The 461,373-nt window shown below is 60.8% G+C and carries 354 protein-coding genes, 3 tRNA genes, 2 pseudogenes and 1 riboswitch (2 of these 360 running past the window's edge); of the genes and pseudogenes, 204 read left to right on the forward strand and 155 right to left on the reverse strand.

Annotation, left to right across the window (positions count from 1 at the left end; all coding sequences use genetic code 11):
* From FMF02_RS08535 to FMF02_RS08600, 14 genes are all read left to right on the forward strand, one after another.
* Window positions 1-1,326, forward strand: the 3' portion of a protein-coding gene (locus FMF02_RS08535) for a calcineurin-like phosphoesterase C-terminal domain-containing protein (RefSeq protein ID WP_162502289.1). Its footprint begins 210 nt before the window's first position; only the last 1,326 of its 1,536 coding nucleotides appear in the window; its start codon lies beyond the left edge, outside the window; it ends in the stop codon at window positions 1,324-1,326.
* Between the two features lie 115 nt (window positions 1,327-1,441).
* The gene (locus tag FMF02_RS08540; protein ID WP_141412845.1) at window positions 1,442-3,121 is read left to right on the forward strand and encodes a BACON domain-containing protein; all 1,680 of its coding nucleotides are present in this window, start codon (window positions 1,442-1,444) and stop codon (window positions 3,119-3,121) included.
* 535 nt (window positions 3,122-3,656) lie between these two features.
* Complete coding sequence (locus FMF02_RS08545) at window positions 3,657-6,650, forward strand: SusC/RagA family TonB-linked outer membrane protein (protein WP_141412846.1); 2,994 nt, start codon at window positions 3,657-3,659, stop codon at window positions 6,648-6,650.
* 27 nt (window positions 6,651-6,677) lie between these two features.
* Entirely contained in the window at window positions 6,678-8,378 is a 1,701-nt protein-coding gene (locus FMF02_RS08550; RefSeq protein ID WP_019130184.1) for a RagB/SusD family nutrient uptake outer membrane protein, read from the forward strand.
* A gap of 116 nt (window positions 8,379-8,494) precedes the next feature.
* Window positions 8,495-11,611 (forward strand): glycosyl hydrolase, encoded by a 3,117-nt coding sequence (locus FMF02_RS08555; protein ID WP_162502290.1) that lies wholly within the window; start codon window positions 8,495-8,497, stop codon window positions 11,609-11,611.
* Between the two features lie 237 nt (window positions 11,612-11,848).
* Window positions 11,849-13,462 (forward strand): anaerobic glycerol-3-phosphate dehydrogenase subunit A, encoded by a 1,614-nt coding sequence (gene glpA, locus FMF02_RS08560; RefSeq protein WP_141412848.1) that lies wholly within the window; start codon window positions 11,849-11,851, stop codon window positions 13,460-13,462.
* 4 nt (window positions 13,463-13,466) lie between these two features.
* Entirely contained in the window at window positions 13,467-14,723 is a 1,257-nt protein-coding gene (gene glpB / locus FMF02_RS08565; RefSeq protein ID WP_141412849.1) for a glycerol-3-phosphate dehydrogenase subunit GlpB, read from the forward strand.
* A 4-nt stretch (window positions 14,724-14,727) separates the two neighbouring features.
* Window positions 14,728-15,945, forward strand: a complete 1,218-nt coding sequence (glpC, locus tag FMF02_RS08570) for an anaerobic glycerol-3-phosphate dehydrogenase subunit GlpC (RefSeq protein WP_019130180.1) — start codon at window positions 14,728-14,730, stop codon at window positions 15,943-15,945.
* A 293-nt stretch (window positions 15,946-16,238) separates the two neighbouring features.
* Window positions 16,239-17,213 (forward strand): FecR domain-containing protein, encoded by a 975-nt coding sequence (locus FMF02_RS08575; RefSeq protein ID WP_141412850.1) that lies wholly within the window; start codon window positions 16,239-16,241, stop codon window positions 17,211-17,213.
* A 133-nt stretch (window positions 17,214-17,346) separates the two neighbouring features.
* A complete protein-coding gene (locus FMF02_RS08580; protein ID WP_244611553.1) occupies window positions 17,347-20,880 on the forward strand; it encodes a SusC/RagA family TonB-linked outer membrane protein in 3,534 nt (1,177 codons plus the stop codon).
* Window positions 20,881-20,906: 26 nt separating this feature from the next.
* A complete protein-coding gene (locus FMF02_RS08585; protein WP_141412851.1) occupies window positions 20,907-22,406 on the forward strand; it encodes a RagB/SusD family nutrient uptake outer membrane protein in 1,500 nt (499 codons plus the stop codon).
* A 25-nt stretch (window positions 22,407-22,431) separates the two neighbouring features.
* The gene (locus FMF02_RS08590; protein ID WP_081584244.1) at window positions 22,432-24,573 is read left to right on the forward strand and encodes an FISUMP domain-containing protein; all 2,142 of its coding nucleotides are present in this window, start codon (window positions 22,432-22,434) and stop codon (window positions 24,571-24,573) included.
* Between the two features lie 108 nt (window positions 24,574-24,681).
* A complete protein-coding gene (locus tag FMF02_RS08595; protein ID WP_244611554.1) occupies window positions 24,682-25,581 on the forward strand; it encodes a glycerophosphodiester phosphodiesterase in 900 nt (299 codons plus the stop codon).
* 83 nt (window positions 25,582-25,664) lie between these two features.
* Complete coding sequence (locus tag FMF02_RS08600) at window positions 25,665-26,495, forward strand: S1/P1 nuclease (protein WP_141412852.1); 831 nt, start codon at window positions 25,665-25,667, stop codon at window positions 26,493-26,495.
* Between the two features lie 154 nt (window positions 26,496-26,649).
* Here FMF02_RS08600 and FMF02_RS08605 read toward each other — a convergent pair whose 3' ends face one another.
* The 17 genes from FMF02_RS08605 to murB form a co-directional block, all read right to left on the reverse strand.
* Window positions 26,650-27,240 (reverse strand): RNA polymerase sigma-70 factor, encoded by a 591-nt coding sequence (locus FMF02_RS08605; protein WP_141412853.1) that lies wholly within the window; start codon window positions 27,238-27,240, stop codon window positions 26,650-26,652.
* Window positions 27,241-27,608: 368 nt separating this feature from the next.
* A tRNA-Arg gene (locus tag FMF02_RS08610) sits at window positions 27,609-27,682 on the reverse strand.
* Between the two features lie 302 nt (window positions 27,683-27,984).
* Entirely contained in the window at window positions 27,985-29,331 is a 1,347-nt protein-coding gene (locus tag FMF02_RS08615; protein ID WP_019130172.1) for a DUF4302 domain-containing protein, read from the reverse strand.
* Window positions 29,332-29,373: 42 nt separating this feature from the next.
* Entirely contained in the window at window positions 29,374-30,306 is a 933-nt protein-coding gene (locus tag FMF02_RS08620; RefSeq protein WP_026074846.1) for a substrate import-associated zinc metallohydrolase lipoprotein, read from the reverse strand.
* Window positions 30,307-30,331: 25 nt separating this feature from the next.
* Window positions 30,332-32,017, reverse strand: a complete 1,686-nt coding sequence (locus tag FMF02_RS08625; RefSeq protein WP_141412854.1) for a RagB/SusD family nutrient uptake outer membrane protein — start codon at window positions 32,015-32,017, stop codon at window positions 30,332-30,334.
* A 26-nt stretch (window positions 32,018-32,043) separates the two neighbouring features.
* Window positions 32,044-35,367: a SusC/RagA family TonB-linked outer membrane protein gene (locus tag FMF02_RS08630; RefSeq protein ID WP_019130169.1), complete on the reverse strand. Its 3,324-nt coding sequence runs from the start codon at window positions 35,365-35,367 to the stop codon at window positions 32,044-32,046.
* A gap of 404 nt (window positions 35,368-35,771) precedes the next feature.
* Window positions 35,772-36,365, reverse strand: coding sequence for a crossover junction endodeoxyribonuclease RuvC (gene ruvC, locus FMF02_RS08635; RefSeq protein WP_026074845.1), 594 nt, complete (start codon window positions 36,363-36,365; stop codon window positions 35,772-35,774).
* Between the two features lie 46 nt (window positions 36,366-36,411).
* On the reverse strand, window positions 36,412-36,921 hold the full coding sequence (locus tag FMF02_RS08640; protein ID WP_141412855.1) for a TlpA family protein disulfide reductase: 510 nt from the start codon (window positions 36,919-36,921) through the stop codon (window positions 36,412-36,414).
* Window positions 36,922-36,946: 25 nt separating this feature from the next.
* The gene (locus FMF02_RS08645) at window positions 36,947-38,002 is read right to left on the reverse strand and encodes a TlpA disulfide reductase family protein (RefSeq protein ID WP_141412856.1); all 1,056 of its coding nucleotides are present in this window, start codon (window positions 38,000-38,002) and stop codon (window positions 36,947-36,949) included.
* 61 nt (window positions 38,003-38,063) lie between these two features.
* Complete coding sequence (locus FMF02_RS08650; protein ID WP_141412857.1) at window positions 38,064-39,119, reverse strand: TlpA disulfide reductase family protein; 1,056 nt, start codon at window positions 39,117-39,119, stop codon at window positions 38,064-38,066.
* Between the two features lie 2 nt (window positions 39,120-39,121).
* Complete coding sequence (lpxD, locus tag FMF02_RS08655) at window positions 39,122-40,159, reverse strand: UDP-3-O-(3-hydroxymyristoyl)glucosamine N-acyltransferase (RefSeq protein ID WP_141412858.1); 1,038 nt, start codon at window positions 40,157-40,159, stop codon at window positions 39,122-39,124.
* Window positions 40,160-40,188: 29 nt separating this feature from the next.
* Window positions 40,189-40,656 carry a pantetheine-phosphate adenylyltransferase gene (gene coaD / locus FMF02_RS08660; protein WP_019130162.1) on the reverse strand — a complete coding sequence of 156 codons (468 nt, stop codon included), beginning with the start codon at window positions 40,654-40,656 and terminating at the stop codon, window positions 40,189-40,191.
* A gap of 311 nt (window positions 40,657-40,967) precedes the next feature.
* Window positions 40,968-41,588 carry a DUF6549 family protein gene (locus tag FMF02_RS08665; RefSeq protein WP_141412859.1) on the reverse strand — a complete coding sequence of 207 codons (621 nt, stop codon included), beginning with the start codon at window positions 41,586-41,588 and terminating at the stop codon, window positions 40,968-40,970.
* Between the two features lie 121 nt (window positions 41,589-41,709).
* Window positions 41,710-42,474 (reverse strand): aminotransferase class IV, encoded by a 765-nt coding sequence (locus FMF02_RS08670; RefSeq protein WP_141412860.1) that lies wholly within the window; start codon window positions 42,472-42,474, stop codon window positions 41,710-41,712.
* Window positions 42,475-42,486: 12 nt separating this feature from the next.
* The gene (holA, locus tag FMF02_RS08675) at window positions 42,487-43,557 is read right to left on the reverse strand and encodes a DNA polymerase III subunit delta (RefSeq protein WP_141412861.1); all 1,071 of its coding nucleotides are present in this window, start codon (window positions 43,555-43,557) and stop codon (window positions 42,487-42,489) included.
* A 2-nt stretch (window positions 43,558-43,559) separates the two neighbouring features.
* A complete protein-coding gene (gene tilS / locus FMF02_RS08680) occupies window positions 43,560-44,900 on the reverse strand; it encodes a tRNA lysidine(34) synthetase TilS (RefSeq protein ID WP_141412862.1) in 1,341 nt (446 codons plus the stop codon).
* 182 nt (window positions 44,901-45,082) lie between these two features.
* Complete coding sequence (gene murB / locus FMF02_RS08685) at window positions 45,083-46,090, reverse strand: UDP-N-acetylmuramate dehydrogenase (protein WP_141412863.1); 1,008 nt, start codon at window positions 46,088-46,090, stop codon at window positions 45,083-45,085.
* Between the two features lie 258 nt (window positions 46,091-46,348).
* Here murB and FMF02_RS08690 point away from each other — a divergent pair, with 258 nt between their 5' ends.
* The 12 genes from FMF02_RS08690 to FMF02_RS08745 all read left to right on the forward strand — a co-directional run bounded on the left by FMF02_RS08690 (window position 46,349) and on the right by FMF02_RS08745 (window position 61,239).
* Complete coding sequence (locus FMF02_RS08690) at window positions 46,349-47,782, forward strand: DUF4301 family protein (RefSeq protein WP_141412864.1); 1,434 nt, start codon at window positions 46,349-46,351, stop codon at window positions 47,780-47,782.
* Between the two features lie 540 nt (window positions 47,783-48,322).
* Complete coding sequence (locus tag FMF02_RS08695; protein ID WP_141412865.1) at window positions 48,323-48,937, forward strand: hypothetical protein; 615 nt, start codon at window positions 48,323-48,325, stop codon at window positions 48,935-48,937.
* A gap of 7 nt (window positions 48,938-48,944) precedes the next feature.
* Entirely contained in the window at window positions 48,945-49,778 is an 834-nt protein-coding gene (locus tag FMF02_RS08700; RefSeq protein ID WP_141412866.1) for a DUF2764 family protein, read from the forward strand.
* A gap of 6 nt (window positions 49,779-49,784) precedes the next feature.
* The gene (locus tag FMF02_RS08705; protein WP_019130153.1) at window positions 49,785-51,542 is read left to right on the forward strand and encodes a V-type ATP synthase subunit A; all 1,758 of its coding nucleotides are present in this window, start codon (window positions 49,785-49,787) and stop codon (window positions 51,540-51,542) included.
* Window positions 51,543-51,552: 10 nt separating this feature from the next.
* Complete coding sequence (locus tag FMF02_RS08710) at window positions 51,553-52,872, forward strand: V-type ATP synthase subunit B (protein ID WP_019130152.1); 1,320 nt, start codon at window positions 51,553-51,555, stop codon at window positions 52,870-52,872.
* 6 nt (window positions 52,873-52,878) lie between these two features.
* On the forward strand, window positions 52,879-53,487 hold the full coding sequence (locus FMF02_RS08715; RefSeq protein WP_019130151.1) for a V-type ATP synthase subunit D: 609 nt from the start codon (window positions 52,879-52,881) through the stop codon (window positions 53,485-53,487).
* On the forward strand, window positions 53,484-55,319 hold the full coding sequence (locus FMF02_RS08720) for a V-type ATP synthase subunit I (RefSeq protein WP_019130150.1): 1,836 nt from the start codon (window positions 53,484-53,486) through the stop codon (window positions 55,317-55,319). Before FMF02_RS08715 ends, FMF02_RS08720 begins: the two co-directional genes overlap by 4 nt.
* A 27-nt stretch (window positions 55,320-55,346) precedes the next feature.
* Window positions 55,347-55,796, forward strand: coding sequence for an ATP synthase subunit C-like protein (locus FMF02_RS08725; protein ID WP_026074843.1), 450 nt, complete (start codon window positions 55,347-55,349; stop codon window positions 55,794-55,796).
* Between the two features lie 141 nt (window positions 55,797-55,937).
* Complete coding sequence (locus tag FMF02_RS08730; RefSeq protein ID WP_141412867.1) at window positions 55,938-57,083, forward strand: homocysteine biosynthesis protein; 1,146 nt, start codon at window positions 55,938-55,940, stop codon at window positions 57,081-57,083.
* 20 nt (window positions 57,084-57,103) lie between these two features.
* Complete coding sequence (locus FMF02_RS08735) at window positions 57,104-57,517, forward strand: NIL domain-containing protein (protein ID WP_141412868.1); 414 nt, start codon at window positions 57,104-57,106, stop codon at window positions 57,515-57,517.
* A gap of 3 nt (window positions 57,518-57,520) precedes the next feature.
* Window positions 57,521-58,279 carry a UPF0280 family protein gene (locus tag FMF02_RS08740; RefSeq protein ID WP_141412869.1) on the forward strand — a complete coding sequence of 253 codons (759 nt, stop codon included), beginning with the start codon at window positions 57,521-57,523 and terminating at the stop codon, window positions 58,277-58,279.
* 272 nt (window positions 58,280-58,551) lie between these two features.
* Complete coding sequence (locus FMF02_RS08745) at window positions 58,552-61,239, forward strand: fibronectin type III domain-containing protein (RefSeq protein ID WP_141412870.1); 2,688 nt, start codon at window positions 58,552-58,554, stop codon at window positions 61,237-61,239.
* Window positions 61,240-61,322: 83 nt separating this feature from the next.
* Here the strand turns inward: FMF02_RS08745 and queG are convergent, their stop codons facing one another.
* Window positions 61,323-62,246: a tRNA epoxyqueuosine(34) reductase QueG gene (gene queG, locus FMF02_RS08750; protein WP_141413616.1), complete on the reverse strand. Its 924-nt coding sequence runs from the start codon at window positions 62,244-62,246 to the stop codon at window positions 61,323-61,325.
* 98 nt (window positions 62,247-62,344) lie between these two features.
* On the opposite strand from queG, the gene FMF02_RS08755 reads away from it, so the two are divergent.
* A complete protein-coding gene (locus tag FMF02_RS08755; protein ID WP_141412871.1) occupies window positions 62,345-64,027 on the forward strand; it encodes an AMP-binding protein in 1,683 nt (560 codons plus the stop codon).
* 398 nt (window positions 64,028-64,425) lie between these two features.
* Here FMF02_RS08755 and FMF02_RS08760 read toward each other — a convergent pair whose 3' ends face one another.
* From FMF02_RS08760 to FMF02_RS08775, 4 genes are all read right to left on the reverse strand, one after another.
* Window positions 64,426-66,588 carry a fimbrillin family protein gene (locus tag FMF02_RS08760; protein WP_141412872.1) on the reverse strand — a complete coding sequence of 721 codons (2,163 nt, stop codon included), beginning with the start codon at window positions 66,586-66,588 and terminating at the stop codon, window positions 64,426-64,428.
* 20 nt (window positions 66,589-66,608) lie between these two features.
* Entirely contained in the window at window positions 66,609-66,800 is a 192-nt protein-coding gene (locus tag FMF02_RS08765) for a hypothetical protein (protein ID WP_141412873.1), read from the reverse strand.
* 417 nt (window positions 66,801-67,217) lie between these two features.
* The gene (locus FMF02_RS08770) at window positions 67,218-68,165 is read right to left on the reverse strand and encodes a tetratricopeptide repeat protein (RefSeq protein ID WP_026074842.1); all 948 of its coding nucleotides are present in this window, start codon (window positions 68,163-68,165) and stop codon (window positions 67,218-67,220) included.
* Window positions 68,166-68,325: 160 nt separating this feature from the next.
* Entirely contained in the window at window positions 68,326-68,793 is a 468-nt protein-coding gene (locus tag FMF02_RS08775; protein WP_141412874.1) for a nucleoside deaminase, read from the reverse strand.
* Between the two features lie 345 nt (window positions 68,794-69,138).
* Between FMF02_RS08775 and aspS the strand changes: the two genes are divergently transcribed.
* From aspS to FMF02_RS08805, 6 genes are all read left to right on the forward strand, one after another.
* Window positions 69,139-70,893 (forward strand): aspartate--tRNA ligase, encoded by a 1,755-nt coding sequence (gene aspS / locus FMF02_RS08780; protein ID WP_141412875.1) that lies wholly within the window; start codon window positions 69,139-69,141, stop codon window positions 70,891-70,893.
* Window positions 70,894-70,921: 28 nt separating this feature from the next.
* Window positions 70,922-71,323 (forward strand): hypothetical protein, encoded by a 402-nt coding sequence (locus FMF02_RS08785; protein ID WP_141412876.1) that lies wholly within the window; start codon window positions 70,922-70,924, stop codon window positions 71,321-71,323.
* 39 nt (window positions 71,324-71,362) lie between these two features.
* The gene (locus FMF02_RS08790; protein ID WP_019130137.1) at window positions 71,363-71,638 is read left to right on the forward strand and encodes a putative quinol monooxygenase; all 276 of its coding nucleotides are present in this window, start codon (window positions 71,363-71,365) and stop codon (window positions 71,636-71,638) included.
* 637 nt (window positions 71,639-72,275) lie between these two features.
* A complete protein-coding gene (locus FMF02_RS08795; RefSeq protein WP_019130136.1) occupies window positions 72,276-73,544 on the forward strand; it encodes a replication-associated recombination protein A in 1,269 nt (422 codons plus the stop codon).
* A gap of 5 nt (window positions 73,545-73,549) precedes the next feature.
* Window positions 73,550-73,963, forward strand: a complete 414-nt coding sequence (locus FMF02_RS08800) for a hypothetical protein (protein WP_141412877.1) — start codon at window positions 73,550-73,552, stop codon at window positions 73,961-73,963.
* Complete coding sequence (locus FMF02_RS08805; RefSeq protein WP_141412878.1) at window positions 73,960-74,469, forward strand: metallophosphoesterase family protein; 510 nt, start codon at window positions 73,960-73,962, stop codon at window positions 74,467-74,469. Before FMF02_RS08800 ends, FMF02_RS08805 begins: the two co-directional genes overlap by 4 nt.
* Before the next feature lie 115 nt (window positions 74,470-74,584).
* Here FMF02_RS08805 and FMF02_RS08810 read toward each other — a convergent pair whose 3' ends face one another.
* Together FMF02_RS08810 and FMF02_RS08815 are read right to left on the reverse strand one after the other, a co-directional pair.
* Entirely contained in the window at window positions 74,585-75,715 is a 1,131-nt protein-coding gene (locus FMF02_RS08810) for a hypothetical protein (RefSeq protein WP_141412879.1), read from the reverse strand.
* Window positions 75,716-75,791: 76 nt separating this feature from the next.
* The gene (locus FMF02_RS08815) at window positions 75,792-76,001 is read right to left on the reverse strand and encodes a hypothetical protein (RefSeq protein ID WP_141412880.1); all 210 of its coding nucleotides are present in this window, start codon (window positions 75,999-76,001) and stop codon (window positions 75,792-75,794) included.
* Between the two features lie 94 nt (window positions 76,002-76,095).
* On the opposite strand from FMF02_RS08815, the gene FMF02_RS08820 reads away from it, so the two are divergent.
* The 6 genes from FMF02_RS08820 to FMF02_RS08850 all read left to right on the forward strand — a co-directional run bounded on the left by FMF02_RS08820 (window position 76,096) and on the right by FMF02_RS08850 (window position 84,965).
* Window positions 76,096-78,543 carry an ATP-dependent Clp protease ATP-binding subunit gene (locus tag FMF02_RS08820; RefSeq protein ID WP_141412881.1) on the forward strand — a complete coding sequence of 816 codons (2,448 nt, stop codon included), beginning with the start codon at window positions 76,096-76,098 and terminating at the stop codon, window positions 78,541-78,543.
* Between the two features lie 918 nt (window positions 78,544-79,461).
* Entirely contained in the window at window positions 79,462-80,832 is a 1,371-nt protein-coding gene (locus FMF02_RS08825) for an MATE family efflux transporter (protein ID WP_141412882.1), read from the forward strand.
* 577 nt (window positions 80,833-81,409) lie between these two features.
* Window positions 81,410-82,921: a PSP1 domain-containing protein gene (locus FMF02_RS08835; RefSeq protein ID WP_141412884.1), complete on the forward strand. Its 1,512-nt coding sequence runs from the start codon at window positions 81,410-81,412 to the stop codon at window positions 82,919-82,921.
* 83 nt (window positions 82,922-83,004) lie between these two features.
* Window positions 83,005-83,448 carry a hypothetical protein gene (locus tag FMF02_RS08840; protein WP_026074840.1) on the forward strand — a complete coding sequence of 148 codons (444 nt, stop codon included), beginning with the start codon at window positions 83,005-83,007 and terminating at the stop codon, window positions 83,446-83,448.
* A 5-nt stretch (window positions 83,449-83,453) separates the two neighbouring features.
* A complete protein-coding gene (gene trmB, locus FMF02_RS08845; protein ID WP_141412885.1) occupies window positions 83,454-84,206 on the forward strand; it encodes a tRNA (guanosine(46)-N7)-methyltransferase TrmB in 753 nt (250 codons plus the stop codon).
* Between the two features lie 117 nt (window positions 84,207-84,323).
* Window positions 84,324-84,965 carry a YiiX/YebB-like N1pC/P60 family cysteine hydrolase gene (locus FMF02_RS08850; protein ID WP_232044765.1) on the forward strand — a complete coding sequence of 214 codons (642 nt, stop codon included), beginning with the start codon at window positions 84,324-84,326 and terminating at the stop codon, window positions 84,963-84,965.
* A 288-nt stretch (window positions 84,966-85,253) separates the two neighbouring features.
* On the opposite strand, the gene FMF02_RS08855 is transcribed toward FMF02_RS08850, so the two are convergent.
* Window positions 85,254-86,045 carry a hypothetical protein gene (locus FMF02_RS08855; protein ID WP_232044766.1) on the reverse strand — a complete coding sequence of 264 codons (792 nt, stop codon included), beginning with the start codon at window positions 86,043-86,045 and terminating at the stop codon, window positions 85,254-85,256.
* Window positions 86,046-86,546: 501 nt separating this feature from the next.
* Here FMF02_RS08855 and FMF02_RS08860 point away from each other — a divergent pair.
* Entirely contained in the window at window positions 86,547-86,918 is a 372-nt protein-coding gene (locus tag FMF02_RS08860) for a winged helix-turn-helix transcriptional regulator (protein ID WP_141412887.1), read from the forward strand.
* A 132-nt stretch (window positions 86,919-87,050) separates the two neighbouring features.
* Here the strand turns inward: FMF02_RS08860 and FMF02_RS08865 are convergent, their stop codons facing one another.
* Both FMF02_RS08865 and FMF02_RS08870 read right to left on the reverse strand, forming a co-directional pair.
* Complete coding sequence (locus tag FMF02_RS08865) at window positions 87,051-88,175, reverse strand: metallophosphoesterase (protein ID WP_019130122.1); 1,125 nt, start codon at window positions 88,173-88,175, stop codon at window positions 87,051-87,053.
* A 60-nt stretch (window positions 88,176-88,235) separates the two neighbouring features.
* Entirely contained in the window at window positions 88,236-90,065 is a 1,830-nt protein-coding gene (locus FMF02_RS08870; protein WP_019130121.1) for an ABC transporter ATP-binding protein, read from the reverse strand.
* Between the two features lie 264 nt (window positions 90,066-90,329).
* On the opposite strand from FMF02_RS08870, the gene ileS reads away from it, so the two are divergent.
* Complete coding sequence (gene ileS, locus FMF02_RS08875; protein WP_141412888.1) at window positions 90,330-93,716, forward strand: isoleucine--tRNA ligase; 3,387 nt, start codon at window positions 90,330-90,332, stop codon at window positions 93,714-93,716.
* 147 nt (window positions 93,717-93,863) lie between these two features.
* Window positions 93,864-94,244: a TraR/DksA family transcriptional regulator gene (locus FMF02_RS08880; RefSeq protein WP_026074836.1), complete on the forward strand. Its 381-nt coding sequence runs from the start codon at window positions 93,864-93,866 to the stop codon at window positions 94,242-94,244.
* 178 nt (window positions 94,245-94,422) lie between these two features.
* On the opposite strand, the gene FMF02_RS08885 is transcribed toward FMF02_RS08880, so the two are convergent.
* The 3 genes from FMF02_RS08885 to FMF02_RS08895 form a co-directional block, all read right to left on the reverse strand.
* Window positions 94,423-95,241 carry an N-acetylmuramic acid 6-phosphate etherase gene (locus tag FMF02_RS08885; protein WP_141412889.1) on the reverse strand — a complete coding sequence of 273 codons (819 nt, stop codon included), beginning with the start codon at window positions 95,239-95,241 and terminating at the stop codon, window positions 94,423-94,425.
* Complete coding sequence (locus FMF02_RS08890) at window positions 95,223-96,065, reverse strand: ATPase (protein ID WP_141412890.1); 843 nt, start codon at window positions 96,063-96,065, stop codon at window positions 95,223-95,225. Before FMF02_RS08890 ends, FMF02_RS08885 begins: the two co-directional genes overlap by 19 nt.
* 415 nt (window positions 96,066-96,480) lie before the next feature.
* Window positions 96,481-98,658 carry a glutamine synthetase III family protein gene (locus FMF02_RS08895; protein ID WP_179952757.1) on the reverse strand — a complete coding sequence of 726 codons (2,178 nt, stop codon included), beginning with the start codon at window positions 98,656-98,658 and terminating at the stop codon, window positions 96,481-96,483.
* A 310-nt stretch (window positions 98,659-98,968) separates the two neighbouring features.
* On the opposite strand from FMF02_RS08895, the gene FMF02_RS08900 reads away from it, so the two are divergent.
* The 7 genes from FMF02_RS08900 (at window position 98,969) to FMF02_RS08930 (ending at window position 111,222) form a co-directional block, all read left to right on the forward strand.
* The gene (locus FMF02_RS08900) at window positions 98,969-99,274 is read left to right on the forward strand and encodes a hypothetical protein (RefSeq protein ID WP_141412891.1); all 306 of its coding nucleotides are present in this window, start codon (window positions 98,969-98,971) and stop codon (window positions 99,272-99,274) included.
* Window positions 99,275-99,431: 157 nt separating this feature from the next.
* Entirely contained in the window at window positions 99,432-101,273 is a 1,842-nt protein-coding gene (locus tag FMF02_RS08905) for a methylmalonyl-CoA mutase family protein (RefSeq protein WP_141412892.1), read from the forward strand.
* 12 nt (window positions 101,274-101,285) lie between these two features.
* Window positions 101,286-103,418, forward strand: a complete 2,133-nt coding sequence (gene scpA / locus FMF02_RS08910; RefSeq protein ID WP_019130113.1) for a methylmalonyl-CoA mutase — start codon at window positions 101,286-101,288, stop codon at window positions 103,416-103,418.
* 514 nt (window positions 103,419-103,932) lie between these two features.
* Window positions 103,933-105,777 (forward strand): menaquinone biosynthesis decarboxylase, encoded by a 1,845-nt coding sequence (locus FMF02_RS08915; protein ID WP_141412893.1) that lies wholly within the window; start codon window positions 103,933-103,935, stop codon window positions 105,775-105,777.
* Complete coding sequence (locus FMF02_RS08920; RefSeq protein WP_141412894.1) at window positions 105,777-106,829, forward strand: helix-hairpin-helix domain-containing protein; 1,053 nt, start codon at window positions 105,777-105,779, stop codon at window positions 106,827-106,829. Before FMF02_RS08915 ends, FMF02_RS08920 begins: the two co-directional genes overlap by 1 nt.
* An 88-nt stretch (window positions 106,830-106,917) precedes the next feature.
* Window positions 106,918-107,109 carry a 30S ribosomal protein S21 gene (gene rpsU, locus FMF02_RS08925; RefSeq protein WP_019130109.1) on the forward strand — a complete coding sequence of 64 codons (192 nt, stop codon included), beginning with the start codon at window positions 106,918-106,920 and terminating at the stop codon, window positions 107,107-107,109.
* A 360-nt stretch (window positions 107,110-107,469) separates the two neighbouring features.
* Complete coding sequence (locus FMF02_RS08930; RefSeq protein WP_141412895.1) at window positions 107,470-111,222, forward strand: PL29 family lyase N-terminal domain-containing protein; 3,753 nt, start codon at window positions 107,470-107,472, stop codon at window positions 111,220-111,222.
* 229 nt (window positions 111,223-111,451) lie between these two features.
* Here FMF02_RS08930 and FMF02_RS08935 read toward each other — a convergent pair whose 3' ends face one another.
* Window positions 111,452-112,741 (reverse strand): histidine phosphatase family protein, encoded by a 1,290-nt coding sequence (locus tag FMF02_RS08935; RefSeq protein ID WP_141412896.1) that lies wholly within the window; start codon window positions 112,739-112,741, stop codon window positions 111,452-111,454.
* A 173-nt stretch (window positions 112,742-112,914) separates the two neighbouring features.
* Entirely contained in the window at window positions 112,915-114,594 is a 1,680-nt protein-coding gene (locus tag FMF02_RS08940) for an alpha-amylase family glycosyl hydrolase (RefSeq protein WP_141412897.1), read from the reverse strand.
* A 407-nt stretch (window positions 114,595-115,001) separates the two neighbouring features.
* Between FMF02_RS08940 and FMF02_RS08945 the strand changes: the two genes are divergently transcribed.
* Entirely contained in the window at window positions 115,002-115,883 is an 882-nt protein-coding gene (locus tag FMF02_RS08945; RefSeq protein WP_034779555.1) for an alpha/beta hydrolase, read from the forward strand.
* A gap of 337 nt (window positions 115,884-116,220) precedes the next feature.
* On the opposite strand, the gene FMF02_RS08950 is transcribed toward FMF02_RS08945, so the two are convergent.
* Both FMF02_RS08950 and FMF02_RS08955 read right to left on the reverse strand, forming a co-directional pair.
* Window positions 116,221-116,568, reverse strand: coding sequence for a DUF3795 domain-containing protein (locus FMF02_RS08950; RefSeq protein WP_141412898.1), 348 nt, complete (start codon window positions 116,566-116,568; stop codon window positions 116,221-116,223).
* A gap of 231 nt (window positions 116,569-116,799) precedes the next feature.
* Window positions 116,800-117,600 carry an energy transducer TonB family protein gene (locus FMF02_RS08955; protein ID WP_141412899.1) on the reverse strand — a complete coding sequence of 267 codons (801 nt, stop codon included), beginning with the start codon at window positions 117,598-117,600 and terminating at the stop codon, window positions 116,800-116,802.
* A gap of 83 nt (window positions 117,601-117,683) precedes the next feature.
* Between FMF02_RS08955 and FMF02_RS08960 the strand changes: the two genes are divergently transcribed.
* The 16 genes from FMF02_RS08960 to FMF02_RS09035 all read left to right on the forward strand — a co-directional run bounded on the left by FMF02_RS08960 (window position 117,684) and on the right by FMF02_RS09035 (window position 142,394).
* On the forward strand, window positions 117,684-119,075 hold the full coding sequence (locus FMF02_RS08960) for a bifunctional UDP-3-O-[3-hydroxymyristoyl] N-acetylglucosamine deacetylase/3-hydroxyacyl-ACP dehydratase (RefSeq protein ID WP_019130100.1): 1,392 nt from the start codon (window positions 117,684-117,686) through the stop codon (window positions 119,073-119,075).
* Between the two features lie 70 nt (window positions 119,076-119,145).
* A complete protein-coding gene (gene lpxA, locus FMF02_RS08965; protein WP_019130099.1) occupies window positions 119,146-119,925 on the forward strand; it encodes an acyl-ACP--UDP-N-acetylglucosamine O-acyltransferase in 780 nt (259 codons plus the stop codon).
* Window positions 119,926-120,526: 601 nt separating this feature from the next.
* The gene (locus FMF02_RS08970; RefSeq protein ID WP_026074832.1) at window positions 120,527-121,081 is read left to right on the forward strand and encodes an RNA polymerase sigma-70 factor; all 555 of its coding nucleotides are present in this window, start codon (window positions 120,527-120,529) and stop codon (window positions 121,079-121,081) included.
* 130 nt (window positions 121,082-121,211) lie between these two features.
* Window positions 121,212-122,198, forward strand: coding sequence for a FecR family protein (locus FMF02_RS08975; RefSeq protein WP_179952758.1), 987 nt, complete (start codon window positions 121,212-121,214; stop codon window positions 122,196-122,198).
* A gap of 115 nt (window positions 122,199-122,313) precedes the next feature.
* On the forward strand, window positions 122,314-125,877 hold the full coding sequence (locus FMF02_RS08980) for a TonB-dependent receptor (RefSeq protein ID WP_141412900.1): 3,564 nt from the start codon (window positions 122,314-122,316) through the stop codon (window positions 125,875-125,877).
* A gap of 12 nt (window positions 125,878-125,889) precedes the next feature.
* Window positions 125,890-127,350, forward strand: a complete 1,461-nt coding sequence (locus FMF02_RS08985; protein WP_019130095.1) for a RagB/SusD family nutrient uptake outer membrane protein — start codon at window positions 125,890-125,892, stop codon at window positions 127,348-127,350.
* 10 nt (window positions 127,351-127,360) lie between these two features.
* Window positions 127,361-128,785: a glycerophosphodiester phosphodiesterase family protein gene (locus FMF02_RS08990; protein ID WP_244611555.1), complete on the forward strand. Its 1,425-nt coding sequence runs from the start codon at window positions 127,361-127,363 to the stop codon at window positions 128,783-128,785.
* A 26-nt stretch (window positions 128,786-128,811) separates the two neighbouring features.
* Entirely contained in the window at window positions 128,812-130,674 is a 1,863-nt protein-coding gene (locus tag FMF02_RS08995) for a PKD domain-containing protein (protein WP_141412901.1), read from the forward strand.
* 24 nt (window positions 130,675-130,698) lie between these two features.
* Entirely contained in the window at window positions 130,699-132,735 is a 2,037-nt protein-coding gene (locus FMF02_RS09000; protein ID WP_141412902.1) for an endonuclease/exonuclease/phosphatase family protein, read from the forward strand.
* Window positions 132,736-132,811: 76 nt separating this feature from the next.
* Entirely contained in the window at window positions 132,812-133,729 is a 918-nt protein-coding gene (locus FMF02_RS09005) for a glycerophosphodiester phosphodiesterase family protein (protein ID WP_141412903.1), read from the forward strand.
* A gap of 10 nt (window positions 133,730-133,739) precedes the next feature.
* On the forward strand, window positions 133,740-134,621 hold the full coding sequence (locus FMF02_RS09010) for an endonuclease/exonuclease/phosphatase family protein (protein ID WP_141412904.1): 882 nt from the start codon (window positions 133,740-133,742) through the stop codon (window positions 134,619-134,621).
* A gap of 36 nt (window positions 134,622-134,657) precedes the next feature.
* The gene (locus tag FMF02_RS09015; RefSeq protein ID WP_141412905.1) at window positions 134,658-136,031 is read left to right on the forward strand and encodes an MFS transporter; all 1,374 of its coding nucleotides are present in this window, start codon (window positions 134,658-134,660) and stop codon (window positions 136,029-136,031) included.
* 387 nt (window positions 136,032-136,418) lie between these two features.
* A complete protein-coding gene (gene rimP, locus FMF02_RS09020) occupies window positions 136,419-136,886 on the forward strand; it encodes a ribosome assembly cofactor RimP (protein WP_141412906.1) in 468 nt (155 codons plus the stop codon).
* Window positions 136,887-136,920: 34 nt separating this feature from the next.
* Window positions 136,921-138,150: a transcription termination factor NusA gene (gene nusA, locus FMF02_RS09025; protein ID WP_019130088.1), complete on the forward strand. Its 1,230-nt coding sequence runs from the start codon at window positions 136,921-136,923 to the stop codon at window positions 138,148-138,150.
* Between the two features lie 27 nt (window positions 138,151-138,177).
* The gene (gene infB / locus FMF02_RS09030) at window positions 138,178-141,030 is read left to right on the forward strand and encodes a translation initiation factor IF-2 (protein WP_141412907.1); all 2,853 of its coding nucleotides are present in this window, start codon (window positions 138,178-138,180) and stop codon (window positions 141,028-141,030) included.
* Between the two features lie 44 nt (window positions 141,031-141,074).
* A complete protein-coding gene (locus tag FMF02_RS09035; protein ID WP_019130086.1) occupies window positions 141,075-142,394 on the forward strand; it encodes an acetyl-CoA hydrolase/transferase family protein in 1,320 nt (439 codons plus the stop codon).
* Window positions 142,395-142,623: 229 nt separating this feature from the next.
* On the opposite strand, the gene FMF02_RS09040 is transcribed toward FMF02_RS09035, so the two are convergent.
* From FMF02_RS09040 to FMF02_RS09110, 15 genes are all read right to left on the reverse strand, one after another.
* Entirely contained in the window at window positions 142,624-144,006 is a 1,383-nt protein-coding gene (locus FMF02_RS09040; RefSeq protein ID WP_141412908.1) for an MFS transporter, read from the reverse strand.
* A gap of 15 nt (window positions 144,007-144,021) precedes the next feature.
* A complete protein-coding gene (locus FMF02_RS09045) occupies window positions 144,022-144,813 on the reverse strand; it encodes a S1/P1 nuclease (RefSeq protein WP_141412909.1) in 792 nt (263 codons plus the stop codon).
* Between the two features lie 13 nt (window positions 144,814-144,826).
* Window positions 144,827-145,759, reverse strand: coding sequence for a glycerophosphodiester phosphodiesterase family protein (locus FMF02_RS09050; protein ID WP_141412910.1), 933 nt, complete (start codon window positions 145,757-145,759; stop codon window positions 144,827-144,829).
* Window positions 145,760-145,794: 35 nt separating this feature from the next.
* The gene (locus tag FMF02_RS09055; RefSeq protein WP_179952759.1) at window positions 145,795-147,873 is read right to left on the reverse strand and encodes a hypothetical protein; all 2,079 of its coding nucleotides are present in this window, start codon (window positions 147,871-147,873) and stop codon (window positions 145,795-145,797) included.
* Window positions 147,874-147,886: 13 nt separating this feature from the next.
* Window positions 147,887-152,125, reverse strand: a complete 4,239-nt coding sequence (locus FMF02_RS09060) for a DUF4886 domain-containing protein (protein WP_244611556.1) — start codon at window positions 152,123-152,125, stop codon at window positions 147,887-147,889.
* 18 nt (window positions 152,126-152,143) lie between these two features.
* Complete coding sequence (locus FMF02_RS09065) at window positions 152,144-154,600, reverse strand: PL29 family lyase N-terminal domain-containing protein (RefSeq protein WP_019130080.1); 2,457 nt, start codon at window positions 154,598-154,600, stop codon at window positions 152,144-152,146.
* Window positions 154,601-154,620: 20 nt separating this feature from the next.
* Window positions 154,621-157,935: a phosphodiester glycosidase family protein gene (locus FMF02_RS09070; protein ID WP_141412911.1), complete on the reverse strand. Its 3,315-nt coding sequence runs from the start codon at window positions 157,933-157,935 to the stop codon at window positions 154,621-154,623.
* 31 nt (window positions 157,936-157,966) lie between these two features.
* Window positions 157,967-159,721, reverse strand: a complete 1,755-nt coding sequence (locus FMF02_RS09075) for a RagB/SusD family nutrient uptake outer membrane protein (RefSeq protein WP_141412912.1) — start codon at window positions 159,719-159,721, stop codon at window positions 157,967-157,969.
* 19 nt (window positions 159,722-159,740) lie between these two features.
* Entirely contained in the window at window positions 159,741-163,193 is a 3,453-nt protein-coding gene (locus FMF02_RS09080) for a TonB-dependent receptor (protein ID WP_141412913.1), read from the reverse strand.
* A 274-nt stretch (window positions 163,194-163,467) separates the two neighbouring features.
* Window positions 163,468-164,451, reverse strand: coding sequence for a FecR family protein (locus FMF02_RS09085; RefSeq protein WP_019130076.1), 984 nt, complete (start codon window positions 164,449-164,451; stop codon window positions 163,468-163,470).
* A 134-nt stretch (window positions 164,452-164,585) separates the two neighbouring features.
* Entirely contained in the window at window positions 164,586-165,143 is a 558-nt protein-coding gene (locus FMF02_RS09090) for an RNA polymerase sigma-70 factor (protein ID WP_019130075.1), read from the reverse strand.
* 211 nt (window positions 165,144-165,354) lie between these two features.
* Window positions 165,355-166,917 carry a BACON domain-containing protein gene (locus FMF02_RS09095; RefSeq protein ID WP_019130074.1) on the reverse strand — a complete coding sequence of 521 codons (1,563 nt, stop codon included), beginning with the start codon at window positions 166,915-166,917 and terminating at the stop codon, window positions 165,355-165,357.
* A gap of 27 nt (window positions 166,918-166,944) precedes the next feature.
* Complete coding sequence (locus tag FMF02_RS09100; RefSeq protein ID WP_141412914.1) at window positions 166,945-168,741, reverse strand: RagB/SusD family nutrient uptake outer membrane protein; 1,797 nt, start codon at window positions 168,739-168,741, stop codon at window positions 166,945-166,947.
* Window positions 168,742-168,759: 18 nt separating this feature from the next.
* Complete coding sequence (locus tag FMF02_RS09105; RefSeq protein WP_162852314.1) at window positions 168,760-172,038, reverse strand: SusC/RagA family TonB-linked outer membrane protein; 3,279 nt, start codon at window positions 172,036-172,038, stop codon at window positions 168,760-168,762.
* A gap of 38 nt (window positions 172,039-172,076) precedes the next feature.
* Window positions 172,077-174,038 carry a calcineurin-like phosphoesterase C-terminal domain-containing protein gene (locus FMF02_RS09110; RefSeq protein ID WP_141412915.1) on the reverse strand — a complete coding sequence of 654 codons (1,962 nt, stop codon included), beginning with the start codon at window positions 174,036-174,038 and terminating at the stop codon, window positions 172,077-172,079.
* Between the two features lie 615 nt (window positions 174,039-174,653).
* Here FMF02_RS09110 and FMF02_RS09115 point away from each other — a divergent pair.
* The 3 genes from FMF02_RS09115 to FMF02_RS09125 are packed head-to-tail and all read left to right on the forward strand — an operon-like array spanning window position 174,654 to window position 176,900.
* Window positions 174,654-175,061 carry a hypothetical protein gene (locus tag FMF02_RS09115; RefSeq protein WP_141412916.1) on the forward strand — a complete coding sequence of 136 codons (408 nt, stop codon included), beginning with the start codon at window positions 174,654-174,656 and terminating at the stop codon, window positions 175,059-175,061.
* A complete protein-coding gene (locus FMF02_RS09120) occupies window positions 175,058-176,341 on the forward strand; it encodes a DUF3440 domain-containing protein (RefSeq protein ID WP_019130069.1) in 1,284 nt (427 codons plus the stop codon). The genes FMF02_RS09115 and FMF02_RS09120 overlap by 4 nt, the downstream gene beginning before the upstream one ends.
* The gene (locus tag FMF02_RS09125; protein WP_019130068.1) at window positions 176,319-176,900 is read left to right on the forward strand and encodes an IbrB-like domain-containing protein; all 582 of its coding nucleotides are present in this window, start codon (window positions 176,319-176,321) and stop codon (window positions 176,898-176,900) included. Before FMF02_RS09120 ends, FMF02_RS09125 begins: the two co-directional genes overlap by 23 nt.
* A gap of 10 nt (window positions 176,901-176,910) precedes the next feature.
* On the opposite strand, the gene FMF02_RS09130 is transcribed toward FMF02_RS09125, so the two are convergent.
* Both FMF02_RS09130 and FMF02_RS09135 read right to left on the reverse strand, forming a co-directional pair.
* Window positions 176,911-177,984 carry a linear amide C-N hydrolase gene (locus FMF02_RS09130; protein WP_141412917.1) on the reverse strand — a complete coding sequence of 358 codons (1,074 nt, stop codon included), beginning with the start codon at window positions 177,982-177,984 and terminating at the stop codon, window positions 176,911-176,913.
* Window positions 177,985-178,111: 127 nt separating this feature from the next.
* Window positions 178,112-179,182 carry a tetratricopeptide repeat protein gene (locus tag FMF02_RS09135; RefSeq protein WP_141412918.1) on the reverse strand — a complete coding sequence of 357 codons (1,071 nt, stop codon included), beginning with the start codon at window positions 179,180-179,182 and terminating at the stop codon, window positions 178,112-178,114.
* A gap of 297 nt (window positions 179,183-179,479) precedes the next feature.
* Here FMF02_RS09135 and FMF02_RS09140 point away from each other — a divergent pair, with 297 nt between their 5' ends.
* The 3 genes from FMF02_RS09140 (at window position 179,480) to FMF02_RS09150 (ending at window position 182,215) form a co-directional block, all read left to right on the forward strand.
* A complete protein-coding gene (locus FMF02_RS09140; protein ID WP_141412919.1) occupies window positions 179,480-179,890 on the forward strand; it encodes a hypothetical protein in 411 nt (136 codons plus the stop codon).
* Between the two features lie 237 nt (window positions 179,891-180,127).
* Window positions 180,128-180,643 (forward strand): hypothetical protein, encoded by a 516-nt coding sequence (locus FMF02_RS09145; RefSeq protein WP_026074826.1) that lies wholly within the window; start codon window positions 180,128-180,130, stop codon window positions 180,641-180,643.
* 102 nt (window positions 180,644-180,745) lie between these two features.
* Window positions 180,746-182,215, forward strand: coding sequence for a potassium/proton antiporter (locus tag FMF02_RS09150; RefSeq protein ID WP_026074825.1), 1,470 nt, complete (start codon window positions 180,746-180,748; stop codon window positions 182,213-182,215).
* 217 nt (window positions 182,216-182,432) lie between these two features.
* Here the strand turns inward: FMF02_RS09150 and hisIE are convergent, their stop codons facing one another.
* From hisIE to FMF02_RS09275, 26 genes are all read right to left on the reverse strand, one after another.
* Window positions 182,433-183,053 (reverse strand): bifunctional phosphoribosyl-AMP cyclohydrolase/phosphoribosyl-ATP diphosphatase HisIE, encoded by a 621-nt coding sequence (gene hisIE / locus FMF02_RS09155; protein ID WP_141412920.1) that lies wholly within the window; start codon window positions 183,051-183,053, stop codon window positions 182,433-182,435.
* Between the two features lie 134 nt (window positions 183,054-183,187).
* Window positions 183,188-183,940 (reverse strand): imidazole glycerol phosphate synthase subunit HisF, encoded by a 753-nt coding sequence (gene hisF / locus FMF02_RS09160; RefSeq protein ID WP_141412921.1) that lies wholly within the window; start codon window positions 183,938-183,940, stop codon window positions 183,188-183,190.
* Window positions 183,922-184,653, reverse strand: coding sequence for a 1-(5-phosphoribosyl)-5-[(5-phosphoribosylamino)methylideneamino]imidazole-4-carboxamide isomerase (hisA, locus tag FMF02_RS09165; RefSeq protein WP_019130060.1), 732 nt, complete (start codon window positions 184,651-184,653; stop codon window positions 183,922-183,924). Before hisA ends, hisF begins: the two co-directional genes overlap by 19 nt.
* Before the next feature lies 1 nt (window position 184,654).
* Window positions 184,655-185,251 carry an imidazole glycerol phosphate synthase subunit HisH gene (gene hisH, locus FMF02_RS09170; RefSeq protein ID WP_141412922.1) on the reverse strand — a complete coding sequence of 199 codons (597 nt, stop codon included), beginning with the start codon at window positions 185,249-185,251 and terminating at the stop codon, window positions 184,655-184,657.
* Complete coding sequence (gene hisB / locus FMF02_RS09175; RefSeq protein ID WP_141412923.1) at window positions 185,248-186,378, reverse strand: bifunctional histidinol-phosphatase/imidazoleglycerol-phosphate dehydratase HisB; 1,131 nt, start codon at window positions 186,376-186,378, stop codon at window positions 185,248-185,250. The genes hisH and hisB overlap by 4 nt, the downstream gene beginning before the upstream one ends.
* Window positions 186,375-187,409 (reverse strand): histidinol-phosphate transaminase, encoded by a 1,035-nt coding sequence (gene hisC, locus FMF02_RS09180; RefSeq protein WP_141412924.1) that lies wholly within the window; start codon window positions 187,407-187,409, stop codon window positions 186,375-186,377. The genes hisB and hisC overlap by 4 nt, the downstream gene beginning before the upstream one ends.
* Window positions 187,406-188,701 (reverse strand): histidinol dehydrogenase, encoded by a 1,296-nt coding sequence (gene hisD, locus FMF02_RS09185; protein WP_141412925.1) that lies wholly within the window; start codon window positions 188,699-188,701, stop codon window positions 187,406-187,408. Before hisD ends, hisC begins: the two co-directional genes overlap by 4 nt.
* A gap of 15 nt (window positions 188,702-188,716) precedes the next feature.
* Window positions 188,717-189,568, reverse strand: a complete 852-nt coding sequence (hisG, locus tag FMF02_RS09190; RefSeq protein ID WP_141412926.1) for an ATP phosphoribosyltransferase — start codon at window positions 189,566-189,568, stop codon at window positions 188,717-188,719.
* 271 nt (window positions 189,569-189,839) lie between these two features.
* Complete coding sequence (locus FMF02_RS09195) at window positions 189,840-191,087, reverse strand: glutamate-5-semialdehyde dehydrogenase (protein WP_141412927.1); 1,248 nt, start codon at window positions 191,085-191,087, stop codon at window positions 189,840-189,842.
* A gap of 3 nt (window positions 191,088-191,090) precedes the next feature.
* Window positions 191,091-192,206 (reverse strand): glutamate 5-kinase, encoded by a 1,116-nt coding sequence (gene proB / locus FMF02_RS09200; RefSeq protein ID WP_141412928.1) that lies wholly within the window; start codon window positions 192,204-192,206, stop codon window positions 191,091-191,093.
* 5 nt (window positions 192,207-192,211) lie between these two features.
* Entirely contained in the window at window positions 192,212-193,516 is a 1,305-nt protein-coding gene (thrC, locus tag FMF02_RS09205; RefSeq protein WP_141412929.1) for a threonine synthase, read from the reverse strand.
* A gap of 27 nt (window positions 193,517-193,543) precedes the next feature.
* The gene (locus FMF02_RS09210) at window positions 193,544-194,761 is read right to left on the reverse strand and encodes a cofactor-independent phosphoglycerate mutase (RefSeq protein WP_141412930.1); all 1,218 of its coding nucleotides are present in this window, start codon (window positions 194,759-194,761) and stop codon (window positions 193,544-193,546) included.
* Window positions 194,762-194,764: 3 nt separating this feature from the next.
* Complete coding sequence (gene thrA, locus FMF02_RS09215) at window positions 194,765-197,200, reverse strand: bifunctional aspartate kinase/homoserine dehydrogenase I (protein WP_141412931.1); 2,436 nt, start codon at window positions 197,198-197,200, stop codon at window positions 194,765-194,767.
* 63 nt (window positions 197,201-197,263) lie between these two features.
* Complete coding sequence (asnB, locus tag FMF02_RS09220) at window positions 197,264-198,934, reverse strand: asparagine synthase B (RefSeq protein WP_141412932.1); 1,671 nt, start codon at window positions 198,932-198,934, stop codon at window positions 197,264-197,266.
* A gap of 11 nt (window positions 198,935-198,945) precedes the next feature.
* Window positions 198,946-199,992: a ketol-acid reductoisomerase gene (gene ilvC / locus FMF02_RS09225; RefSeq protein WP_141412933.1), complete on the reverse strand. Its 1,047-nt coding sequence runs from the start codon at window positions 199,990-199,992 to the stop codon at window positions 198,946-198,948.
* 15 nt (window positions 199,993-200,007) lie between these two features.
* Window positions 200,008-200,535 (reverse strand): acetolactate synthase small subunit, encoded by a 528-nt coding sequence (ilvN, locus tag FMF02_RS09230; protein WP_019130047.1) that lies wholly within the window; start codon window positions 200,533-200,535, stop codon window positions 200,008-200,010.
* 10 nt (window positions 200,536-200,545) lie between these two features.
* The gene (ilvB, locus tag FMF02_RS09235) at window positions 200,546-202,282 is read right to left on the reverse strand and encodes a biosynthetic-type acetolactate synthase large subunit (RefSeq protein ID WP_141412934.1); all 1,737 of its coding nucleotides are present in this window, start codon (window positions 202,280-202,282) and stop codon (window positions 200,546-200,548) included.
* Window positions 202,283-202,294: 12 nt separating this feature from the next.
* Window positions 202,295-204,124 carry a dihydroxy-acid dehydratase gene (gene ilvD, locus FMF02_RS09240; RefSeq protein WP_026074823.1) on the reverse strand — a complete coding sequence of 610 codons (1,830 nt, stop codon included), beginning with the start codon at window positions 204,122-204,124 and terminating at the stop codon, window positions 202,295-202,297.
* Window positions 204,125-204,648: 524 nt separating this feature from the next.
* Window positions 204,649-205,707, reverse strand: a complete 1,059-nt coding sequence (leuB, locus tag FMF02_RS09245) for a 3-isopropylmalate dehydrogenase (protein ID WP_019130044.1) — start codon at window positions 205,705-205,707, stop codon at window positions 204,649-204,651.
* Window positions 205,708-205,740: 33 nt separating this feature from the next.
* Window positions 205,741-206,334, reverse strand: a complete 594-nt coding sequence (gene leuD, locus FMF02_RS09250; protein WP_019130043.1) for a 3-isopropylmalate dehydratase small subunit — start codon at window positions 206,332-206,334, stop codon at window positions 205,741-205,743.
* 109 nt (window positions 206,335-206,443) lie between these two features.
* Complete coding sequence (gene leuC, locus FMF02_RS09255) at window positions 206,444-207,832, reverse strand: 3-isopropylmalate dehydratase large subunit (RefSeq protein WP_141412935.1); 1,389 nt, start codon at window positions 207,830-207,832, stop codon at window positions 206,444-206,446.
* A 1-nt stretch (window position 207,833) separates the two neighbouring features.
* Entirely contained in the window at window positions 207,834-209,354 is a 1,521-nt protein-coding gene (locus tag FMF02_RS09260; RefSeq protein WP_141412936.1) for a 2-isopropylmalate synthase, read from the reverse strand.
* A gap of 601 nt (window positions 209,355-209,955) precedes the next feature.
* Window positions 209,956-210,264, reverse strand: coding sequence for a hypothetical protein (locus FMF02_RS09265; protein ID WP_141412937.1), 309 nt, complete (start codon window positions 210,262-210,264; stop codon window positions 209,956-209,958).
* A gap of 14 nt (window positions 210,265-210,278) precedes the next feature.
* Complete coding sequence (locus tag FMF02_RS09270; protein ID WP_141412938.1) at window positions 210,279-211,310, reverse strand: 2-oxoacid:ferredoxin oxidoreductase subunit beta; 1,032 nt, start codon at window positions 211,308-211,310, stop codon at window positions 210,279-210,281.
* A gap of 5 nt (window positions 211,311-211,315) precedes the next feature.
* Window positions 211,316-211,453: a hypothetical protein gene (locus FMF02_RS13670; protein WP_162502164.1), complete on the reverse strand. Its 138-nt coding sequence runs from the start codon at window positions 211,451-211,453 to the stop codon at window positions 211,316-211,318.
* Window positions 211,454-211,464: 11 nt separating this feature from the next.
* Entirely contained in the window at window positions 211,465-213,318 is a 1,854-nt protein-coding gene (locus FMF02_RS09275; RefSeq protein ID WP_019130038.1) for a 2-oxoacid:acceptor oxidoreductase subunit alpha, read from the reverse strand.
* 1,020 nt (window positions 213,319-214,338) lie between these two features.
* Between FMF02_RS09275 and FMF02_RS09280 the strand changes: the two genes are divergently transcribed.
* On the forward strand, window positions 214,339-217,035 hold the full coding sequence (locus tag FMF02_RS09280; protein ID WP_244611557.1) for an Lcl C-terminal domain-containing protein: 2,697 nt from the start codon (window positions 214,339-214,341) through the stop codon (window positions 217,033-217,035).
* A 217-nt stretch (window positions 217,036-217,252) separates the two neighbouring features.
* Here FMF02_RS09280 and FMF02_RS09285 read toward each other — a convergent pair whose 3' ends face one another.
* Window positions 217,253-217,924 carry an XRE family transcriptional regulator gene (locus tag FMF02_RS09285; protein WP_026074820.1) on the reverse strand — a complete coding sequence of 224 codons (672 nt, stop codon included), beginning with the start codon at window positions 217,922-217,924 and terminating at the stop codon, window positions 217,253-217,255.
* A 139-nt stretch (window positions 217,925-218,063) separates the two neighbouring features.
* Here FMF02_RS09285 and FMF02_RS09290 point away from each other — a divergent pair, with 139 nt between their 5' ends.
* Both FMF02_RS09290 and terL read left to right on the forward strand, forming a co-directional pair.
* Entirely contained in the window at window positions 218,064-218,354 is a 291-nt protein-coding gene (locus tag FMF02_RS09290; RefSeq protein WP_141412939.1) for a hypothetical protein, read from the forward strand.
* Window positions 218,355-219,175: 821 nt separating this feature from the next.
* Entirely contained in the window at window positions 219,176-220,594 is a 1,419-nt protein-coding gene (terL, locus tag FMF02_RS09295; protein ID WP_141412940.1) for a phage terminase large subunit, read from the forward strand.
* Window positions 220,595-220,667: 73 nt separating this feature from the next.
* Here the strand turns inward: terL and FMF02_RS09300 are convergent, their stop codons facing one another.
* From FMF02_RS09300 to FMF02_RS09315, 4 genes are all read right to left on the reverse strand, one after another.
* Entirely contained in the window at window positions 220,668-223,925 is a 3,258-nt protein-coding gene (locus tag FMF02_RS09300; protein WP_141412941.1) for a glycosyltransferase family 117 protein, read from the reverse strand.
* 405 nt (window positions 223,926-224,330) lie between these two features.
* Window positions 224,331-225,548: a sodium ion-translocating decarboxylase subunit beta gene (locus FMF02_RS09305; RefSeq protein ID WP_019130030.1), complete on the reverse strand. Its 1,218-nt coding sequence runs from the start codon at window positions 225,546-225,548 to the stop codon at window positions 224,331-224,333.
* Window positions 225,535-225,909, reverse strand: a complete 375-nt coding sequence (locus FMF02_RS09310) for a hypothetical protein (RefSeq protein WP_141412942.1) — start codon at window positions 225,907-225,909, stop codon at window positions 225,535-225,537. The genes FMF02_RS09305 and FMF02_RS09310 overlap by 14 nt, the downstream gene beginning before the upstream one ends.
* Window positions 225,910-226,136: 227 nt before the next feature.
* Window positions 226,137-226,517 (reverse strand): hypothetical protein, encoded by a 381-nt coding sequence (locus FMF02_RS09315; RefSeq protein WP_141412943.1) that lies wholly within the window; start codon window positions 226,515-226,517, stop codon window positions 226,137-226,139.
* Window positions 226,518-226,760: 243 nt separating this feature from the next.
* On the opposite strand from FMF02_RS09315, the gene cysS reads away from it, so the two are divergent.
* Genes cysS through FMF02_RS09330 form a run of 3 tightly spaced genes read left to right on the forward strand, consistent with a single transcriptional unit; the run spans window position 226,761 to window position 229,719 of the window.
* The gene (cysS, locus tag FMF02_RS09320; protein WP_141412944.1) at window positions 226,761-228,236 is read left to right on the forward strand and encodes a cysteine--tRNA ligase; all 1,476 of its coding nucleotides are present in this window, start codon (window positions 226,761-226,763) and stop codon (window positions 228,234-228,236) included.
* Window positions 228,237-228,256: 20 nt separating this feature from the next.
* On the forward strand, window positions 228,257-229,168 hold the full coding sequence (locus FMF02_RS09325; RefSeq protein WP_141412945.1) for a TIR domain-containing protein: 912 nt from the start codon (window positions 228,257-228,259) through the stop codon (window positions 229,166-229,168).
* A complete protein-coding gene (locus tag FMF02_RS09330) occupies window positions 229,165-229,719 on the forward strand; it encodes a DapH/DapD/GlmU-related protein (protein WP_141412946.1) in 555 nt (184 codons plus the stop codon). The genes FMF02_RS09325 and FMF02_RS09330 overlap by 4 nt, the downstream gene beginning before the upstream one ends.
* Window positions 229,720-229,783: 64 nt before the next feature.
* On the opposite strand, the gene glsA is transcribed toward FMF02_RS09330, so the two are convergent.
* Window positions 229,784-230,779, reverse strand: coding sequence for a glutaminase A (gene glsA / locus FMF02_RS09335; protein WP_141412947.1), 996 nt, complete (start codon window positions 230,777-230,779; stop codon window positions 229,784-229,786).
* Window positions 230,780-231,016: 237 nt separating this feature from the next.
* On the reverse strand, window positions 231,017-232,549 hold the full coding sequence (gene gadC / locus FMF02_RS09340) for a glutamine/gamma-aminobutyrate antiporter GadC (protein ID WP_141412948.1): 1,533 nt from the start codon (window positions 232,547-232,549) through the stop codon (window positions 231,017-231,019).
* Between the two features lie 303 nt (window positions 232,550-232,852).
* Here gadC and FMF02_RS09345 point away from each other — a divergent pair, with 303 nt between their 5' ends.
* The 3 genes from FMF02_RS09345 to FMF02_RS09355 all read left to right on the forward strand — a co-directional run bounded on the left by FMF02_RS09345 (window position 232,853) and on the right by FMF02_RS09355 (window position 235,746).
* A complete protein-coding gene (locus FMF02_RS09345) occupies window positions 232,853-233,785 on the forward strand; it encodes a DUF5106 domain-containing protein (RefSeq protein WP_141412949.1) in 933 nt (310 codons plus the stop codon).
* Window positions 233,786-233,891: 106 nt separating this feature from the next.
* Window positions 233,892-234,446 (forward strand): NADH peroxidase, encoded by a 555-nt coding sequence (locus tag FMF02_RS09350; protein WP_019130021.1) that lies wholly within the window; start codon window positions 233,892-233,894, stop codon window positions 234,444-234,446.
* 289 nt (window positions 234,447-234,735) lie between these two features.
* Window positions 234,736-235,746: a multidrug DMT transporter permease gene (locus FMF02_RS09355; RefSeq protein WP_141412950.1), complete on the forward strand. Its 1,011-nt coding sequence runs from the start codon at window positions 234,736-234,738 to the stop codon at window positions 235,744-235,746.
* A 59-nt stretch (window positions 235,747-235,805) separates the two neighbouring features.
* Here FMF02_RS09355 and guaA read toward each other — a convergent pair whose 3' ends face one another.
* From guaA to FMF02_RS09370, 3 genes are all read right to left on the reverse strand, one after another.
* On the reverse strand, window positions 235,806-237,335 hold the full coding sequence (guaA, locus tag FMF02_RS09360) for a glutamine-hydrolyzing GMP synthase (RefSeq protein ID WP_141412951.1): 1,530 nt from the start codon (window positions 237,333-237,335) through the stop codon (window positions 235,806-235,808).
* A gap of 38 nt (window positions 237,336-237,373) precedes the next feature.
* Window positions 237,374-238,846, reverse strand: coding sequence for an IMP dehydrogenase (guaB, locus tag FMF02_RS09365; RefSeq protein WP_019130018.1), 1,473 nt, complete (start codon window positions 238,844-238,846; stop codon window positions 237,374-237,376).
* A gap of 1,009 nt (window positions 238,847-239,855) precedes the next feature.
* Complete coding sequence (locus FMF02_RS09370) at window positions 239,856-240,551, reverse strand: LexA family transcriptional regulator (RefSeq protein WP_141412952.1); 696 nt, start codon at window positions 240,549-240,551, stop codon at window positions 239,856-239,858.
* Window positions 240,552-240,680: 129 nt separating this feature from the next.
* Between FMF02_RS09370 and FMF02_RS09375 the strand changes: the two genes are divergently transcribed.
* From FMF02_RS09375 to FMF02_RS09435, 13 genes and pseudogenes are all read left to right on the forward strand, one after another.
* Window positions 240,681-240,878 carry a hypothetical protein gene (locus FMF02_RS09375; protein ID WP_141412953.1) on the forward strand — a complete coding sequence of 66 codons (198 nt, stop codon included), beginning with the start codon at window positions 240,681-240,683 and terminating at the stop codon, window positions 240,876-240,878.
* Between the two features lie 39 nt (window positions 240,879-240,917).
* On the forward strand, window positions 240,918-241,340 hold the full coding sequence (locus FMF02_RS09380) for a hypothetical protein (protein ID WP_141412954.1): 423 nt from the start codon (window positions 240,918-240,920) through the stop codon (window positions 241,338-241,340).
* An 11-nt stretch (window positions 241,341-241,351) separates the two neighbouring features.
* The gene (locus FMF02_RS09385; protein WP_141412955.1) at window positions 241,352-241,570 is read left to right on the forward strand and encodes a hypothetical protein; all 219 of its coding nucleotides are present in this window, start codon (window positions 241,352-241,354) and stop codon (window positions 241,568-241,570) included.
* Between the two features lie 12 nt (window positions 241,571-241,582).
* A pseudogene (locus FMF02_RS09390) lies at window positions 241,583-241,670 on the forward strand.
* Between the two features lie 15 nt (window positions 241,671-241,685).
* Window positions 241,686-243,668, forward strand: a complete 1,983-nt coding sequence (locus FMF02_RS09395; RefSeq protein WP_244611558.1) for a hypothetical protein — start codon at window positions 241,686-241,688, stop codon at window positions 243,666-243,668.
* A 24-nt stretch (window positions 243,669-243,692) separates the two neighbouring features.
* The gene (locus tag FMF02_RS09400) at window positions 243,693-244,565 is read left to right on the forward strand and encodes an AAA family ATPase (RefSeq protein ID WP_141412956.1); all 873 of its coding nucleotides are present in this window, start codon (window positions 243,693-243,695) and stop codon (window positions 244,563-244,565) included.
* A 2-nt stretch (window positions 244,566-244,567) separates the two neighbouring features.
* The gene (locus FMF02_RS09405; protein ID WP_141412957.1) at window positions 244,568-245,191 is read left to right on the forward strand and encodes a P-loop NTPase family protein; all 624 of its coding nucleotides are present in this window, start codon (window positions 244,568-244,570) and stop codon (window positions 245,189-245,191) included.
* 15 nt (window positions 245,192-245,206) lie between these two features.
* The gene (locus tag FMF02_RS09410; protein ID WP_141412958.1) at window positions 245,207-245,668 is read left to right on the forward strand and encodes a hypothetical protein; all 462 of its coding nucleotides are present in this window, start codon (window positions 245,207-245,209) and stop codon (window positions 245,666-245,668) included.
* A gap of 9 nt (window positions 245,669-245,677) precedes the next feature.
* Window positions 245,678-246,046 (forward strand): hypothetical protein, encoded by a 369-nt coding sequence (locus FMF02_RS09415; RefSeq protein ID WP_141412959.1) that lies wholly within the window; start codon window positions 245,678-245,680, stop codon window positions 246,044-246,046.
* Between the two features lie 2 nt (window positions 246,047-246,048).
* Complete coding sequence (locus FMF02_RS09420; RefSeq protein ID WP_141412960.1) at window positions 246,049-246,384, forward strand: hypothetical protein; 336 nt, start codon at window positions 246,049-246,051, stop codon at window positions 246,382-246,384.
* Window positions 246,385-246,395: 11 nt separating this feature from the next.
* Window positions 246,396-247,061: a DUF3164 family protein gene (locus FMF02_RS09425; RefSeq protein ID WP_141412961.1), complete on the forward strand. Its 666-nt coding sequence runs from the start codon at window positions 246,396-246,398 to the stop codon at window positions 247,059-247,061.
* A gap of 117 nt (window positions 247,062-247,178) precedes the next feature.
* Window positions 247,179-247,412: a hypothetical protein gene (locus FMF02_RS09430; protein ID WP_141412962.1), complete on the forward strand. Its 234-nt coding sequence runs from the start codon at window positions 247,179-247,181 to the stop codon at window positions 247,410-247,412.
* Window positions 247,413-247,420: 8 nt separating this feature from the next.
* Window positions 247,421-247,915 carry a hypothetical protein gene (locus tag FMF02_RS09435; protein ID WP_141412963.1) on the forward strand — a complete coding sequence of 165 codons (495 nt, stop codon included), beginning with the start codon at window positions 247,421-247,423 and terminating at the stop codon, window positions 247,913-247,915.
* 35 nt (window positions 247,916-247,950) lie between these two features.
* Here FMF02_RS09435 and FMF02_RS09440 read toward each other — a convergent pair whose 3' ends face one another.
* The 5 genes from FMF02_RS09440 to FMF02_RS09460 all read right to left on the reverse strand — a co-directional run bounded on the left by FMF02_RS09440 (window position 247,951) and on the right by FMF02_RS09460 (window position 253,598).
* A complete protein-coding gene (locus FMF02_RS09440; RefSeq protein ID WP_141412964.1) occupies window positions 247,951-248,367 on the reverse strand; it encodes a phage virion morphogenesis family protein in 417 nt (138 codons plus the stop codon).
* A gap of 233 nt (window positions 248,368-248,600) precedes the next feature.
* Window positions 248,601-251,141 carry a phage portal protein family protein gene (locus FMF02_RS09445; protein ID WP_141412965.1) on the reverse strand — a complete coding sequence of 847 codons (2,541 nt, stop codon included), beginning with the start codon at window positions 251,139-251,141 and terminating at the stop codon, window positions 248,601-248,603.
* A complete protein-coding gene (locus FMF02_RS09450) occupies window positions 251,141-251,557 on the reverse strand; it encodes a phage protein Gp36 family protein (protein ID WP_141412966.1) in 417 nt (138 codons plus the stop codon). Before FMF02_RS09450 ends, FMF02_RS09445 begins: the two co-directional genes overlap by 1 nt.
* Window positions 251,558-251,570: 13 nt before the next feature.
* A complete protein-coding gene (locus FMF02_RS09455; RefSeq protein ID WP_141412967.1) occupies window positions 251,571-253,085 on the reverse strand; it encodes a hypothetical protein in 1,515 nt (504 codons plus the stop codon).
* 3 nt (window positions 253,086-253,088) lie between these two features.
* Entirely contained in the window at window positions 253,089-253,598 is a 510-nt protein-coding gene (locus tag FMF02_RS09460) for a DUF1804 family protein (protein ID WP_141412968.1), read from the reverse strand.
* A gap of 142 nt (window positions 253,599-253,740) precedes the next feature.
* Between FMF02_RS09460 and FMF02_RS09465 the strand changes: the two genes are divergently transcribed.
* From FMF02_RS09465 to FMF02_RS09510, 10 genes are all read left to right on the forward strand, one after another.
* Window positions 253,741-253,813 (forward strand) — tRNA-Met (locus tag FMF02_RS09465).
* Between the two features lie 170 nt (window positions 253,814-253,983).
* On the forward strand, window positions 253,984-255,060 hold the full coding sequence (locus tag FMF02_RS09470) for a head maturation protease, ClpP-related (protein ID WP_244611559.1): 1,077 nt from the start codon (window positions 253,984-253,986) through the stop codon (window positions 255,058-255,060).
* A gap of 32 nt (window positions 255,061-255,092) precedes the next feature.
* Window positions 255,093-255,995, forward strand: coding sequence for a P22 phage major capsid protein family protein (locus FMF02_RS09475; RefSeq protein ID WP_244611560.1), 903 nt, complete (start codon window positions 255,093-255,095; stop codon window positions 255,993-255,995).
* Between the two features lie 3 nt (window positions 255,996-255,998).
* Window positions 255,999-256,385 carry a hypothetical protein gene (locus FMF02_RS09480; RefSeq protein WP_141412970.1) on the forward strand — a complete coding sequence of 129 codons (387 nt, stop codon included), beginning with the start codon at window positions 255,999-256,001 and terminating at the stop codon, window positions 256,383-256,385.
* Window positions 256,291-256,698, forward strand: a complete 408-nt coding sequence (locus tag FMF02_RS09485; RefSeq protein WP_141412971.1) for a structural protein P5 — start codon at window positions 256,291-256,293, stop codon at window positions 256,696-256,698. Before FMF02_RS09480 ends, FMF02_RS09485 begins: the two co-directional genes overlap by 95 nt.
* 107 nt (window positions 256,699-256,805) lie before the next feature.
* Window positions 256,806-257,273: a hypothetical protein gene (locus FMF02_RS09490; protein ID WP_141412972.1), complete on the forward strand. Its 468-nt coding sequence runs from the start codon at window positions 256,806-256,808 to the stop codon at window positions 257,271-257,273.
* Between the two features lie 12 nt (window positions 257,274-257,285).
* Complete coding sequence (locus FMF02_RS09495) at window positions 257,286-257,855, forward strand: hypothetical protein (RefSeq protein ID WP_141412973.1); 570 nt, start codon at window positions 257,286-257,288, stop codon at window positions 257,853-257,855.
* Entirely contained in the window at window positions 257,856-259,055 is a 1,200-nt protein-coding gene (locus tag FMF02_RS09500; protein ID WP_141412974.1) for a DUF2586 family protein, read from the forward strand.
* 12 nt (window positions 259,056-259,067) lie between these two features.
* A complete protein-coding gene (locus FMF02_RS09505; RefSeq protein ID WP_141412975.1) occupies window positions 259,068-259,469 on the forward strand; it encodes a hypothetical protein in 402 nt (133 codons plus the stop codon).
* A gap of 54 nt (window positions 259,470-259,523) precedes the next feature.
* Entirely contained in the window at window positions 259,524-259,838 is a 315-nt protein-coding gene (locus tag FMF02_RS09510; RefSeq protein WP_141412976.1) for a hypothetical protein, read from the forward strand.
* A gap of 329 nt (window positions 259,839-260,167) precedes the next feature.
* Here FMF02_RS09510 and FMF02_RS13675 read toward each other — a convergent pair whose 3' ends face one another.
* The gene (locus FMF02_RS13675) at window positions 260,168-260,410 is read right to left on the reverse strand and encodes a hypothetical protein (RefSeq protein ID WP_162502291.1); all 243 of its coding nucleotides are present in this window, start codon (window positions 260,408-260,410) and stop codon (window positions 260,168-260,170) included.
* 30 nt (window positions 260,411-260,440) lie between these two features.
* On the opposite strand from FMF02_RS13675, the gene FMF02_RS09515 reads away from it, so the two are divergent.
* From FMF02_RS09515 to FMF02_RS09605, 20 genes are all read left to right on the forward strand, one after another.
* A complete protein-coding gene (locus FMF02_RS09515; protein ID WP_162502292.1) occupies window positions 260,441-262,405 on the forward strand; it encodes a tape measure protein in 1,965 nt (654 codons plus the stop codon).
* 1 nt (window position 262,406) lies between these two features.
* Window positions 262,407-263,039 (forward strand): DUF6046 domain-containing protein, encoded by a 633-nt coding sequence (locus FMF02_RS09520; protein WP_141412978.1) that lies wholly within the window; start codon window positions 262,407-262,409, stop codon window positions 263,037-263,039.
* Between the two features lie 20 nt (window positions 263,040-263,059).
* Window positions 263,060-264,010 carry a hypothetical protein gene (locus tag FMF02_RS09525; RefSeq protein ID WP_227045357.1) on the forward strand — a complete coding sequence of 317 codons (951 nt, stop codon included), beginning with the start codon at window positions 263,060-263,062 and terminating at the stop codon, window positions 264,008-264,010.
* A complete protein-coding gene (locus FMF02_RS09530) occupies window positions 264,003-264,620 on the forward strand; it encodes a hypothetical protein (RefSeq protein ID WP_141412980.1) in 618 nt (205 codons plus the stop codon). The genes FMF02_RS09525 and FMF02_RS09530 overlap by 8 nt, the downstream gene beginning before the upstream one ends.
* A gap of 2 nt (window positions 264,621-264,622) precedes the next feature.
* Complete coding sequence (locus FMF02_RS09535) at window positions 264,623-264,958, forward strand: hypothetical protein (RefSeq protein ID WP_141412981.1); 336 nt, start codon at window positions 264,623-264,625, stop codon at window positions 264,956-264,958.
* Window positions 264,936-265,232 (forward strand): hypothetical protein, encoded by a 297-nt coding sequence (locus tag FMF02_RS09540; protein WP_141412982.1) that lies wholly within the window; start codon window positions 264,936-264,938, stop codon window positions 265,230-265,232. Before FMF02_RS09535 ends, FMF02_RS09540 begins: the two co-directional genes overlap by 23 nt.
* Window positions 265,229-266,068, forward strand: a complete 840-nt coding sequence (locus tag FMF02_RS09545; protein WP_141412983.1) for a hypothetical protein — start codon at window positions 265,229-265,231, stop codon at window positions 266,066-266,068. The genes FMF02_RS09540 and FMF02_RS09545 overlap by 4 nt, the downstream gene beginning before the upstream one ends.
* The gene (locus tag FMF02_RS09550) at window positions 266,061-266,552 is read left to right on the forward strand and encodes a hypothetical protein (protein WP_141412984.1); all 492 of its coding nucleotides are present in this window, start codon (window positions 266,061-266,063) and stop codon (window positions 266,550-266,552) included. The genes FMF02_RS09545 and FMF02_RS09550 overlap by 8 nt, the downstream gene beginning before the upstream one ends.
* Window positions 266,553-266,554: 2 nt before the next feature.
* Window positions 266,555-267,505, forward strand: a complete 951-nt coding sequence (locus tag FMF02_RS09555) for a tail fiber protein (RefSeq protein ID WP_141412985.1) — start codon at window positions 266,555-266,557, stop codon at window positions 267,503-267,505.
* Window positions 267,506-267,528: 23 nt separating this feature from the next.
* Window positions 267,529-268,863, forward strand: coding sequence for a prolipoprotein diacylglyceryl transferase (locus FMF02_RS13905; protein ID WP_244611561.1), 1,335 nt, complete (start codon window positions 267,529-267,531; stop codon window positions 268,861-268,863).
* Between the two features lie 4 nt (window positions 268,864-268,867).
* Entirely contained in the window at window positions 268,868-269,707 is an 840-nt protein-coding gene (locus tag FMF02_RS09565) for a hypothetical protein (protein WP_141412986.1), read from the forward strand.
* A 157-nt stretch (window positions 269,708-269,864) separates the two neighbouring features.
* On the forward strand, window positions 269,865-270,761 hold the full coding sequence (locus FMF02_RS09570) for a hypothetical protein (protein WP_141412987.1): 897 nt from the start codon (window positions 269,865-269,867) through the stop codon (window positions 270,759-270,761).
* Between the two features lie 265 nt (window positions 270,762-271,026).
* Complete coding sequence (locus tag FMF02_RS09575; RefSeq protein ID WP_141412988.1) at window positions 271,027-271,692, forward strand: hypothetical protein; 666 nt, start codon at window positions 271,027-271,029, stop codon at window positions 271,690-271,692.
* Entirely contained in the window at window positions 271,689-272,147 is a 459-nt protein-coding gene (locus FMF02_RS09580; RefSeq protein WP_141412989.1) for a hypothetical protein, read from the forward strand. The genes FMF02_RS09575 and FMF02_RS09580 overlap by 4 nt, the downstream gene beginning before the upstream one ends.
* A 190-nt stretch (window positions 272,148-272,337) precedes the next feature.
* The gene (locus tag FMF02_RS13960) at window positions 272,338-272,460 is read left to right on the forward strand and encodes a hypothetical protein (protein ID WP_256130248.1); all 123 of its coding nucleotides are present in this window, start codon (window positions 272,338-272,340) and stop codon (window positions 272,458-272,460) included.
* The gene (locus FMF02_RS09585; RefSeq protein WP_141412990.1) at window positions 272,457-273,593 is read left to right on the forward strand and encodes a GNAT family N-acetyltransferase; all 1,137 of its coding nucleotides are present in this window, start codon (window positions 272,457-272,459) and stop codon (window positions 273,591-273,593) included. Before FMF02_RS13960 ends, FMF02_RS09585 begins: the two co-directional genes overlap by 4 nt.
* Window positions 273,583-274,071 carry a formyltransferase family protein gene (locus tag FMF02_RS09590; protein ID WP_141412991.1) on the forward strand — a complete coding sequence of 163 codons (489 nt, stop codon included), beginning with the start codon at window positions 273,583-273,585 and terminating at the stop codon, window positions 274,069-274,071. Before FMF02_RS09585 ends, FMF02_RS09590 begins: the two co-directional genes overlap by 11 nt.
* Window positions 274,072-274,217: 146 nt before the next feature.
* Complete coding sequence (locus tag FMF02_RS09595; protein ID WP_081584242.1) at window positions 274,218-275,453, forward strand: BACON domain-containing protein; 1,236 nt, start codon at window positions 274,218-274,220, stop codon at window positions 275,451-275,453.
* Window positions 275,454-275,479: 26 nt separating this feature from the next.
* Window positions 275,480-278,284, forward strand: a complete 2,805-nt coding sequence (locus tag FMF02_RS09600) for a BACON domain-containing protein (RefSeq protein ID WP_141412992.1) — start codon at window positions 275,480-275,482, stop codon at window positions 278,282-278,284.
* Between the two features lie 24 nt (window positions 278,285-278,308).
* Entirely contained in the window at window positions 278,309-279,919 is a 1,611-nt protein-coding gene (locus tag FMF02_RS09605) for a BACON domain-containing protein (RefSeq protein WP_141412993.1), read from the forward strand.
* A gap of 100 nt (window positions 279,920-280,019) precedes the next feature.
* Here the strand turns inward: FMF02_RS09605 and FMF02_RS09610 are convergent, their stop codons facing one another.
* On the reverse strand, window positions 280,020-280,901 hold the full coding sequence (locus tag FMF02_RS09610) for an AraC family transcriptional regulator (RefSeq protein ID WP_141412994.1): 882 nt from the start codon (window positions 280,899-280,901) through the stop codon (window positions 280,020-280,022).
* A 163-nt stretch (window positions 280,902-281,064) separates the two neighbouring features.
* Here FMF02_RS09610 and FMF02_RS09615 point away from each other — a divergent pair, with 163 nt between their 5' ends.
* Window positions 281,065-281,805: a lipopolysaccharide kinase InaA family protein gene (locus FMF02_RS09615; RefSeq protein WP_019130012.1), complete on the forward strand. Its 741-nt coding sequence runs from the start codon at window positions 281,065-281,067 to the stop codon at window positions 281,803-281,805.
* A gap of 69 nt (window positions 281,806-281,874) precedes the next feature.
* Here FMF02_RS09615 and FMF02_RS09620 read toward each other — a convergent pair whose 3' ends face one another.
* Window positions 281,875-282,174, reverse strand: coding sequence for a GNAT family N-acetyltransferase (locus tag FMF02_RS09620; RefSeq protein WP_141412995.1), 300 nt, complete (start codon window positions 282,172-282,174; stop codon window positions 281,875-281,877).
* A 297-nt stretch (window positions 282,175-282,471) separates the two neighbouring features.
* Here FMF02_RS09620 and FMF02_RS13680 point away from each other — a divergent pair, with 297 nt between their 5' ends.
* From FMF02_RS13680 to FMF02_RS09635, 3 genes are all read left to right on the forward strand, one after another.
* On the forward strand, window positions 282,472-283,065 hold the full coding sequence (locus FMF02_RS13680) for an outer membrane beta-barrel protein (RefSeq protein WP_162502293.1): 594 nt from the start codon (window positions 282,472-282,474) through the stop codon (window positions 283,063-283,065).
* Between the two features lie 379 nt (window positions 283,066-283,444).
* Entirely contained in the window at window positions 283,445-285,151 is a 1,707-nt protein-coding gene (aspT, locus tag FMF02_RS09630; RefSeq protein ID WP_141412997.1) for an aspartate-alanine antiporter, read from the forward strand.
* Between the two features lie 119 nt (window positions 285,152-285,270).
* A complete protein-coding gene (locus tag FMF02_RS09635; protein ID WP_141412998.1) occupies window positions 285,271-286,278 on the forward strand; it encodes a LacI family DNA-binding transcriptional regulator in 1,008 nt (335 codons plus the stop codon).
* Between the two features lie 70 nt (window positions 286,279-286,348).
* On the opposite strand, the gene FMF02_RS09640 is transcribed toward FMF02_RS09635, so the two are convergent.
* Window positions 286,349-287,743: a type III PLP-dependent enzyme domain-containing protein gene (locus tag FMF02_RS09640; RefSeq protein WP_141412999.1), complete on the reverse strand. Its 1,395-nt coding sequence runs from the start codon at window positions 287,741-287,743 to the stop codon at window positions 286,349-286,351.
* 215 nt (window positions 287,744-287,958) lie between these two features.
* Here FMF02_RS09640 and FMF02_RS09645 point away from each other — a divergent pair, with 215 nt between their 5' ends.
* The 8 genes from FMF02_RS09645 to FMF02_RS09680 all read left to right on the forward strand — a co-directional run bounded on the left by FMF02_RS09645 (window position 287,959) and on the right by FMF02_RS09680 (window position 296,029).
* On the forward strand, window positions 287,959-288,699 hold the full coding sequence (locus FMF02_RS09645; RefSeq protein WP_141413000.1) for a hypothetical protein: 741 nt from the start codon (window positions 287,959-287,961) through the stop codon (window positions 288,697-288,699).
* A 50-nt stretch (window positions 288,700-288,749) separates the two neighbouring features.
* Complete coding sequence (locus FMF02_RS09650; RefSeq protein ID WP_141413001.1) at window positions 288,750-289,949, forward strand: sigma-54 interaction domain-containing protein; 1,200 nt, start codon at window positions 288,750-288,752, stop codon at window positions 289,947-289,949.
* Window positions 289,950-290,115: 166 nt separating this feature from the next.
* Entirely contained in the window at window positions 290,116-290,637 is a 522-nt protein-coding gene (locus tag FMF02_RS09655; RefSeq protein WP_019130004.1) for an LptE family protein, read from the forward strand.
* 5 nt (window positions 290,638-290,642) lie between these two features.
* Window positions 290,643-291,143 carry a tetratricopeptide repeat protein gene (locus FMF02_RS09660; RefSeq protein ID WP_019130003.1) on the forward strand — a complete coding sequence of 167 codons (501 nt, stop codon included), beginning with the start codon at window positions 290,643-290,645 and terminating at the stop codon, window positions 291,141-291,143.
* 19 nt (window positions 291,144-291,162) lie between these two features.
* Entirely contained in the window at window positions 291,163-291,525 is a 363-nt protein-coding gene (gene secG, locus FMF02_RS09665) for a preprotein translocase subunit SecG (protein ID WP_141413002.1), read from the forward strand.
* Window positions 291,526-291,774: 249 nt separating this feature from the next.
* Window positions 291,775-292,728, forward strand: a complete 954-nt coding sequence (locus tag FMF02_RS09670; RefSeq protein ID WP_019130001.1) for a cation diffusion facilitator family transporter — start codon at window positions 291,775-291,777, stop codon at window positions 292,726-292,728.
* Window positions 292,729-292,743: 15 nt separating this feature from the next.
* Entirely contained in the window at window positions 292,744-293,544 is an 801-nt protein-coding gene (gene zupT / locus FMF02_RS09675; RefSeq protein WP_019130000.1) for a zinc transporter ZupT, read from the forward strand.
* A 265-nt stretch (window positions 293,545-293,809) separates the two neighbouring features.
* Window positions 293,810-296,029 carry an inorganic phosphate transporter gene (locus FMF02_RS09680; RefSeq protein WP_141413003.1) on the forward strand — a complete coding sequence of 740 codons (2,220 nt, stop codon included), beginning with the start codon at window positions 293,810-293,812 and terminating at the stop codon, window positions 296,027-296,029.
* 120 nt (window positions 296,030-296,149) lie between these two features.
* On the opposite strand, the gene FMF02_RS09685 is transcribed toward FMF02_RS09680, so the two are convergent.
* From FMF02_RS09685 to ruvA, 3 genes are all read right to left on the reverse strand, one after another.
* The gene (locus tag FMF02_RS09685; RefSeq protein ID WP_141413004.1) at window positions 296,150-296,965 is read right to left on the reverse strand and encodes a DUF2490 domain-containing protein; all 816 of its coding nucleotides are present in this window, start codon (window positions 296,963-296,965) and stop codon (window positions 296,150-296,152) included.
* A gap of 607 nt (window positions 296,966-297,572) precedes the next feature.
* Window positions 297,573-297,713: a hypothetical protein gene (locus FMF02_RS13685; RefSeq protein ID WP_019129997.1), complete on the reverse strand. Its 141-nt coding sequence runs from the start codon at window positions 297,711-297,713 to the stop codon at window positions 297,573-297,575.
* 55 nt (window positions 297,714-297,768) lie between these two features.
* Window positions 297,769-298,359 carry a Holliday junction branch migration protein RuvA gene (ruvA, locus tag FMF02_RS09690; RefSeq protein WP_141413005.1) on the reverse strand — a complete coding sequence of 197 codons (591 nt, stop codon included), beginning with the start codon at window positions 298,357-298,359 and terminating at the stop codon, window positions 297,769-297,771.
* Between the two features lie 118 nt (window positions 298,360-298,477).
* Here ruvA and FMF02_RS09695 point away from each other — a divergent pair, with 118 nt between their 5' ends.
* From FMF02_RS09695 to FMF02_RS09710, 4 genes are all read left to right on the forward strand, one after another.
* The gene (locus FMF02_RS09695; protein ID WP_026074813.1) at window positions 298,478-299,059 is read left to right on the forward strand and encodes an OmpH/Skp family outer membrane protein; all 582 of its coding nucleotides are present in this window, start codon (window positions 298,478-298,480) and stop codon (window positions 299,057-299,059) included.
* 112 nt (window positions 299,060-299,171) lie between these two features.
* Window positions 299,172-299,942: a diadenylate cyclase CdaA gene (gene cdaA, locus FMF02_RS09700; RefSeq protein WP_019129994.1), complete on the forward strand. Its 771-nt coding sequence runs from the start codon at window positions 299,172-299,174 to the stop codon at window positions 299,940-299,942.
* Between the two features lie 128 nt (window positions 299,943-300,070).
* Window positions 300,071-300,727, forward strand: coding sequence for a hypothetical protein (locus tag FMF02_RS09705; protein ID WP_034779517.1), 657 nt, complete (start codon window positions 300,071-300,073; stop codon window positions 300,725-300,727).
* Window positions 300,728-300,742: 15 nt separating this feature from the next.
* Window positions 300,743-302,338: a hypothetical protein gene (locus FMF02_RS09710; protein WP_141413006.1), complete on the forward strand. Its 1,596-nt coding sequence runs from the start codon at window positions 300,743-300,745 to the stop codon at window positions 302,336-302,338.
* Window positions 302,339-302,857: 519 nt separating this feature from the next.
* Here FMF02_RS09710 and FMF02_RS09715 read toward each other — a convergent pair.
* On the reverse strand, window positions 302,858-303,100 hold the full coding sequence (locus FMF02_RS09715; RefSeq protein ID WP_026074811.1) for a hypothetical protein: 243 nt from the start codon (window positions 303,098-303,100) through the stop codon (window positions 302,858-302,860).
* 486 nt (window positions 303,101-303,586) lie between these two features.
* On the opposite strand from FMF02_RS09715, the gene dnaK reads away from it, so the two are divergent.
* The 10 genes from dnaK to FMF02_RS09765 all read left to right on the forward strand — a co-directional run bounded on the left by dnaK (window position 303,587) and on the right by FMF02_RS09765 (window position 315,011).
* Window positions 303,587-305,527 (forward strand): molecular chaperone DnaK, encoded by a 1,941-nt coding sequence (gene dnaK / locus FMF02_RS09720; RefSeq protein WP_141413007.1) that lies wholly within the window; start codon window positions 303,587-303,589, stop codon window positions 305,525-305,527.
* A 552-nt stretch (window positions 305,528-306,079) separates the two neighbouring features.
* Complete coding sequence (secDF, locus tag FMF02_RS09725; protein ID WP_141413008.1) at window positions 306,080-309,094, forward strand: protein translocase subunit SecDF; 3,015 nt, start codon at window positions 306,080-306,082, stop codon at window positions 309,092-309,094.
* Between the two features lie 389 nt (window positions 309,095-309,483).
* Complete coding sequence (locus tag FMF02_RS09730; protein WP_019129988.1) at window positions 309,484-309,876, forward strand: hypothetical protein; 393 nt, start codon at window positions 309,484-309,486, stop codon at window positions 309,874-309,876.
* Complete coding sequence (gene coaE, locus FMF02_RS09735; RefSeq protein WP_179952760.1) at window positions 309,873-310,469, forward strand: dephospho-CoA kinase; 597 nt, start codon at window positions 309,873-309,875, stop codon at window positions 310,467-310,469. Before FMF02_RS09730 ends, coaE begins: the two co-directional genes overlap by 4 nt.
* Window positions 310,450-311,274 carry a dihydropteroate synthase gene (gene folP / locus FMF02_RS09740; RefSeq protein WP_244611562.1) on the forward strand — a complete coding sequence of 275 codons (825 nt, stop codon included), beginning with the start codon at window positions 310,450-310,452 and terminating at the stop codon, window positions 311,272-311,274. The genes coaE and folP overlap by 20 nt, the downstream gene beginning before the upstream one ends.
* The gene (locus FMF02_RS09745; RefSeq protein WP_394344398.1) at window positions 311,271-311,942 is read left to right on the forward strand and encodes an ABC transporter ATP-binding protein; all 672 of its coding nucleotides are present in this window, start codon (window positions 311,271-311,273) and stop codon (window positions 311,940-311,942) included. The genes folP and FMF02_RS09745 overlap by 4 nt, the downstream gene beginning before the upstream one ends.
* 2 nt (window positions 311,943-311,944) lie before the next feature.
* The gene (locus tag FMF02_RS09750) at window positions 311,945-312,715 is read left to right on the forward strand and encodes a TIGR02757 family protein (RefSeq protein ID WP_141413009.1); all 771 of its coding nucleotides are present in this window, start codon (window positions 311,945-311,947) and stop codon (window positions 312,713-312,715) included.
* 4 nt (window positions 312,716-312,719) lie between these two features.
* Complete coding sequence (locus FMF02_RS09755; protein ID WP_141413010.1) at window positions 312,720-313,418, forward strand: tRNA1(Val) (adenine(37)-N6)-methyltransferase; 699 nt, start codon at window positions 312,720-312,722, stop codon at window positions 313,416-313,418.
* A gap of 49 nt (window positions 313,419-313,467) precedes the next feature.
* Window positions 313,468-314,367 (forward strand): DUF4831 family protein, encoded by a 900-nt coding sequence (locus tag FMF02_RS09760; protein ID WP_141413011.1) that lies wholly within the window; start codon window positions 313,468-313,470, stop codon window positions 314,365-314,367.
* On the forward strand, window positions 314,364-315,011 hold the full coding sequence (locus FMF02_RS09765) for a DNA alkylation repair protein (protein ID WP_141413012.1): 648 nt from the start codon (window positions 314,364-314,366) through the stop codon (window positions 315,009-315,011). The genes FMF02_RS09760 and FMF02_RS09765 overlap by 4 nt, the downstream gene beginning before the upstream one ends.
* Before the next feature lie 84 nt (window positions 315,012-315,095).
* Here FMF02_RS09765 and FMF02_RS09770 read toward each other — a convergent pair whose 3' ends face one another.
* Complete coding sequence (locus FMF02_RS09770; protein ID WP_141413013.1) at window positions 315,096-315,956, reverse strand: AraC family transcriptional regulator; 861 nt, start codon at window positions 315,954-315,956, stop codon at window positions 315,096-315,098.
* A 160-nt stretch (window positions 315,957-316,116) separates the two neighbouring features.
* Here FMF02_RS09770 and FMF02_RS09775 point away from each other — a divergent pair, with 160 nt between their 5' ends.
* Genes FMF02_RS09775 through FMF02_RS09785 form a run of 3 tightly spaced genes read left to right on the forward strand, consistent with a single transcriptional unit; the run spans window position 316,117 to window position 321,640 of the window.
* A complete protein-coding gene (locus tag FMF02_RS09775; protein WP_232044770.1) occupies window positions 316,117-317,181 on the forward strand; it encodes an efflux RND transporter periplasmic adaptor subunit in 1,065 nt (354 codons plus the stop codon).
* On the forward strand, window positions 317,181-320,303 hold the full coding sequence (locus tag FMF02_RS09780; protein ID WP_162502323.1) for an efflux RND transporter permease subunit: 3,123 nt from the start codon (window positions 317,181-317,183) through the stop codon (window positions 320,301-320,303). Before FMF02_RS09775 ends, FMF02_RS09780 begins: the two co-directional genes overlap by 1 nt.
* Window positions 320,300-321,640: a TolC family protein gene (locus FMF02_RS09785; RefSeq protein ID WP_141413015.1), complete on the forward strand. Its 1,341-nt coding sequence runs from the start codon at window positions 320,300-320,302 to the stop codon at window positions 321,638-321,640. The genes FMF02_RS09780 and FMF02_RS09785 overlap by 4 nt, the downstream gene beginning before the upstream one ends.
* 61 nt (window positions 321,641-321,701) lie before the next feature.
* Here the strand turns inward: FMF02_RS09785 and radA are convergent, their stop codons facing one another.
* The 7 genes from radA to FMF02_RS09820 form a co-directional block, all read right to left on the reverse strand.
* The gene (radA, locus tag FMF02_RS09790; RefSeq protein WP_141413016.1) at window positions 321,702-323,075 is read right to left on the reverse strand and encodes a DNA repair protein RadA; all 1,374 of its coding nucleotides are present in this window, start codon (window positions 323,073-323,075) and stop codon (window positions 321,702-321,704) included.
* 92 nt (window positions 323,076-323,167) lie between these two features.
* Window positions 323,168-324,490, reverse strand: a complete 1,323-nt coding sequence (gene rseP / locus FMF02_RS09795) for an RIP metalloprotease RseP (protein ID WP_019129974.1) — start codon at window positions 324,488-324,490, stop codon at window positions 323,168-323,170.
* A gap of 10 nt (window positions 324,491-324,500) precedes the next feature.
* A complete protein-coding gene (locus FMF02_RS09800) occupies window positions 324,501-325,652 on the reverse strand; it encodes a 1-deoxy-D-xylulose-5-phosphate reductoisomerase (RefSeq protein ID WP_141413017.1) in 1,152 nt (383 codons plus the stop codon).
* A 29-nt stretch (window positions 325,653-325,681) separates the two neighbouring features.
* Window positions 325,682-326,545, reverse strand: a complete 864-nt coding sequence (locus FMF02_RS09805; protein ID WP_019129972.1) for a murein hydrolase activator EnvC family protein — start codon at window positions 326,543-326,545, stop codon at window positions 325,682-325,684.
* A gap of 790 nt (window positions 326,546-327,335) precedes the next feature.
* Window positions 327,336-327,725, reverse strand: coding sequence for an HAD family hydrolase (locus FMF02_RS09810; RefSeq protein ID WP_019129971.1), 390 nt, complete (start codon window positions 327,723-327,725; stop codon window positions 327,336-327,338).
* 7 nt (window positions 327,726-327,732) lie between these two features.
* Window positions 327,733-330,234: a GumC family protein gene (locus FMF02_RS09815; RefSeq protein WP_141413018.1), complete on the reverse strand. Its 2,502-nt coding sequence runs from the start codon at window positions 330,232-330,234 to the stop codon at window positions 327,733-327,735.
* A gap of 16 nt (window positions 330,235-330,250) precedes the next feature.
* Window positions 330,251-331,039 carry a polysaccharide biosynthesis/export family protein gene (locus FMF02_RS09820; RefSeq protein WP_019129969.1) on the reverse strand — a complete coding sequence of 263 codons (789 nt, stop codon included), beginning with the start codon at window positions 331,037-331,039 and terminating at the stop codon, window positions 330,251-330,253.
* 150 nt (window positions 331,040-331,189) lie between these two features.
* On the opposite strand from FMF02_RS09820, the gene FMF02_RS09825 reads away from it, so the two are divergent.
* From FMF02_RS09825 to FMF02_RS09845, 5 genes are all read left to right on the forward strand, one after another.
* Window positions 331,190-332,485, forward strand: coding sequence for an alpha-amylase family glycosyl hydrolase (locus FMF02_RS09825; protein ID WP_141413019.1), 1,296 nt, complete (start codon window positions 331,190-331,192; stop codon window positions 332,483-332,485).
* Window positions 332,486-332,630: 145 nt separating this feature from the next.
* The gene (locus tag FMF02_RS09830; RefSeq protein ID WP_141413020.1) at window positions 332,631-333,827 is read left to right on the forward strand and encodes a WG repeat-containing protein; all 1,197 of its coding nucleotides are present in this window, start codon (window positions 332,631-332,633) and stop codon (window positions 333,825-333,827) included.
* 123 nt (window positions 333,828-333,950) lie between these two features.
* The gene (locus FMF02_RS09835; RefSeq protein WP_141413021.1) at window positions 333,951-334,859 is read left to right on the forward strand and encodes a TPM domain-containing protein; all 909 of its coding nucleotides are present in this window, start codon (window positions 333,951-333,953) and stop codon (window positions 334,857-334,859) included.
* Window positions 334,860-335,017: 158 nt separating this feature from the next.
* Window positions 335,018-335,599 carry a LemA family protein gene (locus FMF02_RS09840; RefSeq protein WP_141413022.1) on the forward strand — a complete coding sequence of 194 codons (582 nt, stop codon included), beginning with the start codon at window positions 335,018-335,020 and terminating at the stop codon, window positions 335,597-335,599.
* Between the two features lie 28 nt (window positions 335,600-335,627).
* Window positions 335,628-337,607, forward strand: a complete 1,980-nt coding sequence (locus FMF02_RS09845) for a retaining alpha-galactosidase (RefSeq protein WP_162852315.1) — start codon at window positions 335,628-335,630, stop codon at window positions 337,605-337,607.
* A gap of 127 nt (window positions 337,608-337,734) precedes the next feature.
* On the opposite strand, the gene FMF02_RS09850 is transcribed toward FMF02_RS09845, so the two are convergent.
* Together FMF02_RS09850 and FMF02_RS09855 are read right to left on the reverse strand one after the other, a co-directional pair.
* Window positions 337,735-341,397, reverse strand: a complete 3,663-nt coding sequence (locus FMF02_RS09850; RefSeq protein WP_141413023.1) for an SGNH/GDSL hydrolase family protein — start codon at window positions 341,395-341,397, stop codon at window positions 337,735-337,737.
* A gap of 186 nt (window positions 341,398-341,583) precedes the next feature.
* Entirely contained in the window at window positions 341,584-343,959 is a 2,376-nt protein-coding gene (locus FMF02_RS09855) for a TonB-dependent receptor (protein WP_141413024.1), read from the reverse strand.
* Between the two features lie 825 nt (window positions 343,960-344,784).
* On the opposite strand from FMF02_RS09855, the gene FMF02_RS09860 reads away from it, so the two are divergent.
* The 7 genes from FMF02_RS09860 to FMF02_RS09890 all read left to right on the forward strand — a co-directional run bounded on the left by FMF02_RS09860 (window position 344,785) and on the right by FMF02_RS09890 (window position 355,150).
* A complete protein-coding gene (locus tag FMF02_RS09860; RefSeq protein ID WP_034779506.1) occupies window positions 344,785-345,519 on the forward strand; it encodes a lysophospholipid acyltransferase family protein in 735 nt (244 codons plus the stop codon).
* Window positions 345,520-345,601: 82 nt separating this feature from the next.
* The gene (locus tag FMF02_RS09865) at window positions 345,602-347,476 is read left to right on the forward strand and encodes a DNA topoisomerase IV subunit B (RefSeq protein ID WP_141413025.1); all 1,875 of its coding nucleotides are present in this window, start codon (window positions 345,602-345,604) and stop codon (window positions 347,474-347,476) included.
* Between the two features lie 45 nt (window positions 347,477-347,521).
* Window positions 347,522-350,344: a DNA gyrase/topoisomerase IV subunit A gene (locus FMF02_RS09870; protein WP_141413026.1), complete on the forward strand. Its 2,823-nt coding sequence runs from the start codon at window positions 347,522-347,524 to the stop codon at window positions 350,342-350,344.
* 28 nt (window positions 350,345-350,372) lie between these two features.
* Window positions 350,373-350,903: a shikimate kinase gene (locus FMF02_RS09875; RefSeq protein WP_019129958.1), complete on the forward strand. Its 531-nt coding sequence runs from the start codon at window positions 350,373-350,375 to the stop codon at window positions 350,901-350,903.
* Window positions 350,896-351,675, forward strand: coding sequence for a glutamate racemase (gene murI, locus FMF02_RS09880; protein ID WP_141413027.1), 780 nt, complete (start codon window positions 350,896-350,898; stop codon window positions 351,673-351,675). The genes FMF02_RS09875 and murI overlap by 8 nt, the downstream gene beginning before the upstream one ends.
* Before the next feature lie 44 nt (window positions 351,676-351,719).
* On the forward strand, window positions 351,720-354,509 hold the full coding sequence (locus tag FMF02_RS09885) for an FtsK/SpoIIIE family DNA translocase (protein WP_141413028.1): 2,790 nt from the start codon (window positions 351,720-351,722) through the stop codon (window positions 354,507-354,509).
* 2 nt (window positions 354,510-354,511) lie between these two features.
* Window positions 354,512-355,150, forward strand: a complete 639-nt coding sequence (locus FMF02_RS09890) for a LolA family protein (RefSeq protein ID WP_019129955.1) — start codon at window positions 354,512-354,514, stop codon at window positions 355,148-355,150.
* A gap of 58 nt (window positions 355,151-355,208) precedes the next feature.
* On the opposite strand, the gene FMF02_RS09895 is transcribed toward FMF02_RS09890, so the two are convergent.
* The gene (locus FMF02_RS09895) at window positions 355,209-356,594 is read right to left on the reverse strand and encodes an SGNH/GDSL hydrolase family protein (protein ID WP_141413029.1); all 1,386 of its coding nucleotides are present in this window, start codon (window positions 356,592-356,594) and stop codon (window positions 355,209-355,211) included.
* A gap of 392 nt (window positions 356,595-356,986) precedes the next feature.
* Here FMF02_RS09895 and gyrA point away from each other — a divergent pair, with 392 nt between their 5' ends.
* The 3 genes from gyrA (at window position 356,987) to FMF02_RS09910 (ending at window position 363,679) form a co-directional block, all read left to right on the forward strand.
* The gene (gyrA, locus tag FMF02_RS09900; protein WP_141413030.1) at window positions 356,987-359,536 is read left to right on the forward strand and encodes a DNA gyrase subunit A; all 2,550 of its coding nucleotides are present in this window, start codon (window positions 356,987-356,989) and stop codon (window positions 359,534-359,536) included.
* A 45-nt stretch (window positions 359,537-359,581) separates the two neighbouring features.
* Window positions 359,582-360,928, forward strand: a complete 1,347-nt coding sequence (locus tag FMF02_RS09905; RefSeq protein ID WP_026074800.1) for a tetratricopeptide repeat protein — start codon at window positions 359,582-359,584, stop codon at window positions 360,926-360,928.
* Window positions 360,929-361,639: 711 nt separating this feature from the next.
* Window positions 361,640-363,679 carry a hypothetical protein gene (locus tag FMF02_RS09910; protein ID WP_141413031.1) on the forward strand — a complete coding sequence of 680 codons (2,040 nt, stop codon included), beginning with the start codon at window positions 361,640-361,642 and terminating at the stop codon, window positions 363,677-363,679.
* 70 nt (window positions 363,680-363,749) lie between these two features.
* Here the strand turns inward: FMF02_RS09910 and FMF02_RS09915 are convergent, their stop codons facing one another.
* Window positions 363,750-365,075, reverse strand: coding sequence for an MATE family efflux transporter (locus FMF02_RS09915; RefSeq protein ID WP_019129950.1), 1,326 nt, complete (start codon window positions 365,073-365,075; stop codon window positions 363,750-363,752).
* 303 nt (window positions 365,076-365,378) lie between these two features.
* Here FMF02_RS09915 and FMF02_RS09920 point away from each other — a divergent pair, with 303 nt between their 5' ends.
* Window positions 365,379-366,677 carry a pseudouridine synthase gene (locus tag FMF02_RS09920; RefSeq protein ID WP_141413032.1) on the forward strand — a complete coding sequence of 433 codons (1,299 nt, stop codon included), beginning with the start codon at window positions 365,379-365,381 and terminating at the stop codon, window positions 366,675-366,677.
* Window positions 366,678-366,682: 5 nt separating this feature from the next.
* Here FMF02_RS09920 and FMF02_RS09925 read toward each other — a convergent pair whose 3' ends face one another.
* From FMF02_RS09925 to FMF02_RS09950, 6 genes are all read right to left on the reverse strand, one after another.
* On the reverse strand, window positions 366,683-367,249 hold the full coding sequence (locus FMF02_RS09925) for a M48 family metallopeptidase (protein ID WP_141413033.1): 567 nt from the start codon (window positions 367,247-367,249) through the stop codon (window positions 366,683-366,685).
* Window positions 367,250-367,256: 7 nt separating this feature from the next.
* A complete protein-coding gene (locus FMF02_RS09930) occupies window positions 367,257-369,032 on the reverse strand; it encodes a DUF4153 domain-containing protein (RefSeq protein ID WP_141413034.1) in 1,776 nt (591 codons plus the stop codon).
* A 37-nt stretch (window positions 369,033-369,069) separates the two neighbouring features.
* Complete coding sequence (gene rlmB / locus FMF02_RS09935) at window positions 369,070-369,813, reverse strand: 23S rRNA (guanosine(2251)-2'-O)-methyltransferase RlmB (protein WP_019129944.1); 744 nt, start codon at window positions 369,811-369,813, stop codon at window positions 369,070-369,072.
* Window positions 369,814-369,822: 9 nt separating this feature from the next.
* Window positions 369,823-370,407: a flavodoxin family protein gene (locus FMF02_RS09940; RefSeq protein ID WP_141413035.1), complete on the reverse strand. Its 585-nt coding sequence runs from the start codon at window positions 370,405-370,407 to the stop codon at window positions 369,823-369,825.
* A gap of 7 nt (window positions 370,408-370,414) precedes the next feature.
* A complete protein-coding gene (abc-f, locus tag FMF02_RS09945; RefSeq protein ID WP_019129942.1) occupies window positions 370,415-372,343 on the reverse strand; it encodes a ribosomal protection-like ABC-F family protein in 1,929 nt (642 codons plus the stop codon).
* Window positions 372,344-372,962: 619 nt separating this feature from the next.
* Complete coding sequence (locus tag FMF02_RS09950) at window positions 372,963-373,202, reverse strand: hypothetical protein (RefSeq protein ID WP_141413036.1); 240 nt, start codon at window positions 373,200-373,202, stop codon at window positions 372,963-372,965.
* A gap of 59 nt (window positions 373,203-373,261) precedes the next feature.
* On the opposite strand from FMF02_RS09950, the gene FMF02_RS09955 reads away from it, so the two are divergent.
* Entirely contained in the window at window positions 373,262-373,825 is a 564-nt protein-coding gene (locus tag FMF02_RS09955) for an HD domain-containing protein (RefSeq protein WP_019129941.1), read from the forward strand.
* A gap of 59 nt (window positions 373,826-373,884) precedes the next feature.
* Here the strand turns inward: FMF02_RS09955 and rpe are convergent, their stop codons facing one another.
* Window positions 373,885-374,535 carry a ribulose-phosphate 3-epimerase gene (gene rpe / locus FMF02_RS09960; RefSeq protein WP_141413037.1) on the reverse strand — a complete coding sequence of 217 codons (651 nt, stop codon included), beginning with the start codon at window positions 374,533-374,535 and terminating at the stop codon, window positions 373,885-373,887.
* Between the two features lie 335 nt (window positions 374,536-374,870).
* Between rpe and FMF02_RS09965 the strand changes: the two genes are divergently transcribed.
* Both FMF02_RS09965 and FMF02_RS09970 read left to right on the forward strand, forming a co-directional pair.
* Complete coding sequence (locus FMF02_RS09965) at window positions 374,871-376,235, forward strand: DNA recombination protein RmuC (RefSeq protein ID WP_141413038.1); 1,365 nt, start codon at window positions 374,871-374,873, stop codon at window positions 376,233-376,235.
* Complete coding sequence (locus tag FMF02_RS09970) at window positions 376,183-376,644, forward strand: inorganic pyrophosphatase (RefSeq protein WP_229090184.1); 462 nt, start codon at window positions 376,183-376,185, stop codon at window positions 376,642-376,644. Before FMF02_RS09965 ends, FMF02_RS09970 begins: the two co-directional genes overlap by 53 nt.
* Before the next feature lie 43 nt (window positions 376,645-376,687).
* Here FMF02_RS09970 and FMF02_RS09975 read toward each other — a convergent pair whose 3' ends face one another.
* The 3 genes from FMF02_RS09975 to fabD form a co-directional block, all read right to left on the reverse strand.
* Window positions 376,688-377,206, reverse strand: a complete 519-nt coding sequence (locus FMF02_RS09975) for a GNAT family N-acetyltransferase (RefSeq protein ID WP_141413039.1) — start codon at window positions 377,204-377,206, stop codon at window positions 376,688-376,690.
* A 73-nt stretch (window positions 377,207-377,279) separates the two neighbouring features.
* Complete coding sequence (locus FMF02_RS09980; protein WP_019129936.1) at window positions 377,280-378,509, reverse strand: ROK family transcriptional regulator; 1,230 nt, start codon at window positions 378,507-378,509, stop codon at window positions 377,280-377,282.
* 177 nt (window positions 378,510-378,686) lie between these two features.
* Window positions 378,687-379,568, reverse strand: a complete 882-nt coding sequence (gene fabD / locus FMF02_RS09985) for an ACP S-malonyltransferase (protein ID WP_019129935.1) — start codon at window positions 379,566-379,568, stop codon at window positions 378,687-378,689.
* Between the two features lie 49 nt (window positions 379,569-379,617).
* Window positions 379,618-379,810: riboswitch (cobalamin riboswitch) on the forward strand.
* A 170-nt stretch (window positions 379,811-379,980) separates the two neighbouring features.
* Between fabD and FMF02_RS09990 the strand changes: the two genes are divergently transcribed.
* Entirely contained in the window at window positions 379,981-380,775 is a 795-nt protein-coding gene (locus FMF02_RS09990) for a DUF4465 domain-containing protein (RefSeq protein WP_141413040.1), read from the forward strand.
* 652 nt (window positions 380,776-381,427) lie between these two features.
* Here the strand turns inward: FMF02_RS09990 and FMF02_RS09995 are convergent.
* A tRNA-Lys gene (locus FMF02_RS09995) sits at window positions 381,428-381,503 on the reverse strand.
* 74 nt (window positions 381,504-381,577) lie between these two features.
* The gene (locus FMF02_RS10000; protein WP_141413041.1) at window positions 381,578-382,897 is read right to left on the reverse strand and encodes a glycoside hydrolase family 2 TIM barrel-domain containing protein; all 1,320 of its coding nucleotides are present in this window, start codon (window positions 382,895-382,897) and stop codon (window positions 381,578-381,580) included.
* Window positions 382,898-382,945: 48 nt separating this feature from the next.
* Between FMF02_RS10000 and FMF02_RS10005 the strand changes: the two genes are divergently transcribed.
* The gene (locus FMF02_RS10005) at window positions 382,946-383,407 is read left to right on the forward strand and encodes a type I restriction enzyme HsdR N-terminal domain-containing protein (RefSeq protein WP_141413042.1); all 462 of its coding nucleotides are present in this window, start codon (window positions 382,946-382,948) and stop codon (window positions 383,405-383,407) included.
* 10 nt (window positions 383,408-383,417) lie between these two features.
* Here the strand turns inward: FMF02_RS10005 and FMF02_RS10010 are convergent, their stop codons facing one another.
* Window positions 383,418-384,572 (reverse strand): acyltransferase family protein, encoded by a 1,155-nt coding sequence (locus FMF02_RS10010; protein ID WP_244611563.1) that lies wholly within the window; start codon window positions 384,570-384,572, stop codon window positions 383,418-383,420.
* Between the two features lie 543 nt (window positions 384,573-385,115).
* Here FMF02_RS10010 and FMF02_RS10015 point away from each other — a divergent pair.
* Window positions 385,116-385,853: a hypothetical protein gene (locus FMF02_RS10015; RefSeq protein WP_141413043.1), complete on the forward strand. Its 738-nt coding sequence runs from the start codon at window positions 385,116-385,118 to the stop codon at window positions 385,851-385,853.
* Window positions 385,854-386,249: 396 nt separating this feature from the next.
* Entirely contained in the window at window positions 386,250-387,425 is a 1,176-nt protein-coding gene (locus FMF02_RS10020) for a Bcr/CflA family efflux MFS transporter (protein ID WP_162502294.1), read from the forward strand.
* An 89-nt stretch (window positions 387,426-387,514) separates the two neighbouring features.
* On the opposite strand, the gene FMF02_RS10025 is transcribed toward FMF02_RS10020, so the two are convergent.
* From FMF02_RS10025 to plsY, 4 genes are all read right to left on the reverse strand, one after another.
* A complete protein-coding gene (locus FMF02_RS10025) occupies window positions 387,515-388,276 on the reverse strand; it encodes a LytR/AlgR family response regulator transcription factor (RefSeq protein WP_141413045.1) in 762 nt (253 codons plus the stop codon).
* Window positions 388,269-389,327 (reverse strand): sensor histidine kinase, encoded by a 1,059-nt coding sequence (locus FMF02_RS10030; protein WP_141413046.1) that lies wholly within the window; start codon window positions 389,325-389,327, stop codon window positions 388,269-388,271. The genes FMF02_RS10025 and FMF02_RS10030 overlap by 8 nt, the downstream gene beginning before the upstream one ends.
* Before the next feature lie 515 nt (window positions 389,328-389,842).
* On the reverse strand, window positions 389,843-391,540 hold the full coding sequence (locus FMF02_RS10035; RefSeq protein WP_019129928.1) for an AMP-binding protein: 1,698 nt from the start codon (window positions 391,538-391,540) through the stop codon (window positions 389,843-389,845).
* 32 nt (window positions 391,541-391,572) lie between these two features.
* Window positions 391,573-392,247, reverse strand: coding sequence for a glycerol-3-phosphate 1-O-acyltransferase PlsY (plsY, locus tag FMF02_RS10040; protein WP_019129927.1), 675 nt, complete (start codon window positions 392,245-392,247; stop codon window positions 391,573-391,575).
* A gap of 149 nt (window positions 392,248-392,396) precedes the next feature.
* Here plsY and FMF02_RS10045 point away from each other — a divergent pair, with 149 nt between their 5' ends.
* From FMF02_RS10045 to FMF02_RS10055, 3 genes are read left to right on the forward strand one after another with little or no spacing between them, the layout of a single operon-like run.
* Complete coding sequence (locus FMF02_RS10045) at window positions 392,397-393,404, forward strand: YitT family protein (RefSeq protein WP_019129926.1); 1,008 nt, start codon at window positions 392,397-392,399, stop codon at window positions 393,402-393,404.
* Window positions 393,405-393,419: 15 nt separating this feature from the next.
* Entirely contained in the window at window positions 393,420-394,778 is a 1,359-nt protein-coding gene (miaB, locus tag FMF02_RS10050; RefSeq protein ID WP_019129925.1) for a tRNA (N6-isopentenyl adenosine(37)-C2)-methylthiotransferase MiaB, read from the forward strand.
* A gap of 10 nt (window positions 394,779-394,788) precedes the next feature.
* On the forward strand, window positions 394,789-396,228 hold the full coding sequence (locus tag FMF02_RS10055) for a DEAD/DEAH box helicase (protein ID WP_019129924.1): 1,440 nt from the start codon (window positions 394,789-394,791) through the stop codon (window positions 396,226-396,228).
* 225 nt (window positions 396,229-396,453) lie between these two features.
* Here the strand turns inward: FMF02_RS10055 and mutY are convergent, their stop codons facing one another.
* Window positions 396,454-397,515: an A/G-specific adenine glycosylase gene (gene mutY / locus FMF02_RS10060; protein ID WP_141413047.1), complete on the reverse strand. Its 1,062-nt coding sequence runs from the start codon at window positions 397,513-397,515 to the stop codon at window positions 396,454-396,456.
* A 370-nt stretch (window positions 397,516-397,885) separates the two neighbouring features.
* Here mutY and FMF02_RS10065 point away from each other — a divergent pair, with 370 nt between their 5' ends.
* From FMF02_RS10065 to FMF02_RS10075, 3 genes are all read left to right on the forward strand, one after another.
* Complete coding sequence (locus FMF02_RS10065) at window positions 397,886-399,196, forward strand: UDP-glucose dehydrogenase family protein (protein WP_141413048.1); 1,311 nt, start codon at window positions 397,886-397,888, stop codon at window positions 399,194-399,196.
* A 92-nt stretch (window positions 399,197-399,288) separates the two neighbouring features.
* Window positions 399,289-400,344, forward strand: coding sequence for a nucleotidyltransferase domain-containing protein (locus tag FMF02_RS10070; protein WP_162502295.1), 1,056 nt, complete (start codon window positions 399,289-399,291; stop codon window positions 400,342-400,344).
* Window positions 400,345-400,520: 176 nt separating this feature from the next.
* Window positions 400,521-401,561: an AI-2E family transporter gene (locus FMF02_RS10075; RefSeq protein WP_019129920.1), complete on the forward strand. Its 1,041-nt coding sequence runs from the start codon at window positions 400,521-400,523 to the stop codon at window positions 401,559-401,561.
* A gap of 69 nt (window positions 401,562-401,630) precedes the next feature.
* On the opposite strand, the gene FMF02_RS10080 is transcribed toward FMF02_RS10075, so the two are convergent.
* The gene (locus FMF02_RS10080; RefSeq protein ID WP_141413050.1) at window positions 401,631-403,136 is read right to left on the reverse strand and encodes a BACON domain-containing protein; all 1,506 of its coding nucleotides are present in this window, start codon (window positions 403,134-403,136) and stop codon (window positions 401,631-401,633) included.
* 739 nt (window positions 403,137-403,875) lie between these two features.
* A complete protein-coding gene (gene der, locus FMF02_RS10085; RefSeq protein ID WP_026074796.1) occupies window positions 403,876-405,180 on the reverse strand; it encodes a ribosome biogenesis GTPase Der in 1,305 nt (434 codons plus the stop codon).
* Window positions 405,181-405,436: 256 nt separating this feature from the next.
* Between der and FMF02_RS10090 the strand changes: the two genes are divergently transcribed.
* From FMF02_RS10090 to FMF02_RS10105, 4 genes are read left to right on the forward strand one after another with little or no spacing between them, the layout of a single operon-like run.
* On the forward strand, window positions 405,437-406,000 hold the full coding sequence (locus FMF02_RS10090) for an outer membrane beta-barrel protein (RefSeq protein WP_019129917.1): 564 nt from the start codon (window positions 405,437-405,439) through the stop codon (window positions 405,998-406,000).
* A 2-nt stretch (window positions 406,001-406,002) separates the two neighbouring features.
* Window positions 406,003-406,992, forward strand: a complete 990-nt coding sequence (locus FMF02_RS10095) for a PhoH family protein (RefSeq protein ID WP_141413051.1) — start codon at window positions 406,003-406,005, stop codon at window positions 406,990-406,992.
* 15 nt (window positions 406,993-407,007) lie between these two features.
* Entirely contained in the window at window positions 407,008-408,471 is a 1,464-nt protein-coding gene (locus FMF02_RS10100) for an aminoacyl-histidine dipeptidase (RefSeq protein WP_019129915.1), read from the forward strand.
* A gap of 2 nt (window positions 408,472-408,473) precedes the next feature.
* Window positions 408,474-409,448, forward strand: coding sequence for a diacylglycerol/lipid kinase family protein (locus FMF02_RS10105; RefSeq protein WP_019129914.1), 975 nt, complete (start codon window positions 408,474-408,476; stop codon window positions 409,446-409,448).
* Window positions 409,449-409,521: 73 nt separating this feature from the next.
* Here the strand turns inward: FMF02_RS10105 and FMF02_RS10110 are convergent, their stop codons facing one another.
* The gene (locus FMF02_RS10110) at window positions 409,522-410,091 is read right to left on the reverse strand and encodes a hypothetical protein (RefSeq protein WP_019129913.1); all 570 of its coding nucleotides are present in this window, start codon (window positions 410,089-410,091) and stop codon (window positions 409,522-409,524) included.
* 90 nt (window positions 410,092-410,181) lie between these two features.
* Here FMF02_RS10110 and FMF02_RS10115 point away from each other — a divergent pair, with 90 nt between their 5' ends.
* The 3 genes from FMF02_RS10115 to FMF02_RS10125 are packed head-to-tail and all read left to right on the forward strand — an operon-like array spanning window position 410,182 to window position 411,902.
* The gene (locus FMF02_RS10115; protein ID WP_019129912.1) at window positions 410,182-410,565 is read left to right on the forward strand and encodes an MmcQ/YjbR family DNA-binding protein; all 384 of its coding nucleotides are present in this window, start codon (window positions 410,182-410,184) and stop codon (window positions 410,563-410,565) included.
* A 6-nt stretch (window positions 410,566-410,571) separates the two neighbouring features.
* Window positions 410,572-411,132, forward strand: coding sequence for a Crp/Fnr family transcriptional regulator (locus FMF02_RS10120; protein ID WP_141413052.1), 561 nt, complete (start codon window positions 410,572-410,574; stop codon window positions 411,130-411,132).
* Window positions 411,133-411,185: 53 nt separating this feature from the next.
* Window positions 411,186-411,902, forward strand: coding sequence for an SDR family NAD(P)-dependent oxidoreductase (locus tag FMF02_RS10125; protein WP_141413053.1), 717 nt, complete (start codon window positions 411,186-411,188; stop codon window positions 411,900-411,902).
* A gap of 107 nt (window positions 411,903-412,009) precedes the next feature.
* Here FMF02_RS10125 and pnuC read toward each other — a convergent pair whose 3' ends face one another.
* From pnuC to FMF02_RS10175, 10 genes are all read right to left on the reverse strand, one after another.
* A complete protein-coding gene (gene pnuC / locus FMF02_RS10130) occupies window positions 412,010-412,582 on the reverse strand; it encodes a nicotinamide riboside transporter PnuC (RefSeq protein ID WP_141413054.1) in 573 nt (190 codons plus the stop codon).
* A 4-nt stretch (window positions 412,583-412,586) separates the two neighbouring features.
* Window positions 412,587-414,833, reverse strand: a complete 2,247-nt coding sequence (locus FMF02_RS10135; protein ID WP_162852316.1) for a TonB-dependent receptor — start codon at window positions 414,831-414,833, stop codon at window positions 412,587-412,589.
* A gap of 374 nt (window positions 414,834-415,207) precedes the next feature.
* Window positions 415,208-416,683, reverse strand: coding sequence for a SusD/RagB family nutrient-binding outer membrane lipoprotein (locus FMF02_RS10140; protein ID WP_244611564.1), 1,476 nt, complete (start codon window positions 416,681-416,683; stop codon window positions 415,208-415,210).
* Between the two features lie 13 nt (window positions 416,684-416,696).
* On the reverse strand, window positions 416,697-419,810 hold the full coding sequence (locus FMF02_RS10145) for a SusC/RagA family TonB-linked outer membrane protein (RefSeq protein ID WP_141413055.1): 3,114 nt from the start codon (window positions 419,808-419,810) through the stop codon (window positions 416,697-416,699).
* Between the two features lie 480 nt (window positions 419,811-420,290).
* Complete coding sequence (locus FMF02_RS10150) at window positions 420,291-420,998, reverse strand: aldose epimerase family protein (RefSeq protein WP_141413056.1); 708 nt, start codon at window positions 420,996-420,998, stop codon at window positions 420,291-420,293.
* Window positions 420,998-422,530 (reverse strand): glutamate--tRNA ligase, encoded by a 1,533-nt coding sequence (gene gltX, locus FMF02_RS10155; RefSeq protein WP_141413057.1) that lies wholly within the window; start codon window positions 422,528-422,530, stop codon window positions 420,998-421,000. Before gltX ends, FMF02_RS10150 begins: the two co-directional genes overlap by 1 nt.
* A 135-nt stretch (window positions 422,531-422,665) precedes the next feature.
* Window positions 422,666-422,953, reverse strand: coding sequence for a hypothetical protein (locus tag FMF02_RS10160; protein WP_141413058.1), 288 nt, complete (start codon window positions 422,951-422,953; stop codon window positions 422,666-422,668).
* A 7-nt stretch (window positions 422,954-422,960) separates the two neighbouring features.
* Window positions 422,961-423,695 (reverse strand): SIMPL domain-containing protein, encoded by a 735-nt coding sequence (locus FMF02_RS10165; protein WP_019129902.1) that lies wholly within the window; start codon window positions 423,693-423,695, stop codon window positions 422,961-422,963.
* Between the two features lie 100 nt (window positions 423,696-423,795).
* Window positions 423,796-424,896, reverse strand: a complete 1,101-nt coding sequence (gene ychF / locus FMF02_RS10170; protein ID WP_141413059.1) for a redox-regulated ATPase YchF — start codon at window positions 424,894-424,896, stop codon at window positions 423,796-423,798.
* A 338-nt stretch (window positions 424,897-425,234) separates the two neighbouring features.
* Complete coding sequence (locus tag FMF02_RS10175; protein WP_141413060.1) at window positions 425,235-427,754, reverse strand: hypothetical protein; 2,520 nt, start codon at window positions 427,752-427,754, stop codon at window positions 425,235-425,237.
* A gap of 396 nt (window positions 427,755-428,150) precedes the next feature.
* Here FMF02_RS10175 and FMF02_RS10180 point away from each other — a divergent pair, with 396 nt between their 5' ends.
* Genes FMF02_RS10180 through FMF02_RS10205 form a run of 6 tightly spaced genes read left to right on the forward strand, consistent with a single transcriptional unit; the run spans window position 428,151 to window position 434,178 of the window.
* Window positions 428,151-429,383 (forward strand): DUF8457 domain-containing protein, encoded by a 1,233-nt coding sequence (locus FMF02_RS10180; protein ID WP_141413061.1) that lies wholly within the window; start codon window positions 428,151-428,153, stop codon window positions 429,381-429,383.
* A 4-nt stretch (window positions 429,384-429,387) separates the two neighbouring features.
* On the forward strand, window positions 429,388-430,113 hold the full coding sequence (rsmI, locus tag FMF02_RS10185; protein ID WP_141413062.1) for a 16S rRNA (cytidine(1402)-2'-O)-methyltransferase: 726 nt from the start codon (window positions 429,388-429,390) through the stop codon (window positions 430,111-430,113).
* Window positions 430,103-431,485: a TIGR00341 family protein gene (locus tag FMF02_RS10190; RefSeq protein WP_019129898.1), complete on the forward strand. Its 1,383-nt coding sequence runs from the start codon at window positions 430,103-430,105 to the stop codon at window positions 431,483-431,485. Before rsmI ends, FMF02_RS10190 begins: the two co-directional genes overlap by 11 nt.
* Before the next feature lie 25 nt (window positions 431,486-431,510).
* Window positions 431,511-432,440 carry a lysophospholipid acyltransferase family protein gene (locus FMF02_RS10195; RefSeq protein WP_034779463.1) on the forward strand — a complete coding sequence of 310 codons (930 nt, stop codon included), beginning with the start codon at window positions 431,511-431,513 and terminating at the stop codon, window positions 432,438-432,440.
* Window positions 432,428-433,447 carry a glycosyltransferase family 2 protein gene (locus FMF02_RS10200; protein ID WP_141413063.1) on the forward strand — a complete coding sequence of 340 codons (1,020 nt, stop codon included), beginning with the start codon at window positions 432,428-432,430 and terminating at the stop codon, window positions 433,445-433,447. The genes FMF02_RS10195 and FMF02_RS10200 overlap by 13 nt, the downstream gene beginning before the upstream one ends.
* Window positions 433,444-434,178, forward strand: coding sequence for a polyprenol monophosphomannose synthase (locus tag FMF02_RS10205; protein ID WP_141413064.1), 735 nt, complete (start codon window positions 433,444-433,446; stop codon window positions 434,176-434,178). Before FMF02_RS10200 ends, FMF02_RS10205 begins: the two co-directional genes overlap by 4 nt.
* Window positions 434,179-434,275: 97 nt before the next feature.
* On the opposite strand, the gene FMF02_RS10210 is transcribed toward FMF02_RS10205, so the two are convergent.
* Together FMF02_RS10210 and FMF02_RS10215 are read right to left on the reverse strand one after the other, a co-directional pair.
* Window positions 434,276-435,955, reverse strand: a complete 1,680-nt coding sequence (locus tag FMF02_RS10210; protein WP_019129894.1) for a glutamine--tRNA ligase/YqeY domain fusion protein — start codon at window positions 435,953-435,955, stop codon at window positions 434,276-434,278.
* A gap of 48 nt (window positions 435,956-436,003) precedes the next feature.
* A complete protein-coding gene (locus FMF02_RS10215) occupies window positions 436,004-437,122 on the reverse strand; it encodes a lipid A deacylase (RefSeq protein ID WP_141413065.1) in 1,119 nt (372 codons plus the stop codon).
* Between the two features lie 82 nt (window positions 437,123-437,204).
* Between FMF02_RS10215 and FMF02_RS10220 the strand changes: the two genes are divergently transcribed.
* The 3 genes from FMF02_RS10220 to FMF02_RS10230 all read left to right on the forward strand — a co-directional run bounded on the left by FMF02_RS10220 (window position 437,205) and on the right by FMF02_RS10230 (window position 439,558).
* A complete protein-coding gene (locus FMF02_RS10220; RefSeq protein WP_141413066.1) occupies window positions 437,205-437,741 on the forward strand; it encodes a TrmH family RNA methyltransferase in 537 nt (178 codons plus the stop codon).
* An 81-nt stretch (window positions 437,742-437,822) separates the two neighbouring features.
* Entirely contained in the window at window positions 437,823-438,638 is an 816-nt protein-coding gene (gene panB / locus FMF02_RS10225; RefSeq protein ID WP_026074789.1) for a 3-methyl-2-oxobutanoate hydroxymethyltransferase, read from the forward strand.
* 113 nt (window positions 438,639-438,751) lie between these two features.
* Window positions 438,752-439,558 (forward strand): alpha/beta hydrolase, encoded by an 807-nt coding sequence (locus FMF02_RS10230; RefSeq protein WP_141413067.1) that lies wholly within the window; start codon window positions 438,752-438,754, stop codon window positions 439,556-439,558.
* A 372-nt stretch (window positions 439,559-439,930) separates the two neighbouring features.
* Here FMF02_RS10230 and FMF02_RS10235 read toward each other — a convergent pair whose 3' ends face one another.
* The 8 genes from FMF02_RS10235 to FMF02_RS10270 form a co-directional block, all read right to left on the reverse strand.
* Complete coding sequence (locus FMF02_RS10235) at window positions 439,931-441,613, reverse strand: sulfatase (RefSeq protein ID WP_141413068.1); 1,683 nt, start codon at window positions 441,611-441,613, stop codon at window positions 439,931-439,933.
* 238 nt (window positions 441,614-441,851) lie between these two features.
* Window positions 441,852-443,063, reverse strand: a complete 1,212-nt coding sequence (locus FMF02_RS10240) for a DUF4857 domain-containing protein (protein WP_141413069.1) — start codon at window positions 443,061-443,063, stop codon at window positions 441,852-441,854.
* A gap of 15 nt (window positions 443,064-443,078) precedes the next feature.
* Window positions 443,079-443,750: a hypothetical protein gene (locus FMF02_RS10245; RefSeq protein WP_019129887.1), complete on the reverse strand. Its 672-nt coding sequence runs from the start codon at window positions 443,748-443,750 to the stop codon at window positions 443,079-443,081.
* A 7-nt stretch (window positions 443,751-443,757) separates the two neighbouring features.
* Complete coding sequence (locus tag FMF02_RS10250; protein WP_141413070.1) at window positions 443,758-444,645, reverse strand: ABC transporter ATP-binding protein; 888 nt, start codon at window positions 444,643-444,645, stop codon at window positions 443,758-443,760.
* A gap of 3 nt (window positions 444,646-444,648) precedes the next feature.
* The gene (locus FMF02_RS10255) at window positions 444,649-446,178 is read right to left on the reverse strand and encodes a PKD-like family lipoprotein (protein ID WP_141413071.1); all 1,530 of its coding nucleotides are present in this window, start codon (window positions 446,176-446,178) and stop codon (window positions 444,649-444,651) included.
* A gap of 51 nt (window positions 446,179-446,229) precedes the next feature.
* Window positions 446,230-446,913: a DUF4843 domain-containing protein gene (locus FMF02_RS10260; protein ID WP_141413072.1), complete on the reverse strand. Its 684-nt coding sequence runs from the start codon at window positions 446,911-446,913 to the stop codon at window positions 446,230-446,232.
* A 12-nt stretch (window positions 446,914-446,925) separates the two neighbouring features.
* Window positions 446,926-448,338: a RagB/SusD family nutrient uptake outer membrane protein gene (locus FMF02_RS10265; RefSeq protein WP_141413073.1), complete on the reverse strand. Its 1,413-nt coding sequence runs from the start codon at window positions 448,336-448,338 to the stop codon at window positions 446,926-446,928.
* Between the two features lie 4 nt (window positions 448,339-448,342).
* The gene (locus tag FMF02_RS10270) at window positions 448,343-451,387 is read right to left on the reverse strand and encodes a SusC/RagA family TonB-linked outer membrane protein (RefSeq protein WP_244611565.1); all 3,045 of its coding nucleotides are present in this window, start codon (window positions 451,385-451,387) and stop codon (window positions 448,343-448,345) included.
* 209 nt (window positions 451,388-451,596) lie between these two features.
* On the opposite strand from FMF02_RS10270, the gene FMF02_RS10275 reads away from it, so the two are divergent.
* Window positions 451,597-454,320 carry a S8 family serine peptidase gene (locus FMF02_RS10275; protein ID WP_244611566.1) on the forward strand — a complete coding sequence of 908 codons (2,724 nt, stop codon included), beginning with the start codon at window positions 451,597-451,599 and terminating at the stop codon, window positions 454,318-454,320.
* Between the two features lie 11 nt (window positions 454,321-454,331).
* Window positions 454,332-455,288, forward strand: a complete 957-nt coding sequence (locus FMF02_RS10280; RefSeq protein ID WP_141413074.1) for a PorV/PorQ family protein — start codon at window positions 454,332-454,334, stop codon at window positions 455,286-455,288.
* Between the two features lie 167 nt (window positions 455,289-455,455).
* Here FMF02_RS10280 and FMF02_RS13910 read toward each other — a convergent pair.
* Window positions 455,456-455,644, reverse strand: a pseudogene (locus FMF02_RS13910) (ParA family protein); the annotation flags it as partial.
* A 58-nt stretch (window positions 455,645-455,702) separates the two neighbouring features.
* Between FMF02_RS13910 and FMF02_RS10285 the strand changes: the two are divergent.
* The 4 genes from FMF02_RS10285 (at window position 455,703) to FMF02_RS10300 (ending at window position 459,602) form a co-directional block, all read left to right on the forward strand.
* Window positions 455,703-457,208, forward strand: coding sequence for an IdeS/Mac family cysteine endopeptidase (locus FMF02_RS10285; protein WP_162502296.1), 1,506 nt, complete (start codon window positions 455,703-455,705; stop codon window positions 457,206-457,208).
* A 21-nt stretch (window positions 457,209-457,229) separates the two neighbouring features.
* Complete coding sequence (locus tag FMF02_RS10290; protein ID WP_141413076.1) at window positions 457,230-458,114, forward strand: fimbrillin family protein; 885 nt, start codon at window positions 457,230-457,232, stop codon at window positions 458,112-458,114.
* A 357-nt stretch (window positions 458,115-458,471) separates the two neighbouring features.
* A complete protein-coding gene (locus tag FMF02_RS10295) occupies window positions 458,472-458,864 on the forward strand; it encodes a hypothetical protein (RefSeq protein ID WP_141413077.1) in 393 nt (130 codons plus the stop codon).
* Between the two features lie 294 nt (window positions 458,865-459,158).
* The gene (locus FMF02_RS10300) at window positions 459,159-459,602 is read left to right on the forward strand and encodes a PepSY-like domain-containing protein (protein WP_141413078.1); all 444 of its coding nucleotides are present in this window, start codon (window positions 459,159-459,161) and stop codon (window positions 459,600-459,602) included.
* Window positions 459,603-460,259: 657 nt separating this feature from the next.
* On the opposite strand, the gene FMF02_RS10305 is transcribed toward FMF02_RS10300, so the two are convergent.
* Window positions 460,260-461,373, reverse strand: partial view of a PepSY-associated TM helix domain-containing protein gene (locus FMF02_RS10305; RefSeq protein ID WP_141413079.1) — the 3' portion only. Its footprint extends 2 nt past the window's final position; only the last 1,114 of its 1,116 coding nucleotides appear in the window; its start codon straddles the right edge of the window (only 1 of its three bases is visible, at window position 461,373); its stop codon occupies window positions 460,260-460,262.

A 461,373-nucleotide genomic window follows, 5' to 3' on the forward strand; every position in this document is an offset into this window, starting at 1 on the left:
CAGTGCGTGGCCACCGATGCCGGGGGCGTCTACGAGATGAAGCGCGACGCGGCGGCGGAATACGTCTGCTATTCGGTGCCCGCGGAGTTCAAGATCCGCACGGGACACGACGGCTATCCCGATTTCTACGTGCGGCTCGATACCTCGCAGCAGAAGATCCGTCAGGATTTCACGCTCGAACGCCTCGCGGGCGTCGAGCGCAACTTCCGCCTGATCTGCATCGGCGATCCCCAGCCCGCCAAGGCCGAGGAGGCGACGCGGTTCGAACGCGAGGCGATGGTCGACGTGCGCCGCACGGCGACGGCTTCGGCGGTGCCCTGCTACGGCGTGGCGCTGGGCGACATCACGGGCGAGAAACCCGACCTGCTCGCGGGCGTGCGCCGTTCGCTGGGGACGGCGGGCATTCCGGTCTTCGCGCTGCCGGGCAACCACGACAAATACAAGGTGGACGACGCCACGCCGCGCGACGCCTCCTATTTCCGCTACACGATGGGGCCGGTGGACTACTCGTTCAACCGCGGCGACGTGCACGTGGTCTGCATGGACGACGTGATCTACACCTCGGGCACGGAGTACACCAATGGCTTTACGGACGCCCAGCTGGCCTGGCTGCGCGCCGACCTGAGTTTCGTGCCGAAGCAGAAGATGGTCATCCTCTGCTACCATATCCCGCTGCGCAGCGGCACGGCACGCAACATGGCGGCTGTCAAGGCGCTGCTGTCGGAGTACGCCGAGGCGCATCTCATGGCGGCGCACACCCACTACAACGAGAATTTCATCAATACCGACGCGGACGGAGGACTCTACGAGCATATCCACGGCGCACCCTGCGGGGTGTTCTGGCACTCGGCGCTCAACGGCGACGGCACGCCCAACGGCTATGCGGTCTACGACGTGGAGGGAGCGGCGATCACCGACTGGCGCTACAAATCCAGCCTGCACGACGAGTCGTTCCAGATCCGTCTGCATCGCGGCGGCGACACCCACAGCGGCTTCACCTATCCCTATACGCCGAAGACGGTGATCGCCAACGTCTGGAACGCCGATCCCGAGTGGCGGGTTACGCTCTGCGAGAACGGCGTGGAGACCAAGGCGATGACGCTGGTGACGACCTACACCGACGCGTGGTCGGTGGGGTACCATGTGGGCGTGCTGGGGCGCGGCGACAACTACAAGTCGCCCTGCAAGCACATGTACGTGGCCGAGCCGAACGACGTCAGGGCCGCATTGAAGGTGGTGGCCGTCGACCGCTGGGGCAACCGCTACGAGCAGTCGGAGTTCACGGCGCCCGACGACTTCACGGATGCCAGGTCGCCCGTGTATTGATGCCGGCCGGAGGCTCCGTGCGTGCGGAGCGGCGACGATGCGAGGAAACGAAAGACAGGAGAACGGGGATCGGAAAAAACTGTTCGAATGTTAATGAATACCTAAAATTACGACAATGTTACTCAAACTGAGAGGAATGTGCGCTGTCCTGTTGGCGGCGCTGGCATTCGCCGGCTGCTCGGACGACGATGCGGCGAGTAGTCTGGCGACGAATTTCGACGAACTGGAATTTTCCTACGAGGAGTCCGACCAGCAGCTGTTGATTCGCTCGACGGTGCCGTGGACGTTGGACTGCACCTATCTGACGGGCGACGGGTGGCTCGCGTTCGACAAGACGAGCGGCCCCGGCGACGAGGGCATCGTTTCGCAGCGCGTGACGATCAAGGCGCTGCACAACACCGGTGTCGAGCGCACCGCCGAACTGCACATTACGGGCGCCGGTTTCGACCGCAAGGTGACCGTCGTGCAGGAAGACGGCCAGGTACGCATCGACGGCGTGGAGCTGGAAGGCGACATGGCCAAAGACGAACCGGTCGAGAAGACCTACATCGCCGTGAACTATTCGCGTGCGGTGGGCGGCGAGAAGCTGACCGTCACGCCGACGCTGTCGGGCGAGGGCTCGGACGGCCTGTCGGTGGCTGCGGGCGAGGTGACGCTCGACGCGGGCAGCGGTGTGGCGCGCATGGCCGTGACGGGTACGCCCACGACCTTCGGCGAGGTGCTCTTCAAGGTCGCCGTCGAACTCGGCGGCAAGAGCTTCGGCCCCTACGAGGTGAAGAGCGAAACGGCCAACCGCATGGCGGCGCCGACGGGACTCTACGTCTTCCGTGCCGATTCGCACGAGATCATCATGGAGTGGGACAACGACCACAGCACCGTACGCACCAGAAAGTGGGCATGGCAGCTGCTGGATTCCGATGCGGACGACGCCGGGGTGGTGCGCGAGTTCACCTACGAGGTGAACAGCAACGACGACAAGAATCCGAAGTATGTTTACAACCGTTTCATCATCGGGGCGCTCGATCCCGGAACGACCTACTATTTCCGCGTGAAGCGCTGCCCGTCCGAGGGGGTTGCCGACGATGCGGGCAAGATCGACTCGAAGTGGACGGAGCTGTGTCCCGTGACGACGAAGGCTGAACCGGAGGTGCCGGCCGACGCCGTACTCTTCCAGGATTTCCGCTATCTGGCTTACGGCGGCAACAACGTCTATACGGCGTTTGCAGGCGGTGTGAACGACAATCCGACAGGCAAGGCGCTCGATCAGATCTTCGTGCCCTATGAGAAATACTGCAACGCCAATTCGGCGGCGGCCAACCTCTGGACGACCCACAGCGCGGCCTACCGCTCGGCGGTCGGCCTGGACGGCTGGGTAGGCGGCAACAATGCGGCCGGACACACGGGCAACAATTCGGTCTACGGCGCTACGGGGATGCTCAAACTGGGTACCGGATCGGCCGTCGGCTGGATTCAGACGCCGGCGCTGGAAAAACTGACGGGGGCGACCGACATCACCGTGAGCTTCGACGCCTGCTGCTGGTGGGAGGATCCTTCGTCGAGCGCGAAGAGCGACAATCCCGAAATCAAGGTGATCGTCGTGGGCCCGGGTACGATCGACGGCCAGAAGGAGGCGAAGGTACAGATCAGCGAGAAACGGGAGATGAAACCCTGTACGGTGAACGTCGCAGGCGCGACGGCCGAGACGCACATCGAGTTCAGTGCGGTCTTCGCCAAGGAGAACGGGCTTACCAACCGCTGGTTCCTCGACAACGTCCTGATCGTTCCGGCCAAGTGATTCGCGCCGGAGTTTCGGAATCCGGCGCGATGGTAAGAGAGGGGTGCGGCCCGCAGAAGCCGCGCCTCTCTTTATTTTGGTAGCTATATACGGCTTCGCACCCCGTCGGATTTCCGATCCGATGCACCCGACCGGCCGTCGGAGCGTTCGCGGCGGAGCCGCGTTTGCAGATTGGACCCACCCCCAAACCCCCCCCCGCCTCGGCGGGGGCTTCGGGCAAGGCCCGCTCGGGTCGTCGGGCTTCGGAGGAGCGGCGGTGCAAAATGGGATATTGCCGCCTGATTCTATCGATTACCCCGGGAGAGTCATTTTTTGAAATCTATAAATCAAAATGCGTAACGACGCCGTTTCCGAACATTCTATATTTGTGTACAATTATGTAACAAAAAGCCGTCAGGCCTCCTTTTTCCGTGCCGCCGGACAGTTCGCGCGGCCGCTGCGAGAAGCGGAAACGGACAGCAGGGAGCCGAAACGGCCGCCGACACCAGCCGATCCCTATCTCCGATAGATGTAAACAAACTTAAAACTATGAATCATGGATGAACTTAGACCAGTAACGAACCGGTCGAAAGCCTTCGGCTCTCGGCTCGGACTGTTTTGTCTGGCCTGCCTGTCGGCCGGCCTGGCACTGATTTCCCCCCCCCTCGCCTTTGCGGCGCGGCCGGCTGACGAATTGTTGGATATCCGGGGCGTCGTCGTAGATACGAAAGACCCTCCCACGCCGCTGGTGGGCGTGACGGTGCTCGTGCAGGGAACGGTTCGCGGAACGACGACCGACGCCGAAGGATTCTTCTCGATCAAGGCCAAACACGGCGACGTGCTCACCTTTTCGTTTATCGGGTACACGGGCAAAGAGTATCGGGTGAACAAAAGCGTGGCCAACCTTTCGATCGCAATGGAGGAGGAACTGACCAGTATCGACCAGGTCGTGGTGACGGGTATGACTTCGCAGCAGCGCAAGCATATCGCCGCTTCGGTCGGCGCGGTGGCGCCCTCCAATTTCGAAAACAAGCCCATCACCCGTCTGTCGCAGGCCTTGCAGGGCGGAACGACGGGTATCCTGGTGACTCAGAGTTCGGGCCTTCCGGGTGGTGACGGCGCGACGATCAAGATCCGCGGCGTGGCGTCGCTTCTGGGTTCCGACCCGCTGGTGCTGGTCGACGGCTTCGAGTTCGACATGGACAAGCTCGATCCCTCGACCGTCGAGTCAGTGTCGATCCTCAAAGACGCCGCCGCTGCGTCGATCTACGGCGCCAAAGCCGGTAACGGCGTTATCCTCATCACGACCAAACGCGGTTCGGCCGGCAAGGTTTCGGTGTCGTACAACGGTTATTTCGGTATTCAGCAGCCGATCTACCTGCCCGACTTCGTCGACGGAGCCACCTACATGGAGTATATCAACGAGGCCAACCGCAATACCACGGGCGTGGACAAGTATACCCCCGAACAGATTCGGATCACGCGCGAGGGGAGCGACCCGATCCATTATCCCAGCACCGACTGGATGAAGGAGACGATGCGCGAGACGGCCCCGATCCACGAGCACAACTTCACCGTGTCGGGCGGTAACACCACCGCGCGCTTCGCCCTGTCGGCGCAGTATCTCAATCAGGACGGTATGTACAAGGTGATGGACAACGGATTCGAACGTCTGACGGTGCGTGCCAACACGACGGTGAACCTCAACAAGGACATCATGATGTTCGTCGACATGTTCGTCGGCCGCGATACGCAGCGTCAGCCCGAGACGATGAACAAGACCATTCTGGACTACATCTATCTCGCACCGCCGACGCTCGTCTCGAAATATCCCCGCAAGGAGGGACAGAAGCCCGGATACGACTACTACGGCGTCTATTTCGAGTGGATGAACCCGCTGGCCAACCTCGAACGCGGTACGCAGGTCGAAAGTGTGCGCGACTACGTGACGATCAACGCCCGCCCCACGTGGCATATCATTCCCGGCCTGACGCTCAAAGGACAGGTGGGCTACCGCATCGCATCGGGCATGGACAAGAAGGACCGCAACGCCTACGTCTTCCTCGATTACTTCTCCGGCAACGAGTCGGGAACGTTCGGCGCCGTGAAGTCGGCCACCTATACCACGCGCACGAGCTACTGGATGGTCGGCGCGACGCTCGACTGGACGAAGGAGTTCGGCGACCACCGCATCAACATTCTGGGCGGATGGAACGAAGAGGTCGACCGCCGCAACGGCTGGGACGACGTGGCGCTGCTCTCGTTCTTCGGAAAGGCCTATTACAGCTACAAGGACAAGTATCTGGCCGAGGTCGGCATTCGCCGCGACGGTTCGTCGCTCTTCGGCGACGGGCACAAGTGGGGCAACTTCCCTTCGGTGGCCGTGGGCTGGAACGTCAACCGCGAACCGTGGATGCAGAACGCCCGGTTCATCGACAACTTCAAGATCCGCGCCTCCTACGGTATGCTGGGCAACAACAACGTGGCGCTCTACCGCTATCAGACCATTATCGACAACTCGGGTAACGAAATCGTCAACGGCAACCCCGACCTGACGTGGGAGAAGGTGAAGATTCTCGACGCGGGCATCGACCTGAGCCTCTTCGGGCAGAAGCTCGAAGTGACCTTCGACTGGTTCCGCAAGGTGACCGACGACATGATCGTCAACGTGCCTTCGACGCCCAGCTCGGGGCTGCTGGCCGCCCCGATGAACGTCGGAAAGGCCGAGGTGAAGGGTTACGAGATCGGCGTGGGCTTCAACCACTCCTTTACGAAGGACATCGATTTCAGCATCAATCTGGGTTACTCCTACAACAAGTCGAAGTGGCTCGAAATCACCAACGACGAGCTTATCAACGGCAATACGATCTATCGCAAGGGACACGCCATCAAGGAGTACTACGGCTATCAGGCCGATCACCTGCTCACGCAGGACGATCTCGATTTCCGCGTGCCGATCATTGGCGGCTACGACGGCGCGACGACGGCGCAACTGCCCGGCGACATCCGCTACGTGGATACCAACGGCGACAAGGTGATTACGACCGACGACCGCGTGCCGCTGGGCGACCAGGATCCGCACAGCGTCTACTACGGCAACCTCTCGTTCCGCTGGAAGAACCTCGACTTCGACATGCAGGTCAACGGCGTGGGATACGTGCCGATCTTCTATCAGGGGTTGATCTCGAACCCGCTCGATCCGGAGTACGGCGGTACGCCCCAGCGCTGGCACCTCGACCACTGGAAGGCCGAAAATCCCGACCGCAACGCCAAACTGCCGCGCGTGACGACCGATCCGGGCAACAATGCGCTGCTGTCGACCTTCTGGAAGGAGAACGGCGCCTTCGTCCGTATCAAGTACATGCAGCTGGGCTACAACTTCAAGGCGCTGGCCAAGAAGATCCATGCCGGTAACTTCCGTGTTTACGTGAACGTGCAGAATCCCTTCACCTTCACCAAGGTCGAGCTGATCGACCCCGAGACGAAGGGCACGCACACCACCTACCCGATGTTCAAGACCTATTCCGTCGGTCTGAATGTGAATTTCTAACCGGTAACACCTAAACAGTAGACAATTATGAACTATATCGATCATATCAAAGGATACCTCTCCCGCGCAGCGCTCCTGCTGCTGATGGCCGGCGGTGCGCTGATGGCCGGATGCGAGGATTTTCTGGTGCGCGACGTGCCCAACCAGACGACCGACGAGGAGTGGTGGCAGAACAAGGGGCAGCTCAACACGGCGCTCAACAACCTCTACAAGCCCATGCCGTCGGGCAGCATCACCTATGTCAACCATGACGTGAAGCAGGCACAGAATACGGGTTATTCCAATGCGCGCGTGGAGATGGAGGCCCTTACGGACAACGGAATCGGTTCGGCCAACTATGTCTCCTACAACGCCTTTACGGCCGGCATCACGTCGGCCAGCGAGACGGTATGCACCAATATCTGGAATATGAAATGGACAGTGATACGCCGTTGCTGCCGCTTCATGGAGCACTACCAGCAGGCGACGGTGGCCCCCGACGCGGCGCCGCACGAAGGCATCCAGACCGTCGACCGTTTCGCCGCCGAGGCGCGTGCGCTCAGGGCGTTCTACCATTTGGAGCTCTTCCTCTTCTTCGGCGATATTCCGCTCGTCGACCACTCGACGCTGCCGACCGAGCAATTCCTCGTGCGCCGTCCGCAGCAGGAGGTCGTCGACTGGATCGCCGGCGAGTTGGAGGGTGCGTCGCACAACCTGCCGGTCGTGCCGCAGACCAAGTCGGAGCGCTGGCGCTGGACGAAGGGCGCCTGCTATGCGTGGATGTCCTACCTCTATCTCTATGTCGGCGACTGGGCCAACGCCAAGAAGTGGGCCGAGGAGGTAGTCAAGCTGGGAATTTACGATCTCTATCGCAGCACGGCCGATCCGGCCGACAGTTTCCGCCGGCAGTTCATCCACGAGGCCTACAACAACGACACGAAGGAGTCGATCCTCACCACCGAGCTGGGTATGCGTCAGGTGCAGCGCCGTCTGGCTCCGCCCGACGGCGGTAACGGCCAGACCGGTCTGTCGCCCACGGCGTCGCTCGTCGACGAGTTCGAGTTGCTCGACGGCCGCACGCTCGACGAACTGCCCGCCGACGAGAAACGGGCCTACCAGCTCGACCCGCAGCCCGAAAAGCGCGATCCGCGTCTGGGCATGTCGATCATCTTCCCCACCGAGACCTTCCTCGGCTATACGGCCCATCCGTGGGAGCCTTCGCACAAGGACGCCATCGGCAAGGAGGGTTCGACGAAGACCGGTTACTGGATCAAGAAGTGGGCGAACGAAACCGACCGCACCAATTACAGCAGTACGGACGGCGGCAAGCTCGACTTCCAGAACATGCGCTATGCGGTGGTGCTGCTCAACTACGTCGAAGCTGCCATCGAGCTGAACCAGCTGAGCGATCCGAATATCTACGACTATCTCGACGACATCCGCGACCGTGCGGGAATGCCGCCCGTGGATCGCACGAAGTACGCTACGCAGACGAAGCTGCGCGAACTGGTACGCCGCGAGCGCCGTGTGGAACTGGCCTTCGAGGGACACCGTCTGTTCGATATCCGCCGCTGGCGGATCGCCGAGCAGGTGATGAACGGCGAGGTCTACGGCGCGACGCCTCCGGGTGCCGACGACCGCTACCTGGCCCAGACGCGCGTCTTCAACCCCAACCGCGACTACCTGTGGCCCATTCCGGTCGGTGAGATGAACACTAACACGGCGATGGAGCAGAACCCCGGGTATTGATGCCGCAGATTCGAACGACGGATTTCTCCGCCGACGGCCGGTGACGGCGGCCGGCGGAGAATTCGTAAACGGCAGAGAGAACAAACCAACTATTAATCTGACTTGTTATGCAACCGATGAAACGAACATTCCGAAGTGCGATATGGCCCCTTTTGGGGCTGTTGACCGTCGCCTGCGCTGCGCCGGACGGGCGCAATCTTCCGGCTGCGGAAGATTTCGAGAGCCTGAGCGCGCAGTTCGCGGCACCTTCCAAGGAGTACGGCTCGGCGCCGCTCTTCGTCTGGAACAAGGTCGTGACGCCCGAACGGATCGACGAAGCGATGGCCGACCTCAAAGACAAGGGCTTCGGCGGCGTCTTCGTACACCCCCGTCCGGGCATGGTGACGCAGTATCTCGACGACAACTGGTTCTCGCTCTTCCGCCATACGATGGAGAAGGGCCGCGAACTGGACATGAACGTCTGGATCTACGACGAGAACTCCTATCCGAGCGGTTTCGCGGGCGGCCACGTCAACGAGGCGATGCCCGAGAGCTACGACGAGGGCGTGGCGCTCAAATACTTGCGTGCCGGGGTGCTGCCCGATACGGTCGACCGCTTCTTCTGCTGCCTGCGACGCGAAGGCGACGCCTTCACCGACATTACGGCCGAAGCCGTTTCGCGGCGTGGCGAAAAGGGCGATTACTACCTCTTCTACAAGGCTTACAATCCCACGTCGCCGTGGTACAGCGGCTTCTCGTACGTGGATCTGATGCACGAGGGCGTGGCCGACAAATTCATCGAACTGACGCTCGACGGTTACAAGAAGGTCGTGGGCGAGGAGTTCGGCGGCACCGTTCCGGGCTGGTTCACCGACGAGCCGCAGATCGTGGTGACCGACCGCGAGTCGATCCGCTGGACGCCCGACCTGTTCGATGCCTTCCGCGCCCGCTGGGGATACGATCTCGAACCCAATCTGGTCTCGCTCTGGGAGGAGGTCGGTCCGTGGCGGCAGGTGCGGCACAACTACCGCGACGTGCTGATGAATCTCTTCCTGGATCGCTACATCAAGGTCTGCCACGACTATTGCGAGCGCAACAACCTGGTCTTCACCGGCCATTTCTGGGAGCACGGGTGGCCCGACATGGGGCACAACCCCGACAACATGGCCATGTACGCCTGGCAGCAGATGCCGGGCATCGACCTGCTGTACAACAAATTCGATGTCGAATCGCCCAATGCCCACTTCGGCAACGTGCGTTCTGTGAAGGAGGTCAACAGTGCGGCCAACCAGATGGGGCGCGTGCGCAAGCTGAGCGAATCCTACGGCGGCGGCGGTTGGGACATGACGCTGCGCGACTTCAAGCGTCAGGGCGACTGGGAATATGCGCTGGGCGTGAACTTCATGAACCAGCATATCGCACCGCTGAGCATCGCCGGTGCGCGCAAGTACGACTATCCGCCCGCCTTCACGCCCCATTCGCCGTGGTGGGAGTATTACCGCGAGCTGAACCTCCACTTCGCCCGTCTGTCGCTGGCGCTCTCGTCGGGCGGCCAGTACAACGACGTGCTGGTGCTCGAACCCACCACCTCGATCTGGATGTACTACACCTACAACGCGCCGCGCCCGAACCGCTGGCGGACGATGGGCGAGGAGTTCCAGGCCTTCATCACCGCATTGGAACGGCATCAGGTGGAGTTCGATCTGGGGTCGGAGAACATCCTGCTCAACCACGGTTCGGTCAAGGGCGACCGCTTCGTCGTGGGTAAACGCGCCTACGGGACGGTGGTGCTGCCGGCGCAGATGGAGAACGTCGACGCCGCGACGTTCGACCTGCTCGAACGGTTCGCCGCGAAGGGCGGCCGGATCATCGCCTACGGTACGCCGCAGTATGTGGACGGTGCGAGGAGCGCCGAGGCGGAGGCCTTCTTCGCCGATCCGGCGAAGGTGACGCGCGCCGATGCGGGCGAACCGATCGACTACTCGCTCTTCGCCACGCCCGAAATCGCATTCGATGTGCCGGAGGGCAACTACCTCTTCCACCATCGCCGCCGCATGGACGACGGACAGCTGTTGTTCCTCGCCAATTCGAGCCTCACGCGCCCCGTCCGGGGTACGGTGACGCTGCAAGGGCGTCAGGCCGCGCTGCTCGATACCCGCACGGGCGAGATCCGCGGCTACGAGGCGCAGCGCGAGGGCGACCGGCTGACGATCGCCTACGATCTCCATCCGGCCGGCAGCCTGCTGCTCTACGTCTTCGACGAGGAGCGCGAGGGGTTGGCACCCGCACCTGTGCGGCGCGTGCTGACGGCGGTCCCTGCCGCGGGAGGTCTGACGGCGAAGCCCGACGCGCCCAACGTGATGACGATCGATTTCTGCGATCTGGAACTCGACGGCAAGGTCTATCCGGATCTGAACAGTTACGACGCGGCCAAACTCGCCTACCAGCATCACGGCTTCAAGGCCGGCAATCCGTGGAGCACCTCGGTGCAGTTCCGCGACCATACCGTGCGCCGCGACACCTTCACGATGGGCGGATTCAAGGCGTCGTACCGGTTCACGGTGACGCCCGGTGTCGACCGCAGCCGCTTGCAGGCCGTCGTCGAGCAGCCCGAACTCTACCGCGTGACGCTCAACGGCGTGGAGCTGAAAGCCCTGCCCGACAAGCACTGGATCGATCCCGAAATGCGCTTCATGCCCCTCGGCGATGCCGTGCGCACGGGCGAGAACGTGCTGACGATGGAGTGCTCGCCGATGCGCGTGCTGGCCGAGATCGAACCGATCTACATCCTGGGCGATTTCCGGCTCGAACCGGCCGCCAAAGGGTGGAACATCGTCGCTCCGGGCGATTTCGCCGCCGGCAGCTGGAAGGCGCAGGGCTGGCCCTGCTATCCCGGCAAGGTGACCTATGCGCGGGAGTTCGATGTCGCCGAAAAGGCGCCCTACTACGAAGTGGCGCTGGGCGAGTGGAAGGGTACGGTCTGCGAGGTGCTCGTCAACGGCCGTTCGGCCGGTATCGTCTATGCGGAGCCGTATACGGTCGACGTGACGGAGTGGATCGTGACGGGCCGCAACCGTGTGGAGGTGAAGGTCGTGGGCAGCAACTACAACCTCATGGGGCCGCTGCACGCCGCGCACTTCAAACGGATCACGCCGGCCTTCTGGCGCGGGGTCAAGGAGTATCCCTCCGGTAAGGACTACGTGCAGCAGGACTACGGTCTGATGGGCGATTTCACCCTCGCGGCGGGTCGTTGATCCCTCTTTCGGACGAATTTGCGATGCGGGACGGCGGAATGCCGTCCCGCTTTTCGTCCGGTTTCGTTTGCGATTGTCGGGCGCTATGTCCGTGAGGAGGGGGATTTTGACATTCGGAAAGGGGGACGGCTCGAAGAAATGTCGGTTTCGTTATGAAATTTTTACGGTTTTATTTTGAAATTTTTCGTTTTATGCGTTCCTTTGTATGCGGAAAATAATCGAAAACGAAAATATCCTATGACAAAGCAATTCGATGTGATTATTATCGGCGGCGGCGCTACGGGTGCGGGTGTGGCCCGCGACTGCTCCCTGCGCGGTATCCGTGCGCTGTTGCTCGAACGAGGCGACATAGCCACGGGTGCGACGGGCCGTAATCACGGTCTGTTGCACAGCGGCGCACGCTATGCCGTGACGGACCGCGAATCGGCCGAGGAGTGCATCAAGGAGAACATGATCCTGCGCCGGATCGCCAGCCATTGCGTCGAGCAGACCGACGGTCTGTTCCTGAGCCTGCCCGAAGACGGGCTGGAATTCCAGGCCAAGTTCGTCGAGGCGTGTCGTGCGGCGGGTATCCGCGCCGACGTGATCGACCCGAAGGAGGCGCTGCGGCTCGAACCGTCGGCCAATCCGGCGATGGTCGGCGCGGTGCGCGTTCCCGACGGCGCGGTCGATCCGTTCCGGCTGACGGCCGCCAACGTCATCGATGCCAAGGCGCACGGCGCCGAGGTGCTGACCTACCACGAGGTGCTCGACTTTCTGCGCGAACAGAACCGCATCACGGGCGTCAAGGTGCTCGACCGCAAGACGGGCCAGACGGCCGAATACCGCGCGCAGGTGGTGGTCAACGCGGGCGGCATCTGGGGGCACGACATCGCCCGCAAGGCGGGGGTGACGGTCAACATGCTGCCGGCCAAGGGCTCGCTGCTGATCTTCGGCCACAGGGTGAACAACATCGTGCTGAACCGCTGCCGCAAGCCGGCCGACGCCGACATCCTGGTGCCGGGCGATACGATCTCGCTGATCGGCACCACGTCGAGCAAGGTGCCCTTCGACGAGGTGGACGACATGTACGTGACGGCCGACGAGGTCGACCTGCTGCTGCGCGAGGGAATGAAACTGGCCCCGTCGCTGGAACATACGCGCATCCTGCGCGCCTACGCCGGCGTGCGTCCGCTGGTAGCGTCGGACGACGATCCGAGCGGCCGCAGCGTGAGCCGCGGCATCGTGGTGCTCGACCACGCCACGCGCGACGGGTTGGAGGGCTTCGTGACCATCACGGGCGGCAAGCTGATGACCTACCGTCTGATGGCGGAGTGGACGACCGACTTGATTTGCAAAAAGTTGAATCTTACGGCCAAATGTACCACCGCCGAGGAGAAGTTGCCCGGCTCGCGCGAGCCGGAGGAGGAGGTCAATCGTCGTCTGATCTCGGTGCCGGTGGCGCAGCGCGCCTCGTCGATCCACCGTCACGGCGACATGGCCGGCAAGGTGGCTGTGGGCGATGCCGCCCGGCGTTCGCTGGTGTGCGAATGCGAGGAGGTGTCGGTCGGCGAGGTGGAGTATGCGCTCAATGAGCTGGACGTGAACAATCTGGTCGACCTGCGCCGGCGCACCCGTGTGGGCATGGGTACCTGTCAGGGCGAGTTGTGCGCCTGCCGCGCCGCGGGGCTGATGGCCGAAGCGGGCAAGTACTGCGTGCGGCGCGCCAAGGAGGATCTGACGGCGTTCCTCAACGAACGCTGGAAGGGCATGGCCCCCGTGGCGTGGGGCGATACGCTGCGCGAGAGCGAGTTCACGATGTGGCTCTACGACGGCGTGTGCGGTTTAACGAGTGCTAACAATACGAAATGACGATATGAAATTCGATAGTGTAATCATCGGCGGCGGCCTGGCGGGACTCGTCTGCGGCATCCGCCTTTCGAAAGCGGGGCGGCGCTGCGCCATCATCTCTTCGGGGCAGAGCGCGCTGCACTTCTCGTCGGGGTCGTTCGATCTGCTGGGCGCGCTGCCCGACGGTACGCCCGTGACCGCTCCCGCGGAGTCGGTGGCCGAGACGATCCGGCAGGCTCCCGAACACCCTTACGCCCGCATCGGCGCCGAACGTTTCGGGGCGCTGGCGGCCGAGGCCGCCGCACTGCTCGCGGAGGCGGGCGTCGCCGTCGAGGGCGATGCAGCCCGTAACCACTACCGGCTCACGCCGATGGGCGGGCTGAAACCCGCGTGGCTGACGCTGGCGGGGTATGTGCGCAGCGAAGCGTCCGATGCGCTGCCGTGGCGCAAGGTGGTGCTGTTCAATGCCGAGGGCTTCCTCGATTTCTATACGCAGTTCCTCGCCGAGGGATTCCGCCGCATGGGGACGGAGTGCGCGGTGCGCACGTTCAACATGCCGGCGCTCGAAACGATCCGCAACAATCCCAGCGAGATGCGTTCGGCCAATATCGCCCGCATCTTCGACCGGCAGGAGAATCTCGACGAGTTGGCCCGGATCCTGCGGCGCGAGGCGGGCGATGCCGAAGCGGTGTTGCTGCCCGCCGTGCTGGGGATCGACCGCCGCGATGCGGCGGCGCAACTCGAACGGCAGGCGGGCCGTCCCGTGGCGATGGTGGCCACGCTGCCCCCGTCCGTCCCGGGATTGCAGGCGCAGTTGCAGCTGCGGCGCTACTTCCAGCAGTCGGGCGGCGTCTACATGCTGGGCGACACCGCCGTGCGTTACGAGGCCGAAGGCGGCCGCATCACGGCGCTCTACACGGCCGACCACGGCGACATCGCCTTCGAGGCCGACAGCTACGTGCTCGCCACGGGCAGCTATTTCAGTCAGGGGTTGGTGGCCGGGATGGACGGCGTGCGCGAACCGCTGTTCGGGCTGGACGTGGCCTGTGCCGCCGACCGCGGCGCATGGTACGACCGCGACCTGTTCGCGGCGCAGCCGTTCGAACACTTCGGTGTGAAGTGCGACGAGCACCTGCGCGGCCTGCGCGACGGGCGTGCGGTGGAGAACCTCTACGCGATCGGCGCCGGACTGGCGGGATTCAACCCCGTGAAGGAGGGATGCGGCGCAGGTGTTTCGATGCTCACGGCGCTGGCCGCCGCCGAACGGATTTTAAACGAGTAAGGTTATGATGACGGAATACAGTGAAAACAATTTCGAGCAGTGCATCAAATGTACTGTCTGCACGGTCTATTGCCCCGCGGCGGCTGCCAATCCGCTCTTTCCGGGGCCGAAGCAGGCGGGGCCCGACGGCGAACGCCTGCGCCTGAAACAGCCCGGCTTCTACGACGAGGCGCTCAAATACTGCCTCAACTGCAAACGCTGCGAAGTGGCCTGCCCGTCGAACGTGCGTATCGGCGACATCATCCAGCTCGCGCGCATCAAGTACAGCAAGAAGCGGCCGGGACTGCGCGAGTTCGTGCTCGCCAACACCGATTTGGTGGGAACGCTCTCGACGCCGCTGGCGCCGATCGTCAACGCCACGGTGGGGCTCAAACCCGTGAAGATGGTCATGGATAAGGTCATGCGCATCGATCATCGCCGCACCTTCCCCAAATACGCCTTCGGCACGTTCGAGGGGTGGATGCGCAAGCAGCGCGAGGCGCAGGCGGCTTTCCCCGAACAGGTGAGCTATTTCCACGGCTGCTACGTCAACTACAACAACCCGCCGCTGGGCAAGGATTTCGTGCGGGTGATGAACGCGCTGGGCATCGGCGTGCAGCTGTTGAAAAAGGAGAAGTGCTGCGGCGTGGCGCTGATCTCCAACGGACTGATAAATCAGGCCAAACGGCAGGCGGAGGTCAATATCGCTTCGATCCGCGAGTCGGTCGTGGAACGAGGTCTTCCCGTGCTGGGCACCTCGTCGACCTGCACCTTCACGCTGCGCGACGAGTATCCCCACCTGCTGGGCATCGATACGTCGGACGTGCGCGATAGCGTGGAGCTGGCGACCCGCTATATCTACCGGCTGCTGGAATCGGGCAAGGCGAAGCTGCGCTTCCGCAAGGATGCGCCCAAGGTGAAGGTGGCCTACCATACCCCCTGCCACATGGAGAAGCTCGGGTGGTCGTACTACTCGATCGAACTGTTGAAGATGATCCCTTCGGTGGAGCTGACGGTGCTCGACTCGCAGTGCTGCGGCATCGCGGGAACCTACGGCTTCAAGAAGGAGAACTACGAGACTTCGCAGGCCATCGGCGAGGGGCTGTTCCGGCAGATCGAGGCGACGGGCTGCGACGTGGTGGCCACCGATTGCGAGACCTGCAAGTGGCAGATCGAGATGTCGACGTCGAAGCGGGTCGAACATCCGCTTTCGATTCTTGCGGCGGCGCTCGACGTGGAGTGACGCCAGAGGCGAGCGTTCGAACCGGCTCCGGAGATTCTCCGGAGCCGGTTTTTTGTTCGGGGCCGGGGAGAACGGGTGCGGAGGCGCGACGCGGCCTGCGGCAGCGGAGCGGTTGCGGACTTTCGGCGCAGGGGATGCGGCTCGCAGAGCCGTCGGTGCGTTGCGGTCCGCGGGGCGAACCGGCGGCTTCGCGCAGGCGATGTCGGCGGGCGTGACGATTTTTTTGCCTGATTTTCATTTCCGGTTACGCAATGCGGCCCCGTCGTGCGTATATAGGGTAGAAAGAGTCGATTATGGATAAAAAAGAGATGCGAAACCTCTTCGACGGCGATTGCTCGCCCGCGGAGGAGCAGGCCGCCGGCCGCTGGCTGGCCGAACACGCCGAAACGAAAGAGGCCGACGAATTGCTGTATGCCCTGCTGCGCGAGACGAAGCCTGCGACGGCCGATGCCGAGGGGGCTTTCCGGCGTGTCTGCCGCCGGCTGGGAATCGCGCCGAAGAGCTCGGCATGGCGGCTCGTCGGCCGCTGGACGATGCGTGCCGCCGCCTGTCTGCTGCTGCCCGTCGCGGCGCTGGCGTTCTATCTCTACGGCGAGGCGCAGCGGCCGGGCGAGTGGTTCGAAGCCTATGCACCCTACGGCAAGACGCTGCGCGTGGTGCTGCCCGACGGCTCGGAGGTGGTCATCAATTCGGGATCGAAGCTGATCTATCCCGACCGCTTCGGGCCCGATCGCCGGCAGGTCTTTCTGGCGGGCGAGGGCTACGCCACGATTGCGAAGGATCCCGGGCGCCCCTTCGTGATGTCGGCCGGCGAGGTCGACGTGCGGGTGCTGGGCACGAAATTCAATCTGAAATCCTATGCCGAGGATTCGGAGGTCGAGGTGACGCTCGTCGAGGGCAGCGTCGAAATGGAGACCAAACTCGGCGGCGACGACCGCATCGTGCGGCTCCGCCCGGGCGAGCTGGTGAAGCTCGACAAGCGTACGGGATCGACCGAAACCTTCGATGTGCCGACGGATACCTACCGCCCCGTCGTCTGCGGGGGCGGGCTCTTCTTCATGGACAAACGCTTCGACGAGATCGTCGCCTACCTCGAAAAACGCTTCGACGTGAAGATCAACGTCGCCGACCGCGCGCTGGCCGAGCGGCGCTTCATCGCCTCGTTCGTCAACGGCGAGTCGCTCGACGAGATGCTCGCTTCGTTCAATGCCGACGAGGCGATGCGCATTCGCCGCGAAGGCCGCATCGTCAACATCACCAAACGCTAACCCTCAAAAGAAATCGCCCATGGAATAAGATCGATCCTCGTAAAAAAAAGGCGGAGATATTCGCACTATCCCCGCCCGCAGTTCCGGTCGTGAGCTGTACACTCCAAGCACAGAACCAAAACCTAACAAATGTATGAAAAAACCTGAAAACTTGCTAACGATTCCGGGTATAAAATCGTTTTGTCTCGGAATCGTTGTGTCGGCGGCGCTGTTTCTGCCTTCGCAGGCGTCGGCTGACGACATCTCCCTGAACCTGAAAAACGTAACCGTGAAGCGGGCGATCGCCGCTCTGCAACAGTCGCACTATTCGCTCACGGTCGATGCCAGCCAGATCGACATGGAGCGTCGGATCACGGTCGCGGCGGAGGACGAACCGATCGAGAACGTCCTCGCGCAGATCTTCGCGGGACAGGACGTGAGCTATGAAATAAACGGACGGAGCATCGTCGTCACGCGCCGTGCCGTGCCGCGCGTGGCCGAAAAGGCCGTGTCGCGGACGCTGAGCGGCGTGGTGCGCGACGACAAGGGCGCCACGATCGTGGGGGCGACGGTCGTCGTCAAGGGGACGACCACCGGCGTGACGACCGACATCGACGGCCGCTATTCGCTGCGCGTGTCGGCGGACAATCCCGTGTTGCAGATTTCGTTCGTGGGCTACCGGACGGCCGAAGTGGCGGTCGCACCGGCGCAGACGGTCGTGGACGTGACGCTCGCCGCCTCGTCGATCGACGTGGACGAGGTGGTGGTCGTGGGGTACGGCACGCAGTCGCGCCATACGCTTACGACGGCCGTGTCGAAGATCGCCGGCAATGCGGTGGCGGCGGCTCCCGTGACCTCGGTGGGCGACGCCCTGAAAGGCAAGGTCGCGGGTATGCAGGTCTCGACGACCAACTCGCTGCCGGGCGAGGCGCCGACGTTCCTCATCCGCGGCGGTTCGTCGATCAACCAGAGCAATGCGCCGATCGTCATCGTCGACGGGATCACGCGCGCCATGAACGACATCAACCCCAACGACATCGAGTCGATCGAGGTGCTGAAAGACGCTGCGGCGGCCGGCATCTACGGCTCGCGGGCGTCGAACGGCGTGATTCTGATCACCACCAAGAAAGGTACGGTGGGCAAGGGGCCGGAGATCGTCTTCGAGGGGCAGATCGGCTGGGAGTCGCCTTCGCGCAAATGGGATTTCATGAATGCCGAGGAGTTCCTGTCGTTCGTGCGTCCGGCGATCGCCGAGTCGTACAACGGCGCGTCGGTGCTCACGTCGGCCACGGCCGCCGGCACGGGCAACGGCGACGGCTCGATCCATACCACGCGCTTCCTGGGCGACGGCGAGGCGGTTCCCGCAGGCTGGCGGAGCATGACCGATCCGGTGACGGGGCGCACGATCGTCTTCACCGATACCGACGAGCAGGGACACTGGTTCCGCGACGCGCTGTGGGCGAAGGCCTACGTGGGCGTGACGGGCGGCAACGAGAACGTGAAATACGCCGCGTCGGTGAGTTATGCCGACGACGGCGGCGTGGTGGCGATGACCGACTACTCGGTCTTCACGATGCACGGCAGCGCCGATTTCAAGATTTCGAAGCGGCTGTCGGCCTCGACGACCTTCGACCTGTCGCGTTCGATCCGCCACCCGCTCGTCGACAACTACTTCAACAGCCTCGGACGCGGTCTGCTGATCGCGCCCACGCACCGCGACTACGACGCCGACGGCAACCTGCTGCGCGGCGGCGACAACAAAAACTGCCACACGGCGATGTGGTACGAGACCTACTACGACCGCGAATGCGCCGACAAGCGCGCCACGGGCAACTTCAACCTCAACTGGGAGATCGTCGACGGGCTGACCGCCACGGCGCAGTACGCCATGCACGACTACAACTACCGCGGCAGCTACTACTACAAGGGCAATTCGCTCGAACAGACCCGCAGCTGCACCGAGACGCGCACGGAGACGCTGCGCGACCAGTTCACGGCCTACCTCAATTTCGACCGCACGTTCAAGCGCCACCAGATCGGCGTGACGGCCGGTTACGACTACATGGCCGAGCGCTACCGCTACCTGACGGCCAATTCGACCTATGCGCCGTCGGACAAGGTGCCCGTGCTCCAATCGGGCGGCAACTTCACGGCCAGCAACAAGGATACGAAGGAGGTGCTGATCTCCTATTTCGGCCGCGTGAACTATAACTTCGACAAGCGTTACATCCTCTCGTTCACGGCCCGCGCCGACGGTTCGTCGAAATTCGCGCCGGGCAACAAGTGGGGCTTCTTTCCCGCCGGCGCCGCCGCATGGAACGTCTCGGACGAGAAGTTCTGGAACGTGCGGCCGATCAACGACCTGAAACTGCGCGTGAGCTACGGCATGACGGGCAACAACGGCATCGGGTTGTACGACGCCTACGGTTCGTACAGCACGGCGCAGAACTACGCCGGCCACTCGACGACGATCGCCTCGGCGATGGCCAACAGTGCGCTGCGCTGGGAGACTACCACGCAGTTCGACATCGGGTTCGATCTGGGGATGTTCCAGAACCGCCTGCGCATCGTGGCCGACTACTACAACAAGGTGACCGACAACATGATCTTCTCGATCACGCTGCCCGACACGTCGGCCTACTCGTCGGTGAAGGCCAACGTCGGTTCGGCGCGCTTCTCCGGTTTCGAACTGGAAGTACACTCGATCAACGTGCAGAAGAAGAACTTCACGTGGACGACCGACCTGACCTACACCTACAACCGCAACCGGGTGCTGTCGCTGCCCGACGAGTACAAGTATACCGATGTCGACGGCCGCGACGCATGGCGCATCGGCGGCTACACGATGACCGAGAGCGGCTACCGCTTCGGCGGCACGGCCGTGGGCGAACCGCTGGGACGCATCTACGGCTACAAGATCGCGGGCATCATCCAGTCGCAGGCCGAGGCCGACGCGGCGCTCTACGACAGCCAGTCGCACGGCTACCGCCGCTCGGACGGCTTCTCGGAGAATACCGATTCGAAATACAAGGGGCGCAAGGACATCGGCGACTACGAGTGGTGCAACCGCGAGGGTTCGGCGCGCCTGGCCGACGGGCGCGAGCAGATCTCGTCGGAGGATATGTTCTATCTCGGCTCGGTGATCCCGCATTCGGTGGGCGGCATCAACAATACCTTCAAATACAAGAATCTCTCGCTGTCGGTCTACCTCGACTACGCGCTGGGACACTCGATCTACAACTACTTCAAGTCGCGCGTCTTCCAGAACGGCATGGGCAGCAACAACGCCAACCTCGACAAGATGGTCTACGACTGCTGGCGCTATCCGGGCGATACGGAGGCCAAGTACGCGCGCTTCTACGCCAACGATCCCGACTACGGCAACCGCAACTTCTCGCGCATCTCGGACTTCAACGTCGAGAAGGCCGACTATCTCTGCATCCGCGACGTGACGCTCGCATACGACCTGCCCGTGCGCTGGATTAAGAAGCTGGGCATGAAGAAGCTCACGGTGAGCGTCACGGGCAATACGCTCTACTACTTCACCAAGGTTTCGGGTTCGATCAGCCCCGAAAGCGGCGCCGGCGCCGACGGCAATCTCTACAAGAGTACGTCGACGGGCGATGCCACGGGCAACATCGCGCCCAATGCCCGCAAGGTGCTCTTCTCGCTCAAATGCGTCTTCTAATGCTTCACTACAACCAAGATAAAACCATGAAATCCAATAAACTGCTGATCGCGCTGGCGGGATGCGCCGCCTTCGTGGCGACGGCCTGCCACGGCGATCTGGACATCATACAGGACAACCAGCTCACGGCGAGCAACATGTGGACCGAGTCGAGCGACGTCACCACGTCGGCCTACGGCATCTACTACCTCATGCGCGCCAATTTCGTGCAGGACAAGGTCAACGTCTTTTACTGGGGCGAAGCGCGTGTGGGCGAATACATGTGGGGCGCCGGATCGTGGCGCACGGGACACGACAACGACATGTACGGCGTGCAGAACAGCACGATGAACGACTCGAACGCCTCGACGGTCTGGACGAAGCTCTACACGGCCGTCAACGCCGCCAATGCCGTGCTGAAATACGCCCCGACGGTGCCGATGACCGACGCCGACCGCCAGTGGGCGATCGGACAGGCGGCATTCGCCCGTGCCTACCTCTATTTCTGGGCCGTGCGCCTGTGGGGCGACGTGCCGCTGCTGCTCAACCCCGTCGAGTCGGTCGATGCGGAGGAGTGCTATCCCGCGCGTTCGCCCAAAGCCTACGTCTACGAACAGATCGGCCGCGACATCGAGACGGCCGTGGCCTACGTCACCTCGGGCACCGACAAGTACGTCGCCACGCCCGATGCGGTGAACATGCTCAAAGCCGAATACGCGCTGTGGATGTACGCCACGCAGGCGGGCGGCGACGATTACCTCGCGCTGGCCGACGAGGCGTTGAAGGCGATCGGCATCTCGTCGGCGCGCCTTCTCGACGACTACGCCTCGATCTTCGCGGTGGACAACAAGTGCAACGCCGAGGTGATCTTCGCGCTGAACAACAACCAGACCGAGAAGCTCACGGGCGGCTACTACTGGACCTTCTACTGGCCCGCGACCAACGTGGCGCCGGCCTATCAGATGAATCCCGTGCCGATCTACACGACGCAGTGGTGGAACTATTCGGACAACTTCATCTCGGTGCTCAAACGCAGCAAGGCCGAGCACAACGACCGCCGCGTGGACTGCAACTACCTCGAAGGGCCTTACGGCTCGTCGTCGGAGGGGGTGATGAATACGATTTCGTGCCCCAACAAACTCAAAGGCGACTGTTCGACCAACATGATGATCCTCGACTGCGACCTGCTCTACTATCGCTATGCGCAGGCGGTGATGCTGGACGCCGAACTGAAATACTGGCGCAAAGACTATGAGGGGGCTGTCAAGTCGCTGAATCTCATCGCCAAGCGCGCCTACGGCGTGGATAACTTCTACACCGAGGCCACGAAGGAGGCGGTGCTCGATGCGCTGTGTACCGAGACGCTGCTCGAATTCCCGTGCGAAGGGGTGGTGTGGTGGACGCTCATCCGACTGGACAAGATCTGGGACTACAATCCCTCGCTGGCCGAGCGCCGCGCGCTGAACCCCAACATCCTGTTGTGGCCCATTTCGGCGTCGGCGCGCAACAAGAACACCAAGCTCACGCAGACCGAGGGCTGGAACTGATCCGATAACCTAAAACTCAGAGCAGATGAAAACACGAATCATATCTTTCTTGTCGGCGGCGGCGCTCCTTGCGGGATGTTACGAGGATGCCGGGGAATTGGGCGTCGATACGGCTACCCGCATCGCCCTGTCGCCCGCCGAAATCGGGTTCACGGCCGACGGCACGACCGTCGACGGCAAGGTGGCCTATGTGGGTGTCGTGCAGGTGATGCCCTTCGAGAAGGGCCGCTACACGTGGCGCGCCGAGGGCGACGTGGCGTGGGCCACGGTCGGCGAGACCGTCGTCGACGAATCGTTCGCCGATACGTGGACGGGCGCCGTGACGACGACGCGGATGCGGGCCGTGGAGATCATGGCGACGCCCAACACGGAGTACCGCCGTTCGGGCGTGCTGACCGTGACGGCCGAGGACGGCACCGTCGAGACCTTTCCCATTACGCAGGCGGGGTTGAAGGCCGACGCCGAGATCGTCTGCGAACTGGCCGAGACGGGCATCGAGTATGCCTCTGCCGGCGGCGAGACGACGATCGACTACACGACCAACATGGGCGACGTCTACGACTACTCGGTGACCTACGGCGAGCCGGATGCCGGCGAGTGGCTCACGTGGAGCGACGAAGGGGCAGGCCGCGTGGTGCTGCGGGCTGCGGAGTGGACCTCGAAGAGCGACAACCGCACGGCGGTCTTCACCATCCATGTCGGCACGGCCGACACGAGCGAGGCGTCGGCCGAGATCGCCGTCGTGCAGTTGCGTGTGGACGATTACTACTATCTCTACGGCGCGTCGGTGCCCCGTTACGAGGCGATCGATGCGGCGTTGCAGATGACCAAGCAGGAGGAGGGTGTCTATACGGCCGAGACCTATTTCGCGGCCGACGGGACGAATCCCGTGCGCATCAACAAGGACAGCCGCACGGCCTCCTATCCCTGCTACGTGCTGGCGGCGGGAGGAACGGTCGCCGAGATCGCATCGGCCGAGGCGCCGCTGCCCGCAGGGCCCGAAATCGACGCCGACGGCCTGCGCACGCTCACGGTCGACTTCAACCGCATGACGTGGCAGTGGGAGCGCATTACGACGCCCAACTGCCTGCCCGACGATCGGGTGGCCGACTATCCGACCAAAGCCTACGTCACACCGCGCGGAACCTACAAGACGTGGATGACGCGCAACCTCGACTGGGACGGCGGCGACGGCATCGGTGTCTACAAATTGGGCTGCCCGCTGGTTTTCAGCGCGACGAACAAGGATACGGGCGGTTACAACTCGAAGACCGACCCCACGTACAGCTACCGCAACACGGCGGTGCGTAATCCGGCGTGGGACGACACCGGGAACGGCGGCGAGCTGGAGCCCGACGCCGCGATCACGGCCCTCGGCGGTCGCCACTATACCTTCTACGAATACCTGACGGGCGCGCCGCGCGGCGGTCTGATGGAGGAGTATTACAGCGAGTGGCCCGCGCCCTACACCGTGGGACGCGAGGTGCGCGACGCGGCGGACTACACGATCCTGTTCGAAGGACTGACCAGCGCGAAGTTGCAGGAGTACGCCGGCCGCGAGGAGGAGTTCTTCGAGGAGCATCCCGTTTCGCGCATCCAGATTCAGGGTATCTGCCCCTACGGCTGGCATGTGGCCAATTTCCAGGACTGGTACGACATCCTCTACGCCGCCTACGACTTCGGGTCGAAGAACAACGGCGGATACGTGCCCAAGGAGCCGTCGTTCGCCAATACGGTCTACGGCAGTTCGTCGGCTGCCTACAAGATCAATGTGGTGCCCTATCTGCGCATTTCTCGGGCGCTGTGGACGGTCGGCGGCAAGTGCCTGTGGGACGAGGCGGGCAGTCTCTATCCCGTCAACGAAGGTTCGACGACGAAGAGCCCGGCTCAGGCCGATATTGCGGACAACTCCGAAGAGTTCGGCTTCAATCTGGCGCCTACGGGGTGGCGGGCGATGTCGGTGGGATGGCAGGATCTGGGGTTGAAGACCCATGTATGGATTCCGATGCCCACGACGGCGACCTATACAGGCAACGGCCATACCTGCTACATGGGGTGGCGTTTGGTGGCGATGACCAACAACGGCAACTGGATCTTCCGCGACAACTACCAGAACGGCAATGTCGCGCACGGTGTACGCTGCGTGAAGAACTACGACGCGGAGTGATCCGCCGAAGGAGCGGTCGGGAGAGGGCGGAGCACCCTCTTCCCGACCCGTCCCTCCTCGGAAAAGGAGGGGCAGCGACAGAAAACGATTTTAAACCGAAACAGAACAATGAAACTATACCGATTTTTATTGATTTGCGCGGCTGCGGTGACGGCCGCCTGTACGGAGGAGCCGCGCGATTTCGACATGACGCCCGCGGTGCCGCCTGCGCCGGAGGAGCAGTACGCCGTCCCGACCAACCCGCTGGGGAGCATCGTCGTGGCGCATCGCGGCGGTGCGACCGAGTCGGGGCATCCCGACAACTCGCTGGCGGGACTGAAATACGCCCTCGACCTGAAAGTCTATGCCGTGGAGTGCGACATCTACGCCACGGCCGACAACCGCGTGATCGTGGCCCACGCCACCCAGGGCTGTCTCGTGAACGGGCTCAAGCCGTGGGAGCATACCTACGACGAATTGTGCGCCGCGGGGACGCTGTCGAACGGCGAACGGCTTCCGCTGCTGGAAGATTTTCTGGAAGAGGTGATGCGCGCCGGAACGTCGAAATTGTGGCTCGACGTGAAGAACATCCTCGTCGACGGTTCGTCGGCGGGCTATACGGGCTTCTCGGCGCGTTCGTGCCAGCTGGCTTGTCAGGTGATCGAGCGGATGAAGGCGCGCAATTTCGTGGAATTCATCGTTACGAGCAACAAGACCGTCTGGACGCTCTGCTATTCGGCGGCGCAGAGCGCGGGCGTGCGCGCTGGCTGGATGGGCTACGTCGCTCCGGCAGAGTATCAGACCTACATCGATCCGTGGATCAACATCGACGCCTCGAACATCTGGTTCGACGGCACGGCGGGCAGCGGGCAGTGGGGAATCGACGACTATGCGTCGGCAGGCGTGGAAGTGAGCGTCTTTACCATCGACAAGGACGTCGACGCGGCCTACTATGCGAACTACATCGACCGCCTGCGCGCCATTGCGACGAATTATCCGAAAAAATTGATCGGGACATTCAGAAAGTAACATCGCGGAGAAAACTTTTTTCCGCCGGAACCGTATATATTGAGAACGGGGCAGATCCCCGATGAACCGAAAAAACTGCAAACATGAAGAGACCGATTCTGCTGCTCGCGTTGGCGGCAACACTGTGTGCGACGCAAAATCTCTTTGCGTGGGGGCGTCTGGGCCATGCGACGGTGGCCCGTATCGCCGAAGAGCACCTTACGAAAAAGGCCAGGGCCAATCTGGACAAGTGGCTCGACGGCGAGTCGATCGTCTACTACGCCTCGTGGCTCGACGACTACAAACCGCAGATGCTCGTCGACCTGGGCTACGATCCCGCGAAGGGCGACCGGATGCACCAGCTGCCCCATACCTTCTCGGTCGACGCCGAGGGCGAGGTCGTGCCCGGCAACCGCTGGCCCGGCACCGACAAGTATCTGGCCAATTGCCTCTACTACATCGAGGAGTCGGCCGATATGCTGAAAAACCGCATCCGCGAGCTGGACGACTCGACGCGGCTGGCCCGCATCCAGCTGATCGTCCATTGCGTGGGCGACATGCACTGTCCGGCGCATATCCGCTATCCGGGCAATACGACGATCGGCTACTACAAGGTCGACTATTTCGGCAGGGAGATGCGCTACCACACCATTTGGGATTCGGAGATCGTCCAGCGTCCCCATCCGTGGAGTTTCACCGATCTGGCGTGGCTGCTCGACCGGTATACGGAGGCGGAACAGGCCGAGATCACCTCGGGTACGGTCTACGACTGGGGGCGCGAATCGGCCGCGGCGTCGAAGTGCATCTACGACGTGCAGCCGGGCGAGTCCATAGCCCACGATTTCATAAAAAAGTACAAGCCGCTGGCCGAGAGCCAGATCGCAAAAGCCGGTTATCGGTTGGCAGCGGTACTGAACGACGTTTTCGGGAAGTGACGAAAAGTCTGTTTTAGGGGGCGGGGCGACCGGTGGTCGCCCCGTTTTTGCCGGCAGTCCGAGGCTGCGGAGCGCGGGGATGAAAAATTGGCGGCATCGTCCGGGCGAATCCGGTTCTGCATCCGGTTCGCGGAAGCATCCTCTTTGACGCTCTTTAACGGAACAGGAACAGCAGGAGCACCCACTGGAAATCCTTGATACGGAGCCTGATTTCGCGCAGCGCCAGTTCGAGGTGCTTGTCGACCGTGCGTACCGACACTCCCAGCCGTCGGGCGATCTCCTGCCGCGAGAGGTTCTCCTGTCGGCTCAGGGCGAAGATCGTCCGTCGCTGCGGCGGCATGGCGGCGACCGTCCGTGCGATCGTCTGCCGGAGTTGCTCGGCTTCGAGACCGCTTTCGGGGCTTTCGGCTTCGTCTGAGACGGCATCGAACTCCGACAGCGGACGGCGGAGCGCTTCGAGGTTGTATCGACGGCGGAAATGGTCGTAGATACGGTGCTTGGTCATCGTGAAGAGCAGATTGTAGAGCGAGCGGTGCTCGTCGAGCCGGTCGCGGCCGAGCCAGAGTTGCATGAAGACCTCCTGCACGATGTCTTCGGCGGCGACATGTTCCCTGACGACTCTTTTCGTGAAGGTCAGGAAGAGGTCGTAGTAACGGTGGAAGAGGACTTCATAGCTCTTCAAATCGTCCCGTTTCAGAAGGACGACCAGCTTTTGGTCGGAGATATCGGGGAGAGGCCTCTTCATGTTCGATCCGGCATTGTCTGTCGCAGGGGTCCGGCGCGGCGTGCTTTCGGGTATCAATTATCCAAAAATAGCAAATTTTTCCGATAAAATCAACTCTCCGGAGTAGTATTTATGTCGGTTTGTCGGGGGAAGAACTCTTGTCGGTGCGGGGCAGGGATCTCAGCGGTTTGGTCGGAAACGGCATTCGGCAGGCTCCGTGGCAGGCTCCGTGGCAGGCTCCGTGGCGGGAAGAGGGGCGCGGCGGGCCGGTGCCGCAGGCAGGAGGCGGGAGCGGTACCGATGCGGGCAAAGGACGTCGGAGCGAAGCGATTCGTCCGTACCCGATGAAAAAAGAGGTCACGATCCGATCGTAACCTCTTGAAAATTCGTGACTCCGACAGGATTCAAACCTGTAACCTCTTGATCCGTAGTCAAGTGCTCTATTCAGTTAAGCTACGGAGCCATTCCCTTATTGCGAGTGCAAATGTAGGGTATTTTTCCGGTTTATGCAAATTTTTTGCGGATAAAATTTATCCGACCCGGAAAATGGCGTTTCGGAAGTCGGGAGTGTCTGCTGTTGCGGGCTTCTGCGGACGATGGGCGGCGGAGCGGGTGCGGGGTTCGCACGGCGGAAAATCCGGAAGCCGGCAGGGTGGGGAGCGGTGTCCCGCCATGCGGGAGTAGGGCGGGACCGGCCCTTCGGGACGGGGCGGAACGAAAACGGCAGGACATTCGTCCTGCCGTTTTCGTTGAAAGAACTTCCCGTTACTCCTGTGTGAGCGCCCCGTAGATGACAGCCGTCTGGCTGCTGTTCGTGGCACGCAGCTGCCCCATCGTATAGACGTCGTATGCTACGTTCGTCCATTCGATCTTGAAGGTCTTGTTTTTGAGGAACTCGGTCAGGTTGTAGATACTGCCGTCGTTGAAACTTTCGGCATTGCTGTCCATCGAGAGCGTCGAACCGTCGATGGTGAAGCTGTCTTCCGCCTGGTTGAAGGTGATCTGGTAGGTATACCGCACCTCCTGCCCGATGCCGCCGATCACCGGAGCGACCGTCAGCTGCGAGTTGCCCTCCGTATCCAGCCCGAAATAGAGGTTGATGTGCGAGAAGGAGGCGATGCCCGACGTGAGCAGCAACTTCATCTGGAAGATGTTGTGCATGAGATAGCCCAGATAGTTCTCGGATTCGTTCGTGCTGGGGAACATGCCGTCCTCCACGCGCAGGATCGTGTAGTACTTTTCGACGCCGAAGCAGGCTTCCATGCCGATATTGGCCTTGCTCTTGGCCTGTATGAGGATCGGAGTGTCGCTGTCGGTGGTGAAATTGTCCGTGTCGGCATGGTAGTTCAGCCCTTTGATCTCCACGCCGTTGATCGTAACGGGAGTGTCGAATACGAGGTCTTTCGTGACGATGTCCGTATGCGTCTCGACCGCTTCGATCTGCGTGACGTTCCCTACTTTGTAGAGGAACATGACCGTGCGGGTGCTGAGTTTCACGTCGACGGTCAGTCCGTTGACGTCCATGTAGCAGAAGAGGTTCTGCTTGTAGGAGGGCGCATTGCGCAGCGCCTCCTGCAACTGACCCTGCTTCACGGCCTGCATCTCGGCCTCCGTGGCACGTGTCAGCGTGGCCTTGATGCGGTTGATGCGGCCCGTCATGGTGAACACGTCGTCCGTCACCTCGTCGATCTCGAATTCGAAATCGGTTTTCAGTCCCAGGTTGCCCGTACCGCCGCTGATCGCATCGTTGGGGTCGCTGATGATGTGGAGGTAGTTGTAGGTGTCGAACGTGAGCACCGGACGCTGGTAGGCGTGGAACATGTAGGTCGACGTGCGCGGGATGCCGTTGAGTTCCGGATAGTCGAGGTTGTCGGTGAACATCGTTACCATGTTGTTGTCGGCGAAATCCATCCAGAAACGGTAGAATCCCTTGCTGGTCTCGATGTCGGCGAACCAGCCGAATTCGGCTCCGGCGAGCTGTGCCTGATAGCCCTTCATGGCGGAGTCCACGCGAACGTCGACACTGTCGTCCATCGTAACCGTACTTTCGTTACAAGCCGTATGAACGGCCGCGGAAGCCAGCAGAATGAGTATGCTGATATATTTTCTCATAGTATCTTGTCGTTTTCTTACTTGTTAAAATCCGGACGTTCGCTATTTCGTGGGAGGATTGGAAACGACCTTTTCGATGGCTTCGCGGAAATAGGTCTCCAAGCCCTTTTCGCCCGAAGTCTCGTTATCGAAGAACTCGATGTTCCACGTCTCCTTGAAATAGCTTTCGACGATGGCCAGCTTCGCTTCCAGATCGGCTTTCGCGTTGGGATTCTCGGTCGATTTCTCCGCTTCGGCCAGCACGGTATCCTTGAACCAGTCGTAGCCGAAGACCAGAATGCCCGAAACCATCTCGGCGAAATCCTCGTCCTTGTTCAGCATCGCGTAGCTGGTGATGAATCCCAGACGACGGGCCTCGGGGTCTTTGAGCAACGTCCAGTTGGAGTTGTACCGGCCCGTCGAGATCTCCTGATACTTCTTGTCGAAGAGCTTGGTCTGGTGGAGAATGTGCGTGAACTCGTGGACGATCGTGTGGAGCGATTCTTTGAGCTCGTTCTCATCCGAAGCGTCGAAATTATTGACGTTCAGGAGCAGAATCTTGCGTCCTCCCTCGGCCTGTCCCAACTTGTAGGAACCGTTCTGGTATTCGGGGCTGCCGACCAGCACGATCTTCTTCGGGGCGACCTCTTTGAGGAAGTCCTGGCTGTTGCCCGTAGCCTGGATATACGGTTCGAACCATACGTCGCGCAGGGCGGCCATCATCGGCTGTACGGCGTCGAACTCGACGGGAACCAGCTGTACCTCCGACAGGCTGCTGTAAGCCTGCGCAGCATCCCAGCGGTATACGACGTCGATGTTGTAGGGCAGCGTGTAGTTCTGGTACAGCCATTTGTCCAGTTCGTTCTCGGCGTACTCCTCCCCGCCCAGTCCGGGGATGTAGAGATCGTCGGCTATCTTCTCTTCTTCGCGGCAACCGCCCAGAAGCAACGTCGCTCCGAACAAGGCTGCAAGGAATATGTTGTTGTATCTTTTCATATCTTTCACGATTGGATTGTATTGTTTACCACGGTTGCGGAATGTTGTTCATCGGGTTGGCTTCGACGCCGGCGAGAATCGCGGTCTGCGGGATTTGCAGGATGCGACGGTCGTCGTCGGGCGTCAGCGTGCTCGTCTGACCGGAGTTGTCGCGGTGCGTGACGGGGATGTTCCAACGCAGGATATCGTAGTAACGCTGTCCCTCGTAGAGGAACTCGATGCGGCGGAAGTCGAGGATCGTCAGGATCAGTGCCTTTTGCAGACGCCCCTGCTCGCCGTCGAGGAAACGGCCCTTGTTGAAGTCGCTGTTGATGAAGGTGTTCGCACCGTTCAACTGCGCCGAGTAGTAGCTCAGGATCTTGGCTTGCGTAAGCGACGTGGTGGCGATGTCGAAATCGTCGGCCGGGATGCGCAGCTCGATGAAGCAGTTCAGATCGTCGAGCGCCTCGTCGAACTTGCCGAGCATCGTATTGGCCTCGGCGCGCGCCAGCAGCATCTCGTCGCTGCGGAAGAGCGGCAATTTGGTGTAGGCCGTACCGATTCCCTCGACGATGTCCGAATAGTAGAACTCCTCGTAATACTTCGCCAGCACCTTGCCCTTGGCACCGCCGCTGTACCCGTAGGCGCAGTTCGAATAGACCCAGTCCGCGCCGGTGGCGTTCTCGGTGGTCAATTTGGTGAAGACCTCCTCGTTGAGCGTGTAACGGGTGTAAAGGTTCGCCGAGATGGTTCGCCCGATGGCGGTCATCGGTTCGCTGAGCAGCAGGTTCGCGTTGCTGCCGGCCGACGCGAACTCCTGACCGATCTTGTCGGAGTTGTCGTTGTAGGTGCTTATCTTGTTCCAGTCGGTGAGATAGCTGCGGCAGAAGATGCGGCAGGGATCGCTCTCCGAGGGGAACCGGACAGGCGTCTTGGTGATCGTGTTCGAAGTGCCGGGTTTGTCGAAGAGGCTCGGCGTGGGGAAGAACTGGTTGACGTAGTATACTACGTTCTGATAGTCGCGCGTGAAGAGCGCCACGCGGGTTGCGAAGGCCAGGGCCGACTGGGGCGTGAAGTGGAACTTCGGCTCGTTGTAGTCGCTCGCGCTGCCGACGATTTTCATGCCGTCTTCGAGATCCTGGAGCACTTTCGAAAGCGTTACGGCGACGGTTTCGCGCGAGTATTCGGCATAGGTCGTCTTCTCGGGATCGGTGGCGTAGGGGATGCCCGGATTGCTGGCCATGTTGTCCAGATCGAAGAAGTCGCTGTACAGCGACAGCAGGCAGAAATGCGCATAGGCGCGGCACAGCAGCGCTTCGCCGCGCGAATGTTCGAGTTGCGTGGTCTGGCCGTGCGTTTTTTCCAGTTCGTCGATCGCTTCCAGGGCATGGTTGGCGGCCGCTACGGCCTCGTAGGCTGCCGACCAGTAGGGTTCGTAGCCGTCCCATGCGCCTTCGCCCGCAAGCGAGTATTCGCGCCAGCGGAAAGCGTCCTCCTGATAGGTGAAGAGCGAATTTACGCCCGCGATGGCCGTACCGTAGTCGACGAAGCCGTCGCAGCGGGCGTCGACTACCGAATAGAACGTGGAACTCGGATAGGCCGAAACCAGCAGCGCGGAGACTTTTTCCGGCGTATCGATGTAGGTACGATTGTCGGGATCGGTGCCCAGAAAGTCGGAACAGCCCGAAAGGACTCCGGTCGAGGCGATCAGTGCGATGATTATTTTTCTCATATCTCTTTTCTCTCTTTTTTACTGAATTAGAAGCCGAGGTTCAGCGACAGCGTGAACTGCGTGGTGGTAGGCATGGCCACACCGCCCGTGTTGTAGAATTCGGGGTCGCGGCCGTTGAGCGCCTTGTCCGAGTAGATCAGCCACGGATCCTTGACCGTGAAGCGGACGCTGGCGGTCTTGAAGAAGCGGCTCTTGCTGATCCAGTCCGACGAGAAGTCATAGTTGAGCGAGATGCTTTTCAGACGGATGAAATCGCCCTTGGCCACGCGCTTGCCCGTGTAGTTATAGGAGGCGTAGGTACCTGCATCGGTGATCGAGATCGAATTGTGCACGTAGTCGAGAATGGCCGGAACATCGCTGTCGCCCGACATGACGTAACGGTTCTTGAACTCGTTCGTCAGGGCGGCCAGGTCGCTGTACGACTGGCTGAAAATCGGGTCGAGGCGGATCACGTTGCCGGCCTGGTAGGTGAAGAAGGCGTTCAGCGAGAGATTCTTGTAGCGGACCGTGGTGTTGAAGCCGCCCGTCCACTTCGGGTCTACCTGGCCTTCGTAGATCAGGTAGTCGGTATCCGTTCCCTGCTTGTCGATCTCCTTGGTAATTTCACCCTTTTCGTTGATGTACAATGGAATACCCGTTCCGGGTTCGAGACCTGCATAGGGGATCGAGAAGAGGCTGTTGACGGGATAACCCTCCTTATTGCCGCCTTCGTTGCGGATCAGCTCGTTGGTCTGCGTCAGGTTTTTGGCGTTCTTGATCCGGTTCCACGTATAACCCAGCGTAAAGTTGGCCGACCAGGTCCAGTCCTTCGAGCGGATGAACGTACCGCCCAGCGTGATGTCGTAGCCGTGCGAATCGAGGTCGGCGTAGTTGGCGTATTTCCAGAACTCGCCGCCGATGCCTGACGTCTTGACCGTAGCGATCAGGTCGAAGCCCTTGCGGTTGAAGTAGTCGAACGAGAAGTTCATCCGGTTGTTGAACAGCGTGACGTCCAGACCGGCGTTGAACTGGTAGCTCTTCTCCCAGGTCAGGTCGGAGTTTTCCAATGCCTCGATGTAGATCTGGTTCTCGCTGTGGCCGGGGTTGAAGGACTGCTGGTTGCGGAAGACCACGCCTGCGCTGGCCAGCTGCGGCATGGAGGCCGTCAGACCGTAGCTCAGACGGAGGCTCAGTACGTCGACCCAGTCGGAGGCGTTCTCCATGAACGATTCGTTCTGGATGTTCCACTTGGCACCGAAGTTCCATGTAGGCAGCCAGCGCTTGTTGGCGCTCTTGCCCAATGCATTCGAACCGTCGACGCGGATCGTCGCCGAGATCGAGTATTTGCGGTCGAACGAATAGTCGGCGTTGGCATAGGCTGCTACGAAGCGGTCGAACAACTCCTCGGCCGAGTAGAGGTCGGTCTTGCGGTCGGCCATCATGCGGTAGAAGTTGGGATCGTTGTAGACCACGCCGCCCATCTTGTACTGGTAGCCGGGCTGCGTCGCGGAGGTGATGCGGCGGTCGGTGTATTTGATCTGCATACCGGCCAGCGCGTTCAGCTCGTGCATGTGGGCACCGTCCCAGACCTTGTTGTAGTTGAGCGAGTAGCGTATGTCGTAGTTGAGCATGCGGTAGTTGTTCGTGTTGTAGAAACCTCCCAACGGCAGTACGACGATCGGCTCGGCGTTGAGATCCTCCGTATTGTGCCACAAATAGGGGTTGTTCTGACGGATGGTCGAGTTGCCGGCGGCTCGATAGGCGTTGGCGACGTTCGAATCCTCGGTGATCTTGTGGAGCTGGTCGCTCTTCACGTAGCGGAGCGCTCCCGTGAAGTTGAATTTCAGATCTTTGAGGATCGACCAGTTGAATTCGCCCTGCAGCTTGGCGTCCACAACGTTCAGTTCGATCTTGTTGTTTTCCAGCTCGTTGAAGATGTTGAACGGCGCGTAGTTCATCTGGACGTATTCCAAATTGCCGTTGTCGTCGTAGGGACGCACGGCGCGCGACGTATTCAGCGCGTAGCTGAAGGGGTTGATGTCGAATTCACGCGACCATTCGCCCGTCACCGAGTTGATCTTGCGCGAATAGGAACCCGGAGCCGACTGGTCGCGGAACGATGCGACGGCCTGTACGCCGACCGAGATCTTCTCGCTGACGGTGTAGTCGTTGCGGAAATTCAGCGTGTAACGGCTTACTTCGTCGGCTACCGACCAGCCGTCGTCGCGAAGGAACCCGATCGAAGCGTAGGTGCGCGACTTGTCGGAACCGGTCGAGATGCTCAGCGTGTGCTCCTGCTGGAGGTTGTGCGTGAAAAGCTCGTCGAACCAGTCGGTGTTGGCCTTGGCGTATTTGAGCAGGAAGGCCTCGCGTGCGCTGCGCGTGTTCATCAGGTCGAATTTGCCCGTGTCCTTGTTGTAGGTCGAAATGGCCTTCCACATCAGACCGTAGGGGCCGTAGCTCGACGAGTTGAGAATGCTCTCGTTGAGCATACCCTTGCGGGCGATTTCCGACGTGACGGCCATCTGGTCGGCCGAGTTCATGATGTCGTAGTTCGAGTAGCGGGGCTTCGTGCGGATGGTGAAGTTGCCGGTGTAGTTGATGCGCGGCGCCCCCTTCTTACCCTTTTTAGTAGTGATGACCACCACGCCGTTCATGGCGCGGGCACCGTAGAGGGCCGTTGCCGAGGCGTCTTTCAGGATGTCGAAGGTCTCGATGTCCGAGGCGTTGATGCCCGCCACCGACGAACCCAGCAGCGTCGTCGGGTCGCCCGACGACAACTGGTCGTTGGAGATGTTGACGACATCTTCGAGCACGACGCCGTCGACTACCCACAGCGGCTTGTTCTCGCCGCTGAGCGACGTGACGCCGCGGATACGCACTTTGGGGGCGCTACCGAAGGTGCTCGAAACGTTCTGTACCGATACGCCGGCCACCTGTCCTTCGAGCATACGGCTCACGTCCGTGACGCCCGCGATGGCGACGTCGTCGGCCGAAATCTTGACCGACGAGCCGGTGAAACTCTCTTTCTTTGCGTTTTTGAAACCCGTCACGACGATCTGGTCGATCACGACTTCCGGTTTCAGTTTTGCGTTGACAACGTGATTTTTGCCGACCGTTACATTGAGGCTTTCATAGCCGATGTAGGTGAACGTCAGCACCGGATGCTCGCCTGCTGAGGCGGGGACCGGAAGGACGTAAGTGCCGTCTGCGAGCGTCGCTACGCCCGTCGTCGTACCGATCATGACGGTGGCGCCGATAAGGGGCTGTCCGGTTTCGGCATCGACAACCTTTCCCGAAATCTTTATCTGTGCGAACGTCGCGCCGACGCTACCCAGACAGAGTACGAGCAGTAGTAAAAATTTTCTCATGCGCAAAAAATGATTAATATTGTATTCGTCTTTCGTTTCTTCGTTCGGGTGAATCGGTTTGCATAGTGCGCATCGTCTTTTCACCGCTTTCAGGAGCTTATATGTATAGTATATGTAGTCGACAAAGATAGGTATTTTTTCATTACCCCCCCCCGCAATGTTAGGAATTTTTTTTGAGTTTTTTTAAATTGGTGACACAGTGATTGGAATTTATTCGATAAAATTGCAATTCGTAACTGAATTTCGTCTGGAAATTTCGGAATGTAATTAAAATGGCGGATCGGCGGGGAAAACGCTCCGAAAGAGGGTGCAGCGGCCGGACGACTGCCTGAAAACGTGTCGGTTGGGAGAGGCAGATTCGTGGACGCGAAACGGTTCGGGAAGGGCGTCGCGGAGGAACCGGATCAACGTTTGAGTTCGCGGTCGGGGTTCTCTTTGAGGAATTTTTCCCACGATTTGCTGCCGCGCGCCGACGCGGCCTTGCGGCCGCCGCCCAGCCCCTTGTTGCGTTCGTCGCCCAGTGCGGCGTTGAGCGGGCTGCACGACATGAAGTAATGGCACAGCGCCACGGCCATGCCGTCGGTCTCGTCGAGCTTCTTGGGGGTGTAGTCGATCCCCAGTATGCGGGTGACCAGTGCCGCCACCTGCTCTTTGGCTGCCGCCCCTCCGCCCGTGATGCACTGCTTGATGCGGCTCGGCGCGTATTCGAAGACGGGGACGTCGCGGCAGAGCGCGGCGGCCATCGCCACGCCCTGCGCCCGTCCCAGTTTGAGCATGCTCTGCACGTTCTCGCCGAAGAACGGCGATTCGAGTGCCACCTCACGGGGGGCGTACTCGTCGACGAGCGCCCCCACGCGGTCGAAGATGCGGCGCAGTTTGGCGTAGGGATCCGTCAGTTTGTGGAGATCGATGGCTCCCATGACCACCGAGCGCAGTTCGCGCCCCGTGACCTCCACGACGCCGTAACCCATGTAGTTGGTTCCGGGGTCGATTCCCATGATGCGGTAGGACTCTTTGTTCGGTGCAGGCATTTCGGCAGGTATGTTATTGTCCGAGCAGTTTTTCGATCTCGCCGACGGGAATGTGCGAGGCTCGGCCCCATGGCTTTCGGGCGACGATCTGCCCGTCGGAGCAGCGGATCAGCACGAAGGAGGGGAGGCTCTGGATGCCGTAGCTGTCGAAGCCGGTCTGCCAGCCGTCGAGATTGCTGATGTTGCTCCACGGCAGGCCTTCCTTCTCGATGGCGCGGAGCCACGCTTCGCGTCGGCTGTCGAGCGATACGCCGATGACCTCCAACCCCGCGGCGCGGTAGGTTTCGTAGAGTTGTTTGATGCGGTTCATGCCGCTTATGCAGGGGCCGCACCACGAAGCCCAGAAATCGACGAGCACGCACTTGTTGGCCGGGTCCTCCACCGCCTGCCGCAGCGACAGCGTGTCGCCTGCGGGTGTCGGCGCCGCGATGTCGCGGTAGGGTTGTCCCACGTCGGTGCGCAGATATTGTTCGATCTGGGGCCGCAGGTAGCGGCGGAACCGGTCGCAGCAGGCCGGAAGCACATCGCCTCCGGCCTGCCGTCGCCGGTTATTTCCCCAACAGCTCTTCGAGCTTCTCGCCGAGGGCCTTGCCGCGCAGCTGTGCGGCGACGATCTGGCCGTCGGAGCAGCGGATCAGGAAATTCGACGGGATGCTCTCCACGGCGTAGTCGAGCGAAGCCGGCGAATCGAAAGCCTTGAAATCGCAGACCTGGATCCACTTCATCTGCTTGTCGGCGATGGTTTTCACCCAGGCGTCGCGTTCGTCGTCGAGCGACACGGCGTAGATTTCGAATCCCTTTTTGCGGTATTTTTCATAGTCGGCCTGCAAATAGGGAATCTCCCTGAGGCAGGGGCCGCACCACGAGGCCCAGAAGTCGACGAGGACGTATTTGTTGGCGGGATTTTCGATCACGGATTTGAGCGATACCGCTTCGTCGTCGGCGTTCGGGGCGGAGATGTCGACATAGGGCTGTCCCACCGTCGTGCGGAGCCGTTGCTCCATGACCTTGCGCAGGTCGGTCAGTTCGGTGCGCTGCTGCCACTCGGCGGGGAAGCGGTCGATCTCGGCCAGCACCTCCTGCGGCGTGAAGAACATCGACCCCGTTTCGGCCAGTATGATCATGCCGCAGATGTTGTCGCGGTTGCGGTCGATCGTTTCGCGCATCTGCTGCTTGTAGCGGTCGACCAGTTGTTTCTTGTCAGCCTCCAATTCGGTGACGCCGTAGGCTTCGCTGGTGTTGAACGTCAGTTCGTTGAAGGTGTTCATCGCCTCGTTGGCCGCGGTTCCGGTCGGGTAGACCTCGTTGGGATTGTAGAGGTTGCCGTCGATCGAGATGCGGGCGTTTTCGAGGAAAAACCGCACGAAGGGCTGCTCCTTGTCCCGGCTCAGGTAGGCCACTTCGGGCAGTTCGGTCTTGCCCGTGAAGGTGAAGGCGCCCGCTTCGACTTTGGCCGAGTCGGCCACGTTGTGCGTGCCATTGAAGGTAATCAGATAGACGTAGGGCGATTCCAGGCCCTCGACGTTGCCGCGAATCGTGTAACCGTCCGACGTGCAGGCACCCAGGAAGAGCAGGGCCGCTGCGAATGTGTAAATGCGTTTCATGGTAAAATGTATAAGTTCGGGTGAAAGGGCCGGCGCACGGCCGGCCGTCGTTGCGTTGCGGTCAGTCGCCGAGCAGCTCGCCGAGTTTTTCGCCGAGCGCTTCGCCGCGCAGCTGCGTGGCGACGATCTGGCCGTCGGAGCAGCGGATCAGGAAGTTGGAGGGGATGCTCTGCACGGCGTACGCCTCGGCCGCGGGCGTCTGGAACCCGCTGAGGTCGCTCACCTGGATCCACTTCATCCCCTGCTGCCTGACGGCGTCGATCCAGCGGTCGCGCTGCGAATCGAACGATACGGCGTAGATTTCGAATCCCTTCTTGCCGTATTTCTCGTAGTCGGCTTTCAGAAAGGGGATCTCGGCCATGCAGGGGCCGCACCACGAAGCCCAGAAGTCGAGCAGAACATACTTGTTCCTGCGGTTCTCGACGACCGATTTGAGCGATACCTCGCCTCCGTCGGCATTCTTGGCCGCGATGTCGATGTAGGGATGGCCGGCGCTCACGCGGAGCTTGCGTTCGGTGGCCTCGCGCAACTCGGTCAGTTCGCGGCGCTGCTGCCACTCGGCGGGGAAGAGCGCGATCTGCTCCATCACCTCCTCGGGCGAAAGGAAGGCGTAGGCGTTGTTCAGGAACGTGGTCACGCCGTAGATATTGTCGCGGTTCATCTCCACGGCGTCGGACATCAGCTTGGAGTACTCCTTGCGCAGGCTGTCGCGCTGCACGTCGTTGCCGGTCTTGGCGAACTCCTCTTCCAGGGCGGCGATCTTTTCGTCGAACGCCCGCTGGATGTCGTTCGACGGCGTGCCCAGTACGGCGATGTCGGCCGGTGCGGAGAGTGCGCCGTCGACGCTGATGCGGCCGTTTTCCAGGAAGAAATGGACGAAGGGCTGTTGCTTGTCGGTGCTCAGGTAGACCACCTCGGGCTGTTCGGCCTTGCCTTTGAAGACGAAGTCGCCCTTGGTGACCTTGGCCGAGTCGATGACCTCCACCTCGCCCGTGTAGCGCAGCAGGTAGACGTAGGGATTGTCGAGTCCGGCGATCTTGCCGCGGATCGTATATCCGTCGGAGGAGCAGGCGCCCAGCAGGAGCAGGGAAGCCGCGAATGCGAGTGTTCTTTTCATACTTATTTTTCTATCAGTTGGTTGACCGCCTTTTCCAGCGCGGAGAGCCGCTGCTGCAACTCGGGGAGGTTGCGGAAGACGGCGTTCGCGCGGTGGAACTTGATGCCCGGCAGCGCCGGCGTGCCCATGCGGACTTCGCCGTCGGGCACGTTCTTGTCGACGCCGCTCTGCGAGCCGATCTTCACGCGGTCGCCGATGGTGACGTGGTCCGCGATGCCGACCTGCCCCGCGAGGAAGCAGTTGCGGCCGATCTTCGACGAACCCGCGATGCCCATCTGCGCCGACGAGACGGTATGCTCGCCGATCTGCACGTTGTGTCCCACCTGGATCAGGTTATCAAGTTTCACGCCACGGCGGATAATCGTCGAATCGGTTTTCGCGCGGTCGATGCAGGTATTGGCCCCGATCTCGACGTCGTCCTCGATAATGACGTTGCCCAGCTGCGGGATTTTGTCGAAGCCGCCCTCGGCGTTGGGGGCGAACCCGAAACCGTCGGCACCGATCACGGCGCCCGCGTGGAGGATGCACCGGCTGCCGATGCGGCACCCTTCGTAGATCTTCACGCCGGGGTAGAGCGTCGTCCCCTCGCCGATCTCCACGCTGTCGCCGACGTAGACCTGCGGGTAGATCCGGCAGCCGTCGCCGATGCGCGCGCCCGCCTCGATCACGGCGAAGTCACCCACGTAGCATCCTTCGCCCAACGAGGCTTCGGGTGAGATCGAAGCCCGTTCCGAGACGCCCTTTTTCTGCGGACGCGCGGCGTTGTACATCTCCAGCAGCCGCAGCACGGCCGCCCCGGCGTCGTCGACCTTGACGAGCGTGGGCTTCACCTCCCGCTGCGGCGTGAAGGAGCGGTCGACCAGTACGATCGATGCTTCGGTGGTATAGAGGAACGGTTCGTATTTCGGATTGACCAGATAGGCCATCGAGCCGGCCTTGCCCTCCTCGATCGAGGAGACGGTGTGTACCTTGACCGTTTTGTCTCCGACGATGTCGCCGCCCAGAAAACCGGCGATCATTTCGGCTGTAAATTCCATCATAGCGTTATTTCGTTTGATTTGGTTAGCATTCAGAGGTAGTTCTCCAATTCGATGCCGCGGGGCAGGAACTCCGCCACCGAACGGCCGAACGCGAGCACTTCGCGCACCGTCGACGAGGAGATGTCGGCCACGTCGGGCGGCGTGAAGAGCATGACCGTGACCACGGCGGGGTAGAGCCGGCGGTTGGTGGCGGCCATCGTCCGCTCGTATTCGAAATCGGTGGTGTTGCGCACGCCCCGGATGACGGCCGCCGCACCGACCTGCTGGGCGAAGTCGCCCGTCATGCCGCCGTAGATCATCGCTTCGACGCGCGCGTCGCCGGCATAGTAGTCGTCGATGAGCCGCTTGCGGTTCTCGACGCTCAGCAGGCCCTGTTTCGCCACGTTGCTGCCGATGCCGATGATGACTTTGTCGAAGAGGTGCAGCGCCTTCTCGACGATCGCTTCGTGGCCGCGCGTGAAGGGATCGAACGATCCCGGGAAAATGGCTGTTTTCATCCCTCGCTGTGGGTTTATTGTCGACAAAGATACGAATAAGTGAGGGCAGAAGCAAGCGTCAGCTTGATTATGCCGAGCGGGAGTATCTTCGGCGTCAGCCAAAGATACGAATAAGCCGGGGGCAAAAGCAAATTTATTTGCGATTTTGCCGGGGCGAAGTATCTTCGGCGCAGCCAAAGATACGAAAAGTCGAGCGCAGAAGCAAGCGTCAGCTCGATTATGCCGAGCGGGAATATCTGAGACGAAGTCAAAGATACGAATAAGCGGGGGCAATGTCCGAATAAATTTGACATTGCCCCCGCTTCGCCGGCCTACTTCGCGAAACGCACGTACTCGGCGTAGACGATCCGCGTGTGCGGATTCGACGAGACGATCTCCTGCCGCACGGCCTTCGTGCCGAAACGGATGAAGAGAAACCGGCGCGGCACGCGATGGACGACCTGCCGCAGCGTGTCGACGCTCTCGACGCGGCAGTCCGCCGAATCGCCCCGGATACGGCCCTCGACCGTCACCCACGGATCGCGCCAGCGGAACGAGCGGACGGTATCGAAACGCACGGCCGCGGCCAGCCGCCCGCTGTCGCAGACGGCAGCGAAGTCGCGCCGCACGATCGTGTCATGCAACGGCACCTGCACGTCGATTTCGGTCGCCGTAGCCAGCGTCGCCGCGGCTTCGACCCGCCGCAAACGGATGCCCAACTGCCGGATGCGCTCGGCGTCGCCGGCACGCAGGCGTTCGAATTCGCGGCAGCGCAGTTGCAGGACTTCGGCCGATGCGGCCGCTTCGCCCGCCCGCGTGCGATAGCGTTCGACCTGCGACAGAAGGGCGCGTTGATTCTGTTCGAGACGATGTGTTTCGGTGCGATAACGACGCAGGACGCCCGCCAGCGACAGCGTGACGGCCAGTGCATAGAGAAGAAGGAATTTTTTCATGAGTACGACGGTTTTCCGCGCAAGATAGCGCCGCGTGCGGCCGTCGTGTTTCTATTTTTCGGGAAACGCCGGTCGTCCCGCCCTGCCCGCGAACCGGCCCGCCGCTGCGCGGAAGCGCTCCCTACCGTTCGGGAAGCGCCGCCAGTGCCGCGGCGATGCGTTCGGCCGTGAGCGACAGATAGGGTGTGCCTTCGTAGGAGGCGATCGAGCTGACCCCCTCGCAGTCGAAGGAGAAGAGTTCGTCGAACAGCCGAAGCTGCGCTGCGCCGACGGGTCGTTCCACCCACCGGATGCCTGCCCGCCGCGCCGCTTCGGCCACCAACGTCCACTCCACGTCGTCGAGGGGCGCGGCGTAGATCACGTCGTCGCGCACGGCGAACAGCGGCGCGTCGCCGGCCCGGCGGACGATGCCGTCGCGGTCGCAAAGAAGCGCACAGCGCGCACCGGACCGCTCGGCCTCCTGCTGCGCCCACCGTGCCGTTTCGCGGCGTGCCGACGTGGGCCATTCGGGACGGTAGCCGTCGCAGGGAACGACCGCCGCCGCAGGACGCAGGCTTCGCAGGGCATAGGTGCGATAGAGCGACACGCCGTCGGCCGTCAAGGCGTACGTCCCGTCGGCATAGAGCCGCAGCGTGACGGTCGCGCCGCCCGCCGGATAGCCGTTGGCACGCAGCAGTGCGCCGATTTCGTCGGCGATGCGGCCGGCCGGCAACTCCGCGGGACGGCCGAACAGAGACCCCGCACCGTCGCGCAGCCGCGACAGATGCGCCGCCGTGTGCAACGGCCGGTAATCGACCGTGCGCAGCCGTTGGTAGAGATAGACCCCGCCGGGCAGCCCTTCGCCCAGGGGTGTCAAACGGCCGTCGATGGAGCAGAAGTCGGTCATTGCGCAGAAATATCAGATCGTCAGCATTTTGAGCAGCAGTTCGCGCAGCAGCTCGCCGTCCGACGCGCCGCCTGCGTCGAGTCCCTTGCTCTTGCCGTCGTATTCGCGCAGCAGCCCCAGCACTCCGAAGACCTTGTTGTTGGGCCAGCGGGGCATGGCCTGCCGCAGTTCGTTGATCGCAAAGACGTTGCCCACCTTCAACGCCCGCATCAGCTCGGCGTCCGACGGCGCGCCCGTCCCCCGCCGCCGCGCGAGCCAGTAGAGGTAGTTGAGTACGAACAGTTGCCGGAACTGCCCGAACAGCGCCAGAACGGTCACCAGCAGCGGATTCTCCTTGGGGTTGCGGCCGAAGTGGTCGGCGATGCGCAGCGCGCGCGCCATGTCGCGGCCGAGTACGGCCTTGCACAGCTCGAAATTGTTGTATTCGCGCGAGATGCCGATGTTCCGCTCGATGTCGCGGTCGGTGATGCGCTGCGTCCCTTCGGGCAGCGAGACGAGCAGTTTTTCGAGTTCGTTGGCGATCTTCGACACGTCGCATCCCAAGTGGTCGGTCAGCATCGACAGCGCCTTCTCGTCGATACGGCACCCTTTCGAGGCGATGAATCCCGACAGCCACGGCCCGATCTCGTAGTCGCGCGGCCGCACCGACTCGAAGACCGCGCCGCAGGCGGCCGCCTGCTTGTAGAAGGCCGAACGCTTGTCGACGCTCTTCTCCTTGTGGCAGACGACGAGGATCGTCGACGCCTGCGGCTTCTGCGTGTAGAGCGAGAGCTTCTCGATCTGCCGCATCTGCTGCGCCTCCTTCAAGATCACTACTTCGTAGCTGCCCATCATCGGCATCTGGCGGCAGAAGTTGATGACCTGCCCCGGCTCCGTGTCGCGCCCGTAGAGGACGATCTGGTTGAACGACCGTTCGGCTTCGCCGAGGATCGTCGACGCCAGACGGTCGCACAGCGCGTCGATGAAATAGGACTCGTCGCCCATGAGCAGGTAGACCGGAGCGAAACGGCGGGCGGCGATATCGGCCGACAGGCGCTCGAACTGCGCCACTGAATCCCGGAAACGGACTGCACTCTTAGCCATAGTCAGATGATCTCTTTGGTGATACGCAAAACATTCTCCGTGCGGTCGGTCAGGCGGTAGCGGTCGTCGATGCGGCGGCCGACGAGCCACACGATCTCGTCGCCCGACAGGAGCACGAACTGGCGCTGTTTTTCGGGCAGCGAGACCTTGCGGTCGATCAGGTAGTCGCTCACCTTCTTGCGCCCCTCCATACCGAAGGGAATGAAGGTGTCGCCCTCGCGCCAGCGGCGCAGCCGCAGCGGATAGCGCAGCAGGTCGGCGTCGAGCAGCGCCACCTGCTCCGGCACGTCGTAAGCGCGGATGTCGTCGATGTCGCACGCCTCGAAATAGAGCACCATGTTGCCGCAGTAACTGCGCTGGGCGCCCTGCTCGACGGTCACTTCGCAGGCGTCGCCGGGGGCGATGCGTTCGACGAGGATCCGTCCGCGGTCGACCGTGGCGACGTACTCCCTGGCGTAGAACCGCCGGCCCGTCGCCGCCTCGCTCAGTGCGCGGCAGAGTGCGTCGCAGACGTCGCCCTTGAAGCCGTACTGCGAACTGAGCAGTTCGTAGACGGCGAAATTGCGCGGATAGGCCGCCTCGATCCGTTCGACGTGGATCGTGGCGATCCCGTCGGCCTGGGTCACGACCTCTTCGCGCATGTGCGCGACGGCCGCCTCGATGAAGAGCTGCGTGTCGGTCAGCCGTTCGATGTTGCGGCGCATCAGGTCGGTGAACTTGGGGTTGATCTCGCGGATGCGGGGGATCAGCCCCAGCCGGATCTTGTTGCGCAGGTATTTGGTCGAGCGGTTCGAAGAGTCCTCGCGGAAGGGAATCTTCTGCGCCACGGCGTATTCCAGAATCTCGCGGCGCGAAGCGAACATCAGCGGTCGCACCACCCGTCCCATGCGGGTGCTGATCCCCGTCAGCCCGCGCAGCCCCGTACCGCGCAGCAGGTTGATGAAAAAGGTCTCGATCGAGTCGTCGGCGTGGTGCGCCACGGCGATGGCCGCATAGCCGTGCTCGCGCCGCAGCTCCTCGAACCACGCATAGCGCAGCCGGCGGGCCGTCATCTCCATCGACTCGCCCGTGCGCTCCATTTCGGCCGCCGTGTCGAACCGCCGGTTGTAGCACGGCACGCCGTAGCGGGCAGCCTCGCGCGCTACGGTCACCTCGTCCTCGTCGCTCTCGGCGCCGCGCAGCTGGAAATTGCAGTGCGCCACGCCGAACCGATAGCCCAGCGAGGCCATGAGCGACAGCAGCACCATCGAATCGACGCCGCCCGAAACGGTCAGCAGAATACGGTCGTCGCGGGAAAAGAGCCCGTGGCGCTCGACGTAGGATTGAAAACGGTCGGTCAGCATCTGTGTATCGAATTAAGAATTAATCGAAGCGGCCGTGTCGTCGGGATTTGGCGCCTCAGAGATGCGGCTCTCCGAGCCGTGCGGGCCGCATCCGCCGGCGGACGCGGCCCGCCGATGGCGTTCTCCGCAGGCTGCACCCGCACGGCGTACCCGACAGATCGTGTCATCCGTTCATTTTATAATTATAAAACGTTTACTTCGGCGGCGATCTCCACGCCGAATTTCGCGCGCACGGCCTCCTGCACTTTATGAGCCAGCGCCAGCACCTCGCCGCCCGTGGCGCCCCCGTAATTGACGAGCACCAGCGCCTGCTGGTCGTGGACGCCCACGCAGCCTTCGCGGTGTCCCTTCATGCCCGCCTGCTCGATCAGCCATCCCGCGGCCAGTTTCATGCGGCCTTCGGCGGCGGGGTAGAGCGGCAGGGCGGGGTAGTCCGTCCGAAGCCGTTCGGCGACGGCGGCCTCCACCACCGGATTCTTGAAGAAACTGCCGGCATTGCCCAGTACGGCCGTGTCGGGCAGCTTCGAGCGCCGGATCGCACAGACTGCTTCGCGGATGTTGCGCAGCGTGGCGCCTCCGCGCGCCTCGGTCTCGCGCAGCAGATCGCCGTAACCCAGATCGGGCCGCGGACGGCGGCTCAGCCGGAAGGTGACCGCCGTGATGACGACCCGCCCCCGCAGCGCATGTTTGAAGACGCTCTCGCGGTAGCCGAAGGCACAATGTTCCCGCGAGAGGATCAACGTGTTGCATGTATCCGTGCAAAACATCTCGACGCTCTCGATCGCATCTTTCGCCTCTGCGCCGTAAGCTCCGATGTTCTGCACCGGCGCCGCCCCAACCTTGCCCGGGATGAGCGAGAGGTTCTCGATGCCCCACAGGTCGCGTTCGACGGCCCACGCCACCAGGTCGTCCCACTCGACGCCCGCTTCGGCACGCACGGCCACGGCGTCGGGCGCCTCGGCCACGACGTCGATCGACGCGGCGCGCGGGGTCAGCAGCACACCGTCGAAATCCTGCGTGAAGAGAATGTTGTTGCCCCCCGCCAGCACCGTCCATTTCGCGGGCGCCCCCTTCCTGAAAAAGGCGGTCAGGTCGTCCGTCGTTTCGAACTCGACGAGCCGCGCGGCCCGCTGCCGCACGTGGAAACTGTTGCGGCCGGAGAGGTCGATGTCATAAAAATCCCGAATCATATTGCAAAGATAGGGAATTTTTATTAACTTTACCCTTGTTTCCGACGGCCGTTTTCTCGCCTCGGCATCGCCCGCGCAAGCGCGGCTCTGCCTATTTGGCTTATCGAAAACGTTGAATTTCATTCTTCGTTTTCTCGCCTCGGCATAGTCTGAACTGCGTTCGGCTCTGCGCTCGGCTTATCGAAAACGTTCGGTCGAAACCGGAAACGGAGCGCAGCTTCCGCAACCGATCGCCATGCACTAAAACCTGAACCGCCTATGTTCACCGAACAGGATACGGCCTGCATCCGGGCTCACGGCCTCACCCCCGAAGCGGTGGAGCGCCAACTCGAAAACTTCCGCCGCGGCTTTCCCTTCCTGAAAGTCGTCCGCGCCGCCGCTCCGGGCGACGGCATTCTCGTTCCCGCGCCGCAGGAAGTGGCGGCCGCCGTGCGCCGCTACGACGAAGCGGCGGCGCGGCTCGGCATCGTCAAGTTCGTTCCGGCGTCGGGCGCCGCGACGCGCATGTTCAAGGAGCTTTTCGCCTTCGTCGAGGAGGGGCGGCGCAGCGAGGGGATCGACCGCCTGCTGCAGAACATCGAACGCTTCGCCTTCTGGCCCGAACTGCGCGCCACGCTGCCTGCCGGCGCCGACGACCGCACCGTGGTCGAACACATCATCGGCAAGGGACTCGGCTACGGAGGCCGGCCCAAGGGGCTGGTGACCTTCCACGCCTATGCGGAAGGGGCGCGCAAAGCGGCCGAAGAACATCTGGTCGAAGGGGCGCAATACGCCGCCGCAGGGGGGCGCGTACGCATCCATTTCACCGTTTCGCCGGAGCACCGCGCGGACTTCGAGGCGCTCATGGCCGAGAAAGTTCCGCTGTACGAGCGGCGTTTCGGCGTGCACTACGACATCGCCTTCTCCGAACAGAAACCCTCGACCGACACGGTGGCGGTCAATCCCGACAATACGCTCTTCCGTACCGACGCGGGGGCGCTGCTCTTCCGTCCGGCGGGACACGGCGCCCTGATCGAAAACCTCAACGAGATCGACGCCGACCTCGTCTTCGTCAAGAACATCGACAACGTGACCACCGACGCCCGCCGCGGCGACACGGTAACCTATAAGAAGGTGCTGGCAGGACTGCTGCTCGAATTGCAGGAGCGCAGTTTCGAGTATATCCGTGCGCTCGATACGGGCGGCGCCGAACTGGCCGACATCGCCCGCTTCATCCGCGAACGGCTCTGCGTGAAGCTGCCCGACGACTACAACTCGGCCGTGCTGCGCGCCGTCCTCGACCGTCCCATCCGTCTGTGCGGCATGGTGCGCAACGAGGGCGAGCCGGGCGGCGGCCCCTTCTGGGCGGTCAACGACGACGGCACCGAATCGCTCCAAATCGCCGAGTCGAGCCAGATCGCACCCGCCGACCGGCCGCTCATGCAGCGGGCCACCCACTTCAATCCGGTCGATCTGGTCTGCGGCGTGCGCAACGTGAGGGGCGAGAAATTCGACCTGCGGCGGTATACCGATCCGCAGACGGGTTTCATCTCGTCGAAATCCTACGCCGGCCGCGAGCTGCGGGCGCAGGAGCTGCCGGGGTTGTGGAACGGCGCGATGGCACGCTGGAACACCGTTTTCGTCGACGTCCCCGTCACGACGTTCTCGCCTGTGAAAGTCGTCCTCGACCTGCTGCGGCCGCAGCATCAATAAGCGTTCGGGCCGGCGTTTCCGGCAACGGGCCGCAGCACGCTGCGGCCCGTTGCCGTTTTCCTGCGGTTGAAAACGGTCGCGGTTTGTTCAAAAAACGGCCTATGTTGTTCAAAAAGTAAAACCTTCATACTACTTTCGAAGGACAAGCGTTTCCTTTCGAAACAAAATGAATGTAATTTGTACGATTCCGGCGCAAAAGTGTCCTAAACCAGCAAAAAACGACCTTTCGCTTTCGGATAACTTCGAAAAAAATGCCTATCTTTGGCTGACGTCTTAGATACTCCGCCTCGGCAAAAAGCAAATGAAATTTGCATTGCACTCGGCTTAGTCGTATCTTTGGCTGACCGTCTTAGATACTCCGCCTCGGCAAAAACAAATGAAATTTGCATTGCGCTCGGCTTAATCGTATCTTTGGCTGACGTCTTAGATACTCCGCCTCGGCAAAAAGCAAATGAAATTTGCATTGCGCTCGGCTTAATCGTATCTTTACCGGATAGGCGTTTGTACGAGAAATTATTGAATTACGATAATCAGAACACTATGGAGAACAAACTTCAACAATTGACCCAGAAGCTCTACGACGAGGGGCTGGAGAAGGGTCGTGCCGAGGCCGAACGTCTGGTCTCGGAAGCGAAGAGCGAAGCCGCCAAGATCATCGCCGATGCCAAGGCCGAAGCCGAAGCCATCGTGAAGGCCGCCGAGGCCAAGGCCGAAGATACGGCCAAGAATTCGATGACCGAGATCGCACTGGCGGGCAAACAGGCCGTCGCCCGGATCAAGGAGGAGATATCCTCGCTGATTGCGGCCGAGAGTACCTTCTCCGCCGTGAAAGCCGCCAATCTGGATCCCGAATTCGTCAAGGCGATGCTGCTGAGCGTCGCCCGCAACTGGAACGGCGCATCGTCGTCGAAGGTCGAACTGCAAGCGCTGCTGCCCGAAGCCGAGCGGGCGAAGTTCGACGCTGCGTTCGCCGCTGCGGCCAAGGAGCTGCTCGAAGCGGGCATCGAAGTGGGTTATTCGAAGGAGGTACGCACCGGCTTCAAGGTGGGCGCCAAGGGCGGCAGCTATTACATCTCCTTCTCGGACGACGATTTCGAGGCACTGTTGAAGGAGTATCTGCGCGGCAAGATCTCCGAACTGCTGTTCAAAGCCTGACACCGCCATGTTCGATACCAACTATTATTGTCTGGTAGCCGGACTGCGGGAGTACTCGCTCGACGGCGGCGCGAAGGGATTCGATCCGCACGCCATCCTCGACGAGATCCTCCGCGAGCTGACGCCGCGCGACCTGCGCGCCGTCAGGCTGCTCTACGGCTATTACGACTGCAAAAACCTGATCGCCCTGCGTGCGGGCAGTCCGGCGCACGATCCGCTGGGCAACTTCGCGCGCGAACGGCTCAAGGAGGAGACGGAACACCCGCGCCTGCTGCCGCACGCGATCGGACTGGTGCTGGCGGCCTATGCCCGCCCCGACGGGGAGGAGGCCGAGGAGGTGGATACCTCGCGCCCCTTCGAACAGGCGCTTTTCGAAGCCTATTACGGACTGTGCGCCGCGTCGCCGAGCCGTTTCCTGCGCGAGTGGAGCGATTTCGACCGCACGCTGCGCAACGTCGCGGCGGCCACGACGGCCCGTGCCGCGGGGCGTCCCGTCGACGGGCACGTCGTGGGTAACGACGACGTGGCCGAGCAGCTGCGCCGTTCGTCGGCCTCCGACTTCGGCCTGCGGGGCGAACTGCCCTACATCGATGCGGTGATCGCCGCCGTGAACGACGAAAGCAACCTGCTGGAAAAGGAGCACAAGATCGACCGCATCCGCTGGCAGCAGGCCGTCGATCTGGTAGCCGAAGACTACTTCAACGTGAACGCCGTCCTCTCGTACCTCGTGCGCATCAATCTGGTGGCACGCTGGACGCAGCTCGACGAGGCGCGCGGCCGCGCCATGCTCGGACGGCTGCTGCGCGAACTGGACGGCAAGGAATTGATAAATAACAAATAGTCAGATATGAAAACTACAGGACGTGTAAACGGTATCATCTCCAACATCGTCATCGTCAAGGCGGACGGGCCTGTGGCCCAGAACGAGATCTGTTACGTGTGGACGGGCGATACCAAAATGATGGCCGAGGTCATCAAAGTCATCGGCGACGACGCCTACGTGCAGGTTTACGACAGCACGCGCGGTCTGAAAATCGGCGACCGGGTCGAATTCGAAGGCCACATGCTCGAAGCGACGCTGGCTCCGGGTCTGCTGTCGCGCAACTACGACGGATTGCAGAACGACCTCGAAAAGATGGATAGTCTCTTCATCGAACGCGGTTCGATCACCGACCCGATCGATTTCGATAAGACGTGGGAGTTCACGCCGCTGGCCAAGGCGGGCGACAAGGTCTCGGCCGCTTCGTGGCTGGGCGAGGTGAAGGAGCAGTGGATTCCCCACAAGATCATGGTTCCCTTCACGATGACGGGCAGCTATACGGTCAAGAGCGTCGCCGCGGCGGGCTCCTACAAGGTCACCGACACGGTGGCCGTCCTGACCGACGCCGAAGGCGGCGACCACGAGGTGACGATGGTGCAGCGCTGGCCCGTGAAGCAGGCGATCCGCAGCTACGTCGAGAAACCGCGCCCCGACCGCATCATGGAGACGGGCGTGCGCGCGATCGACACCTTCAACCCGCTGGCCGAAGGCGGTACGGGCTTCATCCCGGGGCCGTTCGGCGCCGGCAAGACCGTGTTGCAGCACGCCATTTCGAAACAGGCCGACGCCGACGTCATCATCATGATCGCCTGCGGCGAGCGCGCCAACGAGGTGGTCGAAATCTTCAAGGAGTTCCCCGAACTGATTGACCCCCATACGGGCCACCCCCTCATGGAGCGTACGATCATCATCTGCAACACGTCGAACATGCCCGTCGCCGCGCGCGAGGCGTCGGTCTACACGGGCATGACCATCGGCGAATACTACCGCGCCATGGGACTCAAAGTGCTCGTCATGGCCGACTCGACGTCGCGCTGGGCGCAGGCGCTGCGCGAGATGTCGAACCGCCTGGAAGAGCTGCCCGGTCAGGATGCCTTCCCGATGGACCTCTCGGCGATCATCTCGAACTTCTATTCACGGGCCGGTCTGGTGCGCCTGACCAACGGACAGACGGGTTCGGTGACCTTCCTCGGTACGGTGTCGCCCGCGGGCGGCAACCTCAAAGAGCCGGTCACGGAGTCCACGAAGAAGGCGGCGCGCTGCTTCTACGCCCTGGCGCAGGCGCGTGCCGACTCGAAGCGTTATCCCGCCATCGATCCGCTCGATTCCTACTCGAAATATCTGGAATATCCCGAAATCCGCGAATACCTCGACGCGCACATCGGCAAGGGCTGGGTGGACAACGTCTATGCCGGCAAGACGCTCGTGCAGCGCGGCAAGGAGGCCAACGACCAGATCAACATTTTGGGCGACGACGGCGTGCCGGTGGAGTACCACGAACGCTTCTGGAAGTCGGAGCTGATCGATTTCGTGATCTTGCAGCAGGACGCCTTCGACGACATCGACGCCAACTGTCCGCTCGAACGCCAGAAGATGATGTTCGAGATGGTGCTCGACATCTGCAACAAGACGTTCGACTTCGCCGATTTCGAGGAGTGCTCCAAGTTCTTCAAGACGCTGATCAACCTCTTCCGCCAGATGAACTACGCGGAGTGGCAGTCCGAGAAATTCGCCGACTACCGCTCGCAGATCGAGGCGCTCGTAAACGAACAGCTCAACAAATAAGACCGAAGCTATGACAACACGTGCATTTCAAAAGGTATATACCAAGATAGACAACATTACCAAAGCCACCGTGACGCTGCGCGCCTCGGGCGTGGGCAACGACGAGCTGGCCACCGTGGGCGGCAAGCTCGCTCAGGTGGTGAAGATCATGGGCGACAACGTGACGTTGCAGGTCTTCGCCGGCACCGAGGGGCTGGCCACCGACTCCGAAGTGGTCTTCCACGGCGAGCCGCCCAAGCTCAAAGTGTCGGACAACCTGGCCGGCCGCTTCTTCAACGCCTACGGCGAGCCGCTCGAAGGCGGCGAGCAGATCGAGGGCGAGGCGCGCGAGATCGGCGGCCCGACGGTGAACCCCTTCCGGCGCAAGCAGCCTTCGGAGCTGATCGCCACGGGCATCGCCGGCATCGACCTCAACAATACGATCGTCACGGGACAGAAGATCCCCTTCTTCGCCGATCCCGACCAGCCCTACAACGCCGTGATGGCCAACGTGGCGCTGCGTGCCAAGGCCGACAAGATCATCCTGGGCGGCATGGGCCTCACGAACGACGACTTCCTCTACTTCAAGCAGGTCTTCGAGAACGCAGGCGCGCTCGACCGCATCGTCTCGTTCGTCAACACGACCGAGAACCCGCCCGTGGAGCGGTTGCTCGTGCCCGACATGGCGCTGACGGCCGCCGAGTATTTCGCCGTGGACAAGGGGCAGAAGGTACTGGTGCTGCTCACCGACATGACGCTCTACGCCGATGCGCTGGCGATCGTCTCGAACCGTATGGACCAGATTCCCTCGAAGGACTCGATGCCCGGCTCGCTCTATTCGGATCTGGCGAAGATCTACGAGAAGGCCGTACAGCTGCCCAACGGCGGTTCGATCACCATCATCGCCGTGACGACCCTCTCGGGCGGCGACATCACGCACGCCGTCCCCGACAACACGGGTTATATCACCGAGGGCCAGCTCTTCCTGCGCAACGACTCCGACACGGGCAAGGTCATCGTCGACCCGTTCCGTTCGCTGTCGCGCCTCAAACAGCTCGTCATCGGCAAGAAGACCCGCGAGGATCATCCGCAGGTGATGAACGCCTGCGTGCGCCTCTACGCCGATGCGGCCAACGCCAAGACGAAGCTGGAAAACGGTTTCGACCTCTCGGACTACGACGAGCGCGCGCTGAAATTCGCACACGACTATTCGGAGAAGCTCCTTTCGATCGACATCAACATCGACATCGACCAGATGCTCGACACGGCGTGGAGGCTCTTTGCGGAGTACTTCACCAAGACCGAGGTGGCCATCAAGGAGGAGCTGATCCAAAAATACTGGAAGGAGTAACCGCTCATGGCAATCAAATTTCAATATAACAAGACTTCGCTCGGCGATCTGGGCAAACAGCTCAAAATGCGGCAGAAGGCGCTCCCTACGATCAAAAGCAAGGAGTCGGCGCTGCGCTCCGAGGTCAAGAAAGCGAAGGAGGCCGCACAGGAGTTCCGGTCGCAGCTCTCGCGCCTCGAGGCCGAGTACGACTACATGGTCTCGCTGTGGGGTGAGTTTGATTGTGACCTGCTGCGAATCGCCGACATCGAGCTGACCGAACAGAAGATCGCGGGCGTCCGCACGCCCGTGCTCCGGGAGATCGTCTACGAAGAGAAGCCCTACGACCTCTTCTCGTCGCCCGTATGGTACGCCGCCGGGATCGACCTGTTGAAGCGGCTGTCGAAGCTGGGCATCGAGTACGAACTCTTCAACCGCAAGATGGAGCTGCTGGATTTCGCACGCCGTAAAACCACTCAGAAGGTCAACCTCTACGAGAAGGTACAGATTCCCGGTTACGAGGATGCCATACGCAAGATCAAACGATTCCTTGAGGACGAGGAGAACCTCTCGAAATCGGCACAGAAAATCGTAAAAACCAAACAGCAACAGGCCGGGGAGGGGCAGATGTCATGATCGCCAGGATGTCGAAATACGACTTTATTCTCTACGCCGGTCAGAGCGACGACTTCATCGAACGGCTCCGCGAACTGGGGCTGGTCGACGTGACCTGCCGGGGCTGGGAGCCTTCGGAGGGCGACCGGCAGCTCGTTACGGCGATCGAAGGCCGCACCAAGGCCCTCGCGGCGCTGGAACGGTTCCGCAGTTCGGAGCATTTCGACGCGGCGGCCCGCCCCTTCGCATCGGGCGACGAGGCCTACGAACGCTACGGCCGCACGGCACAGGAGCGCGCGGCGTTGCGCACCGAGATCGGACAGACCGAAAAGGCTGCCGAGGAGGCGCGCCCGTGGGGCGACTTCTCGGCCGGGACGTTGCAGCGGCTCGCACGGCGTGGCGTCGTGCTGCGCTTCTTCACCGCGCAGCGGGATGCGTTCGAGAAATCGCGCGACGCCTGGAACGAACAGGCTCCCGTGGAGGTGATCCACGAGACCTCTTCGACGGTCTGGTTCGTCGCCGTATCGCACGAAGGCGCCGAACTGTCGTTCGACGCGCAGGAGGTGAAGGCCCCCGCGATGACGGCGCACGACGCCGAGGCGAAGGTCGCCTCGCTGCGAAGCCGTCTGAGCGCCACCGACGCCGAGATGTCGCGCGCCGCGGCGTCCGCCGCACTCATCGAGCGCGACTGCAACCGTCTGCGCGAAGAGTTGCAGCGGGTGAAGGTGACGGCCACCGCCGAGGCGGCCGCCGACGGCACGCTGCTGATCATGGAGGGATGGGCCGAACGGGAGACGTCGGATCGGGTGGACGCCCTGCTGGACGAATATCCCAACGTGCTCTACATCAAGAGCGACCCCACGCCCGAAGACGAGACGCCCGTGAAGCTGAAAAACAACCGTTTCGCGCGCATCTTCGAGATGGTGGGCGACATGTACGCCCGCCCGAAATACGGGACGATCGACCTGACGCCCTTCTTCGCGCCCTTCTACATGCTCTTCTTCGGCATCTGTCTCAACGACGCCGGCTACGGACTCATCCTGCTGGCGATGGGAATGGCGATGCTTTGGAAATTCAAGGGGGGCATGATGCGCCGCGCCGCATGGTTCGCCACGATGTGCGCCGTCTCGACGATCGTATTCGGCCTCTTCTGCGGATCGTTCTTCGGCGTCTCGCTCAAAGCGTACTTCCCGTCGATCCCCTTCTTCGACTTCCAGGGGAGGTTTTTCTCGTGGGCGCTGGCCATCGGCCTGGTGCAGATTCTGTTCGGACAAGTATTGCGTATCGTCATGGTAAGTGTCACGGCGGGATTCCGCTATGCGCTTTCGACGCTGGGCTGGTTCCTCGTCATCCTCGCGGGCAGTCTGGCCGCAGGGCTTCCGCTGCTCGATCCGGCGTGGGTCATTCCGGGATTCACCACTTCGTCACCCGCCTTCTACGGCGTGGCGGCCATCGGCGTGGTGCTGATGCTTTTCTTCAACTCGCCGGGCAAGAACCCGTTCGTGAATTTCGGAACCGGACTTTGGGATACCTATAATAATATAACGGGCATCCTTTCCGACGTGCTGTCGTACATCCGTCTGTTCGCGATCGGCCTTTCGGGCGGTATCCTGGCCACGGTCTTCAACGACTTGGCTACGGGCCTGAGCCCCGATATTCCGGTGGTGCGCGAGCTGATGATCCTGTTGATCCTGCTCGTCGGGCACGGCATCAATCTCTTCATGTCCTCGATCTCGTCGTTCGTTCACCCGATGCGACTCACCTTCGTGGAATTCTACAAGAACGCGGGCTTCGAAATGGCTGCGCGCCAGTTCGAACCGCTGACGAAAATCGATCAATCGGAAAACAAATAACAATTAAAAAACTCAAATTTTTCAGTTATGACAACAGCAATTATTATGGCCTACGTCGGCGTAGCGTTGATGGTCGGTCTTTCGGGTATGGCAAGCTGTATCGGCACCTCGATCGCCGGCATGGCGTCCGTCGGCGCGATGAAGAAGAACGCCGGTGCGTTCGGCAGCTACATGATTCTGGCCGCCATCCCCGGTTCGCAAGGTCTCTACGGATTCGTGAACTACTTCATCATCAAGGATTTCCTGACGGACGAGATCTCGATGTTGCAGGGTGCCGCCATTTTCGGCGCCGGATTGCTGACGGGTGTGGTCTGCCTCGCGTCGTCCTACTTCCAGTCGAAGGTTTGCGCCAACGGTATCACCGCGATCGGCAACGGCCACGACGTAATGGGTAAGACGCTGATTCTGGCTGCATTCCCCGAGCTGTACGCCATTCTGACGGTCGCCGCGGTCTTCCTGATCGGCGGTGCGATCTGATCCGTACGACTCCCGCAACGAAAGAGACGGCCTTCTTTATAAGGTCGTCTCTTTTGCTTTGTCGGGAGCTGCCGCCGCCCGCCGCGGATTTTGAAATGTCGCGATTTCTGCGTATTTTGCGCTCCGAACAAGAATTTCCCCATGAAGAAGAGTTACGAAGAGATCAACGAAAAGATCCGTCAGGGCAAAGCCGTCGTCCTGACCGCCGAAGAGGTGTCCCAACTGGCGCGCACCCTTTCGCCCGCCGAGATCGTCCGGCGCGTGGACGTCGTCACGACCGGTACGTTCGGCGCGATGTGCTCGTCGGGCGCCTTCCTCAACTTCGGCCACGCTACGCCGCCGATCCGCATGGAGCGCATCGAGCTCAACGGCGTCCCCGTAAGCGGCGGCCTGGCGGCCGTCGACACCTTCGTAGGCGCCACCGACTGCGATCCGGCGCGCCCCGCCTACGGCGGCGCCCACGTCATCGAGGAGCTGGTGGCCGGCCGCAGCGTCACGCTGGAAGCCTGGGGCAAGGGAACCGACGACTATCCGCGGCGCCATATCCGCTCGCACGTCACGCTCGACGACATCAACGAGGCGATCCTCTACAACCCGCGCAACTGCTACCAGAACTACAACGCCGCGACCAACTCTTCGGAGCGGATGCTCCATACCTATATGGGAACGCTGCTGCCCAAACTGCGCAATGTTTCGTACAGCACCGCAGGCGAGCTGTCGCCCCTGCTCAACGATCCCACGTGCCGTACGATCGGCATGGGCACGCGCATCTTCCTCTGCGGCGCACGCGGCTACGTGAGCTGGCAGGGCACGCAGTTCAACACCTCCAAACCCGTCAACGAGCACGGCATTCCGATCGGCGGCGCGCGCACCGTGGCCGCAATCGGCAACCTGCGCGAGATGTCGACCGACTACCTGCGCGCCGCCTACTACGAGAAATACGGCGTGAGCCTCTTCGTGGGTGTGGGCATCCCGATCCCGCTGCTGGACGAGGAGCTGGCGCACGACGTTTCGATCCGCAACGAACAGATCACCACCAATATCCTCGATTTCGGCGAGGAGGAGCGCCCGATCGGGCAGACCAACTACGCCGAACTGCGCAGCGGTTCGATCGAGGTGCGGGGGCAGCGCGTGCGCACGGCTCCCGTGGCGAGCCTGCGCAAGGCGCGCGAGATCGCCGAAATGCTCAAAGGCTGGATCGCCCGCGGCGAATTTCTCCTCACGGAACCCGTACAACCCATGCCCGCCCATTCGACGGTCAAGGGGCTGAAAGCCGACGACGAATAACCGCTAACAAGGAAAAGCACATGACGACCAAAGTAATTCTCTATTTCCCGTCGGACGCCACCGACAAGGCGGTTACCTACGATCTGGTGAAGCGTTACGACCTGCGCATCAACATCCTGCGCGCCGAAATCGAGGCGGGACGTTCGGGCTCGCTGCTCGTCGAACTGACGGGCGAGGAGCCCATGGTGCGCGAAGGCGTCGCCTATCTCGAACGCAACGGCGTCACCGTAAGCCCCGTGGCGAGCAAGATCGCCTACGACCGCGACCGCTGCATCGACTGCGGCAACTGTGCGCTGGCCTGCTTCCCGCAGGCGCTTACGATCGGTGCGCCCGACTGGCGGCTGCATTTCGATCCCGAACGCTGCATCGCCTGCAAACTCTGCCTCAAAAGCTGCCCTCTGGGCCTCTTCCATATCGAATTCACCGAAGCCTGAGCCGTGGAGTACGTCGAGCGGAGCTACCGGAGCCGCATGGGGCGGGATGCGGTCGTGTTCACCGTCTCCTACCGCGAAAGCGACCTGTGGGTCGCCGTCGACCGCGGCGATGCGGCCGTCATGGCCGCCCGCACGGAACACTTTCTGCACGAACTGCGCGGGCGGCTCGACCGTTACCTCGACCGCGACCCCGCCTACCTGCGCGCCCTCGTTCCCTGTCTGCCGCGACCCGACGCTCCGCCTCTGCTGCATGAAATGGCCGTGGCGGCCGCTACGGCAGGCATCGGGCCGATGAGCGCCGTAGCCGGAGCCTTCGCCCGCGAGACGGGACGGATGCTGCGCCGCGAATTCGGCGTCGGCGAGGTGGTCGTCGAAAACGGCGGCGACATCTACGCCGACGTGCACCGGCCGCTCGACGTGGCGCTCTTCGCCGGAGAGTCCCCCCTCTCGGAACGGGTCGGACTCCACATCCCCGGCGGAGCCTTCCCGCTGGGTATCTGCACCTCGTCGGGAACCGTCGGGCCGTCGCTCAGCTTCGGTCGTGCCGATGCCGTGATGATCGTCTGCCGCGACGTGCTGCTCGCCGACAGCTATGCCACGGCGTGGGCCAACCGCGTCCGCACCGAGGAGGATACGGGCTCCGTCGTCGAGCGGGCCTGCCGCGTGCCGGAGATTTTGGGGGCGATGGCCGTCAAGGGCGAACGGCTGGCCGTCGGCGGCACGTTCGAGCTGCGGCTGTTCGGAGAAGCCCGGGATTTTTAAAAAATCGTTCCGCCTGACGATTTCGCGCCAAACTCCCCCTTCCCGCTTTCCATCCGTTGCGAATTATGCCCGAAAAGATGATACTTTGCGATCTATCCGGATGTAAACCGTTACAGTTCCGCAGCGAAAAAAGAGGCCGGACGGAGGATATACTTTTCCAAAGATTACAGAGTTTCTGAAAAAATACCTATATTTGTCGGTACTTTCCCTAACGACACGGTGCGGGAAAGGCACGACCGGACGAGAATCATTACAATCAAATACGTTTTACTATGAGAAAATTCGGACTTTTTTTATGTCTCTCGCTGTTATTCGCCTTCACGGGTTGTAGCGACAGCGACGATGTAGAAGAGCAGGGCGGCACGGTGCTCGCCAAACCTTCGGTCGCGGTGACCACGACGACGTCCTCCAGCTTCAAGGTGGCGTGGGATGCCGTACCCAATGCCGAAAGTTACAAATATCGCCTCTCCCAGGAGAACGAGACGGGCGACGAACTCGTCGTGCAGCCCGAGAACTCGACTTCGGCTACGGCCCTCGCATTCGGCGACCTCGATCCGAAAACCAAGTATATCCTGCGCGTCAAGGCCGTCGCCGCCGCAGGCAGCGGTCTGACGGATTCGGAGTACTCCAAGATCTTCGCCACGACGCTGGCCGAAGAGGCCGCGGAGCTGACGTTCGAGAAGATCGCCGCGACGAACCCGACTTACGAGAGCGTCGACGTGGAGATCGTACCTTCGGCCGAGAACCTCTACTACTGGCAGGTCGTCGAAAACAGCCTGATCGAGGGCAAGAGCGACCGTGAGATCGTCGCCGCCCTGAAAGAGAACATCTCCGAGCTCTCCTCCGGCACGGTCAAGAAGACCGTCCACGGTTTGAAGGCCGACACGGAGTACACGGTCGTCGCCTTCGGTTACGACCTCGACGCCGGCAAGTCCACGTCCGCCGTCGCACGTCTCGAAGCAGCGTTCACCACGCCGGCCGACGACCGCATGACGATCGCCATCACCGTCGGTGAGGTGGCCGATAACAATGTGCACGTGACCTTCGAGCCGTCGGTTGCCGACGGACGCTATTTCGCTGACGTCGTTGCTGCTGCCGATATCGCGGGCAAGAGCGAATACGAAATCGTCGTTCTGTTGCAGAACAAGTACGGAGCGGAGATGACCGATATCGTTCGCAACGGCAAGTTCGAGACGGACGTCGCCGTCGAGGAGAACAAGAACTATGTCGCCGTGGCCTTCGGATACAATGTCGCTGCATCGGAATTCCTCACGCAGTTCTTCCGTGCCGAGATCAAGAATGGCGGCGACGAACCAGGAATGTCCGAGGCGTGGGTTAACATGGCGTGCGTATACGGAACGATCAGCGGTCAACCAGGAATCGGAGCCGAGCTCTATCCGAATGATAAAACCGTTAAGGTCAAAGCCGGCGGATTTACGCTCACGGGACCTGCGACCTCTTTGGAGGAGATTGGTATGACCGAGGCTTCTCTTCGAGAAAGGATCATGAAAGAGGGTATCGACGTTACTCCGAGCCAAGGGTCCTATCAAGTCTCCGCCCCAACCGAATACGGGCAAGTATGGCTCTTCGGTACCATAGGTATTGATGAGCAAGGCAATGCAGGCGAAGCCAACTGGTTCATTGTAAAAGCACAGGCATCGGCTTCCACAGAGCCCGAGATCCTCGGTATGTCCGATAAGAATGATGAGACGGGTGGAGACGAACCCATCGAGACGGATGCTTGGTCGGATATAACAGCGGTTTCGTGGGAAATGCAGGATGCCGGGCTCGCTATTTTCTTTGACTGCGAACCCAACAAGACTGCGACAGCTGTTACCGTTGGAGCGTGGACACTTGACATGGACAAATTCCCTGCCCCGCCTACCTCGCTGGAAGAGATTGGAATCAGATCCGAAAGCGAACTCCGCAGCATGACGCTTGAAGACGGTATTGCGCTCGATATGGAGAAGAAATATGTAGGATTGAAAACCAATGCCGGAGAAGTGTGGCTTTTCTCGACCGTCGCTGCGGATGCCGAAGGTAAAAACGGAGCCGTCAACTGGGTCATCGCACAGGTTCCTGCATCTCCCTCGGGTGAATATGGCGCTTGCACCATCCTCGGCCAGTCGGAGAACAACAATGCGGGCGGTATCGAACTTGTCGGTTCGACATATGAAGATTATCTGGGTGCATGGACGCTGGTTTCGTATGGTTCGGCAATCGTCGGCGAAAAAGGATATCAGTTTACGGAGACTCCGTTGCAATTCAATGTCCGAATCGAGAAGGATGTGGAAGGTCAGAGCTACAAGGTGTACGGCTGGAATGCGGATACGGAATTCGCCAATGCCAATCCGTTCATAATGAACTACGATCCGAAGGAGACGGAAGGTATCGGCGGCTGGCTCAATATTCCGTTGGCGCAGGTGGTCAAGACCGAAGGCAATATCGATTGGACGCTCTGTCCGAGATTCCTCTCCGGAGAAACTTATTACTATTACACGAATACCGATATGGATAAAGCCTTCATCGGTGCACGTGAAAAGGAGGGGGCTGTAGTTATTCAAGGTGGGCAATATGAATTTACAGGAGGCATCGGTGTGGTTCAGATTCTGTCTATGAATTTCATGGGTATCGATAAGGATAATCCGAAAGGCGAAGCCCAAACCCGGCCGTTGGAGACGAAACATGCGCTGGCGCCCTATGTTCTCGTCAAGGGTGATCTTTCGGCATCGAATGCCCGCAATCGGATGCAGATTAGTCGTAAAGCCGCTGATATCGCACGCGTTCAGGCGACGATTAATACCTTTGCCAGCCTTTCGACGGCTGCTGCGATCGGTGCTCCTCGGCATGTGGCCAAACCGACGAATATCCGTCAGATCAATGGCCGATCGACAGGAATGCTCGGACTTGGGACGACTTCCGAATCGATGATGACCGTTTATTATCGGTCCGACCGATAATTCGATGTGGTTTAAATAAAAAGCGTTGTCTCAATATACGAGACAACGCTTTTTATTTGGACATTCCACAGAGGTAATTGCGATCATCCCTTTCGGCGCAGGTTTTGCGCCGCGTTGGCTTGGAGGCGCCGGAGGCCGCTGCGCATGAGCGGCGTGCGGCCGAACGACGTGCGGAATTCCGCCTCCTCCATCGCGAGCCACCGTTCGGGCGGGAACGACAAGGGATCTAACAGCGGATCGAACGCCGGATGAAGATGCAGCGGCGCACGGAGGTTGTAGGGGCAGCGGCTCTGGCAGGCGTCGCAGCCGAAAATCCACCCGTCGAGGGCAATTTCCGCGGCCGGCGTCCGTTCGATCGTATGACAGGAGATGCAGCGGCGCGCATCGATCGCGCGGTCGTTGCAAACGGCACCCGTCGGGCAGGCTTCGACGCAGCGGCGGCAGGAGCCGCACCCCGCGCCGGCGAGCGGCTCGTCGTAACGATCGCAGGCCGCGTCGAGCACCAGCTCGCCCAGCAGGACGAACGATCCGAACCGGGGCGTGACGAGCAGCGACTGCCGGCCGATCCAGCCCAGCCCCGCTTCGACGGCCAGCTGCTTTTCCACGAGCGGAGCCGAATCGACGAACGCCCGGCCGGCGAGGGCAGGCTCCGCGGCACGAAGACGCCCGAAGAGGTCGCCCAGCATCCCCTTGATCGTGGCATGGTAGTCGGCGGTCAGGGCATACGAGGCGATCTTCGCGCGGAAGTCGTCGGGATAACCGTCGCTCAGGCCGTTCTTGTAACCGACGGCGCAGACGACTATCGTCTGCGCCCCTTCGACCAGCCGTCGCACGTCGAACCGTTTGTCGAGATTCCGTTCGAGGTAACCGAGCGAGGCGTGACGCCCGTCGCCGAGCCAGCGACGGAAAAACTGCTCGTTCCGCACCAGATGGCGGCACGGCGCTACACCGCACAGGTCGAAGCCTGCGGCAGCGGCGGATTGTCGGATGAAACTGCGGTCGAGCATGGTGATAATTTGGTTCAAATGTAGTATTTTTTAGGTAAAAATCCGTACATTTGCCTTGAATTTCGCAATTCGGATTTACAGAAGAAGAATCTGACTTTATGAAGATTAACACGCTTTACGAACTATTGCGGCATGGTGTGGAGAAGTTCGCTTCACGCACGGCCTTCGATATGTTCAACGGCGAAAGCGTCACCTACGCCGAAGTCGGCCGGCGAGCCGCCGCGGTGCAGGAAGCGCTCGTCGGAGCCGGCGTCAAGGCCGGCGACAAGGTGGCGCTGCTCAGCAGCAGTATGCCCAACTGGGGAATCTGCTACCTGGCCGTCACCTCGGCCGGCATGGTCGCGGTACCGATCCTTCCCGACTTCTCCGGCCCCGAACTGGATATGATCATCGCCCATTCCGAGGCGAAAGCCCTGCTGGTCTCGGACAAACTCTTTTCCAAACTTTCGAAGCAGACGATCGATTCGCTCAATATCGTCATCCGGACCAAGAATCTGGGGATCATCGCCCAGCATGTCACGGCAACGGGATCTACGGCGGTTCCTTCGCCCGACGACCTGGCGGCGATCATCTATACGTCGGGAACGACGTCGAGCCCCAAGGGCGTAATGCTCACCCACAAGGCGATCTGCGCGCAGATCGATATGGATTTCGGCATCTTCCCGATCGACGAGACCGACGTCTTTCTCTCGGTGCTGCCGCTGTCCCATACCTACGAATGTTCGATCGGACTGATCTACGCCTTTTCGAAGGGCGCGCGCGTGGTCTACCTCGACCGCCAGCCTACCGCGTCGGCGCTGATGCCGGCGTTGAAAGCCGTGCGGCCTACGGTCATGCTCATCGTGCCGCTCATCATCGAGAAGATCTACCGCTATCAGGTTCAGGCCAAATTCAACTCCAACGCCTTCTGGCGCACGCTCGTCGGCATCGGCTTCATGCGCCGCTACCTGCACCGGATCGCCGGCAAGAAGCTGATGAAGGTCTTCGGCGGGCGGTTGCGCTTCCTCGGCATCGGAGGCGCCAAACTCGACACGCAGGCCGAGCAGTTCATGCTCGAAGCCAAGATACCCTATGCGATCGGCTACGGCCTGACGGAAACCGCCCCGCTGCTGGCCGGCGCGGCTCCCTCGCAGGTGCGGCTCGGTTCGACGGGCCCTGCGGCGCCGGGCGTGCAGCTGCGGCTGGAAAACGTCAATCCCGATACGCAGCAGGGCGAGATTGTGGCGCTCACGCCGAGCGTCATGCTGGGCTACTACAAGAATCCCGAGGAGACGGCCAAAGTCTTCACACCCGACGGCTGGTTCCGCACCGGCGACCTGGGCTGGCTCTCGCCCGACGGTTGGCTTTACATCAAGGGGCGGCTCAAAAACATGATCGTGGGCCCCAGCGGCGAGAACATCTACCCCGAAGAGATCGAGAGCGTCCTCAACTCCCACGTTTTCGTGGCCGATTCGCTGGTCACCGAGAAGGAGGGGCGGCTCATCGCGCTCGTGCATTTCAACCGCGACGAGCTGGAAGCGCGCTACGAGGAGCTGAAATACGACTGGGAGATGAAGAAGGACGCATGGGAGAAACGCATCGATGAGCTCAAAAAAGAGGTGCTCGACTACGTGAACTCGCAGGTCAACCGCTTCTCGCGTCTCTCGGAGGTCGTCGAGGAGAAGGAGGAGTTCGAAATGACTCCCACCAAGAAGATCAAGCGTTTCCTCTACAACAAGCGGCACGGGAAGGATCCGGTGAAGGAGGAAGACTCCAAACCGCATAATACCGAGGCGAAATAGGCGAAGCCTCCGCACCTCGTTTAATCAAAAAAGGATCGCTTGCAGCGATCCCTTTTTGATGCCGATTCGCAAAATTCGGCCCTCCTTGATACGATTTTTTACAGTTGTTCGCCGACGGCGGAGGGACCGTGCAGGCGGGCGAGTAGCAGTCTGCTGCGTGAGCGAATAACTATATATGTCTTAAAGCGATGGCGAAATATCGACCCAAAACATGGTCGAAGTATTTGCGAAGAAACAAGTTGTTTTTTATAACCAATCTTTCCCGTTTGCAGCCCCTCCTCAGTTCCCGAAGATAAGGCGGTTGGGATAAAAATATGGACTATTCGTCCGTATAATAGGGCTAAATGCAAAGAACCGATTGAATTTTCAATCGGTTCTTTGCATTTATGGATTATTCATTATTCCATATATTTATAAAGGATTACCTCCTGTTGTTTCGATGTATATCCTGCAAATCGATTTGCAGAAGCATTCGCCCAAATAATACGTTTTGTATTATAAACATTCTGAATCTCAACACATTTAGAATATGAAATCGTCCATTCATACTGTTTTTCAACAATGTTTGGGCTAAACCACAGATTGTTATTTTTTGAAGTTGCAGTAGATGTATATCCAATATATCCATCTGCACAATGAATTGAATAACCGTTTACGGTTTTCTCAAACGTACAAGCATATATATCCGTATCGACATTAGAAACAATATTATCTCCATCCATATACTGGTTAAAATCACCTGCATCTGACATGTTTGCATAATTTCCGGAATTAGCTCCCGTGAGTATGCGAACACCGCTTGAAGCTTTGTAACCGATAATATACTTTCCACTCCAATCTTCCTGATTCGCTTCAACAGGTACATATTTCCCTGTTCCGGCGACAATCTTTTTATTTTGTGAGACAATAACTTTCAATGAAATCGATTCTGGGTCGTTCAACGTAATGGTAATCCATCCGCTTCGATCGTTTGCCGTATCGGTGTTCTCGCTTACGGAATAAGTTATCGTTTTCGTCGCATTTTCCACCGAAGCTGCCGTCACGACCGTTCCGTCGCATTCGACAGATGCCGTATAATTATTGTCGTTGCGTACTTCATATGTGAAGGTGGCATCCGTGACGCCCGCAGCCGCCACACCCGTTATGTCGTCTGCAAGAATCACCGGAGTCAGCGCGATCGGTCCGTCATGCACGTCGACAGTCAGATCGTCGAGAATAAAACGCTTATCGACTGTCGTAGATGCCAAAGCGAATGTAAGCGCAGTCGTGGCATCCGCATTTTCGACGTAGACCGTAAAGAGAGCTGCTTCGCTCTTGTCCATTACTCCGCTGCCGGTATCGGTTGCCTGAGGCATGACGAGATCGCTTCCGCCTACGACCGTGCCCGTCGAAGCCGTTACGTTCAGCGCTTGATCCGCCTTCCAACCGTTGGCATAGAAAGTCACTTTCAGATTTTTGGTTCCTTCGATCAATTTCAATGCCGGAGTTGTCACCGTTCCAGTAGTTTTACTTACCCCCATGCGAATCGCCCCGTTGAATGCATAAACACTTCCTTCACGAGTATATGTATCCGTGTAATAATAAGCATAATCGGCCGGCGATACCTTCATCGAGAAATAATCATTCGTTCCAGTCGCAGTACTGAAATCATCGTAAAAAATATGATTGACCGTTGGTGCCGGCTGCCGAACTTTCGCAAGATTCATCTGAATAACCTGTGGAGCATAGACATTCGACAAATCAAAACTCTTTGTCGTTTCGAACGTGTATAACCCCTTATCGGTCACAACGGTAAACGTACCTCCGGCGTAGCTCTTCGGCGTGACGGCCAGATAGATGTAACCGGCCTTGTCGGCGGGTTTGGTTGCGGGAACGGTATAAGGCGTCGTCAATGTTACGGTAGCAGACTCCTTGGTGCCCGTACTTGTTGTCTCGCCCGTTTCCAGATTATAGATGTGCTGGCCGTTGAGCTTTTCTCCGCCTGCCGGCGTAAAGGTGATACTCTTCACCGCGTCGCCGTTATTCTCGGCATCGTAGATATTGAACGCGATCAGCGATGCGATCGGCGTGAAGGTCAGCACCGTATTCTGTCCCTCGGCAAGCGTCGCGCTGGCGTACATACCGACCATATTGCCGTTCAGCACGCCGGCTTCGGTCTGTGTCTGCGCATCCTCGATATAGAGAGAAACGTTTTCATGCGTGCGGGGAGTATCCTTGTCCATTTGCGACTTGAAATAGGGATAGTACGCATACACCTTCGTCGCCTTGGTGTCGATCTCGGCGGTGAAGTTGGTCGCGCCTTCGGCGTAGGTGCTCGACGCCACGTTCAGATCGGTCTCGACGTCGGTATAGAAGCCCAACTGGTCGCCCGCCGTCCATTTCATGCGTGTCGCGTCGCCGTTGAGCGTCGTACGTGACGAAGCGATCTCGGCCGTGAAACCGCGTGTGGCCTTGGTTCCCGATCCGGGCAGTGCGTTATCGGATACGTCCTCCTTCGAACATCCGGCCAATGCCATTGCAGCTGCTGCAACGAGCATCAGAGTTTTTTGCATCTTTCTCATGATCTCCCGTTGTTTGGCCGTTATTCGAACTCTCCGTCGAGCGTTCCGCCCCACTCGTAGTCTTCCTTCGTGACTCCGTCCTGACTGTCGTAGAAAGCCTCGTTCGTCGTCGAACCGGCGAACCCCGATTCAACCGCGATGACGGTCTGTTCGAGATCGGGCGCGGCGTATGCGCGAACGCCCCCCCCCTTCAAATTAGTAGAATTTTCCATGATGCTATGTGTTTATAGGAAACATTTTACGAATCTGTTACAAAATTAACGTTTTTTCATTAACATGCAAGGGATAGCCGATATTTTTCTTTCATTCTTTTATTTTCCGGGACCTGCTTATCCGCAATATCTCCTCTGGCCTTTTTGTCGCCCGCCGACGGCGAGCAGCGGAGCTGCCGTGCCGATTGCCGACGAAAACCGTCGTTGCACGCAGCGCTCGGCGGTTTTCCGTTGTCGCACCGGATGCGGAAACGGATCGGAGGTGTCCGGCGGACGCTTTCGGCACGACTTTTCCCGAAAAAATATGACAGACAATGTTTTGCAGGAAAATCGCCCCCCCCCTCTCCGGACGCTGCAAGACAAAAAGAAAGCCGGAAACCCGCGAAGGTTTCCGGCTTCCCGTATCGTATTCGGCGATTATTTGCTCAACTCGGCAACCGATTTCTGTGCGGCGGCCACGTTGTCGCCGGCGGTCACCTTTTTGAGGGCTTCGATCGCCTGCGGCTTCATCTCCTTGGCGTTGTATGCCGCACCGAGGATGAAATAGACGTCGCTCTTCTCGGTCTCGTCGGGCTGCGCAGCGGCGGCGGCCTCGCCCAGCTCGATTACCTTGGCGTAATCCTTCTTCGTAAGGTAAGCCTGCAAACGTATCTTCTGCGCCAATGCGTTGGCAGGGTTCTGTTCCAGCATCTTGTCGGCCATGGCGATGATGCCGTCCTGATCGTTGGCGGTCTGCAATTCGGCCACACGGTTGTTGGTATAGAGCGTCAGCAGGCGATTCGCCTCGGCGGCATCGGCCTCGAACTTCGGGCCCTGCATCCCGGCGACCTTCTCCAGGATCTCCATTCCCTTGTCGTAATCCTTCAACTCGCAGTAGCAGGTTCCCAGCCACAAGGCCATCTGCGTATTCTTCGGATCGGCGGCATAGCCCTTGGCGAAAATCTCGGCAGCAGCGGCGTAATCTTTGTTGTTGAACGCCGTACCTCCCTGAGCCTGATAAACTTTCGCCAGAATCGTATTGGCTTTTTTCAGCGCAGCCACATTGCCGTAGAGTTCGGCGACCTCGGCCGCTTTCGACAGATTGGCGATCGCCTCGTCGTAATTGCCCTGCGCGGCCGCACGGGTTCCCATCCCCTGATAGCAGGTCGGCAGATACTTCTTCGCCGTCTCGACGCAGTTCAGTTCGGTGGCATCTTCCGAAGCCATGCCTTCGTCGATCACCTTCTGGAACAGCTTGGCAGCTTCGGGATAGTTTTTCGACTGCAACATCTCGGCACCTTTGTTATACGATGCGACGACACCTTCCTGCGCCGATACGATGCACACCGCGAAGAGAGCGGCGACGGATAAAAACAGCTTTTTCATCTTCTTTTGCAATTCTAATTTTATAAAGTTTTAAGTAATTCGCAACGAATCCGGTCCCTGTCGCAACGGCCCGAAACTCACCGTGTGCAGAGGGATGGGGCCGAATCGGAACGGTACACGGAAGACAAAATTATAATTTTTTTTCGTTCTCCGCAACCCCTCAGCGCAACTCTTTGAAAAATTCCTTCATCAGCGCTTCGCATTCGGCAGCCAATACGCCGCGCACGACGACCGTCTGCGGATGCAGCCGCAACCCCTCGACGGTCGTGTAGCCCCGCTTGGGATCGTCGGCGCCCCACACCACGCGCGCCGCCTGGCTCCATGCGATCGCGCCGGCGCACATCACGCACGGCTCGACGGTGACGTAGAGCGTGCAGTCGCGCAGGTACTTGCCGCCGAGCGTCGACGAGGCCGCCGTCAGCGCCTGCATCTCGGCATGGGCCGTGGCGTCCTGCAACGTTTCGACGAGATTGTGCCCCCGTCCCACGACGCGGTCGCCCGCCACGACGACGGCGCCGATCGGCACCTCCTCTCTTTTCAACGCCTGTCGTGCCTCGTTTATTGCCATGCGCATGAATTTTTCATCGCGCTGCTGCTGTGCTGCGCTGTCGTTGATCGATCCGTTCATAGTCCTCTCGTTCGCGGCAGGGCCGTGCGGCCGCGGCCCGATGCTGTAAAATGGTAGCTATATACGACTTTACACCCTGCCGGATTCCGGGCCGCTGCACCCGGCCGACTGTCGGAGCGTTCGTGGCAGAGCCGCGTTTGCAGATTTTCCCCCCCCCGCCTTGGCGGGGACTTCGGACGAGGTCCGCTTCGGTAGTCGGGCTTTGGAGGAGCGGCGGTGTAAAATGGGATATGGTTACCTATAAAATTTTGCCTGCACTGCCGTTTTTCGTATAAATTTCGTACTTTTGTATCTTGCAACTGCAAGTACAAAGATAGCCAAACCGAGCAATAAATACAAATTATTATGTACAGAACCCATACATGCGGTGCGCTGCGTGCCGCGAACGTCGGCCAGACGGTGACGCTCGCCGGCTGGGTGCAGAAGGTGCGCAACCTGGGCGCCATGACCTTCATCGACCTGCGCGACCGCTACGGCCTGACGCAGATCGTCGTCGAGGAGCACTCGTCCGAAGAGACCCGCCGGACGGCCGCCGAACTGGGCCGCGAATTCGTCCTGCAAGTGACGGGCCGCGTCATCGAACGCGAGTCGAAGAATCCCAAGCTGCCCACGGGCGAGATCGAGATCGCGGCCGATGCGCTCGTGATCCTCAACCGCTCGGACGTTCCTCCCTTCACGATCGAGGAGGAGTCGGACGGCGGCGACGACCTGCGCATGAAATACCGCTACCTCGACCTGCGCCGGCCGCCGTTGCAGCGGGCGCTGATCCTGCGGCACCGGATGGCGCACGCCGTGCGCACGTTCCTCGACGGGGAGGGATTCCTCGAAATCGAAACCCCCTACCTGATCAAGTCCACGCCCGAGGGGGCGCGCGACTTCGTGGTGCCGAGCCGCATGAACCCCAACCAGTTCTATGCGCTGCCGCAGTCGCCGCAGACGCTTAAACAGCTGCTCATGGTGGCCGGTTACGACAAATATTTCCAGATCGTGCGCTGCTTCCGCGACGAGGATCTGCGCGCCGACCGTCAGCCCGAATTCACGCAGATCGACTGCGAAATGTCGTTCGTCGAGCAGGAGGACGTGCTGGAAGTGTTCGAGCGCTGGGCGAAGCATATGTTCCGCGAGGTGCTGGGCATCGACTTCGCCGAGCCGTTCCGCCGGATGCCGTGGATCGAGGCGATGGAGAAGTACGGATCGGACAAACCCGACCTGCGCTTCGGCATGGAGTTCCACGACGTGACCGGCCGCGTCAAGGGGCACGGGTTCGGCGTGTTCGACGATGCGGAGTACGTCTGCGGCTTCGCCGCTGCGGGATGCGCGGGTTACACCCGCAAGCAGATCGACGCGCTGACCGAGTTCGTCAAGCGGCCGCAGGTGGGTGCCAAGGGGCTGATCTGGATCCGCGTCGAGGCCGATGCCGTCAAGTCGTCGGTCGACAAGTTCTACACGCCCGACGAGGTGCGTGCCGTGGCCGAGGCGTGCGGCGCGGCGGCGGGCGATATGGTCTTCCTTATGTCGGGACCCAAGTTACGGACGCTCACGCAATTGTGCGCCCTGCGTCTGGAAGTGGCCCAGCAGCTCGGTCTGCGCGATCCCAAGCGGTTCGCTCCGCTGTGGGTCGTGGATTTCCCGATGTTCGAGTGGGACGACGAGACGCAGCGCTTCTACGCGATGCATCACCCCTTCACCTCGCCCAAACCCGAGGACGTGCCCTACCTCGAAAGCGACCCGGGCCGCGTGCGCGCCAACGCCTACGACTTCGTCTGCAACGGTACCGAGATCGGCGGCGGCTCGATCCGTATCCACGATCCCAAGTTGCAGGCCGCGATCTTCTCGTGCCTGGGCTTCACGCCCGAGAAGGCGCAGGAGCAGTTCGGTTTCCTGATGAACGCCTTCAAGTACGGCGCGCCTCCTCACGGCGGCCTGGCCTTCGGGTTCGACCGTCTGTGCTCGCTGTTCGGCGGCTCGGAGTCGATCCGCGACTACATCGCTTTCCCGAAGAACAATGCCGGCCGCGACGTGATGCTCGATGCACCGTCGGCCATCGACCCTGTGCAGCTCGACGAGTTGTACCTCGACCTGCACACCACTGCAAAGTAATACTCACTATAACATAAACTTTACTGTTATGAAAGGGTATCTATTTTTAATAATTGCAATTCTGTCAATGACTTTCTTTTCGTGTGAAAAAGAAACTGAAACTGAGACTGAAAAAACCGCAACTAACAATGATAATAACAATGATTATTTTTATGTAAAATATCAAATATCGGGGTCCACTTATTTTTATATTGATGGTGTAAGTTATAATACGGAAAATGGATCTCGTTCAGAAAGTTTCTCTGCTGCTCGCTCCTTTGAGGTAATTTGTGGGCCTGTTAATAAAAACTTTGTTGCACGTATAACATTAACACAGTATCGTGGTGCTCCAGCATCTAATGCTACCAAAATATCGGTTAGTAAAAACAATGGCCCGTTTGCAATTAAAGCATCGGGGCAATCTTCTGCAAGCTACACGATAAATTTTTAATCACAAACTATTAGTGCAGAACTCAAAAACATAACGACTATGATACGACTCAATGTATTTATCCGCACGACGGCGACCAACCGTGAAGAGACGGTCGCCACGGCCAAGGAACTGGTAGCGGCTTCGCTCAAAGACGCGGGCTGCGTCGCCTACGATCTGTTCGAGAGCGCCACGCGCCCCGACGTACTGATGATCTGCGAGACATGGAGCGACGCCAAGGCGCTCGCCGCCCATGAGACGACCTCGCATTTCACGACCCTCGTTCCGCGGCTCAACGAACTGGGCGAACTGAAACTCGAAAAGTTCGTCTTCTGACCGCACGGCATCCGAACAACCGGCCTGCGGCCAACCGCCACGAAAAAGCCTCCGACAACGGAGGCTTTTTCGATTTCGACTATCTACGGCACTGAGTGCCGTAGATAGTTCGCCGTTGCCCATGCACTGGACAATAGTCTGTTTAAAAGTCCCTTTCATGCTCCTTGTTCTTGCAGACCTGCAATTTTGCACGGCGAAAATCGCGGATCGAACGACACTACCGTCACCCGCGCGTTTTCGCCGAGCCTGACCTTTTGCTACTTTCGGGGCAAGCCAAAAGTACGAAGAATATATGCACGATCGGAAATCGGGGAAATTCCCGAAGCGGGAATTCGCTTGTAGCGTGTTCTACCGCCTTTTGGTGCCAAAAGGTGGCGCCAAAAGCATCCGACATGGTGAAAAATCGGGGAGCTGTCTCCGGTTTCGCCCAAAACGCTGCGCGGACAAGCTCGCGCCCGCGTTTCTTAACGGCGGAACCGTCGCCGTTCCTTTTTCCCGATTTTTCACGATGCGGATTCGTCGTGCGCTTCGCGCAAAGTGATTTTCTATTTTGCGCAAGATGTCGGCCGCAAGTTTCGGGCATTCGCTTTGCCGTTCCGTGAAAAAAACGTACATTTGACTGCTCAACCGTTAGCTTATGTCGATTCCTTTGGCCGAACGCCTCCGTCCCCGCACGCTCGACGACTACATCGGGCAGGAGCATCTGGTGGGCGGCAACGGCGTTTTCCGCAAGTTTCTGGAGACGGGCAACGTCCCGTCGTTCATCCTCTGGGGGCCTCCGGGGGTGGGGAAGACCACGCTGGCTAAGATCGTGGCCACGGAGCTCAAACGCCCCTTCTTCACGCTGTCGGCCGTTACGTCGGGGGTCAAGGATGTGCGCGAAGTGATCGAATCGGCCCGCAAGCAGCACTTCTTCAACACGCCGCCGCCGATCCTGTTCATCGACGAAATCCACCGTTTCAACAAGTCGCAGCAGGATTCGCTGCTGGGGGCCGTCGAGCAGGGTGTCGTGACGCTCGTGGGCGCCACGACCGAAAACCCTTCGTTCGAGGTGATTTCGCCGCTGTTGAGCCGCTGCCAGGTCTACATCCTGCGACCGATGGAGGACGCCCAGCTGCAACGGCTGCTCGACCGTGCGATCGCCACCGACCCCGAACTGCGCGAGCGGGGGATCGACGTGCGCGAAACGGAGGCGCTGTTCCGCTTCTCGGGTGGCGATGCGCGCAAGCTGCTCAATATTCTGGACATTCTGCTGGCGGCCAACGAGGGCCGGCTGACGATCACCGACCGGCTGGTCACCGACTGCCTGCAACAGAACATCGCCCTCTACGACAAGAACGGCGAACAGCACTACGACGTCATCTCGGCCTTCATCAAATCGGTGCGGGGCAGCGATCCCAACGCCGCGATCTACTACCTGGCACGGATGCTCGCCGGCGGCGAGGAGCCCCGCTTCATCGCCCGCCGGCTGGTGATTCTCGCCTCGGAGGACATCGGACTGGCCAATCCCAACGCCCTGCTGCTGGCCAACGCCTGCTTCGATACGGTGCACAAGATCGGTATGCCCGAGGCCCGCATTCCGCTGGCCGAAGCGACGATCTATCTGGCCACGTCGCCCAAGAGCAACTCGGCCTACATGGCTATCAACAAGGCGCTCTCCTTCGTCGAACACGACACGACGAACCGTCCCGTGCCGCTCCATCTGCGCAACGCACCGACCAAGTTGATGGATCAGGCGGGCTACGGCAAGGGATACAAGTACGCCCACGACTACGGCGGCTTCGCCGATCTGGAATTCATGCCCGAAACCCTCGTCGGCCGCCGTTTCTACGAACCGAACGCGCAGAACCCCGCCGAGGCGAAGATCGCCGAGCGCATCCGCCAACTGTGGAAAGGAAAATACTGAATCCCATGTTGAAAACAGCTGCCGTTCTGAATTTCCTGCTGGCCGCCGGACACGTGCTCTGCCTCTTCCGCCTCGACGCCGCATTCCGGCTCTACCGGATCGAACCGTTCATGGACCGGCTGGCAGCCTTGTGGCCGCCGATCCCCTATCTGATCACCCTCGGCGTCGCCTGCGGACTGACCGTATGCGGTCTTTACGCCCTTTCGGCCGCCGGCGCGATCCGCCCGCTGCCGCTGCTGCGCCCCGCCGTCTACGCGATCGGCGCCGTGTTCGCCCTGCGGGGCCTCGCCGGATTCGCCGCCATGAGTCTCGCCTGCGACTTCCGGTCGGCCGACCTCGCGGCAGCAGTCGTCGCGGGCGCGATCGGGGCGCTCTGCCTCGCAGGCGGACGCCGGGCATTCCAAACTTCCCGCACATGAAACACATCGGACTCATCTCGGACACGCACGGCACCTTCGACGACACGCTGCGCGGCTTTCTCACGGACGTCGACGAGATCTGGCACGCCGGCGACATCGGCTCGCTGGAACTGGCCGACCGCATCGCCGCCTTCAAACCTCTGCGGGCCGTCTGCGGCAATACCGACGGAGGCACGATGCGGCGCGTCTGGCCGCTGGTCGACTTCTTCCGGTGCGAAGAGGCGACGGTGCTCATGACCCACATCGGAGGCTATCCGCGCCGCTACGACCCGCGCATCCTCCCGCGCATCCGGTCGGCACGCCCCACGCTCTTCGTGGCGGGACACTCCCACATCCTGCGGATCATCTACGATCCGGTCTACCGACTGCTCCACCTCAACCCCGGCGGAGCGGGAAATTACGGCATCCACAAAGTCCGCACGGCGCTGCGTTTCGTCGTCGACGGCGCCGAGGTGCGCGACATGGAGATCGGCGAGTGGCCCCGGAGCACGGGAGCGCATCCCTGAATTCCGGATTTCGGTCTGCGGATGCTCGCTTCGTCGCGAAAAAATTCCCGCCGCACAATTGCGGCGGGAGTGTAAAAAGGATGGATGTGATCTGGTCGGTTCCGTGACCGGCGGATCAGTTCGTTTTCTGGCAACGAACCGACGAGGCCGACGCTCTGTTGAAAGCGTATTTTGCCGTTGCATAAGTGCCGTACATCGTATAGAACATCGCGGCATTCGAACCTTCCGCCGTACGCTGCCAGCATCCCATCGTTCCGTAAGCGCCTACATAGCCCAGTTTACCGGCGTCCTTGTCTCCCCAGCGATGGCCGCAAAGCGGGAACCAAGTCTTCGCACCGGAGTCCGTCGTATAGTACTTGCCGTCGCTGTTCGGCCCGTCGTCCACGTTGTACGAGGAGATATTGCCCCATGCGGCCTGATCCGGCACCCGGTAACCGGCGGGACATGGATCGTAATTCGTCTTCTTCCCTGCATTGTCCCACAAGGCGTCCTCGCCGGTGAAGAGCCAGTCCTTGTTGCCGTTGGGCGAGTTGAAAAGGAAGGTCGTCGGGTGCGCCGTCGCATAAGCTACCGTGCCTACCTGCTCGTCGCACTGCACGGCGATCCATGCCAACGATGCATGAGCCGGATTGACGATCGTCGATTCCCGTGCCCGCAGGAAGACGCCGTCGCCCGAATCTTCGTTCTTTTCGCCGCCGTAAAAGGGATCTTTGCGTCCCCATTGATAGAGTAGGCCGAAGGAGGCCGCCCCGTCTGCTTCCAGGGCGCTGGTCGCTCCGAGATTGCGATCCATCAATTCTCCTCCCTCGTCGTAGGCGAACAGCTCCGGCTGATCGGTCATCCATAGATGCCAGCTCCAAATCACCTCGCCCTTCGCATCGAAAGCCGCCAACACGGTATTGCCTTCCGTACCATCCGACGTGAAATGCACGATACCGTCTTTGTAGGAGACCTCGGAAACCAACGGGTTTCCCGCTGCATTCTTTGTCGACCACAGCCAGTCGACGGAAACAATTCCTTCGACGTCCGAGCCGTCGACCTTGCGCGTCGCAAACCGATACTCGTCGGCCTCCGTGACGATGAAGCAGTTGGCATACGCCTCCGAAGCCGTCAAATCGATCGATTCATCGACGGGGGGGGGAACTACGGGCCCGTCGTTTTCGTTGTTTTCGTCGTCGCAAGCCGCCAATGCGACGGAAAGACACAATGCGAACGACCATGCCGCACGAACACACTTTGTTCTCATAAACTCTTAATTCGATTTGAAAAGATGATTAGATGCACCAAATATAACGATTTTTTCATTTCAGTTTCCTTTTCGGCTATTTTTTGATGGATTCTTCGCCCGCTTCGCCGTTGGCCGAGCGGTGCGAAACGCCGTTGAAACGCTCCGGAAGGCATCGTGGAAGATCCCGTACACCTTCCGGCCCGCTGCCTCGACGAAACGGAATACTTTGGTGCAGCGTGTTGATATACAGTTTTATAATAGAATGCGGCGCGTTTCGATTGCCGGTTATCTCCCAAATTGTCATATTATTTATTAATAAGTTTAATATTTCTATAAGAATACACAATATCGCCTCTCCGCAAAGCGTTTTGTCAGCGAATTATTAGACGACGAATTTTATGCAGACCAAGATTTCAAAGACGCTCGAAGGGCTGATCGCCCGCACGGCGTTCGACACATCGAAACAAGAAGAGACCCGTTGGTTGAAGGATCGCTTGCTGCTCGAGATTGTACGGGAGGAGGGATCGTTGGCCTATCAATTGCTTTCAGCCCGTCTCAAGGACTGGGAACTATATCAGGTTCGCCTGCGCATCGAACGCGATTTGCAGGAGCGTACCGACGGCCCGGCCGGAAATCCCGAAGAGTTTTACGTTCAGTTCGCGAACGAGTTGCGCAAACGTTATCGTACTGCTCCCAGCGTCTCTACGGCCCACGCCTTACATGCCATCATCAGCGACGAGCAGACGATCGGCACGCACGTATTGGAAATGTACCACATCACGCCGGCCGTCGTCGAGGACGAAATCCGCCGCATGAGCGCGGCCGACGAACCGCGCGCCGAGCTGCACGTCCGCCTGCTCGACTACTCCGAGCAGGGACAGCGGCCCGCCGAAGGCAGCCGGATGCTCGACAAGTTCGGCGTAGACCTGACCCGGCAGGCGCGTGAAGGGAAAATCGACCCCGTGATCGGCCGCGAATGCGAGATCGAGCGCGTGGTGCAGATCCTCTCGCGCCGCAAGAAAAACAATCCGATCCTGATCGGCGAAGCGGGCGTGGGCAAGAGCGCCATCGTCGAGGGGCTCGCGCTGCGGATCGCAGCGGGCGACGTTCCCTACACCATCGCAGGCAAGCGGCTCTATTCGCTCGACGTCTCGTCGCTGGTGGCGGGCACCAAGTTCCGCGGCGAATTCGAGGAGCGGATGCAGCAACTGCTCGACGAGCTGCGCAAAGCCGACGACACGATCATCTTCATCGACGAGATCCACACCATCGTCGGCGCGGGGTCGACTCAGGGAAGTCTCGACACGGCCAATATCCTCAAACCGGCGCTTGCGCGCGGCGAATTGCAGACCATCGGCGCCACGACGCTCGACGAGTACCGCGAGAACATCGAGAAGGACTCGGCGCTCGAACGCCGCTTCCAGCGCGTGCTGGTCGAACCGACTTCGTGCGAGGAGACGCTCCAAATTCTGCGCAACATCGCGCCCCGCTACGAGGCGCACCACAAAGTCCGCTACACGGACGAGGCGCTCGAAGCGTGCGTGACGCTCACGAACCGCTATATCACCGACCGCTTCTTCCCCGACAAGGCCATCGACGTGCTCGACGAGGCGGGGTCGCGGATGCATCTGCAAACGGCGCGCGAACCGGACACGCTGCGCGAAATGGAGGCCGCGCTGGCCTCGACCTGCGAGGAACGCCGCGAAGCGGTCCGCCAGCTCGTCTACGAAAAGGCGGCCGCAGCACGTCTGCGGGAGCTGGCGCTGCGTTCGAAACTGGACGAGAGCCGCGCCGAGTGGCAGCGGTCGCTCGAAAGCCATCCGGCGGAGATCCGCGCCGAACACATCGCGCAGGTCATCACTTCGGCGACGGGCATCCCGATCGAACGGATCACGACGGGCGAGCTGGGACGCCTGCGCGGACTCAAAGACTACCTCGCCGGCCGTGTCATCGGACAGGATGCCGCCGTGGAGAAGGTGGCGCTCTCGATCCAGCGCTCGCGCGCCGGACTCAAAGACGAGAACCGCCCGATCGGCGTCTTCCTCTTCGTCGGCCCGACGGGCGTCGGCAAGACGCTGTTGGCCAAGGAGCTGTCGAAATGGCTCTTCGACGAACGGCGCGGACTGATCCGCATCGACATGAGCGAGTACGGCGAGAAACACAACGTCTCGCGTCTGATCGGCTCCCCTCCGGGCTACGTCGGTTACGGCGAAGGCGGCCAGCTCACCGAAGCGGTACGCCGCCAGCCCTACGCGGTGGTGCTGTTCGACGAGATCGAGAAGGCGCATCCCGAAGTTTTCAACGCCATGCTCCAAATCTTCGACGAAGGACACCTTACCGACGGATCGGGCCGCAAGGTCGATTTCCGCAACACGGTCATCATCATGACCTCGAACGTCGGTTCGCGCGCCGCCGTGCAGCGAGCCGTACAGGTGGGTTACTCCACCTCGTCGAAGACGGTCGTCGAACAGGCCGCACCGCAGATCGAGTACCGCAAGGCGCTCGAACGCACCTTCGCGCCGGAGTTCCTCAACCGCATCGACGACATCATCGTCTTCCGCACGCTCACGCTCGAAGACGTGGAACGCATCGTCGAGCTGGAATTGCGCCGCCTGCTGGCCCGCACGCAACGGCTGGGCTACAAGGTGGAGATCTCGGCCGAGGCGAAACGCCGGCTGGCGGTCATGGGCTACGAGGCGCGCTACGGCGTGCGGTCGCTCAAACGGACGCTGCTCGACAATGTCGAGGAACCGCTCTCGACGCTCATCATCGAAGGCCGCGTCAACGAAGGCGCCAAAGTAAAGATTCTCCCCGCAAAGGCGGGCGTTACGCTCAAAGTGGCGTAACTCCGTCGGCAGATGACGTGTACGCCCCGAAATGCTTCCGTGTTTCGGGGCGTTTTTTTACGTCGCCGCCCGCTGCTTTTCGCTGTGCTTGATCTTTTGGTGCTTTTGGATCAAGCCAAAAGCACGGAAGAAAGAATCTAAGAGAATTTTTTTTCGATCGATCCTTCGGGAAACAATCCTGCCCCTCCGATTGTGCGTCTCCTGCAAGGAGCGGATTTACCACCTTTTGTCACCAAAAGGTGGTGCCAAAAGTGTCCGCCAGGCGAAAAGCTGCGGGAAACTCACAGCGCCTCGCTAAAACGGGCGCCTGTCGCGGGTTTGCAGGCAAACCGGCTCCGTTTTTTAACGCTCGTCGTTGCTCGTTTCTTTTTCCGCACTTTTCGCAAGGCGGAGACTGTTGTGCGCTCCGCGCAACGATGATTTTGATCTCTTTTTACTCAGTTTTAGCAGGCCTCCGGCCTGCGGGATCGCACTGCGAAAATAGCGGAAGCAGTGACGGCACCGGCGCGAGCGCCCGGAGCGATCGTGCGAAAAGCGAAGTCTTTCGTGATCGCTCAGCGAGCGCGGGTGTCGTCACCCGCTACTTTTCGCCGTGCTTGATCTTTTGGTGCTTTTGGATCAAGCCAAAAGCACGGAAGAAAGAAAATGTACAACAGAAGAAATCGATTCTTCGGGAAGAATTCCGACGCGAAGATCGGCTGCGTCGTATCTGCGGGTCGGAGCCTGCGGAGGCTCGCCGCTGGGGGCGTGCTCCGCAGTGTTGCGGTGGTAGATAATACTCCGCCTCGGCAATCGCGAATAAAATTTGCTTTGTTCTCGGCTTAATCGTTCTTCGGCTGCGCCTTGGATACTTCGCCTCGGAAAAAATGCAAGCGAGCTTGCTTTTTTCTCTCGGCTTATTCGTATCTTTGCGGCCCTATGTACAGTTTTTCGCGTTATAAGGAACAATATCGGGCCAATCTGAAACTGGCCCTGCCCGTCGTGTTGTCGCAGGTAGGGCAAATTCTGGTGCAGTTCGCTGACAACGCCATGGTGGGACAGTTCGGCGGCGACGATCCGCTGCCGCTGGCCGCCGTGTCGTTCGGCGGCGCGGTCTTCTTCATCCTCTTCGTCACCGGAATGGGGCTGACGCTGGGGCTGACCCCGCTCGTGGGCGAGCGGTTCGCGCAGGACGACAAGCGCGGTGCGGCGGATTATCTCAAAAACGCCATGATCTTCTACTCCGTGCTGGGTTTTCTGATCGCCGCCGTGCAGCTGGCCGTCATTCCGCTCATGTATCGCATGGGACAGCCCGCCGAGGTGGTCGACCTGGCGATTCCCTATTACAGGCTCATGGCTTTCAGTATGCCGGCCGTCATGCTCTTCTTCGCGTTCAAGCAGTTTCTCGAAGGGGTGGGCAACACCGTCGTGTCGATGGTGATCGTCGTCGGATGCAACCTGATGAACGTCGTGCTGAACTGGGTCTTCATCTTCGGACATTGCGGTTTCGAAGCGATGGGAGCGACGGGTGCGGGCGTGGCGACGCTCATTTCGCGCATCGCCATGCCGCTCGTCGCCATTTGGTATTTCTACCGCCGCAAGCGTCTGCGCGAGTATGCCGCGCTGCTGCCCGAAGTGCGTTACTCGCGCCGCTCGGTGCGGCAGCTGGTGCGCATGGGCGTGCCGATTTCGGGACAGATGTTCCTCGAAGCGTCGGCCTTCGTGCTGACGAGCATCATGATGGGGTGGTTCGACGCCGTGGCCATCAGCGCCAACCAGATCGCGTTGACGATGGGCAATTTCGCCTTCATGATCGTCACGGCCGTAGGCGCGGCGACGACGATCCGTATTTCGCATTGCTACGGCGCGCGGCGGTTCGACGAACTGGGCCTGGCGGCCAGGGCGGCGCTGCATATCGTCATCGCGTGGAACCTCTTCGCCGCCGTGGTGTTCGTCACTTTACGGCAGACGATTCCCTATATTTTCACCACCAACGCCGAGGTGGTGTCGCTTGCCTCGTCGATGCTCGTCCTGATCGCCCTCTACCAACTGCCGGACGGCATCCAGAACATCTCGGTAGGGGTGCTGCGCGGCGTGCAGGACGTGAAGATCATCATGCCGCTGGCGTTGGCCGCCTACTGGGTGCTGAACCTGCCGGTGGGGTATCTGTGCGGGTTCACGCTGGGGCTGGGGCCGTGGGGGCTCTTCATCGGCTATTTCGTGGGGCTGACGACGGCCGCCGTGCTCTACCTGCTGCGCATCCGGCGGGACGTGCGGATGCTACGGCAATCCGGTTCGGTCCGCCCGTAGCGTGTCCGTCTAAACCGAGGTCAGCGGCATGGCGGCCCCGTTTCTGGGAAGGGGGGGGGAATTCCCGTGTCGTATCGATCCGCCGTGCATTGAATCCGTCGTTCCGTCCGATGCGGTAGATGCTTCCGCAGATGAAGAGCAGCGTGACGGAGAGCAGCGCCAGAATCGCGAAGATGAGCGTCAGCCGCGTGCGTTGCGGCAGCGCGTGGAGGTAAAGGTCGAAATGCTCGCCCTGACGACGGGCCCATGTGCCGATGCGGCGGAGGTTTTCTTTCATGCGTTCGGATTTTTCAGAGTCGCCTGCGTTCGGGACATATTGCCGCCGAGCGCTCCGATACGCTTGCAAAAGTAGGCAATACGGATTATATATGATACGAGCAAAGGCGTAAGAACTGTTCCGGCCGGCGCGTTTGGTGTTCCGTTCGGTCGGGCGGAGGCGATCCCTGCCGGTTCCCGCCGGAACGCGCGGATGAAACGGCTGCGGCCATGCCGATGCGGGCGCGAAGCGACGGGGATTGCGGAAAGAAATTGCGATTCCGTCGAAAAATGATTATATTTGCAGATAAAACACGAAAGAATGTCCTGCAATTGTAAAAACAGACCGGAGATCGGCCGCGGCGCCGCCTTCTGCAACTGCGGAGAGGAGTGCCGCGCGACCGTCTGCGAAGGGTGCTTCAAGCTCCATGAGACGCAGTGGCTCGCCGATTATCCCGATCATGTTCCGACCGATATATTCGAGGTGCGCTTCAAGAACACGCGCCGTTCCTTCTATCAGAACGTCAACAACCTTCCGCTCGAAACGGGCGACATCGTCGCCGTGGAGGCCTCGCCGGGGCACGACATCGGCATCGTCTCGCTTACGGGCGACATGGTGGCCAAGCAGATGAAGCGCACGGGGTTCAATCCCTACAACGGGGAGTTCAAGAAGATCTACCGCAAGGCCAAGCCCTACGACATCGAACGCTGGCAGGAGGCCATTGCGCTCGAACACGAGACGATGATCCGTTCGCGGCAGATCGCCGCCGACATGGGGCTGAACATGAAGATCGGCGACGTGGAGTATCAGGGCGACAAGATCAAGGCGATCTTCTACTACATCGCCGACGAGCGCGTCGATTTCCGCGAACTGATCAAGGTCTTCGCCGAGCAGTTCCACATCCGCATCGAGATGAAGCAGATCGGTGCACGGCAGGAGGCGGGCCGCATCGGCGGTCTGGGAGCCTGCGGCCGCGAGCTGTGCTGCGCGTCGTGGATTTCGAGCTTTTCGAGCGTCACGACCAACACCGCGCGGATGCAGGAGTTGTCGCTCAATCCGCAGAAACTGGCCGGGCAATGCTCGAAGCTCAAATGCTGTCTGGCCTACGAATACGATACCTATGCCGATGCGCGGCGCGATTTCCCGCGCGTGAAGGAGCCTTTGCATGCGCTCGACGGCGAATATTACCTCGTCAAAAGTGATATTCTGGCGCGCACGATGCAGTTCAGCAGCAGCAAGGATGCGCTGGTGAACGTCACCACGCTTTCGGTCGAGCGCGTGAAGGAGATCCAGGCGCTCAACCGTGCCGGCAAGAAGGTCGACCGGTTGCTCGCCGAGCAGGACGTTCCGGCCGCCGCGGAGGAACCGACCTATCGTTCGGAGGAGGACAGCATCACCCGTTTCGACGGCAAGCGCCGCAACAACAAGCGCCGTCGCGGCGACCGGAAGGGCCCGACGCGCGACAGGGCGGCCGAAGGCGCTGCGGGAGCGGAGGTCGCAGCCGGATCGGAAGCCGGCGCTTCGGATCGGGGACAACGGGGTGCGCGTCCCGTCCGCAATCCGCAAAAAGGCGGCGGTTCGGTCAGCGGCGGCGGTGAAAACGGTGCGTCGCAGGGCGGCGAACGGCCGCGTGGGGAGCGTCGCTCCGGACGTCGCGGAAACGGCGGCCGCAACGGTGAAAACCGCGGCGGTGAAGGTCGCAACGGCGACGGTCGCGGCGAGCGCAGCCGGCAGGGCGGCCGCTCCAATCGCGGCGGCAGTCAGGGAAATGCCAACCGTCCGGCGTCGGGCCCTTCGGGGGAGAACGGCGGCGGCAAGGGCGATAAGGAGTAATGGACCGAAACGGGACGGGCGCGGATGCGTCCGTCGCTGGACGAATCCGCCTGCGAGGGCGGATTCTTGACTGAGAGGCGCAGATGAAAGGGGCGAAACGGATTCTTCGTGCGGGATTGCTGCTGGCGTTGCTGCCGGCGGCCGGTTGTCTTTCGCCGCATCGGAGTGCGGTGGCCGATGTCGATCCGCTCGGATGGCGGGAGGCCGCGGAGGTGCGTTTTCCGAATGCCGATACGCTCGCGGTATGCGACCTGTGGCTCGTCGTGCGTTACGACGCGGCCTTCGCGGGCGGGCCGGTCGATCTGGAAGTGACGACCGTCGCGCCCGATTCGCTCCGCGCGACGGAGCCTTTCACGCTGCGGCTCGCCCCCTCGCGCGGGCCGTCGCCGCTGCTGTGCGATACGGCGGTACTCTACCGGCGGCGTGCGGTGCTTCGCTGCGCGGGCGACTACCGGATGACGATCCGTCCCTGCCGTCCGGTACGCGGCATCGAGGCCGTGGGGGTTACGATTGAAAAAAGCATTTGACGATCATGGGAAAAGATAAGTTGAAGAAATTCGCCGAGAACAAGACGTTCCGCTGCCTCGTTCAGCCCGAATTCGACGAGATTTTCGGCAAGGATCATCCGCTCAAAGGGCGCTGGCACGCCGATTTCTTCCGCAACGACCGCCCGATCGTGCTCGAACTGGGGTGCGGCAAGGGCGAGTATACCGTCGCGCTGGCGGCCGACGATCCCGCGCGCAACTACATCGGGGTGGACATCAAGGGCGCACGCATGTGGCGCGGCGCGAAGACCGCTACCGAGCAGGGGATGGACAACGTGGGATTCCTGCGCACGCGCATCGAGTTCATCACGTCGTTTTTCGCGCCGGGCGAGGTGTCCGAACTGTGGATCACTTTCCCCGATCCGCAGCTCAAAACGCGGCGTGCCAAGAAACGTCTCACCGCACCGCCCTTTCTGGCCTGTTATGCGCAGCTGCTCGCACCGGGCGGCTGGATCAACCTCAAAACCGACTCGCAGCACCTCTACCGCTATACGGGCGAGGTGATCCGCCGCTGCGGACTGCGCTGCGCGGTCTCGAATCCCGACATCTACGGTACGGGATACGCCGACAAGGTGCTTTCGATCAAGACGGCCTACGAACAGATGTTTCTCGATCGCGGCCTGCCGATCACCTATACCCGCTTTACGCTGGACGACACCGTGCGCTTCGACTGGTTCGACTGGGAGGAGGACGACAAGCTCAAATGCGAAAAGGACTGCGAGGAGGCGCGCAGGAAGTGAACGCTGCGGAGTGGGCGGGAGAGCTTCGCGCCCGGCGGCTTTCCGTCCGGCGTGGCGCGCAGGGACGGCTTCCCGCCGTGCTCCTGAAACGTTGAACCCGACGAGTTGAACCGAAATTTGAGAAACAAACTGATATTCGGAGCGGCCGTATTGCTGCTGGCTGCCTGCGGCGGGGAGTATGCGCCCCGCACGGGCGACCTGCTGTTCCAGCTCACGGCGGCGGAGGGGATGACCGATGCCATCGTGGCGGCGACGGAGCGCGGCGGGGCCGTGACCTTCTCCCATGTGGGAATCGTCGAAGCGACGGCCGGCGGCGCGTTCGTCGTCGAGGCGGTCGATACGAGTGTGCGGCGCACGCCGCTCGGGGAGTTTCTGGCCCGTTCGGCGCGGCGCGGCGGGCGGCCGATAGCAGCCGTCGGACGGGTGCGCGGTGCGGACAGCACGGTGGTGCAGCGTGCGTTGCGACGTGCGCACGAGCGGCTGGGACTTCCCTACGACGACGAGTTTCTGCCCGCCAACGGCAAACTCTATTGCAGCGAGCTGGCGTGGGAGTGCTTCGTGGCGGCCGACGACTCGACGCATCTGCTCCGGAGCCGGCCCATGACCTTCCGCACGGCCGACGGCGAGCTGCCGGCCTATTGGTCGGAGCACTTCGCCGCGCTGGGGATGCCCGTTCCCGAAGGCGTGGCGGGAACCAATCCCAACGACATGGCGCACGATCCGGCCGTCGAGATCGTATGGCGTTACTACGACGAATAGTCGCGCAGTCCCGTAATCCTGAAACTGCCTGCTGAATAAAGGAGACTTTTACTCGTTTGCTGCCCGTGCCGTCGCTTCCGGCGTGCGGCAGTAGTTCGGAGACGCCGGCAGACCGTACGGGTCGCTGCGGAGCTTCGGAATCCGGCCGTGTTCTTCTGGATCGGCGCATCGGACGTCTCGTTCCTGCTGCCGCTGCTCGACTGGCGGCAGCGCCAGGCGGAGTGCCGACGGAGCGAACGAAGGGGCGTCCCGCACGGGACGCCCCTTCGTTTTACGATGGCGGGATCGTTATCGGTCGGCGTAGAGCACCTGCGCCAATGCATCCAGTCCCGCTTCGCCCGGGAGTTCCGGATAGGCCGCTCGCAATGCACGGGCGAATTCGTCGGCCGTCCCGTTTGCGGCCAGCAGTCGTTTCACGCATTCCAGATAGTCGATCTTGAAGCGCACGGCATCGGCCCCGGCCGCTCCGCCGTGTCCGCCGATGAAGAGCTCGGCGCCCGATGCGAGCGCCCGACGGGCCTCGGCAATCTCGGCGTCGACGGCTGCCGGCGAGGAGATTTGCAGGGAATTCGCGTGTGCCTTCGCAGGAGCCCAGTGGGTGTAGCAGACCTTGCCGCCGATGAGGATGCTCGCGGCGGGAAAGTCGGTCGCGGCGCCGCGGTCGAAACGGAACGGAATCCCCGCCCACCGCTGCGTAGTGCCGAAGGCCACTTCGTCCGTCGCTCCCGTCGGCCGATCGACGATCGCGTCGCCGAAGGTCTGCGCGAAGTTCCGCATCATGCCGTCGTAGACCGCATCCTTCGTGAAGGCGGGCATCCCTGCGGGCATGACCGTCGCGTGGTCGCCTGTCCCGCCCACATGGTAGTCGGCGATGCGCGCTTCGACGGGCTTGCCGAGCGCGTCGAGGTAGGCGTCGTATTCGGCGACGTTTTCGCGGAACAACGGCTGTTCCAGCGTGACGACCGCCTGCGTTCCCTCGACGATGTAGCTTGCGTCGCCGAGTGCGTCGTTGGTGTGGTAGACATGCAGTCTGAAATTGTCGAAATCGTGTGTTTCGAATGTTCCTTTCGTCTGTGCCATAGCTGTAATCGTTAACAATGTCGATAAAATAGCGAATCTCTTTTTCATCTTGTCCGGATTTATAGGTTTCGAAAAGTTATTCGGTTACTTTTCGAGTGCAAATATAGTCCGACGGATCGTACGTGTCAAGTAGATACGCGAATGTCAGATAGTTACCTCAGGGTAACGATCGCTGGGCGTGAACGGATTGACTGGCGAATTTTTTTGGATTTTTTCCGCCTCCCGCAAAAACGCCCCGATCGCCGTCACCCGGTGCTTTTCGCGGTGCCTGATCTTTCGATGCTTTTGGATCAAGCCAAAACGCAAGAAAAATCTATGAGAAGAAAAATTTCTCGATCGATGCTTCGGGAAGCGCCCCGATCCTTCGATTCGGCGTTTTTTATTTGCGGCGTAAAGTAGTTTTACTTACTTTTGTAAACCGGAACGGGGCAGCCGATCGGCGTGGCGGCGCGGGTTCGTCGTGCGGCAGGGCTGCCGATAATCATGAAACGAATACAGACTATGGACAGAACGACCGTACAGGACGCCCTGAACCCCGATTGCCCGATCCGCAACGTGTTGGCGCGTATCGGCGACAAGTGGTCGCTGTTGGTGATCGTCACGCTGAGCGGTGCGCGGACGATGCGTTTCGGCGCATTGCAGCGGGCGATTCCCGACATTTCGCAGAAGATGCTGAGCGTGACGCTGCGCACGCTCGAAGAGGACGGTTACCTCACGCGGCAGGTTTATCCCGAAGTCCCGCCTCGGGTGGAGTACAGCCTTACGTCCCGCGCGCAGTCGCTGCTGGCGTGCATCGATCCGCTCGTCGCGTGGGCCAATGCGAATATGGCCGATATTCTCAACGACCGCCGGACTGCGCGCGGGGAGCGGTGACGAGACGGCGCGATCCGTTCCGGTGCGGAACCGGCGACCGGCGAACTACGACGCCCCGCCCTGCTGCTATTTCTTGCAGCAGGGCGGGGCGTCGCGTTCCGGGGTGCGCTGTATTCGAAATGCCTTCCGCAGTTACCGCTGTCGGAACTCGAAGGTGAACTGGTTGCCCTCCTCCGTGAGCCAGGCGTGCTGCCGCGTCGTGGGCGAGAGGGCGAACAGGGGCGAATAGGTCATCACGCGCACCGTGCGGCCGTCGGGGAGAAATTCCAGAATGCGGATCCAGCCGTCGCCGCCGTTGCCCTCGTACCCGCCGCCCATCGACTGCGAGTCGAAGAGCATCTGGTGGACGGGACGGCCTGCGCTGTTGGCATCCGTGCGGAATCCCCAGCCCGATACGTGGCCGCAGAGCACCAGTTCGATGTTCGAGGCGGGGTAGACGAGTTTCCGCCAGATCGCTTCGCCCTGATTGGCGTCGGGCAACTCCTGTTTGAATTTGGTGATCTTGCCGTTTTTGACTACCGGCTCGTAACTGGTGACGCGCACCGGATCGCCCGCGATGCGTTCGCTCTCGGCGTTGAGGTAGGAGTGCGTCATCAGCACTACGCGGTGATTGCGGTACTCTTCCAGCCCCACGATGCGGCGCGCCCAGCCGATCACCGTGTCGCGGGGTGCGAATTCGAGGTTGAGGAAGAGGTAGTCGATCCCTTCGGGGCTCCGCAGCTCGAAGGCGGCGTTCTCGACGGCGTGATTGCCCTGTGCGTCCAGACCGTACTGGCTGAGCATCCGCCGGTTGAGGGGGTTCTTGTCGACGGGGAAATACTCGCCGATATGGGTGCGGCGGTCGCCCGTGCGCGTGTAGGTGTAGTCGTGGTTGCCGGTGGCCGTCATGTAGGGAACCACTCCGTCCAACTGCGAGAAGGCGCGGGCCGTAGCCTCCCACTGCTTGTGCGACGACTGGTCGCCCGAGTAGCCGTTGCTGATGCGGTCGTTCTGCTCGACCAGATCGCCCACGCAGAGCACCAGTTTGGTGTTGAGCGCTTCGGCGTGTGCGGCGATCCAGCTGGTCATGATCTCCATGATCGGCTGGTTGCATGCCTTTTTGGCGTAGCCTTGCAGGTCGGGAAGCAGGACGACGGTCCACGAATCGGGATCGGAGAGGGCGGGTTCGCTGAATTTCTCCTGTGCCTGTGCCGGCACGAGGAGTGCTCCGAACAGTGCTGCGAGCAGCAGCCGGGCGAGGAAAACTCTTCTGAACATGGTTTTATCGGTTTGTAGTGGGTTTCGACAGGGTTTCCGGTCGCACGATCGCCGCGGCGGTTACGCCACGCTCTGCATCTCGATGAGCTTGGAGTAGATGCCGCCGCGCGCCATCAACTCCTCGTGCGTACCCTGCTCGGCGATGCGTCCGTGGTCGATGACGATGATCTTGTCGGCGTTGTGCACCGTGGAGAGCCGGTGGGCGATGACGATCGACGTGCGCCCCTTCAACAGCGAGTTGAGCGCATCCTGCACCAGCTTTTCGCTCTCGGTGTCGAGTGCCGAGGTCGCCTCGTCGAGGATCAGGATCTCGGGATTTTTCAGCACTGCGCGGGCGATCGACAACCGCTGCCGCTGGCCGCCCGACAGTTTCATGCCGCGGTCGCCGATGTTGGTCTGGTAGCCCTTGTCGGTCTCCATGATGAAGTCGTGGGCGTTGGCTACCTTGGCCGCGGCGACGATCTCGTCGTGCGTGGCGTCGAGTTTTCCCAGCGAGATGTTGCCCTCGATCGTATCGTTGAAGAGGATCGTATCCTGTGCTACGACGCTCATGTGGGCGCGCAGGCTCTCCTGCGTGTAGTTGCGGATCGACGTGCCGTCGATCAGGATGTCGCCGCCCTGGATGTCGTAGAAGCGGGGAATCAGTTCGCTGAGCGTCGACTTGCCGCCGCCCGAAGGTCCTACCAGCGCCACGGTTTCGCCCTTGCGGATCGTGAAGCTCACGCCGTCGATCACCTCGCGGTTGCCGTCGTAGGAGAAGCGCACGTTGCGGAATTCGATCCCTTCGTGCAGGCCGTCGAGCGTGCGGGCGTCGGGGGCGTCGGGCACCTCGGTTTTGGTGTCGAGCAGCATGAGGATGCGCTCGCCGGCGGCGACGCCCTGGTTGATGTTGGCGAACTGGTCGATGAACGAACGCACGGGGCGCGTGATCTGCGAGAACATGGCGATGAAGGCCACGAACTCGCCGGCGTTGAGCGAGCGGTTGATGACGAGCATACCGCCGAAGACGAGGATCACGCCGACGGCCGAGATCCCCAGAAACTCGCTCATGGGCGATGCCAGTTGCTGGCGGCGCGCCATCGAGAGGAGCAGCCGCGAGAACTCGGCGTTGATGTCGTAGAATTTCTGGCGGATGTAGTTCGTGGCGTTGTAGCCCTTGATGAGCTTCACGCCCGACAGCGACTCGTCCAGGACGCTCACCATGTCGCCCATGCGCTGCTGGCTCTGCATGGCGGGGTGGCGCAGTTTCTTGACGATGCTGCCGATGATGAGTGCCACGAGCGGCAGGAAGAGGATCGAGAAGACCGACAGTTCCCACGAGATGGAGAACATCGCCACCAGATAGCCGATGATGAGGAACGGTTCGCGGAAAGCTACTTGCAGCGTGTTGGTGATGCAGAACTGCACGACCATCACGTCCTGCGTGATGCGCGACATGATGTCGCCCTTGCGCTGCTCGCTGAAAAATCCGACGTTGAGGTTGATGACGTTGTCGAACAGTTCGTTGCGCATCCTTTGCAGCGTGCGCGTGCGCATGTTCTCGACCGTCCATGCCCCCAGGTAGCGGAAGGTGTTCGACAGCAGGTTCATCAGCACCGTGACCGTGGCCAGCAGGATGAGCACGTACATGGGGTTGTACTCGCCGAAGACCGAGGTGTAGGCGTAGCGCAGCCATGCGCTGAGCGACGCCTCGTCGAAAGCGAATTCGGGACGGACGTAGAGCGGCTCGAAACGGAACTCGGGGTCGAACATCGCCTGGATGATCGGGATGAGCATGATGTAGTTGACCGTATTGAACAGCGCGTGGAGGATCGAGTAGATGAAATAGGGGACGGCGTATTTGCCGATGGGGCGCACGAACGTGAGCAGGCGGAGATATATCTTGAACATGTGAGGTCGAAATCTTCGTTTGTCCGCAGGCCCGATACGGACGTGCCCTTCGAAGGGGGTTCCGCCGATCGTTTCGCCGGTCGGGCCGCGATGGTTTTTCCGTGTGCAAAGATAGAAATAAAATTCGGATTCCCGCCATTCGGGTCTTCTTTTCAGCCGCTTCGCCGTTCTTTGCGGTGTTTTTCGATCGGCGGAACGGTTGAAATCGGAATAATTTTCCTAAATTTGCCGACTGAACCGTTGATTCGTAAAATCTTTCGATATATGAAGTTCAAGGAGTACAAAGGACTCGATCTGCCGCAGCTGGCGGCCGACGTGCTGGCACAGTGGGATGCGGAAGACACCTTCCACAAGAGCATTTCGACGCGCGAGGGGCATCCGGCATTCGTCTTTTACGAGGGGCCGCCCTCGGCCAACGGACTGCCGGGCATCCATCACGTCATGGCGCGCACGATCAAGGACATCATCTGCCGCTACAAGACGCAGCAGGGCTATCTGGTGCACCGCAAGGCGGGATGGGACACCCACGGCCTGCCCGTCGAGCTGGGCGTGGAGAAGAAGCTCGGCATCACGAAGGAGGATATCGGGACGAAGATTTCGATCGAGGAGTACAACCGCACCTGCCGCGAGGCGGTCATGGAGTTCACGGGAGTGTGGGAGAACCTGACGCGCCGCATGGGCTACTGGGTCAACATGGACGATCCCTACATCACCTACGACAACAAGTATATCGAGACGCTGTGGTGGCTGCTCAAACAGCTCTTCGACAAGGGGCTGCTCTACAAGGGCTACACCATCCAGCCCTACTCGCCGGCGGCGGGTACGGGTCTCTCGACCCACGAGCTGAACCAGCCGGGCTGCTACCGCGACGTGAAGGATACGACCTGCACGGCGCAGTTCCGCGTGGTGCGCGACGAACGCAGCGAACGCTTTTTCGAGGGCGTCGAGGGCGAGCTCTACTTCCTGGCCTGGACGACGACGCCGTGGACGCTGCCGTCGAATACGGCGCTGGCCGTAGGCCCCGCGATCGACTATGTGCGCGTCAAGTGCCGCAACCCCTATACCGACGAGGCGCAGACCGTCATTCTGGCGCGCGAGCTGGTGCCGTCCTACTTCACCAAGAAGATGGAGGGAACGTTCGAGGTCGAGGATCGTGTTTACAAGGGACCCGAGTTCGAGGGCGTCCGCTACGAGCAGCTGCTCCCGTGGGTGCGGCCGATGGGCGATGCCTTCCGCGTGATCGTGGGCGACTACGTGACCACGACCGACGGTACGGGTATCGTGCATATCGCCCCGACGTTCGGTGCCGACGACAACCGCGTGGCCAAGCAGGCGGGCATCGCGCCCCTGTTCGTGATCGACCGCGCGGGCAAGGAGCAGCCTATGGTCGACCGCACGGGCAAGTTCTTCCGCATCGAGGAGCTCGATCCGGCCTTCGTGGAGCGGTATGTCGACGCCGGGAAATACGGCGAGTATGCGGGCCGTTACGTGAAGAACGCCTACGACGATACGCTCGCGCCCGACGCGCCGACGCTCGACGTGGACATCGCCGTGGCGCTCAAAGGGGCGGGCATGGCTTTCAAGATCGAGAAGCACGTCCACTCCTATCCGCATTGCTGGCGCACGGACAAACCGGTGCTCTACTATCCGCTCGACTCGTGGTTCATCCGGACCACGGCGCTGCGCGAGCGGATGATCGAACTCAACCGCACGATCCGCTGGATGCCCGAATCGACCGGTACGGGCCGCTTCGGCAAGTGGCTCGAAGGGCTGGTGGACTGGAATCTGTCGCGTTCGCGTTTCTGGGGCACGCCGCTGCCGGTGTGGGCCACCGAGGATTACTCCGAGCTGAAATGCATCGGTTCGATGGAGGAGCTGACGGCCGAGATCGAGCGCGCGGTCGCGGCCGGCGTGATGAAGGAGAATCCCTACAAGGAGTTCCGTGTGGGCGACATGTCGAAGGAGAACTATGCCAAGATCGACCTGCACCGTCCCTATGTGGACCAGATCGTGCTCGTCTCGTCCAAGGGCGAGCCGATGCGCCGCGAGAGCGACCTGATCGACGTGTGGTTCGATTCGGGCGCCATGCCCTATGCGCAGCAGCACTATCCGTTCGAGCATCGGGAGGATTTCGGCGAGGTCTTTCCCGCCGACTTCATCGCCGAGGGCGTCGACCAGACGCGCGGCTGGTTCTTCACGCTGCACGCGATCGCCGCGATGCTGTTCGATTCGGTAGCCTTCAAGAATATCATTTCCAACGGGCTGGTACTCGACAAGAACGGCAACAAGATGTCGAAGCGGCTGGGCAACGCCGTCGATCCGTTCGAAGTGCTCGACAGCTACGGCGCCGATGCTACGCGCTGGTACATGATTACCAACTCGCAGCCGTGGGACAACCTCAAATTCGACCGCGACGGGGTGGACGAGGTGCGCCGCAAGTTTTTCGGCACGCTCTACAACACCTACTCGTTCTTTGCCCTCTACGCCAATGTCGACGGCTTCACGGGGCGCGAGGCGGAGGTGCCCGTCGCCCGCCGGCCGGAGATCGACCGCTGGATCGTTTCGTTGCTCAATACGCTGGTGGCCGACGTCACGGCGTCGCTCGAAGGCTACGATCCGACCCCTGCGGCCCGCATGATCCAGGAGTTCGTGTGTGAAAACCTCTCCAACTGGTACGTGCGTCTGAACCGCAAACGTTTCTGGGGCGGCGGGATGACCGAGGACAAGCTGGCGGCCTACCAGACGCTCTACACCTGCCTGGAAACCGTCGCATCGCTCAGCGCACCCTTCGCGCCCTTCATCTCGGAGCGCATCTTCCGCGACCTGAACGCCGTGAGCGGCCGCCACGAAGGTTCGGTGCATCTGGCGCAGTTCCCCGCGGCCGATCCGTCGCTTGCGGACAAGGAGCTGGAAGAGACGATGTCGCTCGCGCAGCGCGTCTCGTCGATGGTGCTGGCCCTGCGCCGCAAGGTGAACATCAAGGTACGCCAGCCGCTCGGGAAGATTCTCATTCCGGTGCTCGATCCGGCGATGGGACGCCATATCGAGGCCGTGCGGCCGCTCATCATGAACGAGGTCAACGTCAAGCGGATCGAACTGGTCGCCGAGACGGCCGGTCTGATTACCAAGCGCATCAAGCCCAACTTCAAGACCCTCGGTCCGAAGTACGGCAAATACATGAAGCAGATCGCGGCGCTCACGGCCGCCTTCACGCAGGAGCAGATCGCAGCCGTCGAGTCGGCGCCGGAGACGACGCTCGACCTGGGCGGCGAACGGATCACGGTGACAGCGGCCGATTTCGAGATCACGTCGGAGGATATGCCGGGCTGGCTGGTGACCTCCGAGGGCAAGCTCACCGTGGCGCTCGACATCACCGTCACGGACGACCTGCGGCGCGAAGGTGTGGCACGTGAGTTGATTAACCGCATCCAGAATATCCGCAAGGACTCCGGTTTCGAGGTGACCGACCGCATTCGGGTCGAGATCGAGGCGAAGGAGGCGGTCGTCGGGGCCGTCGCCGCCTATGCCGACTATATCGGCCAGCAGACTCTGGCGCGCGACGTCCGCACGGCGGCCCTTCCCGAAGGGGAGTTCGTCGTGGACTCGGAGATCGACGAGGAGCCGTTGAAAATTGCCGTGACGAAGCTCTGAATGCAGTCATGCAGCGATTGACGACCGTCGGCTCCCGAGGGATGCCGGCGGTCGTCCGTTATCGGAGACGGATTTTTGCGAAAATATTTTGCAGTTACCGAAATAAATGTTATTTTTACGTTACACGTTAATAAACCGGACAAGATTATGGCAGAGGAGAAAACCCGATATAGCGATGCGGAATTGGCCGAGTTCAAGGAGCTGATTCTGAAAAAGCTTGAAACGGCGCGCGCCGACTACGAATTGCTGCGCGCGACGATCACCCACACGGGCGACAACGATACGGAGGATACCTCTCCGACGTTCAAGGTGCTCGAAGAGGGTGCCACGACGCTCTCCAAGGAGGAGAGCGGACGGTTGGCCGCCCACCAGATGAAATTCATCCGCAACCTCGAAATGGCGCTCGTGCGTATCGAGAACAAGACCTACGGCATCTGCAAGACCACGGGCAAGCTCATTCCCAAGGAGCGCCTGATGAAGGTGCCCCACGCCACCGAGTGCATCGAGGCCAAGGAGGGACGGCGCTGACGTCCCTCCGCAGGCAGAGGCTTCGCCCCGCAGCGGCGGATCGCTTTCGTCCGGGCCGTGGTATTCCGGCTGCCGCGGCGAGCGGTTGGAACGGTCTTTTGTGAATAAGGATAAAATGAAATTACCCCTCCGTGCAACGCCCGTTGCACGGAGGGGTAATTCGTCGGATGCAGGCCGGCTATTCGCCTCGTTGGATCTTGTCGAGTGCGGCCTTGACCGAACCGCAGGCGAGCAGCAGGGCGCGGGCTTCGGCCTCGGCGATCCCCGTCTCCTGCACGATCATGCGCGTGCCGCGGTCGACGAGTTTGTTGTTCGTCAGCTGCATGTTGACCATCTTGTTCCCTTCGACGCGCCCCAGCCGGATCATCACGGCCGTGGAGATCATGTTGAGCATCAGTTTTTGCGCCGTACCGGCCTTCATCCGCGTCGAACCCGTGACGAACTCCGGCCCCACGACTGCCTCCAAGGCATATTCCGCTTCGGCGGCGACGGGCGACCGGGGATTGCAGGTGATCGCTCCGGTGAGCAGCCCGTGCGCCCGTGCCGTGCGCAGTCCGCCGACCACGTAGGGGGTAGTTCCCGATGCCGCGACGCCGATCAGGATGTCGCCGCTGTCGGGCCGCCACGGCTGCATGTCGCGCCAAGCCCCTTCGGTATCGTCCTCGGCGTGTTCCACGGCCTTGCGCAGGGCGCCGTCGCCGCCGGCGATCAGCCCGATGACCGTGTCGAAAGGCACCCCGTAGGTCGGAGGCAGCTCCGAGGCGTCGGTCACGGCCAAACGGCCCGACGTGCCCGCACCGATGTAGAACATTCGTCCGCCGCGCTGCATCCGCTCGACGATCCGCTCGACGAGTCGTTCCATCGTGGGAATGGTCGCGGCCACGGCATCGGCCACACGGCGGTCTTCGCGGTTGATGCCCGTCAGCAGGTCGTGCACCGACATCCGCTGCAAATCGTCGTAGGCCGAAGCCTGTTCCGTTACTCTGATCTGTTCCATATATGATAGTTCAATAATCCTTCGTCGGGGGTCTCGACGATCCGCCCCGCGCGCATCCCTTCGGTTGCGAGCACGTGCCGCAGCTGCCGTTCGAAATGACAGGCGACGCCGCCCAATGCCGACACTTCGGCGTCGGCGGGGTAGTGCGCGAGGTTGCGCCGCACGAATGCGCGGAACGCCTCGCAGACCAGTTCGTCGAGTTCGGGGCGGTCGATGTGCCGCGCCACGAAGCGCGTGAACGAGGCCAGGAAACGGTTGGCCATCCCTTCGCGGTAGACACGGCGGATGATCTCGTCGTAGTCGAGCCGCTCCTCCTCGAAAAAGAGCCGGCGCAGCGATTCGTCGCAAAGCCCTTTCAGCAGGTTCCCGACGAGTTGCCGGCCGATGTACGTCCCGCTTCCTTCGTCGCCCAGAACCCAGCCCAGCGGCGGCGTGTTGCGCACGATGCGCACGCCGTCGTAGTAGCAGGAGTTCGATCCCGTGCCGAGGATGCAGGCGATGCCCGCACGGCCGCCCAGCAGCGCGCGGGCCGCCCCCATGAGGTCGGATTCGACGGCGATGCGCGCCGCGGGGAAATAACGCGCCAGCGCCTCCCGCAGGCGGGCGCTCTGTTCGGGGTAGCGTTCGCCGCAGCCGGCGCCGTAGAAATGGAGCGCGTCGGCCTGCACCGGTTCCGCGAAGGTCTCGCGGAGCAGCGCCTCCACTTCGTCGGGGCGTTGGAGCACGGCGTTGATGCCACGGCTCTGTACGCGGCGTACGCTGCCGCTGTCGTCGACGAGCTGCCAGTTGCATTTGGTCGATCCGCTGTCTGCGATTACGATCATCGTTTCGGTCGGGAGTTTACGGGGTTTCGTTTTCTATGCGGGGCGCGGTTCTCGGGCGGCTCCGCCCGCACTGGCCGGAAATATTCGAACAAATGTAGGAAAAAATCCCGAATAATCGGATCGGTCTGCCCGAAAACTCCCCGTCGGTCTCTTCGCACGGGCATGCTGCATCGGTCTTCTTCGGCTTCGGTGGCACGGCGGACATTTTGACGGATGCGGAGGGTGCGGGAAAACGAGAGGTCGACCTCGCGCAGCGGGGCCGGGGTGGTTCCGAAATGTACGGCGTACGGAATCGGAGGCCGGCATCGGCAGCGGTTCGTTGTGTCGCGGCTGTTCCGGGGGCGTCGGTTGCAAAAAAAAACGCCGCGGAAATGCTTCCGCGGCGTCCTCACAACCTGACTGAAAATTACGGAACCTATTTGATGAACAGAAGTTCCCGATATTTGGGCAGCGTCCACATCTGGTCGTCGATGATCTCTTCGAGCTTGTCGATGTGGCGGCGGATCTCCTCGAAGTAGACCTCCACCGTGTCGTGGTAGGCGATCGCCTTCGCGCGTGCGTTTTCGATGCGGTTGGCCTTCTTGCGCGCTTCGATCATCTCGATCGTGAGCGTCTGGATAGCGGCCGTGTGTCCCTGTATCTTTTTGAGCAGATCGATGTCGGCCGAGGCGTCCAGCCCGCCGATCTGCGCCATTTTGTATACCTTGTCCAGCAGCATCGCCTCGTAGCGCGAGGCGATCGGGACGATGTGGTTCATCGTCAGGTCGCCCAGCACGCGCCCTTCGATCTGGATCTTTTTGGTGTAGGTCTCCCATTTCACCTCGGTGCGGGCCTCGATCTCCACCTTGTTCAGCACGCCCGTGCTCTCGAACATGCGGATCGAATCGGCGGTCAGGTAGCGGTCGAAGATCAGCGGCGTCGAGGTTTCGCAGTCGAGCCCCCGGCGGGCCGCTTCGGCTTTCCACTCGTCGGAATAGCCGTTGCCGTCGAAGTGGATCGGCTTGCACTCGCGAATGAGCTTTTTGAGCTCCTCGTAGATCGCCTTCTCCTTTTTCATGCCGCTCTCGATGTGTCGGTCGACGGCCTCCTTGAAGCGGGTGAGCTGCTCGGCGACCGCCGTGTTGAGCGTCAGCATCGCGTCGGCGCAGTTGTCCGACGACCCCACGGCCCGGAACTCGAAGCGGTTGCCCGTGAAGGCGAAGGGCGAGGTGCGGTTGCGGTCGGTGTTGTCGAGCATCAGCGTGGGGATGTGCGAGATGCCGCTCATCTTGAACATGTTCTTCGCCGAGAAGGTGATGGCCGCATCGCTGCGGCTCGCTTCCAGTTTTTCGAGCACGGCCGAAATCTGTGCGCCCAGAAAGGTCGAGATGATGGCGGGCGGCGCTTCGTTGGCTCCCAGCCGGTGGGCGTTGGTGGCGCTCATGATCGAGGCTTTGAGCAGGCCGTTGTGCCGGTAGACGGCCGCCATGACGTTGACCAGAAAGGTGATGAATTGGAGGTTCTCCGAAGGCGTCTTGCCCGGCCCGAGCAGGTTGACGCCCGTGTCAGTGCCCAGCGACCAGTTGTTGTGTTTGCCCGAACCGTTGACCCCCTTGAAGGGCTTCTCGTGGAGCAGGATGCGGAAGTTGTGGCGGCGGGCGATCTTGTTCATGATCGTCATCAGCAGCTGGTTGTGGTCGTTGGCCAGGTTGGCTTCCTCGTAAATGGGCGCCAGCTCGAATTGGTTGGGCGCCACTTCGTTGTGGCGGGTTTTGACGGGAATGCCCAACCGGAGCGATTCGTATTCCAGGTCGCGCATGAATTCGATCACGCGTTCGGGAATCGCGCCGAAATAGTGGTCTTCGAGCTGCTGGTTCTTGGCCGATTCGTGGCCCATGAGCGTGCGACCCGTCAGCACCAGGTCGGGGCGTGCGGCCCACAGCGCTTCGTCCACGAGGAAATACTCCTGCTCCCAGCCCAGGTAGCTGAAAACCTTCGTGACGTTGCGGTCGAAGTAGCGGCATACTTCCGTCGCGGCCCTGTCGACGGCTGCCAGCGAGCGCAGCAGCGGGGTCTTGTAGTCGAGCGCCTCGCCCGTATAGGCGATGAACACGGTCGGGATGCAGAGCGTCGAGCCGACGATGAAGGCGGGCGACGCGGGGTCCCAGGCGGAGTAGCCGCGCGCTTCGAACGTGTTGCGGATTCCGCCGTTGGGGAACGACGAGGCATCGGGTTCCTGCTGGACGAGCAGCTTGCCGGAGAACTCTTCGAGCACGCCGCCCCGTCCGTCGGGTTCGGCGAAGGAGTCGTGTTTCTCGGCGGTTCCCCCCGTGAGCGGCTGGAACCAGTGGGTGTAGTGGTCGGCGCCGTGCTCCACCGCCCACTGCTTCATGCCTGCGGCGATGCCGTCGGCCACTTCGCGCGTGAGGGGCGTGCCGTGTTCCATGGTCTGGATCAGCGCTTCGTAGGTCTCGCGGTCGAGATACCGCCGCATGACGTTGCGCCCGAAGACCAACTCCCCGAAATAATCGGTCGAACGTCCGGCGGGAGCCTGTGCGGGAACCGCTACGTGGCTGAGCGCCTCTTCGACCATCCTGAATCTCAACGATGCCATATGAGTTTGATATTAAATGAAGGATCTGCGCCGAAATCGCAAGAAAAACATTGGCAGGGGCCCCGTCTTCGGCAGAATGCCCCGACGGGAAGGAACCAACTCAAAAAACCGCCGCTCCGCTGTTAACCAAAACAACACCTAAAACCTAAAAAAACAACACCGGAGAGATTCGGATTTACTGCCCCTGCACAATGTATTTTGTTCTTCGGGAGCAAAGGTAATTCTTTTCCGTGAGGTTGATACTCGGAAATCGATATTTTTTCGGAAAAAGTGAAAAAACAGAACATTTTCCGAAAAACAACGCTGTTTTTTGGCGATGAAGACTGAAATTTCGCGGGTTTTCCGGAAAAATGCACTCGTTTTTTGGCGAAATCCGATTTTTCGTGAAAATCGATTTTTTGCAAAATTCAGGGATAAACAGGATAATATTGATCTGAATGGTGTATTCGCTGCTCCGCTGTCCGAAGAGCTGTTCCGGCCGGCGGTGCGTGCGGCCCCGAAAACCGTCCGCCGCACGCGGCCGGCCGTATCCGCGGCGGACGGCCGTCTCCCGTATGCGGCAGGGGATGGAGCGGGGCTTTCCGGACGCTTGCGGGGCGCGGTGTTAAAAAACTAACACAAGTCTTGCCTCTTTCGCTTTTTTTTTATACTTTTACATGCTTTTTTTACGATAAAGTGAAATTTGCACGAGCGTTTCCGCCTCCGTGTCGCGGCCGAAAGGGTGTGCGGAGCGGGGAACGATTGTTGAAGACGAACCTAATCTCAAAATAATTATGGCAAATACCAAGCGTGAAAAGCTGTTCGCCGAATTCCCGCCGGTTCCGACCGAGAAGTGGGAAGAGGTGATTGCGGTAGACCTCAAAGGGGCCGATTACGAGCGCAAACTGGTGTGGCGGACACCCGAAGGGTTCAACGTCCGGCCGTACTATCGCGCCGAAAACCTTGAAGGTCTCAAATTCCTCGCCTCCGAACCGGGCGAATTTCCCTATGTGCGCGGTACGCGGTGCGACAATGTGTGGCGCGTGCACCAGAGCCTGACGGTCAAGTGCCCCGAAGCGGCCAACGCCGAGGCGCTCAAACTGCTCGACTCGGGCGTCGATTCGCTGGGCTTCTCGCTCACGAAGGGGTTGTCGGCCGCCGAGGTCGAGACGCTGCTGCGCGACATCCACCTGCCTGCCGTCGAAGTGGTCTTTTCGGGCGAAGGCGTCGCGGACGTCGTGGAACCCGTATTGGCGAAGATCGAAAAGGAGGGCTGGCAGGAGACCGCTTCCGTGCACTTCGTGCTCGATCCGATCATCAACCGTCTGTCGCTCACCGGCGCGTTCTGCTCGCCCGGCGGGGAGAAGTGCTTCAAGATGCTGGCCGGTCTGGTGCGCCGTACGGCCGCGATGAAGGGTGTGCGCGTGGTGACGGTGTCGGGTGAGAACTTTTCGAACGCCGGTTCGACCATCGTCGAGGAGCTGGCCTTCACCCTTTCGGCCGGCCACGAATACCTCGTGCGGCTGATGGACGAGGGGTTGACCGTCGACGAGGCGGCCCGCAAGATCCGTTTCTCGATGGGCGTCACCTCCAACTACTTCATGGAGATGGCCAAGTTCCGCGCCGCCCGCATGTTGTGGGCCAACATCGTCAAAGGGTACAACCCCGAAAAGGGCTGCTCGTGCAAGCTCTTCGCTCACGCCGTGACCTCGACGTGGAACCAGACGGTCTACGACCCCTATATCAATATGCTGCGCGGCACGACCGAGGCGATGTCGGCGGCTATCGCCGGCGTGCATTCGCTCGAGGTGACGCCGTTCAACGCGTCGTTCGCCGAGCCTGACGAGTTCTCGAAGCGCATCGCCCGCAACGTCGAGCTGCTGCTCAAACACGAATCGCATTTCGATCAGGTGGTCGATCCCGCCGGCGGTTCGTACTACATCGAGAACCTCACGCAGTCGATCGCAGCCGAGGCGTGGAAGCTCTTCCTCGAATTGGAGGAGAAGGGCGGCTACGTCGCAGCGTTCGAGAGCGGTTACGTCGTCGAGCGCGTCGACGCATCGGCCGCTGCCAAGGACAAGAGCGTGGCGCAGCGCCGCATCACGCTGCTGGGTGCCAACCAGTATCCCAACTTCACGGAGGTCGCTTCCGACGCCGTGACCGAAGCCGCCGTGACGCGCCGGAAGAAGGCGGGCGTGCTCAATCCCTACCGCGGCGCGATGGCCTTCGAGGCGATGCGTCTGCATGTAGATCGCAGCGGCAAGACGCCCAAGGCGTTCATGCTCACCGCCGGTCATCTGGCCATGGCCCGCGCCCGCGCCCAGTTCTCGTGCAACTTCTTCGCCTGCGCGGGTATCCGTGTGCAGGACAACACCTTCTTCAAGGATCTGGAAGAGGGCGTAAAGGCCGCGCTCGAATCGAAGGCCGAGATCGTAGTGCTCTGCTCGTCGGACGACTGCTACGCCGAGCTGGCTCCCCGCGTCAAGGAGATGCTGGGCGACAAGGCCATTCTGGTCATCGCCGGCGCTCCGGCCTGCATGGCCGAGTTGGAGGCGCAGGGCATCGGCAACTTCATCCACGTGAAGAGCAACGTGCTCGACACGCTGCACAACTACCTTACGCAGATGGGAATCTAAAACGCGAAAGTCATGAGAGCAAAATTTTCTGAATTATCATACACGGGCGCCGCGCCGAAGTGCTGCGCTCAGGCCGGCGGCGAGAAAGAGCCGTGGCTGACCGCCGAGCAGATTCCCGTCAAGGGGTGCTACTCGGCCGCCGATCTCGAAGGGATGGAACACCTCAACTACGCCGCGGGCGTGGCACCCTTCCTGCGCGGTCCCTATTCGACGATGTACGTGATGCGTCCGTGGACGATCCGTCAGTACGCCGGTTTCTCGACGGCCGAGGAGTCCAATGCCTTCTACCGCCGTAACCTCGCATCGGGCCAGAAGGGCCTTTCGGTGGCCTTCGACCTGGCGACGCACCGCGGCTACGACGCCGACCACCCGCGCGTGGTGGGCGACGTGGGCAAGGCCGGCGTGTCGATCTGTTCGGTGGAGGACATGAAGGTGCTCTTCAACGGTATTCCGCTCGACAAGATGTCAGTGTCGATGACCATGAACGGCGCCGTGCTGCCGATTCTGGCCTTCTACATCGTGGCGGGTCTGGAACAGGGCTGTACGCTCGACCAGATGGCCGGTACGATCCAGAACGACATCCTCAAGGAGTTCATGGTGCGCAACACCTATATTTATCCGCCCGAGTTCTCGATGCGCATCATCGCCGACATCTTCGAGTACACCTCGAAGAACATGCCCAAGTTCAACTCGATCTCGATTTCGGGTTACCACATGCAGGAGGCGGGCGCCACGGCCGACATCGAGCTGGCGTACACGCTGGCCGACGGTTTGGAGTACCTGCGCGCGGGTGTCAATGCCGGCATGTCGGTCGACGCCTTCGCACCGCGCCTGTCGTTCTTCTGGGCCATCGGCATGAATCACTTCATGGAGATCGCCAAGATGCGTGCGGCACGTATGCTGTGGGCCAAGATCGTCAAGCAGTTCGATCCGAAGAATCCCAAGTCGCTGGCGCTGCGTACCCACTCGCAGACCTCGGGCTGGTCGCTCACGGAGCAGGATCCCTTCAACAACGTGGCCCGCACGGCCATCGAGGCGATGGGTGCCGCATTGGGTCACACCCAGTCGCTGCATACCAACGCGCTGGACGAGGCGATCGCCCTGCCGACCGACTTCTCGGCGCGTATCGCCCGTAACACCCAGATCTATATTCAGGAGGAGACCAACATCTGCCGTCAGGTCGATCCGTGGGCCGGTTCCTACTATGTGGAGAGCCTCACCGAGGAGATCGCACAGAAGGCATGGGAGCACATTCAGGAGGTCGAGAAGCTGGGCGGTATGGCCAAGGCGATCGAGACCGGTATTCCGAAGATGCGCATCGAGGAGGCGTCGGCCCGCAAGCAGGCGCGCATCGACTCGGGCGTCGAGAAGATCATCGGCGTCAACGAGTACCGCCTGGACAAGGAGGCGCCGATCGACATCCTCGCGGTGGACAATACCGCCGTGCGCGAAAGCCAGATCAAGCGTTTGAAGGAGCTGCGCGCTTCGCGCGACGAGGCTGCCGTACAAAAGGCGCTGGCGGCCATCACCGAGTGCGTCAAGACCAAGCAGGGCAATCTGCTGGAACTGGCCGTCGAGGCCGCGAAGGTGCGTGCCACGCTGGGCGAGATATCGGATGCCTGCGAGGTCGTCGTAGGTCGATACAAGGCAGTTATTCGTTCGATTTCAGGTGTTTACAGTTCGGAAGTGAAAAACGATACGCAATTCGAGAAGGCGAAGGAGCTGTGCGCCCGGTTCGCCAAGAAAGAGGGCCGTCAGCCGCGCATCATGATTGCGAAGCTCGGTCAGGACGGTCACGACCGCGGCGCGAAGGTCGTGGCGACGGGATACGCCGACATCGGCTTCGACGTCGACATGGGCCCGCTGTTCCAGACGCCGGCCGAGGCCGCGAAGCAGGCCGTCGAGAACGACGTGCACGTGGTGGGCGTTTCGTCGCTCGCGGCGGGTCACCTGACACTCGTGCCGCAGATCATCGCCGAGTTGAAGAAGCTGGGCCGCGAGGACATCGTGGTGATCGTCGGCGGCGTTATTCCGGCGCAGGACTACGACGAACTCTACCGCGACGGTGCGGCGGCCATCTTCGGCCCCGGTACGCCGATCGCTACGGCCGCCATCAAGATTCTCGAAATCCTGATGGGCGAATAGCAGGCCGATTCTTCCGGTTGCGGCTTCGTCCGCGATCCGATCGCATGAACGACCGGAGGGTTTCCATGACGGAAGCCCTCCGGTCGCGTTATCGGAGCATTCATGCGGGCGAGCGTTTGGTCTTTCGTACCGTTGTTTTTCGTCCGCGGCCGGCGGAGGGTGTTTTGCGCCGCAACGGCGCACGCTTTCGTAGCCGCTCAGCGTCGATGACCGGAGGATCCCGCCGTTTTCGCCGTGCCCGATCTTTTGCTGCTTCGGGTCCGATCCGAAAGCAGGGAAGTGAGATTCAACGGTATTATTTATTCGGTACGTTGCGGGGCGAAGCCTGCGGAGAACGTCATCGGCGGGCCTCCGCGGGCGGAGGCTTCGGCCCGCGCCGCAGGTTATTCTTACGTTCCGTCTCGGCATAATCGAGCTGACGCTTGCTTCTGCACTCGACTTTTCGTATCTTTGACTGCGCTCCGGCGCGACGGGGTGCACGAAGACTCGAAACCGACAAGTTAAAGATAAAACCATGTCCTACAACAATCTGCGCGAATTTATCGAACGGCTCGAACGCGAAGGCGAGCTGGTGCGTGTCGCGGCCGAGGTGTCGCCCGTGGAGGAGATCGCCGAACTGACCGACCGCATGGCCAAGCAGCCCGGCGGCGGAAAGGCGATCCTCTTCGAACGCACGGGGACGGACTTTCCGGTGGTGACCAACCTCATGGGCTCCGAACGCCGTGTGGCGCTGGCGCTGGGCGTGGAGTCGCTCGACGGGCTGACGCGGCGCATCGACACGCTGCTGCACGAAGTGACGACACCCAAAGCGACCCTGTGGGAGAAGCTGCGGATGCTGCCGCTGCTGGGCGAAATGGCGCGCTGGATGCCGCGCAGCCGACGCGGACGCGGCCCCTGCCAGGAGGTGGTGCTGCGGGGCGAGGCGGCACGACTGTCGCTGCTGCCGGTGCTCAAATGCTGGCCGGAGGACGGCGGGCGCTTCGTTACGCTGCCGATGGTGCATACGCTCGACCCCGATACGGGGGTGCGCAACGTGGGGATGTACCGGATGCAGGTTTTCGACGACCGCACGACCGGTATGCACTGGCACGTGCACAAGACCGGCGCACGCCACTACGACGGCTACCGGCGGCAGGGGCGGCGGATGCCCGTGGCCGTCGCGCTGGGCGGCGATCCCGTCTATGCGTATGCCGCGACGGCGCCGATGCCCGACAACATGGACGAATACCTGCTGGCGGGATTCCTGCGCCGGCGTCCCGTGGAGCTGGTGCGCTGTCTGACCTGCGGGATCGAGGTGCCGGCCGACTGCGATTTCGTGATCGAAGGCTATGTCGATCCCGCCGAGGAGAAGACGGTCGAGGGGCCGTTCGGCGACCATACGGGTTTCTACTCGCTCGAAGACCGCTACCCCCGCTTCCACGTGACGGCGATCACCCACCGGCGCGATGCCGTTTATCCCGCGACGGTGGTTGGGGTGCCGCCCGAGGAGGACGCCTACATCGCCGAAGCGACCGAGCGAATCTTTCTGGCGCCGATCCGTCTGGCCGTGCAGCCCGAGGTGCGCGACCTGTGGATGCCGACGGCCGGTACGGCGCACAATCTGGCCGTCGTCGCGATCGAGCGGCGCTACGAGGGGCAGGCGCACAAGGTGGCGCAGTCGCTGTGGGGCGCGGGGCAGATGATGTTCAACAAATACCTCGTCGTCGCCGATGCCGCGACCGAAATTCGCCGTGTCGAGGCGCTGGCGGCGCTGGTGCGCAGGCTCGATCCGGCGCGCGACCTCATTGCGGCCGAAGGGGTGCTCGACGTGCTCGACCATGCGACGGCGACCTCGGGGTTCGGCGGCAAGCTGGCCCTCGACCTGACGCAGGCCGCCGCACGCGAGGAACAGCCGTTGCAGCTGCCCGAACGCTTCGAGCCGTGCGGCGGGGTGGCGGCCGCGGCGACCGGCTTCGCGGAGCGGTGGCGTACGCTGGCGCTCTTCGTCGACCGGAGGACGGAGCGCGTCGATGCGGCGGCGTTCTTCGGGCGGAATCCGGTGCGGGGCGTGAAGTGCGCCGTGCTGTTCGACCGCGAGGCCGAGGGGCTGACGGGTGCCGAACTGCTGTGGCTGGCTGCGGCCGACAGCGATCCGCGGCGCGACGTGACGGTGGTCGGGGAGGTCGTGGTGGTCGATGCGCGCAGCAAGCGCCCCGGCGTGGAGGGGCATCCCGCGCGGTTCCCGAACGTGGCCGTCGCCTCGTCTGCGACGGTGGAGCGGGTGGATGCACGCTGGGCGGAGTACGGTCTGGGCGAGACGATGGCGTCGCCGTCGGAGCGTTACCGCCGGTTGCTGTTGTCGGATAAAGCCGCCTGGTGATGTGGTCGCGTGAAGATCGCCGGACGCTCGTGCTGCTGCTGCCGTTGCTGGTGCTGGCCGTGGCGGCGTTCCTGCTGCTCGAACCGAAGACGCCGCGGAGCGGGGCGCCGCCGGACGCTGCAAAGGAGGCGCCGCCGGAGCTGTTCGAGTTCGATCCCAATACGGTCGATTACCGTGCGTTGCGGCGGTTGGGCTTCACCAAGCAGGATGCGGCGGGCGTGCTGCGCTATCGGGCCGCGGGAAAGATCTTCCGCATACCGGAGGATTTCGCCGCCTGCTATCAGGTGAGCGATTCGATGTACGACCGTCTGGAACCCTATATCCGCATCGGGACGGAGTATCGTTTCCGGCCCCGCCGCGACAGTGCGCAACGTTTGCGCAAGCCCTTCGTGCGCCGCCAGCGGGTCGTCGTGCCGCTCGTGCCCTTCCGCATCGACACGATGACGGCGAAATTCCTGCGCGCGATCGGTTTCACGAAGCGGCAGGCCGAGGCGATCGCCGACTACAACACCCTCATCGGCGGTTTCCGCGACGAGGAGGAGTTGTGCGACTATCCGATTATCGGCGATTCGGCGGGCCGACGTTTGGCCGAGTACGCCCTCTTCCCCGAACGGCGGCGTCCGCTGCACGATCCGGTGGAGCTGAATACGGCCGACTCGGCGGCGCTGCGTTCGGTCAGCGGTATCGGTGCGAAGACCGTCGGGGCGATTCTCGACTACCGGCGGCGGCTGGGCGGTTTCTGCCGTGCGGAGCAACTGGCCGAAGTGCGGGGCGTCACCGAGAGCAATTACGAGCGGATACTGAAACAAATTTCGGTCGATAGTTGCAGAATTTCAAAAATAGATATTAACTTTGCAACTCCGAAAGCGCTGGCGGAGCATCCCTACATCGCCCCGCGGACGCTTCGGAAGATTTTGAAACGAAGACAATTGAAAGGAGGTTGGAGTACCCTGGAAGAGATGATCGAAGACGGCATACTGACACGCGAGGAGGCAGACAGACTGCATCCTTATCTTCGCTTCGGGGTACGGACGACGCAGAACGACGAGTGACACACACCTTTCGAAGGCCGGCGGAAGCCGAATGAATTCCGCGACTTGCAAAATCGATTCGTAAAACATTAAAAATTCGCAAATAGTTATGATTATCATGCCGGTAAAGGAGGGCGAAAACATCGAGAAGGCCCTCAAAAAGTTCAAACGCAAATACGAGCGCACGGGCGTTCTGAAAGAGTTGCGCCGCCGCCAGTATTTCACCAAGCCGTCGATCGCCAAGCGCGAGGCGATGCAGCATGCGATCTACGTGGCGCACATGAACCGCGACGACGAATAGCGGCCCGACAGGCCGTTTCGAGGCAGTGCAGGCGATTTCCATCGGAAATCGCCTGCTTTTTTGCGTTTTCACCCCACTGTTCCGGCCGCCCGTCGTCGGCCGGAACGCTGCGAGATTCGGCCTGCCGTCCCGTGCGGCGGCTTTCCGGCCGGCGTCGCGAAATAGGGATGCGAAACACGACGGGGTATTTTTGCGGATAGGAATGAACGTCGCGGCGCGGAGGCGCATGTTTCCGTTTTCGCTTGCCCGCAAACCTTTTTTTTGACGGAATGGGAGAATTATTCGATAATTTAGTATATTTACGTCGTGCAGATTGTGCAAACGATCCAATCAGGTTAGTTCATTTATTAATTTGTTCGCATGAAAAAAATGTTTGCTTTGGCGGCGGTGCTGTGTCTGGCACTCGCCGGTTGCGAGTATGACGATGCGGAGGTGAAGGATCGGCTCGACGATTTGGAAGGTCGGGTCGACGCACTCGAAAAGACCGTAAACTCGCTCAACATCAACGTCGGGAACTTGCAGTCGCTCATCGACGGCAAGCTCTTCATCACGGCGGTGACCGAAAATCCCGAAGGGGGGGGGTACACGCTTTCGCTCGTGACGTCTGACGGCGAAGCGTCGCAGATCGTCATCAAGGACGGCGAAGCGGGCGCGGCTCCCGCTATCGGCGTGAAACTCGATTCCGACGGGAAGTACTACTGGACGCTCGACGGCGAGTTCATCACCGAGGGCGGGAAGAAGATGCCCGTCACGGGCGACGACGGCGTGACGCCCGTTTTCAAGATCGAGAACGACACGTGGTACGTCTCCTATGACAAGGAGGCGACGTGGAAGGAGTGCGGCCCTGCAACGGGTGCCGCCGGCGACTCTTTCTTCTCGGATGTCTCCACGAGCGAGGACGGCCGTTGGGTCTATCTGACGCTGGCCGACGGCGAGACGGTGCTGACGCTGGAGATGTACAAAGAGTTCGGCATCGCCTTCGAATCGCTGCCCGAACTGATTATGGCCGGAGCGACGGCGGAAATCCCCTTCGTGCTGACGGGTGCCGACGAGAAGAGCGTCGTCGAGGCGATCGCCAAGGGCGACTGGGAGGCCGAAGCGGTGATGGACGGCACGGAGGGCGGCAAGATCGTCGTGACGGCTCCGGCCGAGAGTTCGACGGGCCGCGTGATCGTGCTGCTGAGCGACGGCGAGTCGAAGACGATCATGAAGACGCTGACCTTCGTGTCGGGCGTGATGAACGTCACGACGCAGTCGCAGGAGGCTGCGGCGGTCGGCGGAACGGTCAGCTTCGAGCTGGAAACCGATCTGGACTACGAGGTGGTGATTCCCGACGATGCCAAGGAGTGGCTCTCCCGCGTAGAGACCCGCGCCTTGCGTCAGGAGACGCTGACCTTCTCGGCGAAGGCCAACGAGACGATGGAGGAGCGGCAGGCGAAGATCGAACTCATCAGTTCGGGCGTCGTCGTCGAGACGCTGCTGGTCTACCAGAAGGCGAATCTCGATCCGACGGCGTTCGTCGTCAAGGTCAATGTGACGGAGAGCAGCATGAAGAACACGCTTATTCTTCCGCTGACGGGTACGGTGGATGCCACGGTGGACTGGGGCGACGGCAAGACCGAGACCGTGACGGCCGTGAATCCCCAGCACGTTTATGAGCAGGAGGGCGAATACTACGTGACGGTGACCGGTTCGGTGACGGCGCTCGGCAATCGATTGACCAAAACCAGTCAGAGCGCGATCGTGCGTGTCATCCAGTGGGGCCAGCTGGGGCTGGAATCGCTCGAAGAGGCGTTCTACAACAACAAGGGGCTTACGCAGGTGGCGTTGCCCGATGCGGGCGCTTTCGCCAAGGTGACCACCGTGGAAAATATGTTCTATAACTGTACGCTGCTTACGGCGGTTCCCGTCGGTTTGATCGACCAGTGTACGGAGTTGACCTCCGCCGCTTCGCTCTTTTCGGGCTGCTCGTCGTTGACGTCCATTCCGGAGGGCTTCTTCGACAAATGTCCGAAGATCGCTTCGCTGGCCTCGGCGTTCAAGGGCTGTAAGAAGGTGACGGAAATTCCTGCCGGCCTGTTCGACAATCTGACGGAGGTGACCGATCTGTCGAGCGTTTTCTACGGAACCGGAATTACAGCCGTTCCGGAGGGAATCTTCGATGTGCAGACGAAAGCTACGAGCGTGTCGAGCGTCTTTTACGGATGTTCGGCGCTGCGGACAGTTCCGTCCGATCTGTTCGTATCTCAGACCGAGGTGACCAATGCGGCTATGATCTTCAAGACCTGCGCTGCGTTGGAATCGATTCCCGCGGGGTTGCTCGATCCTTTCACGAAATCCACCAATTTCAGCGGGCTTTTCAGCGGTTGCGAATCGCTGGGTAATTTGCCGCAGGGACTGTTTGATAAACTGGGCAGCGGCCTGGAGGCGGGCAGTAAGGGAGTGAACGTGTCGTCCGTCTTCGAGAATTGCGTGAAGATGACCGAATTCCCGACAATGGCCAATATACCGGCCATCTCTAACGTCGCATCGCTTTGGAGGGGTTGTACGGCCATGACGACGTTACCCACCGGTTATTTCCCGAAGAATTGCTCGTCGTGTACCGCGTTAGGCAATATGTTCAACGGCTGTACGTCACTCACGACGCTCCCGGCCGATCTGTTCGAAAGTTTCACAGGGATTTCCAATCTGTCGGCGACATTCCAGGGTTGCACGTCGCTCGAGACGTTGCCCGAAGGGTTCTTCGCGTCGATCACCAAGCCGACGACCATCGCGAATATCTTCAACGGCTGTACGTCGCTCCGATCGCTGCCTGTGGGATTGTTCGACGGCATGACCTCGATCAAGACGATGGACTCCGCCTTCAAAGGTTGTTCCGCCTTTACCGGCGAATCGCCTTATACGATCGTTGAGGTCGATGAAGAGCCGGTGAAGGTGCATCTCTACGAGCGGGAGGATTATGCCGACCTCTTCACGAAACCGACCTCCTTCAAGACCGTTTTCACGGGCTGCGAGCAGATGGCCGACTACGCCATGATTCCCACCGCGTGGGGCGGCGTGAGCGACGGCACGAAGGCGAAGCCGACCATCGCGCTCTCTTATGCGCTTCCAGAGAACATGGAGTACCACGGTATTAATTTCACCGTCAAGGGTACGGAGTTCAAATCGGGTAAGTACATCGTCGGTACGACGGAACTCGTACAGAGCGTGCTCGACGAGTTCGACGGCGACATGGAGAAGGCGACCAACAAATACGGCATCGGGTTTACGGCGACGCAGCTCGAAACACTGATGTCGGATGCGGGGTTGATGCTCGAGTTCCACGATCTTGAACCGCAGACCGAATACATGCTGCTCGTGCGCGGCCAGAATGTCCACGGTCTGACGTTCGAAACGCTGACCGCCACCACCGCGGTTCGTCCGCAGGGAAGCGCCGACTACGAGCGTTATATCGGCACCTGGACCGTCACGACGACTTCATCGGAAGTTACCGGACAGCCGCAGACCTACACGATCCGCATCGAACCTTACCGCAACGACAAGAGCTACAAGGTCTATGACTGGGGGGTTACTACATTGGGCAGCAAGGAGGAAGATTTTCCCTTCATTCTGTCCTACAATGAGGCGGATGGCAGTGTCGGAATCAATTCCTACGAAGATTTGGGAATGTACGGATTCACCTACTATATCTATCTTCGTTACCGTTTCCTCAATGAGCAGTCGCAGCCGTCGATTTGGGTGTCGGAAGATACGCTTGTCTCAGGGGCTTATGACGCTGCTTCGAACGAAATCACGATCACTTGCGGCACGTTCAACGACAACAGCGGTATCACGCAGAAAATTACCGGCCTGGACTACGTCCTCTATACGGGAGGAAAGTATTACGAGGCGCAAAATCTGATCCGTCCGGGTTATCTGATCGGCGAAGGCGACAATGCGAAGGTCGACTACGGCGTAGGCCCCTACAAGTTGACCAAGGCCCCTGCCGCGGCGGCAGTCCCGGCGAAGCGGCCGGCGAAGAAGTTCGAGTCGCTGCGTCCCGCCTCCGAGACGAAACAGGCAGCCGCCGTGCCCCTCGGCGTCGGCCGTCTGTCGATGATGTCGGTCCATTGAGGGTTTCCCCTGTAAGTTGACGACTCCGTCCCGAACGATTTCGGGACGGAGTTTTTTTCGTCCTTTCCCGACGCACGGTTTCGGGCTCCGGTTTCGTCCGCCGACGCCGTACTCCGCTCCGCTTCGTCTCTTTCAGACTGCCGGCCGACGGTCTCTCCGAAACGGAAATTCGCCCCTGTCGCAACGATTTGCGGCAGGGGCGAATTGAGCGGGAACGTGCAGCCTTACGCTACTGTCTGGTCTGCGTGGCGATCCGCTCGTCGAAATAACGCTTCACGTCGTCCCAACGGTAGTAGGGCGCCAGATCGCTTTCGAGGCGGATGCGCGACTCGCGTTCGTTGAAGAGGAACTTCACGAGCACGTCGCCGCCGTCGGGCCGGCGGAAGAAAACCAGCTGGATATTGGTGGCCATGGGCGTCACGCGCCAGCAGCTCCATGCCTGGTCGACCTTGCGGTAGTCGCTCTCGCGTGTGTCGCACCCTTCGATGCCCATGAGACCCACCAGCGGAATGACGTTCACGTCGTGGCCGTAGCGCAGCGATGCCGAGAGCGCGCCCGTTGCGATCGCCTCGTCGGCTTCGGCGACGAAATTGCGCAGCAGGGGCACGGCGTCGCTCAGTGCGCGGTGGCCGAATTCGGCCGAGGGGCCCTCTTCGAGGTACATCTGGTAGTTGCGCACGGCGTAGAAGGCGTAGAGCTCGTCGGGCGTGAAGAGGTCGTAGAACGAGCAGTCGAGGTAGTCGACATCCTGCATCACCGAGGCGACGCAGTAGAGGTCGTTCATGAAGCGGAGCTGCTCCTTGCGGTTGCCGACGAGCGAGGGGTCGGTCACGAGCGCGCGGACGAAACGCGAGGGGTCGATTTCGCGCTCGCGCAGTTCGGCGATGCGCTGTTTGATCTCCTTCTTGATCTTGTTCGCCTCGGTCATGCGGAACATGTAGTCGAGGTAGCGTTTGCTCGCTTCGCGCGTAATGTCGATCGCGGGATTCAGCTCTTTGAGCCGTTCGTTTGCGGCGGCCATGCTGAGCATGCAGCGCGGCACGAGCGTCGAACGGGCACGGATGCGGCACAGGCGGCCGTCCGCCGTCGAAAAGATTTCGGGGAAGGAGCAGTACATCCGTTCGGCGATGCCGCGGTGTTCGCGCACGCCGCGCGGCGAGAGGTCGCCGTAGCGGTGGCGGGCGTCGTCGGCGACGACCTCGATGCGGCGCAGGGCATCTTCGCCCAGCGGCGTGAGTTTACCTGCTTCGGCCGCCTTGCGGAGCTTTGCGCGCGGATTTTCGTAGACGCTCTCCGAGGCGTGCCAACGCGAGCCGTGGCGGCCGTAGTGGCTGATGTAGAAGGGTTCGTAGCCTTCGGGCGCGGGCGTCGCCGCTGCGCGGGGGTGGTTCTCGTAGCAGTAGTAGAGCGCCGCCGTGCGGTTGAGGTCTTCGAGGGTCTGTTCTTTGGTGCTCTGCGCCGCAGCGCCGCCCGAAAGCAGCAGAACGGACAGGAGCAGCAGGATCGTTTGTCGTTTCATAAAGGTTCGTTTTTAACAGTCGTTTTCTCGCCTCGGCATAACCCGAACAAAGTTCGGTTCTGTGCTCGGCTTGACGAAAAGGTTGAATTTCATTCTTCGTTTTCTCGCCTCGGCATAGTCCGAACTGCGTTCGGCTCTGCGCTCGGCTTGACGAAAACGTTCGTTATCGGGTTTTATTCGGTTATTTTCAGGATGACCGCCGAGACGGGTTTCATCTTCAAGGTGGACAGCCCGTTTTTCGAGGTGTATTTCGCGCCGTCGCCCGTGCCGTAGACCGCTTCGGCTGCGGCGCCTTCCGAGGCGAAACGCGCCGTCGCACTCCGCTTCGACGGGTTGAGGGCGACGAGGTATTTCTGCCCGTCCAGCTCGCGGGCGTAGACCATGGGGTAGGGTTGCTCGACGTCGCTCACGAAGCGCCATGCGCCCTGCGTGCCGAGCGCCGGTGTCTGGCGGCGCAGGGCGATGAGCCCCTTGACGTAGTTGAGAATCGACTGCGGGTCGCGCTCCTCGGCCGCGACGGTGGGTCGTGCGGGCGAAGGATCGATCGGCAGGTAGAGCCGTGAGGCGTCGGCGGTCGAGAAGCCGGCGTTGGGCGAGTCGTCCCACTGCATCGGCGTGCGGCAGCTGCTGCGGTTGCGGCTCGTGTAGCTGCCCTCCTTGACGGGGGCGTCTTCCAGGTTGCGCATCCCGATCTCCTCGCCGTAGTAGAGGATCGGTACGGCGGGCAGCGTCAGGAAGAGCGTGAGCGCCGTCTTCAACTGTTCGGGCGTATTGCGGTCGAAGCGGTTCAGCCGCCAGATGTCGTGGCTGCACGTGGGCATGGCGGCGTAACCCAGCTCGCGCGTGGCTTCGTATTCGGTGCGGTAGTTTTCGGCGAACGCCTTCACCTGCCCGCGTCCTTCGTAGTCGAAGAAGCAGGGGGTCTCTTTCGTGCCGCGGTCGTCGGTCTGGCAGACCAGCGTACGGTAGATCTTGGTGCCGGCGCCGTTGTGGATCAGCAGGTCGATGTGGAATCCGGCGCGGAGCGACTGGCGCGGCTGGCTCCACTCGGAGATCAGGATTCCTTCGGGATATTTCGCTTCGAACCAGCTGCGCAACTCATGCCACAGGCGCATCGTACCCGTGTGCTGCTTGTCGTCGCCCTTGACCAGACTTTGGGCCATGTCGCAGCGGAAGCCGTCGACGCCCTTGTCCATCCAGAACGAGATGATGTTCTTCAATTCGTTGCGTACGGCCGTGGGGCCCGGATCGTCGTACCCCTGCTGCCAGGGTTGCGCGGGGTCGGGATGCAGGTAGCCGTAGTTGAGCGCGGGCTGGATGTCGAAGAAGTTCTTCATGTAGTTGCCGTCGCGCGCGGCGTCGCTGCGGACGAATTTCTTGGTCGGGAGCGAATCCTTCGAATCGCTCCAGATATAGTAGTCGCTGTATTGCAGTTCCGGATCGGCTTCGGACGACTGACGGAACCACGGATGTTTGTCCGACGTGTGGCCCGCCACGAGATCCAGACAGACGCGGATGCCCAGGTCGTGGGCCTCGCGGACGAGCTGCACCAACTGGGAATTGGTGCCGAAACGCGGGTCGATCCGGTAGAAATCGGTGATGTCGTAACCGCCGTCCTCGAATTCGCTCCGGAAGACGGGGCTGAGCCAAATGGTGTTCGCGCCCAGGCTTTTGACGTAGGGCAGTTTGGAGCGGATGCCTTCCAGATCACCGATGCCGTCGCCGTCGCTGTCTTTGAAGGAGGAGGGGTAGATGTGGTAGAGAATCCCCTCTTTGAGCCATTCGGGGACTTGCTGTGCGGATGCGGGCAGCAGGAAAAGCGCGGCTGCCAGTGTGAGAAGAGTGCGTTTCATCGGCGGTGCGTTTGGGGTTCGTGTCCGGCCGGTATCGACGCAGACGGGGCGGAGGCGAATCCCTCCGTCGGGCCGTTCGGGTCGTCCGGACCGGAATTTATTACCGGCAAAGATAGGTTTTATCGAGTGGATTTACAAACTGCCGAATGCCTTTTCCCGTTTTTTTCGTCCGGAAACGAAAAAGATTCGGGAATAATTCTTATCTTTATCGGGTCAAACGAAACATTTTCGTAAGCGAGTGCAGAAACTGCCCGCAGGTTATGCCGAGCGAAGAAAATGAAGAAGAAATTCAACGTTTTCGTAAGTGAGGGCAGAAGCTGCTTGCAGGTTATGCCGAAGCGAGAAAACGAAGAATGAAACTCGACGATTTATTACATAACTACTAATAATTCATAGAACGAAAGCAAATGAAACGATTGACGATTCTTGCGACGCTGCTCTTCGCGGCGGTGTCCGTATCTGCGCAGGACTATCACATCAAACTGTGGGACAATACGACGGCTCCGACTTCGAACGGTGTGACGGGTGACGAATACGAGCGCAAACCCGGAACCTTGACCAACACCTCGTCGGCCGAAATCTGGATCTACAAGCCCGCACCCGAAAAGGCGACGGGGCAGGCGATCGTATTCTGCCCGGGCGGCGGCTACTCGCAGCTCTCGATCGCCAACGGCCACAATACCTGCAAGTGGTTCGCCGAGAACGGCATCGTGGGCGTGATGCTCAAATACCGTCTGCCCAACGGCCATTCGGAGGTGCCGCTCGACGACCTGGACAAAGCGGTGGCGACGGTGCGCGAAATGGCCGGCGAGCTGGGCGTCGATCCGCACAAGGTGGGTGTTGCGGGCACCTCGGCGGGCGGCTATCTGGCCGGATCGGCGGGCGTGATGTCCGAATCGAAACCCGATTTCATGGTGCTCATCTATCCGGTGGTGTCGAGCGATCCCGACAAACGGCATCTGGGAACCTTCCAGCAGCTCGTCGGCAAGGAGAACGTCGAGACCGAAGCCGCGAAGTTCTCGTTGGAGAAGGTCGTCGACAGCACGGCCTGCCCGGCGCTGATCTTCCACAGCGACGACGACAAGGTGGTTCCGGCGATTAATGCCGCGCTGCTCTACGAAAAGCTCAAAGCCAACGGCGTGAAAGCGTCGCTGCATATCTTCCCCTCCGGCGGTCACGGCTGGGGCATGAGCAAGAAGTTCAAGTATCACGAGAATTTCAAGGCCGCGACGCTCGACTGGTTGAAGGTAATCAACGCCGAGGCCGACAAGGCCGCTGCGAAGAAATAGTCCGCTTCGACGGTGTTTTCTTGCGGGAAGGTTTCGGCCTTCCCGCTTTTCGTTGTTCACACCGCGAAGGAGGGGCCGGAATCGCGGCGGTCGATCCCTGTGCCGGAATCTTTCGGGCCTCTTCCCGGAGCGTCGGAATAGCGATCGTCGCTCCGTCCGGAATCGGGACGAGATGCGGCGCGGGGGAGTCCCGCCGCGCTGTTCGTGGTGCGGCCGTACAGAATATCCGCCTGCGAATCAAGGTCGCGGGCAGCGTGCGGGGACTTTCGTTTTGCTTATGCGTTTTTCGGAGAGGCAGACCGATGCGCCGATGCACGGCGGGCCGATCCCGAAAGATTCAGGAGGTCGCCGGAGCCCGCAGATTCTCCCTCGCATCGGGGGCATGCCGGAAGATCGCGCCGACGATCGGGCAGGCGTCGACCTCGCGGCAGTCGCCGCAGGTCGAAAGCCCCTTTTCCGATACGCATTTGCGGATCCGGCACAAGTCGCTGCAATAGGCGAATTTCACTCCCTCCGTGCGGCAGCCCGTACAATGGATGGTCGCGGCCGTGATCTGCGGGGCATCGTTCATTTCGCTCCATTTCCGGGCGGTGCGCTCCCGAAGGGCGTCGTCGTTGTCGACGGTAGCCCTGCGGGCGTCGCAGTATTCGCAATCCAGGCCGCAGCAGGCAATCAATCGTTTCATCATTTCTGTTTGTTTTCGGAATGCCCCCCCCTCTTCGTGACAAGTCCGGCGGTCAGGGGCGGTTAGGGCGAAGACACCGGAATCTTTTCTGCTGCGGGGCGGGGCAAGGGAGGCTCCGGCCGCTGTATCGGGACGACGTGCGGGAAGCGGATCGCGCGTCGCGCGCAAACAGGGCTTTCGCCCGAGGCGGCGGCTTTTCGGGATGCGGACGGGTGCTCGGCTTCGGTCGGGCTACTGCGGGATGAAGATGTAGGTGATCGTCCCCGTGTGGCGGGCGGGAGCCGCGTCGTTGATGTCGAAGACCGAATTGCGGGCGGCGCGCACCGCCGTCTCGCGCATGCAGTCGTCGCCTCCGGAGGCCACCGACGCGTGCGTCACCTCGCCGGCGCGGTTCACCGTGATGCGGACGACGACCTCGCCGCCCCCCTCGCATTGATAGGCGGGAACCACCAGATGCCGTGCATGTCGCACCGGATCGACCAGCGAGAAGGAGACGGTCACGCGGCCCTGCACCTTGCGGTCGGAGCTTTCTCCGCGCTCGTCGGTCCGCTCCCGCCTGCGGCGGATGGCTTCGGCTTCGGCCAGTCCCCGTTCGTAGGCCTCGCGGTTGGCGCGCATCCGCTCCTGCGCGGCGTCGGCCGCATCGTTGAGCGCGGCGGTGTTGGTGCCCCGGTCGTCGCGCAGCGATTCGTCGAGTTTGGCGTTTTCGTTGGAGACGTCGTTGCGGATGCTTTTCCAGTCGATCGGCTCCTGTTGCTGCCGCCGGCGCACTTCGCGTTCGAGCCGCTCCTTCTCGGCGGCGAGCTGTTCGAGCTGCTGCAAATCGATGTAGAAGCCCTGCGCGGCGGGCCTGCCTCCGACGACGATCTTCGCACCGACGAAAGCGATGGCCAGCAGCAGGTAGGCGATCAGCGTAACGCACAGTCCCGCACGGTGATCGAACGCCCATTCGCCCGCATCCTCCCGGCGGTTGTCGAAGGGAAGACGCAGTTTGGGCCGTCTGGGCTCCGGTTTGGTTTCTTGCGTGGACATCGTGCAGAAGATTTTGCGCAAAAATAACGTTTTTTAAGCAAATATGCTTATCTTTGCGCACGTTTAAGGAAAATTAATTTCGCATGTCAACAAAACAACAAACCCTGAAAGGCCCGATCTCCTTTTCGGGTAAGGGACTGCACACGGGTGTCGAGGTGACCATGACGGTCAATCCCGCCGGTGTGGACAACGGCATCGTTTTCCGTCGCATCGACGTGGAGGGAACCCCGCTCGTCCCTGCGCTGTGCGATAATGTGACCGACACTTCGCGCGGGACGACCATCGAGTCCAACGGCGTGAAGGTATCCACGATAGAACACATCATGTCGGCGCTCTGGACGCTCGGCGTCGACAACGCGCTGATCGACATCGACGCCGCCGAAGCCCCGATCATGGACGGTTCGGCGCGCGAATACGCCGAAAAGATCGTCGCCACGGGCCTCGTCGAACAGGACGCCGACCGCAAATACTACCAGGTGACCGAAAAGATGGTCTACACGATTCCCGACAAGGGCGTTTCGATCATCCTCTATCCCGACGAGGAGTTCTCCGCCTCGGTGCACGTCGACTACAACTCGAAGGTCATCGGCAACCAGTACGCCACCTTCCTTCCCGACGACGACTACGCCGCGAAGATCGCCCCGTGCCGGACGTTCGTCTTCCTGCACGAACTGGAACCGCTCTTCAAGATGAACCTCATCAAGGGCGGCGATCTGGACAATGCGATCGTCGTGGTGGAAAATCCCGTTTCGGACGAACAGCTGACCCACCTCAAACAGATCTTCCACAAGGAGGACATCTGCATCACGGGCGGCTATCTCAATAATCTCGAACTGCGTTTTACCAACGAGCTGGCGCGTCACAAGCTGCTCGATCTGCTGGGCGACCTCGCACTGCTCGGCATGCGCATCAAGGGTCGTGTCTGGGCATCGCGTCCCGGGCATTTCGCCAATACGGAGTTCATGAAGCAGCTGCGCCGCACGATCCGCAAGGAGGGCGAGCGTCCGCGCTACAAGTACGACTGCCGCAAGACGCCCGTCTACGACATCAACGACATCCGGCGTATGCTTCCCCACCGTCCGCCGTTCCTGCTGGTGGACCGGATTTTCCACGTGGACGACAACTCGATCGCCGGCATCAAGAACGTGACGATGAACGAACCCTTCTTCGTGGGGCATTTCCCCAACGAACCGGTGATGCCCGGCGTGCTCATCGTCGAGGCGATGGCGCAGTGCGGCGGAATCATGGTGCTGCGCAACATCCCCGATCCGGAGAACTACTCGACCTATTTCATGAAGATCGACGGCGTGAAGTTCAAGCGCAAGATCATCCCCGGCGATACGCTCCAATTCGAACTGCATCTCACCGAACCGATCCGGCGCGGGGTCTGCGTGATGGACGCCAAGGCGTTCGTGGGCGATACGCTCGCCTGCGAGGCGACGCTGATGGCGCAGGTGGCCAAAACGAAGAAATAGCGGGCGCCGCACGCGACCGGCCGCCGTCCGTGTATCGGCGGGGCCGGGCGGAGCCGAAAAACGATACTACATGATTAGCAAGTTAGCCTACGTTCATCCCGATGCCAAGATCGGCGGGAACGTGACCATAGAGCCTTTTGCTTACGTGGCGGGCGACGTCGTCATCGGCGACGACTGCTGGATCGGCCCCGGGGCCGTTATCAATGACGGTGCGCGCATCGGCAAGGGGTGCAAGATCCATACGGGAGCCTCGATCGCCTGCCTGCCGCAGGATTTGAAGTTCAAGGGAGAGTATTCGACCGCCGAGATCGGCGATTACAACGACATCCGCGAGTGCGTGACCATCGCCCGCGGAACGGCGTCGCGCGGCAAGACGGTGGTGGGCAGCCACAACCTGCTGATGGCCTATGTCCACATCGCTCACGACGACGTGGTGGGCAGCCACTGCGTGATCGCCAACCGCGTTTCGCTCGCGGGCGAGGTCGAGGTGGGCGACTGGGCCGTTATCGGCGGTCATGCAGCCGTGCACCAGTGGGTACGCATCGGCGAGCATACGATGATTCAGGGCGGCGCCCTGGTCGGGCAGGACGTGCCGCCCTTCATCACCGTGACCAACGAGAATCAGTTCGCGGGAATCAACCGGATCGGCATGAGCCGCCGCGGATTTACGCCGGAGCAGATCGATATCATCCACAACGCGGCGCGCATCCTTTTCCAGAGCGGCCTGAATTTCATGAACGGCTGCGAAGAGGTGGAGCGCAAAGTCTTGCAGTCACCCGAACGCGACCGTCTGGTGAAGTTCATCCGCGAATCGAAACGCGGCGTGAGCAAACAGTACGGCGTGAAATAGCAGGGCGTCCGGCCGCGGTGCCGGCCGTGCGATTGGCGAGGCGGATTCGGACGGTTTGTCCGATCCGCCTCGACGTTTTGTCGATTCCGAACTCCTCCTGCGGCGTCCGGAGTGCCGAGAAAAAGGCGGACGGTTCTTTTTCGTCCGGTGCGTCGGCGGGTTCCGAGTCTCAGGGGCGGGGCTTTTCCCGAGGAGGAGCGGCCGGGTCGGGGGTATGCGGTTTGACGGTTTTGCACTGCGCTGCGAAACTTGTACGGCAGGATTCCGGCGCTACCGGCTGGCCTCGCAGCGTCCTGCATCCGTCGGCGGAGGCGTCTCTCCGGATCGCGCCGTGCCGCGATGGCGGTTGCGGGCGGTCCGGAGCCGGCGTTCGACGCTGTGCGGTGGAGTCGGAACGTCCGATCGAGGGGGAGCGGGTCGTTGCCGGCATTCGGGGGGGGCGTTGAACCCGTTCGGATGCGGCGGGATTTTCCGACCGCGATTCTTCGCAAAGGACGAATTCGTTCGCCGTCGGATTCTTTTTTTCGATTTATTTTCATAACTTGGCTGTTGTTATTATTTTTGTCTCTGGCAATGTTTCGCCATCTCAACCGTGCGACCAATGGACAGAAAATCGGATGAATTGATTTTGCAGGGGCTCCGACAGGGCGATTGCAAGGCATTCGACGAACTGTACATGAGATATGCCCCGCGTGTGGAGGCGTTCGCCTGCTGCATGTTGAAGAGCCGGAGCGAAGCCGAGGATCTCGCGCACGATATTTTTCTGAAAATTTGGGAGAACCGCCGATCGATCGGACACATCCGTTCGTTGGGAAATTACCTGTTCCGAATGACCAAGAACGCCGTTTTCGACCGGTTCGAGCACAAGTCGGTGCAGGTACGCTACGAACGGCAGTGCCTTGCCGCCGGCGATTTCCTGTCGGACGACGTCGCTGCGAAAATCGCCTCCGAGGATCTGTTGATGATCGTCGAACTGGCCGTGGAGCGAATGCCCGAGCAGCGGCAGCGGGTCTTCCGTCTGAGCCGTTACGAACGGCTGTCTCATCAGGAGATCGCCCGGGAACTGGGGATCACTACCAAAACGGTGGAATACCACATCCGCACGGCGCTCGCCGAACTGCGGAAGATCATCGCCGCGATCATCGTATTCTTCTGACATTCCGATCTTTTATGCGGCCGATCCGGAGCAGCGATGGCGATCGTTGCTTTTTTTTTGCGAAAAACGGTCCCGAACGGACTGGGGATGCCGCTCGTTTTCCCGTCTTATATATAAACGTATCGAAGAAATGGACATCGTAAGAAAAATCATACGCGCCTATCTGTACAACCCGATGCCCGAGAAGGTGCAGCGGCAGTTCCGTTCGTGGTGCCTGAGAGAGGAGGGTTCGCACGAGAAGACCGAAGCCCTGAGGGAGGAGTGGGAGCGGCTCGATCCCGCCGCCGTGCTTCCGACGGATGAAGAGGCGTATCGCGGCAAGCTCGCCCGTCTGCATGGGGAGATGCGTCCGCCGCTGAGACTCCGCACGATCCCGCTCTCGCGTCGCGCCGCTGCGGTCGCCGCCGCGGTCGTCGTGCTGGCGATGTCCGTCGAATTTTTCGTCGTGCGGCATCTGACGGCGGACAGCACCACGGTGCTCGTGACGGCCGAGAACAGCAAGGGGCGGTTCACGCTGCCCGACGGATCGGTCGTATGGCTCAATGCGGATTCGCGTCTGGCCTATTCGAACCGCTTCGTCGATTCGGAAAAGCGCGAGGTACGGCTCGAGGGCGAGGCCTTCTTCGACGTCAGACGGGATACGCTGCGCCCCTTCGAGGTGACGATGGGCGGTTTGGAGGTGCGTGTGCTGGGGACGCGGTTCAATGCCAGCCATATTCCCGATCTCGGAATCGAGGAGGTCACGCTGCTGTCGGGCAGCGTCGAGGTCGGACACGACGGTTCCCGCGAGACGGTGCGGCTCCTCCCCGACCAGAGCTGCGCCTACGACACGGTGTCGGGGCGGCTGGCCGTCCGAAACGTCAGGGCCAGCAACTACGGCAGCTGGACGGGCGATTCGATCGTCTTCGACAACATGACGCTGGAGGACATCGCTGTCAATCTGGAACATTGGTACAACATCCGTATCCGCATCGATGACGGCGTCGACGCGTCGACGCGCATCTCCTTCACCCTGCGTCCCGAAACGCTGGACGAGACGCTGCGTATCATCGAGAATCTGACGCACTTCGCCTGCGAAAGGACGGACAGGCAGCATATAACCATTCGCAAACGATGAACGAAACCGATCCGAACCATGTGAAAAACCGATGAACGATTCCCGCACGGAAGCGGGCGGAAGACCCGCTTCCCCGAAAGCATTCAACATCCAATCTAAACCAAACCAGTGTATTATGAAAAATGAAGGACCAAACGTCTTCGGGCGAATGCCCGCTGTCCCGAAATTTCTCGCGTCCCTGCTGCTGATGCTCGCCCTATCGGTTACGGCGGCGGCGCAGAACCGCAAAATTTCGATCGACATGCAGAACGTCACGGTGAAGGAGTTCTTCGCCGAAATCGAGAAACGGAGCGATTACACGTTCGCTTACAACAATTCGGAGATCGATCTCGCGGCGCGTGTGAGCGTCCGGGCGGTGGACGAGGAGATCGTCGCCGTCGTCGACCGCACGCTCGCGCCTCAGCGGCTGAGGGCGCGTATCGAGGGTAACCGCGTGGTGCTCTCGCCCGGCAGGGCCGCGGTACCCCCCCCCTCCTCCGCGAAGCCCGTGAAGGCCGAAAAGACGATCAGCGGTCGCGTTACCGCCGTTTCGGGCGAGCCGATCGTCGGGGCCAGCGTGATCGTCAAGGGGACGAGCATCGGCAACGTGACCGGCATCTCGGGTGAATACACGATTTCGGCCGAACCCGAGCAGACCCTCTCGTTCGCCTTCCTCGGTTACGATACGAAGGAGGTGAAGGTCGGCAGCCGCACGACCATCGACGTCACGTTGACGGAGCAGAACAAACAGATCTCCGAGGTGGTCGTCGTGGGTTACGCACCGATGCGCAAGAGCGATTTCACGGGTTCGATCGCCAGCGTGAAATCCAGCGAACTCTCGGTGACGGCGCCGACGGTGGGACAGTCGCTCGCGGGCAAGGTCGCCGGCGTGGAGGTGCACCAGACCAGCGGCGCCCCGGGCGACGGCGTCACGATCCGCGTGCGCGGCGTGAACTCGCTGTCGGCCAGCAGCGACCCGCTTTACGTGATCGACGGCTATCCGGCATCGGAAGACGTTTTCATCAACCCGAACGACATCGAGTCGATCGACATCCTGAAAGATGCCGCCTCGGCCGCCATCTACGGTTCGCGCGGCGCCTCGGGCGTCGTGCTCATCACCACCAAGCGCGGCAAGGAGGGTGAAGCGGCCAAGGTGAGTTACGATTTCTCCTACGGAATCCAGCAGCTCGACCACAAGGTGGATCTGCTGAACGCCGTCCAGTTCCGCGATCTGCTGATCGACGCCCGCAACAACTCCTACCGTCTGCGCGCTACGGCTGCCGGTGTGTCGTGGAGTCCCTACGACGACAATACGGTGCGTGCGGCCAAAGGCTTCTCGTTGGCCGAAGTGGGTATTCCGTCGATGTTCTACGATTTCACGACCCGCACGCCCGTGACGCCGCAGTACGATACCGACTGGCAGGACGAACTGTTCTCCAATGCCGGCATCATGCGTCACAACGTCTCGGTGACGGGCGGTTCGAAGGCTATCAAGTACATGGCCAGTCTCGGTTACATGGATCAGGACGGTATCATCTCGCCGTCGAACCACAATCGCATCAACGCCCGCCTGAATCTCGACGCGCAGATCACCAAGCGGCTGTCGGTGAGTCTCAGCTATTCGATGTACGATGCCAAGAACCGCGTGGTGCAGGCCGAGGGCCGCATGATCAACGACGGCGTGATCCAGAGCGCCCTGATGTATCTGCCGAACCTTCCGGCCTACGAGGAGAACGGTGACTACGCCCGCAGCGCCATGATTAAGATGAAGACCGAATGGGGAATGAATTTCCCCGAGAACCCGCTGGCGATCGCCCACGAGCTGGACATTCAGGAGAAGATGTCGCGCCACAACCTCAATGTCAACATGGTCTACGAGTTCATTCCCGATCTGAAACTCTCGGCGCGTCTCGGCCAGCAGTGGTACAACTACCGCTATTTCTACTATCGCCCGATGAGCATCGGACGCGATGCCGCCGTCGCTTACAGCGATGCGCTGAAACCCTACAACATCGCCCGCACCACCTCGACCTACGACGTCGACCGGCTGGGCGAGTTCATGCTCAGCTATAAGAAGGAGTTCGGCCGTCACCATTTCGACGCTCTGGCCGGCTACACGCTCCAGAAGAAGACCTACGACCGGCTGGGCGTCGAGGCCACCGGATTCGCCGACGACCGCATCCATGAGGTGACGGCCCACGGTTCGGAGGCCACGGACGTCCAGCTCTACGACACGCGCAAGGCCGGTTGGGCGATGATGTCGTTCCTGACGCGCGTGAACTACGCCTTTGACGATCGCTATACGCTTACCGCATCGTTCCGCGCCGACGGTTCTTCGCGTTTCGGCGTGGACAGCCGCTGGGGCTATTTCCCTTCGGTGTCGGCCGGTTGGACGCTCTCTAACGAACCCTTCTTGAAGGATGCGCTGGAACGCGTCGCTTCGATCCGTCTGCGGGCGAGCTGGGGCAAGAGCGGTAACAACGACATCGGCAACTACGCCTCGATCGCCTCGATCTCGACGGGCAGCTACGCCTTCGGCAACACCCCCGTCTCGACGACCTACGAAGGTTCGTTCGCCGATGCCGCGCTCGGTTGGGAGACCACCACGCAGACCAACATCGGTATCGACCTCGGATTTCTCGGCGGCCGCCTGAACGTGATCGGCAACTATTACAATTCGATCTCGTCGGACATCCTCTACGACTATCCGATCTCCTCGATTTCGGGCGCCACTGCGACCAAGACCAATCTGGGGACGGCGAAGATCCGCAACCGCGGTTTCGATTTTCAGGTCGATGCCCGCGTGCTGACCGGCAAGGTCAACTGGAACGTCAGCGCCAACGTCTCGGTCAACCGCAACAAGGTGGTGAGCATGGGCGGTCTGGACGACATCATCTCCACCACGGAGCGCTCCGTGGGTTCGCACATCACCAAAGAGGGGTATCCCATCGGTTCGTTCTACGGTTACAACGCCATCGGTATCATGTCGAAGGCCGACTACGCCAATGCGCTTCTCGACCGCGAGGTCTATCTGAAAAACGGCAACAAGTTCCCCGAAGGTTATGAACTGAAAGGGCCGGCGGTCTCCTCCTATTCGCTCGACGCGCTCTCCTACGGCAACGCGATCTGGGAGGACGTCAACGGCGACGGACTCATCACCACCGACGACAAGACGATCATCGGCGACGCCTATCCCGATTTCACGGGCGGTTTCTCGACGAACCTTTCGTGGAAGGGACTCGATTTCAGCGCCAGCTTCGTCTACTCCTACGGCGGCGAGGTGATCAATTTCCAGGACTACTACCTCTACAACATGGAAGGTTCGGGCAACCAGTACGCCATCGTGGCCGACCGCTATATCTCCGACGAGCAGCCGGGACGCAACAACGTGCCCATCGCTTCGCGCATCTCGACACCCAACACGTCGCTCAAACTCTCGTCGTATTACGTCGAGGACGCCTCCTTCTTCCGCTGCGCGAACATCACGCTGGGCTACACGCTTCCCAAGCGTTGGATGAGCAAGCTCCACGTTTCGTCGTGCCGCGTCTATTTCAGCGGCGACAACCTCTTCACGATCACGCCCTATCGCGGTTACAACCCCGAAGTGTCGTACAAAAGCAGCAACCTGATGCCGGGATTCGATTGGGGGTGTTACCCGCTCGCCCGCATCTACTCGCTCGGTCTTAATCTCACCTTCTAATTTCGGACGATCATGAAAATCAAACAGATATTCGCAGTTCTGGCCGTCTCGGCCTCGTTGATGTCCTGCAATTTCCTCGACGAGTTCGATCCCAACGCCACGACGGCCGGAAATTTCTACACCTCGGAGGCCGACATCGAAACCTCGCTCAACGGGGTTTATCAGTCGCTCGCGCAGAGCTACTACTACCAGTACAACTACTATTTCACCGACGTGCGGGCACACGTGACCGTCGTGACCGACAGCGGAGCCAGCAGCGGCATTCCCTATCAGTTCTACAACTATACGCTCACCGAGGAGAACCAGTACGTCTACAACCGCTATACGCAGCTGTTCAAAAGCATTTCGCGAGTCAATACGCTGCTTTCCCACCTCGACGACGTGACCTATTCCGCCTCCGAGGCGCGCGACACCTACGAGGCCGAAGCGCGTTTCGTCCGTGCGCTGACCTATTTCCATCTGGTCACGGAGTGGGGGGACGTGCCGCTGGTGCTGGAACGTCTGGATTCGAAGGACGAGGTGGCGGCCAACAACTACCGTCGCCCCAAAGCGCAGATCTACAAGGCGATCTTCGATGATCTCGATTTCGTGCTGGACAGCCCGCTGGCCGATTTCCAGCCCGCTTCGGAGTGCGGCCGGGCCAGCAAGGCCGCTGCGCTGGCGCTTTACGGCAAGGCGGCTCTGCAATGCGCCTGCGACGAGGATTTCGCCTCCGAAAAGAGCTCCTACCTGACCACGGCCATCGAGAAGCTCACCTCGGTGTGGGGGATGCGTCCTTTCGGCGAGCTGTCGGAAATTCCCTACAACCAGATCTGGGACCTCTCCACGCAGAAGTCCTGCCCCGAGAACATCTTCCAGATCAACTACGTGCAGGGAAATGCCGATCTCGGTTCGATCTGGAACTACCAGTTCGGCCCCAGCACGACGGGCGTCACCTCCTATAAAATCGGCCAGATGCACAACATGACCACCGGAGAGGTCTACGAATCGTTCGATCCGGGCGACGTGCGGCGCAACTACCTGCGCGCGACGACCGTGGCCGGCGTGACCTACTATCATACGATGAAGTACGCCGATCTGGAATGCGGCGCCAACGGTTACGGCGGCAACAACTGGATCGTGCTGCGTTACGCCGACGTGGCGTTGATGCTGGCCGAAGCCTATTACTGGCAAGGCGTTTCGCCGACGGCCGAGACCTACCTGAACATGGTGCGCCGGCGCGCCGGTCTGGCCGACTGGTCGGGCAGCGATCTGCGTCAGGGCATCTACGACGAGCGTCTCTTCGAGTTCATTCAGGAGGGGCTGCGCTGGCAGGATGTGCTGCGCATGTACTCGAACGAGGAGATGATCGAGCATTACAACGCCGTCAATTCCAATTTCTCAGTGAAGGATCTGCTGCTGCCCATTCCCTACAACGAGCGGATTCTCAACCCCGAGGGACTTTACCAGAATCCCGGATACGGGGTGGAATGATTCGAAGACGATGATACGCCTGAAAAACATGCCGCATATGCTGTGGATCGCGGGGCTCGCCCTGATCGCCGCCTGTTCGGACGGCGGCGGGGAGGAGCGGCCCGGGCCGCAGCAGACCGCCCTTTCGATCGTCTGGACGCCCGAAGCGCCCGCGGCCGGGCAGTCCGTGCGCTTCTCGCTCGGCGGCGACGTGTCGAACGTCCGCAGTGTGCTGTGGATGTTCGGCGACGGCAAGACCTCTTCGGCGGCAGCCGGCGGAGAGGTCGACCATGCCTATGCCGCTGCCGGAGACTACACGGTGAAAGCCGCCGTCACACCGGTCGCGGGTTCGATGAGCGAACTGTCGCGATCGATCTCGGTGAGTGATACCGAAGCCGCCATGGTCGTGAGCAACGATTTTCCTGCGTGTCGGGAGGAGGTCGTCTTTTCGCTCAACCGGATGACCGGCGTCACGGGCGTGAGCTGGGATTTCGGCGACGGCAGCGAACGCCGGCAGACCGCTTCGGCTTCGGAGACGCTCACGCACAGCTATGCCGAGGAGGGCCGTTACACGGTTCGGGCGGAGGTCGCCTATGCCGACGGCGGTACCGAAACGCTGATGCGCCAGATCGAGGCGGCGGGACTTTCGCTGAGCTGGGCGTGCCGCAATTTCGATCCCTCGAAGATGTGGATCATGGCCCATCGCGGCAACACGAAGAACGGCTACGAACTGCCGCCCAACTCGATGGCGGCGTTCCGCCGCTGTGTGGAGCTGGGATGCGTGGAGTTCATCGAGACCGACGTGCAGATTACCAAGGACGGCGAAGTCATCTGTCTGCACGACAATTATCTGAGCCGTTTCACCGATTACAACGACTACGCTTCGGGCAAGGGCATGGTCGCCGATTTCACGTTGGAGGAGCTGGGGCGCTTCCGTCTCAAAACCACCGACGGCAAGGTTTCCGACCAGAAGATCCCGACGCTGGAAGAGGTGCTCATGGAGTTCCGGGGCAAGGTGTGGTTCAATCTGGACAAGTGCATGGAGAGCGACGTGAGCATCGAGAAGGTCTACGACGTGGTCGAACGCTGCGGCTGTCTCGACCGCGTGCAGTTCTACATCTCCGACGACACCGACCGCGCCGACTGGCTTTCGCGGCAGAAACCGCAGGGGATCATCGCGCCCCATGCCAACAAGGAGGAGGTGTTGACCCGGATGGCGGCCTACTCGCCGGTCTACATGATCCAGACCTCGACGCAATACGCGGGTGCCTCGTGGATCTCGTCCATCAACGCGCGGGCGCTCTCGGTCACCAATCTGCTCGACGACGAAGGGCAGGCGTTCTACAACGGCAACACGACCGTAATGGACGGTTTCGTCTCCGCGGGCGTGCGTATGATCCAATGCGACTATCCCGCTGAAATGGACGAATACCTCCGGGGCAGGGGGAAACGCTAAACCTTAAAACGATAAAATACATCACAATGAAACGAATCCTTTCAATTCTGAGCGTCGCGACGCTCTTCGTGCTGATCGGATGCACGGACAGCAACGACGATATGGAGATCGTATACGACTCGATCATCGAACCCGATTTTACCGTCGCGGCCGCCGAAATCGTGGCGGGCGTGACTCCCGTAACCTTCACCAACACCACCTCCGTGGAGGGTACGACCGTCGCGGAGTATTTCTGGCACTTCGGCTTCTCGGGCGAAGGCAACTGGTCGGAAGAGGCCGAACCCGATCCGATCGTCTACAATCAGGCGGGCGAATACACGGTGACGCTCACGGCGTGGGGCGCCGACGGCAACCGCGCGACCGTGAAAAAGGTCGTCACCGTGCTGGCCGACAACGTCGTGCCGACGGCCGATTTCAGCTATTCGCCGATGATGGTCAACGTCGGCGACGAGGTGACCTTCACCGACAAGTCGACCGATTCCGACGGCGAGATCGTCTCGCGCGAATGGGTGTTCCCCGACGGTTCGACCTCGACGGAGACGAATCCCTCCTACACCTTCACGCAGAAGGGTATGTTCCAGGTCAAGCTGACCGTCGCCGACGACCGCGGCGGTGAAAGCAGCGCGACCAAGTCGATCAACGTCCGCGACGGCGACGTGTCGGATTTCACGCTGCTGTGGTCGACCGAGGTCGCTTCGGCCGATGCGCTTTGCGATGCCAACGTAGTGACGGTGAGCGATCTGGGTTATGTTTATGCCGTGACCGGCGACGGCAAACTGGTGGCGCTCGACGCCGAGGGTGCCGTGGCGTGGGAATACGATGCCGCCGCGCAGGACAAGGTCAATCTCAGAAAGGAGATCGCCTACCCGTCGGTAGATGCCGACGGTACGGTCTACTGGGTGGCGCACGCCTACGGCGACGATTCGGCCGTCCCGACCGTCTATGCGTTCGAGGGTTCGACGGGCTCCGTGCTCTGGAAGAACCAGACGGCCTACGCCGCAGGCGCCCGCATCGCCTTCTCGACGCCGAGCGTCGGCCCGAACATGGTCGTCGTCGGCAGCCGGGGCACGAACGGCGCGATCCGCGGATTCGAGAAATCGTCGGGACGCAATACGGCCCAGGCCACTCCGGCCAACGGCGGCGGTACGTCGGGCACGATCGTCCTCAAAAACGGCGTGGTGATCTTCACCAATACGGGCGAATACGGCTACGGCATCATGGTTCCCGACGATCAGTTCGTTTGGAGCCCCGTTCCGACGGCCGATACGTTCGCACCCGGCAAGACGCTCTCGGCCGGCCGCTGCCAGCCCTGCGTCGGCGCCGACAACTGCGTCTACCTTCCGGGCAAGATCAAGGAGGGCAGCGGCGGTTCGTGGAACATCGCCTGCTTCGACTGCACGAATCTGACGGCCTCCTCGACCAAAACGCCCAAATGGAGCGTCGCCGTGCCCGACGGATTCGTTCAGGGCGGCGCCTCGCTGAGCGCCGACGGGCAGACGCTCTACATCGTGGCCGATGCGGCGACGCCTTCGACCGTCTACGCGCTCAGCACCTCGAACGGTTCCACCGTCTGGTCGTATCCGCTCGATGCGCACTGCAACAGCGTTCCGGCGGTGGACAACCTCGGACAGGTGCATGTCGCCACCGAGACCGGACACTACGTCGTGCTGTCGCCCGACGGCAAGCCGGTCTACGACGAACAGATCGCCGACATGTTCGAGGGTTCGGTCTCGATCTCCGAGTGGGGCTACTCCTACGTGCTGGGCAAAGACGCTTCGGCGGGCAAGCTCAAGGTCTACGCGGTGGCGCTGCCGGGCGTAAACTCCGCCGCGGCGTCGGCTTGGTCGCAGTACGGCCGTAACGCACGCCATATCAACTATCAGCAATGAACAACCGAAAAATAACCGACTGAAATGAAAAAGTATCTGTTGTTTCCGTTGTGCGCGGCACTCTGTCTGCTGGCGGGATGCGCCGACGATTTTCCGACGGAACTGAACCACAATTATTATCAGGACGACACCCCGCCCGCCGAGCCCGACATCACGGAGCAGACGGTCAAGCTCGGCACCTACAACCTCTGGATCTCGAACAAGGGTACGGGCGACTATGTCTGGACGCATCGCCGCGACATCCTCGCGCAGTCGATCGTCAACAACGACTGGGACATCTTCGGATTCCAGGAGGCCAACAGTACGATCCAGAGCGAACTGCCGACGCTGGTGGCGGGCAAGGGCGGCAACTACGAATGGTGGTTCGTCGGCCGCGATTCGCAGGACGGCAAGAACGGCGAGGCGCTGGGCATCGCCTACGATCCCGACCGGTTCGAACTGAGCGACCGGCACTATTTCTGGCTCTCACCGACGCCCGACGAGATGAGCTACGGCTGGGACGAGGTGAGCTACCACCGCATCGCCTGCTGCGCCGTGGTGACGGACAAGGCTTACGGCAAGCAGTTTTTCATGATGGTGACGCACATGCCGCTGGCCGACATGGCGCGTTCGGAGGCCGCGAAGGTCATCATCGAGCGCGAGCAGATGTACAACACGCTGGGGATGCCCTCGGTGCTGGTCGGCGACATGAATGCCACGCAGGACGACGCCGCTTCGGCGACGTTCCGCACCCATTGGGAGGACGCCTATCAGGCGACGGATCCGGCGTTCGTCGACGGTCCCGTCGGCACGTTCAACGGGCACAAGACCTCGACCGACCTTTCGGTCTCGACGGCCCGCATCGACTACATCTACACGCGCGGTCAGCTGTCGCTGAAAACCTATAAGGTGGACAATTCGATCTACGAGGGCATCTATCCCTCCGACCACTGTCCGGTGACGATTCAGGTCGATTTCGACTACGATGCGCCCGAAGCGCCCGAAATCGAGGGCAGCGGCACCGCCTCCGATCCGTGGAAGATCAGCTCCCCGGCCGACTGGAACGCCGTGGCCGAGTCGATCAACTCCGGTGCGGCCGACGCCGTATACCTCTCGACGGCCTGCTACGAATTGAGCGCCGACATCGATTTCGAGGGTCAGAGCGCAGTGCCCGTCTCGTTCGAGACCGGAAGTCTGGTCTATTTCGGCGGCGTGTTCGACGGCAAGGGCCACACGATCCGAAACGTGAAGACGACCGCGTCGGGCGAGTCCTTCGGACTGTTCGGCGGCAACGAGGGGACGATCAAAGATCTCGCGGTGGAGAACCTCGCGCTCTCGACGGCCTTCAAGACCGCCGGAGGCATCGTCGGAACGAACCGCGGCGTGATCGACGGCGTCACCTTCCGGGGCGAGATCATCGGTTCGGGCAAGGCGGCCGTGCTGGGCGGTATCGCGGGCCAGAATCAAGGCGTCATCATCAATTGCGGCAACCGCGGCGGCAAAATCGAAGCCGTCGAGCTGGACAAAGGCGTGAAAGGCGAGAACCTCGGCGGCATCGCCGGCCAGATCTCCAAGGGCAGCGACGGCAAGGGCAATTATATCGTCAACTGTTACAGCTGGATCGAGCGGGTCGCTTCGAACAACAACAACATCGGCGGTATCGTCGGCATCGTCAGCGACGACAGTTTCGTCGTCAACTGCTATTCGACGCTGGCCGACGTCTCCCAGAACGATTCGTTCGCTTCGTCGGTGGGCTACAACAAAAAGGGCAACGTACAGAACGTCTACGGTAACGAAGCCTGCCCCTCGGGCAAGAAGAATCCCGACTGGATCGTCGGCAACGACTCGAAGCAGGACGGTTCGGTATGGGCGGAGAGCCTCGGGCTGCTGCTTTCGCTCGACGAAATGAAATCGGGTGCCGTCACGGTGCCTTCGTCCGGACAGGAATGCGCTTCTTTCACGGAGGCGCTGAACGCCGGAGCCGAAATCTATGCGTCGACGCCGGCCGAGACGCTTCCGGCCAAACCGGAGACGGCCGTCCGCAAATGGGTGGATTCGGACACCTATCCGGTACTGGAATAATCCGCATATCGGCGGAAGGCCGTGCCCTACGGCAGGCCTTCCGCCTTTTGTCAAATTTGAAAAAAAACGATTGAAAATGAAAAGTTTGCTGATATTATTCGGCGCGGCGGCACTCCTCTGCTCGTGCGCGTCGCAACCTGAACCGGCCGCCGGCCGCCGCACGGACCGGATTCTGGCCGAACTGCACGATCCCGCATCGAAAAAAGTGTTGGTCGTCTCACACCGCGGCGACTGGCGCAACTGGCCCGAAAACTCGATCGACGCCATCGAGTCCGTGATCGCGATGGGCGTGGATGTCATGGAGATGGATCTCAAACTGACCAAGGACAGCGTACTGGTGCTCTGCCACGACAAGACGATCGACCGTACGACCAGCGGAAAAGGCCGAGTCTGCGACATCACCTACGACTCGATCCGCCGCTGCGTGCTCCGTACGGCGCACAATCAGAAGACCGATCTGCGGATGCCGACCCTGCGCGAAGCGTTAGAGGTCTGCAAAGACCGCATCGTGGTGAACATCGATCAGGGGTACGAATATTACGACCTCGCGCTGGCCGTCACCGAGGAGCTGGGCGTCACGGATCAGGTGCTCATCAAGGGCAAGCGTCCGGCGGAGGTCGTGGCGGCGAAGTTCGCCGCCTATCCGCACAACATGATGTACATGCCGGTCATCGACATCCTCAAACCGCAGGGACGCGAACTCTTCGAGGAGTACCAGAAATCGGAAAAGCAGCCGTTGGCCTACGAAGTCTGCTGGGACGAATATACGCCCGAGGTGGAAGCCTGCATGAAACGCATCGTGGACGGCGGTTCGAAGCTCTGGGTGAACTCGCTCTGGCCGTCGCTCTGCGGCGGGCTGAACGACGACCGCGCTTTCCGGGGAGAGACGGAGGAGGTCTACGGCCGGTTGCTCGACATGGGGGCGACTATCATCCAGACCGACCGTCCCGAACTGCTGATCCGCTATCTCGAATCGAAAGGACGCCGCGGGTAACGATACGATCATGAAAAAAGTGCTGTTCTGTATCGCCGCCCTCTGCGCGGCGACGACGGGTGGCTTCGCGCAGAGCTTCTCTGCGGCGACCTACAACGTGCGCCAGCTCAATGCCGGAGATGATGCGAGGGGCGACGGCTGGGAGCGGCGGCTTCCGGTGATCGCCTCGCTGATCCGTTACCACGATTTCGACATTTTCGGAGCTCAGGAGGTGTTCCACAGCCAGCTTCTGGATCTTCTCGCGGCGCTTCCCGGTTACGGCTACACCGGCGTCGGACGCGACGACGGGGCCGAGGCGGGCGAATATGCGGCGGTGTTCTACAAGAAAGACCGTTTCCAACTGCTCGACTCGGGGCATTTCTGGCTTTCGGAGGAACCCTCGCGTCCGAGCAAGGGCTGGGATGCCAAATATGTCCGCATCTGCTGCTGGGGCCGGTTCCTCGATCGGGAGAGCGGCGAGCGGTTCTGGTTCTTCACGCTCCATACCGATCACAAGGGCCGGCGTGCGCAGGTCGAAAGCTGTCGGCTGGTGGTCGACCGCATTCGGACGATGTGCCGCGGCGAGCGCGCCGTGCTCACGGGAGATTTCAACGTGGGCCAGACGAGCGAAAGCTATGCCGTGCTGCGCGATTCGAAGCTGCTGTTCGACGCTTGCGATCTGGCCGAACTCCGCTATGCCGAGACCGGCACCGAGAACGGCTTCGATCCCGACCGCAAGACGTTCCGGTGCATCGACTATCTCTTCGTGACCGAAGGATTCCGCGTGCTGCGCTACGGCATCCTGACCGACACCTACCGTACGAAGGAGCCCGCCGGTAGCGCGAAGCCCTACCGTGCACGGACTCCGTCGGATCATTTTCCGGTGCAGGTCGAACTGACCTTCGCCGAATGACGATCCCGCAACCTGAAACCATTTTCCGACAAACGAATGAGCATACTCTCTTTCTTTCGAAAAAGCGCGCCGTCGGCACCCTTCGCGGGAGACGACGCGGCGCGCATGAAACTGTATCGGAAACTCCGCTTCCAGAGTTTCATCGCCGGTACGGTCGGTTACAGTCTCTATTACGTCTGCCGCACGAGTCTCAACGTGGTCAAGAAACCGATTCTCGAAAGCGGGGCGCTCGACGCCACGCAGCTGGGTATCATCGGTTCGGCGCTGCTGTTCGCCTATGCCATAGGCAAATTCGTCAACGGCTTTCTCTCCGACCACAGCAACATCAAGCGCTTCATGGCGGCCGGACTGTGCGTCTCGGCCGTCGCCAACCTGCTGGTCGGGGTGCTGGGATTCGCGGGCGGCGCGGGCTTGGCGGGCAACATGACGCTGTTCGTCGCCTTCGCCGTGATGTGGGGCGTCAACGGATGGGCGCAATCGATGGGCGCACCACCTGCGATCATCGCGCTGTCGCGGTGGTATCCCCTGAGCAAACGCGGCACTTACTACGGTTTTTTCAGCGCCAGCCACAACCTCGGCGAATTCCTGTCGTTCCTCTTCGTCGGGGCCGTCGTCGGCATCTTCGGCTGGCAATGGGGCTTCGTCGGCTCGTCGGTGGCGGGCGTGTTGGGCGTAGCGGTGATCGTCTTCCTGCTTCACGACACCCCTGAATCCAAAGGATTGCCTCCGATCGAGGTGCTGACCGGCGAGGAGTCACCCGGACAGAGCCATGACCACGGTTCGACCTCCGACTTGCAGCGTTCGGTCATCCGCAATCCCTTCGTCTGGGTGCTGGCCCTGTCGAGCGCCTTCATGTATGTCTCGCGCTATGCCGTCAACGGTTGGGGCGTGCTGTTCTTGCAGGAGGTCAAGGGCTACTCGCTGGCTCTGGCCACACAGGTCATTTCGGTCAACGCGCTGCTGGGCATCGTCGGGACGGTCTTTTCGGGCTGGTTGTCCGATACGCTGTTTCACGGACGCCGCAATGTGCTGGCCTTCGGTTTCGGCGTGCTGAATACCGTCGCGCTGTGTCTGTTCCTCTATTCGGGCGACGGCATACTCGTCAACATGCTGAGCATGGTGCTCTTCGGTATGGCAATCGGCGTGCTGATCTGCTTCCTCGGAGGTTTGATGGCCATCGACATCGTACCCCGCGAGGCAACCGGCGCGGCCCTGGGCATCGTCGGCATGGCCAGCTACATCGGCGCGGGGTTGCAGGACATCGTGAGCGGGTGGCTCATCAACGAGGGAAAAACGGTCGTCGACGGCGTCGCTCGCTACGATTTCGAGGCCGCAGCCCTCTTCTGGATCGCGGCCTCGGCCCTTTCGTTCATCCTCGCGCTATGCGTGTCGAAGCGCTCGCACGCATAGCGCGCAGCCGAAATCTTGGGGAATCGTACCGTGCGGAATTTCCGGTTGCCGCGCGGTACGGTTCCTTCGTGTTCCGGTCAGGGGGCGGATCGGCCCTGCCGTGCATCCGCCGAGCGGATCGGCATCGTTCCGGCGAAAGGAGGTGCGGAATTCCGAGGAAACGGCGGGAGTACGGTTTCCGACTCCGATCCCGGAGACGCGCCGTTGACCCGAAACCGCTCCGTATCGGAGGCTTTCCGAGCCGTTCGCGGCAGCCGAAGGGAGCGTCGGAACGATTTTTCTTCGTAAATATTTGTGGTAGAAGAAAATTTTACTATATTTGTGGCGTGAAAAGAAGCAGTAAGGGGACAGGAGTCCCCTTATTTCGTAAATATATCCGAAACGATTATGATCGATTGTCAGAAAATCAAGGCGCTTGCCGAGCAGCAACTCGTTGGTACCGATGTGTTTGTGGTGAGCTGTAAGGTTTCCCCTTCCAACGAGGTGGAGTTGCTGCTGGACAGCGACACCTCCGTGCAGCTCGAAACCTGCGCCGCCGTCAACCGCGCCGTCAACGAAGCGATGGCCGACGACGAAGAGGATTTTTCGCTCACGGTGGCTTCGGCCGGTATCGGCGAAGAGCTGAAATGCGAACGGCAGTTCCGCAAGCTGGTGGGCCGTCCGGTCGAAGTGCTGTTGTTGAACGGCACGAAGATCCGTGCGCTGCTCGATGCGGCGGATGCCGGGGGAATCACGCTCTCCTACGAGGAGAAGCAGGCGGTCGAGGGCAAAAAGCGCAAGCAGCTGGTGAAGGTGGTCAAACGCTACGCCTTCTCCGAGGTGAAATATACGAAGGAGTACCTGGATTTCAAGTAGACGGATCAAAATAATAAAAATAAGATAACGCAACATGGATAATCTGAATCTGATCAGCAACTTCGCTGAATTCAAGGAGCTGAAAAACATCGACAAGAGCACGATGATCGGCGTGTTGGAGGACGTTTTCCGCCACGCCCTGCAAAAGCAGTACGAGACGGACGAAAACTTCGACGTGATTATCAACCCCGAAAAGGGCGACCTCGAAATCTGGCGCAACCGCACGGTGGTGGCCGACGGCGAGGTGGAGAATCCCAACGCGCAGATCGCCGTCTCGGAGGTGAAGGCCATCGATCCGACCTACGAGGTGGGCGACGAGTATGCCGATGAGATCAAGCTCTCGTCGTTCGGCCGCCGCACGGTGCTGTCGCTGCGTCAGAATCTCGCGTCGCGCATCCTCGATCTGGAGAAGGCCAGCCTCTACGAGAAATATTCGCAGCAGGTGGGCGAGATCATCACCGGCGAAGTCTACCAGGTCTGGAAAAGGGAGGTGCTGATCCTCGACGAGGACGAAAACGAACTGATCCTGCCCAAGGCGGAGCAGATTCCCAACGACTTCTACCGCAAGGGCGATACGATCAAGGCGATCGTCAAGGCCGTGGAGATGAACAACAACCAGCCGCGCATCATCCTCTCGCGTACGGCCAACCAGTTCCTCGAACGGCTCTTCGAGCAGGAGGTGCCTGAAATCGCCGACGGGCTGATTACGATCAAGAAGATCGCCCGCATACCGGGCGAGCGCGCCAAGGTGGCCGTCGAGTCGTACGACGAGCGGATCGATCCGGTGGGCGCCTGCGTGGGTATGAAGGGGTCGCGCATCTACGGCATCGTCAAGGAGCTGCGCAACGAGAACATCGACGTGGTGAACTATACGACCAACACCCAGCTGATGATCCAGCGTTCGCTCAATCCGGCCAAGATCTCGTCGATCACCATCGACGAGGAGAAGCAGACCGCTTCGGTCTATCTCAAACCCGATCAGGTGTCGCTGGCCATCGGCAAGGGCGGTCTGAACATCCGCCTGTCGAAGATGCTCACCGGCTACGACATCGACGTTTACCGCGAGGTCGAGGAGGAGGACGTCGACCTGAACGAATTCAAGGACGAGATCGATGCGTGGATCATCGACGCGCTGAAAGCCGTCGGATGCGATACGGCGAAGAGCGTGCTGGAACTTTCGGTCGAGGAGATCGCTTCGCGCGCCGATCTGGAAATGGAGCAGGCCCAGAAGGTGGTGGAGATTCTCAAAGCCGAATTCGAATAACGAGACAAAGAAAGGAGAACAGACAATATGGCAAATGAAAGAAGAATAAGACTCATCCAGGTTGCAAAGGAGTTCAATGTGGGCATCAACACCATCACGGACTTCCTGCAAAAGAAGGGGGTCAAGAGCGACGGATCGCCCAATGCGCTGGTCGATGCGGAGACTTATGCCCTTCTCGAAAAAGAGTTCGGCGCGGGCCGTGCCGTCAACAGCGAACGTGTCAATATCCGCGAGCGCATCGCGCAGAAGCAGGCGACCGTCACCCTCGACGACGACGCGAAGGGCAAGGGCGGAAAGAACGACGAGGAGTTGCTGGTCAAGAGCAACGTCATCAGCGTGAAGGACGAGGTGGCGAGCATGGGTCCCAAGATATTGGGCAAGATCGACCTCTCGGGCAAAGGCCCGAAGGCGGCTCCGGCTGCAACGCCGGCCCCGGCTCCGCGCCCTGCGGCGAAACCTGCTCCGACGCCGGCGCCCGCTCCTGCGGCGGTTCCCGCTCCGGCCGAACCGGTCGTGCCGACGCCCGTCGAGGTTCCCGAGCCGCAGCCGGCAGCGCCGGCCGTGACGCCTCCGGCGGTCGGGAAGCCCGCCCCTGCGGCGCCTGCGGTGACGCCGACGCCCGCACCGGTACGGCCCATGGCTTCGGCCGAGGCGCAGCAGAAGACCTACGACGAGCGGCAGGCCGAGAAGAAAGACGATATTTTCCGTCCGGCGACCGAGACGCTGACGGGTCCTCAGGTGCTCGGCAAGATCGACGTTTCGGCCATGGTGCCGGGCGGCAAGCATAGACGCAAACGCCTGTCGAAGGAGAAGGTGGACGTCAACCGCGCGCAGCCTGCGGGCCGCGGAGGCGGTAACGGCGGCGGTTCGCAGGCCGGCGGCAATGCCTCCGGCAGGGGCGGCGGTCAGCCGCGTCCGGGCGATGGCCGCAACAAGAAGAAGAGCGCCCGTGTGGTGAAACCCGTCGTGCGTCCCGAAGTGAGCGACGAGGAGGTAGCAAAGCAGGTGAAGGATACGCTGGCACGCCTGACCTCGAAGGGTGCCAAGTCGAAGGGCGCCAAGTACCGCAAGGAGAAACGCGAGCTGGTGGCCGAACGCCTGAACGAGGAGATGCAGCGCGAGCAGAAGGAGCGTTCGATCCTCAAAGTGACCGAGTTCGTCACCGTCAGCGAGCTGGCTACGATGATGGACGTTTCGGTCAACGAGGTGATTTCGGCCTGCATGAACCTGGGCCTGATGGTTTCGATCAACCAGCGTCTCGACGCCGAGGCGATGGTGGTCGTGGCCGAAGAGTTCGGATATAAGGTCGAGTTCGTATCGGCCGACATCCAGGAGGCGATCGCCGACGACGAAGTCGACGACGAGGCATCCCTCGTGCCGCGCCCGCCGATCGTGACCGTCATGGGCCATGTCGACCACGGCAAGACGTCGCTGCTGGACAATATCCGCAAGACCAACGTCATCGAAGGCGAGGCGGGCGGTATCACGCAGCACATCGGCGCGTACAGCGTCGTGCTCAACGGCCGCAAGATCACTTTCCTCGATACGCCGGGACACGAAGCCTTCACGGCCATGCGTGCCCGCGGCGCGAAGGTCACCGACGTGGCGATCATCATCGTGGCGGCCGACGACAGCGTCATGCCGCAGACGGTCGAGGCGATCAACCACGCGCAGGCTGCCGGCGTGCCGATGGTCTTCGCGATCAACAAGATCGACAAGCCCAACGCCAATCCCGACCATATCAAGGAGCAGCTGGCCCAGATGAACTATCTGGTCGAGGAGTGGGGCGGCAAGTACCAGAGCCAGGATATTTCGGCCAAGAAGGGGCTCAATCTCGACAAACTGCTCGAAAAGGTGCTGCTGGAAGCCGACATGCTCGATCTGAAAGCCAACCCCGACCGCAAGGCGACCGGTACGGTCATCGAGTCGACGCTCGACAAGGGGCGCGGCTACGTGGCTACGGTGCTCGTGGAGAACGGCACGCTCCATGTGGGCGACGTTCTGCTGTCGGGTATCCATACGGGCCGCGTGAAGGCGATGTTCAACGAGAACGGCAAGAAGGTGACCGAAGCGGGGCCCGCGACGCCGGTGCAGGTGTTGGGTCTCAACGGCGCTCCGCAGGCGGGCGATACGTTCAACGTGATGGACGACGACCGTTCGGCGCGTGAGATCGCCAGCAAACGCGAGCAGTTGCAGCGCATGCAGGGCATCATGACGCAGAAGCACGTGACGCTCGACGAGATCGGCCGCCGTATCGCCATCGGATCGTTCAAGGAGCTGAACATCATCGTCAAGGGCGATGTGGACGGTTCGGTCGAGGCGATGGCCGGCTCGCTCATCAAGCTCTCGAAGGAGACCGTGCAGGTCAACGTCATCCATGCCGCCGTGGGACAGATTTCGGAGTCCGACGTGCTGCTGGCCGCCGCGTCGAACGCCATCATCGTCGGGTTCCAGGTGCGTCCGTCGGCTGCGGCGCGCAAGACGGCCGAGAAGGAGGAGATCGAAATCCGTCTCTACTCGATCATCTACGACGCGATCAACGACATCAAGGACGCGATCGAGGGTATGCTCGAACCGGTGATGAAGGAGGAGATCGTATGCTCGGTCGAGGTGCTGGAAATCTTCAAGATCACGAAGGTCGGCACGGTGGCCGGATGTGTCGTCCGCGAGGGCAAGTTGCAGCGCTCGACGCCGATCCGCGTCATCCGCGACGGCATCGTCATCTACACCGGCAAGCTCGGATCGCTCAAACGCTTCAAGGACGACGTCAAGGAGGTGACCACGGGACAGGACTGCGGTCTGAATATCGAGTCGTTCAACGATATCCGCGTGGGCGATATCGTCGAGGGGTACGAGCAGGTCGAAGTGAAACGCAAATAATATCGATTGTTTAAATACCTAATCTCAAACTTAAAAAGGCAGTAATGAATACTCCGATCAAATTCACAACAGCCGAGGAGGCCGTGAAGGTCATCAAGTCGGGCGATCATGTCCATCTGAGTTCGGTGGCTTCGGCCCCGCAGTGCCTCATCAAGGCCATGTGCGCCCGCGGCGAGGCCGGCGAGTTGAAGAACGTCCACGTGCACCATCTGCACACCGAAGGGCCGGCGCCCTATGCCGACCCGAAGTTCGAGGGTGTCTTCCAGCTCGATTCGCTCTTCGTCGGCGCGAATGTCCGGAAGGTGACGCAGAGCGGCTACGCCGATTACATTCCGATCTTTTTGAGCGAAACGCAGAAGCTGTACCGGTCGGGTGCGGTGCCCTGCAACGTGGCGATGATTCAGGTCTGCCCGCCGGACAAGCACGGCTACGTTTCGCTGGGAACGTCGGTCGACGCTACGCTGGCGGCTATCGAATGCGCCGACCATGTGATCGCCGTGGTGAACAAGTACGTTCCCCGTGCCTTCGGTCAGGCGATGATTCCCCTGTCGAAGATCGACCTGTTCGTGCAGGACGACCAGCCGCTCGTCGAGGCGAAGTTCTCCGAACCGAGCGACGTGGAGAAGGCTATCGGCGCGCACTGCGCCGAATTGATCGAGGACGGCGCGACGCTGCAAATGGGCATCGGAGCCATTCCCAACGCCGTGCTGGCGCAGCTGGGCAACCATAAGAACCTGGGTATCCATACCGAGATGTTCGCCGACGGCGTGCTGCCGCTCGTACGCAAGGGCGTTATCAACGGCGAGGCCAAGAAAACCGATCCGGGCAAGATGGTCTCGACGTTCCTGATGGGTTCGCAGGAGGTCTACAACTTCATCGACGACAACCCCGGTGTGCTGATGATGGACGTGGGATATACGAACGATCCCTACGTCATTTCGCAGAACGACCGCTTCGTGGCCATCAACTCGGCCATCCAGGTCGACCTGACGGGTCAGGTCTGCGCCGATTCGATCGGTACGAAGTTCTGGTCGGGCGTGGGCGGTCAGGTCGATTTCGTCTACGGCGCTTCGCTGTCGAAGGGCGGAAAGGCGATCATCGCCATGCCTTCGATCACCACCAAGGGCGTATCGAAGATCGCTCCGGTGCTCGATACGGGAGCCGGCGTCGTTACGACCCGCAACCATATCCACTGGCTGGTGACCGAGAACGGTGCGGTCGACCTCTACGGCAAGACGTTGCAGGAGCGCGCCCGTCTGGTGATCTCGATCGCCCACCCCTCGGCACAGGAGGAGTTGGATCGTGCGGCGTTCGAGCGTTTCGGTTCGCACCACCACTACATCAAGGGTTACATGCAGAAGTAGTTTCGGATTTCAGAGGAGGCTTTCCGTCCTCCTCGGTTCGCCCCGGCAGGGTCATACGTGCGTATGGCCCTGCCGGGGCGAACTCTGTCTGGGAGAAGTCGCCGATTCCGAAAAGCGATGGAGAAGGCCGGTTCGTCGCGGGTCTGAGCGTCCGCTCTTTCGGAGCGGGAGCGGCAAAAAGAAGGCTCGCTTCCGAGAAGCGAGCCGAAGAAGATGAGGATCAATTGCCCTATTCCGCCTGCTTGTCGGAGACGTTCGATTTCCAGTTGAGCAGCGGGAGCAGAAATGAGATGACGGATGCTGCTATCCAGAAAAACGCCACGGGGGCGAAGTCATAGACTTTCGTGCCGTCGGCGGCGACGGTTATGTGTGCGTCGATGAGCCATCCTGAGGCTACGTCCTGAATGCCGGCGGCGCAGTAAGATGCTACTCCCACGACGCCCAATGCGGCGCCGGTAGCCTTGCGGGGGACGATGTCCACGGCCATCAGACCTCCGAGGAAACAAATCAGTACGCCGATGGCGATTCCGAAGAGTACCATCGCCAGCACATTCACCCACACCTCTGTACCGCCGTACAGGAACAATGTCAGTGCGACGGAATTCAGTATGCCGAATAACAGGGCGGGGAGCTTTCGGTCTCCCTTGCAGAGTTTGTCGGAGAACCAACCCGAAAGTACGGTTCCGAGAATTCCGAGCAGGGCGTTGATTGATACGATCGAGATGGCCTCGCTGTCGGAGAACCCTTTGGCTTCTTGCAGAAACAGTACGCCCCATCCGTTGATGGCGTAGCGGGAGATGTACATGAAGGCGCTGGCAGCCGCCAATATCCATACCGCAGGGGTTTTGAGTACTTGTTTCTGGATCTCCTTCACGGATCTGTCGGCTTGGGACCGGGACTTTTCATGCGCCAGAGTCTCGACCGGAGGCAATCCTTTGGATTCAGGGGTGTCGTGGAGCCAGCAGAGGATGACGATTACCCCGATGGCTCCCGCTGCTGCCGATCCGAAAAAGCCGGCCTGCCATCCGGCGAAGGTCACGATCGACCCTACGAAGAGGAATGAAAAGAACTCTCCGAGGTTGTGGCTTGCAGAGAAGAATCCGTAGTAGGTTCCGCGTTCTTTGAGGGGATACCAGCGTGAGAGGGAGATGATTGCCGGAGGTGCGCCCATCGATTGCGCCCAGCCGTTGAGCCCCCACATTACGGCGAAGGCGACGAAGACGACGGCCGTGGGGATGACCGACTGGGCGAGGCCCAGTACGCCCATCAGCGCGTTTGCCGAGGCCGAAACGACGAGACCCGTGGCCATGAAGCGTTTGATGTTGCAGTAATCGGCGATGAATCCGTTGACGAACTTGCCGACGGCATAGGCAAATAGGAGCGCCGACCCGATGATGCCCAGTTGTGAGGCATCGAGCGAACCGCTGTCGAGTATCGGCTTTTTCATGACGTTGAGACTCGTTCGGCAAACGTAGTATAGACTGTATCCGAGTGTCGCGGCGGTAAATGCTTGCAGCCGGAGACGGCGGTAGTATCTGTCGCACGCAGTGTCGTCCAGCTCCCGCTTGGGAGCCGGACGACTGATGCGATAAAATTCCTTGATCCGATTCATGAATTCCGAAGTCCGTTAATCGAAAAGACCGTTCAGCAAACGGGCGAGCCGGTATCCGGCTTTTCGGATTTGACTTTCGACCAGAGGCAGGGCCTTGTTCAGAAAGTCCTGTCCCAGCCGGGCGTCGGGTTTGGCCCATTCGAACTGCACTTCGCAGCATACGGCGGCATCGTGCAGCCAGTCGCGGGGCGTTCCGGCAGCGATGGCCTGTTTGTCGCTTTTCGGAAGACGGTCCAGTTCATCGGCCCATTCGCTGACCGACCAGATACGCGAGACGGTGATGATCTCGTTGTCCCAGACGCTGTGGACGTAGAACTTGTGCGCTTTGCGATATTTGTCTTCGAAAAGTACGTCGTATTTCATGTCGTGGGTCGCGTACTTGATGTGCGCGGGGCAGTGCATGTCGCCCACCAGATGAATGACGTATTTGAGGTTGACGGCCACGGTGGAATCGCTTTGCTCCCGGTAATTTTCGAGGATGCGTATGGCGGATTCCAGTCCGTAGATGGCATTGCCGCGTTTCGGGTTGAGCAATTCGTCCGAGTAATGGAGACGGGCATCGACAGGCGCCGTGTGCCAGCCGTCCGTGAATGCATATTCGGGGGTCTTGCGGTATTCGTCCATCCACTTGGCATAGTAGACGATCGAGTGCCCTCCGAGGTATTTTTCGATGCGTTTTTTCGCTCGCTTCGTCAAGTTGCGTTCGGCGATCTTGGCAATTGTCTCGTGCCCTTCGCGTCCCCATCCGAAGACGGGACCGGAGTGGAAAAGGGCGCTGCACAGTAGCAGAATCAGTAATTTTTTCATAAGTTTCAGCGAGTCAATCGTGCAGCCCCCGGCTGCGGAGATACGAGATCAGTAATTCAGGGCGGTCGGTCTGGATCAGGGTCGCGCCCATGTCAATCAGTTTTCCGTAAATTGCGGCAGGGCCGCCTTCAAAGGCCTTGTCGTCGTCCAATCCGCCGCAGAGCGAACTCCAAAGCGAGTTCACCCAGAGCTTCGAACCGCCGTCCACGATGCGTTTCATGCAGGCTTCCACCTCGGGCGTATATTCGTCCCAGCAGACCTCGTAGGCCAACGGCTGGTTCTCCGATTTCCGGTACTCTTCGAAGAGTTCGCGTCCCTGCGGTTTGAGGATGTCGATGACCGGCATGTACATCATGTTGTGCGGATAGGCGGCGAACTTCGCGGCCACGACCTCCGCCGGACGCTTGCCCTTGATGAGCACCTGATCCGTGACGCCCAGCTCCTCGGTGACGGCCAGCGCGAGGTCGTAATATTCGTACCCCTGATCGATGTTCACCACGATGCGGTCTTTGCAGACTTCCAGCGCTTCGCGCAGGGTCGGCATCCGCAGATCGTCGGTAACGACGTTGTGTGCCCGGCGTAACTTGCAGCGGCGGATCGAGTCGTAGGTGATGTCGCAGACACGGCCTTTTCCGCTGGTCGTACGGTCGATCGTCTTGTCGTGGCAGAGCACCAGCACGCTGTCCTTGGTCAGTTTGAGATCCAGTTCCATGATGTCGACTCCCATGCGGATTACGGATTCGATAGCAGGAATCGAGTTTTCGGGCCAGTTGCGCCAGTCGCCGCGGTGTGAGACGACCAACACTTTTTTCGATGCGGGATCGTGCAGTTCGGCGACGATCGCTTCGGCCCGGCCGCCGGTTTGCGACGGGGCGGTCTGTTCTCCGCACGCTGCTCCGGTGAGAGCAGCGGCGAGAATCAGCAGATGAGTGATTTTTCGTTTCATAGGTTATCGTTGGATGAAGACTTCGTTTTCTTATATCAGTTTCCGGCAGGACGATAGAGGATGTTCGCCGGAGTGACGTCGACTGCCGAGGCGTCGTAGGCGCCGAGATAGTCCATGTAGTTGTCGGCGTTGACGCCCGTCATGATGCAATCGCCTCCGTTGTAGGTTCCCACGTCACCTTGTGCGATGCAGTTTCGGAACTTCGCGGCTTTTTTACACTGTCCGAAGAAGGTTCCCTTGTAGTCGTTGTCGGGGCGGTCGGAGATGACACGGCCGTAGCTCTCGCATCCGATGAATTCGTTGTCGTTGTGGTTTACCAGACAGAGAATGCCGCCGGCGGCCCCCTTCGTACGGCTGATTAGATCGCCGCGGTTCACGACGTTGGTGAATTTGATTCCCGGTCCGGTGATGCAGGTGATGTTGCCGAGGCGGGCGTATCCCGATCTGGGAAAGGCGTTGTCGTTGAGTCCGTAGTTGGTACAGTCGGTCAGGTGCGTGTAGCGGTTGGCTGCGGCGACGATGCCGGAAGCACGTCCGACCTTTGTCGTGAGGTCGCCGCGGTTGATACATCCGTTGAAGATTACGGGGTTGGCCGAACTGGCGAGGTTGGTGCTGAACCCGCAGATGCCGCCGACGTGTATGCCCGTCGCTCCGTTGCCGGTATTGCCGCCGTCTTCGGACGTGAGGGCGGCTTCGTTGGTCAGGCGGTCGAGTACGACGCCTTTGCTGGCGAAGGCGAGTCCGACCATGCCCATCGTCATGCGGACGTTGCCTGCCGAGCCGTCGAACGACATCGGGGCGTTGTTGACGATATTGCGCACGGTAGCGTCGTAGACCACGCCGGCCAGAATGCCGCAGTCGGTTCCTTTCGAGGCTTTGACCGCCAGCGAACAGGAGGCGTCGAAGACGAGATTTTCGACGACGGCTCCGGGGCCCAATGCGCCGAAGAATCCCCATGCGCGGTTGGGAGTCGAGTTGTCGCATACCATGTGGAAATTACGGATCGAGTGCCCCTGCCCGTCGAAGAAGCCCGTGAATGGACGTCCCGATTCGATCGTCAATGCGTTGGTGCCCGTCAGCGGACAGACCGCATCGCCGATCGGTGTCCACGTTTCGATGCCGGTCATGTCGATGTCGTTGAGCAGTACGACGAAGCCTCGTTCATCTTGCCAGGGGGCGAGACTTTCGCCCGCATTGACTGCTGCGGCGAATTCGATGAGATCGTCGGCCGTCTCGATACCGCCCGGAGACGCGAAGGCGTAGAGCGCTTTGGCGAGATGGCGGGCCGAGAAGATACCGTTCTTCTCGTTGTAGGTGCGTATTCCCGATTTGTAGATGTTTTTTGTGTAGGTTCTGCCGTCGGTCGTCGTGAGCGTGAGTTTCAGACCGGCCTCGGAGATGAAGCGCCCTACGGGGAACTTGATTGTCTGGGGACGGGTCAGATCGGCGTTATCGGGGAAATGCAACGTCAGTTTCGATCCCGTTCCGCCGGGGGCCGGCGTGAGGGCGAGGGTCGAAGGGTCGACCGTACCTGTGAAGGTCAGATAGCCGTCGAAGTCCTCCTGCGAGGCGGGTTCCACGGCGAGCGATTGCGCCGGACTATCCAATTCGCCGGCATCGATGCGCAGTTCGATGACCGAGAAGATATTGCGGAACGAGACATGGAGTGCACCCTCCGCAAGATTCTTATCGAGCGGTGTCCCGACCAGCGGTGCGCAGGCCGTGTTGGTCTGCTCCGTGCCTTGCAGGGTGATTGTACGCTGGGGTTCCACCGCAACGGTGCCTTCGACGGTCGTGACGGGATAGTAGGCCGTCAGCGGTTTCGAGGGGTCGTAGGCCGTGATCCCCGTATCGCTGGCGAAGGTGGTCGTGGCACCCGCTTCGGTAGCCGTGTAGACATAGGCCGTACCGTCGTAGACGACCGTAATGCGATCGCCGACTTCCCATGTGCTTTTTCCTTCGATGATGTCGGTTCGCGTTGCCGGAGTGCAGGAGGCTTTGATGACGAGTCCTGATGAGGCGTGGGGCGGAGTCGGTTCGTCGGTTTCGGGATTTCGGGTGCAGCTTCCGAGCAGCAATGCTGCGCCGAATAGGATGATATATGTTTTTTTCATTTTTTCTGCAAAATTATTCTTTGTTCTGGTCCTCCTCGAATTCCGTGTCCTCGATGCCGTTATCGGGGCTTTCCTGCCCGATGTGGGACATGTCGGTGACGGCGTAGGGCGTAGTCAGGGCATAGCGCGCTGCTTGCAGGGCGATCGGGGCATTCGCCTCGGTAACAGGGGTCGAATAGCTGCCGTGGGTGGTGTTCGATGTCGTATAGCGGAACGGATTTCCGTCGAGCGTCACACCTCCGAAGGCAGGCGAGATCAGTTTTTCGAATACGGCGCACGATGCGGCATAACGCGAAATGCCGTAGTCCATGTGGTACCCGTCGCGGGTCATGTCCATCGCGTTTTGGAGTTTCGACGTGCGGAGATTTTGCAGGACGGTGCCCGTGGCGATCACATCGTCGAATGCGACTTCGCTCATTACTTTTTGGCCTTGTGCGACGATGGCGGCGTACATGTCCGTCTGCGACGAGGCGAAGTTGTTGACGATCACCGTCTGTTGCGAATAGCTGACGAGTGCGGGATCGGCATAGGCCTGCGACAGAATATAGTAAAACTTGGGCATGGCGCCGGTTTGCGTTGACTTGACGTTGTCGATGAGTCCCTGCAAAGCCTCTTTCTCGGCCGAGGTCCACTTCCATGCGTTGACCTTGCCCGTGTGTTCCTGGATGGTCACGACGTCCCACTGCTCCGAAGCGGCTACCTCTTTGATCGTCTTGTTCATCGATTCGGTCCAGCCGGCCGCTCCCGGATTGCATTCGTAGCAACGGTAGTCGTTCACGGTGGCGAAGCCGTTGTTGTATTCGGGAACCGTACGCCCTCCGTAATACATGTGTGTCATCTTCACCTTGTCGATGCCCATGGCTTTCAGAATGCCGGGCAGATGCTCCACGGCATCTTTCGTAAAACTGTTCCCGATGAAGAGAATGCGCAGTTCCGCGTCGCCGCCCGCGCTTCCTCCGCCCGAGTTTCCGATTTGGTAGGCGATATTCGTAAGGGCCGATTGGTTCGCTCCTTGTTTCCCCAGGTAGTTGGCTTGCTCGGCATCGGCATAGGAGTCGAAAACGGGAGCATTGGCGTTGTAGGTTCCGACCTTGCCGCCGGCCGTACAGTCAGTCCATTGTGCCACGGCGTTGTTATACCCCCAGAATACACCTCGATAGGGGCTGTCGGTCAGGATCGTACCGTAGTTGGCGCAGTTCTCGAAGGTCGCGTCGCCTGCCGCCGACGTGATGCCGCCGCAGCGGGAACCGGTCGTCGAGGTGAGATCGCCGTAGTTCGAACATCCGATCATCGACGACCCTGCGCCCATGTTGCAGGCGATGTTACCCAAACGTCCCGCATCGTTTTTCGGACAAGTGTTCAGCTGCTTGCCGTGATTTACGCAGTTGGCCAGTTGGGTATAGCGGTTGGCCGCTGCGACGATGCCCGCGGTGCGTCCTGTCGCGGAGGTGATGTCGCCGTAGTTGATGCAGTCGGAGATGATGACTTTCTGCTGCGAAGCCCCGTCGTTGGTGGTGAATCCCGCAATGCCGGCGATGTGGTAGCCCGTGGCGCCTCCGTTCGTATTGTTGTCTCGGTTTTCGGCCGTGATCGTGCCGTTGTTGTTCACGTTGTCGATCGTGACGTTGGCTGTTTCGGCAAAGGCCGTTCCTATCAGGGCCATCGTGATGCGGACATTGCCCGCCGCACCCTGGAAAAGCATCGGAGCGCTGCTCGTGATGTCACGCACCGTAGCGTCGTAAACCAGTCCGGCCACTACGCCGTTCGATGAACCGGCTGTGGACGCGACGGTGAACGAACAGCCTGTGTCGAACGAGAAATTCTCGATCACGGCGCCGGGTGCCAAAGTTCCGAACAATCCGTATGTAGCCCCCTCCTCGCTGTTCGCAGCGACCATTTTCAGATTGCGGATCCGGTAACCCTGGCCGTTGAAATGTCCTGCGAAGGGGGTTCCGGAGACCGTGAGTTTGTTGTTTGCGATGACGAAGGTCGCCTTGCCGATGGGTGTCCATTCGGCGACCTCGGACATGTCGATGTCGGTCAGCAGGCAGATCTCTCCGTTTTCGTTTTGCCATTCGCCGAGCGGCTTGCCGGAGTTGACCGCAGCCGCGAGAGCCACGAGATCGTCGGCCGTGCGAATGCCTTTGGCCGTCGAGACCTCGCCTCCGTACTTGGTATTGGTCACGCGCTCTTCGTTGCCGGCCTTGATCTTTCCGATATAATCCATGAAGTTCATTTCGTTGATGGCGACCATTTCGTAGTCGCCGCCGTTGTAGGATCCTATTCCGCCGCCTGCGATGTTGTTGTCCATCTTTCCGAGGCTGTTGATATTGGCTACGAGCGTGCCGCGGTAGGTCGTGAGGTCGGAGATTACGTTGCCGTAGTTGGCCGAATTGATGATTTCGCAGTCTGTGGCATTGGACAGACAGAGCAGTCCTCCGGCGTGGGATTGGGAGTTGGTCGTCACGACGTCGCCGTGGTTGGTGCAGCCGTTTATGATCGACTGGGTGCCGAGGATGCAGGTGATGTTGCCCAGACGTCCGCCCTTGGAGCCCGCATAGGTATTCATCATGTCGCCGTAGTTCTCGCATTCGACGATGTGCGTGAAGGTGTTGGCTGCGGCGACGATGCCCGAAGCGCGTCCTGTCGAAACGGTCATGTCTCCGTGATTTATGCAGCGCAGGAACCGATTGGCGAAGGTCGATGTGCGGGAGGTGTTCGAGAATCCGGCGATGCCTCCGACCTGAGTCGAGGTGAATCCGTTGGCGTTGGCGGCACCCGGATCCGCTTTCAGTGCACCGTAGTTTGTCAAATCGGTCAGTTGCGAAACGGTATCCTCGCTCGTGCCGGCGCCGTAGACGAAGCCGACGAGCCCCATGGTCATCAGCTTGTTTGCCGAGTTGTTGCCTTCGCAAATCATCGGTAGATAGCTGGTGCATTTCTCGATCTTCGAGTCGACGCAGGCGCCGGCGATGACGCCGGTCGAGGTCGTTCCGTTGCCCGAAACGGTGAACGACCCCGTGTCGCCGCTTTCGGCACCCAATACGAGGTTCCGTACCGTGGCGCCTTTGAGGATGCCGAACAGTCCGTAGACTTGATTGTCCGAGGTGAGTGCTCCGGTCATCTTGCAGTTCAGCAGCGCGTGGCCCTGACCGTCGAACGTCCCTTCGAAAGCCGCACCCTCGACTTTCGATTCCGAAGCCGTGGCGACGAACGAACCGTTGCCGATGGGAATCCACGACGCGATCTTCGTCATATCGATGTCGTTCATCAATACGGCGGTCATTCGCTGTGCGCCCGTTCCGGCATTGACGTTTTCGGCGAATTGCACGAGTTCTTCGGCCGTTCGGATCTCGATCCGATCGCTCGTCGCCTTGGTGAAGAATACCGGTCGCAGTACCGTATGCTCCTGCATGTCGTAGGCCATTGCGATCATGTATCCATCGTCGAATCCGGTCGGGAAGGTGACGGTGATCCGCTGCTGTTTCCTGTCCAGGACGATTTCGACCCCTTCGGCCTCGGCGATGCCGACCAGTGCTTCCGCGGCATGTTCGCCGTGGAGTTCATATTCGATGGTTGCGGGAACCGTCGGGTCGACGACGGTGGTGTTGATTGCTGTCGAGAGCGTGAGATTCAGTACCTGCTGGATGGGGAGCGTGATGACCTTCCCGTCGCCGAGCGTCAGCGACAGGTTGCCGTTGGCGTCGCGGGCAATATCCTTGAACAGGCAGCTTTCGCCGTCGTTGGCTTCGATCGGATCTCCTTCGGCGTCGTTCAGCCGTTCGCCGTTGACGGTCCAGAATCCCTCGGCGTCGACCGATACTTCGGGCGTGTATCCGCTTACGGGCACCTTTTCGCCGGCTTTGTCGAGCAGCGGCGAAGTCTTGCCGTCAGCCGTTACGGTCCAGTAATATAGATTGTTCTGCGGGTCGAGTTCGACACCGAGCAGCGGGACGTTGAGCATCTGGTCGACAGTGGCCAGTACGATGCTCTTCTCCTCGTTCTTGTTGTCCTTGTAGGTGATGATATAATTGCCTTCGGAGTCTTCGGTCATCTCCGTGATGACGTTGCCCGATGTCAGTTCGCTCAGGTCGGCGAGTTGACTGTTGAGCGAGGCGATGCGGTCTTGAAGTTTTGCGATCCGCTCCTTGATGTCGTCGAGACGTCCGCTGAGTTGCGAATCGTCGTAGTCGCTGCATCCGTAGACGAAGGTTGTCGCCGTGAGGAGCAAGAGATATAGAAATCGTTTCATGGATGTCTGAATTAAGCGTTAGTAGTTCTGCGACGGATCGAAATAATCGCCGTTCTTGTAGCACAGGGCGTTGTCGTTCGTGGCCTCGGGAGCGCTGCCCGGATTGTCCTTGTAGGTATCCCATTCGCCGACACGACCTCCCTTGGCGCATTGTGTGACGAGCTTCTTGCCGCTGTAACCGCAGGCCCAACCGGGTCCGTGTTGCGGTTCGCCGGAGGCGTAGGTGATGTTGGCCAGGATCGTTCCCTTGTTCACGCAACCGACGATCGTCGCCTGATTGTGGCCCACGAAACCTCCCGTACGGCATCCCAGTTGCGAGAAGACATTGCCGTTGTTGGTGCAGTATTCGATGCGGAGGTTGTTGTTGGTAACCGTACCGCCGACCAGACCGCCCATGCGCTTATAGTTGTAGTAGTCCTTGCTGCCGCCGTATTGACCGATGGCATCGTCCTGTATCGTTCCGTTGTTGGTCGAGTTGGCGATCACCGTGCCGTTCTCTTCGGTCGTACTGCCGCCCAGCGTGCCGACCAGACCGCCGCCGCGTCCTGTGGGAGCGCTTATTTCGCCGTTGTTGGTGCAGTAGTTGAGCTTGGTTCCCGCACCGAGCGTGAAGGCGCAAATGCCTCCGATGTTCATACCCGTACCCCCGTTGGCTGTGTTGGTGATGCGACCGGTCTTCACATCGCCGTTGTTGATGACGGCGTCGTCTTTCGTTTCGCCGCCGATGGTCGTGGACTTGATGCATCCGGCGATACCGGCGAGCATCATCAGCGTGGCGTCGGGATTGTCGCCCGTGAGGATCACCGAGACATTGTTGGTGACGTTGACGATCGTCGATCCTTCGGCGTAACCCGCCAGTGCACCGGCCGATACGACGTTCTGACTCGTACCCGCGAGGGTAATTTGATCCCCTGCGGCGCCCAGTTTGAGGTTTTTGATCGTAGCGTCCTTTATCGCTCCGAACAGGCCGTGGAGATGGGTCGTCTCGTTCTCGACGTTGAAGGTCCATCGGATTCCCTTGATCGTGAAACCCTGGCCGTCGAACACGCCCGTGAAGGGGTTTGTCAACGTATTGTAGGAGGGCGATCCGGTGGCCTTGCCCTGTCCGATCGGAGTCCATTCGGTAAGTTCCGTCAGATCGATGTCGTTGAGCAGCACCACCTCTCCCGAAGCGTTCTCCCAACGATCCGTGCTTCCGCCGGCGTTGACGGCCTTGGCAAAGGCCACGAGGTCTGCGCCCGTTGCGATGCCCGGTTCGGTCGGGGTGTCGGGAACGACCGGCGATTGGCGGACGCCGAGCGTTACGGTGATGCCGTAGGGGCGATTCGAGAATGTGATCGAGCCTTTGCGGTCAGCGCCGCTGTCGTTTTCATAGTAGTCGGCTACGAACGAGTGGGTCGTCGTGACCGTCTCCGCGCGTGTCTTGGGGGCGGGTTTGAGCCACGACTGACACTCCTCTGCGATCGTTACCTCATAGTCGATGTTGGCCGACACCCTGATGTCGAATTCCGTGAATTCGCCTTCGAGGGCCACCTCCGCTCCCGTTCCGAACTGCGGATCCCACGTCGGAGGGTCGATCTGGGCCGTTCCATAGGTGAAGAATAATGGTTTGAGAACGGTATTGCCGCCGGCCGAGGCGATGACGACGACATTGCCCTCTTCGGCATTTTCGTCCAGCTTCACCGAGATCGTACGGGTGTATTTGTCGATTTTCACCGTTACGTTCCATGCCGTGAAGTAGTCGACATACGCCGTTTCGGCTTCGCTGCCCGCTACGGTGTATTCGATTTCGACCGGTATCGAACGGTCGGGGACGGCCGTTACGGGAGCTGCATCGAACCGGATGCTCAGGGCTTCGAACACCGGAATCTCGAAGGTGCTTCCGTCGGCGAGCGTGAAGCGGACCATACCGCTCTCTTCGTCGGTCTCCACCTTCTGGAAGAGGGTGTTGCTGACATCGTTGGCCAGTATGGGATTGCCTTCCTTGTCCGTGAGACGCTGGCCGTCGACGATCCAGAATCCTTCGGCATCGATGTCCATCGCGGGAGGTACGCCGCCCACGGGCATCATCTTGCCCTCCTTGTCGAGCAGCCACTGATAGGTCTTGCCGTTGTCGGCGGTCGTGCGCCAGTAGAGTTTCCCGTCGGTGAATTCGCCGGCACCGACGATCGGAGCGGTTACCACGTCGTCCTGCGTGGCGAGGGTAACGGTCTTCGTTTCGCCGCCGTGGTCGCGGTAGCTGATGACGTAGTTGCCCTCGTCGTCTTGTTTGAGGTAGGAGATGAAGCTGCTGTTGATCAACGCCGAAAGCGAATTCATCTCTTCGTTCAGTCGCTCGACACGCTTTTCGGTCTCCGTGAGTTCCTGCTCGATGGCATCGATGTTTTGCCGCAGCTCTCCGTCGTCGTATTCGTCGCATCCCCAAAGAAGAACGAAACATGCGGCGAGCGATATGATGTTCGAAAACTTTCTCATTTTTCTTGCTGTTTAAGGGATTATTGTTTGATCCGCACGTGGAGGTAGTTCATGCACGAGCGTTCGCCTTTCGCATCGGACGGCTGGTTGACCACCTTGCCGGCGCCGTCGGTGTAGAGCCACATGGCCGTCGAACCGCCGCCGTCGAATCTCGTTACGTTCCAGCAGTCGAATTTTTGGGCGATGCGGACCATTTCATAGAATTTTACGCCCATCGAAATCCAGTCCTGACGGCCGTCGATGACGAAGAAGCAGACTTTCGTTCCGGCCTTGTCGATGCCCACGTAAGTCATCGGGTCGTATTTGTCTGTGTCGAAACTCTTGTCTTCGCCGTCGACCATGAACTGATACATCGTGGAGTTCTGTGTCAGAATCGGGGTCGAGATTCCGTTGACCGTCACGTCTGCGCGGATGCGGAGCGTCGAACCCACGGAGAGTTTTCCGGCGAGCGTTTCGGCCGTCGCGCCGGTGAGCTGTACGGCCCACTCGTCGAGGGCCGTCAGATAGGGCGCTTCGGCGAGCTCCGTCGAACGACCGTCCGCGATCTGGGTTACAGTGGCTTCGAACCAGCCGTCGTTGACCGTCACGGGATTGCCCGACTTGTTTTTCGCGACGACGTAGAGCGCCTTTTTGGAGAGCGTATTGGTCAGCGAGGGAGCGTCGGGATGGGGTATTTTCTTGTATCGTGCAGTATAGAGGTTGGCTTCTTGCAACGTGCTGCCCGAACGCAGGATCGTGTCGTTGATCGAGTGGTATTCGTATTCCGTACCGCCGACTTCGATTTTGCCGGAGAAGGTCTTTTTGCCGCAGCTCACCGTACGATCCTTGAAGAAAGTGAAGGCATTCGCATGGTTGGTCAGCGACGTGCGGACGCTCTTGTTGTTGACGAAGTCGGGGCGTCCCTCCTCGATGTGCAGTCCGCGGGGGAATCCGTCATGCGAATTGAAGAAGCCCGAATTGATGCCGGCGATGATGTTTTGTCCTTCGGCACGCTTCCGGTTGCAGTTTTCCGAGAGTGTCTCGCGGATGTTTTTGCCGTTGTTGCTGTTGTTGTTGCCGTTGGGATTGGGTACGAGGTCGTCGGCCATCGAGGTGGATATCTCCACGGCGTCGTTCGTCAGGTCGAGTTCCAGTACGTGCATTTTACGCGGTAGGTTGGTGAATTCGTAGTAGGTGTATTTCACTCCGGGGTGAAGTGCGACGGTCTGTTTGAGCTCCCAATCGTAGTAGGACGGAAGCGTCCAGTCCACGGTGTTTTCCTCTGTGTCGTAGTTCGAACGTTTGTGACAGACGGCCGAGGTGTGCATGGCTGCGGGAGCCGTCGTCGGGGAGTCTTTGTACGTGTCGTAATCGCCGACGAATCCGTGTCCGATGCAGTCCGAGATGAGAGATGCACTCTTGTTATAGCCGCAGGCCCATCCGGGACCGTGATAGTCCGAACCGGCGACGGTCACGTTGCCGATGATGGCGCCGGTGTTCTTGCAGGTGCGGATCGTGCCGGCGTTGTGCCCCGCGAATCCGCCCGTACGGCAGCCGAGGTGCGAGATGACGTTTCCGGAATTGGTACAGTTCTCGATGATGCACTCCGCCGAGGTCGAACCTCCGACCAGACCGCCCATGCGTTTGATGCCGTATTTGTCCTTCTGTCCGGCGTACTGTCCGACTGCGTCGTCTTCGACGAGTCCGGCGTTCGTTGAGTTGGCGATGGTTCCCTTCTCGAAAGTTCCGGCCAGCCCTCCGCCGCGTCCGGAGGGTGCGTTCACGCGTCCGTTGTTGGTGCAGTGACCCATGAAGTTGCCGTCTGTATTTTTGATGTACGCACAGATGCCGGCTACCTGCATGCCTTTGCCTCCGTTTCCGGTGTTGGCGATCGCTCCTGAGGTGATGTCGCCGTTATTGGTACACCCCGCTTCGGCGGATTGTCCGCCGAGAGTCGTTCCGGACATCTGTCCGACGATGCCGGCAAGCATCACCGGCGTGTCGGCGGGGTCTTCGCCTTCGAACGAGATCGAGACGTTGTTGGCGACGTTTTCGATGACCGATTCCGTAGCGAACGCCGCTACGCCCGCGATGGCCGTACCGGCTGCGGCAGTCCCCCGGACGATGATCCGATCGCCCGAGCCGCCGACCGTGAGATTCCGGACGGAGGCCTGATTCAGTACGCCGAACAGACCGTGCGCCGTCGATTTCGCGGCATCGGCCGTCCATGCGATGTTGCGGATCGTATGGCCTTTGCCGTTGAACTTGCCGGAGAAGGGGTGTTCGGTCGTTCCGATGGCGGTCCATTCGGTGATCCCGTTCATGTCGACATCGTCCAGCAGAACGACGTCTCCGGTTTCATCGCGATAGCGGTCATAGTTGCGCCCCGTATTTACGGCCCGGGCGAATTCGCGCAGGTCGTCCGCGGTTTTGATACCGTAATATTCGGGTTTGGCGCTCGCCGACGCCAGACGCACCATGCGGATCAGCACGTTCTCTTGCAGGTCGCAGAGCATCAGAGCGAAGCATCCTTCTTCGAAAGGCGCTTCGAAGGTTACGACGACGGTTTCGGCCGAGGTGTCGACTACGGCCGCGAGCTGCTCGCAGCGCACTATTTTCAGGATCGCTTCGTCGGCCTTTTCGCCCGTGATCTCGTAACCGATCGTGAGTGGCTGCGCAACGTCTTCGACGGTGTACTCGTCGTCGAAGGCGGTGTCGCCGATCTTGAAGACGATGTTGAAGGCGTCGAATATCGGTGCGGATACGGTCGATCCGTCGCCCAGCGTGAAGATGGCGTTGCCGTTGTCGTCGCGCGAGATTCCTGTGATGAGCGACGTCTGCTTTCCTTCGGCTTTCACCGGGTTTCCCGACGCATCGGTCAATCGCCGGCCGTTGAGGGTCCAGTAACCCTCTTTGTCGACGGCCATTTCGGGAGTACGCCCCGCAACGGGGATTTTCGAGCCGTCGGTGTCTTTCAGAAAATCGGTGTTTCCGTCGACGGTAGTCGTCCAGTAGAGTACGCCGTTCTCCTCTTTCGTACCGAGGATCGGTGCCGAGGAGACGTCGTCCTTCGTGGCGACGGTGACGCTGTGTTCGATATTGTCGGTCCCCTTGAACCGGATGACGTCGTTGCCCTCGGCGTCCTGCGTGATCGAGGTTATGGCTCCGCCGTTGACGATGGACGAGAGCAGCCGGATCTGGTCGTTGAGTTGATCGGCCTGTTTTTCGAGTTCCGTGAGTTGGTTGTATATCTCGTCGACCCCTTTCCACAGGGCGGAGTCGTCGAAGTCGTCGCTGCATCCGCCGCCGAAAAGAAGAGCCGATGCCAAAAGTGATGTTATCAGAGTTCGTTTCATTGTCTTTTGATTTTATCGGGTTGCGAAAGCGTCAGTCGAAATCGGTGCTGTCGGTCCATCCGGGATTCTGGGTCAGCAGTCCGCCCGTCAGTACGCGCTGGTCGGCCGGAATGGGCCACAGGTAGTCGCGTTCCTCGTTCCAAGTGTATTTCAGCGTACTCCACGCCACCACGTAACCGCGGTTTTCCGCCATGTCGGAGAGAATGATGTCCGATCCGATGCGCAGTACCGTCAATCCGTCGGCCGGACTGCTGGTCTGCTTGTCGACATAGAGTTCGAGGTCGTTCCTGCCGTCGCCGTCCATGTCGTAGAGTCCCGGTCCGGAGAAATAGATTCCGTAGTAGGGGTTGGTTTCGTTGACCAGTTGCGCACCCTCTTTCCAGCGGAACATGTCCCACATGCGCAGCCCTTCCATCACGAGTTCGATCGTGCGCTCCCGACGGATTTCGAGGATGACTCCCGTGTTTTCGCTTTTGGTGACATTGGGATAGCAGGCCAGGAGGAAGGGATCGGGATTGGCGTTGGCAGCGGCCATGTCGAGCCCCTTCATGCCGGCCCGGTCGCGGATTCTGTCGATCGAAATGAGCAGGTCGTCTTTCGTCAGCGTTCCCAGTTCGGCTTTGGCTTCGGCGTAGTTGAGATAGACCTCCGCCGTACGGAACAACGGCCAGTCGGAGGTGCCTTTCGACGCTCCGCTGTGGGCTGCCGTCGAGACGAACTTGATAGGTTCGTATCCTGTCATCGCCGTCATGTCGTTCGCCGTGACCGACTCCTCGCCTTTGGCGATGTAGCCCGGACAGAGTACGGTCTGTGCCATACGGGGGTCGCGTCCGGCGGTCTCTTCGGTGTAGGACATCGTTTCGTGTCCCTCTTTTTCGGTGAAGCGCGAACCGTCGGCCATGAGGTAATGGTTCATGAAACGGCGCGTGAAACCTGCTGCGGAGTTGCGGATGTTGAACTGCACGTTGTGGGAGAGATTCAGTCCTTCGAAGTTGTAGATGCGGGCCAGAATGACCTCTTCCTGTTTGGCGTCGTCGCTGCAAAAGAGATCCCGATAGGGTTCCGTTCCCTCCTTGTAGAGCGAGTAGCCGCTTTCGGAGATGAAGGTCGATGCGGCGTCGGCGGCCAGTTGCAGATACTTGTCGGCATCGGGCAGATTCCGGTATTTGCGCCACGTGCCTTCGTAGAGGGCGATACGCGATTTGAGAGCCAGGGCCGACCAACGGGTTACGCGGGCGACATCCTTTTCGCGAGGCAGCATTTCGATTGCGTTTTTGAGGTCGTTCATCACGTGATCCATGATGATGCCGCGATCTTCGCGGGGCTTTTTCAGCAACTCCTCCTCTTCGGAGCCGATGACCTGCTCGTACCAGGGTACGTCGCCGTAGCGGAGTACCTTCTCGTAGTAGAAATAGGCGCGGAAGAAGTAGGCCACGCCGTCGTACTTGGTGCGGACGGCTTCGTCGGTGCAGTTATGCGAATTCGCCAGATAGTAGTTGATTTTGCGCAGGGCGGTCCAGGTCCAACCTTTTTCGTTGGAGGCCATACGGGTTCCCGATATTACGTCGCCCATGCTCTTGTCGACCATATCGTCGGCATTGAGGCCGGCGGCGTTGTCGGGTGATTCGAGCATCGTATAGAACTGGTTGGTCCACAGCCGCAGATCGGTTTCCGTCTTGAAGAAGGTCTGCGGAGTGACCGTATCTTCGGGAATAAGGGTCAGGTCGCAGCTGGAACATGCGGCGCCCAGCAGGATCGTTGCCAATATTTTTTGCAGTGTTTTCATCTGTCGTTTTCTTTATGCGTTAGAAGCTGATGTCGACGCCTATGGAAAGCGTTTTGGGATAGGCGTATCCTGTTCCGGAGTTGGCCTTGTTCGTACCGCTCGATCCGGCCAGCTCGGGATCGATGGTCTTGTTGTGTTTTTTCAGCGGCGACCAATAGCAGAGGTTTTCACCCGAAAAATAGATGCGGGCGCGGCTGATACCGATTTTGCGAGTGAGATTCTCGGGTACGGTATAGCCGATCGTGAGATTTTTCAGACGCAGATAGGCGAGATTTTGAAGATAGCGGTCGTTTTTCTCGCCCAACGCACCGCCGGAGTAGGCATTGTAGCCGCGCGGACGGGGGAAGTAGGCATTGCGATTATCCTCCGACCAGCAGTTCGAATAAAAGTCCTTGTGGATGAACGAAGTGGGCGGAAAGGCATAGGGGCCCCAGAAGTCGAAGGAGGCTTGGTTGGCAGCCGGATACCAGTCGCGACGTCCGATGCCCTGGAAGAAGGCCGATATGTCGAATCCCATCCAGTTGAAACCCAGCCGGAACGAGTAGTTGTAACGGGGTAGCGAGTTGCCGATGATGCGTTTGTCGCCCGGATCGTCCACGGTGCCCGAACCTTCGGAGATGATGTTGTTGCCGTCGAGGTCGGCGAAACGGACATCGCCCGCGCGCAGACGGTTGCCGGCAGGCCCTTTGTTCTGATAGACGCGGTTATTGACCGCCTTGTCGTCGATCAAGGCCTGGTATTCGGCGGCTTCGCGGTCGGTTTTGAACAGACCTTCGACGTGGTATCCCCAGATTTCGCCCAGCGTTTGACCTTCGTAGCGGTCGGAGATCACCCGATCAGGATTGTGGTATTTGGTGATTTTGGTAATGTAGTCACCCACGGAAGCCGATACGTAGTACGAGAAGGGTTTCCCCGCCAGTTGGAATTCGTCTTGCCAACTCAGCGAGATCTCCCAGCCCTTTGTGCGCAGGTCGGCGCAGTTGGCTTTCGGGGTATTGGCGCCGAAGACGCTGGGCAGCGTGAGCGAAGTGGTGAGCATGTCCTTCGTATCGCGGATATAATAGTCTCCGGTGAAATTGAGACGATTGTTCAGAAGGCCTACGTCGAGTCCGACGTCGTAGGTGGTTACGGTTTCCCACGTCAGACCCGACGAGAGCGGATCCGTGACGTTGGCATAAAAGGCTTTTTCCTGTCCGTCGAAGGTATAGTTCATCTGATTGTCGGTGCTGATCTGCTCGATGTAGGCATAGTCGGATACCTGCTGATTGCCCAGACTGCCTACCGAAAGACGCAATTTGAGGTTGTCGACGATGTCCCGTGCCGGGGTGAAGAACGACTCCTCGCTGATGCGCCATGCGGCCGACGCAGAGGGGAAGAAGCCCCAGCGATGGTCGGACTCGAAGCGCGACGAACCGTCGCCGCGGGCGCTCGCCTCGAAAATGTAGCGGCCCTTGTAGTCGTAATTCACTCGTCCGAAGAATCCCAGCGTACGGTAGGCCGTGATCGATTGCGAGAGGGTGATGGGGCCCGTCGCTACCGTGAAGGAGTCGATGTCGTCGCTCGACAGGTCGGTCTGTTTTGCGTCGAGCGAGGTTGAGCGGTAGTCTTCGTATTGGCCTCCGGCTGTGATTTTCAGATTGTGGCCGCCCCACGAATTCTCGTAAGTTCCGTAGATGTTGACGTTATGTCCTTTGTAGGTTTGGTGTATCTCGCGGTAGGAATTTTCGACCGATCCCGACGTGAACGTCTCCACGACGCCCTGCTGGCGCGAATATTCGAACGTGTTGTTGCGGTATTTGAAGAGATTGTCCCGCTGACGGTAGTCGTAGACCGCTGTGAGGACGAGTTTTTTGAAGAGCGTGACGTCGAACTGGTTCGAGAAGGTGAGGTAGCGTTTCTCGCGCGTGTTTTTCGAACGGTCGGCGGTCATCTGTCCTCCGCGGCCGGCTCCGATCGGGGAGTTCTTGCCCAGTTGGTTGACGTATTGTACGATCGTGCCGTCGGGGTTGTAGGGAAGGAATGCGGCGCAGATGTTCGATTGCAGGGCGTTGATCGTGCCTTCGTAGTCCTGATGGCCACCGTACTTGTAGTCCGTGGTGTCGAAGCTGGTGTTGTTCGAGTATTTCAGCCACGGAGCTATCCGAGCCGATACCTTGGTGCGGAAGGCATAGTCGTTGAACTTGTCCTTGTTGATGTTGAACATGCCGTACTGTTGGTAGAAACGGCCGCTTGCGTAGTAGGATACTTTGTCCGTACTGCCCGAGAGCGAGAGGTTGTGTTCCTGCTGCGACCGCACGCGGTTGTAGAAATAGCCGTACCAGTCGAAGTTGCCGTAGTAATAGTACTTGCCGTCGTTGCCGACTTCGACCCATGGACGATCGGGGTGCGGCGTACGGTCGTTGCGACGCTCGTAGAGTTTTTGCAGACCGCCGTTCTCTTCGGTGTAGCGGAAAATGTCCATCGTGCCGTCCGACGAGTCGTTCATGAACTGGTTGACGATACGCACGTGGTCGTAACCCGTATCGATAAAATCGGTCGAAGTGGTATTCTTGGCCCAGCCGAAGCGCCCGTTGTAGGTGACATGGGCCCGTTGGCCTTTCTTGCCCGCTTTGGTCGTGATGAGCACTACGCCGGCCGAAGCCTTGGCGCCGTAGATGGCGCATGACGAGGCGTCTTTGAGCACGGATACGGATTCGATGTCGTTGGGGTTGATCTGACTGAGACTCACCTCCACGCCGTCGGCCAGTACGAGCGGCGAACCGCTATTGAGGGAAATCGAACCGCGGATATTGATCGAATAGGAGGATTCGGGCGATCCGGTTCCGAAGGTGATGTTCACGGAAGGGTCGGCGCCTTGCAGCGCGTTGGCTGCCGAAACGACCGGACGGGCATTGAGGTCTTTGCCGCTGATAGTCGCCACGGCTCCGGACAGGTTGGCTCTGCGCTGTGTACCGTAGCCGACGACTACGACTTCGTCCATCAGGTTGTCAGACTCTTTCAGGACGATGTTGAGCGGAAGATTCCCCCCCCCTTGCTCGATTGTTGCGGTTTGTGTGATGTAACCCAGATAGGAGATGTTGAGTTGGGCGGGAAAGGTCACCTCCGTCAATTCGAAAGTCCCGTCGGCTCCGGTCAGTGTGCCTTTTTGGGATCCTTCGATCGTGACCGTCGCAGCGATAATCGGCTGTCCTTTGGTGTCGGTCACTCGGCCGTATACGGAGTCGTCCGGGGCGGTCGGCGTTTCGGCCATGGGCGCGGATTGCCGCTTGGTGACGATGATGCGGTTTCCGTTGATCGTGCAATTGACTTCCTGCCCCGCGAATACCTGATCGAGAATTTCGCGGATGGTGGCGTTTTGGGCCGAAATGGATATGCGTTTGTTCAGATCTACCTCGTCCGAACTGACGAGAATGGAGTAGTTTTCGGTACGGTTCAGCGAGGTCACTGCCTCCTGAACGGTTACGTTCTTCAATTCGAGATTGATTCTCTTTGTTTGAGCAAAACCCGTGGCAGGGCTGAGCAACAAACAGAGAATAACTACATAGAGGAAATTCGTGGAGCGAAATCCTCGACGATTGCAGTCTTTTCCCATGATTAGGCTGGTTTAAGGTTCAAATTTAAGGCAGGGATGCCGGGGTCGGCGGCATCCGGACGAATAACGGAAAAGGATCAGGAAAAAGCGGAAGGTAGTGATAGTCAGTTTTCCATAGGCGTTAGGTTTGGGTTGTCGGCAGGATTCGGGTTTGTCATTTCAACGAAAGGTAGACGACTCCGTCGCGACGGGAAATCTTCATCTTGCGGTCGGAATTGATCGCCGAGAGAATTTGATCCAGCGTTTCGTTATTGGTGAAATAGGCGAAATAACGTGTCTGAGCGAGCGCCTCGTCGAGAATGACGATGCGGGTGCCGAACAGTCGTTCGAGGTCTAACGCGATGTCATGCATACGCAGATTGAAGAAGTGGATGGCCCTGTTGTCCGCGAACGATTTGAAATGTTCGGGTTGGAACGTCGAGAGGTTGATGTCGTTCGAGACGCGGTCGTAGAGTACGAGATCGCCCGGCTCCATCCGCAATTGCTGTTTGCGGGTATCGGTGTCGATGTCGAACTGGACCGCCCCGTCGACCAGCAACAGCTCGATGCAGTCGGTGTTCGTATAGGACTTGAAGTTGAATTTGGTGCCCAGAACGCGAATGCCGACGTCGCCCGAACGAATGATGAAGGGTTTGTGGGGATCTTTCGCCACATCGGCGAAGATTTCGCCGTCGACGAAGATGCGACGCTCCTTGCCGGTAAAGGCCGACGGATAGGTAATGCGGCTGCCGGAGTTGAGGTGCAAGTGCGTGCCGTCGGGAAGGGTCAGAGAGGCGATTTCTCCGTAGGGTACCTGTTTCTCGAACCACTCTACTTCCGGCTGACGGGTGGCGTAGAGCAGGCAGACTGCGCACAAGAGCGGAACGATGAGGATTGCGGCGATTCGTTGGCTCCATGCGGCGATACGCGAGCGGCAGGCGGTCGTGTTTCGTGCTTCTGCGGTAATGCCGAGCCGGCTGGCGACCTGTTGGAAGGCGGCTCTGGCTGCCGCTTCGTCGTCGACGTGCAGCTTGTCGAAAAGCTCTTCCAGTTGTGCTTCGGCATCCGGATTGTATCCGTTCTCGGCGAGCCACATTTGCACTTCGAGCTGTTCTTGTGCGGAGAGTTTGTTTTCGAAATATTCGTTTAGTTTGGTCATGACCCTTTTCCCTTGTTATTCGCCGGACGCGTGCCTCTTCCGGACGTCCTGCTATAATAAGAACAACCGAACGCTCCCGATTGCGTAATCGGAATGGCGAAAAAAATGGAAAAACGAAGGAAGGAGGGGGAGAATCAGCAGATGGAGTTGTGAAGATCTTTCAGAGCCAGTTCGATGTGTTTGTCGACGCTGCGCACCGAGAGACCCAGCCGTTCGGCGATCTCGCGGTTGGAGAGATGTTCGCAGCGGCTCATGCGGAAGATCAATTGCCGTTGGGGCGGCATTTTTGAGATGTTCTGGATGAGCAGCTCGTTCAGTTCGGCATAGTTGTATTGCTCTTCGATCGAATAGCCTCGATCTTCGATATCGCGGTCGTTGAGCTGGGGCAGCAGGGAGAGCATGGTCGTACGCTTGGCCTTGAAAATGTTGAATATTTCATGTTTGGCCAATACGAATAGGTAGTTTTTGAGCGATTGCGTACTGTCGAGCTTTTCGCGGTGAATCCAAAGTTTCATGAAGATATTCTGGGCGATATCCTCGGCCATGTGGTTATCTTTGAGCATACCGTGTATGAAACGCAACAAGGTGGGGTAGTAGCGTACGAAGAGTTGCTCGTAGGCTCCTTTGTCGCCCTTTTTGACTGCGGAGATCAGGGAGCTGTCGCTTTGCTGTCTACCAAAGGTGAATTTCATGAAGTCCTGTGTTTTTTCGCTCGGCCTTGATACGACTCGCTATTCAAAGATAGAAAGTTTTTTAGTGATAGAAAAATATTTCCGGAGATAAAATTGCGAAGGTGCTTCTCCGGCACCTCTCGGAGTGCGGGAACAATGGAAAAGCAGCGGCCGCCGACGCTGCTCGTGCAGGTCGACGGCCGTCTGCCGTGAAGAGAGAGTTGACCGGAGTTTATTCGGCCTTGGTGATCTTGATGTTGTCCAGGAACCAGCGATTCGCTGTTTTAGCAGGCCATTGCGTTTGCTTGATGGTGATTTTCGTATTCTTGTCGATCGTGATGCCCGCCAGATCGATCTCAGCCTTGATCCATTCGAGCTTATGACCGCTTTCCCAGCCGTGGGTGGGAATTTCGAATTGCTGTTGGTTGCTGCCGTTCTGCACGATAACGATCAGATTGACCGGATCGATCTTGCCGCTACCTTGTCGCATCGGACACCAGTCGAACGAGAAGGTTGTCTTTTCCCCTTCGGGAACGCCTTCGATATTCGACAAAACGATACCGGCCTGATAAGCGGTTTTGCCGAATTTGAGATAGTTCTTCTGAAGATAGATACATTCGTCTTCGTCCTTGCTTGGATCCCATACGCGCAGGAACTCGTACCCTTTGGCTTCGAGCGCCTGCAAAGTCGATACTCCGTCAACTATCGAGGTCGGAAGCTGCGGACAGTAGGCATCGAGGTCGTCTTTCTCCACCGTTTGACCGGCCTGTTTGCCCTTATTGTCGCCTGCGATAGCCCAGGGTTCGAGCCATTCGAAATCTTCGGTCCAGTAGACGGTTTCGACTGCGCCCTTGTCCACGATCGTAGTCACTATGATCCGGTGTACGGGCTCGGCCAGACCGGCGTAGTAACCCGATACGGTGATATTGTGGCCGTTCAGTTTGGCCAGACCCATCTCTTCGGGAATATCCAGGGCACTCACCGAATACTTGGCGTCGTCGGCGACGGAGACGGTGCTGCCATTGAAGAAGCCGGTCACGGTGACGTAGCTGCGTTCGGCCGAGGTGTAGGTGTCGATCTGTTCGGTGAGGTCCGTCGGGGTGGGGTAGGTCACCGTCGCGCCGGACGACAGGACTTCGACCTTGTCGCCCTCCCTGTTCGGATCGTCGGATTTTTCCGCGCAGGAGATGATCGGAAGTTTGGCGCCGTCGCTCGACTTGGTGCCCCAGACGCAGACTTTGTCGCCCACTGCCACCTTCTCGGTGTCTTCGACGAAAATGGCTCCCGACTGCTGGTCGTCGCTGATGATGAATCCCTTGTTCGTCACGGCCATTACGAGCGCCGAAGGAATCTTCACGGCGGCCTCGTCGTCCAGTGCGATCACGTCGCCGATCTTCTGATATTCGGGAATGTCGCGGAATTTGTTGCCGACCTGCGAGACGAGCACCTCGGCACGGCTGGCGAGCGTCCGTCCCTTGAAAACGAGTTTCGCTTTGCGGGGATTGTCCATTGCGCCGTCGCGCATGTTCTCGGAGACCGAAACCGTGACGTCCATGACGCCGGTTCCTTCGGTGGGGGTGACGGTCACCCAATCGGGGATCTCCGTCACCCAGTCGGCGTCGGCGTAGACCGTGATGATCTTCTCCGACGTGTCCTGTGCCTCGAACGTCAGCGAACTGACACTGGCCAGCACCGCATCCGAGAGTCTCTTGTCGTCATCGTCGTCGCAGCTCCACAGCGTGCCTGCGGATGCCGCCAGCAGCGAGGCTGCACAAAAATATTTCAGGAATTTCATAGTTTTGCGTTTTTGGTGATTATCGTCTTAGAAACCGAGACCGTCGTTCCAGCCGGGGTTCTGCGTGAGGTTCTTGTTGAGCGAACGTTCGCCGCTGGGGATCGGATAGAGATAGTCCCTTCCCTCGTTGAATTTGGTACGCTCGACATCCTTATGGAAGGCCATGTATCCCTTGGTGTCCTCCGAAAGGAAGATATCCGTGCCCAGTTCGTAGACATAGACGCCTTCGTCGGCCGAGGGTTTGGCCGACCCTTTGGCGTAAAGTATCAGGTCGGCCTTGCCGTCGCCCGTAAGGTCGTACTCGCCCGGGCCGGGGAAATACATGCCGGTGATCGCCTGATCGATGCAGGTACCGGCCTTCCAGCGGACGAGATCTTCGAAACGATGTCCCTCTTGCAGCAGCTCGATCGTACGCTCGCGGCGGATTTCGAGAATCACGCCCTTGTTGGCTCCCGTCACGTTGGGATAGCCGTACTCGGCCGAGGAGAGATACCAGTCGGGGTTGCTGTTGGCTTTGGCCATGTCGAGGTCGGGCATGCCCGCGCGGCTTCTGAGCTTATTGATGGAGATCGTGAGGTCGTCCTGCGTGAGCGTGCCCAGTTCGGCCTTGGCTTCGGCATAGATCAACAGCACTTCGCCGAAGCGGTAGACGGGCATATCGCAGTCCGAAGAGTCCACACGGTCGTTGTTGTTGCTGTTGGACGTGGGGTCCTGTACGAACTTGACGGGCTGGTAGCCGGTGACGGTGACGTCGAACATGGGCCCTTCGACTTTGGTCTGTCCGATTCGCGTATAGCCCGGAGTGCGGATGCTCTGCGCCAGACGCGGGTCGCGGCCGTCCGTCTCTTCGATGAACTGCATCTCCTGCCAGCCGGGTTTGTCGGTGAAGGCCGTGCCGTTGTCCATCAGATAGGTATTGATGAACTTGCGGGTGAGGCCCGGCCGTCCCTGCGTCGGCAGCAGCGTATAGGCCGATGCGTTGTGGCGCGCGCCGATCGCGTAGTCGAACTTGATAGCCAGAATGTACTCTTCGGGACTGGCGTCCTTCTGGGCGAAGAGCGTCAGGTAGTCCTTTTCGGGGTGTCCGGTCTGATAGAGCTTGTAGGGGCCCTTTTCGATGATTTCGAGGGCGGCCTTGGCAGCCAGATCGAGGTAGTAGTTCGCATCGTGGCCGTCGAGGTTGAGGTTGTGGTATTTGCGGTAGGTTCCCTCGTAGAGGCAGAACTGCGCTTTGAGCGCCAGTGCCGCCCACTTGTTGACGTGGTACGGGTCGGCAGCCGATTCGGTCAGGCCGCCGCTGTTGATGGCGTAGTCGATGTCTTCGAGCATCTTGGTCAGGATCAGTTCGCGCGAGTCGCGGGGCTTGTAGAGCAACTCGTCGGCTGAACCGAGCTGGATGTCGTACCAGGGTACGTCGCCGAAACGCTTTACCTTTTCGAAATAGAAAAAGGCGCGGAAGAAGCGCGTCACGGCGGTGTACTTGGTGACGGCCTCCTTGTCTTCGCACATGTCGGCGTATTCCAACAAGGTATTCATGCGGCGCAGATCCGTCCACGACCATCCTCCGCCCGATTCGGGCACGGTGCGATGACTGCCGCCGAAGAGAATGGCGGAGAGGGTGTTCTGGACGAGCAGATCGCTCTGTTCGTCGAAGGGTTCCTTGTCCAGCAGGTTGTTGTAGAACGGGTTGGAGAACAGTTCGAGATCATTGGCGGTCTTGAAGTAGTCGAACTGCGTGACGCGGTCTTTAGGCTCCAGATCGAGTACGTCGCAGGCCGACAATCCTACGGTCAGCGTAAGGGCCAATATGATTAATCGTTTCATTGTATTCGAAATTTAGAATTAGAAAGTGACATCGATGCCGAACATGAAGGTCTTGGGCCACGGATAGTAGACGCGGTTGAACTCGGCATGGCTCGAACGGTTGATAGCTGCTTCCGGGTCGACGTATTTGGTGTTCTTTTTGAGCGGCGACCAGTAGGCGAGATTCTCGCCCGAGAAGTAGACGCGGATCTGGTCGATGCCGGCCTTTTTCGTGAGGCTCACGGGGATGGTGTAGCCCACGGTCAGGTTTTTCAGGCGCAGGTAACGGATGTTTTGCAGATAGTGGTCGTTGACCTTGGCCAGATAACCGCCCGTTGCGGAGTAGGCGCGCGGACGCGGGAAATAGGCGTCGGGATTGTCTTCCGACCATACCTTGCCGTGGAAATCGATCGGCATAAAGGAGAGGTAGGAGGCGGAGTAGCAGCCCCAGAAGTTCATCGTCTGTCCGTTGGGGTACCAATAGTGGTTGCCCGTACCCTGGAAGAAGACCGAAGCGTCGAAGCCCATCCAGCGGATGCTGGCGTTAATGCCGTAGGAGAATGTCGGACGCGAGTTGCCCAGGATCTTGCGGTCGCCCGGATTGTCGACGGTGTCGCCGCCGATGCCCCAAATGCCGTCGCCGTCCAGATCGACGAATTTCAGGTCGCCGGCCAGCCAGCCTCCGGTCAGTCGGCCGCTGCTGTAACTCAGGTCGACCTCCTTGGCGTAGGCTTTGGCCTCCTCGTCGGTCTTGAAGAATCCGTCGGTGACGAAGCCCCAGATTTCGCCGATCTCCATGCCCTCGTAATAGTCCTTGGCGAACGAACGTTCGGGGTTGTCGTATTTGGTGATGACGCTCTTGTAGTCGCTGATGTTGAATCCGATGCTGTACTCGAACGGTTTGCCGGCCAACTGGAACTGGTCGCGCCAGTTGACGGTGAGCTCGTATCCTTTGGTGCGCAGGTCGGCGGAGTTCATGTTAGGCGAATCGGCTCCGTAGACGCCGGGCAGTGCGATACCTTCGGTCAGCATGTCTTTCGTGTCGCGGAGGTAGACGTCAGCCGTCAGGTTGAACCGGTTGCCCAGCATCGATACGTCGAGACCCAGGTCCCACTGCTGTGCGGTCTCCCACGTCAGGTCGGAAGCCACCGGCGCGCCCAGCGAGGAGTATTTGCCCACGCTGCCGTCGCCGAAGGTGAAGCTGGCGAAATCGTGGTTCGTAATCAGTCGCAGGTAAGTGTAGTAAACTTGACTACCGTTATTCGTTATGATCTGGTTGCCCAGCGAACCGAACGAGGCACGCAGTTTGAGGTTGTCGACCACGTTCTTCGCACGGCCGAAGAAGGGCTCTTCCGAGATGCGCCAACCCACCGATGCCGAGGGGAACCAGCCCCAGCGACTGTTCTTTTCGAAACGCGACGTTCCGTCGTAACGGCCGCTCACTTCGACGAGATAGCGGCCCTTATAGTCGTAGTTGATACGGCCGAAGAAGCCCAGCAAGGCGTATTCGTTCTGGCCGCCGCCGTAGGCGTCTTCGGAACCGACCTTGGTGGCGAGATTCAGGTCGTCCAGATCCACGGAGGAGAGTTGCTCGGCCCCGACGGAGATGTTCTTGCTGGCCCATGTCTCGTAGTTCATGCCGAACGTTCCCGAGAGGTGATGCACGCCGCCGAAAGTTTCGTCGTAGTTGGCGAAGACGTTGGTCGAGTAGTAGTTGCGTGTATTGACCTCTTCGTCGAGCCGGTTCAGGCCGGCGCCGGTGTTGTATTCCAGCATGGGGCCGTCGGGATATTCACGATAAGAGAGCGGCGAACTTCTGCTCGTGTTGCGTTCCTGATAGAGGCGGTAGGTGAAGTCGGCCGTAATGCTCAGTGTCTTGAAAGGTGTGATGACCAATCGGGAAGTGTTCGAGAAGTCGCTCCGGCGATCGACGTTGCGGTGCGTGCCCTCGTTGAGCATGATATGGCGGCCGTTGGCGACCTTGTAGTTCTGATAGGGCGAACTGTAAAGCCACGACCCGTCGGGGTTTTGCATCGGATAGCAGGCCAGCGCGTGGACGGAGCCGTAGCGGAGCGTATTGTCGATGCCGCTGTCGCCCTGCGAGTTGTAGTTCGAGCTGAAGAACGACGTATTGTTCGAGAACGTCGCCCACTTGTTGATCCGGAAATCGATCTTCGAACGCAGGTTGTACTTGTTGTAGATGTCGGGGAAAGCCCGTTGCATACCGGCCTGACGGTCGTAGGCGCCCGAAACGAGGTACTTGATGTCTTTCGTTCCGCCGCTCAGCGAGACGCTGTGTTGCTGAACGGGGCGCTTCTCGCGGAAAAGCATGTCCCACCAGTCGTAGTTACCGTAATAGACCCACTGCTTGCGGCCGTTGCGCACATCTTCGACGACCCACGGGCGGTCGGGATGCTCGGTTTTGTCGTTCACGCGTGCCAGCAACTGCTGCATGTCGTGGTCGGTGTAGTTGATGTACTTGGCGCCGCCGTTCTCGACCTGCCAGAAGCGGTTGACTTCGTAAACCGACCAGTAGCCGCGGTTTTCGTAATCGGTCGAGGTCGTAGCTTCCTCCCAGCCGAAGCGGCCGCTGTAACGCACGGTCGCCTTGCCGTCCTTGGCCGACCCCGACTTGGTCGTCACGAGGATGACGCCGAATGCGGCGCGGGCGCCGTAGACGGCGGCGGCCGATGCGTCCTTGATGACCGAAATCGACTCGACGTCGTTGGGGTTGACGCGGTTCAGGTCGCCCACGACTCCGTCGATCAGCACGAGCGGGTCGGCCGAGTTGACCGAGTTCACGCCGCGGATGTTGATCGAGGGCGTGCTGCCGGGTTTACCCGACGACGTGGTGATGTTCAGGCCCGCTACGGAACCCTGCAACATGTTGGTCACCGAATGGGTGACGCGGTTTTCGAGTTCCTTGCTGCTCACCGTCGAGACGGCGCCCGTCAGGTTGACGCGCTTCTGCGTACCGTAACCGATGACGACTGCCTCTTCGAGCTGGATGGCGTCCTCCTGGAGGTAGATCGTGACTTCGCTCTTCGACGAGGGCACCGTCACTTTCTGGGGGATGTAGCCCAGATAGGTGGCGTTCAGGACGACTTCGCCGGCGGGAATGTCGAGCGTGAAGCTGCCGTTTTCGGAGGTCGTAGTACCCCGGGTCGTTCCGTCGACCAGAACGGCTACTCCCACGATCGGCTGTTGCTGGGCATCGAGGACTTTTCCCGATACCGTTCTATTCTGGGCGGCCAGGGCCAGGATACCTCCCGACACGGTCAGAACCAGAGACAGAACCGATAGTCTGAATACTTTCATAAGAAGTAAGGTTTGGTTAGTGAAAGGTTAGTTATGTATCATCTGAGTTTGTAGGCATCCGTCGAGAAGGCTTTCGGGCGCTGCATCTCCTCGGTCCACGTGTGCCCGAATTCGTCCTTGACGGTGATCGTCAGGTCGACGTCGGCGTCGTCGGCCTTCACCTTGAAGAAGTTGGTGGCCGATTCCGTGACGAACGAGGGCGTGGAGGTGATGCCGGAATTGTTGAAGCGCGGCACGGAGAGCGCTGCGATATGGAGCGGATCGTATGCCCATACCGGCGTGTATTCGAGCGTCTTGCCCCGCTCGTCGACGACGCTCAGCTCCCAGTTGCTGTTCCAGTTCCATATCTTGATGAGCACTTCGTTGTCCGAGTTTTCGGGGTAGGCGTTGACGTATTTCTTGTAGGCGAGCTGGATCAGTACGTTCGAGGGAATGTTGGGGACGTCGTCCATCGAGAACGATACGTTGTTGAGGTCGTAGCTGCGGAACTGGTACTCCTCGGGCCAGCCGGTGGATTTGTAGAGCCATGCGAAATCGGTTCCGTCTATATCCCAGATCGCGTAGCCGCCCGGGGCGCCGTCGATGCTGACGTGGACGCCGGGAGTCAGGTTGCCCGACCACCACCACGATGCGCAGATCGCGCCGGAGTTGTGTTCGTGGATATCGCGTCCCTTCACCACGTCGTCGTCGGGGGTGATGTTGTAGACCTTGTGCGTGTGTCCCGTCACGAAATGGACTTCGTAGCCGTCCAGCGCCGCGAGCAGCGCCTCGGTGTTGGCCGAGTCGTGGTCGAAGGCGAAGCCCGTGCTCGTGGGCTTGTATATTTGCGCATGCATGGCCACGATCAGAGGCGTCGACTTGTCGACGTACGCCAGATCCTTGGCGAGCCACTTCAATTGTTCGTTGGAGAGCTTCTTGACGTAGTTGCGCGAGTCGGTTCCGTCGTATGCGCTGCAATCGATATTGTCCATGACGACGTAGTGCACCTGACCGATGTTGAACGAGTAGAAGGTCGGGCCGATGCAGTCCACGTACTTGACGGCCGCGTCGTAGTCGGACGTGGTCATGAAGTCGTTGTCGTGGTTGCCCATGGTGTGGTAGATTTGCAGGTTCTTGACCTGGCGGTTGATCGTCTCCCGGTACTGGGGCAGCGCATAGTTGTTTTTGTACCAGTAGAGGTCCCACGTCATGTCGCCCAGCGTGAGGGCGTACATCTTCTGGCCGCTGTGCTGGGCCATGTAGGCGTTCAGATCGGTGGTGAACTGGGTGAATTGGGCGGCGTCGTTGGTGCGGTTGGCCAGGTGCATGTCGCCCAGCAGGAAGAGCTTGTAGCGATCCTGTCCGTCGACCTTCGTGAGTTTGAAGTCCTTCTGTTCCACGACGTCGGCTGCTCCTTTCAGCGTTTGGTAGAACTGCGGGAACACGCCCTCCGCCGCTACTTCGTAGCCGCTGGGGACGGAGATGAAGACATAGCCCCACTTCTTGGCCGATTTGAGTTCGTAGATGCCCTTGTCGTCGGTGACGGTCACTTCGGTGCCGTCGGATACCACGACGTTCGCGACGGGACCTTCCTCCGAAGATACCAGACCGAAGACCGTGGTGCCGGCGCTCGGTTCAAAGTCGATCTTGTCGACGATGTTGATGTAGATTTTGCCGATCGATTTCTTGCGTGCGTCCCGTTTGAGGTAGGCTGTGTAGGAACCGGATTCGCACTCGTCGGCTAAGCGGACGGTAAAACTCTCAGAAGATGTTCTGAGGATGGGGCAGAGGTAGGAAATTCCCCCCCCCTCCAAGAGGAACGAATCGGTAGTCAGCGGGGATTTCCCCTCCTTTACCGTGAAGGTCAGTTCTCCGCCTTTGGCGACGTCGACCGTTGCAGGCAGTTCGAACCGCACGTCGAAGTCGTCCGTCGGGGCGTCGTCGGTGTTCGAGTCGCCGCAGGCGATCAGGAACGGGACGATGGCGAAGATCCATACTAAGTACTTGATCGTGTCTTTCATTTTGAAACTTAGTTTTTCGGTTGATGGATGATTACATGGAATATTAGCGGTTAATTATTCTGATAATTAGTATTTTGCTCGATATTATCTGTCTTTTCTGTTTTGGTTTCGTATTGAAACTGTTTTACGAAATTAAAATTATTTGTTTGAAAAAACAAATTTGCGGGATATTTTTAGTATTTATTATTTTTTAATATCTCGTTCGCGGATTCCCGAGCCGTTCGGAAATGCAGAATATGGCAGGGGATGATTGTCGGTTAGCCGATTATGCGGCGACTGTGCGGAGGCCGGCAGGGAAGGGGGAGGGGGAACGATATTAAAAGATTTAAGTACGACTCCCTTTTCGGGGCCTGATCCGGTGGAAACGGCGCTCCGGTATGGTTGCCGGTGCTTTTTCATCTCCTGTCGATTCGATCGGATTCGGATTCGAATCGAAAGCCGCAGACGGGGATTCGGCCTGTTTCTGCGATGTCGCCGGCTGTACGGAAGGATTTATCCCGTCGGAAAATTTGAGAAAACGGACGATATTTTTTATATTTGTGGTGAACAAGTACGGATACAACCTGTTCAGTCGTAAATATATAACATTCGGTCTAAAAGAGTGGATTCCCGAATATGACTGTCGAGAAACTGGACGGAACCTCCCCGCGTCTCTATGCGCTCGTCGCACCTTTGGTCATGCGGCGCAGCGTGTTGCGCCAGAACAACAACTATCCGTTCTGGACGTCGCGTTCGCACACGTGGTTCGTCGCCTGGGAGGGGGAGATCGTCTTCGGATTCGTGCCGGTGGAGATTACCGACTGCGGAATCGCCAAAATCAACAACTACTACGTGTCGGGCGACGATCCGCGGCTGATCGCCCGTTTTTTGCAGGAGATCGTGCGCTGCTACCACCGCGACTATACGATCCGTTCCGTTACGCTGACCCGCCATGCGGAGGTGTTCCGGGCCGAAGGGTTCGTGCCTGTGCGGGAGTGGAAGGAGTACGTGGCCATGGAATACGGGAAAAACCGCCGGCCATGAACGTCTACGAGCGGACACAACGGCGGCTGAAAACCGTTTTCGAGGCCTTCGACAACGTCTACGTCTCCTTCTCCGGAGGCAAGGACAGCGGCGTGCTGCTCAATCTCTGCATCGACTACATCCGGCGGTACGGGTTGAAACGCCGCATCGGCGTATTTCACATGGATTACGAGATCCAGTACCGCGACACGCTCTCTTACGTGGACCGGATGCTGGCGTCGAATCCCGACATCCTCGACGTCTATCGGGTCTGCGTCCCGTTCAAGGTGCCCACCTGCGCCTCCATGTTCCAGCGTTACTGGCGCCCGTGGGAGGAGGGCAAGCGGGAGTTGTGGGTTCGCGCGATGCCGGCCGGAAGTTACACGCGCGGCAGTTTCCCTTTTTTCAGCGAGGAGATGTGGGACTACGAGTTCCAGAACCGGTTCGCCGAGTGGCTGCACCGGCGGTGCGGCGCGACGCGTACCTGCTGCCTGATCGGCATTCGCACGCAGGAGAGTTTCAACCGCTGGCGCACGATATACAGCGACCGCAACCACCACCGTTTCGAGGGGCGGCGCTGGATACGCCAATGGGCCGACGCGGGAATATGCAACGCCTATCCGATCTACGACTGGCTGACGACCGACGTGTGGACGGCCAACGGACGGTTCGGGTGGCCCTATAACCGGTTGTACGACCTCTTCCACCGTGCCGGCGTACCGCTGGACACCCAGCGCGTGGCCAGCCCCTTCATTTCGCAGGCGTTGTCGAGCCTGCACCTCTACAAGGCGATCGACCCCGACATGTGGGGGCGTATGATCGGGCGGGTCAACGGCGTCAATTTCGCGGCGTTGTACGGACGGACGTCGGCGCTCGGCTGGCAGTCCGCACGCCTGCCGAAGGGGCTGACGTGGGAGCGTTACATGCACTTCCTGCTCGCCACGCTTCCCGCCGAGACCCGCCGGAACTATCTGGAAAAGCTCTCCGTAAGCATCCGTTTCTGGCGCGAGAAGGGCGGATGCCTCGCCGAGACGACCATCGCCAAACTGCGCAAGGCCGGCGTTCCGATCGAGGTCGGCGGCCGAAGCGGTTACCGCACCGACAAGCGGCAGGTGCGCATGGAGTATCTCGACGATCTGGATATTTCCGAGTTCAGCCAGTTGCCGACCTTCAAGCGTATCTGCATCTGCATCCTCAAAAACGACCACGCCTGCAAATATATGGGATTCTCGCCCAACAAGAGCGAGAGGCTGCGCCGCAAGAAAATCATGGAGAAATATGAAGCGTTGTTACGAATCTGAACCGGACGGGGAGTACCGGAGTCCGGTCTACGGCGTCCGGGCCGTTCCGGTGGAGAAGGTCGTGGCGAACAGCTACAACCCCAACGTCGTCGCGCCGCCCGAAATGCGGCTGCTGGAACTGTCGATCTGGGAGGACGGCTATACGATGCCGTGCGTCTGCTACTACGATGCGGCGAACGACCGCTACGAACTCGTGGACGGCTACCATCGTTACCTGGTGCTCAAAACCTCGAAGCGCATCTACGAGCGCGAACGGGGACTGCTGCCCGTGGCCGTGATCGACAAGGATCTGTCCGACCGCATGGCGTCGACCATTCGCCACAATCGGGCGCGCGGCACGCACAACATCGAGCTGATGAGCGAGATCGTCGCCGAACTGACGCGGGCGCAGATGTCCGACCAGTGGATCATGCGCCATATCGGGATGGACCGCGACGAACTGCTGCGGCTCAAACAGATCACGGGGCTGGCCGCACTCTTCGCCGACAGAGAGTTCAGCCTCGGCGATGCCGACGAAGAGGCGGTCGGGGAGACGGCCGAAGCGCTCCTCCAACCGTGACCCGTGCGTCTCAGTGCGTGACCGAGATCTTCACGACGGGCTGTTCGCGCACCTCGTCCAGCGGGTGGGACTGGTATTTCACCCGTCCGAAATCGATCTCCGCGAGGTCGATGCAGCGGATCGAATTGTCGTAGGCCGTCTTGTAGTAGACCCTGCGGTGGGTCAGGTCGATGGCGGAAGTCCACTGCGTGGCGCTCGGGATGTCGGGCGCGTCGCCCTGCGGGTGGTCGATGCCGATGGGGATGTCGAAGCAGTTGAGCAGGTGGAAGCATTGCAGCACCGTTCCGAAGGCTGTGGCGCGCTGCGGCGCCGTGGCGCGGTAGAAGGCGGCGCGCACGAAACGCGAAGGCGGCGTCGCATCGCCCGGAATGCCCAGAAATCCCGAATTGCTGCCGGTGGGGCGCAGCGTGATGCCGCTCAGTTGTCGGACGGGAGCATCGCCGGGATAGAGGTTCACGTAGTTGTCGAGGTTCGTGAGCTGCCACTCGAAGCCCGGAGCGTTGGTGAGTACGCCGACCTCGTTCTCGTAGAAATGCGGCACGCCGTCGACGATTTCCAGCACGACCTGCCGTCCCGAAGCCTCTCCGATGCGCCAGTGCACGACCGAACTTTTTTCCAGCGCGACGATGCGCACCGATGCCACGGCGGCCTTCACTTCGTCGATCGTGGCGAATTGCGTCAGCATCCATGCCGCTACCTGCAAATCGGCCAGCGTGCGGTCGTTGCGGTCGGGGTCGTAGGATTCGTAGCCTCCGTATTGCGGGAAGAAGAAGAGACCGGCCGAGAGTCCCGCCTCGTTGATTCCCTCGGCGATGAACTCCTGCTGCTCCACGGCCAGCCCGACCGTGCCGTATCGGGCGGTGAAGGCCAGTCCGTTCGCACCGGTCGGGGTGAACGACCGGAGCTGCTGGCCGCGCGGGATGACGACGTATTGGCTTCGGAGAACGCCGCGCGACCATTCGATCGTGCGCGACTGCACGTAACTGCCGTCGGCGGCCGAGAGTGCGATGCCGGTGCAGGCGCTCGTCCGGTGAAGGCCGCAGCAGAGGGCGGCGATCGTCGATAACAGAATCGCTTTTTTCATAATTTTACAGGGGTTTAGGTTGTTTCGTTCAAATTCCATGCAAACCGTGCGGGTTACAGTGCGGAAGCGGGGCCGTATTTCCTCCGCCGGCGATCCCGTTCCGAAGAGGCGGGGCGCCTCCGGCGGTTCAAGGGTTCCGCCGTCCGGCAGCGGGGTCGGGAACGGACATCGGGTGCGCGGCGAACCACGCGATGAAGTCCTGCCATTGTACGGCGTGTTCGTCCCGCCACTGCCGGAACTCGTCGGGAAATCCCTGTGAAAGCACCCAGTAGTTGTAGGGTCTCATCATGCCCGCCTCTTTGACCTGCCGCTGGTAATCCATCAGCGGCCGTGCCGCGTCGTCGTCGAAAAGCATCCGGTCGTATTTCTCGAAGTAACGGTCGACGAACCGTTCGCGCATGTCGCTCAGCACGTCCAGCGTCAGGCTGTCGGGAATGCCGTCTGCCGTCAGTGCCGCCCGTGCGGCGACTTCGAAGACGGCCGTCCCGAACGGAATCCGCAGGCGCAGTCCCTCCCGTGCGACGCGGCCGTTGCGGCTGAAAGTCATGCGTACGGCCGTGTCGCCTTCGATGCGGATGTTGTCGCGGTAGGTCCGCGCGAGCGTTTCGCTCATGGCGGAGGTGCGTCCGGAGCCCCGTTCGAGGTTCATGAACAGTTCGCCCCAGACGAGTGTCCAGACCGGTTCGGTCGAGATCGCGTAGAGCAGGGCCAGGCTGCGGTAGTTCGACGGGTGGGCGGGATCGACCGTGGCGCCGCGGCGGTAGCAGGCGAGGGCGCGGTCGTACTGTCGTTCGGCGTAGGCGATATTGCCCAGTTCGAGGTAGAGCCGTCCGGCGTCGGGGTTCTCACGCAGCCCCTTTTCATAGGTCTTGACGGCACGTTTGCGGTCGCCTGCCATGTCGTAGGCGTTGCCGAGCAGCTGGTAGAGCGGCGGGTAGTCCTTGCGCTTGATGCGGCGCAGCACTTCGACGGCCTCTTCATAGCGCTCCTGCATGTAGAGCAGGTAGCCCGTTTCGTAATTGGCCAGGAAGTTTTTCGGATCGGCGGCCAGCACGGATTCCAGCAGCCGTGCGGCTTCGTCGTAGTCGCCGTCGTCCATCCGTTCGACGGCGCGGGCGATGCGTTCGTCGCGGGGCGTCTGCGCCGAGGCGGTCCCGATACAGAACAGCGACAGGAGTGCGAGTAGGTGCGTTTTCATTACGCGGAGGGTTTGTCGTCTCAAATATATCGTTTTTTTGCGAATATTCGCCCCGTCCGGCTGCGGAATCGGATCGCGGCGGCCGGACGGGGCGGGGCGCGATGCGGCATTCCGGTGTCCCCTGCTATTTGGTTAATTTGTTGTTATGTAATATTTTACTTTGTTTCGAGTGCGGAACGGGCCGTCCGGATCCGATTCAGCCTTTTTATATTAGGATTGAGCCTTTCGTCTTCCGGTGCCCCGATACGGGGGCGGAAAAGTTTCACGGTTCGGATTTTTTCGTTATCTTTGCTCTCGATGCATAAATGGCTCACCATATTGCTTGCTTGTATCGCCGTCCTGTCGGGCGGCGGGGAGGTTACGGCCTCCGCATCGTCCGCTGTGAAGCGGTCGGTGGCGGTCGCTTCACAGCCGGCGTCGCAGGAGCGTGAATTCAGGGTCGGCAGGCAGAGGCTCGTCGACTCGATTGCGGAGTACGCTTCCAATCCGGCGCATTCCGACTGCGGGCCTGAGACGTTCGGCCGTTTGCTGCGGTGTCCCGTAACCGCTCCTTCCGGAATCCATTTCATGCGTTGCGGCGGTCTGTCCGAGGTTTCGTCGGACGATGTCCGGTGCCGTATCTTTTCTCATTTCAACACGCGGATACCTTGTGCCGTACTGCATCCGGTGGACTATTACGTCTTCCGTATGCGTCGGCTGCTTATTTGACCTTTCCCGTTCGTTATCGGTCGACGGATTGGGATGCGCTCCCTGAAACGCAGGGAGTTTTCGAATTGTCGGGAAGTGCGGAGCGATCCGGCGGATTCCCCCGAAGGGTGTCTCCGCAGAAGTCGTCCCTCTTTCCCGAAAGGTTCATTTTCATGCACCTTTTCCCGCCTTGGCATAATCCGTACAAGCGTGATTCTGCGCTCGGCTTATCGAAAAGGTTAAATAAGTAGTATCGTTATGAATAAGAATCAAATGGCGGAGCTGCTTTATGCGCTGCCGGACGGGGTCGTCGTCAAAGGACGCAAATCGAAAGTCGTACCCCTTTGTCTGACGCTTGCGGGCGTCGTATTGTTGGTCGTAAACGGTCTGTTGCCCGCAACGGCGGGGTATGAAGACCTGAAATCGGCGCTGGTGCTTTTCGGCGGCGTAATCTTTGCAACGGGCGTACTGCTGTTGCTCGTCCGGCTCTTCGGCGACAGCGGAGTGCCGCTCTACGGCGAGAATCGCGTGCCGCTGGTCTGGTCGGAACGCTATTATCCCAAATCGGCCGCCTCCGCCGTGGCCGACTGCCTGACGCGTCACGACTGGGCGCGCCTGCGCAGCATCGCTCAGAGCCAGGTCCCTGCCATCCGGCTCGTGGCCTACCATACGCCCGACGAGGGGTTCGTGGCCTGCCAGGCGTTCGAATACGTCGAGTTGGAGGAGCGGCCCCTCACGGAGTTGCACATCGTGCGTTCCGGCCACGAGGCGTAGCGGAGTACGTCGTTATGCGGCGGAACCGGACGGTGTGCGGCATCGTCCGGTTCCCCGCGATTTCGGGAGCCGGCCGGATTGTTGGAAATAAATGAAATAGATATGTTGTTAACCACTGAGAATATCATTTTGATCGGGGCGTTGCTGCTGCTGGTTTCCGTCTTTGCCGGAAAAGTGGCCTACCGTTTCGGCGCTCCGGCCCTGTTGCTGTTTCTCGGCGTCGGCATGTTGTTCGGGTTGAGGCTCATCTCCTTCAATTCGGCTCCCGTGGCTCAGTTCGTGGGCATGGTGGCGTTGTGCATCATTCTTTTTTCGGGCGGTATGGACACCCGTTACCGCGCCATTCGTCCCGTGATCGGGCCCGGCGTGGTGCTGGCCACCGTCGGTGTGGCGCTGACGGCGCTGATCGTGGCGGGGTTCGTCTACGTGGTGGCGCCGTGGTGCAATGCCGAGATGTCGTTCCTGCTGGCGCTGCTCTTTGCCGCCACCATGTCGTCGACCGACTCGGCGTCGGTCTTCTCGATCCTGCGCAGCCGCAGGCAGGGGTTGAGCGAGAATCTGAAACCGTTGCTGGAGCTCGAAAGCGGCAGTAACGACCCGATGGCCTATATTCTGACCATTTTGCTGGTCGGGCTGCTGACGCCGGGCGAAAGCATGGGCTTCGGTACGAGCCTGCTGCTCTTCGTGGTGGGGATGACGCTCGGCGTCGTGGCAGGGTATGCGTTCGGCCGTCTGGCCGTCTGGACGATCAACCGGATCAATATCGAAAACCAGTCGCTCTACGCCGTACTGCTGCTGGCGTTCGTCTTCCTGACCTTCTCGGTGACCGACCTGATCCGCGGCAACGGCTATCTGGCCGTCTATGTCGCGGGACTGGTTGTGGGGAACTATCCGATCGTTCACAAGAAGACGCTCGGAACGTTTTTCGACGGCTTCACGTGGCTGTTTCAGGTGATCCTTTTCGTCACGCTGGGACTGCTGGTCAATATCGACGAACTGTTGCAGCCCGAGGTGCTGCTGCTGGGCGGCCTGACGGGTCTGTTCATGATCCTCGTCGCACGTCCCGCCGCGGTCTTCCTCTCGCTGCTGCCGTTCCGCAAGTTCACCACCCGCGCCCGCCTCTACGTTTCGTGGGTGGGGCTGCGCGGCGCCGTGCCGATCATCTTCGCCACCTATCCCGTCGTGGCCGGCGTGGAGGATTCGAGCCTGCTGTTCAACATCGTCTTTTTCGTGACGCTGTTGTCGCTGGTCGTGCAGGGTACGACGGTCAGTCTGATGGCCGAATGGCTGGGGTTGGCCTATCCCGAACGGGAACGCATTTTCAACGACGAAGTGATGAACCGCATGCTCGACGATGCGACGACCGAGCTGACCGTCACCGAAGCGATGTTGGAGCCGGGACACCACTTGCGCGACATCGTGCTGCCTGCGGCGACGCTGGTGGTGATGGTGGCGCGCGACGGGACGTTTTTCGTCCCCAAGGGCAATTCGGTGCTCCGCGTGGGCGACAAGCTGCTGGTGGTGACCGAGAACAAGTCGGAGGTGAAGTCGGTCGTCCAGCCGCAGGAGTGAAGCGGCGGGCGACGGGCCGCCGAACAGAAAATCCGCCCCTTCCGCATTTTTGCGGAAGGGGCGGATTCCCGTATGGACTTGTCCGCCTGTTCGGCGGCTGTCGGAGCGGCATGGGCCTCGGCGGGTTGCAGGCTGCCGCACGGGGCGGCGGCCTTCCTGCCGGGCGGCGCGATGCGTGCAGTAGGGAGGGCCGCGGGGGAGGGCTTTCGGCGGACGACTATGCGTGGCGTGCCGATAGTTCCCGTTCGAGGTCGGCGATCGAACACCCCGTGGCTTCGAGCAGGACGAGCAGGTGGTAGACCAGATCGGAGGCTTCGTAGATCATCGCCTCGCGGTTGCCGGCGACGGCCTCGATGACCGTCTCGACGGCCTCCTCGCCGACCTTCTGGGCGATCTTGTTCACGCCGTGCGTGAAGAGCCGCGCCGTGTAGGAGCCTTCGGGCATCGCGGCGTGGCGCTGGCGGACGACGGCTTGCAGGCGGCGGATGAACCCCTCGGTTTCGGGGACGGCCTCGCCGAAGCAGCTCTGCGTTCCCGTGTGGCAGGTGGGGCCGTGGGGAACGGTGCGGATCAGCAGCGTGTCGCGGTCGCAGTCGGCCGCCACCGAGACGATGTCGAGCCGGTTGCCGCTGGTTTCGCCCTTCGTCCAGAGGCACTGCCGCGTGCGGCTGTAAAAGGTGACGCGCCCCTCGGTGAGGCTCTTTTCGTAGGCTTCGCGGTTCATGTAGCCGAGCATCAGCACTTGCAGGGTGCGGTCGTCCTGCACGATGGCGGGGATCAGCCCGTCGGCCTGCTTGCCGACGGCGAGTTCCTCAAAGGGAATGGCTTCGATTTTCATGGTGTTTCTCGTTTATGCTTCTCCGCATGGTCGTCTGTCGTCCTGTTTCGATGTCGGCGGTCCGCCGCATGGGGCGGCGCATCGGGTGCCGAAGAGGGATGTCTTGCGGATGGGCGGTTTCTTTTTTCGGGTTGTTATAATCTTACGGGAATATTGCGTGCACGGAGTTCGCGTTTGAGCACGGGGATCGGAATCTCGCCGTAGTGGAAGATGCTGGCTGCCAGCGCCGCATCGGCGCGTCCGAGCGTCAGCACGTCGGCGATGTGCTGCACCGATCCCGCGCCGCCCGAGGCGATGACGGGGACGGGCAGGAGCGACAACTGCGCGAAGGTGTCGCAGGGATAGCCGTTGCGCGTGCCGTCGTGGTCCATCGAGGTGAAGAGGATTTCGCCCGCGCCGCGCCGGCAGGCCTCCTCGGCCCATGCGAAGAGCTCGCGGTCGGTGAGGCGGCGCCCGCCGTGGGTGGTGACGCGCCAGCGGCCGTCGATTCTTCGGGCGTCGATGGCCACCGTGACGAACTGCGAGCCGTACTTCGCCGCTACGGCGTCGATGAGCGAGGGATCGGCCACGGCGGCGCTGTTGACGGTGATCTTGTCGGCGCCGGCGTCCAGGAGCCGTCCGGCGTCGTCGACCGAGGCGATGCCCCCGCCGACGGTGAAGGGGATGTCGATGCGTGCGGCGATGCGCGACACCAGTCCGGTGAAGGTGCGGCGACCTTCGGCCGTGGCGCTGATGTCGAGGTAGACCAGCTCGTCGGCACCTTCGGCGGCGTAGCGGGCGCCCAGCTCCACCGGATCGCCCACACTGCGCAGGTCGGTGAAATTGACGCCCTTGACCGTCCGGCCGTCGCGGATGTCCAGGCAGGGGATTATTCGTTTGGCAAGCATCGTCCGAGATCTTCGAGGGTGATACGTCCTTCGTAGAGCGCCTTGCCGACGATGACGCTGCGCAGCCCCGCGCGGTCGAGAGCCGTGAGGTCGCCGAGCGTTGCGATACCGCCGCTGACGGTGATCTCCACGTCGGGAAATTCCGCTTGGAGGGCGGCGTAGAACGATGTCGCGGGGCCGCAGAGCATTCCGTCGCGGGCGATGTCGGTGCAGATGACCTGCTGCAATCCCTGCTTCCGGAAGCGGCCGATCAGTTCGGCCGCTCCCAGCGGCGTCTCCTCCGACCAGCCTGCGATGGCGATCCGTCCGTCGCGCAGGTCGGCGCCGAGAATCAGGCGCTCGCCGCCGAACTCCGCCAGCCACGCGGCCAGGCAGTCGGGTTCGCGCACGGCGACGCTGCCGCAGACGGCGCGTCTGGCTCCCGCCGAGAAGACGTCGCAGAGCGCCGTGCGGCTTTTGATGCCGCCGCCGTACTGGATTTCGAGCCGCGTGCGTGCGGCGATGCGTTCGAGCACTTTCAGGTTGGCCGGACGCTGCGTCCGGGCGCCGTCCAGATCGACCATGTGCAGCCGCCGCAGCCCCGCCGCTTCGAAGCGCAGGGCCGTGTCGAGCGGGTCGCGGCCGTAGGTCGTGCGGCGGTCGTAGTCGCCCTGTGCGAGTCGCACGCAGGCGCCGTCGATCAGATCCATCGCGGGAATGATTTCGATATTCATCTCATTTCAGTGTTAGGAAGTTGCGTAGAATCCGGCTGCCCGCCGCCCCGCTCTTTTCGGGGTGGAACTGCGTGCCGAAGAAGTTGTCGCGTGCGAGTGCCGCGCTGAACCGCATGCCGTAGTCGGTCGCGGCGATCGCGGCGTCGCAGAGCCGCGGCGCGTAGGAGTGGACATAGTAGACGTAGGTCTGCGCGTCGATTCCCTCGAAGAGCGGCCCGCGCAGCGTGTCGACGGTGTCCCAGCCCATGTGGGGGACTTTGAGCGGCCCGTCGGCCGTACGGTCGGGAAGCCGCACCACGTCGGTGGGAAAGATGCCCAGACAGGCGGCGTCGCCCTCCTCGCTCGACCGGCAGAGCAGCTGCATCCCGATGCAGATGCCCAGCACGGGGCAGGTCAGCGCGGGAACGAGCGTGTCGAGCCCCTTTTCCCGAAGTCTGGCCATTGCCGACGACGCTTCGCCCACGCCCGGCAGGATCACCCGCTCGGCTCGGAGCAGCGTCGCCGGATCGGCGGTGACGGTGAATTCGGCGCCTGCGCGGCGCAGGGCTTCGGCCACGGAGCGCAGGTTGCCCGTGTCGTAATCGATGATCGCTGTCATAGGACTCCTTTGCTGCTGGGAATATCGTAGGCGAAGGGGATGCGGGCCACGGCCATGCGCAGCGCCCGTGCGAAGGCCTTGAAGATCGCTTCGGCTTTGTGGTGCTCGTTGTCGCCGCGGGCGGCGACGTGGAGGTTGCAGCGCGCGGCGCAGGCGAACGAATGAAAGAAGTGACGCAGCATCTCGGTGGGCAGTTCACCGATGCGTTCGCGGCGGAATTCGGCCTCCCATTCGAAGCCGATGCGGCCCCCGAAGTCGATGAGCGCCATGGCACGGCAGTCGTCCATGGGCAGGACGAAGCCGTAGCGGGCGATGCCCGCCTTGCTGCCCAGCGCACGGTCGACCGCCTCGCCGAGCACGATGCCGACGTCCTCGACGGTGTGGTGTTCGTCGACCCACAGGTCGCCTGTCGCTTCGACCGAGAGTGAGACGCCTCCGTGGTGGGCGATCTGGGCGAGCATGTGGTCGAAGAATCCGATTCCCGAGGCGATGCGCCCTGCGCCGGAGCGTCCGTCGAGGTCGAGCGTGAGCGTGATTTGCGTCTCGGCCGTGCGGCGCGTGAGGGTGACGCTGCGTTCGCCGCGGCGGATGAACTCGGCGATCCGCTCCCACGACGGGGCGACCAGCGCGCAGGCCGCTTCGGCGCCGGCTTCGCGCAGCGCACGGCGGCCCGCCTCCTCGTCGGGGGCGAGCAGGATGCCCCGCGCCCCGAGATTGCGTGCCAGCAGCATGTCGGTCGGCCGGTCGCCGACGACGTAACTGGCCGCGAGGTCGTAGCTTCCGTCGAGATAGCGGCCGAACATCCCCGTGCGGGGTTTGCGCGTGGGGGCGTCGTCGGTTTCGAAGGTGCGGTCGATGAGCTGGTCGTCGAAGCGGACGCCTTCGCCTTCGAGCGTGGCGAGCATCCGTTCGTGGGCGGGCCGGAAGGTCGCTTCGGGGAACGACGGCGTTCCCAGCCCGTCCTGGTTGGTGGCCAGTACCAGTTCGAAATCCAGTCCCGACAGCGCGCGCAACCCCGAGATGGCGCCCGGTACGAAGCGGAGTTTTTCGAGGCTGTCGACCTGCCGGTCGACGGGCGGTTCGACGATCAGCGTGCCGTCGCGGTCGATGAAGAGTGCTTTTTTCATGGGCGGAAGGTTTTGACGGTTCGGAGCAGGCGGTCGTTCTCGGCGGGCGTTCCCACGGTCAGGCGCAGACACCCTTCGCATCCCGCTGCGCGCGAGCGGTTGCGGACGATGATGCCCGCTTCGATCAATGCGTCGTAGAGAGCGTCGGGCGCCGGTGTGCGCACCAGCAGGAAGTTGGTCTGCGAGGGGTAGACCCGCTCTATGCAGGGGCAGGAGGCCAGCTCGCTGGCCAGTCGCCGGCGCTCGCTGCGGATCTCGGCGATCTGCGGCGTGAGGTCGCGGCCGAGCATCTCCTCGGCGGCCCGCTGCGTGGGGCCGGGAATGTTGTAGGGATATTTGACGCGCGAAAAAAGCGCTGCGACCTCTCGTGCCGCGAAGGCCAGCCCGATGCGCAGTCCCGCCATGCCCCACGCCTTGGAGAGCGTTTGCAGCACGATCAGGTTCGGGAATTCGTCGAGCCGCGGCAGGAATCCGGCCCCGTCGGCGAAATCGACGTAGGCTTCGTCGAGGACGACCATGCCGTCGAAGCGGCGCAGCAGCCGTTCGATCTCCGTCGCCGGAAAAGCGTTGCCCGTGGGGTTGTTGGGCGAGCAGAGCCACAGCAGTTTGCTCCGTTCGTCCGCCGCCGCGAGCAGCCGTTCGACCGGCAGCGAGAAGTCGTCGCCGAGCGGCACTTCGCGCAGTTCGACGTCGTTGACGGCCGCCGCGACGCGGTACATGCCGTAGGTCGGTGCGATCGAGACCGCGTTGTCGATGCCCGGCCGGCAGAAGATGCGGTAGGCCAGATCGATCGCCTCGTCGCTGCCACTGCCGATGAAGATACGGTCGGCGGCGATGCCCTTGCGTGCGGCGAGCACTTCCCGCAACCGCTGCTGGCGTGGATCGGGATAGCGGTTGACGCCGTTGTCGTAGGGACTTTCGTTGGCGTCGAGCCACACGTCGATGCGTTGGCCGCCGTACTCGTCGCGTGCGGTGGAGTAGGGGGCGAGCGTGCGGATGTTGGGGCGGACGAGTTCTGCGAGCGGTCTCATCGCACACCTCCTTCCAGCCGGATGCGGACGGCTTCGGCATGCGCGTCCAGTCCCTCGGCCCGGGCCATGGCGACGACCGTCGGGGCGAGTGCGCGAAGCCCTTCGCGCGTGAGTTCCTGATAGGTGATGCGGCGCAGGAAGCTGTCGATGTTCACGCCGCTGTACGCGCGGGCGCACCCGCCCGTGGGGAGCGTGTGGTTCGTCCCCGAGGCGTAGTCGCCGGCGCTTTCGGGGGCATAGTCGCCCACGAAGACGCTGCCGGCCGTCGTGATGCGGCGGGCGGCGGGCCACGGGTCGCGCAGCGAGACGATCAGGTGTTCGGGGGCGTAGGCTTCGGCGAAGTCGAGCATGTCGTCCTGCGAATCGAATACGACGATCCGGCTTTGCGCGAGCGATTCGCGGAGGATCGCATTGCGGGGACTCACGGCCGTCTGCCGGCGGAGGGCGTCGTTCACGCGGCGTGCGAACGCGACGGTGCGGCAGACGAGCACCGCCTGACTGTCGGCGCCGTGTTCGGCCTGCGAGAGCAGGTCGGCGGCCGCGAAGTCGGGCGAGGCTCCTTCGTCGGCGAGCACCAGCACCTCCGACGGTCCGGCCGGAAGGTCGATGGCCGTGCCTTCGGCGCCGACGAGTTGCTTGGCGCGGGTGACGTAGCGGTTGCCCGGCCCGAAGATCTTGTCGACGCGCGGCACGCTTTCGGTGCCGTAGGCCATGGCGGCGACGGCCTGCGCCCCTCCGAGCGCGAAGACGCGCCGCACGCCGCACAGCGCGGCGGCGTAGCGGATTTCGGGGGCGATGCTGCCGTCGCGGCCGGCAGGGGTGCAGAGGACGATTTCGGTGCAGCCGGCGATCGCGGCCGGCACGGCGAGCATGAGCACCGTCGAAAAGAGGGGCGCCGAGCCGCCCGGGACGTAGAGCCCCACGCGGCGGATCGCCACGGCGCGCTGCGAGCAGCGGACGCCCGGCATGACCTCGACCGCAACGGGGTAGGGCAGTTGTGCGCGGTGGAAGGCTTCGATGTTGGCCTTGGCTGTCGCCAGCGCCGTTTTCAGTTCGGGCGAGATGCTGCGGGCGGCTTCGTCGAGCTGTGCCTGCGGCAGTTCGAAGCGTTCGGGCGCGAAGCCCTCGATGCGGCGGGCAATGCGGCGCAGCGCCTCGTCGCCGCCGGTGCGCACCTCGTTCAGAATGGCTGCCACGCGGCGGTCGATCTCGGCGTCGTCGCGGGTGACGCGGGCCGTCAGCGCAGGCCACGCGTCGCGCGGGGGATTGTCGTAAACTCTGATCGGTTCCATATCGTTCGCTGTTTTCTATCGGATCATGTTTTCGAGCGCCAGCACCAGAATGCCTTCGGCGCCGATGGCTTTGAGCCGTTCGATGCGCTCCCAGAGCTGCGCCTTGCCGATCACGGCGTGCAGCGAGCACCACCCCTCCTGCGCCAGCGGCAGGATCGTCGGGCTGCGCATTCCGGGGAGCAGGGCGGTGGCTTCGGCGACCTTTTCGACAGGAAGGTTCATCAGCACGTATTTCATGTCGCGGCTTTCGCGGATCGATCGGAAGCGGAAGACGAGCTGCTCGGTCTGGCTGCGTTTGTCGGCATCGAGCGACGGGCAGGCGATGAGCGCCGCTTCGGAGCGGAGAACGGTTTCCACTTCGCGCAGGCCGTTCGAAACGAGCGTCCCGCCCGACGAAACGATGTCGAAGATCGCGTCCGACAGCCCTACGGCCGGTGCGATCTCCACCGATCCCTCGATGGTGTGGATCTCGGCTTCGATGCCCTGCCGTGCGAAATATCCGCGCAGGATGTTGGGATAGGAGGTTGCGACGCGCCGTCCGCGGAAGTAGTCGGGGCCCGTGTAGTCGGTCGCGTTGGGGACGGCCAGCGAGAGGCGGCAGGCGCCGAATCCGAGCGGCATCGCCTGTTCGACGTCGTATCCCTTTTCGGCCACCTCGTTCTGGCCGACGATACCCAGGTCGGCGACGCCCATCGAGACGGCCTGCGGGATGTCGTCGTCGCGCAGGAAGAGCACTTCGAGCGGAAATCCTTCGGCGCGGGCGATGAGCCTGCGTTTGCCCTCCGCAACGGCGATTCCCGCTTCGAGGAGCAGGCCGAGGCTCTGTTCGTTGAGCCGGCCTTTGGCTTGAATGGCTATTCTTAACATAAGTCGTTTGGTTTGAATTTCCGTTTCAACCGCCCGACCCCGGCGTGCAGACATGAAAAAAAGCCCGCCCGCAAGGGGTGAGCTTCTTTTGTATTTGCCGGAATATCAACGCATATACACGATCGATTCGCCCCTTCGGTGAAAGTGGTGATGATGATGGATATGGTTGAAATTCGTCATTTTTCGATAACTCGTCTGCCGCAAATGTAGGATTTAATTTCCGGAAAACAAAATTTCGGGTCGTTTTTTTGTCTGTCGGCCACGGGCGGGGCTACGGCCGCGTCTGCCCGTCGCCGGCGATCAGGTATTTGTAGGAGGTCAGTTCGCGCAGCGCCATCGGCCCGCGCGCGTGGAGTTTCTGCGTACTGATTCCGATCTCGGCGCCCATGCCGAACTGCGCGCCGTCGGTGAAGGCCGTCGAGACGTTGGCGTAGACGCAGGCGGCGTCGACTTCGCGCTGGAACGTGCGGATCGCCTCCGCGTCTTCGGCTATGATCGTCTCGCTGTGCTGCGAGGAGTAGCGGGCGATGTGGGCGAGCGCCTCGTCGAGCGAGGCGACCGTGCGGATCGAAAGGCGCAGGGAGAGAAACTCCGTCCCGAAGCTCGCTGCGTCGGCCGCACGCAGCAGCGCTGCGGGATAGTTTCCGTGCAACGCCGTCCGTGCCGCTTCGTCGGCTTGCAGTTCGACCCCTTTTTCGGCCAGCGGACGGCAGAGGCGCGGCAGGTCGGTCAGGCGGTCGCGGTGGACGACGAGCGTGTCGAGCGCGTTGCAGACGCTTACGCGGCGCGTCTTGGCGTTCAGGACGATCGCCGCGCCCTTTTCCGTGTCGCCCGACCGGTCGAAATAGGCGTGGCAGACGCCGGCGCCCGTTTCGATCACCGGTACGCGGGCGTGGTCGCGCACGAAGTCGATCAATCCCCGCCCGCCGCGCGGAATGACCAGATCGACCAGTCCCGTGGCACCGAGCAGCGCGGCCGTCGCTTCGTGCGTGGGAGGCAGCAGGGCGAGGGTGTTCTCGTCGAAGCCGTGCGCCGCGAGCGTGCGGCGGATCAGCGCGGCGATCGCCGCATTGGAGTCGCGGGCGTCGCTGCCCCCTTTGAGGATGCAGGCGTTGCCCGACTTGACGCAGAGCGCGAAGACGTCGAACCCCACGTTGGGACGTGCTTCGTAGATGACGCCGACGACGCCGAACGGTACCGAGATTTTGCGGATCTCCATGCCGTTGGGGCGCACCGTGCGGTCGAGGATGCGTCCCAGCGGCGACGGAAGCGCCGCCACGTTGCGCAGGTCGGCGGCGATGCCCAGCAGCCGCCCGCGGTCGAGCAGCAGCCGGTCGTAGGCCGGATCGGCGGGGTTCATCCGGCTGCGGTCGCGGGCATTGGCCGCCAGCAGCTCCTCCGTGCCGGCCTCCACCGCGTCGGCCAGCGCCAGCAGCAGGCGGTCGATCCGTTCCGAGGCGGTGCGGTTGAGCGCGCGGGCGGCCTCGCGGGCGCGTCGAAAAGTGTGTTGCGTCTCCATGGGTCAGTCCAGATAGAGGTAATCGTAGTGTATGAGTGCCCGTGCGCCGCGGCGGCCGATATTGCGGCGTGCCGTCGTGCTGTCGCAGGAGACCTTGCCGGCGCCGATCGGCCGGCCGTCGGGGGCGACGATGCGCACGATGTCGTCCTTCTCGAAGACACCCTCCACGCGGCTCACGCCGACGGGCAGCAGGCTCACGGCGCGCGGGCCGCCGAGCGCATCGAGAGCTTCGCGGGTTACGTGCACCTCCCCTTTGGCGAATCCTTCCGAGTGGGCGATCCATTTCTTGACGCCCGAGATGGGGTGGGGCGAGGGGAGGAAGCGTGTGCAGAGGGTGCGGCTTCCCTCGGCCAGCAGGTCGGGCAGGATGCCGTCGCGGCGGCCGTCGGCGATGATCGTCTCGATTCCCTCGGCGGCCACCTTGCGGGCGATGCGGCTCTTGGTGAGCATTCCGCCCCGTCCGAACGACGACTTCGCGTCGCGGATGCAGTCCGGCAGGTCGCGCTGCCCGGGTGCGATTTCGCGGATCACTTCGACGCCCGGCGCCCCCGGCGTACCGTCGCAGATGCCGTCCACGTTGGTCAGCAGGACGAGCGCTTCGGCGCCGATCATCGTCGAGAGCAGCCCCGAAAGTTCGTCGTTGTCGGTGAACATCAATTCGGTGACCGCCACCGTGTCGTTCTCGTTGACGATCGGGACGACGCCGTTTTCGAGCATCACGCGGATGCTGTTGCGCTGGTTGAGGTAGTGGCGGCGGGTCTCGAAATCCTGCTTGGTGGTGAGCACCTGCCCGCAGACGATTCCCCGTGCGTCGAAGAGTTCGTAGTAGCGGCGGATCAGCTTCACCTGCCCGACGGCCGAGTAGAGCTGGCGGGCCGACACGGCGTCGAGCCGGTGGCCGGCCGCGATCACCCCGCGCCCTGCGGCGACAGCGCCCGACGACACGACGATGACCTCGACGCCGGCACGGTGCAGGGCTGCGATCTGGTCGGCCAGCGCCGCCATGCGGTCGGTATCGAGCGTGCCGTCGGCGCGGGTCAGCACGTTGCTGCCCACCTTTACGACGATGCGCCGGAAGCGGCAGCGTGCCGCGTTTGGTGCGATGTCCGGATTCTCCATGATGTTTATCGGCTGAGCAGATACTCCTTGAACGCTTCGAACTCGGCGCCGAGCGCGACCGTGCGTTTCTCCCCCTTGACGAACTCCTGCAAGCGCTGCGGAATCTCGACCGGCCGGCCGGTGATGCTTTCCACCGTATCGAGGAACTTGGCCGGATGGGCCGTTTCGAGGAAGATGCCCGTTTCGCCGTCGCGCAGTCCGTCGCGCAGCGCACGGTAGCCGCAGGCGCCGTGCGGGTCGAGCAGGTAGCCCGTGCGGGCGAAAGTGTCGGCCACCGTGGCGCGGATCTGGTCGTCGTCGCAGCGGAACGCCGCGACGTCGGCGCGCAGCGCGTCGAGCGAACGGCCGTAGAGGTCGAGGATGCGGGCGAAGTTGTTCGGGTCGCCCACGTCCATCGCGTTGGCCAGCGTCGGAACCGACGGCCGGGGGCGGTAGCTGCCCGTGCGGAGGTATTCGTAAAAGGTGTCGTTGGCGTTGTTGGCGGCGATGAAGCGGTCGACCGGCAGCCCCATGCGTCGGGCGAACAACCCTGCGGTGAGGTTGCCGAAGTTGCCGCTCGGTACGCTCACCACGATCGGCGAGGTTACGCCCTGTGCGCGCAATTGCGCATAGGCGTGGAAGAAATAGAAGGTCTGGGGCAGGAACCGCGCCACGTTGATCGAGTTGGCCGATGTGAGCCGCATCCGTCGTTTGAGCTCCGTATCCGCAAAGGCGCTCTTGACCAGCCGTTGGCAGTCGTCGAACGTGCCTTCGATCTCCAACGCCGTGACGTTGCGTCCCAGAGTCGTGAACTGCTTCTCCTGAATGTCGCTTACGCGCCCTTTGGGGTAGAGCACCACCACGTCGATGCCCTCGACGCCGAGAAATCCGTTGGCCACGGCCCCGCCCGTGTCGCCCGACGTGGCGACGAGCACCGTGACGGGGTGTTCGTCGCCGCGGCCTCCGATGAAGTGGGAGAGAATGCGTGCCATGAAGCGCGCGCCTACGTCCTTGAAGGCCATCGTCGGGCCGTGGAAGAGTTCGAGCGCCCAGATGCCGTCGTCGACCCGGACAGCCGGAATGTCGAAGCAGAACGTGTCGCGGACGATGCGCCGCAGCGTTTCGGGTTCGATCTCCTCGCCGAAAAAGGCGTCGGCCACGCGGCAGGCGATCCGGTGGAGGTCCAGACGGGCGATCCCGTCGAAGAATGCGTCGGGCAGCCGCTCGATCCGTTCGGGCATGTAGAGCCCGTTGTCGGGCGCCATGCTGGCGACGACCGCCTCGCGGAGCGAGACTTCGGGCGTGCGGCGGTTTGTGCTGTAATATTTCATCGTGTGGAAACTTGTATTTTTCGTCCGTTATTCGGTACCGTGGATGAAGAGGTCGATGAAGGCATCGCCCCGCAGGTGGCCGTAGCGGCCCCGTCGGGCACTCTGTTCGTCGTAGGCCCCCACCATGTCGGGATGGCAGCCGCTCCGCCAGATCGTGAAGGGGACCGGCGCGGCGGTGTGGGTGCGCAGCAGGCAGGGCGTCGGGTGGTCGGGAAGGATGGCCAGCGAGACGGGACACTCCCATGCGGAGACCGCTTCGAAGATCGGCCGCACCACCCGTGCGTCGAGCGCTTCGATCGTCCGTACTTTCAGTTCGGCGTCTCCTTCGTGGCCCGCCTCGTCGCTCGCTTCGATATGCAGGAAGACGAAATCCTCGTCGCGCAGCGCCCGCAGCGCGGCCTCGGCCTTGCCTTCGTAGTTGGTGTCGTAGAGCCCCGTCGCTCCTTCGACTTCGACGGGCGTCAGTCCGGCGCAGACGCCGATTCCGCGGATCAGGTCGACGGCCGAGATGACCGAGCCGTTGCGGATCGGGGCGTAGCGCTCCTGCAAGGTCTGCATACGGGGGCGGTAGCCCGGCGACCACGGCCAGATGCTCGTGGCCGGCTGTTTTCCGGCAGCCCGGCGCGCCCGATTGACGGGATGATCCGCCAACAACTCCTGCGAACGGAAGATCAGTTCGCGGAGCTGTCGCGCCGTAGGTTCGGCGGCAGCGTCGGCGGCCGACGGCAGCACTTCGGCGAAGGGGCGGTCGGGTACGTCGTGCGGCCCGACGGTGTGGAGCCGCTTGTCGCCGCCGCGGATCGTGAGCAGGTGGCGGTACGAGACGCCCGTGTGGAACCGCACGTCGCCGCCGCCCAGCCGCCGTTGGAGGAAGTCGATCAGTTCGGCCGCTTCGGCCGTGGAGATATGGCCGGCCGAATGGTTGCGGATGCGCTCCTGCTCGACCGTAATGAGGTTGCAGCGCATGACCATTTCGCCGCGCCCGATTTCGACGCCCATGCCGGCCGCTTCGAGCGAACCGCGTCCTTCGAAGACGGAGGGAACGTCGTACCCCAGCAGCGAGAGGTGTGCGATTTCGCTGCCCGGAGCGAACCCTTCGGGCACGGTGTCGAGGATTCCCGAGGCGCCGAGCGCTGCGATGCGGTCGATCGTCGGCTTGCGGGCGGCTTGCAGCGGCGTGCGGCCGCCGAGCCGTGGAATCGGTTCGTCGGCCATTCCGTCGCCGAGGATGATGAGGTACTTCATGGTCTATCGGATATTGGCGATGCGGATGATGTCGGCGAAGACGCCTGCGGCCGTCACCTCCGCGCCGGCGCCGTACCCCTTGATCTGGATCGGGTATTTGCGGTAGCGTTCGGTGGTGATGAGGATGACGTTGTTGCTGCCCGAAAGGTGGTAGAACGGGCTTTCGTTGTCGACCTCTTCGAGCCCGACCGAGGTGCGTCCGTCCTCCATGCGGGCGATGAAACGCAGCCGTTTCCCTTCGGTTTCGAGCCGTCGCCGCCATGTTTCGAAGCGGGCGTCCGTTTCGGGCAGGCGATGCCAGAACTCGTCGATGCTCCCCTCGAAGCAGCTTTCGGGCAGGAAGGTGCGCCGCTCCACGTCGCGCTGTTCGACGGCATAGCCCGCTTCGCGCGTGAGGATCACCAGCTTGCGGATGACGTCCGTGCCGCTCAGGTCGACGCGCGGATCGGGTTCGGCATAGCCTGCCTCCTGAGCCATGCGTACGGCGCGGCTGAACGGAATTTCGGCGCTCATGCGGTCGAAGATGTAGTTGAGCGTCCCCGAAACCACCGCCTCGATGCGCAGGATGCGGTCGCCGCTGTTTATCAGGTCGGAGATCGTGTTGATGATCGGCAGACCGGCGCCGACGTTGGTCTCGAAGAGGAATTTCGCGTTGCGTTTGCGCGAGACGGTTTTGAGCTCGCGGTAGAGGGCGTAGTCGGACGACGCGGCGATCTTGTTGGAGGCCACCACCGAGACGTTGTGGTCGAGCAGCGAACGGTAGAGCGCCGCCACCTCCGCGCTGGCCGTGCAGTCGACGAAGACCGAGTTGTAGATGTTCAGGGCGAGAATCTCGTCGCGCAGGCTCTCCGGCGTCGAGGGCGTTCCCTCCTCTTCGAGCCGCCGGAGGCAGTCGTTCAGGGCGATGCCTTCGGCGTCGATGAGCCGTTTGCGGGAGTTGGCGATTCCCACGACGCGGATTTGGAGTCCGTTGTCGGCCATGAGCGTGCGCCGTTGCAGGCGGATCTGTTCCAGCAGGTCGCGCCCCACCTGTCCGACGCCGGCCACGAAGATGTTGAGTACCTGATACTCCGACAGGAAGAACGAGTCGTGGATCACGTTGATCGCCTTCGGAAGGCTTTCGAGCGTCACGACCACCGAGATGTTGGTCTCCGAGGCGCCCTGCGTGCAGGCGATGACGTTGATGCCGTTGCGTCCCAGCGTCCCGAACAGCTTGCCCGCGATGCCGGGCGTATGTTTCATGTCGTCGCCCACCACGGCGATCGTCGCCAGGTCGTGTTCGGCGGTGATGCTGCCCACCTCGCCGATCTCGATTTCGGGGGCGAACTCCCTGGTGAGCATCGCGATGGCCAGATCGGCGTCCTCGTTGCGCAGTCCGATCGACGTGGTGTTCTCCGAGGCGGCCTGCGACACGAAGAAGACGCTGATGCCGGCCCTGGCCAGTGTGCGGAAGATGCGGTGGTTGACGCCGATCACGCCTACCATGCCCAGCCCTTGAATGGTCACCAGACAGGTGTTGTTGATCGAGGAGATTCCCTTGATCGCCTTGTCGCGCCCCTGCACCCGCTCGCGGGAGATGAACGTGCCCGGCGCTTCGGGGTTGAAGGTGTTCTTGATCAGGATGGGGATGTCGCGGTGGTAGACCGGGAAGATCGTGGGCGGATAGACCACCTTCGCGCCGAAGTTGCACAGCTCCATCGCCTCTTCGAAGCTCAGCCGGTCGATGACATAGGCATCGCTGATGACGCGCGGGTCGGCCGTCATGAAACCGTCGACGTCGGTCCAGATTTCGAGCGTCTCGGCGTTCAGCGCGGCAGCGATGAGTGCGGCGGTGTAGTCCGATCCGCCGCGCCCCAGATTGGTCACGTCGCCCGAGGCGCAGTCCGAGGCGATGAAGCCCGGCACTACCGACACGCGGGGGCGGTCGGCCAGACGTTCCCTGATGAGCTTTTCGGTCAGATCCGGTTCGGCGATGTGCTTTCCGAAGTCGGTCTTCGTGCGGATGAACTCCCTCGCGTCGTAGAGCCGCGAGCCTTCGAGCACGGCGGCCACGATTCCCGACGAGAGGCGTTCGCCGTAGCTGACGATCGCGTCGCCCGTGCGGGGAGAGAGGTCGCGGATCAGGTAGACGCCGCGCAAGATATTGGCCAGTTCGTCGAGCAGTTCGTCCGTCCGCCGGCGGATCGCGCCGCGCCGCTCGGACGCCACCGTTTCGTCGATCGTCGTGCGGTGGCGGGCCACGATTTCGGCCAGCGAGTCGGTGTAGTCGGGCTTTCCGGCCGCGGCTGCGGCCGCCGTGGCCAGCAGACGGTCGGTGATGCCGCCCAGCGCCGAAACGACCACGACGATCTGGCCGTCGTTGGCGGCGACGATCCTGCGCACCTGTCGCAGACCTTGTGCGGAACCTACCGACGATCCGCCGAATTTCAATACTTTCATCTGTTTCGTTGTTTTACTGCCGGAGCAGTCGTAAATACTCGGAGTTTTCCGTCCGTCCCGTCGTCATTCGTCCCGGGCGGTGCGGTGGACACCCTGCACGGCGCGTCCCGACGGATCGTCGAGATTGCGGAACGATTCGTCCCACGCCAGCGCCTCGGCCGTGCTGCACGCCACCGACGGCACCGACGGCACGCACTGCGCGGCCGTCTGCGAGGGGAAACACTCCTCGAAGATCGTGCGGTAGTAGTACTCCTCCTTGTTGCGCGGCGGGTTGACCGGAAAGCGGTCGGCCGCCTGCGCCATTTCGCGGTCGGAGACCGCGGCCTCCGTGAATGCTTTGAGCGAGTCGATCCAGCCGTAGCCCACGCCGTCGGAGAACTGCTCCTTCTGCCGCCAGACGATCTCCGGCGGCAGGAGGTCTTCGAACGCCTTGCGCAGAATCCACTTTTCGATGCGTCCGTCGCGGGGGCGTTTGGCTTCAGGGGCGATGCGCATGGCCGTGTCCAGGAACTCCGTGTCGAGGAACGGCACGCGGCCTTCGATCCCCCACGCCGCGAGCGACTTGTTGGCGCGCAGGCAGTCGTACTGATGCAGGCGGCCGATCTTGCGCACCGTCTCTTCGTGGAAGGCGCGGGCGTCGGGGGCCTTGTGGAAATAGAGGTAGCCGCCGAAAATCTCGTCGGCACCCTCGCCCGACAGCACCATCTTGACGCCCATCGACTTGATGACGCGCGCCAGCAGGTACATCGGCGTCGAGGCGCGCACGGTCGTCACGTCGTAGGTTTCGATGTGGTAGATCACGTCGCGCAGGGCGTCGAGCCCCTCCTGGACGGTGTAGTGGATTTCGTGGTGCACCGTACCGATGTGGTCGGCGACCTTGCGTGCGGCACGGAGGTCGGGAGCGCCTTTCAGGCCGACGGCGAACGAGTGGAGGCAGGGCCACCACGCACCGTCGCGTCCTTCGGTCTCGATGCGGCGGTCGGCGAAGCGTTTGGCTACGGCCGAGATGATCGACGAATCGAGTCCGCCCGACAGCAGTACGCCGTAGGGAACGTCGGACATCAGCTGTCGTCGGACGGCCGCTTCGAGCGCCGAGTGCAGCGCGGCAGGGTCGGCGTCGCCCTGCTCGACGGCTTCGTAGTCGAACCAGTCGCGCGTGTACCAGCGCGTCGTCTTCCCCTCGCGGCTCCACCGGTAGTGCCCCGGCTCGAAGGGGCGGATGACGTTGCACACCCCTTCGAGCGCCTTCAACTCCGATGCGACGTAGCACCGTTCGTCGGCATCCCAGCCGATGTAGAGCGGAATGACGCCGACGGGGTCGCGGGCGATGAGATACTCGTCGCGCTCGATGTCGTAGAGCGCGAAGGCGAAGATGCCGTTGAGCCGGTCGAGCAGCCCCGCGCCGTATTTGCGGTAGAGCGGGAGGATCACCTCGCAGTCCGAACCGGTGCGGAAGTCGTACTCGCCGGCCAGCTCGCGCCGCAGTTCGCGGTGGTTGTAGATCTCGCCGTTGACGGCCAGCACCAGCCTGCCGTCGGGGCTGTAAAGGGGTTGCCCGCCCGACTGCGGGTCGACGATCGAGAGGCGTTCGTGAGAGAGCACGGCGCACGGGCCGCAGTAGATGCCCGACCAATCGGGCCCCCGATGCCGGATTTTTCCCGACATCCGCAGCACCTGCGCACGCAGGTTCTCACCGTTTCGTCCGATTTCGAACACTCCGACAAAGCCGCACATAACAGTAGGTTTTAGTTGTTTTCGGGGCGCAGCTTGCGCACGACGGCGCCGGCCTGCCACATTTCGCTTTCACGCAGTTCGCGCAACTCCTCTTCGAGCTTCTGGCGGTAGTCGGGCTTGCTGTTCAGGTCGATCGACCGCTGTGCCTCGCGACCGGTGGCCACCTCTTCGTAGAGCTGTTCGAAGACGGGTTTCGCAGCGTCTCGGAAGCGTTTCCACCAGTCGAGCGCGCCGCGCTGCGCCGTGGTCGAGCAGTTGGCGTACATCCAGTCCATCCCGTTTTCGGCCACGAGCGGCATGAGCGACTGCGTGAGCTCCTCGACCGTCTCGTTGAAGGCCTCCGAGGGGGTGTGGCCGTGTGCGCGCAGCGTCTCGTACTGGGCGGCGAAGATGCCCTGGATGGCGCCCATGAGCGTGCCGCGCTCGCCCGTCAGGTCGGAATAGACCTCGCGTTTGAAGTCGGTCTCGAAGAGATAACCCGAACCGACGCCGATGCCGAGGGCCACCACGCGCTCGAAGGCGTGTCCCGTCGCATCCTGGAAGACGGCGAAACTCGAATTGAGACCGCGTCCTTCGAGGAACATCCGCCGCAGCGAGGTGCCCGATCCCTTGGGGGCGATCAGGATCACGTCCACGTCGGCCGGCGGGACGATGCCCGTGCGCTCCTTGTAGGTGATGCCGAACCCGTGCGAGAAGTAGAGTGCCTTGCCGGCCGTGAGGTGTTTGCGGAGCGCGGGCCACACGGCGATCTGGCCTGCATCGGAGAGCAGGTACTGGATGATCGTGCCGCGCTCGGCCGCCTCCTCGATGCCGAAGAGCGTCTGCCCCGGTACCCAGCCGTCGGCGACGGCCCGTTCCCAACTGCGGGTGCCCTCGCGCTGGCCTACGATGACGTTGAAGCCGTTGTCGCGCAGGTTGAGCGACTGTCCGGGGCCCTGTACGCCGTAGCCGATGACGGCGATCGTCTCGTTTTCGAGGACTTTGCGTGCCTTCTCCAATGGAAACTCTTCGCGGGTGACGACGGTTTCGTTTACACCGCCGAAATTGATCTGTGCCATAGTCGTAACTGTTTTTTATGAAAGTTTTCTGTCGTTTCGTGCGAGTTCTTCGAGATATTCGTTGAGCAGTTCGCGCCGCGATTTGACGATCGCCACCGTGCCGCTGCGCACGAACTGCTGTACGCCGTAGGGTTGCAGCAGTTCGAACAGTTCGCGCGTTTCGCTCTTGTAGCCGGTCTTTTCGACGACGATGTAGTCGTCGTCGATTTCGAGGATGCGCACGTTGTGCCGGCGGACGAGCTGTTCGACGTTGCGGCTGCGCGTCACCTTGTAGAGGGCGATCTCCTGCTGCACCACTTCGTCGGAGGTGAAGACGAAGACTTTGAGCACGTCGATGCGCTTTTCGACCTGTCGCGCGAGCTTTTCGATCTTTTCGGGATCGGTGCGCACGACGATCGTGAATTTGTGGATGCCCGCGAGCGCCGATTCGGAGGTGGTCAGACTCTCGATATTGACGTTGCGGCAGGTGAAGACCGTGGTGATCTGGCTCAACAGACCCACCTTGTTCTCCGAAAAGACGGTGATGATGTATTCCTGTTCCATACTGTCGTTGTTATTCGAGCCGGATGTCCGCGACCGGAGCGCCGGCCGGAACCATCGGGAAGACGTTTTCCTCGTTTTCGACCCGCACTTCGAGCAGATAGGCGCCCGCATGGGCCTTCATGGCGGCGACGGCCTGCGGCAGCTCCCCGCGCCGCTCGACGCAGCGGTATTCGATTCCGTTGGCGCGGGCGATCAACCCGAAATCGGGGTTGACCATCTCGGTCGACGAGTAGCGGCGGTCGTAGAAAAGTTCCTGCCACTGGCGCACCATGCCCAGGAAGGAGTTGTTGAGCAGGACGATCTTCACGCAGACGTGCGACTGGAAAATCGTCGCCAGCTCCTGAATGGTCATTTGCAGCCCGCCGTCGCCCGCGAAGAGGACGACCTCGCGGTCGGGAGCGCCCAGCTTGGCGCCGATGGCGGCCGGGAGGCCGAACCCCATGGTTCCCAGACCGCCCGACGTGACGACGCTGCGGCTGCGGCGGAACCCGAAGTAGCGGGCGGCGAACATCTGCTGCTGCCCCACGTCGGTGACCATCACCGCGTCGCGGTCGTAGGCGCGTGCCACGGCGTCGACCGCCTCGCCCATGCGGATGCGCCCTCCGTCGGGACGGATCGCCCGCCGCACCACACGCTCGTACTCGATGCGGTCGCAGGCGCGGAACTCCTCGATCCATGCGCTGTGGTCGCGCGGGCGGATGCGTTCGGTCAGCAGCGGGAGCGTGCGCTTGACGTCGCCCACGAGGGGCACGTCGGCATGGACGATTTTGTCGATTTCGGAGGGGTCGATCTCCAAATGGATGATCCGGGCGTTGGGGCCGAAGGCGGCGGGGTCGCCCGTTACGCGGTCGTCGAAACGCATTCCGACGGCGACGAGCAGGTCGCACTCCTTGTTTTTGATGTTGGGGCCGTAGTTGCCGTGCATCCCCAGCATTCCCACGTTGCGGGGGTCGTCGCTCGGCAGCGCCGAGAGGCCCAGCAGCGTCGAGGCGGCCGGCATGCCGCTGCGATCGAGAAAGGCCCGCAGTTCGGCTTCGGCGTTGCCCAGGATCGCTCCCTGGCCGATCATCGCCAGCGGCCGCCGGGCTTCGTCGATGAGCCGCGCCGCTTCCTCGATGCGTCTTGCGTCGGGCGTAAGGGAGGGTGCGTAGCTGCGGATCGAGGTGATCCGTTCGTAGCGGAAGGGCGCCGTCGCGCATTGGGCGTCCTTGGTGATGTCGACCACGACGGGGCCCGGGCGCCCCGAACGGGCGATGTAGAAGGCTTTGGCGATGGCCGCCGGAATCTCTTCGGGGTATTTGACCTGGCAGTTCCATTTCGTGACGGCCTGTGTGATCCCGACGAAGTTGGTCTCCTGAAAGGCGTCGGTTCCCAGCAGTGTCGAACCTACCTGTCCGGTGACGAGTACCAGCGGCGTGGAGTCCATCAGCGCGTCGGCCAGTCCGGTCACGGTGTTCGTCGCACCCGGGCCGGAGGTGACCAGGCAGACGCCCACGCGGCCGCTTACGCGGGCATAGCCCTGCGCGGCGTGGACGGCGCCCTGCTCGTGGCGCACGAGGATGTGGCGCAGCCGGTCGCGATAGTCGTAGAGCGCGTCGTAGACGGGGATGATCGCGCCGCCGGGATAGCCGAAGAGGGTCTCGACGCCTTCGCGCAGAAACGATTCGATCAGGGCTTGCGATCCGGTGAGCAGCGGCGCTTCGGCCGTTTGCCGTTCTTCGGGTCGGAAGGGTTCGGTCGTATTCATATCCAATCGGTTTTATGCGTTGTCGGGTGTATCGATCAGGCGCACGGCGCCCTTGTCTGCCGAGCTGACCAGCAGGGCGTAGGCGCGCAGCGAGGTCGGGACGCGGCGTTCGCGTGCGGCCGGCGCATACCGTTTCACGGCGGCCTTGCGCGCGGCGATCTCCCGTTCGTCGACCAGCAGCCGGATCGAACGGTTGGGAATGTCGATCTCGATCGGATCGCCCGTGCGCACGATGGCGATCTCGCCGCCTGCGGCGGCTTCGGGCGATACGTGCCCGATCGAAAGCCCCGACGTGCCGCCCGAGAAACGTCCGTCGGTCACGAGCGCGCATACCTTGTCGAGCCGTTTCGATTTGAGGTAGGAGGTGGGGTAGAGCATCTCCTGCATTCCGGGGCCGCCTTTGGGCCCTTCGTAGCGGATGACGACTACCTCGCCCGGCCGTACCTCGTCGCCGAGAATCCCCTCCATGGCCTGCTCCTGCGATTCGTAGACGCGGGCCGGCCCGCGGAAGAGCAGCAGTTTTTCGTCGACGCCGGCGGTCTTGACGACGCAGCCGCAGCGGGCGATGTTGCCCGTCAGCACGGCCAGCCCTCCGTCGCGGAAATAGGCGTGCTCCGTGTCGCGGATGCAGCCCGCCGCGCGGTCGGTGTCGAGCGTTTCGTAGCGGGTGTCCTGTACGCCCAGCTGCCGGTCGCCCTTGCCGGCGGGGGCGCTTCGCCAGCGGCCGAGGGCGTCGTCGCCCACCGTCGCGCTGCGCAGGTCGCAGGCGGCGATCGCCTCGCCCAGCGTGCGGCCGTCGATCCGCCGCACGGAGGTGTCGACGAGTTTCGCGCGGTCGAGTTCTCCCAGGATCGAGAGGATGCCTCCGGCGCGGTTGACATCCTGGATATGGTAGTGCGAGTTGGGTGCGACCTTGCACAGCACGGGTACCTTGCGCGAGAGGCGGTCGATGTCGTGCATCGTGAAGTCCACGCCCGCCTCGTGGGCCACGGCCAGCAGGTGCAGCACGGTGTTGGTCGAGCCGCCCATGGCGATATCGAGCGACATGGCGTTCTCGAAGGCCGCCTTCGTGGCGATCGAGCGCGGCAGCAGCGAGTCGTCGCCTTCGAAGTAGTAGCGTTCGGCGTTGCGGACGATGAGCGCGGCGGCCTCTTCGAACAGCCGGCGGCGCGCGACGTGCGTGGCGACGATCGTGCCGTTGCCCGGCAGCGAGAGTCCCAGCGCTTCGGTGAGGCAGTTCATCGAGTTGGCGGTGAACATCCCCGAACACGACCCGCAGCCCGGGCAGGCGCAGCGTTCGATGCGTGCCGCCTCCTCGTCGCTGCAACGGTCGTCGGCGCCCATCACCATCGCGTCGATCAGGTCGACGTCGCGGTCGCCGAAACGGCCCGCTTCCATCGGCCCGCCCGAAACGAAGACCGTCGGGATGTTGAGCCGCATGGCGGCCATCAGCATCCCGGGCGTGATCTTGTCGCAATTGCTGATGCACACCAGTGCGTCGATGCAATGGGCGTTGGCCATGTATTCGACGCTGTCGGCGATGATTTCGCGCGAGGGGAGCGAGTAGAGCATCCCGTCGTGTCCCATGGCGATTCCGTCGTCGACGGCGATGGTGTCGAACTCGGCAGCGAAACAGCCGCACGCTTCGATGCGCTGTTTGACCTGCTGGCCGATCTCGTGCAGGTGCACGTGGCCCGGGACCAATTGCGTGAACGAATTGGCGATGCCGATGATCGGCCGGCCGAACTGTTCCTCGCGCATGCCGTTGGCGCGCCAGAGGCTTCGGGCTCCGGCCATCCGACGACCGGTCGTCGTCACGGCGCTTCTGAGTGGATGTTTCATGGTTGTCCGTTCGTTTTCAACAGTCGTTTTCCCGCCGCGGCGCGGTTTCCGCAAGTGCGGCTCCGCTCATTCGGCTTGACGAAAACGGCTCCTTTTTTTCGTGTTTCCCTTTTAAACGGCGAAGCCCTTCTCTCGGGGGAGAAAGGCTTCGTCTATTCATATACATATAAACCACCCTTCTCCCGTCATGATTCCGTGACGACGAGCAGCAAATTAATGACGTGGATATATGTATGGTTCAACGTGTGCATGTACCGTATCCGGTTGCTGGTTACGAAGCAAAAGTAGGAATATAAAATTACATTACCAAGCTAATTCGTAAAAAAATATAATAACATAACAATCAATCGGAAAGTTTTCGACGGAGGTTTTTATTTTATTCCGATTCCGCTCGTTTGGTTACAATCCGTAACCGGCGTACGGAACCGGCTAAACCCTTTTTCGGCCGATCGTGCCGCACGGGAACTCCGCCGGGTCCGATTCTGGGATTACGATCCGTCGTCCGGTCGCTGCCGGAAGGGCGCTCATATCTGCGCGGCGATGAAATCCCCGACTGCCGACGTGCGGTAGCTGCGCTGGCCCGGGGCGGTGAGGTCCTCGGTGACGACACCCGCGGCGAGGGTGCGGTCGATCGCCTTGCGCACGGCCCTGCCTTCGGCTCCGAGGCCCAGGTGTTCCAGCAGCAGGGCGGCCGAGAGGACGGCGGCCATCGGGTTGGCGATGTCCTTGCCCGCCGCCTGCGGATACGATCCGTGGACGGGTTCGAACAGGGCGCACTTCGCGCCGATGCTCGCCGACGAGAGCATTCCCAGCGAACCGCTGATGACGCTGGCTTCGTCGGTCAGGATGTCGCCGAACATGTTCTCGGTCACGATCACGTCGAAATCGGTCGGCCGGCGGATGATCTGCATCGCGGCGTTGTCCACGAACATGAAATCGACCGTCACGTCGGGATATTCGCAGGCGGTGCGCTGGGCCGTTTCGCGCCACATGCGCGACGTCTCCAACACGTTGGCCTTGTCGACTACCGTGAGGTGCCGCCGCCGTGTCCCGGCCAGCCGGAAGGCGACGCGAAGCACCTGTTCGATCTCGTCGATCGTGTAGGTGCAGGTGTCGTAGGCGCGCGTGTCGTGCCGGTCGCGTCCCTGCCGTCCGAAATAGATGCCGCTCGTCAGCTCGCGCACGCAGATGAAATCCGTGCCGCGCACCACGTCGGCTTTGAGCGGCGAACGGTCGACCAACGGTTCGTAGACCGTCACCGGACGCAGGTTGGCGAAGAGCCCCAGGGCCTTGCGCATACGCAGCAACCCCTGTTCGGGACGAACCTTCGCTTTGGGGTTGTTGTCGTATTTGGGATCTCCGATGGCGCCGAACAGCACGGCGTCGGCCTCGCGGCAGATGCAGTGGGTCGTGTCGGGGTAGGGATTGCCGGTGGCGTCGATCGCCGCGGCGCCTACCAGCGCCTCGGTGTAGCGGATGCGGTGGCCGAATTTCGCCGCCGTGCGGTCGAGTACTTTCGTGGCTTCGGCGATGATCTCCGGGCCGATGCCGTCGCCGGGCAAAAGAGCGATGTTGATATCCATAGTCGTTGCAGGTTGTTTGGTCTCGTGAGGATGTTATCGTCGGGAGGCTTCGAACGCCTCGATCCGGTCGGCGATGCTCAGCAGGTAGTCCACGTCGTCGTAGCCGTTGAGCAGGCATTTCTTTTTATAGGCGTCGATCTCGAACCGCTCGCTGCGGCCGTCGGAGAGGGCGGTCAGCGTCTGCGCTTCCAGATCGACCGTGAAGCGGGATGCCGGATCGCGGCGCAGGTCGTCGAAGATCGCGGCGAGAAAGTCGTCGCTCACGCGCAGCGGCAGCAGGCCGTTGTTGAGGGCGTTGTTGCGGAAGATGTCGGCGAAGAAACTCGACACCACCACGCGGAAGCCGTAGTCGGCCAGCGCCCAGGCGGCATGTTCGCGCGAGCTGCCGCAGCCGAAGTTGCGGCCCGCGACGAGAATCCGCCCCTCGTAACGCGGGTCGTTGAGCGGGAATGCGGCGATCGGACGCCCCTCGGCGTCGTAGCGCCAGTCGCGGAAAAGATTGTCGCCGAATCCCTTGCGTTCGGTCGCTTTCAGGAAGCGCGCCGGAATGATCTGATCGGTGTCGATGTTCTCCGCCTCGACGGGCACCGCCCCCGAAGTGAAGGTCGTGAATTTGGGAATAGCCATTGTATTACGCGTTTGTTTTTCAGCAGTCCTTTTCTCGCCTCGGCATAGTCCGAACTTCGTTCGGCTCTGCACTCGGCTTATCGAAAAGGTTCGTTTGCAACGTTCGTTTTCAATCGTTCGGCGGGAATCCGAACAGCTCCCGCGGGTCTGCGATCCGGCCGCTGACAGCGGCGGCCGCCGCTACGGCAACGCCCGACAGCAGCGTGCGTGCTCCCGGCCCCTGACGCCCTTCGAAATTGCGGTTGGAGGTCGAGACGCAGTACTTGCCGGCGGGAATCTTGTCGGCATTCATCGCCAGACAGGCCGAGCAGCCCGGCTGGCGCAGTTCGAATCCTGCGGCGGCGAGAATCCGATCCAGTCCTTCGGCCTTCGCGGCGGCCTCCACGGCCTTCGAGCCGGGGACGATCCATGCCGTCACTTCCGGAGCTTTGCGCCGTCCCTCGACCAGACGGGCGAAACGCCGCAGGTCTTCGATGCGGCCGTTGGTGCAACTGCCGACGAAAACGTAGTCGACGGGTTTGCCCAGCAGCCGTTCGCCGGCATCGAATCCCATATATTCCAGCGCTTTGGGATCGGCGTCGGCGGGAATCGCCGCATCGACGGCCATTCCCATGCCGGGATTCGTCCCGAAGGTAATCATCGGCGCGATCTCGGCGGCGTCGAACCGGTATTCGCGGTCGAAACGTGCGTCGGCGTCGCTGTAAAGTTCCCGCCACCGCGCTACGGCGGCGTCGAACGCCTCGCCCTGCGGCGCGCGTTCGCGTCCGCGCAGGTAGTCGAAGGTCGTCTGGTCGGGGGCGATCATGCCGCCGCGGGCGCCGCACTCGATACTCATGTTGCATACCGTCATGCGTCCCTCCATCGAGAGCGAGCGGATCGCCTCGCCGGCGAATTCGATGAAATGGTCGGTTCCGCCCGAAGCGGTGATGCGCGCGATGATGTGGAGAATGATGTCCTTGGCCTCCGTGCCCGAGGGCAGCGTGCCGTCGACGGTGATGCGCATCGCGCGCGGCTTGCCTTGCAGGATGCACTGGCTGGCCAGTACCATTTCGACTTCGGAGGTTCCCACGCCGAAGGCGACGGCCCCCAGCGCGCCGTGCGTGGAGGTGTGGCTGTCGCCGCAGACGATCGTCATGCCCGGCTGCGTGAGCCCCAGTTCGGGGCCGATGATGTGTACGATCCCCTGCCGCGGATCGCCCATGCCGAAGTGCTCGATGCCGTAGCGGGCGCAGTTGGCGCGCAGCGTCTCGACCTGATGCCGCGACTGAGGCTCGGCGATGGGGAGGTGCTGGTCCACGGTGGGAATGTTGTGGTCGACCGTGGCGGTGATGCGGTCGGGATGTACCACGCCGACGCCGCGCCGCGCGAGTCCGGCGAAGGCCACGGGCGAGGTTACCTCGTGGATGTACTGCCGGTCGATGTAGAGCACCGTGCGGCCGCCCTCCTCGGTGCGCACCGTGTGCGCATCCCAGATTTTGTCCAGAAGCGTCCGTCCCATGCTACTCCTCCTTCTCTTTGCGTTCGGTGACGTTCAGCACGCGCAGCGCGTCGAGGAATGCCTCGACCGACGCGCGTGTCGTATCGGTGTGGGCTGCGAAGCCGTGCACGGTGCGTTCGCCGCATTCGACCTGTACGTGGACGCGTCCCACATCGTCCGAGCCGCGCGTGACGGCCTGCATCAGGAACTCCGAGAGGGTGACCCGCTCGTTGACGAGCTTCTTGATGGCCGAGACGGCCGCGTCGACCGGTCCGTTTCCCGTGGCGATCGACATGCGTTCGTGGTCGCCGAATTTCAGTACGACGGTGGCCGTCGGAACGAGGGTTCCGGTGGTCACTTGCAGGAATTTGAGCGCGATCGACTGTTTGCGGATGCGGTCGATGTCGCCTACCAGGTAGAGCAGGTCGTAGTCGTGGATCTCCTTTTTCCGGTCGGCCAGCACAAGGAACTTGTCGTAGGTGGCGTTCAGTTCTTCCGGCGTGAGGTCGTAACCCAGCAGTTCGAGCCGGTGCACCAGTGCCGCGCGGCCGCTGCGGGCCGTCAGGGCGATGACCGATTCGTTGAGCCCGATGTCCTGCGGGTCGATGATCTCGTAGGTCTGCCGGTGTTTGAGCACGCCGTCCTGGTGGATTCCCGACGAGTGGGCGAAGGCGTTGCGTCCGACGATCGCCTTGTTGGGCTGCACGGGCATGTTCATCAGGCTCGACACCAGATGCGAGGCCTTGGTGATGAGCTGCGAGTTGATGCGCGTGTCGATGTCGAGTTCGCGGTGGCAGCGCAGCGTCATCACCACCTCTTCGAGCGAGGTGTTGCCCGCCCGTTCGCCGATGCCGTTGATCGTCACCTCGGCCTGCCGGGCGCCGTTGAGAACGGCGCTTAGCGTGTTGGCCGTCGCCATGCCCAGATCGTTGTGGCAGTGGGTGGAGATGATTGCACGGTCGATGTTGGCGACGTGTTCGACCAGATAGCGGATCTTCGCTCCGTACTCCTGCGGCAGGCAGTAGCCCGTCGTGTCGGGGATGTTGACCACCGTGGCGCCGGCCGCAATGGCCGCTTCGACCACGCGGGCGAGGTATTTGGGTTCGGCCCGGCCGGCGTCTTCGGCGTAGAACTCCACGTCTTCGACGTAGCGTTTGGCGTATTTCACCGCGTCGACAGCCGTTTCGAGTATCTTTTCGGGCGTCGAACGCAGTTTGTCGTAGATGTGCTGGGGCGAGACGCCGATACCGGTGTGGATCCGCTTGTGCCTGGCCAGCCGCAGGGCGTCGGCCGCTACGTCGATATCCTTGCGTACGGCGCGCGTGAGCGCGCAGATCGTCGGCTCGGAGACGGCCTTCGAAATTTCGAGCACGGAGTTGAAGTCTCCGGGGCTGGAGATCGGGAATCCCGCCTCGATGATGTCCACGCCGAGGCTTTCCAGCAACTTGGCGACCTCGATCTTTTCGATCGTGTTCAACTGGCAGCCGGGAACCTGCTCGCCGTCGCGGAGCGTGGTGTCGAAAATGTACAATCTCTCACTCATATTCTGTCGGTCTTCTGATGTCGGGCGATCGTTCGATCGCTCCGAATCCGTGTTTTCCTGCAAAAAGCCGTGTGTCCGCCCGTATCCGCTGGGCCTTCCGTTGTCGGAGTCCGCTCTTTCCGCTGCGAAGGAGCCGAAGCCTGCCGGAATCTCCGCAGCCGGCCCCGGCCGGATGTCATGTATTTCCGAAAGGGTGAACCTTGTCGCCCGATCTTTCGTCGCCGGCGTGCGAAATGGCCGGTTCGGCGGATTTTGATTACGATTCGTAACTTAAACGGGTGAAACAGATGCTAAATTTATAAAATATCATCCTGCTTAGGCACGAAATGAAACTATATGTAGTTTCGTAATCCATTCATTCATTTGCAAATATATAAATTATTCAAGAATTTCAAAAATATTTTCCGTGAAGTTTCGAATAATAATACGATCCCGTTTCGGTGCGACGAAATTCCGTCTGTTTTCTTTCCGGCACCGAATCCATCCGGCCTACGAACGTCGTGCGTCGACAGCATTTCGGCGGCGGACGGGGTGGAATGCCGTGGGAGAATATCCCTCCCGCGGTATCTTCTCGTAATCGGAACTAATTTGGAATTGGGTGTTATTTTATTGATTTATAGCAAGTATTGGAGTCGTTGTGAGGTCGGCCTCGAAAATTGTCTCCGGCGAGCGTGCCGGAAGCGGGCGTGCCGGAATATTCTTCGGCGGCGGAAGCGGTACGTCCGTCGTCGAACGAGTGGCCGGAAGGAGGCAGGTACGGCCGGTTATAAATCGTAACTTCCGGTTTTTCCGCTCTTTGGGACGGGTCTGTGGATTCTTTCTCTTCGGCAGGAGGCGCGCCGCAGGCCGGAACTGTTCGCAGAAAAACGGGGGCGGCGGACATCCGTCGTCCGCCGCCCCCGTTTTTCATCGGTGATTGCGCGTTTATCCGATCTCCCACGTCTCGCCCGCGTGGAGCAGGTCGTCCATGCAGCGGATCGGGTTGGAGTTCCGGACTTCGGCGACCTGTTCGGCCACCTTGCGGTCGTAGACGTGCGTGTCCTCCACCTCGCGGATCACGCCGACGGCCACCGGCATGTCGGGGTATTTCATCGCCGCGAGCATCAGATGCAGCGAGGTATCGCGCTCGTGTGCGTCGTGCGTGAGAACGTCGTCGATCGTGTATCCGTCTTCGCCGACGGTCACCGCTTTCAGCTTGCCGTTCTCGCGCACGAGGCCCTTGTCGCGGTTCGTGCCGAAGAGCATCTTCTCGCCGTGGCGCAGCACGATCGTGCGTTCGGCGCGGGTGGCTTTGTCTCCGGCGAAATCGGCGTGTGTCTTATTGTTGAAGATCACGCAGTTGACCAGACATTCGACCACCGACATCCCCTGATGGCGTGCGGCGGCCAGCAGGCACGACTTGGTCAGCTCGACGTCGGCGTCCACCGTGCGGGCGAAGAAGGTCGCCTTGGCGCCGATGGCCAGTTCGCCGGGATTGAACGGCTTTTCGATCGTGCCGTAGGGCGAGGTCTTGGTGACCTTGCCCAGCTTGGTCGTGGGCGAGTACTGCCCTTTGGTCAGTCCGTAAATCTCGTTGTTGAAGAGGATGCAGTTGAGATCGACGTTGCGCCGGATGGCGTGGATGAAGTGGTTGCCGCCGATGGCCAGCGAGTCGCCGTCGCCGGTGCAGACCCAGACGCTCAGGTCGGGATTGGCGACCTTGACGCCCGTGGCCACGGCATTGGCGCGGCCGTGGATCGTGTGGAACCCGAAGGTCTTCATATAGTAGATGAAGCGCGACGAGCAGCCGATGCCCGAAATGAAGACGAACCGGTTGTGCGACGTGTCGAGCGCATCGGCGATTTCGGGCATGGCGCGTTGCACGGCGTTCAGCACTGCGTGGTCGCCGCATCCGGGGCACCATTTGACCTCTTGATCCGATTTGAAATCGGCGGGTGTGTAGTTGTATGTTGCCATAATCGTTATTTTCGGATTGTACGTTTATCGGTCGGCAGCATCGAGCCGATTTCAAACCGCTTCGCTTGAATATCGACAAACCCTCCAAACCTCCCTTTGAAAAGGGAGGCTTCTGCGGCGGGTGTGTAGTTGTATGTTGCCATGAGCTTGTTATCTATTTCTCGTTCAAAATCCGGTTGAATTCCTCTTTCAGTTCCACGACGGTGAAGGGCAGGCCCTCGCACTTGTTATACTGCCCGAAGCGGAATTCCTGGAACTGCTGGCGCAGGTAGGAGGCCAGCTGCCCTTCGTTGAGCTCGCAGACGACGATGCGGCGGAAACCGCCGAGGATCTCGCGCACGCCGTGCGGCAGCGGGTGGATGTAGTTGAAGTGGCACAACGAGATGCGCTTGCCCTCCTCCTGCAACTGCTCCACGGCGCTCTGCACGTTGCCGCGCGTACCGCCCCAGCCGATCACCAGCAGGTCGCCTTCGGCCGCGCCCATGACCTCCTGACGCGGCAGGTCGTCCGCCACGGCCGCTACCTTGGCAGCGCGGGTGCGCACCATCTCCTGATGGTTGGCCGGTTCGTAGGAGATACACCCTTTCAGACAGTGTTTTTCGAGGCCGCCGATGCGGTGTTCGAGGCCCGCCTTGCCCGGGAAGGCCCAGCCGCGGACGTGGCGGGCGTCGCGGGCATAGGGCATGAACGCCTCGCCCTCGGGGTGCGGTTCGACCACGGGCGGACAGATGGCGGGGTAGTCGCTCATCTGCGGGATGCGCCACGGCTGCGAACCGTTGGCGATGAATCCGTCGGTGAGCAGGATCACGGGCGTCATGTGCTCCATGGCGATCTTGCCCGCTTCGAAAGCGAAACGGAAGCAGTCGCCGGGCGTCGAGGCTGCGAGCACCACCACGGGACACTCGCCGTTGCGGCCGTAGAGCGCCTGCATCAGGTCGCTCTGTTCGGTCTTGGTCGGCAGACCCGTCGACGGGCCGCCACGCTGGACGTCGACCACCACTAGCGGCAGTTCGGCCATGACGGCCAGACCGAGCGCTTCGCTTTTGAGCGAAAGTCCCGGGCCGGAGGTCGTCGTGACGGCGAAATTGCCGGCGAAGGCGGCGCCGATGGCCGTGCAGATGCCGGCGATCTCGTCTTCGGCCTGCACGGTCTTCACGCCCAGCTCCTTGTGCTTGGCCAGCTCTTCGAGAATCACCGTGGCCGGCGTGATGGGGTAGGAGCCGCAGAAGAGCGGTAGCCCCGCCTTTTCGGCGGCGGCCATCAGTCCCCATGCCGTGGCGACGTTGCCGTTGATCGAGCGGTAGGTGCCCTTTTCGAGCGGTGCGGCCGGTACGGCATAGGTGTTGGCGAACTGGTGGGTATTGGCTGCGAAGTTGTAGCCCGCGTCGATAGCCCGTTTGTTGGCCTCGGCGATGAGCGGGTTTTTGCGTGCGAATTTCGAGTCGAGGTACTTCTTGGCGTGGTCCTCCGGACGGTGGAAGAGGTAGAAACAGATGCCCAGCGCGAACATGTTCTTGCACTTGACCACCGACTTGTTGTCCAGTTCCAGCTCTTTGAGCGCCTCGCGGGTCATGGTCGTGATGCCGGGCACGACGAGGTTGTGACCGTCGAGTCCCAGTTCCGCGATCGGATCGTCGGTCGTGAAACCGGCCTTGCGCAGATTGGTTTCGGTGAGCGAATCGCCGTCGATGATGACCGTCGCTCCCGCTTTGAGCCAACGGCGGTTGGCTTTGAGTGCCGCGGGATTCATCGCTACCAGTACGTCGCAGTAGTCGCCGGGGTTGATGACGCGCCGTGCGCCGAAATGGACCTGGAAGCCCGATACTCCGGCCACGGTTCCCTGCGGCGCACGAATCTCGGCGGGGTAGTCCGGAAAGGTCGAGATGCCGTTGCCCATGAGCGCCGAGGTGTCGGAGAAAAGCGTCCCCGTGAGCTGCATTCCGTCGCCCGAATCGCCCGAGAAGCGGATGACGACGTCTTGAAGCTCTTGTACATGCTCTTGATTCATCGCTTTATCGTTAAATGAATGGTTTGTTTTCACGTTTTGTATCCAGCACTTCCGGCGGGGTTCCTTTCCGGAAGGCGTCGAATGGGAGGGGCGCCTCTTCGGGAATCGCCTCTTTCGACGAGGTTTTCCGGCCGGAAACGGTATCCGCCGGCCTTGTTGCAGGATGGGTAAACCGTGGGCAAATATATAAAATTTCCGGCATATTGGCACGGCGAAACTGAAAAACGGACGCTCTTTTCCTGCCTCAGTTTTTTATCGAGCCTTTTGTTCGTTAAATTATTTAAAATATATCGGCCGGTTCATTCGCTTGCGATTCGCACCGTTCGCGTCGGCCTGGAAAGGGAAACGGCGTGTTTTCCGGCGGGAATTCCTCTGTCCGGCCCTCCTGCCCACGGAGAAATAATTATTGATTATTTTTATTTATTCGGAGGGCTATATGAGTCGTCCGACTGCAAATTTGCGATTTTTTAGCACGATATTTATTTATCGTGATTTCGTTTTTATGGATTTGGCGAACGGGTGTGGCTCGGGTCGCATGTTTTTCGTTAAGATGTATGGGGTTGCGCTTTCTCCGGCCATGCCAATGCCATAGCCGGAGAAAGATTGACGCAGACGAACTTCCTTTCGGCGCACGGTTTGCAAAAGGTCCGTTCCGTAATTCGAAAGCGATCCGAAGCCGTTGATTGTCCGAAACTTTCCGGATTCGGGACGGACGGTTTTTACCGGATCTTCCTTATTCAGCTTACGATTCGGAACGAGCGGAGCGCTTTTCGGGAGAATATTCCTTTAAAACGGCCGTTCGGCCGATGTATTATCCGTTTAGATAGCGGATGCGTTTTTATGATATATCTTTATATCGTTGTCGGGCCGGATAATTTGTCGTACATTTAACAACTCTCTCTTTTCGAGTCCGGAACGGCGGGCGGGTTCCGTCTCGGGCAGGGACGCTCGCAGGCTGCGGTATGCCGGACGCGGAAGAGGGAAAATGAATTTCAATCATCAAAATTTATGTTGAAGCCTATGAAAAATTTCAGACTATCGGCGCTTTTGTGTTGCGTTTCGCTGTGCGGTTTCGCCGCCTGTTCGGACGACAAGACCGACGATCAGCCGGAACCGCAGGCCTATCAGGTCACGCAGTTCGAATCGAGTACGATTCCGGCCTCGATTCCCGGTGAAGGGGGGGGGTATAAACTGACCTTCGTCATCAGGACGGAGACGCGCTCGACGGGCGCGACCTTCGAACCGTGGGCTTATCGCCTGACGCTCGGCGACGTGGTGGGCGACGCGGTGACGGTCACGAAGCCCACGACCGAAATCGCGATTACGATTCCGCCTAACCGCAGCAAGGAAGAGCGCGGCGTGGCGGTCGAGATGGCCTTCGGGGTGAAGGCCGAGACGTGGACGAAGATCGTCGAGGCGACGCAGGAGGGTTCGCTGAAAGATTACCAGGTGACCAAGTTCGAGTCGACGACTATTCCGGCGACGGTTCCTGCCGGCGGCGGCGATTACGACGTGCTGTTCCGGCTGGAGGTCGAGACCCGTGCGGCTGCGCCGCTGTTCGTCGCATGGCAGTATCGCGTGACGCTGGGCGATGCGGTCGGCGATGCGGTCGAGGTGACCGAACCGACCGAGAAGATCGGCATACATATCGACGCCAGTGAGAGCGTCGAGGAGCGTGCCGTGATCGTGGAGATGGCCGAGGTGGCCGAGACGCCCGTGTGGACGAAGATCGTCGAGGCGAAGCAGGAGGCGGGCAGGAAGGAATACGAGGTGACGGAGTTCGAGTCGACGACCATTCCCGCGTCGGTACCCTTCGCCGGCGGTGACTACGAAGTGAAGTTCCGCACGAAGATCGAGACCCGTGCCACGCCGCAGTTCGAACCGTGGCAGTACCGCTTGACGGTGGGCGAAGCGGTGGGCGAGCCGGTTGCCGTCAACGAACCCACGGAGAGCGTGGCCGTGCATATCGGCGCCAACTATTCGGAGAAGGAGGTCGACGTGATCTTCGAGACGGCCGCTGCGTCGCAGACGCCCGTGTGGACGAAGGTCGTCGAGGCGAAGCAGCAGGCCGGCATGGAGCTGCTCGGCGGTTTCTACTGGACTAAGAGCAATGTCTCGGTCAAGAACGACCGGTTCGTACTGGCCGACAAACCGTCGGATTCGGGCCTCTTCTTCCGTCATGAGAGCGGTTACGGCGTGCCGTCGGACGAAGCGACCTATGCCGGGACGGCCTATACGCCCGCTCCGGTGCAGATCGCGATCGATGCGATTCCCCAGAACGAAGGCGTCGATCCTTGCAGCCTCATCGATCCCGCTCTGCGAATGCCGACTTACGCAGAACTTTCGGAACTTTACTACGGCGAGGACGTACAGCGCACGCAGGACGGCGTTACGGGAATGGGCTATACGGGCGTATCGCTCTTCCTGCCCTATTGCGGTGTCATGAGCACCGAAACCGGTACGTCCGTCGGAAAGTCGACGTTCGGTGGTTATTGGGGCTTGGGCGGCGATTTCCACGGCAACGGCGTGATCTATTCGCTGAACGGCGAGATAGGATATTCGCTCCTGGATTACGATGCGGTCGGTACCAACATGGCCATGGTGCGCTGCGTGCGGAACGTTCCGCAGCCGAAGTACGTCATGCACACCCTGCCCGAAACGGTCGATTACAAGGCCTTCTCGCTGAACGTGGAGACCGATCCGGGTGCCTTCACCTACTACGATGTCACCGTATGGGGCGACGACGGCACCCTTACGCAGACGGGGGCTACGGACGCCCGGCCGCAGGTGTCGGTGGGTATCCCGAAGAACGATACGAAGCAGGACCGGACATTGCGCCTCTTCGTCAACCATATCTATACAGGCGTCGAATTCGTACAGCCCGCAATGACCGATTATGCGCTCTATGTCTCCCATACGCCGGCTTCGGCCGAATACGGAGCCTTCACGCTGAGCGTGACCTGCGACAGCGACATGGCTTCGTTCCCCGTCGTGGTCAAGGGCAGCGACGGCGGCGAGTGGTCGGGTACCGGTTCGAAGGAGAATCCGACCGTCGAAATCGCCATTCCGGAGAATACCGGCGAGGAGCGCACGCTCTCGATCTGGGTCAACGGCGTGGATACGAAGAAGACCGTGAAGCAGGGAAAACAGGTCGTACCGCTGGTCTACTCGGTCGTATGGAGCGAAGGGTATCTGACCGTCAGGGACGGCGCTTATGTCTTTGCGGCCCCGAAGGAGCGCGGAATGTATTTCAAGTATAAGAGTCAGTACGGTTTCGCCCTGCCTGACCCGCTTGAATCCAAACCGAAGTATGGCGGTGTGGTGTATGGGCCGACTGCGACGGAGATGGCGTATGCCGACATTCCGTATGGCGATACCGATCCCTGCTCGCTGGTGGCTCCCGCCGGCACGTGGCGGATGCCGACAGCCGATGAATTGATCGAACTTACATCCGAAGGTTCGAAGGAATTCGTTGTCGATACCTACCGGTTGTGCAGCGACGGCGAGCAGGATGTCTACCTCGTACCGAGCGGACAGAGTACGGGATCATCCCTGATGCTTCCCACAGCCTCGCTGATGTGGTCGTCGGACGCGGGCGATGCAGGGAAGGCCCGTTATCTGGCGTGGTCGAATACCGCGACCGGCAAGCCTATGGTTTCCAGCGGCGGTACGAGCCAGGCCAATTCGATGATGGTACGTTGCGTCCGTGCGAAATAACGCTCCGTCCGGCAATAATTGAGATATGCCCCGAATATTCGGGGCATATCTCTTTTTGCGGGTTCGTCTTTTCGCGTGTCGTAGGTTCCGGGACTTCTTCGTCGCAGCGAGGAACAGCATTCCGCATCGGATTGCTGCGGGTGCCGGTGTCCGATGCGGAGCCGCGTCTTTCGGTGCGGCTCCGCATCCGTCGCCGTTCGGCCCGACGGTTCGGGTCTCAGCGCATGGAGTTCATCCGGATGCTGGCCTTGACGAGCGCCAGTGCACGGATGCGGGCGATCTCGACCTCTTTGTCGGCGTGGTGGGGATTCTGGCTGACGAGCTTCACGTAGCCTTTGCGGTCGGATTTCTGGATGTATTTCACCGTGACGTACTCCTCGCCGTCGATGTCGATCGACAACAGATACATGTCGCCCCAGAAGACGTCGCCGATGTCGTGCAGCTGCTTGTAGAGGACGATGTCGCCGCTTTTGAGCAGCGGATACATCGAATCGCCCACGATGTAGATCGCGCCGTCGCATTTGGGGAGGTTGGGGATGTGGATGAAATTGACGGGTTTGAGCTGCGCCTGGTCGCTGAACAGCGGTACGAGTCCCGCCGTCCCCTCGATCGAATAGAGCGGCACGCTCTGCAACGGCAGCGAGTTGTCCGTGCGGTGCAGGTAGGAGGTCAGGTCGGGTTCGGCGTTGAACATGCAGCCCTTGCCCGTTTCGAGCCAGTCGGGGTTTACGTTCAATTCCTGAACCAGAATGTTGCGATTGCGCGACGAGAGCGCCGCCTTGCCTGTTTCGATCATCGAGAGTGCGGCTTTCCCGATCCCAAGATGTTGAGCCAGTTGCTCTTGCGTCATTCCGAGCTCTTTTCGTATCAGTTTTACCCGTTGATTCATGGCAATTTTATTAGAAAAATCGATACAAATAATTGAACTTTTTATTGTAAAATCAAATATTTGAACCTATATTTGTCTTCGCAAAGTTAAACTATTTATTCATAAAAAACAAAAAACACCTTAAAATCTTTTCCTTGCCATGTTTCAAGTTTCATCCGAACTTTACGATGAGATTGCGATCCGGTTGCGCGAAGCGTTCGGTGGCGGCGGTTTCTATTCGGGAAGCGTCGAGTGTGCGGTCGGGGAGACCTTGTGCAGGTTGACGGCGTCGCTCGTTCTCTACCGCAGCGACGACCGTTGGCCCGAAGGGTGTCGCCGACGGCTTACGGACGTGGTTCCCGTGTGGTGGGAATTCCACACCGTGACAGCCGACGGGGAGGTGCTCAACGATTTTTCGTTCGCCGAACTGCGGCCCTGCCTGCTCGTGTAGTCTCATCGGCGAAGGTCGCTGTTCCCGCTCCGGGAGCGACGGCTCCCGACCTTCGCCTTCGGTGCCGTGTTCTCGTCCGGCCCGCCCGTACAGGGGTGCGCCCGGCCCGATGAAACCGGTTCCTGTGCAGACCGCCCGTCGGGGCCGTCGTCCCGAAGGTCTGCCGCCGGCAGCTTCGACATCCGGTCGAGGCTGCCGGATTTTTATTCCGTTCGCAGTCGAATGGCGCTCGTCCGATCGGGCGGTTTTGACGTATCGTCCGGTAAGGTTGGGGATGCCGGCGGCGGAATGTTTAGTTTCTGAGGGTTCCGATGTGGAGATCAAACGATGTGGAAGCGCTGGGCTGTTTGTCCGATGCGTTGCGGGACGAAGACTGCGGAGTGCTTCCTTTGGAGTGGGCTCTGTGGGCGAGACTTCGGCCCGCGCGATACCTACGCGTTATGGATGATAGGCGCCCTCCTTTGTCAGTCCGCAGTCGGCGAAGGACGCGTCGGGCGGGACGATGCAGCCCTCCGCATGGGGCGGCTGCGGGCTGCCGCTCTTCGGCTGCGACCGAAGAGCGAGACTTTCAAAACTGTATTTCGCCTGGCGGAGTTTGCGGTGCGCTGCGCGCAAACAGGATGATTTATTTCCCCAAGATACCGGCTTGCGAATTGGCCTGTCCTATCTGCGGACCGAAGACTGCGGAGCACGCATATTGCGGGCCTCCGCCCGCGGAGGCTTCGGCCCGCGCGGCGCTAAGGCGCCGCAGTGTTGCGGACGGATGTCGTAACGTCTCGGCAAAGTATTATTTTCAATTCTTAATTTTTCATTTCTCGTCGATGATCTCTTTTACCGATTATGCACTTGCAGTCTATCCGTTTCTGGAATTGGAGTGGTTCCACCGCACCTATTATCGCGTGCTCGAAGCCTTCGCCGAGGGGCGCGTCCGCCGCCTGATGATCTCCATGCCGCCCCAGCACGGCAAGAGCGTCGGGGCGACGACGCTGCTGCCGGCCTATCTGCTGGGACTCGATCCCGATTTGCGGATCGCCATCGCCTCCTATTCGGCGTCGCTGGCGTCGAAGTTCAACCGCCGCGTGCAGCGCATCCTCTGCTCGGCCGAATACGGCGAACTCTTTCCCGACACGACGATCAAGCGCGGCTCGAAACCGCCCGAATACATCCGCACGGCCGACGAAGTCGAGATCGTGGGGCACGAGGGCAGTCTGCTGTCGGTCGGCCGCGAGGGCTCACTCACGGGCAACCGCGTCGACTGTTTCCTGCTCGACGACCTCTATAAGGATGCCATGGAGGCTAATTCGCCGCTCGTGCGCGAGAACTGCTGGGAATGGTACACTTCGGTGGTGCGCACGCGGATGCACAACGACTCACGCGAGCTGCTGGTCTTCACGCGCTGGCACGAAGAGGATCTGATCGGGATGCTGCGACAGCGCGAGCCGGTGGTCGAACTGCGTGCGTGGGAGGATCTGGCGCGGGTGTCCGCCAACGGCTGGCTGGCACTCAATTTCGAAGCGCTCAAAACGACCCCGCCCTCCGCGATCGATCCCCGTGCGGCGGGCGAGGCATTATGGCCCGCGCGGCACGACGCGGCGCTGCTCCACGCCAAGCGGGCGCTTGATCCGCTGCGTTTCGAGTGCATGTACCAGGGGCGTCCCTCCGTGCGCGAAGGATTGCTCTACGGCGACCAGTTCGCCGAGTACGACGCCCTGCCGCGCGAGATCGTCCGCCGCGCCAACTATACCGATACGGCCGACACGGGCGACGACTACCTCTGCTCGATGTCGTATGCCGTCGATACGGACGGGACGATCTACGTCACCGATCTGGTCTATTCGCGCGAGGGCATGGAGGTAACCGAGGGACTGGTGGCCGACCTGTTGCTGCGCAGCGATACGCGCACGGCCGCTGTCGAGAGCAACAACGGCGGCCGCGGATTCGCCCGCGCCGTGCAGCGGCTGGCCCCTGCGGTGCGTGTCGAGTGGTTCCACCAGAGCGCCAACAAGGAGGCGCGCATCCTCTCCAACTCGGCCACGGTGCTCCACACGCTGCGGATGCCGCGCGGCTGGAACCTGCGCTGGCCGGAGCTCTACGCCCACCTGACGACCTACCGCCGGCAGTTCCGCGCGAACCGTTGGCACGATGCCGCCGACGTCGTGACCGGCATCGTCGAGCGCGAGGTCGGCGGCGGCCGCCGGGGGCAGTGCCGTGCGCTGTCGTTCCTTACGCGGCGGGAGTGACGCGGTACGTCCACGGGAACGAATGATGCGGGCCTCGTTTTTCGACGAGGCCCGCATCGCTTCTACGGCGGCGTCAATTCACCGCAGCCGTGTCGGAGACCTCGTAGTCGAGGTGGGCCGAATCGGGCTGGATCAGCTCCTCCTCCGTGACGCCCAGCGAACGGTAGTAGGCGTTCAGCTCGGTCAGCACGGCGTCGCGTTTGAGGTAACCGACCATCGAGTAGAGGTTGCCCAGCAGGTCGAGTTTCTCGTCCAGTGCGTCGGTGATCGAATCGTATTGCCAGCCGTCGAACTGGAAGTAATAGTCGACGTACTCCATCAGGTTGCGGGCGTAGTCCAGCATCAGGGCGTCGCCCTTGTCTGCGGCGCCGGCCGCATAATAGGCTTCGATGAAGGGCAGCGTGTTGTTCGAGGTGTAGCGCACCTGCGCGGGCGGCATACGGCGCATCCCCTCGTCGAGCAGACGGATCGCCAGCTCGCGGTTGGTGGCTTCGGTGATGCCGAGGCTGTCGGGGAAGTTCGGCTTCTCGTCGCCGCGGCGGATCAGCTCCTTGGCCACGCGGGCGAAGGCTTCGCGGGCGCGGGCGGCCGAGAGGTTGTACTGCGTGAAGTAGTCGGAGTAGACCTTCTCGTCGTCGAGGTTGCCGTAGCGGAAGACGTCGAGCAGCAGCGGCACGGCATATTCGGGGTCGATGCGTCCCACTTCGCCCGCCTGACGGTAGGGCGTGAGGATCGGTACGAAACGGTAGGCGTAGCCGTCGAATTGCAGGTAGTCGACCAGCCCGAACTTCTGGAAGATGTAGGGCTGCGTGAGGTAGATCGGGCGCGTCCAGTCGTAGTTCGAGAGCATGTCCACGATCATCAGCTCGCCCTTGTTGAGGTAGTCGCCCGACAGCTTGATATAGACCGTGTCGACGATCAGATCCTTGTCCTTCTCGGCGACGATGCCCGAACGCAGGACGTTCTGCTTGTCGACGGGCAGCATGAGCGTCTTCGAGGGGAGGTAGTCGCTCGACGAACCGTCCGACAGCTGCACCTTGGTGCGCTGGTCGTCGCTGGCGAAGAACTCGATGGCTTCGCGCGCCTCCACCGGACGGTTCACGCGCTCGTAGACGGGCACGTAGTCGTTGCGGTACCAGTATTTGCTGCGCGGCAGGGTGAAGGGCACGCCGGCGGCTTCGTTGGCCCGGGTCTTCATCTCGTCGATGTACCATTCGCCGCCCAGATAGCTCGTGTTCATGATGCGCACGTCGGGGCGCAGGCCGTCGACCTCCTGGTTGAGCCACAGCGGGAAGGTGTCGTTGTCGCCGTAGTTGAGGATGATCGAGTTGGGAAGCGTCGATTGCAGGTAGTTCCAGCCGATGTCGTGGGCGTAGGTGCGGCCCGAACGGTCGTGGTCGTCCCAGTTCTCGGCGCAGAGAATGCCCGGCACCACGAGACCGATGACGGTTGCTGCCACGGCGGCCGTGCGGTCGTCGCGCTTGGTGAGGCGGACGATGAGATCCTTGAACGCCATCACCCCGAACCCGATCCACATGGCGAAGGCGTAGAACGATCCGGCGTAAACGTAGTCGCGTTCGCGCGGTTCGCCGGGCGAGGTGTTGAAGTAGACCACCAGCGCGATACCCATCATCACGAAGAGCGACAGCACGATCAGGAAGTTCTTCGGGTCGCGGTTGAGCTGGTAGATCAACCCGATGAGGCCCAGGATGAAGGGTAGGAAATAGTAGGTGTTGCGCGCTTTGTTGTCAGCCACTTCGCGCGGCAGATTCTCCTGCGGCCCCAGGTAGATGCGGTCGATCGCGTCGATTCCCGACAGCCAGTTGCCGTCGGTGATCGTCGTCGAACCGGCGGGCTGGATGTCGCTCTGGCGGCCGACGAAGTTCCACAGGAAATAGCGCCAGTACATGTAGTTGAGCTGGTAGGAGAAGAAGTAGTTGAGATTCTCCAAAAAGGTCGGCTCCGTGATGACGCGCGGCTCGGAGTAGCCGTCGTCGTAGGTGCGCTTCGTGCCGTAGTCGAGCACCTCGCCGCGCAGCGGCTGCCCTTTCTCGTCGCGCAGGACGTTGCCCTGCTCGTCGCGCAGCGTCTCCACCTTGGTGCGGTAGGCTGCCCACTGTTTGTATTCGTCGGGGCTCTTGGCGTAGTTCCACATGCGGGGGAAGAGGTGCATGAACTGCTGCGGGTGGGTGTAGCCCGTGGGGAAGGAGGCCGTGGCATAGCGGCCTTCGTCGTCGATGTAGTAGCGCGTCGACTCGACGACGCTTTCGACCGGCGCCGAGTAGTAGGCGCCGTAGAGCAGCGGCCGGCCGCCGTACTGGTCGCGGTTGAGCACCGAGAAGAGCGCATGGGGATTCGACGGGTCGTTGCTGTTCATCGGAGGATTGGCCGCCGCGCGGATCGTGACCGTAGCGTAGGAACTGTATCCCAGCAGGATCATCGTGGTGGCCAGCAGCAGCGTGTTCCACACCACGCGGCCGCGGCGGTGGGTGTACCACACGCTCCACCCGAGCAGGGCGAAGAGCGACAGTGCGAAGACGGCGATGCCCGAGTTGACCGGCAGGCCGAACGTATTGACGAACAGTACGTCGACCATCGCCCCGATGTAGACCGTGTAGGGGATAATCAGTCCGTTGATGAACCAGAGGATCGCCAGCGCGATGACCGATGCGATGCAGAATCCCTTGAAGGTCACGGTCGCGTATTTGCGGAAATAGTAGATGTAGACCAGTGCCGGAACGGTCAGCAGATTGAGGATGTGAATGCCGATCGAGAGTCCCATGAGGTAGGCGATCAGGATCAGCCACCTCGTCGCATGGGGTTCGTCGGCCTGGTCTTCCCATTTGAGCATGAGCCACACCACGAGCGCCGTGAACATCGACGAGAGGGCGTAGACTTCGCCCTCGTAGGCCGAGAACCAGAAGGTGTCGGTGAAGGTGTAGGCCAGCGCGCCGACGGCGCCCGCACCCAGTACGGTCCACATGTTGGCGTCGGTCAGCTCGCGGCCCTGCGCCGAGTAGATGCGGCGGCCGAGGTGGGTGACCGTCCAGAACATGAACAGGATGCAGAAGGCGCTCGCCAGCGAGTTCATGGCGTTGACCATCAGCGGCACGTACTCGGTCGAGGGTGCCAGCATCGTGGCCAGACGCGCCATCATCATGAACAGCGGGGCTCCGGGCGGATGTCCCACTTCGAGCTTGTAGGAGGTGGCAATGAACTCCGAGCAGTCCCAGAGGCTTGCCGAAGGTTCCATGGTGGCCAGGTAGGTCAGCGCCGCGACGGCGAAGACCGCCCATCCCACGATGTTGTTCCAACGGTTGTAACGTTTCATGCGGATCGTCTTAGGGTATGAAGCATATAATCGGACAAAGATACGAATAAGTGAGTGCAATGTCAAATTTATTTGCACATAGCCGTGCGGCAGTATCTTCGGCGCAGCCAAAGATACGAATAAGCCGGGTGCGATGCAAATTTATTTTGCGATTGCCGGGGCGGAGTGTCTACGGCGCATCCGCCGCCCGTTCTTCTTCCCGATTTTTCGCGAGGCGGAGACTTCGGCTTGCGGATGGCTGGGCGCGGCAGGTTGTCCGACGAATTTTCGGGTTGTCGTCTTTCTCCCGCCGTACAGGGAGGCGGAGGCGGTTTTTTCGGCTGTCCGTCGGGTGGAAAAGGCGGGGCCCGAAATCAGGCCCCGCCTCGCGGATGAATATTGATGATGTAGGGGTTTCGTCGGATTTTACAGCAGCGGGACGACGGTCACGTAGATCGCGGCGATAATGGCCGAGGTGATGACGCCCGTGATATTGGCGCCGAGCGCATCGGCCAGGACGAACGACGAGGGGTTGTCGTGCGAGACGATCTTCTGGGCGACCTTGGCCGTCGTGGGCACGCAGCTCACGGCGGCGATGCCGATGACGGGGTTGAAGTTGCCCCGTTTGAGGAAATACATGGCATAACCGCCCAATATGCCGCCGATGCCCGAAATCAGCAGGGCGAGGATGCCCAGCACGAGGAGTTTGAGCACCGTGGGGTCGAGCAGCGTATGTGCGTCGCAGAGAATCCCCAGCAGGATTCCCAGAAAGAAGGTCGAGCCGTAGAGCATCGGCCCGCTGATGAAGTCGCAGACGTGTTTGAGTCCTGATTCCTTGATGACGATGCCGATGAAGAGCGAGAAGAAGAGCGGAGCGGCCACGGGAAAGAGCAGGCAGAGAATCACGCACATGACCACGGCCAGCGAGATTTTGGTGGCTGCGGAGTACTGTTTGGGCGCTTTCTTGGGCGGCTGCATCTTGATGGCGCGCAGCCGTTTGGGAACCATCGCACGCACCAGGTAGGGATAGCCGCCGTAGGTGAGTCCGAGGTAGAGGTAGGCTACGACGGTGATCGGCACGAAGATGCTTTTCGAGAGGTTGAGCGACGCGAAGAGCACCATCGGCCCGTCGGCGCCGCCCACCATGGCGATCGAGGCGCTGTCGTTGGGGCTCAGCCCCATCGCGAAGGCGATCGGTACGACGGCGAACGTACCCAGCTCGGCGCACAGCGCGAGGAACATGCTTTGCAGTGGCTTGGCCAGCAGGAAGTTGATGTCGAGCATCGTCCCGATGCCCATGAAGATCAGGCAGGCGATCAGACCGTTACTGAACATGAAGGTGTAGACCGGTTGGAGGAAGTCGATTTGCAGAATGTTCATCAACTGGTCGGTGTCGGTGACCATCGGGTCGAGGAACAGATTGCCCTGTACGCCGCCGGGCATGATGAGTACGCCGGCGTTTACGGCTGCCATGCCCAGTCCCATGGGGATCATTACCAGCGGTTCGAGGATGCCCCGGCGTCCCAGATAGACCAGCAGGATGCCGAGCAGGATCAGTCCGATGCGGGCGTACATGATCGACGGGTCGGACTGCAACAGGGTCGAAATGCCTTGGAAGATATTGTTCAGATCAAATTTTTCCATGGTGGAATTCGTATAAACCGTTCATGTTCCCGTCTTCTTTACTCGATTCTCCGGAATTACCGAAATGGTATTCGGCCAGTTCCTGCATGGTGCGGATCATGCAGGCGTCCGTCGCCGCAGGCCGTTTCTGAGGGTCGTCGTTGCGGGCGATCGAGCGGATGTATCGGTAGGTGTGGGCGACGTTCATGCGGTAGGCGCGTTCCCATATGCGGCTTTTCCGCAGCAGGACGGGAAGGTCGTGCCCGTTGAGGCGGGAGAAGAAGAAGGTCGTCAGTTTAAGCGCGTAGGCGAATGCGATTCCCACGATGAAGGTGAATCCCGCCATCAGCAGCGTCTCTCCGATTATATAGGATAAGTTCATTTCTGTTCGGTATTTATGGATGTGAAAATGGATTTGTCGCAGGGGCGCATGTTTCCGTCCGAGACCGCAACCCCTCCTCTGCGGGAGGGACGCTTCCGGTCGGGAAGGTTCGGCCCCGCAAGATTCCGCCTGACGGGTGGAGTCCGACCCGCAGGTAGCCGTAGATGCACACACGAACGATCGCTTCGGGAGCGGGCGTGTCGTGTCGTCGAAGTGGAAAGGGATGGCTAAATGACCAGAATACCGAATTTGAGATAGTCGGCGCTGTGGGACGGCAGCGGACGGTGCGCGTCCGGCTGTAAGGAAGCGACGGACTGCGACAAGTCGTGGCGCACGGATGCGAAGTACCGTTCGCAATAGAGCACCGGCATTTCGTGGATCGTACGCGACGACCGTTCGTTCGACTTGCGCAGGGCGCGCGAAGGAGCCGGCACGGAGAGTTGGAACGTCTCCGTGGCCACGAAGTCGGAGTGCTGTGCCGAGATCGAGGAATTCTTTACCGTCTGACGAAGGTCGGAAGCGGCCGCCGCGCCGGCTTCCGCTCCCCGGCTCATCAATGCCGGAAGGGAGGCCAACAGGAAGAGGAGTATGAATGCCGACTTCTTCATTTCGCAGGATTCTCTGTGACAAAATTAGCATAAATTCCGCAAACCGGCAAGCCGATCGCAAAATTCTTTTCGCCGCTTTCCGTCCGCTTTTTCGCGGCGCGGTGGCGAACGAGGAGTTTCGTCCCCGCCACCGGCTTCGCCGGCGCGCACGGCACGGAGGGCCGGATGCAAATTTCGATTCGACCTCCGCAAATCGCGGAATTGTAGAGAATATTTCCTATTTTTGCGGAAATTTCAGCGATTATGGAATCGAAACTCGTTTTATACAATACGCTTTCCCGCCGCAAGGAGGAGTTCGTGCCGCTGGCTCCGCCCCGTGTGGGCATGTACGTCTGCGGGCCGACGGTCTACGGCGATCCTCATCTGGGGCACGCGCGTCCGGCTGTGACCTTCGACCTGCTGTTCCGTTATCTGCAAGCGCTCGGCTACAAGGTGCGCTACGTGCGCAACATCACCGACGTGGGGCATCTGGAACACGACGCCGACGACGGCGAGGACAAGATCACGAAGAAGGCGCGGCTCGAACAGCTCGAACCGATGGAGGTGGCGCACTACTACACGGAGCGTTACCATCGGGCGATGGATGCGCTGGGCGTGCTCAGCCCCTCGATCGAGCCGCGGGCTTCGGGGCATATCATCGAGCAGGAGGCCTTCGTGCAGAAGATTCTCGATGCGGGTTACGCCTACGAGTCGAACGGATCGGTCTATTTCGATGTGGAGAAGTACGACCGCGACCACCGCTACGGCGTCCTTTCGGGGCGCAATCTGGAAGACATCGTGGCCAACACGCGCGCGCTGGACGGGCAGTGCGACAAACGCAACTGCTGCGACTTCGCGCTGTGGAAAAAGGCGTCGCCCGAACACATCATGCGCTGGCCTTCGCCGTGGAGCGACGGGTTCCCCGGCTGGCACATGGAGTGCTCGGCCATGAGCACCAAGTATCTGGGCGAACGGTTCGACATCCACGGCGGCGGCATGGACCTGATGTTCCCGCACCACGAGTGCGAGATCGCGCAGTCGACCGCCGCGCTGGGACACGATTCGGCGAAGTACTGGGTGCACAACAACATGATTACGATCAACGGACAGAAGATGGGCAAGTCGCTGGGTAACTTCATCACCCTCGAAGAGCTCTTCACCGGCAGCCACAAGCTGCTGGCGCAGGCCTATTCGCCCATGACGATCCGTTTCTTCGTGTTGCAGGCGCACTACCGCTCGACGCTCGACTTCTCGAACGATGCGTTGCAGGCCGCCGAGAAGGGGCTCGACCGCCTGATGAAGGGCGTCGAGACGCTCTCGAAGCTCCGCCCGTCGGAGGATTCGACGGTCGATCCCGCCGAGTTGGAGTGCCGCTGCCGCGAGGCGATGGACGACGACCTGAACTCGCCGATGGTCATCTCGGCGCTCTTCGACTGGGTGCGGATCATCAACCAGATCGCCGAGGGGCGGCAGCGCATCACGGCGGCCGACCTGGCGGCGCTCACGGCCACCGTCAAACGGTACGTCTTCGATATTCTGGGTCTGCGCGACGAGAAGGCCGCGTCGGCGGGCGGCGGCCGCGACCGGGTGACGCCGCTGGTGGAGATGCTGCTCCGTATGCGCATGGAGGCCAAGGCCGCGAAGGACTGGGCGACGTCGGACCGTATCCGCGACGAACTGACGGCCATAGGTATCCGCGTCAAGGACCGCAAGGACGGCTTCGACTGGGAGATCGAGTAACCGGACGGAGGGAACGGGGTATGGCCTACGACATCTTCATCAGTTACCGGCGCCGCGGCGGTTTCGAGACGGCGAAGCACCTCTACGACCTGCTGACGAAGGACGGTTACCGCGTCAGTTTCGACATCGACACGCTCCGCAACGGCGATTTCGACACGGAGCTGCTGCGCCGCATCGACGAGTGCCGCGACTTCATCCTCATCCTGAGCGAGGGGGCGCTCGACCGCTGCGTCGATCCTTCGGCCGTAGCGTCGGCGGACTGGGTGCGGTGCGAACTGGCCTATGCGCTCGAAAAGAACAAAAATATCGTCCCGATCATGCTGGCCGGATTCACGGCTTTTCCCGACAATCTGCCTGACGACATCCGCAAGGTCGTCCGCAAGAACGGGCCGAAGTACGACAGTTACTATTTCGACGATTTCTACCGCCGTCTGAAAAGCGACTTTTTGGAGACGAAGCCCGAGGAGCGGGGCGATGAAGACGCCTATGTCACGCAGCTGCTCAAACGGCTCTCGGCATTGAAATCCGTGCCGGAACCGACCGACGGGCAGCAGGCCGAACTGGGCGAGACGTATTATGAACTCGGCCGGCTGGCGTTGCTTCACAACCGCCCCGACATGCTCGATTACCTGCCGCAGGCGTTGGCGATCTTCCGCCGGCTCGCCGAAAAGGAGCCCGAGCGTTACCGTGCGCGGATCGCCGAACTGGAACCGCTGGTGCGGCGGAACAAACGGACGTTCAGGCTCTTTACGGGATTGTTCCTCCTCTTCACGATCGCCTTCTGCGTGTTGCTGCCGGCCGGTCTGCTCTACTGGATCGTCCGGGCGGGGGCGGCGCACAACTATCCGCTCATGGCAGCGGGCGTCGCGGTGCTGGGCGGGGTCTTCGCTCTGTTCGTTTACCTGATCCGAAAAAACAGATCCGAATCGTGACCGAACTGGAAAAAATGCTGGCCGGCGGGCTGTACGACTTTTCGGATGCCGAACTCGCGGAACAGTTCCGCGAGGGCCGGCGGCGGGTGGAGCGTTTCAACCGCACGCCGGCGGACGATGCGGCCGCGTATGCCGCTGCGCTCGGAGCGCTGATCCCGGGCATCCCCGCCTCGGCGAAGGTCGTGCAGCCGTTCTACTGCGACCTCGGCTGGCGGATCGAACTGGGCGAAGAGGTCTTCGTCAACATGGGCTGCACGTTCCTCGATTGCGGCGGCGTCAGGATCGGCGCCCGCACGAAGCTCGGCCCCAACTGCCAGCTCTATACGCCGCAGCACCCCGTCGACTATCTGGACCGCCGCCGTCCGGTGGAGACGAGTTTTCGCATCACGATCGGCGAGGACTGCTGGCTCGGCGGCGGGGTGGTCGTCTGTCCGGGCGTCACGATCGGCGACCGTTCGGTCGTTGCGGCGGGCAGCGTCGTCGTGCGCGATATTCCCGCCGATTCGCTGGCGGCGGGCAATCCGGCGACGGTGAAACGCCGGCTGCGGTAGGTCCCGACGAACGAAAAGCTCCCGACACCGAGTGTCGGGAGCTTTTCGTTATGCGCACGGGCGGTTATTTGCAGACGCCCTCCCTGACGGGTTCGGCCGCCGCCAGTTCGACGCGCGCGGGGCTGAAAATGTTCAGACCCAGCCGCACGGAGATGTATTCGAGCGCCTTCTGTGCCTTGACCGAGTTGCCCGCACTGTCCAGGGGAGGCGCGAACGCCGCCAGGCCCATTACGCCGGGGATGACGGCCATAATGCCGCCGCCGACGCCCGTTTTGGCCGGAAGCCCCGTGTTGAAGAGCCAGTCGCCCGTATGCTCGTAGAAGCCGACGGTGGCCATGAGCGAAGCGATGTGCGGGGTGAGATTGGGATGGAAAACCTCCTCCCACGTCACCGGATTGGTGCCGCAGTTGGCGATCGTGGCGGCCATGACGGCGAGCTGTCTGGCGGTGATGCCCAGCGAGCACTGGCGCGTGTAGAGGTCGAGCGACATGTCGGGATCGTCGTAGATGCGGTTGTAGTTCTTCAACAGCCATGCGATGGAGCGGTTGTTGAAGTTGGTTTCGCTCTCCGAACGGTAGAGTTCGTCGAGTACCGACACCTTGCTGCCGCAAAGTCCCGAAATGAAATCCACGATCGCCTTCCACTTGGCCTCCGCGTTGCCCGTCGGTTTGATCATCGAGCAGGCCGAGATCGCGCCGGCGTTGACCAGCGGCGTCGAAGGATGGTCGTTTTCCAGCAGGATCGCCATGATTGAGTTGAAGGGCAGTCCCGTTGCGTCGGCGCCGATCTGGGAGAGCACCTTTTTGGCGCTGTACTGGTTCATCGCCAGGATGGCGGTGGGGACTTTCGACACCGATTCGATGCCGAAGCGGTAGTCGGTGTCGCCGACCGTCACGCTGCGGCCGTCCGCGAGGCAGACCGAGATGCCGAAAAGGTCGGAGGGTACGTTTTTCAGATAGGGGATGTAGTCGGCGTTCTTGCCGCCCTTCTCCTCGCGGAAATGGGCGTGGGCGGCTTCCACCGCCTCTTTTACGGCCTCGATGGTAATGATGCGTTTCATAGCGTCGTCTTTTTTTGAAATTGGTCAATTGGTCGGGTAACTATTTCCTGTTTTACACCGGCGTTCCGCCGAAGCCCGACTACCGAAGCGGGTCTTGTCCGAAGCCCCCGCCGAGGCGGGGGCTTCGGGGTGGGTCCGATCTGTAAACGCGGCTCTGCCGCGAGTGCTCCGACAGTCGGTCGTGTGCAGCGGATCGGAAATCCGATGGGGTGTAAAGTCGTATGTAGCTGCCATCGGCTATTTGCGGCCGTCGGCCGGTTTGGCGGCGGCGTTCGTGCCGGCAGCGTTCGCTGCGGCGATGTTAGCGGGCGTCTGTGCGGCCTGTTCCCAGTGGAAGGGTTCGAACTGCGCCTGCGGATTGCGCCACGACGGTTTGCGGGCGGCGTAGATCAGGAACGGAGCCCCCACCACGACGATACAGCCGATGACGAGTACCGAGAACCATACGGTATTGCTGCCGGTCGAGATCTGCGAAGGCGGAATGAAACTCAGGATGAAGGCGAGCAGCGCGCCGCAGAAACCCATGCAGCCGAGCAGCCACATCAGGCCGTTGCCCTTGCCCAGGCGGAACGGACGGGCGAGATCCTTCATCTTGTAGCGCAGCACGATCGCGGCCGAGAACATCAGCATGTACATGATCAGGTAGAGCAGCACGGTGAGCTGCGAGAGGATCTGATAGAACGACTGCACCGAAGGCATCACCACGAACAGCAGCGCCAGCAGCGTTACGACGCCGCCCTGAATGAGCAGGATGTTGCGCTGTACGCCGTTCTTGTTGGCCTTCTGGAAGAAGGGAGGCAGATAACCCGCCTTGCCCACGGCGAAGATACCTTTCGAAGGGCCTGCCACCCACGTCAGCACGCCTGCCAGCACGCCGAACATCAGCGCGATGGCGATGATGGGCGACGCCCACGACATATGCAGGTACTTGAAGTAGTTGTCGAAACCGATCAGCAGCGATTGCGTCAGGCTGATGTCCTTGGCCGGAATGATGAAGCCCAGCGAGAAGGTGCCCAGCACGAAGATGCAGACCGTGACGAGCGAACCGATGATGATGGCTTTCGGGTAGTTTTTCGACGGATTGTTCACGTCCATCACGTGAATACCCATCATCTCCATACCCGCGTAGAAGAGGAAGATACTGCTGGCCAGCACCAGGTTGTCGAACTTCGTCAGGTCGGGGAAGAAGCCCTGCGACATGTCCATCTGGTTGTGACCGCCCGAGGCGATGTAGACGATGCCCAGCAGAATGAGCAGTCCGGCGGGTATGATCGTGCCGATCATACCGCCCCATTTGCTGATTTTCCCGACCCAGCCCAGACCTTTGAGCGAGATGAAGGTAGCCAGCCAGTAGATGGCCAGCACCACCACCAGCGTGAAGATCTTGTTCGACGCCAGGATCATGTCCGCATGTTGGTTCAATCCGATGAAGGCGATCGACACGGCGCCGAAGGTCAGCACCGTGGGGTACCAGATCGTCGATTCGATCCATTGCAGCCAGATGGCCAGAAAGCCCGTGCGCGCTCCGTAGGCTTCGCCCACCCAGCGGAAGACGCCGCCCTGCTTGTCTGCGAACATCGCCGCCAGTTCGGCCGCCACCAGCGAGGTGGGGATCAGGAAGACGATCGCCGCGAAGAGGTAGTAGAAGGCCGATGAAGGGCCGTAGACCGCTTCTGCCGGCAGGCCGCGCAGACTGACGACCGCCGTGACGTTCATGATGGCGAGCGTCGCTACGCTGAGCTTGAATCCCGTACTTTTTTTTGCATCCATACGCATTTATGATTTAAAGAATGGTTTCCTGTGGTCTTCATCTCCGGTGTCCGGCGTGACCGTCGAACGGGCTGCATGCCGGCGGCGTCCGGACGTTCGCGTTCCGATCCGCTTCGGAGCGTTCGCTCTCCGCCGGATCGGGTCGCAGCGTCGGTGAAGAGGTGCGGCGCTGCGGCGAAACACCTCCCCGACAGGTGCAACTATTGTGCAAATCGCTCCGCAGGTGCGAAGATTCTCCCGTCGGGGCGGGGTTATTGCGGGGATTTTGTTACATTTGCGGTAGTTATTTTAATCCGTATTCCGATGAAACGCATTCTGTGGATCGCACTGGCCGCATTGCTCGTGGCGGCCTGCGGCGGGAAAAAGAGCCGACCGGCGCAGTCGTCCGCCCGTCCGGCGCCGCGCACGTTCCGCGCCGTGACCGTTCCTTCGACCGTCCCGCCCGAGGAGCGGAGGGCCTATCTGCGCGATCACTACTGGGACAACTTCGATTTCCGCGACACCACGCTGCTGGCCGAAGTCGATACGGTGGCGATGGTGCGGGCGTTGTTCGCCTATGTGGCCAATTTCGTCGCGCCCGACGACCGGGCGGCGATCGACACGCTCATGCGGCGCGCCTCGGCTTCGAAGCCGATGACCGAATATTTCGCCATGCTGGCCGAGCGCGTGCTCCACGATCCCAATTCGCCCGCACGCAACGACGAACTCTACATTCCGGTGCTTGAAGCGCTGGTGTCGAGTCCGTGGCTCGACCGCTGGGAGCGCATCGCGCCCCAGCACGATCTGCGCATGGCCTCCCAGAACCGGATCGGCCGACCGGCCAACGATTTCCGCTATACGACGGCCGACGGGGCGACCCGCCGCATGTACGACATCCGCGCCGAATACCTGCTGCTGTTCATCAACAATCCGGGGTGCAACATGTGCAAGACGGTGCGCGAGGCCATTTCGGCATCGCCGATGCTCAACGAACTGATCGAGCGCGGCAAGTTGAAGGTGCTGGCCCTCTTCCCCGACGAAGACCTCACCGAGTGGCAGGAATACCGTCCGCAGATTCCCGCGCGCTGGATCAATGCCTACGACAAGGGGTGCGTCGTCCGCGATCGGGAGCTCTACGACCTGAAAGCCATTCCGGCGCTCTACCTGCTCGACCGCGACAAGCGGGTGATGGTGAAGGACGCCGTCGACGTGGGGCTGATCGAGTGGGCCATCGACCACGACGATAGGAAAAACTGATGCCGGTATCGGAAAATATGATCGGGCGATCGCTTGGAGCCGTCCGCAAAGTTCGTATCTTTGCTTCTGTAAAAAATACGTTCACACTTAACAAAACGGAAAGATTATGGCAAAGAAATGGCGTTGTACCGTCTGTGGTTATATCCACGAGGGTCCCGAGGCACCCGATCAGTGCCCGATGTGCAAGGTAGGCAAGGAGAAGTTCGTCGAGGTCGTCGAGCAGGAGGAAGGGCTCACGTTCGTCACGGAGCATGTGATCGGCGACGGCAAAGGTGCGTCGAAGGAGCTTTGGGAGGGACTTCAGAATCACTTCATGGGCGAATGCACCGAGGTGGGCATGTATTTGGCGATGAGCCGTCAGGCCGACCGCGAGGGCTATCCCGAGATCGCCGAGGCCTACAAGCGTTACGCTTGGGAAGAGGCTGAGCACGCCTCGAAGTTCGCCGAACTGATCGGCGAGGTGGTCTGGGACACCAAGACCAACCTGATGAAGCGCATGAACGCCGAGTCGGGCGCCTGCGAGGACAAGATGCGTCTGGCGCGCATGGCCAAGGAGGAGAATCTCGACGCCGTGCACGATACGGTACACGAGATGGCCAAGGACGAGGCGCGTCACGGCGCAGGCTTCCAGGGCCTTTACAACCGTTACTTCAAGAAATAGGGGACGATCCGCGGTCTCGAACCGCCGTCTTCCGGTTACGGCCGCGGGAACATTCGTTCCCGCGGCTTTTCGTTGCCGGCGGCATTCGTCGGGGTGGATTCGCACTTCGCAGGCGGTTTCCCGTAGCCGGATTTTCAGCGTTCCGCCGAGGGAAAATCGGGCGGAATGTTGGAAGTTCGGATTTTTTATCTATTTTTGTACAAACGTTTGCGCAAGGCTTGTAATGCGGTTTTTGCCGGTTTCGGAGAACGAGTGCGAACGAATTGCGTTCATCTTAAAACTACAACCTATGTTTATCGTCAACAGTTACGCCCTCGCAGTGCTTTTCTGCTTCATCACGATGATGTGCTGGGGATCGTGGGGCAACACCCAGAAGCTGGCTTCGAAGAGCTGGCGCTACGAACTTTTCTATTGGGACTACGTCATCGGCATGGTGCTCTTTACGCTCGTCGTGGGGTTCACCATGGGCAGCATCGGCTCCGAGGGGCGTTCGTTCCTGCCCGATCTGGCGCAGGCCGATGCGCGCGGCGTGGGGAGCGTCGTGCTGGGCGGCGTGATCTTCAACGCCTCGAACATCCTGCTCTCGGCTTCGGTGGCCATGGCGGGGCTGTCGGTCGCCTTTTCGCTGGGTGTCGGACTGGCACTGGTGCTGGGCGTCGTCGTCAACTACGTGGGTGCGCCCAAAGGCGATCCCGTCATCCTGTTTCTGGGCGTGGCGCTGATCGTTGCGGCGATCGTCTGCAACGGCATCGCCTCGCAGCGGGTGCAGAGCGGCGGTACGCAGCGTGCGCAGTTCCGCAAGGGCGTCGCGCTGGCGGTCGTGGCCGGCGTGCTGATGTCGCTCTTCTACCGCTTCGTCGCGGCTGCGATGGATCTGGATCATTTCGAGAATCCGACGCCGGGCATGTTGACGCCCTATTCGGCGGTCTTCATCTTCTCGCTGGGCGTGCTGGCGAGCAACTTCGTCTTCAATACGTGGGTGATGAAACGCCCCTTCGACGGGGAGCCCGTCGCCTACCGCGACTACTTCAAGGGCAGCTTTTCGACCCATCTGGTCGGAATGCTGGGCGGTGCGATCTGGTGTCTGGGTACGACGTTCAGCTACATTGCGGCCGGGAAGGCCGGTGCTGCGGTGTCGTATGCGCTGGGACAGGGCGCGCCGATGGTGGCGGCCGTGTGGGGCGTCTTCGTGTGGAAGGAGTTCCGCGGCGGCGGACGGACGGTCAACGGCCTGCTGGCGCTGATGTTCGCCCTCTTCATCGCGGGGCTGGGGCTCATCATCGTGGCCGGCGGGAACTGATCGCGGTGCCATGCAAAAACAGCGGCCCGAACGTCATCGTTCGGGCCGCTGTTTTTCGATTACTCCCACTCGATCGTTGCGGGCGGTTTGGAGGAGATGTCGTAGACGACGCGGTTGACGCCGCGAACCTTGTTGATGATGTCGTTCGACACGCGGGCCAGGAATTCGTAGGGCAGGTGCACCCAGTCGGCCGTCATGCCGTCGGTCGATGCGACGGCGCGCAGCGCCACGCAACTTTCGTAGGTGCGTTCGTCGCCCATGACGCCCACCGACTTGACCGGCAGCAGGATGACTCCCGCCTGCCAGACCTGGTCGTAGAGCCCGTGCTCGCGCAGGGCGTCGATGTAGATCTTGTCCACGTTTTGCAGGATCTCGACGCGCTCGGGTGTGATCTCGCCCAGAATGCGGATCGCCAGCCCCGGCCCCGGGAAGGGGTGGCGGCCGATCAGCTCCTCGCCGATACCCAGCGAGCGGCCCACGCGGCGCACCTCGTCCTTGAAAAGCAGGCGCAGCGGTTCGACGACTTTCAGGTGCATGTGCTCGGGCAGTCCGCCCACGTTGTGGTGCGACTTGATCTTGGCCGCAGGGCCGTTCACCGATGCCGATTCGACGACGTCGGGATAGATCGTGCCCTGCGCCAGCCACTTCACGTCGGCGAGCTGCTGCGCCTCGGCATTGAAGACCTCCACGAAGTCGCGGCCGATGATCTTGCGCTTGGCCTCGGGATCGGTTACTCCGGCCAGGTCGCCCAGGAACTTGTCGCCGGCCTTGACGCCCTTGACGTTGAGTCCCATGCCCTTGTAGGAATCGAGGACGCTTTCGAACTCGTTCTTGCGCAGTAGACCCGAATCGACGAAGATGCAGTGCAGGTTCTCGCCGATGGCGCGGTGCAGCAGCACGGCGGCAACCGTGGAGTCCACGCCGCCCGAGAGCCCCAGCACGACCTTGTCGTCTCCGATCTTCTCGCGCAGTTCGCGGACGGTCGTCTCGACGAAACTCTCCGACGTCCACGACTGTGCGCAGCTGCAGATGCCCACGACGAAATTCCGGAGCAGCTGCACGCCGTCGGTCGAGTGGTAAACCTCCGGATGGAACTGGATGGCCCACGTCGGTTCGCCCTCGATGCGGTAGGCGGCCACGTGCACCTCGGCCGTCGAAGCCACGATGCGGTAGCCGTCGGGCACGCGGGTGATCGTGTCGCCGTGCGACATCCACACCTGCGTGGTGCGGGGCAGTCCCTCCATGAGCCGGTCGTCGGGTTCGACTACGGTGAGCATCGCCCGTCCGTATTCGCGGCTCGGGGCGGGCGTCACCTCGCCGCCGAAGTGCTGGGCGAGGTATTGCGCGCCGTAGCAGACGCCCAGCAGCGGCAGCCGGCCCTTGATCGCCGAGAGGTCGATGCGGGGGGCTCCCGCATCGCGCACGGAGAAGGGCGAGCCCGAGAGAATCACGCCGCGCACCGACGCGTCGATGGCGGGCAGGTGGTTGAAGGGGTGGATTTCGCAGTAAACGCTCAGCTCGCGTACGCGGCGGGCGATGAGCTGCGTGTACTGCGAGCCGAAGTCGATGATTAGGATTTTTTCCTGCATAGCGTCTGAGTATCGTAGGTTTCGGATCGACGGGGCAATCAGTGTTCGCTGCTGTAATTGGGCGCCTCGCTGGTGATCGTCACGTCGTGCGGGTGGTTTTCGGTCACGCCGTTGGCGGTAATGCGGATGAACCGTGCCTGTTTGAGCGTCTCGATGTCCGCCGCGCCGCAGTATCCCATGCCGGCGCGGATGCCGCCGACGAGCTGGTAGACCGTTTCGCTGAGCGAACCCTTGAACGGCACGCGCGCCACGATCCCTTCGGGAACGAGTTTGTTGATGTTGACCTCGCCTTTCTGGAAATAGCGGTCGGCCGAACCCGCCTTCATGGCGTCGATCGAACCCATGCCGCGATAGCTCTTGAACTTGCGGCCGTTGTAGATGATCGTGTCGCCGGGCGACTCCTCCGTGCCGGCGAACATCGAGCCGATCATCACGCAGTCGCCGCCTGCGGCCAGCGCCTTGACGATGTCGCCCGAATAGCGCAGTCCGCCGTCGGCGATCACGGGCACGCCCGTGCCGCGCGCGGCGCTGGCTGCCGAGTAGATGGCCGAGAGCTGGGGAACGCCCACGCCGGCGATGATGCGCGTCGTGCAGATCGATCCCGGGCCGATGCCCACCTTGATGCCGTCGGCGCCGGCGTCGATGAGGAATTTGGCCGCCTCGGCGGTGGCGATGTTGCCCACCACCACGTCCAGTTCGGGGTATTTGGCCTTGATGCGGCGCAGCAGCGCCACGATGTTGGCCGAGTGGCCGTGCGCCGAGTCGAGGACGATGGCGTCCACGTCCTCGCCGACGAGCGCATCCACACGCTCCATCGAATCGCCCGTGACACCTACGCCGGCGGCTACGCGCAGACGGCCCTTGCTGTCCTTGCAGGCGTTGGGGTGGTCCTGTACTTTGGTAATATCCTTATAGGTAATCAGTCCGACGAGTTTTCCCTCGTTGTCCACGACGGGCAGCTTCTCGATCTTGTTGTTGAGCAGCACGTCGGCCGCATGGGCCAGCTCCGACGAATGGGTGGTGATGAGGTTCTCCGAGGTCATCACCTCCGAAATCAGGCGGTGCATGTCGCGCTGGAAACGCAGGTCGCGGTTGGTGACGATGCCGATCAGACGCCGCTCGGCGTCGATCACGGGGATGCCGCCGATCTTGTTCTCCTGCATCAGCGCGAGCGCATCGCCCACGGTGTGCTCCTTGGAGATGGTGATCGGGTCGTAAATCATGCCGTTCTCGGCGCGTTTCACACGGCGCACGTGCGCGGCCTGCTCGGCGATGGACATGTTCTTGTGGATGACCCCGATGCCCCCTTCGCGAGCCAGCGCGATCGCCAAAGGCGCTTCGGTGACCGTATCCATTGCGGCCGAGACGATCGGAATGTTGAGTTTGATATTTCGCGAAAAGCGGCTGGTGACGTTTACTTCGCGCGGCAACACCTCAGAATAGGCGGGTACGAGCAGGACGTCATCGAACGTGAGTCCGGTCGGCTGTACCCTCTCATCGATAAAAGACATAATGATTGGGGTTTTTGTTGCGCACAAAAGTAACAAAATTTCGGGAAATATCCCGCATCGGCCGAAATGTTTTTCCGAAAAAGGTGTTTCCGGTTTCGATTCTTTCGTGCGGAGCCGTTCTATCAGGCTGGTACTATTGGAGTTCCGATAAAAAAAATACGGACAGAAAGAATAACGGCAGCGATTTTTACTTAATTTCGCCATTGGTTAGTTGGACGAAATGCATTGTTCGGTTTCCGCGGTCGGTTTCTCATCGGGGCATATTCGTGCAAGCGCGGCTCTGCGCTCGGTTTATCGAAAACATTCGTTTGTCGCGGGACAAACGGCGATGCGCCTCGTCGCGCAGGGAGAGGACGATACCCGGGCGGCGGTTTTATGAGGGGGAGAACGAAACGTATATAGAAGCATCGGCAGAGAACAGCGGTAGTATATTGTACGACAAAGAGATACGCGACAAACCCCGGACGCGCCGCACAAAACGAAACGTATAATTTGATATAATTTCGGTATAATAAACCGGACCAAATCCGGCAACCGCTATAATATCGGTATAATTTCAGAGGGCAGAATCAGGCGATTCCGCCCTCTTTCGTTGTATTTGCGGCCTCGTGTATGTCTGACGGCATTTTTCGGCTCTACAAAGGTTATTTTAACGGCGTTCAACCGCCGTTAAAATGGAGCGTCGTCCCTCCTTCCCTCGTGCAATGCCTGCAATGCGAAAAATCAGCAATTTTTCAGTTGGGGTTACATCAGGGGTTACAAGTTGGGGTTACATTTTGGGAAAGTTGGGGTTACAAAACCCTATTTTTGACCTCCTCCAAAACATAGGAAACTGCCCAAAAATCGGCGCTAAACCCCGAAAATCGGCGAATAGAAGGTAGGAAACTGCCCTATAATTCAAAGATTGATTTTTAGTTAATCTGCTGATATTTATATAAATAACTCATTTTATTCTACTTTGAGCGTGTGTGCACCCCCTTTACGGGGTGCAATAGGGCCACACGAGGGCCTATCGAATCGTATTATAACGCACGCTTGCTTTCACTAATGCGAGGGCACGGATCATCGAGATCGGAATGTCTTTAGGCTCGTGGTGTTGGTTATGACTGACGAGCTTCACACAGTTTTCCCGTTCGGATTTGTGAATGTATTTTATCGTCACGAACTCGTCCCCATCGACGTTGGCCGATATAAGGTACATTTCACCCCAGAAAATCCCATACTGCATATCATGCACCTGCTTGTAAAGGACAATATCGCCGCTTTTGAGTAATGGGTACATCGAATCCCCGCGCACATAAACAGCCCCATCGCATGCAGGCAGATCCGGCAACGATATATAGCTGATCGGAATCGCATCGACATCGTTGAACAAGGAAACCAATCCGGCCGTCGCCTCCAGATTGTAAAGGGGAATGCGCTGGAGATCGACCAGATTGTCGGTTTTGAGAGGGAACTTTTCCTGCACTTGCAAACTTGCATTCACCTCCCTTTCCTGTTCATTTATCATACTACCGCAACCTGTCAGCAACCAATTGGCTGACACGCCTTCGCATTTTGCATATATCAATTCGGCATTAAAAGTATTGCGAGAAATCCACGTATTTATTGTCTGCGGAGTTATGCCTAACATTTTGGCAAATTGTGATTTATTGCCATTTGTGTAATACTCAACAAGAGATGACACCATTCTTTTTCTATCCATAGACAAAAAATATTATGCGAATTGATTAAAAATACTTCGCATTTTGTTTGGTTTATATTCGCAATATGTATATATTTGCAGCGTTGATACAATGTATCACGGGGGTAAAATTACGAAAAAAAAATTGATATGAAACGGTATTGGTTCCAGCTACTAACAAGCAATTATGATGAATTGAATGTTTGTATCCCTGACGGATCAAGCAAAATTTCAGCCACGAACCTGGCAAAACGCTGGATGAAACAAAACAACATTAATAGTGCAATTTTGGCTGTTAATAGCATGGTAACCAGCAATATTCTCGATATGATACAAATAGAATTATAAATCATGACACGACAAATCTTATTACCAACATCAGTCCGGATGGAGATGGTCAAGACCTTCAAAATCACGCGCTCGACCCTCGACCGGGCTTTGAAGTACAAAGGAAACAGCGCGCGCGACAATATGCTGCGGAAAGCGGCCTTCCAGCGTGGCGGCGTGATTTATCTGGGAATAACCGCTCCCAAAGGTTACCTGCCGGACGTGGATACCACTTTCGAAAACGGCTGCATGCGCCAGCGGTTCGGCCGCCGGATCGAGGTCGTCGTCTATTTGGGAAGCAACCGGACGACAATCCACATCGACGGGCAGAGGGTCGCCAGCTTCGACGATCTCACCGTTTCGACTTGGGGCAACATGCTCTACTCCCTACAACTGATTTACAACAGACTCGCCGATCCGCATCCAGCCTATACGCCGAAGGCCAAACCTGCCGAGGCAAAAGTGCGGGCGGCAATCCAATAAATCGGACAGTCATGCGACGTTTCTTGAAATATTGGATGATCCGGTTGCTGGGCCGTGGATTCATCATCCTGCCCCTGAGGTGCAAGCTGGCCGGGCTGTGGTGGAGTTTCTCGCTGATGGTTATCTGCGGTTACGTGGAACAACAACAGCAATGGCCGCTACTGGTTATCACGGCGAACTTCGCGGGCAGCACCTTTGCGGTCATGGCGGTTTTTAGGACAAGAAAATAACATGGAATAATCTCCCGTGTAGCTCAATGGACAGAGCATCGAGAAATGGCCGAACCCGGTCAAGTATCGAAGGTTGTCGGTTCGAATCCGGCCACGGGAGCACAGAAAACGACAAATGGAGTATTTCAACAACATACTTTGTATTACGCAGCCGGAGCTTCTGGAGGTCATGTCGGAGTCGAACTACAAACAGATGGTTCGGCGGGGCAAAATCAGCCGGGCTCGCAGAGGAGGTAACGGACGACAGGCTTTGATCGTCTTCGACAGCCTGCCGGGAAAATACCGTTCGGCCGTTCGGGAACGCAAACCGGACATTTCGACGATGCCGTTGCAGGAGTGGCTTCGGGCGAACTACACGCCCGATGCCGAGGCGCGGAGTTACTTCTCGGCCTTCCGATTCGATAACGGTTCGGCCCTTCCGGCGGAGAAGATCAACGAATACACGGTAAACGCTTCCGTAATCAAGGCGGTGCTGCGGCTGATGGCGTCGGCCAATGCCCTGCGACGTGTCGGCCGTATCGGATGGGACTCAATGGCCGAAACCATTACCTATTTCAAACGGGAGTTCGGCCACACGCTGCCCGAAAGCATGCTCCGTTTTCGCAAGAAGGTCGCCCAGTTCAAACGGGAAGGATATGCCTGCCTTATTTCCGGTCGGTTCCAAAATCAGAACTCCCGTAAGGTGAACTACAAGATCGAGCGGCTGATCCTTTCGCTGGACAGCCTGCCGGAGCGCCCCTTCAATACGACGGTGGCCGAGATGTACAATCAGTTCGTCTGCGGCGAGCTGAACGTGTACGACCCGGAAACCGGGGAACTGTTCGACCCGGAAGAGTTCACGGACAAAGAGGGCGAGCCGATCGCTTTGAGCGAAACGACCGTTGCCAATTACCTGAACAACCCGAAGAACCGCGCCCTACGGTCGAAACTGCACGACAGTGCGTGGGACTTCAACAACCGCTACCGTCCACACCACAAGCGCAAAGCCCCGGTCTGGGCGTTCTCGAAGATTTCGCTCGACGACCGCGACCTGCCGCGCAAGATGGCCGACGGAAACCGCGTCAAAGCCTATTATGCCTACGACGTGGCGAGCGGCTGCGTCGTTGGTTACGCCTACAACCGCCTCAAAACGGCCGACCTGTTCATCGACTGCGTGCGGAACATGTTCCGGCTGATCGACCACCAGGGCTGGAACTGCCCGGCCGAGGTGGAGGTCGAACACCACCTCGTGAACAACTTCGCCGACGGGCTGATCCGCGCGGGCGTGGTGTTCCCCTTCGTGCGGTGGTGCAACCCCGGTAACTCGCAGGAGAAACGGGCCGAGCACTTCAACCGGGTGAAGAAGTACGGCGTGGAGAAGCGCTCGCAGGTCGGCATCGGCCGCTGGTACGCCCGCCTGGAAGCCAACCGCCCGAAGGAGGAAAAGGTCTATGACGAGTTCAACAACACCTACAAGGAGGCGACCTATACCTACGAGCAGCTCGTGGCCGACGACATCCGGGCCATCCACGAATACAATAACGCATTGCATCCGAACCAGAAGCTCTACCCGGGGCTGACGCGCTGGGAGGTGCTCTGCCGCTACCAGAATCCGGATCTCGCGCCCGTGGACAAGGCGCTGCTCTACCGCTTCATCGGCGAGGAGGTGCGCACGTCGATCCGGCGCAGCAAGTACTGCCGGGTCCATTACGAAGATTATGCGCTGCCCTCGCCGGAGTTGATCGGACGGCTCGCGCCGAACGACTACACCGTCGAGGCCTATTATCTGCCCGACGAGCAGGGCAATGTCCCGGAGGTGTATATTTACCAGCACGGGGCCTATATCGCCACCTGCCGCCGTATCGAAGCCTATAACGAGGCCACGGCCGAGCAGACGGAGCGGGACCGTGAAGCCTACGCCGAGCAGGCGAAATACAACGCGCAGTTCGACGCCATGATGGCTCGGGAGAAGATCTGCAAAGTGCGGCTCCTGCCCGGTGATGTTCCGGCCCATGAGGAGCCGGAGATCGTCGAAGCGGCCCCTGCCGCACCGCCGGAGGAGGCGGAGGTATTCGATTTCGGCATCGACTACGCGGCGCTGGCAAAACATGAGCTTTAGAACGATAATAAAACACATTGAGATATGATTTCGAACGACATTAAAACCCGCATCGTGCTGGCCATATCCGGCAACAGGCAGAATTACGCCACGGACGCCAAACACGCCGTCGCCCTGGGCATTTCGACCTCGGTTTACAGCGAGATCAAGAAAGGCAACACCGAACAGAAGCTGAGCGACGCGAAATGGATGTCCATCGCCCGGCGGCTGGGCGTGAGCCTCGACGACGGCGCGGAGTGGAAGATCGTCAAGACGCCGACTTTCGAATACCTCACTTCGCAACTGGAACTGTGCCGCGCAAAGAGCCTTTCGGGCATGTTCTGCGATATTCCGAACATCGGCAAGACGGTCGCCGCACAATACCACGCCAAAACGCACAAGAACGTCGTCTACGTGGACTGCTCGCAGGTGAAGACCAAGCAGCGGCTGGTGCGCTTCATCGCCCGCGAGTTCGGTCTGAACTCCGTCAGCCGTTATGCGGACGTCTACGACGACCTTGTGTTTTACCTGCGGACGCTTGACCATCCGCAGATCATCCTCGACGAGGCGGGCGACCTGGTGTATGAAGCGTTCCTGGAGATCAAGGCTGCATGGAACGGCACGGAGGGTTGCTGCTCGTGGTATCTGATGGGGGCCGACGGCTTCAAGGCCAAGCTGGAGCGCGGCATCGAGTTCAAGACGGTAGGGTTTGCCGAGATCCGGAGCCGCTGCGGCGACAAGTACAACAGCATCACGCCGCCCGAGGGCGACGAGCGCCGGAAGTTCCTGCTCGGCCAGGCCATGATGATCGCCCAGGCGAACACTCCGGAGGGCACGGATTTCCGGCAGATCGCCCGTCGGAGCAACGGCAGCCTGCGTCGGGTCCATTCGCTGATCACCAAAGGAGAGGAGGTATAGTCATGCGGGCCTATTCACCCTCGGAGATCGAGAATCTGAATATCCCGGAACTTCCGCTGGACGGGGAGTGGGAGGCCGCCTTCGGCCGCCCCTCCCGCTTCGAGCGCTGGTTCATCGACGGAGAGTCGGCCAGCGGTAAGAGTACGTTCGTCATGTTGTTAGGCAAGAAACTCTGTGACTATGGGCGTGTCGATTACGTGAGTCTGGAGGAGGGTGCAAACCTCTCGTTCAAGAAACGGATCAAGCGGCTCGGGATGAAGGATGTCGCAGGGAAATTCAAGGTCGTGACGGGGCTGACGGTGGCCGATCTCGTCGCACGGTTGGAGCGGCCCAAGAGTGCGAATTTCGTTATCATCGACTCGGTGCAGTACCTCGACGTGCGGAGTTTCGACCGATTGAAAAAGGAGCTGTTCGACCGTTTTCCGCGCAAGTCGTTCATCCTCGTGTCGCAGGTTTACAAGGGGCGGCCGAAGGGCAAGATGGCCGACGACATCCGCTTCGACTGCGGCGTGAAAATCCACACCAAAGGCTACCGGGCATATTGTCAGGGGCGCTATACCGACGACGCGGAGGCGTACTTCACCATTTGGGAGGAGGGCGCCGCGAAATATTATCTGACCGAATAAACAACCATATCCGCCATGACCTACAAACGATTCTACAAGCTATTCAACCGTCTGCCGCTCCACGACGACGAAATGAAGGAGCGCCTGGTGCAGCAGTACACCAACGGCCGGACGTCGAGTCTGCGGGCCATGTCCACCGCCGAGTACGACGCCCTGTGCGACGCGCTGGAACGTTCGACGGCCGACCCGCAGCACGAACTCCGGAAAAAGAAACGGTCGGCGGCGCTCCGCTTGATGCAGCAGCTCGGCATCGACACGACGGACTGGCCGCGGATCAATGCCTTTTGCCGGGACCGCCGGATCGCCGGAAAGGAGTTCGGTGCGCTGACCCCGCCGGAGCTGGACGCGCTGGCCTTGAAGCTCCGCGCGATCCAACGCAGCGGCGGGCTGAATCCCCGGCCGGAACGGCCGACCGGACAGGCCGAGCAGTCCCGGCCGCAGATAATCTACATGCCGCTCGGCGGCCTTCCTAATTGACAACGCATTATGAAATCGAATCCTTACGCAGACCTGCGGATCGACAATCGGGCCGACCTCCCTGCCCCGTGGTACGATTACCCCGTATTGCAGTCGGGCGAATACAGAACCGAAATTCTCTACACCAGCGGCCGCGATTATGTAAAAGTCCATATCGGGCAACAGGACGGCGCCTGGGTGGCCGCTACGACATGGATGATCGGCGGGTCGGGCCGCGGATGCCACCCCGGCCGGAAATGGGGCGAGTTCGCCTCGGAACAGAACGCTCTGCTGTGGGCGTTCGGCGAATTGCTGGCCGAAGAGGGCGTGCTGCCTCCGGCCGCGATCAAGACCGTAAAAGCACGCATTTTCGAGATCAGACAATACAAACTGTTTTAACGATGGACGATCAATTATATTTCGAGCAGTGTCTGTTGGCCTCGCTGGAACGATTCGGGTTCACCATAGACCGACAACTAAAAATGGCGCGGGGCATTGCGTATTTCGCCACGCTTCACCCCGCATTCTCTGTTCAAATAGGGTTCGAACTATGTTTGGACGGCATTCGATTTACCGTCACTCTTCATTCGCTCTCTTTTATGAAAGGCTTTCCTTATCGGCATTTGATGCGTTATCCGCCGAAAGCGGATATAATCATTCCGATGATATTACGAGCTATTTTCAACTACCTGGGCGATGAACTTGCCCGAAATTTCCGAAACCAAATCAATTCTTAAACATTACAGCAATGAACGACAACGAAGTGAAAACAGTACAGATGACCGCCGAGGAAGCGGCGCAGTACGCGGCATTCAAAGCCGAGCAGGAACGGAAGGCGGCGGCCGACAAGGCCCGGAAGGACCGCAAGGTTTACGGTCAGATGGTGGACGAGGAGATCGAACAGGCCCTCCCGATGCTCCGGGAGCTGAGCGGCGACATCCGCACGGTCAAGGAGCAGGTGCTCGACAATTTCCGGCAGATCCTCGACATGAAGGCCGACGTGCTGAAACGGACGAAGGACGGGCAGAAAAGCCACACGTTCACCAATTCGACGGGCGACAAGCGCATCACCATCGGGCGGTGCGTCGTGGACGGCTGGCGCGATACGGTCGAGGACGGCATCGCCATCGTGAAGGAGGCCGTCATGGGTCTTATCAAAGACGACGAGACGAAGGCGATGATCAACCAGATCATGCGGCTTATCGCCCGCGATCAGAACGGGAACCTCAAGGCGAGCAAGGTGCTCCAGCTCGACACGCTGGCCGAGGAGCTGCACAACGAACGGCTCAACGAGGGCATCGCCATCATCAAGGAATCCTATATTCCGAACCTGTCGAAAACCTATATCCGCGCGGAATGGAAAGACGACAACGGCGTCTGGCGGTACGTCCCGCTGGGCATGACCGAGGCATAACAGCCCTGGTCGTGCGGGGGGGGGTAATGTAAACAACCCGCCTGCCGGAGTGCGACAAAGCGGGTCGAGTGATTAAAGAAAGCCACTACAAAAATAATCACAAAACCTGCCAAAGCAATGGGTAAGCACCACATAAATACACTCCGGCGCATCCGTTTGGTCCTCGACATCGTGGAAAAGCACTACGAGCCGGGGAACAATGCGAAGAACTACTACAAAGTCTGGGAGCGGTACGTGAATCCCGTTTACCCGTGCTGTTACCGGACGATGCTCAGCTATCTGAAGACTCCCGCGAACGAATTGAAAGGACTGGAGCCAACCGATGACAAACGGCAACTGAAACTCTTTTAAGTGACAAAATGGAAGCGAACATCAAAACGATTCTGCTGGCCGTCCAGCAACGGCTGGCCGAGCGGGTCCCCGAACTGGCCTACATTGACAAGAACTGGGGACAGCTCGACTACGAGGCGCCTCCGGTCAAATGGCCCTGCGCGCTGCTCGACATCGACGAGGTGCCGTTCTCGCAGATCGGCGGGGGCGGACAGATCGCCGACGGGGTGACCGTGGAGATTCTGGCGGCGAACCTGCGGCTGGTCAGTTCGTCGGCCGCCGCACCCCGCAAGGCCGATGCCTATCTGCTTATCGAGCTGCTCGACAAGATTCACTCGGCCCTCCAGCGCTTCACCGACGGAACGTTCGGCCCGATGTTCCGCACGCAGATCAAGAAGATCGCCGCGGTCCGTGCGGGCGAATGTTACAAGGTCCTCTACCAGACCGCCTACACCCTGCCCGGCGTGCAGGAGGGGCAAAGCGCCAAACTGCCGCCCTCGTCCATCCGTTTGGAGATGAAGTGATCCGACGAAAGAAGGGAGCCGCGAGGCCCCCTTCTTCATTTGATCCGGCTCTGCATGTACGCCCCGAGGCGTGCGATGATCTTCCGCCGCAGCTCCTCGGCGTCGCCCATGTACTGACGCCTGGGCATTTGAAAGCCCCGTCCGCGTCCGGCCCGTCCGCCCGTATTGTGTACCTCCGCATAGGGCACTTTTGCGTTGCCCGCCGTCCATACGACCTCCTGCGGGGTCGCGCGGGCGATGCGGACGCTGTTCATCAGGGCGGCGGAGTCGATCATGAGCGACCCGCGCCGCCGCGTTCCTGTCTTGTCCTTCTTCGCCAGCGGCCAGGGCGTGCCGTCGAATCCCTTCTTCCGGAAGGCCCCTTTGAAATAGGACACTCCGGTCATGGCTGCGATGTCGGCGACGTCCTGCATGTCGATCCGCGCCTTGTCGAGTATTTGTTTCGGTATCATTGCGGTTTGTTCAAAATTCGTTATATTTGCATCGAAGCGCGCAGCGCCGGGGATGAATCATCCCGGCCAACCCTCGCGGATGACGGGGGCCGGGCGAGTCCGGGCACGATACGGCGGCGGGGCGCGTCAATCCGAAGCGGATCGGTAGCACCGGGACCTCAACCCGTTGAAACAGCACGGGCGACTACCAGGAACCGGGCCGCGAAGTACAGGGGAGCGTTGAAAGGCTCCCCTTACTTTTTCACCAGCAGCCCACGCCGATATTTGAGCCGGGGGTCTTTCTCCGGTGCGATCTTTCCGCCGTTTCTGGTCGTCGGTCGGATGGCTATTTCGAACCACGTCCGGACGGCGAGCGTCTTTCCGTTCTCGATCCGGCACACGACGTTGATCGCCTTGTCGCGGTAAAAGCGGATGTAGTTCAGACAGTCGAACGCCTTGCCGTCGTAATTGTTCAGCCATACCTCATCGGGCTGCCGCAGGACCTCGGCGATCACATCAAGCAAAGGCACGCGCGCCGCGGTGTATTTGCCCGACGTATGCGTTACGAACGTCCGCTCGGGGAGTTCTATCGTTTTGCCGGAGAAGTCCGTAAAACGGCCGTTCTGGGCGAACCATCCCGCAGGATCGCCCGTGAACGGGACAAACTCCCGCGTCGCGGCCGCCAGCCGCTTCCCGAACGACGGCAGCCCGTAATGCTGGCAATGGAGTTTGCCGAGAAGCGAGGCCGCCCGGTCGGGAAACTTGCGGATGTACATTTGATTCGCCGTGAAGATCTCGGCCGTCTCGGCCCGGTTCACGCCCCAGCCCTGAGCCGTCGTCCGCTTCCATTCGGGGCTCTTCAGAAACGCCTGCATCTTCTTCTGCTCCTCGCCGAAATCCCCTTCGAACTCATCGGCCATGATCGCCTCCACCCGGCAGCGGCAGTTCCAGTCGTTCGGCGGGAAGATCTTCCGCCATGCCGGATCGGACGCCGGGAGCGTCAGCCCGTCCAACGCGGCATGGGACGGTCGCACCTGTCCGTCGCCTGCGGTACGATAGACCCAGTAGGGGAAAATATCGGCCCGCCGCCGGAGCTGTCGGTAGTTGCTCGCCGCCTCGGCGACCTGCACGGCCGTGCGGTACTCCGTGCGCTGCCATCGGTCGTTGAACGTGCGCGTGATCTCCGCGGCCCGGGCTTTGAACTCGTTATAGCTCTTGCTTTCACGGAACGCCTGGTTCAGCTCCTGCACCTCGGCGAGCGTCTTGGCCGCGGAGAAGTGGAACAGGTTCTGTTCGAGGGCCGCCGTATATACGTCGTCCGGCACGTCGTATTCGACGGCCGCCTCGACCGTTCCCGAGGTGTGTGCGAATACGGTTCGAACGGCCTTCAAAAGGTCGGAGGCGATGTATTCGAACAGCTCGGCGTCCCAGTAGTCAGACTTCCCGGCCGCCACGCGCCCGACGAGCGCCTCGTCCCGCGGCGTGAGGGATTCTCCATCGGATGCCCCGTCCTGCGGGGCCTCCGCGAAAAAAGCGTGTCCGTCCGCACCGTCTTCCGTACCTTCCCCGTCCTGCCGCTCCCCGTCGGCGCCGGGCGGCAGGAGCCCCTGCCGCTTCTTGCCGATCACGGCGATTCCGAACGTGTCCCGAATCCACTCCGGATCGACGTCGTAATTCTGGGACGCCTCGTAAGTCATCTTCCAGAGTTTCTCCAGGTCCACCTCCTTGGTGATCTCCAGCCGCAGGCCCGGTTTGAGGAGGCCGATGGCGGCCAATGCCGGGAGAATCTTCCGGTTGAAAGAGGACTCGATCAGCCGTTTGTCGGCCTTCACGACGGCCTCCATGAGCTTGGCGCTGCTCTCCTCTTTCGAACGGTTGCCGTTCTCGGTGTCCTGACCGAGCACGGCCGCCAGGTTGAGCAGCGAGAGTTGCTGGTCGCAGGTCGAAATGAGGTTCTTATAGACGTCGCCGTTCGTGGCGACGCCCTGCGCGAACTCGAAATCTTCCGTCGTGTCGATGATGAAGTAGGCCGCCGATCCGATCTCGCGCATCATCGTTTCGGCCCGCTCCAGCATTTCGTCGTCAGTGGTGTTCGTCTTCATGACGCGCGGAGGTATGCCGAATATTTCGCACAGCTCGCTCCAGCAGGAGAGGGCGAACTTCTTGATCAGCACATACGGCACGGCCTTGTTGAGCAGCCCGAGGTCGCGCTTGCGCGGGTAGATCTCGACGAGCCAGCGGCCGAACTCTGGCAGGAGTCGATAATCCACCGTCTCCGAACCTTCGGCGTCGGGATAGAATTTCCCGACTTCGGGCGACACGTTCTCACGCGGCACAAGGTCCGCCACGACCGTTCCGGCCGGATCATAATCGAACTCGATGAGCGAATGGTTGAAAAACTGCGCTTCAACGATCAGCTCGACGAGGTCCTCGTACAGGCCCGAATCCTTGAACTTTTGCGTCTCGGCCTCGTCCTTGCGGCCGTTCATCCGCAGTTCGAACTCCGCGCCCTGGCTTTTGCCGATACGGAGAACCGACACCTGCGAGGTCATCAGCGCATCGTCGATCACCTCCGAGAAAAGCCGTTGCAGCAGCACCTGCTTCGGTTCATAGGTACTCGTCGCCTGCAGGCGGGCACGCTTCCAGTCGGAGATGTCTTTGCGGGTCACGGATTCCTGCCGTTTGATGACTCGGCGAATGATCCGTGCATCGTTCCGGCGGGCGGGCTTTCTTTCCATCTTGGCGGCTGCCTCCGCAGCGGCTGCCGCCTTTGTTTTATATCCGATCTTTTTCATTAGAACGAGTGTCTGAATTTAGGGTTGGAGCCGCAGCGCATCTTGATCCGGACTTCGCCTTTCTCGTCGGTCAGCAACGGCAGACTCGGGGTGCGCGTCCCCGCGGCCACGCCCTCCAGGTATTTGATGACACGGTCGTAGCGCTCCTTCCATATCTCGTATATGGTTTCGACGTTCGACAGTTTGATAAGGTTCCACACGGTGACGATCTTGGTGTTTTCCAGAACGAGCGCATTGCGCTCGGAACCCTCCGCCGCGAAAATCCGGTCCGTGTCGTAACGCGGCCGCAGATAGGAGCGCACCTCCTCGACGGCGGCTTCGATGGCTTGCAGCACGATCTGCTCGTCGCCCTCGGTGATCTCCTCGACGATATGGGCGTACATGTGGCTTTTCAGTTCTTCCGGTGTCAGATACATTGTCCTATTGATTTTACCACCTGCGGCTGGCCCGACGGCCCACCGCATAGCGGTTGTTGGTCTTACGCACGGAGTTGCTCAGTTTCCATATCGCCCCCTCCAGCGCATCCGGGGCGTCGTCGTGAATTTTGCTGCCTTTCTCGAAGCAGAGGAGCTGCTCGACGAGGACCCGCATTCCCTGCGAATCTCGCTCCAGCTCGTTGAAGATGATGTCCCCGCGCTCGAACAGGGGCTGCAAGGCTTCGATGCGTGCGAATTTGTCCGGCTTCTTGCGCGTGTCTCCGACGATGGGTATCTGGTAGCCGACCTTCTCGCCGTACTTGCGGAACTCGTCGAGGAGCAGGTCCTGCATGAATCCCGCCTCCATTTCGTACCGCACCGGGTTGTCCCCGACGTAATCGTGGGCGTCGTAGTGCCATTCGACCATCGTCGAGACCTTCGTCTGGTCGGCATAGGCTTTCAGCACGTGGTATTTGCCCTGGGGCGTGATGCCGACGAGCATCGTCGCCTTGAAGTCGGCCGTCGCCGACGCCTTGAACGAAGGGTCGGTGTAGCAGACGATTGCGCGGTATTCCCGCATGCGCAGCATCTTTCCGAAGCGGATGTGCTTCTCCTCGAAAACGGTTCCCGCATTGACGGGGTTGTTCATGTATTCGCGCTGGAAACGCCGCTCGCCCATGATGCCGCGCATTTCGGCGATCTCCCGCAGCGTGTAGTTCTGCGGCCAGGACGGAAGGCCCTTTCTGTCGAGCGCATTGACGACGGTATGGTGGAAATGCGGATTATCCGCCAGGGTGCCGATGACCGACGTGCGGCCGATCCGGTTGCCTACGACGGCCAGGCGTCCGCGCCCCATCGCCATCGTTCCGAGCAGGGCCGTCAGCAGCCAGTCCACCGCTTCGCCCACGCGCCGGGGATTGCGCACCAGCTCGTCGTCGTCGATGTCGTCCACCGCGATATAATTGGGCCGCAGCCCGCGCTTCTTGATGCCTCGCGGCGACTGTCCGCGTCCCAGCGCGATGAACAGATCGCCTGTGGCCGTCGTGAACTCGCCGTTCGTCCATATTCCCGCTCCCCGTTGATTGCCGAAATCTGCGTTATAGAGGTCGTTGGACTCCAGCTCCGCCTGCAAGTCGCCCAGCAGGCGCCGGGCGGCTTCCTGGCTTTTCGACACCAGAATCATGATCAACGGCTGCGCGTTGGGCTGGATCTTCAGCCAGAGCGGCTGCAAGAGCGAAATATGCGTGGACTTGGCGTGCCCGCGCGCCCACTCGAACAGGCCGCGGGCGTTTTCATGGTCCCGCATGTAAACCGCGGCATCGACCTGGAAGTCCGCGCACTCGGTCGTCGCAAGGTGGGGAAAATAGGTGCGGACAAAATACCTGTAATCCTTTCGCGCACGGGCGATGCGGTCCTTTCGCTCCTGCTCCGTTCCCTTCGGAATCTTGGCCGTTGATCGTTCGATGTCGTGGCAATGCTGAATCCAGCGTTCCTGCGCCTCCTTGTATTTTCTGCTGACGGATGCCATTCGTTACGCCTCCTGTGCGGAAATGTATTCGATATACTTCTTGTGCAGGCTGTTTATGGTCGTGAGCAGTTCGGGCGTCAGCTCCTCGTCGGTCTCGGCCCGCTGCATCATCCATTGCTCCAAATCGATGATTACGTCGATGATCTCGTCCTTGGTGATGCCCTTTGCGATGCGCTTTGCCGAGGCCATGACCTTGGCGATGTTGTCCGACAGTTTGGTAATGCCGTCGATGTCGTCCGTTTCGCCCTTGTTCAGCTTGGTGATGATCAGCTCGGAAATCTTCTTCGCTGCCAACATCAGTGAATTGACCAGGGCGGCCGACGAGGAGTTCTGCTCCCGGCGCCGGGCGTCCCAGTTCTCCTCCCTGGCCCACCTGCTGACGGTGGCCTCCGTCAGTCCGGTTTTCGCGGCGATTACCCGCTGCGTTTCGCCGCTCAGAAACAGACGGCACGCATAATCCCGGAGAACGTCGAGCTCTCGCTTCGTCCTCGGCTTTTTGGTCGTTTTAGCCATTCACAGCGATTCTATTCAGCCCTTCCGGGCGGTTTGTACGGTGCAAAATTGGGGCATTCGCCCGCCGAATAAAAATAGAGTGTAAATTATTTACACTCTATTTGTTACGCGAGTTTACCCGGGCGATATTTGCACCATGAATCGCGGAATGGAGCAGAGGCCAGCTCGTCAGACTCATTATCTGAAGGTCGGGGGTTCGAATCCCCCTTCCGCTACAAAGTCTTATTATGGACGGACAGACAGAGCCGGGGCCGAGTAGCAACGGTCGGCTCTGAGCGATAAGATCGCGCAGCAGTGATTGCTACCTTGGCTAAGCCGCTGCTTTTTGACGACGATGGAAAAAACGTACATAGATTCCGTAAACGAAACACCGCGGGAAGCCGTAATGCGGCTTTATGGCGCAATCGGCCCGCGGGTGGACGGCGACTATTTCGCCCAGGAGCTCGCGTCGCTCGACCGGGGCGACTTCGATATGATTCATATCCGGATGAACTCTCCGGGCGGCAACGTCTTCCAGGGCATGAGCATCGTTTCGGCCATCCTCTCCATGAACACCCCCGTCTGCGTACATATCGACGGCATCGCGGCGTCGATGGCCGCCGTTGTCGCCGTGGCTGCGGACCGCGTGTGCATGATGGACTTCGCTAAAATGATGATCCACGACCCCTATTTCACGGGGGAGAGCGGAAAGGCGACGAGCCCCAAGCAGAAGAAGGCACTGGCGCGGCTTACCGACATGCTGCGGCAGGTCCTCGTCCGCCGGGGCAAGGACGAGGCGACAATGGCGAAGCTGATGCGCGAGGAGACGTGGTTCTCGGCAGCGGAGGCGCTCGATGCGGGGCTGTGCGACGAGATCACCTCCTCGGCCCGTAACGAGTTCATGAATTTAGACCCCATGCAGCTTGTCGCTGCGGTCGATGCAGAATACCAAACCAACAATCAAGAACAAATGGAAAAAATCAATTTGTCGGCCGAGGCTATCGTTGCCCTCGGCAGCAAAAGCGGCCAGATGGACGAAGCTGCCGTCAGCGCAGCGATCGTCGCGGCCGTCGCGGCCAAAGACGAGGAGATCGCCAGCCTCAAGGCCGCGAAGGAGACGGCCGAAGCGGAAATCGCCCGGCTCAGGAAGGAGAAGGAGGACGCCGTGGCCGTCGAAGCGGTAAGTTTCGCCGACGCGCTCGTCAAGGCGGGCAAGATCGCAGCCGATGCCAAGGACGCCGTTATCGAAACCTTCAAGGCCAACCCGGAGAACGCCCGCAAGATCTTCGGCAGCGTACCGGAACGCACGAAGCTCTCCAGCCTGGCAGGGACGCAGGGCGGTGACGCGGGCAAGTATGCCGCGAAGTCGTGGGACGAGCTGGACCGGGCCGGACTGCTCGCCGAACTCAAAGCCAACCACCCCGACCTCTACGAGAAGAAGTACAAGGAGATGGCCGCCTCGCTGCACATCTGCCGGGGATAGCCGAAAACGCATCATCAACAAATCAAAACAGAATGGCATTACAAGTTGAAATCTGGGTGAAGTCCATCATCGAAGGACTGTTCGCCAACAACACGTTCGCGGCCCGCTCGGTCGATCACAGCGAGTTCGTGAACGAAAAGACGGTGCACGTTCCGAATGCCGGGGCGGCTCCGAACGTGGAGAAAAACCGAACGGTTTTCCCCGCCAACGTGACCGAACGCAAGGACGTCGATCTGATCTATCAGATGGACGAGTTCACCGTGGACCCGGTGCGCATCCCCCATGCCGAGCAGGTGGAGCTGTCCTACAACAAGCGCGAAAGCGTCACACGCCAGTCGCGCCGCAAACTCGCGCAGGACATCTACGAGTCGATCATCTACAACTGGATTCCCGAAGGGGTGAAGGTCGTGGAGACGCTCGGCGAGGCCGTCGCCGCACACATCAAAGAGGCCACGGGCAACCGCAAACGGATGACCAAGCAGACCGTCGAGGAGCTCCAGACGCTTTTCGACGAGCAGGACATCCCGGAGGAGGGCCGCTGTATCCTGCTCGACGCACGGATGTACAACCAGTTGCTGAACTCCCTGACGGACGCCGAGCGCAACGGCTTCCTGGTATGCGCAGACCCCGCCCGCGGTGTGATCGGCAAATACCTCGGTTTCGACTTCTACAAGCGTTCGAAGGTGGCGAAGGTCGCTACGGACGGCACGCTGAAGCCCTGGAGCGCGGCCAACGCTGCGACGGACTGCGCCGCGGGTCTGGCATGGCACGAGGACTGTGTGTCGCGCGCGCTGGGCGATTCGCTTCTGTTCGACGACCAGGGCAACCCGCTCTACTACGGCGACATCATTTCGTTCCTCCAGCGCGCCGGAGGCAAGAGCATCCGGGCAGACAAGGCGGGCGTGGTACTGATCAGGCAGGCGGCAGCCGAGTAGCGGATGGAGACCTGGATTATTTACGTCATTGCACCTATCGCCATCGCGCTGGTAAGCTGGATTCTCGGCAAGAACGGACGGCGTATCGACGAGACGTCCAAACTGGTGGCCCTGCTTCAGGAGGAGATCACCCGTCTGACGGCCAAAGTCGAGAAGCTGGAGGCCAAGGTCGAGATCAAGGAGCACGAGTCGGAGCGCAAGAGCGGGATAATCCAGGAAGCTTTCCGCTGCAAGACGCCTTCGCACAAGTGCCCCGTGTTAATCAAGTTATTCGAGTTCAACGATCAAAAGGAAGATGAGCAGAGGACTAAGAAACTGCAACCCGGGGAATATCCGCCGGAGTGCGACCAAATACAAGGGAGAGACGAGGAGTTCCGACCCGGCCTTTAAGGCGTTCGAGTCGATGCCGTGGGGCTACCGGGCGATGTTCGTGCTGCTCCACACCTACCGGGTGCGTCACGGATGCCGCACGCTGCGGGAGATGATCTTGCGCTATGCGCCGCCCGTGGAGAACCATACGGAGAACTACATCCGGGCCGTGGCTGCCGGAGCGCAGGTGTCGCCCGACGAGCCACTCGACACCAAGAGCGGCGAGCGGATGATTCCGGTCGTTGCGGCCATGAGCCGCGTGGAGAACGGAACGCCCGCACGCATGGACGAGGTTCGGGCGGGCTGGGATCTGTTCACAAAGTACCCTGTATGACACGGCGGCGAATCCTCCTCCCGCTCCTCCTGGCAGCACTGTTCTGCGCCTGCGCGCCCTCCCGCCGGACGGCGGCGGTGCACAGCCGAGCGGAAAACGACCTTCGGATGCAGGTGCTCCGCGAGGAACTCTCGACGCGCGACAGCCTGTTTTTCCGGGCCTTGTGCGAGGAACTGATCCGCAACCTCGACGGCGAGCGGCATCTGCACCGGGTTGTCGGGGAGGAGGTCGAGACCGTCACACGGGAATACGACACCTCCCGTCCAGTCGATACGCTGACCGGAACACCGCCCCTGCGGCGGGAGACCATCCAACGGCGGCGCCTTACGGATTCCACTCACGAGGCGGACCGTGTACGACAGACCGAACACCGAATCCAGGCCGACACGATCCTCGGCGGCGGTCATGCCAGGCAGCAGCTTCGGACGGAAGGAAATACCTCCCGGCAGGAAGCCGCCGAAACAGATCTCACGACGGCCCAGCGTCGCGGCCTTACCTGGTGGCAGCATGCCCTGTGCATTGCCGGACTGCTGGTCGTGGCTTATGGCACTTACAGATTATTCAAACACCGTTAAAACAACAATTGAATGGCAAAAAACAATCATACCGCAAAAACCGCCGGGAAAGCTCCGAAAACGGCCGGAGCCTCCGTCCAGACCGCGGACGTGTCTATGCAGGTAGGGAACGAATCGCCCGATCTCCAGCCGGCTCCCGACACGGAACCCGCCGCCGGGAAGGAGGCGGAACCGACGCCGTCGGTCCCCGAAGCTCCGGACACGACACCCGGTCTCCGGCCGGACTCCGCATCCGATGATGAGAGCGGCACGGCGGATCGGCAGACCGATGACACCCCGGCAACGGCCGGGGAGGACGAGCGGCCACTTTCTGCGGTAACGGCATTCGCCGACACCCCGGAGGAACTGGCGGCCCGCCAGGCTACCGAGGCGGCGGCCCGTGAGGCGGCAGACCGTGCAACCACGGAATCGGGAGTCGGGAGCCGTCTGAAGGCCGAGGCCGGGCGAATCCTGGCCGCATACCCGGATGCCCCTGTCGTCTACATGACCTCCAACGGGTTCGGGTTCTTCAGGGAATCCGAGGCCCGCAACCATGCGGCCACGCTCCGCGACAAGGCAGTAATCACCGTAAAACGCAAATAAATGTTACCGAGAGTACGAATCAACTACGCCAACGGCACATTGGGACAGGTGGCCGCGATGGCGGACGGCTGCCTCGGCATGATGGCGCTGGGTGCGAAGGAAGTGACGGGCGACGACAAGTTCAAGCTGGGCAAGGCGTATACGCTGCGTAAGCTCGCCGACCTGGAGGCGCTGGGCGTCACGTCGGAGAATAACCCGAACCTCTACCGCAACGTCAAGGAGTTCTACGCCGAGGCGGGCGACGGAACGGAGCTCTGGCTGACGGGCTATGCCGAGAGCGAGACCTTCGCCAACGCATTCGACAAGGACAACGCCGCCGGAGCCGTGGCCCTGCTCAAGGCGTCGAACGGCAAAATCCGCGGTCTGGTCGCTTTCAAGACTCCGGCCGAAGCCTACGAACTGACGACCACCGAGGGTCTCGACGCCGACGTGTTCGCCGCGCTGCCGAAAGCCCAGCAGTTGGGCGACTGGGCCACGGACACGCTGCGTGCGCCAATCTTCTCGCTGGTCGAGGGCTACGGCTATGCCGGGGACCCCGCGGCGCTGAAGGACCTTACCGAAACGGAGTACAACCGCGCGGGCGTGGTGCTCGGCGACACCGCGGCCTCGTCGAAGAACGCCGCGATGGGTGTCGTCGCCGGGCGCATCGCCGCCTCGGCCGTCCAGCGGAAAATCAGCCGCGTGCGCGACGGTGCGCTCCAGCCGCTGACCTTCTACGTGGGGGCCGAGCCCGCTGAACTGGCCGACCTGGAGACGATCAACGACAAGGGGTATATCACCTTCCGCACGTTCGTCGGCAAGGCCGGGTATTTCATCACCGACGACAACCTGGCCACGACGCCCGAGGACGACTACCGCGCGCTGACCAACCGCCGCGTCATCGACAAGGCGTACCGCATCGCCTACGCGCAGCTGGTCGAGTGGCTCAACGACGAGGTTCCGGTCTCGAAGTCCGGCACTCTGGTTCCCGCCTGGTGCTCGACCGTCGAAGCCGACGTCGAGCAGGCCATCGAGACGCAGATGACCGCACAGGGCAACTTGGGCAACGATCCGTCGGATTCGTCCGATACGGGCGTGGAGTGCAAGATCGACTACGACCAGAACATTCTGGCCACTTCGCAGGTAAAGATCGGGCTGCGCGTCAAGCCCAACGGATATGCAAAGTATATCGACGTGGAGCTTGGGTTCAAAACCGCATAAAATGACAGGACAATGATCAATGGCAAAGAATACGGCTGGGAGGATATCACCGCCTACATGGGCGGCCGTGACGTGATGGGCTTCCGCTCGATCAAGTACACGACCAAGAAGGAGAAAGAGGCGCTTTATGGCAAAGGGAACAAAGCGCTGGCTATTCAGAGCGGGAATATCTCGAACGACGGCGAAATCGGACTCACGCAATCCGAAGTCGAGGCGCTGGAGATTGCATCGGGCGGCTCGTTGCTCGACATTCAGCTCGACATAGTGGTTTCCTACGGCGACCCGGAGAAGGGCGACCTCCCGACGATCCACAAGCTACGAGGCGTACAGTTCACGGAGGATCCGCGCGAAACCAACCAGGGCGATAAGTTCCAGGACCTCAAGCTGCCTTTCCTCTTCTTACGGAGAGAGTAGACGAAGACGAACAACGATCCGGCTCCGGCCGGGCAAAACAACGAAAAAATCGAAATGGAGAACAAACAAACCCTTATCGGCGAAGTTACAGCCGACCAAATCAACGCTTGGAAAGAACAGCACGGCGAGGTATTCGCCATCAAGGTAAACGGCCACGTGTGCTACCTGCGCAAACCCACGCGCCGCGAACTCTCGTTCGCAACGACGGCAGGCAAGAACGATCCGCTGAAGTTCAACGAAACCCTGCTGCGCGGGTGCTGGCTGGGCGGTAGCGAGGCAATCCGCCGCGACGATGACAAGTTCATGGGCGCGTCGGGAGTGCTCGACAAGATCGTACCCTACGCGGAGGCCGAGCTGGAAAAGCTTTAAAGGCTACCGAGGTCGATCCTGCGGAGGGCCGCGACTGGGTCCGGAAACTGGATACCCAGCTGCGCTATTACCTCCATATCGACCCCGATAGCCTCACCGACTGGGAATGGGCCATGCGTGTGAACGAACTGATGTGGATACGCAAGCAGGAGGCGGAAGCCGCACGGCAGAAATAGCAGGCCCGGAATCACAAGGTTCGGACTGTCGGGAGATTTACTTCCGTGCGAAGGACAACACCGAGGGCCGCGCCGGCATCGTCCGCGGGTCACTTTCCGCAAGTCGCGCCGTTGTCACGTACGGGGGAAAGAACCCCGCGATCCGGACCTTTTCTAATTTTCCATATAGAGAATGAAGGCGAGCAGCAGGTAGAGCAGCGACCAGCCGATGACGATGCACCGCGCCTGCCACGGATGCGTTTCACGGTTTTTATACGCTACGGCAAAGGGCATCGCAGGCAGGCAGAGCAACACGCCGAGCGCTTTCGGGATACACGGCAGCACGGCCCGCGCAGCCTTCAACACATAGAAAACCACGGCGACGACGAACCAAATACCTATAAGTCCTGCTACCATACGCAGCGAAGATACGAAAAAACGGACACAATGGCAAATGTTGTCGAATATACGCTCTCTCTGAACGACCGGATCACGGGGAAGTTGAATAAGATCAACATCACCAACAACCGGGCGTTGGAAGTCTGGGCGAAGGTCGAGCAGCGGGTGAACAGTGCGAGCAACACCATGCAGAAATGCGGTGTCACGCTGGGCAGTCTCCGCGAGCGTGTCGATGCGCTACGTGCCGAGCGCGAGTGGATTCCAGCCAGCAACATCAACGCCATACGTCGTACCAACATCGAGGTCAAGGCCCTCGAACGACAGATCCGCCAGCTCGAACGGGTGAACGGCGGCAAGATCAAGACTATGCTGTCGGATGCCTTCAACAGCATCCCGTTCGCCAATACGCTGACCAATCCAATCGTCATGGCGGGCATGGCGGGATTTAAGGCGCTGCAAACAGGTTTCGAACGGGAAAAGGTGCAGGTCGCCTTCGACGTGCTGCTGCGCGGTGACACGAAAGCATCGGAAGCGCTGCGGGAGGAGATTCGCCAATACGGGATGGTAACACCCTACATGACAGCCGAGTTGCAGGATGCCGCGAAAATGATGCTTTCATTCGGCATTGCACAGGATCGGATCATGCCCAACATCAAGGCGCTGGGTGATATCGCAATGGGTGACCGGAACAAATTGAACTCATTGACGCTGGCCTTCTCGCAGATGACCGCGTCGGGACGGCTGATGGGGCAGGATCTGCTGCAGATGATCAATGCCGGATTCAATCCGCTGTCGGAAATTTCCCGCAAGACGGGAAAATCCATCGGCGTGTTGAAAGAGGAGATGGAGAAAGGCAAGATCTCGGCCGAGATGGTGACACAAGCATTCTATTCGGCGACGCAGGCCGGGGGCCAGTTCCACGGCATGACCGAAAAGATGGGACAGACGGCCGCGGGCAAGTGGTCCACGCTTCTCGGACTGGCGGGCGACCTGCTGTTCCGCCTCTACGGGATCATCGAGCCGTTGGTGATTCCCGCCATGACCGCGCTGGAGTGGATCGTCGGACTTGCTGGAAAAGGCATCGACGCCTTGGGGGCAGCTATCGGATGGGTCTCGGAGTTCATGCAGCGGCACGCGACGGTCGTTGCGGTATTGGGCACAGCGCTCGGCATACTGGCGACGTCCATGTTCCTCGTCACGCTCCAGTCCAAGGCGATGGCCGCCTGGGCGGGGATCGTCACCACGGCGAAATGGGCATGGGCCGCAGCGCAGAACGGGTTGAACCTTGCCCTGCTGGCGTGTCCCGTGACGTGGATCATCGCCGCGGTCATCGGACTGATCGCCGTAATCGGCTATGTCTGCTACAAGGTGCAGGGCTGGGGTACGCTGTGGGACGGCACGGTCGGATTCATGAAACATTCGTTCCTGGGATTCGTGGAGAGCGTGAAGCTCTATTTCAGCACGATGATAAACGGCCTTATGATCGGCCTGGACAAGATCAAACTCGGATGGTACAAGTTCAAGGAGGCCGTGGGGCTGGGCGACAGCGCCGAGAACCAGGCCGCCATCGCCCGGATCAACGCCGATATCGAGAACCGCCAGCAGGCGATCATCGAAGGGGCGAAACGGGTCGCAGACCATGCGGCCAAAGCCAGGGCGTCGCTCGACGGCATCCGCCTTCGGTGGGATTCCGAACGGTCGCTGGGCGACGTCGCCGCGAAATTGAAAACCTCGCTGGGGATCGCGTCGCCCTCCCTGCCTGGCATGGGAGGCGAGCTGGCAGCGAATACCCCGGGCAGAGGCAACGGAACCTCCGGCAGTACGGCCGGGGCGGGAGCCGTTTCGGCCATCGCCACGGGCGGCAAACGATCCACGACGATCAACATTTCACTCGGGGCGCTGGTCGATAAGCTGGTTTTCGAGGGCGGCTACGAGGGTTCGCGCGACGACATGCAGCGCGATCTGGAGAACAGACTGATTCAGGTATTGCAAATGGCCGCAACGGCACAATAGGATGGGCAAGGTATTTTTCAACATTGGGAAAGCGACCCCTGACGTCATCGTTTCATCGGATGGCTTGCGCGATCCGCTCCGCATCCGCACGACGCAGGCCCTCGGCGGCTTCGGAGCTCTGCCTCCGTATTTCCTACTCAGGGACACGGACGGGGTGCGGACGGCCGATGCGGACGAAATCCGATCGGAAATGACAACCGTCGGAACGATAAAATCCGTCATGCCGTTGCGGCTCAAGCGTTCGACTGACGGGATTCTGAACTGGTTCACTTTCCCGCTTGAACCCCTGGTGTCGATCAGCGGCAAGAACGAAATCATCCGACGAACTCCTGCCAAAGGCAAAGGAACGGGAACGGTCAAGGAGCGATGGAGCCAGGGCGACTACGAAATTTCGATCCAAGGCATATTTATCGCCGCGGAAAACGAATATCCGAAAGAGAGCGTCCAGCAGTTGCGTAATCTGTTCGATACTGCCAGTCACCTCGACGTGGAGCATGATATTCTGCTGCTGTTCGGTATTACGCGTCTGGCCATAGAGAGTGTCAGCTTTCCGCACACAAAAGGCCTGCAAAACCAGAACTACGAGATCAAAGCATACAGCGACAATCCGGTTTCGCTTTTTATTCCGGTTTAACGGCGTTCGAAATGTATTCGATGAACTTTGACATAACGATCGGGAAGTATCGGCTGGCGGCGCTCGAAAAGGTTGCGATCAAATGCAGCGTCGAAAACCTGGCTGATACGGCCGATATTACGCTGCCGGGGACGCTTTTCAACCGGGCATTGAAGGTCGAACAGAAAATCGCCGAAGGAGATGCTGTTCGGATCCGCCTGGGATATGATCGGATATTGCGCGATGAATTTTCCGGGTATGTCTCCGAAATCGCTACTGATAACGACTCCGTGCGTATTCATTGCGAAGATGAACTCTACAAATTCCGCAAAGACCTCAAGGACCGTGTCCTGAAAAGCGTAACGGTGAAAACGTTATTGACCTCGGTCGCCGAAGAGGTCGGAAAATATGAAGTGGCATGCGATTACGATTTCACGTATGATAACTTCACTATCCATGCAGCGACGGGGTACGACGTGCTGCGCAAGGTGCAGAGCGAAACGAAGGCCAACATCTACCTGCGCGGAAAAACCCTGCACGTCCATCCGCAATACGCCCAGATCGGAGAGAAGGTCATTTACGACTTCGCCGTGAACATCGAGAAGTCCGACCTCAAGTACCGGGACGCCTCGAAGCGGAAGTTTCTGGCTGTCGTCGAGGGAACCGATGCCAAAGGCAAGACGATCCGTATCGAACGCGGTACGACGGGCGGCGACAAGTTTACACTCAAATTGCCGGGTGTTTCGGATCGGAAATCGCTCGAACAACGGGCCGACGAAGAGCTGAAGGTGCGGGCCTATACCGGCTACGAGGGCTCGTTCACCGGATGGCTCGAACCCTATGTCGAGCCGACATGGCTGGCCGAGATCCGCGACACGGAGTACGAATACAAGAACGGAAGCTATTACGTGTTGGGCGTCGAAACGACTTTTTGCGACAAAGGTGCGAGCCGGGTCGTCACCATCGGAAAACGCATAGAAAACAATGGATAACGCCTCGAAGATAAAACAGCTTTTGCAGCAGATTACGGGCACGGAACAGTCCGTATTCCTGTTTCGCCCGATGGAGGTCGTCTCCGTCGAGGGTGACACCTGTCGGGCGCGGTATAACGAACTGGAGATTCCGGGCATCCGTCTGGCAGCCATCGAAGGCGGAGCGGACGGCGGCCTGCTGTTGAAACCTGCAACGGGAAGTATTGTTCTGGTAGCCGACCTTTCGTGCGGCGAGCTGCGCGAATGCTCCGTGATCGGTTATTCAGAGATCGAAGCGCTGACCTACCGTCACGGCGATACGACCGTCACAATGAACGGGAGCAATGTTTCGGCTACGGTCGGTCGGATGCAGTTGAAGGTTACGGCTGACGGTGTGGAAATCAACGGCGGGAAGCAGGGCGGCCTGGTATTGGCCGCTGCGTTGCGCCGTTCGCTGGAAAGCGTTCAGCGCTACTGCGAAACGATGCGGACGGCCGTCGCTGCCGGACTGACAGGAGTAGGCATTGGAGCTGCGGCCAACGGAGGAACGGGAGCAGGGATTTTCTCCGAACAAATGGCGGCCGCAACCATCTCTCTCGAAGATTTGGAGGATAAAAAAGCAACACACTGATAATGGCTAAGAATATCGGCATACTGATCGATCCCGAGACAGGAGATCTGCAAATCGATCCTCGGCGTAACGACCAAAACGTCTATGTGCAGGGCCTGCAGGTCGGAGAGGTGACGATTCAGAACCAAGCTGCGATTCTTCAGGCAATGAAGGGAGAATTGAAAGAATATCCGACCCTCGGGGTCGGGATCACGAACATCGCCAATGACCACGAAACGACTGGATGGGCACGCGAGATTACGGCTCAACTGAAGGCTGACGGTATGCGGGTGAACGATGTAGAAGTCGATATAACGAACAATAAACTGACCGTCGATGCAGACTACGACACGAAATAACCAGACTCTGCTGGATATCGCAGTTCAGGAATGCGGGACTGTCGAGGCCGCGTTCGAAATTGCCGAACGTAACGGTCTTGCGCTGACCGACGAACTGAACACGGGGCAGAAACTCGATATCGTCATGACGACAACCAGAGAGGAGTCTGTCGTGCAGGAACTGGCGGCCGATAGAATAAAACCAGCTACCGCACCTTCGGCCGAGGAGACGGAAATGGTTCCTTACGGCGGTATCGGGTTTATGGGGATTGAAATAGACTTTGTGGTACGATGAGAACGATCGAGGAAATCAAGGAAACGATCTGCGCGGATTTCATGCGTAACGAATCCGTTGCGGAGTTGTTCGGATTTACGCCGGGCGACAGCTTCACGTCGCATTTCAGCAAGGTATCCGTCATCGGGATTCTGTTCTACATTTTCGCCGTTGCGGCGTGGACGCTGGAGAAGCTCTTCGACACGTACAAGGGCGAGGTGGACACACGCATCGAGGAGATCATCCCGCACCGTCCGCGGTGGTACCGCGACAAGGTGCTTGCGTTCATGAAGGGCAAGACGCTGATCGCGGACACGGACCGCTACGACACTGAGGGGATGACCGAGGACGCCATCGCGGCGGCACGGGTGGTCAAGCACGCCGTGGCGGTCGAGAACCGGGACGCTTCGCTCCTGACGATCAAGGTCGCGGGCGAGAAGGACGGCAAGCGGTGCAGGCTCGACGCCGAGACCGAGGCGCAGCTTGCGGCCTACATCGCCGAGATCAAGGACGCGGGCGTGCGCACGGCGCTGGTGAACATCGACCCCGACCGCTTCAACTGCGAGGCGGACGTGTACTACGACCCGATGCTCGTGGCCGAAACGGTCGAGAGCGCCTGTCGGGAGGCTGTCCGCAACTACATCGAGAACCTGCCCTTCAATGGCGAATATACCAACATGGCGCTCGTCGATGCGCTCCAGACGCTCGACGGCGTGCGGATCGTGGAGTTCCGCGGGGCGACGACCGTCGCGGCAGGCGAGGAGGTGCTGGTTACGATCGACGCGCGGTGCATCCCGGCCGCGGGCTATTTCGAGATGGGCGACGTCGTACTCAATATGAAGGCATACAATGGATAAGTACGACGTGAACTTCAAGCGCCTGGCGCTCCTGCTGCTGCCGACCTTCTGGCGGCGGCCGCTCTTCGCCGCGATGGCCTACGCCGCCGTGTCGCCCCTGCAATACCTGCACACGCGGTTCATCCTCTGGAAGCGCGAGAGCGACTACCGCCTCGAACACAACGGCCAGGTGTGCTACCTGCGGGCGCTGCTGAACGACAAGTTCGATCCCATCGACCGGAGGATCACAATCACCGAAACGGTCGAAAACGTGGGCTTCATCACCCTGCACAAACGCGAGGAGGACGCCGAGGTGCTGGTCCCGCGCCGCGGATCGGGCCGGATCCTGATTCTCAACCGCCGCGGCTACGGCGGGGTGAGCGGCTACGACTTCTGGGTGAATATCCCGCTGGCGCTCTATGACAAGCTGGACATCACGCAGGTCCGGGCCGTGGTGGATGCGTACAAGCTGGCTTCGAAACGATTCTCCATAAACTACATTTGACGATGAAACAGATACAGGGCAGGTTCCTCCTGCAATCGAACAAAGACTTTCCGGCCGACTGCGAGATGCTCGACTATATGCAGACCAACGCGCACGTGGTGTCGATCATCGGCAACCTGGCGGGCGACAAGGCGATCCTGCTGGGATGCGCACTCACGGGCGGCGGCACGCAGCGGAACGAGGGCTACGTGTTCCTGCGCACGAAGGAACACCCCGAGGGGGAGGTGCTCTACTGGGAGGGCGGCTCCATTTCGGGCGGTATGTACCTCAAACAAGCCGCGATCCCGGTACAGGCCCAGGGGTACGAATATCCGCAAGCCTACGTCGAGCGGTCGCTGGCTCCGGGCGTCGGCGAGGAGAACTACAAATGGGAGGACTTCCACGAGGCGCAGTCGCTGCCCGAACTCGAAGCGCAGATCGTGGCGTTGCAGACCGCCCTGGCCAAGATTCAGCGCACGCCGCTGGGCATGGTCGAAATCTGGGCAGGATCCCGCATCCCCGACGGCTACGCCCTTTGCGAAGGGCAGCAGCTCAAGCAGTCGGAGTACCCCGAACTCTACAAGGCCATCGGCAGCACCTACAACAATGCCTACGACTGCAACGGCCGGAAGCTCTCGACCACGAGCGGTTATTTCCGCCTGCCCGACCTGCGCGGCCGCTTCGTGGTGGGCTACAACGTCAGCGATGCCGACTACGGCAGCTACGGCAAGGTGGGCGGCGAGAAGAAACACACGCTCACCGTCGATGAGATGCCCTCGCACGCACACGGGGAGAATCTTTGGACCGGAGGTAACGGCAGCTGGCGCAGCGGCGGCAACAACTCCTATCCCGAGGCCGTGTCGTGGCATGACCGCACGACGCCCTTCGGAACGACGGACCGCACGGGCGGCGGCAGCTCGCACGAGAACCGACCGCCCTATTACACGCTGGCCTATGTCATGCGGACGAAGTAAAATTCTTATCACGCGATTACAGAATGGCAATCAGAGTACGTGCGCAGCTGCGCAAATGGTTCGGCCGGGGAATGTACCCAACGGCCGAGCAGTTCTCGGACCTCTTCGACAGCTTCTTCCATAAGACCGAGGACAAAATCCCGATGAGCGGGGTCGAGGGGCTTACCGACCAGCTCAACGGGAAATACAATACGGCCGAAGGGCGGGAGCTGGAGAAGAAAGTGCAGAAAGTAACCGACGACCTCTCCGTCCATGTAGCCTCCTCCGAGAAGGCGTTCAATGAGGTCCAAAATGACATCGAGGCGCTCGACGGCAGACTCGACGACGAGATCGAACGTGCCAAAGGTGAAGAGGCCGCGATCCGCAGGGAACTGGCCGCGGGCGATGCCGCGACACTCTCCTCGGCCAAATCCTATACCGACACCTCCGTTGCTGCCGAAGCCGGTAAGCGCGAACAGGGCGATGCGACGACCCTCCAAGCCGCGAAAACCTATACCGACACATCTGTCGCAGCGGAAGCCGAGGAGCGGACACAAGGCGATGCCACGACCCTTTCTTCGGCCAAGACCTACACCGACACCTCCGTGGCGGACGAGGCCCAGAAGCGCGGGCAGGGCGATGCCGCGACGCTTCAGTCGGCCAACAGCCACGCCGATGCGGCCGTGGCTTCGGAGAAATCCGCCCGTGAGAGCGGGGACCGCACGACGCTCGAATCGGCAAAGGCATACGTGGATAAGGCCATCGCCGAACTGGTGGACGGCAGCCCTGCGGCACTCGATACGCTCAAGGAGCTGTCGGCCGCCCTGGGCAACGATCCGAATTTCGCTACGACCGTCGCCACGCAGATCGGCCAGAAGGTCGATAAGGTTGCGGGCAAGGGCCTTTCTACCGAAGACTACACCTCGGAGGAGAAGGCGAAACTCGCGGGTGTGGCCGCCGGAGCGAACAACTACCAGCACCCGGCCACACATCCGGCGACGATGATCGAACAGGATGCCTCGCACCGTTTCGTGACCGATACGGAGAAAACGACCTGGAACGGTAAGGCATCGACGGCCGTCGTCACCCAATCGGCCAACGGTCTGATGTCGGCGGCCGACAAGAAGAAACTCGACGGCGTGGCTGCCGGGGCGAACAACTACCAGCATCCGGCCACGCATCCCGCTTCGGTAATCGTACAGGATTCGACGCACCGCTTCGTGACCGACACGGAGAAAACGACCTGGAACGGTAAGGCATCGACGGCCGTCGCCACCCAATCGGCCAACGGGCTGATGTCGGCCGCAGACAAGAAGAAGCTCGACGACCTGACGGGCGGCGAGCTGGTCATCCAATGTTCAATCCCCGGAATGAATTGACGCTATGGCAGCAAAAATGACAATCCAAACCCGGACACAGCTTCCGGTCTATACGGCGGAGACACTTGCCGCCAAGAATCCCGTCCTGCTCAAGGGCGAGGTCGTTTATGAATCCGATACGCGCAAGCACAAGGTCGGTGACGGGACGACGGCCTGGAACAGCCTGCCCTATGCCGGGGGAGGCGATACGCCCGACACGATTCCGGCGGCGAACGTCGAGCAGGATGCCTCGCACCGTTTCGTGACCGATACGGAAAAAGACCGATGGAATGCGGTGTCACCTTCTGTTCCGAATCTGATATGGAAGGTCAGTGAAGGTTCATTCCTCATAAAACCAAGCTGTTCTTTAGATGATCCGATCTTGGCTCAGTGTTATATCGGATTCATTCGTTACAAGCGCCGGAGAAATCGAAAGGATCGAAGAGTGATGCCCTATCGGGATCGGCCGGATGATATCGGTTATCACCTCGTCGATACCGATGATTTCCCGAAACCTGAATGGGCAGTCGAAAAGCTATCGCCGATACCTTTCGATATCGAGCAAGCAAAGGCATCGAATGGGTGGATGCGCGTCAACAAGGTTCGCACTATCTGTGCCCGATTTATTGAGGAGGTAGCAGATAGTACATACGCCCAAAATATACGGTTAATCATTCATAACGGCACGAGCACCGACACGAAATTAAATATGGGTAAAGATAAGTATGGTTTGATAAAACAGTTTGCATCGGTTCGTTGCGGGATTGTGATGTTTACGGGAAAACCGGAAAAGCGTATCGAAGGAAATCGTTCGTATTTCAAAGCATGTTGCTCTAATGTAGGTTCCGGATATTTTTTGAGATAAGCACTTTATTGAGCGGGGGACCTCTGATATGAGTTTCACATTCGTGAGATTCTAATAGTCCAAACTCATCGGTGGTCGAACCATAAGAGGCACTCTGCTTTTTTTATATAAACTTTAACGAAACAACAAGAGCCATCAAACAAACAGTATTTTCAAGATGAGCAAAACCATTCAGAGCCGGATTCAGCATTCGGTATATACCGCAGCGGTACTCAAGGCCAAGAACCCCGTTCTGCTGAAAGGAGAGGTCGTCTATGAATCGGACACGTGTAAATACAAAATCGGAGATGGTTCCACTGCCTGGAACACCCTCCCGTATGGGGGGGGGAATTTTGAGGGGCCTATTTCGGCCGCAGACATTACCCAAGACACCACGCACCGTTTCGTGACCGACACGGAGAAAACGACTTGGAACGGCAAGGCATCGACGGCCGTCGTCACCCAATCGGCCAACGGTCTGATGTCGGCGGCCGACAAGAAGAAACTCGACGGCGTGGCTGCCGGGGCGAACAACTACCAGCATCCGGCCACGCATCCCGCTTCGGTAATCGTACAGGATTCGACGCACCGTTTCGTGACCGACACGGAGAAAACGACCTGGAACGGTAAGGCATCGACGGCCGTCGCCACCCAATCGGCCAACGGGCTGATGTCGGCGGCTGACAAGAAGAAGCTTGACGGAATTACTGATGATATACTCTCCTTACCGGGTGAAGGATACGAAGAGGTAGAAATTGTCGATCAAGTCAGTATGTCTGCATCGGGAGTAATGGTGAAGGTCGTTCCCGGATTTGTCTTGTTCATTATCAAAAGCGTCCAATTTGGAGGACTCAAAACTGCCAAATTCACGCTTCCCGGTTTTATCATCGGGTCCGTACTCACACCGGCTGCTTTTCGCGCTCCCGGAGGAACATGCACAACGATATACATATCTACAGCTACCGACAAGACTAATAAATGTTCGAATATTATGTTTTCAGGGGTAGATAATGCAGGAGAAGTTACGGCACCTCTGACATTCGCCATACAAGCTACGTCTTTTTCACGAGAATAAGCGACAAAAGAATACGATAACTTGATTTCAGATATGAGTAAAACCATTCAGAGCCGGATTCAGCATCCGGTATATACCGCAGCGGTACTCAAGGCCAAAAACCCCGTCCTGCTGAAAGGAGAGGTCTCTATGAATCGGACACACGCAAACACAAAGTCGGAGATGGCTCCACCTCATGGAACGCCCTCCCGTATGCCGGAGGGGGGGGGATTTTGAGGGGCCTATTTCGGCCTCGAACGTCACACAGGACGCAAACCACCGTTTCGTGACCGACACGGAGAAAACGACCTGGAACGGTAAGGCATCGACGACTGTCGCCACCCAATCGGCAAACGGACTTATGTCGGCCGCAGACAAAAAGAAGCTCGATGGTGTAGCCACCGGAGCCAACAACTACCAGCATCCGGCCACGCATCCCGCCTCGGTGATCGTACAGGATTCGACGCATCGCTTCGTAACCGACACTGAAAAATCATCGTGGAACAACAAGGCTGCAAGGGATGTAGCGACCCAGATATCCAAAGGGCTGATGTCTGCGCTTGATAAGGAGAAGCTCGACTGTATTTCGGCGCAATGTCTTATATCGACTTCGACGACGACAGTTAGTGGAACTTTGGATTTAAGTTCCAATGTAAGTTACACCAAAGGGAAAGGGTATATTTCGTCGATACGGTTATTGGCTCAATCCGCCACTTCCCTGACTATCGACAGCACGGTTTTGGCAACTGACGATTTGCCCCTGATTGTCGAATTGGTATTGAGATGCAGAGCGGGGCTGGCAAGTAATCTGAACCTTTCTATTTTGTTGGCAGGCGATGCCAGCAACTCGAGTATCACCATTCCGAAAGGTTCAAAACTGATTACTTTGAGCTTTATGATGTTGAACGGCCATACCGATAAATATTCCTGTTATAGAGTTTCCGTAATATGATGAAAATCGTATATAATCGTTTTATTCCGTTCGGCCGCTTCACGGCATTGACCGTGCTGGTCTGGCTGTTCGTGAAAGAGGGCGTCGCATTGACGGCCCGACTACTCAATCACGAGAAAATCCACATGCGGCAGCAACTGGAGATCGTCGCCGTTTGTCTGCTGGGTACGGTGGCGGCACACCTCCTGTTCGGGGTTTCCGCATGGTGGATGCTGGCGGCCGTTCCGGCGCCCTTATTGATTTACGGCCTTTCGGTCGCAATAGAAGTTCTCCTGCCGCCCTACAACCGCGCCTACGGGAACAGTTGTTTTGAAACCGAGGCGATCTACAACCAGCACGATCCCCTCTATACCCGTCGATGGTGGCGGCATCTGTTCGCGTGGATCACCTACATCCCTAACCGCAAATATCCATACATCCCACCTGAAAAACGACCGCCGATGATGAAGAACTGATCCATAACATGGGGGCATGAAAAAGCCCCCGGCCGTAAGTAGAGATCTCACCCACATACTTACGCAAGCGCGCGCCGAAGACGCACGACCGAGGGCTGGAGCCTTCTGTCGCGTCTTCGGCGCATTTATATGCAGTATGTGGGTGAGATGCGACAAAGATAAATATTATTCACCTTAAAACAATATTTGAATGGCATTTAATTACAAAGAGCAGTATGGCGTAATCGTCATCTGCAAGGATGAAAAAGAGCAGCGGGAGATTTACGAACGGCTCCTCGCTCAAGGTTTGACTCTTAAAATTGTTACTGTATGATTGTAAAAGTAAAACACCATTGCAGCGACTTCAACAGTTACCGAGCCGCACGAGTAAAAAGCCTTTTCAATGCTGAGAACGGCTGTGATTGGGAACGCTCGGCCGAGCTTCCCGTCGAGGGGCTGGACTGGAAAATCGGTCTTATTGTCGGCCCTTCCGGAAGCGGCAAGACAAGTATAGGCAGCCGCATTTTCGGTGAGCCCATCTATGACTTGTACGCTGGGTGGGATGCCACGAAGCCTATCGTCGATTGCATCGCCCCAGACGGAGATTTCAATGCCGTAACGGGTGCATTGTCAGCCGTCGGCCTGGGTGATGTCCCGGCATGGCTCCGGCCATTTCCCGTCTTGAGTAACGGTGAGAAGTTCCGCGCTGGCCTGGCCCGCCTGGTATGTGAACGGCCCAAACGGGCAGTCGTCGACGAGTTCACTTCGGTAATCGACCGACAAATCGCCAAGGTCGGAGCGGCCGCTTTCGCAAAGACATGGCGAAAAGGTGATGGGCAGGTTGTCCTGCTTTCCTGCCACTACGATATTATCGAATGGCTGCAGCCGGATTGGGTATATGATATGCAGGAGGCCCGGTTTTACAATCGGGACTGCCTTCAACGCCGCCCCCAGCTCAAACTTCAAATTTATAAAGTCCGGGGAACTGTGTTCCCCCGATTGTTTAAGCAGCATTATTATTTAGACCTGCCTGCCCCGGTGGCTGCCGAGTATTTCGTCGGATTCATCAACGGTGAGCCTGTCTGTCATGTAGCAGTCTCACCGTTATTCACCGCGGGAGCTTATAGGGCGACGCGGTTGGTCGTGATGCCCGAATGGCAAGGAATTGGAGTTGGCACAAAGTTCCTCGCCGCCGTTTGCGAATATCATCGTCAAGGACATGGCCGATGCGGCAAAATGCTGCCCGTATTCTTCCATACGTCGCACCCGCAGCTATGCGGGGCACTCCGTCATTCCCGGAAATGGGTACAGACGGCGGCAAGCCTGTATGGGGCGAATAAAACGAAGTCCATAAGCTCAATGATTAAATCGGCGGCAAGGAAAGGACAACCAGGCCGACCAACGTCTGGCTATGGCGGTCATTTCCGAGCCGTACAAGCGTTTAAATATATTAATAATGGTTGTTAAGATATTAGGAAACTCCGATACAACGGCCTATAAAGAGGCCGAACGAGTGGTTAAGTCGCTGGGGCTGGCAGTTTGGAATGAAAACTATTTTTTTGTGGATGTCGCTATCGCTCCGTTATTGATTGAAAAGGTGAGCAACGAAGAACTGGCAGAACCCAACCTGGGAACGCTGATATTCCATCCGTCACCGCTTCCGTATGGCAGAGGTGCATCCTCGATACGCTGGGCGTATAGACGTCAAGAACCTATTACGGCTGCGACATGGTTTTGGGCGGATAGTGGCCTTGATACGGGGGACATCTGCGAACAAGAGATCGTTAAGATCGACTACAACCTTCGACCGCGGGAGTTTTATGAACAGGAGATCATTCCGGCTATGCAAAGGACATTAAAACGCTGTTTAAACGATCTACAAAAAGGTATCAAACGGCGAGTTCCACAAATAGAGAAATACGCAACTTTCGATAAGCGAATTTAAGTGAACGAAGCGCACCCAATGGGTACGCTTCGTTTTTTTGAGGAAGTCGTTTCGTTTAAAATCCGTCGAACATTTGGATTTGCGGATTATAGTTTCGCTTCGGAAGGCTATCCTCAGACTTTTTATTTACTTAAATTTCATCCTTTATGAGAAAATGGTTTACATGGTGCTTACTGACGGCGGTAGCGTTCGTCGGTTCCGGTTGCTCGGACGACGATGACGGCGGGCAGGTGAAGCTGGCCTTCTCGAAACGGACGGCGGTATTCGGTGCGGGAGGCGGAGCGGTCTCGATCAACGTCGATGCGGCCGGCGCTTGGAGTGCGGCGCAGCCCGAAGCCGGCTGGCTCGAAGTCGAATACGACGCGACGTCGATGCGGCTTCATGCCGAGGCGAATCCGTCGCCCGAGGTACGGCAGGCCGAAGTAGTCGTTACCACCGGAGACTATACCGCGACGATCGACGTCGCGCAGGAACCCGCCGAGCCCGTGACGCTCGACGTGAAGGGGCCCGAAAGCTATGTCTTCGATTCGGAAGGGGGCGAAATCCTGCTTTCGGTCGCGTCCAACGCTGCGTGGACGGCTTCTGTCGATCAGACGTGGTGCGTGCTCTCGACCGACCCGGAGAGAGGACTGGCGACTTTGACCGTCGCCGAACCCAATACCGGAGACAAGACGCTGACGGCGACGCTCACCGTCGAGGCGGGTACGGAGGTCAACGGTGCGAAACAGACCTTTTCGCTCTCGCAGCAGATGCGCGGCGAGAATCCCTATTTCCGCATTCCGGGCACCTTTTCGATCACGGCCGACCACTGGATGCTGCGCGGCGTCGATCAGGGAGCCGGCACCCGGGGATCGTGCGTGATCGAAGAGGATCTCTACAACCAGTATTTCAACCTCTCGGCGCTGACGTTCGACGGTCAGGGCGAACCGATGCGGATGGAGGCGCTGGCGCTGAATCTGCCCTACAACCGCGAGGAGTGTTACGTGTCGATTCCGCTCGGGCAGTTGCTGGCCACGTTCGAGGAGAAGGACATGATGGTCTATCTGGTGGCCATCAACGTGAAGAACTCCACCTTCACCACCGGTTCGGGCGCCGTGACGGGCGTCGTGTCCGACGATTTCCGCACGATCACGCTCCACGGGCTGCCCGAAGAGTATCAGACGCTGGGTCTTATTTCGCGGAAAATATCCGATACGTCGCAGGTCGGCATGTTCGGCGATATCTACTATCCGAGCGGTGAAGGGATCGTGCTCGCGCGCGAGGCGGCATCCGCGTCGCCGGCATCGCTTCCGGTGGCGTTCAGTTCCGTGCAGCGGGGCGACGTCGTGCGGCTGCGCGCCCACACGACCGGCCGGATCAACCGGATCGAGCAGTTCAATTGATGCAGAAACGCTAAAACAGAGAGCAGATGAAACGATTATATCATGTTATAAGTGGTTTGGCGGGCGGCGTTCTGCTGCTGGCGGGATGCGAGGGCGATACGATCGTGCTCGACGCCGATCCCGTCGCACCGGAGGCTACGACGCTCAGCGTGACGTCGGACAACCCGCTCTATTCGGCACAGGAGGGGAGGGGAACGTTGCGCTTCAAGACGCCCGGCGGCGAGGTCGTATTCTCCGTCGAGACCAATGCCGAGACATGGAGCTACACCAACGACAACGAGGCGTGGCTCGCAGTGGAGCAGAACGAATACGACGGTACGCTGACGCTCCGCGTCCAGCGGAACGAGGAGGCGTCGGAACCCGCCGCCGAGGTGGTCGTGACGGCGGGCGAAGGGTCCGGCGCGCGGACGTGGACGGTGGAGGTCGTGCAGAACGCGGCCGGAACGCCCGAAATCGTGGCGACGCCCAATCGGGTGCTGATTCCGGCCTGCGGATCGCTGCTGAGCGCTTCGACCGAAATCGCCTGCAACTATGAGGATTGGGAGTTCACCCAGTCGTGCGACTGGATGTTGGTCGAGCGCCGGCAGGACAAGCTGGTCTTTACGGCCGACGAGAATACTTCGTCGGAATCGCGGCAGGTCGAAGTGAAATTGACGGCGGGCTACGGCGATCGGAGCATCAGCGAGACGGTCGTCGTCGAGCAGGACGGCAGGGCCTTCGTCAGGGCGCTGCCGGAGGCTCTGTCGTTCGACTATCGGGGCGGCACGAAGACGATCGCCGTATCTTCGAACTTCGAGTGGAACCATGCGGCCGATGCGAAGTGGTTCGCCGTCACGCGCGAGAACGACGTCTTGACCGTCACGGTCGACCCCTACGACGGCGAACAGGGGCGGACGGAGAACATCAGCCTGACGACCGGCGTCGGCGAGAATACGGCGTCGCTGGAAGTGGCGATCACCCAGATGGGCGTCAACGACAAATATCTGCGCTGGAAGTTCGAGATTCCTTCCGACAATGCGACGGCCACGGCGATGATCGCCGGCGAGGTCGATGCCGAGATCAACTGGGGCGACGGTACGGTCGAGACCGTCACGACGGCGAATCCGACGCACGTCTACGCTACGGCCGGCAGTTACGACGTGGAGGTGAGCGGCAAGGTGACGGCATTGAAATCGGCCGGCGAGAAGAGCTATGTGGTAGAGGTGCTTCAATGGGGACAGACGGGGCTCACGTCGATGGAAGATGCCTTCAACGGTTGCATGAACCTGAAAAGCATTCCCTCCGATACGGCCCATTCGTTCGACGGGGTGACGACTTTCAACGAAGCGTTCTACGATTGCCAGACGCTCGGCGCCATTCCTGCGGGGCTGTTCGACAACGCTACCCGGGCGACCGACTTCACCTCGACGTTCCATTTCTGCCACAGCATACCGGAGATTCCCGAAAAACTCTTCTACTACAATACCGAAGCGACTTCGTTCAGCCAGACCTTCTATTATGTGGGTTCGCAGGTGAACAAGGAGGCGGAAGGGCTGCTGACCGAGATTCCGGCAGGGTTGTTCGAGACGAACACCAAGGCGCAGACGTTCCTCTCGGTATTCGGCCATACGGCCATCCGGTCGGTTCCGGCCACGCTGTTCCAGAATTGCCCGAACGTGACGGTCATGACCTCGCTGTTCGACAGTTGCAAGGCGTTGGAGATCGTTCCGGCCGACCTGTTCGGCGGGTGCCCGGCGGTGACGAGTTTCTCGCAGGTATTCCGCATGTGCACGGCGCTCAAATCGATACCCGAACTGATTTTCTTCAACAATACGCTGGTGACGACCTTCAAGGGGGCGTTCAGCGGTGCGGGGATCGAGACGATTCCGGCCGGTCTCTTCGCGCGGCAAGTCGGTGTGACCAGCTGTTCGGCCGTTTTCCAGGACTGCCCGATCGGCTCGATTCCGCGCGGACTCTTCTCGACGATGACCAAGTGTACCGATTTCTCGCAGGCTTTCAAGGGGTGCACGAAACTGACATCCATACCCTCCGATCTGCTGGCTTCCTGTCCCGACGTCTCCAACGTCGCGTCGATTTTCTCCGAGTGCGCGTCGATCGCCTCGATCCCGAGCGGACTGTTCGGCCACACGACGAGCATCAAGAACGGCAACAACCTCTTCGAGGGCTGCTCCTCGCTGCGGACGCTGCCCGACGACCTGTTCGCCACCTTCTCGGCCACGGGAAACTTCACCTTCACGAGTACGTTCGAAGGGTGTACGTCGTTGCAGTCGCTGCCTTCGGGGTTGTTCGCGACCGTCGCGGCGACCGGATTCGCCAACACCTTCACCGATTGTACGGGATTGACGTCGCTGCCTGACGACCTGTTCGCCGGACAGACCAAGATCAAGACCTTCTCGAACACCTTCAACGGTTGTACGGGACTCGAATCGCTGCCCGAAGGGCTCTTCGCGGAGTGTGCGGCCATGACTTCCGTGTCGTCGGCCTTCATCGACTGTACGGGACTGAAATCGCTGCCCGCGGGGCTCTTTGCGAAGAATGCCGAACTGGCGACGATCACGTCGGTCTTCTCGGGTTGTACGGGGCTTACGTCGATTCCGGCCGGACTGTTCGACAACAACAAGAAGATCAAGACCGCGAAGACCGCCTTCAAGAATTGTTCGGCGCTGACGGGCGAGTCGCCCTTCACGCAGATCGACGGCCGGAAGATACACCTTTACGAACGTACCGCGGCACTCGGCTTCACGGCCGTTACGAACACCAACGCCACCGATTGTTTCGCGGGCTGCACGGGCCTGAGCGATTACGATGCGATGCCGACGGCGTGGAAATAAGTGAAACAGTTAATGGAAAGCAAGATGAAAAAGTTCATTATCAAGCTCCTTTTCTCGCCACGGCAGCGTTCGAGCGAGCTCGGCTCGGCACTCGGCTTGACGAAAAGGTCGAATATCGTTCGTCCGTTTCCCACCGCGGCGCAGCCCGCACAAGCGCGGCGCAGGCCGGTCGGACTGGCGAAAACGTGGATATATGCCGCATCGTTTGCGGCCGGCATGTTGCTGGCGGGTTGCGACACGGACGATGAATACCGCGCCGCCGAGCCCGAGCTCTACCTGACGGCCTCGACGCGAATCTTCGCCCTGTCGGCCGACGGCGGGCAGCGAACCGTGGTGATCGACACCAACTGCGGCGAGTGGAAGGTTACGACCGACGCCGCAGGTTGGCTGTCGAACCGGAAGGAGGGGAACCTGCTGACGATAACGGCCGGAGAGTCGTTGTCGACGAAAGCGCAGACGGCCGTGGTGACGGTTTCCAGCATCGACGACCCGTCGCTGACGTGCGAAATCCGCGTGATGCAGTACGGAACCGGCGCCACGAACCTGTCGGCACTCGGTACGGCCAACTGCTACATGGCGTCGACGGGTGCGTCGTACGTCTTCGACGCCTCGATCAAGGGCAACGGCTTGGGCGACGGCAATTCGGAATACATCGACAAGCACGGCCTGCTGCTCGACGAAGGGGTGGCGGCCGAGCTGCTGTGGGAGGCGGTTTTCGATGCCGACAAGACGCGCAGCCGCGACGTGATCGACGGCGAACCGGTTTACCGCAACGGCCGTATCTGGTTCACGACGGGCCGTGAGCAGGGCAATGCGGTGATCGCGCTGCGCGATTTTTCGGGCGAGATCGTTTGGAGCTGGCATATCTGGGTGACGGACCGCGAGGTGACGCTGACGGCCGCCAACGGCTACGAGTGGATGGATCGCAACCTCGGCGCGCTGAACAATACGCCGGGCGACGTGGCCAACCGCGGTCTCTTCTATCAGTGGGGACGCAAGGATCCGTTCCTGCCTTCGTCGGCGCCCTATACGACAGGGAACGTGACGGAGGCCAATGTCGAGAATCACCAGGTGGGCGACGGCACGGCCGAGTGGGCCTATACGGGCGTCCGACAGCAGTTGTTGACGGAGGCTCCGGGCAATATCGAGAATGCCGTACGGCATCCGACGCAGTTCCTGAAAACCTATTACCAGTATTCGGGTTCGTCGTGGTACGTGACGCCGACCAACGATGCGTTGAAGGAGGCCGACCTGTGGGGCGGAAATAAGATGTCGTCGGGTTACAAGACTATTTTCGATCCCTGTCCGCTGGGGTACATGGTGCCGCCCGACGGGGCTTTTGCGACGGCTGCCGGCGACATGTCGACGGGGGTGAACGTCGATACTCAGTGGGGCCCGTTCGAGGGCAACGGCCGCGCGTGGATCGGCGGAACGGGCGATTTCTTCCCCTTCGTCGGGATTCTGACGATCAACACGCCGCTGACGAACTGCGGCCATATCGGCGTCTACTGGACGGCGTCGGCCGACGCTTCCAACGGCTACGGCTACGAGGTCTACGTGACGTCGGACTGGGGGCGCTACCGCCAGGGGGCGACGGCCTACGGCAACTCGGTGCGCTGTGTGAAGGAGAAGTAGCGTGCTGCTTGGGATGGGAGAGCCGGACGAATCCGATTCGTCCGGCTCTCTTTTTTCGTCGGTATCCGCATGAATGCCGGCGGAAGATGCGGTGCCGCCGTCAGTAGGCTTTGCGGCGGAACTCTTTGGGCGTCATTCCCACGCGGCGTTTGAAATACTGGCCGAAGAACGACGGATTGGGGAAATTGAGTTTGTCGGAGATCTGCTGAATGGTGAGCTGGTGATTGGTTTTGAGCAGATTTTTCGCGTGCATGATGACCGTTTGGTTGATCCACCACGCCGCGCTGTTGCCCGATACGGTCCGTACTACCGACGAGAGGTATTTGGGCGTCACGCAGATCTGGTCGGCGTAGTACCCGATTTCGCGCTCGCGGACGTAGTGCTGCGAGACCAGAAAGAGAAACTCGCGGAACATGCTCTCCTGCCGCGTTTGGGCGCTCATGGCCAGCGGTTTGCCGTGTTGATAGATGTGGAAGATTTCGTAGTAGAGCATCATCGACATGTGGAGGGTGATCTGGTCGCGGTAGGGGTGGCCGTTCCGTTCGAATTCACTGAACATGCGGCAGTATTTGAGCATCCGCCGGAAAGTCGTATCGTCGAGCGAGATACAGGGATGGTCTTTGATGTAGAGGAACAGCGAGGTCGCCGAAGGGACCTGCACTTCGCGTGTGACGTCGATCTCGGGGACGATGCAGTAGGCCTCGAAATCGTCGCTGTGGTCGTCGAGTTGCATGAGCATTCGGGGGAAGAAGACGCACAGGTCGCCCTTCTGGATGTAGCAGCGGTGCTGGTTGAGCGTGACGCGGCTTTTCCCTCGCAGGCAGATACAGAACCCTCCGGTATTCAACTCGTGCGGCAGATAGTCGGATTCGGTGAATTCCATCGAGGAACTCGTGAGATGCAGCAGCCGGAACGAAGCGGAGTTCGGCCGTTCGGAATCCTGTTGAGGAGTCACTGGAATTTGTTGGAGGATTTCTTCCATAATAATGTTGAATTTCGCCAAAAGTAATAACTTTTTCTCGCATAATAGGAGGATTGAGCTCCTTTATTCGACTTATTGAATGTTATTGCCCGCCATATGGACAAGAAGCGCATCCTCCGATCGTTATTTTTGTGACGAATTACAGGAAAAAGACGAAAAACGAATGAAAATCATCTTGTCGGAAAAATACGGCCGTCTGGCTTCGTGGATGCGGAAATTGCCTGCGCAGGGCGTTTGCGGGGAGGTATTGCGCGACGACCGCAATACGCTTTGGTGCGAACGGGTGGCGGGCGAGGAGTTTGTCGTCAAGCGTTTCGCCGTACCGCTGCGCCTGAACCGCTGGGTCTATACGTTTTTCCGGCCGACCAAAGCCCGACGTTCCTATGACTATTCGCTGCGGCTCCGGCGGTCGGGCATCGCCGTGGCCGACCCGGTCGGTTACATCGAGTGCCGGCGGGGGCTGCTGTTCCATACGGGCTACTATGTTTCCAAACGGCTTCCCTACCCGACGCTCCAACAGCTGGATCGGGAACCGCAGGCACGGCAGTTCGAGATTCTCGATGCCTTTGCGGCCTTCACCGTCCGCCTCCACGAAAAGGGTGTGCTCGATTACGACTACAATCCGGGCAACATCTTCTATTACCGGGAGGACGGTGCGTGGAATTTCGCGCTGATCGACGTCAACCGCATGGCCTTCCGCCGCAACCTGAGTCGGCGCGACTGCGTGGAGATGCTCCACCACCTCGACTGGGAGACGCCCTATCTGGATTATGTGCTGATCCGTTATGCCGAATTGCGCCGCTGGGACTGGAAACTCCTGAGCGGCGCCGTACTGCTCAAACAGGGGATCAACCTGCCGGTACGCATCCGGCGCTTTTTCAAACGGCTCATCGGGAGGAAGTAGCGGCCGGCGATGCGATTATCCGTCCGAGAAGTTGTATTTTCGGACGGCGATGGGATGCTACGGCACCGGTCAGCGTTCGGCGCCGGCCGTTTCGCTCACCATGTCGCTCCACTCCGGATGCCGCTTGATGTAGACGGCGACGAAAGAGCACTGCGGAACGACTTTCAACCTCTGCCTGCGGATGTCGGCCAGTGCGGCGGCGACCAGTTGTGCGCCTACGCCACGCCCCTCGTATGCTTCGGGGACGAACGTATGCGTCAGGACGATCGTCCCGTTGTCCTTTTCATAGTCGATATAGGCGGTATGCCCTCCGAGGTCGAACTCGTAACGGCTGCGGGCCTCGTTGTCTTTGAGGATGTATCGTTCCATAGAATATCGTTGTTTTCAACCGTCGTTTTCTTGCCGAAGCGCAGTTCGCGCGACGCGGCTCTGCCCGTTCGACTCGGAGAAAACGTTGAATTTCATTCTTCGTTTTCTCGCCTCGGTAGAGTCCGAACTGCGTTCGGTTCTGCGCTCGGCTTGACGAAAACGTTCTGTTTGGCCTGCAAATTACAAAATCGATTCCAAAACGGCTGTAAATCTTCCGGAATAAATGCGGGATTCCGGAAAATTCGTATATTTGACGATGCGAACTTATCCCGAACACCTTACTATCTATTCAATTTTATGAAAAAACTCTTTCTCCTCGCGGTGCTGTCGGCCGTCGTGTGCGGCGCAGCGGCACATCCCAATCACATCTTCGGCGTGCGTGTCGGCATGAACATCGCCAACATGACCTTCAAAGCGGGCGGCGTGAGCGCTACGCCCAACTCCGTAGTCCGCCCGCTGGTGGCTTTCTCCTATGAAAAGAGCTTGATGCACACCCTGCCGCTCTATTTCGAAACGGGGCTGGGTATCGCCGGCTACGGCACCTCGGTCAGCGACGGTGCGGTGAAGCTCAACGCCTACTATTTCGAGGCGCCGGCACTGGTCAACTGGCGTTTCGGTTTGACGGAAGACGTCTCGTTGATTCCTTATCTGGGTCTGAGTATGCGCGTCGGCTTCGCCGGCAAGGTGAAGTCCGGATCGGCAAAGGCCGATACGTTCGGCGACGGGGGATTCGACCGTTTCGATATGGGCGTCCGCGCCGGCATCGGGGTGGAGTACCGTCGTTATTCGTTCCGTTTCGGTTACGATGCGGGATTCCTCAATCTCTCCGATGTGTCGGACGTCACGGTTCGCAACAAGACGTTCCAGCTGCAATTGGGCTACCGCTTCTGATCGTAGCCCGATCGCAATTCATCGCTTCCCCTGCCGTTGCGGCGGGGGAAGGTCGTTTTAGGAAGGCTCGCTTTCCGGGCGGTCGGATTTCCGCGCTCCGTTTCGCTGCGTCCGGAACGAGGGTTTCGGCCCGGGTCGTCGGATTCCGGTACAGCCATTCGGAGAAGGAATCCTGCGGGGCTTCCTGCGTGAGGATCGATTGCCGGCGCATTTGCAGCGATCACCGGTGGGCAGGCTTTCGTGCGACGTATGTTCCCGATTCCGGTTTCGGCGGCCCGCAGGCCCGTGCGGAGGCATTGCGGAAGGGCGGGAAAAGTCCGGAACCTGTTTGCGGCACGCACTTTGCGCATGGGGCGAGTGTAAAACACCCCCGAAAGCTATGTTTGCGGATATTCATTTCATCGATTTTTTGCGCGCCAATCCGGCGCTGGCCGTTTTCGTCACCCTTGCGCTGGGTTTTCTGGTCGGCAAACTGCGCTGGCGCAGTTTCTCGCTCGGCACGGTGACGAGCGTGCTGCTGGTGGGCGTCGTGGTCGGGCAGTTGAAAATCGAGATTCCCGAACCGGCCAAGACCCTCTTTTTTCTCCTCTTTCTCTTTTCGGTCGGCTACGCCGTGGGCCCGCAGTTCTTCCGCGGGCTCAAACGCGACGGGCTGCCGCAGGTGGGGTTCGCGGTGGTCGTCTGCCTGTTGTGCCTCGGGTCGACGTGGCTCTGCGCCACGCTGATGGGCTACGACGTAGCGCAGGCGGCCGGACTGTTGGCCGGTTCGCAGACCATGTCCGCCGTGCTGGGCGTGGCGACCGACACCATCCGCCAGCTGCCCGACGGACAGGCGATCGATCTGGACGCCATGCCCGTCTGTTATGCCGTGACCTATATTTTCGGTACGGCGGGGTCGGCGTGGATCTTGGGAACGCTCGGCCCGCGTCTGCTGGGCGGGGTGGAGAAGGTACACAAGGCGGCGCTCGACCTCGAATCGAAGCTGGGCGACGACGTCAGTTTCACGGCGGGCTTCGATCCTGCGGCGCGTGCCATCGTCTTCCGCGCCTACAAGGCCGAAAACGACTGGTTCGGGCAGCGGCACACCGTCGCCGAATTCGAACGCTACATGCAGTCGCAGAAGAAACTGATTTTCGTCGAGCGGCTGCGTCAACGGGGGCGCATCGCCGACGACGTGACGCCCCGCACGACGATCTATCCCGGCGATACGCTCGTGGTGAGCGGCCGCCGTCAGTATGTGATCGAGGAGGAGGATTGGATCGGTACGGAGGTCGAAGACGCGGAGTTGACGAACTTCTCGGTGCAGAGCCTGCCCGTGGTGGTGAGCAAGCGCGGAGCGGCGGGGCAGTATGTGCGCAATATTTTGAAAAGGAAAGAAATGCACGGTGTGAATATCCGTTCTATCCTGCGTGCCGGCGTGAAGATTCCGGTGCTGGCCGGCGGCAAGCTCGATGCCGGCGACCGGCTCGAACTGGTCGGCCTGCCGCAGGACGTGCGCCGCGCCGCGCCGACGCTCGGGTTCAGCGATCCGGTCTCGGAAAAGACGGGGATGCCGCTGGTGGGGCTGGGCATCTTTTTGGGCGGACTGCTCTTCGGCTGGTTGCTGATGACCCGTATCGGGGCCGTGCCGCTGAGCCTTACGGTGAGCGGCGGCGTGCTGATCGCCGGCCTTTTCTGCGGTTGGCTCCATGCCCGTTATCCCCACGTGGGCAATATCCCGCAGCCGACGTTGTGGTTCATGAACAACGTCGGCCTGAACACCTTCATCGCCATCGTCGGCATTTCGACCGGCCCGACCTTCATTCAGGGATTTCAGGAGGTAGGGTGGAGTCTCTTTCTGATCGGCGCGGCCGCGACCTCGATTCCGCTTGTCGCGGGCATCTTCATCGGACGTTACCTCTTCCGGTTCAACGATGCGCTGACGCTGGGGTGCGTCGCGGGGGCGCGGACCACCACGGCGGCGCTGGGCGCCGTCGAGGAGACGATCCAGAGCAACGTCCCCTCGATGGGTTACACGATCACCTATGCTATCGGCAATACGCTGCTCATCATCTGGGGCGTGGTGATCGTGCTGCTGATCGCGTAGCGGGCGGCGGACTTTACCGGAGCGTCCGCTTCTGCCGCGGGGCGGGATGTCCGCCATTAGGCTCCGTTTGCAAAAGCAGGGTAAAATCCGTAGTTTTGTCGCTGTCAACCCCAGCGAGCATGAAACGAATCACGATCAAAGAGTTGGCCGAAAGGCTCGGACTGTCGCCGTCGACCGTGTCGCGGGCGCTGGCCGGCGACCGGAACATCCGCCGCGAGACGCGGGAACGGGTTTCCCGACTGGCGGGGGAACTGGGTTACCGTCCCAATCCGGTGGCTGTGAACCTCCGGTCGGGGCGGAGCAATACGGTCGGGGTGATCGTGCCCGAGATGGTCACGCCTTTCGCCGCGACGGTCATCGGCGGCATCCAGCGGGTGTTGTATGGGCGCGGCTTGAAGGTCATCATCGCCCAGTCGGACGAGAATCCGCAGACCGAATGCGGGAATCTGGAATTGATGGAGCGCTTCATGGTCGACGGCGTCATCGCCTGTCCGTGCGACGCGACCCGTAACGGCGAGATCTACCGGCGTATCCGGCAGCGCGGCGTGCCGCTGGTCTTCTACGACCGTGCGCCGCTGCGCGTCGATGCCTCGCGGGTGATCGTCGACGATTTTGCGACGAGCTATTTCCTTATGGAACACCTCGTCCGCAGGGGATGTCGCCGGATCGTCCACCTCGGCGGCCCGGCGCATATCCCGAATGCGAGGGAGCGTCTGCGCGGGTTCAGGTATGCTTTGGGGAAGTTCGGGTTCGTGTCGGACGGCCGGTCGGTGATTCCGGCAGGCGTGACCTTCGACGACGGCCGTGCGGCGGCCGACGAGTTGCTGCGCCGGATGCCCGATGCCGACGGCCTCTTCGCGTGGACGGATACGGTGGCGATCGGCGCGATGAACCGGTTGCGGGAACTGGGCATCCGCGTTCCGGCGCAGATGGCGGTGGCGGGGTATTCGGGAACCGTACTCTCGACGATCGTCAATCCGCAGCTCACGACCGTCGAGCAGCCGCTCGACGAGATGGGCTGCCGCGCTGCCGAACTGATTCTGGAAAAGATCGCCGATCCGTCGGCGCCCGACCGCACCGTCACGCTGACCGCCTGTATCCGCGAACGGGCGTCGACGGCGCGTTGAAAGAAGGATTACCGCGAACGGGGGCGCGTATCGACCGATACGCGCCCCCGTTCGTGTCCGGTGCGGCGGATCAATAGCCCAGGATACGCATCATGGCGCGGTAACTCTGCTCCTTGGCGAACAGACGCGTGTAGTATTCGTTGTCGCCCTTGTCGCGGTCGATGATGATGTGTTTGGGCGCGGGGATCAGGCAGTGCTGGATGCCGCCGAAGCCGCCGATCGACTCCTGGTAGGCGCCCGTATGGAAAAAACCGATGTACTGCGTGTTGCCCGCTTCGAGTTTGGGCAGGAAGATGGCGTTGGTGTGCGACTCGGCGTTGTAGAAATCCTCGCTGTCGCACGTCAGCCCGCCGAGGAAGACGCGCTGGTACTCCTTGTCCCAGTTGTTGACGGCAAGCATGATGTAACGCTGGTTGATGCCCCACGTGTCGGGCAGGGTGGTGATGAACGACGAGTCGATCATGTACCAGTTCTCGCGGTCGTTCTGCTGCTTCTGGTTGACGATCGAGTAGAGCGCCGCGCCGCTTTCGCCCACGGTGAACGATCCGAACTCGGTGAAGATATTGGGTTCCTCGATGCCGTTCATCTCGCAGATGTGTTTGATCTGCGCCACGATCTCCTCGGTCATGTACTCGTAGTCGTATTCGAAGTTGAGCGAGTTCTTGATCGGGAAGCCGCCGCCGATGTTCAGGCTGTCCAGTTCGGGGCAGATGGCCTTCAACTCGCAGTAGACGTTGAGGCACTTGCCCAACTCGTTCCAGTAGTAGGCCGTGTCCTTGATGCCTGTGTTGATGAAGAAGTGGAGCATCTTCAACTGGAACTTCTTGTTGGTCTTGATCTTGCGCTTGTAGAAGTCGACGATGTCGTTGTAGCGGATGCCCAGACGAGAGGTGTAGAAATCGAATTTCGGCTCCTCCTCGCAGGCGATGCGGATGCCCACCTTGCACTTTTTCTCGATCGCGGCGTCCAGCAGTTCGACCTCCTCCTTGTTGTCGATCACGGGGATGGTGTTTTCGAATCCGTCGTCGACCAGCTGCGCGATATTCTCCACGTACTGAGGACGTTTGAAACCGTTGCAGATGATGTAACGGTCCTTGTCGATGATCCCGCCGTCGTAGAGGGCGTTGATGATGTGGATGTCGTAGGCCGACGAGGTTTCGAGGTGGATGTCGTTTTTGAGCGCCTCTTCGAGCACGAAGGAGAAGTGGCTCGATTTGGTGCAGTAGCAGTAGTTGTAGGCGCCCTTGTAGTCGACCTTCGCCATGGCCACGTTGAACATGCGCTTGGCACGTGCGATCTGCGAGGAGATCTTCGGCAGGTAGGTGACCTTCAACGGTGTGCCGTACTGCTTGATGATCTCCATGAGCGGAATGTCGTACAGATTCAGCTCGTTGTCCTCGACCGAAAATTCATCCTGAGGGAAATCGAACGTCTGTTCGATCAGGTCTTTGTACTTGTTTTTCATGCTTTGTTCGGTTCGTTTCCGGGAATCCGTCCGAGCTACATCGGTCGAAATCCGGCGAAGTAGCTCGATTACTTTTTCTCGAAATTCGCGGTGCAAAGTAGCTAATTATTTTTGATATGCGCAACGATTCGGTGCAATATCTCGATTTTTGCAGGCGTTTTCTGCATATCACGGAAAAATGTTGTAATTTTGAGGGGTAAAATCGACGGGATGTTATGACAACGGACGTGAAAGTTTTGATCGCAGAATTCCTTCGCACGCACAAGCGGCTCGTCGTGCCGCAGTTGGGGGCCTTCATCGTGAAGGCGCCCGGCGGGGAGATCCTCTTTTCGGAGCTGTTCAAGCGCGACGACGGGGTGCTGCGAGGGCTTTTGACGGCCGCCGGCGCCAGCGAGATCGAAGCGGCGGGCGCCATCGACCGGCTGATTTTCGATCTGCGCCACGCCGTGCAGCACGGCGGCGTGTATCTCGTCGCGGGGCTGGGGACTTTCTCCGCCGGCGCCAACGGGACGCTGACGTTCGCCTACGATCCGCAGGCCGGTGCCGCGGCGGGGCCTGCATCGGCGCTGCCGGCGGGTTCCGCTGTGGAGACGGAAGCATCCGGCGAACCCGCTGCGGACAGGACCGTTGCATCCGGCACGGGCGGATCGGTCGGGTCGGATGCCGTCGGCCGCGGACGGACGCCGCGCTATGAACCCGATCCCTGCGTGAAGGGTCTGACCTACGGCCGGCCGGTCAAGACGACCGATGCCTATACCTTCGTCGGCAGCAAGCCGGCGCGCCGGATCGATGCGTTCCTCATCGTGGCGATCGTGGCGGCGCTGCTGGCCGTGGGCGTGATCGTCTACGGATATGTCAACGACCGCCGCGCCAAGCAGATGCAGGCGGAGTTGATGGAGGAGGTTTCGCAGAGCGCCGCCGCCGACGAAGCCGCTGCGGAGTCTGTCGCCGAGTGACCCTTCCACAGCGGCAGGGAAGGGGACCAAACGAAAAAGAAAGAAACCCTATGGATTTAGTCTCATTGAAACAGCGCTTCGGCGTCATCGGCAATTCGGAGCTTCTGAATCGGGCGCTCGAAGTGGCCGTGCGCGTCGCACCGACCGATCTGTCGGTGCTGGTGACGGGCGAGAGCGGCGTGGGCAAGGAGTTTTTCCCGCAGATCATCCACGCCTATTCGGCCCGCAAGCACAATAAATATATTGCCGTCAACTGCGGTGCCATCCCCGAAGGCACGATCGATTCGGAGCTGTTCGGCCACGAGAAGGGGTCGTTCACGGGTGCCGTCGAAGCTCGCAAGGGCTATTTCGAGGAGGCCGACGGCGGGACGATTTTTCTGGACGAGGTGGCCGAGTTGCCGCTCTCGACGCAGGTGCGCCTGCTGCGCGTGTTGCAGACGGGCGAATTCATGCGCGTCGGTTCGGCCCGGGTGCAGCGCACCGACGTGCGGGTCGTGGCGGCGACGAACATGAATTTGCAGGAGGCCATCGAGAAGGGGCGGTTCCGCGAAGACCTCTACTACCGGCTCAACACGGTGCCCATCGCGGTGCCGGCGTTGCGCGACCGGCGCGAGGACATCTTCCTGCTGTTCCGCAAATTCGCCTCCGACGTGGCCGTACAGTACCGTATGCCGCCCATCACGCTCGACGACGAGGCGCGCCGGATGTTGGAGGGCTACTACTGGCGCGGCAACATCCGCCAGTTGAAGAACGTGGCCGAGCAGATCTCGGCCATCGAGGAGAACCGCGTGGTGACGGCGGCGATTCTGTCGCGCTACCTTCCGCAGCAGCAGGGGGCTTCGACGCCCGTGGTGACGGCGGCGGGCGTGGCGGGCGATTCGGCGAGCGAGCGCGAACTGCTCTACAAGATCCTGTTCGACATGCGGGGGGACATCAACGACCTCAAACGCATGGTCTCGGAGCTGTTGCGCGGCGGTGCGGCGACGTCCGAGGCGAAGCAGGAGGTGGCGGGTTACCTGCCCACGACGGCCGGGAGCACGTCGCACGGCCGCAATCGGGAGTATGCCGTCAACGCCGAGGTGGTCGAGGAGCCGCACGAGGCGCTGACGAAGGCCGACGTCCAGCGCGAACAGATCATCCGCGCGCTGCGCCGCAACAACGGCCGTCGCCGCGAAGCCGCCGCCGAACTGTTCATGTCCGAGCGCACGCTCTACCGCAAGATCAAGGAGCTGGGCATCGAGGACGATTGACGATCCCTCCTGCCGGCGCCTCACGGGAAGCCGAGGAACGGCAGCGGCGGGTACGGGATCGAAAAAGACGAATATGCGGACCGGATGCCTGCGGGGTGTCCGATTCCGGTCCGAACGGCGGTCCGGCGGCCGTCGCGGTGTATCGGAGAACCGATGATGAGATAAGATGATGCTGAAAAACAAGATAATCTGTTGTGCGCTGCTTTTGGCGGCGCTTGTGACGGCGGGCTGCGGCGTGACGATCAAGTACTCGCTGTCGGGTGCGTCGATTCCGCCCGATGCCAAGACCTTCTCGGTGGCCTATTTCCCCAACAACGCGCCGATGGTGGAGCCGATTCTCAGTACGACGCTCACCGATGCGCTGATCGACAAGTTTACGCGCCAGACCCGTCTGGCGCAGGTCGACGAGGGAGGCGACTTCGCGTTCGAGGGCGAAATCACGGGTTACTCCTCGACGACGGCGTCGGTGGCCAGCGACGACTACGCGCTGTTGAACCGCCTGTCGATCACCGTCAAGGTGCGTTTTACGAACGTGCTCGACGAGGCGATGTCCTTCAACAAATCCTTCACGGCCTATGCCGACTACGACTCCACGAAGCTGCTCACGGAGGTGGCCGGCGAGCTGGTGCCCGAAATCGTGGATCAGCTGGTGAACGATATTTTCCAGGCTGCGGCCTCCAACTGGTAACGGCGATGGCGACATTCAGGGAGTATATCGCTTCGCTGGGAGCGGCCGGCGCGGTGCCGGAGGCGGAGCTGGACGAACTGCTCGGACGCTACGAATGGTTTGCCCTCGCACGGCTCGTACGCCTGCGGCAGCGGGGCGGCGATCCGTCGGAGGACGGCCGGCTCGGCTTCGCGGTGCAGGACAGGGCGGCGGGGACGGCGCCCGAAGTGGACAGGGAGCGGCTGACGGCGCTCTGCGCGGACGATCTGATCGACGATTTCCTGCGGGCGGGCGACTACCGCATCGTGGCCGAGGAGGGCGAAGCCGACGACGAAGTGAAGACCGTCGCCGATTTCGACGACGAGGACGACCTTGTCACCGAAGAGTTGGCCGAGATCTACCGGCAGCAGGGGTTAAATGACGAGGCATGCGCGATTTATCGCAAATTAAGTTTGCGAAATCCGGAAAAAAGTGTTTACTTTGCCGAACTTATCGACGAAATAGCGTCCGAGGGGAAGAATCGTTAAAATAAAAGAATAGAACAGTATGTACACATTTTGTATCGTTGTGATTTTATTGGCCAGCGTCAGCCTGATTTTCGTGGTATTGGTGCAAAGTCCCAAAGGGGGAATGGCTGCCAATTTCGGTGCGGCGAATCAGGTGATGGGCGTGCGCGACGCGGCGAACGGCTTGGAAAAATTCACGTGGGCGATGGCTCTCGTCATCGTCGTGCTGAGCCTTGTGGCCACGCTGTCGATGGACAAGGGTACGGTTGCTGCCAGCAATAAGGATCTGGAAAAGGATGCCAATGCGTTGATCGAGATGACCCAGGAGGCTCCTGTCATGCCGCAGGCCGTGCCGGCGGAGGCCCCTGCTTCCGAGCAGCCTGCCGCGGATCAGCAGCAGTAACGTGCAAGCGACCCTGCGAATGAAAAGCCGGAACGGAAAGTCCGGCTTTTTTTGTGGCTGCGGCAGGTATCCTGATAAATAGGTATTGCATATCGACGGCAGGGTGCGTATATTTGCCGGTGTGAACCTGCTTTTTCGGTCGTCGTCTCCGTGTCCGAACAGTTCGTCTGCGGCAGCGGGGCGGCAGGGCAGGTAACGGAAAACTGCGTCGGGGACGCCGCCGCACGGATTAATAGTCAATCGAAGTTTATGGCGCATTCGCATCACGATCACTCCCACGAACACGTTCGGCGGCTCTCGTCGCTCAACCGCGCTTTCATCGCGGGCATTCTGCTGAACTCGGTTTTCGTCGCCGCGGAGTTCACGGCGGGCATCCTCTCCAATTCGATGGGGCTGCTCTCCGATGCGGGGCACAACCTGAGCGACGTGGCGAGCCTGCTGCTCGCCCTGCTGGCGTTCCGCCTGGCGCAGGTACGCCCCACGAGCCGCTATACCTACGGCTACCGCCGCAGCACGATTCTCGTTTCGCTGCTCAACGCCGTCATCCTGCTGGTCGCCGTCGGCGCCATCGTCGTCGAGAGCGTTCGCAAGCTGCTCCATCCCGAACCCGTAGGGGGCGAGGTGGTGCTCTGGGTGGCGGGCATCGGCGTGGTCGTCAATTTCGCCACGGCGCTGTTCTTCCTGCGCGACAAGGACCGCGACCTGAACGTCAGGGGTGCTTATCTGCACATGGCCGCCGACGCGCTGGTGTCCGTGGGCGTGATGGTGTCGGGGGCGGTCATGATGGCGACGGGCTGGTATCTGATCGATCCGCTGGTCGGCCTGCTCGTGGCGGCCGTCATCGTCTGGTCGACGTGGGGGCTGCTGCGCGACAGCCTGCGGTTGTCGCTGGACGGCGTTCCCGCGGGGATCGATTACGACGAGGTCTTCCGCACGGTGGCGTCGCAGCCGGGTGTGAGCGGGGTGCACCATCTCCACGTCTGGGCGCTCAGTACGACCGAGAACGCCTTGACGGCGCACGTAGCGGTACACGATTTGCAGCGGATGCCGCAATTGAAGGAGGCGCTCCGCGCACGGCTCCGCGAACTGGGGATCGATCACGCCACGCTCGAATTCGAGAGCGACGTGCAGCCTTGCGGCGAACATGCCGACTGCGATATGGAACAGGGCCGTTGCGGCGGCGCATCGCAGCCTGTCCGCTGAATCCCGTTGTAGCCTATGAACTCATCGATAGCCTTTCCGCTGCTGCTGACGCTGCTGGCCGGTCTCGCGACCGGTATCGGCAGCGCCATCGCATTTTTCGCGCACCGCACCAATGTACGTTTCCTCTCCTTTTCGCTGGGCCTTTCGGCCGGCGTGATGATCTACGTCTCGTTCGTCGAGCTGTTCGCCGAGTCGCAGACGTTGCTCACGGCCCAGTGGGGCGCCACGGCAGGCGTCTCGGCGACGGTCGCCTGCTTTTTCGGCGGCATCCTGCTGATCGGCGTCATCGACCGGCTGGTGCCCTCGTTCGAGAATCCGCACGAGATGCACTCGGTCGAGGAGATGAACCGCCGCCCCCATGACCGTAAGCTGATGCGCATGGGGCTGATGACCGCCCTGGTCATCGGTATCCACAACTTCCCCGAGGGGATCGCCACCTTCATGTCGGCGATCGACAACCCGACGCTCGGTATCGCCATCGCCGCAGCGATCGCCATCCACAACATCCCCGAAGGCATCGCCGTTTCGGTCCCGATCTACTACGCCACGGGCAGCCGCCGCAAGGCCTTCCTGCTTTCGCTGTCGTCGGGCCTGGCCGAACCGGTCGGCGCGCTGCTGGCCTATGCCGTGCTGCTGCCGTTCCTCTCGCCGACGCTGCTGGGGTGCCTGTTCGGATTCGTTGCGGGCATCATGGTCTTCATTTCGCTCGACGAACTGCTGCCCGCTGCCGAGGAGTACGGCGAGCACCACATCTCGATCTACGGCGTGGTGACGGGCATGGCCCTGATGGCCGTCAGTCTGATCGTCTTTTCCTGATCCCTCGCATCCCGGACGGCGGGCGCATTTCCGATGCGCTCCGGCGCCGTGCGGGTAGCAGGCGCCGGAGCGTATCCGTGTTCCGCGGATGTTTTTCGGAAGGCAGGAGGGAGGGGCGGAGCATGGTTCGTGCGGGAGGCGTTTTTCCGGAGCCGGCGGTCGGCGCGCGTCGTTCGTGTTAATTTATCGTTAAGAATAGGTTACCGAATTGTTACCGGCGGGTGAAAAAGCTATCTTTGTTCCGCATTTGCCCGAATTCGACAGAATGGAACCTATATATACGTTTATGTTGGCCGCCATGGCGCTTCTCGCCGTGACCGGTCTCTTCATCGGAGTGATGAACGATGCCGCCAACTTCCTCAATTCGGCCATCGGTTCCAAAGCGGCTCCCGTGCGGGTGATCATGGCCGTCGCGTCGGTGGGAATCATCGTCGGCGCCGTCACGTCGACCGGCATGATGGAGGTGGCGCGCAGCGGCATGTTCGATCCGTCGCGGTTCACGTTCCGCGACGTGATGATCCTCTACTTCTCGGTGATGCTGGCCAATATCATCCTGCTCGACGTCTACAACACGATGGGCCTTCCCACGTCGACTACCGTGGCGCTGGTCTTCTGCCTGTTGGGCGCGGCGCTGGCCGTTTCGACGGTGGTCATCACCTCCAACGACGAGATTTCGCTGGTCGAAATCGGCCGGTATATCAATTCGACGCGGGCGATGGCCATTCTGGCGGGCATCCTGCTGTCGGTGATCCTCGCCTTTACGCTGGGCACGCTGGTGATGTACGTCTCGCGTGCGATCTTCTCGTTCCGCTACCATACGCTTTTCCGCCGTTACGGGGCGTTGTGGTGCGGCATATCGTTTACCGCGATCGTCTATTTCGCACTGTTCAAGGGGTTGCAGGGGGTGATGAACGGCTCGGCGCTGTTCGCTTACATCGATTCGCGTCTGGCCCTCTCGCTCTTCGTGCTCTGGATTCTGTGCAGCATCCTGCTCTTCTTCTTGCAGATGTTCGGCGTCAATATCCTCAAACTGAATATTCTGGCGGGAACTTTCTCATTGGCGCTGGCCTTCGCCGGCAACGACCTCGTGAATTTCGTGGGCGTGCCCGTGGCCGGTTACGACTCCTACATGATGGCGCGCGCGTCGGGCGATGCGGCTATGACGATGGGCGGACTGGCGACCGACGCTTCGGCCAATATCCTGCTGCTGCTCGCGGCGGGAGCGATCATGATCGTGACGCTGTGGACGTCGCGCCGCGCGCTGTCGGTTTCGAAGACGGAGCTGTCGCTGTCGAACCAGAACGAGGGCGAGGAGCGTTACGGTTCGTCGGTCGTCTCGCGCGGCCTGGTTCGCGCGGCCATGAACGTGAATGCCTTTTACGAACGGATCATGCCCGCCCGTCTGCAACGGGCGGTGGCGGCGCGTTTCGAGAAACTGCCCGAGGAGGAGCGCGAAGGCGGATCGTACGACCTGATCCGCGCCACGGTGAATCTCACCACGGCGTCGATCCTCATTTCGATCGCCACGTCGCTCAAACTTCCGCTGTCGACCACTTACGTCTGCTTCATGGTTTCGATGGGCTCGTCGCTGGCGGACCGTGCGTGGGGTCGCGAGAGTGCCGTCTACCGCATCACGGGCGTGCTGACCGTCGTGTCGGGGTGGTTCGTGACGGGCTTCGGCGCCTTTACGATCGCCTTTCTGGTGGGATTGACGCTGATGTACGGCGGCAATGCGGCCGTTCTGATCGTATCGGCGCTGTGCGGCTGGATGCTCGTGCGCAGCAACCGCAGGAAGAACAAGGCGGCCGCGGTCGAGACGCAGCAACCCGCCGCGAGCCGTGCGAAGGACACCGAAGGGGTCATCGAGGAGTGCATCGCCGAGGTCTGCTACACGATGGGGCAGGTGACCCGCATCTACGACCGCACGCTGATCGCCGTTTTCAAGGAGAACCGCAAGGTATTGCGCGAAATGGTGCAGCAGTCGAACGATCTGTTCTACCGCTCGCGCGAGCGGAAATACAAGGTGATGCCGCTGTTGCTGCGCCTGCAAGACAACGAGATCGATTCGGGACACTACTATGTGCAGGTGGTCGATTACATGAACGAGATCACCAAGTCGCTGCTCCACGTCACGCGCCCCTGCTTCGACCATATCGACAACAACCACGAGGGGATGACCCGGGAGCAGATCGAGGATCTGATGAAGATCAACGACGAGGTGGAGACGATCTTCACGCGCATCAACGTCATGCTGCGCAACAACGATTTCGCCGACATCGACCTGATTCTCGAACTGCGCGACGAGCTGTTCGAATCGATTGCCGACGCGATCAAGCGCCAGCTCAAACGCATCAAGAACAAGCAGTCGTCGACCAAGGCCAGCCTGCTCTACCTGACGATTCTCAACGAGACGAAAACGATGGTGTTGCAGGCGCGAAACCTGGTTAAATCGCAGCGTTATTTCCTCGAACACAAGACGGAATAGGGGATCGGCCCTTGCAGCCGCGGGTGCAAGGGCAGAAAAGAGTGCCGGAGGCAGGGCTTCGCCGCCTCCGGCACGCTTTCCGTACCGTCTCCCGTTTCGTGCGGGTTCCGGATGTTCGGATCAGAACTTGTAGCCGTATTCCAGGCCGATGATGTGGTGGCTTTCGCGTTCGGAGGAGATGTAGTCTACCGTGGGGAAGTCGTCGAAAACCGGTTCGTCGCTGATCTTGTAGTCGAAGCGGTAGTAGAGTTCGAGCGACGAACGTTTGTTGAAGGCGTATTTCGCACCCAGCGAACTGCGCACCTTTTCCAGATAGTTGCCTACCGTTTCGGGGGCGTTGAGCGTCTGCGTCAACTCGACGAAGACATAGGGTTTGAGTCCGGTACCTGCTACGGCGTACTCCGCCATGAGGCGGTGGCGCAGCACCCATGCGGTTTTGGCGGCGACGGCCGGATCGACGTAGGCGGTGTGGAGAGTCGCCTGCGGACGTTCGCGCAGCGAGAAATTCCACGCCCCCGTCTTGTAGCTGGCCGTCAGTTCGAGGTAGAAGCGGTGGCGCATCTCCATCGAGCGGTCGGCTCCCCGGTCGTTGGCGATCAGTACATAGAAGGCCGCCGCCTTGAACCACGGCCGGACGTCGTAAGCGTAGCTCAGCGTCGTATAGATGCGGTCGAGTTGCGACCAGTTGTCTTTGAGCCGCAGCTCCTCGTCGAGCGTGATCGAATGCCGCTGGCCGAGTTGTTTGGTCAGGGCGAACGAGAAGCGGGCGCGGAAGTCGTTGTCATGCGTCGTGCGGCGCTCCTGCGCCTGTGCCGTCGCGGCGAACAGCAGGGCTGCGGCGAGCGGAAGGAGACGGCGGGTGTTCCGGGCGAGCGTGCGTTTGCAGGCTGCGCCGGACGAGAAAAGCGACTGTCGGAAGAGACGAAGGAGATTCATTTTCTTTGGATATATTTGGATATGAAAAAGTAAGGAAAAGTCAACGATAATCTTGCGAAAGTAACGAAAATATCGCGGAATTCAAAATCTTCGGCATTCGAATCCGAAAGCGGAGCCTGCCGGAGAGGTACCGTGAGGGCGGTCTGCCCCGTCCGAAGCGGGCCGTGCGGAGCGGCCGGAAGGGTGGAATCGGGATTCGTTTCATCTCTTTTGTCTTTTGTTTACGGAACAAAGGTCGGGGGCGATTTTGTAGCGAATTTGTAATTTTCGCCTTGCGGCCGTTTTTTTGCGGTCTGCGGTGTTGTTTCAGCCGGTTCTCGGGGTCGGACGCGCTGCGTCCGCATCGTTGGACGGTACGGGAACGGGCGGACGGCGTCGGAACGGAACGGCTGTGTCGCGATGCCGGCGGCCGTTTTGCCGCAGCGGGATTCCGCAGCGGAGGGGGCGGGCGGAGTGGTTGCCGCGAAATCCCGGTCGGTTGTCCGATACGGCGGCCGAAGCGCCTTTTTATTGTATCAGGATATTGTAAAACAACGCATTACCCCCCCCCGAAAACGCTGTCGCTTTCAGGGGAGGGTAATGCGGTCGAAGTCCGTATGGAATCCGGTTATGCCCGGTAGCGGCCGTGGTAGCTGTCGTGCGGATTTTGCAGCCGGGCCTTCTTCCGTTGGGAGAGGGTGAAGACGACCAGCGTGACGACCAGCGCCAGCAGGGCCAGGACGATCATGATGAAGAGAAATGTAGCCATGATAATTATATATATTATAATTATGTTGTGTGTGTTTCGGGATGTAGCTGCAAATTCAGAGCCGTTTGAGCGACATGCGGACGGTCTCTTCGACCGAGATGTCGGGTTGCTCTTTGAGAATGGCCCGGACGACCTTGTCCGAAGCCGCTTTGGGGAAGCCGAGCATCACCAGGGCCGCCGTCGCTTCGTCGTAGACGGCGTCGCCGTTGCCGGCGACGGGCAGCGGACCGTCTTCGCCGTCGAACAGGGCCGTGAGTTTGCCGCTCAGCTCGACGATGATCTTCTGGGCGGTTTTCAGTCCCAGCCCCTTGACGTTTTTGAGCAGGACGGCGTTTTCGGTGGTGATGATGCTTTGCAGTTCGCGCGGCGAATAGGTCGAGAGAATCATGCGTGCCGTGTTGCCGCCCACGCCCGATACGCTGATGAGCTGGCGGAACAGTTCGCGCTCGGTCTTCGTCGAGAAGCCGAAAAAGAGCTGCGCGTCCTCGCGCACGACGAAATGGGTGAAGAGCTTCACCTCGCTCCGGCCTTCGATTTCCGAATAGGTCTGCAACGAAATATGGAGCAGGTAGCCCACTCCGCCGGTTTCGACGACGGCGTAGGCGGGCGCCAGTTCGGCGAGCTTCCCCTGGATATATTCGTACATTCTTTTCGAGAAATCGTTTAACGGATACAAAAGTACGAAAATTTTTCTTATCTTTGTGTCCATTATAGGCTTTTTGATAGCATTCTGGCATTTTTAATTACGAATAATAAGACGGAGTATGAAGAAAATTTTGTATGTCGCAGCCGCTGCAATGTTTCTGATTGCGGGTTGCAAGGGCAATGGTGCGACGCAGCCGGCGGAGAACGCTCCGGCGCAGGCCGTAGGCAGCAGCGACATTGCTTTCGTACAGGTGGAGGCCGTGTTGGCGCAGAGCGATCTGTTCCAGAGCGAAGGCGCCGCGCTTCAAGAGAAGACCAAGAAAGCGCAGGAGGGCTGGGCCAAGAAGGAGCGCGATCTGCAATCGAAGGCTGCACAGTTGCAGGAGAAGTATCAGAAAGGATTGATTACTACGGCCAACGCGCAATCCGAACAGGAGAAGATCCAGCGGCAGATCGCCAACTATCAGTCCGTTGCCCAGAAGGAGGCGCAGACGCTCGACGAGGAGAACTACGTCTTCACGAACCGGGCGCAGGATCTGATCCACCGCGCCGTGCAGGAGCTCAACGCCGACAAGAAGTACAAGCTCATCCTCAACGCCACGTCGCTCGTCGACGCCGACTCGCTGCTCGACATCACGCCGCTGGTGCTGGCCAAGGTCAACGAGTTGTACGCTGCCGACAAGAAGGCCGATAAGGAGTAGACGGCCGGCGGCCGACGCGAGCGTTTATCGGAGCGATAAAATACCGACGCCCTGCGGGAAGTCGGTATTTTTTCTTATTTTTGTCATCGTAATTTAAGGCTCGTTTGCAGTTATGGGATTCGTACCGTTTACATTCATCGATCTGATCGACATTCTGTTCGTGGCGTATATCATGTATTGGATATACCGTACCACCAAGGGAACGAACGCCCCCTACATCATTTCGGGCATCATCGTCGTTTATCTGTTGTGGGTGATCGTCAAGACGCTCAACATGGAACTGCTGTCGACGATCCTGGGGCACATCATCAGCGTCGGCGCCATCGCGCTGATCGTGGTTTTCCAGCCCGAAATACGCCGGTTCCTGCAAAAGATCGGCATGAGCCAGAAGCGGTTCAATTTCATTTCGCGCATTTTCAACCACGGCTCGAAGATAGCCGAAACCAATTTGCAGCCGCTGGTGGTGGCCTGCCGCGAAATGTCCGATACGAAGACCGGCGCACTGGTCGTCATCGGGCAGCAGAGCGATCTGTCGCTCATCACCGAGGGCGGCATCTGCCTCGACGCCAAGATTTCGTCGCAGCTGATCCACAATATCTTCTTCAAGAATTCGCCGTTGCACGACGGCGCCGTGGTCATCGAGGGCGACCGCATCGTGGCGGCCCGCTGCATCCTGCCCGTGACGCAGAGCGACGTCCCGAAGTCGTTCGGTACGCGCCACCGCGCCGCGATCGGCATGAGCGAGATTTCGGACGCGATCATTCTGGTGGTCTCGGAGGAGACCGGAGCGATCTCGATCGCCAACAACGGCCGCATCAACCTGAACATCCCCTCCGACCGGCTGGGTGCTGTCTTGCAGAAATACCTGATCTCCAAAAAGTGACGTGTCGCAGCGGGTTGCGTCGTCGCGGCCCCTCCCTTCCGTGCGTTTTGCCGGCTTGCAGGCAGGAAAAATGCAAATAAAATAGGGTTGTTGCGCAATTTTTTGTAAATTTGCACGATTATATAACGATGAGAGTCCGGTGGTATATGGGTGCGCTGGCGCTGGCCGCGCTGGTTTCGTGCAGCGACGAGGAGGATATCCTGCCTCAGCAGCAGGAGAAGATCGTTTCGTACCTGACGCGGTCGCACACCCCGACGCTGCTCTCGGAGCAGGATGCCGCCCAGTCGCTCGACAACGACCCGCCGTATTACTCGACTTTCGGCAATACGACCTACCGTTATATCGCCGATGTCTATGACGAAGAGCGTCTGACGCGGCCGGAGGTGAGCGAAGGGAGCAGGGTCGAACTGACCTTCTCGCTCTACGACTTCACGGCTTACTCGACGCCCAAGCCCAACGAATGCCTCTACTCCAACGATACGACGATCATCAACCGGTTGGTCGAAGGAGGGTTGAATCCCCGCTACTGGGTGGAGTGCGACCTCTACGGAGTGCCGCTTCGGGACGAGTTCGGGCAGTTCGTGCCGCTCAGGCAGACGTTGCAGATCGGCGGCGGGGCGACGCTCAGCGGGTTGCAGGCGGCGCTCGTCGGTTGCCGCGAAAAGGATGTCGTGGAACTCTACATGACTTATAATCAGGCTTACGGGGAGAAGCTCATCATGGGATTGATGACCAAGCAGTGTCCCGTAGCGTTTTTCTGTACGATAAACAAAGTAACGAAATAGGTGAACAACAGTATTATGCGTTTTTCTTTCGGAAAGATATGGGCGGCTGCGGTCTGCCTCCTCGTTTTCGCGTCGTGTGCCAAGGACACGAGCGAGTCCTATGCAGGGATCGAGCAGCGCTCGCTCGATGCGTGGATGAAATTGCATCGTCCGGAACTGCTCGGCAACAGGCAGGAGGCGCGCGGATTCTCCTATTACGTCGATGTGCTCGACGCGGGTTCGACCGACAAGGCCGACACGCTGATCGCCGAGACCGACTGCTGGGTGCAGTACGAGTTCACGGCCCGCGACCTGAACGGCAACGTCTGCATGACGCGCAACGCCGTGCAGGCCAAGCAGCAGGGAACCTTCACCCGCTACACCTACTATTCGCCCTATTTCCGTTACAGCGGATCGGACTATACGACGCTGCTCGAAGGCAGTTATTATGCGCTGCGCGAGCCGCTGACGCTCAGCGAGGAGTATATCGCCGAGCATCCGGATCGCGGGTTGAAAAACGGGATGCAGGCGCGGCGCGGTACGGAGCTGATGCTCTATCTGCCTTCGTCGCTGGCCTATTCGTCGTCGGGCGCCAGCAGCGACGCGGGTTACGGCGGGCAGTACGAACTCGACGCCAACCGTCCCGCGATTCTTCACATCAAGGTGACGGGCCGCGTCTCCAATCCGCTGGCATACGAGGGAGAGACGGTCGATGCCTTCGTCGAGGACAACGGTACGGTCTGTCCGGTCGAGGAGGAGGAAGACAAGGACGATCCGAAACTCGCTTCCGTCCGCCGGTCGCTGCGCGATGCCGAGACCGACGAGCCGGAGTTGCCCGACACGAGCGTCGATCCCTACAAATATACGTGGTACCAGGCCGTGGATACGGTTCCGCAGCTCTATATCTCGCATGTCTTTTCACCCGGCCGCGAACCGGCGACTACCTACAACTGGAAGAATACCTATTCGGTGCCCTATTTCCCCTACAACGAATCGATGGCCGCACTCGACAAGAAGATCAACGACGTGCTCGTGGAGCGTTTCGGTGCGGGAACCTACAAAGGCGATTCGATCAAGAGCGGCGAGACGGCTTCGATCTGGTACATCGGCCGTTTCCTCGACGGATTCATCTTCGATACGAATATCGACGAGGTGAAGAGGCTCATCTACGGCGAGGTGCAGAGCGAAGGCAGCGCCTACCAGTACGAAGTTCCCGAAGAGGGCGACACGTCGACGTTGGAGACGATCTATGCGTGGTATTACAGCATTCCGCAGTTGCGCTACGGGCAGTGGGCGACGATCGTCACCACGTCGAGTTTCGGCTACGGCGCTTCGGGCAAGAGCGGCGGATCGTCGACCTCGGGCGGATCGTCGTCGAGCAGCTACCTCGATTACTACAACTACTACAATTATTACAACTACTATAATAATTATTACGGCGGTCTGTACGGCAACTCCTACTACGACAGCTACTATAACAATTATTACGGCGGTCTGTACAACAGCTATTACTACAACAACTACTATTACGACGACTATTCGTCGAGCGGCAGCACGACGACGACCTATACGACGGAGATTCCGGCCTATTCTCCGCTGCTGTTCGAGATCTATATCGAACCCAAGGAGTGAGTCGTCCGGCAGGATCGGATCGGGCGGAAGAGGAGTACTCTTCCGCCCTTTTTTGTCCGGTGCCGTGGCGGGCCGGTATTCGTCCGATGCGCTTCCGACGGGCATCGTCGCACGCACCGCCGCAGCCTGCCGGAAATCCGTAGGTAGGCGGCGGCGCGGAAAAGCGGCTCGACGCGCCGGAACGACCGGAAGCCGCCGTGTTTCTGTTGCGTGCGGAACGATATGCCGGATCGGAGGCGGGAGGTCTTCTATCCGGCACGGTCTATCGCCGTGTGCGGATCGCTTCGGCGGGCGATGCGGGCCGCCGGCCGTCAAGTCCGGATGGAGACAAAGACTCCTCTTTTTCTTGGCTGACTTGCCGTTTGTCGCCTGCGGGCGGGATTGCTCCGGCCGCGACCGAATGAAGTCCTCCGCGCGGGACGGCGGATTGCCGAATGCGGCGCGATACGCCGATGCCGGACGGACGTTAAAAAAAGACGGCCCCGCGAGGGAGCCGTTAAATCTGACGTGCCGGTCGTATTATTGTTGGTTGAGAATGCGCATCGCCGCATCGAGGATCGTGGTGTCGTCCAGCGTCACGACTCCGCCGTCGGGACCCTGTTCCACATGGATGCCGACATTTCCTTTGGCATCGTAATGCTTCCCGCCGAAATAGTTGCGGACGGTGTCCACGTCGATTCCCAGTTCGTCCGCTATCCGTTGCGAGCTGCCGCTGGGCAGTTTATCCTTGATACGGCGCAACTCATTAAATGTGATAACCATAGCTTTATAAGTTTTAGAGTTGATATTTCACCTACTAAATTACGGTATTAATTTGAATTTTACAAATTCCGGAGGCAATATCCGTGCATAAATTTCGGAAAACGACCACTTTTTTCGGAATTCCGCCGCTCCCGTCTCCGTTTGCAGGCGCCGGCGCCTGCAAACGGAGACGGGAGGACGGAGCGATATCCGTCGGCGGAAGGATCGGTGTCCGGCGTGCGGCCTCCGGAGCTTTTCGCGGTTTTTCGGCCGGTGCGGATTTGGCGTGCGGACTGTCATTCCGGCGGTCGGAAGACGACCTCTCGACCGTCATTTTGTCAGTCGGAGGTGCGTTTTTGGCAGGCTGCGGCGGGGCCGGCCGGATATTTCCGTCCGAAAATCCGTTTGGTATAACCTTTGCTCGTTTCGGGGCACGTGACGGCTCCGTCGGGAGACCGGACAGAAAGAATAAATAATAAATTGAAAACGAAATAATAATTTAAGATTATGGGAAAGATTATCGGTATTGATTTGGGTACTACGAACTCTTGCGTAGCGGTTATGGAGGGTAACGAACCTGTCGTTATCCCCAATTCGGAAGGTCACCGCACCACTCCTTCGGTGGTCGCATTCACCGAGGGCGGCGAACGGAAGGTGGGCGATCCGGCCAAGCGTCAGGCCATTACCAACCCCATGCGCACGATCTTCTCGATCAAGCGTTTCATGGGCGAGACATACGATCAGGTGCGCTCGGAGATCGAGCGCGCGCCCTACAAGGTCGTCAAGGGCCCGAACGATACGCCGCGCGTGGAGATCGACGGACGTCAGTACAGTCCGCAGGAGATTTCGGCCATCATTCTCCAAAAGATGAAGAAGACGGCCGAAGACTATCTGGGGCAGACCGTCGACGAAGCGGTCATCACCGTGCCGGCCTACTTCTCCGACTCGCAGCGTCAGGCGACGAAGGAGGCGGGCGAAATCGCAGGGTTGAAAGTGCGCCGTATCATCAACGAGCCTACGGCGGCGGCACTGGCCTACGGCTTGGACAAGAAGAGCGCCGACATGAAGATCGCCGTTTACGACCTGGGCGGCGGTACGTTCGATATTTCGATTCTGGAACTGGGCGACGGCGTCTTCGAGGTGAAGTCGACCAACGGCGACACGCATCTGGGCGGCGACGACTTCGACCACGTGTTGATCGACTACATGGCCGAGGCGTTCAAGGCCGAGCACGGCGTCGACCTGCGTCAGGACCCGATGGCGATGCAGCGTTTGAAGGAGGCGGCCGAGAAGGCCAAGATCGAGCTGTCGTCGTCGACTTCGACCGAAATCAACCTGCCCTACATCATGCCGGTGAACGGGATTCCGCAACACTTGGTGATGACGCTCACGCGCGCCAAGTTCGAGCAGCTGTGCGACCATCTGATCCACAAGACGATCGAGCCTTGCAAGCAGGCGTTGCGCGACGCGGGGCTCGAAGCGGGCCAGATCGACGAGGTGATCCTCGTGGGCGGTTCGACGCGTATCCCCGCAATCCAGCAGATCGTCAAGGAGTTCTTCGGTAAGGAGCCCAACAAGAGCGTCAATCCCGACGAGGTGGTCGCTATCGGTGCAGCCATTCAGGGCGGCGTGCTTACGGGCGAGGTGAAGGACGTGCTCCTGCTCGACGTGACCCCGCTGTCGCTGGGTATCGAGACGCTGGGAGGCGTGATGACCAAGCTCATCGAGGCCAATACGACGATTCCGACCCGCAAGAGCGAGGTCTTCTCGACGGCGGCCGACAACCAGCCTTCGGTGGAGATCAACGTCTGCCAGGGCGAACGTCCGCTGGCGCGCGACAACAAGTCGATCGGCCGCTTCCACCTCGACGGCATCCCTGCCGCACCGCGCGGCGTGCCGCAGATCGAAGTGACGTTCGACATCGACGCCAACGGCATCCTGAACGTATCGGCGAAAGACAAGGGTACGGGCAAGGAGCAGAAGATCCGTATCGAGGCGTCGAGCGGTCTGACCGAGGAGGAGATCCAGCGTATGCGCGACGAGGCCAAGGCCAACGAGGCGAAGGATAAGGAGGAGAAGGAGCGCATCGACAAGATCAACGCCGCCGACTCGAATATCTTCGCTACCGAGAAGCAGCTCAAAGAGTACGGCGACAAGCTGCCCGCCGACAAGAAGTCGGCCATCGAGGCTGCGCTCGGCAAGTTGAAGGAGGCGCATAAGAACGCCGACGTCATGGCGATCGACACCGCCATTACGGAGCTCAATGCCGCATGGCAGGCCGCTTCGCAGGACATCTATGCCCAGCAGCAGGCGCAGGGCGGTGCGAATGCCAACGCCAATGCCAACGCCGGAGCGGGTGCTTCCGGAGCAGAGGCGGGCGCCGGTGCGGGTTCCGCCGCCGGCGACTCTTCGCAGCCCGAAGACGTCGAGTTCGAGGAGGTCAAGTAACCGGCCGCCGACAGAGAGCCGCAGGGTTCGGACTGGTGTCCGAACCCTGCGTTTTTTATGCCCCTTGGGAACCGGCCTCTTTGCCTGCGGCGGTCTGCCTCGTAGGCTGTTTCGGGATAGTGCGGTGTAAAGTGTCGTTCCGGAGGCCAGACGCAACCTCGTTCGCCTTTGTCGCCGCGCAGCGTGTCCGAGCGGGAGGGGAGTGGAAACCTGCGGCGTTTTGCGCCGTGCGGGCCGCATCCTCCGCCGGCCGCGGACTGCCGAACGACGATACGACGAAGTCCTTCCGACGAGTTGCGGCCGATTCTCGCGTCGGATGCCTTTCGGGCTTCCTCCTCGGGACGGCGATGCCGTAATTGGTATTCCGGAGGCCCTGCGACGGAGTGTTGTTAATTATTAATTGTCAATCGTTAATTGGATTTTATTGTTGTTTTTTCGGAAAAAAATGTCTATTTTTGCGAGCTATCGGCGCGCTATGTTGCGCCGGGAAGGTGTTGCGACGGACTAACGACCGAAGAAACAACAAGATAACAACAATAATTTTTAACTCAAATGCAAAGCAAAGGTGCTATTAAATTACTGGCGATTCTACTTGCGATTGCCTGTATCTACCAGCTCTCGTTCTCGTTCAAGACGCGGAGCGTAGAGAAGAAGGCGGCGGCGTATGCGGCCGCTTACGACGGGGATGAGCGTTCCGAACGGGAGCAGTACTACCTCGATTCGGTTCAGAATCAGCCCGTCTACAACCTGGGTTTCCGCAAGTTCACCTACAAGGAGATCAAGGAGAAGGAGCTGAACCTCGGCCTGGACCTGAAAGGCGGTATGAACGTCATGCTCGAGATTCAGGTGGAGGACGTCGTGAAGTCGCTGGCCGGCGACAGCAAGAACGATCCCGCCTTCATCGAAGCGATGGCGCAGGCCAAGGAGGGACTCCGCACGGGCAAGGACTTCATCGGCGAGTTCGTCCGCAGCTACCGTACCGCTACGAACGGTGCGCCGCTGGCAGCGATTTTCGTCAGCCCCGACCGTAAGGACATCACGCCCAACAGCACCGACGCCGAGGTCGAGAAGATCCTGCGCAAGGAGACCGACGATGCGATCGACGCGTCGTTCAACATCCTGCGCAGCCGTATCGACCACTTCGGCGTAACGCAGCCCAATATCCAGCGCTTGCCCAACTCGAACCGTATTCTGGTCGAGCTGCCGGGCGTGAAGGAGCCGGAGCGCGTGCGCAAGTTGCTCCAAGGTTCGGCTTCGCTCGAATTCTGGACGACCTACAACGCCGGCGAGATCGTGCCGACGCTGATGCGTGCCGACCAGGTGGTAAAACAATATCTCGCGGACACGAAGCCTGCCGTCGAGGAGACGGTCGCTGTCGCTGAGGCTGCCGATTCGACCGCGGACGGCGGCCTGATCGCCGAAGTGGCTACCGCCGAAACGGAAACGGCGGCCGAGGCCACGGGTTCCTACTACGACCGCGACCAGAACCCGCTGCTGGCGCTGTTGAACCCGCAGTTCGCAGGCGGCGCTGCCGTAGGTGCCGTCATGGCTGCCGATACGGCTGCGGTGAACGACTACCTGGCGCTGCCCGCCGTGAAGGAGATGCTTCCGGCCGACCTGCGTTTCAAGTGGGCGATCAAGGGCGAGACGCAGCAGCCGGTCGACGGCCGTTTCTACCTTTATGCGATCAAGGTCGAGCGTCCCGACGGCCGCGCTCCGCTGGACGGTTCGGTCATCACCGACGCCCGCGAAGCCTATGCGCAGCGCGGTGCCGAGGCCGAGGTCTCGATGTCGATGAACTCCAACGGCATCTCCGAATGGGCGCGTCTGACGGCCGACAACGTGGGCCGTTGCGTAGCCATCGTGCTCGACGGTTACGTCTACTCGGCGCCTGTGGTGCGCCAGAAGATCGAGGGCGGCAATTCGTCGATTTCGGGTAATTTCACCATTCAGGAGGCCAAGGACCTGGCCAACGTGCTCAAATCGGGTAAGGTTCCCGCACCGGCGCACATCATTCAGGATACGGTCGTAGGTCCTTCGCTGGGTCAGGAGTCGATCAACGCCGGTATGGTCTCGTTCGTCATCGCCTTCCTGCTGGTACTGCTCTACATGGGCGCCTTCTACAAGACGGCGGGCTGGATGGCCGACCTCGCACTGCTGTTCAACGTCTTCCTGCTCATGGGCGTACTCGTTTCGTTCGGCGCCGTGCTGACGCTGCCCGGTATCGCGGGTATCGTCCTCACGATGGGTATGGCCGTCGACTCCAACGTGATCATCTACGAACGCATCAAGGAGGAGCTGCGTGCGGGCAAGGGGCTGTCGCTGGCGATCAAGGACGGTTTTTCGAACGCCTACTCCGCCATCATCGACGGTCAGCTGACGACGATCATCACGGGTATCGTCCTCTTCGTCTTCGGTAACGGCCCCGTACAGGGCTTCGCCACGACGCTGATTATCGGTATCCTCACTTCGCTGTTCAGTTCGATCTTCATCACGCGTCTGCTCATCGAGGCGATCGTGGCGAAGTTCGGCCATATCTCCTTCTCGCGCAAGTGGTCGGAGAACTGGCTCAACAACATCCATTTCGACTTCGTGGGCAAGCGCAAGTATTCCTACGCCATTTCGGGTACGGTCATCGTGCTGTCGTTCATCTCGTTCGCCGTCTTCGGCCTGAACCGCGGCGTGGAGTTCACGGGCGGCCGTTCGTACGTCGTGCTCTTCGACCAGCCGGTTTCGGTGGAGCAGGTGCGTGCATCCGTCGAGGATCAGTTCGCGCAGATCGAAAACGCCGACAACGCCAACGTCAGCCTCGAAATCAAGCAGTACGGCGGCGACGGCGATCAGGTGCGTATCGTGACGCAGTACAAGTACGACGACGCTTCGGACGAGGCGACCGACGAAATCAACCGGCTCCTCTACGACGCCGTGAAGAAGTACTACAAGACGGCCGTCACCTTCGCCGATTTCCGCAATACGCAGCTCAGCCCCTACGGTATCGTTTCGGCCGACAAGATCGGCCCGTCGATCGCCAAGGACATGACCTACAACGCAATTTATGCCGTCTTCTTCTCGCTGATCGCCATCGGGCTCTATATCACCCTGCGGTTCAAGAAATGGCAGTGGGCGACGGGCGCCACGCTTTCGCTGGCGCACGACGCGCTGATCGTCATCGGTCTCTTCTCGATGCTGTATGCCGTCATGCCGTTCAACCTGGAGATCAACCAGGCCTTCATCGCTGCGATCCTGACCGTGATCGGTTATTCGATCAACAACACGGTGGTGATCTTCGACCGCATCCGCGAGTACATCGCGCTCTATCCGAAACGGAGCCTGCGCGACAATATCAACAACGCCACCAACTCGACGATGGCGCGTACCTTCAACTCGTCGGGTACGACGCTCGTCACGCTGCTTGCGATCTTCCTCTTCGGCGGCGAGACCATCCGAGGTTTCATCTTCGCTCTGCTGTGCGGCGTAGCGATCGGTACCTACTCGTCGTGGTTCATCGCCACTCCGCTCTCGTTCGATCTGATGCCCGAGTCGATCAAGAACAAGGGTAAGGAGTAGGGTGCCGACATCCCCGCGGAAGCGGACTTTCGATTGAAAACGGACTGCAACCTATGCAGTCCGTTTTTTGTCGTTATCGAAGGCTGCGTCTCGGAATAATCGAACTTACGCTTGCTTCTGCGCCCGACTTTTCGTATCTTTAACTCCGTTTTAGATATTCCGCTTCGGCAATGCTCAAATAAATTTGCATTGCACTCGGCTTAATCGTATCTTTGGCTTGCGCCTTAGATACTCCCGCTCGGCAATGTTCAAATAAATTTGACATTGCCCTCGCTTATTCGTATCTTTGCCCATAAGTAAGTTCCCGCTCGGCGGGTTCGCTTCGGCAGGAGAGGATATCCCTGATTTCCTTCCCGACGCGCGCTTCGTCCGAGCCAAGATAAAGAGTTATGTTCGATAATCTGAGGCAGTGGTTGCGGAAGTACATCTCGCCGGTTTTCGTCGCGATGCTCGTGGCGTCGTTCGTGTTGTGGTATATCGCCAAGTTGAACTATACCTATACTACCGATAAAACGGTTCAGGTGAATGTCGACGGCGAGGAGTTCGAGGTCGTCTGCGTGATCGAGGGACTGGGGACGAACCTTTTCAGCCGCATGGTCTACATGCGCAATTCGCTGCGCATTCCGCTCTCGGAACTCGATTACGCCCCTTCGCCCGACGAGGAGGGGTACATCGTCATCGACCCGCAGTCGTTGCAGAATGCCATTTCGGTGCATTACAGCGACGTGAAGGTCGTCGCCGTGCGCAATATCCCGCCCATTAAACTGCCTGTCGAGGAATGATCCGGGTAGGCGTTACGGGGGGCATCGGGAGCGGCAAGTCGACGGTCTGCCGGCTCTTCGCCGAACGGGGCGTGCCGGTCTACGACAGCGACAGCGAGGCCAAGCGCCTGATGGGCGAAGATCCTTCGCTGCGTGCTGCGCTCGTCGAGGCGTTCGGCGACGAGACGTTCCGGGACGGCGTGCTGAACCGTCGCTACCTGGCCGCGACCGTCTTCGGCGACCGGCACGCCCTAGCTCGGCTCGAAGCGTTGGTGCACCCCTGCGTGAAGCGCGATTTCGAGCGGTGGGCCGCCGAACGGACTGCCGAGCCCTACGTGGTGCTCGAATGTGCGATTCTCTACGAGTCGGGCATGGACGCTGCGGTGGATCGTGTGGTGGCCGTCGTCGCGCCGGAGGAGCTGCGGCTCGTGCGTGTGAACGCCCGCGACGGCGCTTCGGCTGCGGAGATTCGCTGCCGCATGGCTGCGCAGCTCTCCGACGACGTGCTGAGCGCACGAGCCGATTATACCATTGTCAATATCAACAGGGAGGATTTGGCCGCCGATGTGGCCGAGTGCGACCGTCGATTCCGTTATGAAGCAGCAGGAAATTAATCTCGATTTTTCACGTCGTCAGGTGATGACCATCGTCAACGTCACTCCCGACTCTTTTTTCGCCGGCAGCCGCACGCCTGACTGGCTCGATGTCGAACGCCGTGTGCGCGAAGCCGTCGAGGCGGGCGCTTCGGTGATCGACGTGGGCGGTTATTCGTCGCGCCCGGGTGCCGACGAGGTGTCGCCCGAGGAGGAGTGGCGGCGCGTCGATCTGGGTGTCGGGGCCGTGCGTTCGCTCTCGTCCGATCTGCCGGTTTCGATCGATACGTTTCGTTCGAGCGTGGCCGCTCGGGCGATCCATAAATACGGCAAGGTGATCATCAACGATATTTCGGCCGGCGAGCTGGATCCGCTCATCGTCGACGTGGCGGCCGAGCACGACGTGCCCTACGTGGCCATGCACATGAAGGGCGACCCCCGCACGATGCAGTCGATGACCGACTACCGCGACATCGTGGCGGAGGTGGTGGACTATTTCCGCGAACGGACGGCACAGTTGCGCGAGCGGGGGGTTCGCCGCATCGTCGTCGATCCCGGTTTCGGTTTCGCCAAGACGCTCGAACAGAACTACGAACTGCTGCGCGGCCTGCACCGCCTCGCGGAGCTGGGCTATCCCGTGCTGGCGGGCGTGTCGCGCAAGTCGATGATCTACAAGTTGCTCGGTACGACGCCCGCCGAGGCGCTCAACGGCACGACGGCGCTCCACTGGGAGTGTCTGCGGCAGGGGGCCGTGATTCTGCGGGCGCACGATACGCGCGAAGCCGTCGAGGTGGTACGGATGTTCGATCAATTCATGCAGGCATGACGGAGCGCGAGGTGATGATCCGGGCCGAAGGGCTTCGCAAACGCTACGGTGCGTTGGAGGTGTTGCGCGGCGTGTCGCTCGAAGTGGCGCGCGGCGAGGTGGTATCGATCGTCGGCGCCAGCGGCGCGGGCAAGACGACGCTGTTGCAGATCATCGGGTCGCTCACGCGCCCCGACGGCGGGCGCGTCACGCTCGGCGGCGTTGATCCGTTTGCTTTGTCGGACAGGGAGTTGTCGCGTTTCCGCAACCGTCGTGTCGGCTTCGTCTTCCAGTTCCATCACCTGCTGCCCGAGTTCACCGCTTTCGAAAACGTCTGCCTGCCGGGGCTGATCGGAGGGCGCGACCGGCGCGAAGTCGGGGCGCGGGCGGCGGAGCTGCTCGATTTGATGGGTCTCGCGGCACGCCGCGACCATAAACCCGCCGCGTTGTCGGGCGGCGAGCAGCAGCGCGCGGCCATTGCCCGTGCGCTGATCAACTCGCCTTCGGTGCTGCTGGCCGACGAACCTTCGGGCAATCTCGATACGCACAACCGCGAGGAGATCCACCGGCTTTTCTTCGAGCTGCGCGAGCGGCTGGGACAGACCGTCGTCATCGTCACGCACGACGAGAGTCTGGCGGCGCGTGCCGACCGGACGATCACGATGAGCGACGGCCGGATCGTAGGATGACGATGGAACGCGAAGAGTTGCACGATCTGCTCGAACGGCTTTGGGACCGGTACGACCGCGAGGAGTTCATCTCGGCCGACCCGATCGCCGTGCCGCACTGCTTTGCGTCGCGCGACGACCGCGAGATCGCGGGATTCCTCGCGGCGACGATCGCGTGGGGCAGCCGTCCCATGATCGTGCGCAATGGTTTGCGCATGATGCACTTTCTCGACGATGCGCCGCACGATTTCGTCCGCAACGCCTCCGAGCGCGAGTTGGCGAAGCTCTCAGGGTTCGTCCACCGCACTTTCAACGGCGGCGATCTCATCCAGTTCGTTCGTTCGATCCGTGCGATCTGCGAACGGCACGGCGGTCTGGGCCGTTTCGTCGAGGCGAGCTATGCCTCCACGGGCGACATGCGCCGCGTGCTGGCGGCCTTCCGCGAGGAGTTTTTCCGCACGGAACACCCCGAACGGTGTCGCAAACACGTTTCGTCGATCGAGCGGGGCGCCTCCTGCAAACGTTTGTGCATGTATTTCCGCTGGATGGTGCGGCACGACGACCGGGGCGTGGATTTCGGTCTGTGGCGCACGATTCCGCCCTCGGCGCTCTATCTGCCGCTCGACCTGCATACCGGCAACATGGGCCGTGCGCTGGGGCTGCTCGCGCGGCGGCAGAACGACTGGCGGGCCGTGGAGGAGATCACCGCGGCGCTGCGCACGTTCGACGCCGACGACCCTGTGCGGTACGACTTCGCGCTGTTCGGCGCGGGGATCGACGGATTTCTGAAATGAGGATATGTTTCGTTTCAAACGATTTACGATAGAACAGGACGCCTGCCCGATGAAGGTAGGCACCGACGGCGTGCTGCTGGGGGCGTGGGTCGCGCTCGGCGCCGCCGACCGGCTGCTGTTGGACGTGGGCACGGGCACGGGCGTGATCGCCCTGATGCTGGCGCAGCGGTCGCCTGCGGCCGGCGTCACGGCGCTCGACATCGATGCGGCCTGCGCGGAGCAGGCGCGGGCGAACGCCGACCGTTCGCCGTGGGGCGGGCGTGTGACGACGTGTTGCGCGCCGGTGCAGGAGTACCGGCCGGAGGAGCCGTTCGATCTGGTGGTCTCCAATCCGCCTTATTACGACCGTTCGCTGCTGCCGCCCGACGCGGGGCGCACCACGGCACGCCATACCGTCGCGCTCACGCACGGCGAGCTGATCGCCGCCGCCTGCCGGCTGCTTGCGCCCGAGGGGCGTCTGGCGGTCATCCTGCCGGCGGTCGAGGCACAGCGGTTCCGCGAGCAGGCGCGCGGCCGGCTGGCGCTGCGGCGGCTGACCGAGGTGTGGTCGACACCCCGCAGCGGGGTGAAGCGCTGCCTGATGGAGTTCGTCCGCGGCGATGCGGCGGAGCTCCGCACCGACCGGCTGGTGATCGAGGAGGCGCCCGGCCGCTTCACGGAGGAGTACCGGCGGCTGACGGGGGATTTCTACCTCAAATTTTGATCGGGGCGGGAAAATGGTTATATTTGTGAATCGACAAATTGAATTGGTTATGAAAACACTTGTTTCGCTGCTGTGCTGCACCGCGCTCACCGTGGGAAGCGCCTCGGCGCAGAGTTATCGCGTGGCCCGTGCGGGGGCTTTCGAGGAGAACGGCCGTGTCGAGGTGGGTATTCCGACCTCGCCGCTGGCGGTCGATCTGACCGTCGAGAAGGAGGTCGTCACCGTGGGGCCCTACGCCCGTTACGCACAGAAATTCCTGGGTGTGCGCGGCGCACTGAGCGACAAGACGCTCTATTCGGTCAAGGCGGCGCGCGTAGCGCTGCTCGACCGCGACGCGACGACGGCCTCCGAAGTTCCCGCCGGCGAGGTGCGCGCCACCTCCTATCTGGGCGATACCGAGACCTTCTCGCGGGTTCCCTTCGATAAGCGTTCGCTCGTGGACGAGTCGCTCGAAACGGCGGCACGCAATGCCGCCAACACGCTCTTCGCAATTCGCCGTCACCGCATGGAGTTGATTACCAGCGAGGCGGGAGAGCATGTCTTCGGCGCCGGCCTGCAAGCCGCATTGGCGGAACTGGACCGGCAGGAGCAGGCCTATACCGAATTGTTCCTCGGCAAGCGGGTGACGACGACCTCCGTCGAACGGATCACCGTCGTGCCCGATGCCGGCAAGCAGAAATACATCCTCTGCCGCTTTTCGCCCGATCGGGGGCTGCTGCCCGGCAACGACCTGACGGGCGACGTGGTGCTGTTGCAGCTCGACAAGGAGAGCGACGGTTCGTTCACCCTTACGCCCGCTTCGCCCAAGGCGGCGCGCACGGCGACCTACCGCGTGGCGGCCGACGTGGTCTGCACGGTCTATTGCGGGACGGAGGAGCTGACGCGCGCTACGCTGCCGCTCTTCGAATTCGGCCGCGACGTGGAACTGGCGCTTCCGTCCAAGAAATGACGAACCATACGGCACGCATGGCGGCGTTGCTCGGCGAGCTGCGCCGCGAGATGAACGGCGCGGTGGCCGAGTCGATGCAGCGCGGCGAGGGCGGCTACGGTCTCAACTACGGCGTCAGTATCCCTACGATCCGCGCGATCGCCGGTCGGGTAGGGACGGATCATGCGTTCGCGCGATTCCTTTACCGGCAGGATGTCCGCGAACTGCGGATGGCTGCGCCGACGATCGCCGATCCCGCTTCGGTGACGCCGGACAATGTCGACGAGTGGTTCGTCGGGCGGATGCCGGAGGAGTTGATCGAAGAGCTGGCGCTGCGTCTGCTGAGCCGCTGCGGCCGTCCCGTACTGGATACGCTGTGCGGGCGATGGCTGCGGGCTGGAAGCGGTGCCGAACGCTATGCGGCGCTGATGGCGCTGGCGCGTGCGCGGGTGCAGGAGTTCGACGCGGCGGCGGTCGTCGAGGCCGTGCCCGATGCGGTGGCCGCCTGTCCCGACGATCTGCGACTGGCGCGCGGTGCGGCGGCATTCGTTCAGTCGGCGTCGGCCCGCATCGCACCGGAGCGGCTCGCACGGATGATCGAGCGGCTTCCCGACTCGCGCGGCGGTGCCTATCTGCGCGACGAGCTGGCGTGGATGATTCTTTGACGGGATGGCCGCACGACCGTGCGGGGAGGGCCGAAATACAGGGGGCAGACCGCATTTCGGTCTGCCCCCTGCTTCGTTCGTGCGTTACTCTTTTGTACCGGAGGAGCGGAAAGCCATCGGCGAGAGACCGACGTATTGCTTGAAATAGCGGCCGAAGAAGGACTGGTTGGAGAATCCCAGCGTTTCGGCGATCTCCTTGATGCTCGGATCGGGATCGGAGAGCAGCTTCTTCGCCTCGGCGATAATGAACATCATGATCCATTGCAGGGCGTTGCGGCCCGATTTTTCCCGGACGATCGTGGAGAAATAGCGCGGGGTGAGGCACTGCTCCGCGGCGTAGAACGAAACGCTGTGGTGCGTGCGGAAATTCTGGGAGAGCGAGAAGATGAAACTCTGGAAAATCCGGTCCTTGCGATCCTGTTTGAGCGGCTGGATCGGATGGTTGAAAAAGTAGGCCTCGGCGATTTCGCAGCAGAGCGCCTTGCCGAGCGACGAGAGCAATTGGTTGTAGATGAGGCGGTTATTCTCATTCGTGCTGCGAGAGCCCTGTGACCGTTCGCGGCGCCGGATCAGTTCGATCAGTTCTTCGATGCGCCGGCGCTGCTCGTCGTTGAGCGAGATGCAGGGATTTTCCCGCATGTAGAGGTGGTTCTGCGTGTTGGAGATCGAGTTGGCCAGCGTGAAGACGAAATCGAAGTCCGCCACGCCCACCGTGCCGTGCAGATCGTCGCTGAGCATACGGATATAGGTCTTGGAGAGGGGCGGGTAGATATAGATGTCGCCCCGGTGAATTTCGAAAGCGCGGTTGCCTAGCACCAGGCTCATCTCTCCCTGGGTGCAGTAGAAAAATCCGCTTTTGGCGAGTTGAACGACCGGCCCCAGTGCTTCGACAGTCTGCTTGTCGGCATGGAACAATCCGATGGAAGGAGTAACAGGTGTGTCCATTTTTGTTTCAATTTCATGCAAAATAACGAATAATCCGGTTCATATCGACCGATTTTTTGCTTATTTTTACGAAAATCGTACGGATCGGACAATGCTGCATCCATATCATTCTTTTCGATGGATGCGCGCTTCGGTACATTTGCATCAAATTCAGTGAGGTATGAAAAGACGAAATCAATTCATGGGGATGGTCTGCCTGCTCGCCTGTTGCTGCGGCTGTTCGGGCCGGCCGGAGGGTGCGGTGCGGCTGCCTATCGTACGCATCGATACCGTGGGTGTCTACGGTACGCCGCGGACGGTGCAGTTTCCCGGCTGCGTCAGGGCGGCGCAGGAGGTCAATGCGGCGTTCAAGGTCGGCGGGACGCTCCGAACGATTTTCGCCGAAGAGGGGGAGTTCGTCCGGCGCGGGGCGCCGCTCGCGGCGCTCGATGCTCGCGATTACCGGCTTCAAGCCGAAGCCGCCGAGGCCGAGTACAAGCGCGTCAAGGCCGAAGCGGAGCGCGTAATGGCGCTCTATGCCGACGGAGCCGCTACGCCCGACGCCTACGACAAGGCGCGTTACGGACTGCAACAGATCACGGCCAAATACGAAAACAGTCGGAACCAGCTCGCCGATACCGAGATCCGTATGCCTTTCGACGGGTATGTGCAGAAGCGGTTGTTCGACCCTTCGACCGTCGTCGGGGCAGGAATGCCCGTGCTGACCGTCGTGTCGGCGGAGGCTCCCGAAATCGAGATCAATATCCCCGGCTCGGAGTATGTCCGCCGCAGCGAATTCGACGGCTTCGAGGCGGCCTTCGACTTCTGGCCCGGCAAGCGGATTCCGCTGCGGCTGCGGAGCATCAGCCCGAAGGCCAACGCCAACCAGCTCTATACGCTGCGGCTGGGCGTTCCGGCCGATTTGCGGCCGCTCCCGTCGCCGGGTATGAATACGATGGTGACCATCGTATGCCGGCCTTCGGGGGCTGCGCAGGTGGCCGTGCCGGCCGTCGCGCTCTTCGACGACGGCGACCGGACGTGCGTCTGGATCTGCCGGGAGGACAGTACGGTCGTGAGCCGCGAGGTACGGGTCGAGCGGTTGCAGACCGGCGGCGAAGCGGTCGTCGGAGCGGGACTTGCGGCCGGCGAGCGGATCGTCACGTCGGGCGTGCACCGGCTGCGTGAAGGCGAGAAGGTGGCGCCCCTGCCGGGTGTGACGAAAACAAACGTGGGAGGATTGCTATGATCGATTTCGGGAAATGGGCTTTCGCCAATCGGAAGCTCGTCTATTTCGTCGTCGCCGTCCTTCTGGTCGGCGGCATCCTCTCGGCCTACGACATGTCGAAGCTCGAAGACCCCGAAATCAAGGTCAAGCTGGCGATGGTCATAGCGACGCGCCCCGGCGCTTCGGCGCATGAAATGGAGTTGGAGGTGACCGATCCGTTGGAGAAGAACATCCGCACCATGGGCGAGGTGGAGAGCGTGACCAGCTCGTCGTTCAACGATCTGGCGATTTTGGAGGTGGAGTTGAAAAGCACGGTGCGCGACGCCGACGTCGAACAGTGCTGGGACATGCTGCGCCGCAAGGCTTCCGACGTCCAGCGGCGATTGCCGTCGGGAACGTCGGTCGTCGTGCAGGACGACTTCGGACTGGTCTACGGAATGCTCTATGCGCTCACGGGCGACGGTCTTACGGAGCGGCAGCTGTCGGATTATGCCGGCCTGCTCAAACGCGAGCTGGGCGATCTGGACGGTGTGGCGCGTGTCGAGATCTACGGCGAACGCGAAGAGTGCATCGACATTTCGATCCTGCCCGAAAAGATGGCGATGCTCGGCGTCAGTCCGGCCGAGGCGCTGGCGACGCTCAACGGGCAGAACAACGTCTACTATGCCGGATATTACGACAACGGGCCCGACCGCATCCGCGTGGCCGTCGCCGACAAGTTCCGCGCCGTGAAGGAGATCGAGAGCATGGTCATCCAGGGGCACGAGGACGACCAGCTGCGGTTGTGCGACATCGCGCGCGTGGAGCACGGCTACGCCGAACCCGTGCGCAACGAGATGTCCTACGAGGGCCAGCGTGCGCTCGGCATCGCCGTCGCGGCGGCTTCGGGCAGCGACATCGTCAAGGTCGGGGCCGAGGTGGAACGCTGTCTGGCCGAGTTGCAGGCCGAGCGCTTCCCTGCGGGAGTCGCCTGCCACAAGATTTTCTACCAGCCTGAGCGGGTCAAGGATGCGCTGGGGACGTTTCTGATAAACCTGATCGAGTCGGTGGTGATCGTCGTGGCCATTCTGATGCTTACGATGGGTTTCCGCAGCGGAATGATCATCGGCATCAGTCTGGTGGTGACCGTCGTGGGATCGTTCCTGATTCTGGGGATGGCCGACGGAACGATGCAGCGCGTGTCGCTGGCGGCGTTCATCCTGGCCATGGGAATGCTGGTCGACAATGCCATCGTGATCGTGGACGGCATCCTGATCGACCTGAAACTCGGGAAACCGCGCCGCGAGGCGATGACGGCCATCGGCCGGAAGACGGCGATGCCGCTGCTGGGTGCGACGCTGATCGCCATCCTTTCGTTCCTGCCGATCTTCCTCTCGCCCGATACGGCGGGTGTCTACGTGCGCGATCTGTTCATCGTGCTGGCCGTGTCGCTGCTGCTGAGCTGGGTGCTGGCGCTGGTGCATGTGCCGCTCATGGCCGACGCATGGCTCGGTCAGTCTGCTGCTCCGGCCGGCGGCGCGACGCTCTACGACAGTGCTGTCTACCGCTGGTTGCGTGCGGCGCTCGGCTTCGGCCTGCGGCATCGCTGGTCGTCGATCGCCGTGGCGCTCGTGCTGGTGGGGCTGAGCGTCTGGGGCTACGGTTACATGCGTCAGGGCTTCTTCCCCGATATGGTCTACGACCAGCTCTATATGGAGTACAAACTGCCCGAGGGGACGAATTCGACCCGCGTGAAGGCCGATTTGGAGGAGATCCGCCGCTATTTGAAGAGCCGTCCGGAGATCCGCTCGGTGGCCGCTTCGATCGGCGGAACGCCGGCGCGCTACAATCTGGTGCGCAGCATCGCCACGCCGTCGCTTTCGTACGGCGAGCTGATTATCGATTTCGAGTCTCCGGAGGCGCTGGAACGCAATATCGACGACATCCAGCAGACGCTTTCGGATCGCTATCCTGATGCCTACGTCAAGTTGAAGCGCTACAACCTGATGTTCAAGAAGTACCCGATCGAGGTGCAGTTCACGGGGCCCGATCCGGCCGTGCTGCACCGGTTAGCCGACAGTGCGCGCTGCATCATGGAGCGCACGCCCGAGGTGTGTCTGATTACGACCGACTGGGAGCCGCGCATTCCGGTGCTGAACATCGACTACGACCAGTCGGCCGCACGGCGCATGGGGTTGAGCCGGCAGGATATCGCCGTCTCGATGCTGTCGGCTGCGGGCGGTATTCCTGTCGGGGCTTTCTACGAGGGGACGCACAAGAATACGATCTATCTCAAATGTACGGAGGCCGACGGGAAGCCGGTCGACAACCTGGAAAACGTGCCGGTCTTCCCGATGATGCCCAATCTGGCGGGGTTGTTCGACGAGGAGCTGCTCCTCAAACTCAAATCGGGAGCGATCGACCGCAGCGAGTTGCTGGAATCCGTCCTGCATACCGTGCCGCTGAAACAGGTGAGCCGCGGCGTACAGGTCGAGTGGGAGGATCCCGTCGTTCCGCGCTACAACGGTCAGCGTGCCCAGCGGGTAATGTGCTCGCCTGCACCCGGCATCGAGACCGAGGCGGCGCGGCTGGCTGTCGCCGAACGGATCGAGGCGATTCCGCTTCCGTCCGGATACGCACTGTCGTGGGAGGGTGAGAAGGGCGCCAGCGACGAGACGATGCGCTACCTTTTCAAGAACGTGCCGCTCGGCGTCGTGCTGATGATCGCCATCCTGATCCTGCTCTTCGGCGACTACCGCAAGCCGGCCGTTATTCTCTGCTGCATTCCGCTGCTGGGCATCGGCGTGGTGGGGGCGATGCTGCTTACGGGCAAGGTCTTCACCTTCTGCGCCATTGTCGGTGCACTGGGGCTCGTGGGCATGATGATGAAGAACTGCATCGTGCTCATGGACGAGATCGGCGCGCAGATCGCCGCCGGCGCCGATCCCGCCTCGGCGCTCGTTTCCAGTTCGGAAAGCCGTCTGCGGCCGGTGATGATGGCTTCGCTCACGACCATTCTGGGCATGATTCCGCTGCTCGGCGACGCCATGTTCGGGTCGATGGCCGCGACGATCATGGGCGGACTGCTGTTCAGCACCTTCGCCACGCTCTTCTTCGTGCCGATTCTCTATGCGTTGTTCTTTAAAATCAGGATAGATCGATGAAACGTCTTCTTATCATACTCACGCTCGCGGGATTGCCTTGCACTCCCTTCGCGCAGACGCGGCTGACGCTCGACGCCTGCATCGAGCAGGCCGAGGCGAACAACAAGGCGCTGGCGGCGGCCGACCGGCAGTTGGCGGCGGCACAGTTCGACTTCCGCAGCGCACGGGCCAATTTCTTTCCTTCGTTCTCGGCGACGGGGACGGGACTCTATTCGACGGCCGACGGCGGGCTGGACATCGCCGGCGGCGCGTTGCCCGTGCTGGGTGTCGACGGGATGCCCACGGGCGGTACGGCGCTCTTCCCCGGCCTGAACCTCGCCTACGAGGTGGGTTGGGTCTACGGCGGCGGCATAACGCTCGAACAGCCCCTCTACATGGGCGGCAAAGTGCGCACGGGTTATCGCATGGCGCGGATCGGCAGTGAAATGGCGGAGCAGAACCGGCGGTTGACCCGATCGGAGGTGATCGTCTCGACGTCGCGGGCCTACGCTTCGGTGATCCGTGCGCGTGAGATGCGGCAGGTGGCCGAACGTTACCATGCGCTGCTCACGGAGTTGCTGCGTTCGGTCGAGAGTGCACGCAAGCATGGCCTGAAACCGCAGAACGACGTGTTGAAGGTGCGGGTGAAACTCAACGAGAGCGAATTGAACCTGCGGCGGACGGAGAATGCGCTGCGGCTGGCGACGATGAATCTCTGCCACCTGATCGGCCGTCCGCTGACCGACCGGATCGAGGTGGCGGACGATCTGCCCGACCTGCCGTCGACGCCGGTGCCCGCCGTCGACCTTATGGCGCGTCCCGAATACCGGCTTCTCGACCGGAAGGCCGAGCTGGCGCGCGAACAGTTGCGCCTGGCGCGCAGCGAGCGGTTGCCGCAGGTGGGGCTGGTGGGCAATTACGGCTACCTGCACGGCGTCGAACTGAACGGACAGAACTTGTTGGGCGGCTGGGCCTTCACGGCCGGCGTGCAGGTGTCGGTGCCGATCTTCCACTTCGGCGGCCGCTCGAACAAGGTACGGTCGGCACGGGCGCGGTTCGAGCAGGCGCAGGCGGAGCGTCTCGACGGCGGCGAGCTGCTGCAACTCGAAGCGACGCAGGCAGCGAACAACCTCGACGAAGCGCAGCTCGAAATCCGGCTGGCTGAGTCGTCGCTCGCCGCGGCCGACGAGAACCTGCGGCTGAGCCGCCGCCAGTACGAGGCCGGCGTGGAGACGCTGTCGGATCATCTCGAAGCGCAGGCCATGTGGCAGCAGGCGCACCGGACGGAGGTCGAGGCGCGTATCGACGGTTATCTGCGTTGGTTGGAATACCGCAAGGCGGCGGGATTGCTCGATTGAGCGGGGTGTCTTTCACGAAAAACGCAGCGGTCGGTAGATCCGGCCGCTGCGTTCGTTTTTGTTACTCCTCGTTGATGAAGAGCGCCCGGGGCAGCTGGTCGATGCTGTTGATCGCCACCACCTCGATGCCTTTGGGGCGTTTGGCGCCTTTGGGGAGGTAGCCCGAGACGACGATGCGGCGGAAGCCCAGCCGCGCCGCCTCGCTGATGCGCTGCTCGGTGCGGGGGGCGGGGCGCACCTCGCCCGAAAGGCCTACTTCGCCCGCGCAGCAGATGCCCTCGCCGATCGGACGGTCGTAGTACGACGAAATTACGGCGGCGATGATGGCCAGATCCAGCCCCGGATCGGCTACTTTGAAGCCGCCCGCGAAGTTGAGGAAGACGTCCTTGGTGTACATCTTCATCCCCACGCGCTTCTCCAACACGGCCAGCAGCATCGACATGCGTTTGTAGTCGAAGCCCGTGGCCGTGCGCTGGGGCGTGCCGTAGGCGGCGTTCGAGACGAGCGCCTGCACCTCGATCAGGTAGGGGCGTATGCCGTCGACCGAGGCGCCGACGGCGATGCCGCTCAGCGGTGCGTCGTAGTGCGTGAGCAGGATTTCGGAGGGGTTGCCCACCGGCCGCAGGCCGGCGTCGAGCATCTCGAAGACACCGATCTCGAACGTCGCGCCGAAACGGTTCTTGATGCCGCGCAGGATGCGGTAAACCTGATTGTTGTCGCCCTCGAACTGCAACACCACGTCGACGATGTGTTCCAGAATCTTCGGGCCGGCGATGGCGCCCTCCTTGGTGATGTGGCCGATGATGAAGATCGAGGTGCCCGATCCCTTGGCGTATTTGAGCAGCGTGGCGGCGCATTCGCGGATCTGCGACACGCTGCCGGCCGACGACTCGACCAGATCGGTGTAGATCGTCTGGATCGAGTCGATGATCACCAGGTCGGGGCGCTGCTCTTCGAGCTGCGCCATGATGTTTTCGAGCAGCGTCTCGGAGTAGACCATGCAGGCGTCGTTGCCGATGCCGATACGGTCGGCGCGCATCTTGATCTGCTCGGCCGACTCCTCACCCGAGACGTAGAGGGTTTTCAACCCGTTGTCGGCCAGTGCGATTTGCAGGCTGAGCGTCGATTTGCCGATGCCCGGTTCGCCGCCCAGCAGCACGAGCGATCCGGGAACCAGACCGCCGCCCAGCACCCGGTTGACCTCGGCGTTGCCCAGGTCGAGCCGCGGCCGGTCGTTCGAGCGGATCTCGCCGACGCGCTGCGGGGTGCTGCGGGGCAGCGCCGAGGTCATCGCGGCGGGGACCGAACCGCTCTCCCTTGCGACGATCTCTTCGGTGAAGGAGTTCCACTCCCCACAGGCGGGGCAGCGTCCCATCCATTTGGGCGCCTCGTAGCCGCACTCCTTGCAGAAATATGCTTTTTTGACCTTTGCCATCTCTTTGCGTTTTAGTACGGGTGCCGACGGCAACCCGTTCGGCCGCCTTAAAGGGGCGGAGGACGGCCGAAAAATTCGGTGCAGGATCCTGGTTATTTGATGAAGAAGCGGTAGATGTCGTTGCCGTTGGCGTAGACCAGCAGCACGAGGATGATCGCCAGTCCGACGTACTGCGCCGCTTCGAGGAAGCGGTCGCTCGGTTTGCGTCCCGTGATCATCTCCCACAGCGTGAAGATCGCATGGCCGCCGTCCAGCCCCGGAATGGGCAGGATGTTCATGATGGCCAGGATGATCGAAATGAAGGCGCACTTCGACCAGAAATCCTGCCAGTTCCACGCCGAGGGGAAGATGCTGCCGATGGCGATGAATCCGCCCAGCTCCTCGTACATCTGGGTTTTGGGCTGCACGATCAGTTTGAGCTGTTCCCAGTAGTTGGCGATCACGCTGCCCGTGCGCCGGATGCCGGCGGGGATCGACTGCCAGAAGGTGTACTCCTTCGTGCGCAGGCGGTAGTCGTGGCGGGCTACCGTGACGCCGATCTTGCCGTCGGCGTTGACCGGTACGGTCAACACGGCCGTCGAATCGCCGCGCACGACGGTAAGCTGCACGTCGGACGACTTGTGGTCGGCCAGCAGCCCGACGTACTCCGCGAATTCGATGTGGCGTTCGCCGTTGAGGGCGACCACCTCGTCGCCGGCGCGCAGCCCTGCGTCGAGGGCGGCGGGGGAGGCTACGCTGTCGATGCGGAAGGGCGTGCGCAGCATCAGCATCTCTTCGTAGCCCTTCGAGCGGCGGAAGTCGACGAGTTGCTCGAAGGGGATCGTGAAGCGCTCTTCGCGGCCGTCGCGCTCGACGACGACCGTGCGGTCGCTCTCGGTCAGCAGCAGCGTCATGGCGATGGCGTTCACGTCGTCGATCGGCTCTCCGTCGATCGAGATGATTTTGTCGCCGTTCTCGAAGCCGAGCCCCTGTGCCGCCGTGTTGAAGGTGTAGCCGTAGACGGCGTCTTCGTTGGCGAAATATTTTTCGCCCCACGTGTAGCAGATGCCGCAGTAGATGGCCACGGCCAGCAGGATGTTCATCACGATGCCGGCGATCATCACCAGAAAACGCTGCCACGCCGGTTTGGCGCGGAACTCGTCGGGCCGGACGGGCTGCTTCATCTGCTCCGTATCGAGACTTTCGTCGATCATGCCGGCGATCTTGACGTAACCGCCCAGCGGCAGCCAGCCCACGCCGTACTCCGTGCCGCCGCGCTTGAACTTGAAGAGCGAGAACCACGGATCGAAGAAGATGTAGAACTTTTCGACGCGGATGCCGAACACGCGCGCCATGAGGAAGTGTCCCAGTTCGTGAATGCCCACGAGCAGGGTGAAGCAGAGGAAAAGCTGAATGACTTTGATGAGAATGTCCATTATCGATGTGTTAGATTTTCAGAAATTCGCGTGCGATGCGGCGCGCCTCGGCGTCCGATGCGGCGTAGTCGTCGAGCGTCGGCCGCGCGACGAAGGTCGCTTCTTCGAGTGCATGTTCGATCGTGCGCACGATGTCGAGGTAGCCACACCGTTTGGCCAGGAACGCGGCGACGGCCACTTCGTTGGCGCCGTTCATCGTGCAGGCCGCCGTGCCGCCGCGCCGCAGGCAGTCGTAGGCCATGTCGAGCGCCGGATATTTCTGGCGGTCGGGTTCCGCGAAGGTGAGCGTCGGGTTGTCGGCGAAGCTGAACTGCTCCGCGGCCCGTGCGGCGCGGCGGGGGAAGAGTAGCGCGAAGCCGATGGGCAGGTGCATGTCGGGCGTGCCGAGCTGCGCCTTGATCGCGCCGTCTTCGAACTCGACCATCGAGTGTACCACCGACTGCGGGTGGATCAGCACCGAGATTCGTTCGGCCGGCATCCCGAAGAGCCAGCGGGCTTCGATCACTTCGAATCCCTTGTTGACGAGCGTCGCCGAATCGATCGTGATCTTGGCTCCCATGCGCCACTGCGGGTGTCGCAGGGCCTGTTCGACAGTCACTTCGGCGAGCCGCTCGCGTGGTACGTCGCGCAGTGCACCGCCCGAACAGGTGACGATCAGCCGCCGCGCGGGCGACGCTTCGCCCACCAGACATTGGAAGATGGCCGAATGTTCGGAGTCGATCGGCAGGATAGGCACCCGTCGCTCGGCGGCCAGCCGCATGACGTAGTCGCCGCCCACGACGAGCGTCTCCTTGTTGGCCAGCGCGACTTTCTTGCCCGCTTCGATGGCGGCCACCGTGGGCAGCAGACCCGCGTATCCCACCAGCGCGTTGACCACCGTGTCGACCGTGTCGGCCTGCACTACCTGCCGGATCGCGTCGGCACCCGCGTAGACCTTGACGGGGCGGTCGGCCAGCGCGCGTCGCAGCGCGTCGTATTTCGAGTCGTCGGCGATGACCACCGAATCGGGTGCGAATTCCTCGGCCTGACGGGCCAGCGCCTCCCAGTTGCGGTGCGCGGTGAGCGTGGTGATTTCGAACAGTTCGGAGTTCTCGCGGACGATGTCGAGCGTCTGGACGCCGATCGAACCGGTCGAACCGAGCAGGGCGATACGTTGTTTCATGCGTGGGGCCTTTCCGGCGGAATGTTCCATTAGAATACGATGTAACCTTCGGGATCGACGGGCTTGCCGTCGCTCCACAGTTCGAAGCCGAAGAGTTTCGAGTCGGTGCCTTCGGCCTGCGGGTCGTTGCTGTATCCCAGCACCTCGCCGCTGCGGAGCCGCTGGCCCGTCGAGACCATCGACTGCGCGAGATTTTTGTAGATCGAGAGTACGTTGTCGGCGTGCTGCACCTGCACCACGTAGCCCTCTTCGGGGCTCCACAGGCTCAGCACGACCGTGCCGTTGTCGACGGCCGATACCTGCGATCCGGGCGCCGCGGCGATCCGGATGCCGTACTGCCCCAGTTTGGTGTCGAACTTTTCGGTGATGATGCCTTCGACCGGCGCGGTCATGGCCATCGCTTCGCGCAGCGTCTTGCGCGACGGCGATTTTCCCAGTCCGTAGGGGCCTTCGCCCTCCATCTGGATGCGCAGGAGCGAATCCTCGCGCGAGGGCATCACCAGCGTCTTGTCGGCCTTGATGCTGTCGAGACCGCCGACGTTGCGTACCACGGGCGTCTTGCCCTCCATGATGAGGGCGATGTTGTCGCTGTAAGTACGCATCTGGGTCATCTGCCGCTCGATCGAGTCGAGCCGCATGATGTTTTGCAGCAGCATTTCGCGCGAGCGGTTGGCCTCGTAGCCCGGCAGGAATTCCAGCACGGGGGTGTAGGCCACCAGCGAGAGAATCAGGATGAAGAGCAGCAGGACGAAAGCCAGTAACGCTGCGAAGATACGCACGACCGAGATGTGCATGTGCCACTCCTCGGCGTTGTCCACCTCGTTCTGGAGCGTCAACCGGTGTTTGCGCACCAGACGCCTGTATGCCCGTGAGATCGGCGAGAATCCTTTCATGTTCCGCAAGTTTTGAGCGCCGGCGACGGACCGCGAACCGCACGCGGCGGCGTGTGGCTCGTCGTCCCGCTGCGATTGCACATCGCGTCTTGACCGCTACATCTTCGCAAAGATACGAAAAGTCGAGCGCAGAAGCAAGCGTCAGCTTGATTATGCCGAGACGGAGTATCTAAGGCGTCAGCCAAAGTACGAAAAGTCGGGCGCAGAAGCAAGCGTCAGCTTGATTATGCCGAGACGGAGTATCTTCGGCATCGGCCAAAGATACGAAAAAGTCGGGCGCAGAAGCAAGCGTCAGCTTGATTCTACCGAGACGGAGTATCTAAGGCGCAGCCAAAGATACGAAAAAGTCGGGCGCGAAAGCAAATTTATTTGCATTTTGCCGGGCGCGAGTATCCGAGGCGTCAGCCAAAGGCGGATGAGCCGGAGGCAAAAGCAAGCTCGTTCGCAATTTTGTCCGGAGAGCGTATCTGCGGCGCTGCCTGAATAACGGAGAAATCGGAAAAATAGGGTGCTCGGCCGAAAAAAACGGTATCATTTTGTTGTGTCGTCGAGCATGGTTTGTCGTCTTTCGGCAAAACCGGAAGGCGACAGCCCGCAGCCGGCGGAGAATATCATCGGCTGCGGGCTGAAAGTTTGAAGAGAATACCTCCGGGAAAAGTCGGTTTCCGTCCGTTTCGGGAGTTCGTCTGCATCGGGGAGGATTTTACGAAATGCTCCGAGGGCGTTCGTGACGAACGCCCTCGGAGCAGATGAGACGGGTACCCTGCGGGTTTCGCGCGTACCGGCCGGCTCAGTCGAGAAAGCCCTCTTCGACGAGACGTTGCCGCACCTTGACCCAATTGACGAACGGGCGTTTGATGCCGTCTTCGAACTTGATCGGGCATCCCAGCGCGCTGTCGTCGATGTAGAGGTCGGCGAAGACCTTGGGCGAGTCGGTCCACTCCCGCTGTGCGGGGTTCTCGTTGACGGCGTAGAGCGGAATGTCGTTGCGGGCGAACCATGCTACGGCGTCGTCGAGCAGTCTCCCGCTGCGCATCGTGTAGAGAATCACCCGGCAACCGTTGCCGATCAGTTCCCGCAGCACGGGAACGGCGCCGATGTCGTTGCCGATATGGGGGTAGGCGTGCGTAACGACCGTACCGTCGAAGTCGACGGCGATAATTGCATCCCGGATAGCCATTGCGGTATTACTTTTTATCGTTCAGACCCAAGAAATCTTTCAGCCGTTGCGTGAGGTTGTAGCGGCTGTCGATGACGGCCGAGGACTTTTGGCTCTCGTCTTCGCCGTAGCCGTATCCATAGCCGTAACCATACCCGTATCCGTAGCCATATCCGTAACCGTATCCGCGGCGTGCGCCTCCGGTCGAACCGTTGAGCACGATGCTCATGTTGTGGAATTTCTTCTCGCGGTAGAGTTTTTCGATGTCGGGCAGCTGCCGGCGGTCCAGCAGTCCTTCGCGGATCACGTAGATCGTCAGGTCGGCCAGGCGGTCGGTAATCAGCGCGTCGGCCACGGCCATGGCGGGCACGCTGTCGATGACGACGTAGTCGTAGCGTTTGCGCAGGTCGGCCATGAATTCGTCGAACTTCTCCGACAGGAGCATTTCGGCCGGGTTGGGCGGTTGCAGACCGGCGAAGATGATGTCGAGATTCTCGTGCAGGCCGCTCTGGAAGACGATGTCGTTGAGGTTGGCGATCGTTCCGGAGATGTAGCCCGATACGCCGTTTCGGTTGTCGCGTTGACCCATCTGTTTGGAGAGGGTGCGGCGGCGCAGGTCGAGGTCGACGATGACTACCTTCTTGTCGGCCAGGGCGAGCGTCATGGCCAGGTTCGTCGTGACGAAGGTCTTGCCCGCATGGGGATTCGACGAGGTGACCATGATGATCTGCAACTTACCCGACTTGACGCTCATGAAGCCCAGGTTCGAACGGATCAGCCGGAATGCCTCCGAGACGCTGTCGCGGCCGTTGTCGCGCACCACCACCGATCCCTGCCGGGTCGAACCGTGGTATTCGGGGATGTCGCCGAGGAACGGAATGCTCAGTTTGTCCTCGATGTCCTTGCGGCCGCGGATGGTGGTGTCGAGAATTTCCATCAGGTAGATGATGCCGAACGGCGTGGCCAGACCGAACAGCAGTGCGATGAAGAGGATGATGACCGAGCGGGGCGCCACGGGGGTGCTGCTGCCGTAGGCCGGATCGATGATTCGGGCGTTGTTGTCGGCGATGGCCTTGGTCAGTTCATTCTCCTCGCGTTTGTTCAACAGGTAGAGGTACAACTCCTCCTTGATGCGCTGCTGTCGGGTATTGTCGAGCAGTTCGGTGCTCTGGCGGGTCGCCGAAGCGATGCGCGTGCGGGCGAGGCTCTCCTCGCGGCGGATGTTGTTCAGCTGGATTTCGAGCGTCGAGATATGCGATTGGAGCGAGGCGATGATCGCCCGCCGCAGCGCGGCCAGCTCGCTGTCGAAATCCTGGATGACGGGGCTGTTGCTCGATGCGTTGCCGGCGAGTTTGTCGCGGCGGAGCATCAGCTCGTTGTAGTTCTTGATCTGGTCGGAGATCGACACGTTGGTGATGGCGACGTTGGCCGGGATCAGGTCGCGCAGCTTGGTGTCGTTGAGCAGATAGTCGCGTATGTACTGCGCCATGCTGATCTGGTTCTCCACCGAAAGACCTGCGGTTTTGAATTGCGAACTCTCGGTCAGGCTTTGCGTGGCCTGCGCCGTGATGTCGTACATCTCGTTGTCTTTCTTATAGGTAGAAATCTTGCGGTCTACGGCGTCCAGCTCCGAACCGATGATGCGCAGCCGCTTGTCGATGAAGTCGGCCGTGTAGTCGGCGATACGGTTCTTGTCGTTGATCGACTCGTCGTTATAGCGGGCGATGAGCGTGTTGATGACGTCCTCCGCACGGCGGGGAATGTTGTCGTCGAGCGAAATGGAGATGGCGTTGGCCTGCTTCTCGACCAACTCGATGGCGATTCGCTTGTTGTAACCCGAGGCCACGCTGCTCACGATCTGTTTGCTCACCGAAATCGGGTCGCCGAAGTAGTCGTCGGACATGTAGAGCGTCGGCGTCACGACGAGCAGTCCGCACGGCGTGGTGATCGTGTCGTTGAACCGCCCCGTCATCTCGACCTCGTAGATCTCCGAATCCTTGTCCTTGTCGGAATCGGCCGAGGTGCGGTTGACGAACTTCGTGAGCGAGAACTTCTCGTTGTCGACGGGGGTCAGTTCGAACGCCAGCGCCTGCCGCTCGTTGTCGTCGATGAAGGTGACGTCGATCGGCGAACGGCGGTAGAGGTTCTCGGTGCGCAGCCCGTGTTTGACGACGTAGTTGACGTGCAGGTTGAGCCGCCGTACCACTTCGGTCATCAGGTTGCGCGATTTGAGCACGATGATCTCGTTGTCGACGTTGCGGCGTGCCGTGGCTCCCAGCAGGTCGCCGAAGGCGGCGATATCCGTTTCGCTGCCCTTCTTGCCGTCCTTGATGAGGATCGTAGCCGTGCGGTTGTAGACTTTCGGCGCCGTGTAGATATAGAAAAGCGCGCACGAAAGGCAGACGACCGTCGACAACAGGAACCAGAACCAGTTGCCGATGACCATTTGTATGAGGTCGTGGATCGAGAAGTTGATGCTGTCCTCGTTCCCTTCCGCAGGGACGTTGTTTACATTGCGATTTTCTTCCATGAAAAACTGGCGATTATTAGCGGGTGATGGTGACGAGGAGCGTCGCCACGGAGACGGCTACCGAAACGAGCGAGATGTAGAACGAACGGTTCTGGTTGATTTCGCCCGCCTGCGCCTTGTATTTGTTCGGCGTGACGTAGACGACGTCGTCCTGTTGCAGATAGAAGTAGGGCGACGTGAGGATGTCCGGGTTTTTGAGGTCGAAATAGTGCACCGTCCTCATGCCGTTCTCTTCGCGGATCAGCGCCACGTTCTCGCGCTGGCCGTAGATCGTCAGGTCGCCGGCCATGGCTAGGGCGTCGAAGAGCGAGATGCGGTCTTTGGTGATGGAGAACTGTCCGGGGCGGGCGACCTCGCCCAGGACGGAGAATTTCACGTCGGCGAACTGGATGATGACGATCGGGTCGTGCACCATCCCGTTTTCGCGGATCGTGTTTTCGATCTTTTTGGCAAGCTCGTTGCGCGTGAGTCCGTCGCAATCGATCTCGCCGATGATCGGCAGCTGGATTTTGCCCTCTTTGTCGACGGTGAGGATTTGGAGGTTTCCGTTCGAGGAACTCGAATAGGAGGAGAGTCCGTTGAGCGAGTTGTAGGAGGATGCCGCGTTGAACGGGGCTGCCAGTTCGGGGTCCTTGCTGTTGATGGTCACCGTGAGCCGGTCGAGCGGTTTGATGCGGATCTGGTAGTCCTGTTCGATGGCGGTCGGAATGTCGGTCTGTACCTGCTGGATGTAGGCCGCGCGTTTGTTGGTGGCGCACGATGCCAGCAGCAATGCGCCGAGTATGAAAATCCCGAGATGTTTCATGGGTTTTATGTCGACTTAATCTTTAATGTTTTGAATGGTTGCGCAAAGATATTACTTTTTTTCCGATAATCCGCCGCGGGAAGGGTTGAAAAGTAAAATATTTCGGATGTTGCCGAATTTTCCTATTTTTGCGGTCTGAATCGGATAAAAATGGACGAAACGACACATATTCCGCATCCCGCATGGAGTTATCCTGCGGTGATCTATGAATTGAACGTGCGGCAGCTGACGCCCGAAGGGACTTTCGCCGCCGCCGAAAAACATCTCCCCCGCCTGCGCGAGCTGGGCATCGACGCCGTGTGGCTGATGCCGATCCACCCGATCGGCGAGACGAACCGCAAGGGGACGCTGGGCTCCTACTACGCCGTGCGCGACTACTGCGGCGTCAATCCCGAATTCGGGACGATGGCCGATTTCGACCGCTTCGTGTCGACGGCGCACGGGCTGGGGCTGAAAGTGCTGCTCGACTGGGTGGCCAACCACACGGCGCGCGACGCGCGGTGGGTGACCGAGCGTCCGGCCGACTGGTACGAGCGCGACGCGGCGGGCGAGCCGGTCGTGCCCAACGGCTGGGACGACACGGCCAAGCTCAACTACGCCAACCGCGCCGTGTGGCAGGGGCAGATCGACGCCATGCGCTTCTGGCTCGCGGAGCACGGCGTGGACGGGTTCCGCTGCGATATGGCCATGCTGGTGCCCACGGCCTTCTGGCAGGAGGCTGCGGCGCAGCTGCGCGAAGTGAAGCACAATCTCTTCATGCTGGCCGAAGCCGAGCAGGCGGATCTTTTCGACCGTGCGTTCGACGCCTGCTATGCGTGGGAGTTCCACCATATCGTCAACGACATCGCGCAGGGACGCCGCCGCGTGTGGGATCTGCGTAACTACCTTTACGCCGACCGCGACCGTTATCCGCGTTCGGCCATGCGGCTGATGTTCACCTCCAATCACGACGAGAATTCGTGGAACGGCAGCGAGTTCCGCCGGCTGGGCGATGCGGCCGGGATCATGGCCGCGCTGACGTTCGTGCTGCCGCAGTCGATGCCGCTCGTCTATACGGGGCAGGAGTTCGGCTACGACCATTCGTTCGCCTTCTTCGACCGCGATCCGATGGTCGATCCCCGTCCGGGGCGCTTCACGGAGCTGTACCGGCTGCTGTGTCTGTTGAAGCACCGCAACCGCGCGTTGCAGGCGGGCGAGCGGGGCGGTTCGTTCGTCGAGATCGAGAACAACGCCAAGGATTGCCTGATGACTTTCGTGCGCGAGGTGGAGGGCAACCGCGTACTCTGTGTGATGAACCTCTCGCCCTATGCGATCCACGCCGATTTCAATACGGGCGTCTATCAGGGCGAATACGCCGATGCGCTGACGGGCAACCGGATCGTCGTGCCTTATCGCGTCGAGCAGGATATGGCGCCGTGGAGCTACCGGATTCTGATTCGGGAGTGATCCGGTCCGGGGCTTGTCGGGAGGGGTGCGGCGAAAGCCGGCGTTTTCCTGTGGCGGCGTAACGATTCGTTCGGGCAAACCTCTTGCCGGAACGAATCTTTTTTGCTACCTTTATACCCGTTTGGCAAACTGTATACGCTGACCTATGGATACCGACCGATACGACATTTTCCTGAGCTACCGCCGCCGAGGCGGCTTCGAGACCGCGAAACATCTTTTCGACCTGCTGACGCGCGACGGTTACAGTGTCAGTTTCGATATCGATACGCTCCGTGCGGGCGACTTCGACACTACACTGCTGCGGCGTATCGACCAGTGCACGGACTTCATCCTGATTCTCGATCGGGAGGCCTTCGACCGCACGCTCGACCCCGCGTTCGACCGCAACAAGGACTGGATGCGCATCGAGTTGGCCTATGCCCTCGACAAGGGCAAGAACATCATCCCCGTGATGTTGAGCGGGTTTACCGAGTTTCCCGACAATCTGCCTGCGGACATCGCCGCCGTCGAGCGCAAGAATGGCCCGAAGTACGACCAGTACTATTTCGACGCTTTCTATGCGAAGCTGCTGCGCTTTCTCGATTCCCGCCCGGTCGAGCGGGCTGCGGCGCCCTTCGGCGAGCCTGCCGCCGGAAGTTCGACGTTGAAGATCAAGAGCGACACGGATTGCCGCATCTTCGTCGACGACGAGGAGCGGGGCACGGCCCGCGCGGGGTCGCTCTTCCGCCTGCCGCTGCGGGGCGGGAGCTATCTCCTGCGGTTCGTGAGCGTCGAAAACCCCGCCGATGCGGTCGAGCAGACATGGCGTATCGAGAAGGATGTCGAAGAGTTGTACGTCGTGGCATTGGCGCCCGTCCGGCGGCAGCGCGAGGAGCGGGAAAAACGGGAAGCAGCAGCCCGTGCTGAGGAGGAGCGCCGGCGCCGCGAAGCCTATCTGCTGCAACTGCCCGACGAACGATTCGTGACGTTCAAGGATAACAGTGGCAAATACGGTTTTTCAGATCGGGAGAATAGCGAACTTCTGATTCCTGCTAATTACGGTTATGCCTACTCTTTCAGCGAGGGTTTGGCGAAGGTTAAGAAGGATGGGAAATTGGGTTATATCGACAAGTCGGGCAAGACGGTGATTCCTTTGATTTACAATGACGCAGGTCCTTTCCGCGTGGGTTTGGCGTGTGTCCAGAAGGACAGAAAATGGGGTTATATCGATAAGTCGGGCAAGACGGTAATTCCATTTATTTACGATGACGCATACTCTTTCCGCGTGAATTTGGCGTACGTCAAGAAGGACGGAAAATCTGGCTATATCGACAGGTCGGGCCGGTGGGTGAAGGATGCCTGACACCCGTGTAGAGCGTATCGATGGGCGGAGACATCCGGCGTTTTCCGGTGTCGGAGCAGGGGGCGGCATCGGAATTGTACGCGAGGCTTGGCGGTTCGGAAAATTCGAGCTATCTTTGAGACGATGATACGCAATCTCCTCCTGTTGGTCTGCCTGTGCGCGTGGCTGCCCGCCGCGGCGCATCCCTACGCGGTGGAACAGATCGAAAACGTGCAGTCGGCCGACCGCACGCGCTTCACGTCGAATCCCGACGGGATCCTCTCGCAGGCGGCCGTGGCGCGCATCGACTCGATCTGCTACGGCCTGCGCCGGCGCGGTGCGGCGCAGGTGGCCGTGGTGGCCGTCGACGCCATTGCGGGCGGAGATCCCTTCACGTTCGCCTACGAGCTCTTCTCGAAGTGGGGCGTCGGCCGCCGCGAGGACAGCAACGGCGTGGGCATCCTGCTTGTGAGGGAGCAGCGCGAAATCCGCTTCGTGACGGGGCGCGGCGTCGAGGGCGTGCTGCCCGACGCGCTTTGCAAACGCATCCAGACGAATTACATGTTGCCCGCCTTCCGCGAAGGCGACTACGACCGCGGCATGGTGCGCGGCGTCGAAGCCGTGGCGGCCGTGCTCGCGGGCAGCGAACTCGAAACGGGCGTGCCGGACGCCGTTCCGCAGGAGGACGACACGCCCTGGTGGGTGATCGCGCTGATCGTGGGCGGATGCGTCGCCGTGCCGCTGGTGGCCGTCGTGCGTATGCTGCGCTGTCCGCGCTGCAAACGGTGGTTCGCGCTGCGGTCGCAGGGCGAGCGGATCGTGCTGCGTGCCGAGGGGTGGCGCATGGTCGAACAGACGCTCGTCTGCCGCCGTTGCGGCGAGACGATCCGGCGTCGCCGCAGGGAAGCCGACGGCAGCGACATCGGCGGCCGCGGCGGCGGAATGTGGATCGGAGGCCGGGGTCTCTTCGGCGGAGGTTTCGGCGGAGGACATGCGGGCGGCGGCTTCGGGGGCGGCGGCTTCGGAGGCGGCGGTGCCGGTTCGAAATGGTGAAAAGCAAAAAAGCGGCGGGCAGGTTAGTAACCTTGTCCGTTCGTCCGTATTAATTAACGTATTTAACAACGAAAACGAACCTTTTCGTTAGGCCGAGCGCCGAGCCGCACTTGTGCGGGCTATGCCGAGGCGAGAAAAGGAGCATGAAAGTGAACAACATGAAAAAGAGTCTTTGGATTGTCCTTGCGGTCGTTGCGGTGCTCGCCGTCTGGGGGTATTCGGTCTACAACGGCCTGGTCGAAAAGGAGGAGGCCGTACACGGTGCGTGGTCGAACGTCGAGACGCAGTATCAGCGCCGCTCCGATCTGATTCCCAATCTTGTCAATACGGTGAAGGGGTATGCCGCCCACGAGCAGCAGACGCTCGCGGCGGTGGTCGATGCGCGTTCGAAGGCGACTTCGATGAATGTCGACGCCGACGACCTGACGCCCGAACGGCTGGCGGCATTCCAGCAGGCGCAGGAGGGCGTGCGTTCGGCGCTGGGGCGTCTGATCGCCGTCGCCGAGAACTATCCCGATCTGAAAGCCAACAGCAATTTCCAGGAGTTGCAGGCGCAGTTGGAGGGGACGGAGAATCGCATCGCCGTAGCCCGCACGGCCTTCAACGAGAAGACGCAGGCCTACAACGTCGCCGTCCGCCGTTTTCCGGCCAATCTGGTGGCGGGAATACTCTCGTTCGGGCAGAAACCCTATTTCGAGGCGGACGACAGCGCTGCGCAGGCGCCCGAAGTCGCCTTCTGATACGACAAACTACTAACCCTGATTCGATATGAAACGATTTTTTCTGTTGACACTGGCCTCGGCGGCGCTTCTCGGCGCTTCGGCCGCACCGGTCAAAACCTATGAAGTGAAGAGTCCCGACGGTCGTCTGGCCCTCGTGCTCACGGCAGGCGAACGGCTGAGCTTTACGGTCGCCCGCGACGGGGAGACGCTGGTCGCCCCCTCCGAAATGGCGCTGACGCTCTCGACGGGCGAGGTGCTGGGCGAGTCGCCCCGGGTGCGCTCGGCACGGCGGCGTGCGGTGACCGAGACGATCGACGCGCCGCTCTACCGCCAGAGCCGTTTCGATGCGGCCTACAACGAACTCGACCTGCGCCTGCGCGGCGATTACGGCATCCTGGCCCGCGCCTACGACGACGGCGTCTGCTACCGCTTCTATACGGAGCGCGACGGCGAGCTGACGATCGTCGACGAGACGGCGCAGCTCAATTTCGAGGGCGATCCGTCGGCCTACATTCCCTATTCCAAAACGGAGATTCCGATGCGGACGTCGTTCGAAAATACCTACGAGTACGCGCCGCTGAGCAAGTTCCGGACGCAGACGGTGGCCTTCATGCCGGTGCTCGTCGATCTGGGAGAGCGGGGTTACGTGCTTTACACCGAATCGGACGTCGAGGCCTATCCGGGCGTCTACCTTACCTACGACAAGGAGGCCAAGGGGTTTGCGGCCCGTTTCGCGGAGTACCCGACCGAGACGTCGCTGACCAAACGCTTTCAGGACGTCGTGGAGCGGAGTGCCGACTACATCGCCCGCGTCGACGGCCGGCGCAGCTATCCGTGGCGCATCGTGGCCTACGCCGCGACGGCGACCGAACTGCCCGTGAACGACATGGTATGGCAGACGGCCGAAGCGAGCCGCGTGGCCGACGCCTCGTGGGTGCGCGACGGCAAGATCGCATGGGACTGGTGGAACAACTGGGGCCTCTACGGCGTCGATTTCAAGTCGGGCATCAATACCGAAACCTATAAGTATTTCATTGATTTCGCCGCCGCCAACGGCATCGAGTACGTGGCGCTCGACGAGGGGTGGGGCGTGCGCGACGGCGACGTCATGCACGTCGTGCCGGAGATCGACCTGCCGGAGATCGTCTCCTACGCCCGCGAGAAGAAGGTGGGCATCATCCTGTGGGTGGTGGCCAAGGTGCTCGACGACAAGCTCGAGGAGGCGTGCCGCTACTATTCGGAGCTGGGCGTCGCGGGCTGGAAGGTCGACTTCATCGACCGGCAGGACCAGGCGGCCGTGGAGCGTGTCTACCGCATCGCCGACGCTGCGGCGCGCTACCGCATGATCGTGGATTTCCACGGCGTCTACAAGCCCACGGGGTTGCAGCGCACCTATCCCAACGTCGTCAACTTCGAAGGGATCTTCGGTCTGGAACAGCTCAAATGGACGGACAAGACGGACGCCGACATGCCGGCCTACGACTGCACCTTCCCCTTCATCCGTCAGGTGGCCGGCCCGGTCGACTACACGCAGGGGGCGATGCGCAACGCTTCGCGCAAGAATTTCCGTGCGGTCAACAACCATCCGATGAGCCAGGGCACGCGCGCCCATCAGGTCGCGACCTACGTCGTCTTCGATTCGCCGCTGGTGATGCTCTGCGATTCGCCGACGGCCTACGAGAAGGAGCCTGAGACGCTCGACTACATCGTGCGCTTCCCGACGCGCTTCGACCAGACGTTGATTCCCGCCGGCGAGATCGGCCGCTACATCGTCACGGCGCGGCGTGCGGGCGACCGCTGGTATCTGGGTGCGCTGACGAACTGGGATGCCCGCGAGGTGGAGGTGAAACTCGATTTCCTGGGCGACGGCCGGTGGAAGGCGCGCATCTTCCGCGACGGCGTGAATGCCGACCGCTACGGCGAGGATTACCTCTTGGAGGAGCGGACGGTGACGGCGGCCGACAGTCTTGCGATGCCGATGGCCCCCGGCGGCGGTTACGCCGTGCAGTTCGAACGGGTGCAGTAATCTCCGACCGACGATACGGGGAGCGCTTTCGGGCGCTCCTCTTTCGTTTGCGGTACGGGATACAGAAAGGGGGGGGCCGTCCGGCGATCGGACGGCCCCCCCCCTTGCATTCGTACGGTCGGGTGCGTCACTCCTCGAGCCAGCTGCCCAGCTCGGCGTAGATCTTGTCGGCGATGAACTTCATCGCTTCGGAGCTCGGGTGGCACCCCTTGCCCGTGGCGGGGTTGTAGTCGTGCTTGGGCATGTAGGTCTGGTCGTTGAAGCCGTTCACGGCGTAGAGGTCGACGCAGCGGGCGCCGTAGTGGCGGGCGATGGCGAGCGTCGAGCGTTCGATGCCCGTCGAGAGGTAGTCGCCGATGATGCAGACGATCTTGACGTCGGGATAACGCTCTTTCAGCAAGCGAAGCAGTTTGATGTAGGCCGTGCAGAAGGTCGTGTCGTCGAGCGCTTCGATCTCGGCGCGCGTCGCGGCCGCGTCGGCTGCGGCGAACAATTCGGCCAGCGCCGCCTCCGACGGTGCCTCGGCGCTTTGGATCGGAAGGCCCGGAGCGAGCGGGTCGACGTTGTGCGCGTAGTCGTTCGTGCCGCCGTGGATGAGCACGATGTCGGGCTGCCCCACGCCGCCCTGTGCGATGAAGCGGGCGCAGAAGTCGTTGCCGTACCATGCCTGGGAAGCGTAGGCCGGATCGGTCGTGCGGGCGACGGCCGTGCCGGAGAAGGAGATGTTGCGCTCGATGCGGGCGTCGGACATCAGGTCGTGGGCCAGCCGGTACCAGTAGGTTTGCGACACGGAGGTCAGATCGTGGTCCGAGGTCGGATAGTGGCATGAATAACCCGACGGTACGAAACCTCGGAAGGTCGAAATCGAGTCGCCTATAACGCTGATGCGCTTGGTCTTGCTCACGGGCAGCAGGGTGGTCATGCCTTCGATGACGGGGTATCCGTCGGCGTCGAGCGTCCAGTTTTTCAGTGTGCGGCCGCAAGTGCCCTCGTAAGCGGCGACAGCGGCATTGAGGTCGGCCAGCAGCGTCGACATCTCTCCGTAGGCCTTGACGGTCGCTGCGTCCGCCTTGGTGAGATTCGAAATTCCCGGACCGGCCTGCGTGCTCGGGTCGAAATAACAATGTTTGAGTGAGGTGATCGTATAGCTGCCGCTGTGGATTTTGGCGTAGATGCCGCCGCAGTAGATGGAGGTCGAGGGTTCGCCGTCGGTCAGGAAGCCGTTCCTGCCGATGGTCGAGTAGAGTCCGTAGAGTTCGGCGGCTGTCGGCGAGCCGTTCTGGAAACCGAGGATACCCGACAGCGTGTTGTTGGCCGAGGGATAACCGCCTGCCTTGCCTACGGTCTTGACGGTTTGGACGCGCGATGCGCAGTTGACGATGTGGGCTTTGCCCGTTCCGACTTGCAGCCAGCCGACCAGACCGGTTGCGAGCGTATAGCCGTTGGAACCGTTGTTGCCCGTCGCCTCGACCTCGCGGCCGGCGTAGATGCTGTTGACGATGTCGACGATGCAGGCCGCGTCGTTGCATTTGGCGTATCCGCAAATACCGCCCACGCTGTGCTGTCCGCGGCAGTTGCCGTAGGCGATGCAGCCGTCGACGGCGGTTTCGCCTTTCGATACGATGTAGCCCACGATACCGCCCACCTGATGCAATGAGGAGCTGACGTCGCCGTAGGCCTGGCAGTTTTCGATGAAACTGTCGCCGTAGGAGGTGATCGAACCGGATATACCGCCTGTATTGTAGCCGTATCCCGTGACGGATTCCCGCGACGTGCAGTTCCGCACGATCGATGTGTGCTCCGCTGTGGCGGTTCCCTGATAGCCGGCGATGCCGCCGACGTTATCGGCTCCGAATACCATGATGTCGGTTTCGCAATCTTCGACGACGGCTGTCATATTGCTTCCGTCGTCGGCGTTTTCCTCGTTGGCTTGCAGCGCCCCGACGATGCCGCCCGTGTGATCGCCCTTCGACGAGAGCGAGGCCGAGGCAGCGATCGTGCAGCCGGAGATCTTGCCCGAAGTGAGATGTCCCGCGATTCCGCCGACATAATTGCCGTTGTAGGCCGACGCTTTGCCGCCCACCGTACAGTTCTCTATCGTCGAATTGTGACGGGCGCGGCCGACGATGCCGCCGAGGAAGTGAGTTTCGGCATCGATCGTGGCCGCGGCGTCGACCGTGCAGTCCGATATCTTCGTCCCGCTCGTGTAGCCGGCCATGCCGCCGATCTGTGTCAGCGCGCGAATAGAGCCTTTCAACGTGCAGCCTGCGATCTCGGAGTCGAGCGCGTAGCCGATGATACCGCCGACGTCGCTGACGGCATATCCGTCGAACTCCGTTTCGGCCGTTCCGACGAGCGATCCTTCAAACGTGCAGCCGCGGATCACGCTTTGTTTCGCCACGCCGGCCACACCGCCTGCATGGAGTCCGGAAGCCGAGTATTCGCACTCTTCGAGATGGATGTCCTTCACGGTCGCTCCGTCCAGATAACCGAACAGACCGCAGGCGCCGGATTCGCAGTTTGTCAGCGTGAAATTGCCGATCGTGTGGCCTCCGCCGTCGTAAACGCCCCGGAACGGCGATTGTTCGCTGAGTCCGATCGGTTGGATCGCGATCTGAGCCATGTCGATGTCGGCAATTTGGAGGTAATGTTTGTCGGCGAATTCGGCGTATTCGCCGCCGTCGCTGTTGCAAAGAGCGATCAGTCGTTGCAGGTCTTCTGCCGTCGCCACCTGATAGGGGGCTTCGGCGGTTCCTTCGCCGTTCCAGCCGTCGATGGATTCTCTGGCTGCGGTCGAAAGGTTTATGCTCGCATCGTAGCAGGCGTTACGTTTCATTTCGCATTGGAACGGCTGCGTGTACACGGCTTTTTCGGTGGTTACGGAGAGGGTCCCGTCGTAGGTGCCCGGAGCGAGTATCATGTAAATGTCTTTGGCGCTCGCCTGCGACGACGGGACGGCGTAAGGAATGGAGAGCTGGGTTTTTGCCGTGCGGGAGGCGAGTCCTGTCACGATCAGCGACGCCTCGTCACTCAGCCCGGTCAGATCCAGTTTAAACGCACCGGCCATCGGCGTATTCTCGTCGGCGAAAGCGATCGATTGCACCTTCTCGTCTCCGTACTGTCCGTCTGCGAAGACCTTTGCGCGCAGAATTCCTCCCAGCACGTGCATTTGCAGGGCGGGTATCTCAGAGAGGGACTCGGCGTCGAGTCTTTGCGGATAGGAGACCATTGGCAGGTTCGCGATGTCGAATGCACCGGCTTCGGACTGCGACTGTACGGCAGCGATCGACAGCGCCACGTTTTTCGCATCGTTGGACGAATTGTCTTTCGTGTAGGGAAAATAGGCATGGAGCTTGTCGCCGGTTTCGGCGCGATTGACGTGGAATGCGATCGAGCTTGTGCCATCGTTCGTTGTGACGGAGGCTTCGGCATTGAGCGTCGGTGCCGACGATACGGCGTAGACTCCGATCCTGTCGCCGCTTTCCCACGGGTGTCTGTTGTCCGTCGACGATCCGAGAGCCGCCGTCAGGTCGGATTCGACGATGCAGGTCAGGTCAACGCCTCCGCTTTTCGGTTGTTCGACGGGGGCGTCGTCCGTGCAGGCGCCGAGTGCCAGTGCCAGCGTCGCAGAACAGGCGAACAGCCTTCCGATAAGACCGCTCCGGCGTTTTGCTGTCCGGACGGTCTTGTTTCGGAAGTTCTCTCTGCGAACGTCGTGTCTGTCGCTGCCGACCGTCGTGTGGCGGATTCCTGCCGTGTAGTCGGGCTTTTTGATCTCTTCTCGTTTCATAAATTTGTAGTTTGAGGTTCGATGTGTCGAAAGGTTTTCATTATGAATATACACGCCGGCGGATAAAAACACCTAAGAACGAGGCGGGATTTTTCGACGATCGCGAACGGAATCGGCCGGAAAACGACACACGGGAGCTTTTCAGAAAAACTCCCGTGCCGTTTCGGTTTCCGATGTCGGCTTCTTTTACATCCGCCCCTTTTCGTCTCCGGCGCCGCTCTCGACCTTGCGGGCCTTGAACGTCTTGCCGGTCTTGAAGTTGTAGTTGACCGTCAGTACGAAGCGGCGGGGCTGCCAGTCGTTGGATACCCGCAGGTCGCGTACGAAGGTTTCGGTCTCAGCCACGAACCGCTGCGAACGGTCGAAGAGGTTCGCTACCTGCGCCGTGAGTGTCAGACGGTTGTCCAGCAGGCGTTTTTTGAGGCTCAGCGTCACGCTGTGGTAACTCTTCATGTCGAGGTTGGCCTGCCGGAAGCGGCTCATGGCGTAGTATTCGGCTTCGATGAAGAACTTGCGCGGCAGCGTGAAGGTCGTTGCGGCGTTGGCGAAGGCGGCCCACGTCGTTCGCAGCGGTGCGTCGGCGGTGATGCGGTCGCGGCGGCAGATGCCCGTGAGGTTGGCGTTGAGCGTCCACCACTTCGTGAGTTGCAGGGGAATATTCGCCGCGGCGAAGTATTGCTCCGTGCGGTCGAGGTTCTCGAAACGCAGGTTGGTGATCGATGCGTCGGCGGCGTCGCTGCCGAAGACCTGCGCGATCTCGTCGTGGTGGAGTTGGGCGCCGGCGCTGAGCGAATACTTTCCGGCGAAGACGGCCGTGAGCGAGAGGTTGTCGGTGTAGGCGGGCAGCAGGTCGGGGTTGCCCGACTGGTAGGTGTAGTCCGAAATCTGCATTCGCATCGGGTTGAGCGCCCAGAAGCCCGGCCGCGAGATGTTGCGGGCGTACTGCACCGTGAGCGACCACAGTCCCGCCGCATCGAACGCATAGGTCAGGTTGGCGTTGGGAAAGAGGCTGAAATAACGCTGGCGCACGTCGCTGCCGTAACCCGTGGTGCGGGTATATTCGCCGCGCAGCCCCGCCACGACGTTCCAATGCCCCTTTTTCAGCGTCGCGGCGGCGTAGGCGGCCGTGATGTGTTCGGTATAGTCGGTGACGTAGCTGTACGTGTCGAGCGTCTCCCACCCCTCGGGGCGGAGGTAGCGGTAGAGCGCTTCGTTGTGCATGTCGTTGTAGGTGTACTTCGCGCCGGCGCGCAGCTGCCACGCCTCGCCGAGTCGCTTTTCGAGTGCGGCGTTGAGCGCCGCCACGTTGTAAAGCCCCCGCGTGCGGTCGTCGTAGGTCGAGTCGCGCACGATGCCGGCGGCGGTCGAGCGGACGAAACTGTCGTTGCCGTGGCGGCGGTTGTTGCGGCTGTAATCGGCCATGACTTTGAGCGTCGAGCCGAGCGTGTCGATGCGCCAGATGTAGTTGAAGGTGGCCGAGAAGGTATTGACGCGCTCCGAACCGTCGTAGAGGCTTTCGTTGCGGGTCAGCCGCTCCGCTTCGCGGAAGTCGGTCGACGAGCGGTTGGGCGAGCGGTCGCGGTCGATGTAGAAGTCGGCCTCGGCGCCGATGCTGTGCCGTTCGGAGATGTCGAAGATCGCGCCGGCGCGTCCGCCGCCGCAGTTGTCGCGGCCCCGCATTTCGGAGGAGGCGTCGAGCAGTGCGCCACCCGCACGGTATTCGGTGTGTTCGGCGGTTTTCGTGACATGCAGCGGCACGACGCTCGCCCAGCCCGAAACGTTGAAGGTCCAGCGTCCTGCGTGGCCGTTGAGCGAAAGCGAGGGGTTGTAGCCTTCGATCTGCCGGCTCTGGCGCGTCGAGAACGAAAGGTCGCCCGTGAGCCCGTTGTCGCGCTGGCGGCGGAGCGTGATGCGGATGATGCCGGCCGCCGAGTCGGCGTCGTAGTCGGCACCGGCCTGCGGGATGACCTCGATGCGCTGGATCTCCTCCGATTTCAGCCCGCGCAGGTAGTTGAGCAGCTGCTCGGTGGACATGCGCACTTCGCGGTCGTTGATGTAGACCTTGACGCCCGATGCGCCGTTGATGGCGATCTTGTCGTCGGTGAGCCAGACGCCGGGCGCCTGTTTGAGCAGTTCGGTGCCGTCCTTGCCGAGCGCGACGGGCGAGCCTGCGATCTCCATGACGAACCGGTCGGCTTCGCGGCGGACGAGACTGGTCTTGACGACCACCTCCTGCATCTCGACCGACGCGGGATGCAGTACGAATTCGCCCAGATCGCCCGGCGTATCGACGTCGCGTGTGAGCGTTTCGTAGCCGAGGTATTGGATCGTCAGGCGGTACCGGCCGGCCGGGACTTTGAGCGAGAACGACCCGTCTGCTGCGGTTGCCGTACCCGCCAACTGCGTTTCGGCGTCGAGCAGCACGACCGTGGCGTAGGCGACGGCCGTGCCGTCCGGATCGACGACCCGTCCCGTCGTCGGGGTTTGACGGGCGGCCGAGGCGTCGACGGCGAGGGCGGCGAAGAGCAGGAGCAGCGGCATACGGAGGAGATACTGTTTCATTTTCCGGTGGTTGTATGTTTCGATTGCTATTTTACGCTGCAAATATATATATAAACGAATATAGTTTGTATTGCAAAGTAGTGATTTTTTCAAAATATTTTTGTCACCTATTTTAAAAGTGCGGAAGAGGTGCGCCGGAAACGGCGGCGGAGCGGCGCGTATTGCGGCGGGGCAGGGATGCCCCTCGGCTTTCCATGCGAAAGAGGCTCGTCGGCGGCCGCCATAACCGGCCGCCGACGGGTTCGGCATGCGTGGGGCGGCGGAATGATGCGATGGCGCTCGGTTTGGATGGGTGCGGGCGGTTCCGGTGTTTTTAGCCTTCGTTGCCGGATCGGTCGCAGTGCGAAGGCGATGCGGCGGTGTGCACTTCGCCGGTGTTCGTGCGGTTCCGCCCGCTGTCGGCAGACTGCATCCGAAGCGGGGCGGATCGTCTTTTCGCGGGATTATGCCTTGTGGATAAGTCGATTGCGGGGTGGAGGGGCCGATCCGTCCGCACCCGAAATCGAGCGGGCGTCGGGGCGAAACGATCCCTCTCGGGCGAAGTGCCGGACTCCTTGTGCAGCGCTCTTGCGGCAATGCGTTTCGGGGCGGGGATTCGTTTCCGGTGTGCAGGCGCGGTACGTCCCTCCCGCCGGGCCGCACCCGCTTCGGGTCACTGGTTTTTCTTTTGTTTTTCGTCGCCCGAAAATTGAATTAATTGCGGAAAAATTTGTACTTTTGCAAAATTAGAGCGGAAGGTCGGGCGGCGTGCATCGCCGGCCGACCCGCTGTGTCGAACCGTCCGCCGCAGGATGGAACCGACAATTAAAACTATTGACACGAAGCATGTTGAGTATTTTGTACTACATCTGGCTGGCAGCGATCTGTACGGTAGTCCTCGTCCTGTCGGTCGCGGTGTTGGCGCTGACGTACCCGTTCCAGAAGTCGCGGCGCATCGTTCACGAGATGTCGCGGTATCTGGCATTGAGTTTTCTGCTGCCTTTCCCCCGTCGGGTGGAGGGGTTGGAGAACGTCGACCGCCGCGAGCGTTACGTCATCGTACTCAACCACCAGGCCATGGTCGACATCGGCGCGCTCTACCACGTGCCGCTCAATTTCCGCTGGGTTTCCAAGCGCGAAGTCTTCCGCATCCCCTTCTTCGGGCAGTTCCTGCTCGTCCACGGCGACATCTGCATCGACAGGGGACGTGCCGCCGAGGCGTTGGAGCAGCTGCTCCGCGACGGCGGGCTGTGGTTGTCGCGCGGGGCTTCGGTGGCGATCTTTCCGGAGGGAACCCGCTCGAAGGACGGTCAGATCCACCGATTCAAGGCCGGGGCTTTCACGTTGGCCAAAGAGGCCGGTGTGCCGATCCTTCCGGTCGTGCTCGACGGTACGCAGCGGGTGATCGGCCGCAACCGCCTCTTCAATTGGCGCAACCGCATCACCGTGAAGGTGCTGCCGCCCGTGCCGGCGGCCGAGGTCGCGGCGACCGAGACCCACGTCCTGATGGACGGCGTGCGCGAGCGGATGGCCGCAGCTCTGGCCGAGGTGCGCGGACAGGCGCGGCCGAATCGTAACTAACAATTTATAGACAAGGAGTTTCCGGTATCGCCGGCGGTCCGCCGCCGGAAGCGGGAGCCGCCGGACTCCGCACGACGCAATTATGTCAGATTTACTCAATACCCCCGCCTCCTACGGCGACGACGCGATCGTAACCCTCACTCCGCGCGAGCACATCCGCCTGCGCCCCGGCATGTATATCGGCAAACTGGGCGACGGTTCGCAGCCCGACGACGGCATCTACGTGCTCATCAAGGAGGTCGTCGACAACTCGGTCGACGAGTTCATCATGGGCGCCGGCAAGCAGATCGAGATCACGGTGGTCGACAACGTGGTCACGGTGCGCGACTACGGGCGCGGCATTCCGCTCAAATCGCTCGCGGCGGCCGTCAGCGAGATGAATACCGGCGGCAAGTACGGCGGTACGGCCTTCAAGAAGACCGTCGGTCTGAACGGCGTGGGCGTCAAGGCCGTCAACATGCTTTCGAGCGAGTTCACCGCCCGTTCGGTGCGCGACGGCGAGGCCCGCACGGTCACCTTCGCGCAGGGCATCGAGCAGAGCGACCGCTGGGAGAGCGGCGTGGAGGAGCGCAACGGCACGCTGATCTCGTTCCGCGTGGACGAGGAGGTGTTCGGCGCCTACGCCTACAACATGGAGTACGTCGAGGAGATGGTGAAGAACTACACTTACCTCAACCTCGGCCTGACCTTCAAGCTCAACGGCCAGTCCTACGTCTCGAAGAACGGTCTGCTGGACCTGCTGAACGAGAAGATGTCCGACGCGCCGCTCTATGCGCCGATTCACCTCTCGGGCGACGACATCGAGGTGGCCATCACGCACGGGTCGGGCTACGGCGAGAGCTACTACTCGTTCGTCAACGGGCAGTACACCTCGCAGGGCGGTACGCACCAGGCGGCCTTCCGCGAGGCGATCGCCAAAACGGTCAAGGAGTTCTACCACAAGGATTACGATGCGTCGGACATCCGCACGTCGATCATCGCCGCCATCTCGGTCAAGGTCACCGACCCCGTGTTCGAGTCGCAGACCAAGATCAAACTGGGGTCGAAGGAGATCGAGCCGGGCGTCTCGATGCGCAACTTCGTGCTCGATTTCATCGGCAAGCACCTCGACGACTACCTGCACAAGCATGCCGAGACGGCGCAGGTGTTGCAGAAGAAGATCGTCGAGAACGAGAAGGAGCGCAAGGCGATTTCGGGCATTCAGAAGAAGGCGCGCGAGACGGCCAAGAAGGTGTCGCTCAACAACAAGAAGCTGCGCGACTGCAAGATACACCTCACGGACAGGAACGACCTGGCCGAGCAGTCGATGATCTTCATCACGGAGGGCAACTCGGCCTCGGGTTCGATCACGACGAGCCGCGACGTGCGCACGCAGGCGGTTTTTTCGCTGCGCGGCAAGCCGCTCAACTGCTTCGGCCTGACGAAGAAGGTGGTCTACGAGAACGAGGAGTTCAACCTGTTGCAGGCGGCGCTCAACATCGAGGAGGATATGGACAACCTGCGCTACAACAAGGTCATCATCGCCACCGATGCCGATGTCGACGGAATGCACATCCGGCTGCTGCTGATGACCTTCTTCCTGCAATTCTTCCCCGACGTGATCCGCGGCGGCCATCTCTATATCCTCCAGACGCCGCTGTTCCGCGTGCGCAACAAGCGGGAAACCTTCTACTGCTATACCGACGAGGAGCGGCAGCAGGCGATCCGCAAGTGCGGCGCACAGGCCGAAATCACGCGTTTCAAGGGTTTGGGCGAGATCTCGGCCGACGAGTTCAAGGAGTTCATCGGCGAACGGATGCGGCTGGACAAGGTGCGTCTGACGAAGGACGATCCCATTCACGACATGCTGGAGTTCTACATGGGCAAGAACTCGCCCGAACGGCAGGGATTCATCGTCGACAATCTCCGCATCGAGGAGGATATCGTGGAGGGCGACTTGCAGATCGGCGAGGCGTGACGGCCGGTTTTTTCGGCCGGATATCGGATTGAAAATTAAACGACTATGAGCGAAGAGATATATCCCAACGACGACCCCGCGACCGGGCCCGACGCGGCCGCTGCCGCGGATGCCGCCGCACCTCAGGAGGCCGCGCAGCCTGCGGCGCAGGGCCGCTATGCGCGCCTGACCTCCGAGACGGGGGGCGTGCGCAAGCTGACGGGCATGTACAAGAACTGGTTCCTGGACTACGCCTCCTACGTGATCCTGGAACGCGCCGTGCCTCACGTGGGCGACGGCCTGAAACCCGTGCAGCGGCGCATTCTCCACGCCATGAAGGTGATCGACGACGGTCGCTACAACAAGGTGGCCAACATCGTGGGGCAGACCATGCAGTACCACCCCCACGGCGACGCCTCGATCAAGGACGCGCTGGTGCAGCTGGGGCAGAAGGACCTGTTGATCGACTGCCAGGGCAACTGGGGCAACATCCTCACGGGCGACGAGGCGGCCGCCGGCCGTTACATCGAGGCGCGGCTGTCGAAATTCGCGCTCGACGTGGTCTTCAACAAGAAGACCACCGAGTGGATGCTCTCCTACGACGGCCGCAAGGAGGAGCCGGTGACGCTTCCCGTCAAATTCCCGCTGCTGCTGGCGCAGGGTGCCGACGGCATCGCCGTGGGACTGGCGTCGAAGATCCTGCCGCACAACTTCAACGAGTTGATCCATGCAGCCGTCGCGCATCTGCGCGGCGAGACGTTCCAGCTCTATCCCGACTTTCCGACGGGCGGCATGATCGACGTGTCGCGCTACAACGACGGCCTGCGGGGCGGGGTGGTGAAGGTGCGCGCCAAGATCTCGAAGATCGACAAACGGACGCTGGCCATTACCGAAATTCCCTATACGACGACCACCGAGTCGATCAAGGAGTCGATCATCAAGGCCAACGAGAAGGGCAAGATCAAGATCCGCCGCGTGGACGACAACACGGCCGAGCACGTGGAGATCATCGTGCAGGTGGCGTCCGACGAGTCGTCGGACAAGACGATCGACGCGCTCTACGCCTTCACCGACTGCGAGGTGTCGATTTCGCCCAACGCCTGCGTCATCCGGGACGAGAAGCCCCACTTCATGGGCGTGAGCGAGATACTGCGCCGTTCGGCCGATCATACGCGGGCGCTGCTGGGGCAGGAGCTCGAAATCCGGTTGCATGAACTCAACGAGGCGTGGCACGCCGCTTCGCTCGAACGCATCTTCATCGAGAACAAGCTCTACCAGCTCATCGAGGGATGCAAGACCCGCGAGGCGGCCTACGAGGCGGTGGACGAGGGGCTGGCGCCCTTCAAGAAGCTGTTGCGCAGGGAAGTGACGCTCGACGACGTGCAGCGCCTCACGGAGTTGAAGTTCATCCGCATCTCGCGGTTCGATTCGGAGAGGGCCGACAACGAGATCAAGGCGATCGAGGCCGAGATCGAGCGCGTGCGCTACGATCTGGATCATCTGACCGACTACGCCGTGGCCTACTACGAACGCATCCGCGAGAAGTACGGCAAGGGCCGCGAGCGGCGCACCGAATTGCGGTCGTTCGATACGATCGAGGCGGCGAAGGTGGCCGTCACGAACGCCAAGCTGTACGTCGACCGCGCCGAGGGATTCTTCGGCATCGGCAAGTCGATGAAGGACGCCGAGTTCGTGTGCGACTGTTCGGACATCGACGACGTGATCGTCTTTACGAAGGACGGCCGCTACATTATCACCAAGGTGAGCGACAAGGCCTTCTTCGACAAGAATATCTATTACATCGGCGTCTTCAAGCGCAACGACGAGCGGACGATCTACAACGTCCTCTACCGCGACGGCAAGAACGGCCCGATCCTGATGAAGCGCTGCGCGATCAAGGGCATCACGCGCGACAAGGAGTACGACATCACGAAGGGAACGCCCCGAAGCGAAATCCTCTACATGACGGTCAACCCCAACGGCGAGGCCGAGGTGCTGAAAGTCTACTTCAAGCCGCGCCCGCGGTTGAAGAAGGTGATCGTCGATCTCGACTTCTCGACGCTGGCCATCAAGGGGCGTCAGAGCCAGGGCAACCTCTTTTCGCGCTACGGCATCCACAAGATCGTGATGAAGGAGCGCGGCACGTCGACGCTCGGCAGCCAGGAAATCTGGTTCGACGACGACGTGCACCGGCTCAACACCGAAGGGCGGGGCTATGCGCTGGGTGCCTTCAAGGGCGAGGACAAGTTGCTGGTATGGACGCCCCGCACCTACTATATCACGGGCTACGACCTGCAACAGCACTTTCCCGACGATACGGTGCTGGTCGAACGCTACCGTCCCGAGCGGGTCTATGCGGTCTGCTATTTCGACCGCGAGCAGAACTATTACTATCTGAAACGCTTCCCGATCGAATCGAGCGACAAGACGCAGTTCTTCCTCGACGAGGAGGGAACGGGCGATTTCGTCTGCCGCACGGGACGTGCCGGAGCGCAGCTGGAAGTGACCTATGCCGGAGCACAGGCATCGCGGCCTGCGGAGCGCATAGAAGTCGACGGTTTCGTCGGTGTCAAGAGCCACCGTGCCAAGGGCAAGCGGGTGACGACCTTCGAGGTGGCGTCGCTGCACTTCGTCGAGCCCGAAGAACCCGAAGAGGAGCCGGCCGATCCTGCGACGGGAGATGACCGCTCCGGTGACGCGCCTGCGGGCGGTCCGGCCGTTGCGACGGGAGCGGCTGCGGCGAATGAGGTCGGCGCAGCGTCGGGAATCGAATTGCCCGAGGGGCCTGCGGCGGTGCCGCCGCAGACGGACGACGTGGAGTTCACGATCGAACGCCCGCGCGGGGATCAGGACGACGTGATCGACGTGGAGCAGCTCAACCTGTTCTGAAAGGACGAATCCGAAAAAAACGGCCGAAATGACGACGAAGGTCTTTCTGGTGGGGTATATGGGGTGCGGCAAGAGCACGCTGGCGCGTAAATTGTCGCGCCGTACAGGGGTGCGCGCCGTCGATACCGACGCCGAGGTCGAACGCATGGAGGGGGCGTCGGTCGGCGACATCTTCCGTTACGAGGGCGAGGAGCGCTTCCGCGAACTGGAACGTTCGGTGGTGGAGCGCGTGGCGGCTTCCGGCGAGGCCTGCATCGTCGCCACGGGCGGCGGCCTGCCCACGTGGAGCGACAACATGGAGATGCTGTCGAAGGCGGGTACGACGGTCTATCTGCGCCGTTCGGCGGAGCGGATCGCCGCGCGGCTGACGCCCTACGGACGGGCGAAACGCCCCAAATTGCAGGGGCTCGGCGATGCCGAGCTGGTGGAGTTCATGCGGCGCAACATCGCCGAGCGCGAACCCTACTACGCGCAGGCGGCGCTCGTGCTCGACTGCGACACGCTGAGCGACGAGGAGGCCGTGGAACGGATCATACATTATCTCGAAGGGAATGAATAACGCTCCGATAGGAATCTACGATTCGGGACTGGGCGGGCTGACCGTCTGGCGCGAGGTGCGGCGTCTGCTGCCGGAGGAGTCGCTGCTCTATCTGGGCGACGGCAAGAACTGCCCCTACGGCTCGCGCCCGCGCGAGGAGGTGCGTGCGCTTGCGGATGCAGCCGTCGCGCGGCTCGTGGAGGAGGGGTGCAAACTGGTCGTCGTGGCCTGCAATACGGCGACGGCCGCCGCGATCGATTTCCTGCGGGCGAACTATGCGGCGCTGCCGATCGTGGGTATGGAGCCTGCCGTGAAACCCGCCTGCCAGAATACGCGCAGCGGCGTGGTGGGGGTATTGGCGACCGAACGGAGTCTCGAAGGCGACCTGTTCCACCGCACGGCGGCGCGTTACGGCCACGACGTGACCATCATCGCCGAGCCGGGGCGGGGCTTCGTCGAGCTGGTGGAGAACGACCTCGAACAGACGCCCGAGGCGGATCGCGCCGTGGCGGCGGCGATGGCCGGAATGCTGGCGCGCGGCGCCGACCAGATCGTGCTGGGGTGTACGCACTATCCCTTCCTGATCGGAGCGATCCGCCGGGCTGCGGCCGGGCGCGGCGTGACGATCATCGATCCTGCGCCCGCCGTGGCGCGCCGCACGGCCCAGCTGCTCGACGCCCGCGGCCTGCGTGCGGAGGCGGGGCATCGTCCCGAATACGGCTTCCTGACCTTCGCCGACGCGGCCTACGGCGAACGGTTGCGCCGCAAGGCTTTCGCCTGCGACGTTGCATAAATGGAAAATGATCGTTACTTTTGTATCGATAAACGAACACTGACATGGCATCGACCCAATCCAAATCGGCAAAGGCCTCCGCAACGCGCTCCGACGGCGAGAGCGCGCGGTGGATTTTCGGCCTGCTGCTGCTCTTTGCCGGAATCTTTCTGGTGGCGTCGGTGGTCTTCTACTACTTCGACTGGCGCGGCGATTACAGCGCGCTGCACGGCATCGGCAGCGAGAATCCCAATTTCGACGATTCGATCGACAACCCCTGCGGCCGTCTGGGCGCATGGACGGCCGAGATGCTCGTCGGCCGTTCGTTCGGTTTGTTCGGGATCGTCGTCCCGATCATCGTGACGATGATGGGCGCGCGCATCCTGCGCCGGCGGCCCGTCCTTTTCCACCACTCGGTGCTCAGCTCGCTGCTGGTGCTGATCCTGGGGTCGCTGACGCTCGGCGTCGCCTTCGACGACGGGTGGGGAATGTTCAACAGCGGCTGGGGCGGCGCCTGCGGCATCGAAATGGGACGCCTGCTGAGCGGAAGCATCGGTATGGTGGGGTGCTTCATCGTGTTGCTGGGCGGCTGGATTCTGACGGGCGTCTTCATCAACCGCAATTTCATCAATACGGTCAACCGCGCCGGCAACGTGCTGGTCGACAAGAGCGGCAAGCTGGTGGGAACGGTGGCGCAGAAGGTGCCGTCGTTGCAGTCGCTCGTCGTCTCCCGTCCCCGGGAAGAGGAGGACGACGAGCAGGCGGCGCCTGCGGAGAGCGGCGTGCGCGAAGTGCGGCCGACCCCTCCGCCAGCGCCCGTCGCGGAGGAGGAGCCGCAGCGGGAGCGGGCCGTCAGCCCTGCTGCCGGTGGGGCGCAGGCCGCGGTCGCGGCCGACGACGAGGAGGACGATCCTTTCGTCGTGCACCCTGTGGGCGTGGCTCCCGTTTCGGGCGGCGTGCAGACCGTCAACGACTACTATGCCCGCAACCGCGTCACGGACGACGATCCCTTCGAGGAGCATACGCTCGGCGCGGAAGAGCCGGAGGGTGCGGACGCAGCGCCGCTGCCGTCGCGGCTGGCGGGCGAGGAGGACGAATTCGTCGAGATCGACCTTTCGGACGGCATGGACGATACGGGCGGTGCGGTGCCGGCCGATACTCCGGCAGGGGCGGAGGATGCCGATGCGGAGGAGAATCCTTTCCTGGACGACGACGAACCTTTCACGGTGAAGGATGCGGGTGCGCCCGCGGCGGCCGGCGATGCGCCCGAAGGGGTGGTGGTGACCGTCGAGGAGCACCACGATGCGCTGGTGGACGAACACCGGATCACGACCGAAGCCTACGACCCGTTGAAGGATCTGGTCAATTACCGCCGTCCGTCGGTCGCGCTGCTCGAAGATTACCTCTCCGACTCGGAGGTGACCGACGAGGAGATTTACGAGAACAAGTCGCGCATCGAGGAGACGCTCAAAAATTTCGGCATCCCCATTCAGCGCATCAAGGCCACGACGGGCCCCACGGTGACGCTCTACGAGATCGTACAGGCCCAGGGGGTCAAGATTTCGCGTATCCAGAATTTGCAGAACGACATCGCGCAAAGCCTCAAAGCGCTGGGTATCCGCATCATCGCACCGATCCCCGGCAAGGGGACTATCGGCATCGAGGTGCCCAACCGCAACAAGCAGATCGTGTCGATGTATTCGGCCGTGCGCTCGATGAAATTCCAGGAGGCGAAGGCCGAACTGCCGGTGGTGATCGGCCGCACGATCCAGAACGAGAACTACGTCTTCGATCTTGCGAAAATGCCCCACCTGCTGGTGGCCGGTGCCACGGGACAGGGCAAGTCGGTGGGACTGAACGCCATTATCACCTCGCTGCTCTACAAGAAGCATCCGGCGCAGTTGAAGTTCGTGATGATCGACCCCAAAATGGTCGAGTTTTCGCTCTATGCCAAGATCGAACGGCATTTCCTGGCCAAAATGGAGTCGGAGGAGGAGGCCATCATCACCGATCCGCGCAAGGCGGTCTATACGCTCAACTCGCTCTGCATCGAAATGGAGAATCGGTTGTCGCTGTGCAAGGACGCCGGTGCGCGCAACATCAAGGAGTACAACGAGAAGTTCACCGCGCGGCGGCTCAATCCCCTCAAAGGACACCGCTACCTGCCCTACATCGTTGTGGTGGTCGACGAGTTCGCCGACCTCATCATGACGGCCAAGGAGGTCGAGGGCCCCGTGATGCGGCTGGCGCAGAAGGCGCGTGCGGTGGGCATCCACCTCATCATCGCCACGCAGCGTCCCGACGTGAAGGTCATCACGGGCGGCATCAAGGCCAACTTTCCGGCGCGCATCGCTTTCCGCGTGATGCAGATGATCGACTCGCGCACGATCATCGACCGTCCGGGCGCCGAGCAGCTGATCGGCCGCGGCGACATGCTCTTCTCGAACAACGGCGAACTGACGCGCATACAGTGCGCACTGGTCGATACGCCCGAAGTGGAGCGCATCGTGGAGTATATCTCCAAGCAGCAGAGCTATACGTCGGCCTACAACCTGCCCGACTATACGCCCGACTCGGGCGGCGGCGAGGCGGCGCTGGGCAGCGAGAGCTCCGCACCGGTGAAATACGACTCGAAATTCGCCGAGATCGCCCGCGACGCCGTGTCGCAGGGGCAGATCTCGACCTCGATGATCCAGCGCAACTACGAAGTGGGCTTCAACCGTGCCGGCCGGATCATGATGCAGCTCGAACGGGCGGGCATCGTGGGGCGGCAGGAGGGCGCCAAACCGCGCGATATTCTCTATCACGACCTGCCGAGCCTCGAAGCGAAGTTGCAGGAATTGGGTGTTTTCTGACGATGACGACACGATCGAATACGATAGTCCGGCCCGGCGGTCTGCTCCGGTGGGCGCTGTGTCTGGCGGCGCTGGTATCCTTGCTGCCGCTGCGTGCGGCGGACGATGCGCCTGCGCGGAAGGTCGCAGGCGAGCTGGCGGCCCGTTTCCGGGCGATGAAGGCCTATACGGTGACCTTTGCGGTCGAAGGCGACGACTTTGCCGCCGAAGGAAGTTATGCCGTCGAGGGCGACCGCTATTACATGCGCGTGGGCGATGCCGAGGCCTACTCCGACGGCGTTTCGAAATGGGAGGTCGATCCCTCGAAGCGCGAGGTGGTGGTCGACGTCGTCGACACGCAGAGCCGCAGCTTGCTGGGCAACCCGACGCGGGCGTTCGATTTCCTGGACGACGCCTTCCGCAGCGAACTGCTGCCCTCCGAAGGCGAGGTGCGCCGTCTGCGGCTCACGCCGGTCGACAAGGGGGCGGCGATGAGTTCGATCACGGTCGACGTCGCCGCCGACGGATCGCCGCGTGCGGTGATCTACGATCTCGACGGCGAGCGGATGCGTATCGAGATCCGGCGGATCGAACCGTCGGCCGAGGTGCGGCGCTTCGATGCGGCGGACTACGCCGGTTACGAGCTGATCGATTTCCGTTGAGGCGTGCTGGAGACGGCAGCGGGGTTTCGGAACGTTCCGGAACCCCGCTGCCGTTTGGTTAGTCGCGGCCCAGTACGGTCTGCTCCGCCACGCGGCGCAGGTAGGCCGCCGTGTCGGGATCGAGCAGGCCGTCGGAGGGCGCCGCACCGAAAGGCGCTCCGGTCAGCGTCGTGCAGATCACGGCCGCCGCCAGGTAGGAGCCGGCGTAGGAGGGGTGCGAACCGTCGGCGGCGTAGAGCTCGATGTCGGGCCGTTCGGTGCGCACGCGGCTCCATGCGACGCCGACCGGAATGCAGCCCGCCCCGACGGCCTCGGCTTCGGCGAGGGTGTTGACGCGGATGCGCTCCTGCATCGATGCGTAGCTTCGGAGGAAGTCGTAGTCGAATTTCCGCTCGGTATAACCGTCGCGCCGTCCCCACGTCATCTCGACGTAGGGTCTGACCTTCGGGTTGTGGGTGCGGATGTGGGCGACGATCGCCTCCATGCGGCCGGCGATCCCCTGGTCGTCGGGGGTGCCGATCAGCGCCGGGTGGAGGCTCTGATCCTGCAACACGACGAAATCGTAACCGCCTCGTTCGATCAGATCGCGGCAGTCGGCCTGTTCGAGGTGGCGCTCCATCGTGCAGCCGCCGATGGTGAACATCTCGACGCGCAGGTCGCGCCCTTCGAAGGAGGCCAGTTCGCGGACGATCCCCGGCACGAGGTTGTAATACGTGTAGCTGTTGCCGATGAAGAGGACGCTCTGCGGGCGGGAGAGCGGGCGGGCGCCCAACCGGCGGATGCAGGCGCCCAGTCCGTGCGCGTTGCAGAATCCGCTGGCGCCGATGCTGTCGGAGGGGATCGGACGCCCGTCGTCGGCGCGCAGGTCGGCAGCCTGCACCCAGCGGATGCGCAGCGTGTCGCGCACCAGGGCGTCGCGCAGCCGGATCGTGCCGAAGACCTTGTAGGAGTTGCCTTTGCCCGAGGCGAAGAGGCGGTGGGTGTAGCGGATGTCCGGATCTTCCGCCGCACGCCGCAGCTGCGCGGCCGGAAGCCAGCGTCCCCGTTCGAAATATTCCAGCCGGTAGTATTTCGGGGCGGAGGCGTCGTTGCCGAAGAGGAAGTCGATGCCGATGCGTTCGCCGCGGCCGAGCGAGTCGACCGGTACGGCGAAGAGCCAGCAGTCGCCCGCCGCTCCGCCCCGCACGGCGGGGTTATGCGATTTGCCGAGCGTGCGGACGAAGCCGCCGGGGGCGTTGCCGTCGGCGCGGAGGTAGCGGAGCGTCGCTCCGGGGCGGCCGTCGGCCGTCAGGTACCCTTCGTCGACGAAGGTCGCGGCGTGCGCGGCGTGACGGGCTTTGTCGAAATGCCACAGGCAGGGCAGACCGCCTGCGGACGGATTTGCGCCGGCGACGCAGAGCACGGTGGCGACGCAAAGCAGCAGCGTAGAAAAGAATCGGTTCATGGTTCGTCGTAGGTTAGCAGAACAAAACTACGAAATCTTCCGCGCAATCGCAACTCCTGCGGACGGGAATTCGCCGCTTTGCCGGCCGGTGAAGAGCCGGTTTCCCGCGTCCTCCTGTCGGGGGCGGATGCCGAATGCGCTCAGATCGGCTGAAACCTGCCGAAAACGGAGGGTTTCAGTCGGAAGACATGTCGAGAGATTGAATTTTTACCCCTAAAAGTTGCCCGGTTGCGAAATAAATCGTATTTTTGCTTGTTATTAATAGGGGTTCGGCAAGCCGGATCGGAGCGCGACGGGAGATGTTTTCGGAAAATCTGCGGATGCGGATTTCCGCATCCCTGCGGACCGTCCGCCGACACGGAGAACGACAGTTGAAAACGAATAGATAAGACATGCTGACTGAAGAAGAAAAGAATGCCGGTTTGGAGGGGCGTATCATCCCCGTCAACATCGAGCAGCAGATGAAATCGGCCTACATCGACTACTCGATGTCGGTCATCGTTTCGCGCGCCCTGCCTGACGCGCGCGACGGTCTGAAGCCCGTGCACCGCCGTATTTTGTACGACATGAGCGCCGAACTGGGGCTCTATTCCGATAAACCGACGCGTAAGTCGGCCCGTATCGTGGGCGACGTGCTCGGTAAGTTCCACCCCCACGGCGACTCGTCGGTCTACAATGCCATGGTGCGCATGGCGCAGGAGTGGTCGCTGCGGTATCCGCTGATTTTCGGTCAGGGCAACTTCGGTTCGATGGACGGCGACTCGCCTGCGGCGATGCGTTACACCGAGGCGCGTATGCGCAAGATCACCGACGAGGTGATGGCCGACATCGACAAGGAGACGATCGACTGGACGAACAACTTCGACGATACGATGAAGGAGCCGACGGTGCTCCCCACCAAGATTCCGCTGCTGCTCGTCAACGGCGCGAGCGGCATCGCCGTGGGCATGGCCACCAACATGGCGCCCCATAATCTGGGCGAGGTGATCGACGCCTGCTGCGCCTATGTCGACAACCACGACATCGAGTGCGAGGAGCTGCTCCAGTACGTCAAGGGCCCCGATTTCCCGACGGGAGGCATCATCTACGGCTACGAGGGCGTCCGCGAGGCGCTCATGACGGGCCGCGGACGCGTCGTGATGCGCGCCCGGACCGAGATCGAACACACGGCGTCGGGCCGCGAGTGCATCGTGGTGACGGAGATTCCCTACATGGTCAACAAGGCCGAGATGATCAAGAAGATCGCCGACATGATCAACGACAAGAAGATCGAGGGCATCTCCTACATCAACGACGAGTCGGACCGTCAGGGACTCCGCATCGTCATCATCCTCAAACAGGATGCCGTGGCGAGCGTGGTGCTCAATACGCTTTACAAGAATACGCCGTTGCAGACGTCGTTCCCCGTGAACAACATCGCGCTGGTGCACGGCCGTCCCTACCTGCTCAACCTGCGCGACATGATCCGCCACTTCATCGAGCACCGGCACGACGTGGTGGTGCGCCGCACGCGCTTCGATTTGCAAAAGGCCGAGGAGCGGCTGCACATCGTGCTGGGTCTGTTGATCGCGCAGGACAATATCGACGAGGTGATCCACACCATTCGCGCCGCCCGCACGCCCGACGAGGCCAAGACGGCGCTTATGGAGAAGTTCGGCCTGAGCGAGTTGCAGGCTTCGGCGATCATCGAGATGCGCCTGCGCGCGCTGACGGGGCTGGAACACGGCAAGCTGACGGCCGAGCGCGACGAGTTGCAGAAGCAGATCGCCTACTTCAACGAGGTGCTCCGGAGCGAACCGTTGCAGATGAAGATCATCAAGGACGAACTGCTCGAAATGAAGGAGAAATACAGCGACGAACGCCGCACGGAGATCGTCTACGCCTCGGAGGAGTTCAATCCCGAAGATTTCTACGCCGACGACGAAATGGTCATCACCATTTCGCACATGGGCTATATCAAACGCACGCCGCTGGCCGAATACCGCACGCAGAACCGCGGCGGCGTGGGCGCCAAGGGCAGTGCGACGCGCGACGAGGACTTCATCGAGCACATCTACGTGGCCACGATGCACAATACGATGCTCTTCTTCACCGAGAAGGGGCGCTGCTTCTGGTTGAAGGTCTACCAGATTCCCGAAGGAACGCGCTCGTCGAAGGGACGCGCCATCCAGAACGTCATCCAGATCGAACCGGACGACAAGGTGCGCGCCTACATCAACGTCAAGCGCCTCGACGACGAGGAGTACGTCAACAACAACTATATCGTGATGTGTACCAAGGACGGTACGATCAAGAAGACCCGTTTGGAGGCCTATTCGCGGCCGCGCAGCAACGGCGTCAATGCCATCGTCATCCGCGAGGGCGACCAGCTCATCGAGGCGAAGCTCACCAGCGGCGAGGCCGAGGTGATGATCGCGGCGCGCGAGGGCAAGGCGATCCGCTTCAACGAGCGGACGGTGCGTCCGATCGGCCGTGTGGGCGCCGGCGTGCGCGGCATCTCGCTCGAAGAGGGCGACGAAGCGGTCGGCATGATTTGTGTCGAACCCGACAGCGGGCAGGACGTGTTGGTGCTCAGCGAAAACGGATACGGCAAACGGACCGATCTGGACGAGTACCGCATCACGAACCGCGGCGGCAAGGGCGTCAAGACGATCAATATTACCGAGAAGACCGGAAAACTGATCTCGATCCAGGCCGTGACCGACGACAACGATCTGATGATTATCAACCGGTCGGGTCTCACGATCCGCACGGCGGTGTCGCAGATCCGCGTGGCGGGCCGCGCTACGCAGGGCGTGCGGATCATCAACCTGCGCGAGGGCGACGCCATCGCCTCGGTAATGGCCGTTCCGGGCAGCGAGGAGGAGGAGCTGGCGGCGGTCGAAGGCGGGGAGAATCCCGCTCCCGCAGCGACGGACGAAACGCCTGCCGCCGAGCAATAAAGAGATACATCAGGAGATAAACCAATTATTTTAGTTAAAACGAGTATGAAAAGATTCATTTTGATGGCCGCAGCCGCTGCGTTGCTGGCCATTCCGGCTGCCGAAGCGCAGAAAGTGAATAAGGAGGCGACGTTGTCCAAACTCGAGAAGAGCGATGCCGACATCGCGAATCCCAAGAAGAACGCCAAGGCCGCCACGTGGATCAATCGCGGCAGGGTCTATTACGACGCCGCAGCGGAACCGACGGCCAACCTGTTCGCTCCGATGGAGACGACGCTGCTGAAACTTTCGGTGGGCGATCCCACGAGCACCGAGGAGGTGACGCTCAACGGTTCGAAAGCCATTGCATGGAACTATCCCTATTTCATCGCCTACGAGCGCGACGGGAAGATCGTGGCATGGAAGCAGTTGCAGGAGATCAAGGAAGGCGCCCTCGATACGGCGATCGAAGCCTATAACAAGGCCTACGAGCTGGATCCCAAGCAGGCGTCGAAGATCAAGAACGGTTTGGAGCAGATCTCCAATTACGCCTCGATTCTGGGCAATGTCTCGATCGAAGCGGGCGAATATCTTACGGGCGCCGAGGCCTATCTGGCCGCCTACAAGGCACAGCAGTGCCCCGCTTTCGGCGAGGCCGATCCGGCGCTCCTCTACTATGCCGGCTATCTGCTGACCGTCGACGGAGCGAACCATCCCGAATCGTTCGCGCGCGGTGCACAGGCGCTCAACGACGCGCTGGCCGCCGGTTATACCGACGAGGCGGGCGATGTCTACTACTATCTGTTCCACAGCTATTACGGCCAGAAAGACAAGGATGCGGCCTTCCTCATCAAGGCGAAGGACGCACTGCTGGCAGGTATCGAGAAGTTCCCGAAGAACGAGAAGATCCTCGACGGCCTGATGCAGCTCTATACCTCGGAGGAGGGCGTGGGTGATCCCGCCGACCTGGTGGGCATGATCGACAAGTCGCTCGAAAGCGATCCCGACAACGTCGACCTCTGGTTCGGCCGCGGCCGTGTCTTCTACAAATTGAAGAACTACGACGAGACGATCAATTCGTTCAAGAAGGTCGTCGAGTTGAAGCCCGACCTCTACGAGGGCAATTACTATCTGGGCCTGTTCTATACGGTCAAGGCCGACGCCATGAACACCGAGATGGGGCAGAAGAATTACCGCAGCCAGTCGGAGTACGATGCCGACCTGAAAGAGGTGAACGTCGTTTACATGGCGGCTCTGCCTTACTTCGAGAAGGCGCATCAGCTCAAACCCGACGACGTGGATACGGTCGATTACATCAAGTCGATCAGCTTCCGTCTGCGCGACGAACCGGGTATGATGGACAAGTACAATGAGTACAATGAGCTGCTCAAAAAGATGAAGGGTCTCGAATAACGGGAACTCTTTCGTCTTCCGACAGAAGGCCGGAGAACGGGATCTCACATCCCGTCTCCGGCCTTCGCCGTATCGGTACCGGGAGCCTTCTGGCGGAGGGGTAGCGGGCGACGGGCGCGGTCGGCAATCCGTCGATCCCGTTTCGAGGCTCCGCAGCCCCTCTCCGGCTTTTCGGGGCCTTGCTTTTCCCGTACACGCTTCCGCGAGTGTCCGAAGCGGAGCTTTCGTATCGCACGTTTGTAATAAAATAAAAAGATTGTTTTATAATTTAAAAAAGACTTTTTCTGTTAATTTTATTATCTTTGTTTTGTTCAACGTTTTCGATAAGCCGAGCGCAGAGCCGAACTTGTTCGGGCTATGCCGAGGCGAGAAAACGAAGAATGAAAATCAACGTTTTCGATAAGCCGCGTGCAAAGCCGAACTTGTTCGGGCTATGCCGAGGCGAGAAAACGAAGCGAGAAAATATCAACTTTTAACAGAAAGAAGTTATGTGCGAACATTCGTTTTCACCAGTCGTTTTCCGCGCTCGGTATACGTTGCAGGCAACCTGTACCGGAACCGGTCGGGAGTATTTGTCGTTGGCGGCGGGTTATCTGCCTCCGGAAGTACGGTCGACGGAGTGCGTCGCGGAACGCGGTTTCGCAGCGTCGTCGGAATCGGGTAACACGCCGATGGTCGAAGACCCGTGGGAGGATTTATAGGGTCGGGACGATGAGACGGTTTTATCTCGTTGCGATCCTGCTCGCATCGGTCGGTTGCGAGCGGATCGAACCGGACGAGGCGCAGTCGCCGCTGCGTCCGTCGGAGGAGACGCCGGCGCTTATGAAGGTACATGCCCGGGTCGACGAGACCCGGACGTCGCTGGGCGGCCCGCGCGGCACGGAGGTGCGGTGGTCGGCGGGCGATGCGATCGCGCTGTGGGGAGAAGATTCGCCGGCGTGCCGCCGTTATGCGATCGACGACCGTTTTGCGGGCGGGACGTCTGCCGATTTCACCGGCGAGGCTTTCGAAAGCGCGGTCTATTACGCCTGTTATCCCTATCGTCCGGATGCTGTCGCCGAAGGTGCGGGCGTGACGACGACGCTTCCTGCGGTGCAGCCCTTCGGAGGTTCGAGGACGTTCGCTGCGGGCATCAGCCCGATGACCGCCCGAAGCACACGTGCGGACGATCTCCGCTTCACGTCGGTCTGCGGCGTGGTGCGGCTGCAACTCACCGGAACGGCGACGATCCGCTCGATCCGTCTGACGACGCTCGACGGTGCGCCGCTTGCCGGACGAATGCGGTTCGAATGGACGGCCGCCGGCGGGTGGACGGTACGTTCCGTCGATGCCGGACATCCGTCGATCCTGCTCGACTGCGGTGCCGGGGGCGCAGCGCTCTCCGGAGGCGATCCCGTCGTCTTCTGTCTGGTCGTTCCGCCGGGCAGTTACCGGGGCTGGCGCTTCACGATCACCGATACGGAGGGCGGGCAGATGGTGCGCGAGACGTCGCAGGCGGAGGTCGTGCTTACGGCCAACCATATCAAGACCTACAATCCGATCGCTTATGCGGCTACCGAACCGGCGCCCGTGGCGCTCGATGCCTCGGCGACGGCCAACTGCTACGTCGTGGCGCGGGCGGGACGTTACGAGTTCGACGCTACGACGATGGGCAACGGTGCGGTGACGCCGCCCGATGCGGCCTACACCGCGGGTTCGACCTGCGGGAAGGCGGACGGAATCGTTCCCGAAGCGCTGCGGCCAGTGACCGCGAAGCTACTGTGGCAGACGGCGCCGAATCTGATCGGGGAGGTTTCGCTCGGCGAGGAGGGACGCATCCGTTTTACGACGGCCGATCCCTTCGTGGAGGGCAATGCCGTCGTTGCGGCCTGCGACGCCGACGGTGCGATTCTATGGAGCTGGCATCTGTGGCTGACGTCGGCCGATCTGGAAGGGGCGTTGCATCGGTATGCGCTTCCCTATGAGGGTCTCGGCGCGGCGGCGGTCATGGATCGCAATCTGGGAGCGCTCGCTGCCGCCTGGCAGGGCGCTGACAATGCGTCGAGCTACGGCATGTTCTACCAGTGGGGCCGCAAAGACCCGTTCGTGCCGTTCCGTTCGTCGCAGGAGCGTATGGCCGTCTACGATGCGGCGGGTGCCGAACTTGCGGATGATTCGGAGGCTTCGGCGGCGTTCGATGCCGCTCCGGGCTGGCATCTGGCCGACGGTGAACGGCTGGGTGCAGCCGCCACGATGGAGGCTGCGGTGCGTTATCCGATGAATTTCATCACCGAAATTCCGGAAAGCACCGGTGCATCCTATCCCAACTGGTATTACGTCGCTGCCGGCGACCGCCTGAAAGATGACCTGTGGGGTTGCACGGATGCGCTGTCCGATGTCGGGGAGAAGAGCATCTACGATCCTTGTCCGCCCGGTTACCGGGTGTCGCATCGCTTCGTCTGGACGGCCTTCGCACCGACGGCCGATGCCCCTTTCTCCCAGTGGTACAAGCAGGGGACGAGCGTCTCCGCCAACGATGGATTGGTCTTTACGGTTGAGGGGCAGGAGATCTATTATCCGGCTGCGGGCATGTTGTTCGGAACGACAGGTGCCGCGCGCTTTACGAAGAGCGGCTGGTATGTCTGGAGCGCCTCGCCTTATGCGCCGGACAGTCCGAAGGCAGGTGCGTTCGTACTGGAAACGATTCAGAAGAAACTGCTGGGATCGGCCGCTCGCAGTTGCGGTGCGCAGGTACGCTGCATGAGGGAATAGCCCTCCTCTTGTCCGGGTAAGTCCGCCCCTGCGATGCACGAGCTTTCGCAGGGGCGGATTCCGTATGGGGTCAGGCGGCGTCCGCCTGCCGGTAGATGTCCTTCAAACGGTGGGTCATGAAGTATTGCAATACGCCGCGCAGCAGCATGTAGAGCAGGAAGGCGCACCACAACGCGTTGTTGCCGATCAGCGGCGAGAAGGCGAAGAAGATGGCGAAGTAGATGATCGTCGACAGAATCATCGAGTCGCGCATGACCCGCGTGCGGGTCGCGCCGACCATGATGCCGTCCATCAGAAAGGGGAGCGAACTGGCGATCGGAATGGCGATGATCCAGCCGATGTAATCGCCTGCCGTTGCGATGATGTAGGCCGATGATTCGGGGCTGTTCAGGGTGAAGACGTGCAGCAGGTCGCGCCACCAGACGAGGTAGATGCCGACGAAGACCGCCGCGACGGCCAGCGACCAGAAGATCGAGTTGCGGATGCAGCGGTGCAGCGACCGCCCGTCGCGTGCGCCGATGAACCGTCCCGTGAGCGCCTCGGCCGCCTGCGCGAAACCGTCGGTCATGTAGGAGAAGAGGGTGAACAGCTGCAACAGGATGGTGTTGACGGCCAGCAGTGTCCGATCCTCCATGCGGGCCGATGCGCCGGTGAAGAAGGTGTAGACGGCTACGATGCAGAGCGTGCGGACGATGATGTCGCGATTGACGACCAGAAAGCGCCGGATTGGCCGCATGTCGAAGACCGCCGACCAGTCGATGCGCGTGATGAACTCCCGATAGTTGGCCACGATCAGCACGGCGGCCAGCGCCACGCCGAGATACTGGGCGACGACCGAGCCGTAACCGATGCCGGCGATGCCCATCCCGCAGCGGAAGGCGAAGAACCACGAACAGCCGACATGGACGACGTTTTGCAGAATGGCGATCCACATGGGGATGCGGGCGTTCTGCATCCCGATGAACCAGCCGTTGAGGCCGAAGAGCATGATGCCCGCCGGTACGGCCCAGATGCGGGCGTAGAAGTATTCGGCGACCAGTTCGTCGCCGTTCATGGCCCAGATCGCCGTTTGGCCGAGCGGGTATTGCAGCAGCAGGATCAGTGCGCCCAATACGGCCGCGACGAGCAGCGTGCGCGCCAGCGTGGCGGTGCATTCGCGGTGGTTCTTCGCGCCGTAGGCCTGCGCCGTCAGTCCGCTCGTGCCCATGCGCAGGAAGGAGCAGTTCCAGTAGATGAAGTTGAAGATCGAAACGCCGACGGCCAGCGATCCGATCGCGCGCGTGGTGTCGCCGCCGCCCAGATTGCCGGCGATCATCGTGCTGGCGATGCCCATGACGGGGACGGTGATGTTGGAAACGATGTTCGGAAGCGCGAGCCGCAGGATTTCCCGATTCATAAACGAGGGGTTTAACGTGTCGCAAAGATAGTGCAAGCCGCGGGCAGAACCAAATATATTTGCATGACGGTGCGATGCCGGCAGCCCGCTGCGGATTTACGGCCGGCTGTGCGGGTGGAACCCATGCGGTTCCGCGCCGTTCCGGCGGAGGACGACCGGCCTTAGGAATGCCCGCGGAGATACGCGCGAGGCATTTTTACGGACAAATGCTGATTCTTTCGCCGTGGCGGCTGATTTGGTGCGATTTGTGCGGACAATCTGCGAAAATTAGATTACCTTTGCCACGAATTAATTTGAATCGAAATGAAAGACTACAACAGCGACTCGACGGTGGTTCTCGACCGTTTCGCACGCGACAAGCGCAAGCGCACGACGACCGCCGAACGTATCGAACGTCGCCCCGGTCCCCGGCGTGATGCCGATGACACCCCGCGCGAACATGCCCCACGGCGTGCTTCGTACAATCCCCACTTCACGGAAGACAACCGCCCCGTCGACGAGCGCCCGCGCCGTCCGTCCGGCGGTTCCAGATATGGCGAAGGCCGGCCTTCGGGGCCTTACCGGGGCCGTCCGGACGGGCCCCGTTCGGATCGTTCGGGCGGCTACGGCGGCGAGCGTTCCGCGGCGGAGGATCGTCCGCGTCCCTACGGGAAGAAACCCTTCGGTGCGCCGAAATACGGCGACAAGCCTGCCTACGGCCGTAAATCCGCCGGCAAGTTCGGGCCCAAGCGCCCCTACGGCGAGCAGGAGGGGGATTTCCGTCACGGCGAACGTGCGGGGGCGCCGAAACGTTACGGTCCGAAGTCCGCGGGCGGATTCAAGCGCGACGATCGCCGCGGCGAGGTTCGGCCCAAGAGCTATCCCCGCTATAATCCCAACGTGCAGACGGGCGAAATCCGCCTGAACCGTTTCATCGCCCAGTCGGGACTCTGCTCGCGCCGCGAGGCCGACGACTATATCCAGGCCGGACTGGTTTCGGTCAACGGCGTGATCGTGACCGAATTGGGATCGAAGGTGAAGCCGACCGACGAGGTGAAGTTCAACGACAGCCGCATCGAGGGGGAAAAGAAGGTCTATCTGGTGCTCAACAAGCCCAAAGGCTATGTCACTTCGCTCGAAGATCCCCACGCCGACAAGACGGTGATGGATCTGGTGAAGGGCGCCTGCGAGGAGCGCATCTATCCGGTGGGGCGGCTCGACAAGAATTCGCTGGGGCTGCTGCTCTTCACCAACGACGGCGACATGACGCGCCAGTTGACGCACCCGTCGTACCGCAAGAAGAAGATCTATCAGGTGTCGCTCGACAAGCCGCTCACGCGGGCCGACATGGATCGTATCGCGGAGGGCATCACGCTCGAGGACGGCGAGATCCACGCCGACGAGATCGCCTACGTCAAGGAGGACAAGAGCGAGATCGGCATCGAGATCCACTCGGGGCGCAACCGCATCGTGCGGCGCATCTTCGAGTCGCTGGGTTACTCGGTGCGCAAACTCGACCGCGTTTACTACGCCGGCCTTACGAAGAAGAATCTCAAACGCGGCGCATGGCGCTTCCTGACCAAGGAGGAGGTGATGCGTCTCAAAAGCGGCCAGTACGAATAGCGCGGCTACCGTGCCGGTATCGAATAGCTCCTCAGCTCACGGCTGAGGAGTTTTTCGTTGCCGCCGGTGAGCCGGTCGAGCAGTGCGTGGAAATGGGGCGAGTGGTCGTGGTGGACGGTGTGGCAGAGTTCGTGCAGCAGTACGAAGTCGCGCAGATGCGGGGGTAAGGTCATCAGGAAGAGACTCAGCGACAGGTTGTTGTCGCCCGTGCAGCAGCCCCATTTGGTGCGCGACGCACGGATCGTCACCCGTCCGTAGCGGAACCCGTGCAGCCGTGCCAGTTCTTCGACGCGCGTGGGCAGTTCGGCCTTGGCGGCGCTGCGCAATGCCTCGATGTCGCACGGGGCGGGTGCCGGATGCGCCGCAGCGCGTGCCGCGAGCCGGTCGCGCGTCCGGATCACCCAGTCGGTTTTCGATTCCAGAAAGGCCAGCGCGCGTGCGCGCGGTACGTTGCAGGGAAAACTCAGCCGCACGCCGCCTGTGCTGCGCACCGAAAGCGAGATGCGGCGTGCACGGCGGGTCTGGCAGAGGACGATTTCACCCAGCAGGGGGTGTTGCAGTTTGGTTTCCAATACCGGGCTATTTCGTATAGAATTTGTCGACGTTCAGAGCGACATAACGGTGCTTCCCGCGCGATACCTCGGCCCAGCTGAACGAGATGAGCAGCGAATCGGTGCGGTAGAACAAGAGGTTGTCGGCCGTGTAGAGCGGCTCGTCGTCGGGCCAGTAGAGTAGCTGGTCGCAACGTTCCGTGAACAGCTCGTCGAACGAACGGCGGAAAAGCTCCCGTCCGTCGGGCAGGTAGAGCCGCAGCGTGTCGCCCGAGGTTGTATAACGCGAGCTTCCGTTGTTGTAGGAGAAGGAGACGGGGGCGTAGCAGTACCGGTAGCCGTCGATGCGGAGCGGTGCACGGAGTTCCGAGTTCGAGTAGGAGCTTGTGAGGGCTGCCGCTTCGGCGGTATCGAGTTCGTAGCCCCACTGGATATAGTCTCTGATCCGGTCGCTATGAAAGCGGCCGAGGAGTTCGCGGGAGCGGGCGATGCCGAAGCGGTCGGCCAGCAGCAGCGTATCGTGGTCGTCGAGGTAGTCGAGCGAGGCGTAGAGCTCGCGATAACGTTTGAGCTGCGCCGTGTCGCGTTCGTCGATGCGGGACAGATCGAGTCGGCCGGATTCGTCGAGCAGCCCCGTTTGGCCGGCCAGCCGCTCGGCGCGCGCGGTCTGCGACCGCAGCGAGAACGCCGTGGCCGAGAAGCGGGGAATGTAGGCCGTCAGGAAGAAGAGGACGAAGGCCGTTGCGGCGATGTAGTAGTAACGTCCGGTGCGGCGTGCGGCGAAGAGTGCGACGGCTGCGGTCATGATCGCGCCGCAGACGATGAGGTAGACGCGCCAGTCGGTCAGACCGTAGTCGCCGACGCGCTGCATGACGCCGGCCCAGAAGAGCACGAGCGGCGGCAGCGCGAAGATGCTGATGCGGTCGAAAAACCAGTCGTAGCGCCGCTGCACGACGAGTTCCTGCAATGCCTTGACCGTGAACAGGGCCATCGTGAAGCCGAAGACCAGATAGGCGACGCCCCCTTTGGGCAGCGACCACGTGAAGAGGATTTGCAGGCAGTAGAGGTAGAGGATCGCCGCGTAGACGAGCAGCGCCGGCGCGAGAATCCAGTTGAGCAGCGTGTCGGTCGTTTTCGTGCCCTGCGGTTCATCCGACAGGTAGCCGTCGAGTCGAGCCAATGCGGTCAGGGGCCAGAGCAGAGCCCACGAGAAGAGGACGATGTAGGAGTCGACGAGATTACGGACTTCCCATGACGCCGGGATATTGAAGATGTAGATGACCGAGTGGTAGATGGCCATCGCGGAGAGCATGGCCGTCAGCGCGAAGATCCCGCCGACGGCCGCAGCGCGAATGTATCCCAACGTTTGTCGTACGAACGGGCCGTTGGGCAGGGTGCGGCGGGCCATGAGCAGTCCGAGCGGCGCGAGAACGGCCGAGGTGATGAAGAACCGGCTCGTTCCGAACCACTCCTTGCCCAGCAGCCACGAGGCGATCGTCAGCAGCAGCGGTACCAGCAGGTAGAGCGTGCGCCATGCCCGCGAGGCCCGGCCGACGAGCGTGTGGACAATGAGCGTCGCGAGCATCGTCAGCGGCAGCATCGTGAAGACGCCGTGGGGCAGCTGCCGCATTTCGGTGGCGGCGCCGTCGGCCGCGAGCAGCATATGGTAGTCGAAACTCCATTCGATCTGGATCGCGCCGAAGATACAGGCGTAGATGCAGAGCGCTGCCTCGACGGGATAGCGCAGGGCGACCCGCAGCAGCGAGTCGGCCGTGTCGGTCAGGAATTTTTTCAGGCGGTTCATGGTTATTGCGGATTTAGGGGTGTTTCCGGACGAGGGTTCACTCGGTCGCTGCGCCGATGCGTTGGCGGACGACTTCGAACAGCATCACGGCCGCAGCGGCCGAGACGTTGAGCGATTCGATGCGGCCGATGAGCGGAATGGCCAGTCGTTCGTCGCAGAGTTTGAGCACCTCCTTCGAGATACCGGTCTCCTCGGCGCCCATTACGAGCGCGGTCGGACGACGCAGGTCGGCGTCGTAGAGCAGTTTGCGGCTCTTTTCGGTGGCGGCGACCACCTGGAACCCTTCGGCCTGCAACGTTTTGAGCGTGTTGCGGATCGAGCCGACGCGGCAGACGGGGATCGTCGTGAGCGCGCCGGCCGATGCTCGGATCGCTTCGGCGTTGACCGGTGCGGAATTTTTGAGCGGCGCGATGAGCCCGTGCGCGCCGGCGCACTCGGCCGAGCGGGCGATCGCGCCGAAGTTGCGCACGTCGGTCACGCCGTCGAAGACCACCACCAGCGGCGTCTCGTCGTCGGGGACACGTTCGAGGATATCGTCGAGCTGCACGTATGCGATCGCGGCGATCTGCGCCACGACGCCCTGGTGATTGCCGCGTACGAGCCGGTTGAGCTTCTCGACGGGCACCTCCTGCACGCGCACGCGGTGGCGCAGGCAGAGGTCGCGCAGCTCGGTCATCAGCTGCCCTTCGGCGCCTTTGCGGATGTAGAGTTTTTCGATCTCTCGTCCGGCTTCGATGGCCTCCACCACGGGGCGGATGCCGAAAATCAGGTTGTTATCCATAGCGTAATGTCATTTCGTTTTCAGGACCCGCTCCACGAGCCGTTCGATTTTGCGTCTGGCGGCTTCGGGCAGATGACCGTCGAGCGCTTTGGTGCCTGCGATCTCGACCGAGCGGATGCGCATGCCTCCCGTCGAGAGCACTTCGCGCACGCTGCGCACGGCGCCCCGGCTCTGGCGGAAGAGCAGATTGAAGGGCCACGGCGTGGTGCAGGCGGCGATGACGACGGCCTGCCGCCCTTTGAGACGCGGCTGCGGAATTCCGCGCGGGGATTCGCCCATGAAGACCGGCACGAGCCGTTCGAAGAGCAGTTTCAGCCGCGCGGCCATCCCGCCCCAGTAGGTCGGTGTCCCGACGACGAGCAGGTCGGCGCGGCGGATCGCTTCGCCCAACTCGTGCGCCGCATCGTGCGGCAGCGGACAGACGCCGGTCGCGCGGCAGCGCATACATCCCGTGCAGGGGGCGATCGGCGCACGGTAGAGCTCGGCCTTGACCGTTTCCGCTCCGGCCTGCCGGGCCGTCGAGGCCGCTGCGTCGAGCGCCTGCGAGACGATCCCCGCGGGGCGGGGCGATGCATTGAGCAGCAGTACGTTCATCGGGAGGTCAGCCGTTTTCGGTGATTTCGAGTTCGTAGGAGGCCTTCTCCCACTCGTGCATCAGGTGGTCGTAGTGCGCTTTGAGGTCGTCGTAGGCCTTGTAGTCGGCTTCGTCGTAGGCGGTCGCGGCGGCGAAGCGGGCATCGTAATCGGCGATCCGCCGTTCCGTTTCGGCCAACTCCGTCTCGATGCTTTCGACGGCACGGCGCAGTTTGCGCAGCAGCTTCTCCTGCTCTTTTTTCTGCTCGTAGGTCAGCTTCGGCGCCTCGGTTTTCGGTGCGGCGGCGGGTGCGGGCGCCTCCTTGCGCTCGACGTCGCGCAGCGAATCGAGCTTGCGCTTTTCGAGGAAGTAGTAGATGCCGCCCAGGTACTCCTTCACACCGCCGTCGCGGAACTCGTAGACCTTGTCGACGATACCGTCCAGGAACTCGCGGTCGTGCGAAACGACCACCACCGTGCCGTCGTATTTCTGCAAGGCGCGTTTGAGGATGTCCTTCGAGCGCATGTCCATGTGGTTCGTCGGCTCGTCGAGCACCAGCAGATTATAGGGTTCGAGCATCAGGCGCGCCATGGCCAGCCGCGAGCGTTCGCCGCCCGAGAGCACCTTGACCTTCTTGTCGACCTCTTCGCCGCGGAAGAGGAAGGCGCCCAGGATGTCGCGCAGGCGGGTGCGGATGTCGCCCACGGCCACGCGGTCGAGCGTGTCGTAGACGGTGAATTCGCCCTCCATCAGGTCGTCCTGATTCTGGGCGTAGTACCCGACGCGGACGTTGGCGCCCAGCCGGATCGACCCTTCGGTCGGCGCGAGCTGGCCGATGAGCATTCGCGCGAAGGTCGTCTTGCCCTCGCCGTTGCGGCCCACGAGCGCGATCTTCTGCCCGCGTTCGATGGTGAAGTCGGCGCCCGAGAAGACGTGTTTCGCCCCGAACGACATGCCGGCTTCCTTCACTTCGGCCACGATCTGTCCCGAGCGGGGCGCGGGCGGAAACTTGATGTTGAGCGTGGCGGCGTCCTCCTCGTCGACCTCGATGCGCTCGATGCGTTCGAGCTGTTTGATGCGCGACTGCACCTGGTTCGACTTGGTGGGCTTGTAGCGGAACTTCTCGATGAACTCTTCGGTCTTCTCGATCATCCGCTGCTGGTTCTCGTAGGCGGCCAGCTGTTGCGCACGCCGTTCGGCGCGCAGCACGACGTATTTCGAGTAGGGCACCTTGTAGTCGTAGATCTTGCCCAGCGACAGTTCGACGGTGCGTGTGGTGACGTTGTCCAGAAAGGCGCGGTCGTGCGAAATGACGAGCACGGCGCCGTTGTAGCTTTTCAGATACTCCTCCAACCACTGGATCGACTCGATGTCCAGATGGTTGGTCGGTTCGTCCAGCAGGAAGATCGAGGGGCGTCGCAGCAGCAGTTTGGCCAGCTCGATGCGCATGCGCCAGCCGCCAGAGAACTCGGAGGTGGCGCGGCCGAAATCCGACCGCTTGAAACCCAGTCCCAGCAGCGTCTTTTCGATGTCGGCGTCGCGCGTCTCGCCGCCGAGGATGTGGTAGTGATCCTGCGCGTCGTTCAACCGGTGCAGCAACGCTTCGTAGGCGGGCGATTCGTAGTCGGTGCGCTCGGCGATTTCGCGTGTCAGGGCGGCGATTTCGGCTTCGAGCGCCAGCACCTCTTTGAAGGCCGATGCCGTCTCCTCGACGAGCGTCGTCGTGTCGGCGACCTTCATCTGCTGCGGCAGGTAGCCCACCGTGCATTCGCCGTTTTTGGAGACCGCGCCCGACGTGGGCTGCTGCTCGCCGACGATGAGTTTGAGCAGTGTGGTTTTGCCCGCGCCGTTTTTGCCCACCAGACCGATGCGGTCTTTGGGATTGATCAGAAACGAGATATTATCGAACAGCGTCCAGCCGCCGTAACTTACCGTGAGATTATCGAGCGAAATCATGGATGACGAACAGGGTAAAACTTGGTTGTGTCGCGCACGTGCGCGATTCCGACGACAAAGGTAACGAATTTAATCCGATATATCGGTTTGCGGCCGGATTTTTACCGTGCGGCAGGGCTGTTTCCGGAGTGCGGGCTGCGGCTCTTCGGGTTTTGACCGAAGAGCGAATCTTTTAAAATCGTATTTTAGCGGGTTCCGGCCTGCGGAAATGCACTTCTTCCGCAGAAAAAATCGATTCTTACTTCGGGAAGCATCCCGCACCTCCGATTCGGCGTTTCCTGCGAGCAGCAGTTTTTACCACCTTTTGACACCAAAAGGTGGCACCAAAAGTGTCCGCCAGGCGAAAAGCTCGGGGAACGGCCGCCGGATGCACCTAAAACGCTACTCGGCAAGCTCGCGCCCGCGTTTTCGACGGCGCATCCGCCGCCCGTTCTTCTTCCCGTTTTTTCGCAATGCGGAGTCTGTTGTGCGCTGCGCGCAACTGAGATTATTTGTTTGCGTCCGTACATGGCAGATCTACGGCCTGCGGGATTGCACTGCGAAAATAGCGGATGAAGTGACGTCATCGGCGCGAGCGCCCGGAGCGGGAGTGCAAAACAGCGGAGTCTTTTGTGCCCGCTCAGCGAGCGCGGGTGTCGACACCCGCTACTTTTCGCCGTGCTTGATCTTTCGGTGCTTTTGGATCAAGCCAAAAGCATAAGGAAAAGAATTTTAAGAGAAGATAAACTTTCCGATCCGTTTCCTCCTCCGCTGCAATGCGGCGTTTGTTGTGCGCTCCGCGCAGCCATAGATTATTTGCTTCCCAAACTTTTTCGTATTTTCGGTTGCCTCTTAGATACTCCCGCTCGGCAAAACGCAAACGGGTTTGCTTTTGCCCCCGCTTATTCGTATCTTCGTGCCTCGAATAATTCGTCTGGAATGGAAGATCGTCTTGAAAAATATTTGCGCTTTATCCGCGAGGTCGAACGGCTCAAATCGGTCGAGCGGACTGCCTGGACGACGAGCGGGCGGCGCGAAAGCACGGCCGAACACTCGTGGCGGCTCGCGTTGCTTGCGATGGTGCTGTGCGGCGAATATCCGCGGCTGGACCGGCTGCGGGTGCTGCAACTCGCGCTGGTACACGATTTGGGCGAGACCTACGACGGGGACATACCGGCCGTAGCGCAGGGCGATCCCGCTGCGAAGGAGCGCGTGGAACGCGCGGCCGTGGAGCGGTTGGCCGGTTGCCTGCCCGAAGGGGCGGGACGGGAGCTGCGCGGAGTGTGGGAGGAGTACGAGGCGTGCCGGACGCCCGAAGCGAAGTTGGTGAAGGCGCTGGACAAGGCCGAAACCATTCTGCAACACAATCAAGGGCAGAACCCTTCCGGTTTCGACTACGAATTCAATCTGGGGTACGGGGCGGAGTGGTTCCGTGCGGACGAGATGCTGCAACGTTTGCGCGGCCTGCTCGACGCCGACACCCTCCGGCATCTGGAAAAATGACGGTTTGCGGTCGTGAAATGCGGCGTGGCGCACGGAACACCGTGCGCCACGCCGCCGTTTCATACGTCGAGCATCCGTTCGATTTCGGTCTTGGGATCGTCGGCGCCGAAGACGGCGTTGCCCGCTACCAGTACATCGGCGCCCGTATCGAAGAGCAGGCGGGCGTTGTGCGCCGAGATGCCGCCGTCGACCTCGATCAGCGTCGACAAGCCCGCTTCGTCGATCGTGCGCCGCAACTGTGCGATCTTACCCAGTGCGCCGTCCATGAACTTTTGTCCGCCGAAGCCCGGTTCGACGCTCATCACGAGCACCAAGTCGAGCGACGGCAGCAGGTCGCGCAGCACTTCGACCGAGGTGGCCGGCTTGATCGAGATGCCGGCCCGCGCCCCTGCGGCGTGGATTTCGTCGATGCAGCGGTGTGCGGCGTTGGTGGCTTCGTAGTGAAACGTCACGATGTCGGAGCCCGCTTCGACGAAGCGCTTGACGTAGCGTTCGGGTTCGACGATCATCAGGTGTACGTCGAGCGGTTTGGTCGTCGCCTGCCGGATGAATTTCAGGACGGGGAATCCGAACGAGATGTTGGGAACGAAGACGCCGTCCATTACGTCGATATGTATCCATTGGGCGGCACTTTTGTCGATCATCCGCGTGTCGCGGTCGAGGTGGCCGAAATCGGCCGAAAGCATGGAGGGGGCGATAATGCGTTGCATAGTCGAATTATTGGAACGAAGACCGTGCCGAGCCGTGTGCGCAAACGATTGCGGGATGCTGCCCGTCTTCGCCGGAGTTTTGTTTTTGCAAAGATACGAATAAGCGAGGGCAATGTCAAATTTATTTGGACATTGCCGAGCGGGAGTGTCTGTGCCGCCGGCCGAAATGGCGGCCTCCGTACGCGAAGGTCTCGGCCCGCGCGGCGCGGAAGCGCTGCTGTGTGCAGGCGTTTCCGTGTTTCTTCGTGACGGATGATGCGGATGGTTCCGATTTTTAATTTCTTCGGGGGCGAACGCTTGCCGGAACGCATCCGATTTCGTACATTTGCCTTCGTATGGAGACACTGTTGATTCTGATTGCCGCGGCGGCGGGCGGCGGTTGCATTGCAGCCGTCGTATCGTGGTCGCGGGCGAAAACGGTTGCGGCCGATGCCGCTACGGCGCGCGAGGTCGCCGAACGGCACGCCGCCGAAGCGGAAGAGCGGCTGGCCGCGTCCGAACGGGAGTCGCGCGCGGCGCGCGAGCGGGCCGAAGCCGAGATCCGCACGCTGATCGAAGCGCGCACCAAAGCCGAAGCGGCAGCCGAGGCGCTGGAACGCAAGATCAGGGAGGGCAAAGCCGAGCGGGAGCAGGCCGAGGAGTTGTTGCGCGTGCAGTTCCGCAACCTCGCCAACGATATTCTGAGCGAACAGACGCGCCATTTCAAGGAGACGAACCGCGAAGCGCTCGACCTGCTGCTGAAACCTTTCAAAGAGAATATCGCCGATTTCCGCACGCGCGTCGAGCAGATCTATTCGACCGAACGCGAGCAGCACGGCGAGTTGAAGGGTGAATTGAAGAACCTCATGGAGCTCAACCGCCGCATCACGGCCGAGACGACCAATCTGACCAACGCCCTCAAAGGGAATTCCAAGGTGCAGGGCGACTGGGGTGAGATGATCCTGGCGACGATTCTCGACAATTCGAACCTTATCCGCGGCGTGCATTACGACTGTCAGGTGACGATCAAGGACGACGAGGGCAATAACCAGCGCCCCGACGTGGTGTTGTACCTGCCCGAAGGCAAACGCATCGTCATCGACTCGAAGGTCTCGCTCACGGCCTACGTGGAGTGGGTCGGTGCCGAGGAGGAGGCTGCGCGGACGCGTTATCTGGCGGCGCACGTCGCGTCGGTGCGGCAGCATGTGAACGAACTGAGCCGCAAGGAGTACCAGCGGTTGTTGGAGTCGCCCGACTTCGTCATCATGTTCATTCCCAACGAACCGGCCTTCCTGGCGGCCATGCAGCATGACAGCGCCATCTGGAGCGACGCCTACGAGCGTAAGGTCATCATTTCGTCGCCTACGAACCTCTTCGCGCTGCTGAAACTCGTCGACGACCTGTGGCGGCGCAACGAGCAGTCGCGCAACCAGGAGCAGATCATCAAATACGGCACGACGCTCTACGAGCAGTTCGTGGCCTTCGCCGCATCGCTCGAAGGGGTGGGGCAGGCGCTCGACCTGGCGCGCGCCAAATATGACGACGCCTACAAGCGGCTCCACACGGGCAACAACAACATCGTCCGTACGGGCGAACGGCTGCGTCGGTTGGGGCTTCCGACCGCGAAACGTCCTTCGCGGCGGTTGTTGGACGAAACGGACGGACTGGATGCCGAGGAGGAGCTGCCGGCGGCAGGCGACGGCGGACATGACCGGCAGTGATACGATGGGCGGCGGAATGTACGGTTCGGATAGAGACGGGGTGCGTGCGGCGTTCGCGGACGGTGCCGTTTCGTTCTGGGAGGCGCTCGACGCGCTGGTCGGCGGGGCGGAGATCGTCGTCGACCGTCCGCGCGGTTCGCATCATCCCGATTTCCCGGAGTTCGTCTACGAACTGGATTACGGCTATCTGAAAGGGACAACTTCGGCCGACAGCGAGGGGATCGATGTCTGGATCGGCAGCGATCCCCGTCGGCAGGTGACCGGTGCGCTCTGTACGGTCGATCTGGTGAAGCACGACGCCGAACTGAAAATTCTCGTCGGCTGTACGGCCGGCGATTGTGCCGTGATCCGGCGTTTTTACCGCACGCCGCTCTCGGCGGTGCGGATTCTGCGGCGCAAAAAGCCGTAGCGGGCTGCCCGCACTTTCGGACAGCGGGGTTTCAGCAGGTAAATCAAAAGATTTTTTGCAGCAGCAGTTCGTCGGCCCAGCCGTCGGGCGTGCGGCGCCATTCCCGCTTGCGGCCGCACTCGACGAATCCCGCACGGCGGAAGAGGGTGAGGCTGGCGGCGTTGTCGGGCGCCACGCTGCACCACAGTTGATGCAGGCCGAGCACCTGCCGTGCATAGCGGCAGAGTACGTCCAGCGCATCCGATGCGAACCCGCGTCCACGGTCGCCGGCGCCGTGGATCAGGATGCCGATGCCGGCGCGCAGGTCGACGGGTTCGAACTCGAAGAGGTCGACCAGTCCTACGGCGCGGCCGTCGAGTGTCTCGACGACCAGCCGCAACTGCCGTGCGGCGTAGAGGTCGAAGCGCTGTTCGTCGAGGAAACGCCTGAGCGTGTGCCGCGAAAAGGGCGCGAGCGTTCCGCTGACGCCCCACACGGCTGGGTCGTTCTCCCACACGTAGAGCAGGTCGACGTCTTCGGCTTCGAGTGCGCGCAGGCGCGTGAGTTCTCCTTCGAGAGACATGGATCGATGAAAAAGCGGAGACCCGCAACGACAGAAATCGCCTTTTGCGAGTCTCCGCGGATGAATCTTATGTTCAGAGGCCGATGACCTGATTGCGGATCAGCATCGCTACGCCCCATGCATTGGCGTTCTCGTTGAGTTTCGAGAGGCGGAACTTCGTATCCTTGTAGACGAGGTTGAGCGAATACTTGTTGGTCGAGGACTTCAACGGCAGCATGATGTAGTCGCCCGCTGCGGCCATGTTGCCGCCGACGATCACCGTCTCGGGGTTGAAGATGTTGATGAGAAAGGCGACGGCCTTGCCGATCTTCTCGCCCGCCTCCTCGATCAGCTCGATCGAGAGGTTGTCGTCGTTCTTCGCTGCGGCGATGATGTCGTCGATGTGGATCGGCTCCTTGCGGTCGTACTTTTCGCGCAGGATGGTGTTGACGCCCTTCTCGATGAGCGAGCAGATTTTCTCCTCGATGGCGATACCCGACACCTCGGTTTCCAGGCAGCCTTTCTTGCCGCAGGCGCAGATCTTCTCGTTGTCGAAGAAGGGGATGTGGCCGAATTCGCCCGCGAAGCCGCTCTTGCCGTAGTAGAGTTTGCCCTCCATGACGATGCCGATGGCGATACCGCGGCCCAGATGCAGGTAGAGCATGTCGTTCTCGTCCTTCGCCTTGCCGCAGCTGTACTCCGCATAGCAGCGTGCGCGGGTGTCGTTCTCGAAGAGGGTGCGGATACCGACCCGCTCTTCGATGATTTCGCGCATCGACTCCTCGCTCGAAGTGAAATATTTGTAGCTGCGGCCCGTGGTCGGATTCACGCGGCCCGTCATGCAGACGCCCAGACCGAGGATCTTGCCGCGATCCACCCCGCACGAGGATACGAACTCCTCGATGTTGGTGCAGATGCGGTCGAGGCATTGCGGCCGGTCGAGAAGTTCGAACGTGGGGTCCATTTGTTCCAGAATGATGTTGTTTTGCAGATCGGTGACCACATAGCCCATGAAATCGCGGCCGACGTTGACGCCGACGAAGTAGATCGCGGAGTTGGCCAGGCCGTAGATGTTGGGCCGCCGTCCGCCGGGGGTCTCCACCTTGCCGTTGTCGGTGACGATGTTCTCCTCGACGAGTTCCTGTACCAGTTTGGTGATGGTCGGCACGGAGATATGCAGCTGCTTGGTCAGCTCCGAAAGCGTGCATTCGCCGTTGACGGCCATGTGGGCGATAATGTTCCGTTTGATGATGCTGTTCTTGTGCGAAATGCCTTTGAGCGCGTCATCTTCGTGTTTGTTGAAAAATTCTGTTAACGATGTCATGGGAAGAAGATGTTCCGATAGTCTTTTGCTATTTTCTGCAAATATATAAACTTTATTTTTAAAAACGGAAGAATATTTGAAATTTTTTAAGAATCCGTGGCGTTTATTTTCGATGTAAAAAAAGAACCGTTTGATATACAAACGGTTCTTTTTGTAATATGGATGCGGCGCCGGAACTCAGAGCGTCGAGCGGGACTCGGCGGCGGCTTCGGCGTTGACCTTCTTGATAAGGCCTTGGAGCACGTTGCCGGGGCCGAGTTCGGTGAACTCCGTCGCGCCGTCGGCGAGCATGTTCCGCACGATCTGGGTCCAGCGGACGGGAGCCGTGAGCTGGGCGATGAGGTTCTCGCGGATAACGGCCGGATCGGTCCGGGGTTTGGCGTCTACGTTCTGATAGATCGGGCAGACGGGCGTATGGATCGGCGCTTCGGCGATCGCCTCGGCCAGTTCGGCGCGTGCGGGCTCCATCAGCGGCGAGTGGAACGCCCCGCCGACGGGCAGGCGCAGGGCGCGGCGTGCGCCTGCGGCTTTGAGTTTCTCGCAGGCGGCGTCGACCGCTTCGACGGCGCCCGAAATCACGAGCTGCCCCGGGCAGTTGTAGTTGGCGGCCACGACCACGCCGTCGGTTTCGGCACAAGCCTGTTCGACCACTTCGTCGGCAAGGCCCAGAATGGCGGCCATCGTACCCGGCTGCGCCTCGCAGGCGGCCTGCATGGCCAGGGCGCGCTTCGATACCAGGCGCAGGCCGTCCTCGAACGAGAGGGCTCCGGCTACGACCAGTGCCGAGAATTCGCCCAGCGAGTGGCCGGCTACCATGTCGGGCCCGACGCCCAGCGCCTTGGCCAGAATGACCGAGTGGAGGAAGACGGCGGGCTGCGTCACCTTGGTCTGCTTCAATTCGTCGGGCGTGCCGGCGAACATGATGTCGGTGATGCGGAAGCCGAGGATTTCGTTGGCCTGCTCGAAAAGCGCTTTGGCCTCGGGAACGTTATCGTAGAGGTCTTTGCCCATGCCGACGGCCTGAGCTCCCTGACCCGGAAAAACATACGCGTGTTTCATCGTTTTGTCTGATTTTAGCGTTAACGGGCGCAAAGATAGAATTTTTTTCCTACTTTTGCAACGCGAAGGTTCCGCAGGGAAGTCCGCCTTTCCATAGGATCAAAAGGGAATGCAGTGAAAATCTGCAACAGTCCCGCTGCTGTGAGTCCATTTTTTTCGGACGGCATGAAGCCACTGACCGCATGTCGGGAAGGCGCCGTCCGGCGACGAGTCAGAAGACCTGCCTTCGACCTCTTTCCCGAAAAGGGACGGATGCCGCCTGCGAGTGACAGACGATATTCGACCGCCGATACGTTATGAAGGGGTGTGACGCCCTTCGGTGTTCGCTGTCCGAAATCCTGTCGCGGGGCGCTTTCCGGCAGGGAGGGGAGTTGAGGACACTTTTAATCTAATTCATAAATTGAAGAGAGAAATGAAAATGATGAAACGAACGCTGCTCATGGCGGCAGCCGTGCTGGCGTTGGCCGCCTGCTCGGACGATGACGGCCCCGACGGCCCTCAGCTGGTGACCGAAACGGTGACTTTCGAAGATGCGACGCTGAATACCAGCGGAATCCTGACGGGCGAAAAGCTTGCGGAAGAGGTGACCGGCGATACCGGAACCTACAAGGAGTACTCCGGTACGTTCTATACGTCGGGGACGGCTTCGTTCCAGTGCTATTATTCCGATCAGTGGGGTTCTTCCTACACGGCCGGATTCACCGTGTCGAACAATACCAACATGGAGACGCCCGGATTCGGAAATCAGTACAGCGTCTACGCCAAGGGCGGAGCGAAGGATTCCAAGAAGTTCGCCGTGGGCTACTACGATTCGTACAATGCTTCGCAGGGAAAGGCGGGAGCCGTGCCGACGGTGACCTTCTCGAAGAAGGTCAACCCGCTGAACATCTGGATCAGCAACAGCACCTATGCTTTCCGCTGGTGGACTTTGGGTGAAGGCGATATGGCGGGAACGATCGCACCTCCCGAGAAGGTCGACGCGATCCTCTCGATGAGGGGTTACGCCGACGGTACGCTCAAAAAGGAGGTCGCGTTCAAGCTCGTCGACGAGGAGAAGGGGCTGGTCGTCGACGAGTGGACGAATGTCGACCTGACGCCGCTGGGCTGGGTGGACAAGATCGAGTTCCACTTCGTCTGCGAGAACGTAAATGCTCCGGCCTATTTCTGTATCGACGATCTGACGGTGGCCACGGAGTTGAATTATTGACGTGCGCGGTTCCCGGAATCGGAAGAGGCCTCTCCGCTGCGGCGGAGAGGCCTCTTCCATTATTTACTGCGGTATTGCTGAAAGCAACTATATAATATAATTTTACGTCTCGCCGGTCGCCGGTTTTTCGAGCCGTTGCACACGACTGCCTGTCGGTTCACTCGCGGCCGTGCCGTGTTTGCAGATTGCCCCTCCCCGCCTTGGCGGGACTCCGGGCAAGGTCTGCCTGGATGGCGGGGCTTTGGAAGAGCGGCGGTGTAGAATGGCATGTAGTTGTCTTGCTAAAATTCCATATGCCGATGGCTACGATCCGTGTTCGGTCGGATAACGAACGTGGTACTTCCGGAGAGAGCGATGCTGACGACGTTTCTGCCATGACAGTCTGGCAAGACGGCTGTTGTTCTCGCCTGCCGACCGCAGTTCGGAAAGGGTGGATCCGCAACCGTATCTGCGAACAGCGGTAAGCGGGAACGGAAGGATTCCCGAACGGCGGTACATCTATACTAACTAAATAATATCTGAAAATCGAATTTGACGAGAAGGCTTATCGAACCACGAAGTATCATGCTCTCCTTGACGTGATCTATCGGCAACCGATGGATTGAGAAGAACAAAAAAGAAGACTTCTCAGAAAATTCTGAAAAGTCTTCTTTGGTACCCCCTCAGGGGCTCGAACCCTGGACCCCAACATTAAGAGTGTCGTGCTCTACCAACTGAGCTAAAGAGGCATCAATCGTTATCCGATTGCGAATGCAAAGGTAGGAATAATTTTTTAATCTCCAAAAAACTTTCGAAAAAAAAATTACAGGTCGAGCCGGTCGCTGTTCCATTCGCCGCCCGATTCGGTGTAGATGACCGGCCGGTCGGGTTCCAACTCTTTCAGGCGCAAATAGCTCTCGTAGAGGTTGATGCCGTTGGCCGACTCGCGGGCGAGCGAGAATGCGACGATCGACGGGTGACGCTTCACGGCGTGGTAGTGCTGTTGCGTGCGGTCGAGGTAGGCGTCGAGCCACTGCGGATCGTTCGATGGATTGCCTCCCTCCTTGCGCGATAGTCCCGCGCGGCTCGTGTCGATCGGCAATTGGTCGACGACATAGAATCCCAGCGAATCGCAACGGTTCAGCAGCTCGCGTGAGAGGCGTCCCGCAGGCAGCCGCAGCGTGTTGTAACCCAATTTTCTGAGCGTATCCAGTTCGCCGCTCTGCGGTTCGGCCTCGAACTCCTTGACGCGCAGCTCGGCGGGTTCCCCGTTGACGAGCAGCCGCCCCTTGTCGGCCGCTACCGTGCGGAATCCGACCTTGACGGGGACGTATTCGTTGATCCGCCCTTCGAAACGCGTCTTCACGATCAGCGTGTAGAGGTTCGGCTGTCCGGCGCTCCACATCTGCGAACGGGGTACGACCTGCATGATGCGCACCGTATCCTCGCGGCGCATGTCGAGCGTGAGATCCTTGTAGCCGTCGAGCACCTTCGTCGAGTCGGGGGCGATGAGTTCGTAGTAGACGCGTGTGGTCTTGGGATTGAGCGAGTGGGTCTTCATGACGATACCCAGCCCCAGCACGCCGTTGTTGCCGTCGTCGGCGAGCGCAGCGTCGACCACGACGTCGCGCACGCGCATCTTGGGCTGGGCCATGACGTAGCATTCTCCCAATGCGGGATTGGCTTCGGGATTGCGCTGCAACGCATCGGCGACCGCCGGTGCGAAGAGCGTGACGGTCACCCGGTTTTTCCCTTCCGTGGCCAGACGGGTGATGTCGAAGTCGGCCGGCGTCGCGCCGTCCTGCACATATCCCGCACGTTTGCCGTTGACCGTCACCTCGTAGGACGATCCTGCCGAGGCCACGTGCAGGAAGAGTTCGCGGTCGATCCATGCGAAGGGCATGGTGAACTCGCCCGTGAGCAGACGCCCCGATTCGTTGCGCTCCTCCTGCCAGTCGGCGACCGGGCGCAGGTAGCGCGATGCGGCGCGGTCGAAGGTCAGCGCGTCGGACAGCGTGGAGTAGGCCACGATCTCGCTGCGGGGGGCGTCGCGGTCGATGGCCACCGTCGCGGGCGAGTCGTAGGACTGGGCGGCGGCGCCGAGCGTCGAAAAGAGGGCTGTGACGAGGGGAATGTATCGCATAATTCGTATATTTGTCCTGCGTAAAGTTACAAATTTTTTCGGAACACGATGTCTTCGTACCCCAAATTGAATTTTCCTGCGGTCAAATTGCGTGCCTCGCGGCGCGGCGACCGGACGCTCGTGTGGGACGATCTGCGGGCGATGTGGCTGGTGCTCACACCCGAAGAGTGGGTGCGCCGTCACCTGATCGCCTACCTCGAAACGGGGTGCGGCGCAGCCCGTCGGCGCATCGTGCAGGAGTATCCGGTGGCGATGAACGGTGCGCCGCAGCGGGCCGATGTGGTGGTGGTGGACGATGATGCGCAGCCGTTGGTGCTCTGCGAATGCAAAGCGCCCGAAATACCGATCGACCGGCATGTGCTGGCGCAGGCCGTGCGCTACAACTCGGTGCTCGGCGCCCGCTATCTGGTGCTGACCAACGGCCGGTCGCATTATTGTTACGAACTCGTAGAAGGCGAGTATCGCCAGTGCGACCGCTTCCCTTCGATCGGTTCCGGCATGGGCGACTGAGGCCGTGCGGCTACCTGCGTGTGGGCAGGAACCGTCGGGTGAGGAGCCTCCGTACCGGTTCGTCGTAGAGTTTCAGACACAGATAGGCCAGCAGCACCGACCCTGCGACGAGTGCCGCCGCGCCGGGCAGCGACTGCGCAAAGGTGAGTCCTTCGTTTTTCACCCATGCGTAATAGAGGTAGATGAAGGGGTAGTGCACCATGTAGAGCGGGTAAGAGATGTCCCCCAGAAATTTGCAGAGGCGGGCGGTCAGCCGGTCGGTCGTCCGGCCCGAGGCGCCGATATAGACGATGAGCGGGAAGAGCACGATGGCGCAGAAGGCGTCGTAGAGCCCGTTCATCCACAAATGTTCGCTTCCGCCGATGCGCGGCACGGCCGCTGCGGCGACGATTGCCAGACTGCCGATCCAGAAGGCGCCTCTGACAGCGACGGGTCTGAATACGCGCGACAGCAGCAGACCCGCCGAAAAGGCGAACAGCAGCCGCAGCGAACCGCCCGCGATGTTGTCGCCCGTCAGCGCGAATCCCACGCAGATATCGCCGTAAGGCCCCCACAGGGCGAATGCGGCCAGTCCGCACCCCGCCAGCGCGACCCATGCGGCGAGTGCCCGAGTGGGGAGCCTGCGCAGGAGGAAGGCGTAGAGAAGGTTGCCGATATACTCGAAGAAGAGCGACCAGCTGGGGCCGTTGAGCGGATACATCTCGCCGACGCCCCGGATTTCGACGCCGGGCGTCGCGGGGATCATCAGTGCGTTCATCAGCGTGGCTGCGAGCAGCGCCGCGACCGTGACCTTCGAGACGTCCCACACGGAGCACCCCTGCGTGTAGAACATCGCAGCGCCGATGAGTGCGCCGATGACGACCATAGGTTGCAGGCGGATGAGACGGCGTTTGAGAAACTCGCCGACCGACATGCGCCGCCAGCGGTCGTCGTAGGCGTAACCGACGACGAAGCCCGAGAGGATGAAGAAGAAGTCGACGGCCAGATAGCCGTGGTTGATCCGCTGGTCGAGATGGCTCGTGGCGTAGGCTTCGAAGAGGTGGAAGCAGACGACGGTCAGCGCGGCTACGCCGCGCAGTCCGTCGAGGATGTCGTAGTGGGGTTTCGTGTCGGCGAATGCGGATGCCGAAATACGGGCTTCCGCCGTCTGCATCGGGTTTGTCATCGTTGGGGGTTTCGGGTTAGCGCCTGCAAATATACGGTGAATTCGCGAGTTTTCGACATCGGATGCGAACGGACTTCCGGTGCGGCGTGCGGCCGCCGGCCGTTCGGACCGATTTCGGGAGGAATTTCGTCCGTCGCGACAGGAGGGAACTTACGACTGTCGCGCGATTTGGCGGATATTTTTTTGATATTCCGAAATATTCGTCCGAAATTTGTCGATGCAATACCCCGAAGAGTGTTGTAAGTCGAAAACATTTTCTAACTTTGTCGTGCTGTCTTGCGGGATAGCGACATATTATTAGTGAAAGTGTTTCGCTAAATCCTTGTTCCGAAATCTGGAAAATTTCAATTGCATCAGGGATAGGCAGTACAAACACTCGTCACCGTGTACGGTTATATCGTTCCCGATATACTGTTCGGTGTGGGGTATTGTTTATTTGATGCAAGGTATTCCAGAACCTCGGAACAGATAGACGAACGACTCCACACTTTCTTTTAGAATAACCCTGCGCAGGAGTCGAGCGGGATGACAATAACAGTCAAGATGAAGAAATTTACTTTTTTACTGGTGCTGGCGATCGTCAGCGTCGGTATCGGGACAGTCTCGGCCCAGTCGTTACAGGAGGTCGTCTATCTGAAAAACGGCAGTGTGATTCGAGGAACGATCATCGAACAGGTTCCCAACGAATCGTTGAAAATCCAGACATCCGACGGCAGTGTGTTCGCCTATAAAATGGCCGATGTCGAGAAAATTTCAAAGGAACAGGTCAATGGTCGATCTGCCGGGAATGCGTTAACCGGTAGTGCCGCAGGTTTCAGCGGAAACGGACGCGGGCCGCAAAAGGGGTATCGGGGATTCGTCGATCTGGGCTATACGATCGGAACGGGCGATTTCGGACTGGATCGCGTCGAGTTTTCGACTTCGCACGGCTATCAGATTCTACCTTGCTTTTTTGCCGGCGTCGGTGTCGGTGCGCACTATTATTCCGATGCGGATGCAGTCGAGATTCCGATTTTCGCCGATCTGCGGGCCGATCTGCTGAAACACTCCGTATGTCCGTTTATCGATATGAAGATCGGATATACGGTGCATGAGGATACGGGTTTCTATTTTAATCCGATGGTCGGCGTCCGTTTTGCTGTCGGATCGCGGAGCGCTGTGAACTTCGGTATCGGCTATACGATGCAGCGGATCGAGTTCTGGTATAGCTACGACGGTTATAGTTATTCCGATTCGATCAATTGCGGAGGGTTCAGCATCAAACTCGGGTTCGAATTTTAAGGATCGCCCGAGGAACAGGGAGGCACGACTGGAGACAGCCGTGCCTTTTCATTCTCCGTGCAGGTGCGTGACCGCCCCCCCCCGGGCGTGCGTCGTCGGCCTTTTCGGTGCAGGCCGCGAAGGTTTCGCGGCCACTTGTGCCGCGGGGACGGAGTGGCGTTCGTCCGCAGGGAAGAAGATATGCCTTTGGCATCGCTTGCCGTACGGGAAGGATTGACGGTGCCGTGGGCGCGGCCAGTGTGCGAAACGGTCGGGTCCGGAAGCGGCGATTTCGAAAAAAAGAGTTATATTTGCACCGTAAAACAACATGTTGTGCGCGTCACGTAAGTCTGGTTGTGACGAGTACTGCATGTTTTTTTTGTGGACATGATCGATTGTTTCAAAATAAGACAAAAGATGAATCGCAACAACGAAAATTACACGTTTCTTTTCGTGACGCTCGGCCTGCTTACGGCATTCGGGCCGTTCGTCACCGATTTCTACCTGCCGGCGCTTCCTGCACTGGCTGACTATTTCCGTTCGTCGGCGTCGATGGCGCAGATGAGTCTGACGACCGGCATGTTCGGCTTGGCCGTCGGACAGGTCTTCATCGGTCCGATCAGCGACCGTTACGGCCGGCGTATGCCGTTGCTGGTTTCGATGGCTGCCTTCATCGTGGCGACGGCGCTCTGTATCGTCGCGCCGAATATCTACCTGTTCAACCTCCTGCGCCTGTTCCAAGGATTTACGGCTGCCGGAGGTATCGTACTCGCCCGTTCGATCGCTACGGATATGTATACCGGCAACGAGCTCACCCTGTTCATCGCCATGATTTCGGCTGTCAACGGCGTCGCTCCGGTCGTGGCACCCGTCGTCGGCGGTATGCTGCTGGATTTCACCTCGTGGAAGGGGACGTTCGTTCAGCTGTTGCTCGTCGGCGCTGCGCTGCTGGTCTTGTGTTCGCAGGTGCGCGAATCGCTGCCTGTCGCACGGCGTTCGGCGCGCGGCGTGCTGTCGGCCTTCGCCGCCTACGGCAAGGTGTTCCGAAATCCGAAATATGTCGCTTTTCTGGCGGCTTATGCCTCGTCGATGCTGGTGCTGTTCGCCTATATCTCCGCTTCGCCGTTCATTCTGCAACAGGGGTACGGACTTTCGCCATTGGCGTTCGGACTTTGTTTTGCAGCCAACGCCGTCGGTATCGGTGTCGGTTGTGCCGTGGCGGGCCGGTTTGCCGACTCGTATCGCGGACTGCGCATCGGCGGCGGCGCGTCCGTCTTTATGGCCATCGTCACGGCGGCCGCTCTGTGGATGAAAGCGCCGATCGCGGTCGTCGAACCGGCCTTTTTCCTGCTGATGTTCGCCTTCGGGATGATCCAGCCCGCCGGCACGTCGATCGTCCTCGACTGCGAACGCGATAATGCGGGAGCGGCTTCGGCGGCGCTCGGCGCGTCGGGTTTCCTTATGGGCGGTATCGTTTCGCCGTTGGTCGGCATCGGCGACGTCTTCGTCGCCTGCGGCGCCGCGGTTCTGCTGGGCGCGGTGTCGACGGCCGGCTTCATCCGTTATGCCTGTCGGCGCTGGCCTGCGGCGTGAGCCTCGGATGGAGTGAGGCGTTTTATGTATTCAGCCCTGCCGCAAACGTTTGCGGCAGGGCTGAATTTATGGGGGCGACGGCCTTCCGTTCAGAGCGTATTGTAGGCCTTCTCGGTATAGGCGGCGAAGGTTTCGCGGTAATTCTCGCCGATGGGAACGAAGTCGTTTTCGTCGGTCGAGAAGAAGATGCGCCCCTTGGCGTAGCCGGCGATGCGGCGCAGGTTGACGATGTAGGAACGGTGTACGCGCATGAAGGTGTCGGCGGGCAGCACCGTTTCCATCTTTTTGAGCCGGTAGAGCGTGGTGAGTGTCTTGCCTTCGGTCGTGTGGATGCGCACGTATTCGCCCATGCTTTCCAGGTAGATGATGTTCTCGAATTTGACCAGCGAGACCATGTGGTCGGTCTTGATCGAGAGAAATTCGCGGCTGTCCTGCGGCAGCGAGATGCTTTCCGTCGTCTCTTCGGGATGTTCGCGGCGGCTGCGGATGAGCTCGGAGAGCGATTTGGCCCGCTGTGCGGCACGGTTGAACTCGTCGAAACCGAAGGGTTTGAGCAGGTAGTCGATCGCTTCGAGCTTGAACCCCTCGACGGCGTATTCGGAGTAGGCGGTCGTGAAGACGATCATCGGCCGCTGCTCCGCGGAGAGCGAGCGCACGAAATCGATGCCGCTGAGATCGGGCATGTTGATGTCGCAGAAGATCAGATCCACGGACTGTTCTTCGAGCGCGCGGGAGGCTTCGAGCGCGTTGCGGTATTCGCCCGCAAGTTCCAGAAAGGGAACGCGTGCGATGTAGGTGCGCAGCTGGCGCAGTGCGAGCGGTTCGTCGTCGATGGCGATGCATTTAATCATGGGAGGTAGCGGGGATGATGAGTTTGACACGATACATGTTGGGCCGGCGGGTGTCGATCGCGAGCGTGTGGCGGTTGGCGAAGATCAGCTGCAACCGCCGCCGGACGTTTTCCAGGCCGATGCCCGCGTCCTTTCCCGAGGGTTCGGCCGTATGACGGCTGTTGATGATGCTGTAATAGACCTTCCCGTCGATGTAGCGCACCCGGATGTGGATGAACGACGGCCGCGAATAGCTGATGCCGTGCTTGAAAGCGTTTTCGACGAAGACGATCAGCAGCAGCGGCGGTATGGTGACGTCGTGCGGCAGGTCGTTCGGGTAGTCGAACCGGATATCCACGTCTTCGGTGTAGCGGATGCGCATCAGTTTGATGTAGTTCTCCATGAACTGGATGTCCTTCTCGAGCGTAATGGCCTCGTGCCCCGATTCGTAGAGGACGTAACGCATCATCTTCGACAGCTCGATCACGGCGTCCTGCGCATAGGCGGCGTCGATGTCGATCAGCGAGTGGATGTTGTTGAGCGTGTTCATGAAGAAATGGGGGTTGATCTGGTATTTGAGATAGTCCATTTCGGCCTGGAGGTTCTGTCGTTTGAGTTCCTCCATGGCCTGCTCGTCGCGCAGCGACTGGTACATCATCTTGATGGCGGTGTTGGCGCAGGTCATGAAGAGTCCCAGCACGATGTTCCAGTAGACGGGCAGGTCGGTGAACGACGCGTGTTTGGCGCTGATGAGATGCTCCGGCGTGGCGAAGTCGCCCAGCACGCGGTCGAGGATGTCGACGCCGTAGAAGACCGCCGAGATGAAGAGCACGTCGACGACGACGTAACGCATGTACTGGTGGCGCTTGACGTAGCGCACGATGAAGGCGTTGTGGATGATGAAGATGAACAGATAGGGGGCGATCTGCTGCCATGCGATCAGGATGTTGGAGAGGCTGACGTGCACCTCGGACATCATCTTCGAGTTGAGGATGGGCACGAGCAGAATCGCCAGCCAGACCATGACGTAGAGCAGGTTTTCGCCGATTTTCTGTTTCTTGTAGTATTTCATGACGGTCAAAGATACGAAAAGTCGAGCGCAGAAGCAAGCGTCAGCTTGATTATGCCGAGACGGAGTATCTACGGCGCAGCCAAAGTACGAATAAGCGAGAGCAATGTCAAATTTTATTTGAACATTGCCGAGCGGGAGTATCTACGGTGCATCACGGCATGGCGGCGCTTGCGCCGCGCAGGCCGAAGCCTCCGCGGGCGGAGGTCTGCCGCAAGGGCGTCCTCCGCAGACTTCGCCCGCAAATACGCCGGCGGTCGATCCTCGCGTCGGAATCCCTGCCGAATTTCTTCTCAGGATGACGATTGGCAATCGTCATCCTGGGCCGAACGTGGAGAAGCATGGGTGGCAACCGCTTTTCTTTCCAGCTATCGAACCCAAAACGGCAACGACTCAGACACGACGAAAAATCCGGCACGCGATGTGCCGGATGAAACCGGAAAGGACGAGCGGCGGGTGAATTATCAGGCGACGCGGCCTGCCGGCCGCAGACTTGACCGCCGTTCGTCCTTTTTCCGTTATTTGCCCAGCAGCGTCACGTTGTAGAGGTAGCGTTTGATGCTGCGTTTGGGCGTCTTCTCGAATTCGGTGGGGTAGATCGTGATCGCTGCGACATGTTCGTAACCGGCCACGACCGTATTCAACTCTTTGAGGTTGTTCTCCATGATCTGCGGAAGGTCGTTCTTGTCGACCCCTTCGCGCTCGGCCTGCTCGTAGTCGGGCACGACCAGTGCGTGGAGTTTGCCGTTGTGTTCCAGCACGAGCGATTCCAGCACGAGGTACATGTTGTTGAGCTTGTCCTCGATCTCCTCGGGATAGATGTTCTGACCGCTTCCCGTGAGGATCATCGTCTTGGAGCGGCCGCGGATGTAGAGCGTGCCGTCGGGATCGACCGTTCCCATGTCGCCCGTGTGGAGCCAGCCGTCGGGGTCGAGCACGGCGTGCGTATCCTTTTCGTTCTTGTAGTAGCCCAGCATCACGTGTTCGCCCTTGACGATGATCTCGCCGGCCGTATGCTCCGGATCGGGCGAGTCGATGCGCAGGTCGAGGTACTCCTTGATGTACATGCCGCAGGAGCCGGCCTTGAAGAGGTCGTCGGTGGTGAAGCTGATCAGCGGCGCGCACTCGGTCATACCGTAGCCTACGGTGATGGGGAACTTGATTTTCAGCAGGAAGGCCTCGGTCTCCTGATTCATCGGGGCGCCGCCTACGATGAAGATGACCACTTCGCCGCCGAACGAATCGATCAGTTTCTTGCGGATGGCGGAATAGATCGCCGAGTTGAGCAGCGGAATCTTCATGGCGATCGACATCGGGCCCTTTTCCAGCAGCGGCAATACCTGCTTGCGGTAGATCTTTTCCAGAATGAGCGGTACGCAGCAGATCACGGTGGGCTTTACCATCTGCATCGCCTCGATGAGGATCTTCGGCGAGGGAATCTTTCCCAGCAGCGTCACGTGGCCGCCTACGGCCAGCGGGGAGAGGAAATCGAACGCACAGCCGTAGGCGTGAGCCAGCGGCAGGAACGACAGCGTGCGGCCGCCGCGTACGAAATAGTGGGTGCCGGTCTGGGTGTTCCGGGCGTTTTTCGCCACCAGCACGTTGCCCGTGAGGTTATTCACCGTCAGCATGACCCCCTTGGAGTAGCCCGTCGTACCGGAGGTGTAGTTCAGCAGCACCATCTGGTCGTTGGGGATGTCGGGATATTTGATGTCGTCGGCCGAGAACCCCCGTTTGTATTTGGCGCGGTAGTTTTTCACCATGTCGCGCATGTAGACGCCGAGCGATTTGCCGCGGCGTTCGTAGATGACGTGGAAATCGGTGAGCGACAGCACCGCGTCGATGCGGGCGATTTCGTCCTCCTCGATGATGTCCCAGTAGTTGTCGCCGACGAAGAGCAGGCGGCTCTCGGAGTGGTTGACGATGTGTACGATGTCGGCGGGCGCGAAGTCCTGGAGGATGGGGACGATGACCGCTCCGTAGGTGATCGTCGCCAGATAGGTGATGCACCAGCGCGGATTGTTGCGGCCGACGAGCGCGATCTTGTCGCCGCGGCGGATCTCCGCTTTTTTGAAGAAGAGATGCAGTTTGGCGATCTCCTTGGCCATCTCGTAGTACGAAAAGGTTTCGCCCTTGAAATAGTCGGTCAGCGCCGGCAGCTCGCGGTGAGTGCGGAAGCTCTCTTCGTACATTCGGATCAGATTCTCTTGCAGCATAGTCTCGGTATATGAAGGGAGGGGGAGAAGCCTTATTTATCGGGGTCGTTGCGCCTTCTGGAAGCGACGGGGCGCCAGATGTAGATTTTCGACTCGGTGCCTTTTTTCAGCCGGTCGATGTTCTTGCGGTGCGTCCAGATGAGCAGTGCGGCGATGACGAACGAGAAGACGACGAGCGGCACCGAGTGGTTGATTTTGGGCGACAGCAGCACGAAGACCGGAAAACAGCATCCCGCGATCATCGACGAGAGCGACACGTAGTGCGTAATCATCAGCACGATGAACCAGATACCGAAGCAGAGCAGGACGGTGATCGGATGGATACCGAGCACGGCGCCCACCAGCGTCGCCACGCCTTTGCCGCCTTTGAAGTGGGCGAAGACGGGGAAGATGTGTCCCAGCACGGCGGCGAATACGGCGATGATTTTCAGGTTGATGAGCCAGATGTCGGAGATGTTGTCGTCGTATTTGAGCAGGCCGAGCAGTGCGACGGCCACGAAGCCTTTCAACACGTCGAGCGCGAAGACCGGCAGGGCGGCCCGCCGGCCCAGCACGCGCAGCATGTTGGTGGTGCCGGCGTTGCGGCTTCCGTGTTCGCGGATGTCGATGCCGTAATATTTCTTACCGATCCACACCGCATTGGGAATCGATCCCAACAGGTAGGCTATAAGTATCATGGAGACAGCACAGTAATATGTCAGGATCATAGATGAAAAGCCTTCAAATGTATCGCAATCTATTTGCAAATATAATTAAAATTCGGAAATCGGGCCGTTTTTTTTCAAATATGGCCGGGCAGGGGTGGAATATTGCCGGGAATTTGATTACTTTTGCACAGTTAAAACGACGCATGAGTATGAATTTGAAAGCGCTTCTCGAACCGGTCGGAACCTTCGCGTGGTGGCGTTCGATGTTCGCCATCGTACTGGGGTGTCTGATCATGGCGGTAGGGTACTCCTATTTCGTCAGCCCGTACAACATCGTTCCCGGCGGCGTGTACGGCATGGGCATCGTCCTGCACAACGTCTTTCCCTCGATTCAGGTCGGTACGTTCGGCTATATGATCGACGTTCCGCTGCTGGCGAGCGCCATCATCGTTTTCGGCCGGCAGTTCGGCGGCCGCACGCTCTTCGCCGCCTGCCTCACGCCGGGTCTGATAAACCTGCTCTCGTGGATCGCCTTTCCCAACCAGGAGGCGCTCGAAGCGCTCGATCCCAAGCAGCTCTTCGGCGGTGTGATCGACCTGTCGAACGACCTGATGCTCGCGTCGCTGCTGGGAGCCGTGCTCATCGGTCTGGGAGTGGGGTTGGTGCTGCGCAATCAGGCTACGACAGGCGGTACGGACATCATCGCCATGTATCTGCAAAAATTCGCCAAGATGAAATTCTCGACGGGCATCCTGCTCGCCGATTCGTGCGTCGTGCTGTCGGGACTTCTGGTCATCGGTTTCGGCGTGGGAAGCGGCGCCGACCGCGAGGCGGTCGAGGGGGGCAGCTGGCTGCTGTCGTTCTACTCGCTCATCACGATCTACGTTTCGTCGCGCGTGCTGGCCTATGTGATCGACGGCGCGTCGTACGACAAACTGCTCTTCATCATCAGTGAGAATCACCATGCCGAACTGCGCGATTTCATCATCGAGGATATGGACCGCAGCGGCACCTACATCAAGGGCAAGGGCATGTATACCGATCAGGACCGGGAGATGATCTTCGTGGTGGTGAGCCGCAAGGAGGTCCATCTGGTGCAGAACAAGGTGCGGGAGATCGATCCCAAAGCCTTCATGGTCGTCACCGACGCCTACGAGACGTTCGGCGAAGGCTTCAAGCAGTTCCCCGACAAGGACACCATCCAGGCGGTGGGATAATCCGACAATTAATAATTGAACGTCAAATTGGAAATCAATACGCTGCGCCCGTTACAGGGGCAAGGTAAAAAACTGTTCGTAGAGACCTACGGCTGCCAGATGAACGTCGGCGATTCGGAGATCGTCGTGTCGATCATGCAGAACGAAGGGTGGCGCTACACCGACGATCCCCGGGAGGCGGACGTCATCCTGATCAATACCTGCTCGATCCGCGACAATGCCGAGCAGCGCATCTGGGGCCGTCTGGCCGAGCTGCGGGGCCTGCGCCGCCGCCGGCAGGGGGTGCTCATCGGCATCATCGGCTGCATGGCCGAGCGGTTGAAGGAGCGCCTGACCGAAGGCGAGGATGCCGTGGATATCGTAGCGGGGCCCGACGCCTACCGCGACCTGCCGAAGCTGGTGCGCGAAGCCGGTGCGGGCGGCAAGGGGATCAACGTCCTGTTGTCGCGCGAGGAGACCTACGCCGAGATCGCACCCGTGCGGCTCGACCGCAACGGCGTGAGCGCCTTCGTGGCCATCATGCGCGGCTGCAACAACTACTGCTCCTACTGCGTGGTGCCCTACACGCGGGGCATCGAACGCAGCCGCGATCCCGAGACGATCCTCGCGGAGGTGCGGTCGCTCTTCGCCAACGGTTACCGCGAGGTGACGCTGCTGGGGCAGAACGTCAACTCCTACCGTGCCGGCGAGGTCGGTTTTCCGGAGCTGATCCGCCGTGTGGCCGACGTCTCGCCGCTGCTGCGCGTGCGCTTCGCCACGTCGCACCCCAAGGACATGAGCGACGCGCTGTTGGAAGCGATGGCGTCGCGTCCCAACATCTGCCGGGCGATCCACCTGCCCGCCCAGTCGGGTTCGACCGGGATGCTGCGCCGCATGAATCGCAAGTATACGCGCGAGTGGTACCTCGACCGCGTGGCGGCCATCCGCCGCTACCTGCCCGACTGCGCCGTGACGACCGACCTGATCGCGGGCTTCTCGGGCGAGACGGAGGAGGAGCACGCCGCCACGCTGTCGCTCATGCGCGAGGTGGGCTACGAATTCGCCTACATGTTCAAATATTCGGAGCGGCCCGGCACGTTCGCCTCGAAGCACCTGCCCGACGACGTGCCCGACGAGGTGAAGACGCGCCGTCTGTCGGAGATCATCGCCTTGCAGAACGAACTGTCGGAGGCGTCGAACCGCCGCGACGTGGGGCGCGAATTCGAGGTGCTGGTGGAGGGGCGTTCCAAGCGCAGCGACGCGCAGCTGTCGGGCCGCACGTCGCAGAACAAGGTCGTGGTCTTCGACCGCGGCGGACACGGCGTGGGCGAGTACGTGCGCGTGCGTATCACGGGCTGCTCGTCGGCCACGCTGTTCGGTGAAGAGATAAAATAACCCTAAGATTATGAGATTCGACGAAATAGATTTCGAAGACGAGGTTCTCGACGGCCTCTACGACATGAATTTCGAGGAGATGACCCCCGTGCAGGAGGCCACCATTCCGGTGATCCTCGAAGGCAGCGACCTGATCGCCTGCGCACAGACCGGAACGGGCAAGACGGCGGCCTACACGCTGCCGCTGCTCAACAAGCTGCTCGTCGAGGGCAACGAGGACAACGTGGTCAAGACGCTCGTGGTGGTTCCCACGCGCGAGCTGGCCATGCAGATCGACACCCAGTTGCAGGGATTCTCCTATTACATGCCCGTCTCGACGACGGTGGTCTACGGCGGCGGCGACGGCCGCGGCTGGGAGCAGCAGAAGCAGGGGATGCTGCGCGGCGCCGACGTGGTGATCGCCACGCCGGGCCGTTTGATCGCCCACTTGCAGAACAGCGGCGTCGATCTGTCGCACGTGAAGTATTTCGTGCTCGACGAGGCCGACCGGATGCTCGACATGGGATTCTTCGACGACATCATGACCATCGTCCGCCGGCTGCCCGCCGAGCGGCAGACGCTGATGTTCTCGGCTACGCTGCCGCCCAAGATCCGCGAGCTGGCCAGGCAGATTCTGCGCAAGCCCGTCGAGATCAATATCGCCGTCTCGAAACCCAATGAGGCGATCGAGCAGGGGGCCTACGTGCTCTACGAAACGCAGAAATTGGGGTTGATAAAGGAGCTTTTCGCCAAACCGCTCGAATCGAAGACGATCATCTTCTCCTCTTCGAAGCTGAAAGTCAAGGAGCTGGCTTTCGCCTTCAAGCGGATGCACCTCAATGCGGCGGCCATGCACTCCGATCTGGATCAGGCCAAGCGCGAGGAGGTGATGCTCGATTTCAAGAACGGCAAGATCGACCTGCTGGTGGCCACCGACATCGTGGCGCGAGGCATCGACATCGAAGATATAGGCATGGTGGTCAACTACGACGTGCCGCACGACCCCGAGGATTATATCCACCGCATCGGCCGTACGGCGCGTGCGAGCGCCACGGGGCGGGCGCTGACCTTCGTCAACGAGAAGGAGCAGGGCAAGTTCCGCCGTATCGAGGAGTTCATGGAGCGCGAAGTGGAGAAGCTCCCGTTGCCGGAGAAGCTCGGTAAGGCCCCCGCGTATGAGCCGTCGGCTTCGGGCGACCGTCGGGGGCGCGGCGGCCGGAAAGGTCGCGGCGAGGCGAAGGGACGCGGCGGCCGCGCCGGCGAACGGCCGAAGGCGGCACCGCGGGAGGCCGTACCGGATTCGGGTGCAGCGTCTCCGGCGATCGCCGGGACGGAGGGTGTCGAAGGGCGCAATACCGAACGCCGCCGTCACCGTGGGGGACGTCATCGCCGGCGCGGCCGCAAGCCGGCCGAAGGTGCGCCTGCGGTACAGGGCGGAGGGGATGCCTCCGACAGAGGCGGGAACGCCTGATCGGAGTATGGAAAGCAAAGAAGCCGGTACCTTCGAGGTGCCGGTTTCTTTTTGGCGACGATCTCCCAATTTTACACCGGAGCTCCGCCGAAGCACGACTGCCAAGGCTGGCTTTGCCCCAAGCCCCGCCTCGGCGGGGCCAATCCGGAAATACGTCACAGCCGCGGGCTCTCCGATTCATACGGCAGACCGTAAGAAAATACGGAAATAGGAATGGCGCATGGATCAGCTATCGCTGTTGCCGATCCGCTCGAAATAGCGGTCGAGCAGGCGCGGGATCGCATAGTCCTCCAACTGTTCGTACGGCACGAGCGTCCACCCTCCGGCAGCGGAGGGCCATGCGTCGAGCGCGAGGCGGTGATACGCCGCGTGGAGGGTCTGGTGCGACAGCTGGTGTTTGGGCATACGGATCGTCCGCACCAGCCGGTAGGGAAGCGTGCCGAACATGTCGCGGAAGGGCGGTGCGGCGGCCAGCTCCGTGAAATCCAGCGGGCGGTCGCTCTCGATCGCCGGCAGGTCGTACAATCCCTGCCAAATGTCTCCTTCCGGTCGCCGCCGCAGGGCGATGCGTCCGCCGCATTCCAGATGGAGATAGTTCAGATAGCGCGGGCGAATCCGTGTCCGGCCCGCCTTGACGGGGCGTTCCGCTACGGTTCCGGCTGCCAGCGACAGACATTCGTCCCGCAGCGGGCAGTCGTTGCAGGAGGGGTTGGCGGGCGTGCATTGCAGCGCGCCGAAATCCATGATCGCCTGGTTGTAGCGTGCAGGCCGACGCCGGTCGAGTTGTTCGTCGGCAAGCGCGGCGAACGCTTTGCGGCCCTCGGCGGTGTCGATGGCCAGATCGAGGTCGAAGAGCCGTGACAGCACGCGGTAGACATTGCCGTCGACCACGGCGCACGGCGCGTCGTAGGCGATCGAGCAGACGGCCGCCGCCGTATAGTCGCCCACGCCTTTGAGCGACCGCACGTCGGCATAGGCGGCGGGAAACCGCCCTCCGTAGCGTTCGACGACCTGCCGGGCCGCGGCGTGGAGATTCCGCGCGCGGCTGTAATAGCCCAATCCCTGCCAGAGTTTGAGCACTTCGTCTTCGTCGGCCGCAGCCAGGGCGCCGACGTCGGGAAACCGCGCGACGAAGCGCAGGTAATAGTCCATCCCCTGCGCGATCCGCGTCTGCTGGAGAATGACCTCCGAGAGCCAGATGCGATAGGGGTCGCGTGTCCGACGCCAGGGCAGGTCGCGTCCGTTGACTCCGTACCAGTCGATCAGTTTGTCGGCGATTTCGCTCATCGGAAGACAAAGGTAGTGAAATATTCGGAATCATGCAGTCCGGTATCGCCGTTCCCGTTCCTTCCGATCGATTTATCGCCGGCGTTGTGCGGGAAGTTCGATCGAAATCCGAATATATTGCCTGTCTTTGACTTCGTCTTAGATACTCCGTCTCGGCATAATCAAGCTGACGCTTGTTTCTGCGCCCGACTTTTCGTATCTTTGACTTCGTCGAAGATACTCCGTCTCGGCATAATCAAACATGAATGTTTGCTTCTGCACTCGACTTTTCGTATCTTTGTCAACGGCTTGTCTTCGTCGCTTGCGGCGGAGCGGATGCGGAGGATAGAATGCCGCTCCGTTTGACGGGAAAAATCTAAGACGAACGCGCATGAATATTTCAATTGTGGGAACAGGCTACGTCGGGCTGGTGTCGGGCGCCTGCTTTGCCGAAATGGGCATCGACGTGACCTGCGTCGATATCGACGAGAAGAAGATCGGGCGTCTGCTGTCGGGCGAGGTTCCGATCTACGAACCGGGGCTCGACGATCTGGTTCGGCGCAACGTCGAAGCGGGACGCCTGCATTTCACCACGGATCTGAGCAGTTGTCTGGATCAGGTGGAGGTCGTCTTCTCGGCCGTCGGTACGCCGCCCGACGAAGACGGATCGGCCGACCTGCGTTATGTGCTGGAAGTGGCCCGTACGTTCGGGCGCAACATCAATAAATACACGATTCTGGTCACTAAGTCGACCGTTCCCGTAGGAACGTCGAAGAAGGTGAAGGCCGTCATTCAGGAGGAGTTGGACAAGCGAGGCGTGCAAATACCCTTCGAGGTGGCGTCGAACCCCGAATTCCTGAAAGAGGGAGCGGCGATCAAGGATTTCATGTCGCCCGACCGGATCGTCGTCGGTACGGAGTCGGAGCGTGCGCAGCGGCTCTTGTCGAGATTGTACAGGCCCTTTCTGGTCAACAATTTCCGAATCTATTTCATGGATATTCCTTCGGCCGAGATGACCAAATATGCGGCCAATGCGATGCTGGCGACGCGAATCTCCTTCATGAACGACATCGCGAATCTCTGCGACGAGGTCGGAGCCGACATCGATATGGTTCGGAAGGGGATCGGAACGGACGCGCGCATCGGCAACAAATTCCTCTATGCCGGTTGCGGGTACGGCGGGTCGTGCTTTCCGAAGGACGTGCGGGCATTGGCACGCACGGGACGGGAGTATGGTTCTCCGATGCGGATCATCGAGGCGGTCGAAGCCGTCAACGAACGGCAGAAGGAGATCGTCGTACGGAAACTTGCGGCCGAATTGGGCGATCTGCGCGGCAGGACCGTCGCCCTGTGGGGGCTTGCCTTCAAGCCCGAAACCGACGATATGCGCGAAGCGCCCGCCCTGGTGGCGATCGACCGCTTGACATGCGCCGGCGCTGTGGTGAGGGTCTACGATCCGGCGGCGATGGACGAATGCCGCCGCAGGGTAGGGGATGCCGTCGTCTATTGCAGCGATATGTATGAAGCGGTCGTCGATGCCGATGCGCTGGTGCTGCTGACCGAATGGAAACAGTTCCGTCTCCCTTCGTGGACGGTGATTCGAAAGGTCATGGCCAATCCGCTGGTGATCGACGGGCGCAATATCTACGACAAGGCCGAATTGGTCGCCGAAGGATTCACCTACAAGGCCATCGGGAAATAACGGCTCCGCCATGCGGCCGGCGGAGGATTTGCAACGGACGGCAGGAGGAAATTTAATGATACGCTTTTAGGACGATGAAGGATCGTGCACGCATGGATTTGTTCGCTTTGCTGCGGGCGGGGGTACGTTCCGGCGACACTCCGGATATCGGCGGATCGACGGACGACCGGTGGCGAGAGTTGTACACCGCAGCCTCATCGCAGGGGGTGTCGGCCCTCGTCTGGGACGGGATTCGCCGGTTGCCGCCGGAGTCGCAGCCGTCGAGGGAGCTTCGGTTGCGTTGGGCCTACAACGTCGAGCGGATCGAACGCCGGTACGGGCAGCAGCGTCGCCGGGCAGCGGAACTGGCTGCGGCCTACGCCGAAGCGGGAATTCGTACCGTCGTATTGAAAGGGTTCGCCGTCAGCCGGTTGTACCCTGTTCCGGAACATCGGCCCTGCGGCGATCTGGATTGTTTCCTTTGCGGCGATTACGAGCGCGGCAATCGGGTGGCCGAACAGGTCGGGGCCGAGGTGAAACGCGATTTCTACAAACACTCTCATATCGTATTCCGCGGGCTGACGGTCGAAAACCACCGGTTCTGTACGGCGGTTCGCGGGAGCCGTCGGGCGAAGCGGTTCGAGCGGCATCTTCAACGATTGCTTGCGGAGGGACCGTTGTCCTGCATACCGGAAACAGCGCTGCTCGTCCCTCCGCCCGATTTCAATGCCCTTTTTCTGGCCAAACACGCCTTGTCGCATTTCCTGACCGAGGGCATTTCCCTGCGGCATCTGTGCGATTGGGCGGTCTTTATCGACCGCGAAGGCGACGCGGTCGACTGGACGGCGTTCCGGAAGGTCGCGGCCGAAGATCGCCTGCTGCGTTTCGCGGAGATACTCTCCGACCTCTCCGTCCGGTATCTGGGCGTCGCGCGGAATCCGCTGCCGGCCGGCGTACAGGCGCTCGCCGACCGGGTATTGGACAATATCCTCTACGAGCGCCGGCACCTGAACGATTCGCCGGGCGGCGCATGGACGAAGCGGATGCGTCTGATCGGCAATCTGGCGCGCGACCGCTGGAAATACGGGGAGGTGTACGGGCGAAGCTTCCTGCTCGAAGGTCTCCGGCTGTCGGTCGGATACCTTTTCGATCGCAATCCTGAATTATAGCATCGCCGGCTGGATGTCTCCGGAGAACGGCGAGGCGTGGAAAGGATCCGTCCGTTTTTAACGGGCGGTCCTTTTTTTGAGTCCGGACGCAGACCGGTCGCGTGCCTCTTCGTCCCTGTCGCCGGAAAACCGGCACACTCCTTGCTTTTTATGCCGGACGATAAACGGGTCGGTGGATGAGAAGTGTCAAGGAACAATATTGGCGTTATTCGCTCTTCGTCATCATTCTGGTATTGGGTGTGGTTATCTTCGCCGAACTGACGCCCTATATCGGCGGGCTGCTCGGCGCCATGACGATCTATGTGCTGCTCCGGCGGCAGATGCGCTATCTGACGGTTCGCCGCCGGTGGCGGCGCAGTCTGGCGGCGTCGGTGCTGCTGGTCGAAGCCATCGTCTGCTTCCTGATTCCGTTGAGCGGTATCGTGTGGATGTTCGTCGACAAGGTACAGGATTTCACGCTCGACCCCCAATCGCTGATCTCCTCGATCCGTCATGTCTCCGAACAGATCCGCCTGCGGATCGGTTACGATCTGTTGCAGGACAGCAACATCTCGTCGATGGTGGCCGTGATCACCCGATTCGGGCAGGCGTTTCTGCAAGGTATTTTCAGTTTCGGGGTCAATATCGTCATGCTGTTGTTCGTGCTCTATTTCATGCTGATCGGCGGTACCCGCATGGAGAATTATTGCCGGGCCATGCTTCCGTTCAATGCCACCGTCGCACGCAACGTGACGAACGAAATCTATATGATCGTCCGCTCGAATGCGATCGGCATTCCGCTGATCGCCGTGGTGCAGGGGTCGATCGCCTATGCGGGTTACCTCGTCTGCGGCGTTCCCAGCGCGTTGTTCTGGGGAGTCGTCACCTGCTTCGCCACCATTCTGCCCGTCGTCGGCACGGCGCTCGTCTGGGTTCCGCTCGCGGCTTATCTCGCGGTGGAGGGAAGTTGGGGCGCCGCCGTCGGGCTGATGGCCTACGGCGTGCTCGTCGTTACGCAGTCGGACAATGTGATCCGGTTCATTTTACAGAAGAGAATGGCCGACACGCATCCGCTCGTGACGATTCTCGGCGTGCTCATCGGCCTGCCGCTTTTCGGGTTCATGGGCGTTATCTTCGGCCCGCTGCTGCTGGCGATGTTCGTCTTCTTCGTCCATATCTTCAAGCGCAAATACCTCGACGGCGCGGAGACCGCGCGTCTGTTCGTTCCCGACAGGTAGCTCGCCCCGCAAACGGAATCGGGAGCCGACATTCGGCTCCCGATTCCGTTGTAAATGCATCCGAAAGGTTTATTCGCGGATGCAGCGCACCGAGTAGGCGTCGGCGCGGGCACCTCCGCCGGCGGGCGAGGTGGTAATCATCTCGTTGCCGGCCGTGTCCTTGATCTGGAACGAGAGCACCGAGTAGGCCCCGCCCCGGAACATGTCGCCGGGGTAGGGTGCGTTGCCCCAATAGGAACCCCACAAGCCGCTCATGCTGCCCATCAGCATGGCGTAGGAGCCGTCGAAGCGCGCCGCTGCGGGGAAGTAGGAAGATGCGCTGTCGCTCAGATTGAAAGTCCAGCCGTAGTCGTAGTCGGCGAGCGATTTCGCACCGTCGCCGCTGATGTCGGCGATATCGAAATCATCGATCACCCAAGCGTAGCCGCCCGATGCGGTGAAGTTGCGGAATACGTCGGCGGGCGGAACGCGCCATCCGACGGGACACGGGTCGTAGAAGGATTTGGCCCCCTTGTTGAGGAAGTCGTTCGTCTCGTTGCGTTCAGCGCCTTTGGGATTGCCCCACAGGGCGTCGTTGCTCATGTCGGCCTGCAACCAGTCGCGCGAGGTGTTGAATTGTGCATAGTTGGAGAGGCAGACCGTCGGATTGGCGATGGCGAAGGCGAGATTGTTGTCCGCTGTGCTCGACTGCGACGAGTTGGTGATTTTGATTTCGTTATCGTCGCCGTCGTAGATCGGCGCACCGACGGTGGCGGTCGTTCCGGTCAGCGTCGGTGCCGCGGGAAACGGATCTTTGCGGCCCCACTGGTAGAGCAGTCCGTAACTGCCGACGTCGCCTGCGGTGTTGTGCATCGCGCCGAGGTTCATGTTCATCACTTCGTATCCGGTTTTCGAATTCAGCCCCGCGACTTCGGCTTCGGGATACCAGATGTGCCAGCTCCACAGGATCGCTCCGTCCTTGACGGCGATCACGGCGTTGCCCGGTCCGGCGATCTTGAAGCTGATCCGGCCGTCGGCCAGCGTTACGCCCGATATCAGACCGGGTGCGCTCTGCCAGACGACTGCGGCGCTCGTGCCCGCGATGGCCGTGGGCGCATCGAGCCCCTCGGTCGTGGCGCCGTTGCCGCGCACGGTCGCGTCGAAACTGTAATTGCCGGCGGCGGTGACGAGGTAGCAGTTCGAAGTACCTTCCCGGCTCAGGTCGGTGTACTTTTCCTTGCCCGCTTCCTGCGATACCTGCAATTCGCGGCTGACGGAGCGTTCGCCCGATGTCGCGGTTACGGTCACGGTGGCGGCCGGCATCGCTTCCGGCGTCTCGTTCTTTACGGCCGATACCGTGAATTTACCTGCGGAGACCGCGACATTGCACCACTTCTGGTCGGAAACGGCGTTCCAGCTCTCCATGTTGGTCGTGACGGTGATCTCGACGCTTCCGCCTTCTGCCGGAAATACGATCGGGGCATCGGGCGCCAGCGTCAGTTCGGGATCGGGAAGTTGTTCGGGGGTGTCGTTGTCGGAGCATCCCGTCAGACATACGCTCAGTGCGCATATCGCCAACAGTAAAAATTTCTTCATACGCTTTTCGTTTTTGAGTTAGACACTATGTTCCCTCTCCGTTTTGTCGTCGGACAAACGGTCGAATCATTTCTGTTGCATGATCGGATGGGCAGCCGCCTTAACTAACCTTGGGGATAAAGATAGGGCGTTTCGTGCGAAAAAACAAGCGTTCGGATCGTTTTTTTCGCTTTTCCCCGTGTCGTTGTGCGTTGATGCGACGGAAGTTGCGGCAGCGGCAAATCCCGTCTTTTGGCAGGAGGATGGTTCGTGTATGTCGGGAAACGGATTTCTCCGGCTGTTGTTTCGCTCGGAAATACGACTGCATGGGAATGCCGGGAAAAGCCTCCCTTTGTCACCCGTGTCGCCAGCCGAGCGCACCCGCTTGCGGAGTGCCGAGGCGCCGCAACGGAAGCCGCGCGCAGCGCCGGCAAAGGGAGGTTTGGAGGGAATGTCGAAACGAGGATTTCTCCGGCTGTTGTTTCGCCCGGAAATACGACGGCATGGGGACGTCGGAAAAAAACCTCCCTTTGTCACCCGTGTCGCCAGCCGAGCGCACCCGCTTGCGGGATGCCGAGGCGCCGCAACGGAAGCCGCGCGCAGCGCCGGCAAAGGGAGGTTTGGAGGGAATGTCGAAACGAGGATTTCTCCGGCTGTTACTTCGCCCGGAAATACAACTGCATGGGGACGCCGAAAAAAAAGCCTCCCTTTGTCAAAGGGAGGTTTGGAGGGAATGTCGAAACGAGGATTTCTCCGGCTGTTACTTCGCTCGGAAATACAACTGCATGGGGACGCCGGAGAAATCCCACTGCTCGCGGATCTTGTTCTCCAAGAAGCGGCGGTAAGGCTCCTTGATATACTGCGGCAGGTTGACGAAGAAGGCGAACTGCGGCGTGGGCGTAGGCAGCTGCATGGCGTATTTGATACGGATGTATTTGCCTTTGGTCGAGGGCGGCGGCGTCTCCTCGATCACGGGCAGGATGTAGTCGTTGAACTCCGAGGTGGGGATACGGCGCTTGCGCGACTGGAAAACGCGCACGGCCGTCTGCAACACTTCCAGAATACGCTGTTTGTTCAGCACCGAAGTGAAGATGATCGGAATGTCGTTGAACGGGGCCAGTTTCTTCATCAGGAACTCGCGCCACTCCTTCATCGTGTTGTTCCCCTTCTCGATCAGGTCCCATTTGTTGACGACGATCACGCAGCCCTTGCGGTTGCGCACGATCAGGTTGTGGATGTTCAGGTCCTGCGATTCGAGTCCCTGCTCGGCGTCGAGCATCAGGACGCAGACATCGGAGTTCTCGATGGCGCGGATCGATCGCATGACGGAGTAGAATTCGAGGTCCTCGGTCACCTTGCCCTTCTTGCGCATACCGGCCGTGTCGACCAGATAGAAGTCCATGCCGAATTTGTTGTAGCGCGTGTGGATCGAGTCGCGCGTGGTGCCGGCCACAGGGGTCACGATATTGCGCTCGACACCCAGCAGGGCGTTGGTGAGCGACGATTTGCCCACATTGGGGCGGCCGACGATGGTGATGCGCGGCAGATCGTCCTCGTACTGCGCCGAGGTTTCGGCGGGCAGCGCCTCCAGGATGGCGTCCATCAGGTCGCCCGTGCCGCTTCCCGACATCGACGAGATGCAGTAGGGGTCGCCCAGCCCGAGCTTGTAGAACTCGTGCGAGGAGTAGATCTGATCGTAGTTGTCGACTTTGTTGCAGACCAGGATGACCTTCTTCGTGGTGCGGCGCAGGATGTCGGCCATGAGCGTGTCGAGGTCGGTGATGCCCGTCGACACCTCCACCAGAAAGAGGATCACGTCCGCCTCGTCGATGGCGAGCATCACCTGCCGGCGGATGTCGTCTTCGAAAATATCGTCCGAATTGACCGTATAACCGCCCGTGTCGATCACGGAAAACTCCTTGCCGTTCCAATCGGTTTTGCCGTAATGGCGGTCGCGGGTCGTGCCGGCCGTGGAGTCCACGATGGCCTGACGTTGTCCCACCAGACGGTTGAAGAGTGTGCTTTTGCCCACGTTGGGGCGACCGACTATCGCTACCAAACTCATAACGTTGAAGAATTTATCCAAAGGTTGCACAGCATTGCGGGGCATATTCCGTGCCGCATGGCGCGTGCATTTTTTCAGGCGGCAAAGGTACGATAATTCGATGAGGTATGAAAGTTTCGGAAGATTTTTCACGCTTATTTACGAAAAATCCCTATATTTGGCACTATAATATACTTCGCCATGACGTTCGGTCGCGGGGATTGCGCCTGCGACACGGAACGTCTGCGATAAGTGGAAATTCTTTTTTGTGACGATAATGAACAGACGCATTCTCACGGCGATCGCCCTGTTGCTGACGGCCTTTCCGGCCGCGGCGGCCGGGCCCCGGCTGGGCCTGCAAGCGCGGGCCGGTCTCAATGTCGCCGACTTCTCCGCATCGGCCGAGGGGTTGAATCTCTCGACCCGGCTGGGATTCCATGCGGCCGTGGCCGTGCCGCTTTCGTTCGGCGCCATCGGCGTACAGCCCGAACTGATGTACATGCGCAATACGTTGAAGGTGAACGGCCAGAAGGTCAAGATGTCCAATGTCGAACTGCCCGTGCTCTTCACGTTGCGCCTGCTGGGGCCCCTGAGCGTGTTCGTGGGCCCCGCGTTCGCGCTTTCGGACAGCAGTTATTACCGCATCGACGGCGAACGCCGCGAGTTCGGCAATGCGAAACCGACGCTCACCTACATGGCCGGTGCCGCCGTGCGGCTGAACCATCTGGTGCTCGACTGCCGTTTCAACGGTGCCTTCAACAAGACCGAAAACTATTTCGAGGGGGTCTATCCCCGCATCAAGTCCTACCAGCTGCTTTTCAGCGTAGGCTACGCATTCTGACGATGGGGGAGGAGATCAGCAAGGAGATCGCCGTCGACGGCGTCGACGTGCGCGAGTTGTACGGTGCGCAGAATGTCTACCTCGAACAGATCCGGGCGCTGCATCCGGCGCTCAAAATCGTAGCGCGCGGTTCGTCGCTCAAAGTGCTGGGCGCCAAGAGCGCGGCCGAGCGTTTCGAACGCCGCATGCAGGGATTGATCGACTATTACCTCAAATACGGCCATATCTCGCGCGAGGTGGTGGCGCAGGCGTTCGCCGCGTCGGGCCTTGCGGCGGACGAGGTTCCGGCCGATCAGGACGTGATCGTCTACGGCAACAACGGCACGGTGGTGCGGGCGCGCACGGTCAACCAGCAGCGGCTGGTGCGCCTGTACGACGCCGACGACCTGCTTTTCGCCGTCGGGCCGGCCGGCTCGGGCAAGACCTATACGGCCATTGCGCTGGCCGTGCGTGCGTTGCGCGAGAAGGTGGTGCGGCGGGTGATCCTCACGCGGCCGGCCGTCGAGGCGGGCGAGAAACTGGGCTTCCTGCCCGGCGACATGAAGGAGAAGCTCGACCCTTACCTGCAACCGCTCTACGACGCGCTCAACGACATGATTCCGCCCGCCAGGTTGCAGAAGTTCATGGAGGAGGGGACGATCCAGATCGCACCGCTGGCCTACATGCGCGGCCGGACGCTCGACAACGCCTTCGTCATCCTGGACGAGGCGCAGAATACCACGCTGCCGCAGATCAAGATGTTTCTCACGCGCATGGGGCGCAATGCCAAGTTCATCGTCACGGGCGACGTGACGCAGATCGACCTGCCGCGCCGGAGCGACAGCGGCCTTACGCGCGCCATCGGGATTCTGCGTGACGTGAAGGGGATCGGCGTCGTCGAATTCGACCGCCGCGACATCGTGCGGCACGAGCTGGTCAAACACATCGTCGAGGCTTTCGACCGCCACGGCGAGTCGGAGGCGCCGCCCGTTCGGACAGATCGTAAATCTTAAAACAAATATCCGATTATGAATACCGATTTAACCGCTTTGAAACCCGCACTCGTGTGGAAGCACTTCGCGGCGATGACGCAGATTCCGCGTCCGTCGTTCCATGAGGAGAAGATCCGCCGCTACGTGCTGGATGTGGCCCGCTCGCTGGGGTTGGAGTGCCGCGAGGATGCGGCGCACAACGTCTACGTGCGCAAACCCGCCTCGAAGGGCATGGAGAACCGTGCGGGGGTGATCCTGCAAGCGCATCTCGACATGGTGCCGCAGAAGAACAACGACAAGAAGTTCGACTTCCTGAAAGACCCGATCCGCGCCTACGTCGACGGCGACTGGGTGACGGCCGACGGTACGACGCTGGGGGCCGACAACGGTATCGGTGCGGCGGCGATTCTGGCCGTGTTGGAGGACGATACGTTGGAGCACGGTCCGCTGGAAGCGCTCTTTACCGCCACCGAGGAGACCGGCATGGCCGGTGCGTTCGGGCTGAAAAAGGGGTTGCTCAAAGGCGACATCCTGCTCAACCTCGACTCGGAGACCGAGGGCGAACTCTATGTCGGCTGCGCGGGCGGTCTGGATGCCAACATCCGCTTCCGCTCCGTGCCCGAACCGACTCCTGCACGCAACTACACGGCGGCGACCGTCGCGGTCAAGGGGTTGAAGGGCGGCCATTCGGGCATCCAGATCGTCTGCCAGCGCGCCAATGCCAACAAACTGCTCTTCCGCCTGCTGCGCCGCTGGACGGCCGCGCACGACCTGCTGCTCTGTTCGGTCGACGGCGGCGGTCTGCGCAACGCCATTCCGCGCGAGGCGACGGCCACGGTGCTGGTGCGCAGCAAGGAGTTCGAGGCGTTCCGGAAGGAGGTGCGTGCTTTCGAAAAACTCATGCGGGCCGAGTTCGCCGGCGTCGAGGAGGGGATTTCGATCAAAGCGGAGGCGTGCGAGCGTCCCGCCGAGATGATCTCCCGGGAGGTGCAGGACAAGCTGATCCGTGCCGTCGCGGCCTGTCCCGACGGTTTGCAGCGCATGTCGCCGGCGATGCCGGGGCTGGTGCAGACCTCGACCAATCTGGCGCGTGTCGTTTCGGACGGCCGCAGCGTGCAGCTGCAATGCCTGCTGCGCAGTTCGGTCAATTCCGAGAAGGAGGCGCTGGGCGACGCGATCGCCGCGGTGTTCGAACTGGCGGGCGCCAAGGTGGAGCTGACGGGCAGCTACGACGGCTGGAATCCCGACATGGACTCCCCGATCCTCAAAGCGATGACCGCCTCCTACGAGGCGCTCTACGGCAGCCGGCCGGCCGTCATGGCGATCCATGCGGGGCTGGAGTGCGGCGTGATCGGCGGCACCTATCCCAAATTGGACATGATCTCGTTCGGCCCCACGATCTGCTATCCCCATTCGCCCGACGAGCGGGTGGAGATCGCCTCGGTGGGCAAGTTCTATGAATTCCTGCTTCACACGTTGAAGCACATTCCCGTCCGGTAGCCGTGGTCGCTTCGTCGCCTCACGTCGAAGAGCATCAGTGGTTCGCCATCGTCAATCCCGTGGCCGGCAACGGCCGCGGGCTGGACGAGTTTCCGCGCATCTCGAAACTGCTGCGCGAGCAGCAGATCCACTGCGAGGCGGTGTTCAGCGAACACAAGTTCCACGCCGTCGAACTGACGGTCGAAGCCGTGCGGCGCGGCTACCGCCGCATCATCGCCGTCGGCGGCGATGGTACGCTGCACGAGGTGGTCAACGGGCTGTTCATCCAGCAGGTGGTGCCTCCGTCGGAGGTGCTGCTGGCGGTGATCGCCGTCGGGTCGGGCAACGACTGGATCCGCATGTTCGGTATTCCGCAGAACTGCGCCGACGCCATTCGCGCCATCCGCGAGGAGCATTCGTTCTTGCAGGACGTGGGCGTCGTATCGTACGAGGAGGCGAAATACCGCCAGAGCCGCTACATGGTCAACGTGGCGGGCGCAGGCTACGAAGCGCAGGTCGTGCGGTGCTTCAACCACCTCAAAAAGAAGGGGCGTCGCGGCCGCTGGCTCTACACATGGTCGGTCATCCGCTCCTTCTTCCGCTACAAACCCACGGGCACGAAGGTATGGGTCGACGGCAAACGGGTCTACAACGACCTGCTGCTCAGTATCGCGCTCGGTGTGGGCAAGTACAACGGCGGCGGTATCCAGCAATTGCCCGACGCCGTGGCCGACGACGGCATGTTCGACATCTCGCTGGTGCGCCCCATTCACTTCTGGCACATCATCTTCCGCTTCCACAAACTCTTCAACGGCAAGATCTACGAGATCCGCCACATCCTGCGCGAGCGGGGCGGCACGATCCGCATCGAGTCCTCGCCCGAAATCGAGGTCGAGCTCGACGGCGAACTGCTGGGGCATACGCCGCTCGAATTCACGATGCTGCGGCGCGCCATCCGCGTCGTGGTGTCGCGGGAGTTCCTCGAATCCATGGAGTAGCGGATGTCTCGTAAAACGGATACGGGCGACCTTCGAGGCCGCCCGTATCCGTATGAAGCCGCTATGTCCGGCGTCAGTTCGTTTCGATGACTTCGACCTCGGTGATCTCCCAGTCGAACAGATCGTTGGCGCATTGTCCTTCCAGTCGCTGCATGGTCGAGGTGTTGACCGTGTCGGCCATCACGGCGTTGACGAACTGGTCCAGCGTGACGAAGGTGCTGTTCACCTTGCCGGCCAGGCAGTTGTAGAAGGCGTGCAGCTGGTCGTGATCCAATCCTGCCGGAAGCATCTTCCGGGCCACGAGCTGCTCGTAGGGGAAGATGTGGCGCATGTTGCGGGCATCGGCCTGCAACTCCTCGACGACGGTCTCGACGATCACCAGCTGTACGGTGTCCTCCACGCCGGGCATCGTGACGAAGGTCGCATAGACGGGGTAGTCGCCTTCGAGGGCGGTGGCTACGTCGTCCGAGAAGAGGATGAACTCCGCATCGGTCAGGTCGTTGAGGTAGGCCATCTGGCGGTAGTCGCGCAGCATTTCGCGCATCTCCTTGCGCTGCTCGCGGTTCCACTTGCGTTGCTCGGAACAACCGAATCCGGCTGCAAGGATCAGCATTACCGGCAGATAGAGTAGGATTTTTTTCATGACGATTGAATTTTTTACGTTACGACGCGTAAAATCGCAACAGTTGTGCCAAAAAGAGTTATCTTCGCTTCTGCGTAAAAACTTGCGATCATGGATATTCTCGAATACCGCGATTACTGCCTTTCGCTGCCTTTCGTGGAGGAGAGCACGCCCTTCGACGAGACGACGCTCGTCTTCAAGGTCGGCGGACGCATGTTCACCTACGCCGGAATGGAGGATTTCCGGCGCCTGGCCGTCAAGTGCGATCCCGACGAAGCCGTCGGGCTGCGCGAGCGCTACGAGGGGGTCGAGGCGGCGTGGCACGGCAACAAACGCCACTGGAACGACCTCTACGTCGACCGCGATCTGAGCGACGCTTTCGTGCGCGAACAGATCCGCCGCTCCTATATGCTCGTCCTGCGGCATAACGTCACGCCCCGCACGCTGCGCGACGAGATGCTGGCGCATGTCGCCCGTCACGGCCTTCCCGAATAACCGGATATGGATTTCAACCGCTATATCTCGACCGGCGAGTTCGCCGCACTGGCGGATTGGTTCCGCAGCGACGGAGAGGTCGTGCATTATGCTGCGGGCGATCGTTTCGCGAGACAGGGATGCCGCAATCGCCATTGCGGAGTGGTCGGACGGGGCGCTTTCCGCTATGTGCACCTCGCCCGTTCGGGCGAGCGTCACGTGGTGGGGTATGCCTTTGCCGGAGAGTTCGTGGGCGATTATGTCGCGATGTGCGGCGATCGGCCGTCGCAGGTGAGCATCGAAGCGATGTGCGACTGCACGGTGTGGCGTGCGGACGACGATCGGCTCGAAGCTTTTTACCGGGCCGGTCCGGCGTGCGAACGGCTGGCGCGCCGGCTGGCCGAACGTCTGACCTGCGAACTTTACGAACGGATGTTGCAGCTTTATGCTTGTACGCCGCAGGAGCGTTACGAGACGCTGTTGCGGCGTTGTCCGGAGCTGCTGAACATCGTTGCGTTGAAGGAGCTGGCCTCCTATCTGCGCGTGCGGCCCGAAACGCTGAGTCGCATTCGCGGCCGCGTGCGGTGAGAAATTGATTCGGATCAAGCGTTTTTTCTCTTCGGATAGCTACTTTCGCCCCGATGAAAAGAGCGATCGTTATCGGCGCCACGTCGGGAATCGGACGCGGCCTGGCCGAAGAATTGGCGGCGCGGGGCTACCGCGTCGGACTCGTGGGGCGAAGGGAGGCGCTGTTGCGCGAAATCGCGGCGGCCGATCCGGCGGCGTACAGCTGTGCCGTCGCCGACGTTACGCAGCCGGATGCAGCGCTCGCTGCATTGGACGGTTTGGTCGCGGTGTTGGACGGTTTGGAGTTGTGCATCGTCGCGGCCGGTACGGGAGACCTGAATCCCGATCTCGACTTTACGGTCGAGGCGTCGGCGATCCGTACCAATATCTTGGGCTGGACGGCGGTCGTCGACTGGGCCTGCCGGTTGTTCGAGCGGCAGCGCGGCGGCCATCTGGTCGTCATCTCGTCGGTGGGAGGATTGCGCGGCAGCGGTGCCGCTCCGGCTTACAACGCCTCGAAAGCCTATCAGATCAACTATGCCGAGGGGTTGCGCCAGCGGGTCGCGAAGAGCGGACTGCCGGTCACGATCACCGACATACGGCCGGGGCTGGTCGATACGGCGATGGCCAAAGGCGAGGGGTTGTTCTGGGTGCAGCCGGTGGCGAAGACCGTCCGGCAGATTCTGCGTGCCGTCGAGAGGCGGCGTCACGTGGCTGTCGTCACGCGGCGCTGGCGCATCGCGGCGTGGCTGTTGCGGCATTTGCCCGAAAGCCTCTATCTGAAAATGTAGAAGGGAAAGTCGGGTACGGAGCGCTCCTCCCGATCGCGGAACGGTTTGCGGCGGGGCATGGCGGAAAGAGACGAAAGAGGGGCGTTCTACCGAACGCCCCTCTTTCGTCATTGCCCGATCCGCCTGAGCCAGCGCCGGTAGCCCGCGACGGCCAGTGCGGAGTAGAGCAGATACAATCCCGCCGTGAGGGGAATATCCTTGTAGAGATAGAGCCCCACCGTCACGACGTCCACGGCCAGCCACACGAGCCATTGCTCGACGTATTTGCGCGAAAGCATCCAATAGGCCATGATGCAGAGCGCCGTGGTGAGGCTGTCCCAGAACGGAACGGTGCTGTCCGTGAAACACACGAGCAACAGGTAGAGCAGCGCGTGGATCGCCGCATAGGCGGCGGCCATGCGGAACCACATGCGGGCCGGCGTGCGGGCGATGCGGCCGGTCTCGCGTTCGGCAGGCTTCGGCTTTTTCGCCCAGACGCAGAGTCCGTACAATCCGGCCAGGATGTAGTAGACCTGCATCGCGCAGTCGGCGTAAAGTCCCGATTTATAGTAGAGCGCACCGTGCACCAGCGGCATGACGAGCCCCACGATCCAGAGCCGGATGTCGGCGCGGTATTCCAGCCAGAGGTAGAGCAGGCCGAGCACGACGCCCGCGAGTTGCAGCGCGAGTTTCCAGTCCATCCGCTCAGAACTTTACGGTCACGTTGGCCAGCACGTTGAGCGGCGCCTGCGGGAAGTAGAGGGCTGTATGCTGCGAGGGAGAATCGCGGAACCAGGTGCTGTATCCGTAGCCGTTGTTCTCGTATTCGGCGTTGAAAAGGTTGTTGACCTGCAAGCCCAGCCGGATGCGCCGGGCGTTTCGCGTGCGGAAAGAGTACGACAGGTTGAGGTTCGTCACGCAGTAGGCGTCGAGCGACAGCGCGTCGTTCTCGTTGTTCGCGAAGTACTGCTCGCCGACATACTGCGTGTGGAAAGCCGCTTCGAATCCGCCGTAGTGGAAGTCGAGAATGAGGTTGGCGATCGTTTCGGGCGAGTAGGCGAGTTTCGTGGTGCCCAGCGCTACCGGCCCGTCGCTGATGACGTTCCAGTCCTCGTCGTTGTCGTAGACGGTGCGCAGTTCGGTGTAGTTCTCGATGCGGTTCTGCGAGAAGGTGGCGTTGGCCGATGCGGTGAACCATCCGGTGACCTTCCACGACGCCGACAGTTCGACGCCGCGGCGGTAGCTGTCGTCGACGTTGTCGTTGAGCGCATCGTAGCCGTCGTTGATCCGGCCCATCGGCACGAGCTGGTCCTTGTATTTCATGTAGTAGAGGTTCACGCCCAGCGAAAGCCGGGGAGCGGTGTAGGTGTATCCCAACTCCCAGTCGTAGAGCTTCTCCGACGAGGGGTAGGTGTAGTCGGCCGTGAACATGTAGCGGTCGGTGAAATCGCCGCGGGTCGGCTCCTTCTGTGCCACAGCGAACGAGAAGAAGAAGCTGTTGCGCTCGCCGAGACGGTAGCTCACGCCGGCGCGCGGGTTGAAGAAGTGGTAGGTCTTGTCCACGTCGATAGGCTGCATCGGCATCCCCTCCTGACCGATGTAGTTGTCGTTGGTTCCCCACGCTTCGTAACGGATGTAACGGTACTGGATGTCGGCGAAGAGCCGCAGCCCGTGCGCCGCCTGCCAGTTGGCGCGTGCGAAGAGGTTGGCGTCCTGCTTGTCGACGTCGTTGTCGTACCAGCGGCCGCCGATCGCCCCGGCGTCCATGCCGTCCACCCAGTCCAGCTCGCCCCAGTGCGGGCAGGTGTAGTAGCTCCACGAACCGCCGAAGTTGAGGTCGAGCGCACGCGAGGTGTAGGAGGCCGAGGCGTTGAGCCCGCCCAGGTGGTTGCGCATGATCTTCTCGCGGATCAGGTCGGCCTCCTGGATTTCGGTGTCGAGATTGACGTATTCCGCCAGTTCCGCGTCGTCCTTGTACTGCTTGTAGTAGCCGTAGCCGTAGGTATAGAAGGCCGTGGCGTTGAGCGCCCAACGGTTGTTGAAACGGTGGTTGAGGATGAGCTGGTTGTTGATTTGCAGATAGTTGTCCGTCTGGTCGTCGAAATAGCCGACGTGCGATCCGTCGGCCAGTACGTGCGGGCCGGCCGAGGTCTGGTACTGGCCGCTGTCGTGGTAGCGGCGGCCGTAGCGCTCCATGTCCTCCATTGTGACGCCGTTGTAGGTGAGGTAGGTTTTGGCCTTGCCGCCGAACGAGAGGAGTTTGACCATCGTCCGTCCGTTGTAGTAGCCGCCCTGGAACAGATAGGATTTCAGGTCGGTGGCGCCGCGGTCGATGTAACCGTCCGAGCCGATGTGCGTCAGCCGTGCGTCGACGGCCCAGTGGCCGCCCAGCAGCCCCGACGAGATGCCGACGGCCTGCTTGTTGGTGTTGTACGATCCGTAGCTGAGCGAGGCTTCGCCCGAAAATTCGGTCGAGAGCGCTCCGGTGGTCATGTTGACCGCGCCGCCGAAAGCGCCCGTGCCGTTGGTCGAGAGGCCTGCGCCGCGCTGCACCTGCATCGTTCCTACGGCCGAGATCAGGTCGGGCGTGTCGTACCAGTACATCGAGTGCGAGTCGGGATTGTTCATCGCCACGCCGTTGATCGTGACGTTGAGGCGCGTGGCGTCCGTGCCGCGCAGGCGGATCGACGTGCCGCCGATGCCGATGCCCGTTTCGTTGGTGGCGATCATCGAGGGGGTGAGCGCCAGCACGGTCGGAATATCCGTGCCGTAGCTGTTGCGGGCGATCGCGTCGTGCGAAAGATCGGTGTAGGCCACCGGCGTGCGGGGCGTGGCGCGCGTGGCGGTGACTTCGATCTGTTGGAGGCGGTACATGCGTACCGAATCGCTCTCCTGCGCGTGGGCGGCCACTGCGGCGACGCCCGTCAGAATGGGTAGTAAAAACCTTTTCATCGAACCTTTAATTTGAGGTTAAAGAACTGAAAAGGGGTATGCGGTGTTGATTATGCGTCCCGGTCTCGGCATTACCCGTATCCGGTTCAATGGGTATAATCTCAGCCTGGAAAGTAAGGCACCCCTTTGTGAATATCGGGGGCGAAGATAGTGTTTTTCGGCGAGAACGGAAAGGAAAAATGCGGATCTTTTCGCCTGACCACGGTAAAAACGCTCGTGCGAGGCCCTTCCTCCCTGCGTTTGCCTGCGGCGGCCGGGTCGACGCGGTTCGCGCCGGACGATGCCGGATCGGGGGGGGAAGATTGCGGATAAGCATAAAAAAACGCGCGGCAAGGAATACAACTCCCTGCCGCGCGTGCCTGCGGTCGCCGCCGTCAGTTCTCGAACCACATCTTGGTCCAGACGCCGTCGACGTGCGGAACGTTGTCGTTGACGCTGCCCTCGCGTTCGGGGTAGGGCCAGCGGTGCATGATGCCGGGGTAGAAGTTGCGGATCGACGCCGGAACTTCCAGGGCGGGATACCCCGTGCGGCGCTGGTTCGACCACGCTTCGAGCGGACGCATCATCATCTCGATGCGCTGCTGCGAAGCGATCGCTTCGAGCGCCTTGTCGTCGCCGCCGAGCGTCGAGAGCGACGGCACGCCGGCTGCGAACGAAGCGGCCGTGGCGGCGGCTACGCCGTTGTAGACGCACGACGCCTCGATACCCTTGCGGTAGGCCGCGTCGGCCTGCGCCAGATCCTTCGCTACGCCCAGACCGCGGACGTAGGCCTCGGCCACGTAGAACATGGTTTCGGCATAGGAGCAGATCACGTCGGGGTAGTCGGCGCGCAGCAGGTTATTCTTCTGGAAGACCGCCTCCGTACACAGCGACGGTTTCTCGCTGATCTCCTTGTCGGTGACGACCGAACCCTTCTCCGACGCTTCCAGCGAGATGTACTCGCCGTCGGCGTTGGCGCGGAAGTAGATCGGGATGCGCGGGTCGTCGAGCGCCTTCATCGGATCGAGTACCGTCGGGTTGGCGAAGAAGCAGTATTCGTAGTAGTCGGGATACTGCACGGTGAGCTGGTAGTTGGGGTTCTGGTTGCCCGGCGTCGTGTAGAAGGGGAAGACGAAGTCGTCGGCCGAGGAGTTCATCAGTTCGCCTCCGTCGATAATGGCCTTGATTTCGTCGCCTACGTCCTCCTTGTTGGCCAGGTACATGTAGAACTTCAATTTGAGCGAGTTGCCCAGCCGGCGCCATTTGGCCATGTCGCCGGTGTAGTAGATGTCGTACTTGTCGATCCGTTTGCTGTTCGATTCGTCGATTCCGTCCAGCGCCTCGTCCAGCAGTCCGATGACCGAATAGAAGACGTCCTTCTGCGTGTCGAATTTCGGCGTCTGCGTCCCTTCGATGTTCCATGCCTCGGAATAGGGGATGTCTCCGTAGAGCATCGACGACTCCCAGACGGTGTTGGCCAGCAGAATCTTGCATTGGGCTACGGAGTTGCTGTCGTTTTCGCCCGTGGCGAATTCGATGGCTTTGAGCAGGTTGTACCCGCAGCTCGAATAGGAGGTCACCCAGCCGTTTCCGGTGGCGTAGGTGCTGATGTTGTACATGTCGGCGCCGACGAACCAGTTGTCGGCGTCGGAGGCCACCTGTGCGGCGTAGATGATCGGGAGCCACTGGTCGCCGCCGACGCGCTTGCTGCTGTAATTGATCGCGGCGTAGTTGAACAGGTAACCCGCTTCGGTCTTGGTCGCCGCCAGTTCGTTCGAGTTGATGTCGAGCCAGTCGCCGCAGGAGTGTAATCCCAGCGAACCGCCCGTCAGCGTGAGACCGAACAGAATCTTGTTTATCAATCTTTTCATACGTCCTGCTTGTTTAGAAGGTTAATTTGATGTTGAAACCCCAGCTTCGGGTCGTGGGAATCGCCGAGTATTCGACGCCCGAACCTACGGCCGACGGGCCGAAGATGTTGGTTTCGGGATCGATGTGCGGCACGTTCGACTTCATGAGCCACAGGTTGCGGCCCTCGACGCCCAGTGCCAGCGAACCGATGAAGCAGTTCTTGAACCAGCGCTGCGGCATCTGGTAGCTGAGCACCATTTCGCGCAGTTTGACGAAGGTGGCGTCGAAGACGTTGGCCTCGGACACTTTCGAGCTGTAATTGTTCGACCAGAACTGGTAGGGCGTGATGGCCGTCGTATTCTCGGTGCCGTCCTGTTTGACGCCCTTGTCCACGATGTCCGTGCGGTTCTTTCCGATCGTCTCCTCGGCCATGCCGTTCACGCGCAGGTCGGAGACGGTACCCGAGTACATGACGCCGCCGTAACGGACGTCGATCAGGAAGCTCAGCGACAGATTCCGGTAGCGCAGCGTGTTGCTGATGCCCATCGTCCAGTCGGGCGCCACCTTGCCGAGGTTTTTCGTCGTCTCGCTGACGGCGCGCGTACCGTCGTCCTTGATGATGTAGTTGCCCTCGTCGTCGGTCATCCAGTAGGTTCCGTAGAGGCTGAACGGTTCTCCCTCCGCGGCCTTGATTTGGAGCGAGTTGAAACCGGCCGAGAGGGTGTAGCTCGTGATCGAAGGATCGAGTTTCTTGACCAGCTGGCGGTTCGACGCGAAGTTCACGTCCAGATCCCAGCTGAAATTTCTGGTCTCGACCGGTGTGAAGCCCGCCATGATCTCGACGCCCTCGTTGGTGATCGTGCCGGCGTTCTTGCGCATGTAGAAGAAGCCGGTCGAGTTGGCTACGTCCAGACGCACGATGTTCTTCGTCGTCTTGTTGTAGTAATAGGTCGCATCCAGTCGGATTCGCCCGTTGAAGAACCGCAGGTCGGTTCCTATCTCGAACGACGACTGGTTCTGCGGTTCGAGATTGGGATCGGGATAGGTGGCCGGAGCCATGTAGGCCAGCAGGCCGCCGTGCGGGATCGAGTTGTTGCCGACGTATTGCAGGAAGATCGAGCTTTCGGGCGTATAGAGGAAGTCGAGCGCGTAGGGCACCGTGTCGCTGCCGACGTTGGCGTAGCTCAGGCGCAGTTTACCGAAGCTCAGCACGTCGTTCTGCGGGATGAGTTGCGAGAAGACGAAGCCTGCGCTTACCGAGGGGTAGAAGTACGAACGGTGCGACTTGGGCATGGTCGACGACCAGTCGTTGCGGCCCGTCACGCTCAGGTAGACGATGTCCTTGTAGCCCAGGTCGATCTCGCCGTAGACACCGATCAGACGCGACTTGGCCTGGTCGTTGGTCGTGATGACGCTCTCGGCGTTGGCATACGAATAGATGTCCGCCACCAGCAGGTTCTTGGCCGTCACGTCCAGATACTTCGTGAAGTTCTGGTTGATGTTGTGGCCCAGCATCGCCTTGAACGACCAGTCTTTCCCGAAGGTGGTGTCGTAGGAGATCATCAGGTCGTTGTTGATCTGACGGTAGGTGATGTTGTTGGTGTTGAACTGTCCGTCGGGCAGGCCGACCGTTCCCCATGCGTAGATCTGCCGGCGCTGCTCCTCGAAGAAGTCGGTACCGAGGTTGTTGGTGATCGTCAGACCCTTGACAGGCTTGTAGCTGATGACGGCCGAACCGAACATGCGGTCTACCGTGCCGGTGTTCTTGTTCTTGTTCACCGTCCAGTAGAGGTTGCCCGTTTTGCCCGCCTCGTCCACGCTGGCCTGCGTTACGGTCGTACCGTCCTGCGCGTACCAGTTGTTCTTCAACCAGTTGATGTCGGTCGTGCGCGGGATCGCGTTGATCTGGTTGACCAGCACGTTCACGTCGTTCGAACCCTGTGCCGGACGGCCTTGCGAGGTCGTGTGGGCGTAGGAGAACGAGATGCGGGCTTCGAGTTTGTCGTTGAACTTGCGTCCGCCGTTGAACGATACGTTGTATTTGTCGTACTCGTTGTTGGGGATGACGCCGGTCTGGTTGTGCGCCGTCAGACCCAGACGGAAGTCGTTCTTGTCGTCGCCGCCCGATACCGCTACGCTGTTAATATAGGTATGGCCGGTCTGGTAGAAATCCTTTACGTTATTTTTGTACGCCCGCAGCTGTACGTCCTGCCCGAGGAAGTTCTTTACGGTCTGGCCCTCGATCTTGGGGCCCCAGCCGTTCTGATAACCGTAGGAGTAAGCGCCCGTCGTGGGGACGCCCTGCGCATACGAATTCTGGAAGTCGGGCAGGCGCAGCACGCTTTCGAAGCGCATCGTCGAGTTGATCGAGACGCTCGTCTGCTGGTTTTTCGAGCCTTTTTTCGTCGTGATGATTACGGCGCCGTCTTTGGCGCGTGCACCGTAAAGGGCCGTCGCGGCGGCTCCTTTGAGGACGTTGATCGATTCGATGTCGTCGCTGGCGATGTCGCCCATGCGGTTGCCCGGATCGACGGCGGCGCCGCTCAGTGCCGAACCGGCGTTGCCCGGGTCGTAGGACTGGTTGCTCACGGGCATACCGTCGATGACGAAGAGCGGCTGACCCGACGAACCGAGCGACGACTGCCCGCGGATGATGATACGCGACGATCCGCCGGCCGTACCCGAGCTCGACGAGATGTTGACGCCGGCCACCTTACCCGACAGGGCGTTGAGGACGTTGCCGTCGCGCGCCTTGGTCAGTTCGTCCGACTTGACGGTCGACACGGAGTATCCGAGCGTCTTCTCCGAACGGGTGATGCCCATGGCGGTCACCACCACGTCGTCTATCGTGTGCGAATCCTCCTTCAACGAGACGGGGATATGGGTTCGTCCGGCGACGTCGACCTGTTGCGGTTCGTAGCCGATGAAGGAGATGTTCAGTTTGGCATCTTCGGGAGCGTTGAGCGAGAAGTGTCCCGAGGCATCGGTCGTCGAACCGATCGTCGTGCCTTCGACCAGAACCGTTGCGCCTACGACTGGCGCCCCGGCCGGATCGGTCACCGTGCCCGACACCTGCTTGTTCTGTGCCGTGACGGTCGCGTCGAGACAGAGAACAGCGATTAACGAAAGTAGAATTTTGTTAATCATACGCATGATTTTTTAAGTGGGTTTTTAATCTATATACCTCTTGTGTTCGGGGCAAAGTTACGGATTATAATATTTATCGCCAAGATATTTTTAAATAAATTTAATAACTGCTTTCTGTCTACCGGAAAACCCCGTGTGACGCTTATAATTCATAATTCAGAGGGGGGGGTAATATTACGGATTGTAATGTGCTGCTTCGACCGCTGCGTTCCGTTCGGCCGGATCGGGGAGTATATCCTCCTTTTAAAGCGGTTTCGGGAGGGATCGGAGTCGGTGGAGAAAACGGAAACCGGTTGCCTTTCGGCGATTCGTGAAAAATCGTAATCGAATTCCGGAAGATTCGGCCTTCATCCGCTGTCAATACATTGATAATCTATTGTATTCCGATCTTCTCGAATCCGTTTTCCGACTTTCGAGTCCGAACGGAATGAAAAAACCGCATCCTGCGGGGATGCGGTTTTCGGGGGAGGGATCGTGCGTTCAGAACCGGTAGACGTCTTTTTGGCAGTAGAGGGTTTCGTCGTCGAGCGGTGCGGGACGGCTGTCGCCGCACAGCAGGGCGAGCTGTCCGTCGTGCCGGACGATGCGGATTTCGGGCTGCGACGTGAGGATCTCGATCGTGCGGCCCGCTGCGGGATCGTCGAGGCGTGCCGCTTCGCCCAGAATGTTCCGCCGCCACCCCTCGACGGGATAGAAACGTCCGTCGTCCGTTGCGGGCCCCTCCTGCGTGCGGAGCGTCGGCCGCCAGTCTCCCTGCCAGAAGAGTTGCGTGGTCATCGTGAAGGGTGCCGCCGTCGCCCCGCGTGCCAGATGCGTCACGGCGAACTGTCCGTCGTCGTCCAGGTCGAACAAGACGGCCAGCGCCGGTAGTCCGTCGTCGCCGGCGGGAAGCTCCATGACGATGCGGTCGGTCTCCACGCGGCTCTGCCAGATGCGCTGCCCGAAGCCGTAGCGGTTTGCGCAGAGCGTCTTGCCGCGGTCGGCGTAGTCGGCCAGCAGCGCTTCGGGCGTTTCGAAGACGGGCGTCAATGCTTCGGGCCTCCCGTCCGCCCCTGCGGCGAAGATTCCCGTCACGGCGGCGCCGGCGTTGGAGAGGCGTACCTCCCGTCCGCCGGCGCAGCGCAGCGTATAGAGCAGGATGCCTTCGCCTTCGGCCGAAGCGCCCCACAGATATTGTTCGATCTCCACTATTCGACCGGTTTGAGGTTCGCCAGCAGGGCGTCGATGCGTCGCAGCGTCTCTTCCTTGCCGATGAACGACGTGACGTCGTACATGCCCGGCCCCTTGCCTGCGCCCACGAGCGCCAGCCGCAGCGTGTTCATGATCTGTCCCATGGGGTAGCCCTTCTGCTCGATCCATGCGTGGACGATCCGCTCGGTGTTCTCCAACGAGAAGTCGTCGATCGAGGCCAGCACCTCGCGCACCTCGCGCAGGCGGTCGGGGTTTTCGCCCTTCCAGTATTTGCGCGCCTGCTTCTCCTCGTACTGGGTCGGAGCGACGAAGAAGAACGAGGTCAGCTCCCACAGATCGGTGATGAAGGTCGCGCGCTCCTTCATGATCCCTGCCGCGCGGCCCGCCACCTCGTCCGTCACCTCGATGCCGTGCGCGCGCAGGATCGGCTGGTAGAGTGCGGCCAGTTCGGCGTCGCTCTTGCGGTGCATGTACTGGGCGTTGAACCATTTGGCCTTGTCGGGCTGGAAGCGCGCGCCCGATTTCGACACACGCTCCAACGAGAAGGCGTTGATGAGCTCCTGCATCGAGAAGAGCTCCTGCTCCGTGCCCGGGTTCCAGCCCAGCAGCGCCAGCATGTTGATGAACGCCTCGGGGAAGTAGCCGTCTTCGCGGTAGCCGTGCGCCGTCTCGCCCGTGGGCGACTGCCAGAAGAGCGGGAAGACGGGGAAGCCCATCTTGTCGCCGTCGCGCTTCGAGAGCTTGCCGCCGCCCGTGGGTTTGAGCAGCAGCGGCAGGTGGGCGAATTCGGGCTGCGTGGCCTCCCAGCCGAAAGCGCGGTAGAGCAGGTAGTGCAGCGGCAGCGAGGGGAGCCACTCCTCGCCGCGGATGACGTGGGTGATCTCCATCAGGTGATCGTCCACGATGTTGGCCAGATGGTAGGTCGGCAGTGCGTCGGCCGACTTGTAGAGCACCTTGTCGTCGAGCGTCGAGGTGTTGACCTCCACGTCGCCGCGGATCAGGTCGTGCATCCGCACCGTCTCGTCGGCCGGCATCTTGAAGCGGACGACCCACTGGTCGCCGCGCTCGATGCGCGCCCGCACCTCGTCGGCCGGCAGGGCGAGCGACGTGGCGAGCCGTTCGCGTACCGAGGCGTTGTAGGCGAAGGTCTCGCCGCGTTCCTCGTACTGCGCGCGCAGGGCGTTCAGCTCGTCGGCCGTGTCGAAGGCGTAGTAGGCCCAGCCCGCGTCGACGAGTTGCAGGGCGTATTTCAGGTAGATTTCGCGCCGTTCGCTCTGGCGGTAGGGGGCGTGGGGGCCGCCTTGCCCGACGCCCTCGTCGATATGGATGCCGCACCATTCGAGTGACTCGATGATGTAGGCTTCGGCACCTGGGACGAAGCGCTGCGAGTCGGTATCCTCGATGCGGAGGATCATCTTGCCGCCGTGGCGGCGTGCGAACAGATAGTTGTAGAGTGCCGTGCGGACGCCGCCGATATGGAGCGGGCCCGTGGGGCTGGGGGCGAAACGCACCCGTACAGGTCTTGTCATTTCCGTGTATATAATTTAAATCCTTATACTCTCTTTTTTCCGGTCGCGGGTCTCTCCCGCCGCCTGCTTTTCGTCGCGGGAGCGGCCGACCCGAATCGGAGTGCGGCGTTTTGCCCGGGTCTGCCCGAGCCGACGCTATTTCAGTTCGATCCGATGCCGGTCGTCGGCCTCGTTCGCCGCACGGCGGCGTGCGTAGGCTTCGTATTCGGGCGTATGCGGGAAGTCGCGTGCCGCGTGCCGTGCCTCCCGCAGCGGGGCGATGCTGCCGGCGACGATCGCACCGACGGTCAGTGCGACGGCCGTTCCCGCCGCGATCCACATCCGACCGTCGCCGGTCAGCGCGGCGGCGAGGGTCAGCGCGAAGCAACTGCGTTCCGTCCAGTGCGAAGTCGCGATGCGGAGAATCCGTTCCGAGAGGTTCATGGCGGCACTATTTGATCCGATACTCGATGCGCATCGTGATGCGGGCCTTCTTGTGACGGCTCGCGGTGTTGAACGATCCGCCGGCCGAGAACTCCTCGTTGGCGTTGGCGCCCGTGATCTGGAAGACGCCCATGCGCGCCGAGGCTACGGCGCCGATGCCCGTTCCGGCGTTCTGCGCGATCTTCTCGGCACGCGCCCGTGCGTCGGCCGAAGCGCGTTCGATGAGCGACAGCTTCACGTCGTCGAGTTTCGTATAGTAGTAGTCGGGCTGGCGCGCCTCGATCGATACGCCCTGCGCGATGAGCGCCGAGATTTCGCGCGAGACGTTCTCCACCAGATCGACGTCCGTCGATTCGATGCTGAACTCCTGCCGCAGCGAGTACCCCGTGAAACGTTGTCCGGCATAGTTGCCGTTGGCGCTGTATACGGTTTGGTAGGTCTTGTCGACGTTGACGAAGTTCCATACGACCTGCTTCGCGTCGATCCCCTTCGCTGCGAGGTAGTCGCTGACCTTGCGCTTGCTCTGTTCGATCCGGCGGTAGCCGTCGGCCGCCTCTGCGGCCTCGGCCGTCAGCACGCCGCTCCATACGATCAGATCCGACTCGAACTCCGTTTCGCCCAGACCGGTTACGACCACCGTGTCCTGCGAGCGGTACTTGTAGGTGTAGGCGCGTCCCAGCAGATAGGCGCTCAGAATGATGGCGATGCCGATGATCGCATACTTGATGTGTTCCCTGTTCATGATGGCGAGATATTAGGTGTTTTATTTCGTGTCGGTTTCACGGCCGGCTCGCGGAAAGATTCCGGTGCGCCGGCGGATTCCGTCCTTCCGTTTCGCGCGATCAGACGTTGAAGAGGAAGTGCATGATGTCGCCGTCCTGCACGACGTACTCCTTGCCCTCGATGCCGATCTTGCCCACGTCGCGGCACGCCTTTTCGGAGCCCAGCGTCACGTAGTCGTCGTACTTGATGACTTCGGCGCGGATGAAGCCGCGTTCGAAGTCGGTGTGGATGATGCCGGCCGTCTGCGGCGCCTTCATCCCCTTGCGGAACGTCCATGCGCGCGTCTCGTCGGCACCGGTGGTGAAGAACGTTTGAAGGTCGAGCAATTTGTAGGCCGATTTGATGAGCCGCGCCACACCCGACTCCTGCAAGCCGATCTCTTCGAGGAACATCTGCCGCTCGTCGTACTCTTCCAGTTCGGCGATGTCGGCTTCGGTCGCTGCGGCGATCACCAGCATTTCTGCCCGTTCGTCGGCGATGGCGGCGCGCACCGCCTCGGTGTAGGCGTTGCCCGTCGCGGCGCTCCGTTCGTCGACGTTGCAGACGTAGAGCACCGGTTTGTCGGTCAGCAGGTTGAGATCGGCCACCAGCTTGCGGCCCTCCTTGTCCAATTCGACGGTGCGGGCACTGCGGCCCTGTTCGAGTACGGCCTTGTATTGGAGCAGCAGTTCGACGGTGCGCTTGGCATTCTTGTCGCCGCCCGACGTGGCCTGCTTCTGGGTCTTCGCCAGCCGGCTCTCGACGGTTTCGAGGTCTTTGAGCTGTAACTCGGTGTCGATGATTCCTTTGTCGCGCACGGGGTCTACCGAGCCGTCCACATGGGTGATGTTGCCGTTGTCGAAGCAGCGCAGCACGTGGATGATGGCGTTGGTGTTGCGGATGTTGCCCAGGAACTTGTTGCCCAGCCCCTCGCCCTTCGAGGCCCCTTTGACCAGGCCCGCGATGTCGACGATCTCGATCGTGGTCGGCACGACGCGCTTCGGGCGGTCGATTTCCGCCAGCCGGACGAGCCGTTCGTCGGGTACGGTGATGACGCCCACGTTGGGCTCGATCGTACAGAAGGGGAAATTTGCCGCCTGCGCCTTGGCGTTCGACAGGCAGTTGAACAAGGTCGATTTGCCGACGTTGGGCAGACCGACGATTCCGCATTGTAAAGCCATTGTATCTCGTTTGATGTTAAATCTTCCGGCAAAGATACGATTAAGCCGAGAGCAATGCAAATTTATTTGCAATTGCCGAGGCGGAGTATCTTCGGTGTCAGCCAAAGACTACGAATAAGCGAGTGCAATGTCGAATTTATTTGGACATTGCCGAGCGGGAGTATCTACGGCGCAGCCAAAGACTACGAATAAGCGAGAGCAATGTCGAATTTATTTATTTGAGCATTGCCGAGCGGGAGGGTTTGGATGCAGTCGAAGGTACACGCTTTTCCCGATGAATGCGCCCGAACGTTGGGGAGAATATCCGCTTCGGGTATCTCCCGCTGCGAATCCGCAATCTATTCGGGCCGCAGCCGTTGCCGGCGCTGTACGATTTTCCCCGTCTGCGTGACGCCTTCGATAGAGATGTCGTAATCGGCCGGTGCGTCGGAGGTGTAGAACTCGACGGTGGCACGACCCGTCTCGTCGAATTCAACCGAAGGGTTCCAGTAGAGCGTCGTGCGGTAGTCGGGAGCCATCGAGCGACGGGCCTTCTCCGTCGCGTATGCCGGAGCATAAAACTCCGCAGGGGTTTGATAACCTAACGGTGAAGCTATACTCACGTCAATAGCTGGCGCAACCGCCAATGCTTGATCCAATTCATCTCCCGTTTTGGTCGTAATCGAGACGATAGCTCCATCGAAAACGCCCCATAAAAACATATTCCCTCCGGCGATTAGATCAATGCGTGAAATCCATTCCATCGGCCATGTAGTACATATTGGCATGGTCAAATTTTTATCGGGTTCCAATCCTCCTCGTTCCAAAGCAATCTCCGTCATCGATTTCTTTTTCGTTCCCGTAACGATTAGCTGCCCGATGGTCGATCCTGCTTGAAAATCCGCATCTGCACTATGAGGCGTTGTTGTATTATCGAGTACTCCATCTATCATAAAAGAGACATTCGCTCCATGATATGACAATCTGCCTCCGATGAAATTCATTCCCGGCATACGCTGGACGAATTCCATTATACTATATGCGCCCATTTCTTTTATTTGTTGCATATCCCATGTATGCGCCGCCAGCCGATGCTCGGGCCGTGTGGATTCGAGGCGTTTGTGATGCGTGACATACACCGTGTCGATGAGGATGTTTCTCATATCGGTCTGTCCTCGCTGCTCGATGTAGTGCCGTGCCTGGGCGAGGTAGGGACTCGCCGCATCCGTTTCCGGCACGCGGGGCAGCGTCCCCACCTCGGGAAACGAATCGCGCGCGACCTTCACCGTTGCCTCCGGCAGCAGCCCTTTCGCTGCTGCGGGACGCAGCACGTAGAGCGTGCTGTCGGGGAAGTCGAAGCCGTTGAGCGCGAACCGTCCCTCCTTGTCGATCGGCGCCTGCAACGAGTAGTGCCACCGCGGCGCGATCATCCGCATCTCGTAGCGGTCGAGCTTCTTCTTCCTGTTCCACAGTCCGCCCTTGTTGATCCGCCCCGCGATCTCCTGCCCGACTTCGAGCGGGTAGGCCGGCGTCGCATACTCGCCCCGTACCGCGGCCGGCACGTCGTAGCGCCGCCATCCCTGCGTGAGCAGCAGTGCGTCGAGCGCCGCGACCCGTGCGGCGTCCCGCCCCTCGAAGTACCAGTCGGGCGTCTCGATCGTACCCCGCAGTTCGGAAGTGAGCAGCAGCGTCGAATAGATGCTGCCCGACATCGCCGAGGGCACCGCCGCACGATCCGTCACCGCGATCGAGAAGTCGCCCGCGGCAGGACCTCCGTCGGGATCGGTCGCCGAGACGGCGAGCGTGACCTTCGTCCGCTGTTTCAACGAACCCCGCACCTGCATGTCGGTCGTCGCAAGTTCTTCGCCCCGATTGAAGACCAGACGCTCGGAGAGCGCGTTGCCCGCCTTGTCCAGCAGCAGAATTTGCAGCACCCCGCCCGGCAGCTTGTCGCGCTTGAAGATCAGCGACGGAAGATCGTCGTTCCACTCTCGGAAGTAGCACAGATTGCCGCGGCAATGGACGAGCAGCCGCAACCCCTTCGGCAGAGGACGACCCGACTGCACCATCACCGTAAAGTCCCGTTCGGTCTGCAATACGCGAAGCACGCAGGCGAGATTGTTCGATGCGGGCAGGTCGAAGCGTTCGGTCTTTCCGCCCTCCATCGTGCATTCGGCGTAGTAGCGTTCACCCGTGTGGGCTGTGAAGCGCAGAGAGCCCATGCCGCCGTGAAGCGTGCGAAGCGTGTCGACCACCTCCTCGCGGTCATTCTTCACCACGCCCGCGACCTCGACCGACCCGCCGTCGTCTCCCAGTGCCTTGAAGGCCACGCAGCAGTCGTAGCCGTCGATCAGGTAGCCCCCTTCGGGGAAGAACGAGACGTCGAAGTCCGAGACTTTGCGCACCGAGGTGTTGCGCTGCGTCCTGCGGCTCTCCCGATAGGGCCGGATCGTGAGCGGCTTCTTGAAGAAGTACTCCGGCCCCGGATTGCGCATGTAGAGCGTATAGGCCGTAAGCGAGTAGTCCCCGAAGCGTTCCAATGACTGCGTGGGAAGGTAGCCGCTGTACACGCTGTCGCGCGACAGGAGTTTGATCCGCCGCACCAGCGACCCGCGGTCGTCGCGAAGCTCCACGTAGACGTAGCGGCTCGCGGCAACGGGACGGTGCGTCGCCGCATCGGCGCAGTGCGCGCGAAGCCAGATCGTATCCCCCGCGATATACGAATCCTTGTCCGTCGATACATGAAGCTTCTCCTGCGGGTAATGCTCGATCTGCTCAATGAACGGGTTCGCGTAAAGCGACGGCTGGGCGGTCGAGCGGTATGCCGTGAGAAAGAGGGCGGCGCATACCAACGGTAGGATATATCCAGCGGATTTCATCGTTCGGTGGGTTGAGTATCCGAAAGTTAATCGATTTTTCCGAAAAAAACAAACGCATCTCCGCAGAAAGATCCCTGCGATGTTTCGTGTCGCCGATCCGACGTCGCCGTTCGGTGCGGGCCGGAGAGCCTCCGTTCCATGCGGCGGAATGCCGTTTGACGAGCCCGTACGGCCCTTACGCTGCCGTCGGACACGAAATGCACGTTAAAAATAGCAGAGGTGTTTTGCGGAGAGATGTAAGTAAAGACCGATTCTGCGCTTCCGGTCTGCGGAGCGGGGGCGGCGAAGATGTGGTTTCGGTCTGTTTTTCGTTCGGAGAGGGTGAAAAAGGAGGGCACGGTTTTCGTGTTCCGTGAAAAATTTATACCTTTGAAAAGTTAAAATACGACGAAACCGATGGATTTGAAAACGCTTCGTGCGGAACTGCAAAAGCTCGCGGCATTGGCCGAAGGATGGGATGCTTCGCACGAAATAGCTGATATAGAACGCGATCTGGCGCTCGGAAAATTGCGGGAACTTTACGATGCCGTGCGTTTCGGCCTGGATTCGGCGGTGCAGCCGTCCGTAGAGGACGAGTTGTCGCCCGTCGACCTGCCGCCCATGGAGATCGACCTCGACGCCGTGATCCCGCTGACGGCGATGAGCGAGCCGTTCGGAGCGGATCCGGCCGCTGCGCCGTTGGAAGAACCGACGATCGCGCCGCCCGTTGTGGAATCGCCTGTCGCCGGCCCGTCCGAGGCGCCGTTCGCCGCCGCTCCGGCGGTAGAGCCGGTCGGAACGCCGGCCGAAGTTCCGGCGGAGATGCCTGCCGAGACAGCGGTTCCTGCCGAAATCCCTTTGCAGGCGCCTGCGGAGGCGCCGGTGGAAGAACGTACCGAGATTCCCGCGGAGGCGGTCGAAGGTACTGTCGGCGCTCCCGTCGTGGAGCCGACGGTCGATCCGATCGGCGAGATTCCTGCGGAAGCGGTTGCAACGGTATCGGAACCGTCGGACGCAACGGATTCGGAGGGGGCGCCCGTCGTCGCCGAGGCTCCCGCCGTCGTTGCCGAGCCGCTGAGCCTTTTCGAACTCGATCCCGTGGATGTGAAACGCGCCAAGCACCGCGTCGTCCTGTCGCTTTACGGCGATACGGACTCCGTGACTCCGGCGCCGGGGAAGGTCGAGCCGGCTGCGGAAGAGCGGCCGGTTCCGCCTCCGCAGGCCGTTCCGGCCGTTTCACCCTCGTCGGCGGATGTTCCGCAGGAGGAGCCTGCGGCGACTTCCGTTCCGGTCGGGGGGGCGGGGCATCGCGCCGTACCGGCCGAAAACGGAGCGGCCGTGCTGGGCGAGACGCTCAATTCGGACGTGAAGACCGTCTCGGATCTGATCGCCGTGACGACCCCTCCGGCGGCCGTCGGGCAGGAGCCGGTGGCCGACCTGCGGCAGGCGTTGTGCAACAACGACCGTTTCCTGCTGGCCCGCGACCTCTTCGGCGGCGATATGGATGCCTGCGGGCGGACGATCGACCGGCTCAACGAGTTCGACGATCTGGACGAGTGCATGATCTACATCGCCGAGAATTTCGACTGGAATCCCAACTCCGACGGAGCGAAGCTGCTGGTCGATCTGATCGAACGAAAACTGGCCTGAACGCATGTCGAAACTCTACATCGTCCCCACGCCGATCGGCAATCTCGACGATATCACGCTGCGTGCCGTCCGTGTATTGCGCGAAGTGGACCTGATTCTGGCCGAGGATACCCGAACTTCGTCGGTGCTGCTCCGGCATCTGGGGATCGAAAAGCGCCTCCATGCGCACCATAAGTTCAACGAACACGCCACGGCGGCCGTCGTGGCCGAGACGATCGCTGCGGGACGCACCGTGGCGCTGATCTCCGACGCCGGAACGCCGGGTATCTCCGATCCGGGATTCCTGCTGGTGCGCACCTGCGTCGAACAGGGGATCGAGGTGGAGACGCTGCCGGGGGCGACGGCCTGCATTCCGGCGCTGGTGCAGAGCGGCTTTCCCTGCGACCGTTTCTGTTTCGAGGGATTCCTGCCCCAGAAAAAGGGGCGCAACAAGCGTTTGCAGGAGCTCGCCTCGGAGGAGCGGACGATGGTCTTCTACGAATCGCCCTACCGCGTGGTGAAGTGTCTCGAACAATTCGTGGAGACGTTCGGGGCCGAACGACCGGTGTCCGTGTCGCGCGAGCTGACCAAGAAGTTCGAGCAGACCGTGCGCGGAACGGCGGGCGAAGTGCTGGAGCATTTCCGGCGGACGGAGCCGCGCGGCGAGTTCGTGCTGGTGGTCGCCGGCCGTCCCAAGGCGGGAAAAGCGCGGCGCGACGAATCCGAAAACGAAGAGTACGATGAACGATAACGAAACAAGCCTGCAACACAACGGCCGGCCTGCCCGGCATTCGTGGTGGGAGAGCCTGCGCGACGACCTGGCCGACCGTTTCAGCCTCTCGGAGGACAGTGCGCGGCAGGAGGAGACGGTGGACATGATCTGCCGCGGCGTCGAATTCCGCGGGACGAATCTCTGGGTGCTGATCTTCGCCACGATGATCGCTTCGCTGGGGCTGAACGTCAACTCGGCGGCCGTCATCATCGGCGCGATGCTCGTTTCGCCGCTCATGGGGCCGATCATGGGTGTCGGCCTGTCGCTCGGGATCAACGATTTCGACCTGCTGAAAAAGTCGCTGCGCAACTTTTCGCTGATGGTCGTCGTGGCGATCGCCACCTCGACGCTCTACTTCTTCATTTCGCCGCTCGGCACGGCGCGCAGCGAACTGCTCGCCCGTACCGTCCCCACGACCTACGACGTGCTGATCGCCTTCTTCGGCGGACTGGCGGGTATCGTGGCGCAGTCGCGCAAGGATCGCAATTCGACGGTCATTCCGGGCGTCGCGATCGCCACGGCGCTGATGCCGCCCCTCTGTACGGCGGGCTTCGGTCTTGCGACGGGGCAGTTCAAGTTCTTCATCGGCGCCTTCTACCTCTTTTTCATCAATACGGTCTTCATCGCGCTGGCGACCTACATGGTCGTCCGGATGTTGAAATACCACAAGAAGAAGTTCCTCGATCCGGCGCGCGAGCGGTATGTCAAACGGATCATGCTCCTCATCACGCTCCTGACGTTCATTCCCAGCGTCGTCATCGGGCTGCACATGGTGCGGGTGTCGTTCTTCGAATCGGCCGTCGACCGTTACGTGCAGCAGGAGTTCCAGTTCGAACATACGCGCGTGATCGAGTGCAAGAAGGCCTACAAGCACGGCGACCGGAATTCGCGTATCGAGCTGCTGCTTATCGGCGAGCCGCTGGGCGAGGAGATCATCGGCAACGCCCGCGCCCAGTTGTACAACTACGGCTTGCAGGATGTCGAGTTGATCGTCCGGCAGGCGCGCACGGGCGATCGGGTCGATCTCAAATCGTTGCAGTTGAGCTATTCGGAACTGCTCGACGAGAAGAACGCTCAGATCGACGAGTTGAAACAGCGCTTGTCGAAGTACAAGATGAAGAATATCGAATACGACGACATTTCGCGCGAGGCGGGTGCCGTCGTGCCCGACATTCAGTCGATCTCCCTGTCGAAATGCCTCTCGTACGATGTCGGGGGTACGGTGCAGGATACGCTGTTGATCTGCGTGGTGAAGTCGCGGCAGCCGATGACCGAGGCCGATGCCGAACGCCTGCGCCGCTGGCTGGAGGTGCGTACCAAGATCGCGCAGGTGAAGTTGTATACCGAATGATTACCGATCGAATAACCGCGGACGCATGAAACGAGTACGTTCGAATCTAACATTATGGCAGCGGGCGATGGCGAGCCTCGTGTGGGGTTGCTGCCGTTTGATCGGCGCTATGCCCCACTGGCTGCGTTACTACGTGTTGCAGGATACCATCTATTTCATCGTTTACAAATGCCTGCGCTATCGGGTGGGCGTGGTGACGGAGAACCTGCGCAATTCGTTCCCCGACCGTCCGATGGCCGAAATCAAGCGGATTCGCCGGTCGTTCTACCATAACCTGTCGGAGATATTCATCTCGACGGTCAGCCAGGCCGCCATGTCGGACGACGATTGCCGCCGCCGCGTGCGGGTGAAGAATCTCGACGAGGTGCTCTCCGACCTGCGGGGACGCGACGCGCTGCTTTCGACTGCCCATTTCGGCTGCTGGGAGTACGACTCCTTCCTGGCGCTCTATACCGGCGAACACTATTTGGCCGCGGTCTATCATCCGTTGGAGAACAAGGTGATCGATGCGGTTTACATGCGTTTGCGCCGGCGGCGCAACATCCGGCTCATCCCGATGAAGGAGATCATCCGCTACTACATCGACCACCGGCTGCCGGCCGGTGCCCCCGGACAACGCATCGGCATCGGCCTGATCGCCGACCAGAATCCTCCGCTGCGTCCCAACAGCCATTGGTTCCGCTTCCTCAATCAGGATACCGTCTTTTTCGACGGCATCGAGAAGATGGCGCTCAAATTTCACATGCCGGTCTATTTCTGCCGCCAGCGCCGGCTGCGCCGAGGGTATTACGAGTTGGAGTTCCTGCGCCTCTACGACGGCGTGGAGCAGGTCGCGCCCAACGAGGTGACGGAGCGCTATGTGCGGCAGCTCGAAAGCGACATCGTCGCCGATCCGGGGATGTGGCTCTGGTCGCATCGCCGTTGGAAACACCGTCGTCCGCAATGTCCGTCGTAAAGATTGTCATACTCAACTGGAACGGAGCCGCCCATCTGCGGTGCTTCCTTCCCTCGGTGGTGCGCACCGCTCCGCCGGGGGTGGAGATCGTCGTGGCGGACAACGGTTCGACCGACGGGTCGGCGGCGCTCGTCGAGCGGGAGTTTCCGTCGGTTACGTTGCTCCGGCTGCCGGAAAACTACGGTTTCGCCGGAGGTTACAACCGCGCGTTGGAGCGGTTGGAGGGCGATTACTGGGTGCTGCTCAACTCCGACGTCGAACCTGCGGAGGGGTGGTTGGAGCCGCTGATCGCGGAGCTCGACGCGCAGCCCGACGTGGCTGTCGTGGGGCCGAAACTGCTCTCCTGCGCCGAGCGCGACCGGTTCGAGTATGCGGGTGCTGCGGGCGGATTCATCGACTGGTTCGGTTTCCCGTTCTGTCGGGGACGTATCCTGCGGACGTTGGAGAAGGATCGGGGGCAGTACGACGACACCCGCGATGTCTTTTGGGTGAGCGGTGCGGCCTTCTGCTGCCGTGCGGAGGTATTCCGCCGCATGGGCGGTTTCGACGCCGGCTTCTTCGCCCACATGGAGGAGATCGACCTTTGCTGGCGGATGCAGCTGGCGGGGTGGCGCGTGCGCGTCGTCCCCCGAAGCAGGGTGTGGCATTTGGGCGGCGGCACGTTGCAGAACGATTCGCCGCGCAAACTCTACCTCAATTACCGCAACAACCTCGCGATGCTCTTCAAGTGCGCGTCGCCCGTGCAGCGTGTCGCGGTGGCTGTGCTGAGGCCCCTTGCGGATGCCGCCGCAGCGCTGGTTTATCTGTTGAAAGGACAATGCGCACAGGCCGGTGCGGTCGCCTGCGCCTACCGCGATTTTCTGGCGCGGCACGGTGAACTCGCTCGCCAGCGCCGTGCCGTACAGCAATCGAAGCGCCGTCGGGCGGCGCATATCTACCACGGTTCGATCATCCTGCGCTACCTGCTGGGGCGACGGGTGTTCGGCGAACGGATGCAAGGCTTATGAAAAAGTTGGTGATTATCCCGACCTACAACGAGCGCGAGAACGTCTCGCGCATGATCTCGAAAGTGATGTCGCTCTTCGGCGGCTACGACCTGCTCATCGTCGACGACGGTTCGCCCGACGGTACGGCCGCCATCGTCCGCGGGCGGCAGGAGGAGTTTCCCGGGCGGGTGCATCTTATCGAGCGCAGCGGGAAATTGGGATTGGGAACGGCCTACATCGCAGGATTCCGGTGGGCATTGGCACACGGTTACGATCTGGTTTACGAGATGGACTGCGACTTTTCGCACAACCCCGACGATCTGGAACGGCTGACGGCGGCTGTGACCGGCGGTGCCGACGTGGCGGTAGGGTCGCGCTATTCGCGCGGCGTGAACGTGGTCAACTGGCCGATGTCGCGGCTGCTGATGTCCTATTATGCCTCGAAATACGTGCGGATTGTCACCCGCATGCCTGTGTGCGACGCCACGGCGGGGTTCGTCTGCTGGTCGCGCCGCGTGTTGGAGACGATCGACCTCGACGCCGTACGCATGGTGGGCTACGGGTTTCAGGTGGAGATGAAGTATACGGCATGGAAGCTCGGGTTCCGTATCGACGAGGTGTCGATCGTCTTCGTCGACCGCACGGAGGGAATCTCCAAGATGTCGGGCGGTATCTTCGGCGAAGCCTTCTGGGGCGTGCTCAAACTGCCGTGGCGCAGGATTCGGCCGAAACTTCCGGCAGCGCGGGAGTAGGATGGGCGGCCCGCGGCAATTCGTATAAATAAAACAGTCCGGCGACCTCCATACAAGGTCGCCGGACTGTTCGCTTTGCCGGGAACGTTCCTTATTGCTACTTGTTGATCTTCGCCCACGAATCTTTGAGCGTCACCGTGCGGTTGAAGACGGGATGCCCGGGCGTGGTGTCGGTGTCGGGGCAGAAGTAGCCCACGCGCTCGAACTGGAAGGTGCGGCCCGGTTCGGCGCCCGCCAGCGACGGTTCGAGCCAGCCTTTCGTGACGATCATCGATTCGGGATTGAGGTTGTCCTCCCACGTCTGTCCCTCCTCGCAGTCGTCGGGATTCTCCTTCGTGAAGAGCGGGTTGAACAGGCGGATTTCGGCTTCGAAAGCGTGGCGGGCCGATACCCAGTGGATGACGCCCTTCACGCGGCGGCCGTCGCTCGACGAGCCGCCTCCCGACTGCGGGTCGTAGGTGCAGCGCAACTCGACGACGTTTCCTTCGGCATCCTTGACCGCTTCCTCGCACTTGATGAGGTAGGCGTAGCGCAGCCGCACTTCGCCGCCCGGTTGCAGGCGGAAGAATTTCTTGGGCGGATTCTCCATGAAATCGTCGCGCTCGATGTAGAGCTCGCGCGAGAAGGGCACCTGCCGCGTACCGGCCGATGGATCTTCGGGGTTGTTGACGCACTCGAAGTATTCCACCTTCCCTTCGGGGTAGTTCGTCACGGTCACCTTGACGGGGTTCAAGACGGCCATGCGGCGCTCGGCCACCTTGTTGAGATCCTCGCGCACGCAGTACTCCATCTTGCCGAGGTCGATTACGTTGTCGCGTTTGGCGACGCCCACCATTTCGGCGAAGGCGCGTACCGAAGCCGGCGTGTATCCCTTGCGGCGCAGGGCGCAGATCGTCGGCATACGCGGGTCGTCCCAGCCCATGACGGCGCCCTCCTGCACGAGTTTCAGCAGTTTGCGTTTCGACATCATCGTGTAGGTCAGGTTCAGCCGCGCGAACTCGTACTGGTGCGACGGCCAGATGCCGAGCGCCTGGATGAACCAGTCGTAGAGCGGACGGTGGACGTCGAATTCGAGCGTGCAGATCGAGTGGGTGATGTGCTCGATCGAGTCGCTCTGCCCGTGGGCGTAGTCGTACATCGGGTAGATGCACCACTTGTCGCCCGTGCGGTGGTGGCGGGCATGGATGATGCGGTACATGATCGGGTCGCGGAAGAGCATGTTGGGATGCGCCATGTCGATCTTGGCACGCAGCACCTTCTCGCCGTCGGCGAACTCGCCCGCCTTCATGCGTTCGAACAGGTCGAGGTTCTCCTCCGCCGAACGGTTGCGCCACGGCGACTCTTTGCCCGGCTCGGAGACCGTGCCGCGGCCTTCGCGGATCTGCTCCTGCGTCTGGTCGTCGACATAGGCCAGCCCTTTGCGGATCAACTCCTTGGCCCATTCGTAGAGCTGGTCGAAATAGTCCGACGCATAGCGTTCGAGCGCCCAGTCGAAGCCCAGCCAGCGGATGTCGCGCTTGATCGAGTCGACATACTCGACGTCCTCCTTCGTGGGGTTCGTGTCGTCGAAACGCAGGTTGCACTTGCCGCCGTATTTCTGCGCCAGCCCGAAGTTGATGCAGATGCTCTTGGCATGGCCGATGTGCAGGTAGCCGTTGGGTTCCGGCGGGAAGCGGGTCTGTATGGCGACGCCGCGGTCGGCGGCTTCCTTGACGATCTCTTCGAGGAAATTCAGCGACTTCTCCTTCGCTGCGGGTTCGTTGGTTTCGATAGCCATTGTTATCTCGTGTTTTTTTACAAAATTAGTCAAAAATTCCGGCTGCGGTTATCTCTGCGGGTGATTTCGCTGGTCGTAGAGCGTCTTTCCCAGCCGTACGCTCACCTGCACCACCTGCTGCGTGTAGAGCCCCGTGCCGTCGGTGTGGAAGATCATGCCCGCCTGCACGCGGATCGTCTCGCTCGCGAACGACCGCTCGTAGCCCAGCCGCGTGCGGTTATAGATGCGGTCGCGCGTGCCGTACCACCGTTCGCCGGCGTAGAGCTCCGATCCGTAGCGGCCGAAGAGCGGCATGAGATTCTCGCCTACATAGAGGTTGTTCTCGAATTCGAGCCCCTTCCAGCCCAGACGCACGCGCAATTCGCCGCCCATGGGGGTCTTCCACCCCTCGTCGGCGATGCGGTCGCGCTGCGGAGCCCACAGGAACCCTGCGCGAAAGTCGTACCAGAAAGGCCGTTCGACCGTCGGCCGACCGTCGGCGTTGCGACGCACCACCTCGGCCGCCTTGCTGGCGAAACCGACGTAGGGGTTGGCCAGCATGTTGTCCACCACGTTGCCTTCGGTCAGGGCGCTGTTGGCGAAATGGAACATCGAAAGCCCCCCCCCGACGTACCAGCGTTTGTCCGCCTCGCGCGACCAATCCTTATGAATCGCTCCGAAGATGCGGAACTTCTCGCGCGAATATTCCGAATACATCCCTTCCCAGTTGAGCACCAGTTCGGCGCGCAGCCCCTTCGGGTTGCGGTAACGCACCGCCATGCCCTGGATCGTGGGGTCGTAGACGCGCAGCGAGTCGTTGAAGAAGGCGTGCGAGTAGTCGCCGCGCAGTTCGTCGCGCGAGAAGATACCCACGTCGGCCCCGAGCCGTTCGGCGCGGTAGGCGTACGACGCCAGAGGCCGCACCTCCGAGAAGTAGTCGCGGTTGTCGCCGAAGTCCTTCTGCATCTGGACTCCGAAACGCAGCGTATTGCGGTCCAGCCAGTTGTAGCTTACGGCCGTCGACAGGTCGGCCAGAAAGATCGTCTGCGACTCGTTGCACGAACTGCCCGTGAATTCGCGATTGTCGAAGCGCGTCTTGAAGTCGGCCTCCCAGCCGACGCGCTGCGCCTGCACGCTGCCCGCGCAGGCGATTGCGGCCAGCAGGCCGAAGATTTGTCTGATGTTCATAGTCGAATCGGAAATATCGCGCCAAAATTACATATTTTATCCCGATTTGTGTTACTTTTGTCCCCGAAATTAGCTGTCGGTCATGCGAAAAATCACGAATGAAGAGTTGCATCGCCCCTCGGTCGAGGAGTTCGCCGCGATGCCCAAGCTGCCGCTGGTGGTCGTGCTCGACAACGTGCGGTCGGCACAGAACGTCGGATCGTTCTTCCGCACGGGCGATGCCTTCGCCGTCGAGCGGATCGCCCTGTGCGGCATTACGGCCGTGCCGCCCTGTCGGGAGCTTCACAAGACGGCGCTCGGTGCCGAGCAGAGCGTGGCATGGACGCATCATGCGTCGACCGTGGAGTGCATCGACGGGCTGCGTGCCGCGGGTTACCGCGTGCTGGCCGTCGAGCAGGTCGAGGGCGCGGCGATGCTCGACGCGTTGGCCGTCGATCCGCAGGCGCGTTATGCGCTCGTCTTCGGCAACGAGGTCGAAGGGGTATCGCAGGAGGCGGTCGACCGCTGCGACGGCGCGGTGGAGATCCCCCAGTTGGGTACCAAACACTCGCTCAACGTTTCGGTGTCGGGCGGGGTCGTTTTGTGGGAATTCTTTTGCCGGATTCGCTCAAAAGCGTAACTTTGCCGGCGAAAAACCGCCGACGCGGCCGGAACGCCCCCGACGGATCATGTCAAAATATTAACCAAAACAGAAGAACGAATGTCTGTTGAGAGTAAAGTTCGGGCGGTTACGACCCTCCGGCTCAAAGAGATGAAAGATCGCGGCGAAAAGATCGCCATGCTCACGTCATACGACTATTCGATGGCGAAGATCGTCGACGCCGCAGGTGTCGACGTGATTCTGGTGGGCGACTCGGCCGCCAACGTCATGGCGGGTTACGAGACGACGGTTCCCATTACGCTCGATGCGATGATTTATCATGCCCGTTCGGTCGTGCGTGCCGTCGAACGGGCGCTGGTGGTGGTCGACCTGCCTTTCGGAACCTATCAGGGCAATTCGAAGATGGCCCTCGACTCGGCCATCCGGATCATGAAGGAGACCGAGGCCGACGCCGTGAAGCTCGAAGGCGGCGAGGAGATCCTCGAATCGGTCGAGCGCATCCTCACGGCCGGCATTCCGATCATGGGGCATCTGGGGCTTACGCCGCAGTCGATCCACAAGTTCGGCACCTATACCGTCCGCGCCAGGGAAGAGGCCGAGGCCGAAAAGCTGGTGCGCGACGCACGTCTTCTGGAAGAGGCCGGCTGCTTCGCCGTCGTGCTCGAAAAGATTCCCGCCGTGTTGGCCGAACGCGTGTCGAAGGAGTTGTCGATCCCCACGATCGGCATCGGCGCCGGCGGCGGCACCGACGGGCAGGTGCTCGTGATCCACGACATGCTGGGCATCAACAAGGGCTTTTCGCCCCGCTTCCTGCGCCGCTACGCCGACCTGCATACGGTGATGACCGATGCGGTGGGGCGGTACGTCGCCGATGTCAAGTCGCAGGACTTTCCCAACGAGCAGGAGCAGTATTGACCGGTGCCTCCGTGCACGGGCTCGGAAGGGGACTTCGCCTTTTCGGCGGAGTCCCCTTTGCCGTTTCACGGATTTTCGCTACTTTTATCGACGAATCCAAAACTCCGTTGCAGATGAAACGCCTTTTCCTTTTGTTTTTCTGTTTCCTGTTCGCCGGTGCCGTCCATGCGGCCGATTACCGCTTCGAACGCGATATCCTCTACCGTACGGATGCCTCCGGCGACTATGCGCGTCGGATGTGCCGCCTCGACGTGGCCTGCCCTCCCGATGCGGAGGATGCGCCGGTGGTGGTGTGGTTCCACGGCGGCGGTCTCACGGGCGGCAAGCGCGCCGTGCCGGAGGGGCTGATGAAGAAGGGGTTCGTGGTCGTGGGCGTCGGGTATCGGCTGATCCCGCACGTCGGGACGCTCGACATCGTGGACGATGCCGCGGCGGCCGTGGCGTGGGTCTTCGACCATATCGCCGACTACGGCGGCAGCCCTTCGAAAATCTATATCGCGGGGCACTCCGCGGGCGGCTATCTGGTCAATATGGTGGGGTTGGACCGTTCGCGGCTGGCGCGCTACGGCAAGGATGCCGATTCGCTGGCGGGCATCATCTCTTTCAGCGGTCATGCCATTACGCATTTCGCCGCGCGCAAGGCATTGGGTATGTCTGCGTTGCAGCCGCTCGTCGACGACACTGCGCCGCTCTATTACGTGCGGCCCGACTGTGCGCCGATACTGATTCTTTCGGGCGACCGCGAGTTGGAGATGAACGGCCGCTACGAGGAGACGGCCTATTTCTGGCGGATGATGCGGCTCGTTGGGCACGAGGACGTGACGCTCTGCGAGTTCGACGGTTATGACCACGGCAATATGCCCGCGGCGGGTTATCCCGTCGCCGTGCGCTTCATCTGCCGGTTGGAGGGGATCGAGTAGCAGAGCCGTCGGCGTACCTCCGTCGGTCGTGCGGATTCGTTCGTTTGCATGCTCCATTTCTCGCCTCGGTATAGCCCGAACTTCGTTCGGCTCTGCGCTCGGCTTGACGAAATGGTTGAATTTCTTTCTTCCATTTCTCGCCTCGGTATAGCCCGAACTGCGTTCGGTTCTGCGCTCGGCTTGACGAAATGGTTAAATTTCTTTCTTCCATTTCTCGCCTCGGCATAGCCCGAACTGCGTTCGGCTCTGCGCTCGGCTTGACGAAATGGTTCCGATAGAATACGTCCGGATTTCTCAGTGAGAAATCCGGACGTCGTGTCGAAGGCGGGCGTGTCGACGGATCGGGGCCGCCGTTCTCGCCTGCCCGGATTTTTACAGTTCATCGGGCATCGGGACGGGCTTTCCCGTCGTACGCACCGTCGGCATCGGGGCCTTCCAGGCACGCAGCCGGTCGCCCAGCGCCTTCGCCAGTTCGGCGACCCGTTCGGGGTGGCTTGCCGCGAGGTCGTTGCGTTCGCCGATATCGTCGCGCAGATTGTAGAGTTCCAGCTCGCCCGTGTGCATCCTGTAAACGAGTTTCCAGTCGCCTTTGCGGACGGCGCTCATGAAATCGATGTCGTCCTGATCCTCCACGCGGTATTGATGCGGATAATGGAAGATCAGTTCGCGTTCGGGATCGATGCCCGACACCGACGCGGGGACGACGAAGGCGTTGACCTCCTTCCGCGTGGCGATTTCTCCGCGTTTCTGCGCTTTGGCCACCATCTTCGAACCTGCGGTGATGAGCTTTACCAGGCTCAGGCCGTCGCACTCCTGCACGGTCTCGTAATGTTTCACGCCCGCCATTTCGAGAATCGTCGGGAAGATGTCCTCGTTGATGACCGGCGTATTGAGGCGCGTTCCTTCCGCCGCCTTTCCCGGCCAGCGGAATATCAATGGCACGCGGATGCCGCCTTCGTAGACGGAAGCTTTACCCTCGCGCAGCGGCAGGTTTTGCGTGTGGGGCTCTCCGCCCTTGTCCTGTCCCAAGCAGTGACCGCCGTTGTCCGACATGAAGAGGATGATCGTGTCGTCGGCGATCCCTTTGGCTTCGAGGTAGTCGAGTACGTCGCCCAGGCTTTTGTCCATTCCCTCGACCATCGAGGCGTAACGGGCCTGCTGTTCGTCCATTCCCGCGTCGAGGTATTTTCGGATGAACCGTTCGTCGCGCTGAATGGGTGTGTGGTTGGAGTAGTGGGCGAAATAGAGGTAGAAGGGTTGTTTGCGGCGGATCGGGTCTTCCAGTGTTTTCAGCGCTTCGAGCGTCAGCGCCTCGGTCAGATGGATTCCCGAGCCGTAATACTGCGACATGTTCTGCACCGAGGCGTAGGTACCTCGTTTGGGGAGGTTGCCGAAGTGTTCTTCGGGCAGATAACTCTGGGGGTGGCCGTTGCCCGAACCGGCGATGTTGACCGTGAATCCCATGTTGTAGGGGTTCGAGCCCGGTGTGCCGGTCGGTGCCCAGTGCGCTTTGCCGACGTGGATGGTGTGGTAGCCTGCGTCGCGGAGAATCTCCACCATCGGCGTGGCGTAGAGCGTGCGGTTCAGGCCGTAGGCGATGCTGTCGGCCTCGTTGCGGAAGGAGGCGGGGCACAGCGCGTTGTAGTTCCATTCGGGGTGCGCGAAGATATCGTCTTCGTTGGCGTTCGTCGTGCCGGGCCGGCCGCCGATCGCGTCGGGGCAGGTGTCTTTATATAAGGAGCAGTACGACGTGATGCCCATGTGCGCGGCGTTCATGCCCGTCATCATGCTGGTTCGTGTCGGGGTCGATACGGGACAGGCGTAGGCGTTGGTCATCATGACGCCCGTGCGGGCCAGTCGTTCCATATTGGGCGTATGGAATCTGAGGTTGTTGGGGTAGGTCTCTTCGCCGAAGGGGAGCGAGGTCTCCGTCCAGCCGAAATCGTCCACCAGAAAGAAGATGATGTTCGGGCGTTGGCCGGCGTTCGCGCTTTGTGCCATTGCGAGCGGGGCGAGTGCCGCCAGACTGCATACGGTTTTGTTGACAGGTTTCATGTAAAACGTTTTAGTTGGTATGGCAAAAATAATATTATTTTTCGGTTCTGAAAATTGTTCCGCTTGAATTTAGATATTTTCTATTCGAATTATCGGTATTTAAAACGTTTTACGAATGTCTGTTAATTCGAATCTGCCGTGGACAAACGAAAATTCCGCCCCTGGATAGGGCGGAATCGTGTTTGCGGACGGTTCATCGGATGGACGCAAAAGTGCCCGTGTCGGGCGCTTCTGCCGTTCATTCGCGGTCGGTGAGCAGCAGCGGGATCAACAGGTAAATCCCCAGCACCAGAATCCCCAATGCGCGGATCGTCCGGCAGCGCCGCTTTTTCATGCTGTATACGGCCCAACCGGCAGCCAGCAGGGTGTTCAGTCCGAGGGCCAGGTACGAGAAGTCGCGTAACCGCGGCTTGATGTATTTGTCGGACGACGCGGTGAAGACTAGCCGAAACGGGAAAAGGTATTTTCGGGTCTGTTCCCATTTCGGAGCGGGGAAATCGGTCTCGTGCTCCGCAGCAAGGGAATAGTCGCGGGCATTGACGGCCGTGAGGCGTTCGAAGCCCTGCCGTTCGGTGATCGCCGTCCAATAAAAACAGTCGCCTACGACGATCAGACGTTCGCGTCGGAGATCGACGGGATGCAGCGGCAGGCAGTGCAGGGAGTAATCCGCTTCGAGCGCATGGATGCCGCCGCGGTCGTCTCCGAGGAATCCCAGCAGTCGTTTGTCGGGGAACTCCGTGACGAAAGCGTGCGTGAATGTCACTGAATCGGGCCGTTCGATGCGGCGGACGAACGGCCGGCCGCAGAGCTGTTTCATCTGGAACGGCGTTCCGGTCGCATCGAGCAGCAGGTAGCCGTTGTCGTAATGTTTGTAGGTCGAAGCGTTTCCCGCGATACGGCGGGCGGGAAAGACGAATCCCTTCTTCTTCATCACGCGATCGAAACGTTCGCTCTTTTCGGCATCGATCCGGTTGTCGGCCATTTTCACGAATTCGATTCCCCGCTCCGTGATGCGGAATACGTCGTCGGGCGTTCGGAATCCTTCGCGGCCCGGAGCCGATTCGAGCAGTTGGTAGAGTCCGATCTGCGGACGGTTCAATTCCGAGGGCGACGCACGGAAGACGAAATTGCTGAGTTCGACCTCGCGGGCGTCGAAGGGGATGCCGTCGATGCGTTCGGGCAAACGGCCCTCTTCGGCCAGCCGGCGGGTGAAGACGGTGGGCATGATGCTGTCGAATTGCCGTTCGGTATAGGGATTTCCGGCCGGATCGTAGCCTGCCGCGTCGTCGTGCCCCTCGAATGAAAAGGTCGCGAAGTCGTGCGTCACGCAACTGTAAAGCGTCAGCGGAGATTCCTGCGGCTCGGAGCAGACGAAGGCATAGCACCACGGCAGCGCCCACGCCAGCAGCGCTGCGGCCAGCAGGACGATGATCGTTTTGATCGTTTTCATGCTTCGGTACGGGTTTTAGTCCTGACATCCCCGCCGGAAGCGGAGCGTCGAGTGGAGCGGAAAGAAGAGCGCGCAGAGCACGACGGCGGCGATCCACGGCAGCAGGGTGTCGCAGACGCGCAACGCATCGCTCGAAAAGAGCAGCCGCATGACGCCTGCGGCGATCAGCGCGTCAAACAGACGTTGCCGCCATGTGGGTTCGATGCATATCCACGCCGCGAACAGATAACCCGCGAAACCGGCTGCATACCACGGTAACGTCGTCGATACGACGGCATGCACCAGTTCCGGTGCCATGAGGTGCCGCAAATAGAGACCGATCGCGAGCAGTTGCACGGCGAAAAGCATTGTCAGCAGCACGAGGCCGTAACCGAGCATTCCCAGCATCATTGCTCGGCGCGAGTCGGGCAGATGCAGCGTGAGTTTCAGCCGTTTCTGTGTGATTTCGGGAAGAAACTGGGCCAATCCCAGCCCTGCGCCTACGAGCGCGGGCAGGTATTTGAGCGGGTCGACCAGCACGTCGCCCCGGTCGAGGACGGCCAGCCAGACCGAGGCCGCGCCGTTGAAGGCGTACATGCGGCCGATGCGCAACAGGGCATAGGCTGTGAATCCGGCCAGTACTGCGGTCGCCAGCGGATAGAACCGCCTGATCTTGATTCGCTCCTTGTAGAAAATCGCTTTGTTCATGTCGTTGTCAGTACTTGCCGGTGAGACCGATAAAGGCGTCTTCGAGGTTCAGCGCGTCGCTTCGCAGGGTATCGCAGGCGATGCCCGCCTGCCGGAGTCGGGCGGCCACCACTGCCTCCGTTTCGAACGAATAGAATTCGGCGCGCCCTCCGATCGCCGTCGGGCGGTGGAATTCGGGCGCTTCCGGAAGCGCGGTTCCCTCGGCGATCGCGAGTTCGTAACGGCGGAAGCGACCGAGCAGATCGCCTGCGGACATCTGCACGAGGATACGTCCGTAATCCATGACGATGCAGTCGTCGATGAGTTTCTCCATGTCCTGAATGATATGCGACGTGAGGAATACGGTCGTGCCGCGGCTGCGGGCATAGTCGCGCAGGTACTCCACGAACAGTCGGCGGTAACCCGGGTCGAGTCCCATCGAGAAATCGTCGAGGATCATCAGATCGGCGTTCTGCGCCAAAATCAACCCCAGAGCTACCTGTGACCGCTGCCCGCACGACATGCGCGCGATCCGTTGTCCGGGTGCGACGGCCAGCAGCTCCATCAGTCCGTAGTAGGCCCGGGCGTCCCAACGGGGGTAGTATTGCGAATAGAAGCGTTCGATCTCCCGGATCGTCATGAAGGCGTACTGGACGTGTCCTTCGAGCAACAGCGCGATGCGGGCGCGCGTTTGGGGCCTCATCGTGCGGATGTTCTCTCCGAAGATCAGACATTCGCCTGCGACGGGTTCGAGATAACCGTTCAGGATGTTGATGGTCGTCGTCTTGCCCGTACCGTTTTTACCCAAAAGCCCGAGGATCCGCCCGTGCGGAACCTCGAAGCTCAGGTTTTCGTAGATCAGTCGCTCGCCGTACCGGTGGGTCAGATTGCGACATTCGATGACCGGATCCGGCATGATCTATCGGATGAATTTGCTCAGAATCGAGTTGCTTTTCGCCACCCGCTCGTCGTTTTCCTTGCCGTTTCCCTTGTAGATCAGTCTTCTGACGGTGCCGCCTACCTTGTGGTCTTCGAAGAGTTTTTCGGCCGACGAATTGTCCGAGATGTCGTAGATGAACAGCGAGGCTTTCATCTCTCCCGTTTCGGCGGTGTCTTCGGCGGCGATGTAGAGCGTGTCGACGTCGTAGGGGTTGAAGACGAGCTGTTTTACCTCGAAGTTGTCGCCCAGCGAAATATAGGGTTCCGTATCGAAATTGTTACCGTCGTAATTGAAGCGGTAAATGTCGCCGCCCTTCGAGTAGTAGAGGATCGGTTTGGCGGGATTGGCCGTCGTCGCCGAGGTCGGCAGAATGTTGCCGGTAGCGTCCTGCTCGGTGAGCACCTCTTCCGTGGTCGTGAGGTTTTCGGGGGTGAAGCGGTAAATCTTGGTCGAGGAGCCCTGTTTGCCTACGAGAATGACGTTCATGGGTTCGTAACGGTGATCTCCGCCCTCCTCGTCGCGGTAGATGCCGTCGCAGGGGATCAGGTTCATCGGTTCGACGTTGCAGGCTTTCGTCCCTTCGGTCACCATGCCCAATACGCCCGATATGTAGACCATCTTCTGACTTGCCGTGTTGTAATACACGCGCGTCATGTCGGTGTCTACCAGCGAGCAGGCCATATCGGCGAACTGTGCGCCTTCGGGCATCTCTTCCATGGTGGAGGTGATGAAATTGCGATCCGCGGCCATGATGTACTCGCGGCCGCCGCCGAGCCAGTAGAGTTCGCCTTCCCACAGACTGTTCTGGACGCCGTAGGGGTAAATGACGTAGTTGGGATGGAACTCGCCCTCGCCGTTGTAGGTGATTTCGGTCTTGACCTTCATGTCGTTCGTATTGAGCACGTAGACCTTGGTCGGATTGCCCGAGCTGAGGATGATTTCCGTATCTTGATCTTTGATGGAGTTGCCCAGATTGGTCAGGCCTTCGCCTTTCCAGCAGAGCGCCAGCGCCTCCTTGCCCAGCGAAAGGGTGGGATTGTTGTCCTTGAAAGCGTAGGGGCTGGCGGGCGTCGCCATGATGTCGAGTCGCTTGAAGGTGAGCATCGCTCCGTCGCCCGTCTGGCTCAGCAGCAAAAGTCCCTTGTCGTAGGGCGAGGTGACGCTCAGCTTGAACTCCGCGATCTTGGCGCCCGTCGAGCTGCTGGCCTTGAAATAGCAGTTGACGTCGTTGAGCAGTTCGTCGCACTTGAACGAGAGGTTCCTCTCGGTGCTGACCGTTTCGTAATCGATGCTCCATTCGTAGCTGATCGATTCGTTTTCATTCGAGAGTTCGATGTCGGGTGTGATTTCGAGATACTCGTGCAGTCCGAGGACATAGTTCGTTTCGATGCCCGACACCTTCTCGACGTCGGTCGGTACGACCGGCTGGTCTTCGGGGTCGTCCGAGCAGGATACAAAACCCGCGCCTGCGAGGGCGGCGGTCAGAAAAAGCGAAAAAAATCTTTTCATAAGCGTTATTTTAAATTGGGTTGAACATTGGTCGGATCGTTCGGGGCGGGGTCAGACGGGCCACTCCACATCGGGGAAAGTGACCCCGTAGACGGGATTCTCCTCGAAATAGAGTTTCACCTCCTTGAAGACGCGCAGGATGGCGTATTTGTTCTCCTCGATGTCTTCCTTCGTGATGGGGCTGCCCCACAGTTCGATGAATTTCTGATATTTGCGCACGTTGTATTCACCGAGCCAGTGCGATAGTTCCGTCCACCAGTCGGGCTGGTCGAGCCGGTTGGTGAAGCAGACCGACACGGCGCGGCCTTCGATGACACCGAGACGGAAATCCTCCGTTTCGACGAGTTCCAGCCGCAGCGTGTAGACCGTCTCGTCTTCGAGTTCGAGCCGGTGGACGCGCACGGGAATCGTCGTCGACGAAGCCCCGGCGGGAATCGTGCGCGTTTCTTCGAGGGCGTCGTAATGCAGTCCGGCCTGCGCCGTCGTGCGCAGCGGGTCGATGCGGATGCGGTAGCCGCGGTCGTGCGACACGGGCGATCCGACGATCTCGACGCCTACTTCCATCGTCTTTTCCGTGACCGAGAAGGGTTCCTTGCCGAAGGAGAAGTAGAGCGAATCGGTCGTGAAGTCGATCAGTTCGTCGCCCTGGTAGGGGAAGCTCTCCTTATAGTCGCAACCCGCCGCTGCGAGCAGCGCGGCCACCGGAACGAGGTATCTTAGCGTACGGCGTTTCATCTTGTATTCGGTTCAGTCGATGCCCGCCGATTCCTCGCTTTCGGGGAGCGGCAGCAGGTAGGTGTCGTCGGTGGCGGGGTGCTCCTTGCCGTTCACGCCCTCCATCGGCAGGTTGAAACGTTTGTAGGTGGCGAAAATCTGACCTTCGCCCCAGAACTCCTTCATGATCTCGTTGAGAAGCTCTTCGCGGAAGCTCGCTGGCGTGGCGATGTCGGCCGCCTCGATCGGGTGCAGGCCGCGTGCCGTCACCACGGTATTCAGATATTCGAGCGCAGCGGCCGGATCGCGGTCGTAGACCGATTCGGCCAGAATGTAGTACAGCTCGGGCAGACGCACCAGATTCGGCCCCGGGATGCGCCCCGAAGGGACGATCTGCTCCTCGTCGTAGTATTTGTCGTAGAACTTGGTGAGCAACACCACCGAGTGCTCCCATTTGGTGCGGGTGAAATAGCTCTGGTAACGGTAGTCGTTGTTGGTCGACGTGAACGACGACACGCGGAAGATCGTCTGGTAGTTGTCGCGTACCATGTCGAGTTCGTCGGTGAGCCGCGTGGGGTAGAGCCGGCTGCGGACGTCGAGATACATGTCGGGAGCGTGCAGTCCCCAGATGCACTCCGTGCGTGCCGTATAACCCAGAAAGAGGTTCTTGATCTGCTCCTCGCGAATGAAGGCGAACGGTCCTTTCAGCGCTTCGAGGGCGTAGCGTTCGGCCGTTTCGTGGTCGCCGCCCCAGTTGCAGACGCGCGCCAGCAGTGCGGCGGCGGCGTATTGCGAGACGTAGAGCTCCTCGGGCGTGCGCCCCGAAGCCGGCTGCGCATCCCGCAGCAGTCCGTAGGCCTCCGTCAGGTCGGCGACGATGCGTTCGTAGACCTCGCGCACCGTGCTCCGTTCGACAGGGGAGATCGAGAAATGCTCGACGTAGGGGATCGCCTGCTCGTCGCCGCGTTCGATGTTGGGCGCGAAGAGTCTGAGCAGGTCGAAATGCAGGAAGGCGCGCACGGTCAGCGCTTCGCCGCGGATGCGCGGCAGAATTGCGAAGTCGTGTCCGGAGATGTTGTCCAGCACGCTGTTGGCCGAGGCGATCGTGTTGTAGGCTTTCGACCAGATGGCGTCGATCTGCGGGCGCACGTCTTCGTCGCGGTAGCGCAGGTCGAAGGTCTTGGTCAGCGTCGTCTCGTTGGCTTCGTAGTCGTTGTAGTAGAGTTGCGCGATTTCGTCGACGAATCCGAACGAGAGCTGTTCGCCGTAGAGGTCGGCGTCGGCCATCGAGGCGTAGACGCCGTTCATGGCGTCGATGAATCCCTGTTCGTTCTCGAACATCTTGTCGCGGTTGACGATTCCCGGCGTGTCGATGTCCAGAAAATCGCAGGCGGCGAGAGTCGTCATTACCAGCAGTGCGGTTATGCGGATCGGGATGCGTTCCATCGGATCAGAGATTTACGGTCAGCGACGCCTGAAAGACGCGGGCGAACGGATAGTCCAGTCCGCGTTCGCGGCGGATCGTCGAGATGTTGAACAGGTCGCCCGTCGAGGCGGAGATGCGGACGCGCCGCAGATGCAGCCAGCGGCAGAAGGCGTCCGGCAGCGTGTAGGAGAGTTTGAGCGACGAGCCTTCGAGCGCATACTCCGTGGCCACGAAACGGTCGGTCGGAGGCGTCGTTTCGCGGTTGGCGATGTTCTTGTAACGCGCCTTGTCGCCCGGAGCCTTCCAGCGGTCGTAGAATACTCGCCGGTCGGCGTTGGAGGTCGGGGAGGCGCCCTCGACCTTCGTGGCGAGGGTCTGGTTGTAGATGCTCGCGCCGAGCCGGTAGGCGAAATTCATCGAGAGGTCGAACGAGCGCCAGCTCATCGAGAGTCCGAACGATCCCTGTACGGCGGGGGTCGTGTCGCCCGCGACGTACTTGTCGCGGTAGTCGTATTCGTAGGTGGGATTGCCGTCGCGGTCGATGAAGACCTCCTTGCCGTTGGCCGGATTGATTCCCGCCGAGCGCATCACTTTGAGTGCCGTCATCGACTCGCCTTCTTCGTAGAAGGCGGCCGGAAGCGACGAGGTGGCGTTGGCTTCGTTCTCGGCGTTCTTGTTTTTCAGGTAGTCGCTGATCTCGACGATCCGGTTGCGGTTGTGGCTCAGATTGAGGAAGAGGTTCAGATTCGTGTGTTTGCGTTGCAGCACGTTCCCGCGCAGCGACAGTTCGATACCGCTGTTGCGGATCTTGCCGAGGTTCTCCTTGGCGCTCGTGAATCCGATATGCGCCGGTTTGGAAATGTCCATCACCAGATCGTTGGTCGTGTCGTAGTAGACGTCGACGCTGCCGTTGAGGCGGTCGCGCCACAGTCCGAAATCGAGGCCGAGATTGCGTTTGAGACTGCGTTCCCATTTCAGACGGGGGTTGACCATCGAGACGGGCACGGCGCCGATTCCGCCGTTGTATTGGAGCGAGGAGCTGTATTGGTAGGCCAGCTGCGCCTGATAAGGGCTGAATCCGGCGTTGCCGACGTAACCCATGCTCATGCGCAGTTTGAGCAGCGAGACGGCGCTCCCTTTGAGGAACCTTTCCTTGTGAAGGTTCCAGCCGAGCCCCAGCGATCCGAAGGGGGCGTACTTGTTGTCGGCGCCGAATTTCGAGGAGCCCTCGTAACGGAACGAGAGATCGACGAAATAGCGGTTGTGCCAGATGTAGTTGGCGTTGACGTAGAATCCGAGCATACGCGAACGGTCTTCGCTGCCGCCCGGGCGGCTTTCGGCGTATCCCGTGGCCATCGAGGGGTGTTCGAGTTTGTCCGAAAGGATGCCCAGCGCCGAGAAAGAGTGGCTTTCTGAACGGGTCGATTCGATGTTGAATCCAGCCGTGAGGCTGAGCAGGTCGGAGGCGTCTCCTCCTCGCCGGTTCCATGCTTTGTTGTAGACGGCGAAGGCGTTTCCCGACAGGTTGTGCGTCGTGCCGTTGGATACGTCGAAACTGCCCTTCTTGTTCGCGTCGATCGTGTTGTTGAACTGTTGCGAGAGGGGCGAGTAGAAGGTCTCGCCTTCGCTCTTGGTCTGGGTGTACGACAGCGACGCTTCGACGCGCAGCCCTTTGAGAATGTTCCAGCGCACGCGGAACGTGTCGATGAAACTGCCCGACGTGTTGCGGATGTAGCTGCTCAGCGACTTTTCGTAGAGCGGATTGGCCGTATTGAACGAGAGGACGCTGTTGAGCGAGCCGTCGTCGTTGTAGGGGCGATCGTAGGGATTGAGCGACACGTAGTCCGAGAAGCTTCCGTAGGGCACGTCGTTCGAATCGCTCTGCGTGAGCGAAGCGATGTTTTGGAAGAAGAGCTTGTTCATGTCGCCGTAGGTGAGGTTGATGCGCAGCGATGCCGTCTGCTTGTCCGACTCGTCCATCACGCCCGTCGTGGAGTTGTAGCTGCCCGACACGTTGTAACGGAAATCTTGGCTGCCGCCCGAGAGCATCAGATTATGGATGTGGTTGAATCCCGTGCGCAGCGCCATTCGCTTCCAGTCAGTGTTGACGCCGGCGTTGACCCGGTCGAGTTTTTCGTAGTAGGATTTCTGGTTGGTGACGTCGGTATTGCTGCTGCCCGTGAAATCGCCGTAGACGCCGGCCTGACGTTCGTATTCGAGCTTTTCGCGTGCGTTGAGCAGCCGGTAGTCCGACAGATCGGGGATGCTGACCTGGAAATTGCCCGAATAGTTGACTTGGAGCCTGCCGGCTTGCGTAGGGCGGGTGGTGATGACCACCACGCCGTTGGCCGCCTTCGAACCGTAGAACGAGGTGGCCGAAGCGTCTTTGAGCACCGAGATCGACTCTATGTCGTCCGAGGGCATGTCGAAGACGTAGGAGATGTCCACCTCCGTGCCGTCGAGGATGAAGAGCGGGACGTTGGTCTGGTCGCCTTCGATGAAACTGCTTCGTCCGCGGAGCACCATGTCGGGAATCTTGTTGGGATCCGAACCGTTGGCGATATCGTCGAAGATCTCGAAGCCGGGCGTTTGGAGTTGAATGATGTTCAGCACGTTGGTGTGTACCATGTTCTCGATCTCCTGCCGCTGGATGACATGCGTGGCGCCCGTGTAACTCTCCCGTTTCTTGTCGACGAATCCCGTCACCACGACCTCTCCGACGTCGGACGGCGCCTCTCTCAGGCGGATGTCGTAGTCGGTGCGTCCCGGAACGAGTTTGACCGTCTCGTTGCGATATCCCAGCATCGAGACGCGCAGCGTCGCGGCTTTCGTCGGGCAGTTGAATGCGAAACGTCCGTCCGCCCCGACCGCAGCGCCGTGGGGACGGCCGCCTGCGTCGTAAGCCACGACGTTGGCTCCGACGACGGGCTCTCCCGTGGCGTAGTCCGTCACGCTGCCCGCTATGCGGAACGTTCCTGCGGATTGCTGCCCGAATGCGGCGATCGTTGCGAAGAGCGGCAGAAACGTTGCGAGGCGGGTTAGAAAAGTTATGTGAGGTCGAAGCGACATATCGTTTTTCGGTACGCGGAGGGGCTGTGGCCCTCCTCTGCGATTCGGTGTGACAAAGGTAAGGCAACCTCTCCGAATGCGCCATCGTCAAATGTAGGGATTTTGATCTGCATAAATCCCGACAAATGGGGACTGCATACGACGGGCAGGATTCCTATTTTTGCAATGGATTTCGATCGACAGACCTTTATACCGTAATAAATAATAAAATGCATTCATTCGAAAAGAAAAGCCGGTTGCATATCGCCCTTTGTGCGTTGTCTCTGCTGGCCGCCTGCGCCTCCGATCCGATCGGAGAGGAGGCGCCGCAGCCGGTCGGGGAACCGTCGCGGGAAACTGCGGCGACGGGGCGCCTTCGCGTCAAGTTCAAACAGGGAGAGGTTCCGGAGCGGATCATCGAGACCCGCAGCGGGCTGCAAACGGGTTCCGAGCCGTTGGATCGCGCCATCGCGGCGCTCGGCGTCACGCGGATGCAGCGCGTCTTCCCGCCGGCGGGCCGCTTCGAGGCGCGCACGCGCCGTGCCGGACTGGATCGCTGGTACGACGTCTGGTTCGATTCGCTGCGTTCCGTGACGCGGGCGACGCTCGATCTGTCGCGGCTCGAAGGGATTGAGTGCGTCGAGCCGGTCTATGCGATCCGGAGTATCGGGCCCGAGCGGGCCGTCGCGGCTCCGTTGCCTGCCGCGAAGAGAACCGCCTCGCTGCCGTTCGACGATCCGGGGCTTGCGAAGCAATGGCACTATTCCAACGACGGATCGATGCCCGATGCCGTCGCCGGAGCCGACATCAATCTGTTTCGGGCGTGGGAGGTGACCGCCGGATCGAACGACGTGGTCGTGGCGGTCGTGGACGGAGGCATCGACTATGCGCACGAAGACCTCATCGGCAATGTCGGCAACTGGGCCGAGCTCTACGGCGAAGAGGGTGTGGACGATGACGGGAACGGCTATGTCGACGACATCTACGGCTGGAACTTCATCTATTCCTCTGCTTATCCGATGGGATCGAACCGCATCACGCCGGTCGAACATGGCACGCACGTCGCTGGAACGATCGCTGCCGAGAACGGCAACGGTATCGGCGTTTGCGGTGTCGCCGGCGGTCGCGGCGGGCACTCCGGCGTGCGGGTAATCAGCTGCCAGATGTTCACCGAGAACCGGAACGACAACGGCGACGAGATCGTGGCGCTCAAATACGGCGCCGACGCGGGAGCCGTCATCAGTCAGAACAGCTGGGGATACACCAACGTCTACGAGATGCCCGAAATCACCAAGGATGCCATCGACTATTTCATCGAATACGCCGGTCTCGACGAGAACGGCGTGCAGGTCGGGCCGATGAAGGGCGGCATCGTGATCTTCGCGGCCGGCAACGAGGAGCGCGACTACCGCAGCTATCCCGCCTGTTACGAGCGGGTGCTTTCCGTGTCGGCATTGGCGCCCGACTATCGCAAGAGCTATTACTCGAACTTTTCGGAGTGGATCGACGTGGCCGCTCCGGGCGGTTCCTACAAGTACGAGGGGCGTTACGGCGATGAATACGCCGTGTACAGCACCCTTCCGGGCAACGCCTACGGCTACATGCAGGGGACGTCGATGGCCTGTCCCCACGTTTCGGGCATCGCGGCGCTGGCCGTGGCGAAATACGGCGGTCCAGGGTTCACGCCCGACAAGCTGCGTTCCTATCTGGAAAGGGGCGTGCACGAGGTGGACAGTTACAATCCCGACTACGAAGGACGGCTGGGTTCGGGACTCGTGGACGCTTATCTGGCCGTGTCGATGGACAGGGGCATCGATCCCGATCCCGTCGCCGATCTGCGGCACAGCGACACGGCGGGCGAGGTCGAACTGACGTGGAGCGTTCCGGCCGACGGCGATGACGGACGCGCCGATTCGTTCATTCTGATGTGGCGCGTGGGAACGTTGGAAAATCCCGATCCCGACGATCTGCCCGAGGGGGCGGAATCGGTCGTCATCCCCGTGCGCGACAAGCAGGCGGGCGACGAGATCACCTACGTGCTGACCGATATCGCCGAACAGACGCGCTACACGGTGGCCATCGTCGCCGTCGATCCTTGGGGCAATCGTTCTGAGACGACGGTCATTTCCTTCGGCACGCCGGCCAACACGCCGCCTGCGCTGATCCTCGAGAGCATGGAGGAGGTGCGGGTCGGTTACAACCGCACCGAAACGGTGCGGTACCATGTTTCGGATCCCGACAGCCACGGTTTCACCTGCGAGTTGCAGGATCCTTCCGGCGCCGTTGCGATCCGCAAGGAGGGCGACCGCCTCTGTCTCGACATCTTCAATTACAAACGCATCCCGGGGAACTATACGGCGCATGTCTCGGTGAGCGACAGTTTCGGCGCTTCCGATACGGCCGATTTCGATTTCACGCTGCTGCCCGACCAGCCGCCGGTGGCCACCGGCGGATTCCGGCCGGTTTATCTCGGTTCGATGCAGGAGACGGCGGAGTTCACGCCGTCGCAGGGTTTCGACGACGAGGTGCCCGGGACGGTTGCCTATGCGCTCGAATACGACGAGGAGATGCTCTATCTCCAACCGGTCGCTTCGGGCTACCGGATCATGCCGCTGCGTTACGGCCGTTCGGAGGTGACTGTCGTGGCGACCGACGAAGGCGGTCTCGCGGGACGCGACACCTTCGCCGTGATGTGCCGCGACGATTCGCGCGAGGTCGATCTTTATCCCAATCCCGTCCGCGACCGGTTGTCGATCCGCATGGGGCGCGACGTCGAAGGGGCGTTGCGCGTCGCACTGTACGATGCTGCGGGACGCAGGGCGTTCGCCGCCGAAGTACGGATCGCTCCGACCGCTCCCGCCGTAGTCGATCTCTCGTCGCTCGGGGGCGGAACCTATACGATCGAACTGCGATACGAAGGCGGTTCGCTCACGCGCTCCATCGTCAAACTCTAAACCCTGAAAAGATGCAGTCCTTTTTTCGCAACATACTCATCGCAGCGGCTCTGCTTGCGGTACCGCTCGCCGGTACGGCTCAAAACGCCGCCGCCTTCCTGTCCGTCGTTCCGGACGCCCGCAGCGCGGCGATGGGCGGTGCGGGCGTCGCACTCTCCGCCGATGTTTTTTCGGCCCTCCGCAACGCGGCGCAGCTGCCTTTCTCGGAGGAGCGCTTCGGCGCCGGTTACAGTTATCTGCCGTGGATGCGCGACTTGACGCCCCGAACGGCTCTGCACACGGCGGCGGTCTATTTCAAACCCGACGGCAAACAGGCCGTTTCAGCCTCCTTCCGCTATTTCTCGCAATACGGTTCGGAACGAACCGACGAAGAGGGCAACGTGCTCGGACGGCTGGAACCGCACGACATGGCCTTCGACGTCGGCTACTCCCGAACGGTTGCCGAAGGATTGTCCGTGGCCCTTACGGCGCGTTACGTCCGTTCGGAGCCCGGAGCGGACGACGTTGCACAGACGTTCGCCGTCGATGCCGGACTCTTTTACCGGCATGCAGTGGCCGCTTCGCACCGAGTGACGTTCGGTTTTCAGGCTGCCAACGTCGGTGGCGCCCTCGACTACGGCGCAGGAAACCGTCAGCTGCCGTGGGTGTTGAAGGCGGGCGCAGCCGCGGAACTCGGTCTTTCGGAAGCGCACGGCCTGACACTGACCGCCGAAACCGAATACCGCCTGCGGCCCTCGGAACTCCGCGCCTGGTCAGGAAGTTTCGGTGCCGAATACCGTTGTTTCGGAATACTCGCCCTGCGAGGAGGTTACCGCATGGGGGATCGCAGTACGGGAGAATACCGCTACGGCTCGGCCGGCGCCGGCCTTCGATGGAAATATGTCGCGGCGGACGCCGCTTATCTGTTGGCCGGAAGTTCATCCCCCTTGCGCAATACGTGGATACTCTCCGTACTATTCAATTGGTAATGCGAGCTTCGGAAGTGTTTTTTGATTGAAAATCCCGGACGGAAATAAGAGGGTAAACTCCGGCCCCGGCATAAAGTTTCGGACTTGCTGTAATCTTATATGGGCTCGGTGCGAGAGCGTTTTACTGTCGTTCTGTCTGATTTAGGAACGACGTTGGTAAATACCGTGCGTTCCCTGCGGTCGGGCATATTCCGGAACGGATGGATTCCTTTCAGGTCGCAGTTCTGTTTTTGAACCGGTTCCTCGTCGAGAGCCTCGGTAAATTGCAGTGCGCTTTGCATGACGATATTACGTGCTTTTAGGGGTACGAAGACGCAATACATCTGAGAAATGGTGTAGATCGACCCTTCGCTGCGGAAGCAATCCGTTTGGAAGGGAGAGGGATTTTAGTCGCAGAGTTCTATGGATAATATCATGAGCAGATTGTTTGAGGACATCCTACGAAAGACCGTCCTGCTCCTTTGGGGGGCGGCTCTTCTTATGGCCGGATGCAGCGAGAGCGATCCTGCGACCGAGGGTCTCGGCGCCGCTCCCGACGGAGAGGTGGAATTCGTGTTCGATCTGTCCGCCGCGCGGGCCGCGATCGGCGAGGACGGAAGCGGGGAGTTCGAAGACGGCGACCGGATCGGTCTCTATGTATTCGGCTCGCCCTCGCAGCATTTCGTTCTTACACGTGAGAACGGCGCGTGGAGGCCGAAACTGAAAAAGAGCGACTTGGGCGACGGCAAAATTTCGGCCTACTATCCGGCCCGCGAGGACGTCCGTCCGGAGGAGAACCGGCACATCCATGCGGTCGCGCCCTACACTTCGGGCGACGGCTGGCTGCGCATCCATGCCGGAGGGAAGACGATAACGTACAAGGCTCCGAATCAGATCGGCGGTTCGAAATCGTTCGAAGCGGGCAAAACTACGACGCTCGACCTGCGCCTGACGGACGGGAATGTGGAGCCCGGTCCGGAGCCCGAACCCGACCCAGGAACCCCCGATCCGGCTTATGCCAATACGATTCATTGGGTTTATGGCGTCGACGGGTTGGACTATCCCCGCAATGGCGAGGATACGGTTCCTGAGGTAAGCCCCGTTCTCGATAAATTCCCTTCGGGCAAATGGTTCCGTGCCTCAGGACGGGAGTATTTCAACTGGCAGACGGGCTACGGATGGTACGACTGCGACAAGAACAATCCTGAAATGGGTTCGTCGCGTCCGGGTTATGAGGACTGGAACATGTGTTGGGCCGCATCCGCATCGAACCTGATACATTGGTGGATGTATCACAATCGTGAGTACATTAAAATGTACGATGAAAAGTACGGAGTGGATCCGTGGCCGAAATATCCTCGTCCGTCATATGTGTTTTCGGATAAGGAAGACAGCGAAGTGTTCGACTTTTTCCGCGAAACATGCCGCAATGTCGGAGGTTCGGCTCATTATGGCGTGAACTGGTTCATTGCGGGAACGTCGGGAGTGCCGGCTAACAGCCAGGGGGTGTATGACAACTTCGGGGGTTATTTCAGCAAGTTGTTCGATCACGATGTGGCTACGAATTACAAATCGTTGAGGAAAGACAATTTCAACAGAATCGTCAAAGATGCCTTTGAACATGACCGAGCTCTCGGATTCGATATCGGCGACCCCTACGGGGGAGCGCATGCCATGGTGATTTGGGGAGCGGAGTTCGACGATACGGGATATGTGTCTGCAATTTACTATGTGGACAACAACGACCATTTCGATTTTGAAATCATAGGAATCGAAGATCAGACGAGCCAACGTCACAGATTGATTCGCAGGGAGATTACATACCGAGACTCGGGTGTTTACATGGGGACGAGCCAGGTGGTTGTCAACGCGTTGAACGAAATCGACCTGGGACGAGATGTCTGGGAAAGGGAGTTCGGGAAATTGCTTGACAAAATATAAACAATCAAAAAACAAAATAGTATGAAAAGGAACATGTCGGGAATGGTAGTGCTATTGCTGTGTGCAGCCGTTGCCTGCGACAAGAATGAAAGCGGGGCAGGTGTCCCTGCAGGAAAGGAGGAAATCACCGTGGTGACCGCAATAGACGCACTGACGCGCGCGCCGCACCTGAACGAGGACGGTTCGGGTTATTTCCAGGACGGCGACAAGATCGCCCTGACGGTCACGGGCGGCGGCAAGGCCGTGCGGAAAGAGTACACGATCGGCGGGGCCGCGCTTTACTGGGAAGACCTAGGCCTGCCTTCGGGTACGACCGAAGCCTCCTTCGCCGGCTGCTATCCGGCACCCGAGTCGGCCGAAGGCTCCGAATTCACCTTCGACCTCTCGACCGCCGCGGACAAGGACCTGTTGCTGGCTCCGGCTATGAAGGTCTCCAAGAGCGCCGACACGAAGGTGAATCTGGCGTTCAAGCACGCTATGCACAAGCTGGCGATCAACTACGCTTCGGACGGCACCTATACGCAGGAGCAGCTCGAAGCGGTGAAGACCACCTGCACGGCGAAGTCCTCCTGCGAGGTGAACATGGCTGCCGCGACGGTAAGCAAGACCGCCGACAAGACGGCTGCATTCGAAGCCGCGGGCAAGGCCGTCCGTTTCCTTCTCGTGCCGCAGACCTCGGAAGAGGTGACGCTCAAAATCGAGATCGGAGGCAAGACCGTAGAGCACACGCTCGCCGGACTGAACGAGGTGTTGAAGAATGCGACGCAGGAGATTCCCGCCGCGCTCGACGGCGGCAAGTGCCTGACGCTGAACCTGACTTTCGGCAAGGATGGTATCGTCGTGGAAGGCTCCCAGATCGGCGGCTGGGAAGATCAGGGAACCGTCGACGGGGATATCTCCATGTAACGGACAGGAATCGGATAGACGAATTCAGACAGGCGGGGCCGGAAGTTAAATTCCGGCCCCGCTTATTTGTTGAACTGTTCTTGACTGAAAAATGCAGATTTGAAAAAATCGTCAATTTCGGCTTTAAAAAATACGGCAGATAGCGATAAGAACCGTACAGCCGCTTCGGATCGCTGTATTTCGTAAATGTGGCGAAAAAATTGGATATGGTAAAATAATTCCTAAATTTTATGAAAACCCCGATTTTTGAAGACGCGATAAAAGGCTTACGCCTGAAATTGCTAAAAGAACGGTTTTATTTTCAGCCAGCCGAGTGAGCCGATGTCCGCCGTTGGCTGCAAATATGTCTGGCATATCGTGGACGAAAACGTCGGCGGCGCCAGCGAAAAGTTCAAAGGTACCCACCGGCGGACGCTAGGCCGTTTCCCGCGAGGCCTTCGCCGAGTTCATCACCAGAGCCTTCGAGGAAGATATGGCCATCGGACGGGACATGCCTCCGCAGGAAAAATACACCAGCACGTCGTCTGGGGTGCGGACTATGACGACGAGGGATATGTCAAAGGAGTCTGCTATGTGAATCCGAACGATTTCAGTCAACATTCCGGAACGGCAGGCGGCGAGCACATCGGCCTCCTCTACATGGAGATCGTCTGTCTGGAAGACGGAGGCACGTATACCGAAAGCAGCGTGCCGGGCAGCTATATGCCGATTCAGCGGATCGAGGTCTGCACCATAGGTCAGGACGCCTGAGAGGTGTATTTCCGCAGCCATTCCGAGAAGTAATGCGGCCTCGCACGTAGCGGAAATGCCTGCCGGAGAAGAAGTCTTGCCAGCAGGCATTTCCGTTGTCCGCCTATACCGCGGGGGCCTTCCCGACGTCTGCCCCCCCCCTCCCTGAAACGCTGTTTCGGGGGCCGCTTCTGACCTTCGGCCGCATTGTTTTTTTTGCAGACGGTTATATAAATTGTCGTATTTCAAATTCCTTTCAAAATCAGGGGCAATATTTGCAGCGAGAGATTGTCTAACTAATAAACAGAAAGAACGATGAAAAAGACATTTTTGACCCTGTTCCTTATGACGACGATGTTTGGAGCGGCGTATGCCGACGGCCGCGAAAAGCCCACGAGCGTGGACAAGCTCCCGCAGGCGGCGCAGGAGTTCCTCTCCGCGCATTTCAAGGATCTCACGGTGGCATATGCCGTCGAGGAGCAGAAATACACGGGCAAAGAGTACGAGGTGGTCTACACCGACCGTACGGAGGTCGAATTCCGCAGCGACGGGCAGTGGGAAAGCGTCGGGCGCAAATACAGCCCTGTTCCTGCATCCATCGTCCCGCAGCCTATCCAAACCTTCGTTTCCGGAAGCAACTATCCCGGGCAGTTCATCCGTCAGATCGACCGCAACGCCTACACGTGGGAGGTGGAGTTGTCGAACGGTTTGGAGATCAAATTCGACAATCAATTCAACGTTATAGACATCGACGATTGAGCATCGAATACACGAATCGAGTCATCGTGATAGCGGCCTTCGGCAGCGGTGTCGTCGGTCATGGGCTGCGATGGACGAAGACGGTAGGATGTATTCCGCACTGAGTACAACCGCTGAATGAAAAATCCGTTTTAGATTCGTTGATGAGGGCCGCCGGGAGAGTTTTCGGATTCTTCCGGCGTTTTTTTGATTTTGCAGACCGGAATACGGTCTGTCCTATGGAAAACGACTTCTCATATTGCTTGTTCGGGTTTGCATTTGCAATTCGTGGGTTCAAGGCCCCTTGTAAGGAACGCACCGAAAGGCGGCGCATCGAGCGCTACGACCTCGGGTATCGGGAAAACGCTGTCTTTCTGACAATAGACAGTGCGGTCGCATCATGCAATCAGCGGATGTACTCCGGCATGTAAAAATCCATCCCGGCTGAGAGAACCGCAGCCGGGATGAGTCTGTCAGGTAATCTGCCGGAGGTTTCTATCAGTCAGAATCCTACCGGTAGTGTCGCCGGAAACCGGCGGTGGCGTACCGTAATCGACTAAAAGACGAAACCGAGTTTTTGCCATTCGGCCTTGCTAAGAAACAGGCTGCCCGCTTCGGAATTGGAGCGACGGAATGAATCTTTCGAACTCAGGGGCCGTCTCCCCGTTAAAAGACAGGTTACAGCTCCTTTTTTCTCGAAGACCGTCTTTTTTTCTTCAACCACAAATAATATCCGCTCAGAGGCAGTATTCCGCCGATGAAGGCCGCCAGAAAGTAGAGCGCCTTGGTCGTCATGCCGCCCCAGGAGCCGGTGTGGAAGGCATAGAACCATCCCTTCATTTTCTGTGCTCTGGGAATATCGTCGTAAGCCGTTACAGACGTGATCTCCCCCGTTCGAGCGTCGAATGCCGCCGTATCGCTGCTGCGCATGTTGCCGGGCTTGTTTACCTGTGCCTTCCCTGCCGTCAGCGAGATGGAGGCGTACGAGGAATAACGGACTTGCAGTTCGGATACCACGGCGTCCCATACCGCATAATCGAACTCCGGCTTTTTATCCTGTTTCTCCTTGCCCCGCTGTTGCGGAGCGGACATGGCGGGACGGGCCGTCGACACCCCGAACAGACCGTAAGCCGCCGTGCGATACCATTGGAACGACCAGGTAAGTCCGGTCAGGGCCATGACCAGCAGAAACAGGGTGGCATATATGCCCAGCGAAACATGGCTGTCGTACCAGAAGCGCCGCCATCCCTTCGTACACGACACGAGCAGGCGGTTCTTCAATGCCTTGCGGGTACGCGGAACCCATATCGCGACGCCGGAGACGAGGATGACAACCATTACGAGGGTAGTGACACCCACGATAACCTTGCCGGCTGACTTCGCCCCTTTATAGGCAGGCGGGTCCATCAGCCACCGGTGCAGTTTGCGCATGGTCTGGAAGAAAGGGTAGCTCTTGGTCCACCCGTTCACCTCTCCGGTATAGGGGTTCACGCTCAGCGAACGCTTTCCCGTACCCTTGAATGTCGCCATGCAGACGCCATCCCGTTCGCCGGGCAGTTGCAGGGAGAGCAGTTCCAGCGAATCCGGAACCTGCCGGCGGATAGCGGCGACCAGTTCGGACGGCGGCAGCGGAGCGTTCCCTTCCGTGTACGTGACCTTGTAAAGTTCGGGATCGAGGCTTTCCGTTATGTCCCGCTCGAAAACGAGGGCTGCCCCCGTGAGGCAGATAACCGTGATTATCAACCCGACGGGGACAGAGAGCCAGAGATGTATTTTCCGAAATACCTTGTTC

The sequence above is a fragment of the Alistipes communis genome, assembly GCF_006542665.1.
In the GTDB taxonomy this organism is placed as follows: domain Bacteria; phylum Bacteroidota; class Bacteroidia; order Bacteroidales; family Rikenellaceae; genus Alistipes; species Alistipes communis.

Bases quoted from the DNA above. Each gene is read 5' to 3' on its own strand.
- FMF02_RS09470 (WP_244611559.1), top strand. From the start codon at position 253,984: ATGCGGCTTTATGGCGCAATCGGCCCGCGGGTGGACGGCGACTATTTC.
- FMF02_RS08950 (WP_141412898.1), bottom strand. From the start codon at position 116,568: ATGAAACGATTGATTGCCTGCTGCGGCCTGGATTGCGAATACTGCGAC.
- FMF02_RS09065 (WP_019130080.1), bottom strand. From the start codon at position 154,600: ATGAGAAAGTTTTCGAACATCATATCGCTCGCCGCATGTTTCGTTCTT.
- FMF02_RS08620 (WP_026074846.1), bottom strand. From the start codon at position 30,306: ATGAAAAGATACAACAACATATTCCTTGCAGCCTTGTTCGGAGCGACG.
- FMF02_RS09375 (WP_141412953.1), top strand. From the start codon at position 240,681: ATGAAACGGTATTGGTTCCAGCTACTAACAAGCAATTATGATGAATTG.
- FMF02_RS10120 (WP_141413052.1), top strand. From the start codon at position 410,572: ATGGATTTCAACCGCTATATCTCGACCGGCGAGTTCGCCGCACTGGCG.
- FMF02_RS09585 (WP_141412990.1), top strand. From the start codon at position 272,457: ATGATTGTAAAAGTAAAACACCATTGCAGCGACTTCAACAGTTACCGA.
- FMF02_RS08880 (WP_026074836.1), top strand. From the start codon at position 93,864: ATGGCAGAGGAGAAAACCCGATATAGCGATGCGGAATTGGCCGAGTTC.
- FMF02_RS08595 (WP_244611554.1), top strand. From the start codon at position 24,682: ATGAAACTATACCGATTTTTATTGATTTGCGCGGCTGCGGTGACGGCC.
- FMF02_RS09260 (WP_141412936.1), bottom strand. From the start codon at position 209,354: ATGAGTGAGAGATTGTACATTTTCGACACCACGCTCCGCGACGGCGAG.
- FMF02_RS13670 (WP_162502164.1), bottom strand. From the start codon at position 211,453: ATGGCAACATACAACTACACACCCGCCGCAGAAGCCTCCCTTTTCAAA.
- FMF02_RS09910 (WP_141413031.1), top strand. From the start codon at position 361,640: ATGAGACGGTTTTATCTCGTTGCGATCCTGCTCGCATCGGTCGGTTGC.
- FMF02_RS09310 (WP_141412942.1), bottom strand. From the start codon at position 225,909: ATGAACTTATCCTATATAATCGGAGAGACGCTGCTGATGGCGGGATTC.
- FMF02_RS09970 (WP_229090184.1), top strand. From the start codon at position 376,183: ATGCCGAGGAGGAGCTGCCGGCGGCAGGCGACGGCGGACATGACCGGC.
- gyrA (WP_141413030.1), top strand. From the start codon at position 356,987: ATGCTGACTGAAGAAGAAAAGAATGCCGGTTTGGAGGGGCGTATCATC.
- FMF02_RS09525 (WP_227045357.1), top strand. From the start codon at position 263,060: ATGAACTTTGACATAACGATCGGGAAGTATCGGCTGGCGGCGCTCGAA.
- asnB (WP_141412932.1), bottom strand. From the start codon at position 198,934: ATGTGCGGCTTTGTCGGAGTGTTCGAAATCGGACGAAACGGTGAGAAC.
- der (WP_026074796.1), bottom strand. From the start codon at position 405,180: ATGAGTTTGGTAGCGATAGTCGGTCGCCCCAACGTGGGCAAAAGCACA.
- FMF02_RS09475 (WP_244611560.1), top strand. From the start codon at position 255,093: ATGGCATTACAAGTTGAAATCTGGGTGAAGTCCATCATCGAAGGACTG.
- FMF02_RS08990 (WP_244611555.1), top strand. From the start codon at position 127,361: ATGATACGCCTGAAAAACATGCCGCATATGCTGTGGATCGCGGGGCTC.
- FMF02_RS10230 (WP_141413067.1), top strand. From the start codon at position 438,752: ATGAAACGCCTTTTCCTTTTGTTTTTCTGTTTCCTGTTCGCCGGTGCC.
- FMF02_RS09645 (WP_141413000.1), top strand. From the start codon at position 287,959: ATGACAACGGACGTGAAAGTTTTGATCGCAGAATTCCTTCGCACGCAC.
- FMF02_RS10145 (WP_141413055.1), bottom strand. From the start codon at position 419,810: ATGATTAACAAAATTCTACTTTCGTTAATCGCTGTTCTCTGTCTCGAC.
- FMF02_RS09135 (WP_141412918.1), bottom strand. From the start codon at position 179,182: ATGAAAACGCACCTACTCGCACTCCTGTCGCTGTTCTGTATCGGGACC.
- FMF02_RS10275 (WP_244611566.1), top strand. From the start codon at position 451,597: ATGCATTCATTCGAAAAGAAAAGCCGGTTGCATATCGCCCTTTGTGCG.
- hisB (WP_141412923.1), bottom strand. From the start codon at position 186,378: ATGAAAAAAGCACTCTTCATCGACCGCGACGGCACGCTGATCGTCGAA.
- FMF02_RS10260 (WP_141413072.1), bottom strand. From the start codon at position 446,913: ATGAAACGCCGTACGCTAAGATACCTCGTTCCGGTGGCCGCGCTGCTC.
- FMF02_RS08665 (WP_141412859.1), bottom strand. From the start codon at position 41,588: ATGAAAAAATTCCTTCTTCTCTATGCACTGGCCGTCACGCTGTCGCTG.
- hisG (WP_141412926.1), bottom strand. From the start codon at position 189,568: ATGTTAAGAATAGCCATTCAAGCCAAAGGCCGGCTCAACGAACAGAGC.
- ruvA (WP_141413005.1), bottom strand. From the start codon at position 298,359: ATGTACGAATATATCCAGGGGAAGCTCGCCGAACTGGCGCCCGCCTAC.
- FMF02_RS09070 (WP_141412911.1), bottom strand. From the start codon at position 157,935: ATGAAACGAACTCTGATAACATCACTTTTGGCATCGGCTCTTCTTTTC.
- FMF02_RS09125 (WP_019130068.1), top strand. From the start codon at position 176,319: ATGAAGCGTTGTTACGAATCTGAACCGGACGGGGAGTACCGGAGTCCG.
- FMF02_RS13685 (WP_019129997.1), bottom strand. From the start codon at position 297,713: ATGGCTACATTTCTCTTCATCATGATCGTCCTGGCCCTGCTGGCGCTG.
- panB (WP_026074789.1), top strand. From the start codon at position 437,823: ATGTCTGTTGAGAGTAAAGTTCGGGCGGTTACGACCCTCCGGCTCAAA.
- FMF02_RS09965 (WP_141413038.1), top strand. From the start codon at position 374,871: ATGGAGACACTGTTGATTCTGATTGCCGCGGCGGCGGGCGGCGGTTGC.
- FMF02_RS08625 (WP_141412854.1), bottom strand. From the start codon at position 32,017: ATGAGAAAAATAATCATCGCACTGATCGCCTCGACCGGAGTCCTTTCG.
- FMF02_RS08930 (WP_141412895.1), top strand. From the start codon at position 107,470: ATGAAAAAAATGTTTGCTTTGGCGGCGGTGCTGTGTCTGGCACTCGCC.
- FMF02_RS09305 (WP_019130030.1), bottom strand. From the start codon at position 225,548: ATGGAAAAATTTGATCTGAACAATATCTTCCAAGGCATTTCGACCCTG.
- FMF02_RS09040 (WP_141412908.1), bottom strand. From the start codon at position 144,006: ATGAATCGGATCAAGGAATTTTATCGCATCAGTCGTCCGGCTCCCAAG.
- FMF02_RS09325 (WP_141412945.1), top strand. From the start codon at position 228,257: ATGGCCTACGACATCTTCATCAGTTACCGGCGCCGCGGCGGTTTCGAG.
- abc-f (WP_019129942.1), bottom strand. From the start codon at position 372,343: ATGATTTCGCTCGATAATCTCACGGTAAGTTACGGCGGCTGGACGCTG.
- FMF02_RS09350 (WP_019130021.1), top strand. From the start codon at position 233,892: ATGGCAAAGAAATGGCGTTGTACCGTCTGTGGTTATATCCACGAGGGT.
- folP (WP_244611562.1), top strand. From the start codon at position 310,450: ATGAAGCAGCAGGAAATTAATCTCGATTTTTCACGTCGTCAGGTGATG.
- FMF02_RS10070 (WP_162502295.1), top strand. From the start codon at position 399,289: ATGGATTTGTTCGCTTTGCTGCGGGCGGGGGTACGTTCCGGCGACACT.
- glpB (WP_141412849.1), top strand. From the start codon at position 13,467: ATGAAATTCGATAGTGTAATCATCGGCGGCGGCCTGGCGGGACTCGTC.
- FMF02_RS10010 (WP_244611563.1), bottom strand. From the start codon at position 384,572: ATGACAAACCCGATGCAGACGGCGGAAGCCCGTATTTCGGCATCCGCA.
- FMF02_RS09590 (WP_141412991.1), top strand. From the start codon at position 273,583: ATGGTTGTTAAGATATTAGGAAACTCCGATACAACGGCCTATAAAGAG.
- gadC (WP_141412948.1), bottom strand. From the start codon at position 232,549: ATGGATGCAAAAAAAAGTACGGGATTCAAGCTCAGCGTAGCGACGCTC.
- FMF02_RS08580 (WP_244611553.1), top strand. From the start codon at position 17,347: ATGAAAAAACCTGAAAACTTGCTAACGATTCCGGGTATAAAATCGTTT.
- FMF02_RS09095 (WP_019130074.1), bottom strand. From the start codon at position 166,917: ATGAAATTCCTGAAATATTTTTGTGCAGCCTCGCTGCTGGCGGCATCC.
- FMF02_RS09800 (WP_141413017.1), bottom strand. From the start codon at position 325,652: ATGAAACAACGTATCGCCCTGCTCGGTTCGACCGGTTCGATCGGCGTC.
- FMF02_RS09605 (WP_141412993.1), top strand. From the start codon at position 278,309: ATGAAAAAGTTCATTATCAAGCTCCTTTTCTCGCCACGGCAGCGTTCG.
- gltX (WP_141413057.1), bottom strand. From the start codon at position 422,530: ATGACAAGACCTGTACGGGTGCGTTTCGCCCCCAGCCCCACGGGCCCG.
- FMF02_RS09785 (WP_141413015.1), top strand. From the start codon at position 320,300: ATGAAACGTCTTCTTATCATACTCACGCTCGCGGGATTGCCTTGCACT.
- FMF02_RS08550 (WP_019130184.1), top strand. From the start codon at position 6,678: ATGAACTATATCGATCATATCAAAGGATACCTCTCCCGCGCAGCGCTC.
- FMF02_RS09440 (WP_141412964.1), bottom strand. From the start codon at position 248,367: ATGATACCGAAACAAATACTCGACAAGGCGCGGATCGACATGCAGGAC.
- FMF02_RS09460 (WP_141412968.1), bottom strand. From the start codon at position 253,598: ATGGCTAAAACGACCAAAAAGCCGAGGACGAAGCGAGAGCTCGACGTT.
- FMF02_RS08905 (WP_141412892.1), top strand. From the start codon at position 99,432: ATGGCAAATACCAAGCGTGAAAAGCTGTTCGCCGAATTCCCGCCGGTT.
- FMF02_RS09270 (WP_141412938.1), bottom strand. From the start codon at position 211,310: ATGGCAACATACAACTACACACCCGCCGATTTCAAATCGGATCAAGAG.
- FMF02_RS09600 (WP_141412992.1), top strand. From the start codon at position 275,480: ATGAAACGATTATATCATGTTATAAGTGGTTTGGCGGGCGGCGTTCTG.
- FMF02_RS08545 (WP_141412846.1), top strand. From the start codon at position 3,657: ATGGATGAACTTAGACCAGTAACGAACCGGTCGAAAGCCTTCGGCTCT.
- secDF (WP_141413008.1), top strand. From the start codon at position 306,080: ATGCAAAGCAAAGGTGCTATTAAATTACTGGCGATTCTACTTGCGATT.
- FMF02_RS09290 (WP_141412939.1), top strand. From the start codon at position 218,064: ATGTTTCAAGTTTCATCCGAACTTTACGATGAGATTGCGATCCGGTTG.
- FMF02_RS09100 (WP_141412914.1), bottom strand. From the start codon at position 168,741: ATGAAACGATTAATCATATTGGCCCTTACGCTGACCGTAGGATTGTCG.
- FMF02_RS09815 (WP_141413018.1), bottom strand. From the start codon at position 330,234: ATGGAAGAAAATCGCAATGTAAACAACGTCCCTGCGGAAGGGAACGAG.
- FMF02_RS10300 (WP_141413078.1), top strand. From the start codon at position 459,159: ATGAAAAAGACATTTTTGACCCTGTTCCTTATGACGACGATGTTTGGA.
- FMF02_RS09835 (WP_141413021.1), top strand. From the start codon at position 333,951: ATGATACGCAATCTCCTCCTGTTGGTCTGCCTGTGCGCGTGGCTGCCC.
- FMF02_RS09420 (WP_141412960.1), top strand. From the start codon at position 246,049: ATGGACGATCAATTATATTTCGAGCAGTGTCTGTTGGCCTCGCTGGAA.
- FMF02_RS09445 (WP_141412965.1), bottom strand. From the start codon at position 251,141: ATGAAAAAGATCGGATATAAAACAAAGGCGGCAGCCGCTGCGGAGGCA.
- FMF02_RS10175 (WP_141413060.1), bottom strand. From the start codon at position 427,754: ATGAAATCCGCTGGATATATCCTACCGTTGGTATGCGCCGCCCTCTTT.
- FMF02_RS09695 (WP_026074813.1), top strand. From the start codon at position 298,478: ATGAAGAAAATTTTGTATGTCGCAGCCGCTGCAATGTTTCTGATTGCG.
- FMF02_RS09435 (WP_141412963.1), top strand. From the start codon at position 247,421: ATGGAAGCGAACATCAAAACGATTCTGCTGGCCGTCCAGCAACGGCTG.
- FMF02_RS09640 (WP_141412999.1), bottom strand. From the start codon at position 287,743: ATGAAAAACAAGTACAAAGACCTGATCGAACAGACGTTCGATTTCCCT.
- FMF02_RS09280 (WP_244611557.1), top strand. From the start codon at position 214,339: ATGAAAAATTTCAGACTATCGGCGCTTTTGTGTTGCGTTTCGCTGTGC.
- FMF02_RS09930 (WP_141413034.1), bottom strand. From the start codon at position 369,032: ATGAACCGCCTGAAAAAATTCCTGACCGACACGGCCGACTCGCTGCTG.
- FMF02_RS08835 (WP_141412884.1), top strand. From the start codon at position 81,410: ATGTCCTGCAATTGTAAAAACAGACCGGAGATCGGCCGCGGCGCCGCC.
- FMF02_RS09715 (WP_026074811.1), bottom strand. From the start codon at position 303,100: ATGGTTATCACATTTAATGAGTTGCGCCGTATCAAGGATAAACTGCCC.
- FMF02_RS10075 (WP_019129920.1), top strand. From the start codon at position 400,521: ATGAGAAGTGTCAAGGAACAATATTGGCGTTATTCGCTCTTCGTCATC.
- FMF02_RS09670 (WP_019130001.1), top strand. From the start codon at position 291,775: ATGGCGCATTCGCATCACGATCACTCCCACGAACACGTTCGGCGGCTC.
- plsY (WP_019129927.1), bottom strand. From the start codon at position 392,247: ATGATCCTGACATATTACTGTGCTGTCTCCATGATACTTATAGCCTAC.
- zupT (WP_019130000.1), top strand. From the start codon at position 292,744: ATGAACTCATCGATAGCCTTTCCGCTGCTGCTGACGCTGCTGGCCGGT.
- FMF02_RS10210 (WP_019129894.1), bottom strand. From the start codon at position 435,955: ATGGCTATCGAAACCAACGAACCCGCAGCGAAGGAGAAGTCGCTGAAT.
- FMF02_RS08795 (WP_019130136.1), top strand. From the start codon at position 72,276: ATGTCGATTCCTTTGGCCGAACGCCTCCGTCCCCGCACGCTCGACGAC.
- FMF02_RS09890 (WP_019129955.1), top strand. From the start codon at position 354,512: ATGACGACACGATCGAATACGATAGTCCGGCCCGGCGGTCTGCTCCGG.
- FMF02_RS08860 (WP_141412887.1), top strand. From the start codon at position 86,547: ATGGACAGAACGACCGTACAGGACGCCCTGAACCCCGATTGCCCGATC.
- FMF02_RS09775 (WP_232044770.1), top strand. From the start codon at position 316,117: ATGAAAAGACGAAATCAATTCATGGGGATGGTCTGCCTGCTCGCCTGT.
- glpC (WP_019130180.1), top strand. From the start codon at position 14,728: ATGATGACGGAATACAGTGAAAACAATTTCGAGCAGTGCATCAAATGT.
- FMF02_RS09275 (WP_019130038.1), bottom strand. From the start codon at position 213,318: ATGAATCAAGAGCATGTACAAGAGCTTCAAGACGTCGTCATCCGCTTC.
- FMF02_RS08820 (WP_141412881.1), top strand. From the start codon at position 76,096: ATGCAGACCAAGATTTCAAAGACGCTCGAAGGGCTGATCGCCCGCACG.
- FMF02_RS09980 (WP_019129936.1), bottom strand. From the start codon at position 378,509: ATGACATCGTTAACAGAATTTTTCAACAAACACGAAGATGACGCGCTC.
- FMF02_RS10180 (WP_141413061.1), top strand. From the start codon at position 428,151: ATGGATTTGAAAACGCTTCGTGCGGAACTGCAAAAGCTCGCGGCATTG.
- FMF02_RS09520 (WP_141412978.1), top strand. From the start codon at position 262,407: ATGGGCAAGGTATTTTTCAACATTGGGAAAGCGACCCCTGACGTCATC.
- FMF02_RS09920 (WP_141413032.1), top strand. From the start codon at position 365,379: ATGAAAGACTACAACAGCGACTCGACGGTGGTTCTCGACCGTTTCGCA.
- FMF02_RS10190 (WP_019129898.1), top strand. From the start codon at position 430,103: ATGAACGATAACGAAACAAGCCTGCAACACAACGGCCGGCCTGCCCGG.
- fabD (WP_019129935.1), bottom strand. From the start codon at position 379,568: ATGAAACACGCGTATGTTTTTCCGGGTCAGGGAGCTCAGGCCGTCGGC.
- FMF02_RS09005 (WP_141412903.1), top strand. From the start codon at position 132,812: ATGAAAAGTTTGCTGATATTATTCGGCGCGGCGGCACTCCTCTGCTCG.
- FMF02_RS09615 (WP_019130012.1), top strand. From the start codon at position 281,065: ATGAAAATCATCTTGTCGGAAAAATACGGCCGTCTGGCTTCGTGGATG.
- FMF02_RS09555 (WP_141412985.1), top strand. From the start codon at position 266,555: ATGAAACAGATACAGGGCAGGTTCCTCCTGCAATCGAACAAAGACTTT.
- FMF02_RS10005 (WP_141413042.1), top strand. From the start codon at position 382,946: ATGTCTTCGTACCCCAAATTGAATTTTCCTGCGGTCAAATTGCGTGCC.
- FMF02_RS09915 (WP_019129950.1), bottom strand. From the start codon at position 365,075: ATGAATCGGGAAATCCTGCGGCTCGCGCTTCCGAACATCGTTTCCAAC.
- nusA (WP_019130088.1), top strand. From the start codon at position 136,921: ATGGATAATCTGAATCTGATCAGCAACTTCGCTGAATTCAAGGAGCTG.
- ileS (WP_141412888.1), top strand. From the start codon at position 90,330: ATGAAGTTCAAGGAGTACAAAGGACTCGATCTGCCGCAGCTGGCGGCC.
- FMF02_RS10090 (WP_019129917.1), top strand. From the start codon at position 405,437: ATGAACAGACGCATTCTCACGGCGATCGCCCTGTTGCTGACGGCCTTT.
- FMF02_RS09300 (WP_141412941.1), bottom strand. From the start codon at position 223,925: ATGAAACGTTACAACCGTTGGAACAACATCGTGGGATGGGCGGTCTTC.
- FMF02_RS09620 (WP_141412995.1), bottom strand. From the start codon at position 282,174: ATGGAACGATACATCCTCAAAGACAACGAGGCCCGCAGCCGTTACGAG.
- FMF02_RS09035 (WP_019130086.1), top strand. From the start codon at position 141,075: ATGAATACTCCGATCAAATTCACAACAGCCGAGGAGGCCGTGAAGGTC.
- FMF02_RS10045 (WP_019129926.1), top strand. From the start codon at position 392,397: ATGAATTTGAAAGCGCTTCTCGAACCGGTCGGAACCTTCGCGTGGTGG.
- FMF02_RS08770 (WP_026074842.1), bottom strand. From the start codon at position 68,165: ATGAAAAAGCTGTTTTTATCCGTCGCCGCTCTCTTCGCGGTGTGCATC.
- FMF02_RS10065 (WP_141413048.1), top strand. From the start codon at position 397,886: ATGAATATTTCAATTGTGGGAACAGGCTACGTCGGGCTGGTGTCGGGC.
- FMF02_RS08650 (WP_141412857.1), bottom strand. From the start codon at position 39,119: ATGAAAAGAACACTCGCATTCGCGGCTTCCCTGCTCCTGCTGGGCGCC.
- FMF02_RS09315 (WP_141412943.1), bottom strand. From the start codon at position 226,517: ATGAAGAAGTCGGCATTCATACTCCTCTTCCTGTTGGCCTCCCTTCCG.
- FMF02_RS08630 (WP_019130169.1), bottom strand. From the start codon at position 35,367: ATGAGAAAATTTTTACTACTGCTCGTACTCTGTCTGGGTAGCGTCGGC.
- ychF (WP_141413059.1), bottom strand. From the start codon at position 424,896: ATGGCTTTACAATGCGGAATCGTCGGTCTGCCCAACGTCGGCAAATCG.
- rimP (WP_141412906.1), top strand. From the start codon at position 136,419: ATGATCGATTGTCAGAAAATCAAGGCGCTTGCCGAGCAGCAACTCGTT.
- FMF02_RS09955 (WP_019129941.1), top strand. From the start codon at position 373,262: ATGGAAGATCGTCTTGAAAAATATTTGCGCTTTATCCGCGAGGTCGAA.
- FMF02_RS09455 (WP_141412967.1), bottom strand. From the start codon at position 253,085: ATGGCATCCGTCAGCAGAAAATACAAGGAGGCGCAGGAACGCTGGATT.
- FMF02_RS08645 (WP_141412856.1), bottom strand. From the start codon at position 38,002: ATGAAACGCATTTACACATTCGCAGCGGCCCTGCTCTTCCTGGGTGCC.
- coaD (WP_019130162.1), bottom strand. From the start codon at position 40,656: ATGAAAACAGCCATTTTCCCGGGATCGTTCGATCCCTTCACGCGCGGC.
- secG (WP_141413002.1), top strand. From the start codon at position 291,163: ATGTACACATTTTGTATCGTTGTGATTTTATTGGCCAGCGTCAGCCTG.
- FMF02_RS09595 (WP_081584242.1), top strand. From the start codon at position 274,218: ATGAGAAAATGGTTTACATGGTGCTTACTGACGGCGGTAGCGTTCGTC.
- rpsU (WP_019130109.1), top strand. From the start codon at position 106,918: ATGATTATCATGCCGGTAAAGGAGGGCGAAAACATCGAGAAGGCCCTC.
- radA (WP_141413016.1), bottom strand. From the start codon at position 323,075: ATGGCAAAGGTCAAAAAAGCATATTTCTGCAAGGAGTGCGGCTACGAG.
- FMF02_RS08725 (WP_026074843.1), top strand. From the start codon at position 55,347: ATGACAACAGCAATTATTATGGCCTACGTCGGCGTAGCGTTGATGGTC.
- FMF02_RS09370 (WP_141412952.1), bottom strand. From the start codon at position 240,551: ATGGATAGAAAAAGAATGGTGTCATCTCTTGTTGAGTATTACACAAAT.
- hisC (WP_141412924.1), bottom strand. From the start codon at position 187,409: ATGAGACCGCTCGCAGAACTCGTCCGCCCCAACATCCGCACGCTCGCC.
- FMF02_RS08585 (WP_141412851.1), top strand. From the start codon at position 20,907: ATGAAATCCAATAAACTGCTGATCGCGCTGGCGGGATGCGCCGCCTTC.
- FMF02_RS09550 (WP_141412984.1), top strand. From the start codon at position 266,061: ATGGATAAGTACGACGTGAACTTCAAGCGCCTGGCGCTCCTGCTGCTG.
- FMF02_RS08800 (WP_141412877.1), top strand. From the start codon at position 73,550: ATGTTGAAAACAGCTGCCGTTCTGAATTTCCTGCTGGCCGCCGGACAC.
- lpxA (WP_019130099.1), top strand. From the start codon at position 119,146: ATGATTAGCAAGTTAGCCTACGTTCATCCCGATGCCAAGATCGGCGGG.
- FMF02_RS09895 (WP_141413029.1), bottom strand. From the start codon at position 356,594: ATGAACCGATTCTTTTCTACGCTGCTGCTTTGCGTCGCCACCGTGCTC.
- FMF02_RS09060 (WP_244611556.1), bottom strand. From the start codon at position 152,125: ATGAAACGATTTCTATATCTCTTGCTCCTCACGGCGACAACCTTCGTC.
- FMF02_RS08775 (WP_141412874.1), bottom strand. From the start codon at position 68,793: ATGAACGGATCGATCAACGACAGCGCAGCACAGCAGCAGCGCGATGAA.
- FMF02_RS10235 (WP_141413068.1), bottom strand. From the start codon at position 441,613: ATGAAACCTGTCAACAAAACCGTATGCAGTCTGGCGGCACTCGCCCCG.
- FMF02_RS08980 (WP_141412900.1), top strand. From the start codon at position 122,314: ATGAAAAATGAAGGACCAAACGTCTTCGGGCGAATGCCCGCTGTCCCG.
- FMF02_RS10015 (WP_141413043.1), top strand. From the start codon at position 385,116: ATGAAGAAATTTACTTTTTTACTGGTGCTGGCGATCGTCAGCGTCGGT.
- mutY (WP_141413047.1), bottom strand. From the start codon at position 397,515: ATGAGCGAAATCGCCGACAAACTGATCGACTGGTACGGAGTCAACGGA.
- FMF02_RS09045 (WP_141412909.1), bottom strand. From the start codon at position 144,813: ATGAAAAAATTACTGATTCTGCTACTGTGCAGCGCCCTTTTCCACTCC.
- FMF02_RS09840 (WP_141413022.1), top strand. From the start codon at position 335,018: ATGAAAAAGAGTCTTTGGATTGTCCTTGCGGTCGTTGCGGTGCTCGCC.
- FMF02_RS08865 (WP_019130122.1), bottom strand. From the start codon at position 88,175: ATGTTCAGAAGAGTTTTCCTCGCCCGGCTGCTGCTCGCAGCACTGTTC.
- aspS (WP_141412875.1), top strand. From the start codon at position 69,139: ATGTACAGAACCCATACATGCGGTGCGCTGCGTGCCGCGAACGTCGGC.
- FMF02_RS09535 (WP_141412981.1), top strand. From the start codon at position 264,623: ATGGCTAAGAATATCGGCATACTGATCGATCCCGAGACAGGAGATCTG.
- FMF02_RS09755 (WP_141413010.1), top strand. From the start codon at position 312,720: ATGTTTCGTTTCAAACGATTTACGATAGAACAGGACGCCTGCCCGATG.
- hisA (WP_019130060.1), bottom strand. From the start codon at position 184,653: ATGAATATCGAAATCATTCCCGCGATGGATCTGATCGACGGCGCCTGC.
- guaB (WP_019130018.1), bottom strand. From the start codon at position 238,846: ATGTCTTTTATCGATGAGAGGGTACAGCCGACCGGACTCACGTTCGAT.
- rlmB (WP_019129944.1), bottom strand. From the start codon at position 369,813: ATGGATAACAACCTGATTTTCGGCATCCGCCCCGTGGTGGAGGCCATC.
- FMF02_RS09485 (WP_141412971.1), top strand. From the start codon at position 256,291: ATGAGCAGAGGACTAAGAAACTGCAACCCGGGGAATATCCGCCGGAGT.
- FMF02_RS09830 (WP_141413020.1), top strand. From the start codon at position 332,631: ATGGATACCGACCGATACGACATTTTCCTGAGCTACCGCCGCCGAGGC.
- murI (WP_141413027.1), top strand. From the start codon at position 350,896: ATGAATAACGCTCCGATAGGAATCTACGATTCGGGACTGGGCGGGCTG.
- FMF02_RS08895 (WP_179952757.1), bottom strand. From the start codon at position 98,658: ATGGCATCGTTGAGATTCAGGATGGTCGAAGAGGCGCTCAGCCACGTA.
- FMF02_RS09050 (WP_141412910.1), bottom strand. From the start codon at position 145,759: ATGAAACGAAAAATCACTCATCTGCTGATTCTCGCCGCTGCTCTCACC.
- FMF02_RS10220 (WP_141413066.1), top strand. From the start codon at position 437,205: ATGCGAAAAATCACGAATGAAGAGTTGCATCGCCCCTCGGTCGAGGAG.
- FMF02_RS09410 (WP_141412958.1), top strand. From the start codon at position 245,207: ATGACCTACAAACGATTCTACAAGCTATTCAACCGTCTGCCGCTCCAC.
- FMF02_RS09750 (WP_141413009.1), top strand. From the start codon at position 311,945: ATGGAACGCGAAGAGTTGCACGATCTGCTCGAACGGCTTTGGGACCGG.
- FMF02_RS09765 (WP_141413012.1), top strand. From the start codon at position 314,364: ATGACGAACCATACGGCACGCATGGCGGCGTTGCTCGGCGAGCTGCGC.
- cdaA (WP_019129994.1), top strand. From the start codon at position 299,172: ATGGGATTCGTACCGTTTACATTCATCGATCTGATCGACATTCTGTTC.
- FMF02_RS10205 (WP_141413064.1), top strand. From the start codon at position 433,444: ATGAAAAAGTTGGTGATTATCCCGACCTACAACGAGCGCGAGAACGTC.
- hisH (WP_141412922.1), bottom strand. From the start codon at position 185,251: ATGACAGCGATCATCGATTACGACACGGGCAACCTGCGCTCCGTGGCC.
- dnaK (WP_141413007.1), top strand. From the start codon at position 303,587: ATGGGAAAGATTATCGGTATTGATTTGGGTACTACGAACTCTTGCGTA.
- ilvB (WP_141412934.1), bottom strand. From the start codon at position 202,282: ATGAATACGACCGAACCCTTCCGACCCGAAGAACGGCAAACGGCCGAA.
- FMF02_RS08995 (WP_141412901.1), top strand. From the start codon at position 128,812: ATGAAACGAATCCTTTCAATTCTGAGCGTCGCGACGCTCTTCGTGCTG.
- FMF02_RS08690 (WP_141412864.1), top strand. From the start codon at position 46,349: ATGTTCACCGAACAGGATACGGCCTGCATCCGGGCTCACGGCCTCACC.
- rsmI (WP_141413062.1), top strand. From the start codon at position 429,388: ATGTCGAAACTCTACATCGTCCCCACGCCGATCGGCAATCTCGACGAT.
- terL (WP_141412940.1), top strand. From the start codon at position 219,176: ATGATCTCTTTTACCGATTATGCACTTGCAGTCTATCCGTTTCTGGAA.
- FMF02_RS08915 (WP_141412893.1), top strand. From the start codon at position 103,933: ATGTCCTACAACAATCTGCGCGAATTTATCGAACGGCTCGAACGCGAA.
- FMF02_RS09210 (WP_141412930.1), bottom strand. From the start codon at position 194,761: ATGAAGTACCTCATCATCCTCGGCGACGGAATGGCCGACGAACCGATT.
- FMF02_RS09650 (WP_141413001.1), top strand. From the start codon at position 288,750: ATGGATTTAGTCTCATTGAAACAGCGCTTCGGCGTCATCGGCAATTCG.
- FMF02_RS09145 (WP_026074826.1), top strand. From the start codon at position 180,128: ATGAATAAGAATCAAATGGCGGAGCTGCTTTATGCGCTGCCGGACGGG.
- FMF02_RS10095 (WP_141413051.1), top strand. From the start codon at position 406,003: ATGGGGGAGGAGATCAGCAAGGAGATCGCCGTCGACGGCGTCGACGTG.
- FMF02_RS09655 (WP_019130004.1), top strand. From the start codon at position 290,116: ATGATGCTGAAAAACAAGATAATCTGTTGTGCGCTGCTTTTGGCGGCG.
- FMF02_RS09820 (WP_019129969.1), bottom strand. From the start codon at position 331,039: ATGAAACATCTCGGGATTTTCATACTCGGCGCATTGCTGCTGGCATCG.
- FMF02_RS09545 (WP_141412983.1), top strand. From the start codon at position 265,229: ATGAGAACGATCGAGGAAATCAAGGAAACGATCTGCGCGGATTTCATG.
- FMF02_RS10290 (WP_141413076.1), top strand. From the start codon at position 457,230: ATGAAAAGGAACATGTCGGGAATGGTAGTGCTATTGCTGTGTGCAGCC.
- FMF02_RS08720 (WP_019130150.1), top strand. From the start codon at position 53,484: ATGATCGCCAGGATGTCGAAATACGACTTTATTCTCTACGCCGGTCAG.
- FMF02_RS10195 (WP_034779463.1), top strand. From the start codon at position 431,511: ATGAAACGAGTACGTTCGAATCTAACATTATGGCAGCGGGCGATGGCG.
- FMF02_RS09000 (WP_141412902.1), top strand. From the start codon at position 130,699: ATGAAAAAGTATCTGTTGTTTCCGTTGTGCGCGGCACTCTGTCTGCTG.
- FMF02_RS09120 (WP_019130069.1), top strand. From the start codon at position 175,058: ATGAACGTCTACGAGCGGACACAACGGCGGCTGAAAACCGTTTTCGAG.
- FMF02_RS09425 (WP_141412961.1), top strand. From the start codon at position 246,396: ATGAACGACAACGAAGTGAAAACAGTACAGATGACCGCCGAGGAAGCG.
- thrA (WP_141412931.1), bottom strand. From the start codon at position 197,200: ATGAAAGTATTGAAATTCGGCGGATCGTCGGTAGGTTCCGCACAAGGT.
- FMF02_RS09570 (WP_141412987.1), top strand. From the start codon at position 269,865: ATGAGCAAAACCATTCAGAGCCGGATTCAGCATTCGGTATATACCGCA.
- FMF02_RS09400 (WP_141412956.1), top strand. From the start codon at position 243,693: ATGATTTCGAACGACATTAAAACCCGCATCGTGCTGGCCATATCCGGC.
- FMF02_RS09385 (WP_141412955.1), top strand. From the start codon at position 241,352: ATGCGACGTTTCTTGAAATATTGGATGATCCGGTTGCTGGGCCGTGGA.
- FMF02_RS10035 (WP_019129928.1), bottom strand. From the start codon at position 391,540: ATGCTGCAAGAGAATCTGATCCGAATGTACGAAGAGAGCTTCCGCACT.
- FMF02_RS09660 (WP_019130003.1), top strand. From the start codon at position 290,643: ATGGCGACATTCAGGGAGTATATCGCTTCGCTGGGAGCGGCCGGCGCG.
- holA (WP_141412861.1), bottom strand. From the start codon at position 43,557: ATGGCTAAGAGTGCAGTCCGTTTCCGGGATTCAGTGGCGCAGTTCGAG.
- FMF02_RS10245 (WP_019129887.1), bottom strand. From the start codon at position 443,750: ATGAACAAAGCGATTTTCTACAAGGAGCGAATCAAGATCAGGCGGTTC.
- FMF02_RS08765 (WP_141412873.1), bottom strand. From the start codon at position 66,800: ATGGAAAATTCTACTAATTTGAAGGGGGGGGGCGTTCGCGCATACGCC.
- FMF02_RS08855 (WP_232044766.1), bottom strand. From the start codon at position 86,045: ATGGCACAGACGAAAGGAACATTCGAAACACACGATTTCGACAATTTC.
- FMF02_RS10140 (WP_244611564.1), bottom strand. From the start codon at position 416,683: ATGAAAAGATTGATAAACAAGATTCTGTTCGGTCTCACGCTGACGGGC.
- FMF02_RS09490 (WP_141412972.1), top strand. From the start codon at position 256,806: ATGCAGGTGCTCCGCGAGGAACTCTCGACGCGCGACAGCCTGTTTTTC.
- FMF02_RS09705 (WP_034779517.1), top strand. From the start codon at position 300,071: ATGAGAGTCCGGTGGTATATGGGTGCGCTGGCGCTGGCCGCGCTGGTT.
- FMF02_RS09195 (WP_141412927.1), bottom strand. From the start codon at position 191,087: ATGGAGACGCAACACACTTTTCGACGCGCCCGCGAGGCCGCCCGCGCG.
- FMF02_RS08605 (WP_141412853.1), bottom strand. From the start codon at position 27,240: ATGAAGAGGCCTCTCCCCGATATCTCCGACCAAAAGCTGGTCGTCCTT.
- FMF02_RS09565 (WP_141412986.1), top strand. From the start codon at position 268,868: ATGGCAGCAAAAATGACAATCCAAACCCGGACACAGCTTCCGGTCTAT.
- FMF02_RS09940 (WP_141413035.1), bottom strand. From the start codon at position 370,407: ATGAACGTACTGCTGCTCAATGCATCGCCCCGCCCCGCGGGGATCGTC.
- FMF02_RS10250 (WP_141413070.1), bottom strand. From the start codon at position 444,645: ATGCCGGATCCGGTCATCGAATGTCGCAATCTGACCCACCGGTACGGC.
- FMF02_RS09405 (WP_141412957.1), top strand. From the start codon at position 244,568: ATGCGGGCCTATTCACCCTCGGAGATCGAGAATCTGAATATCCCGGAA.
- FMF02_RS08960 (WP_019130100.1), top strand. From the start codon at position 117,684: ATGTCAACAAAACAACAAACCCTGAAAGGCCCGATCTCCTTTTCGGGT.
- FMF02_RS10030 (WP_141413046.1), bottom strand. From the start codon at position 389,327: ATGAAATACTACAAGAAACAGAAAATCGGCGAAAACCTGCTCTACGTC.
- FMF02_RS09860 (WP_034779506.1), top strand. From the start codon at position 344,785: ATGTTGAGTATTTTGTACTACATCTGGCTGGCAGCGATCTGTACGGTA.
- FMF02_RS10000 (WP_141413041.1), bottom strand. From the start codon at position 382,897: ATGCGATACATTCCCCTCGTCACAGCCCTCTTTTCGACGCTCGGCGCC.
- FMF02_RS09680 (WP_141413003.1), top strand. From the start codon at position 293,810: ATGGAACCTATATATACGTTTATGTTGGCCGCCATGGCGCTTCTCGCC.
- FMF02_RS09810 (WP_019129971.1), bottom strand. From the start codon at position 327,725: ATGGCTATCCGGGATGCAATTATCGCCGTCGACTTCGACGGTACGGTC.
- FMF02_RS08975 (WP_179952758.1), top strand. From the start codon at position 121,212: ATGGACATCGTAAGAAAAATCATACGCGCCTATCTGTACAACCCGATG.
- FMF02_RS10160 (WP_141413058.1), bottom strand. From the start codon at position 422,953: ATGAACCTCTCGGAACGGATTCTCCGCATCGCGACTTCGCACTGGACG.
- FMF02_RS10100 (WP_019129915.1), top strand. From the start codon at position 407,008: ATGAATACCGATTTAACCGCTTTGAAACCCGCACTCGTGTGGAAGCAC.
- FMF02_RS09635 (WP_141412998.1), top strand. From the start codon at position 285,271: ATGAAACGAATCACGATCAAAGAGTTGGCCGAAAGGCTCGGACTGTCG.
- FMF02_RS08970 (WP_026074832.1), top strand. From the start codon at position 120,527: ATGGACAGAAAATCGGATGAATTGATTTTGCAGGGGCTCCGACAGGGC.
- FMF02_RS08575 (WP_141412850.1), top strand. From the start codon at position 16,239: ATGGATAAAAAAGAGATGCGAAACCTCTTCGACGGCGATTGCTCGCCC.
- FMF02_RS10115 (WP_019129912.1), top strand. From the start codon at position 410,182: ATGGATATTCTCGAATACCGCGATTACTGCCTTTCGCTGCCTTTCGTG.
- FMF02_RS08985 (WP_019130095.1), top strand. From the start codon at position 125,890: ATGAAAATCAAACAGATATTCGCAGTTCTGGCCGTCTCGGCCTCGTTG.
- FMF02_RS09685 (WP_141413004.1), bottom strand. From the start codon at position 296,965: ATGAATCTCCTTCGTCTCTTCCGACAGTCGCTTTTCTCGTCCGGCGCA.
- FMF02_RS09825 (WP_141413019.1), top strand. From the start codon at position 331,190: ATGGACGAAACGACACATATTCCGCATCCCGCATGGAGTTATCCTGCG.
- FMF02_RS10135 (WP_162852316.1), bottom strand. From the start codon at position 414,833: ATGAAAAGGTTTTTACTACCCATTCTGACGGGCGTCGCCGCAGTGGCC.
- FMF02_RS09990 (WP_141413040.1), top strand. From the start codon at position 379,981: ATGAAAATGATGAAACGAACGCTGCTCATGGCGGCAGCCGTGCTGGCG.
- FMF02_RS10285 (WP_162502296.1), top strand. From the start codon at position 455,703: ATGAGCAGATTGTTTGAGGACATCCTACGAAAGACCGTCCTGCTCCTT.
- FMF02_RS09760 (WP_141413011.1), top strand. From the start codon at position 313,468: ATGAAAACACTTGTTTCGCTGCTGTGCTGCACCGCGCTCACCGTGGGA.
- infB (WP_141412907.1), top strand. From the start codon at position 138,178: ATGGCAAATGAAAGAAGAATAAGACTCATCCAGGTTGCAAAGGAGTTC.
- FMF02_RS08670 (WP_141412860.1), bottom strand. From the start codon at position 42,474: ATGACCGACTTCTGCTCCATCGACGGCCGTTTGACACCCCTGGGCGAA.
- ruvC (WP_026074845.1), bottom strand. From the start codon at position 36,365: ATGGGAATCGACCCCGGAACCAACTACATGGGTTACGGCGTCGTGGAG.
- FMF02_RS10055 (WP_019129924.1), top strand. From the start codon at position 394,789: ATGAGATTCGACGAAATAGATTTCGAAGACGAGGTTCTCGACGGCCTC.
- FMF02_RS08715 (WP_019130151.1), top strand. From the start codon at position 52,879: ATGGCAATCAAATTTCAATATAACAAGACTTCGCTCGGCGATCTGGGC.
- FMF02_RS09500 (WP_141412974.1), top strand. From the start codon at position 257,856: ATGTTACCGAGAGTACGAATCAACTACGCCAACGGCACATTGGGACAG.
- FMF02_RS09855 (WP_141413024.1), bottom strand. From the start codon at position 343,959: ATGAAACAGTATCTCCTCCGTATGCCGCTGCTCCTGCTCTTCGCCGCC.
- FMF02_RS09515 (WP_162502292.1), top strand. From the start codon at position 260,441: ATGGCAAATGTTGTCGAATATACGCTCTCTCTGAACGACCGGATCACG.
- FMF02_RS13905 (WP_244611561.1), top strand. From the start codon at position 267,529: ATGGCAATCAGAGTACGTGCGCAGCTGCGCAAATGGTTCGGCCGGGGA.
- FMF02_RS09805 (WP_019129972.1), bottom strand. From the start codon at position 326,545: ATGAAAGGATTCTCGCCGATCTCACGGGCATACAGGCGTCTGGTGCGC.
- FMF02_RS09870 (WP_141413026.1), top strand. From the start codon at position 347,522: ATGAGCGAAGAGATATATCCCAACGACGACCCCGCGACCGGGCCCGAC.
- FMF02_RS09730 (WP_019129988.1), top strand. From the start codon at position 309,484: ATGTTCGATAATCTGAGGCAGTGGTTGCGGAAGTACATCTCGCCGGTT.
- FMF02_RS09745 (WP_394344398.1), top strand. From the start codon at position 311,271: ATGACGGAGCGCGAGGTGATGATCCGGGCCGAAGGGCTTCGCAAACGC.
- FMF02_RS09875 (WP_019129958.1), top strand. From the start codon at position 350,373: ATGACGACGAAGGTCTTTCTGGTGGGGTATATGGGGTGCGGCAAGAGC.
- FMF02_RS09150 (WP_026074825.1), top strand. From the start codon at position 180,746: ATGTTGTTAACCACTGAGAATATCATTTTGATCGGGGCGTTGCTGCTG.
- FMF02_RS08615 (WP_019130172.1), bottom strand. From the start codon at position 29,331: ATGAGAAAATATATCAGCATACTCATTCTGCTGGCTTCCGCGGCCGTT.
- FMF02_RS08805 (WP_141412878.1), top strand. From the start codon at position 73,960: ATGAAACACATCGGACTCATCTCGGACACGCACGGCACCTTCGACGAC.
- leuC (WP_141412935.1), bottom strand. From the start codon at position 207,832: ATGGGACGGACGCTTCTGGACAAAATCTGGGATGCGCACACGGTGCGC.
- FMF02_RS08890 (WP_141412890.1), bottom strand. From the start codon at position 96,065: ATGATCGTAATCGCAGACAGCGGATCGACCAAATGCAACTGGCAGCTC.
- leuD (WP_019130043.1), bottom strand. From the start codon at position 206,334: ATGGCTATTCCCAAATTCACGACCTTCACTTCGGGGGCGGTGCCCGTC.
- FMF02_RS09770 (WP_141413013.1), bottom strand. From the start codon at position 315,956: ATGGACACACCTGTTACTCCTTCCATCGGATTGTTCCATGCCGACAAG.
- FMF02_RS13675 (WP_162502291.1), bottom strand. From the start codon at position 260,410: ATGGTAGCAGGACTTATAGGTATTTGGTTCGTCGTCGCCGTGGTTTTC.
- FMF02_RS09130 (WP_141412917.1), bottom strand. From the start codon at position 177,984: ATGAAAAAAGCGATTCTGTTATCGACGATCGCCGCCCTCTGCTGCGGC.
- FMF02_RS08555 (WP_162502290.1), top strand. From the start codon at position 8,495: ATGAAACGAACATTCCGAAGTGCGATATGGCCCCTTTTGGGGCTGTTG.
- FMF02_RS09265 (WP_141412937.1), bottom strand. From the start codon at position 210,264: ATGAAAAACGGGGGCGGCGGACGACGGATGTCCGCCGCCCCCGTTTTT.
- queG (WP_141413616.1), bottom strand. From the start codon at position 62,246: ATGCTCGACCGCAGTTTCATCCGACAATCCGCCGCTGCCGCAGGCTTC.
- thrC (WP_141412929.1), bottom strand. From the start codon at position 193,516: ATGAAATATTACAGCACAAACCGCCGCACGCCCGAAGTCTCGCTCCGC.
- FMF02_RS09885 (WP_141413028.1), top strand. From the start codon at position 351,720: ATGGCATCGACCCAATCCAAATCGGCAAAGGCCTCCGCAACGCGCTCC.
- FMF02_RS09395 (WP_244611558.1), top strand. From the start codon at position 241,686: ATGGAGTATTTCAACAACATACTTTGTATTACGCAGCCGGAGCTTCTG.
- FMF02_RS09115 (WP_141412916.1), top strand. From the start codon at position 174,654: ATGACTGTCGAGAAACTGGACGGAACCTCCCCGCGTCTCTATGCGCTC.
- FMF02_RS09085 (WP_019130076.1), bottom strand. From the start codon at position 164,451: ATGACCAAACTAAACGAATATTTCGAAAACAAACTCTCCGCACAAGAA.
- FMF02_RS08705 (WP_019130153.1), top strand. From the start codon at position 49,785: ATGAAAACTACAGGACGTGTAAACGGTATCATCTCCAACATCGTCATC.
- FMF02_RS08590 (WP_081584244.1), top strand. From the start codon at position 22,432: ATGAAAACACGAATCATATCTTTCTTGTCGGCGGCGGCGCTCCTTGCG.
- FMF02_RS09530 (WP_141412980.1), top strand. From the start codon at position 264,003: ATGGATAACGCCTCGAAGATAAAACAGCTTTTGCAGCAGATTACGGGC.
- FMF02_RS08920 (WP_141412894.1), top strand. From the start codon at position 105,777: ATGTGGTCGCGTGAAGATCGCCGGACGCTCGTGCTGCTGCTGCCGTTG.
- ilvN (WP_019130047.1), bottom strand. From the start codon at position 200,535: ATGGAACAGGAATACATCATCACCGTCTTTTCGGAGAACAAGGTGGGT.
- FMF02_RS09850 (WP_141413023.1), bottom strand. From the start codon at position 341,397: ATGAAACGAGAAGAGATCAAAAAGCCCGACTACACGGCAGGAATCCGC.
- ilvC (WP_141412933.1), bottom strand. From the start codon at position 199,992: ATGGCACAGATCAATTTCGGCGGTGTAAACGAAACCGTCGTCACCCGC.
- FMF02_RS09865 (WP_141413025.1), top strand. From the start codon at position 345,602: ATGTCAGATTTACTCAATACCCCCGCCTCCTACGGCGACGACGCGATC.
- FMF02_RS09610 (WP_141412994.1), bottom strand. From the start codon at position 280,901: ATGGAAGAAATCCTCCAACAAATTCCAGTGACTCCTCAACAGGATTCC.
- FMF02_RS10025 (WP_141413045.1), bottom strand. From the start codon at position 388,276: ATGATTAAATGCATCGCCATCGACGACGAACCGCTCGCACTGCGCCAG.
- FMF02_RS10270 (WP_244611565.1), bottom strand. From the start codon at position 451,387: ATGTCGCTTCGACCTCACATAACTTTTCTAACCCGCCTCGCAACGTTT.
- pnuC (WP_141413054.1), bottom strand. From the start codon at position 412,582: ATGGACTGGAAACTCGCGCTGCAACTCGCGGGCGTCGTGCTCGGCCTG.
- FMF02_RS10110 (WP_019129913.1), bottom strand. From the start codon at position 410,091: ATGAAAAAAATCCTACTCTATCTGCCGGTAATGCTGATCCTTGCAGCC.
- FMF02_RS09505 (WP_141412975.1), top strand. From the start codon at position 259,068: ATGATCAATGGCAAAGAATACGGCTGGGAGGATATCACCGCCTACATG.
- FMF02_RS13680 (WP_162502293.1), top strand. From the start codon at position 282,472: ATGAAAAAACTCTTTCTCCTCGCGGTGCTGTCGGCCGTCGTGTGCGGC.
- FMF02_RS08785 (WP_141412876.1), top strand. From the start codon at position 70,922: ATGAAAGGGTATCTATTTTTAATAATTGCAATTCTGTCAATGACTTTC.
- FMF02_RS10020 (WP_162502294.1), top strand. From the start codon at position 386,250: ATGAATCGCAACAACGAAAATTACACGTTTCTTTTCGTGACGCTCGGC.
- FMF02_RS10215 (WP_141413065.1), bottom strand. From the start codon at position 437,122: ATGAACATCAGACAAATCTTCGGCCTGCTGGCCGCAATCGCCTGCGCG.
- glsA (WP_141412947.1), bottom strand. From the start codon at position 230,779: ATGAAACGCATCATTACCATCGAGGCCGTAAAAGAGGCGGTGGAAGCC.
- FMF02_RS09355 (WP_141412950.1), top strand. From the start codon at position 234,736: ATGTTTATCGTCAACAGTTACGCCCTCGCAGTGCTTTTCTGCTTCATC.
- FMF02_RS08710 (WP_019130152.1), top strand. From the start codon at position 51,553: ATGACAACACGTGCATTTCAAAAGGTATATACCAAGATAGACAACATT.
- FMF02_RS09450 (WP_141412966.1), bottom strand. From the start codon at position 251,557: ATGTATCTGACACCGGAAGAACTGAAAAGCCACATGTACGCCCATATC.
- FMF02_RS09845 (WP_162852315.1), top strand. From the start codon at position 335,628: ATGAAACGATTTTTTCTGTTGACACTGGCCTCGGCGGCGCTTCTCGGC.
- FMF02_RS08790 (WP_019130137.1), top strand. From the start codon at position 71,363: ATGATACGACTCAATGTATTTATCCGCACGACGGCGACCAACCGTGAA.
- FMF02_RS09540 (WP_141412982.1), top strand. From the start codon at position 264,936: ATGCAGACTACGACACGAAATAACCAGACTCTGCTGGATATCGCAGTT.
- FMF02_RS09480 (WP_141412970.1), top strand. From the start codon at position 255,999: ATGGAGACCTGGATTATTTACGTCATTGCACCTATCGCCATCGCGCTG.
- FMF02_RS08730 (WP_141412867.1), top strand. From the start codon at position 55,938: ATGAAGAAGAGTTACGAAGAGATCAACGAAAAGATCCGTCAGGGCAAA.
- tilS (WP_141412862.1), bottom strand. From the start codon at position 44,900: ATGCTGACCGACCGTTTTCAATCCTACGTCGAGCGCCACGGGCTCTTT.
- ilvD (WP_026074823.1), bottom strand. From the start codon at position 204,124: ATGAAACATCCACTCAGAAGCGCCGTGACGACGACCGGTCGTCGGATG.
- FMF02_RS09430 (WP_141412962.1), top strand. From the start codon at position 247,179: ATGGGTAAGCACCACATAAATACACTCCGGCGCATCCGTTTGGTCCTC.
- FMF02_RS09415 (WP_141412959.1), top strand. From the start codon at position 245,678: ATGAAATCGAATCCTTACGCAGACCTGCGGATCGACAATCGGGCCGAC.
- FMF02_RS08885 (WP_141412889.1), bottom strand. From the start codon at position 95,241: ATGGAACAGATCAGAGTAACGGAACAGGCTTCGGCCTACGACGATTTG.
- FMF02_RS08760 (WP_141412872.1), bottom strand. From the start codon at position 66,588: ATGAGAAAGATGCAAAAAACTCTGATGCTCGTTGCAGCAGCTGCAATG.
- FMF02_RS08955 (WP_141412899.1), bottom strand. From the start codon at position 117,600: ATGTCCACGCAAGAAACCAAACCGGAGCCCAGACGGCCCAAACTGCGT.
- FMF02_RS09285 (WP_026074820.1), bottom strand. From the start codon at position 217,924: ATGAATCAACGGGTAAAACTGATACGAAAAGAGCTCGGAATGACGCAA.
- FMF02_RS08540 (WP_141412845.1), top strand. From the start codon at position 1,442: ATGTTACTCAAACTGAGAGGAATGTGCGCTGTCCTGTTGGCGGCGCTG.
- FMF02_RS10200 (WP_141413063.1), top strand. From the start codon at position 432,428: ATGTCCGTCGTAAAGATTGTCATACTCAACTGGAACGGAGCCGCCCAT.
- lpxD (WP_141412858.1), bottom strand. From the start codon at position 40,159: ATGATGGAATTTACAGCCGAAATGATCGCCGGTTTTCTGGGCGGCGAC.
- FMF02_RS09075 (WP_141412912.1), bottom strand. From the start codon at position 159,721: ATGAAAACACTGCAAAAAATATTGGCAACGATCCTGCTGGGCGCCGCA.
- FMF02_RS10125 (WP_141413053.1), top strand. From the start codon at position 411,186: ATGAAAAGAGCGATCGTTATCGGCGCCACGTCGGGAATCGGACGCGGC.
- FMF02_RS09380 (WP_141412954.1), top strand. From the start codon at position 240,918: ATGGAGATGGTCAAGACCTTCAAAATCACGCGCTCGACCCTCGACCGG.
- FMF02_RS08815 (WP_141412880.1), bottom strand. From the start codon at position 76,001: ATGACAATTTGGGAGATAACCGGCAATCGAAACGCGCCGCATTCTATT.
- FMF02_RS10255 (WP_141413071.1), bottom strand. From the start codon at position 446,178: ATGAAAAGATTTTTTTCGCTTTTTCTGACCGCCGCCCTCGCAGGCGCG.
- FMF02_RS09110 (WP_141412915.1), bottom strand. From the start codon at position 174,038: ATGAAAGACACGATCAAGTACTTAGTATGGATCTTCGCCATCGTCCCG.
- FMF02_RS10280 (WP_141413074.1), top strand. From the start codon at position 454,332: ATGCAGTCCTTTTTTCGCAACATACTCATCGCAGCGGCTCTGCTTGCG.
- FMF02_RS09010 (WP_141412904.1), top strand. From the start codon at position 133,740: ATGAAAAAAGTGCTGTTCTGTATCGCCGCCCTCTGCGCGGCGACGACG.
- FMF02_RS09905 (WP_026074800.1), top strand. From the start codon at position 359,582: ATGAAAAGATTCATTTTGATGGCCGCAGCCGCTGCGTTGCTGGCCATT.
- FMF02_RS08870 (WP_019130121.1), bottom strand. From the start codon at position 90,065: ATGTTCAAGATATATCTCCGCCTGCTCACGTTCGTGCGCCCCATCGGC.
- FMF02_RS09495 (WP_141412973.1), top strand. From the start codon at position 257,286: ATGGCAAAAAACAATCATACCGCAAAAACCGCCGGGAAAGCTCCGAAA.
- FMF02_RS08825 (WP_141412882.1), top strand. From the start codon at position 79,462: ATGTACAGTTTTTCGCGTTATAAGGAACAATATCGGGCCAATCTGAAA.
- FMF02_RS09140 (WP_141412919.1), top strand. From the start codon at position 179,480: ATGCATAAATGGCTCACCATATTGCTTGCTTGTATCGCCGTCCTGTCG.
- rseP (WP_019129974.1), bottom strand. From the start codon at position 324,490: ATGGACATTCTCATCAAAGTCATTCAGCTTTTCCTCTGCTTCACCCTG.
- scpA (WP_019130113.1), top strand. From the start codon at position 101,286: ATGAGAGCAAAATTTTCTGAATTATCATACACGGGCGCCGCGCCGAAG.
- FMF02_RS09105 (WP_162852314.1), bottom strand. From the start codon at position 172,038: ATGAAAGTATTCAGACTATCGGTTCTGTCTCTGGTTCTGACCGTGTCG.
- glpA (WP_141412848.1), top strand. From the start codon at position 11,849: ATGACAAAGCAATTCGATGTGATTATTATCGGCGGCGGCGCTACGGGT.
- FMF02_RS09090 (WP_019130075.1), bottom strand. From the start codon at position 165,143: ATGAAATTCACCTTTGGTAGACAGCAAAGCGACAGCTCCCTGATCTCC.
- FMF02_RS08600 (WP_141412852.1), top strand. From the start codon at position 25,665: ATGAAGAGACCGATTCTGCTGCTCGCGTTGGCGGCAACACTGTGTGCG.
- FMF02_RS08745 (WP_141412870.1), top strand. From the start codon at position 58,552: ATGAGAAAATTCGGACTTTTTTTATGTCTCTCGCTGTTATTCGCCTTC.
- FMF02_RS08935 (WP_141412896.1), bottom strand. From the start codon at position 112,741: ATGAAACGACAAACGATCCTGCTGCTCCTGTCCGTTCTGCTGCTTTCG.
- FMF02_RS08695 (WP_141412865.1), top strand. From the start codon at position 48,323: ATGGAGAACAAACTTCAACAATTGACCCAGAAGCTCTACGACGAGGGG.
- FMF02_RS08735 (WP_141412868.1), top strand. From the start codon at position 57,104: ATGACGACCAAAGTAATTCTCTATTTCCCGTCGGACGCCACCGACAAG.
- trmB (WP_141412885.1), top strand. From the start codon at position 83,454: ATGGGAAAAGATAAGTTGAAGAAATTCGCCGAGAACAAGACGTTCCGC.
- aspT (WP_141412997.1), top strand. From the start codon at position 283,445: ATGTTTGCGGATATTCATTTCATCGATTTTTTGCGCGCCAATCCGGCG.
- FMF02_RS09055 (WP_179952759.1), bottom strand. From the start codon at position 147,873: ATGAAAAAAACATATATCATCCTATTCGGCGCAGCATTGCTGCTCGGA.
- FMF02_RS08840 (WP_026074840.1), top strand. From the start codon at position 83,005: ATGAAAGGGGCGAAACGGATTCTTCGTGCGGGATTGCTGCTGGCGTTG.
- cysS (WP_141412944.1), top strand. From the start codon at position 226,761: ATGGAATCGAAACTCGTTTTATACAATACGCTTTCCCGCCGCAAGGAG.
- FMF02_RS13960 (WP_256130248.1), top strand. From the start codon at position 272,338: ATGGCATTTAATTACAAAGAGCAGTATGGCGTAATCGTCATCTGCAAG.
- rpe (WP_141413037.1), bottom strand. From the start codon at position 374,535: ATGCAACGCATTATCGCCCCCTCCATGCTTTCGGCCGATTTCGGCCAC.
- guaA (WP_141412951.1), bottom strand. From the start codon at position 237,335: ATGCAGGAAAAAATCCTAATCATCGACTTCGGCTCGCAGTACACGCAG.
- FMF02_RS09345 (WP_141412949.1), top strand. From the start codon at position 232,853: ATGAAACGCATTCTGTGGATCGCACTGGCCGCATTGCTCGTGGCGGCC.
- murB (WP_141412863.1), bottom strand. From the start codon at position 46,090: ATGATTCGGGATTTTTATGACATCGACCTCTCCGGCCGCAACAGTTTC.
- hisIE (WP_141412920.1), bottom strand. From the start codon at position 183,053: ATGAAAATCGAAGCCATTCCCTTTGAGGAACTCGCCGTCGGCAAGCAG.
- hisD (WP_141412925.1), bottom strand. From the start codon at position 188,701: ATGGAACCGATCAGAGTTTACGACAATCCCCCGCGCGACGCGTGGCCT.
- FMF02_RS08940 (WP_141412897.1), bottom strand. From the start codon at position 114,594: ATGAAACGCACTCTTCTCACACTGGCAGCCGCGCTTTTCCTGCTGCCC.
- FMF02_RS10265 (WP_141413073.1), bottom strand. From the start codon at position 448,338: ATGGAACGCATCCCGATCCGCATAACCGCACTGCTGGTAATGACGACT.
- FMF02_RS08810 (WP_141412879.1), bottom strand. From the start codon at position 75,715: ATGAGAACAAAGTGTGTTCGTGCGGCATGGTCGTTCGCATTGTGTCTT.
- FMF02_RS08755 (WP_141412871.1), top strand. From the start codon at position 62,345: ATGAAGATTAACACGCTTTACGAACTATTGCGGCATGGTGTGGAGAAG.
- coaE (WP_179952760.1), top strand. From the start codon at position 309,873: ATGATCCGGGTAGGCGTTACGGGGGGCATCGGGAGCGGCAAGTCGACG.
- FMF02_RS08700 (WP_141412866.1), top strand. From the start codon at position 48,945: ATGTTCGATACCAACTATTATTGTCTGGTAGCCGGACTGCGGGAGTAC.
- proB (WP_141412928.1), bottom strand. From the start codon at position 192,206: ATGGAGAATCCGGACATCGCACCAAACGCGGCACGCTGCCGCTTCCGG.
- FMF02_RS10165 (WP_019129902.1), bottom strand. From the start codon at position 423,695: ATGAACAGGGAACACATCAAGTATGCGATCATCGGCATCGCCATCATT.
- FMF02_RS10240 (WP_141413069.1), bottom strand. From the start codon at position 443,063: ATGAAAACGATCAAAACGATCATCGTCCTGCTGGCCGCAGCGCTGCTG.
- FMF02_RS09975 (WP_141413039.1), bottom strand. From the start codon at position 377,206: ATGTCTCTCGAAGGAGAACTCACGCGCCTGCGCGCACTCGAAGCCGAA.
- FMF02_RS09015 (WP_141412905.1), top strand. From the start codon at position 134,658: ATGAGCATACTCTCTTTCTTTCGAAAAAGCGCGCCGTCGGCACCCTTC.
- hisF (WP_141412921.1), bottom strand. From the start codon at position 183,940: ATGCTTGCCAAACGAATAATCCCCTGCCTGGACATCCGCGACGGCCGG.
- FMF02_RS10080 (WP_141413050.1), bottom strand. From the start codon at position 403,136: ATGAAGAAATTTTTACTGTTGGCGATATGCGCACTGAGCGTATGTCTG.
- leuB (WP_019130044.1), bottom strand. From the start codon at position 205,707: ATGGATATCAACATCGCTCTTTTGCCCGGCGACGGCATCGGCCCGGAG.
- FMF02_RS09710 (WP_141413006.1), top strand. From the start codon at position 300,743: ATGCGTTTTTCTTTCGGAAAGATATGGGCGGCTGCGGTCTGCCTCCTC.
- FMF02_RS09580 (WP_141412989.1), top strand. From the start codon at position 271,689: ATGATGAAAATCGTATATAATCGTTTTATTCCGTTCGGCCGCTTCACG.
- FMF02_RS08945 (WP_034779555.1), top strand. From the start codon at position 115,002: ATGAAACGATTGACGATTCTTGCGACGCTGCTCTTCGCGGCGGTGTCC.
- FMF02_RS09510 (WP_141412976.1), top strand. From the start codon at position 259,524: ATGGAGAACAAACAAACCCTTATCGGCGAAGTTACAGCCGACCAAATC.